Annotated in this window: 430 protein-coding genes, 3 tRNA genes, 1 other RNA gene and 1 pseudogene (2 of these 435 cut by a window edge); 243 read left to right on the plus strand and 192 right to left on the minus strand. The window is 68.5% G+C overall.

Going from position 1 to position 445,395, the window contains the following annotated elements:
• Nucleotides 1–202, minus strand: partial view of a DUF4177 domain-containing protein gene (locus N5I32_RS03015; protein ID WP_261493909.1) — the 5' portion only. The gene continues 170 nt to the left of window position 1, outside the view; only the first 202 of its 372 coding nucleotides appear in the window; the start codon lies at nt 200–202; the stop codon falls past the left edge of the window.
• A gap of 188 nt (nt 203–390) precedes the next feature.
• Between N5I32_RS03015 and N5I32_RS03020 the strand changes: the two genes are divergently transcribed.
• From N5I32_RS03020 to N5I32_RS03030, 3 genes are all read left to right on the plus strand, one after another.
• Nucleotides 391–1,500, plus strand: a complete 1,110-nt coding sequence (locus N5I32_RS03020) for a class II histone deacetylase (protein ID WP_261493910.1) — start codon at nt 391–393, stop codon at nt 1,498–1,500.
• An 86-nt stretch (nt 1,501–1,586) separates the two neighbouring features.
• Nucleotides 1,587–1,946 carry a nuclear transport factor 2 family protein gene (locus N5I32_RS03025; RefSeq protein ID WP_261493911.1) on the plus strand — a complete coding sequence of 120 codons (360 nt, stop codon included), beginning with the start codon at nt 1,587–1,589 and terminating at the stop codon, nt 1,944–1,946.
• 116 nt (nt 1,947–2,062) lie between these two features.
• A complete protein-coding gene (locus tag N5I32_RS03030) occupies nt 2,063–2,503 on the plus strand; it encodes a GNAT family N-acetyltransferase (protein WP_261493912.1) in 441 nt (146 codons plus the stop codon).
• On the opposite strand, the gene gatB is transcribed toward N5I32_RS03030, so the two are convergent.
• Nucleotides 2,500–4,017, minus strand: a complete 1,518-nt coding sequence (gene gatB / locus N5I32_RS03035; RefSeq protein WP_261493913.1) for an Asp-tRNA(Asn)/Glu-tRNA(Gln) amidotransferase subunit GatB — start codon at nt 4,015–4,017, stop codon at nt 2,500–2,502. The genes N5I32_RS03030 and gatB overlap by 4 nt on opposite strands.
• Nucleotides 4,018–4,080: 63 nt before the next feature.
• The gene (locus N5I32_RS03040; RefSeq protein ID WP_261493914.1) at nt 4,081–4,647 is read right to left on the minus strand and encodes an invasion associated locus B family protein; all 567 of its coding nucleotides are present in this window, start codon (nt 4,645–4,647) and stop codon (nt 4,081–4,083) included.
• A 189-nt stretch (nt 4,648–4,836) separates the two neighbouring features.
• Between N5I32_RS03040 and N5I32_RS03045 the strand changes: the two genes are divergently transcribed.
• Complete coding sequence (locus N5I32_RS03045) at nt 4,837–5,454, plus strand: transglycosylase SLT domain-containing protein (RefSeq protein ID WP_261493915.1); 618 nt, start codon at nt 4,837–4,839, stop codon at nt 5,452–5,454.
• On the opposite strand, the gene N5I32_RS03050 is transcribed toward N5I32_RS03045, so the two are convergent.
• Both N5I32_RS03050 and pepN read right to left on the minus strand, forming a co-directional pair.
• Complete coding sequence (locus N5I32_RS03050; protein WP_261493916.1) at nt 5,451–5,864, minus strand: hypothetical protein; 414 nt, start codon at nt 5,862–5,864, stop codon at nt 5,451–5,453. The two genes, N5I32_RS03045 and N5I32_RS03050, sit on opposite strands and share 4 nt — an antisense overlap.
• Before the next feature lie 234 nt (nt 5,865–6,098).
• Nucleotides 6,099–8,684, minus strand: a complete 2,586-nt coding sequence (pepN, locus tag N5I32_RS03055; RefSeq protein WP_261493917.1) for an aminopeptidase N — start codon at nt 8,682–8,684, stop codon at nt 6,099–6,101.
• A 133-nt stretch (nt 8,685–8,817) separates the two neighbouring features.
• On the opposite strand from pepN, the gene N5I32_RS03060 reads away from it, so the two are divergent.
• The gene (locus tag N5I32_RS03060) at nt 8,818–9,429 is read left to right on the plus strand and encodes a pyridoxamine 5'-phosphate oxidase family protein (protein ID WP_261493918.1); all 612 of its coding nucleotides are present in this window, start codon (nt 8,818–8,820) and stop codon (nt 9,427–9,429) included.
• Nucleotides 9,430–9,435: 6 nt separating this feature from the next.
• Here N5I32_RS03060 and N5I32_RS03065 read toward each other — a convergent pair whose 3' ends face one another.
• From N5I32_RS03065 to N5I32_RS03075, 3 genes are read right to left on the minus strand one after another with little or no spacing between them, the layout of a single operon-like run.
• Nucleotides 9,436–10,329, minus strand: coding sequence for an SRPBCC domain-containing protein (locus N5I32_RS03065; RefSeq protein WP_261493919.1), 894 nt, complete (start codon nt 10,327–10,329; stop codon nt 9,436–9,438).
• The gene (locus tag N5I32_RS03070) at nt 10,326–10,796 is read right to left on the minus strand and encodes an SRPBCC family protein (protein WP_261493920.1); all 471 of its coding nucleotides are present in this window, start codon (nt 10,794–10,796) and stop codon (nt 10,326–10,328) included. The genes N5I32_RS03065 and N5I32_RS03070 overlap by 4 nt, the downstream gene beginning before the upstream one ends.
• Complete coding sequence (locus N5I32_RS03075; protein ID WP_261493921.1) at nt 10,774–11,133, minus strand: ArsR/SmtB family transcription factor; 360 nt, start codon at nt 11,131–11,133, stop codon at nt 10,774–10,776. Before N5I32_RS03075 ends, N5I32_RS03070 begins: the two co-directional genes overlap by 23 nt.
• A 210-nt stretch (nt 11,134–11,343) precedes the next feature.
• Here N5I32_RS03075 and N5I32_RS03080 point away from each other — a divergent pair, with 210 nt between their 5' ends.
• Complete coding sequence (locus tag N5I32_RS03080) at nt 11,344–13,488, plus strand: malate synthase G (RefSeq protein ID WP_261493922.1); 2,145 nt, start codon at nt 11,344–11,346, stop codon at nt 13,486–13,488.
• 95 nt (nt 13,489–13,583) lie between these two features.
• Nucleotides 13,584–14,009 carry a GlcG/HbpS family heme-binding protein gene (locus N5I32_RS03085; RefSeq protein ID WP_261493923.1) on the plus strand — a complete coding sequence of 142 codons (426 nt, stop codon included), beginning with the start codon at nt 13,584–13,586 and terminating at the stop codon, nt 14,007–14,009.
• Between the two features lie 74 nt (nt 14,010–14,083).
• Here N5I32_RS03085 and N5I32_RS03090 read toward each other — a convergent pair whose 3' ends face one another.
• Both N5I32_RS03090 and N5I32_RS03095 read right to left on the minus strand, forming a co-directional pair.
• On the minus strand, nt 14,084–14,581 hold the full coding sequence (locus tag N5I32_RS03090) for a fasciclin domain-containing protein (RefSeq protein WP_261493924.1): 498 nt from the start codon (nt 14,579–14,581) through the stop codon (nt 14,084–14,086).
• Nucleotides 14,582–14,640: 59 nt separating this feature from the next.
• Nucleotides 14,641–15,135 (minus strand): fasciclin domain-containing protein, encoded by a 495-nt coding sequence (locus tag N5I32_RS03095; RefSeq protein WP_261493925.1) that lies wholly within the window; start codon nt 15,133–15,135, stop codon nt 14,641–14,643.
• Between the two features lie 160 nt (nt 15,136–15,295).
• Here N5I32_RS03095 and N5I32_RS03100 point away from each other — a divergent pair, with 160 nt between their 5' ends.
• Together N5I32_RS03100 and N5I32_RS03105 are read left to right on the plus strand one after the other, a co-directional pair.
• On the plus strand, nt 15,296–15,883 hold the full coding sequence (locus N5I32_RS03100; protein ID WP_261493926.1) for a helix-turn-helix domain-containing protein: 588 nt from the start codon (nt 15,296–15,298) through the stop codon (nt 15,881–15,883).
• A gap of 82 nt (nt 15,884–15,965) precedes the next feature.
• Nucleotides 15,966–16,748: a gamma-glutamyl-gamma-aminobutyrate hydrolase family protein gene (locus N5I32_RS03105; RefSeq protein ID WP_261493927.1), complete on the plus strand. Its 783-nt coding sequence runs from the start codon at nt 15,966–15,968 to the stop codon at nt 16,746–16,748.
• 42 nt (nt 16,749–16,790) lie between these two features.
• On the opposite strand, the gene kynA is transcribed toward N5I32_RS03105, so the two are convergent.
• The 3 genes from kynA to kynU all read right to left on the minus strand — a co-directional run bounded on the left by kynA (nt 16,791) and on the right by kynU (nt 19,451).
• The gene (gene kynA / locus N5I32_RS03110; protein ID WP_261493928.1) at nt 16,791–17,624 is read right to left on the minus strand and encodes a tryptophan 2,3-dioxygenase; all 834 of its coding nucleotides are present in this window, start codon (nt 17,622–17,624) and stop codon (nt 16,791–16,793) included.
• Between the two features lie 157 nt (nt 17,625–17,781).
• Entirely contained in the window at nt 17,782–18,255 is a 474-nt protein-coding gene (locus tag N5I32_RS03115) for a GNAT family N-acetyltransferase (protein ID WP_261493929.1), read from the minus strand.
• Nucleotides 18,255–19,451 (minus strand): kynureninase, encoded by a 1,197-nt coding sequence (gene kynU, locus N5I32_RS03120; protein ID WP_261493930.1) that lies wholly within the window; start codon nt 19,449–19,451, stop codon nt 18,255–18,257. Before kynU ends, N5I32_RS03115 begins: the two co-directional genes overlap by 1 nt.
• Nucleotides 19,452–19,583: 132 nt before the next feature.
• Between kynU and N5I32_RS03125 the strand changes: the two genes are divergently transcribed.
• The 4 genes from N5I32_RS03125 to N5I32_RS03140 all read left to right on the plus strand — a co-directional run bounded on the left by N5I32_RS03125 (nt 19,584) and on the right by N5I32_RS03140 (nt 24,612).
• A complete protein-coding gene (locus tag N5I32_RS03125) occupies nt 19,584–20,024 on the plus strand; it encodes a methyltransferase family protein (RefSeq protein ID WP_261493931.1) in 441 nt (146 codons plus the stop codon).
• Between the two features lie 114 nt (nt 20,025–20,138).
• Nucleotides 20,139–21,710: a Re/Si-specific NAD(P)(+) transhydrogenase subunit alpha gene (locus tag N5I32_RS03130; protein ID WP_261495912.1), complete on the plus strand. Its 1,572-nt coding sequence runs from the start codon at nt 20,139–20,141 to the stop codon at nt 21,708–21,710.
• A 16-nt stretch (nt 21,711–21,726) separates the two neighbouring features.
• Nucleotides 21,727–23,160, plus strand: a complete 1,434-nt coding sequence (locus tag N5I32_RS03135; protein ID WP_261493932.1) for an NAD(P)(+) transhydrogenase (Re/Si-specific) subunit beta — start codon at nt 21,727–21,729, stop codon at nt 23,158–23,160.
• Between the two features lie 144 nt (nt 23,161–23,304).
• Nucleotides 23,305–24,612 carry a DUF3422 family protein gene (locus N5I32_RS03140; protein WP_261493933.1) on the plus strand — a complete coding sequence of 436 codons (1,308 nt, stop codon included), beginning with the start codon at nt 23,305–23,307 and terminating at the stop codon, nt 24,610–24,612.
• A gap of 44 nt (nt 24,613–24,656) precedes the next feature.
• On the opposite strand, the gene N5I32_RS03145 is transcribed toward N5I32_RS03140, so the two are convergent.
• From N5I32_RS03145 to N5I32_RS03165, 5 genes are all read right to left on the minus strand, one after another.
• Nucleotides 24,657–25,568, minus strand: a complete 912-nt coding sequence (locus N5I32_RS03145; RefSeq protein WP_261493934.1) for an ABC transporter permease — start codon at nt 25,566–25,568, stop codon at nt 24,657–24,659.
• Entirely contained in the window at nt 25,561–26,568 is a 1,008-nt protein-coding gene (locus N5I32_RS03150; protein ID WP_261493935.1) for an ABC transporter permease, read from the minus strand. Before N5I32_RS03150 ends, N5I32_RS03145 begins: the two co-directional genes overlap by 8 nt.
• A 98-nt stretch (nt 26,569–26,666) precedes the next feature.
• Nucleotides 26,667–28,370 carry a peptide ABC transporter substrate-binding protein gene (locus N5I32_RS03155; protein WP_261493936.1) on the minus strand — a complete coding sequence of 568 codons (1,704 nt, stop codon included), beginning with the start codon at nt 28,368–28,370 and terminating at the stop codon, nt 26,667–26,669.
• A complete protein-coding gene (locus N5I32_RS03160; protein WP_261493937.1) occupies nt 28,367–29,431 on the minus strand; it encodes an ABC transporter ATP-binding protein in 1,065 nt (354 codons plus the stop codon). Before N5I32_RS03160 ends, N5I32_RS03155 begins: the two co-directional genes overlap by 4 nt.
• Nucleotides 29,432–29,466: 35 nt before the next feature.
• Nucleotides 29,467–30,471: an ABC transporter ATP-binding protein gene (locus N5I32_RS03165; protein ID WP_261493938.1), complete on the minus strand. Its 1,005-nt coding sequence runs from the start codon at nt 30,469–30,471 to the stop codon at nt 29,467–29,469.
• Between the two features lie 233 nt (nt 30,472–30,704).
• On the opposite strand from N5I32_RS03165, the gene argE reads away from it, so the two are divergent.
• The 5 genes from argE to N5I32_RS03190 all read left to right on the plus strand — a co-directional run bounded on the left by argE (nt 30,705) and on the right by N5I32_RS03190 (nt 35,426).
• Nucleotides 30,705–31,874 carry an acetylornithine deacetylase gene (argE, locus tag N5I32_RS03170; protein ID WP_261493939.1) on the plus strand — a complete coding sequence of 390 codons (1,170 nt, stop codon included), beginning with the start codon at nt 30,705–30,707 and terminating at the stop codon, nt 31,872–31,874.
• On the plus strand, nt 31,871–33,214 hold the full coding sequence (locus tag N5I32_RS03175; protein WP_261493940.1) for an NAD(P)/FAD-dependent oxidoreductase: 1,344 nt from the start codon (nt 31,871–31,873) through the stop codon (nt 33,212–33,214). Before argE ends, N5I32_RS03175 begins: the two co-directional genes overlap by 4 nt.
• A gap of 60 nt (nt 33,215–33,274) precedes the next feature.
• Nucleotides 33,275–34,441, plus strand: a complete 1,167-nt coding sequence (locus tag N5I32_RS03180) for a M20 aminoacylase family protein (protein ID WP_261493941.1) — start codon at nt 33,275–33,277, stop codon at nt 34,439–34,441.
• Between the two features lie 70 nt (nt 34,442–34,511).
• The gene (locus N5I32_RS03185; protein WP_261493942.1) at nt 34,512–34,925 is read left to right on the plus strand and encodes a hypothetical protein; all 414 of its coding nucleotides are present in this window, start codon (nt 34,512–34,514) and stop codon (nt 34,923–34,925) included.
• 81 nt (nt 34,926–35,006) lie between these two features.
• Complete coding sequence (locus N5I32_RS03190; protein ID WP_261493943.1) at nt 35,007–35,426, plus strand: hypothetical protein; 420 nt, start codon at nt 35,007–35,009, stop codon at nt 35,424–35,426.
• A gap of 1 nt (nt 35,427) precedes the next feature.
• Here N5I32_RS03190 and N5I32_RS03195 read toward each other — a convergent pair whose 3' ends face one another.
• Both N5I32_RS03195 and N5I32_RS03200 read right to left on the minus strand, forming a co-directional pair.
• Nucleotides 35,428–35,847 carry a DUF1810 domain-containing protein gene (locus N5I32_RS03195; RefSeq protein ID WP_261493944.1) on the minus strand — a complete coding sequence of 140 codons (420 nt, stop codon included), beginning with the start codon at nt 35,845–35,847 and terminating at the stop codon, nt 35,428–35,430.
• A 72-nt stretch (nt 35,848–35,919) separates the two neighbouring features.
• Nucleotides 35,920–36,927: a GlxA family transcriptional regulator gene (locus N5I32_RS03200; RefSeq protein WP_261493945.1), complete on the minus strand. Its 1,008-nt coding sequence runs from the start codon at nt 36,925–36,927 to the stop codon at nt 35,920–35,922.
• A 113-nt stretch (nt 36,928–37,040) separates the two neighbouring features.
• Between N5I32_RS03200 and N5I32_RS03205 the strand changes: the two genes are divergently transcribed.
• On the plus strand, nt 37,041–38,039 hold the full coding sequence (locus N5I32_RS03205; RefSeq protein WP_439648173.1) for a GlxA family transcriptional regulator: 999 nt from the start codon (nt 37,041–37,043) through the stop codon (nt 38,037–38,039).
• Nucleotides 38,040–38,069: 30 nt separating this feature from the next.
• On the opposite strand, the gene moaA is transcribed toward N5I32_RS03205, so the two are convergent.
• Genes moaA through glmU form a run of 4 tightly spaced genes read right to left on the minus strand, consistent with a single transcriptional unit; the run spans nt 38,070 to nt 42,968 of the window.
• Nucleotides 38,070–39,071, minus strand: a complete 1,002-nt coding sequence (moaA, locus tag N5I32_RS03210; protein ID WP_261493947.1) for a GTP 3',8-cyclase MoaA — start codon at nt 39,069–39,071, stop codon at nt 38,070–38,072.
• A 59-nt stretch (nt 39,072–39,130) separates the two neighbouring features.
• A complete protein-coding gene (locus N5I32_RS03215) occupies nt 39,131–39,808 on the minus strand; it encodes a DNA alkylation repair protein (protein ID WP_261493948.1) in 678 nt (225 codons plus the stop codon).
• Nucleotides 39,805–41,619 (minus strand): glutamine--fructose-6-phosphate transaminase (isomerizing), encoded by a 1,815-nt coding sequence (glmS, locus tag N5I32_RS03220; protein WP_261493949.1) that lies wholly within the window; start codon nt 41,617–41,619, stop codon nt 39,805–39,807. Before glmS ends, N5I32_RS03215 begins: the two co-directional genes overlap by 4 nt.
• Entirely contained in the window at nt 41,619–42,968 is a 1,350-nt protein-coding gene (glmU, locus tag N5I32_RS03225) for a bifunctional UDP-N-acetylglucosamine diphosphorylase/glucosamine-1-phosphate N-acetyltransferase GlmU (protein ID WP_261493950.1), read from the minus strand. The genes glmS and glmU overlap by 1 nt, the downstream gene beginning before the upstream one ends.
• 113 nt (nt 42,969–43,081) lie before the next feature.
• Here glmU and N5I32_RS03230 point away from each other — a divergent pair, with 113 nt between their 5' ends.
• Together N5I32_RS03230 and N5I32_RS03235 are read left to right on the plus strand one after the other, a co-directional pair.
• Nucleotides 43,082–43,744: an HAD-IA family hydrolase gene (locus N5I32_RS03230; RefSeq protein ID WP_261493951.1), complete on the plus strand. Its 663-nt coding sequence runs from the start codon at nt 43,082–43,084 to the stop codon at nt 43,742–43,744.
• 115 nt (nt 43,745–43,859) lie between these two features.
• Complete coding sequence (locus tag N5I32_RS03235; RefSeq protein WP_261493952.1) at nt 43,860–45,023, plus strand: isovaleryl-CoA dehydrogenase; 1,164 nt, start codon at nt 43,860–43,862, stop codon at nt 45,021–45,023.
• A gap of 191 nt (nt 45,024–45,214) precedes the next feature.
• Here N5I32_RS03235 and N5I32_RS03240 read toward each other — a convergent pair whose 3' ends face one another.
• Nucleotides 45,215–45,808: an OmpW/AlkL family protein gene (locus N5I32_RS03240; RefSeq protein ID WP_261493953.1), complete on the minus strand. Its 594-nt coding sequence runs from the start codon at nt 45,806–45,808 to the stop codon at nt 45,215–45,217.
• Between the two features lie 160 nt (nt 45,809–45,968).
• On the opposite strand from N5I32_RS03240, the gene N5I32_RS03245 reads away from it, so the two are divergent.
• The 5 genes from N5I32_RS03245 (at nt 45,969) to N5I32_RS03265 (ending at nt 51,911) form a co-directional block, all read left to right on the plus strand.
• Nucleotides 45,969–47,573, plus strand: a complete 1,605-nt coding sequence (locus tag N5I32_RS03245; protein WP_261493954.1) for a carboxyl transferase domain-containing protein — start codon at nt 45,969–45,971, stop codon at nt 47,571–47,573.
• 97 nt (nt 47,574–47,670) lie between these two features.
• Nucleotides 47,671–49,596, plus strand: a complete 1,926-nt coding sequence (locus N5I32_RS03250; RefSeq protein ID WP_261493955.1) for an acetyl/propionyl/methylcrotonyl-CoA carboxylase subunit alpha — start codon at nt 47,671–47,673, stop codon at nt 49,594–49,596.
• Nucleotides 49,593–50,267: a glutathione S-transferase family protein gene (locus N5I32_RS03255; RefSeq protein WP_261493956.1), complete on the plus strand. Its 675-nt coding sequence runs from the start codon at nt 49,593–49,595 to the stop codon at nt 50,265–50,267. Before N5I32_RS03250 ends, N5I32_RS03255 begins: the two co-directional genes overlap by 4 nt.
• Nucleotides 50,260–51,132, plus strand: coding sequence for a hydroxymethylglutaryl-CoA lyase (locus tag N5I32_RS03260; RefSeq protein ID WP_261493957.1), 873 nt, complete (start codon nt 50,260–50,262; stop codon nt 51,130–51,132). The genes N5I32_RS03255 and N5I32_RS03260 overlap by 8 nt, the downstream gene beginning before the upstream one ends.
• The gene (locus N5I32_RS03265) at nt 51,129–51,911 is read left to right on the plus strand and encodes a crotonase/enoyl-CoA hydratase family protein (RefSeq protein WP_261493958.1); all 783 of its coding nucleotides are present in this window, start codon (nt 51,129–51,131) and stop codon (nt 51,909–51,911) included. The genes N5I32_RS03260 and N5I32_RS03265 overlap by 4 nt, the downstream gene beginning before the upstream one ends.
• Before the next feature lie 5 nt (nt 51,912–51,916).
• On the opposite strand, the gene N5I32_RS03270 is transcribed toward N5I32_RS03265, so the two are convergent.
• Nucleotides 51,917–52,696 (minus strand): hypothetical protein, encoded by a 780-nt coding sequence (locus N5I32_RS03270; RefSeq protein WP_261493959.1) that lies wholly within the window; start codon nt 52,694–52,696, stop codon nt 51,917–51,919.
• Nucleotides 52,697–52,880: 184 nt separating this feature from the next.
• On the opposite strand from N5I32_RS03270, the gene N5I32_RS03275 reads away from it, so the two are divergent.
• From N5I32_RS03275 to N5I32_RS03395, 25 genes are all read left to right on the plus strand, one after another.
• On the plus strand, nt 52,881–53,246 hold the full coding sequence (locus N5I32_RS03275; protein WP_261493960.1) for an NADH-quinone oxidoreductase subunit A: 366 nt from the start codon (nt 52,881–52,883) through the stop codon (nt 53,244–53,246).
• Nucleotides 53,246–53,785, plus strand: coding sequence for a NuoB/complex I 20 kDa subunit family protein (locus N5I32_RS03280; RefSeq protein ID WP_261495914.1), 540 nt, complete (start codon nt 53,246–53,248; stop codon nt 53,783–53,785). Before N5I32_RS03275 ends, N5I32_RS03280 begins: the two co-directional genes overlap by 1 nt.
• A 10-nt stretch (nt 53,786–53,795) precedes the next feature.
• A complete protein-coding gene (locus tag N5I32_RS03285) occupies nt 53,796–54,398 on the plus strand; it encodes an NADH-quinone oxidoreductase subunit C (protein WP_261493961.1) in 603 nt (200 codons plus the stop codon).
• On the plus strand, nt 54,398–55,612 hold the full coding sequence (locus tag N5I32_RS03290; RefSeq protein WP_261493962.1) for an NADH-quinone oxidoreductase subunit D: 1,215 nt from the start codon (nt 54,398–54,400) through the stop codon (nt 55,610–55,612). The genes N5I32_RS03285 and N5I32_RS03290 overlap by 1 nt, the downstream gene beginning before the upstream one ends.
• Nucleotides 55,612–55,770: a hypothetical protein gene (locus N5I32_RS03295; protein WP_261493963.1), complete on the plus strand. Its 159-nt coding sequence runs from the start codon at nt 55,612–55,614 to the stop codon at nt 55,768–55,770. Before N5I32_RS03290 ends, N5I32_RS03295 begins: the two co-directional genes overlap by 1 nt.
• Before the next feature lie 3 nt (nt 55,771–55,773).
• Nucleotides 55,774–56,808: an NADH-quinone oxidoreductase subunit NuoE gene (gene nuoE / locus N5I32_RS03300; protein WP_261493964.1), complete on the plus strand. Its 1,035-nt coding sequence runs from the start codon at nt 55,774–55,776 to the stop codon at nt 56,806–56,808.
• Nucleotides 56,809–56,849: 41 nt separating this feature from the next.
• Nucleotides 56,850–57,515, plus strand: coding sequence for a helix-hairpin-helix domain-containing protein (locus N5I32_RS03305; RefSeq protein WP_261493965.1), 666 nt, complete (start codon nt 56,850–56,852; stop codon nt 57,513–57,515).
• 32 nt (nt 57,516–57,547) lie between these two features.
• A complete protein-coding gene (locus N5I32_RS03310; protein ID WP_261493966.1) occupies nt 57,548–57,745 on the plus strand; it encodes a DUF5337 family protein in 198 nt (65 codons plus the stop codon).
• Between the two features lie 9 nt (nt 57,746–57,754).
• Entirely contained in the window at nt 57,755–59,050 is a 1,296-nt protein-coding gene (nuoF, locus tag N5I32_RS03315) for an NADH-quinone oxidoreductase subunit NuoF (protein WP_261493967.1), read from the plus strand.
• A 96-nt stretch (nt 59,051–59,146) separates the two neighbouring features.
• Nucleotides 59,147–59,428, plus strand: a complete 282-nt coding sequence (locus N5I32_RS03320) for a hypothetical protein (protein ID WP_261493968.1) — start codon at nt 59,147–59,149, stop codon at nt 59,426–59,428.
• 77 nt (nt 59,429–59,505) lie between these two features.
• Entirely contained in the window at nt 59,506–59,922 is a 417-nt protein-coding gene (locus N5I32_RS03325) for a DUF5333 domain-containing protein (RefSeq protein WP_261493969.1), read from the plus strand.
• A 42-nt stretch (nt 59,923–59,964) separates the two neighbouring features.
• Complete coding sequence (gene nuoG / locus N5I32_RS03330; protein ID WP_261493970.1) at nt 59,965–61,971, plus strand: NADH-quinone oxidoreductase subunit NuoG; 2,007 nt, start codon at nt 59,965–59,967, stop codon at nt 61,969–61,971.
• A 2-nt stretch (nt 61,972–61,973) separates the two neighbouring features.
• Complete coding sequence (locus tag N5I32_RS03335) at nt 61,974–62,390, plus strand: YNQ4 family lipoprotein (RefSeq protein WP_261493971.1); 417 nt, start codon at nt 61,974–61,976, stop codon at nt 62,388–62,390.
• Between the two features lie 8 nt (nt 62,391–62,398).
• Entirely contained in the window at nt 62,399–63,436 is a 1,038-nt protein-coding gene (nuoH, locus tag N5I32_RS03340) for an NADH-quinone oxidoreductase subunit NuoH (RefSeq protein ID WP_261493972.1), read from the plus strand.
• Between the two features lies 1 nt (nt 63,437).
• Nucleotides 63,438–63,929 (plus strand): NADH-quinone oxidoreductase subunit NuoI, encoded by a 492-nt coding sequence (gene nuoI / locus N5I32_RS03345; RefSeq protein ID WP_261493973.1) that lies wholly within the window; start codon nt 63,438–63,440, stop codon nt 63,927–63,929.
• Complete coding sequence (locus tag N5I32_RS03350; protein ID WP_261493974.1) at nt 63,926–64,348, plus strand: carboxymuconolactone decarboxylase family protein; 423 nt, start codon at nt 63,926–63,928, stop codon at nt 64,346–64,348. Before nuoI ends, N5I32_RS03350 begins: the two co-directional genes overlap by 4 nt.
• Nucleotides 64,345–64,953 carry an NADH-quinone oxidoreductase subunit J gene (locus tag N5I32_RS03355; RefSeq protein WP_261493975.1) on the plus strand — a complete coding sequence of 203 codons (609 nt, stop codon included), beginning with the start codon at nt 64,345–64,347 and terminating at the stop codon, nt 64,951–64,953. The genes N5I32_RS03350 and N5I32_RS03355 overlap by 4 nt, the downstream gene beginning before the upstream one ends.
• A gap of 66 nt (nt 64,954–65,019) precedes the next feature.
• Complete coding sequence (locus N5I32_RS03360; protein WP_261493976.1) at nt 65,020–65,532, plus strand: hypothetical protein; 513 nt, start codon at nt 65,020–65,022, stop codon at nt 65,530–65,532.
• Nucleotides 65,529–65,834, plus strand: coding sequence for an NADH-quinone oxidoreductase subunit NuoK (gene nuoK, locus N5I32_RS03365; protein ID WP_261493977.1), 306 nt, complete (start codon nt 65,529–65,531; stop codon nt 65,832–65,834). The genes N5I32_RS03360 and nuoK overlap by 4 nt, the downstream gene beginning before the upstream one ends.
• Before the next feature lie 6 nt (nt 65,835–65,840).
• Nucleotides 65,841–67,979: an NADH-quinone oxidoreductase subunit L gene (gene nuoL / locus N5I32_RS03370; RefSeq protein ID WP_261493978.1), complete on the plus strand. Its 2,139-nt coding sequence runs from the start codon at nt 65,841–65,843 to the stop codon at nt 67,977–67,979.
• Nucleotides 67,979–69,517 (plus strand): NADH-quinone oxidoreductase subunit M, encoded by a 1,539-nt coding sequence (locus N5I32_RS03375; RefSeq protein WP_261493979.1) that lies wholly within the window; start codon nt 67,979–67,981, stop codon nt 69,515–69,517. Before nuoL ends, N5I32_RS03375 begins: the two co-directional genes overlap by 1 nt.
• 13 nt (nt 69,518–69,530) lie before the next feature.
• Nucleotides 69,531–70,970, plus strand: a complete 1,440-nt coding sequence (gene nuoN, locus N5I32_RS03380; protein WP_261493980.1) for an NADH-quinone oxidoreductase subunit NuoN — start codon at nt 69,531–69,533, stop codon at nt 70,968–70,970.
• Nucleotides 70,960–71,721: a biotin--[acetyl-CoA-carboxylase] ligase gene (locus N5I32_RS03385; protein WP_261493981.1), complete on the plus strand. Its 762-nt coding sequence runs from the start codon at nt 70,960–70,962 to the stop codon at nt 71,719–71,721. The genes nuoN and N5I32_RS03385 overlap by 11 nt, the downstream gene beginning before the upstream one ends.
• 13 nt (nt 71,722–71,734) lie before the next feature.
• Complete coding sequence (locus tag N5I32_RS03390) at nt 71,735–72,514, plus strand: type III pantothenate kinase (protein WP_261493982.1); 780 nt, start codon at nt 71,735–71,737, stop codon at nt 72,512–72,514.
• The gene (locus N5I32_RS03395) at nt 72,511–74,193 is read left to right on the plus strand and encodes a ribonuclease J (protein WP_261493983.1); all 1,683 of its coding nucleotides are present in this window, start codon (nt 72,511–72,513) and stop codon (nt 74,191–74,193) included. The genes N5I32_RS03390 and N5I32_RS03395 overlap by 4 nt, the downstream gene beginning before the upstream one ends.
• A gap of 181 nt (nt 74,194–74,374) precedes the next feature.
• Here the strand turns inward: N5I32_RS03395 and N5I32_RS03400 are convergent, their stop codons facing one another.
• From N5I32_RS03400 to N5I32_RS03420, 5 genes are all read right to left on the minus strand, one after another.
• Complete coding sequence (locus N5I32_RS03400) at nt 74,375–76,012, minus strand: DEAD/DEAH box helicase (RefSeq protein ID WP_261493984.1); 1,638 nt, start codon at nt 76,010–76,012, stop codon at nt 74,375–74,377.
• A 115-nt stretch (nt 76,013–76,127) separates the two neighbouring features.
• Nucleotides 76,128–76,916 (minus strand): hypothetical protein, encoded by a 789-nt coding sequence (locus N5I32_RS03405; protein ID WP_261493985.1) that lies wholly within the window; start codon nt 76,914–76,916, stop codon nt 76,128–76,130.
• A 637-nt stretch (nt 76,917–77,553) separates the two neighbouring features.
• On the minus strand, nt 77,554–79,161 hold the full coding sequence (locus N5I32_RS03410; RefSeq protein WP_261493986.1) for a peptide chain release factor 3: 1,608 nt from the start codon (nt 79,159–79,161) through the stop codon (nt 77,554–77,556).
• A gap of 53 nt (nt 79,162–79,214) precedes the next feature.
• Nucleotides 79,215–80,051: a universal stress protein gene (locus tag N5I32_RS03415; protein WP_261493987.1), complete on the minus strand. Its 837-nt coding sequence runs from the start codon at nt 80,049–80,051 to the stop codon at nt 79,215–79,217.
• An 84-nt stretch (nt 80,052–80,135) separates the two neighbouring features.
• Nucleotides 80,136–81,137, minus strand: a complete 1,002-nt coding sequence (locus tag N5I32_RS03420; RefSeq protein ID WP_261493988.1) for a Hint domain-containing protein — start codon at nt 81,135–81,137, stop codon at nt 80,136–80,138.
• Nucleotides 81,138–81,255: 118 nt separating this feature from the next.
• On the opposite strand from N5I32_RS03420, the gene N5I32_RS03425 reads away from it, so the two are divergent.
• From N5I32_RS03425 to N5I32_RS03435, 3 genes are all read left to right on the plus strand, one after another.
• Nucleotides 81,256–82,035: an SDR family oxidoreductase gene (locus tag N5I32_RS03425; RefSeq protein WP_261493989.1), complete on the plus strand. Its 780-nt coding sequence runs from the start codon at nt 81,256–81,258 to the stop codon at nt 82,033–82,035.
• Nucleotides 82,032–82,610, plus strand: a complete 579-nt coding sequence (locus N5I32_RS03430) for a histidine phosphatase family protein (protein WP_261493990.1) — start codon at nt 82,032–82,034, stop codon at nt 82,608–82,610. The genes N5I32_RS03425 and N5I32_RS03430 overlap by 4 nt, the downstream gene beginning before the upstream one ends.
• 105 nt (nt 82,611–82,715) lie before the next feature.
• Nucleotides 82,716–83,801, plus strand: a complete 1,086-nt coding sequence (locus N5I32_RS03435) for an ABC transporter ATP-binding protein (RefSeq protein ID WP_261493991.1) — start codon at nt 82,716–82,718, stop codon at nt 83,799–83,801.
• A gap of 11 nt (nt 83,802–83,812) precedes the next feature.
• Here N5I32_RS03435 and N5I32_RS03440 read toward each other — a convergent pair whose 3' ends face one another.
• Complete coding sequence (locus N5I32_RS03440) at nt 83,813–84,487, minus strand: helix-turn-helix transcriptional regulator (RefSeq protein WP_261493992.1); 675 nt, start codon at nt 84,485–84,487, stop codon at nt 83,813–83,815.
• A gap of 235 nt (nt 84,488–84,722) precedes the next feature.
• On the opposite strand from N5I32_RS03440, the gene tatA reads away from it, so the two are divergent.
• From tatA to N5I32_RS03460, 4 genes are read left to right on the plus strand one after another with little or no spacing between them, the layout of a single operon-like run.
• Nucleotides 84,723–84,929 carry a twin-arginine translocase TatA/TatE family subunit gene (gene tatA / locus N5I32_RS03445; RefSeq protein ID WP_261493993.1) on the plus strand — a complete coding sequence of 69 codons (207 nt, stop codon included), beginning with the start codon at nt 84,723–84,725 and terminating at the stop codon, nt 84,927–84,929.
• 54 nt (nt 84,930–84,983) lie between these two features.
• Nucleotides 84,984–85,598 carry a Sec-independent protein translocase protein TatB gene (gene tatB, locus N5I32_RS03450; RefSeq protein ID WP_261493994.1) on the plus strand — a complete coding sequence of 205 codons (615 nt, stop codon included), beginning with the start codon at nt 84,984–84,986 and terminating at the stop codon, nt 85,596–85,598.
• Nucleotides 85,595–86,443, plus strand: a complete 849-nt coding sequence (gene tatC / locus N5I32_RS03455) for a twin-arginine translocase subunit TatC (protein WP_261493995.1) — start codon at nt 85,595–85,597, stop codon at nt 86,441–86,443. Before tatB ends, tatC begins: the two co-directional genes overlap by 4 nt.
• Nucleotides 86,440–87,279, plus strand: a complete 840-nt coding sequence (locus tag N5I32_RS03460; RefSeq protein WP_261493996.1) for an ATP-binding protein — start codon at nt 86,440–86,442, stop codon at nt 87,277–87,279. Before tatC ends, N5I32_RS03460 begins: the two co-directional genes overlap by 4 nt.
• Nucleotides 87,280–87,300: 21 nt before the next feature.
• On the opposite strand, the gene N5I32_RS03465 is transcribed toward N5I32_RS03460, so the two are convergent.
• The 4 genes from N5I32_RS03465 to N5I32_RS03480 all read right to left on the minus strand — a co-directional run bounded on the left by N5I32_RS03465 (nt 87,301) and on the right by N5I32_RS03480 (nt 90,785).
• Nucleotides 87,301–88,473, minus strand: a complete 1,173-nt coding sequence (locus tag N5I32_RS03465; protein WP_261493997.1) for a peptidoglycan DD-metalloendopeptidase family protein — start codon at nt 88,471–88,473, stop codon at nt 87,301–87,303.
• Between the two features lie 68 nt (nt 88,474–88,541).
• Nucleotides 88,542–89,183 carry a protein-L-isoaspartate(D-aspartate) O-methyltransferase gene (locus N5I32_RS03470; protein WP_261493998.1) on the minus strand — a complete coding sequence of 214 codons (642 nt, stop codon included), beginning with the start codon at nt 89,181–89,183 and terminating at the stop codon, nt 88,542–88,544.
• A complete protein-coding gene (gene surE, locus N5I32_RS03475; RefSeq protein WP_261493999.1) occupies nt 89,180–89,965 on the minus strand; it encodes a 5'/3'-nucleotidase SurE in 786 nt (261 codons plus the stop codon). The genes N5I32_RS03470 and surE overlap by 4 nt, the downstream gene beginning before the upstream one ends.
• Nucleotides 89,966–90,122: 157 nt before the next feature.
• Complete coding sequence (locus N5I32_RS03480) at nt 90,123–90,785, minus strand: SDR family NAD(P)-dependent oxidoreductase (RefSeq protein WP_261494000.1); 663 nt, start codon at nt 90,783–90,785, stop codon at nt 90,123–90,125.
• A 144-nt stretch (nt 90,786–90,929) separates the two neighbouring features.
• Here N5I32_RS03480 and N5I32_RS03485 point away from each other — a divergent pair, with 144 nt between their 5' ends.
• Together N5I32_RS03485 and N5I32_RS03490 are read left to right on the plus strand one after the other, a co-directional pair.
• Nucleotides 90,930–91,520, plus strand: coding sequence for a biotin transporter BioY (locus N5I32_RS03485; protein ID WP_261494001.1), 591 nt, complete (start codon nt 90,930–90,932; stop codon nt 91,518–91,520).
• Between the two features lie 172 nt (nt 91,521–91,692).
• Entirely contained in the window at nt 91,693–92,379 is a 687-nt protein-coding gene (locus N5I32_RS03490; RefSeq protein ID WP_261494002.1) for an alpha/beta fold hydrolase, read from the plus strand.
• Nucleotides 92,380–92,425: 46 nt separating this feature from the next.
• On the opposite strand, the gene N5I32_RS03495 is transcribed toward N5I32_RS03490, so the two are convergent.
• From N5I32_RS03495 to radA, 4 genes are all read right to left on the minus strand, one after another.
• Nucleotides 92,426–92,851 carry a DUF1284 domain-containing protein gene (locus N5I32_RS03495; RefSeq protein WP_261494003.1) on the minus strand — a complete coding sequence of 142 codons (426 nt, stop codon included), beginning with the start codon at nt 92,849–92,851 and terminating at the stop codon, nt 92,426–92,428.
• Nucleotides 92,848–94,311 (minus strand): amidophosphoribosyltransferase, encoded by a 1,464-nt coding sequence (gene purF / locus N5I32_RS03500; RefSeq protein WP_261494004.1) that lies wholly within the window; start codon nt 94,309–94,311, stop codon nt 92,848–92,850. The genes N5I32_RS03495 and purF overlap by 4 nt, the downstream gene beginning before the upstream one ends.
• A 93-nt stretch (nt 94,312–94,404) precedes the next feature.
• On the minus strand, nt 94,405–95,055 hold the full coding sequence (locus N5I32_RS03505) for a CvpA family protein (protein ID WP_261494005.1): 651 nt from the start codon (nt 95,053–95,055) through the stop codon (nt 94,405–94,407).
• Nucleotides 95,056–95,070: 15 nt separating this feature from the next.
• Entirely contained in the window at nt 95,071–96,441 is a 1,371-nt protein-coding gene (gene radA, locus N5I32_RS03510) for a DNA repair protein RadA (RefSeq protein ID WP_261494006.1), read from the minus strand.
• 89 nt (nt 96,442–96,530) lie between these two features.
• Between radA and N5I32_RS03515 the strand changes: the two genes are divergently transcribed.
• Nucleotides 96,531–98,345 carry an ABC-F family ATP-binding cassette domain-containing protein gene (locus tag N5I32_RS03515; RefSeq protein ID WP_261495915.1) on the plus strand — a complete coding sequence of 605 codons (1,815 nt, stop codon included), beginning with the start codon at nt 96,531–96,533 and terminating at the stop codon, nt 98,343–98,345.
• A gap of 20 nt (nt 98,346–98,365) precedes the next feature.
• Here N5I32_RS03515 and N5I32_RS03520 read toward each other — a convergent pair whose 3' ends face one another.
• The 3 genes from N5I32_RS03520 to N5I32_RS03530 all read right to left on the minus strand — a co-directional run bounded on the left by N5I32_RS03520 (nt 98,366) and on the right by N5I32_RS03530 (nt 102,515).
• Complete coding sequence (locus N5I32_RS03520) at nt 98,366–100,408, minus strand: ASKHA domain-containing protein (protein ID WP_261494007.1); 2,043 nt, start codon at nt 100,406–100,408, stop codon at nt 98,366–98,368.
• A gap of 85 nt (nt 100,409–100,493) precedes the next feature.
• Nucleotides 100,494–101,669: a CaiB/BaiF CoA transferase family protein gene (locus N5I32_RS03525; RefSeq protein ID WP_261494008.1), complete on the minus strand. Its 1,176-nt coding sequence runs from the start codon at nt 101,667–101,669 to the stop codon at nt 100,494–100,496.
• A 105-nt stretch (nt 101,670–101,774) separates the two neighbouring features.
• Nucleotides 101,775–102,515 (minus strand): DsbA family protein, encoded by a 741-nt coding sequence (locus N5I32_RS03530; RefSeq protein WP_261494009.1) that lies wholly within the window; start codon nt 102,513–102,515, stop codon nt 101,775–101,777.
• Nucleotides 102,516–102,680: 165 nt separating this feature from the next.
• On the opposite strand from N5I32_RS03530, the gene N5I32_RS03535 reads away from it, so the two are divergent.
• From N5I32_RS03535 to N5I32_RS03555, 5 genes are all read left to right on the plus strand, one after another.
• On the plus strand, nt 102,681–103,823 hold the full coding sequence (locus N5I32_RS03535; protein WP_261494010.1) for a pyridoxal phosphate-dependent aminotransferase: 1,143 nt from the start codon (nt 102,681–102,683) through the stop codon (nt 103,821–103,823).
• Between the two features lie 51 nt (nt 103,824–103,874).
• Nucleotides 103,875–105,089 carry an N-acetylmuramoyl-L-alanine amidase gene (locus tag N5I32_RS03540; RefSeq protein WP_261494011.1) on the plus strand — a complete coding sequence of 405 codons (1,215 nt, stop codon included), beginning with the start codon at nt 103,875–103,877 and terminating at the stop codon, nt 105,087–105,089.
• 100 nt (nt 105,090–105,189) lie between these two features.
• The gene (locus N5I32_RS03545; RefSeq protein ID WP_261494012.1) at nt 105,190–107,742 is read left to right on the plus strand and encodes a penicillin-binding protein 1A; all 2,553 of its coding nucleotides are present in this window, start codon (nt 105,190–105,192) and stop codon (nt 107,740–107,742) included.
• 95 nt (nt 107,743–107,837) lie between these two features.
• Nucleotides 107,838–108,965 (plus strand): peptide chain release factor 2, encoded by a 1,128-nt coding sequence (prfB, locus tag N5I32_RS03550; RefSeq protein WP_261494013.1) that lies wholly within the window; start codon nt 107,838–107,840, stop codon nt 108,963–108,965.
• Between the two features lie 81 nt (nt 108,966–109,046).
• On the plus strand, nt 109,047–109,826 hold the full coding sequence (locus tag N5I32_RS03555; RefSeq protein WP_261494014.1) for a DUF2189 domain-containing protein: 780 nt from the start codon (nt 109,047–109,049) through the stop codon (nt 109,824–109,826).
• Nucleotides 109,827–109,881: 55 nt separating this feature from the next.
• On the opposite strand, the gene N5I32_RS03560 is transcribed toward N5I32_RS03555, so the two are convergent.
• The 4 genes from N5I32_RS03560 to bcp all read right to left on the minus strand — a co-directional run bounded on the left by N5I32_RS03560 (nt 109,882) and on the right by bcp (nt 113,221).
• On the minus strand, nt 109,882–110,376 hold the full coding sequence (locus N5I32_RS03560; protein ID WP_261494015.1) for a bactofilin family protein: 495 nt from the start codon (nt 110,374–110,376) through the stop codon (nt 109,882–109,884).
• Nucleotides 110,366–111,691: a M23 family metallopeptidase gene (locus N5I32_RS03565; RefSeq protein ID WP_261494016.1), complete on the minus strand. Its 1,326-nt coding sequence runs from the start codon at nt 111,689–111,691 to the stop codon at nt 110,366–110,368. The genes N5I32_RS03560 and N5I32_RS03565 overlap by 11 nt, the downstream gene beginning before the upstream one ends.
• A gap of 146 nt (nt 111,692–111,837) precedes the next feature.
• On the minus strand, nt 111,838–112,689 hold the full coding sequence (locus N5I32_RS03570; protein ID WP_261494017.1) for a ferritin-like domain-containing protein: 852 nt from the start codon (nt 112,687–112,689) through the stop codon (nt 111,838–111,840).
• A gap of 70 nt (nt 112,690–112,759) precedes the next feature.
• Nucleotides 112,760–113,221 carry a thioredoxin-dependent thiol peroxidase gene (gene bcp, locus N5I32_RS03575; RefSeq protein ID WP_261494018.1) on the minus strand — a complete coding sequence of 154 codons (462 nt, stop codon included), beginning with the start codon at nt 113,219–113,221 and terminating at the stop codon, nt 112,760–112,762.
• A 93-nt stretch (nt 113,222–113,314) separates the two neighbouring features.
• On the opposite strand from bcp, the gene N5I32_RS03580 reads away from it, so the two are divergent.
• The 5 genes from N5I32_RS03580 to lpdA all read left to right on the plus strand — a co-directional run bounded on the left by N5I32_RS03580 (nt 113,315) and on the right by lpdA (nt 121,104).
• Entirely contained in the window at nt 113,315–116,590 is a 3,276-nt protein-coding gene (locus tag N5I32_RS03580) for a YhdP family protein (RefSeq protein WP_261494019.1), read from the plus strand.
• Nucleotides 116,587–117,645 (plus strand): tRNA preQ1(34) S-adenosylmethionine ribosyltransferase-isomerase QueA, encoded by a 1,059-nt coding sequence (gene queA / locus N5I32_RS03585; protein ID WP_261494020.1) that lies wholly within the window; start codon nt 116,587–116,589, stop codon nt 117,643–117,645. Before N5I32_RS03580 ends, queA begins: the two co-directional genes overlap by 4 nt.
• 84 nt (nt 117,646–117,729) lie before the next feature.
• The gene (locus N5I32_RS03590) at nt 117,730–118,983 is read left to right on the plus strand and encodes an MFS transporter (protein WP_261494021.1); all 1,254 of its coding nucleotides are present in this window, start codon (nt 117,730–117,732) and stop codon (nt 118,981–118,983) included.
• A gap of 56 nt (nt 118,984–119,039) precedes the next feature.
• On the plus strand, nt 119,040–119,612 hold the full coding sequence (locus N5I32_RS03595) for a DUF924 family protein (protein WP_261494022.1): 573 nt from the start codon (nt 119,040–119,042) through the stop codon (nt 119,610–119,612).
• Nucleotides 119,613–119,727: 115 nt separating this feature from the next.
• Nucleotides 119,728–121,104, plus strand: coding sequence for a dihydrolipoyl dehydrogenase (gene lpdA, locus N5I32_RS03600; RefSeq protein ID WP_261495916.1), 1,377 nt, complete (start codon nt 119,728–119,730; stop codon nt 121,102–121,104).
• A 269-nt stretch (nt 121,105–121,373) separates the two neighbouring features.
• On the opposite strand, the gene N5I32_RS03605 is transcribed toward lpdA, so the two are convergent.
• Nucleotides 121,374–121,736 carry a rhodanese-like domain-containing protein gene (locus N5I32_RS03605; RefSeq protein WP_261494023.1) on the minus strand — a complete coding sequence of 121 codons (363 nt, stop codon included), beginning with the start codon at nt 121,734–121,736 and terminating at the stop codon, nt 121,374–121,376.
• 197 nt (nt 121,737–121,933) lie between these two features.
• Between N5I32_RS03605 and uvrA the strand changes: the two genes are divergently transcribed.
• Nucleotides 121,934–124,792, plus strand: coding sequence for an excinuclease ABC subunit UvrA (gene uvrA, locus N5I32_RS03610; protein WP_261494024.1), 2,859 nt, complete (start codon nt 121,934–121,936; stop codon nt 124,790–124,792).
• Between the two features lie 151 nt (nt 124,793–124,943).
• Here uvrA and N5I32_RS03615 read toward each other — a convergent pair whose 3' ends face one another.
• The 6 genes from N5I32_RS03615 to N5I32_RS03640 form a co-directional block, all read right to left on the minus strand.
• Entirely contained in the window at nt 124,944–125,150 is a 207-nt protein-coding gene (locus N5I32_RS03615) for a YgaP family membrane protein (RefSeq protein WP_261494025.1), read from the minus strand.
• A gap of 90 nt (nt 125,151–125,240) precedes the next feature.
• Entirely contained in the window at nt 125,241–125,915 is a 675-nt protein-coding gene (locus tag N5I32_RS03620; RefSeq protein ID WP_261494026.1) for a Crp/Fnr family transcriptional regulator, read from the minus strand.
• A 6-nt stretch (nt 125,916–125,921) separates the two neighbouring features.
• A complete protein-coding gene (locus N5I32_RS03625) occupies nt 125,922–126,269 on the minus strand; it encodes an excinuclease ABC subunit A (protein WP_261494027.1) in 348 nt (115 codons plus the stop codon).
• Nucleotides 126,270–126,347: 78 nt separating this feature from the next.
• Nucleotides 126,348–127,220, minus strand: coding sequence for a 3-hydroxyisobutyrate dehydrogenase (mmsB, locus tag N5I32_RS03630; protein ID WP_261494028.1), 873 nt, complete (start codon nt 127,218–127,220; stop codon nt 126,348–126,350).
• Between the two features lie 3 nt (nt 127,221–127,223).
• The gene (locus tag N5I32_RS03635; RefSeq protein ID WP_261494029.1) at nt 127,224–128,264 is read right to left on the minus strand and encodes an enoyl-CoA hydratase/isomerase family protein; all 1,041 of its coding nucleotides are present in this window, start codon (nt 128,262–128,264) and stop codon (nt 127,224–127,226) included.
• Nucleotides 128,264–129,409 carry an acyl-CoA dehydrogenase family protein gene (locus N5I32_RS03640; protein ID WP_261494030.1) on the minus strand — a complete coding sequence of 382 codons (1,146 nt, stop codon included), beginning with the start codon at nt 129,407–129,409 and terminating at the stop codon, nt 128,264–128,266. The genes N5I32_RS03635 and N5I32_RS03640 overlap by 1 nt, the downstream gene beginning before the upstream one ends.
• 298 nt (nt 129,410–129,707) lie before the next feature.
• Here N5I32_RS03640 and N5I32_RS03645 point away from each other — a divergent pair, with 298 nt between their 5' ends.
• Nucleotides 129,708–130,334, plus strand: a complete 627-nt coding sequence (locus tag N5I32_RS03645; protein ID WP_261494031.1) for a VPLPA-CTERM sorting domain-containing protein — start codon at nt 129,708–129,710, stop codon at nt 130,332–130,334.
• Nucleotides 130,335–130,441: 107 nt separating this feature from the next.
• Here the strand turns inward: N5I32_RS03645 and N5I32_RS03650 are convergent, their stop codons facing one another.
• Nucleotides 130,442–131,941 carry a CoA-acylating methylmalonate-semialdehyde dehydrogenase gene (locus tag N5I32_RS03650; RefSeq protein ID WP_261494032.1) on the minus strand — a complete coding sequence of 500 codons (1,500 nt, stop codon included), beginning with the start codon at nt 131,939–131,941 and terminating at the stop codon, nt 130,442–130,444.
• 101 nt (nt 131,942–132,042) lie between these two features.
• Between N5I32_RS03650 and N5I32_RS03655 the strand changes: the two genes are divergently transcribed.
• From N5I32_RS03655 to coaD, 3 genes are all read left to right on the plus strand, one after another.
• Nucleotides 132,043–132,936, plus strand: coding sequence for a LysR family transcriptional regulator (locus N5I32_RS03655; protein ID WP_261494033.1), 894 nt, complete (start codon nt 132,043–132,045; stop codon nt 132,934–132,936).
• A gap of 56 nt (nt 132,937–132,992) precedes the next feature.
• Nucleotides 132,993–133,427, plus strand: coding sequence for a CBS domain-containing protein (locus N5I32_RS03660; RefSeq protein ID WP_261494034.1), 435 nt, complete (start codon nt 132,993–132,995; stop codon nt 133,425–133,427).
• Between the two features lie 76 nt (nt 133,428–133,503).
• On the plus strand, nt 133,504–134,001 hold the full coding sequence (gene coaD / locus N5I32_RS03665; RefSeq protein WP_261494035.1) for a pantetheine-phosphate adenylyltransferase: 498 nt from the start codon (nt 133,504–133,506) through the stop codon (nt 133,999–134,001).
• A gap of 7 nt (nt 134,002–134,008) precedes the next feature.
• On the opposite strand, the gene N5I32_RS03670 is transcribed toward coaD, so the two are convergent.
• The 4 genes from N5I32_RS03670 to gap (N5I32_RS03685) form a co-directional block, all read right to left on the minus strand.
• Complete coding sequence (locus tag N5I32_RS03670) at nt 134,009–134,461, minus strand: GFA family protein (protein ID WP_261494036.1); 453 nt, start codon at nt 134,459–134,461, stop codon at nt 134,009–134,011.
• A gap of 72 nt (nt 134,462–134,533) precedes the next feature.
• Nucleotides 134,534–135,535, minus strand: coding sequence for a type I glyceraldehyde-3-phosphate dehydrogenase (gene gap, locus N5I32_RS03675; protein ID WP_261494037.1), 1,002 nt, complete (start codon nt 135,533–135,535; stop codon nt 134,534–134,536).
• Nucleotides 135,536–135,630: 95 nt separating this feature from the next.
• On the minus strand, nt 135,631–135,774 hold the full coding sequence (locus tag N5I32_RS03680) for a hypothetical protein (protein ID WP_261494038.1): 144 nt from the start codon (nt 135,772–135,774) through the stop codon (nt 135,631–135,633).
• 30 nt (nt 135,775–135,804) lie between these two features.
• Complete coding sequence (gap, locus tag N5I32_RS03685; protein ID WP_261494039.1) at nt 135,805–136,809, minus strand: type I glyceraldehyde-3-phosphate dehydrogenase; 1,005 nt, start codon at nt 136,807–136,809, stop codon at nt 135,805–135,807.
• 262 nt (nt 136,810–137,071) lie between these two features.
• Between gap (N5I32_RS03685) and N5I32_RS03690 the strand changes: the two genes are divergently transcribed.
• A complete protein-coding gene (locus N5I32_RS03690) occupies nt 137,072–138,031 on the plus strand; it encodes a DUF808 domain-containing protein (RefSeq protein ID WP_261494040.1) in 960 nt (319 codons plus the stop codon).
• 58 nt (nt 138,032–138,089) lie between these two features.
• Here N5I32_RS03690 and tkt read toward each other — a convergent pair whose 3' ends face one another.
• Complete coding sequence (gene tkt / locus N5I32_RS03695) at nt 138,090–140,108, minus strand: transketolase (protein WP_261494041.1); 2,019 nt, start codon at nt 140,106–140,108, stop codon at nt 138,090–138,092.
• Nucleotides 140,109–140,331: 223 nt separating this feature from the next.
• Between tkt and N5I32_RS03700 the strand changes: the two genes are divergently transcribed.
• The 4 genes from N5I32_RS03700 to N5I32_RS03715 all read left to right on the plus strand — a co-directional run bounded on the left by N5I32_RS03700 (nt 140,332) and on the right by N5I32_RS03715 (nt 142,462).
• Nucleotides 140,332–140,793, plus strand: coding sequence for a hypothetical protein (locus N5I32_RS03700; RefSeq protein WP_261494042.1), 462 nt, complete (start codon nt 140,332–140,334; stop codon nt 140,791–140,793).
• Complete coding sequence (locus N5I32_RS03705; RefSeq protein WP_261494043.1) at nt 140,793–141,173, plus strand: cell division protein ZapA; 381 nt, start codon at nt 140,793–140,795, stop codon at nt 141,171–141,173. Before N5I32_RS03700 ends, N5I32_RS03705 begins: the two co-directional genes overlap by 1 nt.
• Nucleotides 141,170–141,445, plus strand: coding sequence for an MliC family protein (locus N5I32_RS03710; protein WP_261494044.1), 276 nt, complete (start codon nt 141,170–141,172; stop codon nt 141,443–141,445). Before N5I32_RS03705 ends, N5I32_RS03710 begins: the two co-directional genes overlap by 4 nt.
• 231 nt (nt 141,446–141,676) lie before the next feature.
• Nucleotides 141,677–142,462, plus strand: coding sequence for a GNAT family N-acetyltransferase (locus N5I32_RS03715; protein WP_261494045.1), 786 nt, complete (start codon nt 141,677–141,679; stop codon nt 142,460–142,462).
• 122 nt (nt 142,463–142,584) lie between these two features.
• Here the strand turns inward: N5I32_RS03715 and grxD are convergent, their stop codons facing one another.
• From grxD to N5I32_RS03735, 4 genes are all read right to left on the minus strand, one after another.
• Nucleotides 142,585–142,953, minus strand: a complete 369-nt coding sequence (gene grxD / locus N5I32_RS03720) for a Grx4 family monothiol glutaredoxin (RefSeq protein ID WP_261494046.1) — start codon at nt 142,951–142,953, stop codon at nt 142,585–142,587.
• A 6-nt stretch (nt 142,954–142,959) separates the two neighbouring features.
• Nucleotides 142,960–143,202: a BolA/IbaG family iron-sulfur metabolism protein gene (locus tag N5I32_RS03725; protein ID WP_261494047.1), complete on the minus strand. Its 243-nt coding sequence runs from the start codon at nt 143,200–143,202 to the stop codon at nt 142,960–142,962.
• Nucleotides 143,203–143,298: 96 nt separating this feature from the next.
• Nucleotides 143,299–145,458: a phosphoribosylformylglycinamidine synthase subunit PurL gene (gene purL / locus N5I32_RS03730; protein ID WP_261494048.1), complete on the minus strand. Its 2,160-nt coding sequence runs from the start codon at nt 145,456–145,458 to the stop codon at nt 143,299–143,301.
• A 491-nt stretch (nt 145,459–145,949) separates the two neighbouring features.
• Nucleotides 145,950–146,855 carry a LysR family transcriptional regulator gene (locus N5I32_RS03735; protein WP_261494049.1) on the minus strand — a complete coding sequence of 302 codons (906 nt, stop codon included), beginning with the start codon at nt 146,853–146,855 and terminating at the stop codon, nt 145,950–145,952.
• A gap of 148 nt (nt 146,856–147,003) precedes the next feature.
• Between N5I32_RS03735 and N5I32_RS03740 the strand changes: the two genes are divergently transcribed.
• The 8 genes from N5I32_RS03740 (at nt 147,004) to N5I32_RS03775 (ending at nt 155,249) form a co-directional block, all read left to right on the plus strand.
• Complete coding sequence (locus N5I32_RS03740; RefSeq protein WP_304504722.1) at nt 147,004–150,414, plus strand: indolepyruvate ferredoxin oxidoreductase family protein; 3,411 nt, start codon at nt 147,004–147,006, stop codon at nt 150,412–150,414.
• Between the two features lie 58 nt (nt 150,415–150,472).
• Nucleotides 150,473–151,285: a glutamate racemase gene (locus N5I32_RS03745; RefSeq protein WP_261494050.1), complete on the plus strand. Its 813-nt coding sequence runs from the start codon at nt 150,473–150,475 to the stop codon at nt 151,283–151,285.
• A 133-nt stretch (nt 151,286–151,418) separates the two neighbouring features.
• On the plus strand, nt 151,419–152,297 hold the full coding sequence (locus N5I32_RS03750; RefSeq protein WP_261494051.1) for a DMT family transporter: 879 nt from the start codon (nt 151,419–151,421) through the stop codon (nt 152,295–152,297).
• Nucleotides 152,298–152,338: 41 nt separating this feature from the next.
• A complete protein-coding gene (gene thpR, locus N5I32_RS03755; protein ID WP_261494052.1) occupies nt 152,339–152,902 on the plus strand; it encodes an RNA 2',3'-cyclic phosphodiesterase in 564 nt (187 codons plus the stop codon).
• A gap of 73 nt (nt 152,903–152,975) precedes the next feature.
• On the plus strand, nt 152,976–153,434 hold the full coding sequence (gene ccmE / locus N5I32_RS03760) for a cytochrome c maturation protein CcmE (RefSeq protein ID WP_261494053.1): 459 nt from the start codon (nt 152,976–152,978) through the stop codon (nt 153,432–153,434).
• Nucleotides 153,435–153,480: 46 nt separating this feature from the next.
• Nucleotides 153,481–154,092 (plus strand): holin-associated N-acetylmuramidase, encoded by a 612-nt coding sequence (locus N5I32_RS03765; RefSeq protein ID WP_261494054.1) that lies wholly within the window; start codon nt 153,481–153,483, stop codon nt 154,090–154,092.
• Nucleotides 154,083–154,616 (plus strand): holin family protein, encoded by a 534-nt coding sequence (locus N5I32_RS03770; protein WP_261494055.1) that lies wholly within the window; start codon nt 154,083–154,085, stop codon nt 154,614–154,616. The genes N5I32_RS03765 and N5I32_RS03770 overlap by 10 nt, the downstream gene beginning before the upstream one ends.
• A 42-nt stretch (nt 154,617–154,658) precedes the next feature.
• Nucleotides 154,659–155,249, plus strand: a complete 591-nt coding sequence (locus N5I32_RS03775) for a hypothetical protein (RefSeq protein ID WP_261494056.1) — start codon at nt 154,659–154,661, stop codon at nt 155,247–155,249.
• On the opposite strand, the gene mazG is transcribed toward N5I32_RS03775, so the two are convergent.
• A complete protein-coding gene (gene mazG, locus N5I32_RS03780) occupies nt 155,246–156,076 on the minus strand; it encodes a nucleoside triphosphate pyrophosphohydrolase (protein ID WP_261494057.1) in 831 nt (276 codons plus the stop codon). The two genes, N5I32_RS03775 and mazG, sit on opposite strands and share 4 nt — an antisense overlap.
• Before the next feature lie 57 nt (nt 156,077–156,133).
• Between mazG and N5I32_RS03785 the strand changes: the two genes are divergently transcribed.
• The 3 genes from N5I32_RS03785 to N5I32_RS03795 all read left to right on the plus strand — a co-directional run bounded on the left by N5I32_RS03785 (nt 156,134) and on the right by N5I32_RS03795 (nt 160,154).
• Complete coding sequence (locus N5I32_RS03785) at nt 156,134–157,297, plus strand: M20 aminoacylase family protein (protein ID WP_261494058.1); 1,164 nt, start codon at nt 156,134–156,136, stop codon at nt 157,295–157,297.
• 84 nt (nt 157,298–157,381) lie between these two features.
• Nucleotides 157,382–158,542: a M20 aminoacylase family protein gene (locus N5I32_RS03790; RefSeq protein WP_261494059.1), complete on the plus strand. Its 1,161-nt coding sequence runs from the start codon at nt 157,382–157,384 to the stop codon at nt 158,540–158,542.
• Nucleotides 158,543–158,753: 211 nt separating this feature from the next.
• Nucleotides 158,754–160,154: an aminotransferase gene (locus tag N5I32_RS03795; RefSeq protein ID WP_261494060.1), complete on the plus strand. Its 1,401-nt coding sequence runs from the start codon at nt 158,754–158,756 to the stop codon at nt 160,152–160,154.
• On the opposite strand, the gene N5I32_RS03800 is transcribed toward N5I32_RS03795, so the two are convergent.
• A complete protein-coding gene (locus N5I32_RS03800) occupies nt 160,151–161,536 on the minus strand; it encodes an NAD(P)/FAD-dependent oxidoreductase (RefSeq protein ID WP_261494061.1) in 1,386 nt (461 codons plus the stop codon). The genes N5I32_RS03795 and N5I32_RS03800 overlap by 4 nt on opposite strands.
• 192 nt (nt 161,537–161,728) lie before the next feature.
• On the opposite strand from N5I32_RS03800, the gene speB reads away from it, so the two are divergent.
• The 5 genes from speB (at nt 161,729) to N5I32_RS03825 (ending at nt 166,081) form a co-directional block, all read left to right on the plus strand.
• Entirely contained in the window at nt 161,729–162,694 is a 966-nt protein-coding gene (gene speB / locus N5I32_RS03805; protein WP_261494062.1) for an agmatinase, read from the plus strand.
• A complete protein-coding gene (locus N5I32_RS03810) occupies nt 162,691–163,110 on the plus strand; it encodes a DUF1499 domain-containing protein (protein WP_261494063.1) in 420 nt (139 codons plus the stop codon). The genes speB and N5I32_RS03810 overlap by 4 nt, the downstream gene beginning before the upstream one ends.
• A gap of 103 nt (nt 163,111–163,213) precedes the next feature.
• Entirely contained in the window at nt 163,214–164,269 is a 1,056-nt protein-coding gene (gene prfA, locus N5I32_RS03815; protein WP_261494064.1) for a peptide chain release factor 1, read from the plus strand.
• The gene (gene prmC, locus N5I32_RS03820) at nt 164,266–165,153 is read left to right on the plus strand and encodes a peptide chain release factor N(5)-glutamine methyltransferase (protein WP_261494065.1); all 888 of its coding nucleotides are present in this window, start codon (nt 164,266–164,268) and stop codon (nt 165,151–165,153) included. The genes prfA and prmC overlap by 4 nt, the downstream gene beginning before the upstream one ends.
• A gap of 238 nt (nt 165,154–165,391) precedes the next feature.
• Nucleotides 165,392–166,081 carry a DUF4167 domain-containing protein gene (locus N5I32_RS03825; RefSeq protein ID WP_261494066.1) on the plus strand — a complete coding sequence of 230 codons (690 nt, stop codon included), beginning with the start codon at nt 165,392–165,394 and terminating at the stop codon, nt 166,079–166,081.
• A gap of 30 nt (nt 166,082–166,111) precedes the next feature.
• Here N5I32_RS03825 and rsmA read toward each other — a convergent pair whose 3' ends face one another.
• From rsmA to lptF, 6 genes are read right to left on the minus strand one after another with little or no spacing between them, the layout of a single operon-like run.
• Nucleotides 166,112–166,954 carry a 16S rRNA (adenine(1518)-N(6)/adenine(1519)-N(6))-dimethyltransferase RsmA gene (rsmA, locus tag N5I32_RS03830; RefSeq protein ID WP_261494067.1) on the minus strand — a complete coding sequence of 281 codons (843 nt, stop codon included), beginning with the start codon at nt 166,952–166,954 and terminating at the stop codon, nt 166,112–166,114.
• Nucleotides 166,954–167,955, minus strand: a complete 1,002-nt coding sequence (pdxA, locus tag N5I32_RS03835) for a 4-hydroxythreonine-4-phosphate dehydrogenase PdxA (RefSeq protein ID WP_261494068.1) — start codon at nt 167,953–167,955, stop codon at nt 166,954–166,956. Before pdxA ends, rsmA begins: the two co-directional genes overlap by 1 nt.
• Nucleotides 167,952–169,247 carry a peptidylprolyl isomerase gene (locus tag N5I32_RS03840; protein ID WP_261494069.1) on the minus strand — a complete coding sequence of 432 codons (1,296 nt, stop codon included), beginning with the start codon at nt 169,245–169,247 and terminating at the stop codon, nt 167,952–167,954. The genes pdxA and N5I32_RS03840 overlap by 4 nt, the downstream gene beginning before the upstream one ends.
• 50 nt (nt 169,248–169,297) lie before the next feature.
• On the minus strand, nt 169,298–171,433 hold the full coding sequence (locus N5I32_RS03845; protein WP_261494070.1) for an LPS-assembly protein LptD: 2,136 nt from the start codon (nt 171,431–171,433) through the stop codon (nt 169,298–169,300).
• Nucleotides 171,430–172,518, minus strand: a complete 1,089-nt coding sequence (lptG, locus tag N5I32_RS03850; protein WP_261494071.1) for an LPS export ABC transporter permease LptG — start codon at nt 172,516–172,518, stop codon at nt 171,430–171,432. Before lptG ends, N5I32_RS03845 begins: the two co-directional genes overlap by 4 nt.
• Nucleotides 172,515–173,657 (minus strand): LPS export ABC transporter permease LptF, encoded by a 1,143-nt coding sequence (gene lptF, locus N5I32_RS03855; RefSeq protein ID WP_261494072.1) that lies wholly within the window; start codon nt 173,655–173,657, stop codon nt 172,515–172,517. The genes lptG and lptF overlap by 4 nt, the downstream gene beginning before the upstream one ends.
• Before the next feature lie 124 nt (nt 173,658–173,781).
• Between lptF and N5I32_RS03860 the strand changes: the two genes are divergently transcribed.
• Nucleotides 173,782–175,251, plus strand: coding sequence for a leucyl aminopeptidase (locus tag N5I32_RS03860; protein WP_261494073.1), 1,470 nt, complete (start codon nt 173,782–173,784; stop codon nt 175,249–175,251).
• Entirely contained in the window at nt 175,251–175,727 is a 477-nt protein-coding gene (locus N5I32_RS03865) for a DNA polymerase III subunit chi (RefSeq protein ID WP_261494074.1), read from the plus strand. Before N5I32_RS03860 ends, N5I32_RS03865 begins: the two co-directional genes overlap by 1 nt.
• Here the strand turns inward: N5I32_RS03865 and N5I32_RS03870 are convergent.
• Genes N5I32_RS03870 through N5I32_RS03880 form a run of 3 tightly spaced genes read right to left on the minus strand, consistent with a single transcriptional unit; the run spans nt 175,724 to nt 178,777 of the window.
• On the minus strand, nt 175,724–176,299 hold the full coding sequence (locus N5I32_RS03870; protein WP_261494075.1) for a retropepsin-like aspartic protease family protein: 576 nt from the start codon (nt 176,297–176,299) through the stop codon (nt 175,724–175,726). The genes N5I32_RS03865 and N5I32_RS03870 overlap by 4 nt on opposite strands.
• Nucleotides 176,300–176,311: 12 nt before the next feature.
• Complete coding sequence (locus N5I32_RS03875; RefSeq protein ID WP_261494076.1) at nt 176,312–176,929, minus strand: MarC family protein; 618 nt, start codon at nt 176,927–176,929, stop codon at nt 176,312–176,314.
• A gap of 3 nt (nt 176,930–176,932) precedes the next feature.
• Nucleotides 176,933–178,777 carry an ABC-F family ATP-binding cassette domain-containing protein gene (locus N5I32_RS03880; protein WP_261494077.1) on the minus strand — a complete coding sequence of 615 codons (1,845 nt, stop codon included), beginning with the start codon at nt 178,775–178,777 and terminating at the stop codon, nt 176,933–176,935.
• 187 nt (nt 178,778–178,964) lie between these two features.
• Here N5I32_RS03880 and ndk point away from each other — a divergent pair, with 187 nt between their 5' ends.
• Nucleotides 178,965–179,387, plus strand: coding sequence for a nucleoside-diphosphate kinase (gene ndk / locus N5I32_RS03885; protein ID WP_261494078.1), 423 nt, complete (start codon nt 178,965–178,967; stop codon nt 179,385–179,387).
• 164 nt (nt 179,388–179,551) lie between these two features.
• The gene (locus tag N5I32_RS03890; RefSeq protein WP_261494079.1) at nt 179,552–180,148 is read left to right on the plus strand and encodes a TetR family transcriptional regulator C-terminal domain-containing protein; all 597 of its coding nucleotides are present in this window, start codon (nt 179,552–179,554) and stop codon (nt 180,146–180,148) included.
• On the opposite strand, the gene N5I32_RS03895 is transcribed toward N5I32_RS03890, so the two are convergent.
• The 3 genes from N5I32_RS03895 to N5I32_RS03905 form a co-directional block, all read right to left on the minus strand.
• Nucleotides 180,132–180,476: a TfoX/Sxy family protein gene (locus N5I32_RS03895; protein WP_261494080.1), complete on the minus strand. Its 345-nt coding sequence runs from the start codon at nt 180,474–180,476 to the stop codon at nt 180,132–180,134. The genes N5I32_RS03890 and N5I32_RS03895 overlap by 17 nt on opposite strands.
• Nucleotides 180,477–180,547: 71 nt before the next feature.
• A complete protein-coding gene (locus tag N5I32_RS03900) occupies nt 180,548–180,727 on the minus strand; it encodes a hypothetical protein (protein WP_261494081.1) in 180 nt (59 codons plus the stop codon).
• Nucleotides 180,728–180,962: 235 nt separating this feature from the next.
• The gene (locus tag N5I32_RS03905) at nt 180,963–181,523 is read right to left on the minus strand and encodes a DUF4202 domain-containing protein (protein WP_261494082.1); all 561 of its coding nucleotides are present in this window, start codon (nt 181,521–181,523) and stop codon (nt 180,963–180,965) included.
• 183 nt (nt 181,524–181,706) lie between these two features.
• Here N5I32_RS03905 and N5I32_RS03910 point away from each other — a divergent pair, with 183 nt between their 5' ends.
• On the plus strand, nt 181,707–181,958 hold the full coding sequence (locus N5I32_RS03910; protein WP_261494083.1) for a hypothetical protein: 252 nt from the start codon (nt 181,707–181,709) through the stop codon (nt 181,956–181,958).
• A 68-nt stretch (nt 181,959–182,026) separates the two neighbouring features.
• Here the strand turns inward: N5I32_RS03910 and N5I32_RS03915 are convergent, their stop codons facing one another.
• Complete coding sequence (locus N5I32_RS03915; RefSeq protein WP_261494084.1) at nt 182,027–182,233, minus strand: DUF1127 domain-containing protein; 207 nt, start codon at nt 182,231–182,233, stop codon at nt 182,027–182,029.
• A 109-nt stretch (nt 182,234–182,342) separates the two neighbouring features.
• Here N5I32_RS03915 and N5I32_RS03920 point away from each other — a divergent pair, with 109 nt between their 5' ends.
• Nucleotides 182,343–183,746, plus strand: coding sequence for an aminotransferase-like domain-containing protein (locus N5I32_RS03920; protein WP_261494085.1), 1,404 nt, complete (start codon nt 182,343–182,345; stop codon nt 183,744–183,746).
• Nucleotides 183,747–183,749: 3 nt separating this feature from the next.
• On the opposite strand, the gene N5I32_RS03925 is transcribed toward N5I32_RS03920, so the two are convergent.
• The 6 genes from N5I32_RS03925 to N5I32_RS03950 form a co-directional block, all read right to left on the minus strand.
• Nucleotides 183,750–184,367 (minus strand): TetR/AcrR family transcriptional regulator, encoded by a 618-nt coding sequence (locus tag N5I32_RS03925; protein ID WP_261494086.1) that lies wholly within the window; start codon nt 184,365–184,367, stop codon nt 183,750–183,752.
• Nucleotides 184,360–185,301, minus strand: coding sequence for a polyphosphate kinase 2 (ppk2, locus tag N5I32_RS03930; protein WP_261494087.1), 942 nt, complete (start codon nt 185,299–185,301; stop codon nt 184,360–184,362). Before ppk2 ends, N5I32_RS03925 begins: the two co-directional genes overlap by 8 nt.
• A gap of 60 nt (nt 185,302–185,361) precedes the next feature.
• Nucleotides 185,362–186,300 carry a homoserine O-acetyltransferase MetA gene (gene metA, locus N5I32_RS03935; RefSeq protein WP_261494088.1) on the minus strand — a complete coding sequence of 313 codons (939 nt, stop codon included), beginning with the start codon at nt 186,298–186,300 and terminating at the stop codon, nt 185,362–185,364.
• Between the two features lie 35 nt (nt 186,301–186,335).
• Nucleotides 186,336–187,199, minus strand: a complete 864-nt coding sequence (locus N5I32_RS03940; protein ID WP_261494089.1) for an ATPase — start codon at nt 187,197–187,199, stop codon at nt 186,336–186,338.
• 86 nt (nt 187,200–187,285) lie between these two features.
• Nucleotides 187,286–188,359 (minus strand): hypothetical protein, encoded by a 1,074-nt coding sequence (locus N5I32_RS03945; protein ID WP_261494090.1) that lies wholly within the window; start codon nt 188,357–188,359, stop codon nt 187,286–187,288.
• Nucleotides 188,360–188,479: 120 nt separating this feature from the next.
• Nucleotides 188,480–189,370: a DMT family transporter gene (locus N5I32_RS03950; protein WP_261494091.1), complete on the minus strand. Its 891-nt coding sequence runs from the start codon at nt 189,368–189,370 to the stop codon at nt 188,480–188,482.
• 230 nt (nt 189,371–189,600) lie between these two features.
• Between N5I32_RS03950 and N5I32_RS03955 the strand changes: the two genes are divergently transcribed.
• Nucleotides 189,601–190,566 (plus strand): TDT family transporter, encoded by a 966-nt coding sequence (locus N5I32_RS03955; protein ID WP_261494092.1) that lies wholly within the window; start codon nt 189,601–189,603, stop codon nt 190,564–190,566.
• Nucleotides 190,567–190,570: 4 nt separating this feature from the next.
• On the opposite strand, the gene N5I32_RS03960 is transcribed toward N5I32_RS03955, so the two are convergent.
• Nucleotides 190,571–191,269, minus strand: a complete 699-nt coding sequence (locus N5I32_RS03960) for a type 1 glutamine amidotransferase (RefSeq protein WP_261494093.1) — start codon at nt 191,267–191,269, stop codon at nt 190,571–190,573.
• A gap of 141 nt (nt 191,270–191,410) precedes the next feature.
• Here N5I32_RS03960 and guaB point away from each other — a divergent pair, with 141 nt between their 5' ends.
• A complete protein-coding gene (guaB, locus tag N5I32_RS03965; protein WP_261494094.1) occupies nt 191,411–192,859 on the plus strand; it encodes an IMP dehydrogenase in 1,449 nt (482 codons plus the stop codon).
• 3 nt (nt 192,860–192,862) lie between these two features.
• Here guaB and N5I32_RS03970 read toward each other — a convergent pair whose 3' ends face one another.
• Nucleotides 192,863–193,972: a hypothetical protein gene (locus N5I32_RS03970; protein WP_261494095.1), complete on the minus strand. Its 1,110-nt coding sequence runs from the start codon at nt 193,970–193,972 to the stop codon at nt 192,863–192,865.
• A gap of 178 nt (nt 193,973–194,150) precedes the next feature.
• Between N5I32_RS03970 and N5I32_RS03975 the strand changes: the two genes are divergently transcribed.
• Nucleotides 194,151–195,338 (plus strand): RsmB/NOP family class I SAM-dependent RNA methyltransferase, encoded by a 1,188-nt coding sequence (locus tag N5I32_RS03975; RefSeq protein WP_261494096.1) that lies wholly within the window; start codon nt 194,151–194,153, stop codon nt 195,336–195,338.
• A 137-nt stretch (nt 195,339–195,475) separates the two neighbouring features.
• Nucleotides 195,476–197,845 (plus strand): ATP-binding protein, encoded by a 2,370-nt coding sequence (locus tag N5I32_RS03980; RefSeq protein ID WP_261494097.1) that lies wholly within the window; start codon nt 195,476–195,478, stop codon nt 197,843–197,845.
• On the opposite strand, the gene N5I32_RS03985 is transcribed toward N5I32_RS03980, so the two are convergent.
• On the minus strand, nt 197,827–198,417 hold the full coding sequence (locus tag N5I32_RS03985) for a hypothetical protein (protein WP_261494098.1): 591 nt from the start codon (nt 198,415–198,417) through the stop codon (nt 197,827–197,829). The two genes, N5I32_RS03980 and N5I32_RS03985, sit on opposite strands and share 19 nt — an antisense overlap.
• 207 nt (nt 198,418–198,624) lie before the next feature.
• Here N5I32_RS03985 and recA point away from each other — a divergent pair, with 207 nt between their 5' ends.
• From recA to N5I32_RS04005, 4 genes are all read left to right on the plus strand, one after another.
• The gene (gene recA, locus N5I32_RS03990) at nt 198,625–199,695 is read left to right on the plus strand and encodes a recombinase RecA (RefSeq protein ID WP_369414241.1); all 1,071 of its coding nucleotides are present in this window, start codon (nt 198,625–198,627) and stop codon (nt 199,693–199,695) included.
• 260 nt (nt 199,696–199,955) lie between these two features.
• The gene (gene alaS, locus N5I32_RS03995; protein WP_261494099.1) at nt 199,956–202,616 is read left to right on the plus strand and encodes an alanine--tRNA ligase; all 2,661 of its coding nucleotides are present in this window, start codon (nt 199,956–199,958) and stop codon (nt 202,614–202,616) included.
• A complete protein-coding gene (locus tag N5I32_RS04000) occupies nt 202,613–202,909 on the plus strand; it encodes a DUF1330 domain-containing protein (RefSeq protein ID WP_261494100.1) in 297 nt (98 codons plus the stop codon). Before alaS ends, N5I32_RS04000 begins: the two co-directional genes overlap by 4 nt.
• A 175-nt stretch (nt 202,910–203,084) precedes the next feature.
• On the plus strand, nt 203,085–203,861 hold the full coding sequence (locus N5I32_RS04005; protein ID WP_261494101.1) for a class II glutamine amidotransferase: 777 nt from the start codon (nt 203,085–203,087) through the stop codon (nt 203,859–203,861).
• Between the two features lie 6 nt (nt 203,862–203,867).
• Here N5I32_RS04005 and typA read toward each other — a convergent pair whose 3' ends face one another.
• From typA to ssrA, 4 genes are all read right to left on the minus strand, one after another.
• Nucleotides 203,868–205,685, minus strand: a complete 1,818-nt coding sequence (gene typA, locus N5I32_RS04010) for a translational GTPase TypA (RefSeq protein ID WP_261494102.1) — start codon at nt 205,683–205,685, stop codon at nt 203,868–203,870.
• Nucleotides 205,686–205,778: 93 nt separating this feature from the next.
• Entirely contained in the window at nt 205,779–206,435 is a 657-nt protein-coding gene (locus tag N5I32_RS04015) for a DUF1194 domain-containing protein (protein WP_261494103.1), read from the minus strand.
• Between the two features lie 69 nt (nt 206,436–206,504).
• Nucleotides 206,505–206,930, minus strand: a complete 426-nt coding sequence (locus N5I32_RS04020; protein ID WP_261494104.1) for an ester cyclase — start codon at nt 206,928–206,930, stop codon at nt 206,505–206,507.
• A 65-nt stretch (nt 206,931–206,995) separates the two neighbouring features.
• Nucleotides 206,996–207,350: a transfer-messenger RNA gene (ssrA, locus tag N5I32_RS04025) on the minus strand.
• A gap of 105 nt (nt 207,351–207,455) precedes the next feature.
• Between ssrA and bcoG the strand changes: the two genes are divergently transcribed.
• From bcoG to N5I32_RS04040, 3 genes are read left to right on the plus strand one after another with little or no spacing between them, the layout of a single operon-like run.
• On the plus strand, nt 207,456–208,373 hold the full coding sequence (gene bcoG, locus N5I32_RS04030; protein WP_261494105.1) for a 3-dehydrocarnitine:acetyl-CoA trimethylamine transferase BcoG: 918 nt from the start codon (nt 207,456–207,458) through the stop codon (nt 208,371–208,373).
• 35 nt (nt 208,374–208,408) lie between these two features.
• The gene (locus N5I32_RS04035) at nt 208,409–209,869 is read left to right on the plus strand and encodes a carnitine 3-dehydrogenase (RefSeq protein ID WP_261494106.1); all 1,461 of its coding nucleotides are present in this window, start codon (nt 208,409–208,411) and stop codon (nt 209,867–209,869) included.
• The gene (locus tag N5I32_RS04040) at nt 209,866–210,627 is read left to right on the plus strand and encodes an SDR family oxidoreductase (RefSeq protein ID WP_261494107.1); all 762 of its coding nucleotides are present in this window, start codon (nt 209,866–209,868) and stop codon (nt 210,625–210,627) included. The genes N5I32_RS04035 and N5I32_RS04040 overlap by 4 nt, the downstream gene beginning before the upstream one ends.
• Before the next feature lie 44 nt (nt 210,628–210,671).
• Here the strand turns inward: N5I32_RS04040 and betC are convergent, their stop codons facing one another.
• Nucleotides 210,672–212,180 carry a choline-sulfatase gene (betC, locus tag N5I32_RS04045; RefSeq protein ID WP_261494108.1) on the minus strand — a complete coding sequence of 503 codons (1,509 nt, stop codon included), beginning with the start codon at nt 212,178–212,180 and terminating at the stop codon, nt 210,672–210,674.
• Between the two features lie 94 nt (nt 212,181–212,274).
• Between betC and N5I32_RS04050 the strand changes: the two genes are divergently transcribed.
• The 8 genes from N5I32_RS04050 (at nt 212,275) to N5I32_RS04085 (ending at nt 222,900) form a co-directional block, all read left to right on the plus strand.
• Nucleotides 212,275–213,216 carry a LysR family transcriptional regulator gene (locus tag N5I32_RS04050; RefSeq protein WP_261494109.1) on the plus strand — a complete coding sequence of 314 codons (942 nt, stop codon included), beginning with the start codon at nt 212,275–212,277 and terminating at the stop codon, nt 213,214–213,216.
• Nucleotides 213,200–215,215 carry a CocE/NonD family hydrolase gene (locus N5I32_RS04055; protein WP_261494110.1) on the plus strand — a complete coding sequence of 672 codons (2,016 nt, stop codon included), beginning with the start codon at nt 213,200–213,202 and terminating at the stop codon, nt 215,213–215,215. Before N5I32_RS04050 ends, N5I32_RS04055 begins: the two co-directional genes overlap by 17 nt.
• A gap of 100 nt (nt 215,216–215,315) precedes the next feature.
• Nucleotides 215,316–216,902: an ABC transporter substrate-binding protein gene (locus N5I32_RS04060; protein ID WP_261494111.1), complete on the plus strand. Its 1,587-nt coding sequence runs from the start codon at nt 215,316–215,318 to the stop codon at nt 216,900–216,902.
• 151 nt (nt 216,903–217,053) lie between these two features.
• On the plus strand, nt 217,054–218,640 hold the full coding sequence (locus tag N5I32_RS04065; protein ID WP_261494112.1) for an ABC transporter substrate-binding protein: 1,587 nt from the start codon (nt 217,054–217,056) through the stop codon (nt 218,638–218,640).
• Nucleotides 218,641–218,650: 10 nt separating this feature from the next.
• A complete protein-coding gene (locus N5I32_RS04070) occupies nt 218,651–219,607 on the plus strand; it encodes an ABC transporter permease (protein WP_261494113.1) in 957 nt (318 codons plus the stop codon).
• Nucleotides 219,604–220,437 (plus strand): ABC transporter permease, encoded by an 834-nt coding sequence (locus N5I32_RS04075; RefSeq protein WP_261494114.1) that lies wholly within the window; start codon nt 219,604–219,606, stop codon nt 220,435–220,437. The genes N5I32_RS04070 and N5I32_RS04075 overlap by 4 nt, the downstream gene beginning before the upstream one ends.
• On the plus strand, nt 220,430–222,067 hold the full coding sequence (locus N5I32_RS04080) for an ABC transporter ATP-binding protein (protein ID WP_261494115.1): 1,638 nt from the start codon (nt 220,430–220,432) through the stop codon (nt 222,065–222,067). The genes N5I32_RS04075 and N5I32_RS04080 overlap by 8 nt, the downstream gene beginning before the upstream one ends.
• The gene (locus N5I32_RS04085) at nt 222,064–222,900 is read left to right on the plus strand and encodes an alkaline phosphatase family protein (protein ID WP_261494116.1); all 837 of its coding nucleotides are present in this window, start codon (nt 222,064–222,066) and stop codon (nt 222,898–222,900) included. The genes N5I32_RS04080 and N5I32_RS04085 overlap by 4 nt, the downstream gene beginning before the upstream one ends.
• Here the strand turns inward: N5I32_RS04085 and N5I32_RS04090 are convergent.
• The 4 genes from N5I32_RS04090 to N5I32_RS04105 are packed head-to-tail and all read right to left on the minus strand — an operon-like array spanning nt 222,897 to nt 226,230.
• Entirely contained in the window at nt 222,897–223,865 is a 969-nt protein-coding gene (locus tag N5I32_RS04090) for a DMT family transporter (RefSeq protein WP_261494117.1), read from the minus strand. The genes N5I32_RS04085 and N5I32_RS04090 overlap by 4 nt on opposite strands.
• A complete protein-coding gene (locus N5I32_RS04095) occupies nt 223,862–224,803 on the minus strand; it encodes an alpha/beta hydrolase fold domain-containing protein (RefSeq protein WP_261494118.1) in 942 nt (313 codons plus the stop codon). Before N5I32_RS04095 ends, N5I32_RS04090 begins: the two co-directional genes overlap by 4 nt.
• 45 nt (nt 224,804–224,848) lie before the next feature.
• Entirely contained in the window at nt 224,849–225,481 is a 633-nt protein-coding gene (locus tag N5I32_RS04100; protein ID WP_261494119.1) for a hypothetical protein, read from the minus strand.
• Nucleotides 225,481–226,230 (minus strand): SDR family NAD(P)-dependent oxidoreductase, encoded by a 750-nt coding sequence (locus tag N5I32_RS04105; protein WP_261494120.1) that lies wholly within the window; start codon nt 226,228–226,230, stop codon nt 225,481–225,483. Before N5I32_RS04105 ends, N5I32_RS04100 begins: the two co-directional genes overlap by 1 nt.
• Before the next feature lie 259 nt (nt 226,231–226,489).
• On the opposite strand from N5I32_RS04105, the gene N5I32_RS04110 reads away from it, so the two are divergent.
• Nucleotides 226,490–227,077, plus strand: a complete 588-nt coding sequence (locus N5I32_RS04110) for an outer membrane protein (RefSeq protein WP_261494121.1) — start codon at nt 226,490–226,492, stop codon at nt 227,075–227,077.
• 48 nt (nt 227,078–227,125) lie between these two features.
• Here N5I32_RS04110 and N5I32_RS04115 read toward each other — a convergent pair whose 3' ends face one another.
• Nucleotides 227,126–227,983, minus strand: a complete 858-nt coding sequence (locus N5I32_RS04115) for a TPM domain-containing protein (RefSeq protein ID WP_261494122.1) — start codon at nt 227,981–227,983, stop codon at nt 227,126–227,128.
• A gap of 180 nt (nt 227,984–228,163) precedes the next feature.
• Between N5I32_RS04115 and N5I32_RS04120 the strand changes: the two genes are divergently transcribed.
• Nucleotides 228,164–228,784 carry a DUF6778 family protein gene (locus N5I32_RS04120; RefSeq protein ID WP_261494123.1) on the plus strand — a complete coding sequence of 207 codons (621 nt, stop codon included), beginning with the start codon at nt 228,164–228,166 and terminating at the stop codon, nt 228,782–228,784.
• 59 nt (nt 228,785–228,843) lie between these two features.
• On the opposite strand, the gene N5I32_RS04125 is transcribed toward N5I32_RS04120, so the two are convergent.
• Complete coding sequence (locus N5I32_RS04125; RefSeq protein WP_261494124.1) at nt 228,844–230,022, minus strand: pyridoxal phosphate-dependent aminotransferase; 1,179 nt, start codon at nt 230,020–230,022, stop codon at nt 228,844–228,846.
• Between the two features lie 246 nt (nt 230,023–230,268).
• Here N5I32_RS04125 and cysS point away from each other — a divergent pair, with 246 nt between their 5' ends.
• The 4 genes from cysS to N5I32_RS04145 all read left to right on the plus strand — a co-directional run bounded on the left by cysS (nt 230,269) and on the right by N5I32_RS04145 (nt 234,968).
• On the plus strand, nt 230,269–231,741 hold the full coding sequence (gene cysS, locus N5I32_RS04130) for a cysteine--tRNA ligase (RefSeq protein ID WP_261494125.1): 1,473 nt from the start codon (nt 230,269–230,271) through the stop codon (nt 231,739–231,741).
• Between the two features lie 127 nt (nt 231,742–231,868).
• Nucleotides 231,869–233,491 (plus strand): citramalate synthase, encoded by a 1,623-nt coding sequence (cimA, locus tag N5I32_RS04135; protein WP_261494127.1) that lies wholly within the window; start codon nt 231,869–231,871, stop codon nt 233,489–233,491.
• The gene (locus N5I32_RS04140) at nt 233,488–234,198 is read left to right on the plus strand and encodes a class I SAM-dependent methyltransferase (RefSeq protein WP_261494128.1); all 711 of its coding nucleotides are present in this window, start codon (nt 233,488–233,490) and stop codon (nt 234,196–234,198) included. Before cimA ends, N5I32_RS04140 begins: the two co-directional genes overlap by 4 nt.
• Nucleotides 234,195–234,968: a squalene/phytoene synthase family protein gene (locus N5I32_RS04145; RefSeq protein ID WP_261494129.1), complete on the plus strand. Its 774-nt coding sequence runs from the start codon at nt 234,195–234,197 to the stop codon at nt 234,966–234,968. Before N5I32_RS04140 ends, N5I32_RS04145 begins: the two co-directional genes overlap by 4 nt.
• 86 nt (nt 234,969–235,054) lie before the next feature.
• Here N5I32_RS04145 and N5I32_RS04150 read toward each other — a convergent pair whose 3' ends face one another.
• Nucleotides 235,055–236,275, minus strand: coding sequence for an MFS transporter (locus tag N5I32_RS04150; RefSeq protein WP_261495920.1), 1,221 nt, complete (start codon nt 236,273–236,275; stop codon nt 235,055–235,057).
• A gap of 73 nt (nt 236,276–236,348) precedes the next feature.
• Between N5I32_RS04150 and N5I32_RS04155 the strand changes: the two genes are divergently transcribed.
• Together N5I32_RS04155 and N5I32_RS04160 are read left to right on the plus strand one after the other, a co-directional pair.
• Complete coding sequence (locus N5I32_RS04155; protein ID WP_261494130.1) at nt 236,349–236,978, plus strand: DNA-3-methyladenine glycosylase family protein; 630 nt, start codon at nt 236,349–236,351, stop codon at nt 236,976–236,978.
• A complete protein-coding gene (locus tag N5I32_RS04160; RefSeq protein ID WP_261494131.1) occupies nt 236,975–237,640 on the plus strand; it encodes an alpha/beta hydrolase in 666 nt (221 codons plus the stop codon). Before N5I32_RS04155 ends, N5I32_RS04160 begins: the two co-directional genes overlap by 4 nt.
• 136 nt (nt 237,641–237,776) lie before the next feature.
• On the opposite strand, the gene N5I32_RS04165 is transcribed toward N5I32_RS04160, so the two are convergent.
• Nucleotides 237,777–238,223, minus strand: coding sequence for a VOC family protein (locus N5I32_RS04165; RefSeq protein WP_261494132.1), 447 nt, complete (start codon nt 238,221–238,223; stop codon nt 237,777–237,779).
• 157 nt (nt 238,224–238,380) lie between these two features.
• On the opposite strand from N5I32_RS04165, the gene N5I32_RS04170 reads away from it, so the two are divergent.
• A complete protein-coding gene (locus tag N5I32_RS04170; protein ID WP_261494133.1) occupies nt 238,381–238,980 on the plus strand; it encodes an HNH endonuclease in 600 nt (199 codons plus the stop codon).
• 59 nt (nt 238,981–239,039) lie between these two features.
• Nucleotides 239,040–239,996, plus strand: coding sequence for an agmatinase (locus tag N5I32_RS04175; protein ID WP_261494134.1), 957 nt, complete (start codon nt 239,040–239,042; stop codon nt 239,994–239,996).
• 49 nt (nt 239,997–240,045) lie between these two features.
• Here N5I32_RS04175 and N5I32_RS04180 read toward each other — a convergent pair whose 3' ends face one another.
• The 3 genes from N5I32_RS04180 to N5I32_RS04190 all read right to left on the minus strand — a co-directional run bounded on the left by N5I32_RS04180 (nt 240,046) and on the right by N5I32_RS04190 (nt 240,859).
• Nucleotides 240,046–240,399, minus strand: a complete 354-nt coding sequence (locus tag N5I32_RS04180; RefSeq protein WP_261494135.1) for a RidA family protein — start codon at nt 240,397–240,399, stop codon at nt 240,046–240,048.
• A 99-nt stretch (nt 240,400–240,498) separates the two neighbouring features.
• Nucleotides 240,499–240,738: a PA2433 domain-containing protein gene (locus N5I32_RS04185; RefSeq protein WP_261494136.1), complete on the minus strand. Its 240-nt coding sequence runs from the start codon at nt 240,736–240,738 to the stop codon at nt 240,499–240,501.
• A 47-nt stretch (nt 240,739–240,785) separates the two neighbouring features.
• Nucleotides 240,786–240,859 (minus strand) — tRNA-Gly (locus N5I32_RS04190).
• 175 nt (nt 240,860–241,034) lie between these two features.
• Here N5I32_RS04190 and zwf point away from each other — a divergent pair.
• Genes zwf through pgi form a run of 3 tightly spaced genes read left to right on the plus strand, consistent with a single transcriptional unit; the run spans nt 241,035 to nt 244,779 of the window.
• Entirely contained in the window at nt 241,035–242,495 is a 1,461-nt protein-coding gene (gene zwf / locus N5I32_RS04195) for a glucose-6-phosphate dehydrogenase (protein ID WP_261494137.1), read from the plus strand.
• A complete protein-coding gene (pgl, locus tag N5I32_RS04200) occupies nt 242,492–243,163 on the plus strand; it encodes a 6-phosphogluconolactonase (protein WP_261494138.1) in 672 nt (223 codons plus the stop codon). The genes zwf and pgl overlap by 4 nt, the downstream gene beginning before the upstream one ends.
• Before the next feature lie 11 nt (nt 243,164–243,174).
• Nucleotides 243,175–244,779: a glucose-6-phosphate isomerase gene (pgi, locus tag N5I32_RS04205; protein WP_261494139.1), complete on the plus strand. Its 1,605-nt coding sequence runs from the start codon at nt 243,175–243,177 to the stop codon at nt 244,777–244,779.
• A gap of 35 nt (nt 244,780–244,814) precedes the next feature.
• On the opposite strand, the gene N5I32_RS04210 is transcribed toward pgi, so the two are convergent.
• Nucleotides 244,815–245,780 carry a glucokinase gene (locus tag N5I32_RS04210; RefSeq protein ID WP_261494140.1) on the minus strand — a complete coding sequence of 322 codons (966 nt, stop codon included), beginning with the start codon at nt 245,778–245,780 and terminating at the stop codon, nt 244,815–244,817.
• 173 nt (nt 245,781–245,953) lie between these two features.
• Between N5I32_RS04210 and N5I32_RS04215 the strand changes: the two genes are divergently transcribed.
• The 3 genes from N5I32_RS04215 to N5I32_RS04225 are packed head-to-tail and all read left to right on the plus strand — an operon-like array spanning nt 245,954 to nt 249,317.
• A complete protein-coding gene (locus N5I32_RS04215) occupies nt 245,954–247,309 on the plus strand; it encodes an ABC transporter substrate-binding protein (RefSeq protein WP_261494141.1) in 1,356 nt (451 codons plus the stop codon).
• The gene (locus tag N5I32_RS04220; RefSeq protein ID WP_261494142.1) at nt 247,306–248,196 is read left to right on the plus strand and encodes a carbohydrate ABC transporter permease; all 891 of its coding nucleotides are present in this window, start codon (nt 247,306–247,308) and stop codon (nt 248,194–248,196) included. Before N5I32_RS04215 ends, N5I32_RS04220 begins: the two co-directional genes overlap by 4 nt.
• Nucleotides 248,193–249,317, plus strand: a complete 1,125-nt coding sequence (locus N5I32_RS04225; RefSeq protein ID WP_261494143.1) for a carbohydrate ABC transporter permease — start codon at nt 248,193–248,195, stop codon at nt 249,315–249,317. The genes N5I32_RS04220 and N5I32_RS04225 overlap by 4 nt, the downstream gene beginning before the upstream one ends.
• A 56-nt stretch (nt 249,318–249,373) precedes the next feature.
• On the opposite strand, the gene N5I32_RS04230 is transcribed toward N5I32_RS04225, so the two are convergent.
• The 6 genes from N5I32_RS04230 to miaA all read right to left on the minus strand — a co-directional run bounded on the left by N5I32_RS04230 (nt 249,374) and on the right by miaA (nt 257,954).
• The gene (locus tag N5I32_RS04230) at nt 249,374–251,458 is read right to left on the minus strand and encodes a dipeptide ABC transporter ATP-binding protein (protein WP_261494144.1); all 2,085 of its coding nucleotides are present in this window, start codon (nt 251,456–251,458) and stop codon (nt 249,374–249,376) included.
• Nucleotides 251,459–251,469: 11 nt separating this feature from the next.
• Nucleotides 251,470–252,897, minus strand: coding sequence for an ABC transporter permease (locus tag N5I32_RS04235; protein WP_261494145.1), 1,428 nt, complete (start codon nt 252,895–252,897; stop codon nt 251,470–251,472).
• A gap of 12 nt (nt 252,898–252,909) precedes the next feature.
• On the minus strand, nt 252,910–253,950 hold the full coding sequence (locus N5I32_RS04240) for an ABC transporter permease (RefSeq protein WP_261494146.1): 1,041 nt from the start codon (nt 253,948–253,950) through the stop codon (nt 252,910–252,912).
• A gap of 113 nt (nt 253,951–254,063) precedes the next feature.
• Nucleotides 254,064–255,710, minus strand: a complete 1,647-nt coding sequence (locus tag N5I32_RS04245; RefSeq protein ID WP_261494147.1) for an ABC transporter substrate-binding protein — start codon at nt 255,708–255,710, stop codon at nt 254,064–254,066.
• Nucleotides 255,711–255,960: 250 nt separating this feature from the next.
• A complete protein-coding gene (locus N5I32_RS04250) occupies nt 255,961–256,971 on the minus strand; it encodes an AraC family transcriptional regulator (protein WP_261494148.1) in 1,011 nt (336 codons plus the stop codon).
• Between the two features lie 107 nt (nt 256,972–257,078).
• The gene (gene miaA / locus N5I32_RS04255) at nt 257,079–257,954 is read right to left on the minus strand and encodes a tRNA (adenosine(37)-N6)-dimethylallyltransferase MiaA (protein WP_261494149.1); all 876 of its coding nucleotides are present in this window, start codon (nt 257,952–257,954) and stop codon (nt 257,079–257,081) included.
• A 140-nt stretch (nt 257,955–258,094) separates the two neighbouring features.
• Between miaA and pyrH the strand changes: the two genes are divergently transcribed.
• The 13 genes from pyrH (at nt 258,095) to lpxB (ending at nt 270,279) form a co-directional block, all read left to right on the plus strand.
• Entirely contained in the window at nt 258,095–258,826 is a 732-nt protein-coding gene (gene pyrH, locus N5I32_RS04260; protein WP_261494150.1) for a UMP kinase, read from the plus strand.
• A 145-nt stretch (nt 258,827–258,971) separates the two neighbouring features.
• On the plus strand, nt 258,972–259,529 hold the full coding sequence (gene frr, locus N5I32_RS04265; RefSeq protein WP_261494151.1) for a ribosome recycling factor: 558 nt from the start codon (nt 258,972–258,974) through the stop codon (nt 259,527–259,529).
• 33 nt (nt 259,530–259,562) lie between these two features.
• Nucleotides 259,563–260,291: a polyprenyl diphosphate synthase gene (gene uppS, locus N5I32_RS04270; protein WP_261494152.1), complete on the plus strand. Its 729-nt coding sequence runs from the start codon at nt 259,563–259,565 to the stop codon at nt 260,289–260,291.
• Entirely contained in the window at nt 260,288–261,079 is a 792-nt protein-coding gene (locus tag N5I32_RS04275) for a phosphatidate cytidylyltransferase (protein WP_261494153.1), read from the plus strand. Before uppS ends, N5I32_RS04275 begins: the two co-directional genes overlap by 4 nt.
• Before the next feature lie 5 nt (nt 261,080–261,084).
• Entirely contained in the window at nt 261,085–262,266 is a 1,182-nt protein-coding gene (gene dxr, locus N5I32_RS04280; RefSeq protein WP_261494154.1) for a 1-deoxy-D-xylulose-5-phosphate reductoisomerase, read from the plus strand.
• A 9-nt stretch (nt 262,267–262,275) separates the two neighbouring features.
• Nucleotides 262,276–263,610 (plus strand): RIP metalloprotease RseP, encoded by a 1,335-nt coding sequence (rseP, locus tag N5I32_RS04285; protein WP_261494155.1) that lies wholly within the window; start codon nt 262,276–262,278, stop codon nt 263,608–263,610.
• 108 nt (nt 263,611–263,718) lie between these two features.
• A complete protein-coding gene (locus N5I32_RS04290; RefSeq protein ID WP_261494156.1) occupies nt 263,719–263,883 on the plus strand; it encodes a hypothetical protein in 165 nt (54 codons plus the stop codon).
• Nucleotides 263,884–264,079: 196 nt separating this feature from the next.
• Nucleotides 264,080–266,416: an outer membrane protein assembly factor BamA gene (bamA, locus tag N5I32_RS04295; protein WP_261494157.1), complete on the plus strand. Its 2,337-nt coding sequence runs from the start codon at nt 264,080–264,082 to the stop codon at nt 266,414–266,416.
• A complete protein-coding gene (locus N5I32_RS04300) occupies nt 266,416–266,988 on the plus strand; it encodes an OmpH/Skp family outer membrane protein (RefSeq protein ID WP_261494158.1) in 573 nt (190 codons plus the stop codon). The genes bamA and N5I32_RS04300 overlap by 1 nt, the downstream gene beginning before the upstream one ends.
• Before the next feature lie 72 nt (nt 266,989–267,060).
• Nucleotides 267,061–267,522, plus strand: a complete 462-nt coding sequence (gene fabZ, locus N5I32_RS04305) for a 3-hydroxyacyl-ACP dehydratase FabZ (protein ID WP_439648174.1) — start codon at nt 267,061–267,063, stop codon at nt 267,520–267,522.
• Between the two features lie 2 nt (nt 267,523–267,524).
• Nucleotides 267,525–268,319: an acyl-ACP--UDP-N-acetylglucosamine O-acyltransferase gene (lpxA, locus tag N5I32_RS04310; protein WP_261494160.1), complete on the plus strand. Its 795-nt coding sequence runs from the start codon at nt 267,525–267,527 to the stop codon at nt 268,317–268,319.
• A complete protein-coding gene (locus tag N5I32_RS04315) occupies nt 268,316–269,134 on the plus strand; it encodes an LpxI family protein (protein WP_261494161.1) in 819 nt (272 codons plus the stop codon). Before lpxA ends, N5I32_RS04315 begins: the two co-directional genes overlap by 4 nt.
• Nucleotides 269,131–270,279, plus strand: coding sequence for a lipid-A-disaccharide synthase (gene lpxB / locus N5I32_RS04320; RefSeq protein WP_261494162.1), 1,149 nt, complete (start codon nt 269,131–269,133; stop codon nt 270,277–270,279). Before N5I32_RS04315 ends, lpxB begins: the two co-directional genes overlap by 4 nt.
• Nucleotides 270,280–270,282: 3 nt before the next feature.
• On the opposite strand, the gene N5I32_RS04325 is transcribed toward lpxB, so the two are convergent.
• Nucleotides 270,283–270,825 (minus strand): peptide-methionine (R)-S-oxide reductase, encoded by a 543-nt coding sequence (locus N5I32_RS04325; protein WP_261494163.1) that lies wholly within the window; start codon nt 270,823–270,825, stop codon nt 270,283–270,285.
• 121 nt (nt 270,826–270,946) lie between these two features.
• The gene (mnmA, locus tag N5I32_RS04330) at nt 270,947–272,095 is read right to left on the minus strand and encodes a tRNA 2-thiouridine(34) synthase MnmA (RefSeq protein WP_261494164.1); all 1,149 of its coding nucleotides are present in this window, start codon (nt 272,093–272,095) and stop codon (nt 270,947–270,949) included.
• Between the two features lie 124 nt (nt 272,096–272,219).
• Between mnmA and sciP the strand changes: the two genes are divergently transcribed.
• From sciP to N5I32_RS04355, 5 genes are all read left to right on the plus strand, one after another.
• On the plus strand, nt 272,220–272,498 hold the full coding sequence (gene sciP, locus N5I32_RS04335; RefSeq protein ID WP_261494165.1) for a CtrA inhibitor SciP: 279 nt from the start codon (nt 272,220–272,222) through the stop codon (nt 272,496–272,498).
• Nucleotides 272,499–272,592: 94 nt separating this feature from the next.
• Nucleotides 272,593–273,300 (plus strand): response regulator transcription factor CtrA, encoded by a 708-nt coding sequence (gene ctrA / locus N5I32_RS04340; protein WP_261494166.1) that lies wholly within the window; start codon nt 272,593–272,595, stop codon nt 273,298–273,300.
• A gap of 70 nt (nt 273,301–273,370) precedes the next feature.
• On the plus strand, nt 273,371–275,518 hold the full coding sequence (ligA, locus tag N5I32_RS04345) for an NAD-dependent DNA ligase LigA (RefSeq protein ID WP_261494167.1): 2,148 nt from the start codon (nt 273,371–273,373) through the stop codon (nt 275,516–275,518).
• Nucleotides 275,515–277,602 carry an ATP-dependent DNA helicase RecG gene (gene recG / locus N5I32_RS04350; protein WP_261494168.1) on the plus strand — a complete coding sequence of 696 codons (2,088 nt, stop codon included), beginning with the start codon at nt 275,515–275,517 and terminating at the stop codon, nt 277,600–277,602. The genes ligA and recG overlap by 4 nt, the downstream gene beginning before the upstream one ends.
• A gap of 91 nt (nt 277,603–277,693) precedes the next feature.
• Complete coding sequence (locus tag N5I32_RS04355; protein WP_261494169.1) at nt 277,694–277,816, plus strand: hypothetical protein; 123 nt, start codon at nt 277,694–277,696, stop codon at nt 277,814–277,816.
• Nucleotides 277,817–277,971: 155 nt separating this feature from the next.
• Here the strand turns inward: N5I32_RS04355 and N5I32_RS04360 are convergent, their stop codons facing one another.
• Nucleotides 277,972–278,430, minus strand: coding sequence for an iron-sulfur cluster assembly scaffold protein (locus tag N5I32_RS04360; protein ID WP_261494170.1), 459 nt, complete (start codon nt 278,428–278,430; stop codon nt 277,972–277,974).
• Between the two features lie 75 nt (nt 278,431–278,505).
• Between N5I32_RS04360 and hisI the strand changes: the two genes are divergently transcribed.
• The gene (gene hisI / locus N5I32_RS04365; protein WP_261494171.1) at nt 278,506–278,865 is read left to right on the plus strand and encodes a phosphoribosyl-AMP cyclohydrolase; all 360 of its coding nucleotides are present in this window, start codon (nt 278,506–278,508) and stop codon (nt 278,863–278,865) included.
• Between the two features lie 55 nt (nt 278,866–278,920).
• Here hisI and gluQRS read toward each other — a convergent pair whose 3' ends face one another.
• The 5 genes from gluQRS to gyrA all read right to left on the minus strand — a co-directional run bounded on the left by gluQRS (nt 278,921) and on the right by gyrA (nt 285,344).
• Nucleotides 278,921–279,757, minus strand: coding sequence for a tRNA glutamyl-Q(34) synthetase GluQRS (gluQRS, locus tag N5I32_RS04370; RefSeq protein WP_261494172.1), 837 nt, complete (start codon nt 279,755–279,757; stop codon nt 278,921–278,923).
• Nucleotides 279,757–281,097 (minus strand): methylenetetrahydrofolate--tRNA-(uracil(54)-C(5))-methyltransferase (FADH(2)-oxidizing) TrmFO, encoded by a 1,341-nt coding sequence (gene trmFO / locus N5I32_RS04375; RefSeq protein WP_261494173.1) that lies wholly within the window; start codon nt 281,095–281,097, stop codon nt 279,757–279,759. The genes gluQRS and trmFO overlap by 1 nt, the downstream gene beginning before the upstream one ends.
• Nucleotides 281,098–281,182: 85 nt before the next feature.
• A complete protein-coding gene (locus N5I32_RS04380) occupies nt 281,183–281,581 on the minus strand; it encodes a DoxX family protein (protein WP_261494174.1) in 399 nt (132 codons plus the stop codon).
• Nucleotides 281,582–281,676: 95 nt separating this feature from the next.
• Nucleotides 281,677–282,444 (minus strand): hypothetical protein, encoded by a 768-nt coding sequence (locus tag N5I32_RS04385; RefSeq protein ID WP_261494175.1) that lies wholly within the window; start codon nt 282,442–282,444, stop codon nt 281,677–281,679.
• A 167-nt stretch (nt 282,445–282,611) separates the two neighbouring features.
• Nucleotides 282,612–285,344 carry a DNA gyrase subunit A gene (gene gyrA, locus N5I32_RS04390; protein ID WP_261494176.1) on the minus strand — a complete coding sequence of 911 codons (2,733 nt, stop codon included), beginning with the start codon at nt 285,342–285,344 and terminating at the stop codon, nt 282,612–282,614.
• Nucleotides 285,345–285,547: 203 nt separating this feature from the next.
• Between gyrA and N5I32_RS04395 the strand changes: the two genes are divergently transcribed.
• Nucleotides 285,548–285,829 (plus strand): usg protein, encoded by a 282-nt coding sequence (locus tag N5I32_RS04395; protein WP_261494177.1) that lies wholly within the window; start codon nt 285,548–285,550, stop codon nt 285,827–285,829.
• A 63-nt stretch (nt 285,830–285,892) separates the two neighbouring features.
• Here the strand turns inward: N5I32_RS04395 and N5I32_RS04400 are convergent, their stop codons facing one another.
• Nucleotides 285,893–286,696 carry an arylamine N-acetyltransferase family protein gene (locus N5I32_RS04400; RefSeq protein ID WP_261494178.1) on the minus strand — a complete coding sequence of 268 codons (804 nt, stop codon included), beginning with the start codon at nt 286,694–286,696 and terminating at the stop codon, nt 285,893–285,895.
• Nucleotides 286,697–286,793: 97 nt separating this feature from the next.
• On the opposite strand from N5I32_RS04400, the gene N5I32_RS04405 reads away from it, so the two are divergent.
• The gene (locus N5I32_RS04405) at nt 286,794–287,672 is read left to right on the plus strand and encodes a LysR family transcriptional regulator (protein WP_261494179.1); all 879 of its coding nucleotides are present in this window, start codon (nt 286,794–286,796) and stop codon (nt 287,670–287,672) included.
• Here the strand turns inward: N5I32_RS04405 and ocd are convergent.
• Nucleotides 287,638–288,696 (minus strand): ornithine cyclodeaminase, encoded by a 1,059-nt coding sequence (ocd, locus tag N5I32_RS04410; RefSeq protein WP_261494180.1) that lies wholly within the window; start codon nt 288,694–288,696, stop codon nt 287,638–287,640. The two genes, N5I32_RS04405 and ocd, sit on opposite strands and share 35 nt — an antisense overlap.
• Nucleotides 288,696–289,622 carry an arginase gene (rocF, locus tag N5I32_RS04415; protein ID WP_261494181.1) on the minus strand — a complete coding sequence of 309 codons (927 nt, stop codon included), beginning with the start codon at nt 289,620–289,622 and terminating at the stop codon, nt 288,696–288,698. The genes ocd and rocF overlap by 1 nt, the downstream gene beginning before the upstream one ends.
• A gap of 100 nt (nt 289,623–289,722) precedes the next feature.
• On the opposite strand from rocF, the gene N5I32_RS04420 reads away from it, so the two are divergent.
• On the plus strand, nt 289,723–290,175 hold the full coding sequence (locus N5I32_RS04420) for an Lrp/AsnC family transcriptional regulator (protein ID WP_439648175.1): 453 nt from the start codon (nt 289,723–289,725) through the stop codon (nt 290,173–290,175).
• Here the strand turns inward: N5I32_RS04420 and N5I32_RS04425 are convergent, their stop codons facing one another.
• Together N5I32_RS04425 and N5I32_RS04430 are read right to left on the minus strand one after the other, a co-directional pair.
• Nucleotides 290,176–290,634: a disulfide bond formation protein B gene (locus N5I32_RS04425; RefSeq protein WP_261494182.1), complete on the minus strand. Its 459-nt coding sequence runs from the start codon at nt 290,632–290,634 to the stop codon at nt 290,176–290,178.
• The gene (locus tag N5I32_RS04430; protein WP_261494183.1) at nt 290,631–291,209 is read right to left on the minus strand and encodes a YqaA family protein; all 579 of its coding nucleotides are present in this window, start codon (nt 291,207–291,209) and stop codon (nt 290,631–290,633) included. Before N5I32_RS04430 ends, N5I32_RS04425 begins: the two co-directional genes overlap by 4 nt.
• Nucleotides 291,210–291,351: 142 nt before the next feature.
• Here N5I32_RS04430 and ypfJ point away from each other — a divergent pair, with 142 nt between their 5' ends.
• The 4 genes from ypfJ (at nt 291,352) to N5I32_RS04450 (ending at nt 294,252) form a co-directional block, all read left to right on the plus strand.
• Complete coding sequence (gene ypfJ, locus N5I32_RS04435; RefSeq protein WP_261494184.1) at nt 291,352–292,212, plus strand: KPN_02809 family neutral zinc metallopeptidase; 861 nt, start codon at nt 291,352–291,354, stop codon at nt 292,210–292,212.
• Nucleotides 292,213–292,267: 55 nt separating this feature from the next.
• Nucleotides 292,268–292,351 (plus strand) — tRNA-Leu (locus tag N5I32_RS04440).
• A 547-nt stretch (nt 292,352–292,898) separates the two neighbouring features.
• Nucleotides 292,899–293,489, plus strand: a complete 591-nt coding sequence (locus N5I32_RS04445) for a Hint domain-containing protein (protein WP_261494185.1) — start codon at nt 292,899–292,901, stop codon at nt 293,487–293,489.
• Between the two features lie 133 nt (nt 293,490–293,622).
• Nucleotides 293,623–294,252, plus strand: a complete 630-nt coding sequence (locus N5I32_RS04450; RefSeq protein ID WP_261494186.1) for a Hint domain-containing protein — start codon at nt 293,623–293,625, stop codon at nt 294,250–294,252.
• Between the two features lie 24 nt (nt 294,253–294,276).
• Here the strand turns inward: N5I32_RS04450 and N5I32_RS04455 are convergent, their stop codons facing one another.
• The 7 genes from N5I32_RS04455 to N5I32_RS04485 form a co-directional block, all read right to left on the minus strand.
• Nucleotides 294,277–294,891, minus strand: a complete 615-nt coding sequence (locus N5I32_RS04455) for a nucleotidyltransferase family protein (protein WP_261494187.1) — start codon at nt 294,889–294,891, stop codon at nt 294,277–294,279.
• Nucleotides 294,892–295,006: 115 nt separating this feature from the next.
• A complete protein-coding gene (locus N5I32_RS04460) occupies nt 295,007–297,433 on the minus strand; it encodes a GcvT family protein (RefSeq protein WP_261494188.1) in 2,427 nt (808 codons plus the stop codon).
• Nucleotides 297,434–297,589: 156 nt separating this feature from the next.
• On the minus strand, nt 297,590–298,915 hold the full coding sequence (locus N5I32_RS04465; protein WP_439648189.1) for a branched-chain amino acid ABC transporter permease: 1,326 nt from the start codon (nt 298,913–298,915) through the stop codon (nt 297,590–297,592).
• Nucleotides 298,906–299,916 (minus strand): branched-chain amino acid ABC transporter permease, encoded by a 1,011-nt coding sequence (locus N5I32_RS04470; RefSeq protein ID WP_261494190.1) that lies wholly within the window; start codon nt 299,914–299,916, stop codon nt 298,906–298,908. The genes N5I32_RS04465 and N5I32_RS04470 overlap by 10 nt, the downstream gene beginning before the upstream one ends.
• A gap of 3 nt (nt 299,917–299,919) precedes the next feature.
• Nucleotides 299,920–300,747 carry an ABC transporter ATP-binding protein gene (locus tag N5I32_RS04475; RefSeq protein WP_261494191.1) on the minus strand — a complete coding sequence of 276 codons (828 nt, stop codon included), beginning with the start codon at nt 300,745–300,747 and terminating at the stop codon, nt 299,920–299,922.
• Nucleotides 300,744–301,544 carry an ABC transporter ATP-binding protein gene (locus N5I32_RS04480; protein WP_261494192.1) on the minus strand — a complete coding sequence of 267 codons (801 nt, stop codon included), beginning with the start codon at nt 301,542–301,544 and terminating at the stop codon, nt 300,744–300,746. The genes N5I32_RS04475 and N5I32_RS04480 overlap by 4 nt, the downstream gene beginning before the upstream one ends.
• Nucleotides 301,545–301,636: 92 nt before the next feature.
• The gene (locus N5I32_RS04485; protein ID WP_261494193.1) at nt 301,637–302,821 is read right to left on the minus strand and encodes an ABC transporter substrate-binding protein; all 1,185 of its coding nucleotides are present in this window, start codon (nt 302,819–302,821) and stop codon (nt 301,637–301,639) included.
• A 129-nt stretch (nt 302,822–302,950) separates the two neighbouring features.
• Here N5I32_RS04485 and N5I32_RS04490 point away from each other — a divergent pair, with 129 nt between their 5' ends.
• Nucleotides 302,951–304,081, plus strand: coding sequence for a PQQ-dependent sugar dehydrogenase (locus tag N5I32_RS04490; RefSeq protein ID WP_261494194.1), 1,131 nt, complete (start codon nt 302,951–302,953; stop codon nt 304,079–304,081).
• A gap of 3 nt (nt 304,082–304,084) precedes the next feature.
• Here the strand turns inward: N5I32_RS04490 and N5I32_RS04495 are convergent, their stop codons facing one another.
• Nucleotides 304,085–305,104 carry a GlxA family transcriptional regulator gene (locus tag N5I32_RS04495; protein WP_261494195.1) on the minus strand — a complete coding sequence of 340 codons (1,020 nt, stop codon included), beginning with the start codon at nt 305,102–305,104 and terminating at the stop codon, nt 304,085–304,087.
• A gap of 144 nt (nt 305,105–305,248) precedes the next feature.
• Between N5I32_RS04495 and N5I32_RS04500 the strand changes: the two genes are divergently transcribed.
• Nucleotides 305,249–306,619, plus strand: coding sequence for a class II 3-deoxy-7-phosphoheptulonate synthase (locus tag N5I32_RS04500; protein WP_261494196.1), 1,371 nt, complete (start codon nt 305,249–305,251; stop codon nt 306,617–306,619).
• 54 nt (nt 306,620–306,673) lie between these two features.
• Here N5I32_RS04500 and N5I32_RS04505 read toward each other — a convergent pair whose 3' ends face one another.
• Nucleotides 306,674–307,336 carry a PAS domain-containing protein gene (locus N5I32_RS04505; protein ID WP_261494197.1) on the minus strand — a complete coding sequence of 221 codons (663 nt, stop codon included), beginning with the start codon at nt 307,334–307,336 and terminating at the stop codon, nt 306,674–306,676.
• Nucleotides 307,337–307,483: 147 nt separating this feature from the next.
• Here N5I32_RS04505 and N5I32_RS04510 point away from each other — a divergent pair, with 147 nt between their 5' ends.
• The 10 genes from N5I32_RS04510 to N5I32_RS04555 all read left to right on the plus strand — a co-directional run bounded on the left by N5I32_RS04510 (nt 307,484) and on the right by N5I32_RS04555 (nt 317,457).
• Nucleotides 307,484–308,386 carry a YicC/YloC family endoribonuclease gene (locus tag N5I32_RS04510; RefSeq protein WP_261494198.1) on the plus strand — a complete coding sequence of 301 codons (903 nt, stop codon included), beginning with the start codon at nt 307,484–307,486 and terminating at the stop codon, nt 308,384–308,386.
• A gap of 2 nt (nt 308,387–308,388) precedes the next feature.
• Nucleotides 308,389–309,024, plus strand: coding sequence for a guanylate kinase (gene gmk, locus N5I32_RS04515; protein WP_261495922.1), 636 nt, complete (start codon nt 308,389–308,391; stop codon nt 309,022–309,024).
• Complete coding sequence (locus tag N5I32_RS04520) at nt 309,021–309,539, plus strand: gamma carbonic anhydrase family protein (protein ID WP_261494199.1); 519 nt, start codon at nt 309,021–309,023, stop codon at nt 309,537–309,539. Before gmk ends, N5I32_RS04520 begins: the two co-directional genes overlap by 4 nt.
• Nucleotides 309,540–309,605: 66 nt before the next feature.
• Nucleotides 309,606–310,436, plus strand: a complete 831-nt coding sequence (locus tag N5I32_RS04525) for a MurR/RpiR family transcriptional regulator (protein WP_261494200.1) — start codon at nt 309,606–309,608, stop codon at nt 310,434–310,436.
• Between the two features lie 85 nt (nt 310,437–310,521).
• Complete coding sequence (locus N5I32_RS04530; RefSeq protein ID WP_261494201.1) at nt 310,522–312,441, plus strand: bifunctional 5-dehydro-2-deoxygluconokinase/5-dehydro-2-deoxyphosphogluconate aldolase; 1,920 nt, start codon at nt 310,522–310,524, stop codon at nt 312,439–312,441.
• Entirely contained in the window at nt 312,438–314,267 is a 1,830-nt protein-coding gene (gene iolD / locus N5I32_RS04535; protein WP_261494202.1) for a 3D-(3,5/4)-trihydroxycyclohexane-1,2-dione acylhydrolase (decyclizing), read from the plus strand. The genes N5I32_RS04530 and iolD overlap by 4 nt, the downstream gene beginning before the upstream one ends.
• Before the next feature lie 21 nt (nt 314,268–314,288).
• Nucleotides 314,289–315,188 (plus strand): myo-inosose-2 dehydratase, encoded by a 900-nt coding sequence (iolE, locus tag N5I32_RS04540; protein WP_261494203.1) that lies wholly within the window; start codon nt 314,289–314,291, stop codon nt 315,186–315,188.
• Nucleotide 315,189: 1 nt separating this feature from the next.
• The gene (locus N5I32_RS04545; RefSeq protein WP_261494204.1) at nt 315,190–315,390 is read left to right on the plus strand and encodes a hypothetical protein; all 201 of its coding nucleotides are present in this window, start codon (nt 315,190–315,192) and stop codon (nt 315,388–315,390) included.
• Nucleotides 315,387–316,211, plus strand: a complete 825-nt coding sequence (iolB, locus tag N5I32_RS04550) for a 5-deoxy-glucuronate isomerase (RefSeq protein WP_261494205.1) — start codon at nt 315,387–315,389, stop codon at nt 316,209–316,211. The genes N5I32_RS04545 and iolB overlap by 4 nt, the downstream gene beginning before the upstream one ends.
• Before the next feature lie 46 nt (nt 316,212–316,257).
• Nucleotides 316,258–317,457: a trans-sulfuration enzyme family protein gene (locus tag N5I32_RS04555; protein ID WP_261494206.1), complete on the plus strand. Its 1,200-nt coding sequence runs from the start codon at nt 316,258–316,260 to the stop codon at nt 317,455–317,457.
• Here the strand turns inward: N5I32_RS04555 and N5I32_RS04560 are convergent, their stop codons facing one another.
• The gene (locus tag N5I32_RS04560; protein WP_261494207.1) at nt 317,458–317,832 is read right to left on the minus strand and encodes a hypothetical protein; all 375 of its coding nucleotides are present in this window, start codon (nt 317,830–317,832) and stop codon (nt 317,458–317,460) included.
• Between the two features lie 195 nt (nt 317,833–318,027).
• Between N5I32_RS04560 and N5I32_RS04565 the strand changes: the two genes are divergently transcribed.
• The 9 genes from N5I32_RS04565 to N5I32_RS04605 all read left to right on the plus strand — a co-directional run bounded on the left by N5I32_RS04565 (nt 318,028) and on the right by N5I32_RS04605 (nt 328,766).
• Nucleotides 318,028–319,074: an ATP-binding protein gene (locus N5I32_RS04565; protein WP_261494208.1), complete on the plus strand. Its 1,047-nt coding sequence runs from the start codon at nt 318,028–318,030 to the stop codon at nt 319,072–319,074.
• Nucleotides 319,075–319,243: 169 nt separating this feature from the next.
• Nucleotides 319,244–320,275, plus strand: coding sequence for a substrate-binding domain-containing protein (locus tag N5I32_RS04570; protein ID WP_261494209.1), 1,032 nt, complete (start codon nt 319,244–319,246; stop codon nt 320,273–320,275).
• A gap of 61 nt (nt 320,276–320,336) precedes the next feature.
• Nucleotides 320,337–321,785 (plus strand): phosphate ABC transporter permease subunit PstC, encoded by a 1,449-nt coding sequence (pstC, locus tag N5I32_RS04575; RefSeq protein WP_261494210.1) that lies wholly within the window; start codon nt 320,337–320,339, stop codon nt 321,783–321,785.
• Complete coding sequence (pstA, locus tag N5I32_RS04580) at nt 321,782–323,137, plus strand: phosphate ABC transporter permease PstA (RefSeq protein WP_261494211.1); 1,356 nt, start codon at nt 321,782–321,784, stop codon at nt 323,135–323,137. The genes pstC and pstA overlap by 4 nt, the downstream gene beginning before the upstream one ends.
• 32 nt (nt 323,138–323,169) lie before the next feature.
• Nucleotides 323,170–323,958, plus strand: a complete 789-nt coding sequence (pstB, locus tag N5I32_RS04585; RefSeq protein ID WP_439648190.1) for a phosphate ABC transporter ATP-binding protein PstB — start codon at nt 323,170–323,172, stop codon at nt 323,956–323,958.
• 10 nt (nt 323,959–323,968) lie between these two features.
• The gene (phoU, locus tag N5I32_RS04590; protein WP_261494212.1) at nt 323,969–324,688 is read left to right on the plus strand and encodes a phosphate signaling complex protein PhoU; all 720 of its coding nucleotides are present in this window, start codon (nt 323,969–323,971) and stop codon (nt 324,686–324,688) included.
• Complete coding sequence (gene phoB, locus N5I32_RS04595) at nt 324,685–325,374, plus strand: phosphate regulon transcriptional regulator PhoB (protein WP_261494213.1); 690 nt, start codon at nt 324,685–324,687, stop codon at nt 325,372–325,374. The genes phoU and phoB overlap by 4 nt, the downstream gene beginning before the upstream one ends.
• Nucleotides 325,375–325,474: 100 nt before the next feature.
• Entirely contained in the window at nt 325,475–327,100 is a 1,626-nt protein-coding gene (locus N5I32_RS04600) for an alpha-D-glucose phosphate-specific phosphoglucomutase (RefSeq protein WP_261494214.1), read from the plus strand.
• A 127-nt stretch (nt 327,101–327,227) separates the two neighbouring features.
• Complete coding sequence (locus N5I32_RS04605; RefSeq protein WP_261494215.1) at nt 327,228–328,766, plus strand: trimethylamine methyltransferase family protein; 1,539 nt, start codon at nt 327,228–327,230, stop codon at nt 328,764–328,766.
• Nucleotides 328,767–328,839: 73 nt separating this feature from the next.
• Here N5I32_RS04605 and N5I32_RS04610 read toward each other — a convergent pair whose 3' ends face one another.
• Nucleotides 328,840–329,136, minus strand: coding sequence for a DUF6477 family protein (locus N5I32_RS04610; protein ID WP_261494216.1), 297 nt, complete (start codon nt 329,134–329,136; stop codon nt 328,840–328,842).
• Nucleotides 329,137–329,359: 223 nt separating this feature from the next.
• On the opposite strand from N5I32_RS04610, the gene N5I32_RS04615 reads away from it, so the two are divergent.
• Together N5I32_RS04615 and lipA are read left to right on the plus strand one after the other, a co-directional pair.
• Nucleotides 329,360–330,520 (plus strand): DUF6456 domain-containing protein, encoded by a 1,161-nt coding sequence (locus tag N5I32_RS04615; RefSeq protein ID WP_261494217.1) that lies wholly within the window; start codon nt 329,360–329,362, stop codon nt 330,518–330,520.
• A gap of 120 nt (nt 330,521–330,640) precedes the next feature.
• On the plus strand, nt 330,641–331,591 hold the full coding sequence (gene lipA / locus N5I32_RS04620; RefSeq protein ID WP_261494218.1) for a lipoyl synthase: 951 nt from the start codon (nt 330,641–330,643) through the stop codon (nt 331,589–331,591).
• A gap of 81 nt (nt 331,592–331,672) precedes the next feature.
• Here lipA and N5I32_RS04625 read toward each other — a convergent pair whose 3' ends face one another.
• From N5I32_RS04625 to N5I32_RS04635, 3 genes are all read right to left on the minus strand, one after another.
• Entirely contained in the window at nt 331,673–332,569 is an 897-nt protein-coding gene (locus N5I32_RS04625) for a hypothetical protein (protein WP_261494219.1), read from the minus strand.
• A gap of 121 nt (nt 332,570–332,690) precedes the next feature.
• Nucleotides 332,691–333,584, minus strand: a complete 894-nt coding sequence (locus N5I32_RS04630) for a c-type cytochrome (protein WP_261494220.1) — start codon at nt 333,582–333,584, stop codon at nt 332,691–332,693.
• Nucleotides 333,585–333,649: 65 nt separating this feature from the next.
• Entirely contained in the window at nt 333,650–334,114 is a 465-nt protein-coding gene (locus N5I32_RS04635; RefSeq protein WP_261494221.1) for a c-type cytochrome, read from the minus strand.
• Nucleotides 334,115–334,307: 193 nt separating this feature from the next.
• Here N5I32_RS04635 and N5I32_RS04640 point away from each other — a divergent pair, with 193 nt between their 5' ends.
• Nucleotides 334,308–335,171 (plus strand): LysR family transcriptional regulator, encoded by an 864-nt coding sequence (locus N5I32_RS04640; RefSeq protein ID WP_261494222.1) that lies wholly within the window; start codon nt 334,308–334,310, stop codon nt 335,169–335,171.
• Here the strand turns inward: N5I32_RS04640 and N5I32_RS04645 are convergent.
• Together N5I32_RS04645 and hpt are read right to left on the minus strand one after the other, a co-directional pair.
• Nucleotides 335,156–335,350 (minus strand): hypothetical protein, encoded by a 195-nt coding sequence (locus N5I32_RS04645; RefSeq protein WP_261494223.1) that lies wholly within the window; start codon nt 335,348–335,350, stop codon nt 335,156–335,158. The genes N5I32_RS04640 and N5I32_RS04645 overlap by 16 nt on opposite strands.
• Complete coding sequence (gene hpt / locus N5I32_RS04650) at nt 335,350–335,895, minus strand: hypoxanthine phosphoribosyltransferase (RefSeq protein ID WP_261494224.1); 546 nt, start codon at nt 335,893–335,895, stop codon at nt 335,350–335,352. The genes N5I32_RS04645 and hpt overlap by 1 nt, the downstream gene beginning before the upstream one ends.
• 65 nt (nt 335,896–335,960) lie before the next feature.
• On the opposite strand from hpt, the gene N5I32_RS04655 reads away from it, so the two are divergent.
• The gene (locus N5I32_RS04655) at nt 335,961–336,410 is read left to right on the plus strand and encodes a type II toxin-antitoxin system RatA family toxin (protein WP_261494225.1); all 450 of its coding nucleotides are present in this window, start codon (nt 335,961–335,963) and stop codon (nt 336,408–336,410) included.
• Between the two features lie 13 nt (nt 336,411–336,423).
• Here the strand turns inward: N5I32_RS04655 and N5I32_RS04660 are convergent, their stop codons facing one another.
• The 3 genes from N5I32_RS04660 to N5I32_RS04670 are packed head-to-tail and all read right to left on the minus strand — an operon-like array spanning nt 336,424 to nt 338,527.
• Nucleotides 336,424–336,897, minus strand: a complete 474-nt coding sequence (locus N5I32_RS04660; protein WP_261494226.1) for a CinA family protein — start codon at nt 336,895–336,897, stop codon at nt 336,424–336,426.
• On the minus strand, nt 336,894–337,388 hold the full coding sequence (locus tag N5I32_RS04665) for a phosphatidylglycerophosphatase A family protein (RefSeq protein ID WP_261494227.1): 495 nt from the start codon (nt 337,386–337,388) through the stop codon (nt 336,894–336,896). The genes N5I32_RS04660 and N5I32_RS04665 overlap by 4 nt, the downstream gene beginning before the upstream one ends.
• Nucleotides 337,385–338,527 carry a bifunctional 2-C-methyl-D-erythritol 4-phosphate cytidylyltransferase/2-C-methyl-D-erythritol 2,4-cyclodiphosphate synthase gene (locus N5I32_RS04670; protein ID WP_261494228.1) on the minus strand — a complete coding sequence of 381 codons (1,143 nt, stop codon included), beginning with the start codon at nt 338,525–338,527 and terminating at the stop codon, nt 337,385–337,387. Before N5I32_RS04670 ends, N5I32_RS04665 begins: the two co-directional genes overlap by 4 nt.
• A gap of 187 nt (nt 338,528–338,714) precedes the next feature.
• On the opposite strand from N5I32_RS04670, the gene dusB reads away from it, so the two are divergent.
• From dusB to N5I32_RS04725, 11 genes are all read left to right on the plus strand, one after another.
• Nucleotides 338,715–339,713, plus strand: a complete 999-nt coding sequence (dusB, locus tag N5I32_RS04675; protein ID WP_261494229.1) for a tRNA dihydrouridine synthase DusB — start codon at nt 338,715–338,717, stop codon at nt 339,711–339,713.
• Entirely contained in the window at nt 339,710–340,804 is a 1,095-nt protein-coding gene (locus tag N5I32_RS04680) for a two-component system sensor histidine kinase NtrB (RefSeq protein ID WP_261494230.1), read from the plus strand. The genes dusB and N5I32_RS04680 overlap by 4 nt, the downstream gene beginning before the upstream one ends.
• On the plus strand, nt 340,804–342,174 hold the full coding sequence (locus N5I32_RS04685; RefSeq protein WP_261494231.1) for a response regulator: 1,371 nt from the start codon (nt 340,804–340,806) through the stop codon (nt 342,172–342,174). The genes N5I32_RS04680 and N5I32_RS04685 overlap by 1 nt, the downstream gene beginning before the upstream one ends.
• Nucleotides 342,175–342,274: 100 nt before the next feature.
• Entirely contained in the window at nt 342,275–344,554 is a 2,280-nt protein-coding gene (locus N5I32_RS04690; protein WP_261494232.1) for a sensor histidine kinase NtrY-like, read from the plus strand.
• Complete coding sequence (gene ntrX, locus N5I32_RS04695; protein WP_261494233.1) at nt 344,551–345,966, plus strand: nitrogen assimilation response regulator NtrX; 1,416 nt, start codon at nt 344,551–344,553, stop codon at nt 345,964–345,966. Before N5I32_RS04690 ends, ntrX begins: the two co-directional genes overlap by 4 nt.
• Before the next feature lie 111 nt (nt 345,967–346,077).
• Complete coding sequence (trkA, locus tag N5I32_RS04700) at nt 346,078–347,454, plus strand: Trk system potassium transporter TrkA (protein ID WP_261494234.1); 1,377 nt, start codon at nt 346,078–346,080, stop codon at nt 347,452–347,454.
• Between the two features lie 4 nt (nt 347,455–347,458).
• Nucleotides 347,459–348,976 (plus strand): TrkH family potassium uptake protein, encoded by a 1,518-nt coding sequence (locus tag N5I32_RS04705; RefSeq protein ID WP_261494235.1) that lies wholly within the window; start codon nt 347,459–347,461, stop codon nt 348,974–348,976.
• A gap of 125 nt (nt 348,977–349,101) precedes the next feature.
• Nucleotides 349,102–349,335, plus strand: a complete 234-nt coding sequence (gene hfq / locus N5I32_RS04710) for an RNA chaperone Hfq (protein WP_035705913.1) — start codon at nt 349,102–349,104, stop codon at nt 349,333–349,335.
• 11 nt (nt 349,336–349,346) lie between these two features.
• Entirely contained in the window at nt 349,347–350,648 is a 1,302-nt protein-coding gene (hflX, locus tag N5I32_RS04715; protein ID WP_261494236.1) for a GTPase HflX, read from the plus strand.
• Between the two features lie 33 nt (nt 350,649–350,681).
• Nucleotides 350,682–351,926 (plus strand): peptidase T, encoded by a 1,245-nt coding sequence (gene pepT, locus N5I32_RS04720; RefSeq protein WP_261494237.1) that lies wholly within the window; start codon nt 350,682–350,684, stop codon nt 351,924–351,926.
• 116 nt (nt 351,927–352,042) lie between these two features.
• On the plus strand, nt 352,043–352,663 hold the full coding sequence (locus N5I32_RS04725; RefSeq protein ID WP_261494238.1) for a cysteine hydrolase family protein: 621 nt from the start codon (nt 352,043–352,045) through the stop codon (nt 352,661–352,663).
• A gap of 79 nt (nt 352,664–352,742) precedes the next feature.
• Here the strand turns inward: N5I32_RS04725 and guaA are convergent, their stop codons facing one another.
• From guaA to N5I32_RS04760, 7 genes are all read right to left on the minus strand, one after another.
• Entirely contained in the window at nt 352,743–354,299 is a 1,557-nt protein-coding gene (gene guaA / locus N5I32_RS04730) for a glutamine-hydrolyzing GMP synthase (protein ID WP_261494239.1), read from the minus strand.
• 43 nt (nt 354,300–354,342) lie between these two features.
• Nucleotides 354,343–355,341: an ABC transporter ATP-binding protein gene (locus N5I32_RS04735; protein ID WP_261494240.1), complete on the minus strand. Its 999-nt coding sequence runs from the start codon at nt 355,339–355,341 to the stop codon at nt 354,343–354,345.
• A 22-nt stretch (nt 355,342–355,363) separates the two neighbouring features.
• Nucleotides 355,364–356,383: a Gfo/Idh/MocA family protein gene (locus N5I32_RS04740; protein ID WP_261494241.1), complete on the minus strand. Its 1,020-nt coding sequence runs from the start codon at nt 356,381–356,383 to the stop codon at nt 355,364–355,366.
• Complete coding sequence (locus tag N5I32_RS04745) at nt 356,380–357,219, minus strand: carbohydrate ABC transporter permease (protein ID WP_261494242.1); 840 nt, start codon at nt 357,217–357,219, stop codon at nt 356,380–356,382. Before N5I32_RS04745 ends, N5I32_RS04740 begins: the two co-directional genes overlap by 4 nt.
• Nucleotides 357,220–357,228: 9 nt before the next feature.
• On the minus strand, nt 357,229–358,140 hold the full coding sequence (locus N5I32_RS04750; protein WP_261494243.1) for a carbohydrate ABC transporter permease: 912 nt from the start codon (nt 358,138–358,140) through the stop codon (nt 357,229–357,231).
• Between the two features lie 98 nt (nt 358,141–358,238).
• A complete protein-coding gene (locus tag N5I32_RS04755; protein WP_261495927.1) occupies nt 358,239–359,465 on the minus strand; it encodes an ABC transporter substrate-binding protein in 1,227 nt (408 codons plus the stop codon).
• 41 nt (nt 359,466–359,506) lie between these two features.
• Nucleotides 359,507–360,442 carry an N-acetylmuramic acid 6-phosphate etherase gene (locus N5I32_RS04760; RefSeq protein ID WP_261494244.1) on the minus strand — a complete coding sequence of 312 codons (936 nt, stop codon included), beginning with the start codon at nt 360,440–360,442 and terminating at the stop codon, nt 359,507–359,509.
• 156 nt (nt 360,443–360,598) lie between these two features.
• Here N5I32_RS04760 and N5I32_RS04765 point away from each other — a divergent pair, with 156 nt between their 5' ends.
• The 7 genes from N5I32_RS04765 to N5I32_RS04795 all read left to right on the plus strand — a co-directional run bounded on the left by N5I32_RS04765 (nt 360,599) and on the right by N5I32_RS04795 (nt 367,202).
• Nucleotides 360,599–361,465, plus strand: coding sequence for a glucosamine kinase nucleotide-binding domain-containing protein (locus N5I32_RS04765; RefSeq protein ID WP_261494245.1), 867 nt, complete (start codon nt 360,599–360,601; stop codon nt 361,463–361,465).
• Nucleotides 361,462–362,226 (plus strand): GntR family transcriptional regulator, encoded by a 765-nt coding sequence (locus N5I32_RS04770; RefSeq protein WP_261494246.1) that lies wholly within the window; start codon nt 361,462–361,464, stop codon nt 362,224–362,226. The genes N5I32_RS04765 and N5I32_RS04770 overlap by 4 nt, the downstream gene beginning before the upstream one ends.
• Nucleotides 362,223–363,248, plus strand: a complete 1,026-nt coding sequence (locus N5I32_RS04775) for an SIS domain-containing protein (protein WP_261494247.1) — start codon at nt 362,223–362,225, stop codon at nt 363,246–363,248. Before N5I32_RS04770 ends, N5I32_RS04775 begins: the two co-directional genes overlap by 4 nt.
• The gene (gene nagA / locus N5I32_RS04780) at nt 363,245–364,411 is read left to right on the plus strand and encodes an N-acetylglucosamine-6-phosphate deacetylase (protein ID WP_261494248.1); all 1,167 of its coding nucleotides are present in this window, start codon (nt 363,245–363,247) and stop codon (nt 364,409–364,411) included. The genes N5I32_RS04775 and nagA overlap by 4 nt, the downstream gene beginning before the upstream one ends.
• Nucleotides 364,412–364,551: 140 nt before the next feature.
• A complete protein-coding gene (gene rpe, locus N5I32_RS04785; RefSeq protein ID WP_261494249.1) occupies nt 364,552–365,241 on the plus strand; it encodes a ribulose-phosphate 3-epimerase in 690 nt (229 codons plus the stop codon).
• Between the two features lie 128 nt (nt 365,242–365,369).
• Nucleotides 365,370–366,257: an MBL fold metallo-hydrolase gene (locus tag N5I32_RS04790; protein WP_261494250.1), complete on the plus strand. Its 888-nt coding sequence runs from the start codon at nt 365,370–365,372 to the stop codon at nt 366,255–366,257.
• Between the two features lie 222 nt (nt 366,258–366,479).
• On the plus strand, nt 366,480–367,202 hold the full coding sequence (locus N5I32_RS04795; protein WP_261494251.1) for a LuxR family transcriptional regulator: 723 nt from the start codon (nt 366,480–366,482) through the stop codon (nt 367,200–367,202).
• Nucleotides 367,203–367,568: 366 nt separating this feature from the next.
• Here N5I32_RS04795 and tsf read toward each other — a convergent pair whose 3' ends face one another.
• From tsf to N5I32_RS04820, 5 genes are all read right to left on the minus strand, one after another.
• On the minus strand, nt 367,569–368,477 hold the full coding sequence (gene tsf, locus N5I32_RS04800; RefSeq protein WP_261494252.1) for a translation elongation factor Ts: 909 nt from the start codon (nt 368,475–368,477) through the stop codon (nt 367,569–367,571).
• Between the two features lie 88 nt (nt 368,478–368,565).
• The gene (rpsB, locus tag N5I32_RS04805; protein WP_261494253.1) at nt 368,566–369,333 is read right to left on the minus strand and encodes a 30S ribosomal protein S2; all 768 of its coding nucleotides are present in this window, start codon (nt 369,331–369,333) and stop codon (nt 368,566–368,568) included.
• Nucleotides 369,296–370,084: a GNAT family N-acetyltransferase gene (locus N5I32_RS04810; protein WP_261494254.1), complete on the minus strand. Its 789-nt coding sequence runs from the start codon at nt 370,082–370,084 to the stop codon at nt 369,296–369,298. Before N5I32_RS04810 ends, rpsB begins: the two co-directional genes overlap by 38 nt.
• A gap of 8 nt (nt 370,085–370,092) precedes the next feature.
• On the minus strand, nt 370,093–370,254 hold the full coding sequence (locus N5I32_RS04815) for a DUF1127 domain-containing protein (protein WP_261494255.1): 162 nt from the start codon (nt 370,252–370,254) through the stop codon (nt 370,093–370,095).
• Nucleotides 370,255–370,268: 14 nt separating this feature from the next.
• The gene (locus N5I32_RS04820; RefSeq protein WP_261494256.1) at nt 370,269–371,222 is read right to left on the minus strand and encodes a homocysteine S-methyltransferase family protein; all 954 of its coding nucleotides are present in this window, start codon (nt 371,220–371,222) and stop codon (nt 370,269–370,271) included.
• A gap of 198 nt (nt 371,223–371,420) precedes the next feature.
• Here N5I32_RS04820 and N5I32_RS04825 point away from each other — a divergent pair, with 198 nt between their 5' ends.
• From N5I32_RS04825 to N5I32_RS04845, 5 genes are all read left to right on the plus strand, one after another.
• On the plus strand, nt 371,421–372,050 hold the full coding sequence (locus N5I32_RS04825) for a TetR/AcrR family transcriptional regulator (protein WP_261494257.1): 630 nt from the start codon (nt 371,421–371,423) through the stop codon (nt 372,048–372,050).
• Nucleotides 372,051–372,114: 64 nt separating this feature from the next.
• Nucleotides 372,115–372,450 carry a cupin domain-containing protein gene (locus N5I32_RS04830; protein ID WP_261494258.1) on the plus strand — a complete coding sequence of 112 codons (336 nt, stop codon included), beginning with the start codon at nt 372,115–372,117 and terminating at the stop codon, nt 372,448–372,450.
• An 81-nt stretch (nt 372,451–372,531) separates the two neighbouring features.
• A complete protein-coding gene (locus N5I32_RS04835) occupies nt 372,532–373,425 on the plus strand; it encodes a PfkB family carbohydrate kinase (protein ID WP_261494259.1) in 894 nt (297 codons plus the stop codon).
• Nucleotides 373,422–374,339, plus strand: a complete 918-nt coding sequence (locus N5I32_RS04840) for a pseudouridine-5'-phosphate glycosidase (protein ID WP_261494260.1) — start codon at nt 373,422–373,424, stop codon at nt 374,337–374,339. Before N5I32_RS04835 ends, N5I32_RS04840 begins: the two co-directional genes overlap by 4 nt.
• Nucleotides 374,340–374,405: 66 nt before the next feature.
• The gene (locus N5I32_RS04845) at nt 374,406–375,200 is read left to right on the plus strand and encodes a DUF502 domain-containing protein (protein WP_261494261.1); all 795 of its coding nucleotides are present in this window, start codon (nt 374,406–374,408) and stop codon (nt 375,198–375,200) included.
• On the opposite strand, the gene N5I32_RS04850 is transcribed toward N5I32_RS04845, so the two are convergent.
• Nucleotides 375,201–375,986, minus strand: a complete 786-nt coding sequence (locus tag N5I32_RS04850) for a 3-hydroxybutyrate dehydrogenase (RefSeq protein WP_261494262.1) — start codon at nt 375,984–375,986, stop codon at nt 375,201–375,203.
• Nucleotides 375,987–376,272: 286 nt separating this feature from the next.
• Here N5I32_RS04850 and N5I32_RS04855 point away from each other — a divergent pair, with 286 nt between their 5' ends.
• From N5I32_RS04855 to N5I32_RS04865, 3 genes are all read left to right on the plus strand, one after another.
• Nucleotides 376,273–378,087: an extracellular solute-binding protein gene (locus tag N5I32_RS04855; RefSeq protein ID WP_261494263.1), complete on the plus strand. Its 1,815-nt coding sequence runs from the start codon at nt 376,273–376,275 to the stop codon at nt 378,085–378,087.
• A 4-nt stretch (nt 378,088–378,091) separates the two neighbouring features.
• The gene (locus N5I32_RS04860; protein ID WP_261494265.1) at nt 378,092–378,205 is read left to right on the plus strand and encodes an entericidin EcnA/B family protein; all 114 of its coding nucleotides are present in this window, start codon (nt 378,092–378,094) and stop codon (nt 378,203–378,205) included.
• 281 nt (nt 378,206–378,486) lie between these two features.
• Nucleotides 378,487–378,801, plus strand: coding sequence for a hypothetical protein (locus N5I32_RS04865; RefSeq protein ID WP_261494267.1), 315 nt, complete (start codon nt 378,487–378,489; stop codon nt 378,799–378,801).
• On the opposite strand, the gene N5I32_RS04870 is transcribed toward N5I32_RS04865, so the two are convergent.
• The gene (locus N5I32_RS04870) at nt 378,798–379,427 is read right to left on the minus strand and encodes a helix-turn-helix domain-containing protein (protein WP_261494268.1); all 630 of its coding nucleotides are present in this window, start codon (nt 379,425–379,427) and stop codon (nt 378,798–378,800) included. The two genes, N5I32_RS04865 and N5I32_RS04870, sit on opposite strands and share 4 nt — an antisense overlap.
• Nucleotides 379,428–379,526: 99 nt before the next feature.
• On the opposite strand from N5I32_RS04870, the gene N5I32_RS04875 reads away from it, so the two are divergent.
• Genes N5I32_RS04875 through N5I32_RS04885 form a run of 3 tightly spaced genes read left to right on the plus strand, consistent with a single transcriptional unit; the run spans nt 379,527 to nt 382,899 of the window.
• Complete coding sequence (locus N5I32_RS04875; RefSeq protein WP_261494270.1) at nt 379,527–381,038, plus strand: class I adenylate-forming enzyme family protein; 1,512 nt, start codon at nt 379,527–379,529, stop codon at nt 381,036–381,038.
• On the plus strand, nt 381,035–381,682 hold the full coding sequence (locus N5I32_RS04880; RefSeq protein ID WP_261494271.1) for a DsbA family oxidoreductase: 648 nt from the start codon (nt 381,035–381,037) through the stop codon (nt 381,680–381,682). The genes N5I32_RS04875 and N5I32_RS04880 overlap by 4 nt, the downstream gene beginning before the upstream one ends.
• Nucleotides 381,679–382,899: a multidrug effflux MFS transporter gene (locus N5I32_RS04885; protein ID WP_439648176.1), complete on the plus strand. Its 1,221-nt coding sequence runs from the start codon at nt 381,679–381,681 to the stop codon at nt 382,897–382,899. Before N5I32_RS04880 ends, N5I32_RS04885 begins: the two co-directional genes overlap by 4 nt.
• 3 nt (nt 382,900–382,902) lie before the next feature.
• On the opposite strand, the gene mfd is transcribed toward N5I32_RS04885, so the two are convergent.
• Both mfd and N5I32_RS04895 read right to left on the minus strand, forming a co-directional pair.
• Nucleotides 382,903–386,373 (minus strand): transcription-repair coupling factor, encoded by a 3,471-nt coding sequence (gene mfd, locus N5I32_RS04890; protein WP_261494272.1) that lies wholly within the window; start codon nt 386,371–386,373, stop codon nt 382,903–382,905.
• Between the two features lie 42 nt (nt 386,374–386,415).
• Nucleotides 386,416–386,943 carry a component of SufBCD complex gene (locus N5I32_RS04895; protein ID WP_261494274.1) on the minus strand — a complete coding sequence of 176 codons (528 nt, stop codon included), beginning with the start codon at nt 386,941–386,943 and terminating at the stop codon, nt 386,416–386,418.
• A 127-nt stretch (nt 386,944–387,070) separates the two neighbouring features.
• Here N5I32_RS04895 and hemB point away from each other — a divergent pair, with 127 nt between their 5' ends.
• On the plus strand, nt 387,071–388,063 hold the full coding sequence (gene hemB / locus N5I32_RS04900) for a porphobilinogen synthase (RefSeq protein ID WP_261494275.1): 993 nt from the start codon (nt 387,071–387,073) through the stop codon (nt 388,061–388,063).
• Between the two features lie 170 nt (nt 388,064–388,233).
• The gene (locus N5I32_RS04905) at nt 388,234–388,794 is read left to right on the plus strand and encodes a lipid-binding SYLF domain-containing protein (RefSeq protein WP_261494276.1); all 561 of its coding nucleotides are present in this window, start codon (nt 388,234–388,236) and stop codon (nt 388,792–388,794) included.
• Between the two features lie 153 nt (nt 388,795–388,947).
• Here N5I32_RS04905 and N5I32_RS04910 read toward each other — a convergent pair whose 3' ends face one another.
• Nucleotides 388,948–389,820, minus strand: a complete 873-nt coding sequence (locus N5I32_RS04910; protein ID WP_261494277.1) for an NAD(P)-dependent oxidoreductase — start codon at nt 389,818–389,820, stop codon at nt 388,948–388,950.
• A 91-nt stretch (nt 389,821–389,911) separates the two neighbouring features.
• On the opposite strand from N5I32_RS04910, the gene N5I32_RS04915 reads away from it, so the two are divergent.
• Complete coding sequence (locus N5I32_RS04915; protein WP_261494278.1) at nt 389,912–392,374, plus strand: penicillin acylase family protein; 2,463 nt, start codon at nt 389,912–389,914, stop codon at nt 392,372–392,374.
• Between the two features lie 131 nt (nt 392,375–392,505).
• The gene (locus tag N5I32_RS04920) at nt 392,506–392,787 is read left to right on the plus strand and encodes a putative quinol monooxygenase (protein ID WP_261494279.1); all 282 of its coding nucleotides are present in this window, start codon (nt 392,506–392,508) and stop codon (nt 392,785–392,787) included.
• Between the two features lie 22 nt (nt 392,788–392,809).
• Here the strand turns inward: N5I32_RS04920 and N5I32_RS04925 are convergent, their stop codons facing one another.
• Genes N5I32_RS04925 through N5I32_RS04940 form a run of 4 tightly spaced genes read right to left on the minus strand, consistent with a single transcriptional unit; the run spans nt 392,810 to nt 394,835 of the window.
• Nucleotides 392,810–393,409: a lytic transglycosylase domain-containing protein gene (locus N5I32_RS04925; protein WP_261494280.1), complete on the minus strand. Its 600-nt coding sequence runs from the start codon at nt 393,407–393,409 to the stop codon at nt 392,810–392,812.
• A 40-nt stretch (nt 393,410–393,449) separates the two neighbouring features.
• Nucleotides 393,450–393,998 carry a helix-turn-helix transcriptional regulator gene (locus N5I32_RS04930; protein WP_261494281.1) on the minus strand — a complete coding sequence of 183 codons (549 nt, stop codon included), beginning with the start codon at nt 393,996–393,998 and terminating at the stop codon, nt 393,450–393,452.
• Nucleotides 393,998–394,531: a cytochrome b/b6 domain-containing protein gene (locus N5I32_RS04935; RefSeq protein WP_261494282.1), complete on the minus strand. Its 534-nt coding sequence runs from the start codon at nt 394,529–394,531 to the stop codon at nt 393,998–394,000. Before N5I32_RS04935 ends, N5I32_RS04930 begins: the two co-directional genes overlap by 1 nt.
• A 55-nt stretch (nt 394,532–394,586) precedes the next feature.
• Nucleotides 394,587–394,835 carry a PepSY domain-containing protein gene (locus N5I32_RS04940; RefSeq protein WP_261494283.1) on the minus strand — a complete coding sequence of 83 codons (249 nt, stop codon included), beginning with the start codon at nt 394,833–394,835 and terminating at the stop codon, nt 394,587–394,589.
• A gap of 230 nt (nt 394,836–395,065) precedes the next feature.
• On the opposite strand from N5I32_RS04940, the gene ssb reads away from it, so the two are divergent.
• Nucleotides 395,066–395,590 carry a single-stranded DNA-binding protein gene (gene ssb, locus N5I32_RS04945; RefSeq protein ID WP_261494284.1) on the plus strand — a complete coding sequence of 175 codons (525 nt, stop codon included), beginning with the start codon at nt 395,066–395,068 and terminating at the stop codon, nt 395,588–395,590.
• A gap of 113 nt (nt 395,591–395,703) precedes the next feature.
• Entirely contained in the window at nt 395,704–396,060 is a 357-nt protein-coding gene (locus N5I32_RS04950) for a phasin family protein (protein WP_261494285.1), read from the plus strand.
• Here N5I32_RS04950 and aroB read toward each other — a convergent pair.
• Both aroB and N5I32_RS04960 read right to left on the minus strand, forming a co-directional pair.
• Nucleotides 396,057–397,175, minus strand: a complete 1,119-nt coding sequence (gene aroB, locus N5I32_RS04955) for a 3-dehydroquinate synthase (protein ID WP_261494286.1) — start codon at nt 397,173–397,175, stop codon at nt 396,057–396,059. The two genes, N5I32_RS04950 and aroB, sit on opposite strands and share 4 nt — an antisense overlap.
• A 3-nt stretch (nt 397,176–397,178) precedes the next feature.
• Nucleotides 397,179–397,724, minus strand: coding sequence for a shikimate kinase (locus tag N5I32_RS04960; protein ID WP_261494287.1), 546 nt, complete (start codon nt 397,722–397,724; stop codon nt 397,179–397,181).
• Nucleotides 397,725–397,874: 150 nt separating this feature from the next.
• Between N5I32_RS04960 and N5I32_RS04965 the strand changes: the two genes are divergently transcribed.
• The 4 genes from N5I32_RS04965 to N5I32_RS04980 are packed head-to-tail and all read left to right on the plus strand — an operon-like array spanning nt 397,875 to nt 401,854.
• On the plus strand, nt 397,875–398,012 hold the full coding sequence (locus tag N5I32_RS04965) for a hypothetical protein (protein WP_261494288.1): 138 nt from the start codon (nt 397,875–397,877) through the stop codon (nt 398,010–398,012).
• Nucleotides 397,999–399,570 (plus strand): hypothetical protein, encoded by a 1,572-nt coding sequence (locus tag N5I32_RS04970; RefSeq protein WP_261494289.1) that lies wholly within the window; start codon nt 397,999–398,001, stop codon nt 399,568–399,570. The genes N5I32_RS04965 and N5I32_RS04970 overlap by 14 nt, the downstream gene beginning before the upstream one ends.
• 4 nt (nt 399,571–399,574) lie before the next feature.
• Nucleotides 399,575–400,501: a site-specific tyrosine recombinase XerD gene (locus tag N5I32_RS04975; RefSeq protein ID WP_261495934.1), complete on the plus strand. Its 927-nt coding sequence runs from the start codon at nt 399,575–399,577 to the stop codon at nt 400,499–400,501.
• Nucleotides 400,502–400,549: 48 nt separating this feature from the next.
• Nucleotides 400,550–401,854: an HlyC/CorC family transporter gene (locus N5I32_RS04980; RefSeq protein ID WP_261494291.1), complete on the plus strand. Its 1,305-nt coding sequence runs from the start codon at nt 400,550–400,552 to the stop codon at nt 401,852–401,854.
• 68 nt (nt 401,855–401,922) lie between these two features.
• On the opposite strand, the gene N5I32_RS04985 is transcribed toward N5I32_RS04980, so the two are convergent.
• On the minus strand, nt 401,923–403,485 hold the full coding sequence (locus tag N5I32_RS04985) for a helicase HerA-like domain-containing protein (RefSeq protein WP_439648177.1): 1,563 nt from the start codon (nt 403,483–403,485) through the stop codon (nt 401,923–401,925).
• A 427-nt stretch (nt 403,486–403,912) separates the two neighbouring features.
• Here N5I32_RS04985 and N5I32_RS04990 point away from each other — a divergent pair, with 427 nt between their 5' ends.
• Complete coding sequence (locus tag N5I32_RS04990; RefSeq protein WP_261494292.1) at nt 403,913–404,551, plus strand: invasion associated locus B family protein; 639 nt, start codon at nt 403,913–403,915, stop codon at nt 404,549–404,551.
• A gap of 57 nt (nt 404,552–404,608) precedes the next feature.
• On the opposite strand, the gene N5I32_RS04995 is transcribed toward N5I32_RS04990, so the two are convergent.
• The 4 genes from N5I32_RS04995 to N5I32_RS05010 are packed head-to-tail and all read right to left on the minus strand — an operon-like array spanning nt 404,609 to nt 408,859.
• Entirely contained in the window at nt 404,609–405,808 is a 1,200-nt protein-coding gene (locus N5I32_RS04995) for a beta-ketoacyl-[acyl-carrier-protein] synthase family protein (protein WP_261494293.1), read from the minus strand.
• Nucleotides 405,805–406,071 (minus strand): acyl carrier protein, encoded by a 267-nt coding sequence (locus N5I32_RS05000; protein WP_261494294.1) that lies wholly within the window; start codon nt 406,069–406,071, stop codon nt 405,805–405,807. The genes N5I32_RS04995 and N5I32_RS05000 overlap by 4 nt, the downstream gene beginning before the upstream one ends.
• On the minus strand, nt 406,061–407,212 hold the full coding sequence (lpxD, locus tag N5I32_RS05005) for a UDP-3-O-(3-hydroxymyristoyl)glucosamine N-acyltransferase (protein WP_261494295.1): 1,152 nt from the start codon (nt 407,210–407,212) through the stop codon (nt 406,061–406,063). Before lpxD ends, N5I32_RS05000 begins: the two co-directional genes overlap by 11 nt.
• Nucleotides 407,213–407,245: 33 nt before the next feature.
• Nucleotides 407,246–408,859: a L,D-transpeptidase family protein gene (locus N5I32_RS05010; protein ID WP_261494296.1), complete on the minus strand. Its 1,614-nt coding sequence runs from the start codon at nt 408,857–408,859 to the stop codon at nt 407,246–407,248.
• A gap of 309 nt (nt 408,860–409,168) precedes the next feature.
• Between N5I32_RS05010 and mepK the strand changes: the two genes are divergently transcribed.
• A complete protein-coding gene (mepK, locus tag N5I32_RS05015) occupies nt 409,169–409,738 on the plus strand; it encodes a peptidoglycan L,D-endopeptidase MepK (protein WP_261494297.1) in 570 nt (189 codons plus the stop codon).
• A 113-nt stretch (nt 409,739–409,851) separates the two neighbouring features.
• Here the strand turns inward: mepK and N5I32_RS05020 are convergent, their stop codons facing one another.
• The gene (locus tag N5I32_RS05020; protein WP_261494298.1) at nt 409,852–410,778 is read right to left on the minus strand and encodes a LysR family transcriptional regulator; all 927 of its coding nucleotides are present in this window, start codon (nt 410,776–410,778) and stop codon (nt 409,852–409,854) included.
• Between the two features lie 98 nt (nt 410,779–410,876).
• Between N5I32_RS05020 and N5I32_RS05025 the strand changes: the two genes are divergently transcribed.
• The gene (locus tag N5I32_RS05025; RefSeq protein ID WP_261494299.1) at nt 410,877–411,524 is read left to right on the plus strand and encodes a sulfotransferase family protein; all 648 of its coding nucleotides are present in this window, start codon (nt 410,877–410,879) and stop codon (nt 411,522–411,524) included.
• A gap of 205 nt (nt 411,525–411,729) precedes the next feature.
• On the opposite strand, the pseudogene N5I32_RS05030 reads toward N5I32_RS05025, so the two are convergent.
• Together N5I32_RS05030 and N5I32_RS05035 are read right to left on the minus strand one after the other, a co-directional pair.
• A pseudogene (locus N5I32_RS05030) lies at nt 411,730–411,825 on the minus strand (IS5/IS1182 family transposase); the annotation flags it as partial.
• Nucleotides 411,826–411,849: 24 nt separating this feature from the next.
• On the minus strand, nt 411,850–412,791 hold the full coding sequence (locus N5I32_RS05035; RefSeq protein ID WP_261494301.1) for a LysR family transcriptional regulator: 942 nt from the start codon (nt 412,789–412,791) through the stop codon (nt 411,850–411,852).
• Nucleotides 412,792–412,935: 144 nt separating this feature from the next.
• On the opposite strand from N5I32_RS05035, the gene N5I32_RS05040 reads away from it, so the two are divergent.
• Complete coding sequence (locus N5I32_RS05040) at nt 412,936–413,211, plus strand: DUF4242 domain-containing protein (protein ID WP_261494302.1); 276 nt, start codon at nt 412,936–412,938, stop codon at nt 413,209–413,211.
• A 178-nt stretch (nt 413,212–413,389) separates the two neighbouring features.
• Here the strand turns inward: N5I32_RS05040 and N5I32_RS05045 are convergent, their stop codons facing one another.
• From N5I32_RS05045 to N5I32_RS05065, 5 genes are all read right to left on the minus strand, one after another.
• The gene (locus N5I32_RS05045) at nt 413,390–414,595 is read right to left on the minus strand and encodes a cytochrome-c peroxidase (protein WP_261494303.1); all 1,206 of its coding nucleotides are present in this window, start codon (nt 414,593–414,595) and stop codon (nt 413,390–413,392) included.
• Nucleotides 414,596–414,604: 9 nt separating this feature from the next.
• Nucleotides 414,605–415,048, minus strand: a complete 444-nt coding sequence (locus N5I32_RS05050; protein ID WP_261494304.1) for a FixH family protein — start codon at nt 415,046–415,048, stop codon at nt 414,605–414,607.
• Between the two features lie 127 nt (nt 415,049–415,175).
• A complete protein-coding gene (locus tag N5I32_RS05055) occupies nt 415,176–415,892 on the minus strand; it encodes a DUF3703 domain-containing protein (protein ID WP_261494305.1) in 717 nt (238 codons plus the stop codon).
• Nucleotides 415,893–416,064: 172 nt separating this feature from the next.
• Nucleotides 416,065–416,757 carry a glutathione S-transferase family protein gene (locus N5I32_RS05060; RefSeq protein WP_261494306.1) on the minus strand — a complete coding sequence of 231 codons (693 nt, stop codon included), beginning with the start codon at nt 416,755–416,757 and terminating at the stop codon, nt 416,065–416,067.
• Nucleotides 416,754–417,200 carry a DoxX family protein gene (locus N5I32_RS05065; RefSeq protein WP_261494307.1) on the minus strand — a complete coding sequence of 149 codons (447 nt, stop codon included), beginning with the start codon at nt 417,198–417,200 and terminating at the stop codon, nt 416,754–416,756. The genes N5I32_RS05060 and N5I32_RS05065 overlap by 4 nt, the downstream gene beginning before the upstream one ends.
• A 94-nt stretch (nt 417,201–417,294) precedes the next feature.
• On the opposite strand from N5I32_RS05065, the gene N5I32_RS05070 reads away from it, so the two are divergent.
• Complete coding sequence (locus N5I32_RS05070; RefSeq protein ID WP_261494308.1) at nt 417,295–417,738, plus strand: MarR family winged helix-turn-helix transcriptional regulator; 444 nt, start codon at nt 417,295–417,297, stop codon at nt 417,736–417,738.
• Nucleotides 417,739–418,327: 589 nt separating this feature from the next.
• Here N5I32_RS05070 and N5I32_RS05075 read toward each other — a convergent pair.
• Entirely contained in the window at nt 418,328–419,719 is a 1,392-nt protein-coding gene (locus tag N5I32_RS05075) for an MFS transporter (protein WP_261494309.1), read from the minus strand.
• Nucleotides 419,719–419,958 carry a DUF2798 domain-containing protein gene (locus N5I32_RS05080; RefSeq protein ID WP_261494310.1) on the minus strand — a complete coding sequence of 80 codons (240 nt, stop codon included), beginning with the start codon at nt 419,956–419,958 and terminating at the stop codon, nt 419,719–419,721. The genes N5I32_RS05075 and N5I32_RS05080 overlap by 1 nt, the downstream gene beginning before the upstream one ends.
• Nucleotides 419,959–420,071: 113 nt before the next feature.
• On the opposite strand from N5I32_RS05080, the gene N5I32_RS05085 reads away from it, so the two are divergent.
• Nucleotides 420,072–420,974: a LysR family transcriptional regulator gene (locus N5I32_RS05085; RefSeq protein ID WP_261494311.1), complete on the plus strand. Its 903-nt coding sequence runs from the start codon at nt 420,072–420,074 to the stop codon at nt 420,972–420,974.
• A gap of 141 nt (nt 420,975–421,115) precedes the next feature.
• Nucleotides 421,116–421,565 (plus strand): GFA family protein, encoded by a 450-nt coding sequence (locus N5I32_RS05090; RefSeq protein WP_261494312.1) that lies wholly within the window; start codon nt 421,116–421,118, stop codon nt 421,563–421,565.
• A gap of 28 nt (nt 421,566–421,593) precedes the next feature.
• On the opposite strand, the gene N5I32_RS05095 is transcribed toward N5I32_RS05090, so the two are convergent.
• Entirely contained in the window at nt 421,594–421,971 is a 378-nt protein-coding gene (locus N5I32_RS05095) for a nuclear transport factor 2 family protein (protein ID WP_261494313.1), read from the minus strand.
• 292 nt (nt 421,972–422,263) lie between these two features.
• On the opposite strand from N5I32_RS05095, the gene N5I32_RS05100 reads away from it, so the two are divergent.
• Nucleotides 422,264–423,388 carry an enolase C-terminal domain-like protein gene (locus N5I32_RS05100; RefSeq protein WP_261494314.1) on the plus strand — a complete coding sequence of 375 codons (1,125 nt, stop codon included), beginning with the start codon at nt 422,264–422,266 and terminating at the stop codon, nt 423,386–423,388.
• A gap of 129 nt (nt 423,389–423,517) precedes the next feature.
• On the opposite strand, the gene N5I32_RS05105 is transcribed toward N5I32_RS05100, so the two are convergent.
• Nucleotides 423,518–424,003, minus strand: a complete 486-nt coding sequence (locus tag N5I32_RS05105; RefSeq protein WP_261494315.1) for a hypothetical protein — start codon at nt 424,001–424,003, stop codon at nt 423,518–423,520.
• Nucleotides 424,004–424,257: 254 nt separating this feature from the next.
• Here N5I32_RS05105 and N5I32_RS05110 point away from each other — a divergent pair, with 254 nt between their 5' ends.
• Nucleotides 424,258–426,624: a hypothetical protein gene (locus N5I32_RS05110; RefSeq protein ID WP_261494316.1), complete on the plus strand. Its 2,367-nt coding sequence runs from the start codon at nt 424,258–424,260 to the stop codon at nt 426,622–426,624.
• A 71-nt stretch (nt 426,625–426,695) separates the two neighbouring features.
• Nucleotides 426,696–432,368 carry a VWA domain-containing protein gene (locus tag N5I32_RS05115; protein ID WP_261494317.1) on the plus strand — a complete coding sequence of 1,891 codons (5,673 nt, stop codon included), beginning with the start codon at nt 426,696–426,698 and terminating at the stop codon, nt 432,366–432,368.
• Between the two features lie 251 nt (nt 432,369–432,619).
• Here N5I32_RS05115 and N5I32_RS05120 read toward each other — a convergent pair whose 3' ends face one another.
• A complete protein-coding gene (locus tag N5I32_RS05120) occupies nt 432,620–433,144 on the minus strand; it encodes a hypothetical protein (RefSeq protein WP_261494318.1) in 525 nt (174 codons plus the stop codon).
• Between the two features lie 392 nt (nt 433,145–433,536).
• Between N5I32_RS05120 and N5I32_RS05125 the strand changes: the two genes are divergently transcribed.
• The 3 genes from N5I32_RS05125 to N5I32_RS05135 all read left to right on the plus strand — a co-directional run bounded on the left by N5I32_RS05125 (nt 433,537) and on the right by N5I32_RS05135 (nt 436,956).
• Nucleotides 433,537–434,148 (plus strand): TetR/AcrR family transcriptional regulator, encoded by a 612-nt coding sequence (locus N5I32_RS05125; RefSeq protein ID WP_261494319.1) that lies wholly within the window; start codon nt 433,537–433,539, stop codon nt 434,146–434,148.
• Nucleotides 434,149–434,151: 3 nt separating this feature from the next.
• Nucleotides 434,152–436,257, plus strand: a complete 2,106-nt coding sequence (locus N5I32_RS05130) for an alpha/beta hydrolase (RefSeq protein WP_261494320.1) — start codon at nt 434,152–434,154, stop codon at nt 436,255–436,257.
• Nucleotides 436,258–436,521: 264 nt separating this feature from the next.
• Complete coding sequence (locus N5I32_RS05135; protein ID WP_261494321.1) at nt 436,522–436,956, plus strand: RidA family protein; 435 nt, start codon at nt 436,522–436,524, stop codon at nt 436,954–436,956.
• Between the two features lie 149 nt (nt 436,957–437,105).
• On the opposite strand, the gene N5I32_RS05140 is transcribed toward N5I32_RS05135, so the two are convergent.
• Entirely contained in the window at nt 437,106–437,528 is a 423-nt protein-coding gene (locus tag N5I32_RS05140) for a winged helix-turn-helix transcriptional regulator (protein WP_261494322.1), read from the minus strand.
• An 80-nt stretch (nt 437,529–437,608) separates the two neighbouring features.
• On the opposite strand from N5I32_RS05140, the gene N5I32_RS05145 reads away from it, so the two are divergent.
• Nucleotides 437,609–438,076, plus strand: a complete 468-nt coding sequence (locus N5I32_RS05145) for a GFA family protein (protein WP_261494323.1) — start codon at nt 437,609–437,611, stop codon at nt 438,074–438,076.
• A 178-nt stretch (nt 438,077–438,254) separates the two neighbouring features.
• On the opposite strand, the gene N5I32_RS05150 is transcribed toward N5I32_RS05145, so the two are convergent.
• Nucleotides 438,255–438,331 (minus strand) — tRNA-Arg (locus tag N5I32_RS05150).
• Between the two features lie 228 nt (nt 438,332–438,559).
• On the opposite strand from N5I32_RS05150, the gene N5I32_RS05155 reads away from it, so the two are divergent.
• Nucleotides 438,560–440,788, plus strand: coding sequence for a S8 family serine peptidase (locus N5I32_RS05155; RefSeq protein WP_261494324.1), 2,229 nt, complete (start codon nt 438,560–438,562; stop codon nt 440,786–440,788).
• A 19-nt stretch (nt 440,789–440,807) separates the two neighbouring features.
• On the opposite strand, the gene N5I32_RS05160 is transcribed toward N5I32_RS05155, so the two are convergent.
• The 6 genes from N5I32_RS05160 to N5I32_RS05185 all read right to left on the minus strand — a co-directional run.
• Nucleotides 440,808–442,028: a cysteine desulfurase gene (locus N5I32_RS05160; protein ID WP_261494325.1), complete on the minus strand. Its 1,221-nt coding sequence runs from the start codon at nt 442,026–442,028 to the stop codon at nt 440,808–440,810.
• A 3-nt stretch (nt 442,029–442,031) separates the two neighbouring features.
• Nucleotides 442,032–442,634 carry a YIP1 family protein gene (locus N5I32_RS05165; RefSeq protein WP_261494327.1) on the minus strand — a complete coding sequence of 201 codons (603 nt, stop codon included), beginning with the start codon at nt 442,632–442,634 and terminating at the stop codon, nt 442,032–442,034.
• Entirely contained in the window at nt 442,631–443,119 is a 489-nt protein-coding gene (locus tag N5I32_RS05170; protein ID WP_261494328.1) for a YIP1 family protein, read from the minus strand. Before N5I32_RS05170 ends, N5I32_RS05165 begins: the two co-directional genes overlap by 4 nt.
• Nucleotides 443,119–444,420, minus strand: a complete 1,302-nt coding sequence (locus tag N5I32_RS05175; RefSeq protein WP_261494329.1) for a SufB/SufD family protein — start codon at nt 444,418–444,420, stop codon at nt 443,119–443,121. Before N5I32_RS05175 ends, N5I32_RS05170 begins: the two co-directional genes overlap by 1 nt.
• Nucleotides 444,420–445,175, minus strand: coding sequence for a Fe-S cluster assembly ATPase SufC (gene sufC / locus N5I32_RS05180; RefSeq protein WP_261494330.1), 756 nt, complete (start codon nt 445,173–445,175; stop codon nt 444,420–444,422). Before sufC ends, N5I32_RS05175 begins: the two co-directional genes overlap by 1 nt.
• A gap of 77 nt (nt 445,176–445,252) precedes the next feature.
• Nucleotides 445,253–445,395: the final stretch of a hypothetical protein gene (locus N5I32_RS05185; RefSeq protein WP_261494331.1), read on the minus strand. It continues 361 nt past the right edge of the window; 143 of the gene's 504 nt are visible here — the last part of the coding sequence; the start codon falls outside the window, past its right edge; its stop codon occupies nt 445,253–445,255.

Below are 445,395 nucleotides of genomic sequence, written 5' to 3' on the forward strand. Positions count from 1 at the left end.
GCACGGTGACGGAGCGGCGGGCAAGGCCCACCTTGTCCTCGCGCGTGAAGGTATCGGTGCGCACGTAATCCCAGCCGTCGCGGCCGAGGCGATTCATCATCTGCACGATCGCATGGGCAAAGCGTTCATCGGCCGTCTTCGCGCCGGGTGCCTTCTCGCCCTTTTCGGGCAGGGAAACGGCCTTGTATTCGTAGCGTTGCATCGGCCCTCTCCGCTCGGGTCCCCACAAGTCCGCGCACCATAGCGCGATTCGAGGACGAGCGGCACCGGGGGCACGAAATCGGCGCCCGGGGCGGGGAAAGCCTGCAACAGGATCGTCCGGGCGGCTGCGGGGGCTTGCCAGGCGGGGGCGTGTCGGTGAACTTTGCCCTGCGAAACGCGGAGAGGCGGATGGCCACGGGATTCTATTTCGACGAACGATGCATGTGGCATTCGGCGGGGGAACATGCGTTCTTCCTGCCGGTCGGGGGCTATGTGCAGCCGCCCGCGGGCGGGCAGCATGCCGAAAGCCCCGAGACCAAGCGGCGGTTCCGCAACCTTCTCGATGTCTCCGGGCTCCTCGGCCGTCTCGAGGTGCGGACCGCACCGCCCGCGACCCGCGCCGATCTGGAGCGCGTGCACCCCGCGGCCTACCTCGACCGTTTCAAGGCGCTCTCGGACGCGGGCGGCGGCGACATGGGCGAAGAGGCGGCCTTCAGCCGGGGCGGCTACGAGATCGCGGCGCTGGCGGCGGGGCTGGCGATGCGCGGGGTCGCCGACGTGATGGCGCGCAAGGTGGACAACGCCTATGTGCTTTCGCGCCCGCCGGGGCACCACTGCCTGCCGGACAAGGGCATGGGTTTCTGCCTTCTGGCCAACATCGCCATCGCGCTTGAGGCGCTGCGGGCCGCGCAGGGACCGCTCCGGGCCGCGGTGGTGGACTGGGACGTGCACCACGGCAACGGGACCGAGGCCATCTATTACGACCGCGACGACACGCTGACGATCTCGCTGCATCAGGAGGCGTGCTATCCGACGGATACCGGCCGGGCCGGGGACCGGGGGCGGGGCAGGGGCGAGGGCTTCAACCTGAACGTGCCGCTGCTGCCGGGCGGCGGGCATCGCGCCTATCTGGATGCGATGGAACTGCTGGTCCTGCCCGCGCTCAGGGCCTTCCGCCCCGACATCATCGTCATCGCCAGCGGGCTCGATGCGAACGGCCACGATCCGCTGGCGCGCATGCTGGCCACCTCCGAGACCTTCCGCGAGATGACGCGCATGCTGAAGGCCGAGGCGGCCGCGCTCTGCGGCGGGCGGCTGGTCGCGGTGCACGAGGGCGACTATTCCGAGGTGGTCGTGCCCTTCTGCGGCCTTGCGATCGTCGAGGAACTGTCGGGCCTCGGCACCGATGTGGAGGACCCGTTCCTGGTCGCGCTGAGCGAGGGTCAGCCGGCGCCGGATCTGGTGGCCTTCCAGCGCGCGCGGCTACAGGCGCAGGCCCGTGCGACCTTCGGGGGGTAGGGCGGCGAACGAACCGGTGGCAGATGCCGCTTCGTGCGGCATGATGAGACACGATTTTCATACGTCAGCGCGGGGGGAATGGCGCGATGCAGGCACCGGACCGGGACGAGATCGAGGCTGTCGTCCGCACCTATGTCGAAGGAATGATACGGGGCGACCGCGAGATGCTGGAACGCGCGTTTCATCCCCGGATGAGCGAGATCGGCCATTATCAAGGGGAGTTGATGTGGAACGACCGCGAGCAGTTCATCGGGCTCTGCCAGGACGTCGCGGACCCCGGCGCGCCGGTGTCATGGAAGGTCCTCAGCCTGTCCGTGGCGGGCGACATCGCCTCGGTTCATATCGAGGACGACTGGGCGGGGGCGAGCTTTGACGACTACCTGCTTCTCTTGCGCAGCGAAGGCCGCTGGCAGATCGTCTCGAAGGCTTTTCGCGTACGGCCATGATGGCCGGCTTGACACATGAAGGGGCAGGCGCGCAGTCCGTGGCATCTGTCGGCCGCTGGTCTACGCCGGCCCGCGCTGGCTGCCCCGCCTGAGACCCCTTCACATCGGAGACCCGCATGACCCTGACGATCCGCCCCCTGCGCCCCGAGGTCGAGCCGGAGTGGCGCCGGCTCTGGACCGCCTACCTCGCCTTCTACGAGACCGCGGTGAGCGAGGAGGTCTACCGCACCACCTTCGCGCGGCTGCTTGACCCCGCGCGGCCTGAGCAGAAGGCGCTGGTGGCCGAGGCGGACGGACGGCTTGTCGGCCTTGTCCACTACATCTTCCACCCGCACAACTGGCGGGTCGAGGACGTGTGCTATCTGCAGGACCTCTACGTCGACCCGGAGGTGCGCGGCACCGGCGCGGGGCGCGCGCTGATCGAGGCGGTCTATGAGGCCGCCGATCGGAACGGCACGCCCGCCGTCTACTGGCTGACGCAGGACTTCAATACCACCGCGCGCCAGCTTTATGACCAGATCGCGAAGGTGTCGCCCTTCATCCGCTACAACCGTTAAAGGCCGAGTTTCTTCGCCACGAGGTCGTTGACGGTGGCGGGGTTGGCCTTGCCGCCCGTCGCCTTCAGCACCTGGCCGACGAACCAGCCGGCGAGCTTGGGGTTGGCCCTGGCCTTTTCCACCTGCGCGGGGTTTGCCGCGATGACCTCGTCCACCGCCGCCTCGATCGCGCCGGTGTCGGTGACCTGCTTCATGCCGCGCGCGGCGGCAACCTCGGCCGGGTCGGCGCCCCTCTCCTCGGTCCAGAGGATCTCGAACAGGTCCTTGGCCATCTTGCCGGAGATGTCGCCCGAGGCCATCAGGTCGAGGATGCCGCCAAGCTGGGCCGCCGAGAGCGGGCTGTCGGCGATGGCGAGCCCTTCCTTGTTCAGCCGGCCGAACAATTCGTTGATGACCCAGTTCGCCGCCTGCTTGCCGTCGCGGCCCTGTGCCACCGCCTCGAAGAAGGCGGCGTTCTCGACCTCGGCGGTCAGGACGCCCGCGTCATATTCGGTCATGCCGTAGCCGGTGACGAAGCGCGCCTTCTTCGCGTCCGGCAGTTCCGGCATGGAGGCGGCGATGTCGTCGACCCAGGCCTGTTCGATATCCAGGGGCAGCAGGTCGGGGCAGGGGAAATAGCGGTAATCGTGCGCCTCTTCCTTGGACCGCATTGAGCGCGTCTCGCCCTTGTCGGGGTCGTAAAGGCGGGTCTCCTGCACCACCTTGCCGCCATCCTCGACGATGGCGATTTGGCGGCGGGCTTCATATTCAATGGCGGCCTGGATGAAACGCATCGAGTTCATGTTCTTGATCTCGCACCGCGTTCCAAGCACCGAGTGATCGCCGGTCGCCTGATACCTTTCGTAGTCCCCCGGCTTGCAGACCGAGACGTTGACGTCCGCGCGCAGGTTGCCGTTCTGCATGTTGCCGTCGCAGGTGCCAAGGTAGCGCATGATCTGGCGCAGCTTGGCGACATAGGCCGCCGCTTCCTCGGGCCCCCGGATATCGGGGCGCGAGACGATCTCCATCAGCGCGACGCCGGTGCGGTTCAGGTCGACGAAGGACATGTTGGGGTCGAGGTCGTGGATCGACTTGCCCGCGTCCTGTTCGAGGTGGATGCGCTCGATCCGGACGCGACGGGCGACGCCGGGGCCCATGTCCACGATCACCTCGCCCTCGCCGACGATGGGGTGGTAGAGCTGGCTGATCTGGTAGCCCTGCGGCAGATCGGGATAGAAATAGTTCTTGCGGTCGAAGGCGGAGCGCAGGTTGATCGCGGCCTTGAGGCCCAGCCCGGTGCGCACCGCCTGGGCCACGCAGAATTCGTTGATGACCGGCAGCATCCCCGGCATCGCCGCATCGACGAAGGAGACGTTGGAATTGGGTTCCGCCCCGAATTCGGTCGAGGCGCCGGAGAAAAGCTTGGCACGGGAGGCGACCTGTGCGTGCACCTCAAGCCCGATCACCAGTTCCCAGTCGGAGGTCGCGCCGGCGATCACCTTGGGTTTCGGGGTTTCAAAGGTCAGGTCGAGCATGGGCGGGATCCTTCGCGCTGTCCGGGGCTTTCTAAGGGACAGGCCGGCCCGAGACAAGAAGCCCTAGCGCAGGCCGCGCGCGGTGGCTTCCGCCTCGAAATCGGCGGCGGCGGCGTCGAACGGGCCAAGATCCCAGGACCGCGACTGCATTTTGCCGTAGCGGTCGGCGAAGTCGAAGCGCCAGGCGCCGCCCGCGCGCAGGGTGGCGTAAAGCGCCGCGGCCTCCGCTCCCTCGAAGACGCAAGTGCCGCCGGTCAGGCAACCCGCCGCCGTCGCGGTCCATTGCGCCGCGCCGTCGCGTTCGATCCGGTGGCCACCCGGCAGGAACCGGGTGCCGCGCTCTGATCCGTATTCCACCCGCACGCCCTCCGCCTCGGGCGTGACGAAGACGAAATGCGCGGCGAAGTCCGGCCGGGGCGAGAAGACGTCGACCTGCCGCAGATAGCAGCGCTGACGCAGCGTGCCGTCCTCGGTCCGCTCGTCGCAGACCGAATCCCACCCGCCGAAGGGCTTCTGATGGGTCACCACCCAGTCGCCGGGCGTGTTGTTGCCGGCGCGGTCCTGCGCTGCCGCGGGCAGGCCGGACAGAAGCAGGCAGAGGGCACAAGAGACGAAGGGAAAACGTGTCATGGCAGCGCCCTAGCACGGATCACGATCACGAAGCGGTCACGTTCGGGCGAGTGGCGGCGTGCGCCGGAGGCGGCCTGCGGCGGCGAATCTCCGCCGATACGGAAAACGCGCGCTTGCACAAGGGGGTCCGATGCGGAATTTGTCGCCTGCCGGACGCGGTGGGGCCGGCCCGACAGGATGACACGCACGATGCGGCTTACGTCCCGAAAGCTTGGTCTGGTGGCGGCGGCGCTTGCGCTGTCGGCCCTCTCGGCCTGCGTCACGCCGCAGGCGACGATGGGGGCCAACCAGCTGCCGCCGATGCGCTGGGACCACCTGCCGGGAACCGAGGCATGGACCGTGTCGACGCTTCAGGCCCTGCGCGGCCATGGCGCGGCACTGGCGCTGACCGTGCCCCAGGACATCGACACCTTCTGCCCCGGCTACCGCAGCGCCAGCATGGAAGACCGGCGCGCCTTCTGGGCCGGGCTTCTGTCGTCGATCGCGAAGTACGAAAGCACCTGGAACCCCGCGGCCAAGGGCGGCGGCGGGCGCTGGATCGGGCTGATGCAGATCGCGCCGCGGACCGCGCAGGCCTATGACTGCGCGGCGCAGGACCGGGAAGAGCTTCAGGACGGGTCGGCGAACCTGTCCTGCGCGGTGCGCATCGCCGCAAGCCAGGTCGCGCGCGACGATGCCATCGTCAGCGACGGCTCCGGCGGCTGGCGCGGCATCGCGCGGGACTGGGCGCCGATGCGTTCCGCGGACAAGCGCGCGGAGATCGCCGGCTGGACCCGCAGCCAGAGCTACTGCGCCGCCAGGGGCTAGATCAGGATCGGCAGCCCGAGCCCGCCGAACTCCGCCACCAGGCGACGGGTGCCGAAGCGGTGTGCCCCCGGAAGCGACAGCCGGTCGCCCGACCGCAGGTTCAGGATGCAGCGTGTGCCTTCCCCGCGCGCCTCGTAGACGGTGACGCTGGCGATGTCGCCAAGCGCGATCTGGCGGCGGTAGCGACCCTCGAAGAAGTCCAGGCCGTCCTGCGACAGGCGAAAGCCGCGGATCGGATTGTCGGCGATGCGCCACAGCACCACGCCCACGAACAGCACCGCAAGCAGCTGGTGCAGGTGGGGCAGCGAAAGATTGTGGACAAGATAGGCGGAGGCCATCGCGGCCCCGAGCGCCAGGTAAGTTGCAGGCGTGCGCGCCTGATCGCGGTATTCGAAGATTTCACTCAACATGATCGGTCACTCGTTACACTGATGCCAGAATGACGCCGGGCCTGCGGATCGCAAAGCGTCCCGCGCATTTGGCCACGTATGCGAAACGGTTCTGCCGGCCGATGGGCCACTGTTTGCGGCGCCGGTCCTGTCCGGGCCGGCCGGCCGGGTGCTCCCCGCCCGACCCGGCCGCCGCGCCGGGGCCGGGGCCGAGGCTCGATTCGGCGGGCAGGCGCGTGGGCCGGGCGCGTGGGGTCAGGCGCCGAGGATGCGGGCCGTCATCTCCGACAGGTCGCGGCTCAGGTCCGGCGTGGCGCGGATGCGCTCCAGCTCGGCCCGGACGAGCGCGCGCCGGTCCGCGTCGTAGCGCGCCCAGGTCTCGAACGCCGTCGACAGCCGTGCCGCGATCTGCGGGTTGACCGGATCGAGCCGGAGGAGCCAGTCGGCATAGAAGCGGTAGGCTGCCCCCGAGGCGTCGTGGAAGCCCGCGTGGTTGGCCGCAAGCCCGCCCAGAAGCGCGCGCGCGCGGTTGGGATTTCTCCAGTCGAAATCGGCGTGTGCCGCCAGTTGCCCGGCAACGCCTGCGGCATGCGCGGGTGCCGCGTGAACCACCTGGAGCGTGAACCATTTGTCGATGACCAGGCGGTTGTTCCGCCAGCGGTCGTGGAACGCGGCCAGCGCCTCCGCGGCGCGGCCCGCCTCGATCAGGCAGGCCAGTGCCGCGGCCCGTTCGGTCATGTTGGTCGCACCGTCGAAAAGGTCTGCCGCCCGCGCGCCGCCATCCAGATGGTTGAGCAGCGCCAGCGCCGCCACCCGCAGCGACCGTCGCCCTGCCGCCGCCGCATCGGGCGAAAAGGGGCCGCCGTCGGCCATCGCCTCGAATGTCGCGGCCAACGGGCGTTCAAGCGCCTGAGCGACGGCGCGGGCCAGATCCTCGCGCGCGGCGTGGATGCGGTCGGGGTCGGGGGTGCGCCCGGTATCGGCCAGCGTCTGCGCCAGGTCATCCTCGGCCGGCAGGCGCAGGCAGAGCGCGCGGAAGGCGGGGTCGAGCGCGTCGTCGGCCAGAAGCCGGCCGAGGGCCGCGATGTAGTCGGGCGAGGCGGGTGCATCCTCTGCCACCATCCGCACCAGCGTGTCCTTGGCCAGCGCGCGCCCGGCTTCCCAGCGGTTGAAAGGGTCGGTGTCGTGGGCGAGCAGGAAGGCGTGTTCGGCGGCCGGGACCGAACGCTCCAGCACCACGGGGGCGGAAAAGCCGCGCAGGATCGAGGCGACCGGGCGGCTGGCGAGCCCGTCGAAGCGGAAGCTTTGCGTGGCCTCGGTCATCTCCAGCACCGTGGTCGGCACCACCTCGTCGCCGTTGGGGTTGAGAAGGCCCACGGCAATCGGGATCACGCGGGGCGGCTTCACCTCCTGCCCCGGCGTGGGCGGGGTCGACTGCGTGAAGGTCAGCGTGAAGGTGCCGCCCTGATCGCCGGGGGCCCAGTCCTCCGCCACGCTCAGCCGCGGGGTGCCCGCGTCGGTGTACCAGCGCCGGAATTGGGAAAGGTCGCGCCCGGTCGCATCCTCGAACACCTTCAGCCAGTCCTCGATCGTCGCCGCATCGCCGTCGTGCCGGTCGAAGTAGAGGTCGAGCGCGCGGGCGTAGCCGTCATCGCCGACCAGCCGCTTCAGCATCCCGATCACCTCGGCGCCCTTTTCGTAGACGGTCGCGGTGTAGAAGTTGTTGATCTCGACAAAGCTCGACGGGCGCGGCGGGTGGGCGAGCGGCCCCATGTCCTCGCGGAACTGGCGGGCGCGCAGCGTCAGCACGTCCTCGATCCGCTTCACCGGGCCCGAGCGCATGTCGGAGGTGAACTGCTGGTCGCGGAAGACCGTCAGCCCCTCTTTCAGGCAAAGCTGGAACCAGTCGCGGCAGGTGATGCGGTTGCCGGTCCAGTTGTGGAAATACTCATGCGCGATCACGCCCTCGATCCGCTCGAAGTCGAGGTCGGTGGCGGTTTCGGGGCTGGCGAGGACAAGCTTGGAGTTGAAGATGTTCAGCCCCTTGTTCTCCATCGCGCCCATGTTGAAATCGTCGACCGCGACGATGTTGAAGACGTCGAGGTCGTATTCGCGGCCATAGGTGTCCTCGTCCCACTTCATCGACCGGATCAGGCTGTCCATGGCGAAGGCGCAGCGGTCGAGGTCGCCGGGGCGCACCCAGATGTTGAGGTCGACCTTACGGCCCGAACGGGTGGTGAAGCGGTCGGGCAGGTTGACGAGGTTGCCCGCGACAAGGGCAAACAGGTAGGCGGGCTTCGGCCAGGGGTCGTCCCATTCGGCCCAGCCCGCGCCCGCGCCGACCGGGTTGCCGTTCGACAGCATCACCGGCAGGTCGCTTTCGATGCGGACGCGGAAGGGCGCCATGACGTCGGGCCGGTCGGGGTAGTAGGTGATCTTGCGGAACCCTTCGGCCTCGCACTGGGTGCAATACATCCCCCCCGACATGTAGAGCCCTTCGAGCGCGGTGTTGCCCTCGGGGTCGATCTCGACCTCCGCCTCCCAGAGGAAGGGGCCTTCGGGCAGGGCGTGGGCCGCAACCGTCAATCCCTCGTCGGTCACGACCAGGGCCGCGGCCGGCACCGGCGTGCCGTCGATCCGCGCGGAGAGGAGCCGGAGCCGTTCGCCGTGCAGGAAGAGGTCGTGGCGGCCGGGGCGGTCGGGATTGGCGGCGAAGGCGATGCGCGAGAGCACGCGGGTCGCGCGGGGGGAAAGGCGGAAGGTCAGCTCCACCCGCGCGACGCGGAAGGGGTAGGGCTGGTAGTCGGCAAGGTGGATCGTCTGCGGGCTGGCGTCTTTCATCGGGGCTCTCCGGTGCGTCACGGGGCGGAGCCTAGGCGGCACCCGCCGGATCATCAAGGGCACCGAGTTCGCAGCCGATACAATCGCGCCGCGCCGTGCTAGAGTCGAATGTGCCCCAGGGAGCCCCGGAGTCATGGCAAGCAAACTCTTCCACGACGGCAACCGGCATTTCCAGGACCTGTTCGACAGCCGCCGGATCGCCGACCGGCTGGAGGCCGTCACCTTCCGGCAGGCATTTACCGACGACGACCGCGCCTTCATCGGCAATGCGGAATTCTTCTTTCTGGCCAGCGCCGATGCCGAAGGCCGGCCCGACTGCTCGTTCAAGGGCGGCGCGCCGGGGTTCGTGCGGGTGACCGGACCGGATGAACTGGCCTTTCCCGACTATGACGGCAACGGCATGTTCAAGAGCCTCGGCAACATCTTCGCCAACCCCCATGTCGGACTTCTGTTCATCCGCATGGGTGACCGCCCCGCCCGCCTCAGGGTGAACGGCACGGCGAGCGTGTCGCGCGACGACCCCGAGATCGGGGACTACGTCGGCGCCCAGCTTCTGGTTCGGGTCAGGGCGCGGGCGATCTTTCCGAACTGTCCCCGATACATTCCGGGACAGGACGGACCCTCGATCTACAATCCCCAGGCGGGCGTCCCGCCGGTGGAGCCTGCCTGGAAAGGATTTGACGCCTTTCGCGATGCAGTCCCGCGCCGGGCACCGCCGCCACGCCCGAAGGGCAGGGCCGACTGATGTCGGCTATCGGGCGCCGATGAACCGTGCGAGCTTGCCCAGCGTCTCAAGCCCAAGCTCGACCGCGCCGAAGCCCTTCGCGGTCTGGAACTCCGCCGCCGTCGCGAAGACCATCGACAGGGTGACGCGGGTGCCCCCGCCCGGACCCCCGCCCAGATCCTCGAACGTCGCCGAGGCGTCGGCGTGCTTCGGCCCGTCCTCGCCCCAGTGCAGCGTGTAGTCGATCCGCGCCATCGCGTCGTGGCGCAGGTAGCGGTGGTGGTTGGGGTAGACGGTGCCGTCGGGGCCGATCATGTCGAACACCCATTCGCCGCCCGCGCGCAGGTCGATGCGGGTGGTGCGGCAGGAATAGCCCTCGGGCCCCCACCACTGCGGCAGCGCCTTCGGGTCGGTCCAGGCCGCCCAGACCGCCGCCACGGGGGCCGCGATGGTGCGGTCGATGACCATGGTTCGGGCGGCCAGCGCGGCCATGTTGTCAAGGCCCGCGTCGAAGCCCGCGCGATAGTCGCCCGCCATGTCGCGGTCGGCGAGCGAGGCGATCTGCACCGTCAGCGCGAGGCGCGCGCCTGCGCCCGTGTCGGCAATCTCGGCGGTGACCAGGGCGGCAGACAGCGTCCGGCCCTCGGCCTCCACGACCTCGGAGTTGACGCTGCGCCGGCCGGGATCGAGCGCCAGCCAGCGCGATTCGACGCGGAACTCGGGGTCGCCCGGCGACCGGCAAAGGGCCACTTCGCGCCCGCCCACCTTGGTGTCGGACTCAAGGTAGGTGACGCTGACCTCGGGCGAGGGCGCCGACCAGGCGGCGCGCAGGACCGGGTCGGTCCAGGCGCGCCAGAGCGTTGCCGGCGGGGCCGCGACATCGCGCGTGAAGTCGAGCGTGGTGAACCTGGCGCCGGTCATCGCATCAGCCCCTTCGCGTAGTCCTCAAGCTGGTCCACAACGGTGCCCCAACCGTCATAGAATCCCATCGCCTTGTGCGCCTCGGCCGTCTCGGCCGAGCGGTGGCGGGCGATCGCGGTATAGGTGGTGCCGCCCCCCGCCGCGTCCGACAGCAAGAGAAGCGCGGTCATGAACGGGTCGGGCGCGGGCTTCCACCCCTCGCGGTAGGCGTCGGTGAAGACGAGCCGTTCCTCCGGCACCACCTCAAGGTAGACGCCGTGGTTCTCCATCAGGTTGCCCTCGACCTCGAAGGTGGTGTTGAAGCGCCCGCCGACGCGCAGGTCGAGGTCGCAGGCGGTCACCCGGTGCGGGCGCGGCACGAAGAAATGCGGGATGTGCTCGGGCGAGGTCCAGCATTCCCAGACAAGGCTGCGGGGCACGGCGAGGGTGCGGGTGAAGTGAAGATCAGTCTTCGGATCGAGGTCCATCTGCGCGTTCCTTCATCAGTCGGGTTACGTAGTCGTCGAGCCGGTCCAGCCGCCCCTCCCACAGCGCGCGCTGTTCGTCGAGCCAGGAGCGCACCGGGGTGAAAGCCCCCGGAACAAGCGTCACGGTGCGCACGCGGCCGTCCTTGGCGGTGTCAACCAGCCCGGACGCCTCAAGCCTGCGGACATGGGCGAGGAAGGAGGGCAGCGCCATGTCGAAGGGGGCTGCCAGTTCCGTCACCGTCGCCGGTCCGCGCGCCAGTCGTTCGAGGATCGCGCGCCGGGTCGGGTCGCCGAGCGCCTGGAACAGGATGTCGAGCTGGCCGGGGGAGAGGTTCATCGCTGGCCTTAAACTTAGCTGTTCCCCTAACTATACCAGCCGGGCCCGAGGTGCAAGAAAAACTTAGCTGCTCGACTAACTATATTTCGCGAACGGTCATTTCGGGAAAGCCGGAAAATCGCGGCCCGGCAAGCGTTGAAGCCCGGGCGAGCGTCCTGTAGGACTGGTGCAGCGGCGGCATACCACCGTATGCGAGATCAGGGGAAAGACATGGCGCGGGTCGAACGGCAGGGGCTTCAGGTGGCGGATGTGCTGGCCGCCTTCATCGAGGGGCAGGCGCTTCCGGGGTCCGGGGTGACGGCAGAGGCATTCTGGGCGGGTCTGGCACGGATCGTCGCCGAACAGGGGCCGAAGAACCGCGCGCTGCTCGAACGGCGGGAGGAGCTTCAGGCCCGGATCGACGCCTGGCACCTGGCCCGCCGCGGCCAGCCCCACGACCACGAGGGCTACAAGGCCTTCCTGTCCGAGATCGGCTATCTTCTGCCCGAGGGTCCGGCCTTCGAGATCGACACCGCCAATGTCGACCCCGAGATCGCCAGCGTGCCCGGCCCGCAGCTTGTCGTGCCGGTGACGAATGCGCGCTACGCGCTCAACGCCGCGAACGCGCGCTGGGGCAGCCTCTACGACTGCCTTTACGGCACCGACGCGATGGGCAGCGCGCCGCCCGCCGGCGGCTACGAGCGCGGCCGCGGTGCGCGGGTGATCGCGCGGGCGCGCGTCTTCTTGGACGAGGCCTTCCCCATCGCGGGCACCAGCCACGCCGACGTGCGCCGCTACCATGTGAAGGACGGCCAGCTTCTGGTCGATGACCTGCCGCTGGTCCATCCGGAGAAATTCGTGGGCTACCGCGGCAACCCGCGCGCGCCCGAGGCGGTTTTGCTGCGCAACAACGGGCTGCATGTGGAACTGGTCTTCGACCGGGCGCACATGATCGGCGCGCGCGACCAGGCCTGCCTGGCCGACGTGCAGATGGAAAGTGCCGTCTCCGCGATCATGGATTGCGAGGATTCGGTTGCCTGCGTCGATGCCGCCGACAAGGTGCAGGCCTATCAGAACTGGCTGGGGCTGATGAAGGGCGACCTCGAGGAGGCGTTCGACAAGGGCGGTCGCATTGTCCACCGCCGCCTGAACCCCGACCGCGTCTATACCGCGCCCGACGGCTCCCCGGTGACGGTGAAGGGGCGCGCGCTGCTCTGGGTCCGCAATGTCGGCCACCTGATGACGAACCCTGCCATCCTCAACGCGGCGGGCGACGAGATCCCCGAGGGGCTGATGGATGCCATGGTGACGGTTGCCATCGCGCTCCATGACCTGAGGAAGACGGGCGGGGCGCGGAACTCGGTCATGGGGTCGGTCTATGTGGTGAAACCCAAGATGCACGGGCCCGAGGAAGTGGCCTTTGCCGACGAGACCTTCGCCATGGTCGAGGACGCGCTGGGCCTGCCGCGCCACACTGTCAAGATCGGCATCATGGACGAGGAGCGGCGCACCTCGGTCAACCTCAAGGAATGCATCCGCGCCGCACGCCACCGCGTCGCCTTCATCAACACCGGCTTCCTCGACCGCACCGGCGACGAGATCCACACCTCGATGGAGGCGGGCCCCTTCAGCCGCAAGGACTTCATCAAGCGAAAGGGCTGGATCCTGGCCTACGAGAACCAGAACGTCGACATCGGGCTGGAATGCGGCCTGTCGGGGCGGGCGCAGATCGGCAAGGGCATGTGGGCGATGCCCGACCTGATGGCGGCGATGCTTGAGCAGAAGGTCGACCATCCGAAGGCCGGCGCCAACACCGCCTGGGTGCCCTCGCCCACGGCGGCGACGCTGCATGCGCTGCATTACCATCGCATCGACGTCTTCGCGGTGCAGGCGCGGCTCCGGAAGGGCGGGCGGCGCGCCTATGTCGACGCGCTTCTGGAGATCCCGCTGGCGACCTATCGCCGCTGGACGCCCGAGCAGGTGCGCCGCGAGGTGGAGAACAACGCGCAAGGCATCCTCGGCTATGTCGTGCGCTGGGTCGACCAGGGCGTGGGCTGCTCCAAGGTGCCCGACATCAACGACGTCGGCCTGATGGAGGATCGCGCCACCTGCCGGATCAGCGCGCAGCATGTCGCCAACTGGCTGCACCACGGGGTAGTGAGCGAGGGCGAGGTGATGGACATCCTCAAGCGGATGGCCGAGGTGGTGGACCGGCAGAACGCCGGCGACCCCGCCTATCGGCCGATGGCGCCGGGGTTCCAGGGGCTTGCGTTCCAGGCGGCCTGCGATCTGGTCTTCCTTGGCCGCGTGCAGCCCTCGGGCTATACCGAGCCGATCCTGCACCGCCGCCGGCTCGAGGTGAAGCGGGCGGGCTAGGCTGGGAGGCGGGGCAGGGAGACGGGGGAGGGAAGCCGGGGGCGCTGCCCCCGGACCCCCGGAGTATTTGGGCCAGAATGAAGGGGGAGCGGAGCATGGAGATCGGGATCGAACGGGCGCGCACGATCATTGCGGCGGCGCTGGCGGCGGGGCAGGCCGCGGGCATGAAGCCGCTGTCGGTCGTGGTGCTGGATGCGGGCGGCCATCCGGTCGCGTTCGAGCGGGCGGACGGCGCCTCGCCGGGGCGGTTCGAGATCGCGCGCGGCAAGGCTTACGGCGCGGTGATGCTGGGCATGGGCGGGCGCGCGCAGGCGGAGCGCGCGGCGCAGGGACCGGCCTTCATGGCGGCGGTGAACGGCGCCTTCGGCGGCCGGGTGATCCCGGTTCCGGGCGGTGTGCTGGTGCGCGACGCGAACGGGCGCGTCCTGGGCGCGGTGGGGGTCACCGGGGACACGTCGGACAACGATGCGGAGGCCGCGCTCGCGGGCATCGCCGCGGCTGGCCTGCACGGCGAGGCTTGAAGCAATAGGTGGAAGGGCCGGAGCGAGCCCCGGCCCCTGTGAAACCTGAGCAGCCCGGGTGCTGCGGTTGCCGTTTACCGCGATGGCGGCAGCAACACCGAGTCGATCACGTGGATCACCCCGTTCGAGGCGGCGATGTCGGCCGAGGTGACATGGGCCTTGTTCACCCGCACGCCCTTGCGGCCGTCGACATGGACGGTCGCGCCCTGGACTGTCGCGACATCCAGCCGCTTGCCGGCCAGCTGGTCCGAGGTCACCGCCCCCGGCACGACGTGATAGGTCAGGATGGCCACGAGTTCGTCCTTGTTCTCGGGCTTGAGCAGCCGCTCGACGGTCCCTTCGGGCAGCGCGGCGAAGGCGGCGTTGGTGGGCGCGAAGACGGTGAAGGGGCCGTCGCCCTTGAGCGTCTCGACGAGGCCCGCGGCCTTGACCGCGGTGACGAGCGTTGAGAAGTCGCCGTTCGCGGCGGCGATGTCGACGATGTCGGGGTCTTTCGGCGGCATCGGGGCGCAGGCGGCAAGTGCGGCGACGGAGAGGACGGAAAGCGCTGAGAGAACGAGGCGGCGGTTCATGGCTGTGCCTTTCGTATGGGGAAGGGCGCCCGGAACCGGGCGCCCGATGGCAGTGGGGATCAGTTGGCCGGCGGCAGGATCACGGCGTCGATGACGTGGATCACGCCGTTCGTCGCCGCAATGTCGGCGCTGGTGATGTTGGCGCCGTTCACCTTGGCGCCGCCTTCGGTGGTGATCGTCACCTCGGCCCCGTTCACGGTTGCGGCCTTCATGCCGTCACTGAGGTCGCCCGACATCACCTTGCCGGCGACGACGTGGTAGGTGAGGACGGCGGTCAGCTGGTCCTTGTTCTCGGGCTTCAGCAGGTCCTCCACCGTGCCGGCGGGCAGGGCGGCGAAGGCCGCGTCGGTCGGCGCGAAAACGGTAAAGGGGCCTTCGCCCTTCAGCGTCTCCACCAGCCCGGCGGCCTCGAGCGCGGCGGCAAGCGTGGTGAAGTCGCCCGCGGCGACGGCGGTGTCGACGATGTCGGCCGACTGCGCGACGGCGGGCAGGGCGGAGAGGGTGAGGGCGGTGGCAAGGCTGAGCGGCTTGAGCGATCTGGTCAGAAGGGTCATGTCGGTTCCTTTCCTCGGTGTTGACCCGCGCGGACTGCGCGAACGAATTTGAATAAAGTGCAAAACATTTGCTTTTCAAGAAATTTTTAGTAAAAAGAAATTGATTATCACTGTGTTCAAAAAGCGGGCAGTCTGGTTTCATCCGAGGAGAAAGCGGGCCATGATTTCCGAAACCCTGGGCGACAGGATCGACCAATACCGAATCGGCGCGAAGGTGCGCGGGCTCCGGGCGTCGAAGTCGATGGGGTTGATGCAGCTTGGCGCCCATACCGGGCTGTCGGCAGGCATGCTTTCGAAGATCGAGACCGGGCAGGTCGTGCCGACGCTGCCCACACTGATGCGGATCGCGCTGGTCTTCGGTGTCGGGTTGGAGCACTTCTTCGTCGCCCCGGTGGCGCCGATCCTGGAGATCGTGCGGCAGGAAGACCGTCTCAGGCTGCCGGTGCCGCCACAGGGCGCGCCCGCCTATTTCTTCGAAAGCCTCGACTTTCCGGTGCGCGATCGCCCGATCGAGAGCTATCTGGCGGAGTTTCCCGCAGATGCGCCCGCCTCCGCGCCGCACCGGCATGGCGGGGTCGAGCTGATCCTTGTCCTGTCGGGCGTGCTGATCCTGTCCATCCATGGCCACGACCATCGCCTTGCCGCGGGGGATTCGGCCTATTTCGAGGCCGACCACGACCACGGCTATGCCTCTGGCGGCGACGAAGCGGCGCGGGTGGTCGTGGTCGTTTCCGGGGCGCAGGGCTGAACACGGTTTGTGCGCGCCGACCCTCGACCCCGGCGGGACGGGGGAGTAATCTCGCGCCAAGGGAAACAGGTGCGGATCCGCCATGCGACGGCCCATTGTCGGCATCATCGGCAACAACAACCTTCTTAACGACGAATACCCGGTCCATACCGGCGGGTTGATGAACTCGATGGCCGTGGCGCAGGTCGCGGGCTGCATGCCGCTGGTGATCCCCTCCGATCCGCGGCTGGTCACGGTCGAGGAACTGCTTGACCTTTGCGACGGCTTCCTGCTGACCGGGGGACGGCCGAATGTCCACCCCGAGGAATACGGTGAGGCGCCGACCGAGGCGCACGGGGCCTTCGACCGCTGCCGCGATGCGATCACGCTGCCGCTGGTCAGGGCCTGCGTGGCGCGGGGGCAGCCCTTCTTCGGCATCTGCCGGGGCTTTCAGGAGGTGAACGTGGCGCTGGGCGGCACGCTCCACCCCGAGATCCGCGACCTGCCGGGCCGGATGAACCACCGCATGCCGCCAGAGGGCACGCTGGAGGAGAAGTTCGCCCTGCGCCACGCGGTGCGGTTTTCGGACGACGGGCCGTTCCGCCGGCTTCTGGGCGCGGCGGAGGTGATGACGAACACGCTGCACGGGCAGGGGATCAAGACGCCGGGCGCGCGGGTCGTGATCGACGGCTGGGCCCCGGACGGGACGCCCGAGGCGATCTATGTCGAGGGCGCGCCGGGCTTCACGCTGTCGGTGCAGTGGCACCCGGAATACAATGCCGCGACCGATCCGGTATCGCGGCCGCTGTTTCTGGCCTTCGGCGAGGCCGCGGCGCGATGGGCCGCGGCACGGCAGCCGGTGGCGGACAGGGTGCGGATCGCCTGACGGCCCGCCTGTCCGGACGGGCAGCCCGTGGCCGCGGCGTGGTCAGAGTGCGGTGCGCACCCGCCAAAGCTCCGGGAACAGTTCGACCTCGAGCATCCGGCGCAGGTAGGGCACGCCGCCGGTGCCGCCGGTGCCGCGTTTCAGGCCGATCACACGCTCGACCGTGGTGACGTGGTTGAAGCGCCAGCGGCGGAAGTAATCCTCGAAATCGACCAGCTTCTCGGCCAGTTCGTAAAGCGCCCAGTGGTCCTCGGGGGCGCGGTAGACGGTGGCCCAGACCTGCATGACGCCGGCATCTTCCGCCCAGGGCTGGCGGAAGTCGCGGTTCAGCACCGCCTCGGGCACCGGCAGGCCGGCGCGCGCGGCGACCCTGAGTGCCTCGTCATAGAGCGAGGGGCGGGCAAGTTCGGCCTCGAGCTTTGCCAGGATGTCGGGCCGGTGGGCATGCGGGCGCAGCATCGCCGCGTTGCGGTTGCCGGCGGCGTATTCGATCAGCCGGTACTGCCAGGACTGGAAGCCCGAGGACTGGCCAAGCGCGGCGCGGAATCGGGTGTAGTCCGAGGGCGTCATCGTGCGCAGCACGTCCCAGGCGGAGTTCAGCTGTTCCATGATGCGGGCGACGCGCGCCAGCATCTTGAAGGCCGGTTGCAGCGCGTCCCGCGCCATCGCCGCGCGGGCGGCGGCCAGTTCGGTCAGCGCGAGCTTCATCCAAAGCTCCGAGGTCTGGTGCTGGATGATGAACAGCATCTCGTCCTGCGCGTCGCTGAGCGGTGCCTGCGCGGTCAGGATCGCGTCGAGCTTCAGGTAGTCGCCATAGCTCATGCGGCCGTCGAAGGACATCTGCGCGCCTTCGGCCGAGGGGTCATAGGTGGTCATGGTGGTCTCCGTGGAAAAGGTCCGGGAAGGCGTCCCGTCAGGGGCCGATCCTACAGGTTTTCCGCGGCGATGACGGCGCTTCTGCCGATCCTGCGCCATAGCCCCGCCCAGGCGCCGGGTCGCGCCAGCCGGGGTTCGGTGCGGAAGGTCTCGGTCCTCATGGCCGTGGCCCGAGGTCGAGCGACATCAGGAACGTCTCGTAAGTCTGCCCGTCAACAACGAAATTCTCGGCCGCGTCGACCTGCCAGCCCTGCTTGGCGAAGAAGCGGCGGGCAAGGTGGCTGGCGCGGACGGTCAGGCGGGGCAGCCCCTCGGCGCGGGCATGGTCGAGAAGCGCGCGGTAAAGCGCGTCGGCCACGCCCTTTCCCATGACCTCGGGCAGGACGAAGGCCATGTCGAGGTAGCCCTCGCGATCCAGCGACATGAAGCCGGTCATGCCGCTTTCGTCCTCGGCCACCCAGCACCACTGGTCGATCTGCGGGTCGGGCTCCGCCCAGTCCGGCTCGGGTGAGGGCGCCCAGACGGCGCGCTGTGCCGCGTCGTAGAAGGGGGCCGCGCCCTCGCGAACGGCGCGGTAGAAGACCTGCGCCTTCGCGGCCCGGTCTTCCGGGCGATAGGCGCGGACCCGCATCAGGTCACCTTGGCGCGGGCCTTGAACGCGGGCTGGTCCCACAGCCCCTCGTCCATGATCCGCTTCAGGATCGCGACCGCGCCCGTCACGTCCGCCGTCGAGGTGTAAAGCGGCGTGAAGCCGAAGCGCAGGATGTCGGGGGCGCGGAAGTCGCCGATGACGCCGTGGGCGATCAGCGCCTGCATGATCGCGTAGCCCTCGGGGTGGCGGAAGCTGACCTGGCTGCCGCGCGCCGCGGGATCGCGGGGCGAGGCGAGCGTCAGGGCAGGGCAGGCGGCCTCGACGGCGGCGATGAAGGCCTCGGTTAGCTCGATCGAGCGGGCGCGGACGTCGGCCATGTCGACCCGGTCCCAGATGTCCATCGAGGCTTCGAGGGCTGCCATCTGCAGGATCGGCGGCGTGCCGACCCGCATCCGCTCGATCCCCGCGCCGGGGCGGTAGTCGAGGTCGAAGGCAAAGGGCGCCTCGTGTCCCAGCCAGCCCGACAGCGCCGGGCGCACCTGCGCGGCCAGGCGCGGGGCGATGTAGATGAAGGCCGGGCCGCCGGGGCCGGAGTTCAGGTACTTGTAGGTGCAGCCCACGGCGAAATCGGCGCCGCTGCCGGCCAGGTCCACCTCGACCGCGCCGGCCGAATGGGCCAGGTCCCAGACGACAAGCGCGCCGGCCGCGTGCGCCTTCGCGATAAGGCGCTTCATGTCGTGCCGGCGCCCGGTGCGGTAGTCGACCTCGGTCAGCATCAGGACGGCAAGGTCGGGGGTGATCGCTGCCTCGACCGCCTCGGGGGCGACGGTGCGCAGTTCGTAGCCCTGGCCAAGGGTGCGCACCAGCCCGTCGGCCATGTAGAGGTCCGAGGGGAAGTTGCCGGTGTCCGACAGGATCACGCGGCGGTCCGGGCGCAGGTCGAGCGCGGAGGCGAGCGCCTGGTAGACCTTGATCGACAGCGTGTCGCCAAGGACGACCGTGCCGGGTTCCGCCCCGATCAGGCGCCCGATGCGGTCGCCGAGCGCGCGCGGCTTGTCCATCCAGCCGGCGCGGTTCCAGGCGGTGATGAGCATGTCGCCCCATTCGTCCTCGACGCAGCCGCGGACACGTTCGGCGGCGGCGCGCGGCAAGGGCCCGAGCGAGTTGCCGTCAAGATAGATCACGCCCGCGGGCAGGTGGAACAGGGCGCGCGTGGCGGCAAAGTCGGTGGTCATGGCAGCTCCCGGAAATTGTTTCATGCTTAAAACATTTTCCCCGACTCGCCAAGGAAATTCGCATCCCGCCGCAGAGGGCGCTTGCGGATGGCGCCGTGCAGGCTAGGGTCCGACAGGCGAGGGGAGTTGGCGATGGGTTCCTTGAAGGCGATCGACTATCCGCCGGTCTGGCTGGCCGCGTTTCTGGGCGCAAGCTGGGCCCTGGGGCGTATCCTGCCCCTGCCGGGCCTGCCGGTGACGGGCCTGATCCTGGCCGGCTGCGGTGTGGCGCTGATGGTCGCCGCGCTGGTGCAGATGATGCTGGCGCGGACGACCTTCGTGCCGCGAAAGGAGCCCCGGACTCTGGTCAGCCGCGGCGTCTTCGCGATGTCGCGCAACCCCATATACCTTGGCGACGCGCTGATTCTGGCGGGGCTGTCGCTTTACTGGGGCGCGCTTCTGGCGCTGCCGCTGGTCGCGGTCTTCGTCGCGATCATCAACCGCCGCTTCATCCGGGGCGAGGAAGCGGTGCTGCGCCAGAGCTTCGGCGCAGAGTTCGATGCCTATTGCGGGCGCACTCGGCGCTGGCTCTGATGTCCAAATAATCGTTGCCGCATCGCGGCATCGTCGGTAACAAACTTGCGCAATGACGTCGATGGCGGATCGCACCACAAGGACGGGATCGGCCGCAGCGGGAAGGGAGAGACAGTGAAGATCGGGGCACCACGGGAAACCTTCGAGGGCGAGGCGCGCGTCGCGATGACGCCGGACTCCGCGCTGCAACTGCAAAAGCTGGGGCATCAGTGCTTTGTCCAGTCCGGCGCGGGCGCTGCGGCGGGCTTTTCCGATGCGCTTTACGCCGCGGCCGGCGTGACGGTGGTTCCCACCGCCGCCGACCTTCTCGACGCCGTCGACATCGTCGCCAAGGTTCGCCCGCCGAGCGAGGCGGAGGCGGGGATGCTGAAGAAGGGCCAGACGCTGATCTCCTTCTTCTACCCGGCGCAGAACAAGGCGCTGCTCGAGGCTTGCAAGGACCGGGGCGCCACCGTCATCGCGATGGACATGGTCCCGCGCATCAGCCGCGCGCAGAAGATGGACGCGCTGTCGTCGATGGCCAACATCGCGGGCTACCGCGCGGTGATCGAGGCCGGCAACAACTTCGGCCGCTTCTTCACGGGCCAGGTAACGGCGGCGGGCAAGGTGCCCCCCGCAAAGGTGCTGGTCGTCGGCGCGGGCGTTGCAGGGCTGGCCGCGATCGGCACCGCGACCTCGCTTGGTGCCATCGTCCACGCCTTCGACGTCCGCCCCGAGGTGGCCGAGCAGATCGAGTCGATGGGCGCGAGTTTCGTCTTCCTCGAGTTCGAGGAGGCGCAGGACGGCGCCGCCACGGGCGGCTATGCCGCGCCGTCGAGCCCGGAGTTCCGGGAAAAGCAGCTGGCGAAGTTCCGCGAGCTGGCGCCCGAGATGGACATCGTCATCACCACCGCGCTGATCCCCGGCCGCGACGCGCCGAAGCTCTGGCTCGCCGACATGGTGGCGATGATGAAGCCGGGCTCGGTCATCGTTGACCTTGCGGCCGAACGCGGCGGCAACTGCGACCTGACCGTGCCCGACCAGCGCATCGTCAGCGACAACGGCGTCATCGTCATCGGCTACACCGACTTCCCCAGCCGCATGGCCGCGCAGGCCTCTACCCTTTACTCCACCAACGTCCGCCACATGATGGCGGACCTGACGCCGGCCAAGGACGGGGTCGTCAACCACAACATGGAAGACGACGTCATCCGCGGCGCGACTGTCACGCACGAGGGCGCGATCACCTTCCCGCCGCCGCCGCCGAAGGTGCAGGCGATCGCCGCCGCGAAACCGCGCGAGAAGGTCAAGGAACCGACGCCGGAGGAAAAGCGCGCGGCCGAACGGGCGGCGTTCCGGGCGCAGACGCGCAGCCAGGTCACGCTGCTGACGCTGGGCGGGGCGCTGATCCTCCTGGCGGGCCTTTATGCGCCGGCAAGCTTCATGAGCCATTTCATCGTCTTCGTGCTGGCCGTCTTCGTCGGCTTCCAGGTGATCTGGAACGTCTCGCATTCGCTGCACACGCCGCTGATGGCGATCACCAACGCGATCTCGTCGATCATCATCCTCGGCGCGCTGATGCAGATCGGATCGGGGTCCTTCCTCGTCATCCTTCTGGCCGCGCTCTCGGTGTTCATGGCCGGCATCAACATCTTCGGTGGCTTCATGGTCACCCGGCGCATGCTCGCCATGTTCCAGAAATCCTGAGCGGGGGGGCGTGCACATGGATCACGGTTTCACCACGGCCGCCTATGTCGTCGCGGCGGTTCTTTTCATCCTCTCGCTCGGCGGGCTCTCGGGCCAGGAAAGCGCCAAGCGCGCGGTCTGGTATGGCATCTTCGGGATGGCGCTGGCGGTGGCCGCCACGCTCTACGGTCCGGGCTTCGGCCTCTGGTGGCTGTCGGTTGCCCTGATCGCGGGCGGCGGGGCCATCGGCTGGGTGGTCGCGCAGCGCGTGCAGATGACCGAGATGCCGCAGCTTGTCGCGGCGATGCATTCGCTCGTGGGTCTGGCGGCGGTCTTCATCGGCTTCAACGCCCATATCGAGGCCGCGAACGTCGCCGCGATGGACGAGGCGGCGCGTGCCGCGGTCGAGGGCTTCGCCGCCGTCCTCGCCCACAAGACGCCGGTCGAGCTGTCGATCCTGCGGGTCGAGCTGTTCCTTGGCGTCTTCATCGGCGCGGTGACCTTCACCGGCTCGGTCATCGCCTTCGGCAAGCTTGCGGGCAAGGTCGACGGCAAGGCGCGGAAACTCCCCGGCGGGCATGTCCTGAACGCGGGCGCGGCGATCGGGTCGATCCTTCTGCTGCTGGTCTACCTGAACGGCGGCGGGATGTGGGCGCTTCTGCTGATGACGCTACTGGCCTTCTTCATCGGCTACCACCTGATCATGGGGATCGGCGGCGCCGACATGCCGGTCGTCGTCTCGATGCTGAACAGCTATTCCGGCTGGGCGGCGGCGGCGATCGGCTTTTCGCTCTCGAACGACCTGCTGATCGTCGTTGGCGCGCTGGTCGGCTCCTCGGGTGCGATCCTCAGCTACATCATGTGCAAGGCGATGAACCGCAGCTTCATCAGCGTGATCCTCGGCGGCTTCGGCAACACCACCGGTCCGGCGATGGAGATTGCGGGCGAACAGATCGCCATCGACGCCGAAGGGGTGGCCGCGGCCCTGAACGACGCCGACAGCGTCATCATCATCCCCGGCTACGGCATGGCGGTGGCGCAGGCGCAGCAGTCCGTGTCGGAACTGACGCGCAAGCTGCGCGCCAAGGGCAAGAACGTGCGCTTCGCCATCCACCCGGTCGCGGGGCGGCTTCCCGGCCACATGAACGTGCTCCTGGCCGAGGCGAAGGTGCCCTACGACATCGTGCTCGAGATGGACGAGATCAACGAGGACTTCCCGGAAACCGACGTCGCCATCGTCATCGGCTCGAACGACATCGTGAACCCGGCCGCGCAGGAGGACCCGAACAGCCCCATCGCCGGCATGCCGGTGCTGGAATGCTGGAAGGCCAAGCAGGTCTTCGTGTCGAAGCGCGGGCAGGGGACGGGGTATTCGGGTATCGAGAACCCGCTGTTCTACAAGGAGAACACGCGGATGTTCTACGGCGACGCCAAGAAAAGCCTCGACAGCCTTCTGCCGATGATCGAGTGACGGCGTTCGGCCTGTGACCGGAAATGCAGCGCCCCGCCCAAAGGCGGGGCGTTTTTCATGCCGGGGCGTTGCAGAAAGGCAAGTATACCGCGGTGTGCCCGCGCAAGGCCGATGCGGGGCATGCAAGCGGCCGCCGGACGCGCTATGTCGCCCCTCATCACTACGGGCAGCACCATGATCGACGACCATCCCCTGCGCTATGCGCTCGTGAACGAGCTTCACGCCCGGCCCTTCCCCTCGCTCGAGGTGCCGTGCCAGGCGGTCTATCTCGCGGTGAAGGAGCCGATCGACGCCTACAACCGCGACCGTGCCCGCGACCGCGCGCATCTTCTGGCGCTGCTGGACCGGCACGGCGCGGCGCATCCTGGGCCCGAGGCGACCCACCACGCGGCGCGGATCGGCAAGCACGACCTGAAGTGGGAAAGCCACACCGAGTTCGTGACCTATTCGGCCTTCTCGCGCGGGCTTTCGGCGCGGGCCTTCGATCCGCACGGGGCCGAGGTCTTTCCGCTCGACTGGATGGCGCAGGCGCCGGGGCTGAGGCTCGCCTCGGTCCTTGTCAGGGTCGAGCATCTGCCCGACGACCCCGCCGAGGTGCGGGCGCGGCTGGACGAGTGGTTCGTGCCCGAAAGCCTGGCCTGTTCCTGGGTGCTGGACGAAAGCGCGATCATCGCCGGTGACTTCCAGATCGACCCTGCGGGCCAGATGCGCTTTGCCGTCTTCGTGCGCCCCGGCGCAGGCGCCCGGCGCGTCGGCCGCATCGTCCAGCGCCTGTGCGAGATCGAGACCTATCGCGCCATGTCGATGCTGGGGCTTGGCCGCGCGCGCGAACTGACAAGCCACCTGAACGCGCTGGACCCCAAGCTGTCGCAACTGGTCGCGGTGATGGCCGACAAGACCCGCCCCTCGGAGGAGACGCTGCACGACCTGCTGGAGATCGCGGCGGGGCTGGAAAGCCTGGCGGTGCGCCACTCCTTCCGCTTCGGCGCGACCGGCGCCTACGAGGCGCTGGTGAACCAGCGCGTGCAGATTCTGCGCGAGACGCGGTTCATGGGGCGCCAGACCTTCGCCGAGTTCATGATGCGTCGCTACGACCCGGCGATGCGCACGGTGAAATCCGCCGAACGCCGCCTGGGCGAGATGGCCGAGCGCGCCGAAAGGGCGGGCGAGTTGTTGCAGACGCGCGTCGATGTGGAACGCTCCGCGCAGAACCAGAAGCTGCTGGAAAGCATGGACCGCCGCGCCGACCTCGCGCTCCGGCTTCAGCACACGGTCGAGGGGCTGTCGGTGGTGGCGATCAGCTATTACGCCGTCTCGCTCGCCGCCTACCTCTCCTATCCGCTCGCGAAGGCGCTGGGGTTCGGCAAGGAAACCGTGGTCGCCGCCCTGGTCCTGCCGGTGGTGGCGCTGGTCGCGGTGATGGTGCGGCGGATCCGGCGGTCGATGCACTGACCGCCGGGGAGGGCGGGGCCGTCCCGCACCGCCTACCGCGCGGCCTACCGCCCCCGGATGCGCGGGTCGAGCGCGTCGCGCAAGCCGTCGCCGATGTAGTTGACGCTGAGCACGGTGAGCGAGATGGCAAGGCCGGGGAAGATCACCCGTTCGGGGTAAAGCTGCATGTATTCCAGCCCCTCGTACAGCAGCCGTCCCCAGGTCGGGAAGTCGGGCGGGAAGCCGAGGCCGAGGAACGACAGCACGCTTTCGGTGATGATCGCTTCGGCCACGCCCAGCGTCGCCGCCACCATGACGGGCGAGACGACGTTGGGCAGGATGTGGCGCAGGATCACGCGCCGCGGCGAGGCGCCGATCGCGCGCGAGGCCAGCACGTATTCGCGTTCCTTCAGCGCCAGCACCTCGCCCCGCACGATGCGCGCGGCATGCATCCAGCTGGTCACGCCGATGGCGAAGACGATCAGGATGAAGGCCCCCATCTCCGGCCCCAGCACGCGCGCGATCTTGTCGCGGAAGAGCATGACCATGACGAGCAGGAGCGGGATCAGCGGCAGCGCCAGGAACATGTCGGTCAGCCGCATCAGGATGCCGTCGAGCCGCTTGAAGTAGCCGGCCAGCACGCCGACGAAGGTGCCGAGGAAGATCGCGATCATCATCGCGATGAAGCCCACCGCAAGGCTGACCTTGCCCGCCGCCATCATCCGCGCCAGCTGGTCGCGGCCAAGCTGGTCGGTGCCCATCGGAAACCGCAGCGAGGGGCCGAGGTTCTTCGACTTCAGCGCCTCGGCCACCTTCAGCTTCTCGGGCTGCCAGACCAGCGGGCCGATCACCACGAAGACCACCAGCAGCGCCAACACGATCAGCCCGAACATCGCGCCCTTGTGCTTGCGGAACTGCGACCAGACCGCGGCGCGGAAGCTCTCCGGCGGGGCGATGCCGATGTTGGTATCAGTCATAGCGGATCCTCGGGTCGAGCATGCCGTAGATGAGGTCGGCGATCAGGTTGAAGGTCACGATCAGGATCGCGAAGATGAAGGCCAGCGTCTGCACCATCGGCAGGTCGTTGCCGCGGATAGCCTGGATCAGGGCCGAGCCGATGCCGTTCACGCCGAAGAGGTTCTCGGTGATGATGGCGCCGCCGAAGATCGAGGGGATGCCGAGCGCGATCACGGTCACCACCGGGATCAGCGAATTGCGCAGGACGTGCTTGAGGACCACGGTCCGTTCGCTCATCCCCTTGGCGCGGGCGGTGCGGACATAGTCCTGGCCCATGTTCTCCAGCATGGAGGAGCGCATGTAGCGGCTGATCGCGGCGGCGTTGGCCAGCCCCAGCACCATCACCGGCATCGCCATCTGCCGCACCTGTTTCCACAGGCTGTCCCAGTCCGTCACCGACAGCGTGGTATCGTACTTGGTCGGGAACCAGCCCAGCCAGACCGCGAAGATGATGATGAAAAGCGTGCCGGTGAAGAAGGTCGGCACCGAGAAGCCGATCATCGCGAACATGGTGCCGAACTGGTCGAAGACCGAATACTGGCGGTAGGCGGAATAGATCCCGATCGGCAGCGCGATCAGCACGCCGACGACATAGGCGGTGCCGATCACGATCAGCGTCTGCGGGATGCGGTCGGCGATGATCGAGAAGACCGGAGAGCGGCTCTGATAGCTGATGATGCGCTGCATGCCCTCGGCAAAGGAGGTGCCGAACATCGCGTCGACGCCGTTCAGCGGCTCCACCCAGAAGAACTGCTTCAGCCACAGCAGGTAGCGCACATGGATGGGCTCGTTCACGCCAAGCGCCTCGAGGATCTTCATGCGCACCTCCGGCGGCACCGTCAGCGGGATTTCCGATGCGGGGCTGCCGGGGGCAAGATCGACGAGGAAGAAGATGACCAGACTGATCAGCAGAAGCGTCGGGATGGCCAGGAGAAGCCGTCTCAGCGTGTAGTTGAGCATGGGCGGACGCCTTTGGTCAGCAGTCTGTTGCGGAAAGTGCGGGGGCCTTTCGGCCCCCGCTGTCGGGACGGATCAACGGGTCCGCCCTTGATGACGGATCACTTCACGCGGAACCAGTCCTGGGCGTTCCAGAGTTCGGTGTCCCAGGTGTTCAGCACCACGCCGCCGAGCGTGTTCGAGGCTGCCGAAAGACGGCCGCGATCCACCAGCGCCACAACCGTGTAGCTGTCCTTGGTCAGCATGTCGTTCAGCTTTTTCGCGATCTCGCCGCGCTTGGCCATGTCGGCGGTCTTCGACAGTTCGTCCACCAGCGCGTCATAGGCGGGGTCGCAGAAGCGGTTGATGTTCTCGCCCTGCCACTGGTTCTCAGGCCCCGGGATCTTGTCGCACTTGTACTGCGCCAGATAGGGTTCCGGGTCGGTGCCGTCGAAGTTGTTGGCGTACATTTCCACGTCCGCATAGAACTTCTGGAACGTGTCGGGCGAGCCTGCGTCGCCGCCGAAGAAGACCGAGGCGTCGATGTTCTTCAGTTCGACCTCCACGCCCAGTTCCGTCCACCAGTCCTTGATCACGGCCTGGAAGTCCTGGCGAACCGGGTTGGTCGAGGTCTGGTAGACCACGCGCAGCTTGGCGCCGTCCTTGTCGCGGACGCCGTCGCCGTCGCTGTCGGTCCAGCCCGCTTCCTCGAGCAGCGCCTTGGCGCCTTCCATGTCCTGGGCCAGGCAATCGGTGTTGTCGGAGGCGAACATCTCCGGCGCGGGCACCAGGTTGCAGGTCGGCCGGCCGGCCGAGCCGTAGCCGATGTCGACCAGGATCTGCCGGTCGATCGCCATCGACAGCGCCTTGCGCACGCGCAGGTCGGACAGGAACGGATGCGGATGCTTGGTGGTCGAACGCTCACCCTCGGCCAGGTCGGGCGAGGGGTCGGTCATGTTCATCTCGATCCGCTCGACCAGCGTGCCGAAGCCATTGAGAAGCACGCCCTTGCCGGCCGCCGACATCTGCGCCTGCTGCTCCGGGTTGATCTGGGTGTTCCAGGCATAGTCAAACTCGCCCGTTTCCAGCACCGCGCGCGCCGCCGCACCCGCGTCGCCGCCGCCCTTGACCGTCATCGTCGCGAAGGCGGGCTTGGCCGCGTCGCGGTAGTTGGGGTTGGCGGCCAGTTCCACCACGTCGTTCACCTTGAAGTCGGTGACCATGAAGGGGCCGGTGCCGATCGGCTTGAAGTTCTGGTCGGTGCAGGTCGAGGCCGCGGCACCGAGGCAGTTGGCGAACTGCGCCGCCTGCAGGATGGGCGAGGTGCCGCCGACGAAGGCGGTGTATGGGTTGGGCTTGGGCGCCGCGAAGGTGATGACGACGGTCAGGTCGTCCGGCGTCTCGATCGAGGAAATGCCTTCATAGCGCGCGGCCTGCGCGCAGCCGCCTTCGGGATGGGTGCAGTATTCGTAGGTGAACTTGGCGTCGGCCGAGGTGACGGGCGTGCCGTCCGACCAGAGAAGGCCCGGCTTCAGCTTCCAGGTGATCTGGGTCAGGTCGGCGGTGATGCCGCCGTTCTCCACCGTCGGGATGGATTCGGCCAGGCGCGCGATGACCTCGCCCTTTTCGTTGAAGCCGGCCATGCCCTCGAGCACGAGCGAGGCGGTCTCCACGTCCTTGGTGCCGGAGGAGAGGTAGGGGTTCAGGATCGACGGCGCCTGCCAGTACAGGACGTTGACATGCCCGTCGGCCCCGCGTTCGGCGAAGGCCGCGGGGGCGAAGGCCAGGACGGCCGCCGCGCCCATGAGGGCGGTTCTCAGTTTCATTGTGTTGCTCCTTGTTGGTTGCGCTCGTGATCCTCGGGCGCGCCGGTTGATCCGGCGGCGGCTGTTGTCTCGTAAAGGTGGCAGGCGACGAAGCGGCCCGGCTCGATCTCGCGCAGGGCGGGCTTGACGGACTGGCAGATGTCCATGACGCGCGGGCAGCGGGTGCAGAAGTTGCAGCCCTTCGGCGGATTGGCGGGCGAGGGGACGTCGCCGGTCAGGATGATGCGCTTGCGCGCCGTCTCGATCTCGGGGTCCGGCTCTGGCACCGCCGACAGAAGCGCCTGCGTATAGGGATGCATGGGGCGGTCGTAGAGCGCGTCGCGCGGCGCCAGTTCCGCGATCCGGCCCAGATACATCACCGCGACCCGGTCGGCGATGTGGCGCACCATCGACAGGTCGTGGCTGATGAACAGGTAGGTGAGCCCAAGCCGGTCCTGCAGATCTTCAAGCAGGTTGACCACCTGCGCCTGGATCGACACGTCGAGCGCCGCGATCGGTTCGTCGCAGACGATGAACTTGGGGTTGAGCGCCAGCGCGCGGGCGATGCCGATCCGCTGGCGCTGGCCGCCGGAAAACTCGTGCGGGTAGCGGTTGGCGAAGTTGCGGTTCAGCCCCACGGCATCCATCAACTCGTAGATGCGGTCCAGCTTCTCGGCCTTCGACATCTGCGTGTGTTCGTCCAGCGGCTCTCCGATGATGCCGGCGACCGTCATCCGCGGATTGAGGCTGGCCTGCGGATCCTGGAAGACCATCTGCATCGCTGGGCGGAGCGGGCGCAGCGTCTGAGCGTCGGCTGCACCGATATCGACGCCGTCGATGCGGATCGACCCCGCGGTGGGGTCGTAAAGGCGCAGGATGACGCGGCCGCAGGTCGACTTGCCGCAGCCCGATTCCCCCACAAGCCCCAGCGTCTCGCCCTCGTAGATGTCGAAGCTGATGTCGTCGAGCGCCTTCACATCGCCGACCTTGCGACGCAGGACGCCCGCGGTGACCGGGAAATACATCTTCAGCCCGCGAACCTCGACCAGCTTGCGCCGGGGGGTGTCGGCACGATCAAGCATGGCGTTCCCCCTGCCGGGCGCGCGGGGCGGTGCGGTCAGCCATCCTGCCAGTCCTCCGTGCCAGGATCCCAGAAGCAGGCGACGTCATGGCCCGGCCCAACCGGCCGCCGGGCGGGGTTCTCGCGCTCGCAGCGGGGCATCGCGTGCCCGCAGCGGCCGCGGAAGGCGCAGGCCGCGGGTTCCGCCTTGAGGATCGGCGGTTGCCCCTCGATCACGTTCAACTTGGCGGCGCGTTCCCCCCGGACCGTGGGCACTGTCTTGAGCAGTGCGCGGGTGTAGGGGTGGCGGGGGTTCGCGAACAGTTCCTTCACCGGCGCCTGTTCGACGACCTGGCCGCCGTACATCACCATCACCCGGTCGGCGATGCCGGCGATGACACCCAGGTCGTGCGTGATCCAGACGATGGCCATACCCAGCTTCTGGCGCAGTTCCCGCACCAGTTCGAGGATCTGCGCCTGGATCGTCACGTCGAGCGCCGTCGTCGGTTCGTCCGCGATCAGCACCTTGGGGTCGCAGGCCAGCGCGATGGCGATCATCACCCGCTGCCGCATCCCGCCCGAGAACTGGTGCGGATAGTCGTCAAGCCGCCGGCCTGCGTCCGGGATCCCCACCAGATCAAGGAGTTCCCGCGCCCTGACCCGCGCCGCCCGCTTGTCGAGGCCCATGTGCTTGCGCAGCGGCTCCATGATCTGAAAGCCCACCGTGAAGACCGGGTTGAGCGAGGTCATCGGGTCCTGGAAGATGAAGCCGATGCGCGCGCCGCGCACCGAGCGCAGGTGATCCTCGGAGCATTTCAGCAGATCGGTGCCGTCGAACATGACCGACCCGCCCCGCACATCCGCGGGCGGTGAGGGCAAAAGCCCGATCAGCGACATCATCGTCACCGACTTTCCCGAACCGCTTTCGCCCACCACGCCCAGAAGTTCCCCCGGGCGCAGGTCGAAACTGACGGAGTTGACGGCGTGAACCTCGCCCCCCCGCGTCCTGAAAACGGTCTTCAGGCCCCTGACATCAAGGACGGGCTCGGCCCCATCGGGCATGGAAACTCCCCAGTCGATCTCGTTCTTCGTTTTTTCCCGGTCGGATGCCGGGTTTGTGATGGCTGAGTGTTAGCGATTTTCAATCGCCCGGCAACTCTCAAAGTGGACTCCATTCCGTCAGGTCAGGCGCTACACTCTGTCGTGCCGCACCGGCAGCTTGACCATGGCCGGCGCGCGCGCCAGTGTGGCGCCGAAATGGCACCGGGGACACCGGCGCACGGAAGGGGCAGGACATGGCCACGGAACTCGCACGGGCGGCGCGCCCGATCCTCGACCGGCTGGTGGCGTTCCCGACCGTCAGCCGCGACAGCAACCTGGCGCTGATCGACTGGGTCGAGGGCTATCTTGCCGGGTTCGGTGTGACTTCGCATCGCGTCCCCAACGCGGACGGCACGAAGGCGAGCCTTTATGCCTCGGTCGGGCCGGAGGTGGCGGGGGGGATCGTCCTTTCGGGGCATACAGATGTCGTGCCGGTCGACGGCCAGGCCTGGACCTCCGACCCCTGGACGGTGACCGAGCGGAACGGCCGCCTTTACGGCCGCGGCACCTGCGACATGAAGGGATTCGACGCGCTGGCGCTGGCCGCGGTGCCGCTGGCGCTGCGCTCTGGGCTGAAGCGGCCGTTGCAGATCGCGCTGTCCTATGACGAGGAGGTGGGCTGCGAGGGCTGCGTCGGCATGGTCGTGGAGATGGCTGCGCACCTGCCGCGCGCCGCGGCCGTCATCGTCGGTGAACCCTCGCGGATGAAGGTGGTGACCGGGCACAAGGGCGGCGCGGGCTATCATGTGCATGTGAAGGGGTTCGAGGTCCATTCCTCGCTCATGCATCGCGGTGTCAGCGCGATCATGGAGGCTGCGCGCCTGATCGGCTGGGCCAACGACCGCAACGCCGAGAACGCGGCCCGGGCGCCGGGGCCGCTGGCGCAGGCGTTCGATCCGCCCTGGACCACGGTGCATGTGGGCCAGATCGCGGGCGGCACCGCGCACAACATCACCGCCGCCGACTGCCGGCTGGGCCTCGACTTCCGCGTCGTGCCGGGCGAGTCGGTGGCGGACTGGCTGGCCGCGTTCGAGGCCGAGGCGGCGCGCCTTCAGGCGGCGATGCAGGCGGTCCGGCCCGAGGCCGGGATCACGCTGCGCCGCTTCTTCACCGTGCCGCCGCTGGTCCCCGAGGCCGAGGGCGCGGCCGAGGCGCTGGCGCGGCGGCTGACCGGCGACAACGCGCCCCATGTCGTCAGCTACGGGACCGAGGCCGGGCATTTCCAGAAGAACGGTTATTCCTGCGTCGTCTGCGGGCCGGGCGACATCGCCCAGGCGCACCAGCCCGACGAATACATCGATGTGTCGGAATTCGAGGCGGGTGCGGCCTTCCTGGAAAACCTCGTCGCGGAGCTTTGCCGGTGACACCCTTCCCGATCGGACTTCACACCCCCGCCCGCTTCACCCCGCCTCTGCCCGACCGGGCCGATGTGGTCGTCATCGGCGGCGGCATCGCCGGGGTCATGACCGCCTGGTTCCTCGTCAGCGCCGGGCAACGGGTGGTCCTGTGCGAGAAGGGGCGGATCGCGGGCGAACAGTCGTCGCGCAACTGGGGCTGGGTTCGGAAGCAGGGCAGGGATCCCGCCGAGATTCCGCTGGTGGCCGAGGCGCAGCAGATCTGGGCGGGCCTGGCCGAGCAGGTCGGGCAGGACCTGGGCTACCGGCAGACCGGCGTCCTCTACATAGCCAACACGGTAAAGGACATCGCCCCGCACGAAGCCTGGATGGTCCATGCCCGCGCCCACGGCCTCGACACCCGGTTGCTGAGCAAATCCGAACTGGACGCGATGGTGCCGAGCGCCGCCAACTGGGCCGGCGGGCTCTGGACCGCGTCGGACGGGCGGGCGGAGCCCTGGGTGGCGGTGCCCGCCATCGCGGCGGCGCTGGCCGCGCGCGGCGCGGTGATCGCCGAGGATTGCGCGGTGCGCGCGCTTGACCGCAAGGCGGGCCGCGTGGCGGGCGTCGTCACCGAACGGGGCCGGATCGCGGCCGATCACGTCGTGCTGGCGGGTGGGGCGTGGTCGGGGCTTTTCGCCCGGGCCGAAGGCGTCCATCTGCCGCAACTCATGGTTCGCGCCAGCGTCTGCGCGACCGAACCTTTGCCCGAGGTCTTCGCGGGCGCGGCGGCCGACGGCACCTTCGCCTTCCGCCGCCGGCAGGACGGGGGCTATACGCTCGCCCCCGCCGATTTCCACGAATTCCTGATCGGCCCGGACGCCTTCCGCCACCTCGCCGTGTACCGCCCCGGCCTGCGCACGCCCGTCCGCGGCACGCGCTTCCTGCCCGCCGCGCCGAAGGGTTTCCCCGATGCCTGGTCAACCCCGCGCCGCTGGTCCGCCGACGCGGTCAGCCCGTTCGAGCGGATGCGGGTCCTGGACCCCGCGCCCTACGCCCCCCGCGTCGAGCGCCTGCGCGCGGACTTCGCGCGCACCTTCCCCGCGCTCGGCCTGCCGAGGCTCCGCACCGCCTGGGCCGGCATGATCGACACCATGCCCGACGTGGTGCCGGTGATCGACCACGCCGCGGGCACACCGGGCCTGACCATCGTCACCGGCCTGTCCGGCCACGGCTTCGGCATCGGCCCGGCGGTGGGGCGCATCGCCGCCGACCTTGTCCTCGGCCGCGCGCCGGGGCACGACCTGAGCCGGTTCCGGCATTCCCGATTTACCGACGGGTCAAGAATTACCCCCGGCCCGTCACTCTGAGCCTTGCGGGCGGGCGGCAAAGGCGCCACCTTCCGGTCAACCCCGCGAAAGGAGCACGCCATGCCCGTCAAGAACCGCTTCGCCGAGCTTCTGCCCGAGATCACCGCCTGGCGGCGTGACTTCCACGAACACCCCGAGCTTCTCTTCGACGTGCACCGCACCGCCGGCAAGGTCGCCGCGCTCCTGCGCGACTTCGGCTGCGACGAGGTGGTGGAGGGCATCGGCCGGACCGGCGTCGTCGGCGTGATCCGGGGCAAGACCGACAGCCGCGGCCGGGTGATCGGCCTCAGGGCCGACATGGACGCGCTGCCGATCCGCGAGGCGACCGGGGTGCCCTACGCCTCGAAGACGCCGGGCAAGATGCATGCTTGCGGCCACGACGGGCACACCGCGATGCTGCTCGGTGCCGCGAAATACCTGGCCGAGACGCGCAATTTTGACGGCACCGCGGTGGTCATCTTCCAGCCCGCGGAAGAGGGCGGCGGCGGCGGGCGCGAGATGGTGAGGGACGGCATGTTGGAACGATTCGGCGTGCAGGAGGTCTACGGCATGCACAACATGCCCGGCATCCCGGTGGGCGAGTTCGCGATCCGCCCCGGCGCGATGATGGCAGCGGCCGACCAGTTCGACATCCTGGTGACCGGCAAGGGCGGGCACGCGGCCAAGCCGCACGACTGCATCGACACCACCGTGGTGTCCGCCCATATCATCCTGGCGCTGCAGACGATCGCCTCGCGCGTGGTCGATCCGCTGAAGCAGGTCGTCGTCTCGGTCTGCACGGTCAGGACCGAAAGCGAGGCGCACAACGTCATTTCCCAAACCGTCCTGATGCGCGGCACCGTCCGCACCATGGACCCCAAGGTGCAGGACCTGGTCGAGGCGCGCGTCAAGGCGATTGCCGAGGGCACCGCGCTGGCCCATGGCGCCACTGCCGAGGTGAACTACATGCGCGGCTATCCGGTGACGATGAACACGCCCGAGAACACCGATTACGCGGCCGAAGTCGCGCGCGCGGTGTCGGGCAGGGTCGATACCGATACCGCGCCGCTGATGGGGGCGGAGGATTTCAGCTACATGCTGAACGAACGCCCCGGCGCCTACATCTTCCTTGGCAACGGCGACACCGCGATGGTCCATCACCCGGCCTACAATTTCGACGACAACGCCATCCCCTTCGGATCCAGCTGGTATGCCGGGATGGTGGAAACCCGGATGCCCGCCGCCTGACCTGAAATTGCCGCATTGCCGTGCAGGATGGGGATCAGCCGTCCGGGCCATCCTGCCTGCGGGAGTTGACATGCGCCTTGCCTTCGCGTTGCTGATCGCCCTTCTCGCCGCGCAGATGGCGCGGGCGGAAGATTTCAGCATCAAGGTCACCAACCAGTTCGTCGCCGACGAGCTGCGCTGGAAGACGCAGGGCAAGGCCTACAAGTTCCTCTGGGGTCTGACCTATGTCGAGGGGCGCATCGCGATCTGCGGCGTGGGGCAGTTCGTGGCGCCGAACCTGCGCGAGAAGACGCTGCAGCAGATGCGGCGGGGCAAGGTCATGCTCGACGGCAAGGCGATCCTGAAGGACATCACCTTCTTCGCGACCATCCCCGAAGGCAAGCCGCTGACCAAGGCGCGCGCCAACTGCCGGCTGACGAAGACGGCCAAGCCGAAGGGCGATTTCCTCGTCTATCTCGACGTGCAGGGACAAAGCCGCTTCTGACGCCTGGGGCACCCAAGCCGGCTTGACGGGCGCGGGGCTATCGGTCACCTCTGTGGTGTATTTGCAGCCCGGAGCATTTCCATGACGAAGGCATTCCTCCTCTCGCTGGCCCTTCTTGTGCCGGTCGCGACACCGGCCCTTGCGGCCGATTTCACCATTACCGTCGACGGGGATTTCAGCAGCAGCGACCTCACCTGGGCGGGGCAGGGAAAGTCGTACGAGTTTTTCTGGACGCCGGCGCTGATCGACGGCCGGATCGCGATCTGCGGCGCGGGCCGCTTCGTCACGCCCCATGGCCGCAGCCAGTCGCAGAAGATCCTGAGGTCGGCGAGGGTGCGCCACAACGGCAAGGTGATCCTTTCCGACGTGACCTTCTTCACCATCGTCGGGGGCGCGGATGACCTTGAGTCGGCCAAGGCCACCTGCCGCCTGACCGATGCAACCCCCGACCGGACCACGAACGAGTTCTTCCTCGAATGGAACGGCGTGGGCCGGTTCTGAGCTAGCGAAGCGCGGCGTCGGTCAGCGGGCAGGGGCGCCCGCCGTAGAACCGCGCCAGCACGTCACGCATCAGAAGCCCCGTCCTGCCCTTGCCCGCGCGCGAGAAGAGCGTGGCCGACGACCGCAGCTTCAGCGCATCGACCGGGCCGAGGATTTCCTCCGCCGTCAGCCCGGCATGCGACAGGAGCGCGGTCGCCGCCTGTTCCAGCCGCCCCGCCAGCAGCGGGTCGCCAAGATAGGCGCGCGCCTCCTCCATGTCCGCGATGCCGTAGAAGCGGGCGGTCTCCGACCGGCCAAGGCCGCGCAACTGGGGAAAGACGAACCACATCCAGTGGCCGGTCTTGCGGCCGTCGCGCAGTTCGGCCAGGACCTGCGGCCAGACCCTGTCCTGCGCCTCCCGAAAGCGGTTGAGGTCGTCCATGGTCCCCCCTTTGCCCCCGGCCCATCCTACGACGGCCGGGGCCGGCTTTCCACCGCCGCGACGGGGCGGCGATCAGGCCACCGCGCGCATGCGCCGCGGCGCGTGGCCATAGGTCGCCCGGTAGACCTTGGCGAAATGCGACAGCGACCGGTAGCCGCAGGCCACCGCCACCTCGGTTACCGACAGTTCGGTCTGCATCAGCAGGCTGCGGGCGCGTTCAAGCCGCAGGTGGGCGTAGAATCCCATCGGCGTGCTGTTCAGATAGCGGGCGAACAGACGTTCGGTCTGGCGCGGCGACATGCCGGCGATGTCGGCGATCTCCTGCGCCGAAAGCGGCGTTTCGAGGTTCTCCTCCATCGCCGCGAGGACGCGCACGAGGCGGGCGTTGCGCACGCCGTAGCGCGACTGCGCCGACACCGTCTGGCGCGACTGCGGCCCGCGCACGTTGGCCCAGACCATCGCGTCGGCGATGCGGGTGGCAAGGTCGGACCCCTGCCGTTCGGCGATCAGGTGGAGCATGAGGTCGGTCGCCGCCGCGCCCCCCGGCGCAGTCGGACGGCGCCCGGCGACGAAGGCCGCGCGGCTGACCTCGATGCGCGGAAACTCCTCGGCCAGCCCCTCGGCCAGGTCCCAGTGCGCGGCGACGGTCTCATCGTCGAGAAGACCCGCGCGCGCCAGCGTCTGGATGCCGGTGCCGATCGCGCCGATGCGCACGCCGTGCGCCGCCTCGCGCCGAAGCGCGGCCATCAGGTGGGCGCGCGCGGCCTCGTCCTCGCCGGGCGCGCCGATGACGAACAGCGATTCGCCCCGTGCCAGGCCCGAGAACCGTGCATCGGCCAGAACCGCGAGGCCCCCCGCCGCCACCACCGGCGTGCCGGTCATCGACACGACCCGCCAGCCGTAAAGAGGCCGGCCCGACAGCACATTGGCCTGGCGCAGGGGTTCGGTCGCACCGGCAAGGGCCAGCGCGTCGAACCCGTCGAGCAGCAGGAAGACGAAGGTTTCCGTGGCGCCCTGCGGTTCGGGCCGGATGGCAGGGGCCACCTTCGCAGCGGCGCGCGGTTGAGACTGAAGCAGCATCCCGATCCCCCCAGAAGATGCGCGCGGTGCCGGTTCGGCAGGTCGCTCCTGAACCGTTTTATGTCGAATCTGCGTCGCTCAAACAGTATGTTTGCGTCAATATGCCGTTACACATGCGTCATGAGCCAAAAACCTCCCCTGCCGTAGTGCCGGCGCGTTTGCGTATCGGTATACTTCTTGCGCGCCGGTTCACGCTGGCCGCGATGGCGAATTTCGTCGACGTCCTGCGCCTTTCGGCGGACGAGGGCGACCGGTCCCGCCCGATCCGCTGTTCCTGGCGCGTGGTCGCGCCGCGGCCGGGCCCGGTCGAATCGAGTTGCGGGCTTTTCGTTGAGGCGGAAGAGGCCCTGGGCGACCCGGAGAGGTTCGACTACATCGCCGTCGTCGGCGGCCTGATCGGCGAACGCCAGTGGCTCGCGCCCGAGGCGGAGGACTGGCTGCGCCGGGCGGCGGGGGCGGGCGTGCCGCTGATCGGGCTTTGCACCGGCACCTTCATCCTGGCGCGTGCGGGGCTGATGCAGGGCTACCGTTGCTGCGTCAGCTGGTTTCACCGCGACGACTTCCTTGAGGAGTTCGAGGCGATGCAGCCGATCTCGGACCAGATCTTCATCGTCGACCGCGACCGGCTGACCTGTTCGGGCGGCGCCTCGACCGCGCATCTGGCGGCCTATCTCGTTGACCGGCACATCGGCCGCGCCGCCGCCCGCAAGAGCCTGTCGATCATGATCGTGGACGAGGCGATGGCGGCCGAGCAGCCGCAGCCGGGCCTGCCTTCCGACCTGTCCGCCAACGATCCGCTGGTCCGGCGCGCGCTTCTGTGGATGCAGCAGTTCCCCGAAACCCCGCCGACGGTCGCGCAGATCGCGCGGCAACTGGGGGTCAGCCGCCGCAAGCTGGAACGCCACTTCACCGACGACCTCGGCCTGACCCCGTCCGAGGCGGGGCGGCGGATGCGGCTGTCGCAGGTGCGCGCGCTCTTGGCGCGGGGCGACAAGTCGGTGACGCAGATTGCGCTGGAGACGGGTTTCACCGATGCCTCGCACCTGATCCGCACCTTCCGCGCGGTCGAAGGCGTGACGCCGGAGGCCTGGCGGCGGGCGCAGCGCGGCTGACACCGCGCCCCCCCCCCCGCGGCGTGCCGTTCAGCCGCCCGTATGGCTCATGTGCCGCGACACCTGCCCGCGCACGGTTTGGCGGGAATAGTCGAAATCGTGGCCCTTGGGCTTGCGCGCGATGGCCGCGCGGATCGCCTGTTCCAGCGCCTCGTCCCCGGGCGAGGCGCGCAGGGGTGCCCTCAGGTCGGCCATATCCTCCTGTCCGAGGCACATGTAAAGCTCGCCCGTGCAGGTCACCCGCACGCGGTTGCAGCTTTCGCAGAAATTGTGGGTCAGCGGCGTGATGAAGCCCACCTTTTGCCCGGTCTCCTCGATCCGGACATAGCGGGCCGGGCCGCCCGAGCGTTCGGCCAGGTCGGTCAGGGTGAAGCGTTCGGCCAGGCGTGCGCGCAGGTCCTTCAGCGGCCAGTACTGGTCCAGCCGCAATTCCTCTCCCATCTCGCCCATCGGCATGACCTCGATGAAGGTCAGGTCGTGGTCCTCCTTCGCGCACCAGTCGAGAAGGGGGAAAAGCTCATCCTCGTTGAAGCCCTTCAGCGCCACCGTGTTGATCTTCACGCGCAGGCCGGCGGCCCTGGCGGCCTCGATCCCCTCCAGCACCTGCGGCAGGCGGCCCCAGCGGGTGATCTCGGCGAATTTCGCCGGGTCGAGCGTGTCGAGCGAGACGTTGACGCGGCGAATGCCGCAGGCCGCAAGGTCGCCCGCGAACTTCGCCAACTGGGAGCCGTTGGTGGTCAGCGTCAGCTCCTTCAGCGCGCCGCTGTCCAGATGGCGCGAGATGGAGCGGAAAAAGGTCAGGATGTCGCGCCTGACCAGCGGTTCGCCCCCGGTGATCCGGAGCTTCTGCACGCCGAGGCGGATGAAGGACGAACAGAGCCGGTCCAGCTCCTCCAGCGTCAGCAGGTCCTTCTTCGGCAGGAACTGCATGTGTTCGGCCATGCAGTAGGTGCAGCGGAAGTCGCAGCGGTCCGTGACCGAGACACGCAGGTAGGAAATCGGGCGGGCGAAGGGGTCGATGAGCGGGGTCATGGCGCAAATCTAGTCGCTTGCGCGCGCCCCCACAAGGCGACCTTCGGACGGGGTCACCCTCAGCCCAGATATTTTCCGGCTTCCTTCCGGGCGAAGGGCTTCAGCCGGGCGCCGTGCGCGTCAAGAAAGGCGCGGGCGCGCGGGGCGTCGTGCTTCGAGAGGTCGCGCAGCCACCAGGCGATTGCCTTCTGGATGAACCATTCGGGGTCGTCGGCATAACCGGCGGCCCAACCCAGCACCCGGTCGCGGATCGCCAGATCCTGCGCCGTCGGGTGGTTCTGCTTGGTCCAGGGCAGGGTGATGACCAGCGCCGCCCGCCGCGCCCAGAGGCTTTCGGACCGGGTCCAGCCCTCCACCTCGTCGATCCGCGCGGGGTCTGCGACCAGCCGCCGCCCGCCCGCGTCGCAGGCGTGGTCGGCAATCGCCCAGCCGTCGAAATCGGGCACCCAGGACGCGATCAGCCGCCAGACCGCGTCATCCCCCCTGATGCGCGCCTGCGTCAGGAGCTTCGCCGCCGCGATCCGCGCCTCGAAGATGTCGCTGCGCCAGAGCGCATCGGCCAGAGCTACCCGTTCGGGCACGGAAAGCGCCTGCCGCCAAGCCTGCGTCAGGTCGTTCAGGAACGGGTTCGGGACACCCAGGACCGGACGCGCCTGCTTGTGATAGGCGGCCATCGCTTCGGCGCGGCCGGGTTCGATGCCGGCACGAAGTGCCGCCAGCGCCTCCTCCGGCGTCATTCCACCGTCACCGATTTGGCGAGGTTGCGCGGCTGGTCCACGTCGGTGCCCTTGGCGACGGCGGCGTGGTAGGCCAGAAGCTGCGCCGGCAGGGCGTAGACGATGGGCGCGAGCGCGGGCGGGACCGTGGGCAGCGTGACGCATTTCCACGTCCCCTCCTGCGCGGTGGCAGCCCCCCTGGCGTCGGTGATCAGCACCACCTTGCCGTGCCGCGCCATCACCTCCTGCATGTTCGACACGGTCTTGTCGAAAAGCCCGTCATGGGGCGCGAAGACGATCACCGGAACCGACTTGTCGATCAGCGCGATGGGGCCGTGCTTGAGTTCGCCGGACGCATAGCCTTCGGCGTGGATGTAGCTGATTTCCTTCAGTTTCAGCGCCCCCTCCAGGGCCAGCGGGAACATCGTGCCGCGGCCGAGGAAAAGGATGTCCTGCGCTTCGGACACGGTCGCCGCTATGGCGGCGATGTCGCCTTCCCGCGCCAGTGTCTGGTTCATCAGCCCCGGCAGGGTCGAGAGGTCGGCGAGACGCTCGGCGATCTCGTCCGCAGAAAGCCGCCCGCGGTCCGCCGCGGCCTTGAGCGCCAGCAGGTACAAGACCAGCAACTGGCAGGTGAAGGCCTTGGTCGAGGCCACGCCCACCTCCACGCCCGCGTGGATGGGCAGCGCCACGTCGGCCTCGCGCGCGATCGAGGAGGTGGTGACATTGACCACCGCGACGGTCTTCGCGACCTTCTCGCGCGCGAAGCGCAGCGCGGCCAGCGTGTCGGCCGTCTCGCCCGACTGGCTGACGAAAAGGGCGAAGGACCGCGCCGGCAGCGGCGGCTCGCGATAGCGGAACTCCGAGGCGATATCGACCTCGCAGGGCAGGGCGGCCAGCGTCTCGAACCAGTATTTCGCGGTCTGGCAGGCATAGTTCGCGGTGCCGCAGGCCACCAGCGTCAGCCGGTCGAGGCCGGCGAAGTCGAGCGCGTGGGGCAGCAGGATCTGCCCGCCGCGGACATAGTGCTTGATCGCGTCGGCCAGCACGACCGGCTGTTCGGCGATCTCCTTGGCCATGAAGTGCTTGAAGCCCGCCTTGTCGATCCGGGTCTGGTCCAGCTGGATCTTCAGCGTCTCGCGGTTGGCGCGGCGCCCGGCGGCGTCGAAGATCTCCACCCCCGCACGGGTGACGAAGGCGTGGTCGCCCTCTTCCAGATAGGTGATGCGGTCGGTCATGGGGGCGAGCGCGATGGCGTCGGAGCCCACGAACATCTCGCCCTCGCCGTGCCCGATGGCAAGCGGAGAGCCCTTGCGGGCGGCGATCATCAGGTCGTCTTCGCCCTCGAAGAGGAACAGCAGCGCGAAGGCACCTTCAAGCCGCCCCAACGTCTCGCGCGCGGCCTCGCGCGGGGGCAGGCCGCGGTCCATGTACATCCGCACCATCAGCGCGACCGTCTCGGTGTCGGTCTCGGTCTCGCACGACAGGCCCGCCTCGGCGAGTTCGGCGCGAAGTTCGCGGAAGTTCTCGATGATGCCGTTGTGGACGACCGCGACCGGGCCGGAGCGGTGCGGGTGCGCGTTCGTCACCGTGGCGGCACCATGGGTCGCCCAGCGGGTGTGGCCGATGCCCGCCTTGCCGGCGAGCGGTTCGTGCACCAGAAGGTCGGAGAGGTTGGCCAGCTTGCCCACCGCGCGGCGGCGGTCGAGCCGGCCGTGGTTCACCGTGGCGATACCGGCGGAATCATAGCCGCGGTATTCCAGCCGCTTCAGCGCCTCGACCAGCAGGGGGGCAACCTCATGATTGCCCAGCACACCGACAATTCCACACATTATTCGCTACCCTTGTCCCTGCGGGCCTTCATTTGTTTCAACTTTTCGAACAATCTGACCGCCAGACCCGGCTTTGTCACCTGTCTGGCGCGGCCGATCGCCAGCGCGCCATCCGGCACATCCTCGGTGATCACCGAACCGGAGCCGGTAAGCGCCCGCGCGCCGACCCGGACCGGGGCCACCAGCATCGTGTCCGATCCGATGAAGGCATGCGCCCCGATCTCGGTCCGGTGCTTCATCACCCCGTCGTAGTTGCAGGTCACGGTGCCGGCGCCGATGTTGGTGTGCTCGCCCACATGGGCGTCGCCCAGATAGGTCAGGTGGCCGACCTTCACCCCTTCGTCGAGGATCGCGTTCTTGATCTCGACGAAGTTGCCCACGTGCACCTCCTCGGCCAGTTCGGCGCCGGGGCGCAGCCGGGCGAAGGGGCCGACGCGGGCCCCGCGCGAGATGTGGCAGCCTTCGAGATGGCAGAAGGGCAGGATCTCCGCCCCCGATTCCACCGTGACGCCGGGGCCGAAGACGACATGCGCGCCGATCGTCGCATCGCGCCCCACCACGGTGTCGAGCGCGAAGAAGACGGTTTCGGGCGCTGTCATGGTGACGCCGGTTTCCAGCGCCTCGGCCCGCGCGCGGGTCTGGAAGGCGGCCTCCGCGCGGGCCAGTTCGGCGCGGGTGTTCACGCCCATGGTCTCGCCCTCGTCGCAGGTGACGACGCGGGCCTCAAGTCCCCGGACGCGGGCCGCCGCGACGATGTCGGTCAGGTAGTATTCCCCCGCCGCGTTGTCGTTCGTCAGCCCGCCGACCAGTTCGGCCAGAAGCCGTGCCTCGACCGCGACGACGCCGCTGTTGCAAAGCGTGATGGCCCGTTCCGCCTCGGTTGCGTCCTTGTATTCCACGATCCGCTCCAGCGCGCCGCCGTTTGCGATCAGCCGGCCGTAGCGGCCCGGATCGGCGGCCTGGAAGCCCAGCACGGTCACATCCGCCCCGCTGACCAGCATCGCGTCCAGCGTTTCCGGCCGGATGAAGGGGGTGTCGCCGTAAAGGACGATCACCGTACCCTCGAACCCTTCCAGCGCGGGCAGCGCCTGCGCCACCGCGTGCCCGGTGCCCAGCTGCTGGTCCTGCCGGACCGTGGCCACGGTGTCGTCGAAGGCCAGCGCCGCCTTCTCCACCGCCTCGGCCCCGTGGCCCGCGACCACCACCACCCGCTCGGGCGCAAGCGCCGCGCCGGCCGCCATCGCGTGGTGCAGAAGCGGCGCGCCCGCCACCTTGTGCAGGACCTTGGGCAGGTCGGAGTTCATCCGCGTTCCCTGTCCCGCGGCCAGGATGATCAGCGCTGTCGCCATGCTCTTGCTCTTTTCTTTCGCTCACGCCCGTTTTACCGAAGGGGCCACGGGCCGCAAGGTCGGGGGCCTCACATCTCCTTACCAAGGGTTACAGCCGGACAGGAGGGGGCGCCATGCGCACGGTCATCTTCGATCTCGATGGGACGCTTGCCGATACCTCCGCCGACCTCATCGCCGCGGCGAATGCCTGTTTTCGCGGCATCGGCGCGGGCGATCTGCTTGACCCGGTGGCCGACGCGCTGACCGCGTTCCACGGCGGGCGCGCGATGCTGCGGCTTGGCTTTTCCCGGCTGGGCGCGGTATCGGAGGCCGAGGTGGACCGGCAGTATCCGCTTCTCCTGACCGCCTACGAGGAGGGGATAGACCGCGAGACCCGGCTATATCCCGGCGCGGTCGAGGCGGTGGAATCCCTGCGCGCGGCGGGCTTTGCCACCGGCATCTGCACCAACAAGCCCGAACGTCTGGCCGAAATCCTGATGGCCCGGCTTGGCGTGCGGGGGCTTTTCGACTCTCTCGTCGGCGCCGATACGCTCCCCGTGCGCAAGCCCGACCCCGCGCCCTACCGGCTGTCGGTCGAGCGCGCGGGCGGGGCGCTCGGACGCTCCATGCTGGTGGGGGATACCGACACCGACCGCAAGACCGCCACGGCGGCGGGTGTGCCGGTGGCGCTCGTCACCTTCGGCCCGGCCGGGCGCGGCGTGGCCGATTTCGCGCCCGAGGCGACCTTCGATGCCTTCCACGAACTGCCGTTGCTGGCCGAGAAACTGATCGGCTGATTCTTCCAGCATCGTTTCCAGACCAGGACCCGTGACGCGGGCGCATGACCCCATTGACGCGACTCAGGCTTTGACTCTATGAATTGAACATTCGTTCATTTCCAAGAGGCCGCCGATGTTCACCGCATCCATGAAGTTTCACCTTGGGGACGAGGTCGAGGCGCTGCGCGACATGGTTCATCGCTGGGCGCAGGAGCGGGTGAAGCCGATGGCGGCGGAGATCGACCGGACAAACGCCTTCCCGCCAGCGCTCTGGAAGGAAATGGGCGATCTCGGCCTTCTCGGCATCACCGTGCCGGAAGAATACGGCGGGGCGGGCATGTCCTACCTCGCCCATGTCGTCGCGACCGAGGAGATTGCCCGCGCCTCGGCCTCGGTCAGCCTGTCCTACGGCGCGCATTCGAACCTTTGCGTGAACCAGATCAAGCTGAACGGCACCGACGAACAGAAACGCAGATACCTGCCCGGCCTGATTTCCGGCGACCACGTCGGCGCGCTTGCCATGTCGGAGGCCGGGGCGGGGTCCGACGTGGTGTCGATGAAGCTCAAGGCCGAGAAGCGGAACGGCTATTATGTGCTGAACGGCACCAAGTTCTGGATCACCAACGGCCCGGATGCGGATACCCTGGTGGTCTATGCCAAGACCGACCCCGAGGCCGGATCGAAGGGCATCACCGCCTTCATCGTGGAAAAGACTTTCAAGGGCTTCTCCACCTCGAAACACTTCGACAAGCTCGGCATGCGAGGGTCTAACACCGCCGAACTGGTCTTCGAGAATGTCGAGGTGCCGTTCGAGAACGTGCTGGGGCAGGAGGGCAGGGGCGTCCGCGTCCTGATGTCCGGGCTCGACTACGAACGCGTCGTCCTTTCCGGGATCGGCACCGGCATCATGGCCGCCTGCCTGGACGAGGTGATGCCCTATCTCGCGCAACGCCGCCAGTTCGGCCAGCCGATCGGGTCGTTCCAGCTGATGCAGGGCAAGATCGCGGACATGTACACCAAGATGAACTCCGCCCGCGCCTATGTCTACGAGGTGGCGCGCGCCTGCGACCGGGGCGAAGTCACGCGCCAGGACGCGGCGGCCTGCGTCCTCTACGCCAGCGAGGAGGCGATGACGGTTGCCCACCAGGCGGTGCAGGCGATGGGCGGCATGGGCTTCATGAGCGAAACCCCGGTCTCCCGCATCTTCCGCGACGCCAAGCTGATGGAAATCGGCGCCGGGACGAGCGAAATCCGCCGCATGCTGATCGGGCGGGAATTGATGGGGGCGATGGGGTGAAGGCTATCCTCCGACCCGCCCGGGGGAACCCCGGGCAGCGCCCGACCCGCCCCCCCGGGGCGGGCGCTTCTCGCCCACCCCGCGGGCCGGGCGCCGCCCTCCGTGCGACGCGGCAGGCGGATGTGACGAAAAGAAAAGGGCGCGTCGCCGACCTGACGCGCGCCCTTCTGCTGCCGATCCGTCCGGACCGATCAGAACTTGATCACATAGGCGAGGTTGACCACGATCGGGTCGATGTCGACGGTGCCGATCGGCGTGCCGTCCAGCGACACGTCGCTTTCGATGTCCATCCAGCGCACCTCGGTCCGGAACGCGCCCTTCTCGGAGATGGCGACGTCGAACCCGGCCTTCAGCGCCAGCCCGAAGGAATCGTCAAGCTCCACGTTGCCCAGCGCCGATTCCTCGCTGAAGAAGGTGGTGTAGTTGAGGCCCGCGCCGACGAAGGGCGTGATCTTGCCCGCGGTCGGGATGTGGTAGACGAGCGAGAGGGTGGGCGGCAGGTGCTTGGTCGTCGCCGTGCCGACGCCCGCAATCGTCGCGGTATGCTCGAAGGGCGTTGCCGCCAGAAGCTCGATGCCGATGTTGTCCCAGGGGAAGTATTCGGCGGTGATCGTCGCGCTGATGTCCTCGTCCACCGAGGTCGCGGCGCCGGCCAGAAGGCCGTTGTCATCCTTGGGCGACACCCAGCCGATGCCAAGGCCGATGGTCCAGTCGCCGGCCGATTGGGCGCAGGCGGGTGCGGCCGCGGCAAGGGCGACGAGGGCGGTAATCAAAGTCCGTTTCATGATCAATCTCTCCGTTCTTTCGCGCCGGACCTCGGTAGCAGCGCTGCGCTGCAGCACATTGATGTGAATCAAACGATCCGACCCATTGCGCGCCGCCCGCGCGGATGTTGCGGCACTGCAACAGCCGCGGCACCGGCCGCCGAACCCGCGAGGCGATGACATGCGGCTGACCTCCTCCGTCCTGACCAACTCGGACGCCTTCCGCGCCAACCGCGCGGCACATGAGGCGATGCTGGCCACCGTCGCCGGGGCCGCGGCCGCCGCCGCCGCCGGGGGCGGGGCGAAGGCGCTCTCCCGCCATGTGGCGCGCGGCAAGATGCCGCCCCGCGAACGGGTGGCGAACCTTCTCGACGCCGGATCCCCCTTCCTCGAGATCGGCGCCACCGCCGCCCACGGGCTTTACGGCGGCGACGCCCCCGCGGCAGGCGTCATCGCCGGCATCGGGCGCGTCCACGGGCAGGAGGTCATGGTGGTCGCCAACGACGCCACCGTGAAGGGCGGCACCTATTACCCGATGACGGTGAAAAAGCACCTGCGCGCGCAGGAGATCGCCGAAGAGAACCACCTGCCCTGCGTCTACCTCGTCGATTCGGGCGGCGCCAACCTGCCCAACCAGGACGAGGTCTTCCCCGACCGCGACCATTTCGGCCGCATCTTCTACAACCAGGCCCGGATGAGCGCGGCGGGCATCCCCCAGATCGCCGTCGTCATGGGCTCCTGCACCGCGGGTGGCGCCTATGTGCCCGCGATGTCCGACGTCTCGATCATCGTCCGCGACCAGGGCACGATCTTCCTCGCCGGCCCGCCCCTCGTGAAGGCCGCGACCGGAGAGGTCGTCAGCGCCGAGGATCTGGGCGGCGGCGACGTTCACACGCGCCTGTCGGGCGTTGCCGACTACCTGGCCGAGGATGATGCCCACGCGCTCGCGCTCGCCCGCCGCGCCATCGCCAGCCTCAACCGCCGCAAGCCCGCGAGCGTCGCGTGGCAAAGCCCGGAAGACCCCGCCTATGACCCCGACGAGATCCTCGGCGTGGTCCCCGCCGACCTGCGCACCCCCTACGACATCCGCGAGGTCATCGCCCGCATCGTCGACGGCTCCCGCTTCGACGAATTCAAGCCGCGCTTCGGCGAGACGCTGGTGACGGGCTTCGCCCATGTCGCGGGATGCCCGGTCGGCATCGTCGCCAACAACGGCGTCCTCTTCTCCGAAAGCGCGGTCAAGGGCGCGCATTTCGTGGAACTTTGCTCGCAACGCTCGATCCCGCTGGTGTTCCTGCAGAACATCACCGGCTTCATGGTCGGCCGGAAGTACGAGAACGAGGGCATCGCCCGCCACGGCGCGAAGATGGTCACCGCCGTCGCCACCACCGCGGTGCCGAAGATCACCTGCCTTGTCGGCGGCTCCTTCGGCGCGGGCAACTACGGCATGGCGGGGCGCGCCTATGGCCCCCGCTTCCTCTGGACCTGGCCCAACAGCCGCATCAGCGTGATGGGCGGCGAACAGGCGGCGGGCGTCCTCGCCACCGTCCGGCGCGAGGGGATCGAGCGCGCCGGCGGCACCTGGTCGGCCGAGGAGGAGGCGGCGTTCAAGCGCCCCACGATCGAGATGTTCGAGGAACAGTCCCACCCCCTCTACGCCTCCGCCCGCCTCTGGGACGATGGCATCATCGACCCGCGGAAGACACGGGCCGTGCTGGCGCTCTCGCTCTCCGCCGCCCTCAACGCGCCGATCGAGCCCACGCGCTTCGGCGTCTTCCGGATGTGATGGCGATGCCGCGCCTGCCCTTCTTCTTTTCTCCAAATATCCCCGGGGGTCCGGGGGCAGGCAGCCCCCGGCCGCCGGCCACGCGAAAGGTCCGTCGATGTTCCAGAAGATCCTGATCGCCAACCGCGGAGAGATCGCCTGCCGCGTCATCGACACCGCCCGCCGTCTCGGCGTGGCGACGGTCGCGGTCTACTCCGACGCCGACGCCACCGCGCGGCATGTGGCGATGGCGGACGCGGCCGTGCGCATCGGCGGGCCGCGCCCCTCCGACAGCTACCTGAAGGGCGCGGCAATCATCGAGGCGGCGCGCGCCACCGGCGCGCAGGCGATCCACCCCGGCTACGGCTTCCTGTCGGAGAACCCCGATTTCGTTGACGCGGTCGAGGCCGCGGGCCTGACCTTCATCGGCCCCTCGGCGAAGGCGATCCGCGCCATGGGGCTCAAGGACGCGGCCAAGGCGCTGATGGAGAAGGCGGGCGTGCCGGTCGTGCCGGGCTACCACGGCGCCAACCAGGACCCCGAACATCTCGCCGGCGCGGCCGACACGATCGGCTACCCCGTCCTCATCAAGGCGGTCGCCGGCGGCGGCGGCAAGGGGATGCGGCTGGTCGAACGGCCGCAGGACTTCGTCGCCGCACTCGAGAGCGCGCAGGGAGAGGCGCGGACCGCCTTCGGCAACCCCGCCGTCCTGATCGAGAAATACGTCTCGATGCCCCGTCACATCGAGGTGCAGGTCTTCGGCGACGGCACCCGCGCGGTCCATCTCTACGAACGCGACTGCTCGCTCCAGCGGCGCCACCAGAAGGTGATCGAGGAGGCGCCAGCACCCGGCATGACCGAGGAGATGCGCGCCGCCATGGGCCAGGCCGCCGTCCGTGCCGCCGAGGCGATCGGCTACCGCGGCGCGGGCACGGTCGAGTTCATCGTCGACGGCTCGGGCGGGCTTCGCCCCAACCGTTTCTGGTTCATGGAGATGAACACGCGGTTGCAGGTCGAACACCCGGTGACCGAGGCGATCACCGGCATCGACCTTGTCGAATGGCAGTTGCGGGTGGCCAGCGGCGAGGCCCTGACCTCGCGGCAGGAGGACATCCGCCTGTCGGGCCACGCCTTCGAGGCGCGCCTTTACGCCGAGGACGTGCCGGCAGGCTTCCTGCCCGCGACCGGGACGCTCACCCATCTGCGCTTCCCCGAAGGCGCGCGCTCGGATACCGGCGTCCGCCCCGGCGATTCGATCAGCCCCTGGTACGATCCGATGATCGCCAAGATCATCGTCCACGGCCCCACCCGAGCCATCGCGCTGTCGAAACTGCGCGCGGCACTCGAGGGGACCGAGGTCGCGGGATCGGTCACCAACCTGTCCTTCCTCGCCGCGCTCGCCCGCCACGAGGGTTTCGGGCGGGGAGAGGTCGATACCGGCCTGATCGCCCGCGACCTTGGCCCCCTGACCGAGGCCGCCGCCCCCGACCTGGCGGTGCGCGCGCTTGCCGCCCTCGGCGCGGCGGGGCTGGCCGAGGGCGGCGGCGCGATGGCAGGATTCACGCTCTGGGCGCCGCTTCTCAGGACCGTGACGCTCGATGGCCTGACCGCGACGGTCGAGGTCGCCACCCCCGGCCGGGCGCTTGTGCGCATCGACGGGGACGCGGCCGACTCCCAGCTGATTTCCGGTGCCTGGTGGGTGAACGGCCGACCCGCGGGCGCGCGCATCGTGCTGACGCCGGGGCGCGTCAGCATCTTCGGTCCTGGCGCCTTCCACTTCGACCTTGCCGACCCGCTCGACCGCAGGGCCGAGGCGGTGGGCGGCGGGCTGACGCTTTCGCCGATGCCGGGCCTCGTGAAGGCGGTCTTCGTCGCTGCCGGGCAGGCGGTGAAGGCAGGCGACCGGCTGGCGGTGCTGGAGGCGATGAAGATGGAACATACCCTGACCGCCGCCCGCGACGGCACCGTGGCCGAGGTGCTGGCCGAGGCCGGGCAGCAGGTGGAGGCGGGCGTCGCCCTGATCCGGCTGGAGGAGGAGGCATGACCGCGCAGTCTCCGACGCGCCTGCACCACGTCCCCTTCTCGCGCTCGTTCCGCGTGCTCTGGCTCCTGGTCGAGATGGGGGAGGAACCCGAGATCGTCGAATACTCGATCACCGACGGCTCGCTCCGCCATCCGGACTACCTCGGCAAGTCGCCTGCCGGCCGCGTGCCCGCGCTCGATGTCGACGGGATCACGCTTTTCGAGAGCGGCGCGATAACCGAATACCTTTGCGAGACACGGCCCGGTCCCGGCTTCGGGCGCGCCGTCGGGCACCCCGAGCGCGCGGCCTTCCTCGAATGGCTCCACTTCGCCGAGACACAGGCGCACCTGATCGCCAACCTCAACCTGCAATGGGTGTTCCTGCGCGACCCCGCGATGCGCTCGAAGACGCTCCTGAAGCTCGACACCCGGCGGCTGGAACTGACCCTCGGCGCGGTCGAGGCGCGGCTGACGGGACGCGACCACCTGCTGTCGGGGGGCTTTTCCGGCGCCGACACGATGCTGGGCTACAACCTTCTGGCGGCGCCGCATTTCGTGCGGCTGGACGCCTTTCCGGCGATCCGCGCCTATCTCGACCGCGTGACCGCCCGGCCCGGCTACCGGCGCGCCCGCGCGCTCGATGGGCGACAGGCGTTCTACGCGCAGGACTTCTACGAGGTGAGCGATGCCTGACTTCGTGGAAATCGTCGAGATGGGGCCGCGCGACGGGCTTCAGAACGAAAAGCGCCTGATCCCGACGGCCGAAAAGATCGCGCTGGTCGACGCGCTGAACCGCGTCGGCTTCCGCCGGATCGAGGTGGCAAGCTTCGTCTCACCCAAATGGGTGCCGCAGATGGCCGACGGCGCGGCGGTGATGGCAGGCATGACCCGCGCGCCAGGCGTGCGCTACCTGGCGCTGACGCCCAACCTGAAGGGCTACGAGGGCGCGCGCGCCGCCCGCGCCGACGAGGTCGCCATCTTCGCTTCCGCGTCGGAGGGGTTTTCGCGCGCGAACCTCAACTGCACGATCGACGAAAGCCTCGAACGTTTCCGCCCGGTGGCCGAGGCCGCGCGGGCCGACGGGATCGCGCTGCGAGGCTATGTCTCGGTCGTGACCGACTGCCCCTATGACGGGCGGGTGGCGCCTGACGCGGTGGCGCGGGTGGCCGCGGCCCTGCGCGACATGGGTTGCCACGAGGTGAGCCTTGGCGACACCATCGGGCAGGGCCGGCCCGAGACGGTGGATGCGATGCTGGCGGCGGTGCTGGACGAAATGCCCGCGGCCCGCCTCGCCGGGCACTACCACGACACCGCGGGCCGGGCGCTCGCCAACATCGAGGTCTCGCTGGCGCGCGGCCTGCGCGTCTTTGACGCGGCGGTGGGCGGGCTTGGCGGCTGCCCCTATGCGCCGGGTGCGGCCGGGAACGTGGCGACCGAGGCGGTCGATGCGCGGCTTGTCGCGCTTGGCTATCGGACCGGGCTCGATCCCGCGCGTCTGGCCGAGGCGGCGGCGATGGCGCGGGCGATGCGCGCGGGACCGGGGGAGGGGACAGAATGACCGAAACGATCACCATCGAGCATGATGCGCGCGGCGTGGCCCGCCTGACCATGAACCGGCCCGACAAGCACAACGCGCTGTCGGCGCAGATGATCGCCGAACTGACCGAGGCCGCGGAGCAGCTCGGGCGCGACCCGTCGGTGCGGGTGATCGTGCTGGCGGGCGCGGGCGAAAGCTTCTGCGCGGGCGGCGATCTGGGCTGGATGCGCGAGCAGATGGCGGCCGACGGTCCCACGCGCGCACGCGAAGCGACCAAGCTTGCGATGATGCTGCAGGCGATCAACACCTGCCCGAAGCCGGTGATCGGGCGCATCCACGGCAACGCCTTCGGCGGCGGCGTCGGCATGATGGCGGTCTGCGACGTGGCGGTGGGCGCGGCGGGTGCCCGCTTCGGCCTGACCGAGACCCGCCTTGGCCTCATCCCCGCGACGATCGGCCCCTATGTGCTGGCCCGCATGGGCGAGGCGATGGCCCGGCGCGTCTTCATGTCCGCCCGCCTGTTCGGCGCAGAGGAGGCGGTGACGCTCGGCCTGCTGGCCCGCGCCGTCGACCCGGCCGACCTCGACGCGGCAGTGGAGGCCGAGGTCGCCCCCTACCTCGCCTGCGCGCCCGGCGCGGTGGCCGAGGCCAAGGCCCTGGCCCGCCGCCTCGGCCCGCCGATCGACGAGGGCACCATATCCGCCACCATCGCCGCCCTGGTCGCGCGCTGGGAAAGCGACGAGGCGCGCGAGGGGATCGCCGCCTTCTTCGACAAGCGCGCGCCCGGCTGGAAAGGCTAGGTGCCTCAGCGACCCTCGCGCTCGATCTTCCTGAGATTCTGCTGCACGCGCCGCAGATGTTCGTCGATGGACTTGCCGACCCTTTCGTAGTGATCCTGATATCTCTTGAGCAGTTTTTCGACGGTTTTCAGAAGCTCCGGCGAGGCGTCCTTCTTCCTGGAGAGTTCCAGCAGCTCCGTCCGGATCATGATGAAGCTGCTGTCGAGCTGTTTCATGTCCGCGCGTGCACCCTCCCATATCTGCAAGTCGGGTCCGGCGTTCTGGACATAGCGCCTGGACAGCATGTCCCAGACGAGGCGCCTTTCGCTCGCCCCCAGAAGCTGCCACTCGTCGGAGGCAAGAGCGTCCGCACAGTCGAGCATGTTGGCGTATTTCTTTCGGATCGCCTGCCCGTCCCGGGTTGCCCCGGCGTTCGAACCCGTTGCCTCGTAGATCTCGGGCAGGGGGCCTCTCAGGCGCTTGAGGACACTGTGCAGCGTGTCCAGGTGCGATCGCCCGGTATAGGTGCGCGCGTTGCTCTCGACATCATTGATGATCTCCCACATGCGCCGAAGGGAGTCCTCGTTGCGCGCCAGGTTGCGGAACTCGCGCACATCGTTCGGAGCATAGCCGGCATAAAGGACGGCCAGACCCGGTATCGGCAGTATCATCTTGCCGTGTCGCTTCAGCCAGGTCCGGAACGCGCGCCAGTTCGCCTTCTGGAGTGCTTTGGTCTGCGTGTCGTCCTTGGTCGTCATCACATTTTCCTGACCGGAACCGAGCGGAAAAGTGAGGAAGAAGAACATGTGCGGGCGGTTTCCGTCAATCGCGGGGTGTGGGTCGCGCGCCGGGGGGGCCGACGCAAGGTGCTGCTTCGACATGAAATGAGCGAACGCGGTCAGCCTCGGTTGACCCCGCCATGGCGGGAGAGTAAACGGCTCAGAAGCCACATGCCGCAGGCGCATTGCGCCGCGAAGAAGGAGCCGCCCCTTGGACACACTCCTCAGAGAATACCTGCCGATCCTGATCTTTCTGGCCATCGCCATCGGCCTCGGGCTGGTGCTGCTGCTCGCGGCCTTCGTGATCGCGGTGCGCAACCCAGACCCGGAGAAGGTTTCGGCCTACGAATGCGGCTTCAACGCCTTCGACGACGCCCGGATGAAGTTCGACGTACGCTTCTACCTCGTTTCCATCCTCTTCATCATCTTCGACCTCGAGGTGGCGTTCCTGTTTCCCTGGGCGGTGGCCTTCAAGGACATCTCCATGGTCGGGTTCTGGTCGATGATGGTGTTCCTGGCCGTCCTCACGGTCGGCTTTGCCTATGAGTGGAAGAAGGGGGCGCTGGAATGGGCGTGATGACCGACAAGGTGCAGACGGGGGCGAACACCGCCGGCGCCGACCGCGAGGTCGCGACCCAGGCCCTGAACCGCGAGTTGCAGGACAAGGGGTTCCTGCTGACGACGACCGAGGACATCATCAACTGGGCGCGCAACGGCTCGCTTCACTGGATGACCTTCGGCCTGGCCTGCTGCGCGGTCGAGATGATGCACACCTCGATGCCGCGCTACGACCTTGAACGCTTCGGCACCGCGCCCCGCGCCTCGCCCCGCCAGTCCGACCTGATGATCGTCGCCGGCACGCTGACGAACAAGATGGCCCCGGCGCTGCGCAAGGTCTACGACCAGATGCCGGAGCCGCGCTACGTCATCTCCATGGGCTCCTGCGCCAATGGCGGCGGCTACTACCACTACAGCTATTCCGTGGTCCGGGGCTGCGACCGCATCGTGCCGGTCGACATCTACGTTCCGGGCTGCCCGCCGACGGCCGAGGCGCTGCTTTACGGCATCCTGCAACTGCAGCGGAAGATCCGCCGCACCGGCACGCTCGTGCGCTGAGGAGAAGACGATGTCCGCAGCCCTGGAAGAACTTGCCGCCCATATCGAACTGAAGCGCCCGAACGAGGTCGTCGCGACCGAGGTCGCCTTCGGTGAGCTCAACGTCACCGTGACGCTTGCCGGGATCGAGGATTTCGTCGAATTCCTGCGCGCCGACCAGAACTGCCGCTTCTCGACGCTGGTCGACATCACCGCGGTCGACCACCCCGAACGGCCGGCGCGCTTCGACGTCGTCTACCACTTCCTCTCGATGTACCGGAACCAGCGTATCCGCGTGAAGCTGGCCGCGCGCGAGGACGACATGGTGCCCTCGCTCTGCGCCCTGCATCCGGCCGCGAACTGGTTCGAGCGCGAGGTGTTCGACATGTTCGGCATCCTCTTTTCCGGCCACCCGGACCTGCGCCGCATCCTGACCGACTACGGCTTCCGCGGCCATCCGCTGCGCAAGGACTTCCCGACCACGGGCTACACCGAGGTTCGTTACGACGAGGCCGAAAAGCGCGTCGTCTACGAACCGGTGAAGCTGGTGCAGGACTACCGGCAGTTCGATTTCATGAGCCCCTGGGAAGGTGCCCACTACATCCTGCCGGGCGACGAGAAGGGGGCGAAGTGATGGACGGCACTTTCAACGACGCGCTGACCGGCGAACAGAAGATCCGCAATTTCAACATCAACTTCGGGCCCCAGCACCCGGCCGCGCACGGCGTGCTGCGCCTTGTGCTGGAACTGGACGGCGAGATCGTGGAACGCGCCGACCCGCATATCGGGCTTCTGCACCGCGGCACCGAAAAGCTGATGGAAAGCCGCACCTACCTGCAGAACCTGCCCTATTTCGACCGGCTCGACTATGTGGCGCCGATGAACCAGGAACATGCCTGGTGCCTGGCCATCGAGCGCCTGACCGGCACCGTGGTTCCGCGCCGTGCGAGCCTGATCCGCGTGCTTTATTCGGAGATCGGGCGCATCCTCAACCACCTCCTCAACGTCACCACGCAGGCGATGGACGTGGGCGCGCTGACCCCGCCGCTCTGGGGTTTCGAGGAGCGCGAAAAGCTCATGGTGTTCTATGAGCGGGCCTGCGGCGCGCGGCTCCACGCGGCCTATTTCCGGCCCGGGGGCGTGCATCAGGACCTGCCCGACGACCTGATCGACGACATCGAGGAATGGGCCACGGCCTTTCCGAAAGTGCTGGACGACATCGACGGGCTTCTGACCGATAACCGCATCTTCAAGCAGCGTAACGCCGATATCGGCATCGTGCATGAGAAGGACGCGCTCGACTGGGGCTATTCGGGCGTCATGGTGCGCGGATCGGGCATGGCCTGGGACCTGCGCCGCGCGCAGCCCTACGAATGCTACGACGAGTTCGACTTCAAGATTCCGGTCGGCAAGAACGGCGACTGCTTTGACCGCTACCTCTGCCGCATGGCGGAGATGCGGGAATCGACCTCGATCATCCACCAGGCCATCGCCAAGCTGCGCGCGCCCGAGGGCAAGGGCGACGTGCTGGCGCGCGGCAAGATGACGCCGCCGAAGCGGGGCGAGATGAAGCGCTCGATGGAGGCGCTGATCCACCACTTCAAGCTTTACACCGAAGGCTTCCACGTGCCCGAGGGCGAGGTCTATGCCGCGGTCGAGGCGCCGAAGGGCGAATTCGGCGTCTACCTGAAGTCGGACGGCAGCAACAAGCCCTACCGCGCCAAGATCCGCGCGCCGGGCTACCTGCATCTGCAATCGCTCGACTGGATGGCGCGGGGTCACATGCTGGCCGACGTCGCCGCGATCATCGGCACGATGGACGTCGTGTTCGGGGAGATCGACCGCTGATGCCCGACGTGACGATCAACCTCTGGACGCTGGTCCTCGGCGCGGCCTCGGGCCTTGCCGCGGTCCTGGGCGCCCGGACGGGCAATCGTCTGGTCATGGGCGCCGTCATCGGCGCCGCCACCGCCGCTATCCTGACCATCGCCAGGGGATTCATCTAGATCATGCTTCGCCGCCTTCACCACGATCAGCCCGCCACCTTCGAATTCACGCCCGCGAACCTCGCCTGGGCGAAGGGGCAGATGACGAAGTATCCCGAAGGGCGTCAGGCCAGCGCGATCATCCCGCTTCTGTGGCGCGCGCAGGAGCAGGAGGGCTGGCTGACCCGCAAGGCGATCGAGCATGTCGCCGACATGCTGGGCATGGCCCATATCCGGGCGCTGGAAGTGGCCACGTTCTACTTCATGTTCCAGCTGCAACCGGTTGGTTCCGTTGCGCATATCCAGATCTGCGGGACGACGTCCTGCATGATCTGCGGGGCCGAGGACCTGATCCGCGTCTGCAAGGAAAAGATAGCCGCCACGCCGCACACCCTGTCGGCGGACGGCAAGTTTTCCTGGGAAGAGGTCGAATGCCTCGGCGCCTGCACCAACGCGCCGATGGCCCAGATCGGCAAGGACTATTACGAGGATCTGACGGCTGAGAGCCTGTCGCGGCTTCTCGACGAACTGGCCGCGGGCAAGCTGCCGGTGCCGGGGCCGCAGAACGGGCGCTATGCGTCGGAGCCGCTGAAGGGGCTGACCTCGCTCAAGGACCTCGAAAGCGGGCGGACGCAGTACAACGGGTCGGTGCAGCGCGCTATGGACCTGCGCGACGGGATCAAGCGCATCGACGGGACCGAGGTGCCGCTGCTGACGCCCTGGCTGGGAGGAGCCGCGAAGCCGGCGAAACCGGCGAAGGCGGCTGAAGCTGCCGCTCCGGCTCCGGTTCCGGCGGCTGCGGAGAAACCGAAGAAGCCGCGGGGCCTGAAGGCCGCGCGCAAGGGCGGGGCGGACGACCTCAAGCTGATCAAGGGCGTCGGCCCCAAGCTTGAGGCGCTGCTGCACGGCCTGGGCTATTTCCACTTCGACCAGATCGCGGCCTGGGGCCCGGCCGAGGTCGCGTGGGTGGATGACAATCTCGAAGGGTTCAAGGGCCGCGTCAGCCGCGATGGCTGGGTCGCGCAGGCGCGTGAACTTGCGGAAGGCGGAAAGGGTTGAGGGAACTGCAATAGCCCCGTCGGGGGCGGGGATCGGGGGACATGGCGGAAGCAACGGAGTCATCCTGTCGGACGAGGTGCTGGCTGGGCGCGGCGGTTCTGGGGGTCCTGGCGGCCCTGCTTCTGCACCTTGCGGCGGGTGTCGCGTTGGTCCCCTCGGTTCTGATCGGTGCCTTCGTGGCGGGTTTGGGTGGCGTTCTGGGGCCTGGTGTCTTGTGCCCGGCCCGCGCGCCGCACGACGAGGTGGCGCCCGCGGCGCCCCCTGCGGAGGCCTCTGCGGCGCCCGACCCGGCGGCGGCCCCGCGGGTCGTGGCCGAGGCGGGCGTGGTGCGTGCGCCGCGCGCGTCGGCTCCGAGCGGGCCGGCGAGCGGGCCGTCGGGCGCGCATGACGCGGCGCGGCCGGTCAGCGGGCTCGATGCGGCGCTGGCACGGGCGCAGCGCCCGCGCGAGGGCGGCGCGCCGGAATTCCTGTCGGCCCCCCGCGGGGGAAAGGCCGACGACCTGAAGCTGATCCGGGGAATCGGTCCCCGGCTGGAACAGCTTCTGAACGAGGTCGGGGTCTGGCATTTCGACCAGATCGCCGGCTGGCGGGCGCGCGACATCGCGCTCGTCGATGAGAAGATGACGGGCTTTCACGGCCGCATCACCCGCGACGAATGGGTCCGGCAGGCCCGCGAGATCGTCGAGACCCGCAAGGGGAAGGGGTGAGAATGGCGGCGCGAAAGCCAGACGAGGTCGACATGAGCCAGGTCCGGCAGGCCCGGCTTGTCGCGATCGTGATTGCCGTGGCCGGTGCCCTCTGGGTCGCCGCGCAATGGCTGGTCGAGCCGTCAAGCCGCTATGCGGCACTGTTCGACCTGATGGCTTTGGCGGCGTTCGTCTGGGCGTTCGCGGTAACCTGGCGGATCTGGCGGCGCACCCGGCGCCCGGAGAGATGAGGAATTGAGATGCTGAAGGATCAGGACCGGATCTTTACCAACCTCTACGGGATGCACGACCGCAGCCTGAAAGGGGCGATGAAGCGCGGCCACTGGGACGGCACGGCGAAGATCCTCGCGATGGGCCGCGACGCGATCGTGCAGCAGGTGAAGGACTCGGGCCTGCGCGGCCGGGGTGGCGCGGGCTTCCCGACCGGCCTCAAATGGTCGTTCATGCCCAAGCAATCCGACGGTCGCCCGTCCTACCTGGTGGTCAACGCCGACGAATCCGAGCCCGGCACCTGCAAGGACCGAGAGATCATGCGCCACGACCCGCACACGCTGGTCGAGGGCTGCCTGATCGCCTCGTTCGCGATGGGGGCGAATGCCTGCTACATCTACATCCGCGGGGAATACATCCGCGAGCGCGAGGCGCTTCAGGCTGCCATCGACGAGGCCTATGACGCCGGCCTGATCGGCAAGAACGCCTGCAAGTCGGGTTTCGACTTCGACCTTTACTTGCACCACGGCGCCGGCGCCTACATCTGCGGCGAGGAAACCGCGATGCTCGAAAGCCTCGAGGGCAAGAAGGGCATGCCGCGGATGAAGCCGCCGTTCCCGGCCGCCTCGGGCCTTTACGGCTGCCCGACGACGGTGAACAACGTCGAATCGATCGCCGTCGTGCCGACGATCCTGCGCCGCGGCGCCACCTGGTTCTCGTCCTTCGGGCGGCCGAACAACGCGGGCACGAAGCTCTTCGGCATCTCGGGCCACGTCGCCAACCCCTGCGTCGTCGAGGAGGCGATGTCGATCCCGCTGAAGGAACTGCTGGAAAAGCACTGCGGCGGCGTCCGCGGCGGCTGGAAGAACCTCAAGGCGGTGATCCCCGGCGGCTCGTCCGTGCCGATGCTGAACGCCCAGCAGTGCGACGACGCGATCATGGATTTTGACTGGTTGCGAGAGGCGCGCTCGGGCCTCGGGACCGCGGCGGTGATCGTGATGGACCAGTCGACCGACGTCATCAAGGCGATCTGGCGGCTTTCCAAGTTCTACAAGCACGAAAGCTGCGGCCAGTGCACGCCTTGCCGCGAGGGCACGGGCTGGATGATGCGGGTCATGGACCGGCTGGTGAGGGGCGAGGCGGAGATCGAGGAGATCGACATGCTTTTGAGCGTGACCAAGCAGGTCGAGGGCCACACGATCTGCGCCCTTGGCGATGCCGCCGCCTGGCCGATCCAGGGCCTGATCCGGCAGTTCCGCGACGAGATCGAGGACCGGATCAAGGCGAAGAAGACCGGCCGCATCTCGGCGGTCGCGGCGGAGTGAGCATGATGCCCGCCGGCCACCACCTCGCGGATCTGAACGCCGGGCGACTTCTTGCGCCGACGGACGGCCCGTGCCGGGCGGCGGAGTAGCGGCGTGATGATGATCTTTTCCTTCATAAGCCCGCTCATCGCCTCGGTCCTCTACCTTGTGGTGATGCAGAAGGCTGGCTTCCGCGGCGCGGTGCTTGGCATCGCCGCGCTTCCATTGGCAAGCGCCCTGGTCAGCTGGCTTCTGATCGGCGGCGGCTACTACATGGGCGGCGGGCTTCTCGGCCTTGCGTTCCTCTTGCCGATGATCCTGTCGCTGGTGCCGCTTCTGGTCCTGGCCTTCGTGCCCTGGCCGCCTGTCGGCGACACTCCGCCCGGAGGGCGCTCATGACCGGGGCTGTTATTGCCTATCGGGGGGCTGGCCCCATCATCGGTGTCACGGGGCACTCCGCCCCCGGAGGACATTCGATGAAACGCATGATCACCCGCGCAATGGCGGCGCTTTTCGCGCTGTTTCTGGCCGACGCCTCTTCCGCGGCCGCACTGCCGCCGCTTGGTGAACAGGCCGCCATCGTGGACAAGCTTGTCTCGGTGCGCGTCGCGGACCGCATCCGCCGCACCTGCCCGACGATCGGCGCGCGCCTGTTTCGCGTGCTGTCGGAAAGCAACGCGCTGAAAAGCGAGGTGCGGGGGCTGGGCTACAGCGAGGACGTGGTGCGCGCGTTCCTGCGCGACGACGCCGAACGCGCGAAGATCTACGAGAAGGCCGAGGCCTACCTGAGCGCCCATGGCGCGAAGGCGGACGAGGCCGAAACCTTTTGCGACCTCGGTCGCGCCGAAATCGCCGCGAACACCTATGCGGGTTCGCTGATCTACGAAAAATGAACGGGCGCGGGGTGCCCGCGCGGGACGTGAAGGACAGGAAACATGGCTGATCTCCGCAAGATCATCATCGACGGCATCGAGGTCGAGGTCGATCCGTCGATGACGCTGATCCAGGCCTGCGAGGAGGCGGGAGTGGAAATTCCGCGCTTCTGCTACCATGAGCGGCTGTCGATCGCCGGCAACTGCCGGATGTGCCTGGTCGAGGTGGTCGGCGGCCCCCCGAAGCCCGCCGCGTCCTGTGCGATGCAGGTCAAGGACCTGCGCCCCGGCCCGAACGGCGAACCCTCGGTCGTCAAGACCAACTCGCCCATGGTGAAGAAGTCGCGCGAGGGGGTGATGGAGTTCCTGCTCATCAACCATCCGCTCGACTGCCCGATCTGCGACCAGGGCGGGGAATGCGATTTGCAGGACCAGGCAATGGCTTATGGCGTCGACTTCTCCCGCTACCGCGAGCCGAAGCGGGCGTCGGAGGATCTGAACCTCGGTCCCCTAGTCGCCACGACGATGACGCGCTGCATCTCCTGCACGCGCTGCGTGCGCTTCACCACCGAGGTCGCGGGCATCACCCAGATGGGCCAGACCGGGCGGGGCGAGGACAGCGAGATCACCTCCTACCTCAACACCACGCTCGATTCGAACCTGCAGGGCAACATAATCGACCTTTGCCCGGTCGGCGCGCTGACCTCGAAACCTTACGCCTTCACCGCACGGCCCTGGGAACTGACCAAGACCGAGACGATCGACGTGATGGACGCGCTCGGCTCCTCGATCCGGGTCGACACCAAGGGGCGTGAGGTCAAGCGCATCGTGCCGCGCAACCACGACGGCGTGAACGAGGAATGGATCAGCGACAAGACCCGCTTCGTCTGGGACGGGCTGCGCCGACAGCGCCTGGACACGCCCTACATCCGTGAGGGCGGCAAGCTAAGGAAGGCCACCTGGGCCGAGGCGCTGGCCGCCACTGCGGCGGCGATGAAGGGCAAGAAGGTGCTGGGCCTGGTTGGTGACCTCGCCCCGGTCGAGGCGGCATTCGCCCTGAAGCAACTGGTCGAGGGGCAGGGCGGTTCGGTCGAATGCCGCGTCGACGGCGCGCGCCTGCCGGCGGGCAACCGTTCGGCCTATGTCGGCACCGCCAGGATCGCGGACATCGACCGCGCCAAGGTCATCCTGCTGGTCGGAACCAACCCGCGCACCGAGGCGCCGGTCCTGAACGCCCGCATCCGCAAGGCCTGGGCGGCCGGGGCGCGCGTCGGGCTGATCGGGCCGAAGGTGGATCTCACCTACGACTATCACCACTTCGGTAACGACAGGAAGGCGCTGATCGACCTCGTGGCGAAGGTCCAGGCCAAGGACGATACCATCGTCATCGTCGGCCAGGGTGCCCTGAACGAGGCGGACGGAGAGGCGGTTCTGAGCCAGGTCATGCGCTACACCGAGGGCGCGGGGGCGAAGCTTCTGGTCCTGCACACGGCGGCCGCGCGCGTCGGCGCGCTGGACGTGGGCGCGGTGACCGAGGGCGGGCTGGCCGCGCTCGAGGGCGCGGAGGTCGTCTACAACCTCGGCGCCGACGAGGTGGAGATCGCGCCCGGCGCCTTCGTCATCTACCAGGGCAGCCACGGCGACCGTGGCGCGCACCGGGCCGACATCATCCTGCCCGCCGCCGCCTACACCGAAGAGAACGGCCTGTTCGTCAACACCGAAGGGCGCCCGCAACTGGCCTTCCGCGCGGGCTTCGCCCCGGGAGAGGCAAAGGAGAACTGGGCAATCCTGCGCGCGCTGTCGGCCGAACTTGGCGCCACCCAGCCCTGGGACACGCTGGCGGGCCTGCGCAAGGCGCTGGTCGCTGCGCATCCGCATCTTGGCCGGGTGGATACGGTGGCCGACAACGCCTGGCAGGCGCTGCCCGTCGCCGCCCCCGGCAAGGCCGATTTCCGCTATGCGATCCGGGACTTCTACCTGACCAACGCGATCGCGCGGGCATCGGGCCTGATGGCGGAACTGTCGGCGATGGCGAAGGCGCGCGCCGAGGCGCCGCTGGCGGCGGAGTGAGCATGGCGCGCGGTCTTCTTCCCCTTGCCCTCGTGGCCGGCCTCATGGCCGGGCCGGGGGCCTGCGCGCCCGCGCCGGCGCCGGCCGAAAGGGGCGAGGCCGCAGCCTTCGCCCCGGCCTATGGCGCGATCGCCGCGTCGATGCTCGACACCGGGCTTCAGGGCGTGAGGGTGACGATGGAAGGGGCGCGCGGGCCCGCCGACGCCGATGCCTATGCGCGCTGCGCCTCGGTGGGTTATGCGCTTGGCAACGGCGCGAAATTCCTGCGCCACATCCGCACGAATATCGACGAAGAGGGTGGCATTTGGCACGCGGATGCTGTTTACACCGTCTCGCCTGATTTGCCCGAAGGGGTGCAGGTGATCGACGCCGAAACGGCGGCGGCCGAATGCGCCGACCAGGGAATACCGACGGTCTGAGGAACAACATGGCAGATTTTCTTGCGACCCCCTTTGGAACCTTCCTCCTGATCGCGGTGCAGTGTCTGGGGATCATCGCCTTCGTGATGATCTCGCTGCTGTTCCTCGTCTACGGCGACCGCAAGATCTGGGCGGCGGTGCAGATGCGGCGCGGCCCGAACGTGGTCGGCCCCTGGGGCATCCTGCAATCGGTCGCGGACGCGCTGAAGTTCGTGGTCAAGGAGATCGTCCTGCCCGCGGGGTCGGACAAGTTCGTCTTCTTCCTTGCGCCGATGCTGTCGTTCGTGCTGGCAGTGCTGGCCTGGGCGGTGATCCCGTTCCATCCCGGCTGGGTGCTGGCCGACATCAACGTGGCGATCCTGTTCGTCTTCGCCGTTTCCTCGCTTGAGGTTTACGGCGTGATCATGGGCGGCTGGGCCTCGAACTCGAAATACCCGTTCCTGGGCAGCCTGCGGTCGGCGGCGCAGATGATCTCCTACGAGGTGTCGCTGGGCCTGATCATCATCGGCATCATCATCTCTACCGGCAGCATGAACTTTTCGGCCATCGTCGCGGCGCAGGACGGGGCGTATGGCCTCTTCAACTGGTACTGGCTGCCGCACCTGCCGATGGTGGTCTTGTTCTTCGTCTCGGCGCTGGCAGAAACCAACCGCCCGCCCTTCGACCTGCCGGAGGCGGAATCGGAACTCGTGGCCGGGTTCATGGTCGAATACTCCTCCACCCCCTACCTGCTGTTCATGGCCGGCGAGTACATCGCCATCTTCCTGATGTGCGCGCTGATCTCGCTCCTGTTCTTCGGCGGCTGGCTCTCGCCCATCCCCGGCATCGCGGACGGCTGGTGGTGGATGGTCGCGAAGATGTGGGTCTTCTTCTTCATGTTCGCCATGGTGAAGGCGATCGTGCCGCGCTACCGCTACGACCAGCTCATGCGGATCGGCTGGAAGGTGTTCCTGCCCCTGTCGCTCGGCTGGGTTGTGCTCATCGCGTTCCTGGCAAAATTCGAAGTGCTCGGCGGCTTCTGGGCCCGCTGGGCGATTGGAGGCTGAGATGGCGCTCGACTATACCCGCGCGGCGAAATACTTCCTGCTCTTCGATTTCATCAAGGGCTTCGGGCTGGGCTTCAAGTACTTCTTCGCCCCGAAGGCGACGCTGAACTATCCGCACGAAAAGGGGCCGCTTTCCCCCCGTTTCCGTGGCGAGCACGCGCTGCGCCGCTATCCGAACGGCGAGGAACGCTGCATCGCCTGCAAACTGTGCGAGGCGGTCTGCCCCGCCCAGGCGATCACCATCGACGCCGAACCGCGCGAGGATGGCAGCCGCCGCACCACGCGCTACGACATCGACATGACCAAGTGCATCTACTGCGGCTTCTGCCAGGAAGCCTGCCCGGTCGATGCCATCGTCGAGGGCCCGAACTTCGAATTCGCCACTGAAACGCGCGAGGAGCTGTTCTACACCAAGGAGAAACTCCTTGAGAACGGCGCCCGCTGGGAAGCCGAGATCGCCCGCAACCTCGAGATGGACGCGCCCTACAGATGAGCGACGCATTCCAGAAGATGTTCCAGCAGATGATGGAGCAGGGCCAGGACATGGCCCGCGCCCTCAATCCCGCGCTCGATAGCTTCAAGGGCTTCGATTTCGCGAAGATGTGGCCGACCATGTCGAAGGACATGATGGAGATGTGGTTCGGCAATACCTTCAACCGCGAGGGGCTCGATGCCAAGACGCGGCTTCTCCTGACCATCGGCGCGCTGACCGTCCTTGGCGCGCAGGCCGAGGCGCAGATGAAGATCGCGATCCGCCACGCGCTCGAAGCCGGGGCGACCCAGCGCGAGATCGCCGAGACGATCTATCAGATGAGCATGTTCGGCGGGCTTCCGGCGATGACGAAGGCGCTGGAGATCGCGCAGGCCGTCTTCGACGAGGCCGGCAAGACCGAAACGGGGGACAGCGCATGAGCGTGTTTGTTTTCGCCTTCTACCTTTTCGCCATTTCGGCGGTGACGGCGGGCCTTATGGTGGTGATGAGCCGCAACCCGGTCCATTCGGTCCTCTGGCTGATCCTCGCGTTCCTCTCGTCGGCAGGTCTCTTCGTCCTGATGGGGGCGGAGTTCGTGGCGATGCTCCTGATGATCGTCTATGTCGGCGCGGTGGCGGTGCTGTTCCTGTTCGTGGTGATGATGCTCGACGTCGATTTCGCCGAACTGAAGGGCGAGATGGCGCGCTACATGCCGCTCGGCCTGCTGATCGGGGTGGTGATCCTGATGCAGCTTGGCATTGCCTTCGGCGCCTGGGCGCCTGCGGAGACCGCCGAGTCGATGCGCGCGGCAGCCACGCCTGATGGGGTGACGAACACCGCTGCCCTCGGCCTCCTGATCTACGACCAGTATGTCTACCTGTTTCAGGCCGCGGGCCTGATCCTGCTGGTCGCGATGATCGGGGCGATCGTGCTGACCATGCGCCACCGCCCGAACGTCAAGCGGCAGGACGTGCTGGCGCAGATGTACCGCGATCCGGCCAAGGCGATGGAACTGAAGGACGTGAAGCCGGGGCAGGGGCTGTGAGAAGAAAGACGGAAGCGGAGCATACCGGAAGGACGGACTATGAATGAACGCGGGAGAGGAGGACATGTGGCGCTGGCGCTTTTTGTCGCCTGTGCTTCCGCGTGTAAGGCAGAAGCGCTAACTCTCGAACAATGCGAACAGTCCTACGAAGCATACGTTATGGCGCCACATGGGTCGGAAGGCGGCTACGAGGATGTCGGCGACTCGCAGGTGATGTTCGTCGGTGGTTTTGGCTTTGAAGGCCAAGGTTATTCGTACCGTACTCTTGTCCATTGCCGGTCGGGCGAAACTCTAACGGTTATTGTGTCCCGACGCGGGGTTGAGGCGGAGTTTGACCGCGACAACGAGGTAGAAAAATACCTTCGCACGGCAGTAGAATCAAAAGAGTCCATTACATTCCCCGAACTCCGCGAGCAGATGGCGGCGCTTGGCCTCGAAGCCACACTCGAGCGTAGCACTAAGGAAATCTGCCCTTGCAAGGCACATTATCCGGCCGACCGTTACGGCAAAACGCCATATGTCTATTCGTCGGCGTTTGTGGAAATGGAGCCAGATCCAGTACACGAGAAAGACAAATGATCACACTCACCCACTACCTTGGCGTTGCCGCCGCATTGTTCGTGATCGGCATCTTCGGCATCTTTCTGAACCGGAAGAACGTGATCGTCATCCTGATGTCGATCGAGCTGATGCTGCTGGCGGTCAACATCAACTTCGTCGCCTTTTCCACACATCTCCATGACCTCGTGGGCCAGGTCTTCACCATGTTCGTGCTGACCGTCGCCGCCGCCGAGGCCGCGATCGGGCTTGCGATCCTCGTCTGCTTCTTCCGCAACCGCGGCACTATCGACGTCGAAGACGTCAACGTGATGAAAGGGTAAGGGCAAATGGAAAAGATCATCCTCTTTGCCCCGCTCGTGGGCTCGCTGATCGCGGGCTTCGGCTGGCGCGTGATCGGCGAGAAGGGCGCGCAGGCGGTCACGACCGGCCTGCTGTTCCTCGCCTGCCTTCTGTCCTGGGTGGTGTTCCTGGGCTTCGACGGCACCACGCAGCACATCCACATCCTCGACTTCATCCGCTCCGGCACGCTCGATACCGCGTGGTCGATCCGGCTCGACCGGCTGACGGCGATCATGCTGATCGTGGTCACCACCGTCTCGGCGCTGGTGCACCTCTATTCCTGGGGCTACATGGCCCATGACGAGAACTGGGGCCATCACGAGCACTACAAGGCGCGCTTCTTCGCCTACCTGTCGTTCTTTACTTTCGCGATGCTGGCGCTGGTGACGGCCGACAACCTGGTGCAGATGTTCTTCGGCTGGGAGGGCGTGGGCGTCGCCTCCTACCTGCTGATCGGCTTCTACTACAAGAAGGCCAGCGCCAACGCCGCCGCGATCAAGGCCTTCGTGGTCAACCGGGTGGGCGACTTCGGCTTCGCGCTTGGCATCTTCGGGCTGTTCTTCCTGGTCGACTCGATCTCGATGGACGATGTCTTCGCCGCCGCGCCCGCGCTGGCCGAGACCAACCTGCACTTCCTCTGGACCGAGTGGAACGCGGCCAACCTTCTGGCCTTCCTCCTCTTCGTCGGCGCCATGGGCAAGTCGGCGCAGCTGTTCCTGCACACCTGGCTTCCCGACGCGATGGAAGGCCCGACGCCGGTTTCCGCGCTGATCCACGCCGCGACCATGGTGACGGCAGGGGTGTTCCTCGTCTGCCGGATGTCGCCCTTGTTCGAGTACGCGCCCGAGGCGAAGGCGTTCGTCATGTATATCGGCGCGGCGACGGCCTTCTTCGCGGCGACCGTGGGCCTGGTGCAGAACGACATCAAGCGCGTCATCGCCTATTCGACCTGTTCGCAGCTTGGCTACATGTTCGTCGCCGCCGGTGCCGGCATCTATGGTGCCGCGATGTTCCACCTGTTCACGCATGCCTTCTTCAAGGCGATGCTGTTCCTGGGCGCTGGTTCCGTCATCCACGCGATGCACCACGAACAGGACATGAGGAACTACGGCGCCCTCAGGAAGAAGATCCCGCTGACCTTCTGGGCGATGATGATCGGCACTCTGGCCATCACCGGGGTGGGCATTCCGATGACCTCCATCGGTTTCGCGGGCTTCCTGTCGAAGGACGCGATCATCGAGAGCGCGTTTGCAAGCGGCAACGGCTTTGCCTTCTGGGCGCTGGTGGTCGCGGCCTGCTTCACCTCGTTCTATTCCTGGCGGCTGATATTCCTGACCTTCTACGGAGAGGAGCGGGGCGATCATCACGCGCATGAACATGCCCACGAAAGCCCCTGGACGATGACCGTGCCGCTGGGCGTGCTGGCCATCGGCGCGGTGCTGGCGGGGATGATCTGGTACAAGCCCTTCTTCGGCGATCATGAGACGATGGTGCGCTTCTTCGCGCTGCCGCAGCACGAGGTCGCGGCCGAGGCCGGAACCGCGGAAGGCGAGGCCGCGGCGACCGCCGGGCATGGCACCGAAGCCACGGCAGAAGCGACAACCGAGGCCACGGCCGAGGCCACCACCGAGGCGGCCCCCGCTGAGGGACACACCGAAGTCGGCCACGCGCCGCAGGGCGCCATCCTTATGTCGGAGGCGTCGAACACGGTGCTGGACGACGCGCACCATGCGCCCGCCTGGGTCAAGGTATCGCCCTTCGTGGCGATGATCCTCGGCTTCCTCGTGGCCTGGATATTCTACATCCGCCGGCCCGACCTGCCGCGCGCCTTCGCCGAGAACCAGCCGATCCTCTACCGGTTCCTCCTCAACAAGTGGTATTTCGACGAGGTCTACGACGCGATCTTCGTGCGTCCCGCCAAGGCGCTTGGCCGCTTCCTGTGGAAGAAGGGCGACGGCGCGGTGATCGACGGCACGATCAACGGCGTGGCGATGGGCCTTGTCCCGGCGCTGACGCGGATCGTGAACCGGGCGCAGTCGGGCTATCTCTTCCACTACGCCTTCGCGATGGTGATCGGCATCGCGATCCTTCTCGTCTGGATGACGCTCTCGGGGGGCGCGCACTAATGGAAAACCTGCTTTCCATCATCACCTTCCTGCCCCTCGTCGCGGCGGCGATCCTTGCCTTGTTCCTCAAGGGCGACGATCCGGCGGCGCAGAAGAACGCCAAGTGGGTGGCCCTCTTCGCGACCACGGCGACCTTCCTCATCTCGCTGTTCCTGCTCACGGGCTTCGACCCCGCCGACACCGGCTTCCAGTTCGTCGAGGAACGCGAATGGATCATGGGGCTGAAGTACAAGGTCGGCGTTGATGGGATCTCGGTCCTGTTCGTGCTGCTGACCACGTTCCTGATGCCGATCACGATCCTGTCGACCTGGGAGGTGACGGCCCGCGTCAAGGAATACATGGTCGCCTTCCTGATCCTCGAAGGGCTGATGATCGGCGTCTTCGTGGCGCTTGACCTTGTCCTCTTCTACCTCTTCTTCGAGGCGGGGCTGATCCCGATGTTCCTCATCATCGGCATCTGGGGCGGGAAGGAGCGGATCTACGCCGCCTTCAAGTTCTTCCTCTACACCTTCCTCGGCTCGGTCCTGATGCTGGTCGCGATGATCGCGATGTATGTGGATGCAGGCACGACCGACATTCCCACGCTCATGGGCCATCCCTTCGGGTCCGAGACCTTCTCGATCCTCGGCTTCCGCATCATCGGCGGGATGCAGACGCTGCTCTGGATCGCCTTCTTCGCTTCCTTCGCGGTGAAGATGCCGATGTGGCCGGTGCATACCTGGCTGCCGGACGCCCACGTCCAGGCGCCGACGGCGGGCTCGGTGATCCTGGCGGCCGTGCTTCTGAAGATGGGCGGCTACGGCTTCCTGCGCTTTTCGCTGCCGATGTTCCCGGTCGCCTCGGACCTGCTTGCGCCCTTCGTCTTCTGGCTGAGCGCGATTGCCATCGTCTACACCTCGCTCGTGGCGCTGGCGCAGTCGGACATGAAGAAGCTGATCGCCTATTCCTCGGTCGCGCACATGGGGTACGTGACCATGGGCATCTTCGCAGTGAACCAGCAGGGGATCGACGGCGCGATCTTCCAGATGCTGAGCCACGGCTTCATTTCGGGTGCGCTCTTCCTCTCGGTCGGCGTCATCTACGACCGCATGCACACGCGTGAGATCGACGCCTACGGCGGCCTCGTGAACCGGATGCCGGCCTATGCGCTGATCTTCATGTTCTTCACCATGGCGAACGTGGGCCTGCCCGGCACCAGCGGCTTCGTCGGCGAATTCCTGACGCTGATGGGGATCTTCCAGGTCAACACCTGGGTCGCGCTGGTCGCGACCTCCGGCGTGATCCTGTCGGCGGCCTATGCGCTCTGGCTTTACCGGCGGGTGATGATGGGCGAACTGATCAAGGAAAGCCTGAAGGGCATCCGCGACATGACCGCGCGCGAAAAGCTGGTCATGGCGCCCTTGGTCGCCATGACCCTGCTCCTCGGCGTCTACCCGAGCCTGGTCACCGACCGGATCGGCCCCTCGGTCGAGGCGCTGATCGCAGACTACCGTGCCGACGTGCCGCTGCCCGAGGCAGTGGCCGAAGCCAGCCACTGAAGGATACCCCGCGATGATCTCCGCAGATTTCTCCGCCGTTCTTCCCGAGGTGCTGCTGGCCATCTTCGCCATGGCCGCGCTTCTTGGCGCGGTCTGGGGCGGCAAGGACCAGATGACCTCGACGCTGACCTGGGCCACCGCCGCGGTGTTCCTGGGCGTGGCGGCCTGGATCGGCCTTTCGGGCGCGGGCGATGCGATGGCCTTCGGCGGCGCCTTCGCCGACGACGCCTTCGCGCGCTTTGCCAAGGTCACCGTGCTTCTGGCCGCCGCGGGCGTCCTGGTGATGAGCCAGGACTACATGGAGCGGCGCGGGCTGGCCCGCTTCGAATACCCCGTCCTGATCACGCTTGCCGTGGTCGGCATGATGATGATGGTCTCGGCGGGGGACCTCATGTCGCTCTACATGGGGCTGGAGTTGCAGTCGCTATCGCTCTACGTCGTGGCCAGCCTGCGCCGCGACAGCGTGAAATCGACCGAGGCGGGGCTGAAGTATTTCGTGCTCGGCGCGCTTTCCTCGGGGCTTCTCCTCTATGGTGCCTCGCTGACCTATGGCTACACCGGCACCACGCTCTTCTCCGGCATCCTCGCGACGATCGCGGAGGGGCATGTCTCGGTCGGGCTGCTCTTCGGCCTCGTCTTCCTGATCACCGGGCTTGCCTTCAAGGTCTCCGCCGTGCCGTTCCACATGTGGACGCCGGACGTCTACGAAGGCTCGCCGACGCCGGTGACCGCCTTCTTCGCCACCGCGCCGAAGGTCGCGGCGATGGCGCTTTTCGCGCGCCTCGTCCATGACGCCTTCGCCGGCGCCGTCGGCGAATGGAGCCAGGTTATCGCGCTCCTCTCGGTCCTTTCGATGTTCGTCGGCGCCATCGCCGCGATCGGGCAGAAGAACATCAAGCGCCTGATGGCCTATTCCTCGATCGCCCACATGGGCTTTGCGCTGATGGGGCTTGCGGCGGGGACGCAGCTTGGCGTGCAGGCGATGCTGACCTACATGGCGATCTACGTCGCCATGAACATCGGCACCTTCGCCTTCATCCTGTCGATGGAACGTGACGGCGTGCCGGTCACCGACATCGCCGCGCTGAACCAGTTTTCGCGACGCGAGCCGGTCAAGGCGCTGGCGGTGCTGATCCTGATGTTCTCGCTGGCGGGTGTGCCGCCGATGCTGGGCTTCTTCGCGAAATACGGCGTTCTGCGCGCGGCGCTTGACGCGCAGATGACGCTGCTGGCGCTGGCCGGTGCGGTCGCCTCGGTGATCGGGGCCTTCTACTACCTGCGCATCGTCTACTTCATGTACTTCGGGCAGGAGGGCGAGGCGCTCGACAGCCGGATGCCGGCGCCGCAGTGGATCCTGCTGATGGCCTCGGCGGCGGTGATGGTGTTCGGCGTCATCAACGTCTTCGGGATCGAGGGTGCGGCGGCGGCGGCGGCCGAAGTCCTTGTCCGCTGACCCGTCCGCCTGGCCCGAGGGCGTGGCCCGCCACGTCCTCGCCGAGGTCGACAGCACCAACTCCGAAGCCGCGCGGCTGGCGCCGCACCTGACCCAGCCGACCTGGATCATGGCGCATCGCCAGACCGCCGCCCGCGGGCGCCGCGGCCGCGCCTGGATCAGCCCCGAGGGCAATTTCGCCGCCACCCTGGTGATGCGCCCGGGCGGAGAACCGGCGCAGGCGGCGCTGCGCAGCTTCGTGGCCGCGCTGGCGCTTGCCGATGCGCTCGCGCTGGTCGTCGGGCCGGGGGCGGTGATCGCGCTCAAATGGCCGAACGACGTTCTCCTGAACGGCGGCAAGGTCGCGGGCATCCTCCTGGAAAGCGCGGGCCGGGGCGCCGGCGTCAGCCATCTGGCCATCGGCATCGGCGTCAACCTTGTCGCCGCGCCGCCGAAGGACGTGGTCGAGACGGGCGCGCTGCCCCCCGTCTCGCTTCTGGGCGAAACCGGTGTGCGCATCGCGCCGGAGGAGTTCCTGACCTATCTCGCCGCCGCCTTCGCCCGGTGGGAGGGGCAGTTCGTCACCTTCGGCTTCGCCCCGATCCGCACCGCCTGGCTGGCGCGCGCGGCGAAACTGGGCCAGCCGGTAACCGCGCGCACCATGACCGAGACAATCACCGGCACCTTCGATACGCTGGGCGAGGACGGGTCGCTGGTCCTGACGACGCCGGGCGGGCGGCGCGCGATTCCGGCGGCGGATGTGTTTTTCTGAGACGGAGGGCGGGATGCTTCTGTGCATCGACTGCGGCAACACCAACACGGTCTTCTCCGTCTGGGACGGTGAAAGCTTCCGCTGCACGCTCCGGACCTCGACCGAGCATCAGCGCACGGCCGACCAGTATTTCGTATGGTTCTCGACCCTGATGCAGCACCACCGGGTGCCGGTCGACATCCACGCCGTCGTCATCTCCTCGACCGTGCCGCGCGTCGTCTTCAACCTGCGCGTCCTCTGCGACCGTTACTTCAACTGCCGCCCGCTGGTTGTCGGCAAGCCCGACTGCGCGCTGCCGGTCGCACCGCGCGTCGATCAGGGCACGACCGTCGGCCCCGACCGGCTGGTCAACACGGTGGCGGGCTTCGATCGCCACGGCGGCAACCTGATCGTGGTCGATTTCGGCACCGCGACGACCTTCGACGTGGTTGATGCCGACGGCGCCTATATCGGCGGTGTGATCGCGCCGGGCGTCAACCTCAGCCTCGAGGCGCTGCATATGGCCGCCGCCGCGCTGCCGCATGTGGACGTCACGAAACCGCAGCATGCCATCGGTACGAATACGGTTGCCTGCATGCAGTCGGGCATCTACTGGGGCTATGTCGGGCTTGTCGAGGGCATCGTGCGCCAGATCCGCATCGAACGCGACCGGCCGATGAAGGTGATCGCGACGGGGGGCCTCGCGCCCCTGTTCGACCAGGGCACCGATATCTTCGACAGTGTCGAGGATGACCTGACCATGCACGGGCTGGTGCTGATCCACCGCCACAACAAGGAACGGGACGCGGCATGAGCGTGAAGGACCGCCTGATCTACCTGCCCTTGGGCGGGGCCGGCGAAATCGGCATGAACTGCTACATCTACGGCTACGGCCCCGAGGGGGAGGAGCGGCTGATCGTCGTCGACCTAGGCGTGACCTTCCCGGACATGGAGACGACGCCGGGCGTCGACCTGATCATGCCCGATGTCGCCTGGCTCGAGGAGAACGCGGACCGGATCGAGGCGATCTTCATCACCCACGCGCACGAGGATCACGTCGGCGCGCTCGGCCATCTCTGGCCGCGCCTGCGCGCGCCGGTCTACGCGCGCCCCTTCACCGCCGCCATCGCCAGGATGAAGATGGAGGAGGCGGGCCAGCCCATCGACGTGGTCCGCACCGTCGGGCCGCGCCCCGCCTTGACCGAGGCCGGCCCATTCCGCGTCGCCTTTGTGCCGGTCAGCCATTCGATCCCGGAAAGCGCCGCCCTTGTCATCGACACGCCCGCGGGCCGCGTGGTCCATTCCGCCGACTTCAAGCTCGACGGCACACCCATCGTGGGCGAACCCTTCGACCCCGCGACCTGGCACGTGATCGCGAAGGAAGGCAACGGCATCCGCGCGCTCGTCTGCGATTCGACCAACGTCTTCGCCCCCCATCCCGGCCGGTCCGAGGCGACGCTGGCGCAGCCGATCGCCGACCTGATCGCCGGGCAGGAGGGGATGGTGGTCGCCACCACCTTTGCCTCGAACGTCGCGCGGCTGAAGACGCTGGCCGAGGCCGGGCGCACGGCGGGCCGGTCGGTCTGCCTTCTGGGGCGGGCGATGAAGCGGATGTTGACGGCGGCGGTCGAGACCGGCGTGCTGACCGACTTTCCCCCGATTCTTGAGCCCGAAGAGGCGGCGGAGGTTCCGCGCGGCAATCTCATGCTGATCGTGACCGGCAGCCAGGGTGAACGCCGCGCGGCCTCCGCCCAGCTGGCGCGCGGCAAGTACCTGGGGCTGGAGATGAAGGCGGGGGACGTGTTCCTGTTCTCCTCCAAGACCATTCCGGGCAATGAGCGCGGCGTGATCCGGGTGATGAACGCGTTTTCGGAGATGGGCGTCGATGTCGTCGACGATCACGGCGGGCTTTACCACGTCTCGGGCCATGCGAACCGCCCCGACCTCGAGGCGGTGCACGAACTTCTCAGGCCGAAGATCCTGATCCCGATGCACGGCGAGCATCGTCACCTGCGCGAACACGTCAAGCTGGGCCTGGCCAAGGGCATAGCCGCCGAGATCGCGACCAACGGCACCATGCTCGACCTCACCGGCGACGAACCGGCGGTGGTGGAGTACATCGAGGCGGGCCGTACCTACCTTGATGGCACCCGGCTTCTGGGGGCGATGGACGGGGTGGTGCGCGACCGCATCCGCATGGCGCTGAACGGCCATGTCCTCGTCACCATCCTTCTGGATGAGGACGACACGCCCTTGGGCGAGGCCTGGGTGGATCTGAAGGGCCTGGCCGAGACCACCCGTTCCGGCGCGGCACTGGCCGAGGAGATCGAGGCGGAACTGACCGAGTTTCTCGACAAGGCGGGGCCGAAGGTCATCACCAACGACGACAAGATCGACGAGGCGGTCAAGCGCATCGTGCGTCAGGTGACGATGGAGGAGATCGGCAAGAAGCCTGAGGTCACCGTCGTCGTCAGCCGGCTTGCCGTCGAATAGAGCCTGTCCGACAAAAGTCGACTCCGGTTTTGTCGAAAGACAGGCGACCACGTGGAACCTTGAGGCTGGCCGGCGCTTCCATCAGCGTCGGAGAGACCCCAGGCGCTGCGCGGCCTGACGGGCGGAATGAGGAAAGCCACGGCGCCCTGCGCCGCGGCTTCTGTCGTTCCGGTCGCCGGTTTCAGCCGTCGCTGCGCTCGGGCAGGCCGCGCATCAGGAAGTCGGGCACATGGTCGCCCATGCCGACAACCGGGGCCTCGCGCCGGTCGCCGTCCTTGCGGCGGTCGCGCCGGTCTTCGCCCCCCCGGTCTTCGCCCCTCCGGTCTTCACTCCGCCTGCCTTCGCCCCTCCGGTCCTCGCGGCGCGGCTCTTCCGACCGGCGCTCCTCGCGGCGCGGCTCTTCCGACCGGCGCTCCTCGCTCTTGCGCGGTTCGCGCCGGGGTTCGCGGCGCTCCTCACGGCGGTCCTCACGGCGGGATTCCCGCTCCACCGGCGCCTCGGGTGCGGCGGTCACCGTCCCGGCCTCGACCGCCTGCATCGGGGCCATTTCGCCGTGCGGCTTGACCGGGCGTTCGCGGCGGTCCTTGCGCTCTCCCCGCCGGTCGCCGTCACGACCGGGTTTCTCGCTCCGTGGCTTCGGCGCCTTCTGCGCGGCTTCCGAGATGGCGAAGCCTTCCGGGATCGCGCCGCGCGGAATTTCCATCTTCACCAGGCTTTCGATCGCGTCGAGATATTTCTTGTCCGCGGGCGTCGCGATGGTGATGGCCACGCCCTTGCGCCCGGCGCGCCCGGTGCGGCCAATGCGGTGGATGTAATCCTCGGCGTGGGAGGGCACGTCGAAGTTGAAGACGTGGCTGACCGCCGGAATGTCGAGCCCGCGCGCGGCCACGTCCGAGGCGACGAGGAACCGCAGGGACCCGTCGCGGAAGCCGTCCAGGGTCTTCATCCGCTGGCTCTGGTCCAGGTCGCCGTGGATAGGTGCCGCGTCAAAGCCGTGCGTCTTCAGCGACTTGGCCAGAATGTCCACTTCGGTCTTGCGGTTGCAGAAGAGGATCGCGTTGGTGCAGGCCTCGCCCTCGGCGGTGATTACTGCGCGCAGAAGCTCGCGCTTCTGCTTCGAGGACTGGTCCTTGCGCGTCGGCGTCAGTTCGATCAGCCGCTGCTCGATCGTCTCCGAGGCGGTCGCCTGGCGGGCGACCTCGATCCGCGCGGGGCTGTGCAGGAAGGTGTTGGTGATCCGCTCGATCTCCGGCGCCATGGTGGCCGAGAAGAACAGCGTCTGGCGGGTGAAGGGGGTCAGCTGGAAGATGCGCTCGATATCCGGGATGAAGCCCATGTCGAGCATCCGGTCGGCCTCGTCCACGACCATGATCTGCACGCCGGTGAGGAGAAGCTTGCCACGTTCGAAATGATCCAGAAGCCGGCCGGGGGTGGCGATCAGCACGTCGACGCCGCGGTCGATCAGCTTGTCCTGGTCGGCAAAGCTGACGCCGCCGATCAGCAGCGCCTTGGTCAGCTTGGTGTGCTTGGCGTAGATGTCGAAGTTCTCCGCCACCTGCGCGGCCAGTTCGCGTGTCGGCGCGAGGACCAGCGATCGCGGCATCCGCGCGCGCGCCCGGCCGCGCCCCAGCAGCGTGATCATCGGCAGCGTGAAGCTTGCCGTCTTTCCGGTGCCGGTCTGGGCAATGCCGAGGACATCGCGACCCTCGAGAGCGTGGGGAATGGCGCCGGCCTGGATCGGGGTAGGGGTCTCGTAACCAGCTTCGGCAATGGCTTGCAGGACGCGTGCGTCCAGCTTCAGGTCCGTGAATTTCGTCATCAGCGTCCGTCGATCTGCGGCGTCGGGCCGCAAGGGTGATGGGCGCTATTTCCGGGCGCCCGTGCGTCGTCAGGCCAAAGGCCACGCGCCCCGTTAGCCCAAGGCGACCAAAAGGTCAAGGTTCGCCGGCCGGTTCGCCCCCGTCACGAGCCTTGCGCAGCGCCTCCAGCCGCTGGCGCATCAGCGCGAAGCGTCGGAAGATGGTGCGCGGGTCGCGGTTCAGCCGGTCCACCAGCGCGCTGGCGAGCGCCCCCGCGTTCGGCGCGTCCAGCGCCTGTTCGACGATGTCCAGAAGCAGGTTCGCCTCCAGATCGCCGCCGACGATCTGGAAGCCCAGCATCTGCATCGGCAGGGGGCCCTTGGCGCGGCCGGGGATGCGGAACGCCTCGTCCGAAGGCGTGCCCGAATACTGCCGCTCGTATTCGTAAAGCTTCATCAGCGAGAAGAGCACGTTCATCGACTGGCCCACGCGCCGGTCGGCCTCGGTCGGGCCGTGTTCCGCGAAGGTGATGACCGAGGAAATGAGCCAGCGCGACGACAGGCGCAGGGTCAGGAAATCCGCCTTTTCCCGCCAAAGCCGCAGGAACAGCGCGGGCGCGTGGTCGGGCCAGGTGAACTTGCGCAGGTTCGAGATCAGGAGCGCGTTGAGCAGGCACAGTTCCGGCTGGCCGCGAAACTCGGGCAGAAGCTCGTGGCGCTTGCGGGCAAAGCTGCTGTGGCCCGCGGGAAGGGGGGCAGGCTCCTCGTCGGGGACCAGCCGCCGCGTCAGCGCGTCAAGATCGGCGTCAAGGGGCGGCAGCGACTCTCCGGGGTGGTAGACCAGGGCCGCGCGCCGGCGCCGCCGCGCGGCAATCAGTTCGCGCATCCCGTCGGGATAGGTCTCTTGCTCGTCCGCCCCTGTCATCGCGCCGCCGGTTCCGCTGCCGTTTGCCGACCCTTATCGCCCCGTGCCCGCCTTGCAAAGCCCGCCCTGCAAAGCCCGCCCTGCAAAGCCCGCCCTGCAAAGCCCGCCTTGCAAAGACGGTCGCCGCCCGGAAATACGAGCGGCGACGCCTGTGGGTAATGGAGTATAGGGTGCAGACGAGTGTTCGGCGGCGTCCTCCTTTGCTGTCCTGATGCGCGCTTGGGCGCTTCATGGGTCTTGCGGTCATCGCGACCGGCCGCTGTTGCAGCCGGGAAAGGAAGGGCGGCCCCTTTGAGGGAGCGACGGAGCCGCCCTGTCACCTTCGCACCGCCATCTGCTCTGGCCCGGGGTGGCCGACGGCGCGCCGACTGCTGAATTCCTCGACTTGGCGGCCATTGTTTCAGGCGCCTGTTCAATCATCTTTGGGGAGAATGAGACTTTTTTGAGGCGAAGGTGACTGTATCCACAAAATTGTCTCAATTCCCGACGTTGACGCTAACTGTTTCCAATTCGCGTTACAATCACCCTGGCATGGGCTTGACTTTTGCGGGCTTTCAACCGCGCCGTGCGGGATTGAGGCAGCATAATGATCAAATTTTGGAGGGTCTGCCTGATTCGCCGCCGGTTTCGACCGGCCTCAGACCATCATTTCCTTGGTCGCCGACAGCTTCAGCGCCGGGTGGTCGCGCACGATCCGGTCAATGTCCCACTGCAACCGCGTCAGGTAGACGATGTCGCCGTCGTGGTCATGGGCGATGTGCCCCTTGTTGGTGGCGACGAACTTTTCCACGTCCGGCTTCGGTCCGGTGACCCAGCGGGCCGATGTGAACTGCGTCGGCTCGAACCTGACGGGGAGCGAGTATTCGATCTCGATCCGGCTGGCCAGCACGTCGAACTGCAGCGCGCCGACGACGCCGACGATGAAGCCCGACCCGATGGCGGGCTTGAAGACCTTGGCGGCGCCTTCCTCGGCGAACTGCATCAGCGCCTTTTCCAGGTGCTTGGCCTTCATCGGATCGCCCGCGCGCACCGTCTGCAGCAGTTCCGGCGCGAAGGAGGGGATGCCGGTGAACCTGAGTGTCTCGCCTTCGGTCAGCGCGTCGCCGATACGCAACTGCCCGTGGTTCGGGATGCCGATGATGTCGCCGGCCCACGCCTCTTCGGCCAGTTCGCGGTCGGCGGCGAGGAAGAGGACCGGGTTCGAGATCGCCATCGGCTTTTTCGAGCGGACGTGGAGGAGCTTCATCCCCCGCTCGAAATGGCCCGAGGCGAGGCGGACGAAGGCCACGCGGTCGCGGTGCTTGGGGTCCATGTTGGCCTGCACCTTGAAGACGAAGCCCGTCACCTTGCCCTCCTCGGGCAGGATCTCGCGCTCGGCCGCCTTCTGCGGCTGCGGCTCCGGGCCGTAGTCACCGATGCCGCGCATCAGTTCCTTGACCCCGAACGAATTGATGGCCGATCCGAACCAGATCGGCGTCATGTGCCCCTCAAGGAATGCCTTGCGGTCGAAGGCGGGCAGCAACTCCCGCGCCATCTCCAGCTCCTCGCGCAGCTTGGCGAGCAGGTCGGCGGGGACGTGCTCGGCCAGCCGTGGGTCGTCGAGCCCGGAAATCGCGATCGATTCCGCCACCTTGTTGCGGTCGGCCCGGTCCATGATCTCCAGCCGGTCGTTCAGGAGGTCATAGGCGCCGATGAAGTCGCGCCCCATGCCGATGGGCCAGCTGGCCGGGGAAACATCGATGGCCAGGTTTTCCTGGATCTCGTCGATGATTTCGAACGTGTCGCGGCTTTCGCGGTCCATCTTGTTGCAGAAGGTCAGGATCGGCAGGTCGCGGAGCCGGCACACCTCGAACAGCTTGCGGGTCTGGCTTTCCACCCCCTTGGCCCCGTCGATCACCATGATCGCGGCATCGACGGCGGTCAGCGTGCGGTAGGTATCCTCGGAGAAATCGCTGTGGCCCGGCGTGTCGACCAGGTTGAAGCGGTAGGTGTCGAAGTCGAACGACATCGCCGAGGCGGAAACAGAGATGCCCCGGTCCTGTTCCAGCTTCATGAAATCGCTGCGTGTGCGCCGCGCCTCACCCTTCGCGCGGACCTGTCCGGCCATCTGGATCGCGCCGCCGAACAGCAGGAACTTTTCGGTCAGCGTGGTCTTGCCCGCATCGGGGTGCGAGATGATCGCGAAGGTGCGGCGACGCGCGATCTCGGACGGCAGGGCGGGGCGATTGGACAACATATCGGACATGGCGCCCGCATATAGCGGGAGCCATCCGCCTGCGCAATCGCGGGCTTGAGCGCTCAGCCCATCGGGGCCGGGGCAGGGCGCGCGATCAGCAGGTCGCAGGGCGGATCGCGCATCAGCGTTGTGGCGACGCTGCCCAGAAGTGCCTTAGACACAGCCGCCCGGCCATGCGCGCCGACCGCGATCAGGTCGGGTTTCAGCCGCGCGATCTCCTCGGCCAGGACGCTTTGCACCCCGCCCTCGACGAGCCGGATCGGAAGCGCCGTCGGCTTGATCGCATAGCGCGCGTGCCAGGCGGCCTGCGCATGTTCGGCTTCATGCAGGAAGGTGCCGACGTTGTCGCCCGGCATCAGCCCCTTGTAGGGCACATGGAAGACGTGAAGCCCCTCGTGCCGGGCCGCGGGCGCAAGCGCCAGCGCGCCCGCCGCAGCGGCCGCAGCCGCGGGCGAGAAATCGACCGGCGTCAGGACGCGCGCGTAAGGCCCCGAGGGCGGTGCCGCGACCATCAGCACGGGGCAGGAGACCAGCGCCACGATCCGCTCGACGGTGGTCTGCCGGAAGAGGTCGGCGATGGCGCGCGGACGGTGGCGCCCGACGATCAGCAGATCGGCCCCGGTCTCGGCCACGTGGCGGGCCACCGCCTCGGCGGGATCGCCCGTGACCACCGCGATCTCTGCTGCTGCGGCACTTTCGGCGGCGAAGGACTGCACGATCCGCTGCAACTCCGCCTCGGCCGCCGCGCGCATCGTCTGCGACACTGCCGAGGGCAACGCCTCATCGACGATCGTCAGCACCGTCAGCCGTGCCCCCGCCGCGGCGGCCAGCGCGCCTGCGCGATGCACGGCACGGTCGCCGCGTTCGGACATGTCCGTCGCCACCATGTAATGCGCCATCCCCCGGTCCCTCCGATCTGTTTCCCTTACGGCGATCTGGGGTGGCGGGGGGCCGCTTTCAACGCGCTGCGTCAAGCTGTCCCGTCAGGGCTCGCGGCGGATCGCGGGGAACAGCGCCGCGCCCGGCAGATGCGCGGGCCCGGCCTCGGTCGCGGCGATCGCGGCCTGGCTCAGGCCGGGGAACCGGGCCTTTAGTTCATCGGCCATCGCCGGCGGCAGGCGGGTCAGGACGGGGGCGCAGACCCGCAGGCTTTCGGTCGCCACCCCCTCGGCATAGACGACCTCGTGGCGGTCGAAGACAAGGCTGTGGTAGTCGACCCAGCCGCCTTCGCGGCGGCGGATGCGGTGGCCGTCGACCAGGTGGCGCGCCTCGACCAGAAGGTCGGAGAGCGTGCCCGGTTGCGGTCCGCCGCGCTGGTGGAGCAGGACGCGGTGGTGCGGGCTGAGCGCGAGGTCGCCGGTGTTGCCCATCGTGCCGGCGGTGATGACGACGGGGGCAAAGGCCCCCTCGGCGCGTAGCGTCGCCTTGCCGACCCAGCGAAGCACCTGCGCGCCGTGGTCGCGTGTCAGCACCCGGTTCCCGGGCCGCAAGCGCTCGACCGGCACCGGCGCGCCCTCGGGCAGCGCGATCAGCGTGCCCGCGGCGAAGGCCATGCAGGCGGTCTCGGCGACGGGAAGGCCCGCGGGGGCCGGGCCGGCGGCGATCAGCGTGTGATCGGCCCCGGGCGACAGGGGCGAGAGCGGCAGCGCCAGGACCGCGCCCGAGGCGGGGTGGCGCAGGATCAGCACCTCGACCCGGTCGCCCGCAGGGCGCAGGAAGGTCAGGAGCGCGCAGGCCTCCAGCGTCTCGCCGGGTTGGCCGACGTCTCCGCCCTCGGCGATGGCCTGTGGGGCGCCGCTGCCGTCGGCCATGCCAAGCGCCAGTTGCAGGGGATGCGCGCCCTTGCGCAGGCGGTAGACATCGCCCGGCTCGCACTCCTCCACCCCGCCGATGGGGTCGCCGAGGTTGGCCCCGGCGACGACGCGCAGGGCCTCGGCGGGAAAGGCGTGGACGATCCGGGGCGGCGGGGGCGCTGAATGCGGCATGGTGGCCGGACCCTAGCGCGGGCGGGCGCGTGTCACAACCGCGACGATAGCGGGGAAGGGCTGGCCCCGGTGGCAACATCCGGTATGCTTCCGCCCGGATGCAATGAAGGAGGGCAGGATGGATCTCGGGATTCGCGGCAGACGGGCGCTGGTCTGCGCCTCATCGAAGGGGCTCGGGCGCGGCTGCGCCGAGGCGCTTGCGGCGGCCGGTGTCGATCTGGTCCTGAACGGGCGCGGCGCCGAGGCGCTGGAGGCGACGGCGACGGCGATCCGGGACCGCCACGGCGTTTCGGTGGCCACGGTGGCCGCGGACGTGGCGACCGAGGCGGGGCAGGCGGCGCTGCTGGAGGCCGCGGGCGCGGTGGATATCCTCGTCAACAACGCGGGCGGCCCGCCGCCGGGGCTCTGGTCGGACTGGACGCGCGACGATTTCATCCGCGCGCTCGACGCCAACATGCTGGCGCCCATCGCGCTGATGAAGGCGCTTCTGCCCGGCATGATCGGCCAGGGCTGGGGCCGCGTCGTCAACATCACCTCTCAGGCGGTCAAGGCGCCGATCCCGGTGCTGGGCCTGTCGAACAGCGCGCGCGCGGGGCTGACCGGCTATGTCGCGGGCACCTCGCGGCAGGTGGCGCGCCACGGCGTCACCATCAACAACCTCCTGCCCGGCATCCACGCGACCGACCGCGCGATCTCGCTCGACCAGGGGGTGACGAAGGCCGAGGGCATCACGATGGAAGAGGCGAAGGCCCGCCGCGCCGCCACCATCCCGGCAGGCCGCTACGGCACGATCGAGGAGTTCGGCGCGATGTGCGCCTTCCTCTGCTCGGTCCACGCGGGCTTCATCGTCGGGCAGAACATCCTTCTCGACGGCGGCGCCGTGACCGCGACGCTGTGAAGGGGCTCCTGCGCTACCTGACCCACCCGGAGGTGGTGATCGACCCCGCCGTGCCGGTCCCCGACTGGGGGCTGAGCGACCGGGGCAGGGCGCGGGTGGCGGCGCTGGCCGCGCGCGGCTGGCCGGAAGGCACGGGGCGCATCGTCGCCTCGACCGAACGCAAGGCGCGCGAGACGGCCGAACTTCTGGCCGCGCCGCTTGGCCTTGAGGTGGAACTGCGCCCCGCGCAGGGGGAGATCGACCGCAGCGCCGCCGGCTACGTGCCGCACGACCGGCACGAGGCGCTGGCGGACCGCTTCTTCGCCCGCCCAGACGAAAGCGCCGAGGGGTGGGAAACCGCCCGCGCGGCGATGGCGCGGGTGCGCGCGGACCTTCAGGTGATCCTGGCGGGCCACCGCGGCGGCGACCTGCTGATCGTCGGGCACGGGGGCGTCGGCACCCTGCTGTACTGCCATTTCGCCGGCCTCGCGCCCGCGCGCGCCCACGACCAGCCTGCGGGCGGCGGCTGCGTCTTTGCAGTGGACCTGGCCAGCGGGCGGCCGCTGCACCCCTGGCGCCGGATCGAGGCGCTTTGAACCCCCCGGCTTGCGGCCCCCTCCCGGCTTGCGGCCCGCGGCGACGGCTGCTATTCCCCGAAAGCCCGAGTGTTTTGATCGGGCTCGGCGCCTGGGAGAGGCTGCGTGACCGCGACACCGCCACGGCTTGAGGTTCAGAACCTGACCCGCGTCTACGATGGCAAGACCGTCGTCGACGACGTGTCGCTGACCATCGGGGCGGGGCAGGTGACCTGCCTTCTCGGCCCCTCGGGCTGCGGCAAGTCGACGACGCTGAGGATGATCGCCGGTGTCGACATGCAGGACCGGGGCCGCATCCTCGTCGATGGCGCGCTGGTCTGTGACACCGTGTTCCGGGTGCCGCCCGAGCGCCGCTCCATCGGGCTCATGTTCCAGGATTTCGCGCTCTTTCCCCACCTCAGCGTGGCGGAGAACATCGCCTTCGGCCTGCCGCGCCGCGACGGGGCGCGCATGGCGCGGGTGGACGAACTTCTGGAGCGCGTGGCGCTTGCGGGCTTCGGGGCGAAGTACCCGCACGAACTTTCGGGCGGCGAACAGCAGCGCGTGGCACTCGCCCGCGCGCTGGCGCCGCGTCCGCGCATCCTTTTGATGGACGAACCCTTCTCGGGCCTTGACGAACGGCTGCGCGACGGCATCCGCGACGACACGCTGGCGCTTCTGAAGGAGGAGGGGACGGCCGTCCTTCTGGTCACGCACGAACCGCATGAAGCGATGCGCATGGCCGACGAGATCGCGCTGATGCGGGCGGGCCGGATCGTCCAGCAGGGCGCGCCCTACAACCTGTACAACGCGCCGGTGGACCGGGCTGCGGCGGCCTTCTTCTCCGACGTCAACATCCTTGAGGGGCGGGTGCAGGGGGCGCTGACCCAGACGCCCTTCGGCGAGTTTCTCACCCCCGGTCTGGCCGACGGCACCGAGGTGGAGATCGTGATCCGCCCGCAGCACCTGAAGATCGACTTCGACCGCGCCGGCAAGGGGCCGCTGCCCACCGCCGCCGAGGGAACGCCGGCGCGGGCCGAGGTGGCGCGCGCGCGCTTCATGGGGCGCGAAAGCCTGGTCGAGTTCCGCCTTTGCCACGACGGGCGCATGATCCGGGCGACGGTGCCGGCGGTGTTCCTGCCCCGGCCCGGCACACCGATGTGGCTGATGCTGCGGCGCGACCGCTGCTTCGTCTTTCCCAAGGTCGCCTGAGCGACGGCACCTCAGGGGTGGGCCTGGCGTGCCAGGTAATCCTCCACCGTCCGGCCGGGCTCTGGCATGAAGGCGCCGCCGTCCGGGGTCAGGGCCTGGATCATGTCGACGCGGAACAGGCGGAAATCGGCCCTGAGTTCGCACCAGGCGAGCAGCGTCCAGACCTTGCCCCAGAACTCGAGTTGCAAGGGCCGGATGCGGCGCTGCGTCACCTCGCCCGCCTCGTCACGGTAGGCAAGCGCCAGCGTCAGATGCTCGCGGATCGCGCGGCGGATCAGGCCGAGGTGCGGGGCGGCGCGCGCCGCCTCGGCGCTGGAAAAGACGAAGCTGTCGCTGCCCGCCTCGGCCAGGATCGTGGGCGCGACCGCCGCGATCTTGGCGCGCAGGCTGACCGCGGCGCGCGCGGCGGTCTGGTCGGCGCCCGAGGCGACAAGGCCAAGGCCAAGGCGCAGCGCCTCGAACTCGTCGCGCGACAGCGCCACCGGGGGCAGGGCGACCGGGTCGCGCAGCATGTAGCCGATCCCGCGCTCACCCTCGATCGGCACGCCGTTGGCCTGAAGCCGTGCCATGTCGCGCCAGATCGTACGCACCGAAACGCCCGCGACCTGCGCAAGGTCGGCCGCGCGGTGCAGCCTGCCGTCGCGCAGGATTCGGATGAGGTCGATCAGGCGGTCGGCGCGGGGCATCGGGCGATCCGGGCAGGTCGGGTGACGCCGGGGCATGCCGGCTTGGCTGTCAGTTTCTGGCCGAGGCCGGTCGGAAAGGCAAGACTTACCGACAGAATCCTGTCAGTTGCCCGTGACCGCCGGCCATCGCCGCCATGGCGCAGGGCGCGGTTTGGGCGTTTGATGTCCACTGGAACGCCGGCAGGCCGCCGGCATGGACCCGCCCAAGTGGGCGGCCCTTTCGGAGGAACAAGACATGCAGATGGGTCCCTGGCAGCTGATCATCATCGCCATCGTGGTGCTGGTCCTTTTCGGGCGCGGCAAGATCAGCTCTCTCATGGGCGAGGTCGGCAAGGGCATCACCGCCTTCAAGAAGGGCGTGAAGGACAGCACCGCCGAGCTTGAGGACGAGGCCGCCAAGCCGGCCAAGGACGTGACGCCGGAAGAGAAGGACAAGGCCTGAGCCGGGCGCACGGGATTTCGGGCTGACGGTATTTCAGGCTGACGGGGGCCGCAGATGTTCAACATGGGCTGGACCGAGCTTCTGGTCATCGGGGTCGTGGCGCTGATCGTCATCGGCCCGCAGGACCTGCCGGAGATGTTCCGCCAGCTTGGGCGGTTCACCGGCAAGATCCGCGCGATGGGGCGGGAGTTCCAGCGCGCCATGGACCAGGCCGCCAAGGATTCGGGCGCCAAGGACGTGGCCAAGGACCTCAGGACCATGACCTCGCCCAAGTCGCTCGGCATCGACGCGGTCAAGGATGCGGCCGACCGCTTCGAGAAGTGGGACCCGCTGAAGCAGACCAAACCCGCGCCGAAGCCCGCGACCTCCGCGACCCCCGCGCCCGAAACGGCCGGACCTGCGGCGCTGGCCGGTGCCGCGCCCGCGGCCGAAAAGTCCGCGCCCGCAAAGCCCGCACCCGGCCCCGCGACGCAGGCGCTGGCCGAAAAGCAGGCGGCCCGCAAGGCGGTGATTGCCGATACGGCCGCCAAGCTCAAGGCCATCGACAAGGGCGAGGCTGCCGCTGCGCCCGCAGCCGCGCCGAAGGCCGCCGCGGCGGCCCAGGTCGTTGACGCGGCGCCGGCGAAACCCGCGCGCGCCCCCCGGAAGAAGAAGGCCCCCGAGGCATGACGAAAACCGACCAGATCGACGATTCGACCGCGCCGCTGATCGAGCATCTGCGCGAACTGCGCACGCGCATCCTTTATTCGATCAGCGCCTTCGCCATCTGCTTCATCCTCGGCTATCTCGTCTGGGAACACGTCTTCCGCTTCCTGACCGAGCCGATGTGCCGGGTGCTGACCGAGCGCGGGCAGGAATGCCAGCTGATCCTCGTGAAGATGCAGGAAGGCTTCTTCGTCGCCATCAAGATCGCGCTCTGGGGCGGCTTCGCGATGGCCTTCCCGATCATCGCCTACCAGATGTGGCGCTTCGTGGCGCCGGGGCTTTACAAGTCGGAAAAGGCGGCGTTCCTGCCCTTCCTCGTGGCCTCGCCGGTGATGTTCCTGATCGGCGGCGGCTTTGCCTACTACGTCATCCTGCCCTTCGCGTTCCGCTTCTTCCTCGGCTTCCAGGATGTCTTCGCCGACGCGATCGAGGCCGGGGGAACGCTCTCGTCGCCACCCACGGGCATCGCCTTCATGGGCTCGATGGAGGCCTATCTCTCGCTCACCATGACCTTCGTCATGGCCTTTGGCCTCTGCTTCCAGCTGCCGGTCCTGCTGACGCTGATGGGCAAGGCGGGGCTGATCTCCTCCCGCGGGCTCAAGGCGACGCGCAAGTATGCGGTGGTGGGCATTCTCGCCGTCGCCGCCCTCGTCACGCCGCCCGATGTGTTCTCCCAGATCATCCTTTTCGCCGCGATATACCCGCTTTACGAAATCTCGATCTTCCTCATCGCCCGGTTCGAGCGTGACCGCGAGGCGCAGATGCGCGCCGACGGCACCTGGGTCGAGGACGACGAGGACGCCGCGTGAGCGAGGAACTGCGCCGCATCGCCGAGGCGCTGGAGCGGATCGCCCCGGCCCCGTCGCGCGCGCCCGACTGGCAGGCAGCGGAGGCCTTCGTCTGGCACACCGCGCCCGACCGGCTTGAGCCGGTGGCGGAGGTCGCGCGGGTGGACCTGTCGCTTCTGGTGGCGGTGGACCGGGCGCGCAACACGCTTCTGGAGAATACGCTGCAGTTCGCGCGCGGATTTCCGGCCAACAACGCGCTCCTCTGGGGCGCGCGCGGGATGGGCAAGTCCTCGCTCGTCAAGGCGGTCCATGCCGAGGTGCTGCGGCAGGGCCACGGCCTCCGGATCGTCGAGTTGAGCCGTGAGGATCTGCCCTCGATCAGCCGGCTTCTCGCGCATCTGCGCGCCGCGCGCGACCACCGCTTCCTGCTGTTCTGCGACGACCTGTCGTTTTCCCACGACGACCAGCACTACAAGGCGCTGAAGGCGGTGCTTGACGGCGGGATAGAGGGGCGGCCAGCGAACGTGATCTTCTACGCCACCTCGAACCGGCGCCACCTGATGCCGCGCGACATGATCGAGAACGAACGGTCAAGCGCGATCAATCCCTCCGAGGCGGTGGAGGAGAAGGTGTCGCTCTCCGACCGCTTCGGCCTCTGGCTCGGCTTCCATCCGTGCAGCCAGGACGAATACCTGGCGATGATCCGCGGCTATTGCGACGCGCACGGGGTCACGATCGACGAGGAGACCCTGCGCGCAGAGGCGATCGAATGGCAGGCCACGCGCGGGGCGCGGTCGGGCCGGGTGGCCTGGCAGTTCTTCACCGATCTGGCGGGCCGTCGCGGCGTCCGGCTGTAAGGCCGGGCGCGCGGGCCTGCTTCACTTCAGGTAGGGCACCGGGTCGGCGCTCTCCAGCCCCTCGCGCACCTCGAAATGCACGAAGGCCGGGTCCGAGGCGCGGACGGCGGCGATGGCTTGGCCGCGCTTGACCTTGTCGCCCTTGGCCACCTTGATGCCGTCGATGTTGGCATAGACCGTCAGCAGGTTGCCGTCGTGCCGGATTACGAGGATCGGCACCTGGTCGGTATCCTTGGTGATCGCGGCCACGGTGCCGTCGGCGGCCGCCTTGACCGGGGTGCCGGCGCTGGCGGCGATGTCGATGCCCTCGTTCTTCTTCTTCTGGTAGGGGCGGATGATCTTGCCGTCGACCGGCATCCCGAGTCGCGCGGCCGAGGTCCGTTCCGCGCCGAGGTCGGGTGAGGGCGGGGTGGCAACCGGCGCGGCCGTGGGCGTGGTGCTTTCGGCCGGCAAGGGCGTCGCGGCCGAGGGCGGCACCGGCGTGGGCGAGCCCTGGCCAGGCTGGGTCACCGGCTCGGCCAGCGTTCCCGCCGCCGCGACCGGGATCAGCAGGTATTGCCCCTCGCGCACCGCGAGGTCGGCCGAAAGGCCGTTCCAGTCGGCCAGAGACTTGACGTTGACGTTGTAGAGCCGCGCGATGGAATAGGCGGTTTCGCCCCGCTGCACGCGGTGGCGGACCGGCTCGCCCACCGGGGCGGCGGCCGGCGTGGGGGCGCCGGGCTGCGCCGCGGTGCCGCCCCCGGTCTGCGCGCGGTCAATGGCGGAGGAGGCGATCGCGGTCACGTCGATGCCGCCGCCCGGCGCGGCGGTGACGGGCACGCCCGGCGTGCCGACCGGACCGGCCGCAACCCGCGTCGGCAGCACCAGCACCTCGCCGCGACGGAGCGGCGTGCCGAGCGGGACCGCGTTGAAGCGCGCAAGTTCGTCGGAATTCACGCCCACGCGCGTCGCGATGGAGGCGACGGTGTCGCCGTCCTGCGCGACGGCCACCTGGTAGTTCGGATAGGTGATGACGCCGCGCGCATCGGTCTGCGGCCGGGTCTGCACCGGCTGGGCGGCCGCGTCCGCGGTCGACAGCCCGCCCTGGCCATAGCGGCGCAGGTCGGGGTCGAAACCGTTGCAGGCGGCCAGCGAAAGGGCCGATACACCCAGCAGCGTCAGCGACAGCCACCGGCTCTTGCGGGAAAGGGTCATTGCTCGCTCCTCATCGCACGGGCTCCGTTGACCGGGCCATTCTCGTCTTTGCTCCGGGGCGCGCGCAGTCATTCCTGCCCCAGCCCCTCGACCAGCGGCACGAAGCGCACCGGGCGAAGTTCGTCGTAATCGTAACCTGCGGCGGTCCGCGTGACCCGGATCAGGCTTTGCACGGTGTCGGACTGGCCGACCGGCAGAACCATGATACCGCCTTCGCGCAACTGAGCCAATAGGGGCCCCGGCGGGTCTTCGGCCGCCGCGGTGACGATGATGCGGTCGAAGGGGGCCTGTTCGGGCAGGCCGCGGCTGCCATCGGCGGCAATCGCGGTGATGTTGGTCAGGTCGAGCGCGTCGAACACCTCCTGCGCCTCGCGGACAAGGCGGCGGTGGCGCTCGACCGTGTAGACGCGGCGCGCGATCTGGCTGAGGATCGCGGCCTGGTAGCCCGATCCGGTGCCGATCTCCAGCACCTTGTCGCGCGGGCCCGCGTCGAGCGCCTGCGTCATCAGCCCCACGACCGAGGGCTGGCTGATCGTCTGGCCGCAGGCGATCGGCAGCGGCGTGTCCTCATAGGCGCGTTCGGCGAACAGGCCCTTGACGAAAAGGCCGCGGTCGATCCGCTCCATCGCCGAAAGGACGCGCGGGTCGGTCACGCCGCGGGAGCGGAGCGCGTAGAGAAAGCGCATCTTCCGCTCGGCCGCGTCGGTCATGCGAGCGCGGCCTCCAGATCCTTCAGCCGGTCATGCGCGGTCAGGTCGGCGCGCATCGGCGTCACCGCGATATAGCCCTCGAGGTTGACCGCGACATCGGTGCCCGGTGCCGTCGGCTCGTGCTGCGGGCCGCCGGTGATCCAGAGGAACTTGCGCCCGGAAGGCGAGATGTGCGGCTCCACCCCGAAGAAGGTGTCACGCCGGTAGCCCTGCGCCGCGACCCGGGTGCCGCGGACGGCGGCGGCGGCCACGGGCGGAAAGTTGACGTTGTAGAAGATGCGGTAGTCCTCGGCGTCCCAGTGCCCCTTGTCGAGAAGCCGGCGCACGATGCCGGCGCCATGGACCCGCGCGGCCTCGAACGGGTCGTCGAGGTCGCTGGTCGCCGGGCCCATGAACTGGCTGAGCGCGATGGCGGGCACGCCTTGCAGGGCCGCCTCCATCGCGCCGCCGACGGTGCCGGAATACAGCACGTTCTCGCCCGCGTTGTTGCCGCGGTTGACGCCGGAAAGGACAAGGTCGGGTCGCCCGCCCTGGAAGACGTCGTAGATGCCGGCAAGGACACAATCGGCCGGGCTGCCTTCGGCGGCATAGCGGCGGGGGCCGAGTTTCGCGATCATCATCGGGTGGGTGTAGGAGATGCAGTGCGCCACCCCCGACTGCTCGAAGGCCGGCGCGACCGTCCAGACCTCGCCCGCCGCGCCTGCGATCTCGGTCGCGATGGCGGTCAGGACCTCGAGCCCCGGCGCATTGATGCCGTCGTCGTTGGTGATGAGAATGCGCATGTCCGCCGCCCTGCCTGCTGTCCCGCCAACCCCGGTGTTTTTCCCTGCTTAGACGGAAGCCGAGGGCAGGTAAAGGCGGCATGGTCCCCTGGCGCGCGCCCCCCCCGCGGGGCACCCTTGGCGGTTCCTCCGGCGGACGTGTCGGGCCGCGCGGCGATCAGAGCCGGGCGAGCAGGCGGGCGGCCTCGTCATGGATGTCGGCAAGGGCCGCGCGATCCTCGCCGGGGAAGAAGCGCGCCCGCGTCGCAGTGGCCATGGGGCGGGGCGTCTCGATCAGCACGCGGGGGCCGATCTTCACCGTCTCCGCCTGCCAGCTTTGCGCCAGCGCGATCTGCGCGGCCTTGGTGGCCCCGTAGGCGCCGAAGAACTTCTGCCCAGCCCGCGGGTCGTCGAGGAAAAGTGCGATGCCCGCGCGGGCGCGCAGAAGCGGCTCCAGGAGCGGGATCAACGCGGCGGTGGCGCGCAGGTTGGTGGCCACGGACTTGTCGAAATCCTTCATGTCGGCGTGCCCCGCGGGGGCGAGCGGGGCGGCATGGATGGCGGCATGGACCCAGAGACCGAGGCCGCCCCAGCGCCCCGCGACCGATTGCGCGAGATGGGCCATGGCCTTGTCGTCGGCGATGTCCATCGGGGCGAGCGTTGCCTGCCCACCCGTCCCGTCCCCGCGCGCCGCCTTGATGCGGTCGTCCAGTTCCTCAAGCCCGCCGACGGTGCGCGCCACGGCGATGACATGCCAGCCGGCGGCGCCAAGGGCCGCGGCCATCGCAAAGCCCAGCCCGCGCGAGGCGCCGGTGACAAGAGCGGTCTTTTCAGGGGTCATGTGCGGGCCTCATCGGTCTGGAACGCGGTTCCTTTGGCACCCCGGCCGGACGGGTGCAACAGAATTGATTGATGGAACTGATTGACAGGGCGCCGCGGCGCAGCGAAATTGCGCGCCGAAACGACCTCAGGAAGGAATGCGCCCATGACCCTCTCCAAGGCCCTCGTGCCGTCCCAGTCGATGCTTGCCCGTACGCTCATGGTTCTGGGCGGATCGCTGTTCATCGCGGTGGCCGCGCAAGTCACCGTGCCGATGATTCCGGTGCCGATGACGCTTCAGACGCTCGCCATCCTGATCGTGGGCCTGACCTTCGGCGCACGCCTTGGCGCCGCGACGCTGGTGGCCTATCTCGCCGAGGGCGCGATGGGGCTGCCGGTCTTCGCGGGCGGTATGAACGGGGTGGCCTTCTTCGGCCCGACCGCGGGCTTCCTCGCGGGCTTCGTCGGCATGGCCTGGATCGCGGGCCTTGCGGCCGACCGCGGGGTGCGGGGCTTCCTGCCGACCGCGCTGGTGGCGCTGGTCGCTTCGGTGCTGCTCTATGTCCCGGGCGTGGCCTGGGCGATGCTCGCGGATGCGGCACTCGGCCTCGACGCCTCGGCCTGGGGTGCGGATACCGCCGCGTCGGTCTGGCAGTACTACATGGCGCCCTTCCTCCTCGGCGACACGCTGAAGGCGGTGATCGCCGCGCTCGTCGTCACCGGCGGCTGGGCGGCGCTGAAGGGCCGCAACGGCTGAGCCTTGTCGCAGGATGACACCGAAACGCCGCCCCTCGGGGCGGCGTTTTCCTTTCCACAGGGCCGCATGCGGGCGATGGTGCAGTCCGGCGGCGCCGGGCCCTGACGCTTGACAGGCTCCGGGGCAGGGCGATCATGGTGGTGTCCAGACCATCCTGACCGGAGGGCCGGAAATGCCCGCCACCTTCATCCTTGTCCATGGCGCCTTCGGCTCACCGGCCGAACTTGCCCCGACCGTCCCCTTCCTCGAGGCGCGCGGCCACCGGGTCGTCAACGTCGATCTGCCTTGCGAACGCGCGGAGGCGATGCTGGAGGATTACGCCGCCGCCGTTACCGCCGCGATGCGGGGATGTGACCGGCCTTGCGTGCTTGTGGCCCATTCGGCGGGCGGTACGACGGTTCCGCTTGTGGCGGCCCGTGTTCCGGTTGACCGCATGGTCTTCGTCGCCGCCATCGTGCCGGAGCCGGGCCAGTCGATTGTCGGGGCCATCGGGCCGGAAGTCGCGGGCATGATCACCTCGATCACCGTCGACAACGGGAACGGGACGCGGGCCTTCGACATCGACCTGCTCACCTCGCTGGCTCTGCCCGAGGAACGGGAGGCCTACAGGGCGTTCCTGCAAGCGACCCAGCGCAACCAGGGGTGGGCCGCGGTAAACCAGCCCTGGCCGGGGGCGGAGGTGGCGCAGATCCCGCGCCACTATGTCCTGTGCACCGAGGATCAGGTCATTCCGCCCGCACTCCAGCAGGTCTTCGCAGCCCGGCTGGGCGTGGATCCGGTCGAGATTGCCTCGGTCCATGCGGCCTTCACCTTCAAGCCACAGGAACTGGCCGAGATCCTCGCCTCGTTCGTCGAGTGATCGGGCCGCGGGGCCGCGTGCGCGCGCCGGCGATGGCGGGCGCCGCTCAGCCTTTGTCGGCGTGGAGCCGGGTGAGGGCGGCCTCGCAGAGGCCGTAGGGCTCCCACTCGCAGCCCGCGCAGAGCGTCCTGAGGCTGCCCGGCGGCACGTTGGCGCGGATGCGCACCTTCGCCTCGCCCCAGGTCAGCCGTTCGCGCGGCTCCAGCCGGAGGGCGGCGGCATGGGCGCGGTCGAGCGCCTTGATCTTCGGCTCGCTGGTGCAGGCCCGCCCGCGCCGCTTGGGGCAGGGGGCGCAGATGTCGTCGGTGGCGCCCGTTACCTCGATCACAGTCGCACCGCCCCCCGCCGCCCTGAGCCGCCCCACGACGATCGCCGTCATGTTGCCGGTGAAGGCGTCGGAGTAGCCCTTCCCCTCGAACCCGAGCGAGCAGAGGAAATGGTGCGGGCGATAGCGGACCGTGTCCCCGTTCACTCCGCCGCCTTCATCGCGAAGCCCTGTGCGATCTGGTCGGAGGGCGCGACCGGGTATTCGCCGGAGAAGCAGGCGTCGCAATATTGCGGGCACTTGGCGTCGCGGCCCTTCGCCTCGCCCACGGCGCGGTAGAGCCCGTCGAGCGAGATGAACTTCAGGCTGTCGACGCCGATCCAGTCGCGCATCTCCTCCTCGTTCATCGTCGCGGCGAGGAGCTTGCCGCGGTCGGGCGTGTCGACGCCGTAGAAGCAGGGCCAGGCGGTGGGGGGCGAGGCGATGCGGAAATGCACCTCGGCCGCGCCGGCATCGAGGATCATGTCCTTGATCTTGCGGCTGGTGGTGCCGCGCACGACGCTGTCGTCGACCAGGATCACCCGCTTGCCCTTGATGAGCGCGCGGTTGACATTGAGCTTCAGCCGCACCCCCATGTTGCGGATCTGCTCGGTCGGTTCGATGAAGGTGCGGCCCATGTACTGGTTGCGGATGATCCCCATGCCGTAGGGGATGCCGCTTTCGGCCGCGTAGCCGATCGCCGCGGGCGTGCCCGAATCGGGCACCGGGCAGACGAGGTCCGCCTCGACCGGGCTTTCGCGCGCCAGTTCCACCCCGATCTGGCGGCGCGTCTCGTAGACCGAGCGGCCGCCGAGGATGGAATCGGGGCGCGAGAAATAGACATGCTCGAATATGCAGAAGCGGGGCTTCGCCGGGCCGAAGGGGCGGGAGCTTTCGATCTGCCCCTTGGCGATCACCACCATCTCGCCCGGCTCGATCTCGCGCACGAACTCCGCCCCGATGATGTCGAGCGCGCAAGTCTCCGACGACAGGACGAAGCCGTCGTCGCCCAGTTTGCCGAGCACCAGCGGGCGCACGCCCAGGGGATCGCGCACGCCGATCAGCTTGGTGCGCGTCATGGCGATGACGGAAAAGGCGCCTTCGACCGCGCGCAGCGCGTCCTTGATGCGTTCGGAAAGCGATTTCTGGATCGACCGCGCCATCAGGTGGATGATGCATTCGCTGTCCGACGACGACTGGAAGATCGCCCCGCGCTCGATCAGGTCACGGCGCAGCGCGGCGGCGTTGGTCAGGTTGCCATTGTGGGCGATGGCGGCACCGCCCATCGAGAACTCGCCGAAGAAGGGCTGCACGTCGCGGATCGCGGTATGGCCCTTCGATCCGGCGGTGGAATAGCGCACATGGCCGATGGCAAGGCTGCCCGGCAGCATCTGCATCACGTCGGCCTTGGTGAAGTTGTCGCGGATGTAGCCGAAGCGGCGGGCGTTGTTGAATCCCTCGGCCTCGTCATAGGCCACGATGCCGCCCGCCTCCTGCCCCCGGTGCTGGAGCGCATGCAGGCCGAGTGCCACGAAGTTCGCCGCGTCGGGAACGCCGATCACGCCAAAGACGCCGCACTCCTCCTTCAGCTTGTCGTCGTCGAAGGGGTGGGCATAGAAGCGGGTCATCGGCAGGGCTCCGAATCCGGGTACCGTCTTGGCCCTTCCTTTAGTGGCATGGGCGGGCGGTGTCACGCCCTGCCGTGCGCTTTTCTGGCGCGATCAGCCGCCGGAGGACGGCGCGGTCAGCGTCTTGGCGCCGCTGTCGTCTCCGGTGCCGCCTTCGGGGGCCGGCGCGGGTTCGGCCTCGGGCGTCGCGGTCGCCGGGCAGCTTGACACCAGTTCCTCGTATTTGCGCACCACCCAGCCCGGCGCGTCGGTCGGCATCTGTTCGTTCAGCCGCGCCTCGAAGTCCTGGAATATCTCGGCCGAGCGCGAGTTGTCGACGACCGGGATCGACGACCCGGCCAGCGCGCGCTCGTAGACAAGGAAGGCAACCGCCACCAGCACCAGCCCGCGCAGCGCGCCGAAGAGGAAGCCGAGCGCCTGATCGACGCCGCCAAGCGCGGAGCGCTGCACCGCCGAGGCAAAGAGCGGGATGAAGATCGAGGCCACGACCAGTGTCAGCGCCAGCACGACGGCGAAGGCCGCGATCATCGAAAGCTCGCAACTGTCGCCGAGGAACCGGTCAAGGACCGGGATCTGCTGGACCAGCGGCTGTGCCTGCGGGGCGAAGATGAAGGCCGCGATCGCCGCCGCCACCCAGCCGCCGATGGCCAGCGCCTCGCGCACGAAGCCGCGGCTGTAGGCGAGCACCGCCGACAGCAGGACGATGACACCCACACCGGCGTCGACGATGGTGAAGCCTTCCATGCTCGTTCTCCTGTCCTAACCCGCGCCGAACAATTCGCCGACAAAGGTCACGAGGTCGGGCATCTTGCGTACCCTCATCCCCTCATCGTTGCCCCCGGATTTTGACTTTTCCGGGGCTATCGCCGTTGAGAAACCAAGTTTTTGCGCCTCTTTCAACCTGTTTTCCGTCTGGGCGACAGGTCTGAGCGCCCCGGACAGGCTGATTTCGCCGAAAATCACCATGTCTGGCGGCAAAGCCACATCCTCGCGCGCCGAAAGCAGCGCCGCGGCGATGGCAAGGTCGGCCGCGGGTTCGGACACGCGCATGCCGCCGGCGACGTTGAGGAACACGTCGAGCCCGGCAAAGGGAATGCCGCAGCGCGCCTCGAGCACGGCGAGGATGGTGGAAAGCCGGCCCCCGTCGATGCCCACGACGGTGCGGCGCGGGGTGCCCGGGGGCGCGGGTGCGACCAGCGCCTGCACCTCGGTCAGCACGGGCCGTGTCCCCTCGATCCCGGCGAAGACGGCCGAGCCCGGCGCGGGCTGGCCGCGGTCGGACAGGAACAGCGCCGATGGGTTGGCGACCTCGGCCAGCCCCGCGCCCGTCATCTCGAACACGCCGATCTCGTCGGCCGGGCCGAAGCGGTTCTTCACCGCGCGCAGGATACGGAACTGGTGGCCGCGCTCACCCTCGAAGTAAAGCACGGTGTCGACCATGTGCTCCACCACCCGGGGGCCGGCGATCTGGCCCTCTTTGGTGACATGGCCGACGAGGATGACCGCGGTGCCGCGCGACTTGGCGAAGGTCACCAGTTCATGCGCCGCCGCGCGGACCTGCGCCACCGATCCGGGCGCGCTGTCCACGGTATCAAGCCACATGGTCTGGATCGAATCGATGATCGCCAGGCCGGGGCGCTCGGTGTCGAGCGTGGTCAGGATGTCGCGCAGGTTGGTCTCCGCGCCCAGCATCACCGGCGCCGTGCCCAGGCCCAGGCGCTGCGCCCGCATGCGCACCTGCGCGCTCGCCTCTTCACCCGATATGTAAAGGCATTTCAGGCCGTTGCGGGCGAAACTTGCGGTGACCTGCAAAAGCAGGGTGGACTTGCCGATGCCGGGGTCGCCACCGACCAGGATGGCCGAGGCCGGCACCAGCCCGCCGCCAAGGACGCGGTCGAACTCGGCCAGCCCGCTTGACCGGCGGGGCACCGGCGCTTCCTCGGTCGCGAGGCTGGTCAGGCCGATCGTGCGCCCGCGCGCGCCCCCCAGCGCCCGCGCGCCGGGGCCTGTCGACAGCGGCGCCCCCTCGGCGATGGAGTTCCAGGCCCCGCAGGCGTCGCAGCGGCCCGCCCACTTGCGGTGGACCGCGCCGCAGGCGGTGCAGGTGAAGCTGGTCTGAGCCTTTGCCATGACGCTTCCTGCCCGATGCACCGCGTTCTGGCAAGGGCGGAGCGGAAGGGGCGTTGACCTTCAGCGGGGGCGGCGCTAGCCACGCAGCCATGGCACGCGCACCGCTTCTCCAGCTTTCCGGACTTTCGCTCACCTTCGGTGGCAATCCCGTCTTCGACGGCGTCGATCTCGTCGTCCAGCCGGGCGAGCGCATCGCCCTTGTCGGGCGCAACGGCTCGGGCAAGTCGACGCTGATGAAGGTGATGGCGGGGCTGGTGGAAGCCGATGCCGGGGTGCGCACGGTCCCGCCCGGCGTTTCCGTCGGCTATATGGAGCAGGAGCCGGACCTGTCGGCCTTTGCAACGCTCGGCGATTTCGCCGCCGCCGGCCTGCCGGAGGGCGAGGGTTATCGCGTCGCGGTCGCGGCCGAGGGGCTGAAGTTCGACCCCGCGACGCCGGTCGGGGCCGCCTCGGGCGGGGAACGGCGGCGCGCGGCACTGGCCCGGCTTCTGGCCGAGGCGCCGGACCTGATGCTTCTGGACGAGCCGACCAACCACCTCGACATCGAGGCGATCCGCTGGCTCGAGGATCAGTTGCGCGACACCCGCGCGGCCTTTGTCGTCATCAGCCACGACCGCGCCTTCCTGCGCACGCTGACGAAGGCGACGCTCTGGATCGACCGGGGCGAGGTGCGGCGCAGCGACCGCGGTTTCGACGGCTTCGAGGACTGGCGCGAGACGGTCTGGGCTGAGGAGGACCTCGCCCGTCACAAGCTGGACCGCAAGATCAAGGCCGAGGCGAAATGGGCGGTCGAGGGCATCTCGGCGCGGCGCAAGCGAAACCAGGGCCGGGTGCGCGCGCTCCAGGCCATGCGGGCGGAACGCGCGGCCCTGATCCGGCGACAGGGCACCGCCGACATGGCGCTGGAAAGCGGGCAGGTCTCCGGGCGTCTGGTCATCGAGGCGAAAGGAATTTCAAAGGCTTTCGGCGACAAGGTGATCCTGCGGCCGTTCGACCTGACGGTGCTGCGCGGCGACCGGGTCGCCTTTGTCGGGCCGAACGGGGTGGGCAAGACCACGCTTCTGAAGATGTTGACGGGCGAGGTCGCGCCCGATGCCGGCACGATCCGGCACGGCACCAACCTGCAAATCGCGGTCTTCGATCAGGCGCGGGCGACGCTCGACCTGTCGATGACGCTCTGGGACGGGCTGGTGAACGATCCCGACATGGCGGTGTCCGGGCGTGCCGACCAAGTGATGGTGCGCGGAACGCCCAGGCACGTCGTCGCCTATCTGAAGGATTTCCTCTTCGACGAGGCTCAGGCCCGCGCGCCGATCGGGTCGCTGTCGGGCGGCGAACGCGCGCGGCTTCTGCTCGCGCGGATCATGGCGAAGCCGTCGAACGTGCTCGTGCTCGACGAACCGACGAACGACCTTGACGTGGAAACGCTCGACCTGTTGCAGGACGTGCTGGGTGAGTATGACGGTACCGTGCTTCTGGTCAGCCACGATCGCGATTTCATCGACCGGGTGGCGACGACGACCGTGGCGATGGAGGGGGACGGGCGCGCCACGGTCTATGCCGGCGGGTGGAGCGACTATCAGGCCCAGCGGGGCGGGGATGCGCCCGAACGCGCCGCGCCGAAGCCGGTGGCAAAGCCTGTCGCGGCGCCGGAAGAGAAGGTGAAGAAAGCGCCACAAGGCCTTACATTCACAGAAAGACACCGCCTCGATGCCCTTCCGGCCGTGATCGAGAAGCTGGAGGCCGAGATCGGCAAGCTGACTGATTTCCTGTCTGACCCGGAGCTGTTCCGGAAGGCCCCGGACAAGTTCCGGCGTGCCTCGGAAGGGCTGGCAGAGCGGCAGGCGGCGCTGGCCGCCGCCGAGGAGGAATGGCTGACGCTGGAGGAGCGCGCAAGCGCCTGACGGGCGGCGGGGGGGGGCGCTCAGCCCCGCCGGCGCCTGCGCCCGCCATCCGCCCCGCCGCCGGAGCCGCCGGTGTTGAAGCTGACATCGGGCAGGGTGACGATCTTCGACAGTTCCGGGAAGGTATCGACCGCGTGCGGGATCGCGTTCGCGGCGACGAAATGTTCCTGGAATCGCGGCTCGATCGCGGTCTCGACCTTGTGGATGCGCTTGACCTCGGCCTCGATGGCGGCCCGCGCGCCGATGTTGCAAAGCGCGATGCGCGCGCCTGTTCCGGCGGCGTTGCCCGCCGACAGCACCTTGTCGAGCGGCACGTCCGGGATCATGCCCAGCACCATCGCGTGCTTGGGGCTGATATGGGCGCCGAAGGCCCCCGCCAGCACCACGCGGTCGACCTTGTCGATCCCGAGTTCGTCCATCAGAAGCCGCGCGCCGGCGTAAAGCGCGGACTTCGCCAGCTGGATCGCGCGGATGTCGCCCTGCGTCACCGTGATCAGCGGCCCGCCCTCGGCGGTGCCGTCGTGAAGGACATAGGCGTTGGTGCGCCCGGTGGGGACCGAGCGCGGCGTGCCGGTCTGTTCGGCCGATCCGATCAGGCCGCCCGCGTCCAGAAGCCCCGCCATGCGCATCTCGGCCACCACCTCGATGATGCCCGACCCGCAGATGCCGGTGATGCCTGTTGCCGCAGTGGCGGCGGCAAAGGAGGGATCGTCGGACCAGAGGTCCGAGCCGATGACGCGGAAGCGCGGTTCCTTGGTTACCGGGTCGATCTCCACCCGCTCGATGGCGCCCGGCGCGGCGCGCTGGCCGGCCGAGATCTGCGCCCCCTCGAAGGCGGGGCCGGTCGGCGAGGAACAGGCCAGCACTCGGTCCTTGTTGCCGCAGAGGATTTCGGCGTTGGTGCCGACATCGACGATCAGCACCATGTCCTCGGACTTGTCGGGTTCCTCCGACAGTGCGACGGCGGCGCAGTCGGCGCCGACATGGCCCGCGATGCAGGGCAGGATGTAGACGCGCGCGTGGTCGTGGATCGCCCCAAGCTCCAGGTCGCGGGCAGGCAGCGACAGGCTTTCGGAGGTGGCGAGCGCGAAGGGCGCCTGACCAAGCTCCACCGGGTCGATGCCGAGCAGGAGGTGGTGCATCACCGGGTTGCAGACGAACACCGCCTCGACGATCTGGCGCGGGTCGATCTGCGCCTCGGTGGCGATGGCCTGCGCGAGACCGTTCAGCGCCTGGCGCACGGCCGCGGTCATTTCGCGGTCGCCGCCGGGGTTCATCATCGCGTAGCTGACCCGGCTCATCAGATCCTCGCCAAAGCGGATCTGCGGGTTCATCAGGCCGGAAGAGGCCAGCACGTTGCCATTGCGCAGGTCCACCAGATGGGCGGCGATGGTGGTCGACCCGAGGTCGATGGCAAGGCCGTAAAGCCGCCCTTCCCAGAAGCCGGGCCAGAGGTCGATGATCCGCGGCTTGCCGCGGTGGTCGCGGTGGATGGCGACGGTCACTTTCCACTCGCCCTTGCGCAGGATCGGTTGCAGGCGGGTGAGAAGGGCGGGGTCGGCCTCCAGCCCCTCGATCTGCCACTGGTCGCGCAGCGCGTCGGCCAGGCGCTGGAAATCGCCCGAGGGCTCATGCATGTCGGGTTCCGCAACCTCGACGTAATAGGCATGGGTGGCCGGGTCCATGGTGATGTCGCGGCTCGTCGCGGACTTGCGGATGACCTGGCGGTGGACCTGGCTTTCCGCCGGCACGTCGATCACCACGTCGCCCATGACCTTGGCCTGGCAGCCAAGGCGCCGGCCCTCCTTCAGCCCGCGGATGCGGTCATAGCGGGCCTCGACCTCGTTCCATTCGGAAAGCGCACCCTCGCTCACCGTGACGCCGTGCTTGGGAAACTCGCCGTAGCCCGGCGTGATCTGGCACTTGGAGCAGATGCCGCGCCCGCCGCAGACGGAATCGAGGTCGACGCCCAGTTGCCGCGCCGCAGTCAGGACGGGTGTTCCGACGGGGAAACGCCCCCGCTTGCCGGACGGGGTGAAGATGACGAGCGGCTCGTCGGTCATGGGACTACTCCGGGAATTCCTTTCGCGCGCGGCCACCATAGGCGAGGACGCGGGCGCGGCAAGGTCCGTTCGCGGCAGGTCAGTGTCAGGGCGCGTCAGGCTGGTGCGATTCGCGCCCCGCCAGCCAGTCGAGAACCCAGGCCCGGTCGCCATCCAGAAGCGGCGCCGGCGCGCGTTCGGAAGGCTCGTCAAGCCCGGTCATCTTCACCGGATTGCCGGCGGCGACGAAGGCGGGCCGGCCCGGCGGGGCCGCGATCGGCAGCACCATGTTGCGGGCCAGAACCTGCGGATCGGCCAGCGCCTCGGCCATGGTCTGCACCCGGCCCGTCGGCACGCCGTGTGCCTCGAGCGTGGCGATCCAGTGGGCGCGGGGGCGGGCCAGCGTTTCGGACTCGATCAGGCGCTTGAGGATGTGGACATGCTCGCAGCGCGCGGCATTGGTTGCAAAGCGCGGGTCGCGGGCAAGTTCCGGCTGGCCGAGCGCGGTGCAGAGCCGGGCAAAGATCGCATCGTTGCCCGCGGCGATGACGAAGAACCCGTCGGAGGCGCGGAAGGTGGAAAAGGGGGTGATGGTCGGATGGCGCGCGCCGGTGGGGCCGGGGGGTGTGCCGGTGGCGGTGGTGATGGCGAGGCTGTGTTCCTGGATCGCGATCTGCGCGTCCAGCATGGAGACGTCGATTTTCGCCCCGCGCCCGCTGTGGTCGCGGGCGTAAAGGGCGGCAAGCAGCCCCTGGACCATGTACATGCCCGCCACCACGTCACCGATCGAGGCACCGACCCGGACCGGTGGGCCGCCTTCCTCTCCGGTGATCGACATGACGCCGCCGCGCGCCTGCACGACCATGTCGTAGGCGGGCTTGCCGGCCTCGGGCCCGGTATGGCCGAATCCCGACACGGCGCCGTAGATCAGGCGGGGAAAGCGGGCCGAGAGGTCGGCCCAGCCATAGCCCAGCCCCTCCATCGCGCCGGGGCGGAAGTTTTCCAGCAGGATGTCGGCGCGCGCCAGCAGCCGTTCGAAGATCGCGCGGTCGGCGGGCGCCTTCAGGTCCAGCGCGATCGACCGCTTGCCATGGTTCAGGGCCGCGAAATAGGCGCTTTCGCCGTCCTTGAAGGGCGGGAAGGCGCGGGTGTCGTCGCCGGTTCCGGGGCGCTCGACCTTGATGACCAGCGCGCCGAAGTCGGCCAGCTGGGTGGCGGCGAAGGGGCCGGCCAGCACATGGGTCAGGTCGAGAACGACGATTCCGTCAAGCGGTGGCGGCATGGGCGGCTCCTTCAGGGGTGTGCGGACCCTAGGATGCACCGGTTCGCCCGCCATGATCCAGATCATCCGGCCGGCGGACAGGTCCGCCGGGGGATGGGCGCGGCCTCAGCCCCGCTCTTCGGCGACGATGGCCTTGAGCGCGTCGACGGGCGCGTAGCCGCGCAAAAGCTGGTCGCCGATCACGAACGACGGCGTTCCCGCGATCTGGAGGCGCTGCGCCAGAAGGTGGTTGTTCTCGATGATCTGCGTGATTTCCGGGTCGTCCATCCGCGCCATGATCGCGTCGGCGTCAAGCCCGAGGTCGGTCGCGAAACCGCGCAGCGTCGCATCGGTCACCGCGCCGCGGAAGCTTTCGTAGAAGCCCGCGCCGATCTTGCCGTAGGCCTCGTCGCCCGCCACCATGCGCGCCGCGATGGCAAAGCGCGAGGCCATGAGCGATTCCTCGCCCAGGATGGGGAATTCCTTCACGACAAAGCGGATGTTGCCGTCGCTTGCGAGAAGTTCGGCCACCGCGCCATGCGCCTTGCGGCAGTAGCCGCAGCGGTAGTCGAGGAATTCGACAACGGTGATGTCGCCGTCCGGGTTGCCGCCGACAAAGCTCCAGCCGTCGTCGTGCAGGTCGTCGGCATTGGCCGCGACCAGCGCCTGATCGCCCTGGGCCTGGGCGGCCGCGTTGCGCTGCTCCAACTCGTTGATGACCTCGACCAGCACCTCCGGGTTGGCCAGCAGGTAGCTGCGCACCTCGGCACCGAAGGCCGCGCGCTCTGCCTCCGACATGGCCGAGATGTCGAAGGCATGGGCGGGGTGGGCCGCAAAAAGCGCGAGGGCAAGGGCAAAGCGTTTCATTCGTCTTCCTGTCGTCGGGCCATCCGGCCGGTTGATCCGCCACATGGGGCACAGGCCCGCCCGGCGCAAGGGGTTGTGGCGCCGGACGCCGCCCGGGGCATTGACCTTGCCTGCCCGGGCTGGAATGTACGGGCGGGATTTGCGCGCCAGAATAGGGACAGTCGCATGCGGGCTTCAAGACGCGGATCGGTCGATCCCTTCATTGTGATGGACGTGCTGGAGGCGGCGCGCGCGGCGGAAGCCGCCGGGCGGCACATCATCCACATGGAGATCGGCCAACCCTCCACGCCGGCACCGGCGGGCGCGCGGAGGGCTTTGGCCGAAGCGATGGAGGTCGATGCGCTGGGGTATTCCGTGGCGCTGGGGCTGCCCGCGCTCAGGGCGCGGATCGCGCGGCTTTACCGCGACTGGTACGGCGTCGATCTGGACCCTGCGCGGGTGATCGTCACCTCCGGTTCCTCGGCCGCGTTCCTGCTGGCCTTCACCGCGCTCTTCGACGCGGGCGAACGGGTGGCGCTGGGGGAACCCGGCTACCCCTCCTACCGGCAGATCCTGAAGGCGCTGTCGCTGGTGCCCGCGGGCATCCCGACACGGGCCGAAGACCGCTACCAGCCGCGGCCCGAGGATATCCCGGCGGACGTGGCGGGCCTGATCGTCGCCTCGCCTGCCAACCCTTCGGGCACGATGCTGTCGCGGGCGGCGCTTGGCGGCCTGATCGCGGCGGCAGAGGCGCGCGGCGTGGCCTTCGTCTCCGACGAGATCTACCACGGCCTGCACTACGAGGGCCGCGCCGTCTCGGCGCTGGAGATCAGCGACGAGGTCTACGTGATCAACTCGTTCTCCAAGTATTTCTCGATGACCGGCTGGCGGGTGGGCTGGATGGTGGTGCCGCCCGATCACGTCCGCCTAGTCGAACGGCTGGCGCAGAACATGTTCATCTGCGCGCCTCACGCGAGCCAGGTCGCGGCGCTTGCCGCGCTCGACTGCGGGGCGGAACTGGAAGGCCACCGCGCGGTCTATGCCGAGAACCGCCGGCTGATGCTTGAAGGATTGCCGCGGGCGGGCATCACCCGCATCGCGCCGCCCGATGGCGCCTTCTACATCTATGCCGACGTGTCGGACCTGACCGGCGACAGCCGGGCGCTCGCCGCCGAGATCCTCGACAAGGCCGGGGTCGCGGTGACGCCGGGGCTCGACTTCGACCCGGTGCGGGGCGCGCGCACGCTGCGCTTTTCCTACGCCCGCTCCACCGCCGACATCCGCGAGGGGCTGGCCCGGCTTCACGAGTTCATGAGGCGCCGGGGCTGAGTTTGCGCGGGCCTCGGCCTGCGCTATGATCGGACGGGGCAGGCGGGCAGGATGCGGCGGATCTTCCGGACACTTCTCTTGGTGGCGTTGCTTCTGCCCCGGCTGGCGCTGGCGGGGGAGTTGTCGGCGCTGGCCCGGCTTGATCCCGCTGCCTCGGTCATCGCCGACACCGAGGCAGGCATCGCCGTCGACATCGCCATCGACCAGCCGGTGCCCTACCGCGTCTTCCTTCTCGACGGGCCGCCGCGCCTTGTCGTCGACTTCCGCGAGGTCGATTTCGGGGCAGTGACGGCGGCGGCGCTGGACCGCAGCGCGCGCGTCACGGCCCTTGGCTTCGGGTCCGTGCGCCCCGGCTGGTCCCGCCTTGTCGCGGAGCTGGACGGGCCCTATCGCGTCGCCGCCGCGTCGGAGCCAAGGGAAGGCGCGCGCGCGCGCATCGCGATCCGCCTTGCGCCCTCGACGGCGGCAGACCTGGCCGCCAGCGCGGGCGAGCCGCCCGACCCCGACTTTCCGGCGCTGCGCCCCGCGCCGGTGGCGGCGCCGAAGCTGCGCCAGGACGGCACCCGCCCGCTGGTTGTCGTGCTCGATCCCGGCCACGGCGGGATCGACCCCGGCGCCGAGGCGGAGACCCTGCGCGAGGCGCATCTGACGCTCGCCTTCGCGCAGGAACTGGCCGAGGTGCTGCGCCGCGACGGCATGATCGTCGAACTGACCCGTGCCGACGACAGCTTCGTTCCGCTCGAGGCGCGCATCTCGATCGCGCGCGGGGCGGGGGCGGATGTGCTGCTGTCGCTCCATGCCGACGCGCTCGAGGAGGGGGAGGCGACGGGGGCCACGATCTACAAGCTGGCCGAGGGCGCGGCCGATGACGCGGCGATGCGCCTGTCCGAACGCCATGACCGCGCCGACCTTCTGTCCGGTGTCGACCTGTCGCGTCAGGACGACGCGGTGGCGGGCGTGCTGATGGCGATGGCGCGGACCGAGACCGCGCCGCGCATCGACCGGCTGGCCCGGCGGCTTGCGGACGAGATCGCGCGGGCCGGCCTGCAGCTGCACCGCCACCCGATCCAGGAGGCGGCGTTCTCGGTGCTGAAGGCGCCCGACATCCCGTCCGTGCTGGTGGAACTGGGCTTCATGTCCTCGCCCCGCGACCGGGAACGGCTGGTCGATCCGGTCTGGCGCGCGGCGATGGCCGAGGCGATCCGGGCGGGGCTTGCCCTCTGGGCGGACGAGGACGCCGCCGAGGCGCGGCTGGTCCGGCAATGACCCGCCGCAGCGCCGCCGCCATGGCCTGCCGGGGCCAAGCGGCTTTGACCCCGGCGGCCCGAGGCTGTATAGAACGGAACGCCCGTTCGAGGACCTTCGCGTGATCCGTTTCCTGTTTTCCATCTTCGGTGGATTGTTCAGCTGGCTCATCACCGGCCTGTTCTTCGCCGCCCTGACTCTGGGCGGCGTGTTCTGGTACTATGGCCAGGACCTGCCCAACCATGAACAGCTGACCCAGTACAGCCCCAAGACCATCAGCCGCATCTATTCGGCCGAGGGGCGCATCATCGACGAATTCGCCGAGGAGCGGCGCATCTTCGTGTCGATCGAGGAAGTGCCGGACCTGGTGAAATGGGCCTTCATCTCGGCCGAGGACAAGAACTTCTACACCCATCAGGGCTTCGACACCCGCGGCATCGCCGCCGCCCTCTGGGAGGCGGTGAAATCGCGCGGCAAGAACCTGCGCGGCGCCTCGACCATCCCGCAGCAGGTGGCCAAGAACTTCCTCCTCTCCGGCGACAAGACGGTGGAGCGCAAGATCAAGGAGCTGATCCTGTCCACCCGGCTGGTCGAAAGCCTGTCGCGCGACAAGATCCTGGAACTTTACCTCAACGAGATATTCCTCGGCCAGAACAGCTATGGCGTGGCCGCCGCCGCCCAGACCTATTTCAACAAGCCGCTGAGCGAACTGGCCCCGCACGAGGCCGCGACGCTGGCCGCGATGCCGAAGGAGCCGTCGAACTTCCACCCCGTGCGCAACCGCGAGCGGCTGCTGGAGCGGCGCAACTACGTCCTGCGCGAGATGTGGCAGAACGGCTATTTCGACGAGGCGACCTATCTCGCCGAGAAGGAGCAGCCGCTGCGCTCGGTCCAGAACGGCGATTTCCCCGCCTTCCGCGAGGCGCTGCCGCCGCGCGACTACTTCACCGACGAGATCCGCCGCCAGCTGTCCAGAAGCTTCGGCGAGGAGGAGTTCTTTTCCGGCGGCCTCGCGATCCGGGCGACCGTCAACCCGGAGATGCAGAAGGAAGCCGCCGCCGCACTGCAGGAGGCGCTCGAATCCTTCGACCGCAAGCAGGGGGTCTGGCGGGGCACGGCGCGGGCGCTGGCGCCGGAACAACTGGCCGATGCCTCGACATGGCGCGCGGCGCTGGCCGAGGTCGACGTCCCGCGCGACATCCCCGGCTGGCACCCGGCCGTGGTGCTGACGGTCGGGGAGACCTCGGCGCGGATCGGCATCGAGGGGGTCGAGGATGACGAGGACGGCCATTTCATCCCCGCCGAGGATGTCACCTGGGCGCGCAAGCGGCAGGCCGACGGCACGCTCGGCCCGAAGGCGAAGGCCGCGGGCGATCTGGTGGCTGCGGGCGACGTGGTGATGGTCAAGGCCATCGTGAAGGAGGACGGCAGCTTCGATCGCTGGTCGCTCCGGCAGGTGCCGGAAGTGCAGGGCGGCTTCATGGCGATGGACGTGAACACCGGCCGCGTGATCGCCATGCAGGGCGGCTTTTCCTACCAGTCCTCGGTCTTCAACCGTGCGACGCAGGCGATGCGGCAGCCGGGCTCGTCCTTCAAGCCCTTCGTCTATGCCGCGGCGCTCGACAGCGGCTTTACCCCGGCAACGATCGTCGTCGATGCCCCGATCGAGGTCGACACGCCGCAGGGCCTGTGGCGGCCCAAGAACGCGTCGAACAAGTATTACGGCCTCACCCCGCTCCGCACCGGGATCGAGCAGTCGCGTAACCTGATGACGGTGCGCGTGGCGCAGGAAATCGGGATGGAGACGGTCGCGGGCTACGCCGAACGCTTCGGCGTCTACGACCACCTGCAGCCGTTCCTCGCCAACGCGCTCGGCGCGCAGGAAACCACGCTTTACAAGATGGTCGCGGCCTATGCCATGTTCGCCAACGGCGGCGAGCGGGTGGAACCCACGCTGGTCGACCGGGTGCAGGACCGCTGGGGCCGCACCGTCTATCGCCACGACCAGCGGACCTGCGTCGACTGCGGCAACGAAAGCCTGCCCGCGGGGCGCGCGCCCGGCATCCGGTCGGACCGCGAGCGGGTGATGGACGCGATCACCGCCTATCAGCTGACCTCGATGCTGCAGGGCGTCGTGACCCGCGGCTCAGGTTCGGGCGTGCGGCTGCCGGTGCCGGTCGCGGGCAAGACCGGGACCACGAACGACGCCAAGGACGTCTGGTTCATCGGCTTCACCTCGAACATCGTGGCGGGCTGCTACATGGGCTACGACCAGCCGCGCACGCTTGGCCCCGGCGCCTTCGGCGGAACGCTTTGCGTGCCGGTCTTCAACAGCTTCATGAAGAAGGCGGTGGACAGCTTTGGCGGATCGCAGTTCAAGGTGCCGCCGGGCGGGCATTTCATCAACATCGACCGCTACACCGGCGAACAGCTTCCGCCCGGCGTCAGCGGCGACTTCGTCCAGGCGGAATATTTCCGCGATGGCGTGATTCCGATCTTCGGCCTGGGTGCGCTGGTCGACGGCGGCTTCGGCGTGACCCAGAACCTGCCCCTCTTCGCGCGTGGCGAGACAGAGGAGGAAACCGGGACTGCGGTCACGACATCGACCGGCGAAACCGTGGTCATCCCGGACAAGGCCGATTTCGGAACGCTGAATTCGGGCGGGCTTTACTGACAGGACGGGCGGCGCCGCCGGCGCCGGGCCGCCCTTGCCCGGGCGTCCCGGCTCGGGTATCAGGCGCGGCGGGATTGGATGGAAGGAACGGCCAGATGCGCGCCGAAACGCAGAACACGGTCGAGGCGATCCGGAAGACGCTGAGGCTTCTGGGCCAGCGGATGGACTGGGAAACCGCGCCGCACCGGCTCGAAGAGTTCAACGCCATGATCGAGGACGGCGACCTGTGGTCCGATCCGGCCCGCGCGCAAAAGCTGATGCGCGACCGCCAGACCCTGATGGATCAGGTGGAGACCTACCGCCGCATCGACCGCGACCTGACCGACAACGTCGACCTGATCGAACTGGGCGAGGCCGAGGGCGATACCGAGATCGTGGCCGAGGCCGAGGCCGCGCTGCGCGCGCTGAAGGAATTCGCCGCCGCCAAGGAGCTTGAGGCGCTGCTTGACGGCGAGGCGGACGGGAACGACACATTCCTTGAAATCAACGCCGGCGCGGGCGGCACCGAAAGCTGCGACTGGGCGTCGATGCTCGCCCGGATGTATGTTCGCTGGGCCGAGAAGAAGGGCTACAAGGTCGAGTTGCAGGCCGAGACGCCGGGCGAGGAGGCGGGCATCCGCTCTGCCGCCTACAAGATCAGCGGGCCGAACGCCTATGGCTGGCTCAAATCGGAATCCGGCGTTCACCGGTTGGTTCGCATCTCGCCCTACGACTCCGCGGCGCGGCGGCACACCTCGTTTTCCTCGGTCTGGGTCTATCCGGTCGTCGACGACAACATCGAGATCGTGATCCCCGACAACGAGATCCGGATCGACACCTACCGGTCGTCGGGTGCGGGCGGCCAGCACGTCAACACCACCGACTCGGCGGTTCGCATCACCCACCTGCCGACCAATATCGTCGTGACCAGTTCCGAGAAGTCGCAGCACCAGAACCGCGCGAACGCCATGGCGGCGCTGAAGGCGCGGCTCTACCAGCTGGAGCTTGACAAGCGCAACGCCGAGATCAACGCCCAGCACGCGGCAAAGGGCGATGCGGGCTGGGGCAACCAGATCCGCTCCTATGTCCTGCAGCCCTACCAGATGGTGAAGGACCTGCGCACGGGCTACGAGACCTCGGACACGCAGGGCGTGCTCGACGGCGACCTCGACGGCTTCATGGCGGCGACGCTGGCCATGGACGTGGCCGGCAAGAGCCGGGCCGAGGCGCAGGCCGAGGGCTGATCGCAGGGCCCCCGCATCCGGCGCTTGTCATCGGGCGTACCGGTGCCTTAGCTTCCACCCATGCATCAGGGAGGAGGCATGATGTCGGACGCAGCGTCGGGGCCCGACCCGTTACCGGAGATTCGCACCGCAGGCTTCGGCGACATCCGCGCGGCGCTCGTCGCCGGGCTTGGGGACTTCCTGCGGGCGCCGCTCTTCGGCCTGTTCTTCAGCGCCGTCTACGTGGCGGGCGGGATGGTCCTCTTGCGCATCTACTCCGCCGCCGGTCAGGAGTGGTGGATCGCGCCGCTCGCGGTGGGCTTTCCCCTGATCGGCCCCTTCGCCGCGGTCGGCCTTTACGAGGTCAGCCGGCGGATCGAGGCGGGGGAGAGGCCCGGCTGGCGCGCGGTGCTGGGGGTGGTCTTCGCCCAGAAGGACCGGCAGATCCCCGCGCTCGCCGCCGTCATCATCGTCTTCTTCCTGTTCTGGGTCTTCGTCGCCCACGCGCTTTTCGCGCTGTTCCTGGGGCTCCGGGCCTTCAGCGGGTCGATGACGCTGGCGCAGATCTTCCTCGAGGGGAGCGGCCCCCTGATGCTCCTGATCGGCACCGCGGTGGGGGCGGGCTTCTCGGCGGTCCTCTTCGCCATCTCGGTCGTCGGCTTGCCGCTCCTGCTGGAGCGCGAGGTCGATTTCGTCAGCGCCATGATCCATTCGGTTCAGGCCACGCTTGCCAACCTGCCGGTCATGCTGGCCTGGGGTGGCGTCATCACCGTCGCGCTTTTCGTCGGGATGCTGCCGATGTTCCTTGGCCTCTTCATCGTCCTGCCGGTGCTTGGCCACGCCAGTTGGCACATGTACCGCCGCCTGGTCGAGACGGGGTGAGAAACAAAAAGGGGCGCCTGCTGGCGCCCCGTCGGGTCTTCCGGTCGGGATCGGATCACTTCGCTGCGATGGGGGCGGATTTCGCCGCGCCGGACCCGGCCGAGATCGGGTCATCCTGGCGCTGGACCGAGCCTTCGAAATGCGCGCCGCTCTCGATCGCGATGGTTTTGTGGATAATGTCGCCCTCGACCCGCGCGGTGGCGGTGAGCCGCACCTTCAGCCCGCGCACGCGGCCGACGACGCGGCCGTTCACGACGATGTCGTCGGCCACGATCTCGCCCTTGATGGTGGCGCTTTCGCCCACGGTCAGCAGATGCGCGCGGATGTCGCCCTCCACGGTGCCTTCCACCTGGATGTCGCCCGTGGTCCGGAGGTTGCCGACCACGGTCAGATCGGCCGACAGGATGCTTGCCGGCGGCTTCGCCTTGGGGGCCGCGGTCGCGAACTCATAGGCGGGTTTCGTCGCCGGGGCGGGTTCGGAGGTGCGCGTCGTCTGAGCCTCGGGGCTGGATTTCGCGACCGGCTCGTTGATTCTGCTTTTAGAAAACATTCTTTCCAGCCTTGATGTATGTCATCGGGTTCTTCGCCGACCCGTTCACGCGCACTTCATAGTGCAGATGCGTCCCGGTCGAGCGACCGGTATTCCCCATAGCACCGATCTTGTCCCCGCGCGAGACTTTTTGGCCCACCTTCACGTCGATGCCCGAGAGGTGGCCGTAGCGGGTTTCCAGACCGAATTCATGGCGGATGGTGACAAGCTGGCCATAACCGCTTTCGGGGCCGGCATGGGTCACCACACCGTCGGCGGTGGCGTAGATCGGGCTTCCGTGCGCCCCGGCCAGGTCAACGCCCTCGTGCGCGCGGCCCCAGCGGCGCCCGAAGGGCGAAGTGTAGCGGAACGAGGTCTTCAGCGGCATCGCGAAGGGCAGGCGCTCTGCCGCGATCCGGTACATGTTCATCCGGTCGAGCCCGTCAAGGATCGCCGATGCGCGGGCGTGGTCGGCGATCGCGCCCGCGTCGGCCTCGTCGGCGGGCAGGGGCGGCAGCAGCGGACCCAACGGTCCACCCTGGCCGGAATAGCCCTGGCGGATGGTGTCGATCAGGTCGTCGGGGTTCATGCCGGCTTCGGTGAACATCCGGTCGAGCGGCTCCATCGATACCGTCACGGCGTCTTCGAGACGGGCGAAGATCTCGTTGTGGCGTTCTTCCAGAAGCCGCATCTCGTAGGCGACTTCGCGGGTTTCCTCCTGCGCGCCGTCGGCGGCCTGCGCCATCAGGTCGCGTTCGCCCGCGGTGCGGTCCAGCGCGTCGGTCAGGAATTCGAGCGTGCCGGTCACATCCTCGACCGCCGGGCCCTCTGCCGCGGCCTGGCCCTCGCCCGCGTCGGCAAGTTCCAGCGCCTCGGCCCGGGCCGCATCGCGTTCCCGCATCGTGTGCTTCAGCGTCGCCTGGATCACGCCGATCCCGGTTTCAAGCTCCTTGCGGCGTTCCTCGGAGGTCAGGAGGGCCGCCTGCATCTCGGAAACCTGTTGCAGTGCCAGGGCAAAGCGTTCCTGCGCGGCCGCGGCCTCGGCGGCGCGCAGGTCACGCTCGCGCGACATGTCGTCAAGGCGCATCTCGTACATCGCCTGTTCGCGCTGCATCCGTTCCTGGCTGCCGCCGGCGCCGATCTGGTCCATCACCACGATGGCGGTGGCGACGATCGTCCAGGCTACGATGAGACCGGTGCCGAGAATGACGGCGGCCTGGGTCGAGGGCCTGAGGCGGACGAAACGCGTGGCAGTGTCGGATTTCAGGAACAGGCGCTGTTCCGGTAGGCGGCGCTCAAGAAACGCGTGAACGCGATGTGAAAGTCGTGCCGGCAAGCAGATGGTCCCCGTTCAGCAGCATTTTCGCGGGTTCCGGCCCCCCCCGGGGTGGCCGCAACATCTGCCGGATTAGCGGGACGAAGGCGGTGGGGCAACAGTTTTGCGCCCGCCGGCGCGGCACTTGGCAGGAAGGCGCCGATCGGTCAGGGGGTGCCCGGTTGCGCGTCCGGGCGGAAGGCGGGGGGATAGTCCTCGGCCAGGGGCCAGTAGAAGTCGGGCGGCAGCCCCGCCTCGGCGCGCTTTTCCTCGTTGAAGGGCGGCTTCAGCGCGCCGTGAAAATAGCGCCGGACAAGGGTGTGGAAGCTGTCCTTGGGATCAAGGTTCGCGCGCCCGCAGAGGAAGTTGAACCACTTCGCCCCATAGGCGACATGGCCCACCTCCTCGGCGTAGATGGTTTCCAGCGCGGTGGTGGCCTGCGCGTCGCCCGCCTTGCGGAAGATTTCGATCATGCCGGGCGTCACGTCGAGCCCGCGCGCCTCGAGCACCATCGGCACCACCGCCAGACGCCCCATCAGGTCGTCCGCCGTATCCTCGGCCGCGCGCCACATCCCGACATGCGCGGGCAGCGCGCCGTAATGGCTTCCCATCGCCTCAAGGCAGTCGCACAGAAGGTTGAAATGCTTGGATTCCTCGTCCGCAGCCTTGACCCAGTCGTCATAGAACCCCATCGGCATGGTCACATCGGTGAAGCGGGCGACGATGTCCCAGTGCAGGTCGACCGCGTTCAACTCGATATGCGCCAACGTATGCAGAAGCGCGACGCGCCCCTGCGCCGTGCCGGGGCGGCGGCGCGGCACGTCGCGGGGGGGAAGAAGCTCGGGCCGCGCCGGGCGCGCGGGCCGGTCGGGCGGCGTCGCGCGGCCGACCGGCAGCGGCGTGCCCGCCTTGCGCGCCGCGACCCAGTCGGCGGCGTGGGCATGCGACAGCGCCGTCTTGGCGCGCCCGTCCGCGGTTCTGAGCACCTCGTCGGCGCGCTCGGCCAGGCTTTTCGTCATTGCCCCCTCCGGGTTCCCATCGTCGCCGGGATGGCAGAGCGCCGCGCCTGTGGCAAGGCGGAGTAATGCGTCAGAGCGCGCGGACGGCGGCCAGCACCTCTTCGGCGTGGCCCGCGACCTTGACCTTCGGCCAGACGCGCGCGATGCGCCCGTCCGCGCCGATCAGGAAGGTCGCGCGCTCGATGCCCATGTAGGTGCGCCCGTACATGCTTCTCTCGCCCCAGACGCCGTAGCGTTCGCAGGTGTCGCCCTCGGCGTCGGAGGCCAGAGTGATGCCCAGCCCGTGCTTGCGGCAGAACTTGTCATGCGCGGCCACGCTGTCTTTCGAGATGCCGATCACGGTCGCGCCGGCGGCGGCGAAATCCGCGGCGAGGCGGGTGAAGTCCAGCGCCTCGGTCGTGCAGCCAGGGGTATCGTCCTTCGGGTAGAAGTAGATCACGACGGGCCGGCCCGCGTGATCGGCGAGCGCGACGGTGCCGCCGCCGTCGCGGGGCAGGGAAAATCCGGGGGCGATATCGCCGGGGTTGAGCATTTCCGCAATCCTTTGCCGGTCTGTGTCGCTATATGTTTTAATCGCTGTCCCTCGAAGTTAAAGGGGGGCGGGGCAAGCGACCACAAGGCGACGATGAACGAGGTCAAGGCAAAACCTGTCAGACGGCACCTGCGCTGGCCGGTGCGCGCGCTCATCTTCGCGGTGCTGACGACGCTTGTCTTCGGCGCGGTCGTCCTCGCGCTCGGCCTGTCGGGGCGGGCGATCTCGGCGCCGCACTGGGTGGCCGAGGCGATCGAGGCGCGCGCCAACGCCGGGCTTGCCGGCCGGGCGACGGTGCAACTGGGGTCGGTCGAGGCGGTGGTCGAGGCGGGATTCGCGCCCCGCATCCGCGTCAAGGACGTGGAGCTGTTTTCGCCCTCCGGGCGGCGGCTGGCGATGCTGGACAGCGTCGGCGCAAGCTTCTGGCCGCGCCCGCTTCTCGACGGGATCGTGCAGCCGCGCAGCCTGCGCCTGCAGGGCGCGCGCGTCGCGCTCCGGCGCACCGCCGACGGCAGCTTCGACATCGCGCTGCCCGAAACCGGGGTTGTCGCCGGCACCGCGCTCAGCCCCGGGCAGATCCTCGACGAGATCGACCGCGCCTTCGCGCTGCCGGTCCTGCGCGCGATCGAGCGGATCGAGGTGAGCGGCCTTGCGATCCGGTTCGAGGACGACCGCACGCGGCAGTCCTGGACGGTCAGCGACGGGCGCATGTCGCTGACCCAGCACACGGCGCGGCTGGCCTATGACGTGGTCTTTTCCGTCGCCGGGGCGGGCGGGGACCCTGCGCAGGTGGAACTGTCGTTCTCGACCGAGAAGTCGAATTCGGAGGCCGGGATCATCGCCCGCATCTCCGGCGTGCCGGCGCAGGACCTCGCGGCGCAGTCGCCGGCGCTCTCCTGGCTCGGCGCGCTCGAGGCGCCGATCTCGGGGGCGCTGCGCACGGGGATCGACCGCAACGGCGACGTGCAGGTGATGCAGGCCGAGCTTGACATCGGCGCCGGCGCGCTGAAGCCGCGCCCGGACGTGGCGCCCTTGCCCTTCGACCGGGCGCGGGTGGCGATGGCCTATGCGCCCGCGCTCGAACAGCTCGATTTCTCCGAGATCGTCCTCGAAAGCCCGTCGCTCAGCGCCTCGGGTGACGCGCGCGCGCGGCTTCAGGGGATGGAGAGCGGGTTCCCCGAGGCGATGGCGGTGCAGTTGCGCCTCGGCCACCTGTCGGGCAACCCGGAGGGGCTCTTTGCGACGCCGCTTGCCTTCGCGGACGGGCTGATGGATTTCAAGCTGACGCTTGACCCCTTCCGCGTCTCGCTCGGGCAGCTCACCTTGTTCGACGAGGGGCGGCGCGTGACGGTGCGGGGCCTTGCCGAGGCGGCGGACGCGGGCTGGAATGTCGCGCTTGACGGAGAGATGGAGCGCATCGCCGCGCGGCGCGTGGTGGAGCTCTGGCCTGTCAAGTTGGCCGCCAAGACGCGGGAATGGCTGCAGGAAAACCTGCTCGGGGGGGAGGCGTTCAATGCCCGCGGGGCGCTTCGGTTGCGGCCCGGCGCGGCGCCTGTCTTTTCGCTGGGCTTCGAGTTTCGCGATGCCGCGGTGCGGTTCCTGAAGTCGATGCCGCCGATCACCGGCGGGGCGGGGCACGCGCTTCTGGAGAACTTCACCTTCACGCTCAGCGCCAGCCGCGGGACGGTCGCCGCGGCGGAGGGCGGGCCGGTCTCGGTCGCCGGGTCGGCGATGCGCGTGGACGACATCCGCGTCAAGCCGGCGATCGGCCGGTTCGACCTGAAGACCGAAAGCACGATCACCGCGGCGCTGTCACTTCTGGACCAGCCGCCGCTCGAGGTGATGCGCAAGGCCGGGCGTGGCATCGACCTGGCAGAGGGGCGCGCGCGCGCGGAAACCCGGCTGGTACTGCCCTTCCGCAAGGGCCTGACCATTGCCGACGTCGACTATCGCGCGACCGCGCAGCTTTCCGAAGTCCGCTCCGGCACGATCGTGCCGGGCCACGACCTGACGGCCGACCGGCTTGCGGTCATCGCCGACAAGACCGGGGTGAGCATCCGGGGGGCGGGAAGACTGTCGGGCGCGGGCTTCGACGTGGCCTGGCGGCAGGACGCGGCCCCCGAGGCGCGCGGGAAAAGCAGCGTCACGGGCTCGGTCGAACTGTCGCGCACGTTCCTGTCGGCCTTCGGCCTGAACCTGCCCGAAGGCTCCGTAAGCGGGCAGGGGCTGGGGGAAATCGCGCTGGACCTCGTCCGGGGCGAGCCCACGCGCTACCGGCTGACCTCGGGGCTGGCGGGGCTGGCGATGGCGATCCCGTCGCTGGGCTGGTCGAAGCCGGCCGGGGCGCAGGGGCGGCTCGACGTCTCGGGCGTGCTCGACCGGCCGGCGACGGTCGAGTCGCTGGAGCTTGAGGCGGCGGGCCTGTCACTCTCGGGCGCGGTCACGATGGCGCCGGATGGCCGGTTCGAGTCGGCGTCCTTTCCCGAGGTGTCGCTCGGCGGCTGGTTCGAGGGGGCGGTCGAACTGCGCGGGCGCGGCGCGGGACAGCCGCCCGCCCTCGCGATCACCTCGGGTTCGGCGGACCTGACCGGCGTCACGCTCGGGGCGGGGGGGCAGGCGTCGGCCCGGTCGGGTCCGATCTCGGTCGCGCTCGACCGGGTGCGCGTCAGCGAGGGCATCCGCCTGACGCGGTTCCGCGGCGATTTCACCGACGAGGGCGGGCTTTCGGGCCGCTTCACCGGGCTGGTGAACGGCGAGGCGCCGGTGACGGGCGCGATGGTGCCGATGGGCGGGCGGTCGGGTTTCCGCGTGCAGTCCGACGACGCGGGCGCCACGATGCGCGCGGCGGGCGTCTTCACCCGCGCGCGCGGCGGCACGCTGGACCTCGTCCTCCAGCCCGAGGGCGAAAGGGGCCACTATTCGGGCACGGTCGAGATGCGCACCATCCGCGTCGTCGATGCGCCCGCGCTGGCGGGCCTTCTCGACGCGATCTCTGTCGTCGGTCTGATCGACCAGCTGAACGGGCCGGGCATCCTCTTCAACCGCGCCTCGGGCCGTTTCCGCATGACGCCGGACGCGGTCGAGATTCGCGACGGCGCGGCGACCGGCGCCTCGATGGGCATCTCGGTCGCGGGCCTCTACCGGTCCGACGTCAAGGAACTGGATCTGCAAGGCACGATCTCGCCCGTCTACCTTCTCAACGGGATCGGGCGCATCGTGTCGAAGAAGGGCGAGGGGCTCTTCGGCTTCAACTACACCATGCAAGGGCCGGCCGCGACCCCGCGCATCCGGGTCAATCCGCTCTCGATCCTGACGCCCGGAATGTTCCGCGAGATCTTCCGTTCCGCCCCGCCGGGGATCGACGAATGAAACTGACCGACTTCGACTTCGACCTGCCCGAGGGGCTGATCGCCACGCGCCCCGTCAGTCCGCGAAGTGCCGCGCGCCTGCTGGTGGTCGAGGGCGACCGCATCGCGGATCGGGTCGTCGGCGACCTGGCGCAGATCTTGCGCCCCGGCGACCGGCTGGTGCTGAACGACACCCGGGTGATCCCCGCCCGGCTGAGCGGCACGCGCACCCGTGCCACGGGGCAGGGGCCGGCCACCGCGCGGATCGAGGCGACGCTGCTGGAACCCCGCCCGGAAGGCCGCTGGGCGGCCCTTCTCAAGCCGCTGCGCAAGGTTCGGGCGGGCGAGGACATCCGATTCTCCGACCGGCTGACGGCGCGGGTGGAGCGGATCGCGGAGGGGCAGGCGGAACTGTCCTTCAACCTTGCGGGCGAGGATTTCGACGAAGCCCTGGCAGAGGCGGGCGACATGCCGCTGCCGCCCTACATCGCCCAGATGCGCGCGCCCGATGCCCGCGACAAGACCGATTACCAGACCGTCTGGGCGCGGCGAAAGGGCGCCGTCGCGGCGCCGACCGCCTCGCTCCACTTCGACGAACCGCTGCTTCAGGCGCTGGCGGCGCGCGGTGTTGCCTTTACCCATGTCACGCTGCACGTGGGCGCGGGCACCTTCCTGCCGGTGAAGGTGGAGGACGTCACGACCCACAAGATGCACGCCGAATGGGGCGAGGTGACCGAGGCGGCGGCGGCAGAGATCAACGCGACGAAGGCCGCGGGCGGTCGGGTCATCCCGGTCGGCACCACCGCGCTCAGGCTGATCGAGACGGCGGCGCGGTCGGGCCGGGTCGAGCCCTGGCGCGGCCCGACCGACATCTTCATCTACCCTGGCTTCACCTTCCGGGTGACCGATGCGCTGGTGACCAACTTCCACCTGCCGAAATCCACGCTCCTCATGCTCGTCTCGGCGCTGATGGGGGCTGAACGGATGCGCAGGGCCTATGCCCATGCCATCGCTTCGGGATATCGTTTCTTCTCCTACGGCGATGCGTCGCTGCTGATTCCGGACGCGCGGCCGTGACGCATCCGGCAGGTGCCGCGTCGCAGCCGGGGAAGCCGCGCCGACGGCGGCGGGATAGCGAATGAAAAAGCCATCGGAGGCCCCATGCTGACCGTCCTGCGCAACTCCTGGGCCCTGCTCCTCGGCATGATGCTCCTGATGATCGGCAACGGCGTGCAGGGCACGCTCCTGGGCGTGCGCGGCGCGATCGAGGGGTTTTCGACCAACCAGATGGCCTATGTCATGTCGGCCTATTTCCTGGGCTTCCTGTTCGGGTCGCGGATGACGCCGAACATGATCCGCCGCGTCGGGCATGTGCGCGTCTTCGCCGCCCTCGGCTCGATGATCTCGGCCGTGCTTGTCGCCTATGCCGCGGCGCCGGACTGGGTCGCCTGGGTCATCATGCGCGTCGTCATCGGGTTTTCCTTCTCGGGCGTCTACATCACCGCCGAAAGCTGGCTCAACAACGCCTCCACGAACGAGACGCGCGGGCAGGCGCTGTCGCTCTACATGATGATGCAGATGCTGGGCATCGTCTCCTCCCAGGCGCTCCTGAACCTCGGCGATCCGTCGGGCTATTTCCTCTTCGTCCTGCCCTCGATCCTCGTGTCGCTCGCCTTCACGCCGATCCTGCTGTCGGTCGCGCAGGCCCCCGCGTTCGAGCTGACCAAGCCCTTGAACTTCGTCAGCCTCTACCGCACCTCGCCGCTGGGCTGCGTCGGCATCTTCATCCTTGGCGGCGTCTTCTCGGCGCAGTTCGGCATGGCCTCGGTCTGGGGCTCCTCGGTCGGGCTCAGCGTGCGCGACCTGTCGATCTTCATCGCCGGGATCTACCTCGGCGGGCTGGTGGCGCAGTATCCGATCGGCTGGATGTCAGACCGGATGGACCGGCGGCGGCTGGTGCTGGCGCTGTCCGCCCTCGGCGCCGCGGCGACCGTCATTCCCTTTGTGGTCGAGGTGAACTTCGTGGCGCTCGTCCTGGTCGGCGCGGTGATGGGCGGGGTGTCGAACCCGCTCTATTCGCTGCTCTTGGCCTACACGAACGATTTCCTCGAACCCTCCGACATGGCCGCGGCCTCGGCCGGGCTGATCTTCATCAACGGGCTGGGCGCGATCGGCGGCCCGATCCTGACCGGCTGGATCATGTCCCACTTCGGCCCGGACGGGTTCTTCCTGTTCATCGCGGTCCTCTTCGCCCTGCTTGCCGCCTACGCCGCCTGGCGGATGACGCGGCGCGCGGCGCCGTCGGTGGAGCATACCGGCGCCTATCGTCCGCTGGCGCCCACCGCCTCGGCCGTCGCCATCGAGGCCGCGATCGAGGCGCGCGCAGAGCCTGTGCGCCACGACGGGCAGGAATAGCTCTGGCCAAGCCCGGCCGACCCTGCCACCCTTGGCAGAACGAAAGGAGGGCGGCGATGACCGGAGCGAAGGAGATCGTGCGTTTCTGGCTTGAGGATATCGGCGAGGCGGGCTGGTATGCCGCCGTCGATGCCGTCGACGCGACGATCCGGGACAGGTTCGGCGCACTCTGGGCGCAGGCGCGCGACGGCGGCCTTGCGGACTGGTGCGACACGCCGCAGGGCGCGCTGGCTTATCTCATCCTGACCGACCAGTTCCCGCGCAACATGTTTCGCGGCGACGCGCGCGCCTTCGCCACCGATGCCGTGGCCCGCGCGGCCGCGCGCGGCGCCATCGCGCAGGGGCACGACCTCAAGGTCGCGGAGCCGGAGCGGGTCTTCTTCTACATGCCGTTCGAGCATTCGGAAGATCTCGCCGATCAGGACCTGTCCGTCGACCTGACGGAGCGCAACCTGCCCCTGACCGGCAAGGGCTATGCGCTGCACGCGCGCGCCCATCGCGAGGTCATCCGACGCTTCGGCCGCTTCCCCTTCCGCAACGCTGCCCTCGGCCGGGACACGACGCCGGAGGAACGCGCGTTCCTGGATGGCGGCGGTTACGGCGCGGTCGTGCGCGGGCTGGGCGGGTAGGCTTGCACCCCGTGCAAGGCACCCATCCGTCAGGGCGATTGCGCGCTGGAAGAAATTAGTTTAATGGCAAACTACTTTTTCTGAGGGAGGAAAGACCGTGGCGCAGACGTTCGACATGATCGTGATCGGGGCGGGTCCGGGCGGCTATGTGGCCGCGATCCGGGGCGCGCAGCTTGGGCTCAAGGTAGCGATCGTGGAGCGGGAGCACCTCGGCGGCATCTGCCTGAACTGGGGCTGCATTCCGACCAAGGCGCTCTTGCGGTCGGCCGAGGTCTTCCACCTGATGCACCGCGCCAAGGAATTCGGGCTGAAGGCCGAGGGGATCGGCTTCGAGCTCGACGCGGTGGTCGCCCGCTCGCGGGGCGTCGCCAAGCAGCTTTCGGGCGGTATCGGCCACCTGATGAAGAAGAACGAGGTGACGGTCTTCATGGGCGCGGCGACGCTGCCGGCGAAGGGCGTCGTCTCGGTGAAGACCGACAAGGGCACCGAGGAGCTGACCGCGAAGGCCATCGTGCTGGCCACCGGCGCGCGCGCCCGCGAACTGCCGGGCCTCGAGGCCGACGGCGACCTCGTCTGGACCTACAAGCACGCGCTGCAGCCGAAGCGGATGCCGAAAAAGCTTCTCGTCATCGGCTCCGGCGCCATCGGCATCGAGTTCGCCAGCTTCTTCAACACGCTCGGCGCCGATACGACGGTGGTCGAGGTGATGGACCGGGTGCTGCCGGTCGAGGACGCCGAGATCTCCGCCTTCGCGAAGAAGTCCTTCGTCAAGCAGGGCATGAAGATCGTCGAGAAGGCCATGGTCAAGAAGCTCGACCGCAAGCCCGGTGTCGGCGTGACTGCGCATATCGAGAAGGACGGCAAGACCGAAACGCAGGACTTCGACACCGTCATCTCCGCCGTGGGCATCGTCGGCAACGTGGAGAACCTCGGGCTCGAGGCGCTTGGCGTGAAGATCGATCGCACCCATGTCGTGACGGACGAATTCTGCCGCACCGGGGTGGAGGGGCTCTATGCGATTGGCGACATCGCGGGCGCGCCCTGGCTTGCGCACAAGGCCAGCCACGAAGGCGTGATGGTCGCCGAACTGATCGCGGGTGGCCATCCGCACCCGATCAAGCCGAATTCCATCGCCGGCTGCACCTATTGCCATCCGCAGGTGGCCAGCGTCGGCCTGACCGAGGCGAAGGCGAAGGAGGCGGGCTATACCGTCAAGGTCGGCCGCTTCCCCTTCATCGGCAACGGCAAGGCCATCGCGCTCGGCGAGCCCGAAGGGCTGATCAAGACCGTCTTCGACGCGAAGACGGGCGAGCTTCTGGGCGCCCACATGGTCGGGGCGGAGGTGACGGAACTGATCCAGGGCTATGTCGTCGGCCGCACGCTGGAGACGACCGAGGGCGAGCTGATGGAAACCGTGTTCCCGCATCCGACGCTGAGCGAGATGATGCACGAGGCGGTGCTCGACGCCTACGGCCGCGCGCTCCACATCTGAAGGGAAAGGGGGCGCTGCCCCCGTCCTCGCGCGCCGCGCGAGGACTCCCCCGGAGTATTTGCGCCAGAATGAATGAGGGGGGCGGTCGGCGCCCCGCCTCGGGCGGCTGATGCCGGGGAGACGGGGCGCTTTCACTCTGGGCGGTCATCGGCGCTCCCGCCTGTACCGCACCCCCACTCGAACCGAAATTCCTTTCAGTCTGGTTAAAATACTCTCGGGGGGTGCGGGGGGCAGACAGCCCCCCGTGCGCCTGGCATTCGGCGGTGCGGTCAGCGTTCCACCGCGCCGCCGGCCGCGATCCAGTCGCCAAGCCCGCCGATGTTGTAGACCTCCGCATAGCCAAGATCGCGCAGCGCCTGCGCCGCCATCTGGCTGCGCCCGCCCGAGGCGCAGTAGAGCGCGACCGCCCGTTCGCGGCCGAGCGCCGGCGGGCAGTCGGGCGCGCCTGGGTCGCAGCGCAGCTTCACCAGCGCGAGCGGGATATGGAGCGCGCCCCGCGCCCGGCCCGTCGCCGAAACCTCCGCCGCCTCGCGCACGTCGATGAGGACAAGCGTGCCGTCGCCCGCGCGCCGGACCGCGTCCCGCGGGTCGATGCGGGCGGGGTCGCGGTCGGGTCTGTGGAAGGACAGCATGGGTTCCTTGCTCCCTGTCGGGTTGGCCCGCGGCGGCGGGTTTTCAGGTGCAATATATATTCACGGGTAGGAATGTGAAGTGGGTATCGTTCGCCGAAGCCGCGACTGGCCCGCCGATGTTCTTCATACGTTCTTAATTTCGGGTTGGAGACTCGCCCGCGCTCGACTATGTCTCAGGGGCGGAACCGGGGGCGGACATGGCCGAGCAGAAATTCATCGAGGTGCGGGGCGCGCGCGAGCACAACCTGAAGTCCGTCGACGTGGACATCCCGCGCGATGCGCTGACGGTCATCACCGGCCTTTCCGGGTCCGGCAAGTCCTCGCTCGCCTTCGACACGATCTATGCCGAGGGCCAGCGTCGCTACGTGGAATCACTCAGCGCCTATGCCCGCCAATTCCTCGACATGATGGGCAAGCCCGATGTCGACCATATCTCCGGCCTCTCGCCCGCCATTTCCATCGAACAGAAGACGACCTCGAAGAATCCGCGCTCGACCGTCGGCACGGTGACCGAGATCTACGACTACCTCCGGCTGCTCTTCGCGCGCGTCGGCACCCCCTACAGCCCGGCGACCGGCAAGCCCATCGCGGCGCAGCAGGTGCAGGACATGGTCGATGCCGTCATTGCGCTGCCCGAGGGCACGCGCGGCTACCTGATGGCGCCGGTGGTGCGTGACCGCAAGGGCGAATACCGCAAGGAATTCCTCGACTGGCGCAAGCAGGGGTTCCAGCGGGTCAAGGTGGACGGCGCCTTCCACGAGCTTGAGGAGCCGCCCACGCTCGACAAGAAGTTCCGCCACGACATCGACGTGGTGGTGGACCGGATCGTGGTGCGCGAGGGGCTGGAGACGCGCCTGGCCGACAGCTTCCGCACCGCGCTGAACCTCGCCGATGGGATCGCGATCCTGGAAACCGCGCCGGCGGAGGGCGAGGGGGAGCGCATCACCTTTTCCGAGAAGTTCGCCTGCCCGGTCTCGGGCTTCACCATCCCCGAGATCGAGCCGCGGCTGTTCTCGTTCAACGCGCCCTTTGGCGCCTGCCCGACCTGCGATGGGCTCGGGGCGGAACTGTTCTTCGACGAACGCCTGGTCGTGCCGGACGTCACGCTGAAGCTGAAGGACGGGGCACTCGCCCCATGGTCAAAGACGAAGACGCCCTATTTCCTCCAGACCATCGACGCGATGGCCCGCCACTACGGTTTCGACGCGCGCAAGCCTTGGAAGGACCTGCCCGAAGCCGTCCGCCACCTCTTCCTCTACGGTTCGGGCGAGGAGGAGATCCGCTTCCGCTTCGACGAGGGCGGCCGGGTCTACGAGGTCAGCCGCACCTTCGAGGGCGTGATCCCCAACCTCGAACGCCGCTACCGCGAGACCGACAGCGCCTGGAGCCGCGAGGAGATGGAGCGCTACCAGAACAACCGCCCCTGCCATGCCTGCGGCGGCCACCGCCTGCGCCCCGAAGCGCTGGCGGTGAAGATCGCGGGCCTGCATGTCGGCGAAGTGGTGCAGATGTCGATCCGCGAGGCGCATGACTGGGTCGCCACCGTGCCTGCCACGCTGACCGCGCAGCGCAACGAGATCGCCCGCGCGATCCTGAAGGAGATCGGTGAGCGGCTGGGCTTTCTCAACAACGTCGGCCTCGAATACCTGACGCTCAGCCGCAACGCGGGCACGCTCTCGGGCGGCGAAAGCCAGCGCATTCGGCTGGCAAGCCAGATCGGCTCGGGCCTGACCGGCGTCCTCTACGTCCTCGACGAGCCATCAATCGGACTCCATCAGCGCGACAACGACCGGCTGCTCGGCACGCTGAAGAACCTGCGTGACCAGGGCAATACGGTGCTGGTCGTCGAACATGACGAGGAGGCGATCCGCGAGGCCGACTATGTGCTCGACATTGGCCCCGGCGCCGGGGTGCACGGCGGCCGCGTGGTGTCGCGCGGCACACCGGCCGAGATCGCGGCCGATCCTGCCTCGGTGACCGGGCAGTACCTCTCGGGCCAGCGCGCGATAGCGGTGCCGAAAGTGCGGCGCAAGGGCAGCGGCAAGGCGCTGACGGTCGTCGGCGCGACCGGCAACAACCTGCAGGACGTCACTGCGGATTTCCCGCTCGGCAAGTTCGTCTGCGTGACGGGCGTTTCCGGCGGCGGCAAGTCCACGCTGACGGTGGAAACGCTCTACAAGAACGCGGCCGTCCGCCTGAACGGCGCGCGCGAGACGCCCGCACCCTGCGAGACGATCAAGGGGTTCGAGCATCTAGACAAGGTCATCGACATCGACCAGCGCCCGATCGGGCGCACCCCGCGGTCGAACCCCGCCACCTACACCGGCGCCTTCACGCCCATTCGCGACTGGTTCGCGGGCCTGCCGGAGGCCAAGGCGCGCGGCTACCAGCCGGGGCGGTTTTCCTTCAACGTCAAGGGTGGGCGCTGCGAGGCCTGCCAGGGCGACGGCGTCATCAAGATCGAGATGCACTTCCTGCCCGACGTCTACGTCACCTGCGAGACCTGCAAGGGCCACCGCTACAACCGCGAGACGCTGGAGATCCGCTTCAAGGACAAGTCCATCGCCGACGTGCTCGACATGACCTGCGAGGACGCGCGCGAGTTCTTCCAGGCGATTCCCGCGATCCGCGAGAAGATGGAGGCGCTCTGCCAGGTCGGGCTCGGCTACATCAAGGTCGGCCAGCAGGCGACGACGCTTTCCGGAGGCGAGGCGCAGCGGGTGAAGCTGTCGAAGGAACTGAGCCGCCGCGCCACCGGCCGCACGCTCTACATCCTCGACGAACCGACCACGGGTCTGCATTTCGAGGATGTGCGCAAGCTTCTCGAAGTGCTGCACGAACTGGTCGAGCAGGGCAACACCGTGGTGGTGATCGAACACAACCTCGACGTCATCAAGACCGCCGACTGGATCATCGACATCGGCCCCGAAGGCGGCGACGGCGGCGGCCGGATCGTCGCCACCGGCACGCCCGAGGATGTGGCGCGCGTCGCCGCAAGCCACACCGGGCGCTACCTCGCGCCGATGCTCAAGCCCCGCCGCGTCGCCGCCGAATAGGCCGCCGATCAAGACTGCGCGCGCACCTCGGTCCGGCTTTCAGTCTGGCCGAAATACTCCCGCCGGAGGCCAATCGAGTGGCCGCTGCCCGGCAGCGGCCGCGAGACACGGCGTGCGCGCCGCCTGCGGCGCGCGCAGCTGACTCAGCCGGTCAGGATTTTTTCAGCGGGCAGGTGTTCAGCCCCAGCATCGAATAGATCGGGCAGGTCCCGACCAGCCCGGTGACCAGCGGGATGAGCCCGACCAGGTAGAGCCAGCGCATCGAGGCGTCGGCGTTCAGGAAGAAGCCCGCGAGGAGCGCGAGGCCGACGAGAATGCGCAGGGTGCGGTCGATGCCGCCGACATTGGTCTTGAACATGTGGTCCTCCATGACTGCCCCGGCGCCGCAGCCGGACGCCGGGATATGCCGCCAGAGTGCCGCGCCGCGCGACCCGGGTCTGTGACCAAGTCACCCCGCGCCCGAGGCTGCGGCAAGCCGCCGCAGCGCCGCCAGGTCCAGAAGGCGCACCGCGCCGCGTTCGGTCGCCACCCAGCCCTCGCGGGCGAAGGAGTCGAGCCGGCGCGAGACCACTTCGCGTGCCGATCCGATGCGCGTGGCGAGGTCCTGATGCGTGGCCTGCACCAGCCCCTCCTCGGCCAGCGCCAGCAGGGCCTCGGCCAGCCGCGCCTCGACGCGGATGAAGGCCACCCGCTCCAGCACATGCATCATGCCCTGCATGCGTTCGGCGAAGGCAACAAAGACATGGGCGCGGAACCCGGCCGACCGGTCCATCAGCGCCAGGAACGTGTCGCGGGGAACCAGGACGATGCGGCAGTCGGTGGCCGCGATCGCCTCGCCCGAATAGTCCTCGCCGCCCAGCAGGCCCAGCGTGGTCTGCACGCAGGAGCCGCCGGGTTCGACCGAGTAAAGCAGGATCTCGCGCCCGTTGACACCGGTCAGGCAGACGTCGATGCGGCCTTCGAGGACGATGACGAAGCCGCGGGCGGCCTCGCCGGGACGGAACAGGACCGACCCGCGCGCGACATCGACCGGCGCGATCCGCGCCAGCCGCGCCTGTGCCTCGACGTCCAGCCGGGACAGACCGGCGGCAGTCTCCACCCAGGACGACGCGGCCGGCGTCAAGGTCCTTCAGTCCAGGATCGCGCTGACCGCGCGCAGAACCGTGACGATGGTGTAAGTGTCCTCGTCGACGACAAGGATCGTCCCGTCGACGATCAGGTAGCGTTCGCCAGCGCGGAGCGGCGGCAGGCCGTAGCGGTCGGGATAGCGGATCCGGTGATAGTCCCAGTCGCCGACATAATCGCCCCGGTGCCAGCCCTTGCGGGCCTGTCCGGGCGGCACGCAGGGCACCGCCTTCTTGGCAAGCCCCGGCGGGCAGCCCTTGGCGTCGGCCCGGGCCGGCGCCGTGCTCAGGCCGGCGGCAAGGGTGGCGGTCAGGGCGGCGGCCGCGAGGGCCGGGATCGTAAGCATCTTCATCGCGTCACTCCGTCTTCCCTGGCAGTATAGCGGTCTGGCGCGGAAAGGGCAGGGGTCGGGCGCGATTATCGGCGAGTTTCAGCCCCGGTGACGCTTCTCGAACCGCGGCAGCATGGCGGAAAAGTCCATGCCGCGGCCGTCCTCGCGTTCCACGAAGCTCTCGTAGAGCCGGGTCGCCAGCTCGCCCATCGGCGTGTCGGCGTCGGCGCCTTCGGCCGCCATCTGCGACAGGCGCAGGTCCTTCAGCATCAGTTCGGCGGCGAATCCGGGCTTGTAGCCGTCGTCGGCGGGCGACTTCGGCCCGACGCCGGGGGCCGGGCAATAGGCGTTCATCGACCAGGAATAGCCCGAGGAGGTGGAGACGACGTCGAACATCTTCTGCCGGTCGAGACCCAGCTTGTCGGCCAGCGCGAAGGCCTCGCAAGTGGCGATCATGGTGACGCCGAGGATCATGTTGTTGCAGATCTTCGCGGCCTGTCCGGCCCCGGCCGCACCGCAGTGGACGGCCTTCTGCCCCATCACGGCGAAGAGCGGCGAGACGGTGGCGAAAGAGGCTTCGTCGCCCCCGACCATGAAGGTGAGCGTTCCGGCCGCCGCCCCGCCGACCCCGCCCGACACCGGCGCGTCCAGCGCGCCAAGGCCCGCCGCGCGGGCATCGGCGGCCACCGTGCGGGCGCTTTCCACATCGACGGTGGAGCAGTCGCAAAGGACCGCGCCTTTCGACATCGCCGGAATCACCTCGGCCGCGACGGCACGCAGGATCGCACCGTTCGGCAGCATGGTGATGACGACCTCGGCGCCCGTCGCGGCCTCGGCCGCCGTGCCGGCCCGCGTCACGCCCTCGGGCATCGGCGCGGCGGTGTCGAAGCCCGTGACCGCGTGCCCCGCCTTGACGAGGTTCAGCGCCATCGGGGCGCCCATGTTGCCAAGGCCGATGAATCCGATCTTCATGTCTCAGTCCTTTCCGAAGTTCAGCGTGTCGGCCCCCAAAGGCGCCAGCATTCCCGTCACATGCTCGACCGGCACCGCCCCGGGCCCGGCATGGCGCCAGCGGGGGGTGCGGTCCTTGTCGATGATCGCGGCGCGGATCCCTTCGAGGAAATCCGCCTGCTCCATCGCCCGCCAGGTGAAACGATACTCCAATTCCAGCGCATCGCGCAGGGTGGCGTGACCACGCAACCGATGGATCATCTCGACCGCGCAGGCCGCCGACAAGGGCGCCGCGCGTGCCAGCGCCCGCCGCGCCTCGGCCGCGAAGTCCGATCCGTCAAGGTCGAGCGCACCGGCGATGCCGGCCAGGGTGTCGGCCGCGAACAGCGCGTCGATCCGCGGGCGCAGCGCGGCAAGGCGCCCCTCGGGCGGCGTTTGCAGGAATGCGGCAAGGCCCGCCAGGTCGCCGGTGGCGATCAGCCCGGTCTTCAGCGCGGGCCAGGCGGCTTCGGGGACGAAATGGTCGGCGAAGCCCGCCAGGATCGCGTCCGCCGGCCCCATCCGCGCCCCGGTGGTGCCGAGGTATTCGCCCAGCCGCCCCGGCGCGGTGGCCAGGATGAAGCTGCCGCCGACGTCCGGCACCAGTCCGATGCCGCATTCGGGCATCGCGACCTGCGCGGTCTCGCCGACGATCCGGTGGCTGCCGTGGCAGCCGACGCCGACGCCGCCGCCCATCGTGAAGCCCTGAAGGAAGCTGACGACAGGCTTGGCGTATTCCGCAATGCGCGCGTTCATCCGGTACTCGTCGGCCCAGAAGCGGCGGCCATAGGCGTAATCGCCGCGCCGGCCGGTCGCATACATCTCGGCGATGTCACCCCCGGCGCAGAAGGCGCGCTCGCCCACCGCGTCAATCAGGACCAGCGCGATCCGCGCGTCCGAAGCCCAGTCGATCAGCGCCCGGTCGATCGCCAGGCACATCTCGTAGGTCAGCGCGTTCAGCGCGCCGGGCCGGTTCAGCGTGATCCGCCCGGCGCGGCCCTCCCTCCGGATCAGGATGTCGGCCATCACCCCCGCTCCGCCAGAAGCGCGCGGGCGGTGATCAGCCGCATGATCTCGTTCGTGCCTTCGAGGATCTGGTGCACGCGCAGGTCGCGCACGATCTTTTCGATCCCGTAGTCGGCCAGATAGCCGTAGCCGCCATGCAGTTGCAGGCACTGGTTGGCGACGTCGAAGGCGTTGTCGGTGACCATCAGTTTTGCCATGGCGCAGAACTTCGTCGCGTCCGGCGCCTTGCGGTCCAGCTTCCACGCCGCCTGGCGCAGGAAGGTGCGCGCCGATTGCAGCTTCACCTCCATCTCCGCCAGCCGGAACTGAAGCGCCTGGAACTGGTCGATGGATTTCCCGAAGGCGCGCCGCTCGCCCATGTAGAGAAGCGTCGCGTCAAGCGCCGCCTGCGCCGCGCCAAGGGCCGAGGCCGCGATGTTGAGCCGCCCGCCGTCGAGCCCGGCCATCGCATAGGCAAAGCCGCGCCCCTCTTCGCCCAGAAGGTTGCCCTCCGGCACCGTGCAGTCGTCGAACTGCACCTGCGCGGTCGGCTGCGCGCGCCAGCCCATCTTGTCCTCGAAGGCGCCGAACGACAGGCCCGCCGCGCCCGCCTCGACGATGACCGCAGAGATGCCCTTCGGCCCGTCCCCGCCGGTGCGCACCATCGTCAGGTAGGCGTCCGAATAACCCCCGCCCGAGATGAAGGCCTTTGTCCCGTTCAGCCGCCAGCCCTCGTTCGTGCGTTCCGCGCGGGTGCGCAGCGCCGCCGCGTCCGACCCCGATCCGGGTTCGGTCAGGCAGTAGGAAAAGACCGTCTCCATCGTGCACATCCGGGGCAGCCAGCGCGCCCGCGCCTCGGGACTGCCGAAGCGGTCGATCATGCCCGCGCACATGTTGTGGATCGACAGGAACGAGCCCACCGCCGGGCAGGCCATGGCGAGCGCCTCGAAGACCAGCGTGCCGTCGAGCCGGCTCAGCCCCGATCCGCCCTGATCCTCTCCCACATAGATGCCGCCGAGCCCGAGCGCCCCCAGTTCCGGCCAGAGCGCCTTCGGGATCGTTCCCTCGGCCTCCCACCGGCGGGCGTGGGGGGCGATGTTGTCCTGCCCGAAGGCATGGGCCATGTCGAAGACGGCCTGCTGTTCCTCGGTCAGGGCAAAGTCCATGGCATGCTCCCGCGGCGGTGAATTGAACGTATGTTAAATTCCAACTGTTGCAGCAATTTTGCAAGGGGGGCGATTCGGACCCCGCGCACGGGCTTCGCGTGACCGGAACGAGGGGACCTGGGGCGTTTTGTTTCGGTGCGGGCAACCAAATCGACGGATTCAGGTCTTTGTTCTGCGGCCTGATCATCACCCTCCATTGGGGGTTGAATCTACCGGATGCTGCCGATTCCTGTTTGGGCAAACACCAAATGTGGCGATAATGCGGCGTATTCGTGTCATTAAAGCGGAATGTGGTGAAATGCGTGTAAAGACCAGACTACTGGCTGCCGCAACGACGGCAGCTCTTCTGGGGGCCGGGGCCGCTTCGGCCGCCACCGTCTCTGCAAGCTGTCCCGATCCGGTGCAGACGGGCGACCGTGTCTTCACCGTGTCCCATGACGACGGGGGCGGGACGCTGGGTTCGGTCAGCTGCCTCGACTGGGGTTCGGGCAACATCAGCGGCAACGCCAATGGCCAGAACCCCGATCCGCTGCTGGACCCGCTGTCGGCCAGCTATCTGGGCGATGGCTATCAGCTGATCGACAAGACCGACGGCGGCGATGCGAGCCTGCTTGTCACCGGCATCAACGCGCTTTCCGGAACCTGGGAGATCGTCCTTCCCGCAGCGCCCGCCGGCATGCTGTGGACGAACCTCGTCCTCGCGTTCAAGTCCGGGGACGGCGGCTTCGATCCCGACTGGGCGGCCTTCCTTCTGCCCGAAGGGGTCACCAGCGGCACCTGGTCGCTCTTCGGTCACAACCAGGCGCTCTCGCATGCGAACCTTTACGGCCAGCTTGCGCCGATCCCGCTGCCGGCCAGCGCGCTTCTGCTGCTTGGCGGCCTGGGCGCCCTGGGTGTCGTCCGCCGCCGCCGCAAGACGGCCTGAAGCGGACCGGCAGGGAAGACAACGAAAGGGGCCCCGAGCGGGGCCCCTTTTCTGTTCGGGTGGTGGCGCGGCGGGGCCGCCGCACCGCGTTGCACTTCGGGGCTGGATCAGTCCATGGCCTTGAAGTTGAACTCGCCGCCTTCCTTGATGCCCGAGGGCCAGCGCGAGGTGATGGTCTTGGTCCGGGTGTAGAAGCGGAACGAATCCGGCCCGTGCTGGTTCAGGTCGCCGAAGCCCGATTTCTTCCAGCCGCCGAAGGTGTGGTAGGCCAGCGGAACCGGGATCGGCACGTTGATCCCGATCATGCCGATGTTGATCCGGTTGGCGAAGTCGCGCGCGGTGTCGCCGTCGCGGGTGAAGATCGCGGTGCCGTTGCCGTATTCGTGGTCCATGGCATAGGACAGCGCTTCCTCATAGGACTTTGCGCGCACGGTCGACAGCACCGGCCCGAAGATCTCCTGCTTGTAGATGTCCATGTCGCGGGTCACGCGGTCAAAGAGCGTCGGGCCGACGAAAAAGCCGCTCTCGTAGCCCTGAAGCTTGAAGTCGCGCCCGTCGACGACAAGGTCCGCACCCTGTTCCACGCCCGAGGAGATGAGGCCCTTGACGCGGGTCATCGCCGCGCCGGTGACCAGCGGGCCATAGTCCACGTCGTTGCCGGCGGTGTAGGGGCCGACCTTCAGCTTCTCGATCCGCGGTACCAAGCGTTCGATCAGCGCGTCGGCGGTCTTGTCGCCCACCGGCACCGCGACCGAGATGGCCATGCAGCGTTCGCCCGCCGCGCCATAGCCCGCGCCCACCAGCGCGTCGGCCGCCTGGTCCATGTCGGCGTCCGGCATGATGATCATGTGGTTCTTGGCGCCGCCGAAGCACTGCACGCGCTTGCCGTTGGAACAGCCGCGCCCGTAGATGTATTCGGCGATGGGGGTGGAGCCGACGAAGCCGATGGCCTGGATCACCGGGTTGTCGAGGATCGCATCGACCGATTCCTTGTCGCCGTTGACGACCTGGAGGATGCCGTCGGGCAGACCCGCTTCCTGCATCAGTTCCGCGAGCATCAGGGGCACCGAGGGGTCACGCTCGGACGGCTTGAGGATGAAGGCGTTGCCGCAGGCGAGCGCGGGACCCATCTTCCACATCGGGATCATGGCGGGGAAGTTGAAGGGCGTGATGCCCGCGACCACACCCAGCGCCTGGCGCATCGAATACATGTCGATGCCGGGGCCCGCGCTGTCGGTGAACTCGCCCTTCAGCAGATGCGGCGCGCCGATGCAGAACTCGATCACTTCAAGCCCGCGCTGCACGTCGCCCTTCGCGTCGGGGATGGTCTTGCCATGCTCGCGGCTCAGCGCCTCGGCCAGCTTGTCCATGTCGCGGTTCAGAAGGCGCACGAATTCCATCATCACCCGCGCGCGGCGCTGCGGGTTGGTGGCGGCCCATTTGGGCTGCTGGGCGGCCGCGGCGGCCACGGCCGCGTCAAGCTCGGCCTTCGAGGCCAGCGGCACCTTCGCCTGCACCTCGCCTGTCGCCGGGTTGAAGACATCCGCGAAACGGCCCGACGTGCCCTTCACGTGCTTGCCGTTGATCCAGTGGGTCAGTTCCTGCATTCAAGCCTCCCGAATTTGCCGGGTGCAGAATAGTCTTGCAGAATTGCTTGGGAAAGAGGCAGTTTCCCAAATGGGTTTTGCATTTCTGCAAAGGTGAGGCCATGGCCGAATGGGATGACCTGCGCATTTTCCTTGCCGTCGCGCGGGCGCAAAGCCTGTCGGGTGCGGGAAAGCAGCTGAAGCTCGACCCCGCCACGGTCGGGCGCCGCGTCGCGCGGCTGGAGGAGCGGATGGCGGCGCGGCTTTTCGTCCGCTCGGCGCAGGGCTACGCGCTGACCGGCGAGGGGCAGCGGCTGATGGCGCACGCCACCCGGGTCGAGCAGGCGGTGACCGAGGCGATGGAGGAGGTGGGGGGCGAGGGGCCGGGCCTCAGCGGGCAGATCCGGCTTGGCGCGCCCGATGGCAGCGCCAACTACCTGCTGCCGCAGATCGTGGCGCAGATCTGCGACGACCATCCAGGGCTCGAGGTCCAGATCGTCGCCCAGCCGCGCGTCTTCAACCTGTCCAAGCGCGAGGCCGACATGGCGATCGCCGTCAGCCCGCCGGTCTCGGGGCACCTGACGGTGCAGCGGCTGACCGACTACCGGCTGCACCTCGCCGCCTCGCGCGACTATCTCGACCGGCACCCGCCGATCCGGAGCCTTGCGGACCTGAAGCAGCACCGGACCATCGGCTACATCCAGGACCTGATCTTCGACAAGGAACTCGACTACCAGTCGGACGCCGGCATGGACAGCGTCACGCTCGCCTCGAACTCGGTCTCGGTCCAGCTCAACTGGGTCAGGATCGGGGCGGGGATCGCGGTGGTGCACGACTTCGCGCTGCCCGCGCATCCGGGGCTGGTGAAGGTGCTGCCCGAGCTTCTGTCGCTCAAGCGGTCCTTCTACCTGATCCGCCACCCCGAAGACCGCCGGGTGGAGCGGCTGAACCGCTTCGCCGAACTTCTCGCCCAGGGCGTCCGGCGCGAGGTGGCGCGGCTGGAAGCCCTGTCTTGACAGAATGTTGCGTTGCGGTGACGCTGCGTAAAGTCCCTTTCCGTCAGGAGGTTGCCATGCAGGTCCACCAGATCCTTCGCGCCAAGGCCCAGGCGAACGTGATCACGGTTGCGCCCGATATGTCGGTCGCCGATGCGGCGCGGCTTCTGGCCGAGCGCCGGATCGGCGCGGTGATCGTGTCGAAGGACGGCAAGGTGCCGCTCGGCATCCTGTCGGAGCGCGACATCGTGCGCGACCTCGGCCGCCGCGGGACCGACTGCATGGCCGATACCGTCGACGTGCTGATGACGCGCAACCTTGTCACCTGCGCGCCGGGCGATTCGGCAGACCAGGTGCTGGAGCAGATGACGGCGGGGCGCTTCCGCCACATGCCGGTGATGGCGGGGGGCGAGATGGTCGGCATCATCTCCATCGGCGACGTGGTTGCTGCGCGCATCTCCGAACTGGCGATGGAGAAGGAGGCGCTGGCCGGGATGATCATGGGCAACTGACACCGCCGGGCTTGCAATCGCGCGCGCAATATCGTTGCGTCCTCGCGTCACTGGCGCGTCAGGAAAGGACAGGTCCATGCGCATCGGCCTTTACCCCGGCACCTTCGATCCGATCACGCTGGGACATACCGACATCATCCAGCGCGCCATGGCGCTGGTCGACCGGCTGGTGATCGGGGTCGCGATCAACCGCGACAAGGGGCCGCTCTTCAGCCTCGAGGAACGGGTCGCGATGGTCGAGGCCGAATGCGGCCCCATCATCGCGAAGACGGGCGGGGAGATCGTCGTCCACCCGTTCGAGAACCTGCTGATCGACTGCGCCCGCGACGTCGGCGCCAGCGTGATCGTGCGGGGGCTGCGGGCGGTGGCCGATTTCGAGTACGAATTCCAGATGGTCGGCATGAACCGGGCGATGGACGACAGCGTGGAGACGGTGTTCCTGATGGCCGACGCGCGCCGCCAGGCGATTGCCTCTAAACTGGTCAAGGAAATCGCGCGCCTTGGAGGCGATGTCTCGAAGTTCGTGACACCCGACGTGCGGTCGGCCCTCTACGGCAAGTTCGTGCGGGCGTGATCGCGGGTCACGCCGACCCGCCGCGCGCCCAGGCCGCCATCAGCTCCGGCATCTCGTCGCTTCTGAAGGACGGCAGGCCATCGTCGAACCGATACCATGACAGCCGCGATTCGACGCATTGGTGCGAAGTCGGCACCACACGTTCGCTGTCGTCGAGACTGCCGGCCGAGACATTGTCCCACTCCGGTTTCTCGCCGTTCAGCGATGCCCAGATGATGCGCGAACCGCAGGCGTCGCAGAAGCCGCGCGTGCCGAAGGGCGAGGACTGGTAGAACTTCGGCTCCGCCCCCTCATAGCGCAGCGTTCCGGGCACCAGCAACACGCCGATCTCCGCCGGGGCGCCGGTCGACTTCTGGCAGATCCGGCATTGGCAGTAATAGGCGTCCCGGACATAGGCCTCGGCCGCATAGCGGACCTCGCCGCAGAGGCACCCCCCGGTCACCGGTTCTGCGTCGGCCATGTCGATTTCCCCCCAAGGACAGGGGGGAAGTCTAGCAGCGTTCGGCCGATCCAAGAAGCGGCTTGCGGGACCTCAGATCAGCCGGCCCATTGCCACCGCGGTATCGGCCATGCGGTTGGAGAAACCCCATTCGTTGTCGTACCAGCTGAGGATGCGGCACATCCGCCCCTCCAGCACCTTGGTCTGGTCGAAATGGAAGATCGACGACCGCGGGTCGTGGTTGAAGTCGGAGGAGACGTTCTTGAACTCGGTGTAGCCGAGGATGCCCTTCAGCTCCCCGTCGGCGGCGGCGCGGATGGCGGCGTTGATCTCCTCGACCGAGGTGTCGCGGGCGGCCTCGAAGACGAAATCGACGACCGAGACATTGGGCGTCGGCACCCGGATCGCCACGCCGTCAAGCCGGCCCTTCAGTTCCGGCAGCACGAGGCCCACCGCCTTCGCAGCACCTGTCGAGGTTGGGATCATGGAAAGGGCCGCCGCGCGGGCGCGGTACAGGTCCTTGTGCATGGTGTCGAGCGTCGGCTGGTCACCGGTGTAGCTGTGGATCGTGGTCATGAAGCCCTTGGCGATGCCGATGGCGTCGTTCAGCACCTTGGCGACCGGGGAAAGGCAGTTGGTGGTGCAGGAGGCGTTGGAGACGACGATGTCGTCGCGCGTCAGCGTGGCGTGGTTGACGCCGAAGACGATGGTCTTGTCCGCGCCCTCGCCGGGGGCGGAGATGAGGACGCGCTTCGACCCGTTTTCCAGGTGGGCCGCGCATTTTTCCTTCGAGGTGAAGATGCCGGTGCATTCCAGCACCACGTCGACATCCGCCCAGGGCAGGTCGGCGGGGTTCTTCAGCGCGGTCACCTGCATCGGCCCGCGACCGACGTCGATCGTGGTTTCGGTGGTGCGGACCTCGGCCGGGAAGCGGCCATGGACGCTGTCGAAGCGCAGGAGGTGCGCGTTCGTCTCGACCGGGCCGAGGTCGTTGATCGCCACCACCTCGATGTCGGTGCGGCCCGACTCGACGATCGCGCGCAGCACGTTGCGCCCGATCCGCCCGAACCCGTTGATCGCCACCTTGACTGCCATTGCCTTGTCCTCCGTCCAGACCGGGCCGCCGCCCGCGCGCTTGCGTTACCGCTAACATCAAGTGGCAAGCGAAAGTCAACAGAAGAGTGACCCGATCAGCGCCAGAAGGCCAGATACTCGATCACATCAGCGAGTTTTTTCGCGAGGAACAGCGAACCGGCCCCCCCGTACACCGCGACATCGGTGACAAGGGCGCCAAGGATCAGAAGGCCCAGGGCCAGGGCGATGCGGTTCGTCATGGGCGGGGGCAGGCGGCCCCCAGCGGCTCCTTATTGCAGGAGCCGCCCCATCGCCCCGGCCACATCGGCCATCCGGCAGGAGAAGCCCCATTCGTTGTCGTACCAGGCCAGGACCCGGACGGTGCGCTTGCCCACCACCTTGGTCTGGTCCGGCGCGAAGATAGAGGAGAAGGGCGTGTGGTTGAAGTCGATCGAGACCTTCGGTTCGGGGTCATAGGACATGACCATGCCCATGTAGCCTGCCGCGGCTTCCCTTACGATTTCGTTGACGTCGGCGACCGTCACGTCCTTGCCCGCGACGAAGGTCAGGTCCACCGCCGAGACGTTGGGCGTGGGCACCCGGATCGCGGTGCCGTCAAGCTTGCCCGCAAGCTCCGGCAGCACCTCTCCCAGCGCCTTGGCGGCCCCGGTCGAGGTCGGGATCATCGCCATCGCGGCGGCGCGGGCACGGTAAAGGTCCTTGTGCCGGCGGTCGAGCGTCGGCTGGTCGCCGGTGTAGCTGTGGATCGTCGTCATGATCCCCGACTCGATGCCGATGGCGTCGTTGAGCACCTTGGCCAGCGGCGCGAGGCAGTTCGTCGTGCACGACCCGTTCGAGACGACCAGATGCTCGGCCCGCAGTTCGCGGTGGTTGACGCCGTAGACCACGGTCTTGTCCGCGCGCTTCGCCGGGGCGGAGACGAGAACGCGCCTGGCCCCGCGCGTCAGGTGGACGGCGGCCTTGTCGCGGTCATTGAACTTGCCGGTACATTCCAGCACCACGTCGACGCCGTCCCAGTCCAGTTCGGAGGGCTCGTAGGTCGACATCACCTCGATCGGGCCGCGGCCGAGGTCGAGCGTGTTGCCCGCGACCTTGACCGGCCCTGAAAAGCGCCCGTGCACGCTGTCGTATTTCAGCAGGTGGGCGTTTGTCTCGATCGGGCCGGTCGCGTTGATCTTCACGACCTGCACGTCGTTGCGCGCGGCTTCCGCGATGTGGGCCAGCGTGCAGCGGCCGATCCGGCCGAATCCGTTTATGCCGATGGTAACCGTCATGTCACTTCTCCTGATCCACGCGCCTGTGCATCGCCCGGCGGGCGGGGCGGCATGCGGCTGCATACGACTCCCCCCGTTCCCGGATACCAGTGCCATTGCGCCAAGAAAACCCGCCCTTTCAAGATGTTAGCGAAAACACTGGGGTGTTAGCGAAAACAGGCGCATCAAAGGGTCCGTCGCGACCGTTTCGTGTCCGTTTCCGCCACCCGCTTGCCAGACCCGCGCGTTCGGATAGGGTGGCGCCAATGATGCGGAGAGGGACATGAGCGGCTTACTCGCACTTCTGGACGATGTGGCGGCGATCGCCAAGGTGGCCGCGACCTCGCTCGACGATATCGCCGGGGCCGCGGCGAAGGCGGGGACCAAGGCGGCCGGTGTCGTCATCGACGACGCGGCGGTGACGCCGAAGTACGTGCACGGCTTCGAGGCCAACCGCGAACTGCCGATCATCGGCCGCATCGCGATGGGCTCGCTCAAGAACAAGCTGATCATCCTGCTGCCGGCGGCCCTTCTCCTCTCGGCCTTCCTGCCGGGGGCGATCACGCCGATCCTCGCGGTCGGCGGGGCCTATCTGTGCTTCGAAGGGGCGGAGAAGGTGTTTCACGCGCTTCTCCCGCATGCCGATCACGAGGTGGAGGAGGATTTCGACGTCAAGGATCCCGCGCATCTGGAGGAGGAGAAGGTCGCGGGCGCGATCAAGACCGACTTCATCCTGTCGGCCGAGATCATGACCATCGCGCTGGCCGCCATTCCCGACAGCGGCTTCCTGATGGAGGCGACGGCGCTGGCGATCACCGGCGCGGGGATCACCGTGGCCGTCTACGGCAGCGTGGCACTGATCGTGAAGATGGATGACATCGGGCTGTACCTCGCCCGCAGGGGGCGGCTTGGCCTGACGCGCGCGCTCGGGCGCGGGCTGGTCATCGCGATGCCGAAGCTGATGACCTTCCTCTCCACGGTCGGCACCGCGGCGATGCTCTGGGTCGGCGGGTCAATCGTCATCCACGGGCTGGAATATGCCGGGCTCGACTGGCTTGGCCATCACATCCACGACTGGGCCGCCGCGGCGGGCCATGCGGTGCCGGCGGCCACCGGCGCGGTCGAGTGGCTGGCGAAGGCGACGCTGGACGGGGTGTTCGGGCTGGCGCTCGGGATCGCGCTGATCCCGGTGGCGACGCGGCTTGTCGGGCCGCTCTGGCAGCGCGCCTTCGGACGGGCCTGAGCGCGCGCCGCAAGGGCGACGGGGGCCGCACCCGTGCGGGGCGCGGCCCGGTCTTCGGTCAGAGCAGCGCGCGCGCCTTGGCCGCGACCGCCTCGGCGGTGATGCCGAATTCGGCGTAAAGCCGTTCTGCCGGGGCCGAGGCGCCGAAGCCCTCCATCCCGACGAAGGCCGCCTTCTTCTCGCTGCCGCGCTCGCCCAGCAACAGCCGGTCCCAGGGCTGGCGCACCGCCGCCTCGACCGCGACGCGGACGGGGCCTGCGGGCAGGACGCGCTTGCGGTAGGCCTCGGGCTGGGCCGCGAACAGTTCCATGCAGGGGACGGAGACGACGCGGGTGCCGATCCCCTCGGCCTCAAGCGCCGCGCGCGCCTTCAGCGCGATCTCCACCTCCGAACCGGTGGCCATCAGGATCACCTGGCGCCTGGCCGTCGCCTCGGCCAGCACATAAGCCCCCTGCGCGGTCAGGTTCCTTGCGGTGTGGGCGGTGCGGACCGTGGGCAGGTTCTGGCGGCTGAGGGCCAGGACCGAGGGCGTATTGGCCGAGGTCAGCGCAAGCTCCCAGGCCTCGGCCGTTTCCACCAGGTCGGCGGGGCGGAAGGTCCAGGTGTTGGGGGTCGCCCGGCAAATCGCCAGATGCTCGACCGGCTGGTGGGTCGGGCCATCCTCGCCCAGGCCGATGGAATCGTGCGTCATCACATAGACCGAAGGCACCCCCATCAGCGCCGACAGTCGCATCGCGCCGCGGGCATAGTCGGTGAAGCACAGGAAGGTGCCGCCATAGGGGCGCACGCCGCCGTGCAGCGCCATGCCGTTCATCGCCGCGGCCATCCCGTGTTCGCGGATACCGTAGTGGACATGCCGGCCCTTGCGGTTCTCGGGCGTGAAGATGCCGAGGTCGGCAGTCTTGGTCAGGTTCGACCCGGTCAGGTCGGCCGAGCCGCCGATGGTTTCCGGCATCACCGGGTTCACCGCCGCCAGCACCATTTCGCTGGCCTTGCGGGTGGCGACCTTGGTTCCCTTCTCCGACGCTTCCTTCTTCACGCCGCGGATCGCGGCGGCCAGCCGTTTCGGCGCGGTGCCGGCCATCTGGCGCTCGAACTCCACGCGCCGTGCCGGGGACAGGGCGGCCAGCCGCGCCTCCCACTCCGCCCGTGCGGTGGCGCCGCGCGCGCCGATCGCGCGCCAGGCCTTCAGGATGTCGGCGGGGATGACGAAGGCATCATGATCCCAGCCGTAGATCGCCTTCGTCGCCTTGATCTCGTCGGGACCCAGCGGAGAGCCGTGGGCACCGGCGCTGTCCTGCTTCTTCGGGCTGCCGAAGCCGATGTGGGTCTTGCAGTCCACCAGAACCGGGCGATCGGACCGTTTGGCGGCACTCAGCGCGCGGTCGATGTCGTCTGGGTCGTGGCCGTCGCAGGACAGCACCGTCCAGCCCGCGGCGGCGAAGCGCGCGCGCTGGTCGGTCACGTCCGACATCGAGATCGGGCCGTCGATCGAGATGTTGTTGTTGTCCCAAAGGACGATCAGCCGGCTGAGGCGCTGCATCCCGGCAAGGCCGATCGCCTCGTGGCTGATCCCCTCCATCAGGCAGCCGTCGCCGGCGATGACCCAGGTGCGGTGGTCCACGACCTTCGCGCCGAAGCGGGCGCGCAGGCTCTCCTCGGCCATGGCGAAGCCCACGGCGTTGGCGATGCCCTGGCCGAGCGGCCCGGTCGTCGTTTCCACCCCCGAGGCGTGGCCGTATTCCGGATGGCCCGCGGTGATCGCGCCCCACTGGCGGAAGTTGCGGATCTGCTCCAGCGTCATGTCCTCATACCCGGTCAGGTGGAGGAGCGCGTAAAGCAGCATCGAGCCATGCCCGGCCGAGAGGATGAAGCGGTCGCGGTCGGCCCATTTTGGCGCCGAGGCGTCGAATTTCAGGTGCTTTTCGAACAGCACGGTGGCCACGTCGGCCATGCCCATCGGCATGCCCGGATGACCGGAATTCGCGGCCTGGACCGCATCCATCGCCAGCGCGCGGATGGCGCAGGCCTTCTTCCAGTGGTCGGCGTGTCTGTCGCGAAGCGTGGCGATGTCCAAGGGCCCGGTCCTTCTTTCCGCAATGGGGTGTCGCGCGCTTGATAGCAGCCATCCGGGCAAGATCAAGCGCAGCCCCTAAGGCATTGGGGGGAAAGGGGCAGAAAAGCCCGCCCGGTTTGGCTAACATGGGCGGCACAGGCGCGCGCGGCCGATTCGGGGCGGCGCGGGCCGGCCGGCGGGCGCGGGTTCGCGGGCAGGGGAACGGCGGAAGGGGCAGGGCGACATGAGCGATATCACCGAACTCGAACGCCGGGTGTCGGCGGCACTGTCGCGGATCGACCGGGCGCTGGATGCGCAGGCCCGCCCGATGGCCGAGGATCCCGCGCTGCGCGAGGCGCTGGAGACCGAGCGGGCGGCCAACGCCCAGCTGACCGAACGGGTGCGCGCGATCAAGGAAAAGCAGGAAATCATCGTCAGCGCGCTGGAACGCAAGGTCGCGCAACTGACGCGCCAGCTCGATGCCTCCTCTCGCGAACTCGCGCGGCAGCGGGCGGTCAACGTCGATCTCGTGGAAACCAACCGGATGCTGAACGACGCCGCGCGCGGCACGCTCGCCTCGCCCGAACTGGTGAACGCGGCGCTGGAAAGCGAGCTGGCCGCGCTCCGCGCCGAGCGGCAGGCCGAACTGGTCGAGATCGAGGAGATCATGGCCGAACTGAAACCCCTGATCGGAGAGGTGGCCTGATGCCCGAACTGCGGATCACCATCGGCGGGCGCGAATTCGACGTCTCCTGCCAGGAGGGGGAGGAGCATTTCCTGCGCGCCGCGGCCCGGCTTCTGGACACCGAGGCCGGCGCGCTGATTTCCCAGATCGGGCGGATGCCCGAGGCGCGGATGCTCTTGATGGCGGGTCTGATGATCGCCGACAAGGCGGCCGGGCTCGAGGATCAGCTGCGCGCCGCCGAGGAACGCGCGACGCTGGCCGAACGGGTCGCGGCGAACGCGCGGGCCAACCCCGAGCGGGTCGAGGTGCCGGTGATCCCGGCGCAGGTGACCGAGACACTGGCCGAGATCGCAGCCCGCGCCGAGGCGCTGGCCGCGCGGATCGAGGAGCGGGCCGGGTGAGGGGCGCGGCCGCGGCCGCTTGTCTGCTCGCGGCCCTGCCGGCGCGGGCCGAGGTCGAGGTCCTGACCCACCGCTACCTGTGCGAACGCGGGGCCGAGGTGCCGGTGGCCTATGTCAACGCCGCCGACGGCGCGGCCGCGGTGCTGACGGTCGAGGGCCGGCAGATCGCGCTTCTGCAGGGCCCGTCCGGGTCCGGCGCGCGCTACGAATGGCCGGGCGGCGGATCGGGCTATGTCTGGTGGTCCAAAGGCGACGGCGCCATGCTTTTGTGACATGACGGTGCGAGCGGGAAAGATCAGACGATCTATGCGGATTGCAGGTCGCAGGAGTAGGCGGAAAGGGCAGGGTCAAGTCGGGGTGCTGGGCGGTCCGGTTTGCGGACGAAACGGTCCTTCGACATCGCGCTTCACCGATAGAGGTTCATTCGAAGCATCAAGTACGACTGGCCAGCACTCCGTCGGTGTCAGATAAGGACTCTCGATGGCCCACCCGTGGAGAACAAGATGACAGCCGATGCGGGCACCTTTGGCTCACCCGAGCAAGTGAGGCTCCAGTACAAATCCATTGATATGCGGGAGCAGATTGAGTCGACCCCAGGCCTTTGTCACACGGGTCGGTTAGTAGGGAGCGATGATCCGAGCGCGCTTGGATGGGACTTCTTTGAAGAGCATCTGAAGGAAGATGGCTTTGTCGGATTTCGCTGCCTGTTGCCGGAGCGGGCCCATGCTGTCCGGGTCTGGGGCGCAAAGTTGGGCGGCATCCACGAATGGGCGGTCATGCTCGGCACGTCCGAAGATTTACGCGCCTCCGCGACCGCCATCGGGCAACGCCCTCTCTCCAGCGGGTTCCGAGATGTGGGCCCGGAGGAAATGGCTGCGGACGCGAGCCTTTCCCAGATGCAGGCGTTACTGGTTGATGCCGGCATTGCTCCTCTGGCCCGGGCAAGTCTTCGTGGCGACATTTACCCAAGCGCATGCGTGGGGGTTTCGGGTCCGGACGGCAGCCTTGTTGCCGTCGCAAATGTGGCAATGCCCTTCAATCGCTTTAGCGAATGGCAAGACGCAGCGTGGATCGGATTGGTGGCGGTCGCACCAGGTTGCCGTGGTCTTGGCCTCGGCGCCCGCGTCAGCGCGGCGGCTGCCTTGGCCGGATTGGAAAAGCTTGGAGCCCGGCGCGCCATGGCCTTTGTTGCGGACGACAACGCCCCTTCTCGCGCAATGCTCTTGCGCATCGGCCTTCAGGTTTCCACGCTTCGTTCAATAATAGTGGGACACCGCCCGACCCGCTGAAAAGCCGCCGGCGAGCGCCCTTTTCAAGCAAGCGTCCGCTTCGGGCTCTCAGCGAACATCGTCCCCGCAAGAGAAAAGGGGGCCGCGAAGGGCCCCCCTGATCGTGCCGCTGTCCCTTCGCCTCAGGCGTTCGCTTCGCGGATCTTGTCCGCGGCTTCCTTGGAATAGCCGATGCCCTTGGCCTCGAAGAGTTGGTCCAGCTCGCCCGAAAGCGTCATCTCGGTGACGATGTCGCAGCCGCCCACGAACTCGCCCTTGACGTAAAGCTGCGGGATCGTCGGCCAGTCGGAGAAATCCTTGATCCCCTGCCGGATCTCGGCGTCGGCAAGGACGTTCACATCGACGAAATCGACGCCCATGTAGTTCAGCACGCCCGCCACGCGCGAGGAGAACCCGCACTGCGGCATCGACTTCGTGCCCTTCATGAAGAGGACGACATCGTTGGCCGTCACGGTTTCGCGGATCTGGTCCTGCGCGGTGGTGGTGGTCATGTTCTGTTACTCCGGTGCCTTGGTCGTCAGGGCGAGGGCGTGCAACTCGCCCTGCGCGCCGTCCATCTTGCCCTTCAGCGCGGCATAGACCGCGCGCTGCTGCTGGACGCGGTTCATGCCGCGGAAGGATTCGTCGATCACCTCAGCCGCATAGTGGTTCCCGTCGCCGGCCAGATCCGTGATCGTGATCTTCGCCTTGGGGAACGTGGCCCGGATGAGGTTCTCGATATCCTGCGCTTCCATCGCCATGGGGCGTCCTTCCCTTGTACCCTCGCCCCCTATGTAATCCCGCGCCGAGGGGGCCGCAAGGCTCCCTTGATGGGGTCAGGGGCGGGCGGTCCGCGTTCAGGCGACGGCCGCGGCGAAAGCGCTGCGATAGATCGCGGACAGTTCCGCCAGCGGCGCCGCCGAGGCCCCGAAGCGGACGGAAGCGCCGCCGAAGCGTCCGACCGTCGCGGCCGGGACGCCCGCCGCGCGCGCGGCCTCCAGAAGGCCCTCCGCCGCGCCCGACGCCACCGCGACGAGGTAGCGGGCCTGATCCTCGCCGAAGAGCCGGCCGATGTCGTCGGTGTCCAGCGTCACGCCCAGGCCCGCGGCCTCGGCCATCTCGAAGGCGGCCAGCGCGAGGCCCCCGTCCGAAAGGTCGGTCGCGGCGCGGACAAGCTTGCGGCTGGCGCGCAGGAAATCGCCGTTCCGCCGTTCCGCCGCCAGATCGACCGGGGGCGCGTCGCCTTCCTCACGCCCGAAGGCCTCGTAAAGCAGCGCGGACTGGCCCAGATGCCCGGCCGTCTCGCCGATCACGATGGCCAGGTCGCCCTCTGCGGGCAAACCGGCGATCAGGTCGTCAAGCGTCGCCAGCAGCCCGACCGCGCCGATGGTCGGCGTCGGCAGGATGCCCTTGCCGTCGGTCTCATTGTAAAGCGACACGTTGCCCGACACGATCGGGAAATCGAGCGCGCGGCAGGCCTCGCCGATGCCCTTGATGGCGCCGACGAACTGGCCCATGATCTCGGGCTTTTCCGGGTTGCCGAAGTTCAGGTTGTCGGTCGCGGCCAGCGGCACGGCGCCCACGGCGGTCAGGTTGCGCCAGGCTTCCGCCACCGCCTGCTTGCCGCCTTCATAGGGGTTGGCCCGCACGTAGCGCGGCGTCACGTCCGAGGTGAAGGCCAGAGCCTTGGGCGTTCCGTGCACGCGCACGACGCCGGCGCCAAGGCCCGGCGTGCGGATGGTGTCGGCCATCACCTGGGTGTCGTACTGTTCCCAGACCCAGCCCTTGTGCGCGTGGTTGGGAGAGGAGATCAGCGCCTTCAGCCCGGCGACGGGGTCGATGTCAAGCAGCGCGGTGAAGGGTGCGGGCGCGGGCGTTTCCACCCAGGGGCGGTCGTATTCCGGCGCGCTCGACGAGAGTTTGGAGAGCGGCAGGTCGGCCTTCACCTCGTTGCCGTGCAGGATCAGGAAACGGTCCTCGGCGATGGTCTCGCCGACGATGGCAAAGTCGAGGTCCCATTTCTCGAAGATCGCGCGGGCCACCGCCTCCTTCTCGGGCTTCAGCACCATGAGCATCCGTTCCTGGGACTCGGACAGCATCATCTCGTAGGCGGTCATGTTCGCCTCGCGCTGCGGCACGGCGTCAAGTTGCAGCCGGATGCCGAGCCCGCCCTTGTCGCCCATCTCGACCGCCGAACAGGTCAGGCCCGCCGCGCCCATGTCCTGGATCGAGATCACCGAGTCCGAGGCCATCAGCTCAAGGCAGGCCTCCAGCAGGCGCTTTTCGGTGAAGGGGTCGCCGACCTGTACGGTCGGGCGCTTTTCCTCGATCGTGTCGTCGAACTCGGCCGAGGCCATCGTCGCGCCGCCGACGCCGTCGCGCCCGGTCTTGGCGCCGAGGTAGACGACCGGCATGCCGACGCCCGAGGCCGCCGAATAGAAGATCTTGTCGGCATCGGCGAGGCCTGCGGCAAAGGCGTTGACCAGGCAGTTGCCGTTGTAGGCGGCGTGAAAGCGCACCTCACCGCCGACGTTGGGAACGCCGAAGCAGTTGCCGTAGCTGCCGACGCCCTCGACCACGCCCTTGACCAGATGCGCGGTCTTGGGATGCGAGGGCAGGCCGAACGACAGCGCGTCCATCGCCGCGATGGGACGCGCGCCCATGGTGAAGACGTCGCGCAGGATGCCGCCGACGCCGGTCGCGGCGCCCTGGTGCGGCTCGATGTAGGAGGGGTGGTTGTGGCTTTCCATCTTGAAGATGACGGCCTGCCCGTCGCCGATGTCGACGACGCCCGCGTTCTCGCCCGGCCCGCAGATGACCTGCGGCCCGGTGGTGTGCAGCGTGCGCAGCCACTTCTTCGACGACTTGTAGGAACAATGCTCGTTCCACATCGCCGAGAAGATGCCGAGTTCCGTGAACGTGGGCGCGCGCCCGATGATGTCGAGGATGCGCTGGTATTCGTCCGGCTTCAGCCCATGCGCGGCGATCAGGTCTTCGGTGATCTGCGGTTCCTGCATGTCCATCCCCCGGGGCGCGCGCTGACGATTGCGCGCCTTTTAGGGGGAAGGACCGCGGCTGAAAAGGCCCCATGACCAGGCGAGGGGGTTTTCGCGCCCGCCGCGCCCGCACGGATTCGCTTGCGCAGGGAAGGACCGCGCCGCGGCGCAGCAAGAGTGCCGTGGAACCGGGCAGTCGCCGCGGATTTGTTGTGCAGGCGCAGAAAAATCCGGCGAGCGCCGGACAACGCCCTGAACGAAATCGAATTTTTCGCCTTTTCGCCGGTCCGACCCATGGACAGCCGGGCCGACCCGTGCTGAGGCTGGGGAAAGGGCAAAAAAAAGGCCGAGACGAAGCTCGGCCAAAGTCCAACAGGGAGGTAGAAAGTTGCGGGAGAAACCTCAACCGCCGCTTCCTGAGGCCGATTTAGGTTCAGCCGCCCACCCGTTCAAGCAAAAACCGGTCCCGCAGGAAACAATGCCGCTATGCGTTGCCGTCATGCCTCAGTTTCTCAAGCCGCCTGTTCCGAGGATTGGCGCTTGCGATAGGCGATGATTTCGTCGGTCACGAAGTCGCGGAACGCGGCCACGCGCTTGGAATGTCGCAACTCCTCCGGATAGGCGAGGAAGACCGGGACCTCGCCCGATTCCACGTCCGGGAAGACCCGGACCAGGGTCGGGAAATCCTCGGTCAGGTAATCGGGAAGCACGCCGATGCCGAGATGGCTGCGCACCGCCTGCAGGACGCCGTAGTAGTTGTTCACCGTCAGGGTCGACCGGATGTCATAGGTCAGCAGATGCTGCACCAGCACACCGCCCGCCTGCACCTGCGCGGCATTGGCGTGCTGGCAGATCAGCCGGTGGTTCGACAGATCGTCCAGCGTCTCCGGCATGCCGCGTTCGGCCAGATACTCCGGCGAGGCGTAAAGGCGCATGCGGATGTTCATCAGCCGCCGCCGGATCAGGTCGGCCTGGCTCGGCTCCTTCATGCGGATGGCGACGTCGGCCTCGCGCATGGCGAGGTCGAGCACGCGCTCCTCGAGCATGAGGTCGATCTTGAGGTCGGGATACTTCTCGTAAAGCGCGGGCAGGCGCGGGGCGAGCCAGAGCGTGCCGAAGCCCGTGGTCGTCGTCACCCGGATCTCGCCGTAAACCTCGTCCTCGCTGTCGCGGATGCGCGCGGCCGTCGCATCGAGGCGCTTGTTCATCGACCGCGTCGCCTCGAACAGCAGTTCCCCCTGTTCGGTGAGAATCAGTCCCCGCGCGTGACGGTGGAAAAGCGTGGTGTTCAGGCTTTCCTCAAGCGCGCGAATCTGCCGGCTGATCGCCGACTGCGACAGGTGCAGCGTGTCCCCCGCATGGGTGAGGGAGCCGGCATCGGCCACCGCGTGAAAGATTCTGAGCTTGTCCCAGTCCATGATCGCCGCTTTCTGTCGTTTTCCTGCCTCGTCGCGAAGTCGCACTACATAGGTCGCAAATAGGTGACAAAAAAGTGCGGACTGCACAAAAGATTTTGTAGGTCAGTATTTGTGACCTATAATGGCGCTCAAGGGGAGGAAGACCATCATGCGCCACGACATCAGCCTAACGGACCGTTTCGACCTTACCAAGTCGCCCGTGCTTCTGAACGGCACGCAGGCGCTTGTCCGCCTGATGCTGATGCAGAAGGAACGCGACCGCCGGGCGGGGCTGAATACCGCCGGCTATGTCTCGGGCTATCGCGGCTCTCCGCTCGGCGGGGTCGACCAGCAGATGGCGCGCGAGGGCAAGCTGCTCAAGGCCAACGACATCCTCTTCCAGCCGGGGCTGAACGAGGATCTGGCGGCGACCGCGATCTGGGGCACGCAGCAGGCCGAACTGAGGGGCGAGGGCACGCACGACGGGGTCTTCGCGCTCTGGTACGGCAAGGGGCCGGGGGTGGACCGGTCGGGCGACGTGATGCGCCACGCCAACATGGCCGGCACCTCGCGCCACGGCGGCGTGCTGATGGCGATGGGCGACGACCACACCGGCGAAAGCTCCACCGTCTGCCACCAGTCAGACTGGGCGCTGGTCGACGCCTACATGCCCATCGTCTCCCCCGCCGGGGTGCAGGAGATCCTCGACTACGGGCTTTACGGCTTTGCGCTGTCGCGCTTTTCCGGCCTCTGGGTCGGGCTCAAGACGATGAAGGACACGGTCGAGGTGACCTCGGTCGTCGATGGCAGCCTTGACCGGATGGCCTTCGTCACCCCCGACTTCCCGATGCCGGAAGGCGGGCTGAACATCCGCCTCAAGGACCACTGGATCCCGCAGGAAGCGCGGATGATCGACCACAAGAGGTTTGCCGCCGAAGCCTTCGCGCGGGCCAACAAGATCGACCGCCGCGTCTGGGGGCGTCCGGGCGCGCGGATCGGCTTCGTCGCGGCGGGCAAGAACTGGCTCGACCTGACGCATGCGATGGCGCTTCTGGGCATCGACGCGGCCGAGGCGGAACGGCTGGGCATCACCACCTACAAGATCGGCCAGACCTTCCCGCTCGACATGACCTCGTTCCACGACTGGGCCGAGGGGCTCGACCTCATCGTCGTGGTCGAGGAAAAGCGCAAGCTGATCGAGGTGCAGATCAAGGAGGCGATCTTCGACGACCGCCGCGGGCGGCGCGTCTATGGCTGGTACAAGGGCGGCGCCGGCGGCATGCACGAGGAGGAACTGTTCCCGACCCGCATGGCGCTCGACCCGGTGATGGTGGCGGCGCGGATCGGCGAGATCCTGATCGAGGAGGGGCGCGGCACAGACCACGTCAAGGCCGCGCTTCAACTTGTTGAACAATCACAGAAAGCCGCAAATGCCGAGGATCTGGCGGCGCGACTTCCCTACTTCTGCTCGGGATGCCCGCACAACACCTCGACCCGGCTGCCCGAGGGGAGCCGCGCCTATGCCGGGATCGGCTGTCACATCATGGCGCTGTGGATGGACCGGGGGACGAGCGGCTACACCCACATGGGCGGCGAGGGCGCGAACTGGATCGGCGAAGCGCCGTTCTCCACCCGCGACCACGTCTTCCAGAACCTCGGCGACGGCACCTACAACCACTCGGGCGTGCTGGCGATCCGCGCCGCGCTCGCCGCCGGGACCAACATCACCTACAAGATCCTGTTCAACGACGCCGTCGCCATGACCGGCGGGCAGACGAACGAAGGCGGCCTGACCGCCGACCGCATCGCCCGCGAGGTGCAGGCGATGGGCGTGGGCCACATCGCCGTGGTAATGGACGAGAAGGAGGAGGTTGACCGCAACCGCTTTCCCGCGGGGGTCGAGTTCCACCTGCGCGAAGAGTTGATGCAGGTGCAGGAGAGGTTCAGGCAGATCAAGGGTGTGTCGGTCATTCTTTACGTCCAGACCTGCGCCGCCGAAAAGCGCCGGCGCCGCAAGCGGGGGCAGTTCCCCGACCCCGACCGGCGTGTGTTCATCAACACCGATGTCTGCGAGGGCTGCGGCGATTGCGGGGTGCAGTCGAACTGCGTTTCGATCGTGCCGGTGGAGACGGAACTGGGCCGCAAGCGGGTGATCGACCAGTCGTCCTGCAACAAGGACTTTTCCTGCCTCAAGGGGTTCTGCCCGTCCTTCGTGACGCTCCAGGGCGCGAAGGTGAAGAAGGCCGCGACCGCCACGCTCGACCTGCCGCATCTGCCCGACCCGGTGCTGCCGGCGATCGCGGGCACGCACAATGTCGTCATCACCGGCGTGGGCGGCACCGGGGTGGTGACGGTCGGCGCGGTGCTGGCGATGGCAGCACACCTCGACGGCAAGGCCGCGGGGATGATGGAGATGGCGGGTCTGGCCCAGAAGGGCGGCGCCGTGCACATCCACCTGCGGCTCGCCGAACGCCCGCAGGACATCAACGCGATCCGCGTCGCGGTGGGCGAGGCCGACTGCGTGATCGGCGGCGATCTGGTGGTCACGGCGGGGGCGAAGACGCTGGGCCTGATGCGGCAGGGGCGGACAGGCGCGGTGGTGAACGGGCACGAGATCATCACCGGAGAGTTCACCCGCAACCGGGAATTCCGCTTGCCATCCGGGCAGATGCGTCTGGCCCTTGAAGCGCGGCTGAAGGACCGGGTGGCCTTCTTCGACGCCACCGAACTGGCCGCGAAACTGCTGGGCGACGCGATTTATTCCAACATGCTGGTGCTGGGCGCGGCCTGGCAGAGCGGGCTGGTGCCGGTGTCGGCCGAGGCGATGCGCGCGGCGATCGAGATGAACGGCGCCGCGGTCAAGGGCAATCTCGCGGCCTTCGAGATCGGCCGCTGGGCGGCGGCGCATCCGGAAGCGGCGGCGAAGGTCACCGAAGCGGACGATCCGAAGTCTTTGTCCTTGCAGGAAAAGATCGACTTCCGCGCGGCGCGGCTTGAGGCCTATCAGGACCGCGCCTATGCCGACCGCTTCCGCCGTCTGGTCGCGCAGGCACCCGAGGCGTTGAGGGAGGCGGTGGCGGCGGGCTATCACCGCCTGCTGGCCTACAAGGACGAATACGAGGTCGCGCGGCTGCATCTGGACAGCGCCGACAAGGCGCGGGAGGAGTTCGAGGGCGATTTCCGCATGACCTTCCACCTGGCGCCGCCGCTTCTGGGCGGCAAGGGGCCGGACGGGCGCCCGCGCAAGCGCGAATTCGGGCCCTGGGTGCTGGGGCTTTTCCGCCTGCTGGCGGGGATGAAGAGCCTCAGGGGCACCGCGCTCGACCCGTTCGGACGGCTGCCGGAGCGGCGGATGGAACGCGCGCTGATCGCCGAGTATGAGGCCGACATGGGCGAGGTCCTGCCGCGGATCACGCCCGCGACCGAGGCCGCGGTGCGCGCGCTGGCCGAATTGCCGCTGCAGATCCGCGGCTTCGGCCCGGTGAAGGAGGCGGCGGTCGCCCGGGCCGCAAAACGGCGGGAGGAGTTGCTCGCCGTGATCCGCGCAGGCGGTGCGCCGCTGTCGGCCGCCGCCGAATAGGCGTGGATTTCCGCGCCGCAGCGACTTAGAACGGGCCCAGGCGATCAGGGGGGCTGTCATGGCGGTAGGCGTGTTCGATTCCGGACTGGGCGGCCTGACGGTTCTGGACGCGGTCGCCCGCGAACTCCCCGAGGTGCCCTTCGTCTATTACGGCGACAATGCCCATGCGCCCTACGGGGTGCGTGACGCCGACGACATCTTCGCGCTGACCTGCCGGGGGGTCGAACGGCTGTGGGACGAGGGCTGCGATCTGGTGATCCTGGCCTGCAACACCGCCTCGGCCGCGGCGCTGAAGCGGATGCAGGAAACCTGGGTGCCGGCCGACAAGCGCGTTCTGGGCGTCTTCGTGCCGCTGATCGAGGCGCTGACCGAACGGCAGTGGGGCGACAATTCCCCCCCGCGCGAGGTCGCGGTCAAGCATGTGGCACTGTTTGCCACGCCCGCCACGGTGGCCAGCCGCGCCTTCCAGCGCGAACTGGCGTTCCGCGCCATCGGCGTCGATGTCGAGGCGCAGCCCTGCGGCGGGGTCGTCGACGCGATCGAGCAGGGCGACGAGATCCTTGCCGAGGCGCTGGTGCGCAGCCATGTCGAGGCGCTGAAGCGCCGGATGCCGCGGCCCGAGGCGGCGATCCTGGGGTGCACGCACTATCCGCTGATGGAGGGCACATTCCGCGCCGCCCTCGGGCCGGAAGTCAGGGTCTTTTCGCAGGCCGACCTCGTGGCCGAAAGCCTGAAGGACTATCTTGCCCGGCGGCCCGAGTTCCTGGGGCCGGGGCGGGTGTCGCGGTTCCTGACCACCGGCGACCCGCAGCGGGTGTCGGACAAGGCGACGCAGTTCCTGCGCCGCCCGATCCGGTTCGAGGCGGCCTGAACCCCCATCCCCGATTTTCGACCGTCCGGTCGATTTCGTGTCGCAAACGCGCTGTCCGGGGCGAACGAGGTCGCCCGCGGGACAGAGTTCCGGGCGCCTGCGTAGAAGTCTTTCCCTGTCAGGGGAGGACGGGATGCGATACGGAACGGGCGTGATGCTTGTGGTGCTGGCCGGTGTGCTCTGGTCAGGCTTCGGCCTTGCGGTGCGCAACCTGGAAGGCGCGGGGGCCTGGGCGGTGGTGTTCTGGCGTTCTGCGGCACTGGTGCCGGCGCTGATGCTGTTCGTGTCATGGCGGTCGGGCGGGCAGGCCTTCGCGCGGGTGCTGGCGACGGGCTGGCAGGGCGTGATCGGCGGGCTGTGCCTGATCGCGGCCTTCCTTGGCGGCATCTATTCGATCCAGGTCACCACGGTCGCCAATGCCGTCTTCCTGTTTGCGGCCGCACCCTTCCTGACCGCGGTCCTTGGCTGGGTGCTGCTGGGCGAGCGGGTGCGCGGCGCGACCTGGGTGGCGATCGCGATGGCGGCGGTCGGGATCTTCATCATGGTGCGCGAGGGGCTGGCGATGGGCGCGCTCGACGGCAATCTTGCGGCGCTTGGCTCCGCGCTGGGGTTTGCCGGGTTCACCATCGCGATCCGCTCGGGGCGGCAGGGCGACATGGTGCCGACGGTCGTCCTGGGCGGGGTCTTCACCATGATCGCCGCCGCCTTCGTCGCCCCCATGATGGGCGAAACGCTGTGGGTTTCAGGGCATGACATCCTGCTGTCGATGGCGATGGGGGCGGTGCTGCTGGCCACGGGCATGGCGCTTTACACGGTGGGCAGCCGGGTGATTCCCGCCGCCGAACTGCCGCTCCTTTCGATCGTCGAGGTGCTTCTGGCGCCGGTCTGGGTCTGGCTGTTCCTGGGCGAGACGGCCTCGGGCGGAACCTTCGCGGGGGGCGCGCTTCTGGTCGCTGCAGTGGTCTGGAACGCGCTGAGCGGGATGCGCCGAGGCGCCCCCGCCGCCGCCTGAGCGCGATTGCGGCGCCGCGCCATCCGTGGCAGGGATGGGCGATGATCCGCGCCTTCTTCGCCCTGACCCTGCCGGACGCCGTTCTTGACCAGATCGAGCGGCTGCAGGCGGCGATCCCCTTCGGCCGCCCGCTCGCGCCGGAAAACCTGCACCTGACGCTGGCCTTCCTGGGGGAGATGACGCCCGAGACGCTGGAGGCCGCGCACGAGGCCGCCGAAACGCTGGCGCCCGCGCCCTTCGCGGTGGAACTGCGGGGGCTTGAGCTCATGGGCCGACCCTCGGGTGGCGTGATCGCGGCGGGGGTGGCGGAGGAACCGCGGCTGGACGCGCTGGCGAAAGGCCTGCGCTCACGGCTGGCGGGGATGCGCATCCAGTTGCCGCGCGAACGCTTCCGCCCGCATGTCACGGTGCTGCGGCTGAAGCCAGGCGACGCCGACGAGGCGCTGGTGGCGCGCATCCTTGGCCGCCACGCCGGGTTCCGCGCCGGGCCCGTGCCGGTCACCGGGCTGTCGCTCTTCCGGTCCTGGCTGGGCGCGGGCGGCGCGCGGTATGAGGAACTGGCGCGCTACCCCTTCGTCCCGATGGACGGACGCGACAATTTTTGACGTTGCAACCGGCGCCCGGCACCGCCATCTAGCGGGAAGCCGGGGCTTGACCGGCCTTGCCCGGGGGACCGAGATGAAGGGACTTAAGAAGCAGCGGCGCATCCAGATCATCGTTCTGGCCGTCGTCGCCATGGTGGCGAGCTTTGCCGCGTTCTACATCGCGGCCCCGAACGCGCTGCAATACTTCCGCTCCCCGACCGAGGTGACCGAGAACCCGCCCCCGCCGTCCGAGACCTTCCGCATCGGCGGCCTTGTCGAGGAGGGGAGCCTGGTGCGCGGGCAGGGGGCGGAGATCAGCTTTCGCGTGACCGACGGCAACGGCATCGTGCCGGTCAGCTACACCGGCCTGCTGCCCGACCTTTTCGGCGAGGGCGAGGGGGTGGTGGCGACCGGCAAGCTGGTGGACGGCACCTTCGTGGCGACCGAGATCCTTGCCAAGCATGACGAGACCTACATGCCGAAGGAAGTCATCGACGCGCTGAAGGAACAGGGCATGTACGTCGAGCCGGACGCTGCCGCAGCGACGAATTAACGGAAACTGAGGAGCCTTCCGGGGTCAGCAGCCCCGGAGAGGTTCCATGCCCAGTGTCGAAGAGATCGCCCGCGACATCGCCGCCCGCGAGGGCGGATACGTCAACGACCCCGACGATCCGGGCGGGGCCACGAGGCACGGGGTGACGCTCGCCACGATGCGCCGGCTGGGCATCGACCTTGACGGCGACGGGCAGGTGACCGCCGCCGACGTGCGCCGGCTGACGCGGGCGCGGGCCGAGGAGATCTTTGTCGAGGAGTATTTCCGCAGGCCGGGCCTCGCGCTCCTGCCCGAGGCGGTGCAGGCCAGCGTCTTCGACATGTATGTGAACGCGGGGGCTGAGGCGGTGCGCCTGCTCCAGCGGCTGTTGAACCAGATGGGCTATCCGGTCGCCGTCGACGGCGTGATCGGCCCGCGGACCGCCGAGACGGCGGCGGCCGCGGCAGAGGGCGCGCCCGCGCTTTTCGCCGACGCCTACGGCATCGCCCGGCGCGACTATTACTACGCGCTGGCCGACCGGCGCCCGGCCAGCCGCAAATTCGCCCGCCGCAAGGACGGCGGCAAGGGCGGATGGATCCGGCGGGCGGAGGTCTTCATCTCCCCCCGCTTTCACCTCAGCGAGGACGAGCACCGCGAAAGGACCGCGTCATGGGGCTGATCTCGCGACTCATCGGGGCGCCCGCCGCAACCTCGGCGCTGGGGCAGGCGGTGGTCGATGTCGCCGGCGCCTTCACCCCCAACGCCACCCGCAGGATGGAGGCCGCGCAGGCCGCCTACATCGCCGCGCTCGACGAGTTCGGGGCGGAGTTCCAGTTCGTCCGCGCCGGCCCCTTCGACCGTTTCGTCAACGGGCTGAACCGGTTGCCGCGGCCGATGCTCGCCTTCGGCACGCTCGGGCTGTTCGTCTACGCGATGGTCGACCCCGAAGGCTTCGCGCGCCGCATGGTCGGGCTTGAGCATGTGCCGGAGCCGCTCTGGTGGTTGCTGGCGGCCATCGTCGGCTTCTACTTCGGCGCGCGCGAGGCGCATCACTTCCGCAGCCGCGCCGCCCCGTCCCCGACGGCGACCCCGACGGCGCCCGCCGAGGCGCAGGAGGCCGCCCCGCGCGCCAATCCCGCGCTGGAGGAATGGCGGCGTGGGCGCGCGGAGGACCGCAGCCGGGAGCAGGGGCGGGACCGCTAGTCCGGCATTGCCCCCGGACGCGGCGGTTGGCTAACTGGCGCCATGGCCTACGCCGCTTCGATTCTTGTCCTGTCGCTTCTTGCGCTGGCCGCCGCTTATCTGGCCGGACAGGACCTGCTGTCGATCGCGATGCTGGCGCCTGCCATCGTCGGCACCGTCGCGCTGGTCTGGATGGTCGGGCAGGCGCTTTCGCCGCGCCGGCACTGGATCGTGGTGGACGGGTCGAACGTTCTGCACTGGCGCGACGGCCCGCCCGATCTGGCGACCGTGGCCCTTGTCGTGAAGGAACTGCAGCGGCTGCGCTACACGCCGGTGGTATGGTTCGACGCGGAGGCCGGGTTCCTGGTCGCGAAACGCCCGCTCGGCCCCGGCGCCTTGGCCCGCGCGCTGAACCTTCCGACGATCCAGGTCCTTGTCGCGCCGGGCGGGACGCGGGTCGAGGCGTTCGTCTTCACGGGCGCGCGCGAAATGCAGGCGCCGGTCGTCACCAATGCCAGTTGCCGCGACTGGGTGGAGCACTTCCCCGAGATCGCCGGCGAAGGGCGGCTGGTGCGCGGCAGCATCAGCGGCAAGAAGGTGACGCTGCTGCTGGCCCCGCCGGGGATCGACGATGACGAGAACGACGCGGCCTAGGCTTCGGCCTTTTCCCGCGCCTTGGCCGCGTTCCAGAGCGCGTCCATCTCGGCCAGGTCGCTGTCCTCGGGGCGCTTGCCGCGCAGGGCCAGGGCTGCCTCGATGGCGGCGAAGCGGCGGGTGAACTTGGCGTTCGCGGCCCTCAGCGCGGCCTCGGGATCGATCTTCAGGTGCCGCGCCAGATTGGCGACGACGAACAGGAGATCGCCGAATTCCTCGAAGGTCTCGGCCGCGCTCATCGTCGTGCGCGCCTCGACCAGTTCGCGCGCCTCCTCCACGATCTTGTCGAGCACCTCGTCGGTCGAGGGCCAGTCGAAGCCCACCCGCGCCGCGCGGTTCTGCAGCTTCAGCGCGCGCAGGAGCGCGGGCAGGCCAAGCGCCACGCCGTCAAGCGTGCCGCGCGCCGGACCCTCTGCCCGTTCGGCGGCCTTCACCCTTTCCCAGTCGCGGGTCTGCTCCTCTGCCGTCTTGTCGCGGCTTTCGTCGCCGAAGACATGCGGATGGCGCGCGATCATCTTGTCCGAAATCGCGCGAACCACGTCGGCAAAGGCGAAATGCCCCGCCTCTTCCGCCATCTGCGCGTGATAGACGGTCTGGAACAGCAGGTCGCCCAATTCGCCCTTCAGCTCCCCCCAGGCCTTGCGCTCGATCGCGTCGGCGACCTCGTGCGCCTCCTCGATCGTGTAGGGGGCGATGGTGGCGAAGTCCTGCTCGATGTCCCAGGGGCAGCCCGTCTCCGGGTCGCGCAGGCGGCGCATGATCTCCAGCAGGCGCGGCACCCCGCCGTCGGGGTCGAGGCAGAGGCGCTGGCTGTCGTCGGGGCTCATGGTCTTCCTTTCCTCGCAGGGTTCGGTCTAGTCTCGGGCCGATCCCCGGAGGTGAGAATGCCCGTCCTGAACAGTATCGCGGAAATGGAAGCGGAGATGAAGGGATGGCGGCGCCACCTGCACGCCCATCCCGAGCTTGGGCTCGACTGCCAGGCGACGGCGGCCTTCGTGGCGGCCCGCCTGCGCGAGTTCGGGGTGGACGAGATCCACGAGGGCGTGGGCAGGACCGGCGTCGTCGCGCTGATCCGGGGGCGGGCGGGGGGCCGCACGCTCGGCCTCAGGGCCGACATGGACGCGCTGCCGATGACCGAGACGACGGGCGCGCCCCACGCCTCGACCGTGCCCGGGCGGATGCATGCCTGCGGTCATGACGGACACACCACGATGCTGCTGGGTGCGGCGAAATACCTTGCCCAGACGCGCAACTTCGCGGGCACCGTCGCGCTCGTCTTCCAACCGGGCGAGGAGACGGGCGAAGGTGGCCCGGCGATGCTGGCCGACGGGTTGATGGAGCGCTTCGGGATCACCGAGATCCACGCGCTCCACACCTCGCCCAAGCAGGACCTTGGCACCTTTCTGACCCGGCCGGGGCCGTTCATGGCGGCGGTGTCGGACTTCGACATCCGCATCTTCGGGCACGGCGGCCATGCCTCGCGCCCCGAGGAGGCGCGCGATCCGGTGGCGGCGGCACTGGCGATCGGCAACGCGCTGATGACGATTCTTGCCCGCAACACCGCTGCGAACGACCAGCTCGTGGTCTCCATCACCCAGGTCCAGGCCGGCAGCACCCACAACGTCATCCCGGCCGAGGCCTATATCGGCGGCACCATCCGCAGCTACCGCCCCGAGGTGCAGGAGATGGCGCTGGCCCGGCTCCGCGCGATCTGCGAGGGGGTGGCGGCGGCCATGGACGTAACCGTCGAGATCGGCCGGCAGATCGACCTTGCCCCGACGGTGAACGACCCCGAGGCGACGCGCTTTGCGCTGTCGGTCGCGCGCGAGGTCGCGGGCGAGGGTCGCACCATCGGCGATCACCCGCCGCTGATGGGGTCGGAGGATTTCGGCGCCATGCTGGCGGCGCGGCCCGGTGCGATGCTGTTTCTCGGCCAGGGCAAGGGGCCGGGCGTGCACGAGACCGGATTTGACTTCAACGACGCCGCCGCCCCCTACGGCGCCAGCTACTTCGCCCGCCTGGTGGAGCGCGCGCTGCCCTTGCCCTGACCACATCGCCTGCCGCCCCATCGCCCCCATTGCACCCGCGCGCATTGGGTGGGATGGTCGGCCGACCCCTGAAAGGAGCCTTCCATGCCGGTCCTGAACCGTATCGCCGATTTCGCCCCCGAGATGCAGGGCTGGCGCCGCTGGCTGCACCAGCACCCCGAGCTTGCCTTCGACTGCCACGAGACGGCAGCCTTCGTCGCCGAACGCCTGCGCGAATTCGGCGTCGACGAGATCCACGAGGGCATCGCCCGAACCGGGATCGTCGCCATCATCAACGGCCAGGGCGAGGGGCCGACCATCGGCCTCAGGGCCGACATGGACGCACTGCCGATCGAGGAGGCGACGGGGGCCGAACACGCCTCCACCCGGCCCGGCAAGATGCATGCCTGCGGCCATGACGGCCACACCACCATGCTGCTCGGCGCCGCGAAATATCTTGCCGAGACGCGCAACTTCCGCGGCCGCGTCGCTCTCATCTTCCAGCCGGCCGAGGAAGATGGCGGCGGCGGCGACGTGATGGTGCGCGAGGGCATGCTCGACCGCTTCGCGATCGGCGAGGTCTACGCGATCCACAACACCCCGCAGGTGCCGCTCGGCCATTTCCTGACCACCCCCGGCCCGATCATGGCCGCCGTCGACACGTTGCGCGTCGACCTCAAGGGCAGGGGCGGGCACGGCGCCTATCCGCACGACTGCATCGACCCGATCGCGGCCGCCGTCGGCATGATCTCGGCGCTCCAGACCATCGTCAGCCGCAACACCAACCCGCTCCACGAGATCGTCATTTCAGTCACCCAGGTCCACGCCGGAACCGCCTCGAACATCATCCCCGAGGACGCCTGGTTCGGCGCCACGATCCGCACCTTCGACCCCGAGGTGCGCAAGGCGACGAAGACCCGGATCGAGCAGATCGTGGCCGGCCATGCCGCCGCCTACGAGGTCGAGGCGAAGATCGACTACGACTGGGGCTATCCGGCCACCGTGAACGACCACGGCCGCACCGAGTTCGCCGTCCGCGTCGCCGGGGAAATCGCCGGGACCGGCGCCGTCATCGCCACCTCCGGGCGCGAGATGGGGGCGGAGGATTTCTCCTACCTGCTCGAGAAGCGGCCGGGCTGCTACCTCTTCCTCGGCCAGGGCGAGGGCGCGGGGCTCCACCATCCGAAATACGACTTCAACGACGAGGCCGCGCCCTATGGTGCCAGCTTCTTCGTCCGCCTCGTCGAACGCGCCCAGCCGCTCTGATCCTCCGGGCCTTCCCGGCCCCTTTCAGTCTGGCCCAAATACTCCCGCCGGAGGCGAAACCCGCACGCAGTGCCAGAAGGCTTGTGCGCGGGCCTGCCCGCGCACGCCATGCAATCACCGTCCGGGCGGGCGGGGCACGCCGTATTTTGATCAAAAGACTTGCGGTTTTCGTTCCAGTCGCTATCCTGCGCATATTGACTGGAGATTCAAAATGACCCATGCCGCCCATGCGCTCGCCAACGAGGCCCTCTGGGAAAAGGACCGCGCCCATGCCGTCCACCCCTGGACCAACTTCGGCCCGTTCGAGGAACGCGGCTCGCTCATCTTTACACGGGGAGAGGGCTGTTACCTCTGGGATGCCGACGGCCGGCGCTATTTCGACGCGATCGGCGGCATGTGGTGCACCAACATCGGCCTTGGCCGGCGCGAGATGGCGGACGCGATCGCCGAACAGGCGCTCAGGCTCGGCTATTCCAACTTCTTCGTCGATACCGGCAACGACGCCGCTGCCCTTCTGGCCGCGAAACTGGCCGAACTTGCGCCGGGCGACCTGAACCGGGTGCATTTCACCACCGGCGGCTCGACCGCGGTCGATACAGCGATCAGGATGGTGGCCTACTACCACCATGTCCGCGGCCATCCCGAAAAGACCCATGTCGTCTCGCGCGAGGCGTCCTATCACGGCTCCACCTATCTCACCATCTCGGTCGGCAAGCGCTACGGCGACCGCATCGAGGAGTTCCGCTACAAGGAGGATGGGATCCACCACCTGTCCAGCCCGAACCTCTACCGCCGCCCGGCGGGGATGGACGAGGATGCGTTCTGCGACCTGCTGGTGGCAGAGTTCGAGGACCTGATCGCGCGGGTCGGCGCCGACCGCATCGGCGGCTTCATCGCCGAGCCGATCCAGGCTTCGGGTGGGATCGTCATTCCGCCCGCGGGCTACCTGAAACGGATGTGGGAGGTCTGCAGGCGTCACGACATCCTCTTCATCGCCGACGAGGTGGTGACGGCCTTTGGCCGCATCGGCCACTGGTTCGCCTCCGAAGCCGAATTCGGGATCGTCCCCGACATGATCACCACCGCGAAGGGGCTGACCTCGGGCTACGTGCCGCTTGGCGCGGTGATCTTCTCGGACCGGATCTGGGCCACCATGGCCGAGGGCGGTCATCGCTGGTTCTCGACCGGGTTCACCTATTCCGGCCACCCGGTTTCCTGCCGGGCGGGCCTGAAGAACATCGAGATCATGGAGCGCGAGGGGCTTCTGGCGCGCGCGACGGATGTGGGGCGCTACTTCGAGGAGCGGCTGGCGACGCTGGCGGAGCTGCCGCTGGTGGGCAACGTCCGCGGCCGCAAGCTCATGGCCTGCGTCGAGAGCGTGGCGAACCGCGAGACGAAGGAGCCGCTGCCCGACGAGGTCGGCGAAAGCAAGCGCATCTCGGACGCCTGCGAGGCGATGGGGCTGATGGTGCGCCCGATGGGGCACCTGAACGTGATGTCGCCGCCCCTGGTGATCACCCGCGACGAGGTCGATTTCGTCGTCGAGACGCTTGGCCAGGCGATCCGGCAGGTCACCGACGAACTGGTGCGCGAGGGCGTGCGGATCGGCTAGGACCGGGGTTGAGCCGGGGACTGCGCCGGGGTCCGCGCCGGTTTCCGGGGCAGCGGCCCGTCCTTCAGCGCGTAGCCCGCATAGGCGAGGCGCAGCCAGGTGCGGCGCAGCGCCGGCAGCGGGAAGCGGCGCGGCGGCCGGCTCAGCAGCGCAGGGATCCGCGCGCCTTGCCCCGTCATCAGCCGCCCGATCTCGCGGCCCGAAAGCGAGGCCATGGCCACCCCCGACCCGTGCCAGCCGAAGGCGGCGTGAAGGCCGGGCGCGCCCGGCACCTCGCCCACGAAGGGCGCGAGGCTGCCGGTCAGGCAGACGAAGCCCGACCAGGTATGCTCCGTCCCGGCACCGGCCCAGGCGGGGAACAGCGCCTCGAAGTGGCGGCGCACCTCGGCCTCCATCTGCCGGTGGCCCGCGATCGTCCCCGAGACGCCGCCACGCATGCCGAACAGGAACCGACCGTCGGGCAGATGGCGGAAGTAGTGCAGCAACCTGCGCGCGTCGAAGGCCATGCGGGGATCGGTATAACCCTGGTCGCTCCGTTCCCCCTCGCTCAGCGGGCGGGTGACGAGGACGGCGGAAAAGGCGGGCAGGGCGCGCCCTTCGATCCAGTCCGGCAGGTCGTCCGAGGAATAGCCGTTGGTCGCGACCAGCACCTTTTTCGCGCGCAGGCTGCCGCCGGGCGTGGTCAGGCGCCAGCCGTCGCCGTCGCGGGCGAGGGCGGTGACCGGGCTCTGGCCGAAGATGCGCACGCCCGCGTCGATCGCCAGCCGCGCCAGCCCCTCGACATAGGCCATCGGGTCGACGGGGAAGCCCTCGTTCAGGATCAGCGCGCCGTGAAAGCCGGGGCCGGCCAGCCCGCGTTCGGCCAGCGCACCGGGGGGGACAAGTTCCACCGCTTCGCCGTAAAGCTCGTGCAGTTCGCGCGCCTCCGCCGCGAAGCCCGCCCAGACCTTCGGCGACTGCGCCAGCACCGCCTCGCCCTCCGGCCCCTGCCGGGCGTTCCAGCCGTTGTCGTCGATCAGCGCCCCGACATGGGCGATGGCCGCGCGCTGGAAGGCGCGGAAGTCGCGCGCGCCCTCAAGCCCTGTGCGCGACACGATCGCGCCATCGGACAGCTTGGTGCCGCCGTAGCCACAGAACCCGCCGTTGCGCCCCGACGCCCCCCAGCCCGGTTGCACGGCATCGAGCACGACGACGTCCGCGCCGACCCCCCGCACCGCCTCCAGCGCCGCGTTCAGCCCGGCGAAGCCTGCGCCGATCACCGCGATCTCGGCCGTGGCCGACCCGTCGAGCGGCGGCAGCGCGAATGGCGCGGGATGGGCGGCGCGCCAGTGGCTGGCGGGCCAGGCCGGATCATAGGCGGGGTCTTCGTAAAGGCGGCGCATCGGCATCCTGTCGGCTGAGGTGTTCGGGCGGGAATCGGCCCGCGGCGCGGGATCGGCTGCACTCTAGCCGCCCGCCACGCATTTGATCAAATTCTTCTTGACAAAACCGGCGCACCTTGGCCCTTTCGGGGGATCCGGATCCGCGGCGTCTCCGGCCATGAACGACGACGCGACCCTTCCCGAGAGATACTCATGGCACTCGAAGATGCAAAGAACGAGGTCGATACCGCCTTCACCCGCAGGGGACAGCGCGGCTACGCCTTTGAAAACGCCTTTGGCGGCGCAACCAGCTTTCTGCGCCGCACCTACACCAAGGACCTGGCCGGGGTGGACCTTGCCATCACCGGCGTTCCCTTCGATCAGGCGGTCAGCCACCGCAGCGGCACCCGCTTCGGCCCCCGCGCGATCCGCGAGGCGTCCTCGCTCCAGCCCTACGATCCGCCGCACGGCTGGCCGACCAACCCGCTCGAGGAGATGAACGTGATCGACTACGGCGATCTCGCCTTCGATTACGCCAACGTTCCGGAACTGCCCGAACGGCTGAGCGCGCATATCCGCACCATCCTTGCGGCCGGCGCGGGGACCATCACGCTGGGTGGCGATCACTACATCACCCTGCCGATCCTGAAGGCCTATGCCGAAAAGTTCGGGCCGCTCGGCGTCATCCAGTTCGACGCGCATTCCGACCTCTGGGCCGACGACAACATGGCCCGGATCGACCACGGGACGATGATGTACAAGGCCGTGAAGGCCGGCTACGTCGACCCCGCCCGCTCGGTCCAGATCGGCATCCGCACCACCACCGAGGATTACCTCGGCCTCTCCGTCATCACCGCGCGCGAGGCGCACGAGATGGGCGCGGCCGCGGTCGCCCTGCGGGCGAAGGCGATCGTCGGTGACGGCCCCGCCTATGTCACCTTCGACATCGACGCGCTTGACCCCGCCTTCGCGCCGGGGACCGGAACCCCGGTCTGGGGCGGGCTCGCCTCCTGGCAGGCGGCGGCGATCCTGCGCGACCTGGCGGGCATCAACCTCGTCGGCGGCGACATCGTCGAGGTTTCGCCCCCCTACGACACCACCGGCGCCACCGCGATCGCCGGCGCCCATGTCGCCTACGACCTGGTCTGCCTCTACCACTGGGCGCGGACGCGGAGGTGAGGCTGATCGGCCTCATCGCGCTGGCGGCACTTGTCGGGGGCATGGCCTATGTTCGCCTTGCCCCCTCAGACCCCGCGCGCTGGCACGTCGATCCCGGCCTGGCACTGGCGGGGCAGGGCGAATGGGCGCGCCTGACGCTGCCCGGCACCACCCCGGCGGCGGTTCTCGACCGGCTCGACGCCATCGCGATGGCGACCCCGCGGACGGTGCGGCTGGCGGGCAGCCCCGCCGAAGGGCGGATCACCTGGATCACGCGCAGCGCCGTCTTAGGCTTTCCCGACTACACTACCGCGGCGGCGCGTGAGGAAGCCGGCTCAACCCTGCTCGTCCTCCACGCGCGCCAGCGCTTCGGCCTGAGGGATATGGGTGTCAACGCCGCCAGGCTCAGGGACTGGACCGGGCAGATCGCACCCTGATCTTCATCTTGCCCCAAATACCTCACGGGGGTCCGGGGGTGTGAAACCCCCGGTTCGCGCGCTCCCCCTTGACCGCCGCCGGGACTGAGGGCACATCGCGCCCATGGTACCCTTGGACAAGCTTGACCAGATCGTGCGGCGCTTCGACTTTCTCGAGGCGAAACTCTCGTCCGGCGCGCCGCCGGGCGAGATCGCGGCGCTCAGCCGCGAGTATTCCGACCTGAAGCCGGTGGTCCAAGAGATCGCGGCCTACCGCCAGGCGCTGACCGATCTGGCGGAGGCCGAGGCGATGCTCGCCGATCCCGAGATGAAGGCGCTGGCCGAGGACGAACTGCCGGTCCTGAAGGCGCGTATCCCCGAGATGGAGGGGCGGCTCAGGATCGCGCTCCTGCCCAAGGACGCGGCCGACGCCCGCCCGGCGATCCTCGAGATCCGCCCCGGCACGGGGGGGGAGGAGGCCGCCCTTTTCGCGGGCGACCTGCTCCGCATGTACCAGAAGCACGCCGAGGCGCAGGGCTGGCGGTTCGACCTGCTGGAACTGAGCGAAAGCGAGTTGGGCGGCGTCAAGGAAGCCATGGCGCGGATCGAGGGGGAGGGCGTCTTTGCCCGCCTCAAGTACGAAAGCGGCGTCCACCGCGTGCAGCGCGTGCCGGAAACCGAGGCCGGCGGGCGCATCCACACCTCGGCCGCGACCGTCGCCGTCCTGCCCGAGGCCGAGGAGGTGGAGATCGAGATTCCCGCGACGGATATCCGCATCGACACGATGCGTGCCTCGGGCGCGGGCGGACAGCATGTGAACACCACCGACAGCGCCGTGCGCATCACGCATATTCCGACCGGGATCGTCGTCACCTCGTCGGAAAAGTCGCAGCACCAGAACCGCGCCAACGCGATGGCCGTCCTCCGGGCGCGGCTTTACGATCAGGAGCGGACGCGGGCGGATGCGGCACGCGCCGCCGACCGGCGCGCGCAGGTGGGCTCGGGCGACCGGTCGGAGCGCATCCGCACCTACAACTTCCCGCAAGGCCGGATGACCGACCACCGCATCAACCTGACCCTCTACCGGCTCGACCAGGTCATGGAGGGCGACCTGACCGAGGTCATCGACGCGCTCGTCGCCCATGACCAGGCCGCGAAACTGGCCGAGATGGAGGGATGAGCGGCACCCCGACGGAGACGGGCCTCCTCACGGCGGCGGATGCGCTGCGGGCGGCGGTGCCGCAGCTGGCTGCGGCGGGGGTGGCGGAACCGGCGCGCGACGCGCGGCTCCTGCTCGCGCATGCGCTTTCCATTCCGCCTGACCGGGTGACGCTGATCCTGCCGGAACCGCTTTCGCCCGAGGCCTCCGCGGCCTTCGAAGCGGCGGTGTCGGCGCGGGCGGCGCGCCAGCCGGTCGCGCAGATCACCGGGCGGCGGCTTTTCTGGGGCCGATCCTTCAAGGTCACGCGCGACACGCTCGACCCCCGGCCAGAGACCGAGGTTCTGGTGGCGGCCGCGCTTGAACGGCCGTTCGTCAAGGCGCTCGACCTCGGCACCGGGACCGGCTGCATCCTGCTGTCCTGCCTTGCCGGCATGCCTTTCGCGACCGGCACGGGCACCGACATCTCGCCCGCCGCGCTGGCGGTGGCTGAGGAAAACGCGGTCGCCCTCGGCCTTGCGGCGCGGGCGCGCTTCCTTCGGTCCGACTGGTTCGCGGCAGTGCCGGGGCGGTTCGACCTGGTCCTGTCGAACCCGCCCTACATCGCGGCGGAGGAGATGGCCGCACTTTCGCCCGAGGTGCGCGACTGGGAACCGCAGGGCGCGCTGACCCCCGGTGGCGACGGGCTCGACGCCTACCGCGCCATCGCGCGCGGGGCCGGCGCGCGGCTGATGGCGGGCGGTCGGCTCATCCTCGAAATCGGGCCGACGCAGGGCGCGGCGGTCAGGGCGCTGTTGCGGGCAGGCGGGTTCGACTGCGTGGAAATCCGCCCCGACCTCGACGGGCGCGACCGCGTGGTGATCGCGACGAAGGCCGGTGACGCCGACGACTGCGGCAGTTGCTGAGCGGCATACCGCCGCATCTGCGTGCTATTTGCCGCATTTTTTCCCGGCTTTCCGGACCTCACGCAGAATCGGCTTGTCTTGCGCGGTGCATCGTGCATACAGAAACCGTGATGTGAGGACCTGGGTCCGACCGTCGCGTTTCGCCCGAAATGACGGTGCCGCGATCTGAAAGCCTTCTGGCTGGGGTCGCTCTCCGGGCGAGGCCAGAGAATTTGCTTGCCCCAATACACGAAAGCACATGAGATCCTCAAAATCCCGTTCGCGTTCGAAGTCGAACCGCCAGCGTTCGCTTGGCAACATCATCAACCGCGTGTTCGACAGTTCCGGGCCCGAGGGCAAGGTTCGCGGAACGCCGCAGCAGATCATCGACAAGTACCTGATGCTGGCGCGCGACGCCCATCTGTCGAACGACCGCGTGGCCGAGCAGAACTTCCTCCAGCACGCCGAACACTACACCCGGCTTCTGGGTGAGGCGCAGCGCGAGATGCAGCGCGAACAGGAACTGCGCCAGCAGCAGGGCCAGCACCACCAGGGCGGCCAGAACGGCGAGCGCGGGCAGGGCGGGCGCGACCGCTACGACCAGCGCACTGACGCGCCAGAGGACATCGGCGAGGCGCCGGGTCTCGACTTCGGGACCGACACGGACGAGGGTCCGGGGCTGGTCGAAACGCCGGAAACCCGCGCTTCGGTCGCCGAGGAACGGACGCTCCCGCCGGTGACGGAGGCGGGTGAGGAAACGGATTCCCCCGCGGAAACCGCACGTAGGGACGACGGGGCGCGCAAGGATGACGGGGCGCGCAAGGAACGCAAGCCCCGCGGCGAGGGCGCACCGCGCGGGCCGCGCCGTCCGCGCGAAAAGCGGGGCGAGTCCGGGGACGGCGGCGCCGCGCCGGACACCAGCGACGGCAAGACCTCGGCCGCGGGCTGAACCGGGGCCGCAAGGCCGGAAGGAACCGCCTCAGCGGCCCGAGACAGCGCGCGCGAGCGCGCAGAACCCTTCGAGCGATATGTCTTCCGCCCGCGCGGTCGGGTCGATGCCCGCCGCCGCAAGGCGCGCCTCGATGTCGGGTGCTACGCCGCGCAGGCTCGCGCGCAGCATCTTGCGCCGCTGGTTGAAGGCGGCCGCGACGACACGGCTCAGCACCGCGGGATCGGCGGGGTAGCGCGGCTCGGGCAGGGCGGTCAGGTGCACCACCGCCGAATGGATCTTCGGCGGCGGGGTGAAGGCCTCGGGCGGCAGCGTCAGGACGATCTTCGCCTCGCAACGCCATTGTGCGAGGATTGCGAGGCGCCCGTAGGCCTTCGATCCGGGCCGCGCGACGATGCGCTCGGCCACCTCTTTCTGGAACATCAGCGTCAGGCTCGACCACACCGGCGGCCAGACGGGCGGCGTCAGCCAGCGCACCAGCAGTTCGGTCCCGACGTTGTAGGGCAGGTTGGCGACGACGCGGATCGGTGGCGTCAGATGCGCGAGCGGGTCGATCGACAGCGCGTCGGCATTCATCACCTCGAGCCGGCCGGGATAGGCGGCGGCGATCTCCGCCAGCGCGGGCAGGCAGCGGTCGTCCTTCTCCACCGCCAGCACGCGGCGCGCACCTTCGGCCAGAAGCCCGCGCGTCAGCCCGCCGGGGCCGGGGCCGACCTCAAGCACGTCGGAGTTCGACAGGTCGCCCGCCACGCGCGCGATCTTGGCCGTCAGGTTCAGGTCCAATAGGAAGTTCTGCCCCAGGCTCTTGCGGGCGGAAAGCCCGTGCCGGGCGATCACCTCGCGCAGGGGCGGCAGACCGTCGATCGCGGCCATCAGGCCAGCCCCCGCGCGCGCGCCATGTCTTCGGCCATGCGGAGAGCCGCGACAAGGCTCGACGGGTCGGCAAGGCCCCGTCCCGCGATGTCGAAGGCGGTGCCGTGGTCGGGCGAGGTGCGCACGAATGGCAGGCCCAGCGTGACGTTGACCCCGCCCGCGAAGTCGAGCGTCTTGATCGGGATCAGCGCCTGATCGTGATACATGCAGACAGCCACGTCATAGCCCGCCCGCGCAGCGGGGTGGAACATCGTGTCGGCGGGCAGCGGCCCGGCGATCGCCATCCCCTCGGCCCGCAGGCGGTCGAGCACGGGGGCGATGATCCGTTGTTCTTCGGCCCCCATCGTTCCGCCCTCGCCCGCGTGGGGGTTCAGCCCCGCGACGGCGATGCGGGGCGCGGCCAGCCCGAAGCTTTCGGTCAGCCCGTGGCGGGTGATGCGGATCGTCTCCTCCAGCAGGGCAGGCGTCAGCGTGGCGGGCACCTCGGCCAGCGGGATGTGGATCGTCACCGGCACCACGCGCAGGTCGGGGCAGGCCAGCATCATCACAACCCGATCAACCCCGGCCAGCGCGGCGAGGTATTCGGTATGGCCCGGAACGGCGAAGCCCGCGCCGTCCTTCAGCGCCTTCTTGCTGATTGGCGCGGTGGTGACGGCAGCGGCCTCGCCGGCCTGCATCAGGCCCACGGCGCGGGAGATCACGGCGACGACCGCGGGCGCGTTTGCCGGATCGGGGCGGCCGGGGACGGCGGCGGCGGGGAAGTCGTGGCGCAGCACCGGCAGCGTGCCGGGCGTGACCTTTGCCGCCCCGGCCGGGCCGGCGATCTCCTGCCAGGGCGTGCCGGGGGGAAGGTGGCGCGGGTCGCCGATCCAGAAGAACGGCAGGTTCGCGCCGAGGATGGCGCGCGCCTTCGCGGCGATCTCCGGCCCGATGCCCGACGGCTCGCCGCAGGTCAGCGCAATGGGGCGCGGGGCGGGGCGCGCAGCCGCGCGCAGGGTCATGGGCGGGTGATGACGGCTTCGGCGCGCAGTTCGGCCAGGTAGATGCCGGCCAGCGCGCTCAGCCGCTGATCCACGACCTCGGCCCGCACGGTATCGAGCGAGGGGCCGCGGTCGAAGCCCAGGGCCTTGTCCAGCGTCGGGCGTTCGTCCCCTTCGGCGGAGGTGGCGGCGGTCACCGGAATTTCTGCCGATCCCAGCGCGGTGAAGGCGTTGCGGTCGCAGAGCATCAGCAGAACCTGCGTGCTGCCGCGGCGGAGCGATGCGGAGGTCTCGTTCTCGTCCAGGTCCGCCAGCGCCGCGGCGACGTCGGAGGGCACCTGCGACAGCGCCTGCGTCTGCCGCTCCAGCCGGTCCGCGGGCAGCTTGCGCGAATATTCCAGAAGTTCGCCGCAGCTTTGCGCGGTGGCGCGGACACGGGCGACCTCGGCTTCGGCCTCGGGCGTGCCGGCGCCGGGGATCAGATACTGGAGATAGTCCACGGTGATGTTGGCGGGCTCGATCGGGCCGCCCTGATCGACCGCGCGCAAACGGATCAGCGCGATGGCATTGGCAACGGCGACCGGGGGGCTGACCTGACCCGGCTGCATCTGCATCACCACCGGGCGCAACTGCGGCGGCAGGTTGGTGACGGGGATCCAGCCGATCTGGCCGCCATTCTCGCGCGACGGCGCGGCGGAATGTTCGCGCGCGGCAGCGGCAAAGGCGCCCTCGCTCGTCGCGGTCTGCGACAGTTCCTCGGCCAGGTCGCGCTGGTCCGCGAAGGTGGCCGGCGAGGTCGGGATCAGGATTTCGGAAATCAGCACGCGCGGCCCGGCTCCGCGGCCCTGTTCGACCGACATCGCCCGCGCGATATCCGCATCGGTGACGAAGGTCCGGTTGGCGAAACGGGCGCGCACGACCTCGCGCCACAAAAGCCCGGCGTTGACGAAGTCGCGGTAGGTTTCGGCGGAAATGCCGCCCTGGCCGATCGCCTCGAGGAACTGGTCGAGCGTCAGGTTGGCGCGCCCGGCAAATTCCTCCATCCCCGCGGTCAGCTGTTCGGGCGTGATGGTGATGCCCTCGCGCTTGGCCGCATCGAGGCGCAGGCGGTCCTCGATCAGGCCGCGTTCGGCGTCCGCTGCGTGATCGCCCGGCACCCGGAGAATGTCGAGAAAGAGGATGCGCTGTTCCAGCTCATAGCCCGTGATGACGCGGCCGTTCACGGTCAGGACGGGTTCGAAGCCCCCCTGCGCCTGCGCCACCGGCGCAAGCAGGGTCAGGGCGAGGCCGATAAGAAGGGGGATCACGCGCATCGTCACAGTCCGTCTGCTCTTCTTTTCGTGTCGTCGGGGCTTGCCCCGGTTTATCGGGCGCAGGTGCGCCGGTACGATCGTCCGTCATAACCCGATCCGATCCCGCCCAGCGTGACCGACAGGTTGAAATCCGTCGTGGGCGTCACACTAGTCGAGGACGTGAACCGACGCGAGAGGGAAAGATCAATCAGCGCGCATTCGGTCCGGTACTCGAACCCGAGGCCGGCAAAGCCGGTGCGGTCGGCGGTGAAGTCGTGCCGCCCCTCGAAGCGCCCGCGCCAGCCCTCGCTCATCTGCCAGTAGCCGGCCAGCGTGACTTCCTGCGTGTCCTCGGGGCGGTCCTCGGCAAGGTCGGATTCGAGCATCAGGTAGCCGGCGGTGACCCCGTAGTCGGGCGTCTGCCAGGCCAGCGCCAGGCTGTTGCGCGTCAGGCTCAGATCGTCGGCGAACAGCGCGCGGCCGACGAAGTTCAGCCCGCCGGGGGTCTGCACCTGCCCCGATACGAGCCAGTCCGAGGCGGTCCCGGCCAGCCCGGAGCTTTCGGTGAACTGGCCGAGGTCGCGGCTGCGGAAGACGCGCCCGCCCGCCAGCGAAAGGTTCCACCCCTCGGGGTCGTAGCGCGTCCAGGCCAGCCCGAGGTTGGTGCGCAGGCCTTCCTCGCGCAGGTCGAGGCCGGCGAAGCGGTCGAGCGAGAACAGGTTGCCCTCGTCGAATTCCACCAGCGAACTGTCCTCGTTCGGGACCGTCTCGCTGCTCTCGGGCGACCAGACAATCTGGGCCACCGGTTCGAGCACATGGGCGGCGCCGTCCGCCCCCGCCTTGATCAGCGGCCAGCGCAACTCCGCCCCGAGCGAGGCGGTCGAACGCGTCACGGTGCCGGGGAAGGCGGCATCCTGCGAAATGGCGTAGAAGCTGGACGTGACATCGAACATGCCCGAAAAGACGAGGCCGCCGTCGCTGACCCAGTTGCGCCGCCAGTCGAGCCCGATCGAGGCGCGCGCCACGTCGCGGCCATCGGCCACGCCGTCGCCGTTGGTGTCGATGTCCACGTCCGAGGGGCGGTAGAACCCGTTGGTCTGGAAGCGGAACCCGCCCTCGCCGCCCAGGTAGGCCGGGGCAAAGCGGCGTTCATAGACCAGCGCGCCAAGTGCCGTGGGCGTGGTCGTGTTGCCCTCGCCCTCGCGGATCGAGTGGTAGTTCGCGATCGAGCCGAGGATGTATTCGTTGCGCCGCGTCCGGGTGATGTCGATGCCGCTGCGCAGCCGGTCGTCGTCGGACACGCCGTAGTCGAGCAGATAGGCCGGGTCGGAAACGATCCGCAACTCGCCGGTCAGCTGGAAATTGTCGGGCAGGGCGAAGCTGCCGGTGCCGAAGAGATAGCCGCGGGTTTCGTCGGGCAGGACGTCGTCGCGCGACACCGCGCCCTCGACCTCGACCCTGCCGTTCACATAGGCCTGCCGGTAGCGGAATTCGAGCGTCGTGGTCCGCCCCGAGAGATAGGGCGTCAGCGTCACGTCGCGGCTGTCGCCGAGTGTGATGAAGTAGGGAACCTTCACGCCGACCCCGAGGTTCGACGTGGAGCGGATGCCGGGCAGCAGGAACCCGGTGGCGCGGTCGAGCGTCGGGTCGGGCATCCTGAGCCAGGGGGCGTAGAAGATCGGCACGCCGATGACCCGGAACTGCGCATGGTCGAAGTAAAGCTGGCGTTCCTCCTGGTCGTGGGTCACCCGTTCGGCGCGGATTTCCCACAGGGGCACCGGGTTCGACGGGCAGACCTCGCAGGCCGAGGCGACGACGCGTTCCATCCGCGTATACCGGCCCGCCTCGCGCACGACCCGGTTCGAGGCGATCTGCATCTGCTGGTTGATCACCATCCGCGCGCTGTCGAGGATGCCGTCGGTCATCTCGCGCGACAGCGTCGCGCCATCGGCCATGAGCAGCACGCCGCGCCCGTCGTCCAGCGTCACCGGCCCCCGGATCGTCAGGTTGTCGGAGGCCGGGTCGTAGACGATCGCGGCGGCGGTCAGCCGCGCCCCTTCGAAAAAGACCTCGACATGGCCCTCGGCAGTCAGCGTGCCGGTGCCGGTCAGAAACATGCGGTCCGCGACCAGCGTTGCCGCATCCTGCGCCGCGGCGGGGCCGGCGGCGAGCAGCCAAAGGGCCAGCAGGGTGCGCGCGCGGATCATCCTTCCTCCAGGTGCAGGACAAGGCCGAGCGACAGGAACGTCGCCGCGACCGGCGGGCTCCAGGCGGCGAGCGCGACGGGGATCTGCCCGTTTTCGCCCAGGACCTGCGCGAAGTTGCGCAGGAAGAAGAAGGCAAAGCCCGAGACGATGGCAAGCAGGACCATCAGCCCGGTGCGCCCGAAGCGGACGTGGCGCATGGTGAAGCCGGCGCCGATCAGCACCATCGCGGCCAGAAGCAGCGGCAGCGCAAGTTCCATCTGGAACCAGACAAGATGCGCGCGCGCCGAAAAGCCCGCCCGCTGCAGCCCGGCGATGAAGCCCGGCAGATCCCAGATCGGGATGGCCGAGGGCTGGCCGAAGCTGTCGCGGATCCGGTCCGCCGTCAGGTCGGAGGGCAGCGCAAGTTCGGTCGCGCGGGTGGCGCCCGCCTCGGCGTTGCCGCCGGGCTCCAGGTCCCACTGCTTGGCGTTCGCCAGCCGCCAGCCGCCCGGCTCCAGCACCGCGCGCGCGGCGGCGATGCGCCGCGCCGGCATGCCGTCGGGCGTAAAGGTCATGAAGGTCACGCCCCAGAGCACGGTCCCGTCGGTGTTGGAGCGGTCGGCGTGGATCACCGTCTGCCCCTCGGCCCCGCCCTGGCGCAGCCACAGCCCCTCGCCGGTGACCGACAGCGTGCTGGCCGATCCGCCGTGCAGCCCGGAGCGGAGTTCGTAGGCCTTGGTGGTGCCCGCCGCGATCGGGTTCAGGACCGCGACGGCCAGCACCCCGATCAGGATCGCGGTCACGACCGGCGCCATCAGCGTCACCAGCGCCGACCGCCCGCCCGCGCGGATCACCACCAGTTCGGAACTGCGCGCCAGCGCGAGGAAAAGCCCGACAGTGGCCAGGATCACGATCAGCGGCAGGATGCGGTAGAGCGAGGCGGGCGTGCTGAGTGCCGCAAGCTCCGCCGCCTCGCCGAACCCGATGCCGGAAAAGCGACGCACCTGCTCGACCATCTCGATCAGGGCCAGAAGCACTACGAACCCGCCCGAAATGGCCAGGAACATCAGCAGGAACCGCCGCGCGACGTAGAAGGTCAGCGTCATGCCGCTACCCCCCGAAGCGGGGCCCGCACCCGCCGCACCCGGCCGGCCCGGACCAGCATCAGCGCCGCCGCCGCAAGGCCGGTCGCGGCCGGCAGATAGGCCAGCGGCCAGAGAGTGGCATCAGCGCGGCCAAGGCCGGTGGCCACGTTGATCAGCATCTGCACGCCGATCAGGCAGCCGACCGCCAGCGCGATCTGGCGCCAGAGGCCAAGCCGGCTGAATTCGCCCAGCATCAGCGCCGAGAACCCCAGCACCGCGGCCACCAGCGCCATCAGCGGCTGGGCCAGCCGCTCGTGCCCCTCGTACAGAAGCGCCGCACGATCCTCGCCCACCAGCGCCTGCGTTTCGGGGGCCCCGGCCAGAAGCTCCGGCGTCGACAGTTCCTCGATCCCGACCGCGCGGCCGCCGCTGCGCGCGACCAGCGCGCCGATGTCGAAGGAGAAGTCGGAAAACCGCGTGATCGTAAGTCGCGCCGAGCCCTCGTCAAAAGTCTGCGCCATGCCGTCGAACATGACGAGCTTCGGCCCGGTATCGCTGCGCACGATCAGCGCGCGCTGCGCGGTATAGGTCGTGGTCGATCCCGGCGCGGGACCGTTGGACTGCCGCGAATCGGTGAGGAAGATCTCCTTCAACTCGCCGGCTTGCGTGATCTCCCGCACGTAGAAGGTGACGCCCGATCCCGGGTGAACGAAGGTGCCCTCGGACAGCAACCGGGCCGAGACGTTGGCGGAGATGTCGTCGTTGCGGTCGGCAAGGCGGGTGCGGCTGGCCGGCACGAGGAGGTGGACCAGAACCGCCATCATCAGCGCCACGATCAGGCCGAAGAAGACGACCGGGCGCGCCATCCGGAAGGGCGAAAAGCCGGTGGCGCGCATGACCACAAGCTCGCTTTCGCTGGTCATGCGGTTGGTAGCGTAGACGGCGGCGATGAAGGCCGCGATGGGCAGGACGATGCGGATGACGTAGGGCAGCGTCAGCGCGGTGAATTCCAGGAACGTCCAGGCCGACTGCCCGTCGGCGATCAGCCTGTCGAAAAGCCGCACCGCGCGGTTGACCCAGTAGACCGCCACGAGCACGAGCGCGAAGAAGCCGAACAGCATCATCAGCTGCGACAGCATGTATCTGTCGAATCTGGACACTTCCTGCCGCCCCCGTCTTCCGTCTTTCCCTTTCCCTAGCCCAAAGTGGGGGCCGGGGGAACTCATATCTGGTCAATCCGGGCGGGCTTGGCTAGGGTCCGGCCAAACCATGCCGGAGAGCGTCATGACGACACCCGCAGACATCCGTTTTGCCACCGTCCCCGCCGGGGAGCTTGCGGCCTTTGCCGGTCGCCTCGCCGTGCTGCTCCCGTCCGAGGGCGGCCCGGGGCCCGAGGCGCGACGGCTCGACCGGCTGATGAAGGGCGCGATCACGCGGGCGATGGCGGGCAAGGCCTGGGCCAAGCTCAAGGCGGGCGAGGCGATGGACCTCGCCTATCCCGCAGGGCTCGCGGCCGAGGCGGTCCAGCTGGTGAAACTGCCGCTGAAGGCAAGCGTGGCCGAGGCGCGCAAGGCCGGGGCCGCGATCGGCAAGGCGCTTGGCGAGGCCGGGGCGATCGTGCTGGCCGGGGCGCAGCCACGCGCGGCCGACCTGTCGTTCGGCCTTGCCCTGCGCGCCTACGACTTCGACGCCTACCGCTCGGGCGAGCGGGCGGGGAAGGGCGCGGTCACGCTGTCGGTGACCCGGCCCGAGGCGGTCGCAGCGGCGGCGCAGCCGCTGATGGCGCTGGCCGAGGGCGTGTTCTTCACCCGCGACCTCGTCAATGAACCCGCAAACGTGCTGACCACGACCGACTTCGCCGCCCGCCTGGCCGCGATGCAGGAGCTTGGGCTCGAGGTCGAGATCCTCGAGGAGGACGCGCTCGCCAAGCTCGGCATGCGCGCGCTTCTGGGCGTGGGGCAGGGGTCCGACAGCCCATCGCGCGTGGTTGTCATGCAGTGGATGGGCGGCGCGAAGGGCGAGGCTCCGCTGGCCCTGGTCGGCAAGGGCGTCGTCTTCGACACCGGCGGCATCTCCATCAAGCCCGCGGCGGGGATGGAGGAGATGACGATGGACATGGGCGGCGCCGGCGTCGTCGCCGGCGTGATGCGCACGCTGGCGCTGCGCCGGGCGCGGGCCAATGTCGTCGGCATCGTCGGGCTGGTCGAGAACATGCCCGACGGCAAGGCCCAGCGTCCGGGCGACATCGTCCGCTCGATGAAAGGCGACACGATCGAGGTGATCAACACCGACGCCGAGGGGCGGCTCGTGCTGGCCGACGTGCTCTGGTACGCGCAGGACCGGTTCAAGCCGCGCGGCATGATCGACCTTGCCACGCTGACCGGCGCGATCATCATCGCTCTTGGCCACGAACATGCCGGCGTCTTCGCCAACGACGACAAGCTGGCGGGTGCCTTCCTTGCCGCGGCGGCGGCGGAGGGCGAGGGCGCCTGGCGACTGCCGATGGGCGAGGGCTATGACAAGCTGATCAAGTCGCGGCTGGCCGACATGAAGAACACTGGCGGCCGCCCCGGCGGCTCGATCACCGCCGCGCAGTTCCTGCGCCGCTTCGTGCGCGACGAGACCCCCTGGTGCCACATCGACATCGCCGGTGTGACGCTCCAGTCCGCCGAAACCCCGCTGGCACCCAAGGGGGCGACCGGATGGGGGGTGATGACGCTCGACCGGATGATCCGCGACCTGCTCGAGCGCTGATGGGCGACGCGCGCTTCTACCACCTGACCCGCTCGGGCCTCGACCAGGCGCTGCTGTCGCTTCTGGTGCGGTCGCTGCAGGCGGGCTGGCACGTGGTGGTGCGCGGGCGGGATGCGGCGCGGCTCGACCATCTCGACCAGGCGCTCTGGCTGGGCGAGGAGGACGGGTTCCTGCCGCACGGGCGGGCGGGCGGCCCGCATGACGCGCTGCAGCCGATCCTGCTGACGACCGGGGCGGAGCGCCCGAACGGCGCGCAATGCCTGATGAGCATCGACGGCGCCCCGGTCGCGGCCGAGGAGGCGCGCGAGCTGGAACGGGTCTGCGTGATCTTCGACGGGACCGACACCGCCGCGGTCGAGGCCGCGCGCGGCCAGTGGCGCAGCCTGACCGCCGCCGGCATCCCGGCCGAATACTGGAGCGAGGAGGGCGGCCGCTGGCAGAAGAAGGCGGAAAGCGCCGGCGCGCGTCAGCCCTAGCGCCTGAGCACCAGGCGCTCGCCGGAGAGCGTCAGCTCGAACCGCCCCAGATAGCTCATCCCCAGAAGCGAGGTATCCAGATCGCCCGCGTTGACGACGGCCGCGAGGTCGCGGTCGGTGAAGGGGCCGAGGGTGAAGCTTTCCAGCCGCACCGGCGCGGTCTGCACCACGCCGTTCGCCGTCTGGGCGCGGCCGAAATAGCCCAGGGCGTCGGGGTTGAGACCCGCGCGTTCGGCATCGCGCCGCGTCAGCACGATCTGGCTGGCGCCGGTATCGACGACGAAGAGGACCTTCGCCCCGTTCACCTCGGCCGTCAGGTAGAAATGCCCGTCCGCGGAGGCGTCGACCTCAAGCCCGCCCTCGCTCAGCCGCATCGCCTCGGGCACGACCGTGCGGCGCAGGTCCCCCCAGAGGCCATAGGCCACGATCACGCCGATGAAGATGAAGGCCCAGATCGCCGCCTGCTGCGCCGTCCGCCCCAGGTTGCGCCGCCCCTGCGCAAGGAAGTAGCCGCCGACCACCATCAGCAGCAGGACCAGATAGGCGAGCCGTCCGAGATCGTCGCCGCTCACCCGCGCGCCCCCTCAGATCAGGCCGGTGCCGCGGATGCCATCCAGCACGAACTGCACCGACAGCGCCGCCAGAAGCATCCCCAGAAGCCGGGTGATGACGACGATCCCGGTGCGGCCCAGAAGCCGCTCGATCACCGGCGCGGCGAGGAAGAAGACGAAGGCCGAGGCGATAACGATCACCATGACGGCATGGATCGCAAGCGTATGCGCCAGCCCCGTGGCGGGCGAGTTGTTGACCAGCAGGATCATCGTCGTGAACGCCCCCGGCCCGGCGATGAGTGGCGTCGCCAGCGGAAAGACCGAAGGATCGTGCGCGGGATCGGCGTGCTGCCCCTCGCGCCGCTGGGTGCGCCGCTCGAACAGCATGTCGAGCGCGGTGACGAAGAGAAGGATGCCGCCCGAGATGCGGAAGGCGGGCATGGAGATGCCGATCACGCTCAGGATATTGTCGCCCAGGAGCCCGAACAGCGTCATCAGCACCGCCGCGATCAGGCAGGCGCGCAGCGCCACCGCGCGGCGATGGGCGACACTCATCCCCTGCGTCAGCGCGATGAACAGGGGCGCCAGCGCGATCGGATCGACGATCACGAAAAGCGTCACCAGCGCGGTCAGGTAGAATTGCGGGTCCACTGCCTATGCCTCTGCCGCCTCGAGCTTTTCCGCCGCCTTCAGCCAAAGCGCCTCGGCCCGGTCGAGCCCCTCCATCACCTCGGCATATTTCTTCTGCCAGACGGCGGCTTCGTCGGGGCGGGCGTAAAGCTCCGGATCGGCCAGCTTCACCGACAACTTGTCGCGCATATCGTTCAGCTTGGCCAGCCTTTCCTCGCAGCGGCGCACCTCGGCCTTCATCGCCAGCACCGTCTCGCGCGGGGGGCGGGCGGGCTTTTCCTTCGGTCTGGCCGCCGGCTTCTCGGCCTCGTCGCCGGCCAGAAGCTCTCGCCGGTAGGCGTCGAGGTCTTGCCCGTAGGGCGCGACCGCGCCACCCTTGACCAGCCACAGCCGGTCCGCGACCAGCCCCAGCAGGTGCATGTCGTGGGAGACGAGGATGACGGCGCCGGAATATTCGGTCAGCGCCTCCACCAGCGCCTCGCGGCTTTCGATGTCGAGGTGGTTGGTCGGTTCGTCGAGGATCAGGAGATGCGGCGCGTCGATCGTCGCCAGCACAAGTGACAGCCGCGCCTTCTGCCCGCCCGAAAGCCGCGCCACGACGGTATCGGCCTGGTCCGCGCCCAGGCCAAAACCCGCCAGCCGCGCCCGCAGCTTCGCCTGGTGCTCCTCCGGTCTGAGGCGCCGGATGTGCTGAAGCGGCGTCTCGTCCAGGTGCAGCTCATCCACCTGATGCTGGGCAAAATAGCCGATCCGAAGCTTCGAGGATCGCGTGATCTTGCCCTCGCACACCTCAAGTTTTCCCGCCAGAAGCTTGGAAAGCGTGGATTTTCCCTCGCCGTTCCTGCCCAGAAGGGCGATCCGGTCGTCCTGGTCGATGCGCAGGTTCAGCCGCCTCAGCACCGGCGCGCCGCCATAGCCCACCGCGGCCCCGTCCAGCGTGATGATCGGCGGGGACAGCTGCTCGGGCGCGGGGAAGGTGAAGACGACCTTCTTCGCCTCCTCGGGCGCCAGGATTGGTGTCATCTTCTCCAGCATCTTGACCCGGCTCTGCGCCTGCACGGCCTTCGACGCCTTGGCCTTGAAGCGGTCGACGAAGCTTTGCAGATGCGCCCGCCGCGCCTCCTGCTTCTTGGCCTCGGCCGCCTGCACCGCGCGCTGCTCCGCGCGCGAGCGGGCAAAGGTGTCATACCCCCCCGACCAGAGCGTCAGCTTGCGGTTTTCCAGGTGCAGGATCGCGCCCACCGCGCGGTTCAGAAGCCCGCGGTCGTGGCTGATGACAATGACCGTGTGCGGATACTTCGCCAGGTAGCTTTCCAGCCACAGCGCGCCTTCAAGGTCGAGGTAGTTGGTCGGCTCGTCAAGAAGCAGCAGGTCTGGCTGCGCGAAGAGAACGCCCGCCAATGCCACCCGCATCCGCCAGCCGCCGGAGAAATCCGAACAGGGCCGGCGCTGGTCCTCGGTGTCGAAGCCCAGCCCGCGCAGGATCGACGAGGCGCGCGCCTCCGCCGACCAGGCGTCGATGTCGGCCAGGCGGTGCTGGATATCGGCGATGCGGTGCGGGTCCGTTGCCGTCTCCGCCTCGGCCATCAGCGCGGCCCGCTCGGTGTCGGCGGCCAGCACCGTGTCGATCAGCGAGGTCGACGACGACGGCACCTCCTGCGCCACCCCCCCCACGCGGGAGCGGGCGGGGCGCGTGATCTCGCCACCCTCCAGCGCCAGTTCGCCCCGGATCAGGCGGAAGAGCGTGGTCTTGCCGGTGCCGTTCTGGCCGACAAGACCGACCTTGTGGCCGGTGGGAATCGTCGCACTGGCGCCCTCGAACAAAGGGCGGCCCTCGACCGAATAGGTGATGTCTGAAATCCTGAGCATGGCGGCGCCTTAGCAGAGCCCGCGCGGGACGGAAAGCGCCCCGCTTTCATTCTGGCGCCAAATACTCCCGCCGGAGGCTCCCGCCGGTGCCGCCCGCGCGACCTTTTCAAATCCGCGCGCCCGTGCTAGCAGGCCCGCGATCCGACTCCGGCACGCGTCCCGCGCGCCCCCAACCACAGGTTCCGACATGGCCATCCAACGCACCTTCTCGATCATCAAGCCCGACGCGACGCGGCGCAACCTGACCGGCGCCATCAACGCCAAGCTGGAGGCCGCGGGCCTGCGCATCGTCGCGCAGAAGCGCATCCACCTGACCAAGGCACAGGCGGGCGTGTTCTACGGCGTCCACAAGGAACGCCCCTTCTATGACGAACTGTGCACCTTCATGTCGTCCGAGCCGATCGTGGTGCAGGTCCTCCAAGGCGAGGATGCGATCGCGAAGAACCGCGAAGTGATGGGCGCGACCAACCCGGCGCAGGCCGCCGACGGCACGATCCGCAAGGAATTCGCGCTCTCGATCGGGGAAAACTCGGTCCACGGGTCGGACGGGCCGGACACCGCCGCGGTCGAGATCGCCTATTTCTTCTCGGGCCTCGAACTGGTCGGCTGACCGGTCGATCCGGCAATTCTCAGGCCCGCGCTCCGCTCAGCGGCGCGGGCCTTTCTCATTTGTGATCGCAGGATGGCCGCCAGGGCTTGCCCGGTGCGGCATCTGCGCTAGGATCGTGCTGCCCTGCCGCCGGGCTTCTGGCGGTGCGACGGTGGTTCGGGCCGATGGCGGACATGATATTCAGCGCGGGGGCGCCGGAGGCGGGGATCAACCCGCACGAACAGGCGATCGTCGCCACCATGGACGAGATCGTCCGGCGCGGGTTGAAGCCGCTGCGCGCCCGCCACGTGGCCGAAAGGCTGGGGATCACGACGCGGGATCTGTCGCGGCTCTGCGCCTGGCCGGCGCTGCGCGCGCAAGCCTACGAACGGGTCGAGAACCGGATGATCGACGAGGTCTATCCGGTCGGCGTGAATTCGGAACTGGTGATCGAGACCTGGCTTTCGCAGGCCTTTGATCCGCGCTCTGCGCGGGCCTGGCAGCGCTGGTCCGACGCCTGGGACATGAGTTGCGAGGACGCGGACATGGCGGCCGCCTTCGCCCGCGTGCAGAACCGCTATTTCGAGGACATGGCGCGCGTGCTGGCCGCGGGCCCCTGGCGGCTTCCCGACCCCGAGGCGACGGCAATCCGGCTGTTCGCGATCGAGGACGGCCTGGCCTGCCAGCTTCTTACCTGCGCGCCCTTCCTCAACCGCCAGCGGGCCGAGGCCGTGCTGCGCGGCGCCTTCGAGGCGGAGTGCCGCTTCAGCGCGCCGGCCTGAGGCCGATCACATCCATCGCCGCCTCGAACCGCGCGTCGGTCGCGGCGCGCGCGGGCCGGGCCGCGACGCGTGCCTTGATCGCATCGAAGCGGACCCGCAGGCGCGCCTTCTCCTCGCCCCGGCAGTCGTTCCAGGGACGGCCCTGAAGGCCCATCACGATGACGTAGTAGCCGATGAAATGGGGTGGCGTGCCCGCCTGCAGCAGCCGCTCATAGGCGGCATCGGCGCCCATCGCCTCGATCTCCTCGGCGGAATGGATGCCGGCCTTGGCAAAGGCTGCCTCGGTCGCGGGGCCGAGGTTGGGGATGGAGGATACGGGACGCGTCATGTCGGCCGGAGCGGGGGCAAGGGGCGGTTCATCCGCCCCAGTCTAGGCGCCGCCGCGCCGGCGTGAAAGCCTCAGATCGAGGCCCAGTCGGTGATGATCGGGGTGTCGCCCATGCGCGGCGCCTCCTGCGGCTCTCCGGCCTGGGGGCGGCGTCGCGGCGCGTCCTGCGCCATCTGGCGGGGTTCCGCCCCGGCCTGGCCGGTCTTGTCTTCCTTGCCCGTGCCCGAAGACATCTGCGGGGTCTTGTCCATGATGGCCCTTCCCATCTGTCGTTGCCTGCCTCACCCGTGCCGTCTTTCATCGTCCGGTCCGGGCGCGGCGCAGATATGGCCCGAAACCGGCATCGTCAAGGGATTTTGCGGCAATTTCGGGCCGCCACCAAGCAGCGCGCGGAAATGTGCCGCGATTTGACCGGGTTTCGTGACAAGAGGGTAACAATCTGTCGGAACTGCCGGAATTTGCGCCAGTTTGCTGCCGCGTCCCGCCTCAGGCGCGGAAGGCGCCTGCCAGCGTTTCGGGCAGGTCGAATTCGCTAAGCGCGCGCGCCCGGCCCTCGGCCGACATCTTGCGGGCGGTCTTCTCGACGATGCGCCTGAGGCCCTCGGGGTCGCGCCTCTCGGCAAAGGGGGAGAAGTACCAGCGCAGGAAGACAAAGCAGATCACGTCCTCGAGCGCCTGAACTTCGAGGTCGCGCTTGATCCCCTCCTTGCGCAGGAGCGCGCCGGCGCGCAGGGCCTCCTCCTCGCCGTAGCCGGCGGCGCGCATGATCTCGCCCACCCTGCGGGCGTGGAAGGCACCAAGGTCGCGGCGCCAGGCCAGGTAGCCCTCGCGCCCCTCGGGATAGGAGGCGCGGGGCGAGGTCCAGCGTTCGATGTGCTGCCCGCGCGCGGCGATCTTCAGCACGTCGGCAGCATCAGGGAACAGCCGGTCAAGCTCCGCGCTCATCCGCTCGCCGTAGAGCAGGGCGGCGGGGCGGCCCTCGCTCCGGTCGGGGTCATTGGCGTTCGCGGCGTCGATGGCGTCCAGGGCGTCCTGAAGGCGGGGCATGGGTCACCTGTCGTTTGGTGCCCGACCCTCGCACCGGGCGCGGGCGGGGTCAAGAACCGGCCCCTGTTGCCGCAGCGACTCGCTCACCGCGAATTGTGACGGGAATTGTGCCGACACGGTTGACGCGCAACGGATCCGCACCCATCCTTCTGACCAGAGGCAGAAAACGAGCAGAAAATGCCCATGCAGAGAACCTACCACAGCTCCTCCGGAGGCTTCGATTTCCTTGGCCTGCGCCAGCATCGTGGCGGCGGGGTCGAGATTGTTTATGACGACGGGGTGGCGCGGCGGATGGTCTGGCGCGTGCGATCCTCGGTCAGCGACGGGATCATCGGCGAGGCCTTGCGCAACGCCGTGAACCAGAGCCGCGTGGTGCCCGCGCTTTACGCCGAACTGAAGAAGCGGGCGATCGCGGTCGAATCCGTCATAAGCTGAGAAAAAAATGGCCGGGCAGATGCCCGGCCAGTTGGAAGAGGTCCCACAGGGGATGGTTGTGGACGACCTCAATCCTGCCAGAAATGGCGGGAGCTTTCGTGTTGCGCCGACATCGGATCAAGGCCGATGTCGCGCAGGAGCCGGCTGTCGAGCCGGGCCAGATCGAGCCGCGTCCTGCGCCGCAGAGAGGCGGTGCGCACGAAGGTCACGATCCGGGCGGCCAGGCTGCCGGATGCATGCGGCGCGCTGCGGGTGGTATGTGCCAGATCGGTCATGGCGGGATCACTTGTGTTGGTACAATCGGAAGATTCCAGTAGACATATGGTTACAATAGGGCCACAATGCCGTCCATCGAAACATTGTGATGGATACAAAGGGGGCGGCATGACGATCAACTGGCAGCCCGACCTGGAACAATTCGCAGGTCCGAAGTATCTGGCGCTGAGCCACGCGCTGCGGGCGGCGGTGCGCTCGGGCGACCTGCCCGAAGGGGGACGCCTGCCACCCGTGCGCGAGCTTGCCTGGCAACTCGGGATCACGCCCGGGACGGTGGCGCGCGCCTACCAGATCGCCACACAGGACGGGCTGCTGGAGGCGGTGGTGGGCCGTGGCACCTTTGTCGCCGCCCGCAATCCCCGGCTGGGCCCGACGCAGCCCTTGTTCACCGACGCGCCGCCGGTGCCCGAACGGGCCGAGGGGCCGGTCGACCTGCGCGCGCCGCAACTGCCCGAGGCCGGTCATTCCCAGGCCTTCGCGCGCATCCTGACCGACATCGCGCGGGACGGCTGCGACTGGCGCGGCTATCCCACCAACCGCCGCGACCTGCCGCTCAGGCGTGCCTTCGCCGACTGGCTGGGCGATCGCGCGCTCGGCAGTTTCGACGCCGACGACATCGTGCTGACCCATGGCGGGCAGAACGCGGTCGGCCTGGTCATGCAGTGCTGCCTGCGCGGCGAGCGTCCTGCGGTCCTGTGCGAGGAACTGGCCTTCCCGGGCTTTCGTCGCGCCGCGCGGCTCAATCGGGCCGAGGCGGTGGCGGTGCCGCTCGACGCCGAGGGGATCGTGCCCGAGGCGCTGGATGCGGCCTGCCGGCGCACCGGGGCGCGGCTTTTGTGCGTGACGCCCGAGGCGCAGAACCCCACCGCCGGCCGCATGAGCATGGCGCGCCGCCGCCGCATCGCCGAGATCGCGGCGCTGCATGACCTCCACATCATCGAGGACGACTGCTATTCGGTCGCCGAACCCTCGGCGCCGGCGATCCGGGCGCTTGCGCCCGACCGTACCTGGTATGTCACCTCGCTGTCGAAGGCGGTGGCGCCGGGCCTCCGGGTGGGCGCCATCGTCTGCCCCACGGGCTACGGCGAATCCGGGCGGATCGCGGCGCAGCATTCCTTCTTCGGCCTCGCCCTGCCGATCGCGCAGATCACGCTGAGGCTGTTCACCTCGGGCGAGGCGGCGCGGTTGCGCGATGCCGGGCAGGTGGTCTTTGCACGGCGGCTGGAATTGCTGCTCAATTCGCTCGGCCGGCACGAATTGCGCTGGCAGAAGGGGCTCAGCTTCGTCTGGCTGCCGCTGCCGCGCGGCTGGCGCGGCTCCACCTTCGCGCGCGAGGCCGAGGCGGCGGGCGTGCTGATCCGGTCGGCGGACGAATACGCGCTGGTCGACGGCCACGCGCCCAACGCCGTGCGCATCGCGCTGGACGGCGAGGTGGAGGAGGCGCGGTTTGTCACCGCAATCGCCACGCTGGCGCGACTTCTCGACAATCCGCCAGCCGGTATCCCCGTCTGACGCTCAGCCGTCCGCCGGGACGAGGCCAAGCCCGCGCAGGTAGATGCCGATCCCGGCCTCAAGCAGATCCTCGGGCGAGAAGGGGGAGCGGGTGCCGGGGCTGCCGCGGGCGAAAAGCTCCACGACACCGTGGCTGAGCGCCCAGATATGTGCGGCGAACATCGCGGCGGGCGGGCGGCGGTTGGGGGGAAGCTGGCGCGTCAGTTCCTCGGCCGCGCGCAGAAGGACGCCGCGCGCGCGTTCCGCCGCCCGCGCCAGCGTCGGGTCGGAGGTGAGCGATATGCCGCTTTCGAACATCGCCATGTAGTGGCCCGGGAACTTGCGCGCGAAGGCGAGGTAGGCGCGCCCCGTTGCCTCGAAGGCGCGCAGCGCGGTGGGCTTGCCGTCGTTGTAGGCGTGTTCCATCAGGTCGCCGAAGATGGCAAAGCCCTGGCGCGCGCATTCCGCGATCAGGTCGTCGCGGCCGGCGAAGTGGCGGTAGACGGCGGCCGGCGTCACCCCGGCCGACTTCGCCGCGTCCGACAGCGTGAAGCCCTGCGGCCCCTGCTGCTCGATCAGGCGCAGCGCCGCCTCGATCAGTGCCTGGCGCAGGTTGCCGTGGTGATAGCCCTGCTTAGCCATTCAGGATGTCGGGCCCGCCGCAGATCTTGCGGTCAACCTTGCCGATGGAATTGCGGTCGCGTCCGGCGTAGTCGACCGCGTGCAGCACCGTCTGGATCGCGGCGATGCGCGCGCGTGCCTTGTCGTCGGCGCGGATCACCGTCCAGGGCGCGGCCTTGGAATGCGACTTGTCCAGCGTCTCGCGGATCGCGGCGGTGTAGGCGTCCCACCGCTTCAGCCCCTCGACGTCGATCCAGCTGAGCTTCCATTGCTTCAGCGGGTCGCTTTCGCGGTCGAGGAACCGGCGCAGCTGTTCCGCGCGCCCGACGTTCAGCCACAGCTTGACCAGCGTGATCCCCTCGTCGATCAGCATCCGCTCGAAATCGGGAAGCTGGCGGAAGAAGAGCTTGCGCTGGCCGGGCGTGCAGAAGCCGAACACATGTTCCACCACGCCGCGATTGTACCAGGAGCGGTCGAACAGCGCGATCTCGCCCGCCGCCGGCAGCCAGTCGATGTAGCGCTGGAAATACCACTGCGTCGCCTCGCGCTCGGTCGGCTTCGGCAGGGCGACGATATAGGCGGCGCGGGGGTTGAGGTTTTCGCGCATCCGTTCGATGGCGCCGCCCTTGCCGGCCGCATCGCGCCCCTCGAAAAGGACGCAAAGCCGCTTTCCGGTGGTGCGCAGGTCATGGAGCATCTTCACCAGTTCGATCTGGAGAAGGTCCATGTGGGCGTCGTAGTCCTTGTCCTTCATCTCCCGGTCATAGGGGTAGCTGTCCGACAGGATGTCCTTGCGGCCCGCCGCCGCGATTGCCTTGCGGATGTCGGCGGGTGCCTCGGTCTCGAGGAACTTGGTGATGTCGCCCACGAACGGGATGGCGCCGGCTGGGGTGTCCTTGGCGGGGGTATCTCCGGCGGGGGCGGCCTCGGGGGTTGCCTTGTCGGACTTGGCCATGGCTGGATCTCCGTTCCTGTGCGGCCAGTATGGCGATCGCGCGGCGCGTTGCAATCGGCCCTAGCCGCGCCAGTCGGTGCTTTCCTGGCCGATCCGGTTCATGTCGAAGGGCGTGGTCAGGTAGATCTCGCTGACCCAGTTGCCGAACAGAAGATGCGCGTGGCTGCGCCAGCGGTTGAGCGGCGCCTGCGTCGGATCGTCGTCGGGGTAGTAGTTCAGCGGCACGTTGATCGGCGTGCCACCCGCCACGTCGCGGTCGTATTCCTGCTTCAGCGTATCGCTGTCGTATTCGAAGTGGTTGAAGATGTAGAGCGCGCGGTGGCCCGGATCCTCGACCAGGCAGGGGCCGACCTCGTCGGAGCCCAGCAGCGTGCGAAGCCCCGGTGCCGCGTCGATCTCTTCCTGCCGGACCTCGGTCCAGCGGCTGACCGGGATCACGAAATCGTCCGAGAACCCGCGCAGGTAGGGCGAGGCGGGGGCGAGGTTCTTCTGGCGGAAGCAGCCGAAGGCCTTGTGGTCCAGCATGTGCTTCCTGACGCCGTGGAAATGGTAGATCATCGCCATGCCGCCCCAGCAGATGCCGAAGGTGGAATGCACGTTGGTCTGGGTCCAGTCCATCACCTCGCGCAGCTCGTCCCAGTAGGTCACCTCCTCGAACGGCAGATGCTCGATCGGCGCGCCGGTGATGACGAGGCCATCGAACTTCTCGTGCTTGACCTCCTGGAAGGGGCGGTAGAACTCCGCCATGTGTTCGGCGGCGGTGTTCTTCGTCTGGTGCTCGCTCATCCGGATCAGGCGGAAGTCGATCTGCAGGGGCGAGGCCCCGATCAGCCGGGCGAACTGGTTCTCGGTCTGGATCTTCTTCGGCATCAGGTTGAGAAGCCCGATGCGGATCGGCCGGATGTCCTGATGCGCCGCACGCTCGGGCGCCATCACCATGACGCCTTCCTTCGACAGCACATCGAAGGCGGGCAGGCTGCGGGGCAGGGTGATCGGCATCTGAGGTCTCCTTTCGGACCGCCGGGATAGGCGGTTCAGCGGCGCTGCTCAAGCCCCCGGGCCACGAGGTCAATGAAATCCGCGGGCGAGCGCAGGCTGGCCACGCTTTCCGCCGCGACCTCGATCCCCCAGTTCTTCGCCATCGCCTGGTAGCGCGGCTGGCGGTGATCCAGCAGCCGCGCATAGGCAAAGCGCAGAAAGCCGTCGGGGTCGACCCGGTCCGCGGGCTTGCCCTCATGCGCAAGATAGTCCGACCAGACGCGGGCCAGGAATTCGGGTTGGTAATAGATCGGCTTGGGGTCGCGGTCGAAGCGGCGAACCAGTTCCGCCCGGTGCGAGTCGTCGCCCCGGATCCAGATCATCAGCACCGTGTCGGCGAGGTCGCGCAAGACCGGGTCGGCGGGGTCATCCGGGTCCACCACCTCGCAGATCGAGCCGCCCGAGTCGCAGACGAAGTTCGGATAGCCATAAAGTTCGTGCGCGCGGCGGGCGAAGTGGCCGGTGTCGTGCAGCGCCGCGATCTCGGCGGCGCGGTGCTGGTCCTGCCGGCGCGCGTATTCGGCGAAGGGCAGGCCGCCCTTCGCGGCATCGCCCGGCTTGCCGAGATAGGTCGAGAGCGGGGCGAGGTTGTTGAAGGTGATGTTGGAACTGATGCGCACCGAATCCGTCATCAGGAGCTTGCGCAGGAGCGGCACCTTCATCGCTTCGCGCTTGAAGTTGTCGGCGATGTGCTCGCCCATGTAGCGGGTGCCGATGCGGTAGTCGATCGAGTACTGGAACCACGCCCCGCCGTGGCGCAGCATGTTGGAGACATGGGTCTTGCCCAGCCCCGACATGCCGAACAGAAGCACCCGCTTCTCCTCGGCGCCAAGCCATTCGTCCGCCGTCCGGTAGATCATGCCCCGCCACCCGTTCCGTTTCGCCCGTTCCTAGCGGGCGGCGGGGGAAGTTTCACGCAATTTCTTGCGTGCCCGGCCTCCGGTTCTCAGAAGCTGACGCCGACGCGCACGCCCGCGGCGATCGCCGTGTTGTCGGTGAAGTTCGCCCCGATCGTCGTGGTGGTGTCACCGATATCGAAATAGCTGACGCCGCCGGTGATCTTGATGTTGTCGTGCGTGTAGCTGGCCGCGACCCCGATGCTCTTGAACCCGTCCACGGGGCCGAGGTTGCCGGTGATGTCGCCGTTCGACGGCTCATACCCCAGCGTGATCGCGCCCGACCATGTCTCGCTGAACTTGCGCCCGATGCCGAGGTTGTAGGTGATCCGGTCGGACTGGTAGGAGACCAGCGGTGAGCCGACGATGCCGATATAGGCCGCCGGGCTGATGTCGAAGGCCGACCATTCCTGCCAGCGGATCGAGCCGAACAGCAGCGTGTTCGCGGCGACGCCGGTCTGGAATTCGAGGTTGAGCGACTGCGGCACCTCGGTTTCGAAGGAGCCGGTGGCAAAGCCGTTCTCGGTCGATTGCAGCGTGTGGGTGATCGAGGAGACATAGGTCAGCGCCACGCGGGCCGCGATCTCGGGCTTTTCCCAGGCCGCGCCGACGATGTAACCCCAGTCGGTCACGCGGTCGGTCGCGAGGTTGTAGGACGGGATCCCCAGAAGCGGCGCGACGATGGTGACATCGCCCTTGGCCTGTTCGGCCCTGAGGCCGCCGTAGACCGAGACGTTGCTGGGCAGCTTGTAGCGCAAGAGCGCGGTGACCGCGGCCGCCTGAAGGTTGGCGGTGGTGCCCTGAAGCACATAGCCGGTGCCGGTCGGATAGTCGATGTCCGCCCCGATCGGCTCGTTCAGGATGATGGCAAGGTCGAGCTTTTCGCTCAGCGCCTGCTTGATCCCGAGGGAATAGGTCAGATAGCCCGACAGCATGTCGCCCGAGGCGCCGCCGAAGGCCGAGCCGCTGACATCGGGGCTGCCGTAGCCCAGTGTGACTTCCGCGTAATTGCCCTGTTCGAACAGGATCGAGACCGAGTTGGGGGACCGCTCCACTCCTCCAGCGGTTGCACCCGTCGCTACGCCCGAAACGCCCGCCAGAAGGCAGATGAACCTCGCCTGCATTGTTCCTCCTCCAGAACCCGGCCTCACGGTTATTTGTCGCAGACTTTACGTCAACGATTGACGTTGCGTGAACGTTCTGTGACGTGGCGTTACATTTTTTGGCCGATCCGGGCTTTTGAATCACACCTTGGCGGGGGTCCGGGCGCCTGCGGCGCTCGCCGAGAGGTTGAGCCAATTGGCGCCGAAGATGATCGCGCCACCCACGAACACCCACAGGTCGAGCGGTTCGGCATAGACCAGCATGCCGACGACCGCGATCACCGGCAGGCGCAGGAAGTCGACCGGCACCACGATGGTGGCCGGGGCGAGCGAGAGCGCCTTGGTCAGGCCCATGTGGGCGACGATCCCGCCGATGCCCATGACCGCGACCCAGGGCGCCTCGGCCGCGCCGGGCACCGCGATCCGCCCGTCCCATCCCGCCAGCGCCAGCGCAAAGCCGCTTTGCATGATCGTCAGCCAGAACAGGATGCCGACGACGGTGACCCGCCGGGTCAGCCGCTTGGTCACGATCATGCTGCCGGCAAATCCCACCGCCGAGGCCAGCGCCAGCAGGATGCCCGCGCCGGCGCCCGCCTCGGAGAACGGGCGCGCGACGATCAGGATGCCGGCAAAGCCCAAGCCCGCGGAGACGATCTTGGTCGCCGTCATCCGCTCCCCCAGCAGGAGCGGCGCGGCCAGCGCGACCATCAGCGGGGCCGAGAACTCGACCGCGAAAAGCTGCGCCAGCGGGATCAGCGCCAGCGCGTAAAGCCAGAGGTTCTGCCCGGCGAAGTGGATGGCGTTGCGCAGCGCGTGGATGCCCAGCCGCTCGGTCGTGATATCGCCCGTCCGGCCCGACCAGACCGCATAGGCGATGACGAGGACCGCCCCGATGAGCGAGCGGTAGAGCATCATCTCCGGCGGGTTGAGGGCGCCCGCGATCTCGCGCCCGGACACCGCGATCAGTGAGAAGCCCGTGACCGAACCCATCATCCAGAGGGCTGCCAGAAGCGGGCGATGGACGTCGCGCATGTCGTCTCCGGGCCGGGGTGCTGCCTGCGTCTTGGCGCCTTCAGGCGGCATTGTCCAGTGGGCATGGCCCGCGCATGGGGGCGGCGCCCGACGTGGCCCGGCTGCCGCCCGTGGCAAAAAAAGCCTGCGCCGCGCGATTTCGCCCTCGCCAAAGGGCGCCGAAATCGGCACAGTCCGCGCGAGGCAGCAAAGCCGGCGCAGCCCGGCACCCGAACAGAGCAGGCAGAACCATGGCCTTCCATCCCCCCAGACCGGTGCCCCCGGGCCTGTTCCGGCGCACGCCGCCGGCGATATTTCCCGTGATCCTCGGCCTGTTCGGCCTTGGCCTGGCCTGGCGGCGCGCCTCCGTCCGGCTCGACTGGCCCTCCGAGATCGGAGAGGCGATCCTGGGCGCGGTGACCGGGCTCATGGCCTTCGCGGCGCTCGCCTATGCGGTCAAGCTGATCCGCCGCCCCGCGGTCATGGCCGAGGATCTCTCGATCCTGCCGGGGCGGGCGGGGGGTGCGGCGCTCTGCCTTTCGGTCTACCTGGCGTCGGTGGCGCTCTGGCCCTATCTGCCAGGGATCGCGCGCGGGGTCTTCGTTGCCGGCCTGGCCTGGCACGCTCTTTTCGTCGTCGTCACGCTGCGCGTGTTCCTGAAGGGTCCGCCCGAACAGCGTCGCGTCACCCCGGTCTGGCACCTGAGCTTCGTGGGCTTCATCGTGGCGGCACTTGCCGCCCAGCCCCTGCGCTTCGCCGAACTGGCCGAGGTGCTCTTTATCGTCACCTTCGTTCTCGCCCTCGCGATCTGGGGGGCGAGCCTTGAACAGGCGCGGCGCGAAAGCGTGCCGGCGCCGCTGCGCCCGCTGCTGGCGATCCACCTGTCGCCCGCCGCCCTGTTCGGGCTGGTGGCGGCGGGGTTCGACCTGCAATCGCTGGCCATGGGCTTTGCCGGGCTGGCTGCGGCGATCCTGATCCTGCTGCTGATCCGGGTACGTTGGCTGACCGCGGCGGGGTTCTCGCCCTTCTGGGGCGCCTTCACCTTTCCGCTGGCCGCCACCGCCTCGCTCTGGCTGACGCTGGGCGGGATCTGGACCCTTCCCGGCGCCGCGGCGCTGGCCGGGGCGAGCGCGCTGGTCCCCTGGATTGCCTGGAAGGTGCTCAGGCTCTGGGCACGGGGGCAACTGGCGACGATCACCAACGCCGCGGTCGCCTGAGGGGTCAGAGCAGCCGCGCCCAGGCCCGCGCGATGGCGAGGCCGGCCGCGTCGGCGGCGGGTGCGCGATCGGCGGCAATCCCCTCGAATGCCGAAAGCCAACCGGGGTGACGCGCCTCGACCGCGTCTGCAAAATCGCGGTTCCACGCCTCCACCACGGCGCGGTTCGCCTCGAAATGGAACTGGGTGGCATAGGCGGCGCGGCCGATGCGGAAGCCCTGGTTGGTCACCGCCCCGTTCTGGGCAAGGCGCACCGCGCCCTCGGGCAGGTCGAACGTGTCCGAATGCCACTGGAAGATCGGAAAGCCGTCCGGAAGATCGGCCAGCAGCGGATCGGCCCGGCCCTCGGCAGTGGGCCTGACCTCGTGCCAGCCGAATTCGCGGGCCACGCCCAGCCGGTTCGCCGCGCCGTAGGCCCGCGCCAGAAGCTGGCTGCCGAGGCAGATCCCCAGCACCGGCCCGCCGCCCTCGCCATAGGCCCGCATCATCCCGGCAAGGCGCGGGAGGTAGGGGTGGGTGTGGTCGTCAAGCGCGCTCTGCTCGCCACCGAAGACGACAAGACCCGCGTAGCGCCCCATGTCCTCGGGCAGCCGCCCGTCCGCCCAGGGCCGCCAGATGTCGAGAAGCGCCCCCGCCTCGGCCAGCGCGACGCCGACCTGGCCCAGATGCGTGACTTCGGTATTCTCGACGATGGCGACGCGCATGACGGTCTTTCCCGCGACAGCTTCCGCCAAGGGATTGAACACGGGCCCGGCCAAAGCGCAAGGGGTGGGAATTTGGTCTTGCGCTTGCCCGCGCCCCGTGAAATGGGGAACCGCCAAACGAAACTCCTCCAGGAGGCCCCCATGGAGATTCGCGAGGCGCTCACCTTCGACGACGTCCTGCTTGTGCCGGCTGCATCCGACGTGCTGCCGTCGGGCGCGGATACGTCGACCTTCGTCACCCGCTCGATCCGGATGAACATCCCGCTCCTGTCCTCGGCGATGGACACCGTGACCGAGGCGCGGATGGCGATCGCCATGGCCCAGGCGGGCGGCATCGGCGTCATCCACCGCAACCTCGAACCCGAGGCGCAGGCGCGCGAGGTCAGCCGGGTCAAGCGGTTCGAAAGCGGCGTCGTCTACCAGCCGATCACGCTGACCCCCGAGCAGACGCTGGCCGATGCCAAGGTGCTGATGGAGCGCTACCAGATCACCGGCTTTCCGGTCGTGGACCGCGAAGGCCGCGTGCTCGGCATCGTCACCAACCGCGACATGCGTTTCGCCCCCGACGACCGCACGCCGGTCTCGGTGATGATGACGTCCGACAATCTCGCCGTCCTGCGCGAACCTGTGGACCGCGACCAGGCGATCAGCCTGATGAAGGCGCGCCGGATCGAGAAGCTCCTGGTGACCGACGGGCAGGGCAAGCTGACCGGCCTTCTGACGCTGAAAGACACCGAGAAATCGGTGCTGAACCCGCAGGCCTGCAAGGACGACCTCGGGCGGCTTCGGGTGGCGGCAGCCTCGACCGTGGGGGATGCCGGGTTCGAGCGCAGCCAGGCGCTGATAGACGCGGGCGTCGACATGGTTGTGATCGACACCGCGCATGGCCACAGCGAAGGCGTGGCGCGGGCGGTGGAGCGGATCAAGACGCTGTCGAACGCGGTCCAGGTGGTGGCCGGCAACGTGGCCACCGCCGAGGCGACGCGGGCGCTGATCGACGCGGGCGCGGATGCGGTCAAGGTCGGCATCGGGCCGGGCTCGATCTGCACCACGCGCATCGTCGCGGGCGTGGGCGTGCCGCAGCTGACCGCGATCATGGACGCGGCCACCGCGGCGGGCGACATTCCGGTGATCGCCGACGGCGGCATCAAGTTCTCCGGCGACTTCGCCAAGGCTATCGCGGCGGGCGCGTCCTGCGCCATGGTCGGATCGGCCATCGCCGGCACCGAGGAAAGCCCCGGCGAGGTGATCCTGTGGCAGGGCCGCAGCTTCAAGGCCTATCGCGGCATGGGCAGCCTTGGCGCCATGGCGCGCGGCTCGGCCGACCGCTATTTCCAGAAGGACGCGGCGACCGACAAGCTGGTGCCCGAGGGGATCGAGGGGCAGGTGCCCTACAAGGGCACCGTCGCCGCCGTCATCCACCAGATGGTCGGCGGCCTGCGCGCGGCGATGGGCTATACCGGCAATCGCACCGTGGCCGAGATGCGGCGGAACTGCCGCTTTGTCCGCATCACCGGCGCGGGGCTGAAGGAAAGCCACGTCCACGACGTGCAGATCACGCGCGAAAGCCCGAACTACCGCGCGCTCTGACCGTCAGGCCAGGCTCAGCCGTCCGTCCGGGCCGAGGCCGACCGCGGTCTCGGGGTCGGCGAAGACGCGGGCCAGGCAGGGGTAGCGGTCCAGGATCGCCTGCCCGCCCGCCAGCCGCTCGGGGCAGAGCCGGCCCCGGTCCCAGAGCCGGACGCCGTCGACCTCCACCGTCGGGTCGATGACGTTGAGCGAGATTTCGCCCGGAGGGTAGTTGCCGCAGGTGTGCAGGTGCAGCACGCGCGGGTTGCCGAAGGCGCCCGCCGCCCAGCGTTCGATATTGGCCCCAGCCGGCATCCGGTAGGCGCAGCCGGGATGGATGCCCGCGTGCCAGGAATGGACGAACCAGGGGTCGATGCCGAACTTCGCCGCGACCCGCTCGTAATGCGCGCGCGCCGTGGCGACATCGCGCGCGCTGCCCTCGAAGCCCAGAAGGGCCGTGCCCTCGAAGCGGACGAACAGCACATCCTCCAGTGCTGCGGCATAGGGGGAGTAGTATTGCGATCCGGTGCCGACCAGGAAACCGGCTTGCGCCACCCGTCCGCGGAAGCCCTCGGCCGGCGCCGGCGTGAAGACCGACATCGGAAAGCGTGTCACCGTGCAGTCACCGCCGACGCGGGGAAAGCGCACGCCCGGCCCCGCGAAATCGGTGCCGAGGGGGCAGGTGACGCGGACGTGCCGCGCCGAAGCCAGGGCCCCGTTCACCAGCGCCTTGATCTCCTCCAGTCCGCCGAAATGCGCCTGTCCGAAGCCAGAGGCCAGCATGTCGGAATCGAGTGCATAGGAGACCACCGGATTGACCTCGCCCATCGAGGGACGAAAGCGGATCTGGTCGCCGAGCCGCGCGAGGAACAGGGTCCGGTCGGCTGCGGCCATGCGCCGGGTCAGCGCGGGCGGCGGGTCGGCCACTTCGGGGGCGAAGGGCACGCTTTCCAGTTCGGCGTGGATGCCCGCGCGTGCCGCCGCCTGCGCGATCTCCTCGGCCAGCGCGTGTTCGTAGATCCCTTCGGCCGGGTCCTCGTAGAGGATCAGGAGCTTCTGGCCCGCCCGCATGCCGGCGCAGTTTTCCAGAAGATTGCGCGCGCCTTGCGCAAAGTTCGATGGCAGTCCGGCCAAGATGACCTCACCTTTCCGCAAGTTTTTGCATCATATGCATCGCAGGTATCATGCGCCCGGGCGCGGCACGGCGCCATCCGATTTTCATAACCTTCAAATTAAGTAAAACTTATTTCATGCCGTCTTCCCAATCCGCCCGCGCTGGCTTAGGTCGGTCGCGCCGGAACGGAGGACGCGCATGACCCCAGAGGCCCGCATCGGTTCGGCGGTCGAGATCCTCGACCGCGTGATCGCCGGGGAACCGGCCGAACGCGCCCTGACGAACTGGGCGCGCGGCCACCGCTTCGCCGGGTCGCGCGACCGGGCGGCGATCCGCGACCATGTCTACGACGCGCTGCGCCGGCGGCGGTCGGCCCTTGCGCTCTCGGGTCAGGCGGAGGAGGGCGGGCGCGCCCTGATGATCGGCCTTCTGGCGGGAGAGGGCGCGGACCCCGCCGCGGTCTTCAGCGGGCAGGGCTATGCGCCCGCGCCGCTTTCCGCCGCCGAGGCGCAGGCCCTTGCCGCCGCCCCCGCGCCAGCGGACCTGCCCGAGGCGGTGGCGCTCGACGTGCCGGACTGGCTGGCCGGCCCGTTGAAACGGCGGCTTGGCGCGGACTATGCCCGCGCCATGGCGGTGATGCGGTCGCGCGCGCCGGTGTTCCTGCGGGTGAATGCCCAACGCGCGGGCCGCGAGGACGCACAGGCGGCGCTGGCGGCGGAAGGCATCGTGACGCGGGCCTCTCCGCAGGCGAAGTTCGCGCTGGAAGTCGTTGAAGGAGCTTCTCGAATTCGCAATTCCGCCAGCTACCTCGACGGCCTTGTCGAGGTGCAGGACCTCTCGCCCCAGGCCGCGGTGGAACGCCTGCCGCTGAAGCCCGGACAGCGCGTGCTGGACTATTGCGCCGGCGGTGGCGGCAAGGTCCTGGCGATGGCCGCGCAGGTGCCGGGCACCTGGTTTGCCCACGACGCCGACCCCCGCCGCATGACCGACCTGCCGGCGCGAGCCGCGCGCGCGGGCGTCACGGTGCGCCAGCTTGCGCCGGGGTCCGTCGCGGCTGCCGGTCCGTTCGACCTCGTCCTTGCCGACGTGCCCTGTTCGGGCACCGGCACCTGGCGGCGCACGCCCGAGGCGAAGTGGACACTGACGCCGGCGCGGCTTCGGACCCTCCTGCACACGCAGGCGGCAATTCTCGACGCCGCCGCGGCGCTCGTCGGGCCGAAGGGCACGCTGGCCTACATGACCTGCTCGCTGCTCGATGACGAAAACGGCGCGCAGGTCGCGGCCTTTCTGGACCGCAGCCCGGGGTTCGGGCTGGAGTTCGAGCAATGCTACGGCCCGCCCGACGGCGGCGACGGATTCCATCTGTCTTGCCTGAAACGGCTTTAGCGGCCAGTGTCGGCGCGACAGGCGGCTCGGGTCCGGCCGGGTGTTAATCCGGCGTTAAGGATTTCCCGATCCTATGCCTTCGACAGCAAACGGGAGGGTGCCGTGTGACGGGCAAGCCGCGGCCAGCGGACCTGCAGATGGACATGACGGGCACGCGCGCGCCCTACAGCTCGGTTCTGGCCGGGGGCGGCATCCTTCTGTCGGTCCTGGCCTACCTTGCCGCGGGAACGGCCACGGGCGTCGTGCTCCTGACCTCGTCGGCCACGCTCGTGGCACTCGGGATCATCCTGCTCGCCCGGCGACTGCGCCGGCAGAGCGACGACAGGCGGTTGTCGCAGGCGCTGTCGAACTTCCTCGCGCATGACGGCATCGCCAGTTTCCGCGAAACCCCCGATGGCGAGATCGCGGAGCGCAACGCCGCCGCCGCGGCCGACTTCGGCGGCAACGGGCGCACCCTGTCGGAGGTGCTGGGCGGCGTGGTCGCCGCGCCCGCCCCGATCCTGAACCGGCTGCGCATCGCGGCCGGCCGCGATGGCGTCGCGCAGGAGGATGTGGTGACCGCGCGCGGCCATCTGCGCATCCTCGCCCACCGCACCGGCGCGGGTGGCATCCTGTGGCGGATCGACGGCATCGGCGAACGGGCGCAGGCGACGCGCCCCGGCGACCAGATCGGCCTGCCGATGATGGTTGCCTCCGCCGCCGGGAACGTGCTGTTCATGAACGAGGCGCTGCGTCAGCTTCTGGGCGCGCGTGTCGGCACGCTTCAGGCTGTGTTCACCCGCCTGCCGGTCCATGGCGGCGAGATCCGGGAGCTTCAGACGGCGGCGGGGCGCCGGCGCGTCCTTGTCGCCGAGGTCGCCCGGCCGGGCCAGCGGCGCGACCTTTTCCTCATCCCCGTACCGGACGAGATGGGCGGGCGCGACGGGGCCGGGCTCGGCGCCGCCGCCGTGCTGCCGGTCGCCCTTCTGCTTCTGGCCCGCGACGGCTCGGTGATCGAGGCCAACGCCGCCGCGCGCGCGCTCATCGGCGAGGTCGTCGCGGGGACGGCGCTGCCGGACCTGCTGGACGGGCCGGGCCGCCCCGTCGCCGACTGGATCGCCGACGCGGTCGCCGGGCGGGCCGAGGGGCGCCCCGAGGTGCTGCGGCTGCGCCGGTCGGAGGCCGACGCCTTCCTGCAGGTGACGCTGTCGCGGACGATGACGCCCGAGGGCACCGGGCTGATCGCGATCCTGTCGGACGCGACCCAGCTCAAGACGCTCGAGGCGCAGTTCGTGCAAAGCCAGAAGATGCAGGCGATCGGCCAGCTTGCCGGCGGCATCGCGCATGACTTCAACAACCTCCTGACCGCGATCAAGGGGCATTGCGACCTGCTGCTGCTGCGGCGCAGCCAGAGCGACCCGGACTATGCCGATCTCATGCAGATCAACCACAACGCCAACCGCGCGGCGAGCCTGGTGGGTCAGCTTCTGGCCTTCTCGCGCAAGCAGACGCTGCGCCCGCGCGTCCTTGACCTGCGTGAGGCGCTGGCCGATCTCGCCCATCTCCTGAACCGGCTGGTGGGCGAGAACATCCGCCTCGTGCTTGCCCACGATCCGGACCTGCGCCCGATCCGGGCCGACCGGCGGCAGTTGGAACAGGTCATCATGAACCTGGTCGTCAACGCGCGCGATGCGATGGCCGCGGGCGGCACGATCCGGATCACCACCGCGAACCTGCGCCTGGAGGAGGAGTTGCGGCGCGACCGCGCGACCGTACCCGCGGGCGACTATGTGCTGGTCTCGGTCGCGGACGAGGGGACCGGGATCGCCCCGGAGCGGATCGAGAAGATCTTCGAGCCCTTCTTCACCACCAAGCGCCAGGGCGAGGGGACCGGGCTTGGCCTGTCGATGGCCTACGGCATCGTCAAGCAGACCGGGGGGTTCATCTTCTGCGACAGCCGCCCGGGCGAGGGTACGACCTTCCGCCTCTATTTCCCCGCCCACGCCGCGGACGAAGCGGCCGAGCCCGACCCCGACACGACTCCCGCCCGGCCCTCGGCCCCGGCGCCGGTCCGGCGCGGCAACGCCACCATCCTTCTGGTCGAGGACGAGGCGCCGGTGCGCGCCTTCGCCGCCCGCGCGCTCAGGATGCGCGGCTATGCGGTCTTCGAGGCCGACTGCGGCGAGGCCGCGCTCGCGCTGCTGGAGGATCTGTCGCTGTCCTTCGACGTGTTCGTGACCGATGTCATCATGCCCGGCCTCGACGGCCCGACCTGGGTGCGCCGGGCGCTGGAGGGCCGCCCCGCGACCCGCGTCGTGTTCATCTCGGGCTACGCGGAGGACAGCATCGCCGAAACCCGCGACCGGGTGCCGAACTCGGTCTTCCTGCCCAAGCCCTTCTCGCTCGCCGATCTGATCCGCACGGTCCAGGACCAGCTGGGCCAGGAACCGCCCGCCGCCGATTCCGTGCAAGGCGCGGGTGGGGCGGGCGCGCAAGCGGCAGGAGACGGTCAGTCGAGTGCGGCATAAAGCGCGAAGTCTTCCGCGCGCGCCTCGCGCAGCCGTGCCTCGGTCGCGGCGGTCAAGTGCGTGGCACCCTCGGGCGAGACGTTGAGCCGCGGCAGAACGATCTCGAAGTCGAGCCTGTCCTCGAGGAAATCGATGAAGGCGCGGATGTTCTCGTAGCGGAAGACCCGGTCGATGCCCGGCCCCTTGCCGGGGTCGAGAAAGCGCGCCTGACTGCCGACATCTGCAAAGGCGGGGCAGGGGTCGGAGAGATGCGCGGTCACGAAGGCGTCGAAGTCCATCCCCTGGGTGGAGCGTTCGCGGACCGGGATCGAGTCGCGCTGGCGGTAGCGATACCAGCTGCCGAGCCAGTCGATCGGCTCGCGCATCAGCGCGACCACGGTGAAATCCTCCCCCGCGGCCGAGCGCAGGTAGGGCGCGAGGAACCGCTGGTATCGGCGCACCGGCGTATGCTTCAGCGCCGGCGGGTTCTGGATCGAGACATTGGCAAGCGGCTGCAAAGCCGCCTCGATCGCGGTCGTGCCGGTCTTCGGCGTGGCCAGGAAAACCAGCCGTTCCTTCCAGAATACGAGCATTCCCTTCCCTTTTTCATCCATCGCACGGGTTTGCCCGTCTGGCCTTAACTAAACTTTAACCGGGAAAAGAAAAAGTCGGGTTCAGGAAGAAATGGATTGAAATGTTCCTGTTTTGTCCGCATAGATATGCGAACAAGACAAGAACAAATGGCAGGATCGCCCGCAGGATTGCCCCCCGTGGCGGGCTATGGAATAAGGAAGCAACCCGTGGCAGCAGCGACCCTTTTCGACATGAACGACAAACGCAGTGCGGACAAGCAGAAGGCGCTCGATTCGGCGCTGGCGCAGATCGAACGGCAGTTCGGCAAGGGCTCGATCATGAAGCTCGGCGCCGACAACCCGGTGATGGAGATCGAGGCGACCTCGACCGGCTCGCTCGGGCTCGACATCGCGCTCGGCATCGGCGGCCTGCCCAAGGGCCGGGTGGTGGAGATCTACGGGCCGGAAAGCTCGGGCAAGACGACGCTCACGCTGCATGTGGTGGCGGAAGAGCAGAAGAAGGGCGGCGTCTGCGCCTTCGTCGACGCCGAACACGCGCTCGACCCGCAGTACGCCAGGAAGCTGGGCGTCAACCTCGACGAGCTGCTGATTTCGCAGCCCGACACCGGCGAACAGGCGCTCGAAATCGTCGACACGCTGGTGCGTTCGGGCGCGGTTAGCCTGGTCGTGGTCGACAGCGTCGCCGCGCTGACCCCCAAGGCCGAGATCGAGGGCGACATGGGCGACGCGACCGTGGGCGCGCAGGCCCGCCTGATGAGCCAGGCCATGCGCAAGCTGACCGCGTCGATCAGCCGGTCGAACTGCATGGTGATCTTCATCAACCAGATCCGCATGAAGATCGGCGTCATGTTCGGCAACCCGGAGACGACGACGGGCGGCAACGCGCTGAAGTTCTACGCTTCCGTCCGGCTCGACATCCGCCGCATCGGTGCGATCAAGGACCGCGACGAGGTGGTGGGCAACACCACCCGCGTGAAGGTCGTCAAGAACAAGGTGGCCCCGCCCTTCAAGCAGGTCGAGTTCGACATCATGTACGGCGAAGGCATCTCCAAGACCGGCGAGCTGATCGACCTTGGCGTCAAGGCCGGCGTGGTGGAGAAGTCGGGCGCCTGGTATTCCTACGGCGACGAACGGATTGGCCAGGGGCGCGAGAACGCCAAGCAGTTCCTGCGCGAACACCCCGACGTAGCCCATGCGATCGAAGACAAGATCCGCGCCAGCCACGGGCTCGACTTCGGCGCCTCGGGCGACGAGGGCGAGGACGTGATGGAGGCCTGAGCGCCGCAATTCCGCAAGGATCGAAGGGCCGCTCCGCGCCGGGGCGGCCTTTCTTCCTGGCGTCCCCTTTCCTTCCGGGAAGGCCCCGGATCACGGCTTGCGGCGCCGCCGGCTTGCGCCCCGCGCAGGGTCCTTGCCCCGTCAGCCGGCTGGTCCGGTCCCCGCCTGCGCCGCGGCCAAACCCTTGCTGGACAGGGGCGGCGACGGGGGATAAGAAACCCGGGCCGATTTCCTCGCAAGACCCCGGGAGCCGCCGAAACATGGCCAGCCTGAACGACATCCGCTCGACCTTCCTCGACTTCTTCCGGCGCAACGACCACCGCATCGTGGCGAGCTCTCCGCTGGTGCCGCGCAACGACCCGACGCTGATGTTCACGAACTCCGGCATGGTGCAGTTCAAGAACCTGTTCACCGGGGTGGAAACGCGCGACTACGTCCGCGCCTCGACCGCGCAGAAATGCGTCCGCGCGGGCGGCAAGCACAACGACCTTGACAACGTCGGCTACACCGCGCGGCATCATACCTTCTTCGAAATGCTGGGAAATTTCTCGTTCGGCGATTATTTCAAGGCGCAGGCGATCCCCTATGCCTGGGAACTGCTGACCAGGGATTTCGGCCTGAACAAGGACCGGCTCCTGGTCACCGTCTACCACACCGACGACGAGGCGGCAGGCATCTGGAAGAAGGTCGCGGGGCTTTCCGACGACCGCATCATCCGCATCCCGACCGACGACAATTTCTGGCGGATGGGCCCGACCGGCCCCTGCGGCCCCTGCACCGAGATCTTCTATGACCACGGCGACCACATCTGGGGCGGCCCTCCGGGTTCCGCGCAGGAGGATGGCGACCGCTTCATCGAGATCTGGAACCTCGTCTTCATGCAGAACGAGCAGTTCGAGGACGGCTCGATGCGCGCGCTCGACATGCAGTCGATCGACACCGGCATGGGGCTGGAGCGGATCGGCGCGCTTCTGCAGGGCAAGCACGACAACTACGACACCGACCTGATGCGCAGCCTGATCGAGGCCTCGGCGCACGCGACCTCGACCGACCCCGACGGGACCGGCAAGATCCACCACCGGGTGATCGCGGACCACCTGCGCTCGACCTCGTTCCTGATCGCGGACGGCGTCATGCCCTCGAACGAGGGGCGCGGCTATGTGCTGCGGCGGATCATGCGCCGGGCGATGCGGCATGCGCACATGCTCGGCGCGCAGGACCCGGTCATGCACCGTCTGGTTTCGGCGCTGGTGCGGCAGATGGGCGGCGCCTATCCGGAGCTTCAGCGCGCGCAGGCGCTGATCGAGGAGACGCTGAAGCTGGAGGAGACGCGCTTCAAACAGACGCTCGACCGCGGCCTGCGGCTTCTTGACGACGAACTGGCGAAACTGGGCGAGGGGCAGGCGCTGCCGGGTGCCGCGGCCTTCCGGCTTTACGACACTTACGGCTTCCCCCTCGACCTGACGCAGGACGCGCTGAGGGAGAAGGGCCGCGCGGTCGATGTCGCGGGCTTCGATCACGCCATGGCCGAGCAGAAGGCGAAGGCGCGCGCCGCCTGGTCCGGATCGGGCGAGGCGAAGGACGCGCAGATCTGGTTCGACCTTGCCGAGAAGCACGGGCCGACGGAGTTCCTGGGCTATGACACCGAAACCGCCGAGGGGCAGATCGTCGCCCTGGTCGCCGATGGCGTGGAAACCGGCGCGGCGGCAACGGGTGCGAAGGTGCAGATCGTCGTCAACCAGACGCCCTTTTACGCCGAAAGCGGCGGGCAGGTGGGCGACAGTGGCCTGATCCGCACCGATACCGGCATGGCGACCGTGACCGACACGAAGAAATCGGCGGGCGTCTTCATCCACATCGCCGAGGTGACCGAGGGTGAGATCGCCCGCGGCCAGCCCGCCAAGCTCGAGGTTGGCCACCGCCGCCGCAGCGCGATCCGCGCGAACCATTCGGCCACCCACCTTCTGCACGAGGCGCTGCGCCGCGCGCTTGGCGACCATGTGGCGCAGCGCGGCTCGCTCAACGCCGAGGACCGGCTGCGTTTCGACTTCAGCCATTCGAAGGCGCTGAGCCTTGCCGAACTGGCCGGGGTGGAGGCGGAGGTGAACGCCTTTATCCGCCAGAACGCCCCGGTGGAGACGCGGATCATGACGCCTGATGACGCCCGCGCGCTGGGGGCGCAGGCGCTCTTCGGCGAGAAATACGGCGACGAGGTGCGGGTGGTCTCGATGGGTACCCTCGCCGGGTCGGGCAAGGGCCAGGACGGCGACACCTATTCGCTGGAACTGTGCGGCGGCACCCATGTGGCGCGCACCGGCGACATCGGCGCCTTCGTGACGCTGGGCGACAGCGCGTCCTCGGCCGGCGTCCGCCGGATCGAGGCGCTGACCGGGCAGGCGGCGCTCGACTACCTGCGCGCGCAGGATGGCCGGCTGGCGGAAACCGCGCTGGCGCTCAAGGCGCAGGCGGCGGATGTGCCGGCGCGGGTGAAGGCGCTGCTGGACGAACGCAAGGCGCTTCAGAACGAGGTGGCGCAACTCCGCCGGGAGCTTGCAACCTGGGGTGGGGGCACGGGGCCGGAAGCCCGAGAAATCAATGGCGTGCGCTTCATTCCTCAGGTGGTTTCCGGGGTCACGGGCCGCGATCTTCCGGCGCTGGTTGATGATCTGAAGGCGCGGGTCGGGTCAGGCGTGGTGCTGGTCGTCGCCGACACCGGCGGCAAGGCCGCGGTGGCCGCAGGCGTGACGCAGGACCTGACCGCGCGGCTTTCGGCCGTCGACATCGTCAAGGCCGCGGCCGAGGCGCTTGGTGGCAAGGGCGGCGGCGGGCGGCCCGACATGGCGCAGGCCGGGGGGGCGGACGCCTCGAAGGCCGATGAGGCAGTGAAGGCCGCCGAAGCCGTGATTGGAGGGGTGAAATGAGCGAGACAAAGGGTGCGTTCTGGATCGCGCATGTGAAGGTGCTGGACGCCGAGCGTTACGGCAAGTACGCGGCCCTGGCGGGCCCTGCGATCGCCAAGCACGGCGGCACCTTCCTGGCCCGCGGCGGCCGCTATGTGCAGCTTGAGGGCAACGACCGGCCGCGCAATGTCGTGGCCCGCTTCCCCTCGCTCGAGGCCGCCGTCGCCTGCTATCACAGCCCGGAATATCAGGAGGCGCTGTCGCATGCGCGCGGCGCGTCCGAGCGCGACCTGATGGTGGTCGAGGAGGGCTGAGGCCCCGCCGCGGCGACGCGCGCCGGACAGCGCCGGGATTTGACGGGCCGCCGCGCCGGGTGTATCCCGGCGTCAAGACCGCAACGGTTTGTCAACCGCAGGCGGCGACACTGGGCCGGTGACGGCCGGAGGCGGCAGAGATGACGACACGACAGATGGCGAGGGCCTGAGCGCGATGTGCCGCTGGGCCGCCTACACGGGCCAACCGATCCTGCTTGAGGAGGTCGTCTGCCGGCCCGGTCATTCGCTGATCGAGCAAAGCCACGGCGCCACGCAAAGCAAGACCGCGATCAATGCCGACGGCTTCGGCATCGCCTGGTATGGCGAGCGGCCCGAACCGGGGCTCTTCCGCGACATCCTGCCGGCGTGGTCCGACCCCAACCTGCGCTCGATCACCGCACAGGTGCGCTCAAGCCTGTTCCTTGCCCATGTCCGCGCCTCGACCGGGACGGCCACCAGCCGCAACAACTGCCACCCCTTCGCGGTCGGGCGCTGGTCCTTCATGCACAACGGCCAGATCGGCGGGTTCGAGCATCTGCGGCGCGAGGTCGACATGATGATCCCCGACGCGCTCTATCCCCAGCGCCGGGGCGCGACCGACAGCGAGGCGCTGTTCCTGGTGGCGCTGAGCGAGGGGCTGGAGGAAGACCCGATCGGCGCCTTCGCGCGCGCGGTCGGGCGGCTGGAGCGGTTGTCGCGCGAACGGGGGGCGGAGCCGCACGTCAGGCTATCGGCCGCCTTCAGCGACGGCGAGACGCTTTATGCCTGCCGCTACGCGACGGACGAACATGCGCCCACGCTCTACCACCGCTGGTCCGAAACGTTCGGTGGCCGCGCCGTCGTCTCCGAGCCGCTGGAACTGGGCCAGTGCTGGGATGCGATCGACGCGGGCACCTTCTGCTGCTTCCGGGGGCAAGAGGTGCGCACCCACCCCTTCGCCCCGATCGTCTGAGCGCGTTCAGGCGACCTTCGCCTGGCGCTTGCGCTCGTGCGGGTCGAGGAAACGCTTGCGCAGCCGCACGATCTTCGGCGTCACCTCCACCAGTTCGTCGTCCTGCACATAGGCGATCGCCTCTTCCAGGCTCATCCGGACCGGCGGCGTCAGCCGCACCGCCTCGTCCGTGCCGGAGGCGCGGATGTTGGTCAGCTTCTTGCCCTTGAGCGGGTTCACCTCAAGGTCGTTGTCACGCGAATGCTCGCCGATGATCATGCCCTCGTAGACCTGTTCCTGCGCGCCGATGAAGAGCCGCCCGCGCTCCTCGAGGTTCCAGAGCGCGTAGGCGACAGAGACGCCGGCCTCCATCGAGATCAGGACGCCCTCGCGCCGGCCCTGGATCGGGCCCTTGTAGGGGGCCCAGCCGTGGAAGATGCGGTTCAGGACGCCGGTGCCGCGGGTGTCGGTCAGGAACTGCCCGTGATAGCCGATCAGCCCGCGCGAGGGGACATGGGCGACGATCCGGGTCTTGCCGACGCCGGCGGGCCGCATCTCCACCAGGTCGCCCTTGCGTTCGCCGGTCAGCTTGTCGATCACCGCGCCGGTATATTCGTCGTCGACGTCGATGATGGCTTCCTCGATCGGCTCCAGCCGCTCGGCCCCCTCCTCGCGCATGATCACCCGCGGGCGGGAGATCGACAGCTCGAACCCCTCGCGGCGCATGTTCTCGATCAGGACGCCCATCTGCAATTCGCCGCGCCCCGAGACGACGAAGGCCTCGCCCCCCGGCGTGTCTTCGACACGGATCGCCACGTTCATCTCGGCTTCCTTCATCAGCCGTTCACGGATGACGCGGGACTGTACCTTGGAGCCGTCGCGCCCGGCAAGCGGGCTGTCGTTGATGCCGAAGGTGACCGAGATGGTCGGCGGGTCGATCGGCTGGGCGGGAAGCGCGGTGTCGACCTCGGTCGCGCAGAGCGTATCGGCGACGGTCGCCTTCGACATGCCCGCAAGCGTCACGATGTCGCCCGCGTCGGCACTGTCGACGGCGGTCTGGCTGAGGCCGCGGAAGGCGAGGATCTTGGTGACGCGGAACTGTTCGATCCGCTCGTTCGTGCGCGAGAGCGCCTTGATCGTCTCGCCCACGCGAAGGGTGCCGCTCTCGACGCGGCCGGTCAGGATGCGGCCGATGAAGGGGTCGGCCGAGAGCGTGGTGGCGAGCATGCGGAACGGCTCGGCCGCGCGCGCGATCTGCTTCGGCGCCGGGACATGGCGCACGACCATGTCGAAGAGCGCCGCGAGGTCCTTGCGCGGGCCGTCAAGGCTTTCGTCGGCCCAGCCCGACCGGCCCGAGGCGTAGAGATGAGGGAAGTCGAGCTGGTCATCGTCGGCGCCGAGGTTGGCGAAGAGGTCGAAGACCTCGTTCAGAGCGCGGTCGGGTTCGGCGTCGGGCTTGTCGACCTTGTTCAGGACGACGATGGGCCTGAGCCCCAGCGCCAGCGCCTTGGAGGTGACGAATTTCGTCTGTGGCATCGGCCCCTCGGCCGCGTCGACCAGAAGCACGACCCCGTCGACCATGTTCAGGATGCGCTCCACCTCGCCGCCGAAGTCGGCGTGGCCCGGCGTGTCGACGATGTTGATGCGCGTGCCCTTCCATTCGACCGATGTGCATTTCGCCAGGATGGTGATCCCGCGCTCGCGCTCGATGTCGTTGGAATCCATGGCCCTTTCGGCCACGGCCTGGTTTTCCCGGAACGCGCCGGACTGCTTGAGAAGTTCGTCGACAAGCGTGGTCTTGCCATGGTCGACGTGCGCGATGATCGCGATGTTGCGAAGGTCCATAAGTCCGCCTTGATCCTGAGGTTGGCGCCCCGATAGAGGAAATCGGAGGCAAAGGCTAGGCCCCCGGGGCGGTCGGGCCCCAATCATGGCGGTTCAGCCGATCGGGCGGCCGATCTCGCGCAGGATCTTGGCCCGGATCGCCTGCGGATAGTCGACATGCCCGCTGACGGCCATCACGAAGCCGCCGGGGCTGATGACGAAGCGCTGGTAGAAGACGGTGATCGAGATGCCGATGCTTTCGATCGCCAGCGCGTTGATCTCGATCCCCGCCGCCAGCGCGCGCGTCCGGAAGGGCGCAAGCGGCAGCCCCGCGTTCTGCGCGCCGTCGCCCGAGATGTCGATCACCCGGCGCCGGCAATCGGCGACGGGGCCGAAGCGGTCGGCGGCAAAGCCCAGCGCCTCGCCCACCGCGGTGTCGGCGCCGGCATAGGCGCGGGGCAGGGCGCGCACCTCCTCGGCCAAGGCCAGCGCGTCGGCGGGGCTGTCGATGGCGCGCCAGTCGAGGCTCAGCGCCTGCATCCCCCCGGCCGACCATTGCATCAGCGCGATGCGGGCGCGGGCCTCGGCCAGCGCCTCGGCCACCTCGGGGTCGGCCAGCGCGTTCGCCGTCCCCTCCATCTGGATGCGGTATTCGCCCCCGTCGATGGAGCCCGAGACGTCGACCGAGAGCATCAGCGCGACATCGCAGGCCCGCGCGGCGGGCGCGGCAAGGGTCATGGCAAGAAGGCAAAGGCTGCGCAGGGGGGTCATGGGCCGATCATGGCGCGCGTCCTGCCGCCGGGCAAGCCGCCTCCGCGTATCCCCCCCAGCCCATCCCCCTCAGCCCATCCGTTCGCCCGACAGCAGCAGCAGGAACGCATCCTCGGGCAGAAGCCCCGCCTGCTGGAAGAAGGTGAGGAAGTCGAAGGCGTTGTAGGCCTCGGTGATCCTGCCGCCCTCGATCCGCATCATCACCTGGCCCGCCGCCGTCACCGGGCGCATGCTTTCGGCCGTCAGCGCGTGGACCGAGATCTGCGCCCAGAGCCAGTCGCCCATCTCCATCGAGCGGTCGATGCGGATGTCGAGGTTGCGGACGAGGGCGAGAAGCGCGGGCACCAGCGCCTTGAAGTCCTCCGGCCCCACCTGGCCGTCGGGCATCAGCCCATCGGCGCCGGTGCGCGGCGCGAAGTAGCGGTCGACGGCGTCAAGGTCAGCCTCGATCCAGACCTGCCTGTACCAGTCCTCAAGCAGCCTGAGCTTCGACATCGCGTCTTCCCTGTCCGCTTCCGCTGGGGCAAGCCTAGGGTGGCCGGGTTGACGAAGGGTAAAGGGGTGCAGGCTTCTGTTGCCAGGTGCCTGCGGACCCCGCCTCACGCGGCTAAGCGTGAGGACTTGGTTTCGGCGACCCGAACTGCTTACGCAGCCAGAGCCATTGCCGGAGCACGGTTGTTATTGGCAACTGTACTTTGCGGACCGATAACGGTGGCACCCCGCCGGGACAAAGCAAACCCCTTTAGGCGTTCGTCGATCCTGTTTCGGCCCCATGTCCCGCCAATACGGGGTCTGGTGGAGCCGCCGGGTACCGCCCCCGGGTCCGATCCGATTATTACGAGCGCGTTTATGTCCATAGTCCGGGCGAACCCGGACAGGCCGAATATAGGGCGCGACCGCCGCCGCCGCAAGGCGCTCTGCGGAGGGCGAGGAGTTTCGCAAAGAGAAAACATCGCTTCGCATCAGGCAAAGAAACGCCCCCCGGCGCGGATATAGTCTTCCAAACCACGGAGGAATCTCATGCCGCTTTCCATGAATCGCGAGGTCTTCATCACCTGCGCCATTACCGGCTCCGGCGCGACGCAGGACCGCAGCCCGCATGTCCCGCGCAGCCCCGAGCAGATCGCGAATTCCGCGATCGACGCGGCGAAGGCCGGGGCGGCCATCGTCCATTGTCACGTCCGCGACCCCGAGACCGGCAAGCCCTCGCGCCGGGTCGATCTGTACCGCGAGGTGACCGAGCGCATCCGCGAGGCGAACGTGGACGTGGTGCTGAACCTGACGGCGGGCATGGGCGGCGACATCGTCTTTGGCCCGACCGAGAACCCGATGCAGCTGAACCGGACCGCCACCGACATGGTCGGCGCCTCGGAACGGGTGGAGCATGTCGCCGAATGCCTGCCGGAGATCTGCACCCTCGACTGCGGCACGATGAACTTCGCCGAGGCCGATTACGTGATGACCAACACGCCCGGCATGCTGCAGGCAATGGGCCGGATGATGACCGCGCTTGGGGTCAAACCCGAGATCGAGGCCTTCGACACTGGCCACCTTTGGTACGCCAAGCAACTGGTCGAGGACGGCATCCTGACCGGCCCCGCGCTGGTGCAGCTCTGCATGGGCGTGCCCTGGGGGGCGCCGGACGACCTCAACACCTTCATGGCGATGGTCAACAACGTGCCGAAGGACTGGACCTTCTCGGCCTTCGCGCTGGGGCGCAACCAGATGGCCTATGTCGCGGCCGCGGTGCTGGCCGGCGGCAACGTGCGGGTGGGGCTTGAGGACAACCTCTGGCTTGGCAAGGGGCAACTGGCGACCAACGCCCAGCTTGTCGAACGCGCGGTGACGATCATCGAGAACATGGGCGCGCGGGTCATCGGACCGGATGAGGTGCGCGCAAAGCTTGGCCTGACCAAGCGCGCGCCGCGGGCGAAGTGACCGGGCGAAGCAGGGACCAACGGGAGAGCATGAGAATGGCGCGCAAGGCGGCGATTATCGGGGGCGGGGTCATCGGCGGCGGCTGGGCCGCGCGGTTCCTTCTGAACGGCTGGGACGTGGCGGTGTTCGACCCCGACCCGCAGGCCGAACGCAAGATCGGCGAGGTCATGGCCAACGCCCGCGCGGCGCTTCCCGCGCTTTCGGACGTGCCGATGCCGGCGGAGGGGCGGATCACCTTCTGCGGCACCCTCACCGAGGCGGTGGAAGGCGCGGACTACATCCAGGAATCCGTCTCCGAACGGCTGGACCTGAAGCACCGCGTCTTCGCGCAGATTCAGCAGGCGAGCCATGGGGTGCCCATCGGCTCCTCCACCTCGGGCTTCAAGCCGTCGGAATTGCAGGAAAACGCCGCCGACCCTTCGGTGATCTTCGTCGCCCACCCGTTCAACCCGGTCTACCTTCTGCCGCTGGCCGAGGTGGTGCCGAGCGCGAGGTCGGACGCGAAGGTGATTGAAAAGGCGAAGGAAATCCTGCGTGAGATCGGGATGTTCCCGCTCCACGTCCGGAAGGAGATCGACGCCCATATCGCCGACCGCTTCCTTGAAGCCGTGTGGCGCGAGGCGCTGTGGCTGGTCAAGGACGGCGTCGCCACGACCGAGGAGATCGACGAGGCGATCCGCATGGGCTTCGGCCTGCGCTGGGGCCAGATGGGACTGTTCGAGACCTACCGGATCGCTGGCGGCGAGGCGGGGATGAAGCACTTCCTCGCGCAGTTCGGCCCCTGCCTGACCTGGCCCTGGACCAAGCTGATGGACGTGCCGGAGTTCAACGACGAACTGGTGGACCTGATCGCCGGGCAGTCGGACGCGCAGTCGGGCAAGTATTCGATCCGCGAACTGGAACGCATCCGCGACCAGAACCTGATCGGCTTCATGCGCGCGCTGAAGGACCGCAACTGGGGCGCGGGCAAGGTGCTGCTGGAGCATGACGAACGCCGCCGCGCGACCTTCCACGACGCGGGCGCCGCGGCGACGGGCGCGCCCCTGGTCCTTGCCAACATGCAGGTGCTGCCGGGCTGGATCGACTACAACGGCCACATGACCGAAAGCCGCTACCTCTTCGCCGCGTCGGAGACATCGGACGCCTTCCTGCGGCTGATCGGCGCCGGGATGGACTATGTCGCGGCGGGGCACAGCTATTACACCGCCGAGACGCATATCATGCACCTGGGCGAGGCAAAGCTGGGCGACCGGCTGACCGGCACGCTGCAGGTGCTGGGCGTGGACGAAAAGCGCATCCATGCCTTCATCCGCATCCAGCGGGGCGATACGGTGGTGGCCAGCCTCGAACAGATGTTCCTGCACGTGGACATGAAGGTCGGCAAGGCCTGTCCGGCCGCGCCCGAGGTTCTGGCCCGGCTGAATCCGATCGCGCAGGCGCACGCGGGGCTGCCGCGGCCGGATGCGGCGGGCCGTCACGTCGGTCAGCGGAAGTGAGCGCGCGGGTCGTGATCACGGCCGGCGCCTCGGGCATCGGCCTTGCCATGGCGCGCGCCTTCGCGGCGCGGGGCGACCGGGTCTGGGTGACGGACGTGGACGCCGGCGCGGTGGCGGCGGTGCCCGAAGGCATCCGGGCCTCGCACGTCGACGCCGCCGACGAGGCGCAGATGGCGGCCTTCTTCGCCGAGGTCGGCGCGGCCTGGGGCGGGCTTGACGTGCTGTGCGCCAATGCCGGGATCAAGGGGCCGACCGCCGCGATCGAGGACATGGACCTGGCCGAATGGCACGGCTGCCTCGCCGTCAACCTCGACGGGGCGATGCTGGCGGCCAAGTACGCGACCCCCTTCCTGAAGGCGCAGGGGGCGGGGGTGATGCTTTTCACCTCCTCGACCTCGGGCCTTTACGGCACCCCCTTCCGCGCGCCCTACGTGGCGGCGAAATGGGCGGTGATCGGGTTGATGAAGACGGTGGCGATGGAGCTTGGCCCCTTCGGCATCCGCGCCAACGCGATCTGCCCCGGATCGGTCAACGGCCCCCGCATCGACCGCGTGATCGCGGCCGAGGCCGAGGCGAAGGGCATGACGGCGGAGGCGGTGCGCGCTGGCTATGCCGGGGGCACGGCCCTTGGCCGGCTGTCGGACGCCGAGGACATCGCCGCGATGGCCGTCTTCCTCGCCTCGGACGGGGCGCGGATGGTGTCGGGGCAGGCGATCACCGTCGACGGTTTCACCATCAACCCGGACCCCAAGGTATGAGGGCTGCGCCCGCGCAGGCCGGAATGTGCCGCGGGCGCGGGCGGTCACTCTCCGCGCGGGAAGCGTTTGGAGCCTTCGAGGTCGTTCAGGTCCATGTGGTTGCGCATGTAGCGTTCCGAGGCGGCGCGCAGCGGCTGGTAATCCCAGGGGAAGTAGCTGCCGTTCCTGAGCGCCTCGTAGACCACCCAGCGCCGCGCCTGGCTTTGCCGCACCTCGGCGTCGAAGCGGGCAAGGTCCCAGCGCGCCTCGGACTTCACCTTCAGCGCGCTGAGCGTGCCCGCATGCGCCGGGTCGCCGGCAAGGTTGCGCAGTTCGTGCGGATCGGCCTCGAGGTCGAAAAGCTGGTCGGGGTCAAGCGCACAGCGGTTGTATTTCCAGCGCCCGTAGCGCAGCGAGACGAGCGGCGCATAGGACGCCTCGGCGGCGTATTCCATGCAGACCGGCGCGGTCCGTTCCGCCCCGCGCGCCAGCGGCAGCAGGCTTTCGCCGTCGGTCCAGGGCATCACCTCGTCCATGCTGACGCCGGCGAGGTCGCAGAGCGTGGGCGTCACGTCGATGGTGGAGACGGGCGCGTCGATGCGCTGCGGTGCCAGCCCCGGCGCGGCGATCATCAGGGGCACGCGGGCGGAGCCTTCGTAGAAGTTCATCTTGTACCAGAGCCCGCGCTCGCCCAGCATGTCGCCGTGGTCGGAGACGAAGACCACGACCGCCTCCTGCCGGGTCGCCTCCAGCACCGCCATCAGCCCGGCGATCTTGTCGTCGAGGTAGGAGATATTGGCGAAGTAGGCCCGGCGGGAGCGGCGGATGTCATCCTCGGTCACGGTGAAGTTGCGCCAGTCGTTGGCGTCGAAGATGCGCTGCGCATGGGCGTCGTGCGCCTCATAGGGCATCGCCGGAACCTCGGGCAGGAGGTGTTCGCAGCCCTCGTAAAGATCCCAGTACTTGCGCCGCGCGACGTAGGGATCGTGCGGGTGGGTGAAGCTGACCGTCAGGCACCAGGGGCGGGGGTCGGCGCCGCGGGCGAGGTCGTAGATCTTCTGCTCGGCGTTGAAGGCCACCTCGTCGTCGTATTCCATCTGGTTGGTGATCTCTGCCACGCCCGCGCCGGTGACCGAGCCCATGTTGTGATACCACCAGTCGATGCGCTCCCCCGGCTTGCGGTAGTCGGGGGTCCAGCCGAAGTCGGCGGGGTAGATGTCGGTCGTCAGCCGCTCCTCGAAGCCGTGCAGCTGGTCGGGGCCGACGAAATGCATCTTGCCCGACAGGCAGGTCTGGTATCCCGCCCGGCGCAGGTGATGGGCGAAGGTCGGGATGTCGGAGGCGAATTCGGCGGCGTTGTCGTAGACGCGCGTGCGCGAGGGCAGTTGCCCGGTCATGAACGACGCCCGCCCCGGCGCGCAGAGCGGCGAGGCGGTGTAGGTGTTGGCAAAGCGGACCGAGCGCGCGGCCAGCGCCTTCAGCGCAGGGGCATGCAACCAGTCGGCGGGACCATCGGGAAAGAGCGTCCCGTTCAACTGGTCGACCATCACGATCAGGATGTTGGGCAAGGTCATCGCGTCCTCGTATTTTACTGGCAATGTCATTCAAACAGAATATGCTGGAGTGCGAAAAGGTACAGAATTTCTATTGGGGACATAAACCAGATTTATGCAGGGGCTGGATCTTGGCGCGCTGGATCTGATTGCGGCGGTCGTGCGGACCGGGTCGCTGACGCGTGCGGCGGCACGGCTGGGGATGAGCCAGCCTGCGGTCAGCTATCGGCTGCGGCGGATCGAGGCGGGGCTTGGCTCCGCCCTCTTCGACCGATCCGCGGATGGCTGCACGCTGACGCCGTCGGGGGCGATCCTGTGGCGGGCGATCGAACCGGGGTTGAGCGCGATCGACGCCGCCGTGGCCGAGATCGGCGCGGCAAAGGGCGCGCGGGTGCTGCGCATCCTGACCGATTTCGCCTTCGCCGGATTCTGGCTGATGCCACGCCTTGGCCGCTTCCGGCTGGATCGGCCGGGGCTTCAGGTGCAGATCGTCGCGTCGCAGGCGCCGGGCCTGCCGCGGCCGGACGAGGTGGTGGTGCGCTTTGGCCGCGCGGCGACGATGCCCGAGGGCGCGCGCCTTCTGATGCCGGAACGGGTGGTGCCGGTGGCCGCCCCGATGAGCGCGGGGGCGCGGCGGGGGCCGGGGGCGGCGCCCCTGATCCATCTCGACGCGGAGGCCGGTGCGGAATGGCTGACCTGGGCGGGCTGGTTCGCCGCGCGCGGTGCGGCGATGCCGGGGCCGGAGGGGTCGGGGACGGAGAGGTCGGGGGCGGGGGACATCCGGCTCAACACCTACGACCTCGTCGTGCAGGCCGCACTCGACGGGCAGGGCGTGGCGCTGGGGTGGCGGCCGCTTGTGGATGCGCATCTGGCGGCCGGGCGACTGGTCGCTGCGGGCGGGGAAACCGAAACGCCCGCGACCGGCTACTGGCTGATTGCCGGGCCGGGTCCGGCGGCGGCGGAGTTCGCGGGCTGGCTGGCCGTGGCGGTGGCGGAGACGGATGGGCAGGCGCGCGAGGCCGCCCAACGGGAGAGAACGGATGAAGACGGTCACTGACTTTTCGCACCAGGTGGTCGAGGACCCCGACATGGGTATTGTCCTTGCCGACGGCTGCCGCCTGTCGGCGCGGGTGTGGATGCCGGCGGACGCACACGAGAACCCCGTGCCCGCGGTGATGGAATACATCCCCTACCGCAAGCGCGACATGATGCTGCCGCGCGACGAGCTGATGCACCCCTGGTTCGCCGGTCACGGCTATGCCGCCGTCCGTGTCGACATGCGCGGCTGCGGCGACAGCGAAGGGTTGATGGAGGACGAATACACCGAACAGGAACTGTCGGACGCCGCCGAGGTGATCGCCTGGCTGGCCGCGCAGCCCTGGTGCAGCGGCACGGTCGGGATGATGGGCAAAAGCTGGGGCGGCTTCAACTGCCTGCAGACGGCCATGCGCCGCCCACCCGCGCTGAAGGCGGTGATCAGCGTCTGTTCGACGGTGGACCGGTTCGCCGACGACATCCACTACAAGGGCGGCTGCCTTCTGGGCGAGAACTTCGGCTGGGCGGCGCAGATGATGTCCTACGCCTCGCGCCCGCCCGACCCGATGCTGGCCGGGAACTCCTGGCGCGAGCGCTGGTTCGAGCGGCTCGCGGCGCAACCGTTCCTTGCAAGGCGGTGGTTCGAGCATCAGGCCCGCGACGACTACTGGAAGCATGGCTCGCTCTGCGAGGACTACGGGTCGGTGACGGCGGCGGTCCTGTCCTTTGGCGGCTGGGCCGACAATTACATGAATACCGTCTCGCACCTCGTTGAAAACGTGAAGGCCCCGGTGAAGGGGATCGTCGGGCCCTGGGTGCACCAGTATCCCCATACCGCGCTGCCCGGCCCGGCGATCGGCTTCCTGCAGGAGGCGCTCAGGTGGTGGGACCGCTGGCTGAAGGATGTCCCGAACGGGGCGGAGGGGGACCCGGCCTATCGCGCCTACATGCTCCATTCGGCGCCGCCCGATGCGTCCTCCGCCTTCCGGCCCGGTCACTGGCTGGCCGAGCGCGACTGGCCCACCGCGCGGGTCACGCGCCGGGCGCTGGCGCTGTCGGCGGGCGGATTGCTGGGCGAGGCCCTTGGTGGGGGCGGTGGGGCGCTGGCGGTGCCGGTCTGCACGCCCCAGCACCTTGGCCTGCACGCCGGGGAGTTCTTTCCAATGGGCGGCAATGGCGAGATGCCGGGCGACCAGGCGGGCGAGGACGCGATGTCGGTCTGCTTCGACACCGCGGCCCTTGACGCGCCGCTCGACCTTCTGGGCGCGCCGGTGCTGCGGCTGCGCCTGCGGTCCGACCGGGCGCGCGCCTTCATCGTCGCGCGGCTTTGCGACGTGGCGCCGGACGGAAGTTCGGTGCGCATCTGCCACGGGATGCTGAACCTCTGCCATCGCGACAGCATGGAGCGGCCCGCTCAGGTGCCGGTGGGAGAGGAGATCGAGGTTGCGGTCACGCTCGACCAGACGGGTTACCGGCTTGCGGCTGGGCACCGGCTGCGGCTGGCGCTGTCGACGACCTACTGGCCCTTCGTCTGGCCGAGCGCGGAAGCCGCGACGCTGACGCTGGCGGGCGGCACGCTTGACCTGCCGGTGCATGAGGGCAGCACGGGCGACGAGTGGACCTTCCCCGAGCCCGAAGCGGCGCGGCCGTGGCGGCACCGGGTGCTGCGCCCCGAATCCTACGTTCGCCGGGTCGAGCATGATCTGGTCAGCGGCCGCCGCACGCTGGTGATGGAAGCGGATACCGGCGACTGCGAGAACCTCGACCACGGCTGGATCTGGGGCGACACGGTGAAGGAACGCTGGGGCATCGACCCCGACGATCCGCTCTCGGCCGCGGTCGACATCGAATGGGAGCAGCGGCACGGGCGGGGCGACTGGTCGGCCAGCACCCGGATCGAGGCGCGGATGACGGCGACGCGCGACAGCTTCCGGCTTGTCGCCCAACTGATCGCGGTGGAGGGGGGTGCGGAAGTCTTCCGCCGCGCATACGACGAGGAGGTTCCGCGACATCATGTGTGATCCGCGAAGTTGGCGGCGGGCGGTATTTTCTGTTGACCATGGGGAACCATCCGCCATTATTGACTCAGCAATCAACAAAACTCTCAGGGAGACGAAGACGATGAAAGACGACCTTGCGATGCTGCTTGACCGCCTTGACGCGATGGGGCTGACCCGGCGCGGATTCATGGGGCGCGCGGCGGCGTTCGGCGCGGCGACCGCGCTTGGCACCACGCTGATGGGCGGTGCGGCGCGCGCGCAGGAAGCCAAGCGCGGCGGCGTGCTCAAGATGGGCCTTGGCGGGGGCGAGACGACCGACTCGCTCGATCCCGGCCTGTCCGACAGCCCGGTTCCGTTCTCGGTCAACCGCCAGTGGGGCGATACGATCGTGAACGTGACGCCCGATGGCCAGATCGAGCCGGCGCTGGCCGAAAGCTTCGAATCGAACCACGAGGGCACGGTCTGGACCTTCAAGATCCGTGAAGGCGTCAAGTTCCACGACGGTTCGGTAATGACCGCCGAGGACGTCGCGGCGACCTTCCGCCGCCATTCCGACGAGAATTCCAAGTCCGGCGCGCTTGGGATCATGCAGGGCATCTCCGAAATCGCGGTCGACGGGCAGAACGTGGTCCTGACCATGGCGACCGGCAACGCCGACCTGCCCTACCTGCTGTCCGACTACCACCTGGTCGTCCAACCCAAGGGCGGGGTGGACAATCCGGCGGCGGGGATCGGGACCGGCCCCTACAAGATCGTCTCGGCCGAACCGGGCGTGCGCTTCGTCTTCGAGCGCAACGCGGACGACTGGAACCAGAACCGCGGTTATTACGACGGGGTGGAGATCATCGTGATCAACGATGCCACCGCGCGGACGGCGGCGCTCCAGTCGGGGCAGGTCCACATGATCAACCGGATCGACCCGAAGGTGGCCAAGCTCCTGTCGAAGGCGCCGGGGGTGCAGGTGACGCATGTCGCGGGCCGCGGGCATTACGTCTTCATCATGCACACCAACACCGCGCCCTTCGACAACAAGGACCTGCGCAACGCGCTGAAATGGGCGATCAACCGTCAGGAACTGGTCGACAAGATCCTCGACGGCTTCGGCAGCGTCGGCAACGACATCCCGATCAACGCGGCCTATCCGCTGTTCGACGGCGGCCTGGAACAGCGCGAATACAACGCCGAGAAGGCGGCCGAGCTTTACAAGGCGTCCGGCCACGACGGCAGCCCGATCGAGCTTCTGGTGGCGGACGGTGCCTTCCCCGGCGCGGTCGACGCGGCGCAGCTGTTCCAGCAGTCCGCGCAGGCGGCGGGCATCCCGCTCGAGGTCAAGCGCGTGCCGGATGACGGCTACTGGTCGGACGTCTGGAACGTGAAGCCGTTCTGCGCCTCCTACTGGGGCGGGCGGCCGGTGCAGGACCAGATGTATTCGACGGCCTATCTGTCGACCGCGGACTGGAACGACACCCGCTTCAACAACCCGGAATTCGACGCGTTGCTGCTTGAGGCGCGCGCCGAGACCGATCTGGCCAAGCGCAAGGAAATCTATGCGAAGATGGCCGCGATCCTCTGGGACGAGGGCGGCGTGATCTGCCCGATGTTCAACGACTTCATCGACGCGCACGGCGAGGCGATCGCCGGGTGGATCGAGGATCCCAACTACGAGATGATGGGCGGCTGGGCCTCGTCGAAGACCTGGTTCGCCTGAACCGGCCAAAAGACCCTGTCGCGCGTCTCGGGCGCGCGGCAGGGTGATCCGGCGACGTAAAGTTTCGTGGGTGCCGGGTATTTTATTTGATTATTGCGAGGCTCTTGTTACCCAATACCAACCACAAAAAGATCACGCAGGGGAGAATCTGATGGACGGGGAACTCAAGTACCTTCTGGCGCGAACCGCGCAGGGCAAGCACAGTCGGCGCGCGTTCCTGGGCCGTGCGGGCGCACTCGGCATGTCGGCGGCGATGGCCAACACGCTTCTGGCTGGCGCGGTGCGGGCCGAGGAGCCGAAGAAGGGCGGCATGATCCGCGTCGGCATGCAGGGCGGCGAGAGCACCAACACGCTCGACCCGGCGCTCGCGGCATCGGAAGTGCCGTTCATGGTCAACATGACCTGGGGCGAGATGCTGACCGACGTCGATCCGGCCGGCAACATCGAGCTGCGCCTGGCCGAGGAGATCTCCTCCAGCCCCGATGCGAAGACATGGACCTTCAAGATCCGTCAGGGGGTGGAGTTCCACAACGGCAAGACCGTCACCGCCGAGGACGTGCTGGCGACGATGCAGCGGCATTCGGACGAGAAGTCGCAGTCAGGCGCGCTCGGCATCGTGCAGGGCATCGAATCGATGTCGGCCGAGGGCGACAAGTTCACCGTCACGCTGGTGTCGCCGAACGCGGACCTGCCCTACCTGATGGGCGACTATCACCTGATCATCCAGCCGGACGGCGGCCGGGACGACCCGACCGCGGGCATCGGCGCGGGGCCCTACAAGGTCGTCGTGAACGAACCCGGCGTGCGTCACGGCTTCGAGCGGCACGCGAACTACTGGGATGACCGGATCGCGCATGCGGACCAGACCGAGATCCTTGTCATCAACGACACCACCGCACGGGTGGCCGCCCTTCAGGCGGGGCAGGTCCACATGATCAACCGGGTCGATCCCAAGGTCTTCCAGCTTCTGAAGAACGCGCCGGGCATCCAGGTCAAGAACGTCGCCGGCCGCGGGCATTACGTCTTCATCATGCATTGCACCGCCGCGCCGTTCGACAACAATGACCTGCGGATGGCGCTGAAGCTGGCCATCAACCGGCAGGAGATGGTGGAAAAGATCCTGGGCGGGCTTGGTTCGGTCGGCAACGACTTCCCGATCAACTCCGCCTATCCGCTGTTCGACGACACGATCCCGCAGCGCGAATACGATCCCGAACAGGCGGCCTTCTTCTACAAGAAGTCGGGTCACGACGGCAGCCCGATCATCCTGCGCACCGCGTCCGGCGCCTTCCCCGGAGCGGTCGAGGCGGCGCAGCTGTTCCAGCAGTCGGCGGCCGCGGCGGGCATCCCGCTCGAGATCAAGCGCGAGCCGGATGACGGCTACTGGTCGAACGTCTGGAACGTGCAGCCCTTCAGCGCCTCCTACTGGGGCGGGCGGCCGGTGCAGGACCAGATGTATTCCACCGCCTATCTTTCCTCGGCGGAATGGAACGACACCAAGTTCTACAACGACAAGTTTGACAGCATCCTGATCGCGGCGCGGGCCGAACTCGACACCGCCAAGCGCAAGGCGATGTATTCGGAGATGGCACATATCCTGCGCGACGAGGGCGGTCTGATCTGCCCGATGTTCAACGACTTCGTCGAAGGCGTCAGCGACGCAATCGCGGGCTGGGAGGCCGATCCGAACGGCGAACTGATGAACGGCCGGGCACACGTCAAGTGCTGGCTGGCCTGAGGCGGTTGGCATGCATCCGATCCTGAAACTGGTGGCCCAGCGACTTTCGCTGGGCCTGCTCCTGCTCTTGGCCGCATCGGCGCTGATTTTCATCGGGGTGGAACTTCTGCCCGGCGACGTCGCGCAGTCGATCCTCGGCCAGTCGGCCACGGAAACCGCGCTACGCAACCTGCGCGAGGAACTGGGGCTGAACGAACCGGCGCTGACGCGCTATTTCAACTGGCTGTTCGGCGCACTCCATGGCGACCTCGGCACTGCGCTGACCAACGGGCAGGACATCTCCAAGGCCATCGGAGAGCGGCTGGGCAACACGCTCTTCCTCGCCTTCTGGGCCGCGCTCTTCTCGGTGCCGCTGGCCATCGTCCTCGGCCTGATCGCGGTGCGCTACCGCAACCGCTGGCCGGACAAGCTGATCTCGGGGATCACGCTTTCCACCATCTCACTACCGGAGTTCGTGGCGGGCTACCTGCTCATGTATCTCTTCACCGTCGAATTCCGCATCTTTTCGCCCATCTCCACGATCTATGCGGGCATGAGCCTTGGCGAGAAGCTGAGCGCCATCGCGCTGCCGGTGATGGTGCTGGTGCTGGTGGTGCTGGCGCACATGATGCGGATGACGCGCGCGGCGATCCTGAACGTGATGCAGTCGGCCTATATCGAGACGGCGGAACTGAAGGGCCTGCGCCCCTTCGTCATCATCGCCCGCCATGCCTTCCCGAATGCCATCGCGCCGGTCGTCAACGTGGTGATGCTGAACCTCGCCTACCTCGTCGTCGGCGTCGTCGTGGTGGAGGTCGTCTTCGTCTATCCCGGCATGGGGCAGTACCTGGTCGATCATGTCACCAAGCGTGACCTGCCGGTGGTGCAGGCCTGCGGGCTGATCTTCGCCGCGGTCTACATCGGGCTGAACATCCTGGCCGACGTCATCTCCATCCTCGCCAACCCGAGACTGAGGCACCCGAAATGAGCCGCATCCCCCTTTCGGCCCTGATCGGTCTTGTCCTGACCGCGGCCTTCTTCCTGACCGCCATCTTCGCCAACCTGCTGGCGCCCTACGGGCTGAACGAGACCATCGGCGATGTCTGGGAAAACCCGTTCTGGTCGGCGGAGCCATCGCAGTACCTGCTCGGCACCGACAACATCGGGCGCGACCTGCTCAGCCGGATGATCTACGGCTGCCAGATCACCATCTTCCTTGCCACCGCGGCGACCATCGTCAGCTTCACCACCGGCTCGATCCTCGGCTTTACCGCCGCGGTCGTCGGCGGCTGGGTCGATCAGGTGATGTCGCGGCTGGTCGACCTCTTCATGTCGCTGCCCTCTCTCATCCTCGCGCTCGTCATCCTGTCGGTGATGCAGGTGACGCTGCCGGTCCTGATCATCGTCATCGGGCTTCTCGATTCCACCCGCGTCTATCGCCTGGCCCGCGCGGTCGCGGTCGATATCGTGGTGATGGACTATGTCGAGGCGGCGCGGCTGAGGGGCGAGGGGACGAAGTGGATCGTGCTGAGGGAGATCCTGCCCAACGCGCTGTCGCCCCTGGTCGCCGAACTGGGCCTTCGCTTCATCTTCGCGGTCCTTTTCATCTCCACCCTGTCCTTCCTGGGCCTCGGCGTGCAGCCGCCCCTGGCCGACTGGGGCGGCATGGTGAAGGAGAACAAGGAAGGGCTGGTCTACGGCGTCTCGGCCGCACTCGTGCCCGCCATCGCCATCGCGGCGCTGGCCATCTCGGTCAACCTGGTTGCGGACTGGATCCTGAACCGCACCACCTCGCTGAAAGGGGGCCGCGGTGCCTGACATTCTGCTGGACGTCCGCAACCTCAAGATCGGCGCGACGGTCTATCCGCCCGGCGAGCCGCCGCAGAAGATCGAGATCGTGCACGGCGTGTCCTTCACGCTGGAGAAGGGCAAGGTGCTGGGCCTGATCGGCGAAAGCGGGGCCGGCAAGTCCACGATCGGGCTGTCGTCCATGGCCTACGGCCGCGGCGGCGTGCGCATCACCGGGGGCGAGGTCTTCGTCAACGGCCGCGACATCCTGAAGGAGGGGGCGGCGGGCCTGCGCGCCCTGCGCGGGCAGGAAGTGACCTATGTCGCGCAATCGGCGGCGGCGGCCTTCAACCCGGCCAAGCGGATCATGGAGCAGGTGATCGAAACCACGCTGATGCATGGTCTGGCGACGCGGGCCGAGGCGGAAAAGCGCGCGGTGACGCTGTTCAGGAAACTTGGCCTGCCGAACCCGGACACGTTCGGCAACCGCTATCCGCATCAGGTGTCGGGCGGGCAGTTGCAGCGGGCGATGACGGCGATGGCGCTGTGCCCCGAACCCGATCTGGTGGTCTTCGACGAACCGACGACCGCGCTGGACGTGACCACGCAGATCGACGTCCTGGCCGCGATCAAGGAGGCGATCCACGCCACCGGCGTTGCCGCGCTCTACATCACGCACGACCTTGCCGTGGTGGCGCAGGTGTCGGACGAGATCATGGTGCTGCGCCACGGCAAGACGGTGGAATACGGCCCCGTCGCCCAGATCATCGAGGCCCCGCAGGAGGACTACACCCGCGCGCTGGTCTCGGTCCACGCCATCGCGCACGAGGAAAAGAAGCCGACGGCAGAGCCGATCCTGAAGATCGAGAACGTGACCGCGCGCTACAAGGGCACCCACTTCGACGTGCTGAAGAACGTGAGCGTGGAGCTTCACCCTGGCCAGACTCTGGCGGTGGTGGGCGAAAGCGGGTCGGGCAAGTCGACTCTGGCCCGCGCGATCACCGGGCTTCTGCCGCCCGCGAAGGGGCGCATCACCTTCGCCGGGCGCGAACTGTCACCGGCGCTGAAGGACCGCCGGCCCGACGATCTGCGCGAATTGCAGATGATCTACCAGATGGCCGACGTGGCGATGAACCCGCGCCACACGGTGGGCACGATCATCGGCCGCCCGCTCGAATTCTACTTCGGCCTGAAGGGTGAGGCGAAGCGCAAGCGCGTGCAGGAACTTCTCGACGAGATCGAGATGGGCAAGGGCTTCATCGACCGCTATCCGGCCGAACTGTCGGGCGGGCAGAAGCAGCGCGTCTGCATCGCCCGCGCGCTGGCGGCGAAGCCCCGGCTGATCATCTGCGACGAGGTGACATCGGCGCTCGACCCGCTGGTGGCGGCGGGGATCCTGCGGCTGCTCCTGAACCTCCAACAGATCGAGGGGGTGGCCTATCTCTTCATCACCCACGACCTTGCCACGGTGAAGTCGATCGCGGATTCGATCGCGGTCATGTATCAGGGCGCGGTCCAGCGCTACGGCGGCAAGACCGACGTGCTGACCCCGCCATTCGACGACTACACCGACCTTCTGCTGTCGTCGGTGCCGGAAATGAAACTCGGCTGGCTGGAGCATGTGTTGGCCCACCGCAAGATGGAAAGTGCCGGAAATTGAGCCAGAACAAACTGCTCCTCATCATCCTCGATGGGGTTCCCTATGCCAACTGGCGCCGGCTTTTCGGCAACCTCGAAGGCTGGGTCGAGGCCGGGGAGGCGCGGGTCTGGCGGATGCGGTCGGTCCTGCCGTCGACCTCCGCCTCCTGCTATGCCTCGATCCACACCGGGCTTTTGCCGCAGGTGCACCGGATCTGGGACAACGCCGACATCCGCCGGCTGGAGTTTCCCGACATCTTCTCCGAGGCCACGAAGGCGGGGCTGAAGACCGGCGCGGTGACGCACAGCTACTGGTCGGAGTTCTTCAACCGCGCCCCTTTCGACGTGGTCCGCGACATCGAGTATGACGAACCCGGGGGGCCGATCACCCACGGCCGCTTCCACACGATGAAGGGCTATGGCCACGACAACCAGATGACGCCCGCCGACTACGACCTGTTCGGCACGCTGACCCGGCTGGCCGAGGTCAAGGGGATCGACTACGGCATCCTGCACACCTGCACGCTCGACAGCATGGGGCACCGCTTCTACCACGATTGCGAGGCGATGGATCACGCCTGTTTCGCGATGGACGCGACGCTGGCGCCCTTCGTCGACCGCTGGCGCCGCGCGGGGTATGAGGTGATCGTGACCGCCGACCACGGGCAGGACGCGCGCGGCCACCACGGCGGAACGGGGCCGGACCAGCGCGATTTCGCCTTCTACTACTTCGGCCCGGCCGAAGGCCCGGCGCCCGAGGTGGTTCTGGACCAGCTGGCGCTGGCGCCGACGATCCTCGGCCGCCTTGGCGTTCCGGTGCCCGCGACGATGACGGCCGCGCCCTTCCTGCGCTAGCCCTTCGGCCCGAACCAGCGCCGGCGCGGCGGGGCGGCCAGGCTTGCCGTGACCGAGGGCAGCGGCCGCTGCGTCGGCGTGATCAGGATCGCGGTCAAGACCAGCGCGCCCGCGAGGATCTCGGGCAGGCCCAGCCCCTCGCCGAAGGCGAACCAGCCGACGGCGAACATGGTGGGCAGTTCGATGCTGCCCAGGGCCGCCGCCTTGGCGCCCCCGATCTTCGGCACGAAGACGGTGTAGAGAAGCTGCGGGATCAGCGCCGAAAAGGTGCCAAGCGCCAGCGCCAGCGTCCATTGCTCCGCCGTCGCGGGCAGCACCGCCTCGACCGGGTAGGTCAGGATCAGCGGGACGAGGCCCGTGGCCGAGCCGATGGCGAAGATGCCCATGCGCGACACCGGCGGCAGGACATGGAGCTTGCGCGCCAGAACGTTGATCGAGATGCCGAAGGCCAGCGGCGCGGAGAGCGCGAAGAGGATGGCGAGCAGCGGCACGGCGCCCCCTGCGCCGGTTCCGCGCGCGGCCAGCACCGCCGCCAGCAGGATCATCCCGCCCCCGGCGGCGGCGCGCAGCCCCGGCCGGTCGGAGAAGATCAGCCAGCCGATCAGCAGCGTGAACATCGGATAGGTCATGTAGAGGACACCCGCCGCCGAGACCGGCATCAGCGCCAGCGCCTTGACATAGCCGACCCAGCCCAGGCCCACGGCCAGGCCCGAGAAATAGCCCCAGAGGCTCGCCCGGCCCAGTTCGCCGCGGATCTTCAGGAAGGGCAGGAAGGCGATGGCGGGGAACATGTAGCGGAAGAAGGCGATCGCCGGTGGCGCGATGCCCGCCTCGGTCAGGCTGCGGGCGAAGAAGGGGACCAGGCCGAAAAAGACGGTCGAGATGCCCACCGCGACGATCCCCACCATGGGAATGTCGGTCCAGCGCGCCTGCGGCGTGGGGCGCGGGTCGGGCGCGTTGCTCATCGGGTTTCGGGCCAGGGAAACTCGCCCCGGCCAAGCGCCGCGACGGCATCGGTGATCTGGCGAAACGCGGCCTTCGCACGGGCGGACATGTGGCGCGCGCGCAGGAAGCCGTGGACGAGGCCCGGGGCGATGACGCAGTGCGCGCGTCCGCCCGCGGCAGCGATGCGCTCCGCATAGGCGGGGCTGTCGTCGGCCAGCGGGTCGCATTCGGCCGCCAGAAGGAAGGTCGGCGGCAGGCCGGAAAAGTCGGTATCGGCCAACGGCGCGGCGGTCGGATCGCCGGCGGCGGTCTTCCCCGCCGGCATACGGATGTCGCGGTAGAACTCGACATCGGCGCGCGTCAGCATCGGCGCCTCGGCGTGGGTGGCATAGCTGCCGGTGGTGCCGATCATTTCGGAAAACGCGCCGTAGATCAGCACCTGCCCGAGGATCGGCAGGCCCGACCCCCGCGCGTCATGCGCGACTGCCGCGGCAAGGTTCGCGCCGGCGCTGTCGCCTGCCAGCAGCAGACGGCCGCCGAAGGCCGCATGCGCCGCCCGGGTGGCGTCGCGGCAATCCTCGAACGCGGCGGGGTGGAGATGCTCCGGCGCGAGCCGATAGTCGGCCGAGACGACGCGATGGTCGGTCGCGGCGCAGATCTCGGCGCAGACGTCGTCGTGGCTGTCGAGCCCGCCGACGACAAAGCCGCCGCCGTGGAAATACATCACCGTCAGGGTGCCTGGCGCCACCTCGTAGACCCGGCAGGGGACGCCCGCGAAGTGACGGTACGTGGCGGTCACGCCGGGGGGATGCGGCCTGCGGAAGGTGGCGCACATCGCGTCATAGACGCGGCGCTGGTCGGCGATGGTGAAATGGGTGGTGTCGTCGGGGTAGCTGCCTTGGGTCTTGCGGATGAAGGCCCAGGTCTCCTCGTCGATCAGCGTGGCGTAGTCGGTCATCGGCCCCTCCCTGGCGCGAGTGTCACGCGGCGGCGGGGCGGGCGGCTAGCGCAAATGCGACATGGCCCCGGCGGAAGGGTGCAGCGCGGGCGCATATCCCGCCGCGATGACCGCGACGGTCGGGCGCGGGGTCAGCACCTCGACCTCGCCGGCCGCAGGCCGGGGCAGGGCGGGTGCGTAGCCCTCCGGGCTCCAGGGCAGAAGGCGGTCGCCAAGGACCAGCGCGGGGCCTTCTGGCAGGCGCACGAAGGCGCCGTCGGGAAGGTCGGGCCAGGGGGCGGTGAAGGTGATCTTGGCCTGGTTCCGCGGGCAGATGCGAGCGGCATGCAGCGCCCGGTCGATGTCCCCCGCGCGCGGGTCGGCGCCGAGCCCCGCGCCGGCCCAGGCGGCGCGGAAACGGTTGTAGTCGTCACGCCGGCAATAGCCGCAGGGACGGTGGCCGGCGGCCAGTGCCACCGCCTCGTCGAGGAAGAAGAGCGGCGTCCAGCGGTGGGCCGAGGCCAGCGGCTGCCGGTTCCCCTTCCAGTCGAGGACGCAGCAGATCCACGCCTTGTGCCGATAGGGCCAGCGCAGCGTCGCGCCCGCATCGCAGAGGATGCCGCGATTGCCGGTCAGAAGCCCGCGCGCGGGGTCCGCGACGATCTCGCCCTCGGGCGTGACGCGGTTCCGGCGCGCCATCAGCGCATCCTCAGCGCGCCGTCGAGGCGGATGACCTCGCCGTTCAGGTAGCCGCATTCGATGATGAAGCGCGCAAGCGCCGCGTATTCGGCCGGGTCGCCAAGGCGGCGGGGAAAGGTGACCTCGGCGGCAAGGCTCTCCTGCACCTCCTGCGGCAGGCCCTGCATCATCGGCGTCGCGAAGATGCCCGGCGCGATGGCGCAGACGCGGATGCCGAGGCTGGCGAGGTCGCGGGCCAGCGGCAGCGTCATCGCGACGATCCCGCCCTTGGAGGCGGCATAGGCGGCTTGCCCCTTCTGCCCGTCGAAGGCCGCGATCGAGGCGGTATTGACGATCACGCCCTTCTCGGCCTCCGCGTTGCGAGCCATCTCGGCCGCGGCAAGGCGCAGCGTGTTGAAGCTGCCGGTCAGGTTGATGTCGATGGTGCGCCGGAAGGAGGCGAGCGCGTGCGGCCCCTCGCGCCCGACCGTGCGCTCGCCAGTAGCGATGCCCGCGCAGTTGACGAGGACATGGAGGGCGCCGCCGCCGAAATCCTTCGCCGCCGCGACCCCTTGGGCGACCGATGCCTCGTCGGTCACGTCGACCGGGGCAAAACGGGCGCCAATCTCGTCCGCAAGGGTCGCGCCCGCGGCGGCGTCGCGGTCGAAAAGCGTGACGCGCGCGCCCGCCGCGGCAAGCGCCCGCGCGGTCGCGGCGCCAAGCCCCGAGGCGCCGCCGGTGACGATGGCCGATCTTCCCGCAAGCTGCATGTGCCCCCCTGAAATGAACGAATGTTCAAAAACAGAGACTAATCCCGCCGACCGATCCTGTCCAGACGGGCGGAACTTCGCCGTCACGGCCGCGTGATCGGCACGATCCGGCTGAGCCGCGGCAGGGTTCGGCCGGTTTTCGCGGCTCACAGGCAGGGGGCATTGGCAAAGCTTTCCGGCAGGCACAGGTGAGGGGCACCGGACGTGGCGGCCGGTCCCTTTTCGTGCCGCCCGCAGACTGACGAGACAGGAGAACACGATGAAGACCATCAGCTATCTTGCCCTTGCGGCCTCGGTCGCCATGGCCGCCCCGAGCCTTGCGGGCGGACTTGCCGAACCCGTGCCGGAGCCGGTGATCCAGCCTGCGGTGCCGGTCGCGACAGGCGCGGACTGGACCGGCGGCTACGTCACCGGACGCCTGGGCTATGGCGACGTGACCGATCCCGCCGACGGCGACGGGCTGATGTACGGGATCGGCGGCGGCTATGACTGGGACCTGGGCGACTGGGTCGTGGGCGTCGCCGGCAACTATGACGGCGCCAACATCGACCTGGGCACGGGCGGCGACTCGCTCGACTCCATCGCGCGCCTGGGCGTCCGCGCGGGCCGCGACCTGGGCCGCACGCTGGTCTATGCAACGGCAGGTGCTGCGCGGGCCGATGCCTCGGTAGGCGGTGCCGACCTCAGCGATAACGGCTGGTATGCCGGTATCGGCCTCGACTACGCCCTGAACGACCGCTGGACGGTCGGCGGCGAGTTGCTGACCAACCGCTTCAGCGATTTCGACGGCACCGGTTCGGACCTGCGCGCGACCACTGCCAGCGTCAATGTCGGCCTGAGGTTCTGACGCGCGGCGGCCGGGCGGGGGACTTCCCCACCTCCGCCCGGACGACCCCTACCACCGACCGCTCACCCCTCCGCCAGAGGAGCGGCCGCCCCCGAACGACCCGCCCGAGGATCCGCCGCCGCGATGGCGGATGCGCGATATGCGGTCGTCGCGTTCGCTGTGCCAGCCGCAGGCGGGGCAGTCGGTGCGCACCCGCTCCAGCCCCGGTGTGGCAGTCGTCGCGGGGCGAATGGTCTGGCGGGCGCGGCGCAGGCCCGTGCGACCGCAGGACGGACAGCGGCGGAACCGCTGCACCATGTCGCCAAGGCGCCGGCGGAACAGCGCAAGGCCGACCAGCGCCGCCGCCGCCAGCGCCACCAGCCCGCCTGCCTCCTCCGGCTTGGCCTCAAGGGGCAGGGGGGCCAGATTGGCCGCGCGGCGCCGGGCGATACGGTCGTCGAGTTCGGCGGTCCCAGCCTCGATCCCGGCGGCATAATCGCCCGACCGGAACGGCGGCAGGAAGACGCGCGTGACGATGTCCTGCGCGATGGTGTCGTAGTCCTGGCTGTAGCCGGAGCCGAGTTCAACGCGCATCTCCCGTTCCCCGGTCACGACCAGGATCAGGATGCCGTCGTTGCGCTCCGCCAGACCAATGCCCCAATGGTTGAACAGGCCGGTGGCGAAATCCTCCAGGGTTTCGCCCGCGGCGTAGGGCGCGCGCGAGGAGAGCGTCAGCACCGTCGCCTCCACCCCGGTTTCCTCTCGCAGGCTGGACAGACGCTCCGCTAACCGCGCCTCCGCTTCGGCGTCGATCACCCCGGCCAGATCGTTTACGAACAGGCTCGTGTAGTCGGGGTAGGTCTGCGCCGAAAGCCCGCCCGAGGTGAAGGCGAGAAGGGCGATCAGCGCGGTCAGTAGGCGTGGCATGGCAGGCTCCGCGAAAGGCGCGCGCGGGGGCGTGGAACGGCTGCCCCCTCACAGAAGCGTGAGCATGCATGCATCTGTGGCATTTTCAACAATCGCACCCGTTTTTTGCGAAATCCGTCCAACTTTCGCCTGCTTTGGTCGTATAAACGGCGCGAATGACCCCCTGCTTTGGAGCATCAAGTGACCCTTAAGAGCATTTTCATTCGCGGCGCCGTGGTCGCTTCGGCCCTTTTTCTGGCCGGGTGTGCGCCGTCGTTCTACACCCGCTACGATGCCCCCGTCGCGGCGGAAGTGTCGCGGGGCTGGCGTCTGGCGGACGTCAATGTGACCGTGCCTGACGCACTTGTTGTTTCCGAAAAGAAATCAATCTTCCCCAATGCCGACATCGTCTGGCGCGAGGATCCGGAGGGCGACCGCAAGGCACAGGTCGCGGCCATCATCGCCAACGCGGCGCGCGTCGCGGGGCGTGACCTCAAGGGCGGCCAGCCGGTCGTGATCGACATCACGCTCGTCCGTTTCCACGCGCTCACCTTCGAGGCGGAGAACCGGCTGTCGAACGCGGGCGTCCACAACATCGAATTCAACGCCCAGATCCGTGATGCCCGCACCGGCGAGGTGCTGTTCGGGCCGAAGTTCATCGAGGCGGCGCTGCCTGCCTTCGCGGGCCAGGAAATGAAGGCCCGTCGCGCCAGGGGCGAAACCCAGAAGTCGCAGATCACCGCGCACCTGGTCGAGACGTTCCGGGGCTGGTTCAGCACCGGCGCGGACCCGCGCAACGAGTTCCAGCGCCTGGGCGGCTGACCGGCCGGGGATGGCAAGGCAAAGGCCCGGCATCGCGCCGGGCTTTTTTCATTCCGGGCTCAGCCCGCGTCGGGCAGACCCTCGGCAAAGGCCGCAAGCCGCGCCAGCGCCTCGGCCAGTGCGTCGTCATCGACGGTCAGCGCGATGCGGACATGGCCCGCCGCGGCCTGGCCGAAGCTTTCGCCGGGCATGACGGCGATGCGCTCGGCCTCCAGCAGACGCTCGGCGAAGCGGTTGCCCGAAAGGCCGGTAGCGCGCACGTCGACCATGACATACATCGCCCCGCCCGAGGGCACGAGCCTGAGCCGGTTCGAGGATGCGAGGCAGGCGACGGCCAGGTCGCGGCGGCGGCGGAAGGGGGCGGAGACGGCCTCTTCGAACGCGGCACCGAGGCTGAGCGCGGCGAGGCCCGCGTCCTGGATGTAGCCGGGCAGGCCGTAGGTCGTGTTGGTGGCCAGTGCCGTGACCGCGCCGATCACCGCTTCCGGCCCGATCAGCCAGCCGATGCGCGATCCCGTCATCGCGTGGCTTTTCGACAGCGACCCGACAACCAGGGTCCGTTCCGCCATGCCGGGCAGCGCGCGCGGGGACAGGTGTTCGCCCGCCCAGAGTTGCGTGTCGTAGACCTCGTCCGAGATCAGCCAGAGGTCGTGATCGGCCGCTACCCGCGCCACATCCTCCAGCGTGCGGCGGGTGTAGACGGTTCCGGTCGGGTTGTTGGGCGTGTTGATCAGCAGCGTCCGCGCGCCCGCCGCGCGGGCCGCGATCGCCTCGGCCTCCGGCTGGAAGCCGGTTTCGGGCCGGGTGGGCACAGCGACATCGCGCGCGCCGGTGGCGCGGATCGTGCCGGGGTAGGTGGCATAGTAGGGGTCGCAGTAAAGCCCGGTGTCGCCGGGGTCGAGCGTCACCATGTGCGCGGCGAAAAGTGCCGCCTGACCGCCCGGCGTCACCATCACGTTGCCGGGGCCGGTGGCCACGCCGGCGCGCGCCGTCACCCGTTCGGCGATGGCGCGGCGCAGGTCGGGCTTGCCCGGGCCGACCGTGTAGCCGGTGTTGCCCGCCCGCGCGCTGGCCGCCATCGCGTCAAGGATGCGGGGATCGGTGCGGATGTCGTGTTCGCCGATGGTCAGGTTGACCACCGCCACGCCGCGTGCCTTCAGGTCGCGCGCGCGATAGTAGATCTCCCACCCGTCCGACCCGTCGCCCGTCATGTGCGCGACGCGACCTGCAAGCTGCATGTGACCCTCCGATCCGTTCGCCGCGCAACCGATCACGGAAGGGCGCGGCGGGCAAGGGGCATCAGGCGAAATGGAGGCTTGGCAGGGCTGCTGCGGCAGGCTAGACAGGGGGCGATGAAACCGACCGCAACCCTCTGCAACCTCTGCATTACCGGCTGACATCGTCAGGCGGGCGGTTCCCTGTTTTCAAGCGCATGAGAACACGTTAAGCCCGCCGCGGGACGCCCTGCGCGTGAAGGAACTGGCATGACGACCATCAGGCTCACCAACACCAAGACCCGGACGAAGGAGGACTTCGTCCCCATCGACCCGACGAACGTGCGGATGTATGTCTGCGGGCCGACCGTCTATGACCGCGCGCATCTGGGCAACGCCCGTCCGGTGATCGTGTTCGACGTGCTGTTCCGGCTGCTGCGCCACGTCTACGGGGCGGATCATGTCACCTACGTGCGCAACTTCACCGACGTCGACGACAAGATCAACGCCGAGGCGCAGCGGAGGAAGGGCCTCGGCGACCCGCGCAGCCTTGAGGAGCTGATCCGCGAACGCACCGAGGAAACGATCCGCTGGTATCACGAGGACATGGATGCGCTCGGCGCCTTGCGGCCGACCGAGGAGCCGCGGGCGACCGAATGGATCGGCGCCATGATCACGATGACCCAGGACCTGATCGACAAGGGCCACGCCTATGAGAAGGCGGGCCACGTCCTCTTCCGAGTCCGCTCCTACACGGGGTATGGCAAGCTGTCGGGCCGCTCGGTCGACGACATGATCGCGGGGGCGCGGGTCGAGGTCGCGCCCTTCAAGGAAGACCCGATGGACTTCGTCCTGTGGAAGCCCTCGACCGACGACCTGCCGGGCTGGGACAGCCCCTGGGGCCGCGGCCGGCCCGGCTGGCACATCGAATGCTCCGCGATGAGCCGCGAGTTGCTGGGCGAAAGCTTCGACATCCACGGCGGCGGCATCGACCTGCAATTCCCCCACCACGAGAACGAGATCGCGCAGTCGATGTGCGCCCACCCCGAGGGCGGTTTCGCCAAGGTCTGGATGCACAACGAGATGCTCCAGGTCGAGGGGAAGAAGATGTCGAAGTCGCTCGGCAACTTCTTCACGGTCAGGGACCTGCTCGACAAGGAGATACCGGGCGACGTTATCCGCTTCGTGTTCCTGTCGACGCACTACTCGAAGCCGATGGACTGGACGGAGGAGAAGGCGAAGGCGGCGAGGAATGAAATCGCACGTTGGGTTGGTATGCTTGCAATTCGTCATGATCTTCTGGACAAGCCGCTAGAGGATCACGGGCTCGACAACGAAATGTTGGAAGCGCTCAGCGATGATTTGAACACATCCCTGGCTATTTCGAGGCTCATGAGGACCGCGCGATTCCTCGATAACAGCCCGGAATTCATGAGCCTGGATGATCGGGCGCAGTATCGTGAAGAATGCATCTTCATTGCATCTGCACGCCTCCTCGGCTTTGACCTTTTGGAGCTGGCGAAGAAAGAACGCGCACGAGCACCTGTGAAAGATCTTGGATACTTTGAGCTTCGGTTGGTTCAGGAAAGGATCACGGCCAGAGAGACTGGCGACTTCGCCGTTCTCGACGCCCTGAAGTCAGCACTTGTGTCCGCAGGGTTGGAAGTTCGTATGTCGAAGGATGCGGTGGAATTGAAGGTCACCCCCGTCTTCGACCCCGCCAAGCTGGAGGCCCTGAAATGAGCGTCGCTTTCCACGGCACCGGCGGCGACCGGCCGCGGGTGGGCGAGAAGCGCCCGCCCGGGGGGGCGGTCGGGCGCTGCCGGTGCTGGCGCACCGGCGGACGGAATCAGCCGGGAAGGGGGCGGTCATGACCCGCACCCGCCTCACCCTCTTCGACACCACGCTGCGCGACGGGCAACAGACGCAGGGCGTGCAGTTCTCGGTCGCCGAAAAGCGTCAGATCGCGGCCGCGCTCGACGCGCTCGGCGTGGACTATATCGAGGGCGGCTGGCCCGGCGCCAACCCGACCGACAGCGACTTCTTCGCCGCAAGGCCAGAGACGCGCGCCACCTTCACCGCCTTCGGCATGACCAAGCGCGCGGGCCGCTCGGCCGACAACGACGACGTGCTGGCCGCCGTCCTGAACGCGAACACGCCCGCCGTCTGCCTCGTCGGCAAGACGCATGACTTCCACGTCACCGCCGCCCTCGGCGTGACGCTCGAGGACAACCTCGAAAGCATCGGCGCCTCCATCGCCCACTGTGTCGCGAAGGGCCGCGAGGCGCTTTTCGACGCGGAGCATTTCTTCGACGGCTACAAGGCCAACCCCGGCTACGCCTTGACCTGCCTGAGGGCCGCGCACGAGGCCGGCGCCCGCTGGATCGTCCTTTGCGACACCAACGGCGGCACGCTGCCGGCCGAGGTCGGCCGCATCACCGCCGAGGTGATCGCCGCCGGCATCCCGGGCGACAGGCTCGGCATCCACTGCCACGACGACACCGGCAACGCAGTGGCCGCCAGTCTTGCCGCGGTGGACGCGGGTGCGCGCCAGATCCAGGGCACGCTCAATGGGCTTGGCGAACGCTGCGGCAACGCCAACCTCACCTCGCTCATCCCGACGCTGCTGCTGAAGGAGCCCTATGCCAGCCGCTTCGAGACCGGGATCACGCCCGAGGCGCTGGCGGGCCTGACGCGGGTGAGCCGGATGCTCGACGACATCCTGAACCGCGTGCCGTTGCGCAGTGCGCCTTACGTCGGCGCCTCGGCCTTCGCCCACAAGGCGGGGCTCCATGCCAGCGCGATCCTGAAAGACCCCGCCACCTACGAACACATCGACCCCGCCCGCGTCGGCAACGACCGTGTCATCCCGATGTCGAACCAGGCCGGCCAGTCGAACCTGCGCGCCCGCCTTGCCGCCGCCGGGATCGAGGTGGCGCCCAAGGACCCGGCGCTGGCCCGCATCCTCGACCAGGTCAAGACGCGCGAGGATCAGGGCTATGCTTTCGACGGCGCCCAGGCCTCGTTCGAACTCCTCGCGCGGCGCGAACTCGGTCTCCTGCCGGAGTTCTTCGAGGTCAAGCGCTACCGCGTGACGGTGGAGCGGCGGAAGAACAAGTACGACCGAATGATCACCCTTTCCGAAGCGGTGGTGGTGGTGAAGATCGGCGGGCAGAAGATGCTCTCGGTTTCCGAGTCGATGGACGAGACCGGATCGGATCGCGGCCCGGTCAACGCGCTCTCCAAGGCGCTGGCCAAGGACCTCGGCCCCTATCAGGCCTGCATCGACGACATGCGCCTTGTCGACTTCAAGGTGCGCATCACCCAGGGCGGAACCGAGGCCGTGACCCGCGTCATCATCGACAGCGAGGACAGCGCCGGCCACCGCTGGTCCACCGTCGGCGTCAGCCCCAACATCGTCGATGCGAGCTTCGAGGCGCTTCTCGACGCGATCACCTGGAAGCTGGTGCGCGACGGGGTGGCCCCGGCATGAGGGACGACGCCTTCTTCGAACTGCACCGCGACATGCCCCGGCAGGGCCCGGGCGACGCCGAGGATGTGCTTTGGGCGCTGTCGGTCCTCGGCCAGCCTGCCCGGGTGATCGACGCCGCCTGCGGTCCGGGCGCCGATACCGAAGTTCTGGCCGAGGCGCTGCCGCTGGCGCGGATCGAGGGTGTCGACCTGACCGGCCATTTCATCGCGGAGGCCCGTGACCGGCTGGCCTGCTTCGGCCCGCGCGTGACGCTGCGCGAAGGCGACATGCGTGATCTCGCGGGGCCGGCCGACCTGATCTGGTGCGCCGGGGCGCTTTACTTCCTTGGCGTCGAGACGGCGCTCGACCTCTGGCGGCCGGTGCTGGCACCCGGGGGCGCGGTCGTCTTTTCCGAACCGGTCTTCACCTCCGACCCGCCGTCGCCCGAGGCCGCGGCATTCTGGGCCGACTATCCCGGCGTCGGCACGGCGGCAGATCTGGCGGCGCGGGTGCAGGCGGCGGGCTACCGGACCCGCGCCACGCGCCTGATCATCGGGCGGGCCTGGATGAACTACTACCTGCCCCTGATGGCGCGCGCCGCGCGGCTCAGGATCGGTGCGGGGCCGGACCTCGCCGCCGTCCTCGACGAGGCCGAGGCCGAGTTCGCCCGCTGGCGCGCCGCGCCCGATCACGTCGCCTACCTCCTCTGCGTGGTCGCGCCGGCATGACCCCGGCAGAGATCGCGCGCCTGGCCGATGCCGTGCGTGAGGGCGACCCCCGCCGCTTCGCTGCCACCATGGCGGCCCCCGCCGCGACGCGCCCGCGGCTCTGGGCGCTCTACGCTCTCAACCTCGAGATCGCGCGCGCCCCCTGGGCCTCGGACCAGCCGCTGATCGCGGAGATGCGGCTGCAATGGTGGATCGACGCGATCGCGGCGCCCGAGGGACAGGGCGGGGGCGCGCTCGCAATCCTCGCCCCGCTCATGCTGGACCTGCCCGACCTGCGCCCCCTCCTTCTCGGCGCGGCGGAGGCGCGGCGGCGCGATGCCTGGCCGGAACCCTTCGCGGACGAAGCCGACCTCGGCGCCTATCTCGACGCGACCGCGGGCAACCTCATGTGGGCCGCCGCGCGCCTTCTGGGCGCCCCCGCGGCAGCAGAGGCGCCGGTGCGCGACTTCGCCTGGGGGGCAGGGCTCGCGACCTGGCTCGCCGCCGTCCCCGCGCTTGCCGCGCGCGGGCGCCACCCCTTGCCGGATATGACCCCCGAAGCCGTCACGGCGCTCGCCCGGCGCGGCCTAGACCGGATCGCCCGCGCCCGCGCCCTGCGCGCCCGCGTCCCGGCCACGGCTGCCCCGGCGCTTCTGCCCGGATGGCAGGCGGCGCCGCTCCTGCGCCTGGCCGCACACCAGCCCTCCCGCGTTGCCGAAGGCCGGCTCGCCACCTCCGAGGCGCGCGCCCGCGCCAGCCTCGCGCTCCGCGCCCTCACCGGCCGCTGGTAGCGGCTCCCTCTTTCAGTCTGGTGCAAATACTCCACGGGGGTCCGGGGGTGTGAAACCCCCGGCCCGGCCGGTTCTGGCGCGCGGTGTCAGAACGCGCGCGGGCGCAGCGCCAGCCAGATCAGCGACCCGCCGGCCAGCACCAGGAACGGTATCATCGCCAGGTTCACCGCCTGCCAGCCGGCGACCACGCCGGTGCCAGAGCAGTTCATCAACACGCCGGAGGAAAGCGAGGCCATGGTCACGCCGCCGAACACCAGAAGGTCGTTCAGGCCTTGAAGACGCCCCTTCTCCTCGGCCGAATGGGTTGTGGTCAAAAGCGTCGTCGCGCCGATGAAGCCGAAGTTCCAGCCCACCCCCAGCAGCACCAGCGCAAGGAAGAACTGTTCCAGCGCCACGCCCGACAACGCCACCCCGCCCGAGGCGGCCAGGATGAACAGGCCGATGCCGATGATCGGCTTGACGCCGAAGCGCGCGATCAGGTGGCCGGTGAAGAAGGACGGGATGTACATCGCCAGCACATGCGCGCTGACCACGTTGGCCGCGTCGTCGGTGGCAAAGCCGCAGCCGACGACGGCGAGCGGGGAGGAGGTCATCACCAGGTTCATCAGCGCATAGCTGACCATGGCGCAGACCACCGCGACGACGATGACCGGGTCGCGCAGCATCTCGCGCCGGGTTCGCCCGCCGTCCGCCCCCGCCGCCTTGCGCTCCGGCGCGGGAATGTCGAGGGCGAGGAAGAGGAAGACCCCCAGAAGGTTCAGCCCGACCACCGCGAGGTATGTGCCGAGGTAGCCCACCACCAGCGCATCCGCCGTGACCTTGACCAGTTGCGGCCCGACCAGCGCCGAGGCAAGCCCCCCCGCCATGACCCAGGAGATTGCCTTGGGGCGGAACTCCGGGCTGGCCGTGTCGGCGGCGGCGAAACGGTAGAAGCCCTGCGTCGACATGTAGATGCCGGTCAGCAGCGAGCCGGCAAGGAAGACCCCGAAGGACGAGGTGTAAAGCCCTGCCGCCGCGGTCAGCGCGCCCGCCATCCCGCCGGTGGTGCCGACCCAGAACCCGGCGCGCCGTCCATGGCGCTGCATCAGCGCAGACATCGGCGTCGAGGAGAGCATCGAGCCGAGCACGACCATCGTGATCGGCAGCGTCGCCCAGCAGGGGTTGGGGCTCAGCGACTGACCGGCCAGCCCGCCGACGACGAAGATCATCGGCATCTGCGCACCCAGGATCGCCTGCGCGAGGATCAGGATCGTCAGGTTCCGCCGGGTGCGGGCGTCGGTCATCGGGGGCGCGGTCATGTCGGTCATGGCGGATGCGTAGTGCTGCCCCTTGCGCCCGGCAAGCGAAATCGCTTCCCTTGGCGGGCGAAGGGAGTTGTGCATGGACGAACGCATCATCACCGGGCCGGACTGCCTGGCCGAGGGCGCGGCCTGGCTTGCCGCCCGCGAACCCGCCTTCGGGCGGGCGCTGGCGCTGACCGGCCCGTTGCCGCTGCGGCTTCGGCCCGGCGGCTTCGCGGCGCTGCTCGATGCGATCGTGTCGCAGCAGGTCTCGGTTGCCTCGGCGAATGCAATCTGGGCCCGGCTTGCCGAGGCCGGCCTGACCGAGGAGGCGCGCGTGGCCGCGGCCGGGGAGGAGGCGCTGCGGGCCTGCGGGCTGTCGCGGCCCAAGGTGCGCTATGCGCTGGCGCTGTCGCGCGCCGGTCTCGACTACGCCGCGCTCGGCCGCCTTCCGGCCGACGAGGCGATCGGGCGGCTGGTCGCGCTTCCGGGCATCGGCCGCTGGACGGCGGAAATCTACGCGATGTTCTCGCTTGGCCGGGCTGACGTTTTCGCCGCGGGCGACCTTGCCTTGCAGGAAGCGACGCGGCATCTCTTCGACCTGCCTGCGCGCCCCGGCGAACCGGCGCTGCGGACCATGGCCGAGGCGTGGTCGCCCTGGCGGGCGGTTGCGGCGCGCGCGCTCTGGGCCTACTACCGGCATGTGAAAAGCCGGGAGGGCACAAGGTGACGCGCGAGATGAAATTCGGCCGCAGGGCGGCAAGGTCCGGAAAGCCCGGGGCGCTGGTGATCTTCCTGCATGGCTATGGGGCCGATGGTGCCGATCTGCTCGGGCTCGCCGATCCGCTGGCCCCGCACCTGCCCAATACCGTCTTTCTTGCGCCGGACGCCCCCGAACCCTGCCGCAACAATCCCTTCGGGCGGCAATGGTTCCCGATCCCCTGGCTGGATGGGTCGTCCGAGACCGAGGCGAAGGCGGGCATGGCGCAGTCGGTCGCCGATCTGAACGCCTTCCTCGACGCCCGCCTGGCGGAGGAGGGGATGCGTCCCGATCAACTGGCGGTCGTGGGATTCTCGCAAGGCACGATGATGGCGCTGCACGTCCTGCCACGTCGCACGGCGCCGGTCGCGGGCATCGTCGCCTTTTCCGGGCGGCTTCTCGACCCCGACAGCCTGGCGGCTGAGGCGCTGTCAAAGCCGCCGGTCCTTCTGGTGCACGGGGACGAGGACCCGATGGTGCCCTTCGCCGACATGGGCGTTGCCGGGCGGGCGCTGACGGCGGCGGGGTTCGAGACCTATGGCCACGTCATGAAGGGCACTGGCCACGGCATCGCGCCCGACGGGTTGTCGGTGGCGGTCGCCTTTCTGAAAGACCGTCTGCCGGGGGCTTGAAGACGACGCGAAAGCCCTTAGCTTTGCAGTAACGAATCGCCCGGAGTTGCCTTCATGGCCCTTGCCGCACTGATCGCCGTCACGCTTTCCCTTGTCGTCCTGGCGATCCCTGCCGCCCGTCCCGAACCCGTCCGCGTCAGGGTTCGCGCCCGCCGTCGCTGAGCGGCCGGAACCAGAGGACGGACGGCGCGAACTCCACCGAGTTGCCCGCCGGGTCGCGGACATAGATCGACCGCGCCCCGTTGGGCCAGGTGAAATCGGCCTCGATTGCGATGTCGTGCGCCTCGAGATGGCGCCGCCAGGCGTCGAGCGCACCCGCCGCGACGCGGAAGCAGTAATGTCCCGGCCCGCGCGCCCCGTGCCCCGGCACCGGCAGCCGCGCGCCTGCCGGCGACCCTGCCGCCGTCGCGTCCGGATCGAAAACCAGCAGCACCGAGTCGCCAGCCGCGAAGAACACATGCCGCCCCGGTTGACGCGCGATGACGCGCATACCCAGCGTTCCGGCAAAGAACGCCTCTGCCGCGTCCAGATCGGGGGCGTAGAGCGCGGATTCGAGGGTGCCGAGGATTTCGGGCGCTGTCATGGCCCTGTCATTCTTGCCCGGTAATGCGATTGTGGCAAGCGATCGCAGATCGCGGGGCTTGCACCGGATCGAACGCCATATATAGTTGTGGATAAGCTGGGGCGGCGCTCCCGCCCCGGTTGGCCGAACGGCAAGCAGGGCAGGAACGGAGTCCGCGATGCTCGACAAGCTGCACCCGGAGGATTTCAGGACGAGCTTCGTGCGCGAACCCTCGGCGCTGAAGCATTATCCCGCGCTGGTCCTGAACGCCGATTTCCGCCCGCTGTCCTACTACCCGCTCTCGCTCTGGCCCTGGCAGGAGGCGATCAAGGCGGTGTTCCTCGACCGCGTCACCATCCTGGCCGAATACGAGGAGGTCGTGCGGTCGCAGCGCGCGGCCTTCCGAATACCCTCGGTCGTGGTGCTGAAGGAATATGTCAAACCCCAGAAGCGCGTGGCCTTCACGCGCTTCAATCTTTTTCTGCGCGACGAATTCTGCTGCCAGTATTGCGGATCGAAGGGGGAACTGACCTTCGACCATGTGGTGCCGCGGTCGCGGGGTGGCATCACCAGTTGGGACAACGTGGTTGCGGCCTGTTCGCCCTGCAACCTGAAGAAGGGCAACCGGTCGCTGAAGCAGTCCGGTCTTTCCCTGCGCCACGCGCCGCGTCAGCCGACGGCCGAGGAGATGCAGCAGGTCGGCCGCCGTTTCCCGCCAAACTTCCTGCACGACAGCTGGATGGACTTCCTCTACTGGGACGCCGAACTCGACGCCTGAGGCTGCCTTTACCTTTCGCCGCCAGCCGCTAATGTCGCAGGCGACAGAGGGAGGATCAGATGTCCGACACGTTCTTCACACCCGTTTCCGGCATGGACCTGCCGCGCTTTGCGGGCATTCCCACCTTCATGCGCCTGCCGCATGTGCCCGCCGACCACCCCCGCGCGGGCGATGTGCAGATCGGCCTTGTCGGCCTGCCCTGGGATGGCAGCGTGTCGAACCGGCCCGGCGCGCGCCACGGGCCGCGCGCGCTGCGCGACGCCTCGACCATGATCCGGGCGCAGAACGGCGCGACCGGGGTGCGCCCGTTCGAGCTTGCCCGCTGCGCCGATCTTGGCGATGTCGGCCCCAACCCGGTCGACGGGCCCGACACGCTGGAGCGGTTCGAGAGCTTCTTTGCCGGGCTGAAGGCGCGCGGGGTGCGGCCGCTCTCGGGCGGGGGCGACCACCTTTGCACGTTGCCGGTGCTGCGCGGCATCGCGCGCGACGCGCCGCTGGGCCTTCTGCATTTCGACAGCCACACCGACCTTTACCCGGCCTACTTCGGCGGCAAGACGCTGACCCACGGCAACCCGTTCCGCAACGCGGTGGAGGAGGGGCTTCTGGACCCGGCGCGGATGATCCAGATTGGCATCCGCGGCACCACCTATGACAACATCGACATCGACTTTGCCCGCGCGAACGGCATCCGCATCATCCGCATCGAGGAGTTTCACGCCCGCGGCGTCGCAGACGTGATGGCCGAGGCGCGGGAAATCGTGGGCAGCGCGCCCGCCTACCTGTCCTATGACATCGACTTTGTCGATCCCGCCGTGGCGCCCGGCACCGGCACGCCGGAATGGGGCGGGCCGAATGCCTTCCAGGCGATCGAGGTGCTGCGGCAGGCGCGCGGGCTCAAGATCGTGGGGGCGGACCTTGTCGAGGTCTCGCCGCCCTTCGATGCCTCGGGCAACACCGCCTGGCTTGGCGCCTCTCTGATGTTCGAGATCCTCTGCCTGATGGCCGAGGCGCTCTGACGCCTGCCCTGGCAGCCCGGGCCGGCCCCGCCGGGCCCGGGCGCGGGGCTTATGCCTGCGCGGCGGTGACGATGATCTCGACGCCGTATTCGGGCGCGGCCAGCTTCGATTCGCCGGTGGCGCGGGCCGGGGTGTGGCCTGGGGCGACCCAGGCATCCCAGACCGCGTTCATCGCCGGAAAATCGGCCATGTCGGCCAGCCAGATCTGCGCGCGCAGGATGCGGGTCTTGTCCGACCCGGCCAGCGCCAGCAGGCGCTCGATCTCGGCCAGCGCGTCCCTCGTCTGTTGCGCGACATCGCCGCCCTTCTCGCCGACGATGCCGGCGAGATAGACGACGCCGCCGTGAATCACGGCGCTCGACATCCGCTTTCCGGTTTCGATCCGTTCGATGGTCCCGGCCATGCCTTGCTCCTTTGCCCTGGGATTTCCGGCATGACTAAGCGCTCTTGCCGCGGAAGGAAAGCTCCCGCGGGGCGGGCAGGGCGCGCGGAGGCCCGGCGATCAGATCCCGAGAAGCGCCTTCGCCTCGGCCAGCGTCGCCTCCGAGGCGGCATGGTCGCCGCCCTCGTGCTCGGCCTTGCCCTTCTCGTAAAGCTCCATGATCTTCGCCTTGGTCGCGTCGTCGACGGTTGCGGTCGCCATCGCCGCGTCGATCTCGGCCATGAGTGCGGGGCATTGCGAGGCAAGCGCAGGCGCCGCCATCGCCGCCAGGAGCGCGGAAGCCAGAAGCGTCTTCTTCATGATGATTTCCCCCGTGGTCGTTGCAGCCGTACTGGTCGTCACAGGATTGGAGCGGGTGAAGGGAATCGAACCCTCGTCGTAAGCTTGGGAAGCTTCTGCTCTACCATTGAGCTACACCCGCAGCGCCTTGACAGGTAAGCGAGAGCCGGCGCTTCGTCAAGCCGCGATGCGGGGTGCGCGACGTCCGGCGCGGGGGCGCGCGGATTTGTTTCCGCCGCGCGAAGGCAATGCTAGACTTTGGCAGGCGGTGCGGGTAACAAGCGAGCCGTTAGCGCTAACAACTCAGGAGGCAACCGATGGTCTCGCGTGTCATTCCCGTGGACAGCTTCGATCTGGTGGTCTTCGGCGGCACCGGCGACCTTGCGCGCCGCAAGATCCTGCCGGGGCTCTTCCGCCGCTTCCTGGCCGGACAGATGCCCGAGGACGCGCGCATCATCGGCGCCGCGCGGGCCGAGATGGACGATGCGGGCTTCCGCGCGCTCGTCGCCGAGGCGATCGGGGAATTCGGCGGCCCGGCCAGCCGCAAGGCCGACGAACTCGCCCGTTTTCTCGACCGGCTCCACTATGTCGCCATCGACGCGAAGGGCGACGGCGGCTGGCCCGCCCTTGCGCAGGCGATGCGGCCCGACGTCGTGCGCGCCTTCTACTTCTCGGTCGCGCCGGCGCTTTTTGGCGACCTGGCCGAACGGCTGCACCGCCACGGCATCGCCACGCCCGAATCCAGGATCGTCGTCGAAAAGCCCTTCGGCCGCGACCTTGCCAGCGCCTGCGCGCTGAACGCGACGCTGGCCGAGCATTTCACCGAACACCAGATCTACCGGATCGACCACTACCTCGGGAAGGAGACGGTGCAGAACCTGATGGCGGTGCGCTTCGCCAACATCCTGTTCGAGCCCCTGTGGAACGCGCGCCATGTCGACCACGTCCAGATCACCGTGGCCGAGACGGTGGGCGTGGACGGGCGCGGATCGTACTACGACAAGTCGGGCGCGATGCGGGACATGGTGCAGAACCACCTGATGCAGCTTCTCTGCCTGATCGCGATGGAGCCGCCCTACCGCTTCGACCCGGACGCCGTGCGCGACGAGAAGCTGAAGGTGATCCACGCTCTCGAACCCGTCCGACCCGAGGATATCGTGCGCGGCCAGTATCGCGGCGCCGGAAAGGGCACGAAGGGCTCCTACACCGACGACGCCGAAAATCGCGACAGCCGAACCGAAAGCTATGTCGCGCTGAAGGTCAACATCGCCAACTGGCGCTGGAAGGGCACGCCCTTCTACCTGCGGACCGGCAAGAAGCTGCGCGCGCGTGCATCCGAGATCGCCATCGTCTTCAAGGAGGTGCCGCATTCCATCTTCGGCGAGGAGGAGGGCTGGCGCGAGAACGTGCTGTCGATCCGGCTCCAGCCGAACGAGGGGATGACGCTTTCGGTGATGATCAAGGAACCGGGGCCGGGCGGGATGCGCCTGACCGAGGTGCCGCTTGACATGTCCTTCGCCGACGCGTTGGGAGAGGACGGGACCGACATTCCCGACGCCTATGAGCGGCTGATCATGGACGTGATCCGCGGCAACCAGACGCTCTTCATGCGCGGCGACGAGGTGGAGGCGGCCTGGGCCTGGACCGACCCGATCATCGCCGGCTGGGAAACCCGCGGCGACAAGCCGCGCGGCTACGATCCGGGATCGTCGGGGCCCGAGGACGCGCTGATGCTGCTGCATCGCGACGGGCGCCGCTGGCGGGAGATACGCGAATGAACCTGGTCGAATATCCAGACAGCGAACTGATGATGTTCGATCTGGCCGATGTGCTGGCCAGCGAACTGTCGGCGGCACTGCGGCAGAACGAGACGGTGTCCTTCTGCGTCGCCGGCGGGACGACGCCGGGGCCGGTCTTCGATATCCTCTCCGCGATCAACCTCGACTGGGGGCGGGTGACGGTCTTTCCCAGTGACGAGCGTTGGGTGGACGAGACGAGCGAACGCTCCAACGCGCGGCTTCTGAAGAAGCGCCTGCTGGTGGGCAAGGCCGCCGCCGCCCGCTTCCTGCCGCTCTATGCCGACACGCCCCTGCCCGAGGACGCGGTCGACGCGCTCTCTGCCGCCATCGCACCCTGCCTGCCGATCTCGGTCGCCCTTCTCGGAATGGGCGCCGACATGCACACCGCCTCTCTCTTTCCCGGCGCCGACCGGCTGGCCGAGGCGCTGGCGCCCGACGCGCCGGTGCTGGTGCCGATGCGCGCGCCGGGCGCGGGAGAGGCCCGCGTGACGCTCTCGGCCCGGGTGATCGAGGATGCGATGTCGATCCACATCCTGATCACCGGGGCGGAAAAACGAGCCGCGCTGATGCGGGCGCAGACCCTGTCGCCGGAAGAGGCGCCGGTGCGCGCGGTGCTGGACGCCGCGACCGTGCACTGGGCGCCGTGAGGGGAGAAGCCATGAGCCGCTGGGACGACCTGCACCGCCATCACGAGCGGTTCCGCGACCGGGCGATCCTGTCGCTGTTCGACGATGCCGCGCGGGCCGGGGCCTTTTCGGCCGAGGCGGACGGGATGCTCCTCGACTATTCCAAGACAAACATTGACGCGGCGGGGCGCGATCTCCTTCTTGCGCTGGCCGAGGGGGCGGGCGTCGCCGCCCGGCGCGAGGCGATGTTCATCGGGGCAAGGATCAACGAGACCGAGGGCCGCGCGGTCCTGCACACGGCGCTGCGCAATCCCGCCACGCCGGTCTTCGTCGACGGGCAGGACGTGACGCCACCGCTTCGCCAGACCCTCGCGCGGATGGAGACCTTCGCCCGCGACCTGCGCACCGGGCGCGCGCGCGGGCAGGGCGGGCGCATCACCGATGTCGTCAACATCGGCATCGGCGGATCGGACCTCGGCCCGGCGATGGCGTGCCTCGCACTTTCCCCCTACGCCGACGGGCCGCGCGCGCATTTCGTCTCGAACGTGGACGGGGCGCATGTGCATGACGTGCTCGCGCCGCTCGACCCGGCGACGACGCTGGTGATCGTGGCCTCGAAGACCTTCACCACGATCGAGACGATGACCAACGCGGAAACCGCGCGCCGCTGGATGGCGGGCAAGGTCGCCGACCCCGCGCGCCAGTTCGCGGCCGTCTCGACCGCGCTGGACCGCACCGCCGCCTTCGGCATCGACCCGGCCCGCGTCTTCGGCTTCGAGGACTGGGTCGGCGGGCGCTATTCGATGTGGGGGCCGGTCGGCCTGTCGCTGATGATCGCCATCGGGCCGGACCGGTTCGCCGAATTCCTGGCCGGCGGGGCGGCGATGGACGCGCATTTCCGCACCGCGCCCTTCGCGCGGAACCTGCCGGTGCTCCTCGCCCTTGTCGGAATCTGGCACAACCAGATCTGCGGCCACGCCACCCGCGCGGTCCTGCCCTACGACCAGCGCCTGTCGCGGCTTCCCGCCTATCTCCAGCAGCTTGAGATGGAAAGCAACGGCAAGCGGGTGGCGATGGACGGCTCCGACCTGCCGTTTCCCTCCGGCCCCGTGGTCTGGGGCGAACCCGGCACCAACGGCCAGCACGCCTTCTACCAGCTCATCCACCAGGGGACGCGGGTGATCCCGTGCGAATTCCTGCTGGCGGTCAGCGGCCATGAGCCCGACCTTGCCCACCAGCACCGGTTACTCGCGGCGAACTGCCTCGCGCAGTCCGAGGCGCTGATGCGCGGCCGCCCGATCGAGGTGGCACGCGCGATGATGGCCGCGAAGGGCCTTCGGGGGGCGGAGCTAGAGCGGCAAGCGCGCCACCGCGTCTTTCCGGGCAACCGCCCCTCGACCACGCTCCTCTATCCCCGCCTCACGCCCTTCGTGCTGGGCCAGATCATCGCCCTTTACGAACACCGCGTCTTTGTCGAGGGGGTGATCCTCGGCATCAACTCCTTCGACCAGTGGGGGGTGGAGCTTGGCAAGGAACTGGCCGTCGCCCTCGAACCGGTGCTGAAGGGAGAGGCCGACGGGGCGGGCAAGGACGGCTCGACCCTGCGCCTCGTGGCCCGGCTCAGGGGCAAGGGCTAGAGGCGAGGGTTAGGGGCGAGGGAGGGGCGCGGCGGTCAGCCGCGGCGGCCCATCTCCTTGGCCAGATGCTCGGCGCAGCCCGTCAGCGCGGCATAGTCGTCCTCGACCACGCTGACCGGGAAACGCTCCATGAACTCGGAAAACCGGCCCTTGTCGCAAAAGGCGTCGCGAAAGCCGAAGCGGCCCAGCAGGGGCGCGAAGGCGCGGGAAACGCCGCCGATCAGGTAGATGCCGCCGAAGGGCAGGAAGGTCAGCGCCAGATTGCCTGCGACCATGCCGAAGACGCGCACGAAGGCGCGCCCGGCCGCTTCGGCCAGGGGATCGCCCGCAGCGATCCCCTCCATGATCGCGGCCGCGCTGCGGGCCTCGGGCCGGCCCGCCTCCTCGGCCACCCAGCCGAAGGTCTGTTCAAGCCCGCGGCCCGACAGCACCTCCTCGACCCCGGCGAACCCGTGGCGGCGCCCGACGAATTCGGCCAGCCGCAGGTCTGCGGCGGTCCGCACCGGCAGTCCGACGTGACCGCTTTCCGAGGCGGCGACAAGGCGGCCGGTCGCGGTGTCATGGACGGGGGCCGCGTTGAAGCCGGTGCCGACGCCGATCACCAGTTGCGTCTGGCCCGGCGCCTCCTCTCCCCGCAAAACCGGAAGGAGCGAGCCCGGCGCCAGATGGCCAAGCGCGTGGCCCTGCGCCTGCAGGTCGTTGAGGATCGCGACCGTCCCCGCCCCGGTGGCCGCGCCGACCCCGTCGCGCGTGATGACCCAGGAAAGGTTCGTCATCTCTGCCCGTCCCCCCTCGACCGGGCCCGCCGCCGCGACGCAGGCCCCGTCGCAACGGCTCACTCCCATCTCGGCCAGGTAGTCGGCCAGGATCGGCTCTAGCCCGGGGCGGCCCGCGTTCGGATAGCGCCGGATCGAGGCATGGTCGACGCGCGCCCCGTGGGCCAGCGCGACGCGGGTATTGGTGCCGCCGACATCGGCAAGGATCAGGGGGGAGGGCGTCATCTTGTATCCCGTGCCAGCGTGCATCTTCCTGCGTGATAGGACGCCTTCGGGGTGCGCCGCAAGCGTTCAGACCGGCTTGGCCGCCGGGATTAACCATTTGTTCACCAATGTTGATGCAAGCCTTCGCGGGACGGGCCGCGCGAGAATGCGGGCGGCCCCGGAAGGAGGGGTCGATGACGTCATGGAGCGTGGCGGGTGCCGTGCTGATCGCCCTCGCTTCCGGCGCGGCGGGCGCGCAGGATCTGCGGTTCGCGCCGGGTGAGGACAGCCGTTTCACGTGGTCGAGCCATGACGATTTCGCCGCCGCCCACAGGCTCGAAGGCCAGACGCTGACCATTTTCGGACCCTGGCGGGGCGAGGATCAGGCGCTGGCGGAAAGCGTCCTGGCCTACTTCGCCGCGGCGACGGGGGCGCAGGTCCTTTACGCGACGTCGGAGAACTATGAACAGCAGATCGTCATCGACACGGCGGCCGGAACGCCGCCCGACATCGCGATCCTGCCGCAGCCGGGGCTGATCGCGGATCTCGCCGCGCGCGGGCGTCTCGTCCCGCTCGGGGCGGAGACCGAGGCCTGGCTGCGCGCAGGCTACGCCGGCGGCGATGCCTGGGCCGCGCTCGGAACCAGCGCCGGGCCGGACGGCACCCCGGCGCTTTACGCCTTTCCCTACCGGGTCGAAATCAAGTCCTTGGTCTGGTACGTGCCGGAGAATTTCGCGGAGGCGGGCTATGCGGTCCCCCGCACAATCGAGGAGATGCGCGCGCTCTCCGACCGGATCGTGGCCGACGGCGGCACGCCGTGGTGCATCGGCCTCGGCTCGGGCGGCGCGACCGGCTGGCCCGCGACCGACTGGGTCGAGGACATGGTGCTGCGCCGCGCCGGACCTGCGGTCTACGACCGCTGGGTGCGGGGCGAGGTTCCCTTCGGCGATCCGGCCATCCTTGCCGCGATCGAGGATTTCGGCAGCTTCGCCCGCACCGATGCCTATGTCGCGGGCGGGGCGGCGGCCGTCGCCACCACCGATTTCCGTGACAGCGCCGCGGGGCTCTTCACGGTGCCGCCGCGCTGCTACCTGCACCGGCAGGCCTCCTTCATCCCCGCCTTCTTCCCCGAAGGCATCACCCCCGGGATCGAGGCCGACTTCTTCGCCTTTCCGCCGCTGGCGGAGGGCCGCTTCGGCCGGCCCGTCCTGGGCTCGGGGACATTGGCCACGATCACCCGCGACGGCCCGGCCGCACGCGCCTTCATAGACTGGCTCAAGACCCCCATCGCGCACGAAATCTGGATGGCGCAGACCGGGTTCCTGACGCCGCACAAGGGCGCCAATCCCGCGGCCTACGCGAACGAGGTGCTGCGCCGGCAGGCCCGCATCCTGATGGAGGCCACCACCTTCCGCTTCGACGGGTCGGACCTGATGCCGGGCCGGATCGGCGCCGGCGCCTTCTGGAGCGGCATGATCGACTATGTCGGCGGTCGCGACGCGGCCGAGGTGGCCGCCGACATCGACGCGGCCTGGGACGCGCTGCGATGATCGCCGGGGCAGGGCGGATGGCGCGGCTCCGGCCCTGGCTGTTCCTTGCGCCAGCGCTCGCCGTGCTGGGCCTCTGCCTCGTCTATCCGCTGGCCGCGACGGCCTGGCTTTCTCTCCACGACCGCAGCGGAGAGGGGTTCGTGGGCGCGGCCAACTTCGCCTGGCTGGTGCGCGATCCGGCGGCGCGGGCGGCGGCGGTCAACACGGTCCTCTGGCTTATGGTGGTGCCGGCCGTCTCCACCCTCCTGGGGCTGATCGCGGCCGCGCTCACCAACCGGATCGGCTGGGGCGCGCTGGCGCGGATGCTGATCTTCTTGCCCGGCGCGATCTCGCTTCCGGGCGCCGTCGTGATCTGGAAGTTCGTCTACGACCTGCGCCCCGAGGCGGGCGCGCAGGTGGGCGCGCTGAATGCCCTTGTCACCGCGCTTGGCGGCACGCCCCGGGCCTGGATCGCCCTGCCGGTCTGGAATTCCCTCTTCCTGATGGCGATCCTGATCTGGGTCCAGACCGGCTTTGCCATGGTGATCCTCTCGGCCGCGCTGCGCGCCGTGCCCCGCGCCACGGTCGAGGCGGCGCGGCTGGACGGCGCGGACGGCGTCCGCGGGTTCCTGCTGATCGAGGTGCCGCAGATCCGCCGCTCCATCGCGGTGGTCTGGACCGCGATCACCCTCGCCTCGGTCAAGGTCTTCGACATCGTCCTGGTGATGACCAACGGCCAGTGGAACACCAACGTCCTTGCCAACCTGATGTTCGACTGGATGTTCCGGGGCGGCGGCGATTCCGGGCGCGGCGCGGTCCTCGCGCTGGCGCTTCTGGCGCTCACGGCCCCGATCCTGGCCTGGAGCATGTTCTGCGCCCGGACCGGCCGCGCGGGGCAGGGGGAATGAGGCGCGGCGGCCCCTGGGCGGCGCATCTCGCGGTCGCGGTCTTCGTCCTGCTCTGGACGCTGCCGCTTCTGGGGCTGGTCGTCACCTCCCTTCGCGACCGTGACCAGATCGCGGCCTCTGGCTGGTGGACGGCGTTCTCGGGGGTGACGCTGACGCGGACCTTCCGCACGCCGCCGGGGGGCGAGGGCGCTCAGCCCGGCGGGCGCTACGCGCTGGCAGGCAACGCGCTGGAGGGCGGCGGGCGGGTCGAGGCCTTCGGGATCGACGCGCGCCGGCCCGCGGCCTTCCACCCCGGCGCGGTGGCGGATCTCGGCAAAGGCGCCACGCTGACGGTGCAGGCGGATGGCGCCTACAGCCTGACCGCGCCGCACGGCCTGGCCGCGCCGCAGGGGCAGCGCATCTTCCTGACCGCGACCGTCGGGCCAAGCCCGACGCTGCAGAACTATGCCGACGTCCTGGCGGCGACGGGGATCGCTCGGTCGCTTCTCAACTCCGCCATCGTCGCGGTGCCGTCGACGCTGTTCCCGGTCGGGCTTGCCGTCTTCGCCGCCTATGCCCTGGCCTGGATGCCCTTCGCGGGCCGCAGGCTGGTCCTGGCGGCGGTCCTCGGGCTGATGGCGGTGCCGTTGCAGGTGGCACTGATCCCGCTTCTGAAGGTCCACAACGCCGCGGGGCAGGCGCTTGGCCTTGATCCCAAGGGCTTCGTCGGCGTTTGGCTGGCCCATACCGGCTTCGGCCTGCCGCTTGCCATCTACCTGATCCGCAACGCCATGGCAGCCCTGCCGCGCGAGGTCATCGACAGCGCCCGACTGGACGGGGCCTCCGACCTCGCGATCCTCACGCGGATCGTGCTGCCGCTCGCGGCCCCGGCGATCGCGGGTTTTGCCGTCTTCCAGTTCATCTGGACCTGGAACGATCTTCTGGTGGCGCTGGTCTTCCTCGGCCCGCAGGGCGACCGGCTGGTGCTGACCGGGCGGCTCCTGAACCTCGTCGGCACGCACGGGGGACAGTGGGACATTCTCGCCGCCTCCGCCTGCGTCTCGGTGGCGGTTCCGGTGGCGGTGTTCCTGGCCTTTCAAAGGCTTCTGGTGCGCGGCCTTCTCTCCGGCGTGGCGGACTGACGGGGCGGCCGGACGGCGCGACCGAGACGGACCGTCCGGGGCAGGGAAGCGCCGACCTATTCCGCAGCGATCTTGATCACCGGCTCCATCGAGGCGAAATCCTCGGCCGAGAGGTGGCACTTGATCTGATGCCCGCCGGCCAGCACCTGCACCGGTGGCACCTCGCGCTCGCAAAGGCCGCCCGGCACCTTCGACTTCCACCGGCAGCGGGTCTGGAACGGGCAACCCGGCGGCGGGTTCATCGCCGAAGGGATCTCGCCCTCGAGCACGATGTGCTTTTTCTGCACATGGGTGTCGGCGATGGGCACGGCCGACAGCAGCGCCTCGGTATAGGGATGGTAGGGCGGCGAGAATACCTGATCGGTGGTGCCCAGTTCGACGACATGGCCGAGATACATGACCATCACCCGGTCGGAGAGATAGCGCACGATCGACAGGTCATGGCTGATGAAGAGAAGCGTGGTGCGGTTCTGCCGCTGGATCTCCATCAGGAGGTCGGTAACGGCCGCCTGCACCGACACGTCAAGCGCGGAAACGGGTTCGTCGGCCACCACGATCTTCGCCCCGCCGGCAAAGGCGCGCGCGATGCCCACGCGCTGTTTCTGCCCGCCCGATAGCTGGCGCGGCATCCGCTCGGCAAAGGCGCGCGGCAGCTTCACGAGGTCGAGCAGTTCCAGCATGCGCGCGCGCCGTTCGGCATCGGAGGCGCCGACGCCGAAGATCTCCAGCGCGCGCATGATCTGCCGCCCCACGGTCATCGAGGGGTTAAGCGTGTCGAACGGGTTCTGGAACACCATCTGCACGCCCGAGACCGTATCGGTCGAACGGCTTTCGATCGGGGTGGCCTGAATCTCGTTGTCGTAAAGCATGATCTTGCCCGAGGTGGCCGTCTCAAGCCCCATCAGGACCTTGGCGAAGGTCGACTTGCCGCAGCCCGACTCGCCCACGATGGCCAGGGTCTCGCCCTCGCGCGCCTCGAAGCTCAGCGTTTCGTTGGCCTTGACCACGCGCTTGTCGCCGCCCCCGAAGAGGCTCGAGGCGGAGACCTCGTAATACTTCCTCAGGTCGTCCATCTTCAGGACGACACGGCCCGGCTCGGTTCTTTCATGCTTCCTCTCGACCACGGGCTTTGCCGCCCAGTCGATCTCGTCCACCCGGATGCAGCGCGTCTCGTGGCGGTCGTCGCCCGGCACTGGCACCATGGGAATGTCGGCCGCGTTGCAGCGCCCGTCCGCGAAGTAGTTGCAGCGCGGGCCGAAGTTGCAGCCCTTCGGCCGTTCGTGGGGCAGGGGGAAGTTGCCTGGAATGGCGATCAGCGGGCGGGCGTTCTTGTCCGCCCCCGGCAGCGGGATCGACCGGAACAGCGCCTGTGTGTAGGGGTGCTGCATCTTGTTGAAGACATCGACGATCGACCCGGTCTCGACCGCCTCGCCGGAATACATCACGCACAGGCGGTCACAGACCTCCAGCACCAGCCCGAGGTTGTGGCTGATGAACAGCATCGAGGTGCCGTACTTCTTGCCAAGATCCTTGACGAGGTCGACCACCGCCGCCTCCACTGTCACGTCGAGCGCGGTGGTGGGTTCGTCAAGGATCAGAAGCGCGGGCTTTGACATGAGCGCCATGGCGATGACGATGCGCTGCTGCTGGCCGCCCGACAGCTGATGCGGGAAGGAGTTGAGGATCCGCGCCGGGTCGGGCAGGCGCACGTCCGCCACCACCTCGAGCGCGCGCTTGTGCGCCTCCTCCTTGCCGAGCCCTTCGTGGATCATCGGCACTTCCATCAGCTGCTGGCCGATCCGCATCGCCGGGTTCAGCGAGGCCATGGGTTCCTGATAGATCATCGCGATCTCGGACCCGCGGATGTCGCGCAGTTCCTCCTCGCCCATCGTGGTCAGGTCGCGGCCCTTGAACTTGATCGTGCCGCCGGTGATGCGGCCGTTCTTGCCAAGGTCGCGCATCACCGCGAGGGCGACGGTGGACTTGCCGCAACCGGATTCACCGACCAGCCCCATCGCCTCGCCCGGCTGGACGGTGCAGGAAAAATCCATCACCGCGGGGATTTCCCGCAACCTGGTGAAGAAGCTGATGGACAGGTTCTCGATCTCCAGGATCGGACCGTCGTATTCCCATTTCGTCATGGCGGTTCCCCCTAGTCCTTCAGGCTTTCTTCCCTGAGGCCGTCAGCCAGCAGGTTGAGACCGAGCACGAGGCTCATCAGCGCGAGTGCGGGCACGATGGCGGGGTGCTGCGCCACCGTCATCAGCCTGCGGCCCGCGTTGATCGTCGACCCCCAGTCGGGGCTTTCGGGCGACAGGCCGAGGCCGAAGAAGCCGAGTGTGCCCAGCAGGATCGTGGTGTAGCCGATGCGCAGGCAGAAATCGACGATCAGCGGCCCGCGCGCGTTGGGCAGGATTTCCCAGATCATGATGTACCAGGGGCGTTCCCCGCGCGTCTGGCCCGCCGCCACGTAGTCGCGCGTCTTGATGTCGAGGACGAGCCCGCGGACGATCCGGAACACGGTGGGCGAGTTCACGAAGACGACCGAGACGAAGACGATCAGCATGTTCGCCGGCATGTGGATGAGGTCAAGCGCCTCGGGCAGGATCGCCACCCGCGTTCCCGCCTCGCCGACGAACGACAGGTAAAGGTAGCCGCCCACGACCGCGATGGCGATGACCAGCCGGTTGCGCAGGCCCGGCATGACGTAGAAGCGCGAGTTGACCAGCACCAGCAGGAAGATGATCGGGAAGAGGAACAGCACCACGGCCAAGTATTGCGGCATCCCGGTCTGCACGATCTCGGGCGTGACGAGCAGGTAGAAGAACAGGATCACCGGGAAGGCCAGGATCAGGTTCGCCAGGAACGACAGCCCGGTGTCGAGCATGCCGCCGTAATAGCCGGCCGGCAGGCCCAGCGTGATCCCGACCATGAAGGCGAAGACGGTGGCGAAGGGCGCGATGACGATCACGATCCGGCTGCCCTCGACCATGCGGGAAAAGACATCCCGGCCAAGGTGGTCGCCGCCCAGCAGGTACCAGCCAGACCCGTCGGGCACCGGCGTGCCGGGCAGCTTGTTCTTCATCTGGCTGATCTGGCTCAGCACATCGGCGGTGGCGATGGTATCGGAAAAGACCGCGACGAAGACCCAGAACATGACGATGGCCAGGCCGATCATGCCGATGGTGGAGTCGAAGAGCTTGCCGTAGAGGCCCAGCCGCCGCTTGAACCGGAACGACAGGACGAACATCACCGCAAGCGAGATCCAGACCGGCACCAGCAGCTTCGAGATGGCGCCGGTGATCCCGGCCGCGCCGAAGGGCAGGACCGCGCCTCCGACGAGATAGACGAGGACAAGCGCCAGGAGCGCGAGGAACAGCCAGCGCGTCGCCCGCTCGCTTGCCCCGAAGGCGCCGCCGCGCGCGGCAAGGCGCCCGTCAGGCCCGGACTGGACCGAGGGGTCGGGGGCGAAGAACGCCAGCGCGATCTGGGCCACGACCGCGACCGCGAAGAACGCGGCAACGGCCAGCGTGACGGGGTTCAGGACGGAAAGACTGCCGGTCCAGGTAAGCGGTTCCATCTTCGTCCCTTCCTACGAGATGCGGATGCGCGGGTTGAGGAAGACATAGCCGATGTCGGAAATCAGCTGCGTCACCAGAACCACGAAGACGGCCACGACCGAGCAGCCGAGCAGGAGCTGGATGTCGTTGTTACCCGCCGCGGCAACCAGCGTCCAGCCGAAGCCCTTGTAGTTGAACAGCGTCTCGACGATGACGACGCCGTTCAGGAGCCAGGGAAACTGGAGCATGATCACCGTGAAGGGCGCGATCAGCGCGTTTCTCAGCGCGTGCTTTATCACCACGTTGCGGAAGCTGACGCCCTTCAGCCGCGCGGTGCGGATGTATTGCGCCGTCATCACCTCGGTCATCGAGGCGCGCGTCATGCGCGCGATATAGCCGGTGCCGTAAAGCGCGATGGTCAGGACCGGCAGGAAGAAGTTGTCGAAGGTGATGTCGTCCATCGCGCTTGTCGCCGTGCCCTTGAAGACCTTCCAGCCCATGGAAGTGGCGAAGACCGCGATCAGGATCACGCCCGAGACATATTCGGGCGTCGCGGTGGTGGCGATCGAGAAGGTGGAGAGAGAGCGGTCGAGCTTCGATCCCTCGCGCATCCCGGCCAGCACGCCCACGATCAGCGACACCGGAACCATCACCACCATGACCCAGAACATCAAAAGCCCGGTCAGGCCCAGCCGTGTCGCGATGATGCTTGAGACGTCATCCTTGAAGACGCTGGAAAAGCCCCACTCGCCCTGAAGCACACCGCAATAGCCGGGTGCCGCCGCAGGGTCCGCGCCGCGCGCGATGCAGCGCCCGGTGGTGACACCGCCTTCCTCGCGCGTCCAGCCCGGCACCACGCCCAGCCATTCGCCGTAGCGCACCAGAAGCGGGCGCGCGTGGCCGTTCTTCTCGAGCCAGCTTGCCACCTCGGCGTCGGTGATGCGGCTGCCGGCTTCTGACTTGGCGAGCTTCTCGAGGTTCGGCGGCAGGTTGGTCAGGTAAAAGACGATGAGCGTCAGGCAGAGCGCCGTCAGAACCATCGTCGCCAGGCGTCTGAGCAGGAACATCAGCATGGGTTGGGTTTCCTTCCTCCCACGAATGGGGGCAGGTTAGCGCCTCAGGCGCGCGGGGCCGAATGAAAAAAGGGCGCGCGGGGCGTTTTTGCCGCGCGCGCCCGGTCAGGCGATCAGGCCTCGATCGACCACTTGTAGTGGTGATGCTCGAACGTCGGGTGCATGTCGGCGCCCTTCACGTTCTCCTTGAAGTGGCGGTAGATCGAGCGCCAGTAGGGCTGGATCAGCACGCCTTCGTCCTGCATGATCTTCTCGACCCTGGCCATCACCTCGCGCCGCTTGTCGGCATCGGCGATCGCCATGGCCTCGTCCAGCGCGGCATCGAACTCGGCGTTGGCAAAGGCGGTCTCGTTCCAGGCCACGCCCGACTTGTAGGCGAGTGCCAGGACCTGCACGCCGAGCGGGCGCATGTTCCACTCGGTGGCCGAGAACGGATACTTGGTCCAGTCGTTCCAGAAGGTCGAGCCAGGCAGGATCGTCCGCTTGACGTTCAGTCCGGCATCGCGCAGCTGCGCCGCCACCGCGTCGCAGGACGCCGCCTGCCAGCCGTCGTCGAGCGAGATCAGCTCGAACTCGGTGGCGCCGTGGCCGGCCGCCTCGATCATCTCCTTCGCCTTGGCCGGATCGACCACCAGCGGGTCGAGCTGGGCGTACTCTGGATGGATCGGGCAGACGTGGTGGTTTTCCGCGACCGAGCCGAGGCCCGCGTAGCCAAGCTCGAGGATGACATTGTTGTCCACCGCCATCTGCAGCGCGCGGCGCACGTTCACGTCCTTGTAGAGATCGGCCCCCTGGTTGAAGCGGATCGCGATCGTGGCCGAGGTGACCGCCTCGGACCGGGGCCAGCCGAGGCCGTCGAAGATTTCCACGAAATCGCCGTCGGTGCGGTAGGTCATGTCGATCTCGTCCGCCTCGGCCGCGGCGAGGAAGGCCGAGGGATCGGTGCCAAGGTCGATGTATTCGATCCGGTCAAGGTAGGGTCCGCCATAGACCTCGGTCCCCCACCAGGTGTGGTTCGGGTTGCGGACGAGAACCTGCTTGACGCCGACCTCGTTGGTCTCGGGCAGCCAGGCGCCGGTGCCGATCGGGTTGGCCGAGGGGTCGCCGTTGTCATAGGATTGGTGGACGACCGCGGCCGGATAGTCCGCCATGCCGACGACGATGGTGATGTCGGGCGAGGGCAGGACCAGCTTGACGGTGTGATCGTCGACGATCGTGACCGCGCCTTCGCGCGCCACCTTGGTGTCGGGATCGACGAGGCCACCCATGCGCGCGGCCATGGAGTTGCCTTCCACGTTGGCATCGCACCAGCGGTTGATGTTGTGGGCCACATCGGCGGCGGTGAAATCGTCACCGTTGTTCCACTTCACGCCCTTGCGGACGTTCAGCGTGTATTCGGTCGCGTTCTCGTTCACTTCCCAGCTTTCGAGAAGCATCCCGCGCAGCGAGCCGTCGGCATTGTATTCGACCATGTAGTCGAGCCAGCCGCGGCCGAAGTTCGCATATTCGGACCAGTCCCAGGTGCGGGGGTCCTTCGACGCCTTGGTTTCCATCTGCACGCGCAGCGTGCCGCCGGCGGTCTGGGCGCGGGCCGGCGCCGGGGCGGTCAGGCCGAGAAGGCCATAGGCCGCGGCGGCACTGACGCCAAGCGCCGAGGAGCGGGTCAGGAACTCGCGGCGGCTCAGCGTGCCGGCGCGCACTTCCTCGGCATAGGCGACGGCCGCGGGATGCAGGCAGTCGGGCTTGAAATGGTGGGTCATCTTCTCGTCTCCCTGAGAACTTCGCTTGGGTGACCGTCCCTCCCGACTCTCCTGGCCGGTGGATTCTTTTCTGCGACGGTCCGCGCGGCCATTGCGCAACGAAACGAATGTCACGTCAATGTCCATTTGCGGCAAGCCATGTCGCAAATACGTAATTGAAAAGAACATATCCCCTCCCTGAAGACAAGGGCGGGGTCGGGGCCGGCGGCAAGACCCCGGTGCCACCCGCTGGGCGCGCCGGGTGCCTGTGTCAGGGCGCCTTGCGGAAGGCCGAGGGCGTGCGCCCGGTCCGCTTCTGGAAAGCCCGGGTGAAGTAGGCGGGCGAGGTGAAGCCAAGTTCCTCCGACACGCGGGCGACCGGCAGCCGGGTTTCCAGGAGCAGTCGCCGCGCCTCGAAGATCAGCCGGTCGTGCAGCAGGTCCGAGGCGGAGCGTCCGCAGGTCTTCTTGCAGACGCGGGTCAGATGCGTCGGCGTCACGCCCAGTTCGCGCGCGTAACCGGCAACGCCCTGGCCGCTGCGATAGCCATGTTCCAGCAGTTCGGAGTAGCGCCGGGCAAGCCTGTGGTAGGCGTCCGACCGCCCGGCCTCCGCCGCGCCGGCGTGGCGTTCGAGCCAGACCGAGAGAAGCCCGAGATAATGGCGCGCGGCGCGGTCGTGGCCGGGGCGGGCGGCGTCGATCTCGCGCTGGATGTGGTCGAGGATGCCGGAAAGTTCCGCCTGCGGGATGGCATCGCGGATGCGCAGGTGCAGCGGTTCGCGCGGCAGGCCCAGATCCTCTCCCCGACCGAAGAAAAGCGCGGTGCCGTAGCTTTGGGGGCCCGCCTCGAACCCGTGCATGGCACCGGCGGGAATGAAGATGGCGTTGTGCGCGCCGTAGCCCCGGGTGATGCCGCCGACGGTGATCCGGCCCTGGCCGCGGGTAAACCAGTAAAGCACCGGATCGGCGTAGGACCGCATCGCCTCCACCCGCCAGCGCCCGCCCTGTGCCAGCCGCTGGATCGGCACCAGGCGCAGCCCGCCCTCGCCCGAGGGCAGCGCGGTGACGGCACGCCGGGGGGCGGCCTTCGCCGCCTGCACCCCGGCCTTCGGGGCAGGCTTCGCGACCACCTTCGGGGCCGCCTTTGCGGCTGTCGGCGCGGCTTTTTCCCGCGTCGCGGGCTTTGCCGGCGCGACAGGCAGGGGAGCGGCCGCCGGCTCTGCCTTGGGCATGCGGTCGGCGTAAAGCGACAGGGGCTTGGCAGAAAAGATCTTGGCAGTCATTCAGCGCATACTCGGTTCCGGGTCGGGCTGAGTCTACCGGCTGGCGAATCACTCGCCAAAGGGAATTGTGCAGGAAATTCAACTCTGCGCGGGAAGTGGCCGATCTGTCACTCCGGCGCCACCGGCAACCAGTCCCGCATCCGCGCCCTGAGCCAGGTGCGCTGGCGCTTGGCGTACTGCCGGCTGGCCGCCTGCGCCGCCGCGACCGCCTCGGGCAGGGCCATCCGCCCCTGAAGGTGGGCGACCAGTTCCGGCGCGCCAATCGCCTTGGCCCAGGGCTGCGCCGGGTCCCAGTCGGGCAGGACGGCGCGCACCTCGTCGAGCGCGCCCGCCGCGATCATCCCCTCAAGCCGCCGGTCGATGCGGGCGGCCAGCCAGTCGCGATCGCACTCAAGCCTCAGCGCGGTTGCCGCGGCGCGCGGGATCAGGCCCGGCCCGGTCGCCTCCTGCCAGCGCGCAAGACCCTGACCGGTGGCGCGCAGCACTTCCCAGGCGCGCTGGACCCGGGCGGGGTTCTTCAGGTCGATGCGCCCCGCCGTTTCCGGGTCGAGGGCCGCGATCATCGCCTCAAGCCCGCCCCCGGCCAGCAGCGCGTCCGCCTCGGCCCGGATGTCGGCAGGCACGGGGGGAACTTCGGCCAACCCCTCTGTCAGGGCGGAGAGATAAAGGCCGGTGCCGCCCACCACGATCAACCGCTGCCCCGCTTCGAGAATCGCCGCGACCTCGCGCAGCCAGTGGCCGACGGAGGTTTCCGCGCCGCGGGGCAGGTGGCCGTAAAGCCGGTGTTCCGCCCGCGCCTCGTCCTCGGGCGTCGGCCGCGCGCTCAGAATCCGCCAGCAGTCCCAGACCTGTAGCGCGTCGGCGTTGACGATCACGCCGCCCTGCGCCTCGGCAATGGCGAGCGCCAGCGACGATTTGCCCGAGGCCGTGGGACCAGCAATCAGCACATGCCGGTCCGATGGAATTTTCCTGATTATTTCCAATTTAGTGCGTCTTGTTCCTGAAGTGCTCTTGTTCTCTCCGCGCGCCCTTGCCGCACTATCCCGTGCCGGGCCCGGTTGAAGCCCGCTGCGATTTCCGCCATCTTGCGCCGCCAGAAGCAGGGCGGCAAGCGGAGCGGACGATGGACGGGGCAACGGAACCCAAGGTGACCTACAAGCGCGTGCTTCTGAAGATCTCGGGCGAGGCGCTGATGGGCGACCAGGGGTTCGGGCTGCATCCGCCGACCGTCGCCCGCATCGCGCAGGAAGTGAAGTCGGTTCACGACCTCGGCGTCGAGATCTGCATGGTGATCGGCGGCGGCAACATCTTCCGCGGGCTTTCGGGCGCGGCACAGGGGATGGAGCGGACGACCGCCGACTACATGGGGATGCTGGCCACAGTCATGAACGCGCTGGCCATGCAGGCGGCACTCGAAGGCCTTGGCGTCTTCACCCGCGTCATCTCGGCAATCCCGATGGACCAGGTGTGCGAGCCCTACATCCGCCGCCGCGCGGTGCGCCATCTGGAAAAGAAGCGGGTCTGCATCTTCGCCGCGGGCACCGGCAACCCCTATTTCACCACCGACACCGCGGCGACGCTGCGCGCCAACGAGATGGGCTGCGAGGCGATCTTCAAGGGCACCAAGGTGGACGGCGTCTACGACAAGGACCCGAAGAAATTCCCCGACGCCAAGCGCTATGACACGGTGAGCTTCGACGAGGTGCTGCAGAAGCACCTCGGCGTCATGGACGCCTCGGCCATCGCGCTGGCGCGCGACAACAACCTGCCGATCATCGTCTTCTCGCTCGACGAACCGGGCGGGTTCCGCGGCATCCTGGCCGGTCAGGGCACCTACACCAAGGTTCAGGGCTGAGCCCGCGCCGGGGCCCGTCAAGGGTGGCGTAACCTTTCGCCGGCAGGCTCACCGGGCGGGGGATGCGCGCCCGAGATTGCTATACAACCTGCCCGGGATGGCTTATGAGCCATGCCAAGACGACGAAAGACCGGGAGAAGGCAGAATGTCTGACGATTTCGAACTGGACACCGACGATCTGGAACGCCGGATGGACGGGGCGCTGGCGTCACTCCGGCACGAATTCGCCTCGCTCAGGACCGGCCGCGCCTCGGCCTCGATCGTGGAGCCGATCATGGTCGACGCCTACGGCGCGATGACGCCGATCAACCAGATCGGCACGATCAACGTGCCCGAACCGCGCATGGTCACCGTCAACATCTGGGACAAGGCGCTGGTCAGCCGGGCCGAAAAGGCGATCCGCGAATCCGGGCTCGGCATCAACCCGCAGCTCAACGGCACCATCATCATGCTGCCGATCCCCGAACTGAACGAGGAGCGGCGCCGCGAACTGACCAAGGTCGCAGCGCAATATGCCGAACATGCCCGCGTCGCCATCCGCAACGTGCGCCGCGACGGCATGGACCAATTGAAGAAGGCCAAGAACGTCAGCGAGGACGACCAGAAATTCTGGCACGACGAGATTCAGGAAATGACCGACAAGCACATTGCGCTCGTCGACAAGGCGCTTGAGGCCAAGCAGGCCGAGATCATGCAGGTCTGAAGTCCCCCGGGGACGCGCGGAAAGGGCGGGCCGATGGCCGCAAGGGACATGACCGGGGCAGGGGCGCTGCACGTCGCCATCATCATGGACGGCAACGGCCGCTGGGCGACCGACCGCGGCTGGCCCCGGTTGGTCGGCCACCGCCGCGGGGCCGAGCGCGTGCGCGCCATCGTCGAGGCGGCCCCCGGCCTCGGCATCCGGCACCTGACGCTCTACGCCTTCTCGACCGAGAACTGGAAACGCTCGACCGAAGAGGTGATCGGGCTGATGACCATCTTCGCCCGCTATATCGAGAGCGAGGCGCAGAAGCTCTCGGATGCCGGCGTGCGGCTCCGGTTCATCGGCAGCCGCGACCGTCTGGACCGCAAGCTGCAAAAGCTCATGGCCGGGATCGAGGCGCGGACGGCGGGGAGCACGCGGCTCGACCTCAACGTCGCCATCAACTACGGCGGAAGGGACGAGATCGCGCGCGCGGCGCGGCGGCTGGCCGAGGACGTGGCGGCCGGGCGGATCGCGCCCGACGCGATCGATGAGGCGGCGCTTGCCGACCGCCTTGACACCGCCGGAACGCCGGACCCCGACCTGGTGATCCGCACGTCGGGCGAGACGCGCATCTCCAACTTCCTGCTCTGGCAGTCGGCCTATGCCGAATACGAGTTCACGCCGACGCTCTGGCCCGATTTCACCCCTGCCGAGCTTGAGGCGATCCTGACGCGGTTCCGCATGCGCGACCGCCGCTTCGGGGGCGCGGTCCCGGCATGAGCGCGGCCGCCAAATGGGATGACCTGGTCCCCCGCGTCCTTGCGGGCGCCGGGATGGCAATCGTGGGCGTCGGCGCCGTCGTCGCGGGGGGCGTCTGGATCGCCGCGCTCGCCGTCTTGCTCTCGGGCCTGATGATCTGGGAACTGGCGGCGATGACCGCACCCGACCGGCCCGGCGAGGCGCGGGCGCTCGGGGCGCTGGCTGCGCTTTGCCTGGCCACGATCCTCTGGCGCCACGCGCCCTTCGCGCTGGCGCTCGCGTTCGTGCCGCCCGCGCTCGGCGCGCTCAGGCCGCGCCGCGAGCGTCTGGTCTTCCTCGTCTACGGGGTGGCGGTGATGCTGACCGGCTACGGCTTCGTCGCACTTCGCGGCGGGCTTGGCCTTGGCTTCCTGCTGTGGCTGGTGGCGGTCGTCGTCGCCTCCGACATCCTCGGCTATTTCGCCGGCCGCATCCTCGGCGGGCCGAAGTTCTGGCCGAAGGTCAGCCCGAAGAAGACGTGGTCGGGCACCGTCGCGGGCTGGGTCGGCGCAGGCCTTGTCGGCGTGGCCATCACGCTTTGGGCCGGGGGGCCGGCCTGGCTTTTCCTGCTCTCCGCCCTGACAGCGCTGGCCGGGCAGATGGGCGACATCGCCGAAAGCGCGATCAAGCGGCGCCTGGGGGTCAAGGACAGCTCGCACCTGATCCCCGGCCATGGCGGCGTGCTCGACCGCTTCGACGCGGTGATCGGCGCGGTCCTGTTCCTGATCCTCTGGGGCTTCGTCCTGCCCCTGCCGCAGATCGGGGGATAAGCCCCTTGCGCTCCGTCTCGGTCTTCGGCGCCACCGGCTCGATCGGCGAAAGCACCTTCGACCTGCTGACGGGGCAGGGCGGGCGCGACACCTACCGCACAGTCGCGCTGACCGGCGGGCGCAACGTCGCGCGGCTGGCCGAGATGGCCCGCGCGCTCGGCGCCGAGGTCGCGGTCACCGCGCATGACGACTGCCTGTCCGACCTGCGCGACGCCCTTGCCGGCAGCGGGGTCGAGGTCGCGGCAGGCGCGGCGGCCATCGCCGAGGCGGCGGCGCGCCCGGCCGACTGGACGATGTCGGCCATCGTCGGCGCCGCGGGCCTTGTGCCGGGGTTCCGCGCGCTGTCGCACGGTGGCACGCTGGCGCTGGCCAACAAGGAAAGCCTTGTGACCGCCGGCCCGCTCCTGATGGCCGAGGCGCGCCGCCACGACGCCCGCATCCTGCCGGTCGACAGTGAACATTCGGCCGTCTTCCAGGCGCTGGTGGGCGAGGATCTGGCAACGGTCGAGCATATCACCATCACCGCCTCGGGCGGGGCGTTCCGCGACTGGCCGCTCGACCGGCTGGCCCGCGCCACGGTGGCCGAGGCCTCGACCCACCCGAACTGGGCGATGGGCCAGCGCATCACCATCGACAGCGCCTCGATGTTCAACAAGGCGCTCGAGATGATCGAGACGCGGGAATTCTTCGGCATCTCGCCGGACCAGATCGAGGTGCTGCTGCACCCGGAATCGCTTGTCCACGCGCTCGTGGGCTTCCGCGACGGCGGCGTGATCGCGCATCTGGGCACGCCCGACATGCGCCACGCGATCGGCTATGCGCTGAACTGGCCGGACCGGGCGCACCTGCCGGTCGGGCGGCTCGACCTTGCGCGGGCGGGCAGCCTGAGCTTCCGTGCGCCCGACCCGGTCCGCTATCCGGCGTTGCGGCTTGCGCGCGAAGTGATGGCCGCGGGCGGTCTTTGTGGCGCCGCGTTCAACGCTGCGAAGGAAGCCGCACTTGACGCTTTCATCGCCGGGCGCATCGGGTTTACCGTGATGGCCGAAGTGGTCGAGGCGGCGCTGGAGCGGCTTTCCGGCGCGGGTGCCCTTGGAATGGCGCCCGGCGATCTCGATATGGTTCTGGCAGCCGATGCAGAGGCGCGGCGCGTGGCGGGGGAGATCATCACCCTGCGGCAGGGGGGTTGAGAGTACGGCATGGTCACCTTGATGGAAACCCTGAGCGGCCCGGTCTTCTACTTCGCGGCCTTCATCGCCGCGCTGTCGATCATCGTGACGGTGCACGAGTTCGGCCACTACATCGTCGGCCGCTGGTCGGGCATCCACGCCGAGGTGTTCTCTCTCGGCTTCGGCCCCGTGATTGCCTCTCGCGTGGACCGGCGCGGCACCCGCTGGCAGGTCGCGGCCTTTCCGCTGGGCGGCTACGTCAAGTTCCTTGGCGATGCGAACGCGGCCTCGGCCGGGGCAGACGACGCCACGATGGCGCGGCTTTCCGACCGCGAGCGGCGGCACACGATGCACGGCGCGCCGCTCTGGGCGCGCGCGGCCACGGTCTTTGCGGGGCCGTTCTTCAACTTCATCCTCGCCTCCGTCATCTTCTCGGGCTTCGTGCTGGTGCAGGGCATCGCCGACGGCAGCCCCGTCGTCGCCAGCCTGAAGCCGCTGCCGGTCGAGGGGGTGACGCTGGCACCCGGCGACCGCATCGTTTCGGTCGAGGGGGTGCCGGTCGAAACCTATGAGGACTTCGTGGATGCCGCCGAGGCGCTGCCGGCCACGCCGGTCGTGCGCTACGGCGTGATCCGGGACGGCGCCACGATCGAGGTGACCGGACCGCAGGCCTTTCCGCCGCTGATCTCCGGCATCGCCCCGAAAAGTGCGGCGATGGACGCGGGCCTGCAGGGCGGCGACGTGATCCTGAGCGTGGACGGAACCGGGATCCAGCGGTTCGAGGAGATCCGGGCGCGCGCCATCGGCAGCCAGGGCGCGCCGCTGGCGCTCACGGTCTGGCGCGCGGGCGAGATCTTCGAGACGACGCTGACGCCGCGCGAACGCCCGGTCCAGACCGAGGCGGGCGATTTCGAGATGAACTGGCAGATCGGCATCTACGGCGACGTCGCCTTCGAGCCCGAGGCGCGGAGCGCGACGCCGTGGGAGGTGGTGTCGCTCGGCGTGCGCGCGACCTACGATTCGATCCTCGGCACGATCGGAAGCCTGGCCGCGATCCTTGGCGGGGCGATCTCCAGCTGCTCGATCTCCGGCGCGATCGGCATCGCGCAGGCGGCCGGCGCGGCGGCAAGCCAGGGCTGGGCCTATTTCATCGGCCTCGTCGCCTCGCTTTCGGTGGCGATCGGATTTCTGAACCTGCTGCCGATTCCGGTGCTAGACGGCGGGCACCTGATCTTTCACGCCTATGAATGGGCGCGTGGCAAGGCGCCGTCGGACCGGGTCATGAACATGGCGATGACGGCGGGGCTTGTCGTCGTGCTGTCGCTGATGCTCTTCGGCCTGTCCAACGACATCTTCTGCCCCTGACCGGCATGACCGCGCTGACCTTGCGGAAACGGCGCCTGGACGCCGTATTGTTGCCGTATTTTCCGGGTTGAATCACGGGGTGATCCGAAAAGCCAAGGGCAGGCTCTGATGCAGATGATTCACAACGGTTTCCGCAGTCTCTCGCTCCTCTACGATCTGGGGTTCGATCGGGTGATCGTGCCTCTCGTGATCGTCGCGGGGCTGGCGCTCGCCTCGATCCTCGCGACCGAGGCGTCGGTGCTGCGGCTTCCGGCAGACTATTTCATGAACTGACCGCGCCGGTTCTCCGGTGCCTGGCAGGTGACGCACGGCGCGGCCCCGCAAGGAGCCGCGCCGCGCCTTTTGGCCACAGACGCACACCCCGCCACCGCAGGCGGCAGCAAGCCGTGCCGCGCCTTTTGACAAGGTGCGCCAAAGGGGTTAGTGACTCCTCAAGGCTTCAGACCAGTGATCGACAGGGGGACGGCGGATGGACCGGCGGCGCGGAAATGGCGGCAGGGGCGGGTTGGTTCGTGCGGGCCTTGTGCCGGCCGCAGTGGCATTTTCGCTGGTATTCTCATCACTTCCGCTGTCAGTGCAGGCGCAGGATTATTCCTTCTCGAGCGTGAACGTCGAGGGCAACGAACGTGTCGAGGCCGCGACGATCCTGAAATTCGCGGGAATCGCCCAAGGATCAGCCGTCAGCGCGGCCCAGCTCAACGACGCCTATCAGCGCATCTCGCAATCCGGGCTGTTCGAGACGGTGGAGCTTGTCCCCTCGGGCAACACGCTGATCATCCGCGTGGTCGAGAATCCGACGATCAACATCGTCAACTTCGAAGGCAACCGGCGCCTTGAGGACGAGGAACTGGCCGGGTTGATCAAGTCGCAGTCGCGCCGCGTCTTCTCGCCCGCCCAGGCCGAATCGGACGCCGCCGCCATCGCCAAGGCCTATGCCGATCAGGGGCGCCTTGCCGCGCGGGTCGAGCCGCGCATCATCCGCCGCGACGGCAACCGCGTCGACCTTGTCTTCGAGATCCGCGAAGGCGGCGTCACCGAGATCGAGCGGCTGTCCTTCACCGGCAACGAGGCGTTTTCCGACCGCCGCCTGCGGCGCGTTCTGGAAACCAAGCAGGCCGGCATCTTCCGCCGCATCGTCCAGCGCGATTCCTTCATCGCTGACCGTACCGAGTTCGACAAGCAGCTGCTGAAGGACTTCTACAACTCGCGCGGCTACGTCAATTTCCAGGTGCTGTCCGTCGCCTCCGAATACTCGCGCGAGCGGGACGGCTTCTTCCTTACCTTCAACGTCCGCGAAGGTCAGCAGTTCCGCTTCGGCTCCATCACCACGGTGAGCGAGTATGAGGGCGTGGATGCCGCCGAATACGCCGAGGTGGTGAAGATCCGCGACGGCGCGGCCTATTCGCCGCTGGCCATCGACACCACCATCACCAAGATGGAGGCGATCGCGCTGCGTGACGGGCTCGACTTCCTCCGGGTAGAGCCGCGCATCACCCGCAACGAACGCGAGGGGACGCTCGACGTCGCCTTCGTGCTGACCAAGGGGCCGCGCATCTTCGTCGAGCGCATCGACATCGAGGGCAACGCCACCACGCTCGACCAGGTGGTGCGCCGCCAGTTCCGCACCGTCGAGGGCGACCCGCTGAACGCGCGCGAGATCCGCGATGCGGCCGAACGCATCCGCGCGCTCGGCTTCTTCGCCAACGCCGACGTGAACGCCAACCCCGGCACCGGCCCCGACCAGGTCATCGTCGACGTCAACGTCGAGGAAAAGCCGACCGGGTCGCTCAACTTCGGCGCCAGCTATTCGGTCTCGAACGGCGTCGGCTTCAACATCGGCCTGTCCGAGGCGAACTTCCTCGGTCGCGGCCAGTTCGTCAGCGTCAACATCAACGTCGGGACCGACAACCAGAACAGCTCGATCACCTTCATCGAGCCGGCGATCCTCGACCGTGACCTGAAGTTCCGCTTCAACGCCTATTACACGACCACCGACAACGACAATTCGGACTACAGCTCCGAACGCATCGGCATCCAGCCGTCGCTGGAATTCCCGCTGAACGAGTTCACCCGGCTCGAGGTGCGCTACAAGATTTCCAGCGACGAGTTGAGCGACGTCGGCGGCGACACCCCGGCCAATTCCTCCCCGATCCTCCTGGCCGAGGAAGGCAAGGAGATCACGAGCGCGCTCGGCTACACGCTCAGCTACGACACGCGGATCGGCGGGCTCGATCCGACGCGCGGACTGCTGGTGCGGTTCAATCAGGATTTCGCCGGACTCGGCGGCGATGTCGAACAGATCACGACCTCGGCGCTCGGCTCCTACCAGCGCAAGATCATGCGCGAGGAGGTGACGCTCCGGGCCGAGGTCGAGGGCGGCGTCGTGCACCGCTTCAACGGCGACACCCGCATTCTCGACCGCTTCTCCGGCAACGGCAAGATCCGCGGGTTCGAGCCGAACGGGATCGGCCCGCGCGACATCAACGCGGTCAACGACGACGCGCTTGGCGGCAACTACTTTGCCGTCGCGCGGGTCGAGGCGGAATTTCCGCTGGGCCTGCCCACCGAATACGGCGTCACCGGCGGTCTTTTCGCCGACGTGGGCTCGGTCTGGGGGCTTGACAACACGGTGGGCGCGGGCGGGCTTACGGTCGACGACGACCTGCACCTGCGCGCGGTCGTCGGCGTGTCGGTCTTCTGGCAGTCCGTGCTCGGCCCCTTGCGGTTCAACTTCTCGCACGCGCTGAAGAAGGAAGACTACGACCGCGAGCAGACCTTCGATCTGACCGTCTCCACGCAGTTCTGATGCGTGCCTGGCTGGCCGCCCTGTCGGTTGCGGCGGCGCTGGCCGCCCCGGTCTGTGCGCAGGAGGTGACGACGGGTCCGCGCCCGCTGGCGCCTTCGGTCCTTGTCCTCGACCAGGAACGCCTGTTCGAGGGGTCGCTCTGGGGCAAGCGCGTGGTGGCGGAGATCGAGGCGGATTCGAACGCTCTCTCGGCCGAAAACCGCCGGATCGAGGCCGCGCTTTCGGCCGAGGAACAGGCCCTGACCGAAAAGCGCAAGACGCTGCCGGCCGAGGAATTCCGCGCCCTTGCCGATGCCTTCGACGCCAAGGTGGTCGACATCCGCCGCAGCCAGGACACCAAGGCGCGCGACATCGCGCGGCTGGGCGAGGCAGAGCAGCAGGCGTTCCTGGCCACCGCGGTGCCGGTGCTGCGACAGCTTCTGGGCGAGACGCCTGGCGCCGTGGCGATCCTTGACCGCCGCTCGGTCCTGATCGCAGCCGAAGCGATCGACATCACCGACATCGCCATCGCCCGCATCGACGCAGCCCTCGGGGCCGGGCAACGCCCCGCGCTTCCGCCGGCGGAGAACTGAGCGGCGCTTGCGCCCCGGGGTGCGAGTTGCTAGCAAGGCCAGAGGCAGGGAATGCCCCGCGCGCAAGGACGAATGATGACCGACGCACCCGTTACCGAAGCCGATATCCACCTGATCCAGCGGATCATTCCGCACCGCTATCCGTTCCTCCTGATCGACAAGGTCGTGGATATCCGCGTCAACGAAGGCTGCGTCGGCATCAAGAACGTCACCTTCAACGAGCCGCATTTCCAGGGCCATTTCCCGCAGGCGCCGATCATGCCCGGCGTCACCATCGTCGAGGCGATGGCGCAGGCGGCGGCGGTGCTGGTCGGCATCTCGATGGATGTGGTGGGGCGCGATCTCCTGACCTATTTCCTCTCGATCGACGCCTGCAAGTTCCGCCGCAAGGTGGTGCCGGGCGACGTGCTGGAGCTTCACATGACCGTGAAGCGTGGCGGCGGCAAGATCTGGAAATTCCACGGCGAGGCGAAGGTGGGCCGCGAACTGGCCTGCGAGGCCGACATCGCCGCGATGATGGATCTCAGGGACTGACCATGGCGATCCACCCCAGCGCAGAGGTCCACCCCTCGGCCCATGTCGAGCCGGGGGCAGAGATCGGGCCCGACTGCCGGATCGGCCCCTTCTGCCTGATCGGGGCCGAGGTCCGGCTGGCGCGCGGCGTTGTCCTGAAAAGCCATGCCGTCGTCACCGGCGATACCGAGGTGGGCGAGGAGACGACCGTCTTCCCCTTCGCCACGCTGGGCGAGGTGCCGCAGGACCTGAAGTTCCGGGGCGAGAAAAGCCGCCTTGTCATCGGCGCGCGCAACCGCATCCGGGAGCATGTGACCGTCAACACCGGGACCGAGGGCGGAGGCGGGCTGACGCAGGTGGGCGACGACTGCCTGATCATGGCGGGCGCCCATGTCGCGCATGACTGCCGCATCGGCAACCGGGTGATCCTGGTCAACAACGCGGCGCTGGCCGGCCACTGCGTGATCGAGGACGACGTGATCGTCGGCGGGCTTTCGGGCGTTCACCAGTTCGTGCGCATCGGCCGTGGCGCGATGATCGGCGCGGTGACGATGGTGACGGCCGATGTCATTCCCTACGGCCTGGTGCAGGGGCCGCGCGGCACGCTCGACGGGCTGAACCTTGTCGGGCTGAAGCGGCGCGGGCTGGACCGGGGAGAGATCGGCGCGCTGCGCGACCTCTTTCACGCGCTTTCCGACGGCAACTTCCGCGAAAGCGCGCGGCAGGCAGCCGAGGCGGCGGACGCGACCGCGCAGGTGCGCGAGGTGCTGGACTTCATCCTCGGCCCCTCGGACCGGTCGTTCCTGACGCCCAGATGACGCGGACCGCGCTCATCGCCGGGCAGGGCGCGCTGCCGGGCCTGCTTCTGGCGACCCTTTCCGCGCGCGGGGAGCCTTGCACCGTCGCGGCGCTTCAGGGGTTCGAGCCCGACCTTCCCGGCGTTCCGGTCGCGGCGTTCCGGCTTGAGCGTCTGGTCCCCTTCATGGACCGCCTGCACGACGAGGGCGTGACGCGCGTCTGTTTTGCCGGCGCGGTGCGGCGGCCGAAGATCGAACCCGACCTGTTCGACCCCCGCACAGCGCAACTGGTGCCGCGCATCCTTGCCGCGATGCGGCCGGGCGACGACGCGACGCTGCGCACCTTCCTCGCCATCTTCGAGGAACACGGCTTTGCCGTCGCCGCCGCGCACGAGATCGCGCCCGATCTCCTGCCCGCCGAAGGGGTGCCGACGCGCGCCGCGCCCGGCGCCGGCGCGCGTTCCGAGGCGCTTCTGGGCGAGGCGGCGGTGGCCGAGATGGGGCGCACTGACACCGGCCAGACCTGTGTCGTCGCGGGGGGCACGATCGTCGCCAGCGAGGGGCCAGAGGGCACCGACGCGATGCTCGCGACACTTGCACCGGCGCCGGGCGCGCGGCGCGGCCTTCTCTTCAAGGCGCCGAAGCCCGCGCAGGATCGCCGCGTCGACCTGCCGGTGATCGGGCCGGACACCGCGCGCATGGCCGGGGCCGCAGGGCTTGCCGGCATCGTGATCGAGGCCGGGGGCGTCATGGTCCTCGACCTGCCCGAGGTCGTGCGCACGCTCGATGCGCAGGGCATGTTCCTCTGGGTTCGCCCGGCGGGGGGCGGGGCGTGAGGGTCTTCCTGATCGCGGGCGAGGCGTCGGGCGACGCGCTCGGCGCAGCGCTGATGGCGGGGCTGAAGACGCTGGCGCCCGGCATCGCGTTCGAGGGGATCGGCGGGCCGCTGATGGAGGCCGAGGGCCTGCAAAGCCGCTTCCCGATGGAGGAACTGTCGGTCATGGGGCTGATGGAGGTGCTGCCGAAGTACCGCCACCTCAAGCGGCGCATCGCCGAGACGGCGGAGGCGGTTGTTGCCGGGAAGCCCGACGCGCTTGTCACCATCGACAGCCCCGATTTCGGCCTGCGGGTGGCGCGCGCCGCGCGGGCGGGCCTGGCTGGCCTCAGGACCATCCACTATGTCGCGCCCTCGGTCTGGGCCTGGCGGCCTGGGCGGGCGGTAAAGATGGCAGAGGTCATCGACCATGTACTGGCACTCCTGCCGTTCGAGCCGCCCTACATGACGGCTGCCGGCATGACCTGCGATTTCGTCGGCCACCCGGTGACGACGGTGCCGCTGGCCACCACGGCCGAGGCCGCAGCCTTCCGCGCCCGCCACGGCATTGCGCCCGACGCGCCTCTTGTCCTCTGCCTGCCCGGATCACGGCGGGGCGAGGTCGCGCGCCTCGGCCCGCGCTTCGGGGCGGCGCTGGACCTGATCGCGCGCGACCTGCCGGGGCTCGCCGTGGTGATCCCCACGGTGCGTGGCGTCGCCGGGCAGGTGCGCGAGATGGCGGCGGGCTGGTCCACCCGGCCGGTCGTCGTCGACAGCGCGGAAAAGGCCGCGGCCTTCGCCGCCGCCGACGCGGCGCTTGCCGCCTCCGGCACCGTCAGCCTGGAACTTGCGGCCAACGCCGTGCCGATGGTGATCGGCTATGACTTCAACCCGCTGACCCGCTTCATCCTGCGCCGGATCGTGCGCCACGACACCGTGACGCTCGTCAACCTCGTCTCCGGGACTCGCGCGGTGCCGGAGTTCCTGGGCGAGGTCTGCCAGCCCGCGCCCCTGGCGGCGGCGGTCCTGCGGCTTCTGCGCGACCCGGCGGCGCGGGCGGCGCAAGAGGATGCGATGGCGCTCAGCATGGATCGTCTCGGCCGCGGCGGCGAGGCCCCGGGACTGCGTGCGGCGCGCTCGGTGCTCGCGGCGATAGCCCGCGGCTGAGGGTCAGGCCGCCCGCGGCTCGAAGCTCAGGCTGGTGCCGTTGATGCAGTGCAGCACCTGCGCGTCGATGCGGACTATATGTCCCAGATGGCTGCCGCAGCGCCGGCAATGCACCTCGACCACCGTCATGCGCCCGTAATCGGGGTTCATCCCCGCCTCCTGCGGCCAGTCGATGTCGGTCAGGACGGCGTTCGGCACCGAATGGCGGAAGAAGGCCCAGCCCTTGTCGACCTCGACCTTCCAGGACGATTCATAAAGCGGCAGGTCGCAGCCTCGGCACACATAGGAGCCGTCCCGCGCCTCGTTCCAGTTCGGGTGCGACTTCGGCTCCTCCGTGGCGCCGTGGCGGAGCACGGCGTAGGTGTCCGCGTCCAGCATCGCGCGCCATTCCGCGTCAGTCCGTGTCACCTCATAGGCGAACCCGTCCTGACCTGCCACGACTTTGGCGCTTGCCCCGCTCACACTCGCTGCCATGCCTGCCGGCGCAACGACCAGCGCCGTCGCGGAACCCTTCAGCATCGCACGTCTGTTGATCTCATGTGTCATTCCGGCCTCCTCGACAGATGAGGCAGACTAAGCCGGAATCCGCTCGCGCGCCGTGCACGACCGCGTGCATCGCGCAATCGTGCGCCTTGGTGAGCGTAACGCCGCGACCCGCGCGGGGCGGTCAGCCGCGTGCGGCGTCGCGGTAGATCCAGCCGCCGCCGAGGATGCGGCTGCCGCCGGTCTCGTAGAAGACGCAGGCCTGGCCGGGGCTGACCCCGGTTTCGGGGTCGAGCAGATCGACCTCCGCCTGCGTCGGCCCCGTGGGACGCAGGATCGCCGGGCGCGGCGGGCGGGTGGAGCGCACCTTGACCGAGACATGGTGTTCGCGGGCACCATCGAAGGCACCGTCGCCCAGCCAGTTGATCTCCCGCACCGGGATGATGCGGGTGGCCAGCGCCTCTTTCGGGCCGACGATCACGCGGCGCGTGTCGGGGTCGAGGCGGACCACGTAGAGCGGATCGCCTAGCCCGCCGATGCCGATCCCGCGCCGCTGGCCGATGGTGTAGTGGATCACGCCCCGATGCTGGCCAAGGACATTGCCGTCCATGTCCACGATCTCTCCGGGGTCGGCCGCGCCGGGGCGCAACTTCTCGATCACGGCGGCGTAGTTGCCGTTGGGGACAAAGCAGATGTCCTGGCTGTCGGGCTTGTCGGCCACGCTCAGCCCGTATTTCGCGGCCAGCGCGCGGGTCTCGGCCTTGGAGGCGAGGCCGCCGAGCGGAAAGCGCAGGAAGGCCAGTTGCTCGGGCGTGGTCGAAAACAGGAAATAGCTCTGGTCGCGCGCCGGATCGGCGGCGCAGTGCAGTTCCGGCCCGGCCGCACCCATCTTGCGCCGGATGTAGTGCCCCGTCGCCATGCAGTCGGCGTCAAGGTCGCGCGCGGTCGCCAGCAGGTCCTTGAACTTCACCCGTTCGTTGCAGCGGATGCAGGGCACGGGCGTGGCACCCGCCAGGTAGGCGTCGGCGAACTCCTCGATCACGGCGTCGCGAAAGATGTTCTCGTAGTCGAGCACGTAGTGCGGGAACCCCATCGCCTCGGCGACGCGGCGGGCATCGTGGATGTCCTGCCCGGCGCAGCAGGCGCCCTTTTTCGCCAGCGCCGCGCCGTGGTCGTAAAGCTGGAGCGTCACGCCGACCACGTCGTAGCCCTCGTCCTTCAGCATCGCGGCGACGACCGAGCTGTCCACGCCGCCCGACATGGCGACGACGACCCGCGTCTGGGCGGGGGGCTTCGGCAGGCCGAGCGAATTGAGGGGCGCGTCGAGCGGCATGTCACGTCTCCGGGGCGAGGGGCTGGAATAGCGAAAATGCGACATACTCGCAAGGCCGGGTTTCACCGTCCCTTAAGCGCGATCCGCGATCCTGCCCGCGGTGGTGAAAGAAAGGGGGTACGGGATGTACCTGAAGAAGGTGAAGGGGCCGCGCGCCGTGACCCTGCCGGACGGAAGCGTCATGACCAGGGCGGATCTGCCGCCGGCGGACACGCGGCGCTGGGTCGCCAGCCGCAAGGCGCAGGTGATCAAGGCCCTGGCCGCGGGCCTGATCTCGCGCGAGGAGGCGATCGAACGCTACGCGCTCTCGGAGGAGGAGCTTGACCTCTGGTTCGAGGCGGTCGCGCGGCACGGCGTAAAGGCGCTCAAGGTCACGCAGATCCAGAAGTTCCGACAAGTTTAGGTTGTCCGCGGCGATTTCCCCGATACGGTAACGCCTGATTAACCATTCTGGGCAAGGGTGCGGGTAACCGGGGGTTTAACGCGGAGATCGTCAGATGAGAATCCTGTTGGTGGAGGACGACCCGACCACCTCGCGCAGCATCGAACTGATGCTGACGCACGCCAACCTCAACGTCTACTGCACCGACCTGGGCGAGGAGGGGGTGGATCTGGCAAAGCTCTATGACTACGACCTGATCCTTCTCGACCTCAACCTGCCGGACATGAACGGCCATGACGTGCTGCGCCAGTTGCGGATGGCCAAGGTGGACACGCCGATCCTGATCCTGTCCGGCGCGGACGACACCGAAAACAAGATCCGCGGCTTCGGCTCGGGCGCCGACGACTACATGACCAAGCCCTTCCACCGCGAGGAACTGGTGGCGCGCATCCACGCGATCATCCGCCGCTCCAAGGGCCACGCGCAGTCGGTCATCCGCACCGGCAAGGTCTCCGTCAACCTCGATGCCAAGACGGTCGAGGTGGAGGGCAAGGCGGTGCACCTGACCGGCAAGGAATACCAGATGCTGGAGCTTCTGAGCCTTCGGAAGGGCACCACCCTGACGAAGGAGATGTTCCTCAACCACCTTTACGGCGGCATGGATGAACCGGAACTGAAGATCATCGACGTCTTCATCTGCAAGCTGAGGAAGAAGCTGGCCGAGGCGACGGGCGGCGAAAGCTACATCGAGACGGTCTGGGGCCGCGGCTACGTCCTGCGCGAGCCGCAGGCGGGCGAGCGGCGCGTGGCCATCGGCGCCTGAGGGGCGGCACCCTCTGGACCTCGGACGCCGCGCCGCCTAACACTCGAACCAGGGTTTCCGGGGACGGGTGATGGTGGCGGCAGGCGGAGAAGCGGGGCGCGACGGCAGGCCGGTAGAGGCTCTCTCGGCCGAGGAGGCCAGGGCGGAATGGCCGCGGCTGGCCGCACGGGTCGCGCGCGCCAACCGCGCCTACCATACCGAGGACGCGCCCGAGATTTCCGACGCCGAGTATGACGCGCTCAAGCGCCGTCTCGCCGCGATCGAGGCGCGCTTTCCCGATCTCGCCGCCGCGGGCAGCCCGACGGCCGAGGTGGGGGCGGCGCCGTCGGACACCTTCGCCAAGGTGCGCCACCGGGTGCGGATGCTCAGCCTCGAGAACGCCTTCGAGGACGAGGAGGTGCGCGACTTCGACGACCGCATCCGCAAGTACCTGAACCTGAACCCCGACGCGGCGCTGATCTACACCGCCGAGCCCAAGATCGACGGGCTGTCGCTCTCGCTCCGCTACGAGGGCGGGCGCCTGGTGCAGGCCGCCACCCGCGGCGATGGCGAGACCGGCGAGAACGTGACCGCGAACGCCCGCACCATCGCCGACATCCCGCAGGACATAGCGGGCGCGCCCGAAGTGCTGGAGGTGCGCGGCGAGGTCTACATGGGGCATGCCGATTTCGCGGCCTTGAACGAACGGCAGGCGGAGGCGGGCGACAAGGTCTTTGCCAACCCCCGCAACGCCGCGGCCGGCAGCCTGCGCCAGCTTGACGCGACGATCACCGCCGCGCGTCCGCTCCGTTTCTTCGCCTATTCCTGGGGCGAGTGCAGCGCCTCGCTTGCCGAGACCCAGATGGGCGCGGTCGGCCGCCTGTCGGCCCTGGGGTTCCAGACCAACCCGCTGACGCGGCGCTGTGACGGGCCGGACGCCCTTCGCGCCGCCTACCGAGAGATCGAGGCGCTGCGCGCCACGCTCGGCTACGACATCGACGGCGTCGTCTACAAGGTCGACGACCTCGCGCTTCAGGCGCGCCTTGGTTTCCGCTCGACCACGCCCCGCTGGGCCATCGCGCACAAGTTTCCCGCCGAACTGGCCTGGACGCGGCTCGAGGCGATCGACATCCAGGTCGGCCGCACCGGCGCGCTTTCCCCGGTCGCGCGGCTTTTGCCGGTGACAGTGGGGGGCGTCGTCGTCTCGAACGCGACCCTTCACAACGAGGATTACATCGCCGGCCGCGATTCGCGCGGCGCGCCCATCCGCGACGGCAAGGATATCCGCGTCGGCGACTGGGTGCAGGTCTACCGCGCGGGCGACGTGATCCCCAAGGTCGCCGACGTGGACCTGGCGAAGCGGCCGGAGGGCGCGCAGCCCTACGACTTCCCGACCCGCTGCCCAGAATGCGGATCCGAGGCCCTGCGCGAGGAGGGCGACTCGGTCCGCCGTTGCACCGGCGGCATGATCTGCCCCGCACAGGCGGTCGAGAAGCTGAAGCACTTCGTCTCGCGCGGGGCCTTCGACATCGAGGGCTTGGGCGCGAAACAGATCGAGATGTTCTTCCGCGACCCCTCGCTGCCGATCCGGGAACCGGCCGACATCTTCACGCTGGCCGAACGCGACGCGGCGAACCTCACGAAGCTGAAGAACCGCGACGGCTTTGGCGAGAAATCGGTGAAGAACCTGTTCCAGGCCATTGAAGACAGAAGAAAGATCGAGTTGCGCCGGGTGATCTTCGCGCTCGGGATCCGCCACGTCGGCGAAAGTGCCGCGGGCCTGCTCGCCACCCATTTCGGGACATGGGAGGCGTTCGAGACGGCGGTTTCCTCCGCCCGCATCGGGGCGGGGCCGGAGTGGGACGACCTTCTGTCGATCGACGGGGTCGGCGCGGTGATGGCGGCCTCTCTCGTCAACGCCTTCCACCAGGAGGCGGAGCGCGCCTCGATCGACCGGCTCGCGGCGCGGCTCGACATCCAGCCCGCAGTGCGGCGCGGGCCGGTGGAAAGCCCCGTCGCCGGCAAGACCGTGGTCTTCACCGGCACGCTCGAAAAGATGACCCGGGCCGAGGCCAAGGCGCGGGCCGAGGCGCTGGGGGCCAAGGTCGCGGGGTCGGTCTCGGCCCGGACCGATCTGGTGGTCGCAGGCCCCGGCGCGGGGTCGAAGGCGAAGGAGGCGGAGCGGCTGGGGGTGGAGATCATCGACGAGGATGCCTGGCTGAGGCTCATCGGCGGATGAGCCGGCCGGCGATCCTCTTTCCGCTCTTCGCGGGGATCGAGACGCTCCCCGGCGTCGGTGCGAAGACGGCAAAGAGCCTCGGCCAGATCGAGATCACGCGCCCTCGCGACATCCTCCTGACCCTGCCGCATTCCGGGGTGGACCGGGCGCTCCGCGCGACCATCGCCGGCATCGCGCCGCCCGCGACGGTGACGGTGGAGGTGACCGTCGGCGCCCATGTGCCCGCGCGCCGCAAGGGCGGGCCGACGCGCGTCTTCGTCCGCGATGCGAAGACCGAGTTCCAGCTGGTGTTCTTCCACGCCCGCGGCGATTTTCTCTCGCGCCACCTGCCAACCGGCCAGCGCCGGGTGGTGTCGGGCAAGCTGGAGATCTTCGACGGCATCGCCCAGATCGTCCACCCCGACCACATCCTGAGGCCGGAGGAGGCGGGCGACCTGCCCAGCTTCGAGCCGCTCTATCCGCTGACCGCGGGCATCACGCAGAAGCTGATGCAGAAGGCGGCGGAGGGCGCGCTGGAGCGGCTGCCGGAGCTTGCGGAATGGGCCGATCCGCAGCTTGTCGCGCGCGAGGGCTGGCCCGGCTGGGCCGCGGCCCTGCGCGCGGTGCACCGGCCCTCCGCGACCGCCGACCTGTCGCCGAACGCCCCCGCGCGCCAGCGGCTCGCCTATGACGAACTCTTCGCCCATCAGCTGACGCTGGCGCTCGCCCGCGCCTCGCTCCGCCGTGGCAAGGGCCGGGAAAGCCGGGGCGACGGCCGGCTGCGCCAGAAGGTGCTCTCTGCACTGCCCTACCGGCCGACGGCGGCGCAGGACCGCGCTGTGGCCGAAATCGTGGCCGACATGGCCGCCGCCACGCGGATGAACCGGCTTTTGCAGGGCGACGTCGGATCGGGCAAGACGCTGGTCGCGTTCCTCGCGCTTCTGAACGCGGTCGAGGCGGGCGGTCAGGGCGTGATGATGGCCCCGACCGAGATCCTCGCCCGCCAGCACCTCGAGGGGCTGCGCCCGCTGGCGGAAAGCGCGGGCGTACGGCTGGAGATCCTGACCGGCCGCGACCGCGGGGCGGAGCGCGCGGCGAAGCTTTCCGATCTGGCGGAGGGGCGCATCGGCGTCCTGGTCGGCACCCACGCGGTCTTCCAGAAGGACGTGGCGTTCCACGACCTGCGCCTGGCGATCATCGACGAACAGCACCGCTTCGGCGTGGCGCAGCGGATGGAACTGGGCGGCAAGGGGCAGGCGGCGGACGTGCTTGTGATGACCGCGACGCCCATCCCGCGCTCACTCAGCCTGGCGCAGTACGGCGACATGGACGTTTCGGTGCTGGACGAGAAACCGGCGGGACGCAAGCCGGTGAAGACGGCGCTCGTCTCCACCCAGCGCATCGACGAGGTGGTGGGTCACCTGCGCCGCGCCCTGAAGGAGGGGCGGCGCGCCTACTGGGTCTGCCCGCTGGTGGAGGAGAGCGAACTCGTCGACCTGACTGCGGCCGAGGAACGCTTCCGCATGCTGCGCGCGGCCCTGGGCGAGGGGGTGGTGGGCCTGGTCCACGGCCAGATGCCGCCGGCCGAGAAGGACGCGGCGATGGCGGCCTTCGTCGCCGGGCAGACGCGCGTCCTGGTCGCGACCACGGTGATCGAGGTAGGGGTCAACGTCCCCGAAGCCTCGATCATGGTGATCGAACGGGCAGAAATCTTCGGCCTCGCGCAACTGCACCAGTTGCGCGGCCGCGTCGGGCGGGGCGAGGCCGAGTCGACCTGCCTCTTGATGTATCAGCCGCCCCTGTCGGACCCGGCCGAACGGCGCCTGTCGATCCTGCGCGAGACCGAGGACGGGTTCCGCATCGCCGAGGAGGATCTGGCGATGCGCGGCGCGGGCGACGTGATCGGCACCGCGCAATCGGGCCTGCCACGCTTTCGTATCGTCGACCTGGAGCGGCAGGCAGGTCTGATGGCGATCGCACAGACCGACGCCCGCCGGCTTTTGGCCGAGGACCCGGACCTGACCGGCCCGCGCGGGCAGGCGGCGCGCGTGCTGCTGTGGCTGATGGAACAGGACCGCGCCATCCGCCTGATCAGCGTCGGCTGATCTTCACCTTTCGTTCGCGGATGTTCTCACATAGTTCTTTACAAACCATGAACGATATGAGAACAAATAAGCAACTCAGGTGGAGGTTCCGATGAAATTCGATCTGAAATCCGTTCTGGTCCGGTCTTCCGGCACGCTGGCGCAGGACGCCGCAGGCCTGATGTCGCTGGTCGTCATGCTGATCGTGGGCCTGCACCTGCCCGGCCTTTTCTGAACTGCCTCGCGGTTTTCCACCCGGTGGCGCCCATCCCCGGCGCCAGACTGCCTGTCCGGTGCGGCCCGTCCCCCCAAGACGCGCCGCCGCCCTTGCCGGGACCATCGGAAAGATCGCTGCCTGCCGCCGCCGTCGACCGACGCGCGGCGGCTTTTTTATGCGCGGCTTTCCTGTGCGGCGGCCTCGGCGCTGGCAAAGGCTTCTGCCGCGGCCTCAAGCGTGAGCAGGATCGAGGCGTGGCGATTCTTGTAGTCGCGCGCGGGCAGCAACACCTCGAGCCCGTCAAAGGGGGCAGAGGGCACCGGGCCGTTGTCCTTCAGCATCGCCCGCAACTCGTCCCGCGCCCGCTCAACCTCGGCACGGCTGCGCCCCAGGATCGCCCCGCCGACGACGGCGGCCGACGCTTGCCCGAGCGCGCAGGCCTTCACGTCCTGCGCGTAATCGACGATACGGCCGTCCTCCACCTTCAGGTCGACGGTGACGGTGGAGCCGCAGAGCGGAGAGCGGCGGCGCGCCGTGGCGGTGGGGTTCGTCAGCCGGCCCAGATGGGGAATATCGGCCGCCAGCGCGAGGATACGGTGCGAATAAAGCTTGATCAGATCGCTGTCGCTCATGTCTTTCCCCCGGCGCGGCCGTGTCCTAGATAGGGCCATAGATAGGGGAACCCAGTCCGTTTGCAAAGGTGAGCCATGGCCTTCGATCCCGCGACCCTGCGTTATGACGACCGTGGCCTGATCCCCGCCATCGCACAGGACCATGCGACGGGCGAGGTGCTGATGATGGCCTGGATGAACGCCGGGGCGGTGGCGCAGACGCTCGCCACCGGGCGCGTCACCTATTGGTCGCGCTCGCGCCGGGCGTACTGGGTGAAGGGCGAAAGCTCCGGCCACGTCCAGCGCCTGGTCGAGATGCGGGTCGACTGCGACCGCGATTGCCTTCTGGTGCTGGTCGAGCAGACCGGCCCCGCCTGCCACACCAACCGCCGGTCGTGCTTCTACAGCGCGCTGAGGGACGGGGCCGAGGTGGAAATCCTGCAACCCGAGGCGTGACGGCGAGGGCGGGAGCCTCCGGCGGGAGTATTTGGGCCAGACTGAAAGGGCAGGGTCAGGGAAGGCCCACCATCCGGCGGATGTCGGCCGGGCTGGCGCCGTCCTCGCGAAAGCGACGGATCGCGCGGGCGTCGTCGCGCTTGGCGAGCCGCTTGCCGGTCTCGTCGCGGATCAGGCGGTGGTGGTGATAGACCGGCGTGGGCAGGCCGAAAAGATGCTGCAGGATCACCTGGATCGGCGTGAAGTCGAAAAGATCCTCTCCCCGGATCACATGGCTGATGGCCTGGTCGGCGTCGTCGAAGGCGGAGGCGAGGAAATAGGCCACGATATCCTCGCCCTTGCGCGACAGGACCACGTCGCCGATTGTCCGCAGAGCCGCCTCGCGGTCGACCCGGTGGCGGCCGGGATGCGCCGGGCCGGTTTCGCTGAAGGACAGGTCGTGGCCGCGCAGGGCGTCGAGCGCGCGCTGAAGATCAAGGCGCAGCGCGTCGCCGGGCCGGCGGCTTTCCATGGGCCGGCCGCGGCAGGTGCCGGGGTAGACCGCGTGGGGCACGCCCTCCTGAGGGGCGGACAGCGCCGCGCGGATATCGCCGCGCGTGCACGAGCAGGGGTATAGAACCCCTTGCTCTGCAAGGGGTTCAAGCCGCGCGTTGTAACTGCCGATCCGATCAGACTGGCGCAGGATATCCCCGTCCCAGGTCAGGCCGAGCCAGGCCAGATCCTCGACGATCAGCGCCTCCCACTCGGGCTTGCAGCGTTCGAGATCGGTGTTTTCCATCCGGAGAAGAAAGGTGCCGCCCGCCGCGCGCGCCATGTCATGGGCCAGGATCGCGGAATAGGCATGGCCAAGATGCAGCGGGCCGGTGGGCGAGGGGGCGAAGCGCGTGCGCATCAACCCTGGCCGCCAAGCCATTCCCGGAAAACGGCTTTTCCGCGGTCGGTGTAGGCACGGTAGCGGTCCTTGCGGCCCTTGCGGCCGCCTTTCGCGTCGATGGGCGGAAAGAGACCGAAGTTCACGTTCATCGGCTGGAAGGTCTTCGCCTCGGCCCCGCCGGTGATGTGGTGGACAAGCGCGCCCATCGCCGTCTCGGGGCCGGGGGGCGGCAGGTCGCGGCCGAGGATCGCGGCCGCCGCCATCCGCCCGGCCAGAAGCCCCATCGCCGCGCTTTCGACATAGCCCTCGACCCCCGTGATCTGGCCGGCAAAGCGGATGTGCGGGCGCGACTTCAGCCTCATGCGGTCGTCAAGCAGCGTGGGGGAGTTGATGAAGGTGTTGCGGTGAATCCCGCCCAGGCGCGCGAAGCTGGCGTTTTGCAAGCCAGGAATCATTCGGAAAACATCGGTTTGCGCGCCGTACTTCATCTTGGTCTGGAAGCCCACGATGTTGAAGAGCGTGCCAAGCGCGTTGTCGCGGCGCAGTTGCACCACGGCGTAGGGTTTGACCTCGGGGCGATGCGCGTTGGTCAGGCCCACCGGCTTCATCGGGCCGAAGCGGAGCGTGTCGCGGCCGCGTTCGGCCATCACCTCGATGGGCAGGCAGCCGTCGAAGTAGCCCGCTGTCTCGCCCTCGTGGAAGGTGGTCTTCTCGGCGGCGAGAAGCGCGTCGATGAAGGCCTCGTATTCGTCGCGCGTCATCGGGCAGTTCATGTAGGCGGTGCGTTCCGCCTCGGACTCGCCCTTGTCGTAGCGCGATTGCATCCAGGCCACCGACATGTCGACGCTGTCGGCGTAGACGATGGGAGCGATGGCGTCGAAGAAGGCCAGTTGGTCGGCCCCGGTCTCTGCCCGGATCGCGGCGCCGAGTGCGGCGGAGGTCAGGGGACCGGTGGCAATGATCCAGTGCCCGGATGAAGGAAGTTCGGTAATTTCCTCTTCCGAAACGGAAATCATCGGGTGCGCGCGCAGGCGTTCGGTGACGGTGGCGGCAAAGGGGTCGCGGTCGACCGCCAGGGCGCCGCCGGCGGGCAGGCGGTGCGCCTCGGCCGTGGACATGATCAGGCCGTCCGCTGCGCGCATTTCCCAGTGCAGGAGCCCGACGGCGTTCTGTTCGTGATCGTCGGAGCGGAAGGAGTTGGAGCAGACCATCTCGGCCAGAAGGCCGGTGCGATGGGCGAAGGTTCCGGTGCGCGGGCGCATTTCGTGGAGGACAACGGGCACGCCCATGCGGGCGGCCTGCCAGGCGGCCTCTGATCCGGCCATGCCGCCGCCGATGATGTGAAGCGTTTCAGTCATGGCCGGCGATGTACGCCAGAATGGCGCGAACGAAAAGGGGGCGGCACCGAAGCCGCCCCCCCGGTTTTCCCGTCGTTGTCCTGGATCAGGCCAGCGCCGCGCCGGCGCGGCGGGCATCAAGCGCATACTGGCCCGAACCCAGGGCCGCCACGATCAGGAGGCCGCCGGTGATGGCGAGGTTCTTGTAGAACATGATCATCTGCATCTGGTCGGCCGGTTGCAGGTGATAGAGGATCGCGGCCAGCGCGGTGAAGCCGGCAAGGGCAAGGGCGGCGAGGCGCGTCTGGAAGCCGGCGATGAGGGCGATGGCGCCGAGGATCTCCAACAGGATCACCGGCCAGGCGAGAAAGGCGGGCACGCCGGCCGAGGTCATGTAGCCGGTGAAGCCGGCGACATCCCCCAACTTGCCGATCCCGGCGATGAGGAACATGGGCGCGATCAGAAGACGCGCGGCGAGCAGGGCAATGGACTGGGTCGAGGTCATGGTCGTCTCCTGGATGACAGATGACCGCACCATAGACTATCGCATTTTCGCAGAGAATTAGCGAAGTGTTCACAGTTTCTGTGCGCAAAAAGAGATCAGAAACGCCCTCTCCGCAGGAGGGGATCGAAGGGCCGCGGCGAGGTGAAGCCGCGCTCGGCCACGGGGCGGCGCGCGTCACTGCCGCCGCCGAAGCTCCAGTTGACGCCAAGGCGGATGTAGCCGTCGGCGGGGGCAGAATCGCGACCGTCAAGGCCGGTCGTGCCTGCCGCAGCGGTGATCGCCAGGGGGCCTTGCGCGGGGTGCCAGGTCAGCCCGATCTCTGCCCCCCAGGCGCGGGTGTCGAGGGATTGTTCCTGAATCTCGGCCACTTGCGCGGCGACGTGAACCGAAAGCGCCCGCGTGACCGCCTGCGACAGCCGCGCCTCGGCCGCGACGAAGTCGAGCGCGCCGGGGCGGGCATAGCCTATGCCGGCGCGGGTCTCGAGCGTGGTGCGCCTGGTCAGGGCGAACAACCCTTCGGCCCCGGCGAAGGCGACCGTCGCCTCGCGCCCGTCGACATCGGCGAGCGATCCGAAAAGCCCGTATTTCGACCGGGTTCCCGGTTGCAGGTAGAGGTGGCCGTCGATCTGGCCCAGGTAGCCGCCGGGATAGTCGAGGGCCGACAGGTCAAGCTGTAGCCCATGCGCGCCGGTGATGCGGAAGTCGCCCGAGAGGCGCGCTTCGGCAAGGTCTTGTGAGCCGTCGCCGGTGATGCCGATTTCGGCCTCCAGACGTGACAGGCCGAGGCTCGACTGGGCCGAGGCGGGCAAGGCCATCACCAGCGCGGCGGCAGCTAGGGAAAGGTGGCGCATACTCTGGAACATCGGGAACCCCTGACATCTTGGCCGCCCTTGGGCGCGGCGCTGGTGACAGGGGTGTTATGACCCGCCGCAGGCGTTAACGAAACGATAACCTTTTCAATTGGTTAATTCGATGTTGGTTAACGGAAATCCCCGGCCGGCGGGCCGGGGGCCTGTTGTCCGGGCGGCGATCAATCGTCGGCCGCCTCACCCTCGTCCTCGCCCTGTTCGGCGATGCGCGCGACCGAGACGACCTCTTCGCCCGCGCCGGTGTCGAAGACCTTGACCCCGCCGGCAGAGCGGGACCGGAAGGAGATGCCGTCAACCGGGCAGCGGATCGACTGGCCGGTGGAGGTGGCAAGCATGATCTGGTCATCCGCGGCGACGGGGAAACAGGCGACGAGCCGGCCGCCGCGGTTGCCGGCAGAGATCGCCTTGACCCCCTGGCCGCCACGCCCGCGCACCGGGTAATCGTGGCTGGACGACAGCTTGCCCAGGCCCGAGGCGGTGATGGTCAGTATCAGATCCTCGGCTGCCGACATCTCCGCATAGCGTTCGGGCGACAGCTGGCCTTCGGCCACGGCCTCCTCCTCCTCGTCGGCCTCGTCCTCGGTCACCCCGGCCATCAGGCGGCGCTGCTTCAGATAGGCCGCGCGTTCGGACGGGTCGGCCTCGAAGTGTCGGATGACGGACATCGACACCACGCGGTCGGCAGCACCCAGGCGGATGCCGCGCACGCCGGTCGAATCGCGGCCCTTGAAGATGCGGACCTCGGTCGTCGGGAAGCGGATCGCACGCCCTTCGGCGGTGACGAGCATCACGTCGTCTGCCTCGTCGCAGATGCGCGCGTTCACCAGGCTGACGCCCTCGGGCAGCTTCATCGCGATCTTGCCGTTGCGCATGACGTTGGTGAAGTCCGACAGCGCGTTGCGGCGCACGTCGCCCTCGGAGGTGGCGAAGAAGATCTGGAGGTTTTCCCATTCCTCCTCCGGCACGTCGACGGGCATCAGCGCGGCGATCGACACGCCCTGCGCGATCGGCAGGATGTTGATGATGGCCTTGCCCTTGGCCGTGCGCCCGGCAAGGGGAAGGCGCCAGCACTTCAGCCGGTAGACCATGCCGTCGGTGGTGAAGAAAAGAAGCTGCGTATGGGTGTTGGCGACGAAAAGCGTGGTGACGACGTCGTCTTCCTTCGTTGCCATGCTGGCAAGGCCCTTGCCGCCGCGCCGCTGGCTGCGGAATTCGGCGAGCGGCGTGCGCTTGATGTAGCCGCCGGAGGTGATGGTGACGACCATGTCCTCCCGCTCGATCAGGTCCTCGTCCTCCAGATCGCCGGCCCAGTCGACGATCTCGGTCCGGCGCGGAACGGCGAAGGCCGCCTTCACCTCGTTCAGTTCGGTCGAGATGATCGCCATGATCCGCTCGCGCGAAGACAGGATCTCGAGGTAGTCCTTGATCTTGGCGGCAAGGTCCTCAAGCTCGTCGGTGACCTCCTTCACCCCCATCGCGGTCAGGCGCTGCAGCCTGAGGTCAAGGATCGCGCGGGCCTGCACCTCGGACAGGTTGTAGGTCCCGTCCTCGTTCATCTTGTGGGTGGGATCGTCGATCAGGCGGATGTAGGGGGCGATGTCGGCGGCCGGCCAGCGCCGCGTCATCAGCCGTTCGCGCGCCTCAGCCGGGTCGGCCGAGGCACGGATGGTCGCCACCACCTCGTCCACGTTCGAGACGGCGACGGCGAGGCCGCAGAGGATGTGGCTGCGCTCACGCGCCTTGCGCAGTTCGAACGCCGTGCGGCGGGCGACGACTTCCTCGCGGAAGGTGATGAAATGGCTAAGGAAATCGCGCAGGCCGAGGGTTTCGGGGCGGCCACCGTTCAGGGCCAGCATGTTGCAGCCGAAAGAGGTCTGCATCGGCGTGAAGCGGTAAAGCTGGTTCAGCACCACCTCGGGCGTGGCGTCGCGCTTCAGTTCGATGACGACGCGCACGCCGACGCGGTCGCTTTCGTCCTGCACATGGGCGATGCCCTCGATCTTCTTGTCGCGGACCATCTCGGCGATGCGCTCGATCATCGAGGCCTTGTTGACCTGATAGGGGATCTCGTCCAGCACGATGGCGAAGCGGTCCTTGCGGATCTCCTCGACCCGGGTCTTGGCGCGGATGATGACGCTGCCGCGCCCCTCGAGATAGGCCTTGCGCGCGCCCGACCGGCCGAGGATCAGCCCGCCGGTGGGGAAGTCGGGCGCCGGCACGATCTCCATCAGCGCCTCGGTCGAGATGTCGGGGTTGGCGATCAGCGCCAGCGTCGCGTCCACCACCTCGCCGAGGTTGTGGGGCGGGATGTTCGTCGCCATGCCGACGGCGATGCCGCCCGCGCCGTTGACGAGCATGTTGGGAAAGCGCGCGGGAAGGACGGTCGGTTCCTTGTCCTTGCCGTCGTAGTTGTCCTGGAAATCGACGGTGTCCTTCTCGATGTCGGCCAGAAGGGCGGCGGCGGGCTTGTCCATCCGCACCTCGGTGTAGCGCATGGCCGCCGCGTTGTCGCCGTCCATGGAGCCGAAGTTGCCCTGCCCGTCGAGAAGCGGCAGCGACATGGAGAAATCCTGCGCCATCCTGACCAGCGCGTCATAGATCGCCGCATCGCCGTGGGGGTGGTATTTCCCCATCACGTCGCCCACGGGCCGCGCCGACTTGCGGTAGGGCTTGTCGTGGCTGTTGCCGGTTTCGTGCATCGCGTAGAGGATACGCCGGTGCACCGGTTTCAGCCCGTCGCGCAGGTCGGGGATCGCCCGGCTTACGATCACGCTCATCGCGTAGTCGAGATAGGCGGTCTTCATCTCCTCCGCGATGTCGACGGTGGGACCGTCGTAGGCCATGCGGCGCGGCGTTTCGCCTTCGTTTTCAGGGGTTTCCGGGGTGTCTGTCACGGATGCTCGCCCACTTTTGATTGTCGGACCCCGGAGGGCCATATCTTGTTGTGCGCGACTATATCCCATCCAATCTATGGGGTGCAATGGCGGCCGGGCGGATATTGGCCGGGCCCCGGCGCCCAAGTCTCAACACATTGTTATCATTGAAATTCACCAGGTCTCTGCCATGTTGAAGGAACGAGGCTTTCGAGGAGGGTGCGATGCGGGCGGAAGGACCGGGCGCGGAAACCGAACTGATGCTGAAGGGATACGGGCTGACCACGGCCGAACTTTACTACCGGCTGCCGGATTACCGGCACGTTCTGAACTCGTTCATCTGGCAGGAATACGACCTTGCGCCGGACTATCCGGAACTGTTCCGGTTCATCGAGTTCTGGCAGGAAAGGATCGAGGGGCCGCTCCATTCGGTGCGCTTCTGCCACCGCAAGCTGATCGGGCCGGGCGAATGGCGCAACGTGGTGGGCGAGTTTCGCCTGCACTGAAGCGGCGCGGGGGGGCAAACGGCGGAGCCTCCGGCGGGAGTATTTGGGCCAGACTGAAAGGGGTCAGGCTGCGTTTGCCCGAGGATCGAGGCGGCGCCAAAGGCGGCTGGCAAGCGCCGCATCCGCGGGCAGGGCGAAATCGTCGCGAAGCGCCGCGGCAAGATCCTCAGGGCCGGCAAGGTCGCGCGCGCCATCCGCAGTCGAAAGGTGCCGGTCGAAGAGCGACACGCGACCCTGGCCTGTGACACGGTTCAGCATCAGGTGGTTTGGGAAGGGCGCGCCGGGATGGCGGGCGCAGAAGAAGTTCGCGGCGATCCGGTCGGCATCGGTGACGGTCGCTCCGTCGAAGCCGTAGAGCGCGAACCACCCCTCGGGTGTCGCGCGGTCCAGCACCCATTCGCCCGCACCCCGGTCGCGTCGGATGCGGAACCGGCCGAGGCGGTCGGTGACCGGGGCGGCGCGCGCGATCTCGACCGGGGCCTCGGGCGCGGGGCCGCCGAAGCCGGTGTCGGCGAGGAACCGGCGCCGGCCGAAGTGCACCACATGGGCCAGGTGCGCGCGCGGGCCACCTTGCGCCGCGCCCATCCGTACCCGCCCGAGGACGGGGCGAGAAACGTAGCCGAGCGCCGCCAGAGCCTGGCCGAAAAGTGCATTCAGTTCAAGGCAGTAGCCGCCGCGTCCCTGGTCGATCAGCTTGTCCTGCAGGGCATCGGGATCGAGATCCGGAACGATGCCGAGGAAGGGATCGGTATTCTCGAACGCGATCGTGCGTAATTGGGCGGCCTGAAGCCGGGCGAGGGCTGCGGGCGAGGGGGATTCGGCGGCGTGGCCGATGCGGGCAAGGTAGCGGGCAAGATCGAAGGTCATTTCTGTCTCGTCTAAGGCTGTGGCGGAGGGATGGCGCGATTGACCGCGAAAGGGCAATCGGCGATAGTGCATGGGTCCATCCGTTTTTGCATGGGTCATGCCGGATCATCCGCCCTTTCCCGACTGGAACGACCTGCGTGACCTTCTGCTGATGCACGAGGCCGGCAGCCTGTCGGCGGCGGCGCGGCGTGCCGGGGTCAGCCAGTCCACCATGTCGCGCCGCCTTGCGGCGCTGGAGGCCGGGGGCTTCCCGCTTCTTCTCCGTGGTGCGGGGGGCGGGCTTGAGCCGACCGCGCGCGGGGCGGCCCTGCTTCAGGCGGCGCGGGCGATGCGACAGGCGCATGACGCGCTCGTTCCGTCGCTGGAGGGGGCGGCACCCCCGATCCGCGTGGCGGCCTGCGAGGTGACGGCGGGGCTGTTTCTGGCCGATGCGCTGTCCGCATGGGCGGAGCGGGGCGGTGTTGCGGCCGATCTTTCGGTGCACGAGGATCTGTTCGCGCTGCCGCCCGCGGGCTACGACATTCTGGTGACGCCTGCCGAAAGCGCGCCCGACGGTGCCCAGGCGGTGGAGATCGGGCAGATCGACTGGGGGCTATACGCCGCGCCGGATTACCTGGCGCATTGCGCGCCGGTCCCGGGGGCCGCGACGCTGGACGGGCACAGGGTCATCCGCGCCTCTGCCTCGCTGGCGGAGATTTCGGCCTATCGCTGGCTGGCGGGGCTTGGCGGGCAGGTGGCGATGCTGTCATCAAGCCCGCTGGCACAGCGCGCGGCCTGCGAGCGCGGGCAGGGGATCGCACTGTTGCCAGGGGCGCTGGCGGCGGGGCTTGTCGCGGTGGGTCTGCCGGGGCCGCCGCCGACGCCGGTCTGGATGCTGGCGGATGCGCGCGATGCCAGCCATCCACGCATCGCCGCCTTCCTCCGCTGGGCGCGCGGCCACTTCAGGCGGCGGAGGTCATCCCCGCCTTCGCCCTGAGCAGCATGCCGTAAAGGTCGCGCGGATCGTCGGGGTCCGCGATCATGTCCAGTTCCTCGAAGAAGCCGGTCCCCTTCAGCCGGTCGTGGATGTAGCGCAGGGCCGAGAAATCCTCGATCGCGAAGCCGACACTGTCGAAAAGCGTGATCTGGCGCGGATCGGTCCGACCGGCAGCCTGGCCCGTCATGACCTGCCAAAGCTCGGTGACCGGGTGATCGGCGTCAAGCTGCTGGATTTCGCCCTCGATCCGGGTCTGGGGCGGATATTCGACGAAGATCGACGACCGCAGAAGGATGTCGCGGTGGAGTTCGGTCTTGCCGGGGCAGTCGCCGCCGACGGCGTTGATGTGGACGCCGGCGCCGACGAGGTTGTCGGTCAGGATCGTCGCATACTGCTTGTCGGCGGTGCAGGTGGTGATGATCCCGGCCCCTTCGACCGCCTCTTCGTTCGAGCGGCAGAAGACGGTCCTGAGGCCCGAGCCCTGGAGGTTGCGGATGCACTTTTCGGTCGCGGCGGGGTCGATGTCGTAAAGCCGCACGGTGTCGATGCCGCAGATCGCGCGGAAGGCCAGCGCCTGGAATTCCGCCTGCGCGCCGTTGCCGATCATCGCCATGGTCCGCGCGCCCTTCGGCGCGAGATGCTTCGCGGCCAAAGCCGACATCGCGGCGGTGCGCAGTGCGGTCAGGATCGTCATCTCGGTCAAGAGGATCGGGTAGCCGGTGTTGACATCGGCCAGAAGCCCGAAGGCGGTAACGGTTTGCAGGCCTTCCCTCATGTTCTTGGGATGGCCGTTCACATACTTGAACCCGTACATCTCCCCGTCAGAGGTGGGCATCAGCTCGATCACGCCGACATCGGAATGGGAGGCCACGCGCGGGGTCTTGTCGAACAGCGGCCAACGGCGGAAGTCGGCCTCGATGTAGTCCGCGATCTCGGTCAGGACGCGGTCGACGCCCAGATGAAGGACGAGCCGCATCATGTTGTCGACGCTGACGAAAGGAACGATGTTAAGCTTGTCGCGCATCATCCGAAACTCCGGGTCGGGCGGTCGAAGACCTTGCGGCCCATGAGCGAGCCGACGAGGTCGACCATGAGCTTTGCGGTGCGTCCGCGTTCGTCGAGGAAGGGGTTCAGTTCCACGAGGTCGAGCGAGGTGACAAGGCCGCTTTCGTGCAGAAGCTCCATCACCAGATGCGCCTCGCGGAAGGTGATGCCGCCCGGCACGGTGGTACCGACCGCGGGCGCGATGCCGGGGTCGAGGAAATCGACGTCGAGCGAGACGTGGAGGAGGCCATTCTCGGCCCGGACCTTGTCCAGAAACTCGCGCAGGGGGGCGACGATGCCGCGCTCGTCCAGCACGCGCATGTCGCAGATGGTGGCGTCGGTCTTGAGGAGCCCCGCGTGTTCCGGGCCGTCGACCGAGCGGATGCCGTAAAGACAGATGCGCTCCGGCGCGACCGGGGCGGGGAAGGGCGGGAAGGCGTCAAAGCCCGGCTCGCCCGCGATATAGGCGACCGGCGTGCCGTGCAGGTTGCCCGAGGCGGTGGTCAGTGGCGTGTGGTAGTCCGAATGCGCGTCGAGCCAGAGCACGAAGAGCGGCCGGCCCGCCGCCTGCGCATGCGCCGCGACCCCGGCGACGGAGCCGAGCGAGAGCGAATGGTCGCCGCCCAGGAAGATCGGGAAGCCCCGGCCCATCGCGCGGAGGGCGGCATCGGCCAGCGCCGCGGTCCAGCCCACGGTTTCGGCCAGCGAATGAACCGCCGGGTTGGGGCAGGTGGCGTCCCCCAGCGCAGGCAGCGCCAGGTCGCCCCAGTCCTCGGCCCGGTTGCCGGTGTCGGCGATGGCCTGCGCCAGCCCCGCGACACGGTAGGCCGCAGGCCCCATCAGGCAGCCCGCGCGCTTCTGCCCGGTGTCGATCGGGGCACCGATCAGGATGCAGGTCTTGGTCATGGATCGTTCCTTGTAGATTCAGGCTTGCGGCAAAGTGTGTTGTCGGTTTGTGTCGGATTGAACCATTCTTTTTGTCGGAACGGTCAGGGGATTGTCCGAAATGTCAGCCGGAAAGAGCGATCTGGACGAAATCGACCAGCGGATCATCGGGGAGTTGAGGCGCGACGGGCGCGCGGCGCTGTCCGATCTCGCCGACCGTCTGGGGATCGCACGGGCGACCGTGCGGGCACGGATGGAGCGGCTTTCGGCGCGGGGCGAGATCGTCGGCTTTACCGTGCTGACCCGGTCGGACGTGACTGCGCAGCCGGTGCGCGGGCTGATGATGATCGCCATCGAGGGGCGGGGGACGGAGCGGATCATGGCCCGGCTGGCCGGATTGCCGGAGATCACCGCGGTCCATTCCACCAACGGGCGCTGGGACGTGATCGCGGAGATCGGGACGCGCACGCTGGAGGAACTGGACGCGGTCCTCCTCAAGGTGCGCAACTACGAAGGCGTTCTGGCCTCGGAGACGAGCCTGCTGCTGTCGACCCGGCGGGCGAGCCGACGCTGATCAGGCGCGCCGCGTGGCGGCGGCAACCCAAAGCGCGGCGAGCGCGAAGGACAGGATCGCGTTCCAGCCCGCCATGGAGACGCCGAACAGGCTCCAGGCGATTTCGTCGCAGCGGATCAGCGGCGCGGCGTTGATCTGCGCCAGGAGATCGTCGACGCTCATCCCCCCGACCGCGCCGGAGGTGCAGGTGGTGGGGCCTTCCCACCATTTCAGCTCCACCCCGGCGTGGAAAACCCCGATGGCGCCCGTGGTGGCGGCCGCAGCGGCGCCGAGCCAGGGCAGCGCCCGATGCGCGACGATAAGCGAGAGCCCCGCAAGGACGATGGCCACCGCGTGTGGCCAGCGCTGCCAGAGGCAGAGCTTGCAGGGGGCGTAGCCGAGCGCCTGGAAGACGAAGGCCCCGCCAAGAAGGAGGAGCGAGCCGAGCCCGGCCAGGAGGATCAGATTGCGTTGCGTCACAGGTAGCGCACCAGGAGAAAGCCGCCGAGCAGGAGGCCGATGAAGAGCGTGAACAGAAGCCCGAGCCGCCGTTCGATGAAATCGCGCACCGGCGCCCCGAACTTCCACAGAAGCCCCGCCACGATGAAGAAGCGCAGGCCGCGGGCGAGGATCGAGGTCAGGACGAAGGTCGCGATCGGCATGCCGGTCCAGCCCGACATGATGGTGATGACCTTGTAGGGGAAGGGGGTCACTCCGGCGATCAGCACCGCCCAGAAGCCGAAGTCGTTGAACCTGGTGCTGAATTCGGCCATGGCATCGGCCTTGCCGAGCGAGGCAAGGATCGGCTGACCGATCTCGTTGAAGGCGAAGGCGCCTATGGCGTAGCCCAGAAGCCCGCCCAGCACCGAGGCCACGAGGGCGACAAGGGCGACAAGCCAGGCCCGCGACGGACGCGCCAGGATCATCGGGATCATCAGCGCGTCGGGCGGGATCGGAAAGACGGAGCTTTCGACAAAGGACACGACCGCGAGCGCCGGCATCGCGTGCCGGTGGCTGGCAAGCCGCATCGTCCTGTCGTAAAGGCTTCGGATCATTGCCGGAAATCTCCGTCCTGACGCGCGGCCAGCGGGGCGCGAACGGCCTTATAGGCCATGCGGCGCGGGGGACGTCAAGCGGCTTTGCGTTCGGCCGTTCCGCGCGTTATCGTGCCCCGGACGGGCAGGGAAGAGGTGCGCCATGCGGTGGCAGGGTCGTCGGCAAAGCGACAACATCGAGGACCGGCGGCGGATGGCGCGGCGGGCGGGGCCGGTCAGGGCCGGCGGGCTTGGCATCTTCGCCATCGTCGTCATCGCCTATTTCCTTGGCGTCGACGTGACGCCGGTGCTTGACGAACTGTCGCGCCAGCAGGGCGGCGGCGGGACCACGGGCAGCGCCGAACTGACCGAGGCCGACCTTCAGGCCGGGGAATTCGTGGCCGTGACGCTGGCCGACACCGAGGAGATCTGGGGCCGCGTCTTCCGCGCCGAACTGGGCGAAACCTACGTCCCGCCGGTGCTCGTCCTCTTCAAGGGCATGACGCAGTCGCCCTGCGCCACCGCCTCGGCCGCGACGGGGCCGTTCTATTGCCCGGTCGACCGCAAGATCTACCTCGACACCGAATTCTTCGTCACCCTGTCGCGGCAACTGGGCGCGGGGGGCGATTTCGCCGCCGCCTATGTGGTCGCGCACGAGGTCGCGCACCATGTCCAGGACGAACTGGGGATCCTCTCGCAGGCGAACGCCGCGCGCCAGCGGGCCAGCCAGACCGAGGCGAACGCGATCTCGGTCCGGATCGAGTTGCAGGCCGACTGCCTGTCGGGCATCTGGGCGCACCAGGCCGAGGCGGTGCTGGGCACGATCGAGCCGGGCGACCTGAAGGAGGCGCTGAACGCCGCCCGCCAGATCGGCGACGACACGCTGCAACGCAACGCCGGGCGCCAGCCGATGCCGCATACCTTCACCCACGGCACCTCGGACCAGCGCGAACGCTGGTTCGCGCGCGGCTACGAGACCGGCCGCATCGCCGAGTGCGACACCTTCGCCGCCACGCGCCTCTGAGGGCCCGCAAACCGCTTGTCTTGCGCGCCGTGGCGGGATAGATCGCAAGCCGGCGGCCCGAGTGGCGGAATGGTAGACGCAGCGGATTCAAAATCCGCCACCGCAAGGTATGTCGGTTCGAGTCCGACCTCGGGCACCAGATTGCCGCTTCCTCCCTCCTGTCCGGCCCGCACCGCCCGCGGGGACCGGGACCGGGCGGCCGCAGTTTCCGGCCTGTCGCCAATACATCGCGGAAATGCGCCTGTTCGTCGGCTGGAAACGGGCGACGGCGTGCGATTGAAGGGGGGAAGACCGGGAACTCGCGTCTTCCGTTCCCGTTCCGAAGACAATTACCGCATCTCTGCAGGTCTATTGTTCTTGGTTAGGGATCAATCTTGCTCCAGGCCGCGAAAACCCCGGCATGATGGGCGTAATAGCGCTGGTTCGGGACCGCGATTGTCTCCGTTCCGGAAGGGGGATCGCGGGGCGGACGACATAGTTTTGCCACAATCTGCTTTGTCCCCGGCCCCCGCGGCGCTAGACCAAGGGCAGGAAAACGCTGCGCCGGCGCGGGTCGCGCTTAGGCAGCAGCGGCGACACAGGGCCGGAACGGCCGGGGGAACGTGTGCAAGTGACGAGTGCTGAGGGTAGGGGAAGCACCTCGGGCCGGCGGGACGAATGCCGCCTGCGGGGCAGGGGCGCCTGACATGCCACTTCTGACAGGGGGCGGAGCGGGGGGCCTTGTCGTCGCCACCGATCGCGGAGAGGTGGCGGCAGAGACGCTGCGGGTGGGTGACCTTGTCATGACCCGCGACAACGGCTTGCAGCGCATCCGCTGGATCGGCACGCGGCGGCTTGAGGGCGAGATGCTGGACGCGGGCAACCGCCTTTGCCCTTTGCGCATCGCCCAGGGCATGCTTGACGGCTGGTTGCCGGAGGCGGAAATGCGCGCAAGCCCGAACCAGCGCATCCTGGCCCCGCGTGACCGCAGCCTGATCCGGTTCGAGGAACACGAGGCGCTGGTTTCGGCCAAGCACATGGTCGGATGCCATGCGGTCCCGGCGGCTGGATGCGACGACTGCGCCTATTGGCATCCGGTATTTGACCGGCACGAGATGATCCTGGTGAACGGCGCCTGGTGCGAGGCCTTTCACCCCGGGGACACGGCGGTGAACGGGCTGGGAAACGCGCAGCGCTTCGAGATCTACGCGCTGTTCCCGGAACTGGAGGCGCTTGTGGCCGAAGCCTCGGCACTGTCCCCCAACGCGGCGGTGATCCGGCTACCCCTGTGGCATTAACGGATCTGTGAAAACCCGTGTCCCCGGTGTGGCGGCGTGCCGGAATCCGGCGCATTTTTTGACCGAAGCGGCCACAAACCGACCGCATTGGACCGCTATTGACCTACCGTCAGGGTTGAAACGGATTGGTGCGGTGCTCGATCGGGGATTTGACGGGTCGGTGGTGTGGGCGCGGCAGGCCGCGTTCGGCGGGGATGACGCGCTGGTGCTGCCAGCCTTCCTGCAAGGCACGATGATCCTCACCGACCGCGGCGAACGGGCGGTGGAAACGCTGCACCCCGGCGACCGCGTCCTGACCCGCGACAATGGCTATCGCGCGATCCTTTGGCTGTTCCGGCGGGCCGGCCCGTCTGCGCCGCGGCCCTCGGCCCTGCCGGTGGTGGTCGCCCCCGGTGCCCTGGGCGAGGGGAGCCCGGCGCGCGAAACCGTGCTGTCGCCCGACCAGCGGCTGCTCCTGACCGGGGAGTTCGGCGCGGCACTGGGCGTCGCGTCCGAGTCGCTGGCGCGCGCGGCCGATCTTGTCGGGATGGCGGGGATCACCCGCGCCGCATCGGCCCGCGCCGACTATGTCCACCTGGCACTGGGCACGCATGAGATTCTCTGCGCGAACGGGGCCTGGACGGAAAGCCTGCCGGTATCGCCAAGCATCCTGGCCGCCCTGCCGCAAGCGGCGCGGGCGGATCTTGCCGCGCGCCTGACCGGCGGGATGAGCGCGCCGGCCCGGCCGAACGCCGACCGGCTGCGCCGCATCGCCGCCGCCTGAGCGAAGGAAGCCCCGCATTCGGCCCTAGACGGGTTTGCGGTCTTTCCCCTTCCGCCACTCTGCCCAGTCCTCGGGCGAATCGAGGTCGGTCGTGGCGTGCCGCCCCGGCAGCGGCAGAAGCCGCGCCGCCTCGCCCTCCAGGAGCTTGCGCGCGCCCTTGTCGCCGGTCAGGACGGCGATGGCCGTGAACAGGCGCAGGGGGAAGACGACCGGGTGGCCGGGCGTGTAGTCCGATGCGGTCGCGCGCAGCACTGTTTCGGGTTCATCCTCGAAAATCGTCGCGACCGTGATGAGGTCGGGCGCGGTCAGTTCCGGCATATCCGCCGGAACCACCATCAGGCCGGAAACCGCCTGCCGGCCCGCCGCGGCAACCCCCGCGCGGAGCGAGGCGGACATGCCTTCGTGCGCGTCCCCGATCGGCAGCATGCGGACCTGCAGGCCGGTCAGGACCGACTTGCGCGGCAGCGCATGGGGGCCGCCGTCGGGCAGGGTAACGAAGACGTAAGGACTGGCCGCCAACGAGAGCCGCGCAATCCGCCGCAGCATGGGCTCGTCCTCGACGGGCTCCATCAGCTTGTCGGTGCCGCGCATCCGGCTTGAACTGCCGGCCGCGGGGATGAGGATCGCGACGTTACTCATTCAAACCTGACCTGCACCCGACGCCCGGCCACCCCATGACGTGTGGGGTGGATTATCCCGTCCGCGCCGCGCGCTGGCAAGGGGAGAGACAACCGCAACGCGATCCTTCCGGCGCCTAGCCGCGCATCCGCGCCCCGTCTGCATCCCAGAGCGGGCTGTTCACCATGCGCGCCTTGCGGCGTTCGCCAAGGATCTCGATCTCGCCCTCAAGCCCCTCGCGGATCAGTTCGACCGGCACGAAGGCCTGCGCGACCGACTGGCCCGTCCAGTGCGAATAGCCTCCGCTCGTGCAGAAACCCACCACCTTGTCGCCGATCCAGAGCGGTTCATAGGCCACCACGTCGGCATCGGCCGCATCGACGATGAAGGCGCAGAGCCGCCGCTTGGGCCCGGCCGCCTTTTCGGCCATGGCGGGGGCCTTGCCGATCCAGTCGGCGGGCTTGTTCCAGCGGATGAAGCGGTCGATGCCGGTTTCGCCGGGGAAGTAGTCCGGGCTGAATTCGCGCGCCCAGCTTCCGAACCACTTGTCGAGCCGGAGCGACATCATCGCGCGCATGCCGAAGGGGCGCAGGCCCAGGTCCTGGCCTGCGGCCCAGAGGGTGTGCCAGAGGTGGCGCTCGGACATGAAGTCGGTGAAGATCTCATACCCCAGGTCGCCGGTATAGCTGACCCGCTGCACCAGGCAGTCGGCCATGCCGATGGTCATGCGGCGCGCATCCATGAAGCGGAACGCCTCGGCCGAGACATCGGCGCGGGTGACGCGCGCCAGAAGCGCGCGCGCGTTCGGCCCGGCGATCTGGAACCCGGTGATCCGGTCTGAGACGTTTTCGACGCTCACGCCCGCATCCAGATTCGCCTCGAACCAGCGCAGGTGCTGGTCCTGCGCGCCATAGCTGCCGGTGATCTGGAACTCGGTCTCGCTGATGCAGGTGACGGTGAAGTCGCCGATGATCTTGCCCTTGGGGCTGAGCATCGGGGTCAGCGACAGGCGCCCCGGTTGCGGGATGGCACCCGCCATGATCCGGTCAAGCCAGGCGCGCGCGTTCGGCCCCCTGACCCGGAACTTGCCGAAGTTCTGCACCTCGTTGATGCCCACCGCCTCGCGCACGGCCATCACTTCCTGGCGCGTCGCCTCCCACGCGTTCGAGCGCTTGAAGGAGGGCGTCTCATGGCGCGGCTCGCCCGGCAGGGCGAAGTAGTTCACCACCTCGAGCCCGTATTGCGCGCCCCAGACCGCACCCATGCTGTCGAAGATGTCGTACATCGGCGTGGTGCGGAAGGGGCGGGCGGCGGGGCGCTCCTCGTTCGGGTAGGAGACCGAGAAGCGCATCTGGTAGTTCTCGATGACCTTCGGGACGGTGTAGCCCGGCGTCGTCCACTTGCCGAAGCGGGCGACATCGAAGCCGCGAGGGTCGACCTCGGTCTCGCCGTGGATCATCCATTCGGCCAGCGATTTGCCCATGCCGCCGCCCTGGCTGAAGCCCGCCATGACCGCGCAGGCGGACCAGTAGTTCCTGAGGCCCGGCACCGGACCGATCAGCGGGTTGCCGTCGGGGGCAAAGGTGAAGGGGCCGTGGATCACCCGCTTGACGCCCGAGCGTTCGAGGACGGGGAAGCGGCGGTAGGCGAAATTGACCGAGTCCTCGATCTTGTCGAACTGCTCGTTCAGAAGCTCGTGGCCGAATTCCCAGGGCGTGCCGTCCACGCTCCAGGGTTCGCAGGGTTTCTCGTAGAAGCCGATGCAGAGCCCGCGTCCCTCCTGCCGGAGATAGCTTTCGCCGCCGGGGTCCATGACATGGGGAAACTCGCGGCCCGATTTCAGGATGTCCATGATCTCGGGGATGTCGTCGGTGACGAGGTATTGGTGCGCCATCGGCAGCAAGGGCAGGTAGACGCCGGCCATGGCGCCGACCTCGCGCGCCCAGAGGCCGCCGGCGTTGACGACGTGTTCGGCATGGACGGTGCCCTTTTCGGTCACCACGTCCCAGCTTCCGTCCGCGCGCGGGGTGGTGGCGAGCACGCGGTTATGCTCCTCGATCGTGGCGCCGCCCATCTTCGCCGCGCGGGCGTAGGCGTGGGTGGTGCCGGAGGGGTCGAGGTGACCGTCGAGCGGATCGTAGAGCGCGCCGATGATGCCCTTGGTATCGACAAGGCCGTCGGTGAACTTCTCGATCTCGGCCGGCCCGAGGATTTCGGTGTGAAGGCCCATGTAGCGGTGCTTGGCCCGCTCCGCCTTCAGCATGTCGAAGCGTTCCTGGTTGTCGGCCAGCGTGATGCCGCCGACATGGTGAAGGCCGCAGGACATGCCCGTGATCTTCTCCAGCTCCTTGTAAAGCTGGATCGTGTAGCCCTGCAGCGCGGCCATGTTGGTGTCGCCGTTAAGGGTGTGGAACCCGCCCGCCGCGTGCCAGGTGGACCCGGAGGTGAGCGTCGAGCGTTCGATCAGCATCACGTCGGTCCAGCCGTACTTCGTCAGGTGATAGAGCACCGAGCAACCGACGACCCCGCCGCCGATGACCACGACCTGTGCTTCGGTCTTCATGTTCGCCTCCCGCAGAAATTGCGACCAATCAAGGCGCGAACGCGGCGTCCGGCATGTCGATCCGCGACAAAAGATGTCGTTTCGGATTTCCGAGCCCCAGAAAGGCGAAGGCCGGGGGTCTCCCCCCGGCCCGGATGCGCGGTGCCTGCCGCCGCGTCATTTCTCCGGGATCAGGCCACGTGGACTGAACCGCAGCACCAGGAGCAGCACGAGGCCGAGCGCGATGAGGCGCATGTGGGCGGCCGAGTCCTGCAGGTGGGTGCGCAGCGGCGAGGTCGGGTCCATGCCCGAGGTCAGGTAGTCGAGCGCGGCCGGCCCCCAGGCCTCGACCTTGAGCCAGAGGAAGCTGATCAGGAAGCCGCCAAGGATGGCGCCCCAGTTGTTGCCCGACCCGCCGACGATCACCATGACCCAGATGAGGAAGGTGAAGCGCAGCGGGCTGTAGGTGCCGGGGTTGTGCAGGCTGTCCATCGTCACCATCATCGCGCCGGCGAAGCCGCACACGGCCGAGCCGAGCATGAAGATCTGCAGATGGCGCCCGGTGACGTTCTTGCCCATCGCCTCGGCCGCGACCTCGTTGTCGCGGATGGCGCGCATCATCCGCCCCCAGGGCGATTTCAGCGCCAGTTCGGTCGCCATGGTCAGGACCAGCAGCACGACAAGGAAAAGCGCCGCGTAAAGCAGCTTGACCACGATGGTGGAGGCCACGACGGGGTCGGCGCCGAAGTTGGCGGCGAAATCGACGAAGCCGGGGCTGTTCTGAAGATCGACCTCATAGGGCACCGGGCGCGGGATGCCGATCACGTTCTTGACCCCGCGCGCCAGCCAGTCCTCGTTCTTCAGCACCGCGACGATGATCTCGCCGATGCCGAGGGTGGCGATGGCGAGGTAGTCGGAACGCAGGCCAAGTGCCGTCTTGCCGATCAGCCAGGCCGCCCCCGCCGCCAGCGCCGCACCGACCGGCCAGGACAGGAGCACCGGCAGGCCAAGGCCGCCGAGGTTGGAGTTTGTGGCGGGGTTGAACGCCTCCACCACCTCGGCCGCCGGATCGAAGAGCGCGCGGTAAAGGAAGAAGCCGCCGATCAGCGTCACGCACAGCGCCAGCAGCCGGGCGCGGCCGCGAAGGCGGTTGTTGAGCACGATGGCGAGCGCTATCACCCCCGCGCCCACGATCAGCGCGAAGATGAGCCGCCCGGCGCCGGAGGCTGTCCAGACCTCGGTCACCGGCGGGGTGGCAATCAGCACCGGGGCAAGTCCGCCAAGCGCGATGAAGCCCACGACACCGACGTTGAAGAGGCCGGCGTAGCCCCACTGCATGTTGACGCCCAGCGACATGATCGCCGAGAGGAGGCCAAAGTTCACGATGAACAGCGCCGTGTTCCAGCTGCCGCCGAAGATGCCGCCGAAGGTGGTGGACCCTTCCAGGACGATCAGAAGGGCCATGCCCGCGAAAAGGACGATGTTGCGCGTGTTCATACCGATTTCCCCTTGAAGAGGCCGGTGGGCTTGAAAAGCAGGACGACGATCAGGATCGCGAAGGAGACCGCGAACTTGTAGTCGGTGGACAGAAGCTGCGCGAGCCCGTCGGGGGCAAGGCTCTCGGGCAGGACATAGGTCGCGACCTTCTTCCAGGCGTAGGTGAAGCCCACCTCGCTGAAGGCGATCAGGAAGCCGCCGGCGATGGCGCCGAGCGGACTGCCCAGCCCGCCGACGATGGCGGAGGCGAAGATCGGCAGCAGAAGCTGGAAGTAGTTGAACGCCTTGAACGACTTGTCGAGGCCGTAAAGCGTGCCGGCAATGACCGCGAGGCCCGAGGCGATGATCCAGGTCACCGCCACGACCCGCTCGGGGCTGATGCCCGACAGCAGCGCCAGATCCTCGTTGTCGGAATAGGCGCGCATCGACTTGCCGGTGCGGGTCTTGTTCAGGAACCAGAAGAGCAGCGCCACGACCGCGACGGCGGTGACGATGGTCTGCGCCTGGCTTGCCTTGAACGCCAGCCCCTCCGCCAGCCCCGTCGCCGCCTTGAAGTCGTTGGCGTTGATGAGGAACTTGGCGCCGTCGGCAAAGCGGATTTCGTCCACGCCGATGACGAAGCGGGTGACGCCGTTCATCACGAACATCACCCCCATCGAGACGATGACGAGGATCACCGGCGCCGCCTTCTGCTTGCGGTAGAAGCGGTAGACGGAGCGGTCGGTCAGCAGCACCACGGCGGCGGTCAGCGCGATGCCGAGGGGCAGGGCGAGGAAAGCCGTGGGCAGGGGGCCGAAGCTCAGCCCCATGGATTGCAGCCACCAGGTGAAAAGGATCACGAAGCCGGTGCCAAGCGCCATCGTGTCGCCATGGGCGAAGTTGGAAAAGCGCAGGATGCCGTAGATCAGCGTCACGCCAAGCGCGCCAAGCGCAAGCTGCGCGCCATAGGCTGTGGCGGGAATGACGACGAAGTTCAGAAGTGCGACGATCGCGTTGAGAAGGTCCATGTCTCAGCCCCCCAGGAAGGTGCGGCGGACCTCGGGGTTGGCCAGAAGCGCCTCCCCGGTGTCGGTGTAGCGGTTGGCGCCCTGTACAAGGACATAGCCCTTGTCGGCGATCTCCAGCGCCTGGCGGGCGTTCTGTTCGACCATCAGGATCGAGATGCCGGTGCGCGCCACCTCGATGATGCGGTCGAAAAGCTCGTCCATGACGATGGGGGAGACGCCGGCGGTGGGTTCGTCGAGCATCAGGAGCTTCGGCTGGGTCATTAGCGCGCGCCCGACCGCGACCTGCTGGCGCTGGCCGCCCGACAACTCGCCCGCCGCCTGCCGGCGCTTGTCCTTGAGGATCGGGAACAGGTCGTAGACCTGCTCCATCGTGGCGCGGAAGTCGTCGCGGCGCAGGAAGGCGCCCATCTCCAGGTTCTCCTCGACCGACATCGACGGGAAGACGTTGTTGACCTGCGGGACAAAGCCCATGCCCTTGGCCACCCTGTCCTGCGGGGAAAGCAGGGTGATGTCCTCTCCGTCCAGCTTCACATGGCCGCCGCGCAGGTTCAGCATGCCGAACACGGCCTTCATCGCGGTCGACTTGCCGGCGCCGTTCGGGCCGACGATGACCGCGATCTCGCCCTTTTCCACCGTCAGCGTGCAGTCGTGCAGGATGTCGACCGGGCCGTAGCCGCCCGTCATCATCTCGGCGGCAAGGAAGGGGCCGCCGGGGGCAGGGGTCGCGCGGCCGGAGGTGCCGGGCAGCGTCATCGTGCCGCCGCCGGAGTTGGTGATGGAGCGGTCCTTGTTGCCGCGGTCGTCCTGGTAGGGGTTGCCGGTGTTGCTCATGCCCCGGCCTCCGCTGCCGCCTCGGACTTGACCTTGTTCTTGAGGCCGCGCCCCAGATAGGCTTCGATCACCGCCTCGTTCTCCATGATATGCGCGGCGGACCCTTCGGCCAGCACCTTGCCCTCGGCCATGACGATGACCGGGTCGCAGAGGCGGCCGATGAAATCCATGTCGTGTTCGATCACGCAGAAGGTATAGCCGCGTTCCTTGTTCAGCCGCACGATGGCGTCGCCGATCGTGTTCAGGAGCGTCCGGTTCACGCCCGCGCCGACCTCGTCGAGGAACACGATCTTGGCCTCCACCATCATCGTGCGGCCCAGTTCCAGAAGCTTCTTCTGGCCGCCGGAAAGGTTGCCTGCGCGTTCGTCGGCAAGATGAGAAATCGTCAGGAAATCAAGAACCTCGTCGGCCTTCTTCGCCAGCGCCGCTTCTTCCTCGCGGATGCGGGCGCGGTGGAACCAGGTGTTCCACAGCGTCTCCCCCGACTGGCCGGCGGGCACCATCATCAGGTTTTCCCTGACCGACATCGAGGAAAACTCGTGCGCGATCTGGAAGGTGCGCAAGAGGCCCTTGTGGAACAGGTCGTGCGGCGGCAGGCCGGTGATGTCCTCGCCGTCCATGAGGACGCGGCCCGACGTCGGCTTGTGCACCCCGGCGATGACGTTGAAGAGCGTCGACTTGCCCGCTCCGTTGGGCCCGATAAGCCCGGTGATCGAGCCGCTGGCAATCTCCAGCGAGGCGCCGTCGACCGCGCGGAAGCCGCCGAAATGCTTGTGCAGATCCTCGACGATGATCATGCGTTTCCACCCCTTCGCGCGGGTTCGCCCGCGTCTGTCGATATGGAAAGGCAGCCCGGTTGATCCGGGCTGCCCCTGGGAAGTGACGCCGCTTAGCGGTAGTTCACCGTCGAATAGACGCCATCGGCGAAGAGGATTTCCTGGTAGTTGCCCTTGCTTTCGCCCGGGCCCACCAGTTCCACCGCGCTGGCACCTTCATAATCGATCTCGGTGCCGGCCGCGATCAGGTCGAGCGCCTTGGCGAGTTCGCCCGGGTAGATCTTTTCGCCCGGCGCGTTGGCCAGGTCCATGATCTTGCCGGAGAAATCGGCCGAGTTCGACGAACCCGCCGCCGCCATCGCCAGCATGATCAGTGCCGCCGCGTCATAGCTTTCGGGCGCGAAGGCCGAGGTCCCGTCGATGCCCGCGGCACCGGCGAGGTCCTTGAACATCGCCGCGCCCTGGCTGTCGGTGCCCGGATAGGCGCCGTAGGAGCCGTTCAGTTCGGCGCCGAAGTTCTCGTTCAGCTTCTGGCCCACCATCCCGTCGGGGAAGTAGAAGGTCGAGAAGGCGCCGGTGTCGATCGCCGCGCGCACCACGCCCGAGCCGCCCTGGTCGACGTAGCCCGCGACCACGAGCACGTCGCCGCCGGCCGAGGCCAGCGCGCCCACTTCGGCCGAGTAGTCGGCCTTGCCGTCCTCATGCGCGGCCGAGATGGTGACGGTGCCGCCTGCCGCCTCGAAGTTGCGCTGGATCGATTCCGCCAGACCCTTGCCGTAGTCGTTGTTGGTGTAGGAAATGGCGATGGAGCCGATGCCCTTTTCCTTCAGGATGTCGGTCACGACCTCACCCTGGCGCGCGTCCGAGGGCGCGGTGCGGAAGAACAGACCGTTGTCCTCGGCCGTCGAGAGCGCCGGCGAGGTCGCCGAGGGCGAGACCATCACGATGCCGTTCGGCACCGCGACGTTCGACAGGATCGCGCCGGTCACGCCGGAGCAGTCCGCACCCATGATCGCGGAGACCTTGTCGGTGGTCACCACACGCTCGGCGGCGGCGGTCGCGGCGGCGGCATCGACGCAGGTCGAATCGCCGCGGACCGAGGTCACGGTGGACCCGCCCAGCAGCTTGCCGCTGTCGGTGACTTCCTTCATCGCGAGTTCGGCCGCCGCACCCATCGCCGGAGTGATCGATTCCAGCGGGCCGGTGAAGCCCAGGACGACACCGATCTTGATGTCCTCGGCGCTGGCCGCACCGGCAATGAGCGCGACCGAAGCGGTCGCGGCGAGAAGTTTCTTCATCAGATTGCTCCCATGTTGGATAAATATCCTGGCAGCGAAACTAGTGCGGCTTTCGGCAAAAGGAAAGCCGTTCGCGCAGGGGAACAAGGGCCGGGTCGCGGACGGCCCTGCCGGGAAGGGGAGTGCGGGATGCGGTGGCGTGCGAACGGGTCCGGTTTCTGGCGGCGCGTTCTTCTGATGCTGGTGGCCCTTGTCCTTTGCCGGCCCGCGGCCTGGGCGATGGAGACGAGCCAGGGCCGGCTGTCCGTCGTGGCCGTCGCGACCGGGCTCAAGGAGCCGTGGTCGCTCGCGTTCCTGCCGGACGGCGGGTTCCTGGTCACCGAACGCGGCGGCCGGCTCTGGCGGCAGGACGCAGGCGGCGCGCGGGTCGCGGTCGCGGGCGTCCCGGCCGTCTTCGCGCGCGGGCAGGGCGGGCTTCTCGACATCCTCGTGCCGCGGGACTTCGCGGCGCGGGGCGAGGTCTTCTTCAGCTTCGCGCGGCCGCAGGGGGCAGGGGCGGGCACGGGGGCGGGCGCAGGCACGGCGGTGGCGCGCGCGCGGCTTGTCGAGGCGCGGCTCGAAGAGGTGGAGCTGATCTGGGAAATGCCGCCTGGAACCTCCGGCGGGATCCATTTCGGCGGTCGTCTGGCCGAGGCGCCGGACGGCACGCTCTTCCTGACGCTGGGCGAACGCGGCGCCTTCGATCCGGCGCAGCGGCTGGACCGGCTGCAGGGCAAGATCGTCCATCTCACCCGCGATGGCCGCGCGGCACCGGGCGGCCCCTTTCCCGACGCGCCTTTCCCCGAGATCCACACGCTCGGCCATCGCAACCCGCAGGGGCTGGCCTTCGATGCCGAGGGACGGCTCTGGGCCAGTGAGCACGGCGCGATGGGCGGGGACGAGATCAACCTGATCGAAGCGGGGCGCAACTACGGCTGGCCGGTGATCGCCTACGGGCGGAACTACGATGGCAGCGCCATCGGCACCGGGCCGGCGCGGGCGGGGATGGAACAGCCGGTCCATTACTGGGACCCCTCGATCGCGCCCTCGGGCCACATGGTCTATTCCGGCCGGCTCTGGCCCGCGTGGGCGGGCAGCCATTTCGTCGGCAGCCTGAAGTTCGACTATATCGCCCGGCTCGACCCCGCCGCGGGCTGGGCGGAGGAGGCGCTGCGCTCGGGCGAGACGGGCCGTGTCCGCGACATCCGCGAGGCGCCGGACGGCTCGATCTGGTTCCTGTCGGTGGACCGCGGCGCGGTCTACCGGATCGCGCCGGAATAGCCCTCAGATCGACAGCCGCGCCAGGCCCGGCACGCCGTGGGTGCCGCGTTCGCGGTAGGGCGTCGTCTTGTAGTGCGCGCGGTAGCACTTGGAGAAATGCGACGGGCTGGCGAAGCCGCAGGCCAGCGCCACGTTGATGACGCTCATGTCGGTCTGCATCAGCAGGTTGCGCGCTTTCTGGAGCCTCAGTTCCATGTAGTACCGCTTCGGGCTGCGGTTCAGGTAGCGGCGGAACAGCCGTTCCAGCTGGCGGGTCGACATGCCCACCCGCTCGGCCAGGTCGGCCGGGCTGATCGGGTCCTCGATGTTGCTCTCCATCATCTGGATGACCTGCGAGAGCTTCGGGTGGCGCACGCCGATCCGGGTCGGGATCGACAGGCGCTGCGTGTCCTGGTCGGTGCGGATCGAGGAATAGATGAGCTGGTCGGCCACCGTGTTGGCCACCTCCTCGCCGTGGTCGGAGGCGATGATCTTCAGCATCAGGTCGATCGAGGCGGTGCCGCCCGCGGTCGACATGCGGTTGCCGTCCAGAACGAAGACCGACTTGGTCAGCTTCACATCCTCGAACTCCTCAAGGAAGCTGTCCTGGTTTTCCCAGTGGATGGTCGCCCGCTTGCCGTCCAGAAGCCCGGCCTTGGCCACGGTATAGGCGCCGGTGCAAAGCCCGCCGATCGCCGCCCCGCGGCGCGCCTCGCGGCGGAGCCAGTTGAGAATCGGCTTGCTGGTCGCGTCCTGCACGTCGATGCCGCCGCAGACGAGCACCGTATCCTCGCGCGTGATCTCCTCGAGCCCCATGTCGAGCCGGAAGGAGGCGCCGTTGGAACAGGTCGCCTCGGTCCCGTTCTCGCCGGCGAGCACCCAGGTATAGGCCTGGAAGCCGAGCACGCGGTTGGCGATGCGCAGCGGCTCGATCGCGCCGGCAAACGAGAGCATCGTGAACCGGTCCAGCAGGAGGAACACGAAGCGTTTTCGGCGTGGCGCCGCGGCGGGCGCGGACTTGCTGACGGCGGGAGCGGGGGGCATAATGCGACTCTGATCTGTCGTTTTGAGCACAGAACCATCAAATCGGGTGCCCCGCAAGGGGCAGTCGCCGCCGCAATCGGTTTGCATGGCGCCGGGGGGGGCAGTATAAGCCGCCCGGTTAACGCTAAACGCTTGGAGTGACCCATGACCAAGGGCTGGAACAAATCCGACTGGCGCAGCCGTCCGCGGGTGCAGATGCCGGATTATCCGGATCAGGCCGCGCTGGCGGCGGTCGAGGCGCAGATCGCGCGGATGCCCCCGCTTGTCTTCGCGGGCGAGACGCGCAAGCTCAAGCGCGCGCTTGGCGATGTGGCGGCGGGGCGCGCGTTCCTGCTCCAGGGCGGGGACTGCGCCGAAAGCTTCGCTGAGTTTTCCGCCGACAACATCCGCGACACCTTCAAGGTGATCCTGCAGATGGCCATCGTCCTGACCTGGGGCGCGAAGGTGCCGGTGGTCAAGATCGGCCGTGTCGCCGGGCAGTTCGCCAAGCCGCGCTCCGCGCCGACCGAGGTCGTGGGGGGGGTCGAGCTGCCGTCCTACCGGGGCGACATCATCAACGGCTTCGACTTCACCGAAGGTGCGCGGGTGCCGGACCCGGCGCGGATGCTGCAGGCCTACACCCAGGCGGCGGCGTCGCTGAACCTTCTGCGCGCCTTCTCGACCGGCGGTTTCGCCGACATGCACCGCGTCCAGAGCTGGATTTCCGGCTTCACCGACGAGGACGAGGCCACGCGCTATCGCGAGGTCGCGACCCGCATCCAGGACGCGATGGAGTTCATGGCGGCGGCGGGCGTCACCTCCGACACGGTGCACGCGATGCAGACGGTGGACTTCTACACCAGCCACGAGGCGCTGCTGCTGGAGTATGAAGAGGCGCTCTGCCGGATCGATTCGACCTCCGGTCTGCCGGTCGCGGGCTCGGGCCACATGATCTGGATCGGCGACCGCACGCGCCAACCCGACGGCGCGCATGTGGAATTCTGCCGCGGCGTGCAGAACCCGATCGGGCTGAAATGCGGCCCGTCGCTGTCGACCGACGACCTGAAGGTGCTGATGCGCAAGCTCAACCCCGAGAACGAGGCGGGGCGGCTGACGCTGATCGCGCGCTTCGGCGCGGGCAAGGTGGGCGACCACCTGCCAAGGCTTGTGCGCGCGGTCGAAGAGGAAGGCGCGAACGTCGTCTGGACCTGCGACCCGATGCACGGCAACACCATCAAGTCGGCCTCGGGCTACAAGACCCGGCCCTTCGATTCTGTGCTGCGCGAGGTGCGGGAGTTCTTTGCCGTCCACAAGGCGGAAGGCACCATCCCCGGCGGCGTGCACTTCGAGATGACCGGCAAGGACGTGACCGAATGCACCGGCGGCGTGCGCGCGGTGACGGACGAGGACCTGAGCGACCGCTACCACACCGCCTGCGACCCGCGCCTGAACGCCAGTCAGTCGCTGGAGCTTGCCTTTCTCGTCGCCGAGGAATTGCAGGACCGCCGCGCGATGCAGAAGGCCGCGGGGATGTAGGCGACGGCCGCGTTCCCGGAACGGAAAGCGGGCCCTTCGGGGCCTGTTTGCGTATCAGTCGTCCGACTTCACCAGCCGCAGATGCGCCCGCCCGCGTTCGGGCCTGAGAAAGCCCGCCATCGGCTCGGCAAAGCCCGGCGTCGCCAGGGAGAGCGGCGGGGTGGGCTGGCCTGCGACGATGTCGGTCCGGCGCACGTCGACCAGGGTGAAGCGGCGCGGCGCCAGCCCGATCGGGCCGGTCGTGGGCATGCAGCCAAGCGCGCGGTCGATCCCGCCGCGGTCGCTGCGCATCGGCAGGATCAGGAGGCGCGCGCCAAGCGCCGGGCGGCCGGGCCCGGTTTCGGCCATCAGCGAGACCTCGGCCACGGCGGGGCCGTCGAAGACCGCGGCGATCACCGCCCCCATTTCCGCCCGCGAGGCCGGGGACAGCATCGCGGTCAGCGGCATGCCCCGCACCTCCATCCCCATCAGGTCGTTGAGATGCCCGCCGGCGACGCGGAATCGCACCACCTGCGGGGCCACGCGTTCAAGGATGAAGGAACAGTCGAGCGCGCCCTCGATTCCGCGGGGGTCGACCTCGGAGCGCAGCGGCACCGGCCGGCCGGCGCGCAACGCCTCCCAATAGGCGCGGACCTCCTCCACGATCGTTTTCGTCATGTCCTTTCGCATCCCGGCGAAGGGGACGACCACGCCCCCCGGAAAACCATCCACACTCATCACACTCTCCCGGCCCTTCCCGTCCTTTCGCATTTCACAGACCGTCCGTTGTGGTCGGGTTCAGGCTTTGTTAACCCTAAGTCCGAAATGCTTACCCAAACGTTAACATAGCCGATCGCCGCCGCGATGGGCGGAAAAAGGACCCGGATGGTAAATCACGCGCTCATGTCGATGACGGGCTTCGCCGAGCGCCGGGGCGCCGGGGCGGGGGCCGACTGGGTCTGGGAGATTCGCGCCGTCAACGGCAAGGGTCTGGACCTTCGCCTGCGCCTGCCCGAGGGGATCGAGGGGCTGGAACAGGCCGCACGGGCGGCGGTGACCGCGCAGGTGGCGCGCGGCAACGTCACGCTCACGCTGAAACTCGCGCGCGGGGCCGAGGCCGGCGCGCCGCGCGTCAATGCCGCGGGCCTTGCGGCGGCGCTGGATGCGCTGGCCACGGTGTCGCAGGTCGCCGCGCAACGGGGGATCGAGCTTCGCCAGACCGCGGCCAGCGACATCCTGATCCTGCGCGGCGTTCTGGAAACCGGCGCGGCGGAGGAGGATACCGGCCCGCTTCTGGCGGCCCTTCTGGCCGACCTTGACGCGGCGCTCACGGCCTTCAACGCCATGCGCGCGGCCGAGGGGCAGGCGCTGGCCGGCGTCATCGCGGGCCAGATCGCGCGGGTTGCCGAGCTTGCCTCGGCGGCCCGCGCGGCCGCCGAGGCGCGCCGGCCGCTGATGGAACAGGCGCTGCGCGACAACCTGGCCCGCGTCCTTGCCGGCGCGGCCGAGGCCGACCCCGCGCGCGTCGCGCAGGAACTGGCGCTGCTGGTGGTGAAGGCCGACGTGACCGAGGAACTGGACCGGCTGGCCGCCCATGTCGCGGCGGCCGGACGGCTTCTGGCCGAAAAGGGCGCGGTCGGGCGCAAGTTCGACTTCCTGATGCAGGAATTCATGCGCGAGGCGAACACGCTCTGCTCCAAGTCCGGCAACGCCGATCTGACGCGCATCGGGCTTGACCTCAAGACCGTCATCGACCAGATGCGCGAACAGGTTCAGAACGTGGAATGACGATGCAGCGCCGGGGTCTCCTCATCATCCTGTCCTCGCCCTCGGGCGCGGGGAAATCGACGCTGGCGAAACGGCTGATGGCCTGGGACCCGACGCTGCGCTTTTCCGTGTCGGCCACCACGCGCGCGCCGCGGCCGGGCGAGGTGGACGGGCGCGACTACTATTTCCGCAGCCGGGCCGAGTTCGAGGCGATGGTCGCCGCGGGCGAGATGCTGGAACATGCCGAGGTCTTCGGCAACTTCTACGGCTCCCCCAAGGCGCCGGTCGAGGCGGCGATGGCCGAGGGGCGCGACACGCTCTTCGACATCGACTGGCAGGGCGGGCAACAGATCCGCAACTCGGTCCTCGGCAAGGATGTGGTCTCGATCTTCGTCCTGCCGCCATCGATCGCGGAACTGGAGCGCCGCCTGCGCACGCGCGCGCAGGACAGCGATGCGGTGATCGCGGGCCGGATGGCGAAATCCGAGGCCGAGATCAGCCACTGGGCCGAATACGACTATGTCCTGATCAACGACGATCTCGACCGCGCCGAGGCGGACCTGCGCACCATCCTTGCCGCCGAACGCATGCGCCGCGACCGTCAGCCGGGTCTGTCCGACTTCGTGCGCGGCCTCAACAGGGAGTTCGAGAACCGATGATCTACACGCTCGACGGGATCGGCCCCGAGATCGGCCGCGGTGTCTGGATCGCGCCGGACGCCAACATCATCGGCAAGGTGGTGCTGGAGGACGAGGCGGGCATCTGGTTCGGCGCGACGCTTCGGGGCGACAACGAGGTGATCCACGTCGGCCGCGGCACCAACCTGCAGGAAAACGTCGTCTGCCACACCGACATGGGCTATCCGCTGGTGATCGGGCCGGATTGCACCATCGGCCACAAGGCGATGCTGCACGGCTGCACCATCGGCGCGGGCACGCTGATCGGGATGGGCGCCACCATCCTGAACGGCGCGCGGATCGGCGCGGGTTGCCTGATCGGCGCCGGCGCGCTGGTGACCGAGGGCAAGGATATCCCCGACGGGTCGCTTGTCATGGGCGCGCCGGGCAAGGTGGTACGGGTGCTGGACGCGGCGGCGCGGGCGCGGCTTCTGGCCTCGGCCGAGGGCTACCGGGAAAATGCGCGGCGCTTCATCGCGGGGCTGAAGGCCGTCTGAATTCAACGGTGGAATGAAAATTCCACATGTGGTATTTTGGGCGAAACCGTCAGGATGGCAGACCCGATGACCTTGCAGGACCGCCCGGCGGATGCGCCCGCCTCTCTCGACGCCTTTGCCCGGCGACTTCAGGACATGGCGCCGGGCCTGCCCAAGCGGCTGCGCCAATGCGCCGACCATGTGGGGCGGAACCTTGACCGGGTTGCGGTCTCCACCGTGGCGGACCTGGCCGAAGGGGCAGGGGTGCCGCCCTCGGCGGTGATGCGGTTCTGCCAGATCATGGGGTTTTCCGGCTTTTCCGAGATGCAGCGCCTGTTTCGCGAGGATTACGGCGGCGCGCGGCCCGACTACGCCACCCGCCTGCGCGCCCTGCGCGAAGGGGCGGGGTCGTCGCCCGGCGCGCTGCTGGCGGAGTTCATCGATGCGGGGCGCGCTTCGCTGGAGCGTCTGGCCACACAAGCCAATGAAACGGCAATGGAAACCGCGACGCACCGGCTGGCGGCCGGGCGGATGATTCATCTCGCGGGCTTTCGTCGGGCCTATCCGGTGGCAAGCTACATGGCCTACGCGCTGGAGCGCATGGGGGTGGCAGCGATGCTCCACTCGGGTGCCGGGCATCTGGACCAGAGCCAAGCCATCTCCGCCGATGACGCCGTCCTGGCGATCACCTTCGCGCCCTACAGCGCCGAGACCGTGGACCTGGTGGCCCTGGCGCAGAAGCGGGGGGCGCGGATCGTCGCGCTGACCGACGGCGTGGCCAGCCCGGTCGCGCTTGCGGGCGTCACCGTCCTGACGGTCGAGGAGGTGGACTTCGGCGCCTTCCGCTCGCTCTCGGCGACGCTGGCGGTGGCCATGGCCCTTGCGGTCGCGATCGGAACGCGGCGCGGCACGGTGTGAAGAACGGGGTTTCGCCCGTCGCCAAAATGGAATAAATATTCCATGAGCGGGGCGGGTGAGTCGCCGCCGACCTTGGGGGGAAGCCATGAAGCCACTCGACGTGATCACCATCGGTCGCGCCTCGGTCGATCTTTACGGCGCGCAGGTCGGCGGGCGGCTGGAAGACATGGGCTCGTTCCAGAAATACATCGGCGGCAGCCCCTGCAACATGGCCGCCGGCACCGCGCGGCTGGGCCTGCGCTCGGCGCTGATCACGCGGGTCGGCGACGAACACATGGGCCGCTTCATCCGCGAGGAACTGGCGCGCGAGGGGGTGGATGTGCGCGGCGTCCGGACCGATCCGGAGCGGCTGACGGCGCTGGTCCTGCTCGGCATCCGCGACGACAAGCAGTTCCCGCTGATCTTCTACCGGGAGAATTGCGCCGACATGGCGCTTTGCGAGGACGACATCGACGAAGGCTTCATCGCCGAGGCGCGGGCGGTGGTGGCGACCGGCACCCATCTGTCGCACCCGCGCACCGAGGCGGCGGTTCTGAAGGCGCTGCGGATCGCGCGCGAGACCGGCGCGCAGACCGCGCTCGACATCGACTACCGGCCGAATCTCTGGGGGCTGTCGGGGCACGGCGACGGCGAAAGCCGGTTCATCGAGTCCGCCAAGGTCACGGCCAAGCTGCAATCCACGCTCTGCCTTTTTGACCTGATCGTGGGGACGGAGGAAGAATTTCACATCGCCGGCGGCACCACGGACACGATCGCCGCGCTGCGCGCCGTCCGCGCCGTCAGCACCGCCACGCTGGTCTGCAAGCGCGGGCCGATGGGGGCGGTGGCCTTCACCGGGCCGATCCCCGACCGGCTGGACGACGGCGAAAGCGGCCCCGGCTTCCCGATCGAGGTGTTCAACGTGCTCGGCGCCGGCGACGGGTTCATGTCGGGCCTCTTGAAGGGCTGGCTCGACGGCGAACCATGGCCGGTCGCGCTGACCTACGCCAATGCCTGCGGCGCCTTCGCGGTCAGCCGCCACGGCTGCACGCCCGCCTATCCGAGCTGGGAGGAGTTGCAGTTCTTCCTCGCGCGCGGGGTGGTGACGCCGGCCCTGCGCAAGGACGCGGCACTCGAACAGGTGCACTGGGCGACGAACCGCCACGGCGACTGGGGGGCGATGCGCGTCTTCGCCTTCGACCACCGGATGCAGCTTGAGGATATGGCGCGCGCGGCGGGGGCAGACCCCGCGCGCATCGGCGCCTTCAAGGACCTGTGCCTTGATGCCGCGCTGAAGGTCGCGGGCGGCAGGCCCGGCCACGGCATCCTCTGCGACCGGCGGCTGGGGCGGTCGGCGCTGTACCGGGCGGCGGGCACCGGGCTCTGGATCGGGCGGCCGGTCGAATGGCCCGGCTCGCGCCCGCTGGCGACGGAGCCCGAGATCGGGCCGGATTTCGGCGGGCTCGCGGAATGGCCGCTAGGCCATGTGGTCAAGGCGCTCTGCTTCTGCCACCCCGACGACGACGCGGAAACCCGCGCCGCGCAGGAGGCGACGGTGACGCGGCTTTTCCATGCCGCGCGGCGCAACCGGCTGGAATTCCTGCTGGAGATCATCCCCTCCAAGGTCGGGCCGGTGGATGACACGACCAGCGCGCGACTGATCCGCCGCTTCTACGAGATCGGCGTCTTCCCCGACTGGTGGAAGCTCGAACCCTTCCGGACCGAGGCGGCCTGGGCCAAGGCGGCCGCGGCGATCCGGGAGAGCGACCCGCATGTGCGCGGCATCGTCGTCCTGGGGCTCGACGCGCCCGAGGCGGAGCTGGCGGCCAGCTTCGCGCTGGCGGCGCGGGAGCCGCTGGTGAAGGGCTTCGCGGTCGGCCGCACGATCTTCGGCCAGACCGCGCGCGACTGGCTGGCGGGCCGGGTGACGGACGATCAGGCGGTTGCCGACATGGCGGCGAAATATGGCAAACTCTGCGCGATCTGGGATGACGCCCGGGCGGCGGCGATGGGAGGGGCGGCATGACGACCGTAAGGCTGACGGCGGCGCAGGCGATGGTGCGCTGGCTTGCGAACCAGCGGACCGGGGACGGCGCGCGGTTCATCGAGGGCATTTGGGCGATCTTCGGCCATGGCAATGTCGCCGGCATCGGCGAGGCGCTGCAGGCGGCGGGCGACGATTTCCCGACCTGGCGCGGCCACAACGAACAGACCATGGCGCATACCGCGATCGCCTATGCCAAGGCGCTGAAGCGCCGCCGCGCGATGGCGGTCACGACCTCGATCGGGCCGGGGGCCACCAACCTGGTGACGGCGGCGGCGCTGGCGCATGTGAACCGGCTGCCGGTCCTCCTGATCCCCGGCGACGTCTTTGCCAACCGCGGCCCCGACCCGGTCCTGCAACAGGTCGAGGACTGGGGCGACGGCACCGTGTCGGCCAACGACTGCTTCCGCCCCGTCAGCCGGTACTTCGACCGCATCACGCGGCCCGAACACATCCTGACCGCGCTGCCGCGCGCGCTGCGGGTGATGACCGACCCGGCCGATTGCGGGCCGGTGACGCTGGCCTTCTGCCAGGATGTGCAGGCCGAGGCCTACGACTATCCCGAAAGCTTCTTCGCGCCGCGCGTCTGGCATGTCCGCCGGCCGGAGCCGGATGCGGCGGAACTGGCGCAGGCGATCGCCGCGATCCGCACCGCCAAGGCCCCGGTGATCGTCGCCGGCGGCGGGGTGATCTATTCGGAGGCCGAGGCGACGCTGGCCGCCTTCGCGACGGCGCACGCCATCCCGGTGGTCGAGACGCAGGGCGGCAAGTCCGCGCTCGCCCATGACCACGCGCTGAACTTCGGCCCGGTGGGCGTGACCGGCGGATCGGCCGCCAACACGGTCTGCGAAGGCGCCGATCTGGTCATCGGCGTCGGCACCCGGTTCCAGGACTTCACGACAGGAAGCTGGGCGCTGTTCCGCAACCCCACCCGACGCCTCCTGTCGATCAACGTTCAGCCCTTCGATGCGGCCAAGCACGGCGCCATCGGCCTTGTCTCGGACGCGCGCGTGGCGCTGGAGCGGATCGGCGCGGCGCTTGGCGCGCAGCGGTGGGATGCGCCGGCGGCGGCGCTGCGCACAGGCTGGGCGCAGGCGACGGCGGCGGTCAAGGCCGCGCCCGGCGCCGGCAACGCGCTTCCGACCGACGCGCAGGTGATCGGCGCGGTGCAGCGCACCGCCGGCCCCGCGACCGTCGTGATGGGGGCGGCGGGCACCATGCCGGGCGAGTTGCACAAGATCTGGAATGCCTCGCAGGGCGGCTACCACATGGAATACGGCTATTCCTGCATGGGCTACGAGGTAGCGGGCGCGCTCGGCATCAAGCTGGCGCGGCCGGAGGCCGATGTCGTCTGCATGGTCGGCGACGGCAGCTACATGATGGCGAACTCGGAGCTTGCGACGGCGGTGATGATGGGCGTCCCGTTCACGGTGGTGCTGACCGACAACCGCGGCTACGGCTGCATCAACCGCCTGCAACAGGGCTGCGGCGGTGCGCCGTTCAACAACCTTCTCGATGACGCGCGGCATGTGAACCCCTCGGCCATCGACTTCGTGGCCCATGCCGCCGCGATGGGGGCGAAGGCGGTGAAGGCCGCCGACATCGCCGGGCTTGAAGCAGAACTGAAGGCGGCCAAGGGGGCGGACCGGCCGGTGGTGATCGTCATCGACACCGACCCTGCGCCCTCGACCGAAGCCGGGGGCCACTGGTGGGACGTGGCCGTGCCCGAAGTCTCTGCCCGGCCCGAGGTCAATGCCGCCCGCGCGCGCTATGAAGAACAGACGAAATCCCGCAGGCTCGCCGACTGAGCCCGAACATCAGGTGCAGACATGATCCTTTACGGCACGAACCCCATCGCCTGGTCCAACGACGACGACCAGACACTGGGCGCCCACATCAGCCTTGAGCAATGCCTCGACGACACCGCCCGCATCGGCTTTGACGGGATCGAGAAGGGCCACAAGTTCCCCACGACCGTCGAGGGGCTGAAGGCCGCGCTCGACCCGCGCGGGCTGCGGTTCATCTCCGGCTGGCACTCGACCAACCTTCTGGTCAACGACATCGACGCGGAAAAGGCCGCGATGCAGCCCTTCCTCGACATCCTCAACGGCATGGGATCGCAGGTCATCATCGTCTGCGAGACGTCGAACGCGATCCACGGCAACGACAGGGTGGCGGTGAACGACCGGCCGCGCCTGATCGAGGATCGCTGGCGCGGCTTCGGCGCGGGAATCGAGGCGCTGGCGGAATACGCGGGCGCGCAGGGCATCCAGCTCGTCTATCATCATCACATGGGCACGATCGTGGAAAGCGAGACCGAGATCGACCGCCTGATGGAGGTGACGGGGCCTGCGACGAAGCTGCTGCTCGACACCGGGCATTGCTTCTTAGGCGGCGGCGATCCGGAACGGGTGGCGCGGAAATACATGGGCCGGGTCGGCCACATCCACGCCAAGAACGTGCGCCCCGCCATCATGGCAGAGGTGCGCCAGCAGGGGCTTTCGTTCCTTGAAGGGGTCCGGCGCGGGGTCTTCACTGTTCCGGGCGACCCCGAGGGCGGGGTCGATTTCGCCCCGGTCCTGAAGGTGGCGGCCGAGCACGGCTATCAGGGCTGGCTGGTGATCGAGGCCGAGCAGGACCCCGACGTGCGCGACCCGGTGACCTACCAGAGCTTGGGGCTGAAGGCGCTGAAGGCGATGGCGCGCGAAGCCGGACTGGACCGGGGCTGAGATGGCGCGCTTTCTCGACCGCGACCATCCGATGTTCCGGCGGCCCTGGGTGCGGGTGGTGACGGTCGCGGCACCGCTCGGCTGGGCGGCGGTCGAATTCGCGGGCGGCGCGCCCTTCTGGGGCATGATGTTCGCGGCGCTGGGGGGCTACGCAGCGTGGGAACTGTTCCTGCGCGGACCGGACGAGGGGAAGGACAGATGAGCCAATCAGACCTGTTGCGCCGCCCGGCGGGAACGCGGGGCAAGGTCCACGACATCACGCCCGAAAGTGCGGGCTGGGGCCATGTCGGCTTCAGCCTCTACCGCCTTGCGGCCGGCGAGACGGCGGCCGAGGCCACGGGCGGGCGCGAGGCGATCCTGGTGATGGTCGAGGGCAAGGCCCGGATCGCGGCGGCCGGGCAGGACTTCGGCGAACTGGGCGAGCGGATGGACGTCTTCGAGAAGACCCCGCCGCACTGCCTTTACGTCCCGAACGGCAGCGACTGGACCGCAACTGCGACGACCGACTGCACGCTGGCCGTCTGCACCGCGCCGGGCCGGGGCGGCCACGCCGCGCGCCGGATCGGCCCCGACGGCATTACGCTGACACAACGCGGCATCGGCGCCAACACGCGCTTCATCAACAACATCGCGATGGAGGCCGAGGATTACGCCGACAGCCTTCTGGTGACAGAGGTCTTTACCCCGCAGGGCAACTGGTCCTCCTATCCGCCGCACCGGCATGACGAGGACGACTTCCCCCGCATGACCTATCTGGAGGAGACCTATTACCACCGCCTGAACCCCGCGCAGGGCTACGGCATCCAGCGCGTCTTCACCGAGGACGGCAGCCTGGACGAAACCATCGCGGTCGCGAACCACGACGTCGTGCTGGTGCCGCGCGGCCATCACCCCTGCGGCGTGCCCTACGGCTACGAGATGTATTACCTGAACGTCATGGCCGGTCCGCTGCGCAAGTGGCGGTTCCGGAACCACCCGGACCACGACTGGATTTATCAGCGCGACCTGAAGCCCGCCACTTGAGGGGCGCGCGGCGACGTGCCAAGCAGGGCGGGAAGGAGACCCGCCCATGACCGACCGTCCCGACTTTCCCGACAACCTCGTCCGCCGAGAGGGGCTGCCGCGTAGCGTCAGCCGCCCGGTGGTGACGCCGATCATGCCCGCGGTCGTCTATGCCTCGGAAAGCCCGGACGAACTGGACGCGCAGTACGAAGGCCGGGTGAAGGGCTTCACCTACGCGCGTGAGGGGCACCCGAACGCCGAGGTTCTGGCGCGCAAGATCGACGCGCTGGAAGGGGCGGAGGGGGGGCTGATCCTCGGCTCCGGCATGGCGGCGGTGACGGCGGTGCTGCTGGGCTGCCTGAAGGCGGGGGACCATGTGCTCGGCGGCGATCAGCTTTACGGCCGCTCGCTGCGCCTGATGGGCACCGACCTGCCGCGCCTCGGCATCGCCACCTCGCTCGCCGATCCGACCGATGCGGCCGCCTTCGCCCGCGCGATCCGGCCCGAGACGCGGATGGTGCTGGTCGAACTGGTGTCGAACCCGACGCTCAGGGTTGCCGACATTCCCGGCATCGCCGCGATCTGCCGCAACCGCGGCATCCTGCTGGCGGTGGACAGCACCTTTTCCACCCCGCGCGCCTTCCGCCCGTTCGAGCATGGCGCCGACATCGTCATCCACTCGGTGACAAAGCTTCTGGCCGGGCATTCGGACGTGACGCTGGGCTATGTCGCGGCGAAGGACCCCGCACTCCGCAAGGCGATCTACGACTTCGCGGTGACCACGGGCATGACGCCCAGCCCCTTCGACTGCTGGCTGGCCGAACGCGGGCTGATGAGCTTTCACCTGCGCTACGACCGGGCGGAGGAGAATGCGCGCGTGCTGGCAGACCATCTCGCGGGCCTGCCGGGGGTCCGGCGCGTCCTTTACCCGCTGCGGCCCGACCACCCCGACCACAACCGCGCCGCCGCCCTTCTGGGCGCGCGCGGCGGCAACATGCTGTCCTTCGAGGTCGAGGGGGGCAGGGCGGCGGCCAATGCCTTGACCCGCGCCATGCCGGACCTGCCTTTTGCGCCGACGCTGGGCGACATAGGCACTATCCTGTCGCATTCGGCCTCCTCCTCCCACCGCGCGCTGTCGCCCGAGGCGCGGGCGGCGCTTGGCATCACCGAAGGCTTCTTCCGCGTGTCGGTGGGGGTTGAGGACATCGCCCTTCTGAAACGCGACTTCACCGCCGGCGTCGCCGCGGCCCGGGACGCGGCGCGCTGATCAGAGGCCGTCGACCTCGACGATGTCGATCCGGATCTCCGGGCAGTGCGCGCGCAGTTCCGCCAGCACCGTGCGGGCATTCGGCAACCGCCCGGCAAAGGCCGAGAAGCGGCCGCGGTAGCCCAGGCGGCGCAACGTCTCGCACAGTTCGATGGCGTCGAAGCCGGCGGTGACCAGGGGCGCCACGACATGGCCCGGATCGACCTTGGCCAGAAGGCGGGCGTCGAGATGGTCGTGGCGCGCGTGGACCAGGGGGCCGATCCCCCGCGCCTCGATCACGGCGGCCAGCGAAGGCAGGCAGTCGATGGCGAGGATCCGCTCCTCCCCCGGCCCGGACGTCGGCGTCTTGGCGGCTTCGGCAGAGGGCAAGGGCATTGCGCGATCTCACACAAACGACAGGTTCGACACGGGCACCGGCGGCGGCAGTCTGGCCCTTTCCGGTGCGGTCGCGAACGGGAATACACCCATAGGTTGATACTGACCAGCGCAATTGCGACACCGAACGGGGCGCAGATTTACTTCGCCCCGCATCTGACGCAGGTTTGAGCGGACGGAGGCGCAGGAGGAACGATGGACAGCCGCGACTGGCACGAAGCGATGGCGGCGGTCCCCATGGCGCTGATGCTGCTTGATTCGGAGGAGCGGATCATCGCGGCGAACCCGGCGGCTCAGGCGCTCTTCGGCGAGGGCGTGGAGGACCGGCTGGGCGCTGCGGTCCTGCGCCATCCCGGATTTCTCGATGCGTTGTCACGGGTTCTGGCCGAGGGGGAGCCGGTGCAGACCCGCGCGACCCTTCCCGGCCGGTCCGGGGAGGGGGGCCTGCGCGTCCATGTCTCACCCGTTCGGATCGCGGGCGCGCCCGCCGCGCTTGCCGCCTTCGAGGATCTGTCGGCGCTGGAGCAGGCCGAGGCGATCCGCCGCGACTTCGTGGCCAACGTCAGCCACGAATTGCGCACGCCCCTGACCGCGCTCATCGGCTTCATCGAGACGCTGAAGGGCCCCGCGCGCGACGACGCGGCCGCCCGCGACCGCTTCCTGGCAGTGATGGACAGCGAGGCGGGCCGGATGATGCGGCTCATCAACGACCTGCTGTCGCTGTCCAGGGTGCAGGCGGAGGAGCGGCGCCGGCCGTCGCAGACGGTGGCGGCGGGCGATATCCTGCAGCGCGCGGTGCTGGCGCAATCGGCGCTGGCCGCGGCGGCGGGCGTGACGCTGGTGCTGGAAGCCGGCGCGGGGGAATGCCGGGTGCAGGGCGATCCCGACCAGTTGATGCAGGTCTTCGTCAACCTCATCGAGAACGCGGTCAAATACGGCGGGGCGGGCAGGGAGGTGCGGCTTACAGTCAGCCCGATCGCGCGCGAGCCGGTGCTGAAGGGGCCCGCGGTGCAGATCGCGGTGATCGACCGGGGCGAGGGAATCGACCCTATCCACCTGCCGCGCCTGACCGAGCGATTCTACCGCGTCGACACCCACCGCAGCCGGTCGAAGGGCGGCACCGGGCTGGGCCTCGCCATCGTCAAGCACATCGTCGCCCGTCACCGCGGGCGGCTCCGGATCGAGAGCGAGATCGGAAAAGGCAGCACATTCAGCGTGATCCTGCCGACCGTGGAGGGCTGATCGCGCCGGTGTCCAAGGCCCGTGCCGGGGCCGGGCAGGAGGGTTCGGCGGGGGGCGCGATTGTCATGCGCCTGTTACACTCGCATCACAAAAGCATTGCACCCGACCGTTAGACCGGCGGCGAGGTTGCCCCAGAGGCGCCCGAAACCGACCTGACTTGGAGTGTGCCATGAAAGCCACCAGACTTGCCGTTTCCGCCCTTGCGCTGACCGCCGCTGCCGGCGTCGCCGAGGCGCGCGACCAGATCCAGATCGCCGGTTCCTCGACCGTGCTGCCCTATGCGACCATCGTGGCCGAAGCCTTCGGCGAGAACTTCGACTTCCCGACCCCGGTCGTGGAAGGCGGCGGCTCGGGCGCGGGCCGCAAGAAGCTGTGCGAAGGCGTGGGCGAGACCACCATCGACATCGCCAACTCTTCCTCGCGGATCAAGCAGTCCGACATCGACCTCTGCACCCAGAACGGCGTGACCGGGATCATGGAGGTCCGCATCGGCTATGACGGCATCGTCTTTGCCAGCGACGTGAACGGCGCCGAATTCGCCTTCACGCCGGCCGACTGGTACAACGCGCTGGCCGCCGAGGTGGTCAAGGACGGCGCGCTGGTCGCCAACCCGAACAAGACCTGGGCCGACGTGAACCCGGCGCTTCCGGCGCAGGACATCCTCGCCTTCATCCCGGGCACCAAGCACGGCACCCGCGAGGTCTTCGACGTGAAGGTGCTGGAAGCCGGTTGCCAGGCCTCGGGCGCGGAGGAGGCGCTGGTCGCCGCCAAGGGCGAAGAGGACGGCAAGAAGGCCTGCCTGAGCCTGCGCACCGACGGCGTCTCGGTCGACGTCGACGGCGACTATACCGAAACGCTGGCGCGGCTCGACGCCAACAAGAACGCGATCGGCGTCTTCGGCCTGTCGTTCTACCAGAACAACACCGACAAGCTGCGCGTCGCGACGATGGACGGCGTGGTCCCGAGCGTCGAGACCATCGCGGCCGGCGACTATCCGGTGTCGCGCCCGCTTTTCTTCTACGTCAAGACGGCGCATCTGGGCGTGATCCCGGGCCTGCAGGAATACATCGACTTCTTCGTCTCCGACGAGATCGCCGGGCCGGACGGTCCGCTGGCGGCCTATGGCCTGGTTTCCGACCCGGAACTGGCGAAGACCCAGGAGATGGTGGCGGCCGGCACCCCGATGGCGCCGCTCAACTGATCCCCGAAACGGGAGGGCGGCGCCCCGCGGTGCCGCCTTCGTCCATCCTGCGGAACCGGTCATGACTGTCAGTCTCCTGCTTGTCGTCGTCTGTGCCATTGCCGCGGCGGGCTATCTGCTCGGCCGCAGCCGCGCCCGCGCGGCCTCTGGCGGCGACACGCGAAAGCTGCATTCGCTGATCGGCTATCACGGCCAGTCGGTCCTCCTCTTCTCCGCCGTTCCCGCGCTGATCCTGATGGGGGCCTGGCTGATCCTCCAGCCCATGCTGATCGAAGGCCGCGTCGCCGGACAGATCACGGCGGCCGACATTCCCGAAGGCGGCTCGCCCGCGCTGGTGATGAGCGACGTGCGCCGGATCGCCGAGGGGCTTGATCTTCTGGGGCTGGACGCGGGCGAGATGGCAGCACTTGGCGCCGATCCCGCGCAGGCAGGCGCACGGCTGGCACAGGCCGGGATCGCGCTTGGCAGCGAGATCAGGCCGAACGTCCTTGCCGCCGCGCTCGACTACCGCCGGATCGCCGATGGCGCCGGCCTCGCGATGACGGTGGCGGTGATCGCCGCCGCCCTGGCGGGCCTTGCGTTGTCGCTCCGCCGCATCACCGCCGACTACCGCGCGCGCAATGTCTCCGAAAGGTTCGTTCTCGTCCTCTTCATCGCCTCGTCGCTGGTGGCGGTCCTGACCACCTTCGGCATCGTCGCCTCGCTGGTGGTCGAGTCGGTCCACTTCTTCCGGCTCTACCCGGCGCGCGACTTCTTCTTCAGCCTGACCTGGAATCCGCAGTTCCGCGGCGGCTCCGACCTCGGGATCTGGCCGCTGCTCTGGGGGACGATGTATGTCTCTCTCGTGGCGCTTCTCCTTGCCGTGCCGGTGGGGCTGATGAGCGCGATCTACCTGTCCGAATACGCCTCGGGGCGGATGCGCGCCATGGTCAAGCCCGCGATCGAGATCCTCGCCGGCATCCCCACCATCGTCTACGGCCTTTTCGCCCTGGTCACGGTCGGGCCGTTCCTGCGCGACTGGTTTGCCCAGCCGATGGGGCTGGGGTCTGGGTCGTCCTCGGTCATGACGGCGGGGCTGGTCATGGGCATCATGCTGATCCCCTTCGTGTCCTCCCTCTCGGACGACATCATCAACGCGGTGCCGCAATCGCTGCGCGACGGGTCCTTCGGCCTTGGCGCCACCCGGTCCGAAACGGTGCGCCAGGTGATCCTGCCCGCCGCCCTGCCGGGTATCGTCGGCGCGATCCTGCTGGCGGCCAGCCGCGCCATCGGAGAGACGATGATCGTCGTCATGGGCGCGGGGGCGGCGGCGAAGCTTGACCTCAACCCGTTCGAGGCGATGACCACGATCACCGTCAAGATCGTCAGCCAGCTGACCGGCGACACCGAGTTTGCCTCGCCCGAGACGCTCGTGGCCTTCGCGCTCGGCATGTGCCTTTTCGTCTTCACGCTGGGGCTGAACGTCATCGCGCTTTACGTGGTGCGCAAGTACCGGGAGCAGTACGAATGACCGCCACCGCACAGACCGCCGCCGCACAGACCGCCCCTCCGCGCCGGTCGCTGACCGTGCTGGACGCGCGCACCCGCCGTCGCAACGCGGCCGAGGCGCGGTTCCGCCTGTTCGGCCTGATGGCCATCGCCGTCGGCATCGCCGCGCTCTTCATCCTTCTCGCCTCGGTGCTGGCCAACGGGGCGGGGTCCTTCCGCCAGACCTTCCTGTTCCTCGACGTCCATCTGGACGAGAAGGTGCTCGACAAGTCGGGCACCCGCGATCCTGAGGTGATGAATAAGGTCACCACCATCGGCTACGGCAAGATCGTCGACGCCGCGCTGAAGGACGCCATCGCGAAGAACGGCATCGCCATCGAGGGGCTGACCGACAAGGACGTGTCGGACATGATCTCGAAGGAGGCCGCCGCGCTGGTCCGCGACCGGGTGCTGGCCGACCCGACCCTTGTCGGGCAGACGATCGCGGTCAAGGTGCTGGCGAACGGGCGTATCGACGGCTACCTGAAGGGCCGGGTGACGATGGACAGCGCCGAACGCGACAGCAACGTTTCGCCCAACCAGCTGCGGCTGGCCGACGCGATGATCGAGAAGGGACTGCTGGTGAAGTCCTTCAACTGGGGCTTCATCACCGGGCCCGACGCCTCGGAGCTCAGGCCCGAGGCCGCCGGGCTCGGCATCGCCATCCTGGGGTCGGCCTACATGATGCTCGTCGTTCTCGTCCTGTCACTGCCCATCGGCGTCGCCGCCTCGATCTACCTTGAGGAATTCGCGCCGAAGAACCGCTTCACCGACCTGATCGAGGTGAACATCGCCAACCTCGCGGCGGTGCCCTCGATCGTGTTCGGCATCCTCGGCCTGGCCATCTTCATCAACTTCGCGGGCCTGCCGCAGTCGGCCCCCATCGTCGGCGGCCTGGTGCTGACGCTGATGACGCTGCCGACCATCATCATCGCCACCCGCGCCGCGCTGAAGGCGGTGCCGCCCTCGATCCGCGACGCGGCACTGGGGGTCGGCGCCTCGAAGATGCAGGCGGTGCTGCACCATGTCCTGCCGCTGGCCATGCCGGGCATCCTGACCGGCACCATCATCGGACTGGCGCAGGCGCTGGGGGAAACCGCGCCGCTCCTCCTTATCGGCATGGTCGCCTTCGTGCGCGACTACCCGGCGGCCCCGCCCGAGGGCTTCTTCGACCCCGCCGCGGCGCTGCCGGTGCAGGTCTACAACTGGACGCAGCGCGCCGACCCCGCCTTTGTCGAACGCGCCTCGGGGGCGATCATCGTGCTCCTGGTGTTCCTCATGGTGATGAACGCGGTCGCGATCCTGCTGCGCCGCCGGTTCGAGCGGCGGTGGTGAGAGACATGAAGGAGAAGGACGGCATGAACGTCATGCGAGAGAGCGCGGCCGACATCGCCGCCGCCAGCGTCAAGATCGCGGCCCGCGGGGTCCAGGTCTTCTACGGCGACACCCACGCCATCAAGGATGTCGATGTCGATATCGCCGACCGCACCGTGACCGCCTTCATCGGCCCCTCGGGCTGCGGCAAGTCGACCTTCCTGCGCTGCCTCAACCGCATGAACGACACCATCGACATCTGCCGGGTCGAGGGCCGGATCACGCTGGACGGCGAGGATATCTATGACCGCCGCGTCGATCCGGTGCAGTTGCGCGCCAAGGTGGGGATGGTGTTCCAGAAGCCCAATCCGTTTCCGAAGTCGATCTACGACAACGTCGCCTATGGGCCGCGCATCCACGGCCTGACCCGCAACCGCGCCGAGTTGGACGAGGTGGTGGAACAGTCGCTGCGCCGCGCCGCGCTCTGGAACGAGGTGAAGGACCGCCTGCAGGCGCCCGGCACCGGGCTTTCCGGGGGCCAGCAGCAGCGCCTGTGCATCGCCCGCGCCATCGCCACCTCGCCCGAGGTGCTGCTGATGGACGAGCCCTGTTCGGCGCTCGACCCGATCGCCACCGCGCAGGTCGAGGAACTGATCGACGAGTTGCGCGCCAACTTCTCGGTCGTGATCGTCACCCATTCGATGCAGCAGGCCGCCCGCGTCAGCCAGAACACCGCTTTCTTCCACCTCGGCAATCTGGTGGAATACGGGCAGACCGCGCAGATCTTCACCACGCCGCGCGATCCGCGGACGGAAAGCTATATTTCCGGCCGGATCGGATGAGGAGGACAGCATGACCGAACAGCACATCCTGCGCGCCTTCGACCGCGACCTGGAGGCGATCCAGGCCCAGCTGATGAAGATGGGCGGTCTGGTCGAGAATGCCATCCTCGAGGCGGCCAGCGCGCTCGAGGCGCGGGACGAGGAACTGGCCGAAAAGGTCCGAGCCGGCGACCGCGCCATCGACGCGATGGAGGAGCGGATCAACGACGAGGTCGCGCGGCTGATCGCACTGCGCTCGCCCACCGCCACCGACCTGCGCATGGTCCTTTCGGTGATGAAGATCGCCGGCAGCCTCGAACGGATCGGCGACTATGCCAAGAACATGGCCAAGCGCACCGTAGTCTTGGGCCGGATGCCGACAGTCGGCAGCGCGGGCGGATCGCTCCGGCGCATGGCCAAGGCCGTCGTCGCCATGCTGTCGGACGCGCTTGACGCGCATGTGCAGCGCGACGCCGAGCTTGCGCGCGACGTGCTCAACCGCGACCGCGAGGTCGACCAGATGTACAACGCGCTCTTCCGCGAGTTCCTGACACACATGATGGAGGACCCGCGCAACATCACCGCCTGCATGCACCTCCACTTCATCGCCAAGAACGTGGAGCGGATGGGCGACCACGCCACCACGATCGCCGAGCAGGTGATCTATCTCGTCACCGGCCACCTGCCCGAGGACGACCGGCCCAAGGCCGAAAGCGTGACCGACCACGGCACCGACGGGGGCAGGCCGTGAGCGTGGCGCAACCCAATGTCCTCGTGGTCGAGGACGAGGCCGCGCAACGCGAGATCCTCGCCTACAACCTCGAGGCCGAGGGCTTCCGCGTCCGCATCGCGGGCGACGGCGAGGAGGCGATGACGATGATCTCCGAGGAGGCGCCCGACATCGTCGTGCTCGACTGGATGATGCCCAATGTCTCGGGGATCGAGGTCTGCCGCAGGCTCAGGGCGCGGTCGGAGACGAAGGCGGTGCCGATCATCATGCTCTCCGCCCGGTCGGAGGAATTCGACCGCGTGCGCGGGCTGGAGACCGGGGCGGACGACTATGTGGTCAAGCCCTATTCGGTGATGGAGCTGATGGCGCGCATCCGCACGCAGTTGCGCCGCACGCGCCCCGCGACGCAGGGCGAGGTGCTGGAATTCGGCGACATCACGCTCGATTCCGAAACCCATCGGGTGACGCGCGCGGGAAAGCCGGTCAAGCTTGGCCCGACCGAGTTCAGGTTGCTGTCGACCTTCCTCGAACGTCCCGGCCGGGTCTTCAGCCGCGAACAGCTTCTGGACCGGGTCTGGGGGCGCGACATCTATGTCGACACCCGCACAGTCGACGTCCATGTCGGCCGGCTGCGCAAGGCGCTTTGCGTCCACGGCGGCGAGGATCCGCTGCGCACGGTGCGCGGCGCGGGCTATGCGCTCGGCTGACGCGGGCTGAGCTTGCCTCTGGCCGGGGCTGAGCTTGCCTCTGGCGGGAGGCGCAATTTCTGCTATCTCTCGGACGTTGCGCGTAAACCCGAGGTGAGCGGTGCCCGACGTCCTGATCCAGACCGTGCAGCCCTTCGAGGGGCAGAAGCCCGGCACCTCCGGCCTGCGCAAGAAGACCGCCGTCTTCCGCAGCCCCGGCTATCTGGAAAGCTATGTGCAATCGGTCTTCGATGCCATCGGCGGCGTCGCGGGCAAGACCATGGTACTGGGCGGGGACGGTCGGTTCTTCGCAGCGGAGGCCGCGCAGACGATCCTCAGGATGGCGGCGGCGAACGGGGCGGCGCGCGCGATCGTGGGGCAGGGCGCGCTCCTCTCCACCCCCGCGGCATCGCACCTGATCCGGCTCCGCGGCGCGGATTTCGGCATCGTCCTGTCGGCCAGCCACAATCCCGGCGGGCCCGAGGGAGATTTCGGCGTCAAGCTGAACCTCGGCAACGGCGGCCCCGCGCCTGAGGGGGTGACCGAGGCGATCCACGCGCTCAGCCGCACGATCGACCGCTACCGGACGCTCGCCACCGATGACATCGACCTTTCCGCGACCGGGGCCACGACGCTGGGCGCCATGACGGTCGAGATCGTCGATCCGGTCGCCGACTATGCCGACCTGATGGCCGGGCTTTTCGATTTCGCGGCGATCCGGGCGCTTTTCGCCCGCGGATTCCGGATGCGCTTCGACGCGATGAACGCGGTCACCGGACCCTATGCGCGGGAGATCCTCGAACGCCGCCTGGGCGCCGCGCCGGGGACGGTCGTCAACGCGGTGCCGCTTTCGGATTTCGGCGGCCTGCACCCGGACCCGAACCCGACCTGGGCGGCGGACCTCGTGGCGCTGATGAACGCGCCCGGCGCACCGGATTTCGCCGCAGCCTCCGACGGCGACGGGGACCGCCACATGATCCTCGGCCCCGGCGTCTATGTCAGCCCCTCGGACAGTTTCGCCGTCCTCGCCGCCAACGCGCACCTGGCGCCCGGCTATGCCCGCGGTCTGGCCGGCGTCGCGCGGTCGATGCCGACCTCCTCGGCGGTGGACCGGGTGGCGGCGGCGCTCGGCATCGAATGCCACGAAACCCCGACCGGCTGGAAGTTCTTCGGCACCCTCCTCGATGCGGGCCGCGCCACGCTCTGCGGCGAGGAAAGCTTTGGCGCGGGGTCGGACCACGTGCGCGAAAAGGACGGGCTCTGGGCGGTGCTCCTCTGGCTCGACATCCTCGCCGCGCGCGGCGAGGGCGTGGCCGCGGTGATGGAGGACCACTGGCGCCGCTTCGGGCGGACCTGGTATTCGCGCCACGACTACGAGGCGCTGCCGCAGGCGGTGGCGGACCGGGTGATCGACGGGCTGAGGCGGCAGTTGGCAGAACTACCCGGCCGCACCGTCTGCGGCCTGACGGTCACCGGCGCGGACGACTTCGCCTATGTCGACCCGGTCGACGGGACGGCGACGGCGGGGCAGGGCCTCAGGGTGCGCCTCTCGGACGAGGCGCGCTTTGTCCTGCGCCTGTCGGGCACGGGGACCGAGGGGGCGACGCTGCGGCTCTACCTCGAACGGCACGGCGACGACTGGCACGGAGAGGTGCAGGACCGGCTGGCAGAGGTGGCCGCCGCCGCCGAGGAGATCGCCGGCATCCGCCGCCTGACCGGGCGCGCGGGGCCCCATGTCGTCACCTGAGCGCGGGCGATGTCGCGCCTGTCCTGCGGGAATGTCGTTTTCGCCTGCCATGTGACGCAAACCGCAACCGCTCTGCCGGGCAAGGCGATAAATACGGGGGCGAAGAGATCCCTAAGGAGTGGCAGACATGAGCGACGTGGGCGAAGGCCGGCGTGCACGGGGCGGCGGGGCCGCGCGCCGGGCGGAACGCACCGCGGTTCGGATCGAATGCGCGAAGTTCATCGAGCGCAACATCCCGAACCTCGAGATCCTGAACGAGGAAGCGCTCCAGATCATCGAACACAACGCCGAGACGGTGCTTGAGGAGATCGGCGTCAACTTCGTCGAGAACCCGGCCGCGCTCCAGCGCTGGAAGGATGCGGGCGCCGACGTTCAGGGCGAACGCGTGCGCATCCCGCGCGGACTGGCGCGCGAACTGTGCAAGACGGCGCCCTCGTCCTACGTCCAGCATGCCCGGAACCCCGAGCGCAACGTCACCATCGGCGGGCGCGGCCTTGTCCTCGCCCCGGTCTACGGCCCCCCCTTCGTGCGCGACGAGGGCGGCCGCCGCTATGCCACGATCGAGGATTTCCAGAAGTTCGTGAAGCTCGGCTACATGTCGAAATGGCTTCACCATTCCGGCGGCACGGTGTGCGAGCCGACCGACGTGCCGGTGAACAAGCGCCACCTCGACATGCTGCTGGCGCACATGACGCTGAGCGACAAGCCCTACATGGGCTCGGTCACCGAACCCTCGCGCGCCGAGGATTCGGTCGAGATGTCGAAGATCCTGTTCGGCGAGGATTTCGTCGAACAGAACACGGTGATGACCTCGCTCATCAACATCAACTCGCCGATGACCTTCGACGGAATCATGATGGGCGCGCTCGAGGTCTATGCCCGCCACAACCAGGCGGCGATCGTCTCGCCCTTCATCGTCGGCGGTGCGATGGCGCCGGTGACGGTCGCGGGGACGCTGACGCAGGTTCTGGCCGAGGTGCTGGCCGGCGTCGCCTACAGCCAGCTGATCCGCAAGGGCGCGCCGGTCATCGCCGGGGCCTTCGTGACCTCGATCGACATGAACTCGGGCGCGCCGACCTTCGGCACGCCGGAGGCCAGCCACATCACCTATGGCGTGGGCCAGCTGGTGCGGCGGCTGGGCATCCCCTACCGTTCGGCGGGCGGCTTCACCGGATCGAAGGTGCCGGACGCGCAGGCGGCCTATGAAAGCGCCAACAGCCTGAACATGGGGCTGCTTGCCGGCGTCAACTTCATGCTGCACGCCTGCGGCTGGCTCGAAGGGGGTCTCGTCTCCTCGTTCGAGAAATTCGTGATGGACGCTGACCAGCTGGGCATCCTCCACCACCTCGCCGCCGGCGTGGACATCAGCGAGAACGGCCAGGCCATGGACGCCATCCGTGAGGTGGGGCCGGGCGGCCACTACCTCGGCTGCGCCCACACCCAGGCGAACTTCAAGACCGCGTTCTGGCGCACCAACCTGCTGGACTACAAGCCCTACGAGACCTGGGAAGAGGAAGGCGCGCGCGACACCGTGCAGCTTGCCCGCGAGCGGGTGGCGCGGCTTCTGGCCGATTACCAGAAACCCGCCATCGACCCCGCCGTGGAAGAGGCGCTGAACGCCTATGTCGCGCAGAAGAAGGCCGCCGTTCCCGACGCCTTCATGTAAGGCGCTCGTCTCCCTGATGCTGCAACGGCCGCGCGACACCGCGCGGCCCTTCGCGTTTCAGCCCCGCACGCGTTCAACCCCGCACCACCTCGGCCCGCGGCAGAAGCCGCATCTCCCCCAGGATCGCGATCAGCACCTCGATGTGGCGGACGAGGTTGTAGGCCGCATCGCCGCGCTGGCGCACCTCCTCCAGCCGCGTTTCCTCGTCGATCAGGACGTCCATCGCCTCGACCGGCGCCGGGCAGGCGCTCGCGCGCAGCACGCGCTTCAGGTCTCGGTCGCGGTCGTAGTCGAACAGCCCGTGCCGCGCGGCCTGGAGCAGGAGCCGCGGGCGGCGCATGGTGGCAAGACGTGTCATCAGATCGGTCATGGGGAACTCCCTTGCTTCGCATGACCAGAGGAGACGTCCGGATTCGCCGGTGTTGCGCGTCATTCGGGATCAGCGCCCGGCGACGTCAGAGATATTTATAATTTTTCAATAATTCTTGGCGTCGGCCCCGGCATTAACGACCGGGTAAGAAATGCTTCCCACGGTTGTGGACGTTCACGACGGCCGGCCGGGGGCGCCGCCAGACTTGCGGGGGATGACATTGATGACGGCTTTGGTTGAATGCCCTGTCCGATTGCCTGGCTGGCTTCCGGACAAGGCGCTCCTCTATCTCCGCCATACCGAAGAAGGATTGACGATCCGTGAACTCGCGCGGCGCGAGGGCTGTCATGCCTCGACCGTGCTCCGGCAGGTGCGCGCCTACGAGAATCGGCGCGACGACCCCCTTGTGGACGAGGCGCTGGACCGCCTCGGCCGCCTCCATGCCCGGCTGACCCGTGCGGACCCGCACGCGGACGGCCCGGCCATTAACCCCGAACCCCGAGCCACCCCACAGGACAAGGACAGCCAGCCCATGACCGCACAGATCCGCCCGATGCCCGATGTCGTCGACGATGCGACCGTCAACCGCGAGGCGCGCCGCATCCTCAGAAGGCTTTGCGAACCCGGCGCGATCCTTGCCGTCTCCTCCGACCTGGAAAAGGCGGTCGTGCTGAAGGGCGAGGTGCGCACCGCCATCGTCGAGCGCACGGTCGCGCAGGCCTTCGCACTCAAGGACTGGATCGCGGTGCGCACCGCGGGGCGCCTGGCCACCTACCAGATCACCGGCGCGGGCCGCGCGGCGCTCAAGCGTCTTCTGGCCGAGTCGGAGGCCCGGGGCGGGCTGGCCGAGGCGGCGATGCCCTTCGCCGACCAGCACCGCGTCTGGGGAGAGCGCGCGGTGATGGAGGAAGGCGAGGATGGCCCGCGCCGGCTGCGCTACAACCTGGCCGAAAGCCCGCTGGCAGTGCTGGCCCGCCGCCGCGACCGCGACGGCGAGCCGTTCCTGTCCCAGGATCTGGTCGTCGTCGGCGAACGCCTGCGCGAGGATTTCGAACTGGCGCAGATGGGTCCGCGCGTCACCCAGAACTGGGACCGCTTCCTGACCGGCGCCGACCGCGGCATCCTGCAGCCCGGCGCCGGCGGCGGGATGAGCGAGGGATCGGCCCGCGCGCGCGAGCGTGTCGCCGCCGCGCTGCGCGAACTTGGCCCCGGCCTCGGCGACATGGTGCTGCGCGTGTGCTGCTTTCTCGAAGGGCTGGAGGCCGCCGAACGCCGCCTCGGCTGGTCGGCGCGGTCGGGCAAGATCGTGCTGCGCATCGCGCTGATGCGGCTCAAGCGGCACTATGACGAGGCCTATGGCGGTCGCGCGCCGATGATCGGATGACGAGACCGCGGCACGACCCCGCGCCGGGTTGCGCCGCCCGCATGCCGGTCATGTCGCACCGGGCTTGGACTGGCGCGCGCCTTCGCTTATGAAGGCGTGACCGAAGAAGGAGCCGGGCCGATGCGCGACTTGAAGATTCCGGGCGAACGCCACCCCGAAAAGGCGCACCGCCCGGATCAGGACCAGCCGAAGAAACCCGCCTGGATCCGGGTGAAGGCCCCGACCTCGGCCGGCTACAAGGCGACGCGCGACATCCTGAGAACCAACAAGCTGGTGACGGTCTGCGAAGAGGCGGGCTGCCCCAACGTCGGCGAATGCTGGAGCCACGGCCACGCCACCATGATGATCATGGGCGAGATCTGCACCCGCGGCTGTTCCTTCTGCAACATCGCCACCGGCCGGCCCGACACGCTCGACGCGTTCGAGCCGGGCCGCGTCGCCCACGCGGTCGAGACGCTGGGCCTGCGCCATGTCGTCGTCACCTCGGTCGACCGCGACGACCTGGACGATGGCGGCGCGGAGCATTTCGCCCAGACCATCCGCGCCATCCGCCACCGCAGCCCCGACACCACGATCGAGATCCTGACGCCCGACTTCCTGAAATGCGGCCCCGCCGCGCTGGAAACCGTCGTGGCGGCGCGGCCCGATGTCTTCAACCACAACCTCGAGACCGTGCCCGGCCTCTATCCCACCGTCCGCCCCGGCGCGCGCTACTTCCACTCGCTCCGGCTTTTGCAGCGCGTGAAGGAGCTTGACCCGGCGATGTTCACCAAGTCCGGCATCATGGTGGGCCTCGGCGAGGACCGGCAGGGCGTGCTTCAGGTGATGGACGACATGCGCGCGGCCGATGTCGATTTCCTCACCATAGGGCAGTATCTGCAACCGACGCCCAAGCATCACCGGGTGGACCGCTTCGTCACGCCCGAGGAGTTCGCGGGCTATGAGAAGGCGGCCTACGGCAAGGGGTTCCTGATGGTGTCGGCAACCCCGCTGACCCGGTCGTCCTACCACGCGGGCGACGATTTCGCGCGCCTGCGGGCGGCGCGGCTCGAACGCCTCGCAAGGGGGTAGGCCCATCGGCAACGCCTGCGAAAAAGGCCGCCCGAAGGGGCGGCCTTTTGTTTTCGGCTCCGTCGCCGTCCGGGCGGCGGTTCAGAACCTCAGCCCGATCGAGGCATCCCAGATCGCATCGGAATCGGTGGTGTCGGCCACGCCAAGCTGGACGAAGGAATGGCTGAGGAAGCGCCATTCCCCGCTCAGCCCGTAAAGCGTGGTGCCATCGAGATCGAAGACCGTCACCGTCAGATCGGTGTTCGGCAGCGCGCTGTAGCTGGCCCAGGCCATGGTCGCGTCGCCGCCGAAATCGTCGGTCGAGGTAAAGCCGATCCCGGCAGAATAGTACTCCGCCTCGGCCCCCGCCTCGATATGGTAGATGTCCGAATCGCTGCCACCCGGGGTGTCGATCAGTTCGACCCCGCCCGCGACGAAGAAGATCCCCGTCTGGTAGCCGAGCGCGAGGTCGATCACCTCGGCATCCTGGTCGTTGAAGTTGTGGTAGGACGCGCCGACGCGGAGGTTGCCGTACTGGCCGTCATAGCGCAGGCCAAGCGGCGTCTCGCTGTCGACGAGCGCGGCGTAATCGACGACGTCGCCAAGGTAGGGCGACAGTTCCAGGTCGAGCAACTGCACCCCGCCGACGGCCGGCATGCGGGTGAAATCCCCCAGCGCGCCACGCGGTGCGCCGACGCTGATCTTGCCGAACTCGGTGCCGTAGGTCAGCGCCGCGAACAGCGCACCCTCGCTGTCGTTGTCCGAATCGAAGGCGAGAAAGCCCAGATCAAGGCCAAGCCCCATGGAGCCCGCGCCGAAGCCGAACGACACGTCGAGATCGCCATAGACAACCGTCTGGTCGGCACTGCCGGAACTCAGCGCCTCAAGCTCGATCACACCGCGGACGTCGAGTCCCTCGGGCAGGGACTGCGCCGCCGAAAGCGTCGGAAATCCTGCAACCAGGGGGAGAATCAAAAGAGAATGGGAAAGCACGCGCATCGAAATCGTCCTCGTTCTGAGCTTCGGTCCTGTCCTTGCCCGGCCGTCCCGGCACAGACAAGCCGAGTCGGTCGCGAACCCTTGCATCCTTACCACCATGTTGCCGCAAGCGCACAGGCGATCACGGAACCGGCGCCACCTGCTTGAGATAGGCCGCGATCGCCTGCCGGTCCTCGGGCGACAACCGGGCCGTGTTTTCCACCACCAGCGCCATGTGCCCCCCGGCGCTGTCGTACTCGGGCGTGAAGCCCGAGCTGAGGTATTCGGCGATATCGCCCTCGGACCAGTCGAGCGCCGCCGGGGTGATGTTCGGGAACCGCCCGGTTCCGGCCGGCACCGGCCCGCCCGCCAGCCAGCGCGAAAGGTCGGGGCCGCCAAGCGCACCGCGGGGTGTGTGACACTCGCCGCAATGGCCCAGGGCCTCCACCAGGTAGCGACCGCGTTCCTCATCGGGCGTCAGGTCTCCGGTCACCACCCAGCCGTCGCGCAGGTAGAGAAGTTTCCACAGGCCGAGGCCAAGGCGGATGTTGAAGGGAAATCCCACCTCGTGCGGCTGGTTCGGCGTGGCGTCGGCGGGCAGCGTGGCCAGGAAGGCGCGCAAGTCGACGATGTCCTGAAGGCTGGCGCGGGCATAGCTCGCGTAGGGAAAGACGGGATAATAATGCGACCCGCCCGGCGAGACGCCGCGCAGCATCGCGTTGGCAAGGTCGAGCGCGCGCCAGGCGCCGATGCCGGTGATCGCGTCGTTCGAGATGTTGGGCGCGACGAAGGTGCCGTAGGGCGAGACGAAGCGCTGCCCGCCCGCGAGGATGAGCTTTTCGTCCCCCTTCGCGTCGGCCGCCGCATGGCAGGACGCGCAGCCGGCCGCCCAGAACACCGTCTCGCCGCGCGCCGCATCGGCCACCAGCCCCGCAAGCGCGTCGTCCGGCAGCGGTTGAGGACGGGTGATGTAGAGTAGGACGGCACCCGTCAGGGCGCCGGCCAGAACGGCAAGGAACAGTCCGCGCTTGAACACCGCCACCCGATCCTGAAGGGCGGGGCGGGGCGCGACCCCCACACCCCGCGTTGACGAAGCCCGCGTCAGCCGTTGGGCTTGCGGTAGGCCTTGTGGCAATCGCCGCACGCGCCGCCGACCGGCCCGAAGGCGGCCTTCAGCGCGTCAAGCCCGCCACCGGCCGCGGCCTGAAGCGCGGTCGCGGCGTCCACCATCGCCTGCCCCTTGGCCCCGGCATCCGACCCTTCAGCCCAGAGCGCGGGCAGCGCGCCGGAGGAGGCCACCGCATCGCTGTCGGACCCCTGCGGCCACAGCATCGAGGTGTCGATGGTCGACGCCGCCAGAAGCGCGTCCGCGGCCTTCTGCGCGGCTTCGGCGTTGTATTCGACCTCGCCCTTCACCATCGGCCCGAGAACGCCCATCTGGATCGCGCGGTAGTCCATGATCCCCTGACGCGCATCGATCTGCATCTCGAAGGGTTCATCCTCATCGGCGACAGACGCGCCGGCGAACATGGCAAGTGCGGCAGTGGCAAGCAAAATCCGTTTCATAACGCTACTCCCTGGTGTGGACCGGAAAAGACTATCTGTGAGAAAAGCGATTGCCATCTGGAAAATCCGCAGCGGGTCTGTGATAATCCGCACAACCGGCCCGATTTCGGGCCACGCGCCGCCGAACCGGCGGGAAGGCGCCGATCCGAAGCCGTGGCGCCCGGCCAGGTAACGGAAATGTGAAGGAAATCCCGTGCAGCGCGAAAACTGGGATGACCTGAGATTCGTCCTTGCCGTCGCCGAAGAGGGGACGGTCTCGGGCGCGGCGCGCGTGCTGGGGGTGAACCACGCCACCGTCCTCAGGCGCATCGCCGCCTTCGAGCAGGCGACGGGGGTGGAGATCTTCGACAAGACCGCGCGCGGCTATGTCGTGCCCGATGCCCACCGCAGGGTGATCGACGCCACCCGCGAGGTCGATCGCGCGGTGCAGGCGGTCGGGCGCATGATCCACGGCGCCCGTGCGCCGGTGTCGGGCGACATCCGCGTGACCGCCACGGATTCGCTTTGCCAGATGGTGATGCCGCGTGTGCTCGCCCGGCTGGGCAAGACCGCGCCCGGCCTCAGGATCGAGCTGATCAGTTCGAACCTCCATGTCGATCTGGCCCGCAGCCAGGCCGACGTGACCATCCGGCCCGCGCAATCGCTGCCCGACGACCTGAGGGGCGAGCGCGCCGGCGTCATGGGCTTTGCCCTCTACCGCGCGAAAGGGTCCGGGACCGACCGCTGGCTCGAACCTTCGGGGCCGCTGGCCCGCTCGGTCGCCGGGCGCTGGGTCGCGGGCAATGTCGAACCCTCGCTGATCGCGGGCGGCGCCGACAGCTTCATGGTCCTGCGGGAGCTTTGCGCGGCGGGGCAGGGGCAGGCGATCCTGCCCTTCGTCGTGGGGGCGGGCGATCCGCGCCTGATCGCCGTGCCCGGTGTCGTGCCCCGGCTCAGGACCGACCTCTGGATCGCGAGTCATGTCGACCTTTACGACATCCCCCGCATCCGCGCCGCCCGCACCGCCCTTTGCGAGGCGCTGGAGGAGGAGGCCGCCGCCCTTCAGGGTGCGGACTGAACCTTCGGCGGCGCGACCCGTTCGGCGCCCGTCATGAACTCCGGCAGCCAGCCCAGCCGCTCCGCCCCCGCCAGCAGCAGGCTGGCTGCGATCACGCCCAGAAACACCGCCACCCGCCGGGCCGAGGGCGGGTGCCGCGCCCACCGCGACAGGCGCAGGATCTGGCGCGGGTCCAGCATCAGGCGTCGTCGGTGAAGCGGACCTTGCCGATGAAGGGCAGGTTGCGGTTCCTCTGGGCAAAGTCGATGCCGTAGCCCACCACGAATTCGTCGGGGATCTCGAACCCGGTCCAGGTGGCCTTGATCGGCACCTCGCGCCGCGACGGCTTGTCAAGGAGCGCGCAGACCTCCAGCCGCTTGGGCTCGCGCGAGCGCAGCAGGTTGACGACGTGGTGAAGGGTGAAGCCGGTATCGACGATATCCTCCACCACCAGCACGTCGCGGCCCGCGATCTCGCCCCTCAGGTCCTTGAGGATGCGCACCTCGCGTGAGCTTTCCATCGCGTCGCCGTAGGAGGAGGCTTCGAGGAAGTCGACCTCCACCGGCAGGTCGATCTCGCGCACCAGATCGGCGATGAAGACGAAGGAGCCGCGCAAAAGCCCCACCACCACCAGCTTGTCGGTGCCGCGGAAGACATGGGTGATGTCCTTCGCCAGCGCCTCGACCCGCGCCGCGATGGCCTTGGCCGAGATCATTTCGTCGATGACATATGGGCGATGCGGCATGGTTCCCCCTTGATTTCAGGCCCCCTTTACCCGAAACCCACGCCGACTGTCACGAAGGGAACGCGATGCCCTCGCACGCCGAAACGCGGAAGATGCCTTACACCGCGCGCCAGATGTACGATCTGGTCGCCGATGTCGCGCGCTATCCCGATTTTCTGCCGTGGACGGCGGCGGCGCGAATCCGCTCGCTCACCCCCGGCCCGGACGGGTCGGAGGTGATGGAGGCCGACCTTGTCATCTCCTTCAAGGTCTTCCGCGAGAAGTTCGGCAGCCGGGTGACGCTCTGGCCGGGGCAGGGGCGGATCGACACCGAATACCTGGACGGCCCGTTCCGCTTCCTGAAGTCGGGCTGGAGCTTCCGCGACCTGCCCGACGGGGGCTGCGAGGTCGATTTCCACGTCGATTTCGAGTTTCGCAACGCGATCCTGCAAAAGGTCATCGGCGTCGTCTTCGACGAGGCGATGCGCCGCGTCGTGCGCGCCTTCGAGGGGCGGGCGAAGGCGCTTTACGGCTAGGACGGGGCGCGCCTCAGCGCTCCAGCGCCGCGATCAGCAGCGCCAGCGCATGTCCGGTGCTTTCCCTGCGCACCGATGCCCGGCCGATGGCGCCGAACTCCACCGTCTCCGTCAGCGTCGGCCGCCCTGCCTCGGCCAGTCCGAAGCAGACGCGGCCCTCGGGCTTGAACTCCGACCCGCCGGGCCCCGCGATCCCGGTGACGGAGACCGCCAGCCCCGCCCCCGACCGCGCCAGCGCGCCTTCCGCCATCTCACGCGCGACGGGTTCGCTGACCGCGCCATGGGCGGCGAGCGTGGCCTCCGCGACGCCCAGCATGGCGACCTTGGCGGCGTTGGAATAGGTCACGAAGCCGCGGTCGAAGATGTCGGACGACCCCGCAACGTCGGTGATCGCGGCGGCAATCATGCCGCCGGTGCAGCTTTCGGCGGTGGCGATCTTCACCCCCCGCGCGCGGGCCAGCGCCAGCAGGCGTTCGGCCGCGCTCACCGCATCACCCCGTGCGCCAGCGCGGCCAGCGCCGCCACGCCGATGGCGGCGAAGACCCCGGCCCAGACATCGTCGAGCATGACGCCGAGCGCGTCGCCCCGCCGGTCGGCGCGCCCGACCAGCCAGGGCTTCCAGATGTCGAAGAGGCGAAAAAGGACGAAGGCCGCGATCCAGCCGGGCCAGAGCGCCAGCAGGGGCGCGCCGGTGTGGGCGACACCCAGGGCGACGGGGAAAAGCGCGATCCACTGGCCCGCGACCTCGTCGATGACGATCTCCGCCGGGTCGTGATCCGCCTTGCCGCGCGTCTCTTCCGCCGTGGCCCACCAGCCCGCCGCAAAGACCAGCGCCGCCGCCGGGATCAGCCACAGCGGCCCAAGCGCCGCCATGACCGCCCAGGCGGCGGGCAGCGCCGCGAGCGAACCCCAGGTGCCCGGCGCCGGCCGCATCAGCCCGGCGCCGAAGGCGGTGGCGATCAGCCGCGCGGCACTCATCCCTTCACCAGCGTCGCGGTGGCCAGAGCCGCGATCCCTTCCTTGCGGCCGGTGAATCCCAGCCGTTCCGACGTCGTCGCCTTGATCGAGACGCGGTCGGCCCCGACCCCGATGATCCGCGCCAGTTCCGCCTGCATCGCGCCTGCATGCGGCCCGATCTTCGGCATCTCGCAGACGATGGTCACGTCGGCATTCGCAACCCGGTAGCCCCGCGCCGCCGCCCGGCCCGCCGCATGGGCCAGGAATATCTCGCTCGCCGCGCCCTTCCACTGGGGGTCCGAGGGCGGGAAGTGCCGGCCGATGTCGCCCTCGGCCAGCGCGCCATAGATCGCGTCGGTCAGCGCGTGCATCGCAACATCGGCGTCCGAATGGCCCAGAAGCCCGCAGTCGTGCGGCACCCGGACGCCGCAGAGCGTCACATGGTCGCCCGCGCAGAAGGCGTGAACGTCATAGCCGTTGCCCAAGCGCACATCCATGTCCTGCCCCAGAAGCCGTTCGGCGCGGGCGAGATCGTCCGGCCAGGTGATCTTGATATTCTCCTCCGCCCCCGCGACGATCGCAACCGCGATGCCGGCGGTGCGGGCCACCTCCACGTCGTCGGCCGCCGCGCCCGGATGCGCCCGGTGCGCGGCGAGGATCGCCGTCAGCGCGAAGCCCTGCGGCGTCTGCGCCCGGAAAAGGCCGTCGCGCGCGACCGGACCCGCGACCTGCCCGCCCTCGCCGCGCCAGAGCGCGTCGGTCACGGGAAGGGCAGGGGCCGCCGCCAGGCCGGGGTCAAGCGCGCCCAGCACGCGCTCGATCACCGCGTGCGGAACCAGCGGCCTTGCGCCGTCGTGGATCAGGACGTGGCTCAACCCCGCGCCCTCCAGCACCGCCAGCGCGTTCCGCACGCTCTCCGCCCGGCTCGCCCCGCCCGCGACCAGCGTGACCCGCCCGCCAAGGGCCGCCACGCCCGCCGCCATGTCGTCGGGATGGAGCACCACCACCACGCGGGCGAAATCCGCAAAAGCCGCCACCGCGCGGGCCAGCACCGGCACGCCCCCCAGCATCTGCCATTGCTTCGGCCGGTCGCCGCCCGCCCGCACCCCGCGGCCTGCGGCGACGATGACGGCGGCTGTGGTGTCCCGTGTGGCCGGCATTCCGTCCTCCCTGCCGGGCTGGTCTAGTGCGGCGGGATCGTCCTGACAATGCCGGGAATGTCGCAGATTGCGCTTTCCAGTTGCCCGGTTTTTAGGCATGTTGTGAAGCCTGCCCAAAACCTGTGCGTCAGCGATTGCGAAGCGGCGCGTGCGGCGGTAGCCAGACACCGAACCGAAAGGAAGACCCGTGGCCATCGACCTTGGCAAAGTGACGCTTGACCCGCCGGTCCTTCTGGCGCCGCTCGCGGGGATCACCGACCTGCCGTTCCGCCGGCTTGTCGCGTCCTTCGGGGCTGGCCTTGTCGTCTCGGAAATGGTCGCCTCGGGCGAGATGCTGACCGCGAAGCCCTCGGTCCGGGCCAAGGCGCGCACCGATCTGGGGCTTGGCGACACGGGCGTGCGAACCTCGGTCCAACTCGCCGGGCGCGAGGCCCGCGCCATGGGCGAGGCCGCGCGGCTGGTGGCCGACATGGGCGCCGCGGTCATCGACATCAACATGGGTTGCCCGGCCAAGAAGGTCACCGGCGGCCTCTCGGGCAGCGCGCTGATGCGCGACCTTGACCACGCGCTCGGCCTGATCGAGGCGGTGGTGGCCGCCGTCGACCTGCCGGTGACGCTGAAATGCCGCCTGGGCTGGGACGGCGACTGCCTGAACGCGCCCGAGCTTGCGCGCAGGGCCGAGGGCGCGGGCGTGCGCATGATCACCGTCCACGGCCGCACCCGCCAGCAGTTCTACACCGGCCGCGCCGACTGGGCCGCCATCGCCGCGGTGAAGGCGGCGGTGGCGATCCCGGTCATCGCCAACGGCGACATCCTGACGGCCGCCGACGCCGCCCGCGCGCTGGCGCTTTCGGGGGCGGACGGGGTGATGGTGGGCCGGGGCGCACAGGGCGCGCCCTGGCGCCTGGCCCAGATCGCCGCCGCGCTCTTCGGCCGCCCGGCGCCGGTCGTGCCCGTGGGGCCGGCCCGCGCGCGGCTCATCCTTGGCCATTACGACGACATGCTCGACTTCTACGGACGCGATCTCGGCCTCCGGGTCGCGCGCAAGCACCTTGGCTGGTATGCGGACGAGGCCGGGGCCGACCCCGCGCTGCGTGCCCGCATCATGGTGGCGGCGGACCCCGCAGAGGTGCGGGACTTGATCCGCGCCGCCTTCGACGGGCAGGCCGGGCGGAGGGCTGCATGACCGCGACCGCCTCGGTCTGGGCCTCTCTGCCGGTCCCCGCCGTCCTGATCGACGCCGAGGGCCGCACGGCCGAGGTCAACGCCGCGGCGGAACTGTTTCTCAACCTCTCCGCCCGCAGCCTGAAGGGGCAGGGCTTCTTCGACCGCGTCGCCATCGACGCCCCGCTAGAAGAGGCCTTCGCCCGCATCCGCGACAGCCGCTCGCCCGTCTTCATCAACGACGTCGCGGTGGGCACGGGCGACCGCGCGCCGGTCCTGTGCAACCTTCAGGCGGCCCCCCTTGTCGACAACCCCGGCACCATCCTCCTGCTGATAGCGCCGCGCGAATTCGCCGACCGTCTCGGTCGCGGCGGCGCCATCAAGTCGGCCGCGAAATCCGCGATCGGCATGGCCGAAATACTCGCGCACGAGATCAAGAACCCGCTCGCCGGGATTACCGGGGCGGCGCAGCTCCTGTCGATGTCGCTTTCGCCCGAGGATCAGGAACTGACCGACCTCATCGTCGCCGAAAGCCGCCGCATCGTGAAGCTGCTCGAACAGGTGGAGCAGTTCGGCAACCTGCGCGCGCCGGAAAAGCGCCCGGTCAACATCCACGACTTCCTCGACCGCGCGCGACGCTCCGCGATGCTCGGCTTTGCCGCCCACATGACCTTCGTCGAGGATTACGACCCCTCGCTGCCGCCGACCGCGGGCGATGCGGACCAGCTGGTGCAGGTCTTCCTCAACCTCCTCAAGAACGCGGCCGAGGCCGCGCCGCGGGGCGGCACCATCCGCATCCACAGCTTCTACGACCTCTCGTTGCGCCTGCGCCGGCCCGACGGCACCGGCGCGGCGGTGCCGCTCCAGATCGAGATCATCGACGACGGCCCCGGCATCCCCGAGGAAATCGCCGGCGACATCTTCGACCCCTTCGTCTCGGGGCGCGAGAACGGCACCGGCCTCGGCCTTGCGCTGGTCTCCAAGATCCTCGCCGACCACGGCGGCTGGATCTCCGTCGATTCCGTTCCCGGGCGCACCGTCTTCCGCGTCTCGCTGCCCGTAGCGCCCAAGTCAGAACCCGCCCCGAAATCCGAACCCGAAAGGAGTGAGTGATGGACGGCACCGTCCTTGTCGCCGACGACGACCGCACGATCCGCACCGTCCTGACCCAGGCGCTGACGCGGGCGGGCTGCCGCGTCCACGCAACCTCCTCGCTCGTCACGCTGCTCCGCTGGGTCGAGGAGGGCAAGGGCGACCTCGTCATCTCCGACGTGGTCATGCCCGACGGCAACGGGATCGAGGCGCTGCCGAAGATCGCGGCCGAACGGCCCGGCCTGCCGGTGATCGTCATCTCCGCGCAGAACACCATCATGACCGCGATCCAGGCGGCCGAGGCCGAGGCCTTCGACTACCTGCCCAAACCCTTCGACCTGCCCGACCTGATGAAGCGCGCGGCCCGCGCGCTCGACCAGAAGCGGCGCCGCGCGCCCGTGGCCGAACCCGCCCATCCGCGCGCGCCCGCCGACGATCTGCCGCTGGTCGGCCGCACGCCCGCGATGCAGGCGCTCTACCGCCTAGTCGCGCGCGTGATGAACGCCGACCTGCCGGTCCTGATCACCGGGGAAAGCGGCACCGGCAAGTCGCTGATCGCGCGCGCGATCCACGACTTCTCCGACCGCCGCACGCTGCCCTTCGTCACCGCGCAGGCGGCCGACCTGCACGGGATGGAGGGGCCTTCCGCGCTTCTCGCCCGCGCCCGCGGCGGCACGCTGGTCTTCGACGAGATCGGCGATTTCGACGACGAGACGCAGGGCCGCATCGTGCGCATGCTCGACGCGCTGCCCGCGAACGCGCCGCGCATCATCGCCACCTCGCAGGAAGACCTCGCCCGCAAGACCGAGGCGGGCCAGTTCCGCAAGGACCTGTTCTATCGCCTCTCGGGCGTGACGCTCACCGTGCCCCCCCTGCGCGAGCGGGTCGAGGACATCCCGCTGCTGGCCAGCCACTTCCTCGCCCGCGACGCCCGCGACGGCCTTGGCGCCAAGACGCTGCGCCCCGACGCGACGGACCTGGTGCGCCAGTACCCCTGGCCCGGAAACGTGCGCCAGCTTGAAAACACCCTGCGCCGACTCGCCGTCACCGCGCCCGAAGCCGAAATCGGCCGCGCCGAGGTCGAGGCGGCGCTGGGTGCGCAGCCCGCCCCGCGCCCGCAGACGGGTGCTGCCACCGACGAGCAGCTTTCCGCCGCCATCGGCCGCCATCTGCAGCGCTACTTCGACCTGCACGGCGGGGCACTTCCACCGCCCGGCCTATATGACCGTATCCTAAGGGAAATGGAGCTTCCGCTGATCGAGATCGCGCTCGATGCCACCGGCGGCAACCAGGCTAGATGTGCCGATCTTCTGGGCATCAATCGCAATACGTTGCGCAAGAAGATCACAGATCTCGATATCCGCGTGACACGGCGGCGCAAGTTGATGTAAAATCGCAACACAAACCGTGGCAATTCGGCCTCAGCCGAGGAACGACCGCGGGGGGTTCGGCGGTAGCCGCGCAACGCGGCGCAATATCAGGGGCAGCCTCTTGCAGGGCCTTGCGCGCAGTTCACAGTGGGAGCGGCTGAGCCGCCTGCGCCGCCAGCGGCGGGTGCAGAACATCGCGACGCTCGGCCTCGTCATCCTTGGCCCGATTCTCGCCTTTGCGACCTTCGTGGCGCTTGGCCCGATGGGGCAGGGCGCGAACTCCTCCGCACTGCGGCTGATCCTCCTGGCCGACTTCGTCTATTTCCTCTTGCTCGCGACGCTGATCCTGTCCCGCCTTGCGCAGATGATCGCGGCGCGGCGGGCGCAGTCGGCCGGGTCAAGGCTCCACCTGCGGCTGACCGGCGTCTTCGCCGGCATCGCCCTTTTCCCCACCATCATCGTCGCCATCTTCGCCGGCCTGACCGTGAACATCGGGCTTGAGGGCTGGTTCTCAGAACGCGTGCGAAGCGTCGTCGGCACCTCGCTTTCAGCCGCCGAGGCCTACCAGGAGGAACACCGCCGCGACCTCGTGACCGACGCCGGGGCGCTCGCCCGCTTTCTCGAGGCCGCGCGCGAGAAGGCGTTCCTGCAATCGGACGCGGAACTGCGCCAGGCGCTGAACCAGGCGCAGGGCCAGATCCAGCGCGGCCTGCGCGAGGCCTATGTGGTCGACGGCGGCGGCGCCATCCGGGCGCGCGGCGAACGCTCCTATCTCTTCGACTACGAGGAGCCATCGGAGGCCGAGTTCGCGCAGGCGGAAACGGGTGAGCCTGTCCTGATCGAGGACTGGCAGAACAACGAGTTCCGCGCGCTTCAGCGCCTTGACGGCTTCGCCGACCGCTACCTCTACATCTCCCGCGCCGTAGACGGGCAATTGCTGAGCCTGCTGGACGACACCCGCGAGACCGTGGGGCTTTACCAGCAACTCGAATCCACCCGCGGCCGGGTGCTGTTCGAATTCGGCCTCGTCTACCTCGGCTTCGCGCTCATCCTAGTCCTCGCCGCGATCTGGATGGGCCTGTGGTTCGCCGAACGCCTGTCGCGCCCGGTGGGGCGGCTCGCCGGGGCGGCGCAGCGGGTCGGCGCGGGCGATCTCGACGTGCAGGTGACCGAAGAGGACGGCGACGACGAAATCGCCATGCTCGGCCGCGTCTTCAACCAGATGACGCGCCAGCTCAAGGGCCAGCGCGAGGCGCTTCTGGACAGCCACCGCCAGACCGAACGGCGGCGGCGCCTGTTCGATTCCGTCCTTTCCTCGGTCACCTCCGGCGTGGTCGGGCTCGACGCCGACGGCCGGGTCGATTTCCTCAACCGCGCCGCGGTCCGCCTCCTGGAACTGGACGAGGCGCGCGACCACGACCGGGCACTTTCGGAGGCGGTGCCCGAATTCGCGGGCCTTCTCGACCGCCTGCGCGAGGGGCTGGGCGAAGTCGCGCAGGAGGAGATCAAGGTGTCGCGCTCGGGCCGGCTCGAAAGCCTTCTGGTGCGGATGGCGATTCGGCGCAATTCCGACGGCGGGCTGGAGGGTTACGTGGTGGCCTTCGACGACGTGACCGACCTTGTCAGCGCCCAGCGCATGGCCGCCTGGGGGGACGTGGCCCGGCGCATCGCGCACGAGATCAAGAACCCGCTGACGCCGATCCAGCTTTCGGCCGAACGCATCCGGCGCAAGTTCTCGCGCCTGATCGCGGGCGAGGATGCCGAGGCGCTTGCGCAGATGACGGACGTCATCATCCGCCAGACCGGCGACCTGCGCCGCATCGTCGACGAGTTCTCCAAGTTCGCGCGCATGCCCGAACCCGACCGGCGCGACCACGACCTTGCGAAACTGATGCGCGATGCGGTGACGTTGCAGGATGGCGCGCTGCACGGCGCGCGGCTGGTGGCCGACCTGCCGAAACAGCCGGTCATCGTCGAACTCGATGCGACGATGATCTCGCAGGCTGTCACGAACCTTATCAAGAACGCCGGGGAAGCCGTTGAATCCCTTCTGGAAAAAGGCGCGCCAGAAGGCTACGCGCCGGAAGTGCGCGTGACGATGGAGGCAACCCCGGAAACCGTCACGATCCGCATCGCCGACAACGGCACCGGCCTGCCCGCGGACCGCGCGCGGCTGTTCGAGCCCTATGTGACCACGCGCGAGAAGGGTACCGGGCTTGGCCTGCCCATCGTCAAGAAGATCATCGAGGAACACGGCGGGACGCTGGTCTTGACCGACGCGCCCGTTTTCGAAGGCGGCACCCATCGCGGGGCGCTTGCCGAAATCCGCCTGCCGCGCGCACGCGCGGCCGGTCGCAGCGTCAAGGAGAGGGCCGCCGAACCGGCGGTGAGCGGGAAATGAACGACATTCTGATCGTCGACGACGAACGCGACATCCGGGAACTGATCTCGGACATCCTGAAGGACGAGGGCTTTACCACGCGGCTTGCCGGCAACTCGGACGAGTGCATGGCCGAGATCAACGCGGCGCCGCCCGCGCTGATGATCCTCGACATCTGGCTGAAGGACAGCCGCATGGACGGGATCGACATCCTCAAGACCGTCAAGCGCGACAATCCCGACGTGCCGATCATCATCATCTCGGGCCACGGCAACATCGAGATCGCGGTCGCCGCGATCAAGCAGGGCGCCTACGACTTCATCGAGAAGCCCTTCAACATCGACCAGCTGACGGTCGTCATCACGCGGGCCATGGAAACCTCGCGGCTTCGTCGCGAGAATGCCTCGCTCCGCCGCCGCGACGCGACCACCGCCGAGATGATCGGCGCCTCGCCCGCCTTCCGCACGCTGCGCGCCAACCTCGACAAGGTGACCAAGTCGAACGGGCGGGTGATGCTGACCGGCCAGCCCGGATCCGGCAAGGAGATTGCCGCGCGCTACATCCACCAGCATTCCAACCGCGCCGGCGGGCCCTTTATCTCCGTCGCCTCGGCCGCGATCGAGCCGGAGCGGATGGAGGAGGTGCTCTTTGGCCGCGAGACGCCCGAGCGCGGGGTGGAAAAGGGCTTGCTGGAGCAGGCGCACAACGGCTTCGTCTATTTCGACGAGGTGGCGGACATGCCGCTCGGTACCCAGTCGAAGATCCTGCGCGTGCTGACCGAACAGCAGTTCACCCGCGTCGGCGGCGCCGACAAGGTGCGCGTCGACCTCCGCGTCATCTCCTCGACCACGCGCAACCTCGCGGCGGAAATCGCGGCGGGCCGCTTCCGACAGGAGCTTTACGACCGGCTGAACGTGGTGCCGATCGCCGTTCCGCCGCTCGAGGAACGGCGCGAGGATATCCCCGACCTCGCCCGCCATTTCGTCGAACACTTCAACAAGACGCAAGGCCTGCCGCTACGGGCGCTGAGCGAGGAGGCCGAGGCGCTGATGCAGACGATGCCCTGGCCCGGCAACATCCGCCAGCTCAGGAACGTGATCGAGCGCATGCTGATCCTTGGCGACGGATCGGGCGCAATCGAGGCGCGCGAACTGCCCGGCCAGGGCGAGACCGCGCCGGACGAGGGCAGGGTGGTCCTCTCGGGCGCGCTCGCGACACTGCCCCTGCGCGAGGCGCGGGAACTTTTCGAGCGTGAATACCTGCTGACCCAGATCAACCGCTTCGGCGGCAACATCAGCCGCACCGCGACCTTCGTCGGCATGGAACGCTCCGCGCTGCACCGCAAGCTGAAGTCGCTGGGCGTCGTGACCACCTCCAAGTCGGGCGGGCGCTTTGCCCATCTCGAGGACGAGGAGATCGAGGAAGAGGCCTGAGTCCGGCCGGCCAGTCCCGGACCCGGCCACCGTTGACGCGGCTCCGGCCACCGTTGACCCGGCTCCGGCCAGCGCCTATCAAGATCGCCAGCCCGACAACGGGGGAAGGTCATGAAGGTCATCATCTGCGGCGCGGGACAGGTCGGCTGGCAGATCGCCCGCCAGCTTGCCGGGGAAAAGAACGACGTCACCGTCGTCGACGTGAACGCCGAACTGGTGCGCCGCGCGACGGAATCGCTCGACGTGCAGGGGGTGGCGGGCTTCGCCTCCTACCCGGACGTGCTGGAACGGGCGGGCGCGCGCGACGCCGACATGATCATCGCCGCCACCCATTCGGACGAGGTCAACATGATCGTCTGCCAGGTGGCGCATTCGGTCTTCGGCATCACCCGCAAGATCGCCCGCCTGCGCGCGCAGTCCTACATGGACGCGATCTATTCCGACCTCTACCGCCGCGACCACCTGCCCATCGACGTCGTCATCAGCCCCGAGCGCGAGGTGGCCGAGGCCGCGCTCCAGCGCCTTGCCGCACCCTCGACCTTCGACACCGAAAGCTTCATGAACGGGCGCGCGCAGCTTCTGGGCATCGCCCTTGACGAGGATTGCCCGGTCCTCAACACGCCGCTCCGGCAGTTGACCGACCTCTTCTCGACGCTCCGCGCGATCGTCGTCGGTATCCGCCGCGAGGGGCACCTGTTCGCCCCCGAACCGGGCGACCAGCTTTTCGCGGGCGACCAGATCTATGTCTTCACCCATTCGGAGGATGTGGGCCGCACGCTGGAAATCTTCGGCAAGGCCGCGAAAAAACAGGAACGCATCGTCGTCATCGGCGGCGGCAACGTCGGCCTTGCCGTGGCCCGCGCGCTCGAATCGCGGACCAGCCGGGTGCGCGCCAAGGTGATCGAGCGCAACCGCGCGAACGCCGAACGCGCCGCCGACATGCTGGAACGCACCATCGTGCTCAACGGCGACGGCATGGACATGGAGGTGCTGACCGAGGCCAACATCGACCGTGCCGATGCGGTCCTCGCCGTCACCGACGACGACAAGACCAACATGCTGGCCGCCGTGCGGGCCAAGCAGGCGGGCTGCAAGCTTGCCATCGCGCTGGTCAACGACCCGACGCTGACGCCACTCATGGCCGCGCTCGACATCGACGCCTATATCAACCCGCGCGCCACCACCGTCTCCTCGATCCTGCGCCACATCCGCCACGGCCGCGTGCGCGCGGTCTATTCCATCGGCGACAGCGAGGCCGAGATGATCGAGGCGCAGGTGCTGTCCACCTCGCCGATCTCGGGCCGGCTCCTGCGCGACGTGGAGTTCCCCGAGGGCGTTCTGGTCGGCGCGCTGATGAAGGGCGACCGGGTGCTGAAGCCCACGGGTGATACCAAGATCGAGGAGGGCGACGTGATCGCGCTGTTCTGCATGACCAGCGACGTCCCCGAGGTGGAGCGCCTGCTCCAGGTCTCGATCGATTTCTTCTGACCCGATGCGCCGCCTCGCCAACCTTCCGGTCCTGGTGATGCTGATGGCGATCGGCGCGGCGGCGATGTTCGTTCCCGCTGCCCACGCGGTGATCCTGCGCGATCACGAGGTCGCGCGCGCCTTCTTCTATTCCGGCACGCTTTTCCTGATCCTTGCGGCCATGATCGGGCTGGCCACGGCGGCGAACCGCCACGACGACAGCGCGCGCGGGCAGTTGCTGACCCTTGTCCTGACCTTCACGCTGCTGCCGTGCATGCTGGCCTTCCCGATATCCGAGGCCGTGCCCGACACGACCTATCTCAACGCATGGTGGGAAATGGTCTCGTCCCTGACGACCACGGGCGCCACGATTTTCGAGGCCGGCCGGCTGCACCCCTCGATCCATCTCTGGCGCGCGCTCGTGGGCTGGCTCGGCGGCGCCTTCGTCCTTGTCTCGGCGGTGGCGATCCTCGCGCCGATGAACCTTGGCGGGTTCGAGGTCCTGGGCGCGGGAAGCGAGGGCGGGTCAGGCGCGGCTGGCGGGATGCAGGCGCTCCGGATGATCGGCCTGCGCGGACGCCTTGCGCGGGCGGCGACCACGATCCTGCCCGTCTACGCGGGATTGACGATGGCGCTCTGGGTCGCGCTGATCCTTGCCGGCGACCCGAAGCTGGTCGCGGCCTGTCACGCGATGTCGACGCTGTCCACCTCGGGCATCTCGCCGCTCGGCGGGCTGGCGCCCACCACCTCCGGCCTCGGGGGGGAGCTTCTGGTCTTCGTCTTCCTCCTCTTCGCGCTGACCCGGCGCTTCTATCCCTCCGGCCGCCTGCAGACCGGGGCGCAGCGGCTTTTCCACGACCCCGAACTGCGCTTCGGGCTGCTGTTCGTCATCATCCTGCCGGCCTTCCTGTTCCTGCGCCACTGGATCGGCGCGCTTGAGGTCGACGAGGTTCCCGGCGTGGGGCAGGCGCTGCTCGCCATCTGGGGGACGGCCTTCACGGTGCTGTCGTTCCTCACCACGACCGGTTTCGAATCGGCGGGATGGGCCGCCGCGCGCGATTGGTCTGGGCTGGCGACGCCGGGGCTGATCCTCGCGGGTCTTTCGGTGATCGGCGGCGGCGTCGCCACCACCGCGGGGGGCGTGAAGCTCCTGCGAGTCTACGCCCTTTACCGCCACGGCGAGCGCGAGATCGAGCGTCTGGTGCATCCCTCCTCGGTCGGCGGCTCGGGCGCCGCGGCGCGCCGGCTCCGGCGGCAGGGGGCGCAGATGGCCTGGGTCTTCTTCATGCTCTTCGCCATCTCGATCGCTCTCACCATGCTGGCGCTGTCGCTGTCCGGGCTCGACTTCGAGCGCACGACCGTGCTCTCCGTCGCGGCGCTCTCGACGACCGGGCCGCTGGCTACCGTCGCGGGCAGTTCGCCGATCGACTGGGCCACGCTCGACGCCTGGGCCAAGTCGGTCCTGGCCGCCGCCATGGTGCTGGGCCGGCTCGAAACGCTGGCGATCATTGCCCTTCTCAACCCCGATTTCTGGCGCAGTTGACGCAGGTGCCGGAAATCCGCGCCGGGGGGCTGGAAACTTCCCGAATCTTCCGCATACTTCCCTTACGTCTCCGGTGCAGCGCCGAGGGGCGACGAACCCCGCACGAATAGAAGGCGAGAATCAAAATGGCTGCCGACAAACAGAATTTGCAGGATGCCTTTCTGAACCACGTCCGGAAGGCCAAGATTCCGGTCACGATCTTCCTGATCAACGGTGTGAAGCTTCAGGGCGTCATCACCTGGTTCGACAATTTCTGCGTGCTCCTGCGCCGCGACGGGCAATCGCAGTTGGTCTACAAGCATGCGATCTCCACCATCATGCCGGGACAGCCGATCTCGCTTTACGAGGGCGAAGACTGAGCGAACGTGACATGACCGCCGGGACCACGGGCGGCGCGACGGCCAAGGGGCCGACGCGTGCGCTCGTCCTGCATCCCGATCTGAAGTCGGCGCGCCGCCGCCGCCCGGCCGATCTTGCGCTGGCCGAGGCGGTGGCACTGGCCGCGGCTCTCCCCGATCTGGAGGTGACGGGGGCCGAGGTGGTGCGCCTCGCGCGGCCGCACCCCGGCATGCTGTTCGGCGCGGGCAAGATCGCCGAACTCAAGGCCCGGATCGAGGCGGAGGAGGTGGCACTTGTCCTCGTCGACGGCCCGGTGTCGCCGGTCCAGCAGCGCAACCTGGAACGCGAATGGAAGGTCAAGCTGCTCGACCGCACCGGCCTCATCCTGGAAATCTTCGCCGACCGCGCCCATACCCGCGAAGGCGTGTTGCAGGTCGATCTCGCCGCGCTTTCCTACCAGCGCACGCGGCTGGTGCGGGCCTGGACCCACCTTGAGCGCCAGCGCGGCGGCTTCGGCTTTGTCGGCGGCCCCGGCGAGACGCAGATCGAAGCCGACCGCCGCGCCATCGATGAAGAGGTGCTGAAGATCCGCCGGCAACTGGCCAAGGTGGTCAAGACGCGCGAACTGCACCGCGCCGCGCGGCGCAAGGTGCCGTTCCCCATCGTGGCGCTCGTGGGCTATACCAACGCCGGCAAATCGACGCTTTTCAACCGCATGACCGGGGCCGAGGTGCTGGCCAAGGACATGCTGTTCGCCACCCTCGACCCGACCATGCGCGGCGTCACCCTGCCGTCGGGCCGCAAGGTGATCCTGTCGGACACCGTGGGCTTCATCTCCGACCTGCCGACCGAACTTGTCGCCGCCTTCCGCGCCACGCTCGAGGAGGTGCTGGAGGCCGACCTGATCCTGCATGTCCGCGACATCGCCCATCCGGAGACCGAGGAACAGGCCGCCGACGTGCGCGACATCCTCGAAAGCCTGGGCGTGGCCGAAGAGGTGCCGGTCTTCGAGGTCTGGAACAAGATCGACCTTCTGGGCGCCGAGGCGCGCGACGCGCTTCTGGTGCAGGAAGGCCGCAGCCCCGGCATCCACTCCGTCAGCGCGATCACGGGCGAGGGGCTGGCCGCGCTGCTCGACGCCGTGTCCGGGGCGCTCGACGAACGCCGCATCGTCGAGACGCTGACGCTGGGCTTCGGCGAGGGGCGCGCGCGGGCCTGGCTTCACGCGCAGGGCGTGGTGAAAGCGGAACGCGACACGGACGAGGGCCACGAGATGACGGTGGCGCTGACGGAACGGCAGCAGGCCGCGCTGGCCAGGCTGCGGCAAGGGTAGGGGCGCCGCGCGGCGCCCCGGAAAGGACCGGCGATGAGGACCGAATTCGACCGCGAACTGGAAGAAAGGCTGGTGCGCTACGCCGGTATCGACACCCAAAGCGACGAGGAGGCGACGGGTTCGCCCTCGACCCCGGTCCAGCTTGTGCTGCAACGGCTCCTGGTCGAGGAACTGGGCGAGATCGGCGCCCATCACGCCCGCCTGACCGATTACGGCGCGGTGCTGGCCACCATTCCCGGCACCGCCGAAGGCCCGGTCATCGGCCTTCTGGCCCATGTCGACACGGCGCCGGCCTTCAACGCCACCGGCGTCAAGCCACGCGTGATCCGCAACTACAACGGCGGCCCGGTGACCTATCCCGACGCGCCCGGCCTGATGATGACGCCGGAGGAGTTTCCCTATCTCGGCACGAAGCACGGGCACGACATCGTCACCGCCAGCGGCACCACGCTTCTGGGCGCGGACGACAAGGCGGGCGTCGCGATCATCATGACCGCCGCTCGCCACCTGCTTGCCCATCCGGAGATCCCGCACGGCCCCATCCGCATCGCCTTCACCCCGGATGAGGAGATCGGCCGCGGCGTCGACGCGCGCCTGCCCAAGGATCTGGGCGCGGACTTCGCCTATACGTTCGACGGCGCCGCGGTGGGTGAGATCGAGTACGAAAGCTTTTCGGCCGACGGCGCCACGGTGACGGTGAAGGGCGTGTCGATCCACCCCGGCACCGCCAAGGACAAGCTGGTGAACGCGCTGCACCTGACCGCGAAGATCGCCCAGACGCTGCCTCAGGCGACGATGACGCCCGAGACGACCGAGGGGCGCGAAGGGTTCCTCATGCTTTACGAGATGAAGGGAACCGCCGCAGAAGCGACGATGAAGTTCATCCTGCGCGATTTCGAACTGGACGGCCTTGGCGCCAAGGGCGCGCTTTTGCGGCAGGTCTGCGAAACCGTCGCCGCGACCGAACCGCGCGCCGAGATCACCTGCGAGATCCGCCCGCAGTACCGCAACATGCGCTACTGGCTGGAAAAGGACATGCGCCCGGTGGAACTCGCGCGCACCGCCGCCCGCGCGCTGGGGGTGGAGCCGGTCTCGGTCCCGATCCGCGGCGGCACCGACGGCTCGCGCCTGACCGAAATGGGGGTGCCGTGCCCCAACATCTTCACCGGGATGCAGAACATCCACGGGCCGCTCGAATGGATCTCGGTTCAGGACATGGGCCTGGCGACGCAGGTCTGCCTGAAACTGGTGGAGACGGCGGCGGCGAAGAACGCATAGCGAACCTTCCTGCCAAGCAATCCCTTGCTTGCCACGCAAAATTATGTTGCGCGGAATCGCGCGCTATTGTTAGATTGCGAATGTTAGTAGGCTAACAAATAGGGAGGATAGAGACGATGTCAGACGTAATACCGACGCGCTGTGCGATTATCCTTGTCGACATGGCCAGGGACTTCGTGGAGGAGGGAGGCTTCATTGCCGACGCCGGCGGACCCGATTACCGGGAGCGCGCCAAGGGCATTCTGGCGCCGTTGCAGCGCCTTCTTGATGCCGGCCGCAAGACCGGCGTGACCGTGGTCTACTCGACCGACTGCCATACGCCCGACGACCTTGAGATGAAGAAGTGGCCCCCGCATTCCATGAAAGGTTCGGAGTGGGCGGAGATCGTGTCGGAACTCGCTCCCCAGCCGGGCGATCTGTCGATCCCGAAAACGACCTACAGCGGCTTCCAGAGTTCGAACATGGAGTCCGTTCTCCGGGCGCGCGGGATCGACACGCTCTACATCACCGGCCTGCACACGGACTGCTGCTGCCGCCACACCTCGGGCGATGCCTTCCAGAAAGGGTTCAATCTCGTCTGGGTGACCGACGCCTTGCAGGCGTTCACACAGGAGGGGCATGAAAGCGGCTTGGAATACTACAAGGCGTGGTACGCAACCGATCCCGAACGCCAGTTCAAGACGGCCGACCAGATCGCCGCGGAATGGACCGCGGCCGCGCAGGACGCCGCAGCCTGAGCCGCGCAGGGCCGCGCCCCTGCGGAAATCCAATCGCACAATCACAAAAAGCCCCGGTTTTTCCGGGGCTTTTCATGCGTCATTCAAGTTCGATCGTGCCCGGCGGCTTCGAGGTGCAGTCGTAGAAGACGCGGTTGATCCCCTTGACCTCGTTGATGATCCGCGTCGCTGTCTCACCCAGGAAGTCGTGCGTGAAGGGGTAGTAGTCGGCGGTCATGCCGTCCACGCTCGTCACCGCCCTGAGCGCGAGCGCGTAGTCATAGGTGCGCCCGTCGCCCATCACGCCCACGGTCCGCATCGGCAGGATCGCCGCGAAGGCCTGCCAGATCTCGTCGTAAAGGCCGTGGCGGCGGATCTGGTCGATATAGACCGCGTCCGCCCGGCGCAGGATGTCGAGCTTTTCGCGGGTGATCTCGCCGGGGCAGCGGATGGCAAGGCCGGGGCCGGGGAAGGGGTGGCGGCCGATGAAGGACTGCGGCAGGCCAAGTTCGCGCCCCAGCGCGCGGACCTCGTCCTTGAACAGTTCCCGCAGCGGTTCGACCAGCTTCAGGCCCATCTTTTCCGGCAGGCCGCCGACATTGTGGTGGCTCTTGATCGTGACCGAGGGCCCGCCGGAAAAGCTGACGCTTTCGATCACGTCTGGGTAAAGCGTCCCCTGCGCGAGGAATTGCGCCCCGCCCACCTCGGTCGCGTGCTTCTGGAACACGTCGATGAAAAGCCGGCCGATGGTCTTGCGCTTCACCTCGGGGTCGGAGACGCCTTCGAGCGCGCCAAGGAACAGGTCGCTCTCGTCGGCATGGATCAGCGGCATGTTGTAGTGGTCGCGGAACATGGTGACGACCTGTTCCGCCTCGCCAAGCCTGAGCAGCCCGTGGTCGACGAAGACGCAGGTGAGCTGGTCGCCGATCGCCTCATGAATCAGGACGGCGGCGACCGAGCTATCCACACCGCCCGACAGCCCGCAGATCACCTTGGCATCGCCCACCTGCTCCCGGATCTTGCGGATCGCCTCTTCGCGGTAGGCGCCCATGGTCCAGTCGCCCTTGAACCCGGCCAGACGCACGAAATTCTCGTAAAGCTTCGCGCCCTTGGGGGTGTGGTGCACCTCGGGGTGGAACTGCACCGCGTAGAAGTGGCGCTCGGGGTCCGCGGTGATCGCAAAGGGCGCGTTGGGAGAGGTGCCGTAGACCCGGAACCCCGGCGCGATCTTCGACACGTGGTCGCCGTGGCTCATCCAGACCTGCTCGGTGCCCCCCTCGAACCAGCCCTCCAGAAGCGGCAGCCGCTCGGCGGCGGGGGTCACGAAGGCGCGGCCGAATTCCGCCGTGCCGTGGCCGCCTTCGACATGGCCGCCGAGGCAATGCATCATCACCTGCTGGCCGTAGCAGATTCCAAGGATCGGCACGCCAAGCTCGAACACGCCCTTCGGCGGCATCGGCGCATCCTGCCAGTAGACCGAGGCGGGGCCGCCCGAGAAGATCACCGCCTTCGGCGCGAAGGCGCGCAGGAAGGCCTCGTCAACGCGGTTGTAGGGGTGGATTTCGCAGTAGACGTTCAGCTCCCGCAGGCGCCGCGCGATCAGCTGCGTCACCTGACTGCCGAAGTCGATGATGAGAAGGCGGTCATGCTGGGTCATGGCCGGGGAATAGGGGGCTTCACACCCTTGCGCAAGGGCCAAGTCAGTGGCGCAGACGCTTTCCCCCGGCGTCGAAGGACAAGGCCCGCGCGCGGTCGAAATCGAGTGCGATTTCTTCGCCGACGCGGTGGTCGTGCTGCCCGAAAAGGCGCACCGTCACCGTCTCCTCCGTCGGGGTCACGACCAGCAGGTTGGTGTCGCTTCCCAGCCGCTCGACATGGGTGACCGTGCCGCGGATCGGCCCCTCGGCCGCCACCCGCAGCGTTTCGGGCCGGATCCCCAGTTCCGCCCCCGGCGCGCCCAGCGGCCCGGCCTTGAGGAAATTCATCGACGGCGCGCCGATGAAGCCCGCGACGAAACGGTTGGCCGGGTCGTTGTAAAGCTCCATCGGGCTGCCCACCTGCTCGATCCGTCCGTCCCTCAGCACGACGATGCGGTTGGCCAGCGTCATTGCCTCTGTCTGGTCGTGGGTGACGTAGATCATGCTGGCGCCAAGTTCGCGGTGGAGCCGCGCGATCTCGACCCGCGTCGCCATCCGGAGCGCGGCGTCAAGGTTCGACAGCGGCTCGTCGAAGAGGAACAGGTCGGGCTTGCGCACGATCGCCCGCCCGATCGCCACCCGCTGCCGCTGCCCGCCCGACAGTTCCGAAGGGCGCCGCTTGAGGTAGGGTTCCAGCGACAGCATCCGCGTCGCCATGGCGATCCGCTCGGCGATGACCTTGCGATCCTCGCCCGCCTGCTTCAGCCCCAGCGCCATGTTCCCCTCGACGTCGAGATGGGGGTAAAGCGCGTAGGACTGGAACACCATGGCGATGCCGCGCTTCGCCGGCGGCGTCGCGGTCACGTCGCGCCCGCCGATCGAGACGCGGCCCGCGCTCACGTCCTCAAGCCCCGCGATCACCCTGAGGAGCGTGGACTTGCCGCAGCCCGACGGCCCGACGAAGACGATGAACTCGCCATCCGCCACCTCCAGCCCGATATCCTTGAGCACCTGAACGGTGCCGAACGATTTATGAACGTTTTCAAGAAGAAGTGCGGTCATCCCGAAGTTCTACCCCGAAGCCCTACAATGTGACGGCGCGGCCGCTGCGAATGCTTTCGTCGGCGGCAAGACAGATGGCGAGCGAGGTGACGGCATCCTCCATGTGGCGCGTCAGGTCGATGTCGCCGGCGATGGCGCGCAGGATGAAATCCTGCTCGGCGTCGCACAGCGCCTGGTGGCCCGGCTCGCCCTCGAAGGTCACGTCGCTGTCGCCCCCCGACGCGCGGTGGATGCGCAGCGCGCCGACCCTGGTATGCCCCTCGACGCTGTCGCTTTCGGGATGCATTCCCGACAGGATCGACACCGACCCGTTCGGAGAGATCACGTCCTTCACGAAATAGGCGACCTCGGACATCATCGGGCCCCAGCCGGCCTCGTACCAGCCGACGGAGCCGTCTTCAAAGACGACCTGGAACTGCCCGTAATTGTACATGTCTTCGGCAATCTCGTCGGAAAGCCGCAGGCCCACGCCATGCACCCGCACCGGGCGCGCGTCGGTGATCTGGCACATCACGTCGACGTAATGCACCCCGCAGTCGACGATCGGCGGCGTCGTCTGCATCAGCGCCTTGTGGGTTTCCCAGGTGGCACCCTTCGACTGCTGGTTCAGGTTCAGGCGGAACACGTAAGGTCCACCCATCCCGCGCGCCTCCGCGATCAGCCGCTGCCACGACGGGTGGTGGCGCAGGATGTAGCCCACCACCAGCTTGCGCCCGTTGGCCTTCGCGCAGTCGACCACGCGGCGGGCATCCGCGACCGTGGTCGCCAGCGGCTTCTCGACAAAGACATGCGCGCCCGCCTCCATCGCGGCGCAGGCATAGTCCGCATGGCTGTCGGAATAGGTGGCGATCACCGCAAGCGTCGGCTTCACAGCCTCAAGAGCCTCACGGAAGTCCTTGTAAAGCGGATAGGATCGCAACTCCGGGGGCAGGGGGACCGCGCTGCGGTTCACCAGCGCCGCGATCTCCGCCCCGGGGTGATTGTGATGGGCCAGCGCATGGCTCATCCCCATGTTGCCAAGCCCGGCAATCAGCACTCTCATTTCACCGCCCCCGAGGTTATGCCGCGGATCAGTTGCCGCGAGAAGATGACGTAAAGCACCAGCACCGGCAGGATCGCGAGGCTCAGCGCCGAAAGAACCGCGTTCCAGTCGGTGACGAACTGCCCGATGAAGACCTGGGAACCCAGCGTCAGCGTCTTCGTGGCCTCACCCGGCGCCAGGATCAGCGGGAACCAGAGGTCGTTCCAGATCGGGATCATGTTGAAGACGGCCACGGTCGCCATGGCCGGCCGCACCAGCGGCAGCACCAGCCGGAAGAAGATCGCGTATTCGCTCATCCCGTCGATGCGCCCGGCGTTCTTCAGGTCGTCGGAGACCTGCCGCATGAACTCGCTCAGGATGAAGACCGCCAGCGGCAGACCTTGCGCGGTGTAGACGAGGATCAGCGCCGCCAGCGTGTTCACCAGCCCGGTGTCCACCATCAGCTCCAGGATCGCCACCGTGCCGATCCGGATCGGGATCATGATGCCGAGCGCCAGGTAAAGCCCCATCAGCGTGTTGCCGCGAAAGCGGTATTCGGACAGCGCAAAGGCCGCCATCGCCCCGAAAAGCAGGATCAGGAACAGCGAGGCCACCGTGACGATCATCGAGTTCTGGAAGTAGAGGAAGAAATCCCCCTGCTTCATCACCGTCTGGTATCCCACCATCGAGAAGCTTTCGGCGTCCGGCAGCGCCAGCGGCTCGCGGAAGATCGCCTTGCGGGTCTTGAACGAGTTGACGAGGATCACCGTCACCGGAAACAGGGCGATCGCCGTCCAGGTCAGGAGCGCCGCATGCGCCGCGATGGAGTTCAGGGGATTGTGACGTGCCTTGTGCATGGTCCCCCCTCAGAACTGGTAGCGCCGCATGCGCGTCTGGATGGCGAAAAGGTAGATGCAGACGCCCGCCAGGATGATCGCGAACATGGCCGTGGCGATGGCCGATCCCATGTGCGGATCGCCAAGCTGCAACTGGAACCCGAAGAAGGTGCGATAGAGGAAGGTGCCGAGGATATCGGTCGAGAAATCCGGCCCGGCAAGCGCGCCCTGCGCCGCATAGATCAGGTCGAAGGCGTTGAAGTTGCCGACGAAGGTCAGGATCGAGATGATCCCGATCGAAGGCAGGATCAGCGGCAGCTTGATCCGCCAGAAGGCCGACCAGCCGGTGATGCCGTCGATCTCGCCCGCCTCCAGGATCTCCTCCGGGATCGAGAGGAGGGCCGCATAGATCAGCATCATCGGGATGCCCACGAACTGCCAGACCGAGATCAGCGCCAGCGTCGTCAGCGCATATTCCTCGCGCCCGAGCCAGGGTGCGAACAGCGCCTTCAGCCCGACCGCGTCCAGGATCCCCGGCGCGATGCCCCAGATCGGCGACAGGATCAGCTTCCAGGCAAAGCCGACGATGACGAAAGAGAGGATCGTCGGGATGAAGATCGCCGAACGGTAGAGGGCCGCGAAGCGCAGGCGGGGATGCGACAGGATCGCGGCCAGCGCGACGCCGATCGGGTTCTGCACCAGCATGTGAACGACAAAGAACCAGAAATTGTTGCCAAGCGCGTTCCAGAACGCCTCCGACCAGCGCGGATCGCCAAAGAGCGTGGCGAAGTTCGCCAGCCCCGCAAAGCTCCGCACGCCATCCGCCTCGACATAAAGGGAAAGCCGCAAGGTGTTGAAAAGCGGCCAGATCATCACCGCAGTATAGACAAGGACCGCGGGCGCCAGGAAGACGGCGACATGGAGGCGGGAACGGCTCGCCATCGGGCTTCATTCCTTTCAGTCTGGCTCAAGTACTCTCGGGGGGGGCGGGGGGCAGACAGCCCCCCGCCCGGGTCGCCCGCATCCGCGGGCGAAACCCCTCACTTCTGCGGCGCGTACCAGGAGGCAAGCCCCGCCTGCAGCCGCGCCGCCGCATCCTCGGGCGTCTCGGCGCCGCGGATCACGTTGGCCGAGGCGTTCCAGGTCTCGTTCTCGAGGTTGGGCGTGCCGCGCGACAGGATCTGGTAGGTCGAACGGATCGTCGAGGCGCATTTGCCGCGCCAGGACACGAACTCCTGCGCCAGCGGATCGGCCATCTCCACCGGGGCGGAGTTGAGCGAGAAGAAGCCGGGCAGCGCGTTGGCGTAAAGGCTCGCGAATTCCGCCGATCCCACCCATTCGAGGAAGGTGCGCGCAGCCGCGGCGTTCGGGCTCGCCGCATTGAGGCCGATGGCGATGTCGGTGTGGTCGGAGATGTAGCAGTTGTCGCCGGCGTTGACGACCGGCGGCGGGAAGGCGCCCATCTCGAACTCGGCCTGCGCGTTGAAGCCCGAGATCTCCCAGGAACCGGCCGGATAGATCGCCGCGCGGCCAAGCGTGAAGAGGTTCTGGCTGTCGGGATAGGTCTGCGCCTCGAACCCGTCGCCCAGATAGGCGCCCCAGCGCGCGAGTTGCCGATAGGGTTCCACCCAGGGCTCGTCGGTCAGCTTCTGGCTGCCTTCGATCAGCGCGCGCCGGCCTTCCTCGCCCTTCCAGTAGTTCGGGCCGATGTTGTTGTAGCCCATCGTGGCCGCTTCCCACTGGTCGTTGGTGCCCATCGCCATCGGGATGTAGGTGCCGTCTTCCTTGATCTTGTCGAGGGCGGCGAAGAACTCGTCGACCGTCGCCGGAACCTCGATCCCCAGTTCGGCGAAGGCGTCCTTGTTGTAGATGAAGCCGTGGATGACGCTCGCCATCGGCACGCAGAAGGTGTGCGCCCCGTCGTCGGTCTGCCAGGCCGACTTCGCCACGTCGGAGAAGTTGGCCATCGCGGCGAGGCCCGAGAGGTCCGCCAGCTTGCCGCCGTCATAAAGCGCCAGCGAAGCGTCGAAGGGCCGGCAGGTGATGAGATCGCCCGCGGTGCCGGCATCGAGCTTGGAGTTCAGGACGGCGTTGTATTCCGCCGGCGCCGAGGGGGTGAACTCCACCTTGATGCCGGGATTCGCGGCCTCGAAGGCCGGGATGATCTGGTCCTGCCAGATCGAAAGGTCGTCGTTGCGCCAGCTTTCGATCGTCAGCGTCACGTCCTGCGCCGCAACCCCGGTCGCGATCAGGGCCGTGGTCAGCATCAGCCCCGCCAATCCGCCTTGCGCTGTCAGTCTGCCTTGTCTCATCTCTCACTCCCATGGTTGGTTTGGTCCGGCCGGGCGTTCCGGCCGGGGTCGTTGATGCGCGCCAGCGCGGCGCGCAGGTATCCGTCGCAACTGTCAAGAAGTTCGCGCGCCGCATCGGGCGACAGGCCGCGGGCGATCAGAACGGCCGGCTTGACCGCGCCGCCCGCAGCTGCAAGCGCGGCCCCCGCAGCCGCGCCGTCGCAGCCCGCGATGCGCTCCACCATGCCCCGGGCGCGGCCGCGCAGCTTGGCGTTGTCGGCGACCAGGCCCACCATCATGCCGTCGTGAACCTGGCCCAGCCGGATCCCCATCAGCGTCGAGGCGAGGTTGAGTGCCGCCTTCTGCGCCGTGCCGGCACCCATCCGGGTGGACCCGGCGATCACCTCGGGCGGGGTCGGCAGGCAGACCGCCACATCGGCCAGCGCGAAAAGGGGGGCGCCGGGGTTGTTGGCGATCGCAATGACGCTGGCGCCGCGCGCACGCGCCTCCCGCGCGATGACCATGGGGTAGGGCGTCGCACCGGAGGCCGCGACCGCGATCACCACGTCGCCCGCCCGGATCGTGCCCGCCGCCGCCAGCGCCTCGGCCGTGTCGTCCTCGGTATCGCCCGCCATGCGCCCGTCGCGCGGCATCCCGCCCGCCATCAGGATCACGATCCGGCCGGGGTCCACGCCATAGGTGCCGGGCAATTCCAGCCCGTCGGCCATCGCCATCAGCGCCGACGACCCAGCCCCGGCGTAGACAAGCCGCCCGCCCGCGCGCAGGCCCGCCGCCATCAGGTCGGCCGCCGCCTCCAGCGCGGGAATCGCCGGCTCCACCGCCGCGAGTGCGGCCTGCTGGCCGCCCAGAAGACGGCGCAGCACCTCGGCGCCGGGCAGGGCGTCGATGCCCCCGGCATCGGGATGCAGGCTTTCGGTGCGTGGCAGCGCCATGCGAATCCTCCCGTTTCAGTCACAATACCTATCTAATACCTTTTGTCCATACCTTTTCTGAGAGGTCTCATGAACGCCGTATATTCCAACTGAAATCCGCATATCTGACGCGAAATCAGCTTTCATTGGTCGCACAGGTATTATATAGGTATTCACATGACTCAGTCACCGGACCTCATCATCGGGATCGACGGCGGCGGCACGTCCTGCCGCGCGGCATTGCTTTTTGCAGGCCGGCGGGTCGAGATGCGCGGCGGCCCCGCCAACGCCATGCGCTTTGACGAGGCGATGGGCACGATTGCCGGGCTCCTGTCCGGGCTGGCGACGCAGGCTGGGCTGCCGCCCGGCGCGCTCGCCGCCGCGCGCGCCCATGTCGGCCTGGCCGGCGTGATGACGCCCGACATGGCCGCGCGCGTGGCCGCGGCGCTGCCGATGCGCGACGTCACCGTCACGGACGACCAGCCAACCACCATCGCCGGCGCGCTCGGCGCACAGACCGGCGCGGTCGCGGCCATCGGCACCGGGTCCTTCGTCGGCCGGCAGTCGGACACGGGGATCCGCGTACTGGGCGGCTGGGGACTTCCGATCGGCGACCAGGCCTCGGGCGCGCGGCTGGGCCGCCGCCTGCTGGAGGAGGTGATGCTGGCCATCGACGGCCTGCGCCCGCATTCCGGCCTGACCCGCGCCGTGCTGGCCGATCACGGCGGCACCGGCGCGGGGATCGTCTTCTTCTCTGCCACGGCGACGGCGGCCGATTTCGCCACGCTCGCCCCCCGCGTCGTCGCGGCGGCCGAGGCGGGCGATGCCGTCGCCGCGGCGCTGATGGCGGAAGGGGCCGGATACATCGCCGCCTGCCTGACGGCGCTCGGCCACGCCGCCGGAGAGTCTCTTTGCCTGATGGGCGGGGTCGGCCCCGCCTATGCCCGCTGGCTGCCCCCCGGCATGGCCTCCGGCCTGCGCGCGCCGCAGGGGAGCGCGCTGGACGGGGCGCTGATCCTTGCGCGGGCGGAGGGGTGCCCATGACCATCACCGAGTTCCTCGACCCCGAACGCTGGCTCAGCCCCACCGGCGGGCCGCTCTACGTCCAGCTGCGCAAGCGGATCGAGGCGGGGGTGGCCGACGGCATCCTGCCCCCCGACACGCCGCTGCCACCCGAACGCGACATCGCCGCGCTGACCGAACTGTCGCGCGTGACCGTGCGCAAGGCGATCGCCGAACTGGCCGACAAGGGCATGGTGGTGCAGCGGCAGGGGTCCGGGTCCTACATCGCGCCCGGCCGCCCGCGGGTGGAACAGTCGCTGTCGCGGCTGACGTCCTTTTCCGAGGATATGGCCCGGCGCGGTCTTTCCTCGGTTTCCCAATGGCTTGAGCGGGGAATGTTCATGCCCTCACCGGACGAGGTCGTCGCCCTTGGCCTTGGCGCCGACGACCAGGTGGCGCGGCTGGCGCGGCTGAGGCTGGCCGATGGGCGGCCGATGGCGGTCGAACGCGCCTCGCTCCCGCCCGACATCCTGCCCAATCCGCTGGCCGTGACCCAGTCGCTTTACGAGGTGCTGGGGCAGGCGGGGCTGCGACCGGTCCGCGCGATCCAGAAGATCTCGGCGGTCAACCTTGCCGAAGCCGACGCGGCCCTTCTCGGCCTGCCCGCGGGCGCGGCGGGGCTGAAGATCGAACGCATCTCCTACCTGCCCGAGGGGCGGGTCGCCGAATTTACCCGATCGCTATACCGCGGCGACGCCTACGACTTCGTGGCCGAACTGCGCATCCCGGAGCAGCCGACATGACGACAAGCCTGATGCAGCGCGAGGTGCGCGAGATCCCCGAGGCGGTGGCGCGGCTTCTGGACCGGGGCGGCCCGGCGATCCGCAAGGCGGCGCAGGCCGCCCGCGACCGCGACCCCGCCTTCATCGCGACGGTGGCGCGCGGCTCCTCCGACCACGCCTGCAGCTACCTGAAATACGCCGCCGAACTGACGCTGGGGCTGCCGGTCGCCTCGATCGGGCCCTCGGTCGCCTCGATCTACGGGGCGAAACTGAAACTTGGCGGCGCGCTCTGCCTCGCCGTCTCGCAGTCGGGGAAAAGCCCGGACATCGTCGAACTGACGCGCGCGGCACGGGCAGCGGGAGCGCTGGCAGTTGCGGTGACGAACGATCCCGCCTCACCGCTCGCCCTTGCGGCGGAGGCAGTTCTGGACATTCACGCCGGCCCGGAACTCTCTGTTGCGGCAACGAAAACCTTCGTGACGTCTGCGGTGGCCGGGCTCGCGCTTATCGCTGAGTGGGCGGGCGACGCGCCGCTTCTGGCCGCGATCGCCGCGCTGCCCGACCGGCTCGAGGCTGCGACCCGCGCCGACTGGTCGCCGCTGGCCGATGTCATGTGCGAGGTCGGATCGCTCTACACCATCGGGCGGGGGCCATCCTTCGCGATCTCGGGGGAGGCGGCGCTGAAGTTCAAGGAAACCTGCCGCATCCACGCCGAAAGCTATTCCTCGGCCGAGGTGCTGCACGGGCCGGTGTCGATCGTCGAGGACGACTTCCCGGTCCTCGCCTTCGCCGCGGCGGATGCGGCCGAAACGGCTGTCGTCGAGATAGCGGAGGCGATGGCGGGGAAGGGGGCACGGGTGTTCGTCACCTCGGGCCTGGTGCGGCGGGCCACTGCGCTGCCCGCCGTCAGGACCAATCATCCGCTGACCGATCCGCTGGCGCTGATCGTCAGTTTCTACGCCATGGTGGAGGCCGTAGCGCGGGCACGCGGGATTGATCCCGACACCCCGCGGCACCTGAAGAAAGTGACGGAAACCATATGAATACCTTGGCTTTCATCGCTTCTCATATCTTCGACGGCACCACCCTTGGCCCCGGTGCGCTGATCGTCGAGGGCGGGCGGGTACGGGCGGTCGAACCCGCCGCGCCGCGCGGTGTCCGGGTGGTGGACCTTGGCCCCGGCACCATCGCGCCGGGCTTCGTCGATCTGCAGGTGAACGGCGGCGACGGGATCATGCTGAACGACGCGCCGACGGTCGAGACACTGGCGCGGATGGCGGCGGCGCATGCGGGGCTGGGCGCGACCGCCATCCTGCCGACGCTCATCACCGACACGCCCGGACAGACCCGCGCCACCGTCGACGCGGTCGAGGCCGCCGTGGCGGCGGGTGTCGCGGGCATCGCCGGGCTGCATCTGGAGGGGCCGCACCTGTCGATTGCCCGCAAGGGGGCGCATGACCCCGCGCTGATCCGGCCGATGGGGGAGGCGGACCTGGCGTTCCTGGCGGATGCCGCCCGACGCTTGCCGCGGCTCATGGTCACGCTGGCGCCAGAAAGCGTGACGCCCGATCAGATCGCGGCGCTGGCGCGCGCGGGTGTTCTGGTGTCACTGGGCCATTCCGACGCAAGCCACGCCGCCTCCCTGGCCGCGGCGGCGGCGGGCGCGCGCGTCGTCACCCATCTTTTCAACGCGATGAGCCAGCTTGGCAACCGCGAGCCGGGGCTCGTGGGCGCGGCGCTGGACTGCGGTGCGCTCAGTGTCGGGCTGATCGCGGACGGCATCCATGTCCATCCGGCCGCGATCCGCGCCGCGCTGGCAGCCAAGCGCGGACCGGGCTCGGTCTTCCTCGTCTCCGACGCGATGGCGCCCGCGGGATCGTCGATCACGCGCTTCACGCTCAACGGGCGCGAGATCACGCGTGCCGGTGGCCGGCTGACGCTGGCCGACGGAACGCTGGCGGGCGCCGATCTTGACCTGGCGGGCGCGCTCCGGGTGATGACGCGCGATGTCGGGCTGGGCCTGGCGCGGGCGCTGGCGATGGCCACGGCGCTGCCGGCGCGCGTGGCCGGGCTTGACGGCGCCCATGGTGCGCTGCGGTTGGACCGTGCCGCGGATTTCGTCCATCTCGATCCCGGGCTTCGGCTCAGGGGGGTCTGGCGGGGGGGCGTTCCGGTGGCCTTGTCACCGCCGGCAGGGCTTGAGTGAGGGACGGATCGGGTTCATGCGATTATCCGATAATCGGTATTATGTAAAATAAAGACAGCAACCGGCCGAAGCCATGCCGTCACTGGACCCCGGCGCCCCTTGGCGTTAGAGGAAACACAGTCCCCGCACAGGAGCCCGCCATGCCCTTCGACCGCAAGATCAAGATCGCGCCCTCGATCCTCTCCGCCGATTTCGCCAACTTCGGCGCGGAAATTCGCGCGATCGAGGATCAGGGCGCGGACTGGGTGCATGTCGACGTGATGGACGGCCATTTCGTGCCGAACCTGACCTTCGGCCCGGCGATGTGCAAGGCGATCCGCCCGCATATCCGCACGGTGATGGACGTTCACCTGATGATCGCCCCGGTCGATCCCTACATCGCCGCCTTCGCCGAAGCCGGAGCGGATGTCATCACCGCCCATGTCGAGGCCGGGCCGCACATTCACAGAACACTGCAAGCCATTCGAGCCACAGGGAAAAAGGCTGGCCTCGCGCTGAACCCCGGCACCCCGGCAGCGGCGGCCGAAGAGCTTCTCGACCTTGTCGACCTCGTCTGCGTGATGACGGTGAACCCCGGCTTCGGCGGGCAGAAGTTCCTGGACCTGACCGACAAGGTCAGGACGCTGCGGCGGATGATCGGCGACCGCCCCATCCATATCGAGATCGACGGCGGCGTCACCACCGGGACCGCGCCCCTTGTCGCAGCGGCGGGTGCCGATGTGCTGGTCGCGGGTTCAGGCGTCTTTTCCGGCGGTTCGGTCGCCAATCCGGCCGCTTATGGCGCCAACATCGCAGCCATCCGCGCCGCCGCGGAAGGCGCGCGCGGCTGAGGCGGCTGCGCTTCCCGCATTTTCCGGCGTTGCGGTCATGAAGGCCCTGCCCGGCCGGCCCGGACACACATTCGCGCATTGAAATGCGTGGACCGGCCCCCTATCCTTGACCGGAAAAGGAGTTCTCCATGAACGCGCCCCGCACTGCCCAGCGGACCTGCGATGTGACCGCCTTCTTCGACGAGGCGACGAACACCGTGTCCCTTGTCGTCCGCGATCCCGCCGGCACGGCCTGCGCGATCATCGATTCGGTCCTCGACTTCGACTATGCCTCGGGCCGGACCGACACGCGTTCTGCCGACCGCATCGTGGAGCATGTCCGCGACGAGGGGCTGGAAACGGTCTGGATCCTCGAAACCCATGTCCACGCCGACCACCTGTCGGCGGCGCCCTACCTGCAGGAACGCCTTGGCGGCAAGATCGGCATCGGCGCCATGATCACCGTGGTGCAGGACACCTTCGGCAAGATCTTCAACGAGGGGACGGAGTTCCAGCGTGACGGCAGCCAGTTCGACCGCCTGTTCTCCGAAGGCGACACGTTCCAGATCGGCGCGCTTCAGGGCCGGGTCATGCACACGCCAGGCCACACGCCCGCCTGCCTGACCTATGTGATCGAGGATTGCGCCTTTGTCGGCGACACGCTGTTCATGCCCGACTTCGGCACCGCGCGCTGCGACTTTCCGGGCGGATCGGCGGCGAATCTCTACAACTCGATCCAGCGCATCCTCGCCCTGCCCGACGCGACGCGCATCTTCGTCGGCCACGACTACAAGGCGCCGGGGCGCTCCGAATATGCCTGGGAAACGACGGTTGCCGAACAGAAGGCGCTGAACGTCCACATCGGCGCCGGCAAGCCGATTGAGGAGTTCGTGACGATGCGCACCGCGCGCGACAAGACGCTGGGGATGCCGCGCCTGATCATCCCGTCCCTGCAGGTGAACATGCGCGCCGGGCAGATGCCGCCGGCCGAGGATAACGATACCGTCTATCTCAAGGTTCCGGTCAACCGGCTGTGAGGGGGCAGCGGCGCGGCGGAAGTGATTGAACTCGGGCCAGAAACAATCAATTGTGATTTGCAAGCCGGCGAGGTGTGTCGGTGACTCGTGACCGTGGTTCTTGCCGGAGGTTTCTGTCGCATGGATGAAGCCGAGCGTTGGCGGTGCTTCTGCTATCGCCCTGCCCCGAGGTCCTGATCCGTGCGGCCGCCTTCCTGTTTCCTGGCGCATGCCGAAGCGATGATGGACACGTCCTCCATCGACGAGGTCTGGAAGCGGCTTGTGCAGTGCGCGCAGGAATACGGCTTCGACCGCGTGCTTTATGGTGTCACCCGGTCGCGCACCGCCTCCTCGCTCGGGCTGGAGGAGGATATCCTTGTCCTGTCCAACCATTCGGAGGACTACCTCGACGCCTTCGTGCGCTCGGGCCTCTACATGGAGGCGCCGATGGTGAAGTGGGCGCTGGAGAACGAAGGCATCGCTTCCTGGAAGCTGATCGGAGAGCGGGCGCGCGCGGGTCTGCTGAGCGAGGCGGAGGCGCGGGTGATCGACTTGAACCAGCGCCACGGCATCCGCGCCGGCTATTCGATCAGCTTCCGCGACACCTCGGTGCGCACGAAGGGTGCCATCGGTCTGTGCGCGCTGGACCGCGACCAGGACCATGTCGAGGCGATCTGGGCCGCCCACGGGCCGGAGATCGGGTTTCTCTGCCGCCTCATGCATCTCAAGCTGACCACCCTGCCCTATGTGGCGCCGCGCCGCCCGCTGTCGCCGCGCCAGCGCGAGGTGCTGGAATGGGTGGGCGACGGCAAGACGATCCAGGACATCGCCGTGCTGCTGGGCGTCACCACCGCAACGATCGAGAAGCACCTGCGCCTCGCGCGGGAATCGCTGTCGGTGGAGACCACGGCGCAGGCGGTGCTCAAGGCGTCGGTCCACAACCAGATCTTCGTGATCCCGGGCTGAGGCCGGACGCCTGTCCGCAAGGGGCCGAGCGAAATCAACTCTTGGTTGTGGTAAGGAATTCCATACTTCCCCCGCTTGCGAAATCTGCCACAATGGCGCTGTTCCATGAGTGGTGGCTTCGGCCAGGAACGTCGCCCCGACCATCCCGGATTTGCCGGGGCGGAACGGGCAGGCCCTGTCGGCGTTGTGCGGCGGGGTCGAAGGCTCGCGTGGCGACCCTATCCCCACCGGGGCGGCACGAAGGCAAGGGGCGCGCATCTTCCGGGGTGCGCGCCCTTCTTCTTGCCGGACCGGGCCCTTCGCGAAAAGCGAAAGGGGCGGCCGTCGCGCGGCCGCCCCCTTTGGTTTCGGTCCGGTCGAGGACGCTCAGGCGCCGCGGGTCTTGGCGACCTCGGCGGCGAAGTCTTCCTTTTCCTTCTCGATCCCCTCGCCCACGGCGACGCGGGCAAAGCCGGTGATCTCCACGCCGGCTTCCTTGGCGGCCTGTTCCACGGTGATGTCGGGGTTGATCACGAACTGCTGGCCAAGCAGCGTGTTCTCGGACAGGAACTTCTTCATCCGGCCGGGGATGATGTTGTTCTGGATCACCGCGTCCGGCTTTGGCTTGGCAGAGGCTGCGTTTTCTTCCATCGCCTTCTGGGTCTGAACCGCCAGTTCACGCTCCACCAGCGCCGGGTCCAGCGTGGCCTCGGACAGCGCCAGCGGCGAGGTCGCGGCGATGTGCATGGCGAACTGCCGGCCGATTGCCTCGGCCTTGTCCTTCGGACCGTTCAGCGCGACGAGCACGCCGATCTTGCCCATGCCCTCGGCCGCGGTGTTGTGGACGTAGGACACGACCGTATCGCCCTCGAGCGCGTGCATGCGGCGCAGGTTCATGTTCTCGCCGATGCGCGCGATGGCCTCGGTGACGACCTCTTCGACCGGCTTGCCGTTCAGGTGCGTGGCCCGCAGGACCTCGACGCTGTCCGCGGTCTGGAGCGCGAGCGCGGTGATGTCGCGCACCATCTGCTGGAACTCGGCGTTCTTGGCGACGAAGTCGGTTTCGGAGTTGATCTCGATCGCGACGCCGCGACCGTCCTTCACGGCGATGCCCACCAGGCCCTCGGCCGCGACGCGGTCCGACTTCTTGGCGGCCTTGGCCAGGCCCTTGGTGCGCAGCCAGTCGACGGCGGCTTCCATGTTGCCGTCGGTCTCGGTCAGCGCCTTCTTCGCATCCATCATGCCTGCGCCGGTCGAATCACGCAGTTCCTTCACCATCTGAGCGGTGATCGCCATGGTGGCTCTCCTTGTTTGTCGAAAGGGAACAGGCGGGGAGGTTCCCCGCCCGGATGACTGGCAAGAGGGGCCGGGGCCCCTGCCCGGCTCAGGCCTCGGCGCCCTCGGCGGCCGCGTCCTCGCTCGGCGCTTCGGCAAGCGCGCCGATGTCGATGCCGGCGGCGCCCATCTGGGCCGACATGCCGTCAAGAGCGGCGCGGCTGACGAGGTCGCAGTAAAGCGCGATCGCGCGCGAGGCGTCGTCGTTGCCGGGGATGACGTAGTCGACACCCTTGGGCGAGCAGTTGGTGTCCACGATCGCGACGACCGGGATGCCAAGCTTCTGCGCCTCGAGAATGGCGAGGTCTTCCTTGCCCACGTCGATCACGAACAGAAGATCCGGAAGGCCGCCCATCTCGCGGATACCGCCGAGCGAGGCCTGAAGCTTCGCCTGCTCGCGCTCCATGCCGAGGCGTTCCTTCTTGGTCAGGCCCTCGGCGCCCGTGGCCATCACCTCGTCGATGTGCTTGAGGCGCTGGATCGACTGGGACACCGTCTTCCAGTTCGTCAGCGTGCCACCGAGCCAGCGGTGGTTCATGTAGTACTGCGCGCATTTCTCGGCGGCCTCGGCGATGGCCTTGGAAGCCTGCCGCTTGGTGCCGACGAAGAGGATGCGGCCGCCCTTGGCCACCGTCTCGCGGATGACGTTCAGCGCGGCGTCGAGCATCGGCACCGTCTGCGTCAGGTCGATGATGTGGATGCCGTTGCGGTCGCCATAGATGAATTCCGCCATGCGCGGATTCCAGCGCTGGGTCTGGTGGCCGTAGTGAACGCCAGCTTCAAGAAGCTGACGCATGGAAAATTCGGGAAGCGCCATGCCTTTTCCTTTCCGGTTTGCGCCTGAGCGGGGTGATTTCAGAGCAGGGTTTCCCCTGCCCCAACCGGTGGACCGCCGGGGATGTCTCCCCCGAAAGCCCGCACCTCGCCTGTGAAGTGGCGCGCATATACCCCATGGCGCCGGGATTGGCAAGGGGTCCGGCAGGTCGCGTGAGCAGGATCCACGCGCGGCTGTCGGTCGCCCAGTCCTCGCGGACCAGCGCGCGCCGCGCCATCTCGACAAAGCCGAGCCGGGCGTAGAAGGCGCGCGCGCCGAGGTTTCCGTCGGCGACGATGAGGCTCAGGCCCGCAGGCCCCGCCCCTTTGGCCACCCCGGCGACAAGCGCGGTGGCGACCCCCCTGCCGCGGAAGTCGGGATAGGTTGCAAGGATGTTGATGTAGGTCGTGCCGGGCACGAGGTTCTCAAGTTCCTGCAGGGGCCGGAACAGCGGCGGCAGATCGTCCACCGATCCGGGCGTCCCGGCGATGGGATAGACGATCATCGCACCGGCGACGCGGCCCTCCAGTTCCGCAATCTGCGCGTTTGTCCAGCTGAAGGCGCCGCTGTCGCGCGCCGCCCGCGCCGCCCCCACATCCCAGACGCTCTGGCCGGGTTCGACCAGCCGCGACCAGAGGTGCCGGGGAAGCCCCTCGCCCGCGAGGTCGGCCAGGCGGGCGAGGTCGGCGGCGTCGTCGCGCCGGGCGGGGCGCAGGACGGGGCCATGGGTGGGGCCAAGGGTGGGGTCTTGCATCGCCACCCTCATCCGCCGCCCCGCAGGACCGCGCGCAGTACATCCGGCTGACCGACGGCATCGCCCAGCCCGATGTCGCGCAAGAGGTGGGCCGGCAGGTCGGCGACCACCCGACGCTGGTCACGCGCCTGGAATGACGCGCGCCAGCGGGTTGCGAGATGTCTCAGCATGGTCCGGTCCCCCTTCATGCCCAGGCCGTGGTGCTGCAGCGGTGGCCGATGGCGCCGATGTGGCGGGTGTCGGTGCCACAGCAGCCGCCGAGGATGCGCAGCGCCGGCAGCAGCCGCATCAGGTCGGCGTAATCGTCGGCAAGCTCGCCCGGGTTCCCGGCGTCCAGCTCGGTGGAATCGTCCAGCTCCGCATGGCTCTTGCGCGAGGCATTGGCCCGGACCATCCGCAATCGATCGGTCCAGCCGCCCGCAAGAACGTCGCGGAAGTGGTCGGGGTGGGCGCAGTTGATGCCATACCAGGCCACCTGCCCCTGCGTTTGCGCATCGGTTTCCGCAACCGCCTCGGCCGGGGTCCGCCCGTCGACGAGGCGCCCGTCGGTCTCGACGGTGAAGGAAACGGCGACCGGCACGCCGGCCTTCGCTGCCGCGCGCGCGATGCCGACGCCCTGCGCGACATTGGGGATCGTCGTCGCGGTCACCAGGTCGACCCCCGCAGCGGCAAGGACGCGAACCTGGCGTTCGTGCACCGCCTCGGCCTCGTGCGCGTCGAGAAGCCGGTCGGGTGCATAGGCATCGCCATGCGGCCCAACCACCCCGTTCAGCAGGATGTCGAGCCCCGCCGCCGCGGGCGCGGCCATGACCTCTCGGGCGAAGGCGACGGCATCGCGGTTCGCCGCATCGATCTCCTCGGGCGAGAGCCCCATGATCGCCCCCCAGCCGGAACCCGACCGCCAGGTCGCGGTATCGAGGACGAAGCCCGCGCCGTGACGGCGCGCCTCGGCAAGGTAGCCCTCGAAGTAGCGGGCGAGCGTGCGCCGCCCCTCCGCCCGCGCCAGAAGCGGGAAAGCGGCGAAATGCGGCAGGTCGATCCCGTCGTGGAAGATCAGCGTCGTTTCCAGCCCGCCATCGGCCAGCCAGAGCCTGCGATCGGCCCGTGCGATCAGGTCGCGCGTCTTTTTCATTGGCATGATGTCCTCCGTGCCATACATTTTTTCGATGCCGGACATCTAGCCAGCCGGGCCCGCTGGGCCTAGTTGGCACGCGGTTCAGGAAACGCGGATTTCTTTTTTCGTTTGATGCCAGTGCGTTGACTGTGGTCACGTCCGCGCCGGATCCCGTCGCGCGTGGCCGGACTGTACCACGGGTGCAGAAACGGAGGAACCGGAATGACGAAAGCCGCAGGCAGGGGCGAACAGACCCGGACCCGCATCATGGACATCGCGCAGGATGCGATCCTCGTGAAGGGCTTCGACGCGACCTCGATCGAGGAGATCGTGGCGGAGGCGGAGATCACCAAGGGCGGCTTCTTCTACCACTTCCCCGACAAGAACGCGCTGGCCCGCGCGCTGATCGAGAGGCACATCGAGGTCGAGGACCGGATCTTCGACGATCTCTGGGCGCGGGCGCGCGAACTCAGCGACGATCCGCTGCATGCCACGCTGATCGGGCTCCGGCTTCTGGCAGAGATGCTGGGCGACATGCCGAACGGGCATCCGGGCTGCATCGTCGCCACCGCCGCCTATCAGGAACGCCTGTTCGACGCCGAGGTGCGCGAGATGAACAGGCGCGCGGTCCTGGGCTGGCGCGCGCGGTTCCGGGCGATCTTCGAGGAGATCGCGCGCAGCTATCCGCCGCGCGAGCCGGTGGACCTCGACGCGCTGGCCGACATGGTCAACACCGTGGTCGAGGGCGGGCTGGTGATGAGCCGCGCGCTGGGGGAGCCAAAGATGATCGTGGGGCAGATCCTGCTTCTGCGCACCTTCGTCAAACTGGTCTTCCTTCCGCCCTCGCACTGAGGGCATCCTGCCCGCGCGCAGGCACGAACCGCCGCGCCGTTCCCGCATCACAAGGACAGCGACCATGCCCCTTCCCGCCTTCATGCGCACCTTCCCCGCGCTCGACCTGCCCTTTCCCGACGACACGGTGCGGACCAGCGCCGTGCGGTCGGAGGCGGGGCTTGTCGTCTTCTTCACCTTCCTGAAGGATTTCGACCTGCCGCCCCATTCCCACGGCGCGCAGTGGGGCAGCGTGATCGAGGGCGGGATCGAGTTCACCATCGGCGGGGTGACCCGGCGCTACGGACCCGGCGACAGCTATGACATCCCTGCCGGCACCGTCCATTCGGCGCGCATCAGCGCCGGCACCGTGGCGGTGGACGTGTTCGAGGAGCCGGACCGCTACCCGCTGCGGGGCTGACGCCGGGGCATCGGTCGCCGGTCCGGCAAGCTGCGGGCGGGACATCTTGCGGGCGGGGCGGTTTCGCGGCAAAGGTCGGCCATGACGGCGAAACCCGACATCCTCTGCATCGGCTCGGTCCTGTGGGACATCATCGGGCGCACCTCGGCCCCGATGGCCGCGGGCGCCGACGTGCCGGGCCGCATCACCCGCCTGCCGGGCGGGGTGGCGATGAACATCGCGATGACGCTGGCGCGGTTCGGGCTACGCCCCGCGCTCCTGACCGCGGTCGGCTGCGATGCCGAGGGGAATGAGCTGGTGGCGGCAGCCGGGCGGCTGGGCCTCGACTGCGGCCATATCCACCGCGCGCCCGACCTGCCGACCGACCGCTACATGGCGGTCGAGGGGGCGGACGGCCTGGTCGCGGCGATCGCGGACGCCCATTCGCTGGAAGCGGCGGGGGAGCGGATCCTGCGGCCGCTCATGGACGGGGCGCTGGGCCGGCCCGGCGCCTGGTGGGCGGGGCCGATCGCGCTGGACGGGAACCTGACGCTGGCGCTCCTCTCCGACATCGCGCGCGCGCCCGCGTTCGCGCAGGCCGACCTCAGGATCGCGCCCGCCTCGCCCGGCAAGGCGGAACGGCTGATGCCGCTTTTGCCGCTGGCTAACGCCACGCTTTACGTCAACCTCGAAGAGGCGGGCATCCTGTGCCAGCGGCGGTTTGCCAGCGCGCCTGAGGCTGCGGCGGGCCTTGTAGCGCAGGGCGCGCGCCGGGTTCTGGTCACCGACGGCGGACGCCCGGCGGCCGACGGCACGCAGGACGGGGTGATCGCCGCAGCCCCGCCGCCGGTTGCGGTTGCCCGCGTGACCGGGGCCGGCGATACCTTCATGGCCGCCCATATCGTCGCCGAACGGCGCGGCCTTGCCCGCGACGCGGCCCTTGCGTCCGCACTTCAGGCGGCCGCCCGCTATGTATCGGGAGATGCTGGATCATGACCAACCTGCCCCTGACCCTTTCGCCCGAGGTTGCCGAGGCACAGCGCCGCGGCGCCCCGGTCGTCGCGCTCGAATCGACGATCATCACCCACGGGATGCCGTATCCGCAGAACCTGCAGACCGCGATGGAGGTCGAGGCGGCGGTGCGCGCGGGCGGCGCCACGCCGGCCACCATCGCGGTGATGGGCGGGCGGCTGCACATCGGCCTGACCGGGGAGGAACTGGAGACGCTGGCGCGGGCGGAGGGCGTGATGAAGCTCAGCCGCGCGGACCTGGCCGTCTGCCTGGCCCAAGGGTGGACCGGGGCCACCACAGTCGCCGCGACGATGATTGCCGCGCATCTTGCCGGGATCGCTGTCTTCGCGACGGGTGGCATCGGCGGGGTCCACCGCGGAGCGGAGACGAGCTTCGACATCTCGGCCGACCTGACCGAGCTTGCCCGCACCCCGGTGACGGTGGTGGCGGCGGGCGCCAAGGCGATCCTCGACATCCCCAAGACGCTCGAGGTGCTGGAAACGCAGGGCGTGCCGGTCATCGCCGTGGGGCAGGACGAGTTCCCCGCCTTCTGGTCGCGCAGTTCCGGCCTTGCCGCGCCGCTCCGCATCGACAGCGCTGCCGGGATCGCGGCGGCGCACCGGATGCGCGCGCGGCTGGGTCTTGCCGGTGGGCAACTGGTTGCCAACCCGATTCCGGCAGAGGCGGAAATCCCGCGGGCCGAGATCATGCCGGTGATCGAAGCAGCACTGGCCGAGGCCGCGGCACAGGGCATCGCCGCCAAGGCGGTGACCCCCTTCCTGCTGTCGCGCATCTTCGAGATGACCGAGGGCCGGTCGCTGCAGGCCAACATCGCGCTTGTCCTCAACAACGCCCGGCTTGGTGCCGCCATCGCCACGGAAATCGCCCGCGCCCCCTGACCCGACGCTGACCCATTGGCATTGCCGGGCGGAGTGCCTACATTCCGCCCGGACAGGGGGGACCGAATGGAAACCGGACAGACGGGCGACCATCATCCGACGCCGCATGGAACGCGCCGGAAGGGGCTGATCGCGCGCTTCCGCGCGAACTTCCTGACCGGCCTTGTGGTCATCGCGCCGGTCGGCCTGACCTTCTGGCTGATCTGGAAGGTCACCGGCTGGATCGACAGCTGGGTGCTGCCGTTCATCCCGCAACGCTATCAGCCCGCGACGCTGGTGCGCGACCTCTTCTGTGACGCGCCGCTGGCCGGGCAGACGCCCGCCGACCTGCCCTACTGGTGCGGCGACGGCGTGCTGGACCTGCGCGGGATCGGCGTCGTCATCTTCCTGGTCTTCACCGTGGTCGTGGGCTGGATCGCCAAGGGCATCCTTGGCCGGTCGCTGATCGCCTGGGGCGAAAGCATGGTCGACCGCATGCCGATCGTGCGCTCGATCTACAGCGGCGTGAAGCAGGTCGCCGAGACCGTCTTCAACCAGTCCGAGGCGAAGTTCGACAAGGCCTGCATGATCGAATATCCCCGCCCCGGCATCTGGGCGATCGGCTTCGTCTCCACCTCGGCCAAGGGCGAGATCCTGATGCGCCTGCCGGAGGACGACGTACTGACCGTCTTCCTGCCGACGACGCCGAACCCGACCTCGGGCTTCCTGCTCTATGTCCCCCGGCGCGACGTGATCTATCTGGACATGTCGGTGGAGGACGCGGCCAAGCTCATCATCTCCGCCGGTCTCGTCTATCCCGCGCCGAAGCCGCCGCGCACGGGGCTGTCGGGGCCCACCGGCCCCTCCCGCCCCGAGGCGTGATCAGAGCGCGGTCCAGCCGCCGTCGACGGAGATTGTGGTGCCGGTGATCTGCGCGGCGGCGGGCGAGCAGAGGAAGGCCGCGGTACCGCCGATTTCTTCCACCGTCGCGAACTGGCGCGAGGGCTGGCGCAGCAGCATAACCTCGCGGATCACCGTCTCGCGGTCCATGTCGTGTACCTTCATCTGGTCGGGGATCTGCGCCTCGACCAGCGGCGTCAGCACGTAACCGGGGCAGATCGCGTTCGCGGTGATCCCCTGCCCCGCGGTTTCCAGCGCGACGGTCTTGGTCAGGCCGACCACCCCGTGCTTGGCCGCGATATAGGCCGACTTGAAGGGCGAGGCGGTCAGCCCGTGGGCCGAGGCGATGTTGACGATCCGGCCCCAGCCGCGTTCGCGCATCCCCGGAAGGGCGGCGGCGGTGGTGTGGAAGGCGGAGGACAGGTTGATGGCCAGGATCGCGTTCCACTTCTCGACCGGGAAGTCCTCGACCGGGGCGACGTGCTGGATGCCGGCGTTGTTGACCAGGATGTCGCAGCCGCCCGCCTGCCGGACCAGCGCGCGGCAATCCTCGCCCACCGACATGTCGGCCTTGATGTAGCGCGCCTTCACCCCGTGCTCCGCGCCGATGCGTTCGGCCAGCGCGTGATCCTCGGCCCGGTCGGTGAAGGAGTTTAGGACGATGTCGGCCCCCTGCCGCGCCAGTTCGACGGCGACGCCAAGGCCGATGCCGGAGTTCGATCCGGTGACGATGGCGGTCTTGCCCGAAAGTTGCCCCGAAAGCTGCATGGACTTCCCCGATCATGTTGCGTTGCAGCGACAATAGGTGCTGCGGACGCAAAGAACAGGAAAAAGTTTCGCGCCGCCGGGCTGACGCCGCGGCACCAAAAAAAACGCCCGCGCGAGGCGGGCGTCAAGTTATTGAGGCAGGTTTCATACAGGCAAGAAACCTATCGAGCAGTGCCATCCTTATACGCGGTTCACCGCCACTGGCCAAGCTAAAAGTTTGAAAAGGCAGGGAAGCCGCGATAGCCTTGGCCCCAATCAAAACGCAAGGGCGGGAATTGTTGCCGAAATGAGACCGGAGTTTTTCGCAAGCATTGTCCGGACCCTTGTCGCGGCCACGATTCTGGGAACGGCGGCGCCAGTGGCGGCCGAACCGAGCCATGGCATAGCTATGTATGGAAAGCCCGCGCTTCCACCCGATTTTGTGTCGCTGCCCTATGCCAATCCCGACGCACCAAAGGGCGGACGGATCGTCTTCGGCGAGGCGGGCGGGTTCGACTCCCTCAACCCCTACATCCTCAAGGGCTCCGCCCCCTGGGGCCTTGGCCTGCACACGGTCGAGACGCTGATGGCGCGCTCGATCGACGAGCCGTTCACGCTTTACGGGCTTCTCGCCGAATCGGTGGAAACCGACGAATCGCGCAGCTGGGTCGCCTTCACGTTGCGCCCCGAGGCGCGATTCTCCGACGGCAGCCCGGTGACGGTCGAGGACGTGATGTGGAGCTACGAGACGCTTGGCACCAAGGGCCATCCGCGCTACCGCAACGTCTGGGACAAGGTCGCGAAGATGGAGCAGACGGGCGAGCGCACGGTCCGCTTCAGCTTCGACTCGGCGGACCGGGAACTGGCGCTCCTGATGGGGATGCGCCCGATCCTGAAGAAGGCGCAGTGGGAGGGGAAGGACTTTGCCGAAAGCGCGCTCGACGTGCCCGTGGGGTCGGGCCCCTACGTCGTCGCGGATTTCGAGCCGGGCCGCTTCATCACCTTCCGCCGCAATCCCGACTACTGGGGCGCCCATCTCGGGTTCAACCGGGGGCTGAACAATTTCGACGAGATCCGCTACGACTATTTCGGCGATGGCGACGTGACGTTTCAGGCGTTCACCGCCGGCGACACCTCCTCCTTCCGCGAATCGAGCGCGTCGAAGTGGCTGACATCCTACGATTTTCCCGCCGTTCAGACGGGCGAGGTCATCAAGGCGGAGATCCCGAACCAGCGCCCGTCGGGCATCACCGGACTGGTCATGAACACCCGAAACCCGGTCTTCGCCGACTGGCGCGTGCGCGAGGCGATGATCCAGGCTTTCAACTTCGACTTCGTGAACCAGGCGATCAACGCGGGCAGCGAGCCGCGCATCGCCTCCTACTTCTCGAACTCGCCGCTCGGCATGGACGCGGGCCCGGCGACCGGCAAGGTCGCGGCGCTGCTCGCCCCCTTCGCCGCCGACCTGCCGCCCGGCACGATCGAGGGCTATGCGCTCCCCGAAGGGAACGCGGGCCAGGCGGTCGACCGCAAGAGCCTGCGCCGCGCCATGGCGCTGTTCGAGGAGGCGGGATGGACCGTCCGGGACGGCGTGATGCAGAACGCGGCCGGCCAGCCCTTCACCTTCGAGATCGTGCTGCAATCGGGCGCGACCCAGACCGAACAGGTCGTCGACATCTACGTGCAGGCGCTCAAGAACCTCGGCATCGTGCCGACCGTTACTTCGGTCGACAGCGCGCAGTACAAGGAGCGCACAAACACCTATGCTTTCGACATGGCCTGGTACACCCGCGCCCTGTCGCTGAGCCCCGGCAACGAACAGATGCTTTACTGGGGGGCTGCGGGCGTGACCGAACCCGGAACCCGCAACTGGATGGGCATGAACTCCCCCGCCGCCGAGGCGATGATCGCGGCCATGGTCGGGGCCGGAGGGCAAGAGGATTTCGTGGCCGCGACCCAGGCGCTCGACCGCATCCTGACGGCGGGGCGCTATGTCATCCCGGTCTGGTTCAGCCGCGTGTCGCGGCTGGCGCACGACCGGCATCTTCACTATCCGGACCGGATTCCGCTATACGGCGACTGGCCCGGATTCCAGCCGGAAACATGGTGGTATGAGGACTGAGAGCATGAAGAAACTGATCCTTCTGGCATTCGTCGCGGCCCTTGCCGGCTGTAACGCCGTCGCCGGCGCGGGCGAGGACGTCTCGGCGGGCGCGCGCACCGTCCAGGGCTGGTTCTGACGCGGCAAGGGCGCCGCAACTCCGTTCGCCCGGCGGCCCGGTGACGCCGCGCGACGTCGGCGACCGGCACGCGGAACGAACGTTCGCGCCCGTTGCGCAGCCAAGGCCGTCCGGTACGCTGGGCTGCGGGCGCGCTCGGCGCTGTCTGGCCCGGTGATGCGCCCGCCCCGGCCTCTGCCGAGGTCGCGGGCGCTTTGGTCGCGGCACTCATCCTTCCGAAACTCTTTTCCCGCTAGGCCTTTGGGTGCAAGATCACCCTGAAGACCGCCGGGAGAAGACCGATGAAATGGCATCACGTTCAGGAAAACTGGTTCGCGTTCTTCGACGCGATCCTCGACAAATGGCCCGATGCCGACGAGGCGGAGCTTGAAGAGATCGACGGCGACCAGCGCGCTTTCATCACCTACATCGCCGAGCTGACCGGGCAGGAGATCACCGAGGCGAAGGAGGAGATCCGCGACTGGCTGACGGGCGAACTGCCCTCAGACGTGGTCATGGACCCGCGCCACGACGACCATTCGATCAGCCTGTCGCGCAAGTACCTGCCTGAGGGCGAGGACGAAAGCGACGACGACGCCCGCTTCGGCGACGACTAGGCGAGGCTTGTCACCCAGAGCACCGTCGCATCCTCGGGGCTGACGGAAACCACGTTGTGCCCCATCGCGGCGTCGTAATAGGCGCTGTCGCCGCGCCTGAGTTCGACCGGCTCGTAGAACTCGGTGTAAAGCGTCACGATCCCGGTGAGGACATAAAGGAACTCCTCGCCCTCGTGGCGGACCCAGCCGTCGAATTCCTCGAGCCGGCGGGCGCGGATGCGGGCGCGGTAGGGCAGCATCTGTTTGCGCGTCAGCGCGCCGGCCAGAAGCTCGTGTTCATAGGTCGTGGTCAGGTGCGCCTGCCCCTCGCCCGCCTTGGTCACCGCCATGCGGCCGTTCACCTGCGTCTGCGCGGCGGGCGTGAACAGCTGCGGCACCGAGATGGCCAGCCCCTCGGCCAGCTTCTTCAGCGCCTCGTAGGTGGGCGACATCTGCCCGTTCTCGATCTTCGAGAGGGTCGAGCGCGCCAGCCCCGCCTGCACCGCCGCCTGTTCCAGCGTCCAGCCACGCGCCTTCCTCAGGTCGCGCACACGCTTGCCAAGGTCGATCGGTTCGGCCGCCGCCGTGCCAGCCCCGCTGGCGCGCGCGATCCGGATGATGCGGGTCTGATCGTTCGATTTGGTCATGCCGCCGCCACCTGCGCCCTCTCGCGTGCATCGGGTCTGTGCATTAGCGCGTTTCCCTTGTGCCTTGCAACGCCCCGGCAAGGGGCGTAGCGAGGACCCATGCCGTCGCCCAGCCGGAATCCCGCCCCCCTGCCCCTGCCTGCGTCGCTCAATCTGGCGGAGCATGTGCTCGCGCGTGCCGAAACGCTGGGCGACAAGGTGGCGCTTCAGCTTCTGCGCCCCTCCGGGGCCGAACGCTGGAGCTATGCGCGCCTGTCCGGTGCAGTACGCGGCGTGGCCACGGGGCTGCTGGAGCGTGGGCTCGCCCCGGGCGACCGCGTTCTTCTGCGGCTCGGCAACGGGGTGGAATTTCCGCTGGCCTTCCTGGGCGCGATCGCCGCGGGGCTGGTGCCCGTCGTCGCCTCCAGCCAGTTGACGCAGCCGGAGGTGGAGCGCATCGCCCGCGATCTTGCCCCCCGCCTGACGGTCGCCGGCGCGGGCATCGCCCGGCCCGAGGGCATCCCCGCCCTTGAGGCATCCGCGCTGATGGAGATGGAAGGGCTGAGCCCGGCCGCCTTTGCCACGGGCGATTCCAACCGGCCCGCCTATGCCGTCTACACCTCCGGCACCTCGGGCGCGCCGCGCGCGGTCCTGCACGCGCACCGCGCCATTCTGGCGCGCGCGCTGATGTTCGAGGGCTGGTATGGCTTGCGCGCCGACGACCGGATGCTGCACGCGGGCGCGATGAACTGGACCTACACGCTCGGCACCGGGCTGCTTGATCCCTGGACCCTCGGCGCCACCGCGCTGGTCCCGGCGGCGGGCGTGACGGCGGACCAGATCCCGCTTTTGATGAAGCGCTTCGATGCGACGATTTTTGCTGCGGCGCCTGGCGTTTACCGGCAACTCCTCAAGTACGGCGCCCGGCTTGCCCTGCCCCGCCTGCGGCACGGGCTTTCAGCCGGGGAAAAGCTGCCCGAGGCGACGCGGGCGGCGTGGATGGCGGCCACCGGGACACCGGTCCACGAGGCCTTCGGCATGTCCGAATGCTCCACCTTCCTGTCGGGCTCGCCCGCCCGGCACGCGCCCGCGGGCACGCTGGGCTATCCGCAGGCCGGGCGGCATGTCGGCATCCTGGACGATGAGGGCCACCCGGTCGCGCACGGGGCCGAGGGCACGATTGCCGTCCACCGCTCCGACCTCGGCCTGTTCCTCACCTACGCCGACGCCCCGGACGAGGCCGCCGCGCGCTTTCGCGGCGACTGGTTCCTGACCGGCGATCGCGCGGTCGCGACAGTGGACGGCGCGTTCCGCTATCTGGGCCGGGCCGACGACATGATGAACGCGGGCGGCTACCGCGTCTCCCCCGCCGAGGTGGAGGCCGCCTTTGCCGATGCGCCGGGGCTGGAGGCCTGCGCCGCCTTCGAGGCGCGGGTGAAGGCCGACACGACCGTGATCGCGCTTGCCCATTGCGGTACCGCCAGCGAGCAGAACCTGGAGGCGGCGGCAGCCCGGGCGCTCGCCCGCTACAAGCAGCCCCGGCTCTACCTGCGCAGGGACAGCCTGCCGCGCACGGCGACGGGCAAGACAAACCGCCGCGCATTACGCGAGGAATGGGAGAAAACGCATTGATAAAGCTTGATATCCTTTCCGATCCGATTTGCCCCTGGTGCTATATTGGCAAGGCCCGGCTGGACCGCGCGCTGGAGGCGCGGCCGGATCATCCGTTCGAGATCGAGTGGCATCCCTTCCAGCTCAACCCCGAAATGCCGCGCGAAGGCGTGGAGCGGCGCACCTACATGGAGGCGAAGTTTGGCGGCAAGGAGGGCGCGGTGCGCGCCTACCGGCCGGTCGTCGACCACGCCGAAGACGCCGGGCTTGAGCTGAACCTCGACCGGATCGAACGCACGCCGAACACGCTCGACGCGCACCGGCTGATCCATTGGGCGGGGCTGGAGGGGCGGCAGACGGCGGTGGTCTCGGGCCTGTTCCGCGCCTACTTCCGCGAGGGGTGCGACATCGGCGATGCCGGGGTTCTGGCCGACCTGGCCGGAGAGGCGGGGCTTGACCGGGAGATGGTGGCGCGGCTGCTTGCGGGCGACGGCGACCGGGCGGAGATCGCCGCGCGCGATGCCCACGCCCGCGAACGCGGGGTCAGCGCGGTGCCGACCTTCGTGCTGGCGAACACCTATGTCCTGAGCGGTGCGCAGCCCACCGAAACCTGGTTGAAGATCATCGATGAACTCGTTTCACAAAAAAAGGAAAACACCGCATGACCAGCGCCGCCGACAGCCCCCTGGTGCAGCGGCGCCTGCCGGCGGGCGAGTTCACCGTGATGATCGCGATGCTGTTTGCCACGGTGGCCTTTTCCATCGACGCGATGCTGCCCGCCCTGCCAGAGATCGCGGCGGAACTGACGCCCGACGCGGTCAACCACGCGCAGCTGATCCTGACCGCCTTCGTGCTTGGCATGGGGGCCGGGACGGCGATCGCAGGCCCGATCTCGGACGCGACCGGGCGCAAGCCCGCCATCGTCGGGGGCTTTGCGCTCTACATCGCCGGGGCGATCCTGGCGCATTACGCGCCCACGATCGAGCTTCTGCTGGCCGCGCGCGTGATCCAGGGGCTGGGCGCGGCGGGTCCGCGCATCGTCGGCCTCGCCCTTGTCCGCGACCTGTACGAGGGGCGCGAGATGGCGCGCGTCACCTCCTTCGCGATGACGATCTTCATGATCGTGCCCGCCGTTGCACCCTCCATCGGCGCGGTCATCATCGGGCTGGCCGGTTGGCGGGCGGTGTTCCTGGCCTTCGTCGTCTTCGCGCTGATCGCGGCGGTCTGGCTTGGCCAGCGCCAGCCCGAGACGCTGGCCCCGCCGCGGCGCCGGCCGCTTTCCGGGCGCAACATCCTGTCGGCCGCGCGCGAGGTGCTCGCCAACCGGGACGTGCGGATCTATACGGTGGTGATGACCCTGGGCTTCGGGCAGATGTTCGCGCTGTTGTCGACGGCACAGCAGATATTCGACGTAACCTATGGCCAGGGCGCGAATTTTCCCCTCTGGTTCGCGCTCATGGCGGCGATTGCCGCCAGCGCCACGTTCCTGAACGCGACGCTGGTCATGCGGGTCGGGATGCGGCGGCTGGCGACGGATGCCTATCTCTGGCAGGCAATCTCCTCCTCGGTGGTGCTGGCCGTGGTCCTGGGCGGGGTCGGCACCGGGGCAGCGGGATTTGCGGTCTTCTTCCTCTGGGGGTCGAGCGTGTTCTTCATGGCGGGGCTGACCTTCGGCAACCTCAACGCGCTGGCATTGCAGAAGATGGGTCATATCGCCGGCATGGCCGCCTCGGTCATCGCGTCAATCTCCACCATCATGGCGGTGCTGATCGCCGGACCGCTCGGCCAGACCTTCGACGGCACGGCGGTGCCGGTGATCGTCGGGGTGGTGATCTGTTCGGCGCTGGCCTGGCTTCTGATGCGCCGGACCCTGCCGCACTAAAACTCAGGCCGTTGCCCGCCGGGCCTTGCGCGCCTTTTCGAAGGCGACGACCTTTTCGGCAAGATCGCGCGCGACCGCGAAGGCGCCCTTGATGCGGTCCCCCTCGCTGCCCCAGGCGCGGGTCAGGATAACCTTGTTGTCCTTCACCTTCGCCTGGCCCTTCTCGGCCTGGAGGAAATCGACCAGCCCGGCGGGGTCGGCGAAGCTGTCGTTGTGGAACTGGATGGTGATGCCCTTCGGCCCGGCGTCGAGCCGCGCGATGCCCGCGCGCTTGCACATCGCCTTGATGCGCACGACGAGGAGGAGCGTGTTGACCTCCTTCGGCAATTCCCCGAAGCGGTCGATCAGTTCGGCGGCGAACCCCTCAAGCTCCACCTTCGTGGTCAGGCCGGACAGGCGCCGGTAAAGCCCGAGCCGCACGTCGAGGTCGCGCACGTAGTCTTCCGGGATCAGGACCGGGACGCCGAGGTTGATCTGCGGCGCCCACTGGCCGTCATCCTCCGGCCCCTGGATGTCGCCCGATTTCAGCTTGGCGATCGTCTCCTCCAGCATGGCCTGGTAAAGCTCGTAGCCCACTTCGCGGATGTGGCCAGACTGCTCCTCGCCCAGAAGGTTGCCGGCGCCGCGCAGGTCGAGGTCCTGGCTGGCGAGCGAGAACCCCGCGCCCAGGCTGTCGAGCGAGCCGAGAAGCCGGAGCCGCTTTTCGGCGGCGGGCGTCAGCGGCGCGCGCGGCTTCGTCGTCAGGTAGCAGTAGGCGCGGGTCTTGGACCGGCCGACCCGGCCGCGGATCTGGTAAAGCTGGGCCAGGCCGAACATGTCGGCCCGGTGCACGATCATCGTGTTCGCGGTCGGGATGTCGAGGCCGCTTTCGACGATGCTGGTGGCCAGCAGAACGTCATACTTGCCGTCGTAGAAGGCGTTCATCCGGTCGTCCAGATCGCCCGCGGCAAGCTGGCCGTGCGCGACGATAAAGCTGACCTCGGGCACGTGGGTCTTGAGGAAATCCTCGATCTCCGGCAGGTCGGCGATGCGGGGGACGACGTAGAAGGACTGCCCGCCGCGATAGTGTTCGCGCAGAAGCGCCTCGCGCAGGGTGACGCTGTCAAACTCGCTCACATAGGTGCGGATCGCCAGCCGGTCGACCGGGGGCGTGCCGATGATCGAGAGGTCGCGCACCCCCGAAAGCGACATCTGGAGCGTGCGGGGAATGGGCGTCGCGGTCAGCGTCAGGACGTGGATTTCGCTCCGCATCTCCTTCAGCCGTTCCTTGTGGCCGACGCCGAAATGCTGTTCCTCGTCGATGACGAGAAGGCCGAGGTTGCGGAACTTCACCCCCTTGGCCAAGACCGCATGGGTGCCGATGACGATGTCCACCGTCCCCTCGGCCAGGCCCTGCCGGGTCAGGGCCGCGTCCTTGGCGGAGACGAAGCGCGAGAGCGGGCGCACGGTGATGGCGGTGCCGCGGAAGCGTTCGGAGAAGGTCTTGAAATGCTGGCGGGCCAGCAGCGTCGTCGGCGCGATGACGGCAACCTGCACGCCCGACATTGCGGCGGCGAAGGCCGCGCGCATGGCGACCTCGGTCTTGCCGAAGCCGACGTCGCCGACGATGAGCCGGTCCATCGGGCTGCCCTCGGCAAGGTCGCCTGTCACCTCCTCGATCGCAGAAAGCTGGTCGTCGGTTTCCTGGTAGGGGAAGCGCGCGCAGAAGGCGTCCCAGTCGTGGTGCGGCGCCTCGAGGATGGGGGCGGTGCGCAGCGCGCGTTCGGCCGCGACCCGCATGAGGCGTTCGGCGATCTGTCGGATGCGTTCCTTGAGCCGAGCCTTGCGCGCCTGCCATGCGCCGCCGCCCAGCTTGTCGAGCAACCCCTCCTCATGGCCGAAGCGGCTGAGAAGCTCGATGTTCTCGACCGGCAGGTAAAGCCGGTCGCCGCCCGCGTATTCGAGCAGCACGCATTCATGCGGCGCGCCAAGCGCGGTGACGGTTTCCAGCCCCTTGTAGCGGCCGACGCCGTGTTCGACATGAACGACAAGGTCGCCGGGCGAAAGCGACTGCGCCTCGGTCAGGAAGTTCTCGGCCCTGCGGCGCTTCTTGGCGCCCCGGATCAGCCGGTCGCCCAGCACGTCCTGTTCGGAGATGACGGTCAGGCCCTGCGCCTCGAACCCGTGTTCGAGCGCCCAGACCGCGAGCCAGAGCCCGCGCTTGCCCTCGCCAAGGTCGCGGATGTCGCGGGCGGCGCCTGCGCCCTTGACGCCCTCGTCCTCCAGCAGGCCCTTCAGACGCTCGCGCGCGCCTTCGGAATAGGAGGCAACGACAACCGGGCCATCCTTCAGCCGTGCCGTCAGATGCGCCGCGAAGGCCCCGAAAAGGCTGACGTTTTCAAGCTGGCGTTCGGGAGCGAAGTTGCGCCCGATGCGCCCGCCGGCGTCCAGCACCCCCGGCCCGGTCGGCTGCGGCAGGGCGACAAGCTGGATCGTGCGGCGGGGGGCGATCGCCGCCTCCCACGCCGCGTCGTCGAGGTAGAGGAGACCCGGCGCGCAGGGCTTGTAAACCGAATCGAGCCGGTCGCGCGTCTTCAGCGCGGCCAGCCGCGTCTCGTACTGGTCGGCGATGCCTTCCGAGCGCGAGAGCCGCGCCGGGGTCAACTGGTCATCCAGCATCACCGAGGCGCCGGGCAGGTAGTCGAACAGCGTTTCCAGCCGGTCGTGGAAGAAAGGCAGCCAGTGTTCGACGCCGGCGTGCTTGCGCCCCGCGCTGACCGCCTCGTAGAGCGGGTCGTCGGTGCCCGCTGCGCCGAACTCGATCCGGTAGGTCTGGCGGAAGCGGGTAATCGAGGGCTCATCCAGGATGACCTCGCTGACCGGGGCGAGATCGACCGAGGCAAGTTTCTCGGTCGTCCGCTGGGTCGCTGCGTCGAACCGGCGCGCGCCGTCGAGCATGTCGCCCCAGAGGTCGAGCCGCACCGGGCCGCCGGCGCCGGGGGGGAAGATGTCGATGATGCCGCCGCGGATCGCGTAGTCGCCCGGCTCCGACACGGTGGAGGTCTGCGAGAAGCCCATCCGCACGAGGTAGTCGCGCAGCGCGCCTTCGTTCACGCGCGTGCCGACTTTCGCGCTGAAGCAGGAGGCACTCACCACCTCGCGCGCGGGCAGGCGCTGGGTCGCGGCGTTGAGCGTGGTCAGCAGGATGAAGGGCCCGTCGAGGCCTGCGGCCAGCGCCGCAAGCGTGGCCATCCGCCCGGCCGAAACCTCGGGGTTGGGCGAGACGCGATCATAGGGCACGCAGTCCCAGGCCGGGAAGGTCAGGACCGGCGCCTCGGGCGCGAAGAAGGCGAGTGCGGCGCGCATCGCCTCCATCCGCTTGTCGTCGCGCGCGACATGAACGACGGAGGCGCCGCGCGCCAGTTCGCGGGCCAGCAGGCGGGCGTCAAATCCTTCGGGCGCGCCCGAGAGGGTGATGTGGTTGTCGCGGGTCATGCCCGCTCACCTATCCGGACAGGGGCGGATGTCAACCCGCCCTCAGTTCGGCAGGACGGGGATGTTGGCGTTCTGGATCATGCCCCAGGTCGCGGTGACGAAGATCGACACCACGCCGATGGCCTGGATCGCCATGCGGTGGCGGCCAAGCCGCTTGTGCAGTGCGCTGCCCTTGTCGCCGTATTCGGCGATGCGCCCGGCGGTGCGCACGCTCAGCAATCCGACGAGGCCGAGGGGGAAGAGGATGAGGAATACCGCCTGGCAGATCTCCAGCCCGTAGTAGAAGCCGAGCAGTCCCAGGCAGGTATAGGCGGCCGAGCCGATCCCCAGAAGGCTGCTGCCGGCGGTGCGGGAAATGTAGAGGACGCGGTTGACGCAGAGGCGGGCGAACTCTTCAAGCTCCTCCTCGGCCTGGCCGCCCGAGCGTCGGGCGCGCACGACCATGTCGAAGGGGATGCCGATGACCCAGTGGCTGGCCTGGGACCAGGTGACGGCAAGCGCGATCCAGTACCAGAGGTTGGAAAAGGACCGCAGGTCGATCACTTCGGAAATCAGTTGGGTCCACGACACGCTTGTTACCCTTGTTACCCTTGCCACCGCTGCTCGCGCCGATGCTAGCGGCGGAGTGCGGCGCTTTCCACCCTTGAGATGCGGGCCGATCCGTGCCACCCGATAGTGCAACAGGAAAGGCACGTTCATGACCCCGACCCAAGGCCCCTTCCCCGCCACCCGCTTCCGGCGGCTGCGCCGGACCCCCGCGCTGCGCGGCCTTGCCCAGGAAACCCACCTGTCGGTCAAGGACCTGATCTGGCCGGTGTTCGTGACCGACGTGGCGGGCGCCGATGCGCCGGTGCCCTCGATGCCGGGCGTGGCGCGGGTGACGGTCGAGGGCGCGGTGCGCGCGGCCGAGGAGGCGGCGCGGCTCGGCATTCCGGCGATCTGCCTGTTTCCCTACACCGACGCGGGCCTGAGGACCGAGGACTGCGCCGAGGCGTGGAACCCGGACAACATCACCAACCGCACCATCCGGGCGATCAAGGCGGCGGTGCCCGAGGTCGCGGTGATGACCGACATCGCGCTCGACCCCTACAACGCCAACGGCCACGACGGGCTGGTGCGCGACGGCATCATCCTGAATGACGAGACGGTGGCGGCACTGGTGCGCATGGCGCTGGCGCAGGCCGAGGCGGGGGCGGACATCCTTGGCCCCTCGGACATGATGGACGGGCGCATCGGCGCGTTGCGCACCGCCCTGGAAGGTGCCGGGCACCGCGACTTGGCGATCCTGTCCTATGCGGCGAAATACGCCTCGGCCTTCTACGGGCCGTTCCGCGACGCGGTGGGCGCCGGCGGGCGGCTGGTCGGCGACAAGAAGACCTACCAGATGAATCCCGCCAATTCCGACGAGGCGATCCGGCTGGTCGCGCGCGACCTTTCGGAAGGCGCGGACATGGTCATGGTCAAGCCCGGCATGCCCTATCTCGACATCTGCAGGCGGGTGAAGGACGCCTTCGGCGCGCCGACCTATGCCTACCAGGTCTCGGGCGAGTACGCGATGCTGATGGGCGCGATCGAGCGCGGCTGGCTGAAGGAGGAGGTGATCCTCGAAAGCCTGATGGCGTTCCGGCGCGCCGGCTGCGATGGCGTGCTGACCTATTTCGCCCCCCGCGTGGCGCGGATGCTGGGCTGACCGGCAGGAATCCGCTTGGGCGGAGGGCCCTGCCCGGGTCTAGGGCGGCTGATCGCAAGACTAGGTGACAAAAGGACAAAAACCCACTATAGGTGGGGTGAGAACGGCCCTGGAAGGGTCGCCCGGCGCGTTTTCGCGCGCCAGATGAGGCAACAGAGCGGAGTAGGGACATGAGCGGAGTGACGCGGCGAAGCGTGATCTTGTCCGGGGGCGCGGCCTTCGGCCTTGCGGCCTGCGGCAACGGGCTCGGCGGCGGGGGCGCGGCCAAGCTCGACGCGCGCGTGGATGCGGCGCGCGACTACCTGGCGTCGACCTATCCCGGCACCCGCGACCTTGCGGCCAAGGCGGTGGGCGTCCTTTACGTCCCCCTGGTGACCGAGGCGGGGATCATCACCTTCGGCGGCTCCTACGGGCAGGGCGCGCTGCGCATCAACGGCGCGACGGTGGATTACTATTCGGCGACGCAGGCGAGCGTCGGCCTCCAGATCGGCGCGCAGCAGTATGCACACGCGCTCTTCTTCATGACGCCCGAGGCGCTGAGCGAGTTCCGCACCTCGCCGGGCTGGGTCGCGGGCGCCAACATGGCCTATGCGCTGCCCGACCAGGGCGGGTCTCTGGGGGTGGATACCACCACCTCGCTCGCCCCGGTCATCGCGCTGGTCTACGGGCAGGCGGGATTCATCGCCGGGGCGAAGGTGACCGGCACCAAGTACACGCGCATCATCCCCTGAGACGGGCGGCTGACGGCACGGGCGGCTGAAAGCGGCGGGGGGTTGTCTGCCCCCCGTCGCCATTGGTGCTCGGACCGATGGCGCACCAATGGCGACCCCCGAGGATATTTGGAAAAAGAAGAAGGAGCGGGCCGGAAAGGTTGGGCCGGGCGGTCAGCCCGCCCGGCGCAGGCGCGCGATCAGGCTCGAGGTGTCCCAGCGCCCGCCCCCCATCTTCTGCACGTCCTTGTAGAACTGGTCGACAAGCGCGGTGACCGGCAGGCTTGCGCCGATCTCGTCGCCGGTCCTGAGGCAGATGCCCAGGTCCTTGCGCATCCAGTCGACGGCGAAGCCGAAGTCGAACCGGTCCTCGGCCATGGTCTTGTGGCGGTTGGCCATCTGCCAGCTTCCTGCCGCGCCCTGGGAGATGACCTCGACTAGCTGGACGATGTCTAGGCCGGCCTTTTCGGCGAAGTGCAGACCTTCGGAGAGGCCCTGGACGAGGCCCGCGATGCAGATCTGGTTCACCATCTTGGCCAGCTGGCCCGCGCCGGTCGGCCCGAGGCGGCGGCAGACGCGGGCATAGGCGGCGATCACCGGCTCTGCCCGGGCATAGTCATCCTCGGCCCCGCCGCACATGACGGAAAGGACGCCGTTCTCGGCCCCCGCCTGGCCGCCGGAGACGGGCGCGTCGACATAGCCGAGGCCGCGTTCGGCGGCGATGGTGGCCAGTTCGCGCGTGACGGCGGCGGAAACAGTGGTGTGGTCAACGAAGACCGCGCCCCGCGCCATTCCGGCGAAGGCGCCGGCCTCGCCGAGGCAGACCGCGCGCAGGTCGTCATCGTTGCCGACGCAGGCCATCACGAAGTCGGCGCCGCGCGCGGCCTCGGCGGGGGTGGCGGCGGTGGCGCCGCCGTGCCGTTCGGCCCAGGCCGCGGCCTTGGCGGGCGAGCGGTTGTAGACCGTCACCGCGTGCCCCTTGGCCTGCAGGTGTCCCGCCATCGGGAACCCCATCACTCCAAGGCCGAGAAATGCCACCTTCGCCATGTTGTTCTCCTCTGGTCATTGCGGTCGGGCCGGTTCTGTCCTAGTTAACCGCCCTGCCCCCGTCGTCAACCGCCCTCGGTCGCGAGTCCCGATGTTCACTGCCTTCCGATGGCTCCTGCGCCTTGTCGTCGCGACCGTCCTTCTGGCGGTGGCTGGGCTCGCGCTCGGCTACTACTTCGCCAGCCGGTCGCTGCCCGACTACAACGCCGGCTACGCGCTGGCGGGGCTGGGGGGAGAGGTCGAGATCGTGCGCGACACCGCCGACGTGCCCCACATCTTCGCCGCCAGCGACCGCGACGCCTTTTTCGCGCTGGGGTTTGCCCATGCGCAGGACCGGCTCTGGCAGATGACGCTGATGCGGCGGACGGTGCAGGGGCGGCTGTCGGAGCTGTTCGGGGAACGGACGCTGGCCGTCGACGAGATGATGCGCCGGCTTGACCTCTACGGCATCGCGACGCGGTCGGCGGGCGCGCAGGATGCCGAGACGCTGGAGGCGCTCAACGCCTATTCGGACGGGGTGAACGCCTGGATCGGCATCGTCAACGCGCAGGCGATGGGCCGGGGGGCGCCGGAGTTCTTCCTGTTCTCGAACGAGATCGCCTATTGGCAGCCGGCCGATTCCATCGCGCTGATGAAGCTGATGGCGCTGCAGGTCTCGGGGCATCTGGAGCGCGAGGTGCTGACTGCGCGGGTATCGCTCTTGTCGCAAGACTGGGTGCGCGACCTGCTTCCGCTGGTGCCGGGCGAGGGCACGGCGGCGCTGCCGCCCTTTGCCGGTCTGTTCCCGGCCGCGCCGCGCAGCTTTGCCGCGCTCGACATCGCGCCCGCCGATCCCCTGTCGCCCTTCCGGCGCGCGGCCTTCGCGGGTGCCTCGAACGCCTGGGCGGCCGCACCCTCGCGGTCGGCGGCGGGTGCGGCTCTGCTGGCCAACGACCCCCACCTGCCCTTCTCGGCGCCGACGGTCTGGTACCTGGCGCATCTGGGGCTGAGCACGGGCGGCGTGATCGGGGGCACCATCCCCGGCATTCCCGCGATCCTGACCGGGCGCAACCAGACGCTGGGCTGGGGGATCACCTCGGCCTATCTCGACGACCAGGACATCCTGATCGAGGAGTTGAACCCCGGCGACCCGGAACGCTACCGCACCGCCGAAGGCTGGAAGCCCTTTGTCACCCGCAAGGCGATCATCGAGGTGAAGGACGCGGCGCCGGTGACCGTGACGCTCCGCTGGACCGATAACGGGCCGGTGCTGCCGGCCACGCATTACGACCTGGGGTCGGTAACGCCGAAGGGCTATGTCGCGGCGCTGGCCTGGACCGCGCTCGACCCCGCCGACCGCTCGATCGGCGCGGCCATTGGCATGATGCGGGCGCAGACGGTCGAGGCGGCGCTGGCGGCGGGGGAGGACTATGTGGCGCCGGCCCAGAACGTCGTCATCGCGGGGCCCGACGGTATCGCCATGACGATGATCGGCAAGATGCCGAAGCGCGACCCGCGCCACCAGTCGCAGGGCCGGATGCCCGCGCCGGGCTGGATCGCCGAGAACCGCTGGCAGGGGTATTTCCCCTATGCGGAGAACCCGCGCTTCGTGAACCCTGCGGGCGGGATCGTCGGCAACACCAACAACAAGACGGTGGACCGGCCCTTCCCGCGTCACGTCAGCCAGTACTGGGGCGACAGCCAGCGCGTGCAGCGCTGGACGCGCCTGATGCAGGAGCGCGAGGTGCACAGCCGCGAAAGCTTCATCGCCGCGCAGCTTGACACCACCTCGCCCGCCGCGCGCACGCTTCTGCCGCTGGTCGCCGCGAACCTGTGGTTCACCGGCGAGGCGGCGACCGAGGGCACGCCCGAACGGATGCGCCAGCGCGCGCTCGACCTGCTGGCCAAGTGGGACGGCGAGATGAGCGAGCACCTGCCAGAGCCGCTGATCTACGCCGCCTGGATGCGCGCGCTCCAGTTCCGGCTGATCCGGGACGAGCTTGGCCCCCTGGCCGAGGAGTTCACCCATCTGGAGCCCTTGTTCGTCGAGCGTGTCTTCCGCGACGTGGAGGGCGCGGGGCGCTGGTGCGACGTGCTGCGCTCGGCCCCGGTCGAGACCTGCGACGAGATCGCGCGGATGGCGCTGGACGATGCGCTGGTCGAGCTTTCGGCCCGCTTCGGCCCCAATGTCGAAAGCTGGCGCTGGGGCGAGGCGCATCAGGCCACGCACGATCATTCGGTACTGGGCCGGCTGCCGGTGCTGAACTGGTTCGTGAACATCCGCCAGCCGACCTCGGGCGGGGACAACACGCTGCTGCGCGGCCGCACGGCGGGGACCGAACCGGAACCATACCTGAACGTCCATGGCGCCGGATATCGGGGCGTCTACGACTTTGCCGACCCCGACAGTTCGGTCTTCATCCTGTCCACCGGCCAGTCGGGCCACCCGCTCAGCCGGCACTACGACGACCTGTCGGAACTGTGGCGCCGCGGCGAATACATCCCGATGTCGCTGGACCCGGAGCTTGCGCGCGCGGCGGCGACGGGGATCACGCTGCTGACGCCCCAGCCCTGAGCCGCCGGGCCTGCCCCGGTCGCAGGAAGGGTCCGGTGCAGATTGTCGTGGAAAACCGCGCCGAGTTTCGCGAGTGTCGGTCAACGCCGCCCGAAGGTCGCGGCCCGTTCCGCCGCCGGAGGTTTGCGCAGGTGTCACAGGTCGTCCTGACCGGGTTTCTCAGGTGCCGCACGCTGGAGGAGGCCGACCGCGTGTCGCTCCTCCTGCCCGAGCATGTCCGCCTGACGCGGGCCGAGGCCGGATGCCTGAGTTTCGAGGTGTTCCGCTCGATGGCGGACCCCGCCTGCTTTGCGGTGCGCGAGGTGTTCCGCGACCGCGCGGCCTTCGAGGCGCACCAGCGCCGCGCCGCGGGCTCGGTCTGGGGGCGCGCGACGCGCGGCATCCCGCGCGACTACCGGATTTCGGGGGTGTGACGGGCGGGCGGTGGCGCGAGGCTCAACTGCCGAGGATGCCCTTCACGTAGCCCTGGGTTTCGGCATAGGGCGGCACGCCACCATGCTTCGTCACCGCCTCGGGCCCGGCGTTGTAGGCGGCCAGCGCCAGCCGCCAGTCGCCGAAACGGTCGTACATCATGCGCAGATAGCGCGCGCCCCCGTCGAGGTTCTGCGACGGATCGGCCGGGTCGACGCCCAGCCGGCGCGCGGTTTCGGGCATCAGTTGTGCCAGCCCCTGCGCGCCCTTGTGCGACACCGCCGTCGGGTTCCAGCCGGACTCACGCTGCACGAGACGCAGGAAGAGGTCGACCGGGATCCCGTGACGCTCTGCCGCCGCCCTCGCGGTTTCGAGATAGAGCCCGCGGTAGCGCCCGGAATAGCTCGGGATCGCGACGGCATTGGGGGCGATGCTGGCGGAGAGCACTTTCGCAGAGGCCGAATACTGGTTCGCGATCCGCGTGTCGATCAGGGCCGTCTGCTGCCGGAACAGCGCCGCGCGCGAGGCCGGCTTGGTCTTCGAGAATGTCAGGCCCTCTGCCCAGAGCGCGCCCGGTGCCACCAGCACAAGCGCGGCCAGACCCGCCGCCAGAACCCGCCGCATGCGTCCCTCGTTCATTCACCCGCGCGGGACTATACAGAATTCAGGCCGCGTTTCCAGACTTTTGCGCCGCCCCATCCGCGCCCGGCAGCGCGCCGCGCATCAGGTCCTCGATCAGGAGGCTGACAAGCTGCGACCGCCCGCTGACGCCGGCCTTGCGGTAGATGGCATTGAGATGAGTCTTTACGGTCGCCTCGGCCGATCCGCGCATCTCCGCGACCTCGGCGATGGTGAAGCCCTTGATGGTGAAGGCCGCGACATCGGCCTCCGACGCGGTCAGGCCCCAGTCGGCAAAGTAGCTTTCCATGAGATCGTGCAGCGCACCCGACGCGGCGCTCAGCGCGCGTTCGGCATGCGCCTGCCGGCGCAGGAGCCCGGCAAGAAAGGCCGCCTCGACCGCCGCGCCGGCCAGAAGCGCGAGGTTCGCGACCACCTCCAGCGAAAAGTGGAGAAGGGTAACCTCCGGGTCGGGCATCTCCATGAAGTCCCGCGCCAGATCGGACAGGAAGAACAGGGCGCAGAACCCCTGAAGCACGATCAGCGCAGCCAGGGCCACGCCAACCGTTCTGGTCTTTCCCGACATGGCTGCCATCATCCCTCCCTGCCCTGCGGCACCTCCTTGTAGCCCGTCACCATGGCCCTGGGAAGGTTGACGCCCAGGCGGCGGCTTTCCAGGATCGCGCCGGCGACGTGGAAGACGACCGAGACCTCGGCCCAGGTCACCAACACCTCGTGTGCATCCTCGACCCATCCCACCCCGAAGAAGGTGTTGGTGGTCATCATGTAGCCGGTGACGCCGATGGCGAGGAGCGTCAGCAGGAGGTTGTAGATCATCAGCGCGCCCAGCGGCGAATGCCCCGCATGGATATGCCGGCGCCCGGTGGCCATGTCGGTCATCTGCCCCACGGCGGCCGAGACCGAGGGCGGGAAATCGGCAAAGCGCGCGTGACGGGTGCCGACGATGCCCCAGATCACCCGCAGCCCGACCAGCGCGAGGATGGCGTAGCCAATCCATTCGTGCAGCTTGCCTTCGGCGTCGTCGATCAGCGCGTTCATGGTGAAGCCCGCCACGACCGCCCAGTGAAAGACCCTCACGAAGGGGTCCCAGACCTTGATCCTGTTCATGTTCCCTCCTTCCGCGGGGCGGGGGACCGGCGCTGGCCGGCCCCCCTGACCGGGATCAGCTTTCTTCCTTGGACTTCACGATCTCGAGCGCCTCGTTCAGGTAGAGCTCGAACTTCTTGCCGTCCTTGAGGGCATAGACCTCGATCATGCCGTCCTCGCTGTCGATCTTGCGCACCTCGTAGCCCTGGGCGGTCAGCTGTTCGGTGATCTTCGCCTGCGTCGCCTCGTCGATCTTGTCCGAGGCATGGGCGGGAAGCGCCAGGCCGGACACGGCGAGGGCTGCGGCAAGAATGATCTTCTTCATCGTCTGCTCCTGGTTCGGGGACCGGCGCCACGCCGTGTCCTGCCCCGTCATCTGCCCGCTGTGACGGGCAAGGGAAATCGGCCGGCAGGTGTAGAAAGGGCGTTCGGGCCCGTCTGCAACCGGAGTTTGACAGCGGGAAAGCGCCGAGGCGGGCGGGGTTTTACCCTTTCTCAACCCCTTCGGGGTGCCTATACCGTCTGGTAACCAGAATCTCCCGGAGGGCACAGCAGATGGCAGGGTCGGTCAACAAGGTCATTCTCATCGGAAACCTCGGACGCGACCCCGAGGTGCGGTCGTTCCCGAACGGCGGCAAGGTCTGCAACCTGCGCATCGCGACCTCGGAAACCTGGCGCGACCGCAACACGGGCGAGCGCAAGGAACGCACCGAATGGCATTCGGTGGCGATCTTCGACGAAAACCTGGCGAAGGTGGCCGAACAGTACCTGCGTAAAGGATCGACCGTCTATCTCGAAGGGCAGCTCGAAACCCGCAAGTGGCAGGACCAGTCCGGTGCCGACCGCTACACGACCGAGGTGGTCCTGCGCCCCTTCCGCAGCACCATGACGATGCTGGGCGGCCGCGGCGAAGGCGGCTCGGGCGGCGGGCAGTCCGGTGGCTTCGACGATGACCGTTCGGGCGGCTATGGGGGCAGCTACGGCGGCGGATCGTCGGGCGGCGGCTATGGCGGGGGCGGTTCGGGCGGCGGGCAGTCCGGCGGCGGGCGGCCCGACCTTGACGACGAGATTCCGTTCTGAGCGGGCGGCACCCGCGGATATCCGCCCTTTCCGGGTGTTTCTGACACGGATCAAGGAAGCGTCGGCATCAGTGCGCTATCATTATCCATGATTCGGAAACAGCGGGGGATGCCATGATCACACGGGCACAGACGAAGGCGGACAAGCAGACGAGCGGGCAGGCGGGCGCGGGCGGACAGTCGCCCATGGCGGGGTTCACCGCCCTGCCCGCCGGCTGGTTCTCTACCGAGGCGATCGAGAAACTGGGGGACATGGGTGCGGAATACATGGACTTCCTGGCCGAGCGCATCCGCGAGGACGTGAGGACCCAGCATGCGATCCTGCACTGCAAGGATCCGGCCGACCTGCGCAAGGTGCAGGAGGATTTCCTGAAGACGGCCGCCGACCAGTACGCCGCGCAGGCGGGTCGCATGACGGAACTGACCAACGCCTTCATGGCGGCGCTGATGCTGCCCCGGATCGACGACTAGGGCAGCGGCCGCATTGACAGCGCGTCCTGAAGCAGGGCGCGCACCGTCGCGGTGTCGACATCGCCGGCCACGAACGCCTCCCCGATCCCGCGGGCGAGGATGAAGCGTAGTTTGCCGTCCAGCACCTTCTTGTCCTGCGCCATCAGGGCAAGAAGTGCGTCGGCGTCCGGCAGGTCGCCGGGAATGTCGGCCAGATCGCATTTCATGCCCATCGCCCGCAGATGCGCGCGGACCCGGCTGGGCGCCTCCTGCGCGCAAAGGCCGAGCCGCTGGCTGAGTTCGAAGGCCAGCGCGCAGCCGATCGCCACGCCCTCGCCGTGCAGGAGCCGGGCGGAGTAGCCCGTCGCGGTTTCGAGCGCGTGGCAGAAGGTGTGGCCGAGGTTGAGGAGCGCGCGGTCGCCCTCCTCGGTCTCGTCCCGTTCCACGATCCGCGCCTTCATCTCCACCGACCGGCGCACGGCATGCTGGCGCAGCCCCGCGTCGCCGCGCGCGAGCGCCGGGCCGTTCCCCTCGAGCCAGTCGAAGAAGGCGGCATCGCCGAGAAGCCCGTATTTCACCACCTCGCCATAGCCCGACAGGAAGTCGCGGCCGGGCAGCGTGTCCAGAACGCCGATATCGGCGAGGACAAGTGCCGGCTGGTGGAAAGCCCCGATCAGGTTCTTGCCGTGGACAGAGTTGATGCCGGTCTTGCCGCCGACCGAACTATCGACCTGCGCCAGAAGCGTGGTCGGGATCTGCACGAAGCGCACGCCGCGCCTGAGGATCGCGGCGGCGAACCCGGCAAGATCGCCGATCACGCCGCCGCCAAGCGCGATCACGATGTCACGCCGCTCGACCTTTTCGGAGAGCAGCCAGTCGACGGCGCGGGAAAACTGCGGCCAGCCCTTGGTCGCCTCGCCCGCGGGCAAGGCCAGCGCCGTCATCGCGATGTCGCCCAGCCCATCGCGCAGCGAGTCGAGATGCAGCCCGGCGACCGTCTCGTCGGTCAGGACGGCGACGCGGCGGCGCTTCAGGAGCGGCGCGATCTCGGCCCCGGCGCGGGCCAGGAGCCCCTGCCCGATCCGCACGTCGTAGGCGCGCGCGCCCAGCTCGACCCTGACCGTTTCCGTCGCCATCGCTCAGTTCCCTTCCACGATGCCGCCGTGATCGACCAGAGCCCCGATCACCTTCTGCGTCATCTCGTCGATCGAATAGTCCGCGCGCGCCTCGACCGTCACCTCGGCCTTGGAATAGGCGGGCGTGCGCGCCTCGAGAAGCGTGCGCAGCGTCTCCTTCGGGTTCTCGGTGCGCAGGAGCGGCCGGGTGGTCTTGTGGCGGACGCGCTGCCAGAGCAACTCCAGGTCCGCCTTGAGCCAGACCGCGACGCCCGCCCGCGCGATCGCCTCGCGGTTGGCCGGCGCGAGGAAGGCGCCGCCGCCGGTGGACAGCACGCAGGGCGGACCGGCCAGCAGCCGCTCCAGCACCTGCGATTCCTTCTGCCGGAAGAACGCCTCGCCGTCGCGCGCGAAGATTTCGGCCACGCTGCGGTTCGCGGCCTTCTCGATCTCGTCGTCCGAATCGATGAATGGCACGCCGAGCGTGCGCGCCAGCGCAGTGCCGATCGCCGTCTTGCCGGCGCCCATCATGCCGACAAGCACCACGGTTTTCCTCAGCCGCGTCGTCACCTGTCCGTCCATCCCCCGGGCCGTTTTGGCAATCCCTCGCCCGTCCGGCGAACTTTCTGCCTTCAATGGCGTGAACTCGCGCGAAAAGCCATATATAATCTTTGCCGAAGACCCCGCGAACGGGGCACGGGCAGAAGATAGGCAGGACGCATGATACGGATACTGAAGGTGCTGGCGACGTTGACGGTGCTCGGTTTTGCCGGGCTCGTGGGCTACGCCTATCTCGGCGACATGTCGCCCGCACGGCAGGACATCCGTGAACCGGTCGAACTGAATGTGGGCGGATAGGCTGGCCCGCGGCCCGGTTTTGGCGGGGCTGCTAACGGGGCTGCTGGCGGGGCTTTTGCCGGCCGCGGCCGGTGCGGAGGCGCCGCTTTCGGCGATCGACTGGCTGTCGCGCACGGTGCAGACGCCCGGCCCCGGCCCCGGCGAGATCGCGGCCGCCGGAGAGGCGCCGGTGGCGGCGGGTGCGGCACCCGCGCAGATCGTCACCACCGTCATCGATGGGCCCAACCCCGACGCCATCGGCCTGCTGCCCGTCGCGACGACGGGGCTGCCGCGCACGCTCTGGGGCACCAGCACCAGCGAGGATCTGGCCCGGCTTCTGCGAGAGGAGCGGATCGACACCCTGCCGGCGATCCAGGGGCTTCTCTATGCGCTCCTGCTGGCCGAACTGGATCCGCCCGCGGATTCGGACGGCCGCGGCCTTGTCTACCTGGCCCGCATCGACCGGCTCTTGGACCTCGGCGCGCTCGACCCGGCGCTGTCGATGCTGGAGGGTCCGGCGATCCAGGCGCCGGAGCCGTTCCGCCGCTGGTTCGACGTTGCGCTCCTGACCGGGCAGGAGGACCGCGCCTGCGAGGTGATGCGGGAAACGCCCGAGATCGCCCCCACCTTCCCCGCCCGTGTCTTCTGCCTGGCGCGCGGCGGCGACTGGAACGCGGCGGCGCTGTCGCTCAGGACCGGCGAGGCGCTGGGCTATGTCACGCCCGAGATGGGCGAGTTGCTGGCCCGCTTCCTCGACCCCGAGCTTTACGAGGGCGAGCCGCCGATCCCGGTGCCGCAACGCCCCTCGCCGCTGGTGCTGCGCCTGATGGAGGCGATCGGGGAACCGATGCAGACGACGACGCTGCCGGTCGCCTTCGCGCAATCCGACCTGCGCTCCAACGCGGGCTGGAAGACGCGGCTCGAGGCGGCCGAACGGCTGGCGCGCACCGGCGCGATCGAGGCCAACCGGCTGCTCGGCCTTTACACCGAACGGCAGGCCGCCGCCTCGGGCGGGGTCTGGGACCGGGTCGAGGCGGTGCAGCGGTTCGACACCGCGATCTCCGCGCAGGACCCCGTCGCGGTCGCCGCCGCTCTGCCCGAAGTCTGGCGCCATATGGAGCGGAGCGAGCTTGAGGTGCCCTTCGCCACGCTCTTCGGGGCCGACCTGTCGCAGCTGCCGCTGACCGGGGCGGCGGGCGCCCTGGCCTTCCGGATCGGGCTCCTCTCGCCCGACTACGAACGCATTGCCCGCGACCGCACGCCGCTTGGCGGGATCGAGCCCTTCCTGATCGGCATCGCCCGCGGCGACCTCGACGGCATCACCCCACCCGATCCGGTCGCGGGCGCGGTCAAGGCCGCGTTTTCCCGCGGCGCGCGCCTGAGCGAAAGCTATGCCCGCCTGGTTGCCGAGAACCGCCTGGGCGAGGCGCTGCTGATCGCCATCGGCGATATCACCGACGGCGCGCGGGGCGACCTGCGCGACGTCACCGCGGGGCTTTACCTGCTGCGCCATGTCGGGCTTGAATCGGTGGCGCGGCGGGCCGGGCTGGAACTCCTTCTCCTCGAACGGCGCGGCTGAGGCGATGGAGCGTCGCATCTCCGCTTTCCTCGAAGCGCAGGCGGCCGAGGGCGGCGCCGCGCGCAACACCCTTCTCGCCTACGGGCGCGACCTGCGCGACTTCGCCGGCTGGCTGGCGCACCGCGGGCTCGACTTCGAGCGCGCCGGACAGGGCGACATCGAATCCTACCTCGTCTCCTGCGACGCGCAGGGCCTGTCGAAGGCCACGCGCGCACGCCGCCTGTCGGCGATCCGGCAACTTTACCGCTTCGCGTACGAGGACGGCTGGCGCACCGACAACCCGGCGATCCGCCTCTCCGGCCCCGGCCGCGACCGGCGCCTGCCCGGCACGCTGACCACCGCGGAGGTCGACGCGCTGCTGGCCACCGCCGCCGGCCATGGCCGCACCGGGGCGGAGCGTCTGCGCAACGCCTGCCTGCTCGAGGTGCTCTATGCGACCGGGATGCGGGTGAGCGAACTGGTCGCGCTCCCCGTCGCCGCCGCGCGCGGCGACCCGCGCATGCTGCTGGTCCGCGGCAAGGGCGGGAAGGAACGGATGGTCCCGCTCTCCGCCCCCGCCCGCGCGGCGCTGTCCGCCTGGCTCGGGCACCGCGACGCCGAGGAAGAGGCGGCCCGGATCGCTCGGCGCGCCCAACCCTCGCGCCACCTCTTCCCCTCCGCAGGCGCCGCCGGGCACCTGACGCGGCAGGCGTTCCACGCGCTCCTCAAGGACATCGCGGTGCGCGCCGGCATCCCGCCCGCCCGCGTCTCGCCGCACAAGCTGCGCCACGCCTTCGCGACGCATCTTCTGGCCGGCGGCGCGGACCTGCGCACGATCCAGACGCTTCTGGGCCATGCCGACGTGTCAACCACGGAAATCTATACCCATGTCCTCGACGAACGGCTGAGGGCGCTGGTGCTTGACCATCACCCGCTGGCGCGGGACGCTTGAACCGGACCGGGCGGCATCCCATAAAGGACCGGTCACACAGGAAAATCCATGGAACCCGTATCCCCCTTCGACACCGCCTTCTGGCTCACGACCGGCGGTATCGCCGTCCTTCTGATGCTATCGGCCTTCTTCTCCGGCTCGGAGACCGCGCTGACGGCGGCCTCGCGCGGGAAGCTTCGGGCGCAGGCCGACCGCGGCAGCAAGGGCGCAGCGGTCGCCCTCCGGGTGACCGAGGACAACGAGCGGCTGATCGGCGCGGTGCTCTTGGGCAACAACGTCGTCAACATCCTGTCGGCCTCGCTCGCCACCGCGCTGCTGACGCGCATCTTCGGCGACAGCGGCGTGGCGCTGGCGACGCTGGTGATGACCGCGCTCGTCCTCATCTTCTCCGAGGTGCTGCCCAAGACCTGGGCGATCACCATGCCCGAGACCGCCGCCTCGATCGTCGCCCGCCCGATCCGCATGGTGGTGATCCTGCTCTCTCCGGTCGTCTCGATGATCCGCCTGCTGGTGCGGCTGATGCTGATGGCCTTCGGCGTGCGCACCGACCCCGACAGCCACATCCTGTCGCTGCGCGAGGAGATCGCGGGTGCCCTCGCGCTCGGCCATTCCGAAGGCGCGGTGCAGAAGGAGGACCGCGACCGGCTTCTGGGCGCGCTCGACCTCTCCGACCGCACGGTGGAGGAGGTAATGCGCCACCGCTCCAAGATCGAGATGATCGACCTTGACGCCGCCCCCGACGCGATCCTGTCGGCCGTCCTCGCCTCGCCGCATTCGCGCCTGCCGCTCTACCGGGGGGAGCGCGACAACGTGCTGGGCGTGATCCACGCCAAGGATCTCCTGCGCGCGGTCGACAAGACCCTGCGCGGCGGCGACGGCACCCTCGTCGCGCTGAAGGACCTCGACATCCTGGCGGTGGCGATGAAGCCCTATTTCGTCCCCGAAACCACGCCGCTGGACGAACAGATGCGCGAATTCCTCAAGCGACGCAGCCACTTCGCCCTTGTCGTGGACGAATATGGCGAACTGCGCGGCCTGATCACGCTCGAAGACATCCTCGAGGAGATCGTCGGCCAGATCGCCGACGAATTCGACATCGACGCCGAACACCCGATCAAGGCGGCCGAGAACGGCGAGGTGGCGGTGGACGGCGCGATGACGATCCGCGACCTCAACCGCGCGATGGACTGGTCGCTCCCGGACGAGGAGGCCAACACCATCGCCGGCCTCGTCATCCACGAGGCGCAGATGATCCCGACCGAGGGGCAGGTGTTTTCGTTCCACGGCTTCCGCTTCGAGGTGGCAAGCCGCAAGGAAAACCGCATCACCCGGCTGAAGATCCGCCCGCTTTAGCGCCCGGACCGGCGGGCGGGCGCGGAAAACCCCGCCTGCCCCCCTAGCCGGCCCCCACAGCCTGCCTCTCAGCGTGACTTGAAAAGCGAGCCGAGGATGCCGCGCACGATCGCCTGGCCGGTTTTCGTGCCCAGTTGGCGCGCGACGCTCTTGCCGAAGGTTTCGATCACGGAATCCGACTGCCGGGAGCTGCGTCGGCGGGTGGTCGAACGGCCCGTCGTGCGGTCGTCGTAGCGCCGGTCCTCGCGCGCGCGGCGCTCCTCCTCGCGCTCCTCCCGCTTCAGCCGCTCTTCCTCCGCCTCGGCCTCCGCGGCCGCCTTCGCCGCCGCCTCGGCCCGCGCCGACAGCCGCTCGAAGGCTGACTCCCGGTCGATCATGCGGTCGTATTTCGCCGAGAACCCGGAGGAGGCGATGACGCCGCGCCGTTCGTCCGTGGTGATCGGGCCAAGCTGGCTGGCCGGCGGACGCACCAGCGTGCGCTCCACCATGCCCGGCACGCCCTTGGCCTGCAGGAACGAGGTCACCGCCTCGCCCACGCCGACCTCCTTGATCGCGGTCTCGGTGTCGAAGGCGGGATTGGGGCGATAGTTCTGCGCTGCCCGGCGCAGGTCCTGCTGGTCCTTCGCGGTGAAGGCGCGCAGCGCGTGCTGGACCCGGTTGCCAAGCTGGCCCAGCACGTCGTCGGGCACGTCGGCGGGGTTCTGGGTGATGAAGTAGACCCCTACCCCCTTGGAACGGATCAGGCGCGCGACCTGTTCCACCTTGTCCACCAGCGCCTTCGGCGCGTCGTCGAACAGAAGGTGCGCCTCGTCGAAGAAGAAGACGAACTTCGGCTTGTCCGGGTCGCCCACCTCGGGCAGTTCCTCGAAAAGCTCCGACAGGAGCCAGAGGAGGAATGTGGCGTAAAGGCGGGGCGAGGCCATCAGCCGGTCGGCGGCCAGGATGTTGACCTGCCCGCGCCCGTCCGCGCCCACCCGCATCATGTCGGCAAGATCGAGCGCGGGCTCGCCGAAGAACTTCGCCGCCCCCTGGTTTTCCAGCACCAGCAGCGCGCGCTGGATCGCGCCCACGGTCGCCGGGGCGACGTTACCGTAGCGCAGCGCCAGTTCGCCCGCGTTCTCGCCGATCCAGACGAGGATCGCCTGCAGGTCCTTGAGGTCGAGCAGCGCCAGCCCCTCCTCGTCGGCGAGGCGGAAGGCGACGTTCACGACACCCTCCTGCGCCTCGCTGAGGTCGAGAAGCCGCGACAGGAGAAGCGGCCCCATCTCCGACACCGTGGTGCGCACCGGGTGCCCCTGTTCGCCGAAGAGGTCCCAGAAGACCGTGGGGAAGGCTTCGTAGTGCAGGTCGTAGCCGATCGTCGCGCAGCGTTTCTGGAACGCCTCGTGCAGCTTGTGGGTCGCCGACCCCGCGACCGCGATGCCGGCTAGGTCGCCCTTCACGTCGGCCATGAAGACCGGCACGCCGGCCTTGGAAAACCCCTCGGCCAGGACCTGGAGCGTCACCGTCTTGCCCGTCCCGGTCGCCCCGGCGATGAGCCCGTGCCGGTTGGCGTAGCGCAGGAGAAGTTCCTGCGGGACGGCGTGCCCCTCGCCGCCGCCGCCCACGAAAATGCCGCCCTCGGTCAACACAGCGACCCTCCTTCCGAAGCCCCCAGACTGCCCCGACAATACCCGCTTGACCGCATCGTGCCAGCCCGAAACCGCGGCCCGCGATGCTGTCCGGCAGGGCGGTTTCCACGGCTGTAAACTTTTCGATAAGCGTCAAGATTTGCTGTTGACGGATCGGGGCGAAGTTACTAGCGTTCGGCCCAATGACAAAGTCGGCCAGTCCGACAGGGAGCGATGAAATTGGAAAAGGGCCTGCCTGCGGGCCCTTTTCTCGTTTTCTGGGCGCCGCCGCGACCCGCCCCTCTCCGGCCTGTCCGCGCCACCAGGCCCGCCCCTGCGGCTGAGCGGAAAGCCGCCTCTTTTTTCGCAGGTCAGGAAAGCGAAGGCCTGACACCGGACGGCGGGCGTGGTAAGCCGCGCCGAACCCCGAACCAAGCAGGGAAAGACCATGATCCACCTGAGCAGAACGCTGGCCATCGTCGCCGCCATAGGGCTTGCGGCCCCGATCTGGGCGCAGACCGAAGGCACGACCGCGCCCGAAACCACGACCGCGCCCGATCCGGCGGCGGCGACCGAAACCCCGGCACCTTCGGGCGTCTCGGTCAGCGAGCGGCCGGCGGAGGCCGAGGAAGGCATCGACGGCTATCTCGCGTCCGAGCACGGCTCCTGGCAGGTTCGCTGCCTGCAGGCGCAGGACGGCTCCGACCCCTGCCAGATGTACCAGCTCGTCCAGGACGAGAACGGCAACAGCGTGGCCGACATGCTGGTGCTGCTGCCCGCCGAGGGCGAGGACGCCGCCGCCTTCATCCAGATTTCCGCGCCGCTCGCCTCGCTCCTGCCCGCGGGTATCGCGGTCTCGGTCGACGGGGCCGCGCCGAAGCGGCTGCCCTATCTGTGGTGCACGCAGCGCGGCTGCGTCACCCGCGCCCAGCTGACGGCGGCCGAACTTGACGGGCTGAAGAAGGGCAAGGCCTTCAGCGCGGTGATGGTCCCCGCCGTCGCCCCGGACAAGCAGGTGACCGCGTCCTTCTCGCTCGAAGGGTTCACCGCCGCTTTCGACGCGCTGGCCGCGACCGCGCAGAAGTGATCCAGCGTTCCCGGCCCCGCCGGAGCTGACGCCGCCCGCAGGGGCGGCGTCTTGCGTTCAGGCGGCCCTCAGCGCCAGAACGGCGTTGAGGCCGCCGAAGGCGAAGGCGTTCGAGAGTGCCGCGCCCACCTGCGCGCGGCGGGCCTGTCCGCAGACGACATCGAGGGCGCAATCGGGGTCGAGGCTCCGCACCCCGGCGGTCGGCGCGATCACCCCCTGCCCCAGCGCCAGCAGCACCGCCAGCAGTTCGACCGCGCCCGCCGCGCCGATCAGGTGCCCGTGCAGCGACTTGGTCGACGAGACCGGGACGCGGCCGGCATCGGTGCCGAACACCGCGCGGATCGCCGCGCATTCGCTGCGGTCGTTCAGCGGCGTGCCAGTGCCGTGGGCGTTGATGTAGCCGATCTCGGAAGGCGCCAGCCCCGCATCCCCTAGTGCCGCCCGCATGGCGGCGGCCGCGCCCTCGGGATCGGGTGCAACGATGTCGCCCGCGTCGGCGGTCATGCCGAAACCCGCGATCTCGGCCAGGATCGGGGCGCCCCGGGCCAGCGCGCGGTCACGCTCCTCAAGCACGAAGACGGCCGCGCCCTCGCCCATCACCATGCCGTCGCGGCTGGCGCAGAACGGGCGGCAGCCGGTTTCGGACAGAACGCGCAGCCCCTCCCAAGCCTTGATGCCGCCGAAGGTCAGCATCGCCTCGGACCCGCCGGCCAGCATCGCCGGCGCGGCGCCGGCGCGGATGGTCTGGAAGGCGAGGCCGATGGCATGGTTCGAGGCCGCGCAGGCGGTCGAGACGGTGAAGGCCGGCCCCTTCAGCCCGAAGGCCATCGTCAGGTGCGAGGTCGCGGCACTGGCCATCAGGCGGGGCACGGTGAAGGGATGGACCCGCGCCGCACCCTCGGCGAAGACGGCGTGATAGGCGGCCTCGGAGGAGGCGAGCCCGCCGCCCGCGGTGCCAAGGATCACCCCTGCCCCGGGTCCGAGCGCGCCCGGCCCCGCCGCCTGCACCGCCTCGGCCGCGGCCACGAGCGCGAACTGGGCAAACCTGTCGCAGAGCGAGATCTGACGCGGGCTGAGGTGCGGCGCCGGGTCGAACCCCGTGACCGCGGCACCGATCCGCACCGAAAGGCGCCCGGCGCCGGGAAGGTCGAGCGGACCGATGGCGCAGCGCCCCTCTGCCAGGGCCGCAATCGTGTCCGGAACCGTCAACCCCAGCGCGTTCACGGTGCCCGCGCCGGTGATGACCACACGCTTCATGCAGCGGCCGGCCGCGCCCTCAGCGCTGCCACCCCCGCAACGATGCCCGCGACCGTCGAGAGATCGAAGTCCCGCTCCCGTCCCTCGGCTGCGGGCGCGAAGGGGATGGAGATGCCGAAGCGTTCCTCGAGCGCGAAGATCGTCTCGACCAGCCCGAGACTGTCGAGGCCAAGAGCGTCGATTCCGGTCTCCGGCCCGATGGCCGCGGGCGCCACGCCCGACTGGCGCGCCAGGATGGCGATCACCTCGGCCTCAATCGTCATCGCCCTCGTCCCTTCGGCTGCCCTCGCCGCCGCCCTCGCCGCCGCCCTCGCCCCTGGCCTTGTCCGTCCCGAAGACGGCCAGGCGCAGGTCGCGGATCTGCTCGCCCATCCGGGCGAGGCGCCGAACGTGTTTCCAGAGCGAGATCTGCGTGTCCATGCGGATCGCGGGATAGCCCAGCAGCACGCGCCCCTTCGGCGCGTTCGACATGACGCGCGAGCCCGCCCCCACGATGACGTCGTCGCCGACGAAGATGTTGTCGACCACGCCCACCTGTCCGCCCATCACCACGCGGTCGCCGATCTTCACCGATCCGGCGATCCCGGTCTGGCCGCAAAGCAGGCAGTCGCGGCCGACGGTGACGTTGTGGCCAAGATGCACCTGATTGTCGAGTTTCGTGCCCGATCCGATGGAGGTGGCGCGGATGGTGCCGCGGTCGACGGTCGCGGTGGCGCCGATCTCCACGTCGTCGCCGATCTCGACCGTGCCGAGCGAATGGATGCGCGTCCAGGACTGCGGCCGGATCTCTCCGCGCTGGCCCAGCGTCTCGCGGATCTCCTCCGCCCCCGACTTCTCGGGCGTGACGAAGGAAAAGCCGTCGGCGCCGATGACCGCGTTCGGATGGCAGATGAAGCGGTCGCCGATCGTCACGCGCGGGCCGATCCAGGCGCCGGGCAGGATCAGCGCGTCATCGCCGATCCGCGTCTCGGCCTCGACCGAGACATGCGCGGCGATGCGGGCGCGGGCGCCGATGCGGGCCCCCCGGCCGATTTGGACGAAGGGGCCGATCGCCGCGCCCTCGCCGATCTCGGCCGTCGGGTCGATGACGGCCAGCGGATGGATGCCGGGCGCGATCTCCGGCCCGGGGTCGAGGGCGCGGGTGATCCCGGCCATGGCGTAGCGCGGGCGCGGCACGAAAAGCGCGGCTTTCAGCCCCAGCGCCTGCCAGTCCGCACCGTCCCAGAGCACCGCCGCCAGCGCCTCGCCCTTGGCGAGGCCGGCGGCATATTTCGGGTCCATCGCCAGCGCCAGGTCGGCGGGCCCCGCCATCGCCGGTTCGGCCGCGCCCGCGATGCGCAGCGTGGCGTCGCCCTCCAGCCGGGCCCCCAGGGCCGCGGCGATGTCAGCAAGCGAATGGCTCATGCGTCCGATGTCCTCCGGGCCTCTGTCCCGGATTTATCCCTGAACCTCGGCCAGTTCCAGACCGGCCTCCCGCATCGCCTCGAAAATCCGGCCGTCGCGCCCGTAGACGTCGCGGCGATAGTCGATCCGGCCCTTGGCCGAGGGCCAGGCCGTGAAATAGACGAGGTGCACCGGCACCGGACGGTCCAGCGGCAGGGTCGATTCACGCCCCGTCTGCAGGTAGGACTTGAACAGCCCGACCGGGTCGTCGCTCTGCCGCGCCAGCAGCGTATAGGCGAAGTCGAACGGACTGCCGAGCCGGATGCAGCCGTGGCTGAAGGCCCGCACCTCGCGCTTGAAAAGCGACTTCGAGGGCGTGTCGTGCAGGTAGATGTTGTAGGGGTTCGGGAACATGAACTTCACCAACCCCAGCGCGTTGTCGCCCGAAGGCGGCTGCGACATGGCAAAGGGGAAGTTGCCGGGGGTGAACTGGGTAAAGTCCACCGTCTCGCGATCCACAGGCCGGCCGCGGCGGTCGGTGATGCGCAGGTGGCGGACCGAATTCGGGTCCTTCTGCAGCATCGGCAAATATTCCTTCGTCGCGATCGAGCGCGGGACGTTCCAGGTCGGGTTGATGACCATGAACTCCATCTGGTCGGAGAACTCGGGGCTGCGGCGGTCGCCCTGGTTCATGCCGACCACCGTCACCGTCTCGAACGTCACCTTGCCGTCGTCGACGATCTTGGCGGTGAAGTCGGGCAGGTTCACCCAGATATGGCGCTGGCCAAGCGGGATGCCGTTCATCCAGCGCAACCGCTCCATCGCGACGAGGACCGATTTCAGCCGCTCGACGGGGGTCCGGTTCAGCTCCTCCACCGTGCCTTCGCCGACGACTCCGTCGGCCTCCATCCCGTTGTCTAGCTGGAAGCGCTGGACCGCCTTCTGCAGGGCGCCGTCATAGGTCTGAGAGGCGGAGGCGCGCAGGTAGCCAAGCGCCACCAGCTTGTCGCGCAGCGCCGCGACCTGGGCTCCCTCGGCGCCGGGTTCCAGCTTGCCGATGCGCAGCGCCGGCCCCCATCCGCCCGCGGCCGCCGCGCGCTCAAGGTCCAGCCGCGCCTTCATAAGCTGCGCATATTGCGGCACCTGCGGCGGCAGGGCGCGGAAAAACCCGTGCGGCTCGGCCGACAGGAACTGTTCGAGCATCGCGCGCAGGTCACGCTCCGGCACCGCCCGCACGAGGCCCGGATCGACCGATGCGGGCTTGATGAACCCGGTCTGCACGTCATGAGCATAGGCCAGGAAGGCGCGCGACAGCGCCACCTCCAGCCGGCCGCGCTGGCGTTCCGAGGTCATCCGCGCGAAGGCCTCGCGCAACTGGTCGGCCCCGTATTTCGATACCGGCAGGCCGTGGTCGCCGGCATGGTCAAGCGCGATGAACAGCGCCGCGCGCCGTGCCGCATCCGCCGCCGATGTCCAGACCGGCGCATAGTCGTGGTCGCGGTAAAAGCCCGCAAGAACAGGATCGTCGCCCGCCGCCTCGGCCACCGACTGGCGGAACGGAGAGATTTCCGCCCCCGCCCGCAAGGGCATGATCGACAGAAGGCCGAGAAGCACGACAAGGATGATGCGCGGGCACAAGGCGGCGTGCCGGTGAAGACGTGCGGTCATGAAAACCCTCGAACCCTTCCTGAGCAATGACACGCAGTCTGTTTGATTTCCGCACCCAAGTCCATGACGGCGCCACGCCGCCTGCGCCCGGTTGTCGCGCAATTGCAACGGTTTGGAATTAAGCTGATCTCCGCCTCGCGCAAACGTGATGATCGGCAAAATCCTGCCGAAGGATGAATCATTTCAGCGCCTGCAACAAAAGCGCGATTGGCGCGTGACTCATTCCATGCCATAAAGTGCGCGCACTTGGGGAAGTGAACGCAATACAAGCTGCCGTAAAGGCGGCGAACTGCTTGGGGACAGGCGCACATGGACTCAGCTGGATCTTCCGGTTTCACCCGTCGCGGACTGCTTGCGGCCTTTGCCGCCACGGCGGTCGTTGCGGCCCCGACCTACGCCAACGCCTTCGGATTTCTCAAGGGCGCGGGCGATGTCCGCCGCATCCGCATGTATTCAGGCCGCACCGGCGAAAGCCTTGACCTGATCTACTGGATCGAAGGCGACTACATCCCCGAGGCGCTGGACGAGATCAACCATTTCATGCGCGACTGGCGCAGCGACGATGTCAAGCGGATCGACCCGCGCACCATCGACATCGCCGCCGCCTCTCACCGCCTTCTCGACGTGTCGGAACCCTACATGCTGCTGTCCGGCTACCGCTCGCCGGCGACGAACGCGATGCTGCGGTCGAAGTCGCGCGGGGTCGCGCGCAATTCGCTGCACATGGTGGGACAGGCGGCGGACCTGCGCCTGCGCTCGCGCTCGGTGTCGCAGATGTATCAGGCGGCCACCGCCTGCAACGCCGGCGGCGTCGGCAAGTACTCCCGCTCCAACTTCGTCCACATGGATTGCGGGCCGATCCGTACCTGGGGCCGGTAGACCCCAACCCCAGCACAAGGACCGCTGCGCAGACCGCCCCCTTCGGGGCGGTTTTCGCTTTGGCGCCTGCTCTCCGGGCGGTTCCGGCGAACGGGCGCCCCGGCCGCGAAGGCTCAGGCCGTCTCGGCCGCACGCTGCTGCTCCAGATAGGTCTTCATCGCAACCCGGCGCATCCAGTCCTGCGCCGGGTCGTTGGAGTACAGGAAGCTCCAGATGAACCTGAGCCGCAGCGGCGGCTGCGCCATCGCGGGCGGCATGGCGCGAAGGCCGAATGCCTCCACGTCCGCATGGACGGCGAGCCGGTTCAGCGTCGCGATCATGTCCGTGCGCGCGAGCAGCGGGGCCACGCCCGAAAAGTGGGGATTGCGCGCGCCGATGACGCGCTTCGCGGCGCCCGACAGATGCGCCGCCTCTGCCGGGCTGCGGCTGGCGTTTCCGGTGATGACCTGAAGGTGCGGCCATCGCGCCGCTTCGTCCGGGCCCCAGTTCGGGATCGCGGGATGGTCGGCACGCAGGAAGGTGGCGCGCGTTTCCTCCGGCACGTCCCGCACTTCGAGGCCGTCAGGAAGGGTCTCGCCGCCAAACACCATCGCCAGGTCGATCTCGCCGGCATCGGTCGCCCGCACCGTTTCCCGCGGCAGCGGCACCCAGTCGAAGCGGGCCCCCGGCGCCTCGGCCTGCGCGCGGGCGATGATGGCGCTGACCAGGCCGGGGAAATCCGGCATCGCCAGGCGGAAGCCCTGCGTGCTGCTTGACGGCTCGAAGCCGATGCGCGGTGCGACAACCCGCCTGATCTCGCGCAGGATGGGCCGCACGTCGTCGATCAACCCGAGGGCGAAGGGGCCGGGCTCCATCCTGTCGCCGACCCGGACCATGAGCGGATCGCCCAGTTGCTCTCTGAGCCGATTGAGCGCGTGGCTGATCGCCGACGGCGTCCTGTGCAGCTTGTCCGCGGCCCGCGTGACGCTGCGCTCGGACATCAGCACGTCGAAGGTGACGAGCAGGTTCAGGTCGATCCGGTCCAGTTCGATTTCATTCATGGCGGGGGAAATCTCTTCGTTCGACGGGCGGGATTTCCGCGTCCAGCATTGCATCGGATCGGATTGCAAACCTGGCACCGAAAGAGGGGTCACTGGACATGACACTGAAGATCATCGGGTCCGGTTTCGGCCGCAGCGGAACGAAATCGCTGAAGCTCGCACTCGAATCCCTGGGCTTCGGACCCTGCCACCACATGCACGAAGTCATCGCGAGCGAACGGCAGCAGGCGCTCTGGATGGCGGCGATGAGCGGCGCGGAGATCGACTGGGGCGACATCTACGCCGGCTTTTCCCGCCAGGTCGACTGGCCGGGCCTGCACTACTGGCACGAGGCATCCGTCGCCTTTCCCGCCGCCCGGGTGATCCACACCGAACGCGACGAGGAAGACTGGTGGGCGAGCTTTTCGACGACGATCGGCAGGTTTCACACCGTGCTGGACCAGGTGCCGTTGCCGCCAGCGCTGGATGCCTTCTTCCGCGCACTGAGGACGACCATGGTCGATCCGGCTTTCGGCGACCACACCGACAAGGCGTCCGCGATCGCCGCCTACCGGGCACACAACGCCCGCGTCCGCGCGACGATCCCTGCGGGCCGCCTGCTCGTCATGGATGTGCGCCAGGGCTGGGGGCCGCTCTGCGACTTCCTCGGCACGGATGTTCCGGACGCACCCTTCCCGCGCACCAATGCGCGCGCCGAGTTCCGGGACGTCGTGGCAGGGGAGCCGGGCCCTATCGAGGCGGACTGAGCCGGAAGACTGTGCCGAGAGCGAACGAAGAGCAGCACGGGAAGATTGGCGCACCCGACAGGATTCGAACCTGTGACCTCTGCCTTCGGAGGGCAGCGCCACAGCGTTATTTCACCGCTTTTTCCGCAATGATCCCTATCTTGTTCTCATTTTTCGTACGATTCTTGACGCACTTCTTGGGCGCGCCCAAGAAACTCTCGCTAGGTCATGTTGACAAATGGCGGAGCCAGGGGCGGATCGAGGTGATGTCGATGACGCTTAGTAAGCTTTCGGCGGTCTTGTCGTAGCGGGTGGCGTCGCGGCATCTGCATGTCCTCTCGCGAGATCAATTCTGTCGGACGCCGGGCGGGTCTTGCCTGACCCATCGTTCGATCTCGCACGCGGTGGTGCCGGAGGCATCACGAAGCCAGGCCAGAAAGCGCGCCACCTGCGGCCGCTTTCCTGCCCCTTCGCGCAGCGCGAGCCGGTAAGGGTACGGTGCGCGGATGTGCTGCGCTGCCGGAAACGGAAGCTCCACCGTTCCCGCCGCGAGGTCCTCCAGCAGGAACGACAGGCCGCAGACGAGAAAACCCACGTTGGTGCGCACCGCCGTCAGGGCCAGCCGTGCGTTGGGATAGGTCACGCCCCGGTCCGCGCCCCTTTCACGCTGGCCGAACCTCCGGCACCACGCGACCCAACCCGGCACCTCATCCCTGTCGCGTTGGGCCTTGAGGTGAAGCAGCGGCATCCCCTCCATCAGGAGTGCAGGAATGCCATCCGCGATCCGGCGCGTGTTGTCAGGGCCGGTGACCGGCAGGAAGACATCGCTGTAAAGCGGCTCACCGGGGCCGTCATCGCAGGTCACGCGGAGATCCGGTGATCCCAGACGCAGCGGCACGTCACCTTCGCCGTTGATGCAGAACCGGATGTTCGGATGTTCGGTGCGGAATGCCGCGATGCGCGGTTGCAGCCACAGTTCGGCCCAGTCCGGATCCGCAACGATGTGGATCTCGCTTTCCCGCTGCAGGTCAAGCGTCAGCGTGGCGCGCTCCAGCGCCTCGAAGGCCAGGGTCAGATCGGCGATCGCGGCGTCCAGCTCCGGCGCGGCCTTCAGCCCTGCGGGCCCCCGTTCCAGCAGAACCGTGCCGAGCCGATCCTCGATCGCCCGAATCCGTTGGCCGACCGCCGCCGGCGTGATCCCCAGACGCTCGGCCGCGGCCTTCAGCGACCCGGTGCGCAGCGCCATCTCCAGCGCCTGCAGGGATTTCAGATGCGTCAGTGGCGCCATCTCAGGCCCCCCGGGGCACATCCCCGATCCGCGCAAGGGTAAAGCCTGGCTTTAGCAGCCTCAAGAAAAATGAAGTTGGGCTTTCGCGCCCGGAGGGGCATGCTTCGAGCGTCCGGACTTCACCAGCCCAGAGGGAGTCATCCGATGAAACGCTTCATGATCGAACGCAACATCCCGGGGATCGGGGATTTTTCGCTGACCGAGCTCTGCGGCGCCGCACGCGCCTCCAACCAGGCGCTGGCCAGCATCGGGCCGTCCATCCAGTGGCAGCATTCCTATGTCGCCGCCAACAAGACCTTCTGCATCTACCTTGCCGAAAGCGAGGGCGACATCCGCCGCCACGCGGAACTGAGCGGCATCCCGATCACCAGCATCACCGAGGTTCCGCAGATCATCGATCCGTTGACCGCCAACAACTGATCCACCGAGCGGGCTGGTACAGCTGGGTTTTCGATCTTCGTGGGGCGGAGGTCGCCAGGTTTCATATTCCGCCGCTGCCCCACCATGCCGCCCCCCAGGCCGCCGACCTGCCCCGGTACTTTCCGACTATGCCGTCGCCGATGGTATCTCGCCTCGCGCCATGGCGGCGAAGACCAATTCATTGAATTGGGTCCAGCGACGCGAGAAAGGCCCCGAGATACCGTCTCTGCGTCTCATCGAGGTTGAGCGGCCGGAGTTCACTTAGGCCTTCAGGCGCGCGCTGCGCGGCGCTGTAGTGGACGATCACCTGGTCGAGAGTCTCGATCTGGCCTGCATGCATGTAGGGTGAGCGGCTTGCGACCCCCCTGAGTGAAGGCGTCTTGAATGCCCTCAGCATCTCTTCGCCGGCGGGTGCCATGAACCGAAGCTCCGTACAGTCCACGGGGTTGGCATCGCTGTAGGGCCCGAGACAGTTGAACGGGTCGTCGAGGACCTGAGCCGAGCCGGCCACCCGGCCACGATCGTCCGGAAGGCCGGCGACGGCAGGTACACCGGTGTTGTGAAAGTGGTTGTCGGTCAGGAGCGGCCCGTTGTGGCAGTTGATGCATCCGGCCTCGCCGATGAACAACCGGAGGCCGGCGATTTCGTCCTCTGTCAGCAGTCCCGGCTTGGGAAACGCAGCCGATGCGATCCATGCGTCGAAGCGGGTTTCCGGCGGCAGGATCGTCCGTTCATAGGCGGCGATCGCCTTGCCGATGTTGGCGAAGACGTCGTTGACGGCAAGCTGGTCAGCCCCATCCATGGAACCCCACGCCGCAGCGGCGATCGGATCGGAAACCGGGCCGGCGTGTGGCGGCAGCGTATCGAGCCGAGGAAGCGGCCCGAATACTTCCGTGTAGGCCTCCGCATGGTGCGCCGACACGACATGCGCATATTGCGTGCGGTCGCCGCCGTGTTCCACGGCGCTTTCCAGCGGGCCGAGGGCCTGCGCCCAGAGGCTGTCCTTGCGCCCGTCCCAGAACAGGAACGGACTGTACGCCATGCCAGCAATCGGCATCGCGCGGCGGTTGGTCCGGCCCACGCCCAGCGACAGGGCACGATCGTCCTGAAACTGGCGATCGGGCTGGTGGCAGGTGGCGCAGGCCACCTGCCCGTTCGAACTGAAGCGCGTGTCGAAAAAGAACGCCTTGCCCAGCCGCACCGCGCGCGGGTCGTCGGCCACGCGGTTGGAGGGATCAGCCGGCAACGGCGGCAGTTCGTCGAGCGAAAGGGAGCGGACGACAGCGAGTTCCTCTTCGTTCCAGGCAACCGGGTCGGTGGCACCGATGGCCAAGACAATGGCGCCGACTGCAACAACCGGCAGGGCGTGGAGCGTGCGGCGCATGGCAGGGCCTCACAGAATGAAGTTGAAGGTGATCGCGTCCGTGCCGGACGGGCCGTCGATGGTCAGGTCGATCTCCCACCAGCCGCGCATGTTGAACTTCATGCCCTCGATCAGGAATCGCCCCTCCCCGAGGGTCTGCGTCACGGCTGGCGCGGTCGGCAACCCGTGGCCGTGCTGGGGCATGCCGCCGCTGATCGCGATGCGGGCGCTCTCCACCGGCCTTCCGCGCTTGTCGGTCAGGCCGAGCGTCCAGGCGTGCATCTTCCCGAGACGAACGGACGGGTCCACGGGGGCGATCTCGACGGTATAGAGGCTTGCGTCGGTGGACCGCCGCAACGCGAGGTCGAGGTCGTCGGGGATGGTCTGTGAGAAGAGGCCCGCCGAGAGGGCCGAGGCGGAAAGCGCGAAAGGAATGCCGAGCAGGAGGCCTCGGCGGGTGAGGTGGGTTTGCATGTGCGTGACTCCGGTGAGGGTGAAGGTGCGTCGGGAGATACCGACGGCGCGCAGGCGATGCTTGAACGCATCGGCTGATCTTTGCGAAAGGCGGTGACCGCCCCGGCGGGCAACCAGGGGCCGCGGGTCAGGCCCCGTTCGGCCGATGTTCGGCATGCTGGCGCCGGATGGGCGCCTGCCCGGTGGCGGCAAGAGTTTTCGCGAGGTCTTCCGGCACCGGCATCGGTTTCAGCGGGCTGACGTTCGCGCCACCGGTGTTGCCGATCGGAACCAGGCCGACGGCGGTCTTCGTGGCGGCGCCCGCGATGCGCAGGACCTGTCCAGCCACCTCTTTCGCGTCACGCTGGCGCAGCCCCCAGCGCAGCATGTGCCAGTGGACGCGGACATCCGAAGCCATCGGTACGGTTTCCGCCAACCTGTCGGAGATGGCCTTTCCCAATGTCACCAGCGTCTGCTCGTCAGGACGATGGTCAGCCCAGATGCAGGTCAGGCCGAATGCGAGGTCGGCAAAAGGTTCCGGGTCGGAACGAAGAAACCGACGCCCAGCCAGTTTGCGCAGGAGCGCGGCGCCCAGCCGGCTTTCGGGCTCGACGAAGAGGATCACGTTGCGGCCCACCGCCTGATAGACATGTGACACGTCGGGCCCGATCAGCACGGCCGGACCGCTGGCAGATTCCGTTCCGATGCGGAACGTGAACTCGCCACCCGCCGAGAGGGTGAACTGCAGGGCGTGATGGGCATGTGGCTGGGTGCTGTGCCGTGCCGTCGGTGCGCGCGGCACTTCGAACGCCCAGAGACTGGCGCCCTCCCAAAGCACGATGCGGCCGCGGCCCAGTGGTTTCATGCCGCATGCTAGCATGCCCTGACGCAGCGGCATATGTGGGGGTTCCCCGCGCTCGCGGGATCGTCGTTCGCCCGCACGGCGATCCGGCACGGCGCCGGCGCGCTCGCGATCCTTCTGTTCATGCTGGCCCTGTGATCTCGTCCATGATGGGACGAAGCTGGCCGCTGATGCTTCATCCTGCGGGGTGCGAGACTCCCGGGATCCGGCGAGAAACTGCACTCCTGCGATCACGAAGAAACTTCAAGAGGCGCTCAGGATAGTCTGGAGCGACCGCGTCGCGAACCGAGGCCCGCTCCGCCAACGCCTTCCGCCACACAGCGGTCTTCGGCTTGTCGGTGAGAATGCCGAAGTCGGCGATCTGATCGAATGCGTCGAAATAGCGGAAGATCGGTCCGTATACGGCGTCCACCAGACTGAAGTCCTGACCGGCGAACCAGGGCCCTTCGCCCAGCTCCGCCTCGAGACGCACGAACATGCGGGCCAAGGCCCTCGCTTCGTCGTCCAGAGCCTCATCCGTTCTCGCATTGTAGAAGCGGGCGATGCCGTTCAGGACTTGCGAGCCGAACTCGATCCATGAGCGGTGACGGGCCCGCTGGAGAGGATCCGCCGGGTGCAGCGATTGCGCCTGCGTCTCCTCGAGATATTCGAGGATGACGGCGGACTCGAAGATCACAGCATCTTGGCCGTCCAGCGCCACCTTGAGCAGCGGCACCTTGCCCAGCGGAGACAGGGCACGGAACCAGTCCGGCTTGTCGGAAAGGTCCACGGAGATTCGTTCGAACGGAACCTCCTTTTCGACCAGCGCGATCGCCGCGCGCTGGACGTAGGGGCACAGATGGTGGCTGACAAGCGTCAAGGTGTTCATGGCCGCTGCCCTCCGGCGAAACCGGGAAACAGTTCGACGACAGGGCGAGAGGGAATGAGGGCGTAGCGGCCGTCGCCAAGCAGGAACTGGCAGACCGCCAGAAGCGTGAGATAGAGCGGATACTCCCAGCCGCCGTTCTCATAACCGAACATCCAGCCGTTCCCCCCGTGAGCCCAGGTCGCGCCGGCCAGGATCGGCACGAGCGCCAGCGCCACCCAGCGGGCATGGATGCCAAGGACCAGAAGCGCGCCGCCGATCGCCTCGATTGCGAATACGGCATACGCGAACCAGCCCGGCAGGCCGATCGACACGAAGAACTGTGCGGTGCCGGGCAAGGTGAAGATCACGAGCTTCAGGACGAGACTGTGGGCGAGAAACATGACGCCGAGGGCGACGCACAACAGCGTGACCGCGAAGGGTGCGACGTTGGGTTCGATCGGCATGGGACGCCTCCTTGATGCAACTGCATCGATCGATACATGCACATGCATGCAGTGTCAATCTTGATGTAGGTGCATCTTGTTGGTAAGAAGCGGCATGCAGAGCGAGGTTTGCATACTCTCCGAGGAGGCGGCCACGGCTTGGGCGCGCCTCGTGCGCGTATCACAGGTCGTTCTGTCCCGGGTCGAGGCCGATCTGAAGGCGGCGGGGTTTCCCCCGCTTTCCTGGTACGATGCACTTCTTGAGTTGGAGCGTGCCAAACCGGAAGGCCTGCGACCCTATCAACTCCAGGAGCGGATGCTCCTCGCGCAATACAACTTGTCGCGACTGACCGACCGGCTGAAGAAGGCGGGCTACATCGAGCGCGAGGAGTGTCCGAAGGACGGTCGCGGACAAGTGCTCAAGGTCACTGAAAAAGGATGCGCGCTGCTGCGAAGCATGTGGCCGATCTATCGCCGGGCCATCGTGGCGCATTTCGCGGACAAACTCGACGCGAGCGAGACGGCGGCACTGGCGCTGACTCTTATGAAGTTGCGCTGACGGCTGCACGCAGCCGCGACGCACCGAAGGTAGATCATTGAAGAACGTTGTCGCGCAGCCCTAGCCGGATCTCAAATGATACGTCGCTCGCGCCAGAAGCAGGCAAGCTTATACTGCGGTCTCAGCGTCAAGTGCGATCCAGATGCCGACCGCGCTCATCTCCCTGGAACATGCCAGCCAAATGCCCGATGGCGGGCAATCGCCTGCAAACCCGCGGACCTCACGTTCGAGGAAGTCGCGTCGCTTTCGTTCGGCGGTGTTACCGCGCTCACGTTTCTGCGCGACAAGGCAGGGGTCATGCGCGGTGTCCGGGTTCTGGTCGCAGGCGTCTCGGGGGCCGTTGGCACGGCTGCCGTCCAGATCGCCAGGCACTTCGGCACCGAGGTGACGGCAGTCACCAGCACCTCGAACGCGACGCTCGCTGCCTCCATCGGGGCTGAAAGGGTGTCCCCGCGTCACGGGGACCAGCCATTGCAGGAGGCACACGCGATCGGGTTGTTCGCGGCGTTCGGGTGGCGAAGCAGGCGGCGCAGATTGGTTTCCGTCAGCCCGGCTGTTCCGGGAGCCCACGCGCTTCGCTCCGCGAGAATCAGCCGCGGCGCCCTGCCCAGAAGGCGGCCCCCAAAGCGACACCGGCGAGACCCGCCGACAGCGCGAAGGTCGCGATGAGTCCGGCGCCGCCGCCCGCGCCGAACCCGATGGCCTGGGCCACCTTCGGTCCCATCGTGTAGGTCGCCGCCATCGCAGATGCCCCCCAGATCAGTCCCATGTTCCGCGCCAGCCCCAGCAGGGCGGATGTGACGCCCCTCTGGTCGCTTGTGGTGGTTTGCATGATCGCGGTCATGTTGGCGGCCTGGAACATCGCGTAGCCGAAGGTGATGACGACGAGACTTGCCGCATAGCCGCCAGCTCCGAACGAACACGGCAGAATGGTGAGCAGAAGCGAGCCGAGCATCACCGCAAGAAGCCCGCCGACGATCACGGGAAACGAGCCCGTCCGATCGACCAGGCGACCTGCCGGAACGCCCGTCACGGCGGCGACGGCCGGGCCGATGGACATCACCATCCCGACCTCGACCGGGTCGAGGCCCAGGACTCCGCTCAGGTAGAACGGGCCGACGACCAGCGTCGCCATCACGATGGCCGAGACCAGCATCAGCGATGCCAGACCCGTGCCGAGGGTACGGTCACGCAGAAGATCCAGACGAACAAGCGGTGCCTGTGCCCGGGCCTCGGTCCGGACAAAGGCGGCGAAGGCAAGGGCCGAGACGACGGAAAGTCCAAGCGACGCGAGGCCGGGCATCCGGCCGCCCAGTGTGAAGGCCGCCGAGAAGGTGCCAAGCGAGAGCGCCAGCAGGAACAGCCCCGGCAGATCGAACCGGGTCGACGGTCGTGCCGCCTTCACATCCCCCGGAAACAGAACGCCGCCGGCGAGAACGGTCACGACGCCCATCGCAGCGAGAGCCGCGAACACCGACGGCCAGCCCCAGGCCGCGATCAGCGCCCCTCCCATCGTGGGGCCAAGCGCCGTCCCGACGGCCGACACCGTCCCGAGCAATCCCATGGCGCTGCCGGTGCGATCCTTCGGCACGAGGTCGCCGACCATCGCGACCGTCAAGGTCATCATGACCGCACCGCCCGCGCCCTGCACGGCTCGGGCCGCGATGAGGACAGAAAGGCTGGGCGACAGGGCGCAGATCGCCGAGGCGGCAGAAAAGAGGGCCATGCCCGTCAGGAGCAGGCGGCGGCGTCCGACCAGATCGCCGAGACGACCTGCACCGACAATCAGGCTGGTGACGGCGAGGAGATAGGCGATCACGACCCACTGAACCTCGGACATTGGCGCGTGAAACCACCTCGACAGCGACGGCAGGGCGACGTTCGTGATGCTGGTCCCCAGAGAGGGAAGCAGCATCGCGAGCGACAGTGCAGCAAGCCGCGGCCAGTGCTGGACCTTGTCGGCAGATACGGTCTCCGACATCATCGCACCAGGGCCGCTGGTGTCTTGACGAGCCTTCCCACCAGGCGGCGCGCAAACGGCGCCACAACGAGGACGGTCGGGAAGGCGATGAACCACGACGGCAGCCATGCTGCGAACCAGAGAGAGGCAAACTCCTCGACAGGCCCGGCGTTGCGCAGGGTCGCGACCCCGGACACGATGAGGGACATGAGCCCAGAGAGGACGAACCCGAACAGGACGGGAGCGAAGCGGGGTGGCATCTTGGTCTCCTTGGTTGATGATCCCGGAGATCTAGCCTTCGGCGGACCATTGCGGAACGCGCAGCGTTAGCATCTAATAGTTGCGCCCGACGCCATGTATGGAAAGGCCCGAGATGCCCGACCTGAACCTTCTGCTGACGCTCGATGTCCTCCTGTCCGAAGGCAGCGTCGCGGGTGCGGCGCGGCGGTTGCATCTCAGCCCGTCGGCGATGAGCCGGGCCTTGGCGCGGTTGCGCGAGGTGACGGGCGATCCGCTTCTGGTGCGGGCGGGCCGCAGCCTCGTGCCGACGCCGCGTGCCATCGAGCTTCGCGGACAGGTCGGTCCGATCGTCGAGGGCGCGAAGGCCGTGCTGCGACCGGCCGTGGCGCTGGACCTGACCCGGCTATCGCGCCGCTTCGTCCTGCGCAGCAGCGAAGGCTTCACCGAGACCTTCGGCCCGAAGCTTCTGGCGCTGGTCGCCGCACAGGCGCCCGGCGTGACGCTCCGGTTCCTGACCAAGCCCGACAAGGAAAGCGCACCATTGCGCGAAGGTGAGGTCGACCTCGAAACCGGCGTCATCGATGCCGGAACGGCGCCCGAATTGCGTGCCACGCCGCTGTTCCGCGACCGATGGATCGGCGTGGTCCGGGGCGACCATCCGCTTGCGGCGGGGCCCGTGACCGCGGAAACCTTCCTGCAGGCCTCTCACATCCACATTCTCAGGCGCGGCCTGCACAGCAACGAGATCGACGAAGCCGCGCGCGCCGCGGGGCTTGAGCGCCGGATTGCCACGGTCGTCAGCGGCTTCTCGACCGCGCTGTCGCTGGTGCGCGACACCGACCTGATCGCCACGGTTCCGGAACGGCACACCGAGGGTCTGCGCAAGGGCCTGCACGGCTTTGACCTGCCGTTCGGGGTCGCGCCCTTCACCATCTCGATGCTTTGGCACCCCCGCATGGATGGCGACGAGGCGCATCGCTGGCTTCGTGGCCTTGTTCGCGCGGTCTGCGCCGCCGGTTCGAAACTGCTCGCCTGAACACGATGGTGTCCCGCGCGATCAGGCGCGGGATGCCATCAAGGGAATGTTGGCAGGGCAGCGCCAAGCGACGATGATGGTCGTGAACAATCTGCAGAACCTGCGGAAGCGATGCTGGTGGGCCAAGGCAATGAGGTCAGGATGAAAGTCGATGGACGCTGTCACTGCGGTTCGGTCCGTTTTGAGGCCGAGGTCGATCCCGCGAAAGTGGTGATCTGCCATTGCACCGACTGCCAGACGCTTTCGGGGTCGGCGTTCCGGACGGTCGTGCCTGCGGCAGAGGGGACATTTCGCCTGCTGGCGGGGCGGCTGAAGCGCTACGTCAAGACCGGCGAGAGCGGAAATGAGCGGGAACAGACGTTCTGTCCCGACTGCGGCACACCGGTCTATTCCGCCCCCGTCGGGCCGCAACCGAAAGTCGTCGCCCTGCCCGTCGGAGCAATCCGTCAGCGCGACGCTCTGGTCCCGTCAGACCAGTACTGGTCACGGTCCGCGCAGGCGTGGCTCCGCACCCTGGCCGACATCCCCGCGCGGGAGACCCAGCCCGCTTTCGGCGCACGCGGCGAGATCGGCCTCGGGCCTGCCGAATAGCGCATTCCGCCCCAGTCAGCGCGCGCAGTCAGGCGATGATCTTCCAGTAGGAATCCTTCCGGACAACCTTGCCGTCCTGAAAGGTATAGAAGTCGCAGCCGCGAACGCGCACCTTCTCGCCTGCGGGCGTGGTGCCGGTCAGAAGCCACTTGGACATGCCGGTGTTGCCGCTGACGAAGTTCTCGATCTCGCCGTAGTGGACGTCCGGGGTGCTCTCGAACCTCGTCAGGATGCCGCGTCGCACCTCGTCGCGGCCCACATAGCGGCTTCCGTGCGGTTCCGGTCCGCGCGGAAGATCCAGGCTGCAGCGCTCAGCGAAGAAGCTCATGATCGCGTCGATGTCGTGCGCGTTGAAGCCGGCTGCCAGACCTTCGAGAGCAGAGAGTACGGCGTTTTCGTCACTCATGGCGTTTCCTCCATCCTACTCGCGCACATCATACGCCTCCCCACCGAGTTCCATGCCTGATAATTTCCTCGACCACCGCCGGCGCTTCCGGCGGCGCGGAGACCATCGCCCGGCACCTTGATCAGGGGCCATGCGGATCGAGGCGCCGGCCGAAAGGAGGATGCGGCTCCACCACAAAACGCGATTGATCGCGGTCGGCTGGCGGATCACAATTCTTGCCGCTTCTGTTAATCTGTCGCAGCCGAGGCCGCCTTCCCGCTGGCCCCGGACAAGGGCACGGGGATACTTGCCGATGACAAGCAGATTGCCGGACGCGGCCACCCGCAGCGACCTGACGGTGAGATCCCTCAATGCCCGCATCGTCAAAGTGCCCTTGCGTTTCACATTGGGAACGAGTGCCGACGTCGTTCGCGCCGTGCCGATCGTTCTTGTCGATCTTCATACCGAAGAGGGCGTTGTCGGCCGGAGCTACACATTTGCCTACACCGATGCCGGTGCGCTGGCGATCGCATCGCTTCTGCGCGAGGCGGCAGAACTCGTTCGCGGGCAGACGGCGGCGCCGTTTGCGGTGGGCGAACTGCTCTCGCGGCGCTATCGCCTGCTGGGGGTTACCGGGGTGGTTCGGATGGCCCTGTCGACGCTCGACATGGCGCTCTGGGATGCGCAGGCGGTCGCCAGCGGCCAGAGAATGTGCGAACTGCTCGGCGTCGTCCCCCGCGCTGTGCCCGCCTATGACAGCAGGGGGCTTGGCCTGATGCCCGCCGCTCCACTTGCGGACGAGGCCCTGCGCCTGGTCGAGGACAGAAAGCTCCCTGCGGTGAAGCTGCGGCTGGGCCACCCGACGCTTGCCGATGACATCGCGTCGGTCGAGGCGGTGCTCCGCGTCCTTCCGGCTGGGGTCGGCCTCATGGTCGACTACAACCAGGCGCTGATGCCGGTCGAGGCGCTCCGGCGAGCCGAGGCGCTCGACGGTTACGGGCTTCTCTGGATCGAGGAACCGATGCGCCACGACGACTATCCGGCGCAGGCGCACCTTGTTGAACGGTTACGCACGCCGATCCAGATCGGCGAGAACTTCAATGGACCCGCCGCCATGGAGACGGCGCTCGAAGCCGGAGCCTGCGATTGCGCCATGCCCGATGTCGCCCGGATCGGCGGGGTAACCGGATGGCTCCAGGGGGCGGCGATCGCGGCCGCGCGCGACGTTCCCCTGTCATCGCACCTCTACCCCGAGGTCAGCCTGCAACTGCTCTGCGCCAGCCCGACCGCGCATTGGCTGGAATATGTGGACTGGGCCGACGCGTTTCTCGCGGAACCCTTGCAGATCGTCGATGGCAAGGCGATGCCCTCAAGAGGACCCGGATCGGGTATCGAATGGGACGAAGGCAGGATCGCGCACCTGCCAACCGTGGGCTGAAGGCGAACCTGCCGAGACAGGCGCCTCCTCGCCCGAGCATGGTCATCGGTGGAATCTCCTGGACGAAGATTGCCGGCGGCCTTGTCGGTCTCCGTCCTTGCTTGGCCGAAGGCCCAAAAAGATCCGCTCTCAGGGCAGGTCCACTTCGATTGTGCCCCGGATCGGGAACATTGTCGCGTCCATCAGCGGATGCCCCTGACCGTCGAAGTCCAGCGCAAGGGACCTTTCGCTGATCCTGCGAACGGTGATGGTTCCTTCGCTGAAGATGATGCGCCGCTGCAGCCTGCGCCCCTCGCGCTCGGGATTGAAGAAACTCAGTTCGACGCGCGCCTTCGGGGCGTTGTCGGCGGGCAGCGTGAAGTCTACCGACCCCTGCGTCAGCACGCTGCGGTCGAACAGGTTGAAATTGATGCTTACCGGCTGGTCGGTGGCCGTCAGATAGAAGAGGACGCCGGTGTCGTCGCTCGTGACCGTGCTGCTGGCGCCGTCGACGGGATCGAGGTCGTGCGTCGCGCCTTCCATCGTGACGGTGGCCCGACCCGCTCCCGTCTCGGCAGCGAGGGCGCCGGCGGTGACCAAGGACGAGGTCAGCAGGATCAGGAAAAGAGGCCTCATGGCAGCTCCTTTTCGTGAAAGGATCTTGGCCGGAAGTCCCTCATCATTGCCGCCGCGTGGGGGCAAGTCAATGCAGGGTGGTCGGGACCAACTCGCCCGGATCCGACAAGCGGCTGGCTTCAATAGCGAAAACCTTGTACCCTTCCATGCTGTTGAACCCTCTTACCGATGCCTTATTGGTGGCCGTTGCGCGTCTGCCGGCACTGCGACCTGCCTTTGCCGCAAGTGGGACGGCTCCGAAAACGGAGTCCGCGATGGGTGTTTCCAGACAAGCCAGGCTGGCGTTGAGCGGCGTGCTGTCCTGCGCGCTGGCGCTTCACATGCCGTGGGCGCCACTACGCGCCGCTGCACAGGAGATGCCCCACGCTGCGCTGTTCGACACATACTATCAAACGCTCGAAGAGGTTCAGATAAGGCTCAGGTCGGCCAGCCGGGATCTCGGCAGTGTTTCCGATCATCTCCTCTTCAGCGACCCCGAAGAGGTGTTGGACTGGGTGCGCCAGAACATCGCCTTCCAGCAATACGCGGGTCTGCTGCGCGGGCCGGACGGCACGCTGCTGGCCGGCGCGGGCAACGCGTTGGACCAGGCAGTGCTTGTGGCGGCTCTGCTCGGGGATGCGGGATACCAGACACAGGTCGTCCGGGGCCGTCTTTCCGAAGGCGACGCGCGCGCGCTTGTCCTGCGGATGGAGAGGACACCGGCGGGTGCCCCGCTCGACGCTGAAATCCGCGCCTCGCTTTCCGCGCTGGAACAGTCCGGCGACGCGATTGTCGATGCCGTCGGCGGACTTGTCAGGGCGTGGGAGGCACCCGGGCCCGATTACGGCGACCTTGCCGAGCGGACGGCGGACGCAGCGGATGCCCTGCTTGCCCGGCTTGACGAAGCGGACTTCTACGCGGGCGGCAGCGTGCTGGAGGAGTTGGCCGAAGAGGCCGCGGACTACTACTGGACGGAGGCCCGCCTCGGTCCGGCGGATGACTGGACGGCGCTGCACCCGGTGTTCGATGACCGGCCGCCGGACCCCGTCGAGAGGGGCGAAGCCTTCGCGAATGCGGTTCCCGTCCATCTTCAGCACCGTGTCCGGGTCGACATCACGCTGGAGCAGAAACTCGGGAAGGCGCTGCGGACCCACTCCCTGCTGTCGGGTTGGGAACGCCCAGCAGCCAACCTGAACGGCGAACCCCTGACCATCACCACCCTCCCCTTCTCGCTCGACCCCTGGGACCGCCGGGACGATCCCCTGTCGCACGTGACGGAGAACCGGTTGTTCGTGACGCTCTTCCGCAACGAGGTGGCATCCGGGCTTGCATTCGACCTCGACGGCAATGTCGCTCCTCTGGCAGAGGCGATGGATGCGGCGGGGGCAATGTTCCAGACGCTGGGCAGCAAGGCCAGTGACGCCGCGGCCGGCATCGGCGCGCTGGGATCGGGCGCCGAGGTGCCGGCGGATGCGGCCGAACTTACGGCGTTGTGGATCGACTTCACGCTGATCGCGCCCGGCGGAAGGGAAACGACCATCCGGCGCACCGTGCTGGACCGGATCGGCGCCAAGGCCCGGGCCGAAGGCTCAGTCGAGGCGGCGGGCGGGCCGGAATCCTTCCTGCCGATGATCGGACAGCGCTCGGCCATGGTGTCGATCGGGGACATGCCCGAAGCCTTTTTCCTCGGGCGCTACCTGTCGGCGCAGGCCGGGCAGAGACCCGTGGTGGAACAACTCGCCCTTCAGTCCGTGGATTTTCAGCCGGACCGGGACCTGGCGGCAACCGAGGGATTCCCGCCGGAAGACTATCGGGCCGCCGAGGTGTTCCAGTATCTCGATCTTGCCCCGTCCGGCGGCGGGACGATCAGGTATCGGGCACAGCCGGCCCTGGTGATCGTCGGCGACAGGTTCGGTTTTGCTCCCGGTGGGGAGGCGATTGTCGAGACGTTTGTCGATGTGGTTGCCAATCCCGCCCGGACCCTCTTGCGGAAGGATGGCGATCTGACGGGTGCGGCCCGCGATGCGGTCACGGCCGGCGTCTGGGACACCGCGCTGGAAGGCTACGCGATCGGCCGCGGCCCGCGGCCCGCGCTTCGCGGAAACGCCCTTGACCACCTCGAAGCCGCGCTTCGGGAGGGACATGCGCTTGTTGTGCTGAAGCCCGGCGAAACGGACGAAGGGAGCCTTGACGCCTATGGCCCGGAGGCGGCGGCCGGAATGGCGCGCGAGCTTGCCGCCGGTTTCTGGATCGTCGCGAAAGCGCCGGAAGAAGACGGCGGAAACGATGGATGGTGGTGGCGCATCGCGCCACGGAGCGGTGAAACGCTGGGCATCCTTTCCGACGGCAGCGGCGGAGAGATCATCAAGTACTTAATAGTATTATCGATTGGCGCGGCAGTCGCCGGCACCATCAAGTCGGCAATCAATCGGCGGGACTGTATTGAGCGGATTTCTCGTCAATCGGGCGCGGATCTGCAATTGCGCGACCCAGACGAGTACGAGTTGCAGGTGTCCAATTGTGGCATAGGTTCAATGTTCTGGCCCGCGAACCGGGCGATCCACGAAGCGCTCCGCAGGCACGAGCAGGTGTGCGAGGACAATTTTGCCGTGGCGGCCTTTTCCGGCGCCTGTTCCGAGTGACCGGAGGGCACGCCGCGCCTGAAACCGAAACTCCAAAGCCGGCACATGTCCGGTATGGGACACCGAGGGACATGGTTCCGGGACAGGACGCAAAAGGGGTCTTTCCGAGCCGGCTGCTGGCCGTCCTGCTTGGTGCCATCGCCTGGGCTTCACAGGCATCGGCCCAGGAACCGGTTTCGCGCGTTGCAGAGCAGGCGGAGATCATCGCCGAGGCGCCGGGCGCAGGGTTGGGAAGCCTCGCGTTCCCGCAAGCCGTCATGCGAGAAGGTGCCTACGCCTGGCTGAGGGTTCCCAAGGACGGTCTCTACATCCTGCGCCTGTCCAGCCCCGGATCGCTCGCCCTGATGAGCTTTGCCAGCGAGAGCGGCGATTACGATAGCAACACACGTCCGACGCAGCACGCACTTCAGACAGGCTTCGGCGAAGCGCCACAGATCGGGCCGGTGCTTCTGAATGCGCAGCGCAAGTTTTTGGTCGGAGCGCGTGGAGAGACGTCGTCAGAGCTCATCGTCGAGGCGGTCGAGCAGTTCGACCGGCGTGAGCACATGCCGACGGCGCAGGCGGAGATCGGCGCCGGCAGTTGGCTCATCGCCCGGGACGGCGACCTACGCCTGACCCTACCGCCGATTGGAACGCCGCTTAGCGTCGAGGTCTTCGCGGAGGCGATGGCGCCGTCGAACGCAACGCTGGACAGACAGCCGGTTCCGGAGGGCGGGCTGTATCCCTGGCTCTCGTCAAGGCCGTCGGAACTTCTTGTCCGGAGCGCAGGCAAGGGCCCCCTCCCGTCCCTGGTTCTGGTCCGCATTTCCGCTTCGGATGCCGGCCTGGACGAGCGCGAGCCGAACGCGCTGTCTGCCAACCCCGTCGATCCGTCCAAACGCTTCCGGGGGACGCTGCTTGCGCAGGGAGACGTGGACCTTCTTAGGTTCAGGGTTGGTACGACGGCCGCCTATCACGTCAGCGTCGAGGGCGGTGCTGCGCGGGCAAGTCTTGCAGCGGACCTGACAGCCATCGACGGGAAAGGAACGGTCGACATCCTGCACAGGACCGGCCGGGCCGGCGCCGTCGACATCGGGACGGTCGCACTTCATCCCGGCACTTACGAACTGGCCCTGCGCCGTCATGATCCGCATCCCGAAGCCTCGCCCTACGTGGTGACCTTCGCGCCCGCAAACGCGCCGCCGCAAGGCCACGAAGTCGAACCGAACGACAGCTTCGAGGCGGCGAACACGCTGGCTGGCCCTCTTGCGGTCATTGGCATGGGCGGAAACGGAGATGCGGACGTCTTCTCTTTTTCGGTCCCGGACGAGGCCGCGGGCCATCTCTGGCGCATCACGTCCAGAGGGGCCAGCCGGCTGCGCCTCTTCGACCGGGACCGGGCCATGATCTCCGAGCACGCGGACAAAGATGGCGGCGTCTCACTGGAATCGCTGTCGCTCGTTCCCGGGGAATACTTCGTGGAAGTGCTGGCGGAGAATGAGTACCGGCTTCGGGCAAGGGATCTCGGCGAGAGGCCCGAGGGCTTCGAAGGCGAGCCGAACGACACCCGGCTGACGGCACAGCCGCTGCAGTTCGGTGTCGAGGCGGCCGGAGGTTTCCATCGCACCAGGGACACGGACCTGTTCATGTTCGGACTGAACGCCAGGACCGATGTCGAAATCGAGATCCATCCGCCCGGTGAAGGCGAGATCATGGCCCGGCTGTTTCTTGGCAACAGGCAGCATGGTGGCGACGTCGTGTTCGACGGGGAGGCCCCGGCATACCTGTATCAGGCGCGGCTTCCGGCCGGAGAGTGGACCCTGCAGATGCGCGCGCTCGAAGGCACGATCTGGTCTTCCTACCGGATCGTGGTGCGCAAGCTGGCCGCAATTGCAAACGGCGAGCCCGACGATAGCTTGATCGAGGCCGCCATCCTGCCAATGACCGGTGACATTTCGGGTCGGGTGGGTGGTCTTGACCAGCTTGACCATGTCCGGATTCCCCTGCCCGAGGGTGAAGGGAGCATTGCCATCGCTTGCGACGGCACCGACGCAAGGCTTCGCTGGTCTGTCTGGGACTGGAGGCTGAGGCAGGGAGAGTTGACCGGAGGCAGGCTTGCAGCAGCCGATAGCGAATGGCTCGTCCTTCCTTACGCCCCGGATCTTGGTGGGTCGCTGCGTTTGCAGGTCGAAGGCGGAACCATGAGCGCGGACTATGCCTGCGGCGTGCGCTTTCTGCCTGACAAAGCGCTTGAAAACAGCGTCGCGGAAGCGGTGCTGGCGGGCGATCTGTCACTTGCACCGGGAAGCGCTCGCAGGTTCGAGCTTGCCTCGAAGGAAGAGCCGGCCGTTGCGCTTGAGCTTGCGCCGGGCAGCCTCGCGATCCTCTCCTGCCGGGACGCCTCGGGCGGGACCGTCGAGTTCGGAAAATCGGGTTGGCGGTTGCGCAACGCCGTCACCCTGCGGAGTACGCTCGCCACGGGATTGGCCGTGCTGCGGGCAGCGACGGCCCCCGAGATCCTGGCTGGAAAGGACAGCAACGGCCATGCGGCAGGCGTCATCACCTGTGCGCTTTTCGGCGTCGACGACATGCGGCGCCCCTCGGAGACCGGCCCGCCGGCCGCGTTCCGGCCGATTGAGGACGAAACCGGCAAGCCAATCCAAAGTGCGCCGCCGTCACCGGGCCTCGGTGATCTCATCGCGCGCCCAGCGCCACTGAGACAACCCCGCGGTTCCCTGCCCGTCGCGATCGCCTTCTCCGAGTTGCCCAAGCTGGCCGCCTACGTCGGGACCGGCCAAAGCTTCCGGACGAGCGCGGCACTTCGGAATACGGGATCGATCGAGATGACACTCGACGTGACCGTTTCCGGCACGGAACCGGGCTGGAAGGTATCGTCGGCACCAGAGCGGGTGACGCTTGCTCCAGGTCAGACCGCAGCCGTCGGGATCGATGTCGTGGCCGCACCGTGGCAAAGCCCGGTCACGAATTCAGGCCTGGTGCTGCGTGCCAGTGACGGCGTGGATTTTGCTGCAGAGATGACCGGCGTGCCGCTCGACCCGTCTGTCGTTCCGGTCGGGCCGATGGTGTACTGGGATGCCCCGGACGCCCTGAGGGGTGGCCTCAACGTCTTGCATTACGGGCTGGGCGCGCGGCTGGAATTCGCCGGCGGCAGAAAGCTGGACCCAAGGGCACAGGACGCGCTTGAACAGGTTCACGATGGCATTGCGCGACACCAGACCGGGATGCTCGTCGAGCGGGAACTGGAGTTCCGCCTGGCGGCGCCCGCCATCCTAGCCGGCGTCATGATCCAGCTGCGGTCCAATTCGGATTCGGATGGTTGGCCCGCCGAGGTCATCCTGGAGGCCTCGGAGGACGGGCAATCCTGGCGGCCTGCGGCGCAATCGGGGCTCGCGACCGTGCATGTCCCGCAATACGTCGTCTTCGACGTGCCCATGCTCGCCAGCCGCCTGAGGGTCGCCTTTCCGCGCTGCAACCTTCCCTGCCAAAAGGCGGAGTTGCAGGAAATCCAGGCCATTGCGGTTCCCGGCACGCATCCTGAAGGTCTGGCCGCCATCGACGCCGCAGGTCCAGCGGTCGGGGGTCACGTCATTTACGCCGAACCACCTCTGCGGGGGGACTGGAACCGGCTTGCCCTCGCACCGCACGAGGGCGACGCAAACGCAATCTGGAACACTCCGGACAAACGCCACACGCTCGTCATCGGCTTCCATCAAAACAGGGCGGCATTGCTGGATGCCGTGGCCTGGATCGGCCACCCTACAGACAGGTCGCGGATTGAGCAGGCCGCCGTCGCCGTCAGCGTCGAGGGGCCCGGCGGTCCATGGCGCGCGATCGGCACCCTTCCTTCCCCTCCGACCGGGATGGAACGGGCTGAACTGAGGTTCGAAAAACCCGTTTGGGCCCGCTACCTGAAACTGACCCTCGACAGGCCGGAAGGTTCCCGTGACGTCGGCCCTGACAGGATCGAGGCCATCGAGAACCCCGGCACATCGGTGCTCGGGCTGTGGGAGGACGATCAGCCGAGGGCGGCATACGAAGCGGCGACCGGCGAGGTCGACAAGCCAGCACACCCCCCCGCAGGGGGAGCTGACCGGCAGACAGCGCGGGACCTGCCGCTCGACATTCCGGTTTATTCCTCGGTTGTCATGGAGCGTAACGAAGACTGGTGGCGCATCGTCGTGCCGGACGGTCCGCCGAGTGTGTTGAGCTTGTCTTTCGGCGCTCATCTGCCCGACGTCGTCGCGGAGTTGAGCAACCGGAATGGCGATCCGATCAGACTCGAAGCAACCCTGTCGGACGGCGCAAGGACGGCCGTCTTGGCTCCTGGCGAGCATTTTCTCCGGATCCACGAGCCGCCGCGCTCTGTCATGCTGAGTTGGGACACTTCCGGAAGCGTCAGCCCCTACATTCCGCGGACGCTGGCCGCCGTTCGGACCTGGGCGCAATCGCTGCAACCCGGCCGGGATGCGCTGAACCTTCTGCCGTTCGGAGAGGATGAGCCGCTACTCCAGGGTTTTGCCGAAAGCGCCAAGGAGGTGTGGCCGGCCCTGCGCATGCTGAAGCCCAGGAATTCCAGCGATGCAGAACACGCGCTGGCCATCGCGGCACGCGCCCTTTCCCAACGTGAAGGGGCACGCGGCGTGGTCATTCTCACGGATGCAGAGGCGGTGTATCGCCCCTATCTCTGGCCCGAGTTGTTGCGCACGATGCCACGCGTCGTATCCCTGTCGATGGACAGCGACACCCGCAACAACGCCGAGATCATGATGGACTGGGCCGCGCTGAACCGGGGGCGGTTTCTGCGGGTGACCGGCCCGCTTGGCCTGGCAGACGGGCTGGAGATGGCCGCGGCCCTGTTTCGCGCGCCGAAAGCCTATGAATTGACGGCGTCGCTGCAGGAATACAACGAGCCTGAAGGCACGGCGACGCTGCTGATCGACGCGCGCCCGGAGTTTGCGGTTCAGCCTCCGTCAGGCGCGATCGAACTGATCCTCGATGCCTCCGGCTCGATGTTGCAGAGGATCGAGGGAAAACGCCGGATCGAAGTTGCGCATGCGGCCCTTGTGCATCTTGTCGAGGGCGTTCTGCCGCCGGGCGTCCCCTTCGCGTTCCGCGCATTCGGCCTTGAAAAGGATGCCTGCCGGACCGAACTGCGGCTGCCCCTTTCTCCCCTGGACCGGAAGGCGGCGGCGCGCAGCATCCGGGACGTTCCGGCGATCAACCTGGCCAGAACCGCCATTGCCGACAGCCTGTTGGCCGCCGCGCAAGACCTGCGTGATGCGGACGAGCCGCGCGTCATCGTGCTGGTGACGGATGGAGAAGAAACCTGCGGCGGAGATCCCGCCGACGCCATCGCGCGCCTTCGCGCGGGCGGGCTGGACATCCGCGTCAACATCGTCGGCTTTGCCATCGACGACGCCGACCTTGCGCAGACATTCGAAGCCTGGGCACGGATCGGCGGCGGGTCGTACTTCAGGGCGGACGGCCAGGCTGCCCTCGAAGCGGCCGTTGCAGCCGCGCTGAGCCCGCAGTTCGAGATCACCCGGAACCACGCCGATGGATCAACCGAAGTCGTTGCGAACGGCGCTCTCGGCGCGCAAGTCTCGGTCCCTGCCGGATCACTCACTGTGGCACCCGGGTCCGGAGCGATCGGCGAAGCCATCACACTGCGCCTCGCGCCAGGCGGGGAGGCCAGGTTGTCCTATGACCCGATGGCGGGCCTGAGCAAGGTTGAGGGGCCATAAGGGCAGCCCGGTCCGGCGCCAGCGCAGGGAGACGGTGCGAAGCACTTCGCCGAATTCGGCCTTGGCAGCATCCGCATGTCATCATCGCGATGCACATCAGCCTTGGCGGGTGACAGGTGAGCTCAAGGCTACCCCCCGACGCCTCGACCTCGGCACAGATCGCGCCGATGTGGCGGAATGCAGCGGGGCAGCACGTCACCTCCGGATCGATTGATACTCGACCCGACCCGTCTGATGCTGGACCTGAACGACTAGGGCTGCGGGATCGTCACCGAAAAGCTGCCGGAAATTCCGACCTCCGGCTCGGACGTGTCAAGCTGCCCGGTCGATTGATCGTATCGGATGAGACTGCCTTCGAAGGACCCCGACATCGTCGTGCCGTCAAAGGACACGCGGAAGGCGCTGATCGCGCCTCCGTTCTCACCGGCTGCCAGGGGGCGCATGAAATTGTCGTCGATGAGCCAGAGGTCGACGGGCCGCGTCTCGTCATCGTACCTGATGAAGGAGAGCTGGATCATCGGGTTCGCGGGCTTGCCCTCGGGCCCCACGCTTGCGGCGAGAACGTGGTAGAACATCCCCGATCCGATGTCGTCGACCTTGTTCGAAGATCGTCCGCGTTCCTTGTCCAGCCAGGACTGAAGGGCGAGGTCCTCGCCGTTGACGGTGGCGGAAACGGTTCCCGTGGTCTCGTAGCGGGCGGAGAAGTCCGAGGCGTGGCCCTGCGCGGTCAACCCGATCAGCGCCAAAGCGCCCGTCGCAACCAGTGCCGTCCTCATCCAGTGCCTCCTCGCTTTTCGAGTCGAGGGCGGGAAACGCGTTTTCCGAGTGCTATGACGTTACCACAATTCGAACGGTCGGCGCCACCTGCTCTACTCCATGGGATAGAATCCCGCTGAAGCGGGGAGGATTCCCTGATCGCCGTGGCGCCGGGATGATACTCCCGCACCATACAAAGCCGGAGCCGTGCGTGTGTCGGGACGGCTCAACTCCGGTCCCACCCTTTCCAATATCTTCGTCCTGGCCCGAGAACCCCTCATCATGGATATCCGCCATCGCCTGGGACAGTCGTTCATTGACATACTTCATTCGAACGAACTATTATCCACTCAAGGTGCCTCGGCTATAGACGCAAGGAGCCGGAGGTCCAGGAACGCGGAGCGGAGCAGCTATGACTGTACAGATCAGGCCAAAGCCGGACGCCAAGACCCTGCTTCTGGAAGCGGCGAAACGGGTTCTGCTCGAACAGGGTTACAGCGGCCTGTCAACCCGCGCCGTCGCCCAGGAAGCCGGCACCCAGATGAGCCAGATCCGCTACCATTTCGGCTCGAAGGAAGGGATGGTCCTGGCACTCTTCGGCTACATGAACGACAGCCTCGTCGACCGTCAGGCGAAGACTTTCCAGCGCGCGGATCTTTCCGTTTCGCAGAAATGGGCACTGGCCTGCGACTATCTGGAAGAGGACTTTGCCTCCGGCTATGTCCGCGTGCTTCACGAACTGACGGCGGTGGGATGGTCAAACCCGAATGTCGGTGATGCGGTGCGCCGCGCGATTGCGCAGTGGCAGGAACTGATCGCCACGCTGGCGCGTGAACTTGAACAGAAGATCAGCCTGCTGGGAGGTTTTCGCGCTGAAGAGACCGCGGCTCTGGTCGGCGCGGCATTCATCGGCGCCGAGGCGTTGATCCTGCTCGGCTTCGAAGAAAAGAAACTCCCGATCCGTGCGGCCTTGCGCCGCGTCGGTGACCTGATCGCCCTTGCGGAGTCGAGGCAGGAGGCTTGAGAGATGCGCGCGGCCCTTCCCCAAGCCACCGGCACCGTCGACCGCGACGGGGTGAAGCTCCATTACGAGATCTACGGCGAAGGAACCCGCACAATCCTTTTCGTGCCGACATGGTCGTTGATTCATTCGCGCAGTTGGAAGGCGCAGGTGCCCTATTTCAGCGAGCATTTTCGCGTCGTCACCTATGACCCGCGCGGAAATGGCAAATCGGACAGGCCCGATCACCCCGACAGCTATGCTGTTGACCTCGTCATCGAGGATGTGATCGCAGTGATGGATGCGACTGCCACAGGCAGTGCCACGCTCGTCGGCCATTCGTTCAGCAGCGCAATCGCCTTTGCCGTTGCAGCGGATTGGCCCGAGCGGGTCGATGCCGTCGTCTCGACCTGCGGCTGGAGCCCGATCGTGCCGCCCTATCCCCATCGCGCGGCCGCCTATGCCGCCGATCCGCCAGAGCATCCCGAAGGCTGGCAGAAGTACAACGCCGCCTATTGGGTCCGGGATTACCCCGATTTCGCACGGTTCTTCCTTGGAAAGGTCCATAACGAGCCCCATTCCACAAAGCAGCACGAGGACGCAGTCGCCTGGGCAATGGACGGCGACGGCGAGATGTTGAAGATGACGATGGAAGCGCGCGACGGAGCCGTCGAGATCAACGAGGCAATGTATCGTCGCGTGCGTTGTCCCAGCTTGGTCATCTATGGGGACCGGGACGAGATCACGCCGCCCGCGACGTCGGTCCGGATCGCGGAACTGACGCGCGGCGAACTCTGTGTCCGCCATGGTGGCGGCCATGGCCTCCATGCCCGCTTTCCGGCCTGGTTCAACTTGACGATGCGTGATTTCCTTGCGCGGCACCTCGGGACGTGGCGGCCGAATCCGCCCAAGGGCGCCAAGGTGGTCTCGCGCCCGAAGCGGGTACTCTATCTGTCCTCTCCCATCGGGCTCGGTCATGCCCGCCGCGACCTTGCCGTGACTCGCGAATTGCGCAGGCTCCATCCGGATCTGCAGGTAGACTGGCTGGCGCAGGATCCGGTGACGCGCTTTCTGGCAGCCAACGACGAAACGCTGCACCCGGCAAGCGGGCGCTTGGCCAACGAATCCGCCCACATCGAGGCGGAGGCCGGCGAGCATGACCTGAACGCCTTTCAGGCGATCCGCGACATGGACGAGATCCTGATCAAGAATTTCATGGTCTTTCAAGATGTTCTGGAACAGGATTGCTACGACCTCGTGATCGCCGACGAGGCGTGGGACGTCGATCACTACTGGCACGAACATCCGGAGTTGAAGAAGGCGCAGGTCGCCTGGTTCACCGATTTCGTGGGCTGGGTGCCATTCATGGATAACGGCCCGCGCGAGGCCTTCCTGACCACCGATTACAACGCCGAGATGATCGGCCATGTGGAGACCCACCCCGAGGTGCGTGACCGCGCGATCTTTGTCGGGGGGCCGGAAGATATCGCCGACCTGTCCTTTGGCGATGGCCTGCCCCTGATGCGCGACTGGGTGCCCAAGCACTACGAGTTCTCCGACTACATCATCGGCACACATCCCGCCGATTTCGGCCCACGCTCGGACCTTCGCGCCGAGTTCGGCTATGATGACGGGCGCAAGACCTGCATCGTGGCTGTGGGCGGCTCGGGCGTCGGGGCACAGCTGATCCGCCGCATCCTTTCAGCCTATCCCCATGCCCAAGCTCGCATCCCCGATCTGCGCATGATCGTCGTGACCGGCCCTCGGCTTGACCCCGCTGCGTTCGAGTGGCCGAAAGGAGTGGAGGCCCGCGCTTTCGTGCCCGATCTCGATCGTCATCTCGCGGCCTGCGATCTGGCGCTTGTGCAGGGCGGCCTGACCACCTGCATGGAACTGGCCGCTGCCGGCACGCCGTTCCTCTATTTCCCGTTGCGCAACCACTTTGAGCAGAATTTCCACGTTGCTGCCCGGCTCGACCGCTATAACGCCGGCCGCCGGATGGCCTATGCGGAGGCCACCCCTGAGAGGATTGCCGAGGCAATGCTTCAAGAACTGCGTGCGCCACGCATCCCCAGCCCTGTCGCGCGCAACGGCGCGCAGCGTGCGGCGGCGATGCTGGCCGATCTCTTGTGATCTTTCAGCCCTGGTTCTGCGCACTGAGGCGGCAAGCCATCATTCGACGCTTTTGGTCGCAGCGATGGCAACCCGGCGCGGGGCTGTTGGTACGTGTCAATCGTCAGAAACGTGCAGTGAAACCACTCTGCTTCGGCTTTCCAAGATTCATCCCAGACCGCTGAGGACGTTGTCGATCTGGTCAAGCATCGATCGCCCAAACGATCGATTCCGTTATCTTCGAAGTGTCACATGCGGGCGGCTCAGGGGTCGGGACGCTACATCTTGGGTGTCGAGGGCGGGTCAGCCTTCGCCCTCACCCATCAGCAAAGCTGTTGTTATCGGAAACCAGTGCTGGATCAGCGAGCAGTCATCGGTGGGCCTGCAGGGGTATGTCCCGGGAACAGCGCGCGAAGAAGCCGAGCGGGCCTTTGCCCATGCGTCCGAATTGCCGAGGCCGCCGCGATCGGGGCAGACGGCATCATCTATGTCGATATCGCCTTCGCCGACCTGGCCGATGTGCTGGAAATCAACGGGCTCTGTGCGGAGCTTTTCACTGAGGGTCGGCGTCCTGCAAGGGCGATCTGTCAGGCCGCCAAGCTGCCCTTCGGTGGCCGGATGAAGGTTCAGGCGATCGCGGCGAAGCTGAAATCGCGCTCGCGCGTTACATCTCCGCAGGGCAAACCCGGCGAGGTGGTCCCGCTGCGCCCCAAGACATGACCGTAGGGCAGGCCTTGTCGATCCACGGCGAGAACCACGCCCCGAATGTGGCTGATCCGGCCCGCATCGGCTCCGCGACCGCCGCATCCGAACGGTCAGCTGCTTCTGCGAGGCGTGAGCGAGGCGGGCGACAGACCATCCCGGCCGGATCACCCTTCCGAGGGGTTCGTGCCTGCCTCGACCGAGCGCAGCAGCCCGGCCCGATCCGCCTCGTAGGCAAGCGCGAACGATTTCGGCGCCGCGGTCCGCGGATCGTGCCTGGCACCCCAATAGGCCATTTCGACGAGGACGGGGAGGAGCGCGCGACCCGCTTCGGTGGGCTCGTAACGGATCTGCCGCCGGTCGCCGGCAACGCGTTCGGCGGTGACAAGGCCGTAATGCGTGAGCCGGTCCAGCCGCTCCGCCAGGATGTTCGACGATATCCCTTCCTCGGATGCCTGGAAGTCCCCGAAGCGGCGCTTGCCCTGCAGGAGAAGGTCGCGCAGTACCAGGAGCGTCCACCGGTCTCCGAAGATCTCGATGCCGAAATTGATCGGACAGTGCGAGCGCAGCTCTCCCCGAACCTTCCCCATGGCTGCAACCCTCTTAACTTGCATTTTGCAAGTGAATATCATATCACTTGCAGAAGGAAAGTGAACCACGGGAGAGGCACATGGCACAAGGTCAACAGCCGATATCGTTCAGGGGTGGATGCCTTTGCGGCGCGGTCCGCTTCGAGAGCCGGGCGGCCGCGCAGCTGGTTGGCCATTGCTACTGCACGGACTGCCGCAGATCGAGCGGCACCGCCCACAGCACGCATGTGGCGGTACCGGAGGCGGCGCTCACGATCACCGGCGAGCCGACCTTCTACGACCGCGCCGCCGACAGCGGCAATCTCGTGAGCCGTGGATTTTGCGGAACCTGCGGTTCCCCTCTGCTTTCACGGAATGCGGCGATGCCGGGAATGGTGTTCGTGCGGGCCTCCGCCCTCGACGATCCTGAAATCGCCCGACCGCAGATGATCGTCTATGCCAGCCGCGCCCCGTCCTGGGACAGGCCGGATCCGACGTTGCCGGCCTTCGCGACGATGCCCGAGGGCGGTGCGGGCGAAGCGGTCAGGAGGAGTGGCGGGCCTCGGTGACAACCGCTCGGGCTGCCATGCCGTTCATCGGTGCGCCCCGTCTCGGACCTGTCAGACGGCTCCCGAAGGGGTAAGGGCCAGCAGCCCACACCCAACGTTGCGCGCCGACCTTTGCCAGGATGAACGCAACCGGGTCCGGCGGGCCGAGCGGTCCGTCTGCATTCCAGCACGGGAAGATTGGCGCACCCGACAGGATTCGAACCTGTGACCTCTGCCTTCGGAGGGCAGCACTCTATCCAGCTGAGCTACGGGTGCGCTGGTAGCGGGTCTATAGCCGGGGATCGCGGCAGTTTCAACGGAAGAGCGCGCGGTTTCGTTCTTTTTCGAACCCGTCCCGCCCGGTCGCCCGACGGGCATTGTGTCCGTTCGGGAACGCCGGCGCGCGGACCCCCGGCCCGGTGACGAAAAATTTCCGCATCGGGGTGAAAATACGCAGACTGCAAGTCGACCTGATGTCCACGTTTCCGATGGGGTTTGAACGCCGTGAGCCTGTTTTTCCGTGCCCGTCCTTGTGATTGCGCACCCGTCCCGAACCCGGGTCCCGCCCGTCGGGGATCCCTGTTCCGCTCCCCCGCGGCGGGGACGCTGCGCGCCCTTCTCCTCGGCAGCACGCTCCTGCCCCTGGCCGCCTGCGGCGGAGCGGGAGAGGAGGACGGCAGCGGGGGTGGCGACTATTCGGTCAACGTGCCGGCCGCGCCGGATTCGGGCGGCAGCGGTATCCTCGGCTCCTACTTCGTCTCCTCCTTCGCGCCCTACGAGGCGCTGGCGGCCGACCTGCGCGCCTCCGCGCTCTATGCGATCCAGCAGGTCAGCTGGAGCTTCAACAGCGACCCCGCCACGCTGCGCGACAGCTTCGCCCCCGCCTCGGCAAGGGTCGAATATGCCCATGCCGCGGGGTTGACCGGCAAGGGACAGGTCGTGTCGATCGTCGATGCGGGCTTTCGCACCAGCCATGAGGCCTTTGCCGACAATGTCGTCAACCGGCAGAACGGCCTGCCGGTGGACAGCCACGGAACCGCCGTCGCCTCGGTCGTCGCGGGCTTTTCACCGACCATGGTCGGGATCGCGCCCAACGCCTCGCTGGCGCTCGGCTCCTATGACACCACCGCCACGCTCGCCGCAGCGACCAACGCCGCGCGCACCCTGGGCGCGGTCGCCCAGAACAACTCCTGGGGGTTTGTCGACACATCGGGCGCCACGCTCACCGTCAGCGACACGAATTTCGCCACGATCTTCGGCGCGGGCAACGCCTATTCGGCGGCGCTGACGAATTATGCCGCCGAAGGGGTCGTCGTGTTCGCGCTGTCGAACGTCGCCGGCGACACCAGCGCGGGGCTCATGGACGCGCTGCCCGTCCTCCTGCCGGAGCTGGAATCCGGCTGGCTGGCCGTCGGCAACGCCATTCCCGAATTCGACGCGGACGGGATCAACTCGGTCGACCTCGTGTCCTCGGCCTGTCAAGAGGCGGCGGCCTGGTGCCTGCTGGCCGACGGCACCTGGACGGCGGCCTCTGCCGTGTCGGACAGTTCCTACGCCTTCGGCGTCGGCTCCTCCTTCGCCGCGCCGCAGGTTTCGGGCGCGCTCGCCCTTCTGGCCGAGGCATTCCCCGCGCTCACCCCGCATGACCTGAGGCTGCGACTCCTGGCCTCGGCCGACAACGGCTTTTTCACGCCCACCGCCTGGCTCGAGATCGAGAACGGGCTGAAGCATGGCTACGATACCACCTACGGCCACGGTTTCCTCGACATCCGCGCGGCACTCTTGCCCATCGGCACGCCCAAGGTGACGCTGGCCGATGGGACCGTCACCGTGCTGAACGCCCCGCCCATCGTCTCGGGCTCGGCTTTCGGCGATGCGCTCACCCGCGGCCTGTCGGCGGTAGAGGTCGCGGTCACCGACAGTCTGAACGCCGGGTTCCGGGCACCGGGCGAGGCGCTGGCCGCCACCGCGGGCCTGCCCGACCTCGGCACCGGGCGGCTGGCGCGGGCCTTTTCGGCCGGACTTGCCGAGCGGCGGGTCGCAAGCGCGGCGCCGCTTTCCGACAGGTTCGACGGGTTTGCCGGCCGCACCGCCGGCGCGCGCCTGCCCGATGGAAGCCTCTCCGCAGCGGTGCTGCTGCCGCAGGGGGGCGACGGCTTCGGGGTCAGCCTGTCAACGGCCGTGGCCGATGGCGCGACGCGGCTCGACCTAGGTCTCAAGCTGGCGCGGGACCGGGGCGCATTGCTTGGCCTTGGCGATGACAGGGGCGCGAACGATCTGATTTCCGTCGAACTGGCCCTGTCGCAGGACCTTGCCGGAAACGGCTTCCTGGCCCTGACCGGCGAGGCCGGCATCGCCGACCTCTCGGGCGCGGACATCCTGGAGGGCGTCTCTGCCGCGGGGTTCAACAGCTTCGGGGTCGAGATCGGCCGCCACGACCTTGCCACGCGCGGCGACCGGCTGGCCTTCGGCGCGGCGCTGCCGATGGCGGTGACATCGGGCCGGGCCGAGGCGCTGCTGCCGGTGGCGCGCGGCTTCGGCACCGCCAGCTACGAGCCGGTCGCCATCGACCTCGCACCCGAGGCGCGGCAGGTGGACCTGTCGGTCAGCTACCAGCGCCCGCTGGGCGAACGCGCCGAACTGATGCTGGAACTGGTCCATGCCGAAAACCTCGGCAACCGCGCGGGGGCACGGGATACCGCCGCGGTCCTTGCCTTCGGATGGTCGTTCTGAGCCGCCGTCGCCCCCGGCCTCAGCCGAAAAGCTCGTGGCAAAGCTCCAGCCCCTCGATCAGGCGATCGACCTCGTCGGTGGTGTTGTAAAGCCCGAACGAGGCGCGGCAGGTCGCCGTCACGCCCAGATGATCGAGCAGCGGCATGGCGCAATGTGTGCCCGCGCGCACCGCGATCCCCTTCTTGTCGAGCACGGTCGAAATGTCATGCGCATGCGCCGGCCCTTCGAGCGTCAGGGAAAAGATCGCCCCCTTGCCGGGCGCATTGCCCTGCACGTTGAGCCAGTTCAGCCCCTTGAAGCGCGCCTGCGCATAGTCGCGAAGCGCGGCCTCGTGCGCGGCGATGTTCTCCATCCCGAGCGCCATGAGGTATTCAAGCGCCACGCCCATGCCGATCTGCTGGACGATGCCCGGCGTTCCCGCCTCGAACTTCATCGGCGGGTCGTTGTAGGTGACGGCCTCGCGCGTCACCTCGCGGATCATGTCGCCGCCGCCGAGGAAGGGGCGCATCTCGGCCATCCGCTCCCTCGCGATCCAGATCGCGCCCGACCCCGAAGGGCCGTAGAGCTTGTGGCCGGTGATGGCGTAGAAGTCGCAGCCGAGGTCCGGGATCGAGACCGGGCGATGCACCGCGCCTTGCGAGCCGTCGACCAGCACCGGAACGCCCCTGGCCTTCGCCCCGCGCGAGATCGCCGCCACGTCGACGAGCGTGCCGGTGACGTTCGACATCTGGGTGACGGCGACCAGTTTCGTGCGCGGGCCGATCGCGTCGATCACCTTCTGCGGGTCGAGCGGCCCGTCCGCCTCGGGCTCCACCCATTTCAGCACGACCCCCTGCCGTTCGCGCAGGAAATGCCAGGGCACGATGTTGGCGTGATGCTCCAGCACGGAGAGCACGATCTCGTCGCCCGGCCCCAACCGGGGCGCGGCCCAGGCGTAGGAGACGAGGTTGATCCCCTCGGTGGTGCCGGTGGTGAACACGATTTCCTCGGGGTCGGGCGCGCCGAGAAAGCGCGCGACGATGCCGCGCACGGCCTCGTACTTCTCGGTGGCGAGATTCGAGAGGTAATGCAGGCCCCGGTGGACGTTGGCGTATTCGTGTTCGTAGGCGCGCGTCATCGCCTCGATCACGACGCGCGGCTTCTGCGCCGAAGCGCCGTTGTCGAGGTAGACGAGCGGCTTGCCGTTCACCTCTCGCGACAGGATGGGGAAATCCGCCCGCACGCGGGACACGTCATACATGATCTAACCCTCCGGTCCGGCTGGCAGGATTCCCAGCATGGCGAAGACGACGGCGAAGACGATGACCAGAACCACAAGGCTTGCCAGCACGCCGAAAAAGGCGGTCAGCGCGTTCTGGAACCCGTGCAGCGCGCAGATGAACTGCGACAAGAGCCAGAAGAACAGCACGACCGAGCCGATGGCGATGAGGCTGGCCAGGAACGGCGCGACCGGGAACAGCAGGATCTGGATCCCCTGCGGCACCAGCAGCACGCCCTGGATCCAGGTCACCGCCAGAAGCGCGTCGGCAAAGCCGCCGGTGCCGCCGAACAGCGCGCCGATGCGGGCGATGGCGAAGGCGAAGACCGTCATGCTCATCACCTGGATCGGCAGGCCGGTCCAGGCGTCGGCCCAGACCTGCTCCCACGGCTGCACCTCGGCGGCGGGAACGGTCGAGAGCATGATGTTGGCCGCGATCAGCGTCAGGACCGAGACAAGCAGGAGCGCCAGCCAGCGCACCTGCATCGGCAGGTCGAGCGCGAAAAGCCGCCGCGCGGCGGTTCTCGGCTCGCGCAGCGACTCGAAGAAAAGGTCGCGGAAGAAGGCCCCCGGCGTCATCGTCGTCATCTGCGTCCCCCGAACTCGGCGGCGGCAAGCCCCGCGCCCCAGAACAGCAGAAACGCCACGAAGACGAGGACCCCGACCGCCAGATGCGCCGGACCCGGCCCCGCGAAAGCCGCGACAAGACCCTGCACCAGCGTCAGCGGCGCCACCGCCAGAAGTGCCCAGAAGAGCGCCACGCGCGCCCCGAACCAGTCGCCCCTGCCCCCCGCCGCGCGTGCGGCCAGATGGCCGATCGCGGCCAGGCCGTAGAAGGCCGGGATCAGCGCGCAAAGCGCCAGCGCCGTCGCCAGCATCTGCGGCGCGAAGGGGGTGGCGGGGTCCAGATGTGCCGCCCGCGACATCCCCGGCGCCCGCGCCACCAGGAACAGGCCCAGGGCCGCCAGCAGCCAGGCCAGCGGGCGCGCCTCGTGCCGCTCACCGGCCAGCAGCCGCGCGGCGACCCGGCGCGGGCCGCGGTAGGTCGCGAGGATATCGTCCGTGACCGCCATCACTTGCGCCTGCGCTGAAGCCAGTCTTCCAGCCGCTCGACCACGTCCGCGGCAATCTCCGCATCCTCGATCTCGGCGATCGCATCGGCGAGGAACGACAGGATCAGGAGCGCCTTGGCATCCTCCTCCGCCACCCCGCGCGAGCGCAGGTAGAACAGCGCCGTCTCGTCGATGGCGCCGGTGGTGGAGCCGTGGGAGCACTTCACGTCATCGGCGTAGATCTCAAGCTCGGGCTTGGCGAGGAACTGGCTGTCGTCGTCGAGCAGGAGCGACTGGCTGATCTGGTAGCCGTCGGTCTTCTGCGCGCCCGGCCTGACCAGGATCTTGCCCTGGAAGACGCCGGTCGCCCCGTGCTTCAACACCTTCTTGAAGACCTGCCGGCTTTCGCAGCCGACCGCGTCATGGGTGACAAAGACGGTGTCGTCGTGATGGAACGGCCCGTCCTCCCCATCCCCCAGCGCCGCGCCCGCGATATGGGCCGTCGCGCCGTCGCCGGCGATATGGATCACCGCCTCGTTGCGGGTGAACCGGCCGTTGGTGGTCAGCGTGAAGGACTTGAAGGTCGCGCCTTCGGCCACGCGGGCGAAAAGATGCGTGACCATGACCCGGTCGATCGCCCTGCCCTGCGGCCGGATGTGGTGGAACTGCCCGTCCTTCGCGACATCGACCTCGGTCACCACGTTCGCACGCGCGCCGGGCGTCCCGGTTTCGAGAAGCGTCAGCGCGGCCCCCTCCTCGACCCGCACGACATGGTGCAGGATCACGTCCGAGGTCTTTTCGCTCTGCCGGTAGGAGATATGGAGCGGGCGCGGCGCCTTGCCGGTGACGCGGATCAGAAGGCCTTCGGTCGCGGCGGCGGTGTTCAGCGCCGCGAAGGGGCGCAGGACCGGGCTCTGGCCCGCGGCCTCAAGGGCGCCGTAGTGCGCCTTGGCCCAGTGGATGTCGGCGCGGTCGGCCTCCGACAGGCGCGCGATCTCGACCCCGGCGAGCGCAGGGTCGTCCGAGGCCGCGGCATCGAAGACGCCGTCCTCGAACACCAGGCGCACCTTGTCGCGCCCCTCGAAGATCGGCCTGTCGACACGGAAGGCCGCGCCCTCGTCGGGCCGGTCCGCGTTCAGCCTCGCCGGGTCGGTCCAGCGCCAGTATTCGTCGCGCCGGACCGGCAGGCCCGTGGCCCTGAGCCGGGCCAGCGCATCGGCCCGCGCCGGCGCGGTGAAGCCGCCCTTCGGCAGCGCGAGCGCGGCAAGCCGCGCCTCCGTCGCATCGGCCCGGCGTGCGTCTTTCGTCATCGCCGCCGCCATCAGGCAATCTCCGCCAGGATATCGGCATAGCCGTTCCGCTCGACCTCGAGCGCAAGTTCCGGCCCGCCGGTCTTGACGATGCGGCCATCGGCCATGATGTGGACGACGTCGGGCCTGATGTGATCGAGAAGCCGCTGGTAGTGGGTGATGACCAGGAACGCCCGGCCCGGATCGCGCAGCGCGTTGACGCCGTCGGCCACCAGTTTCATCGCATCGACGTCGAGGCCCGAGTCGGTCTCGTCGAGGATGCACATCCGCGGCTCCAGCATGGCCATCTGCAGGATCTCGTTGCGCTTCTTCTCGCCGCCCGAAAAGCCCACGTTGACCGGACGCTTCAGCATCTCGGCGTCGATCTTCAGCGTCTTGGCCTTCTCGCGCACGATCTTGAGGAACTCGCCCGCCGACAACTCCGCCTCGCCGCGCGCCTTGCGCTGGGCGTTCACGGCGGTGCGCAGGAAGGTCATGTTGCCGACGCCGGGGATCTCGACCGGATACTGGAAGGCGAGGAAGAGGCCCGCCGCCGCCCGCTCCTCAGGCTCCATCTCCAGCAGCTCCTCGCCGTCGAGCGTGGCCGAGCCGTCGGTCACGACATAGCCGTCGCGCCCCGAGAGGACATAGGACAGGGTGGATTTTCCCGACCCGTTCGGCCCCATGATGGCATGGACCTTGCCGGCCTCAATGGTCAGGTTCACACCCTTCAGGATGGGTTTGCCACCCTCTTCAAGTTCGACGTGCAGGTTCTTGATCTCAAGCATGTTTTCCTCGTCTCAAACGGCAACGACGGCCTGCGGGGCAGCGCCCCGGGCCGTCCGGATTTCGATGGTGTCTTGTGTCAGCCGGCCGGCGTCAGGACGTAGTCCGCACCCTGCGCCGCCAGGGCCTGCGCATATTCGGGCGAGAACAGCCGCGCCCAGACCTCGGTCGCATTGGCCGCGACCGCAGCCTCTCCGAAATACATGAGCGCGCAGCCCACCA

This window comes from Albidovulum sediminis, assembly GCF_025380365.1.
Taxonomy (GTDB): domain Bacteria; phylum Pseudomonadota; class Alphaproteobacteria; order Rhodobacterales; family Rhodobacteraceae; genus Albidovulum; species Albidovulum sediminis.

Excerpts from the sequence above, each read along its gene's own strand:
- ligA (WP_261494167.1), top strand. The coding sequence starts at position 273,371 with ATGGTGGCGGCAGGCGGAGAAGCGGGGCGCGACGGCAGGCCGGTAGAG.
- ntrX (WP_261494233.1), top strand. The coding sequence starts at position 344,551 with ATGAACGACATTCTGATCGTCGACGACGAACGCGACATCCGGGAACTG.
- N5I32_RS03030 (WP_261493912.1), top strand. The coding sequence starts at position 2,063 with ATGACCCTGACGATCCGCCCCCTGCGCCCCGAGGTCGAGCCGGAGTGG.
- N5I32_RS04870 (WP_261494268.1), bottom strand. The coding sequence starts at position 379,427 with ATGACCAAATCGAACGATCAGACCCGCATCATCCGGATCGCGCGCGCC.
- N5I32_RS03540 (WP_261494011.1), top strand. The coding sequence starts at position 103,875 with ATGCGGCGGATCTTCCGGACACTTCTCTTGGTGGCGTTGCTTCTGCCC.
- purF (WP_261494004.1), bottom strand. The coding sequence starts at position 94,311 with ATGACCCGCTTCTATGCCCACCCCTTCGACGACGACAAGCTGAAGGAG.
- N5I32_RS04655 (WP_261494225.1), top strand. The coding sequence starts at position 335,961 with ATGCCCTCGCACGCCGAAACGCGGAAGATGCCTTACACCGCGCGCCAG.
- N5I32_RS04520 (WP_261494199.1), top strand. The coding sequence starts at position 309,021 with ATGATCTACACGCTCGACGGGATCGGCCCCGAGATCGGCCGCGGTGTC.
- N5I32_RS04835 (WP_261494259.1), top strand. The coding sequence starts at position 372,532 with ATGACGGCGAAACCCGACATCCTCTGCATCGGCTCGGTCCTGTGGGAC.
- N5I32_RS05120 (WP_261494318.1), bottom strand. The coding sequence starts at position 433,144 with ATGAGGACGGCACTGGTTGCGACGGGCGCTTTGGCGCTGATCGGGTTG.
- N5I32_RS03355 (WP_261493975.1), top strand. The coding sequence starts at position 64,345 with ATGAGCGTGTTTGTTTTCGCCTTCTACCTTTTCGCCATTTCGGCGGTG.
- N5I32_RS05095 (WP_261494313.1), bottom strand. The coding sequence starts at position 421,971 with ATGAGTGACGAAAACGCCGTACTCTCTGCTCTCGAAGGTCTGGCAGCC.
- N5I32_RS03880 (WP_261494077.1), bottom strand. The coding sequence starts at position 178,777 with ATGCTCAGGATTTCAGACATCACCTATTCGGTCGAGGGCCGCCCTTTG.
- N5I32_RS04000 (WP_261494100.1), top strand. The coding sequence starts at position 202,613 with ATGAGCGAGACAAAGGGTGCGTTCTGGATCGCGCATGTGAAGGTGCTG.
- N5I32_RS05010 (WP_261494296.1), bottom strand. The coding sequence starts at position 408,859 with ATGACCGCACGTCTTCACCGGCACGCCGCCTTGTGCCCGCGCATCATC.
- N5I32_RS04525 (WP_261494200.1), top strand. The coding sequence starts at position 309,606 with ATGACCTTGCAGGACCGCCCGGCGGATGCGCCCGCCTCTCTCGACGCC.
- N5I32_RS03415 (WP_261493987.1), bottom strand. The coding sequence starts at position 80,051 with ATGGCGCATTACATGGTGGCGACGGACATGTCCGAACGCGGCGACCGT.
- N5I32_RS04185 (WP_261494136.1), bottom strand. The coding sequence starts at position 240,738 with ATGAAGAAGACGCTTCTGGCTTCCGCGCTCCTGGCGGCGATGGCGGCG.
- N5I32_RS04325 (WP_261494163.1), bottom strand. The coding sequence starts at position 270,825 with ATGACACATGAGATCAACAGACGTGCGATGCTGAAGGGTTCCGCGACG.
- N5I32_RS04510 (WP_261494198.1), top strand. The coding sequence starts at position 307,484 with ATGGTAAATCACGCGCTCATGTCGATGACGGGCTTCGCCGAGCGCCGG.
- N5I32_RS03020 (WP_261493910.1), top strand. The coding sequence starts at position 391 with ATGGCCACGGGATTCTATTTCGACGAACGATGCATGTGGCATTCGGCG.
- recG (WP_261494168.1), top strand. The coding sequence starts at position 275,515 with ATGAGCCGGCCGGCGATCCTCTTTCCGCTCTTCGCGGGGATCGAGACG.
- N5I32_RS04910 (WP_261494277.1), bottom strand. The coding sequence starts at position 389,820 with ATGGCGAAGGTGGCATTTCTCGGCCTTGGAGTGATGGGGTTCCCGATG.
- nuoH (WP_261493972.1), top strand. The coding sequence starts at position 62,399 with ATGGCAGATTTTCTTGCGACCCCCTTTGGAACCTTCCTCCTGATCGCG.
- N5I32_RS04745 (WP_261494242.1), bottom strand. The coding sequence starts at position 357,219 with ATGCACAAGGCACGTCACAATCCCCTGAACTCCATCGCGGCGCATGCG.
- N5I32_RS03145 (WP_261493934.1), bottom strand. The coding sequence starts at position 25,568 with ATGACTGATACCAACATCGGCATCGCCCCGCCGGAGAGCTTCCGCGCC.
- N5I32_RS03920 (WP_261494085.1), top strand. The coding sequence starts at position 182,343 with ATGACGATCAACTGGCAGCCCGACCTGGAACAATTCGCAGGTCCGAAG.
- N5I32_RS04925 (WP_261494280.1), bottom strand. The coding sequence starts at position 393,409 with ATGCGGCGGGTTCTGGCGGCGGGTCTGGCCGCGCTTGTGCTGGTGGCA.
- iolB (WP_261494205.1), top strand. The coding sequence starts at position 315,387 with ATGAGCCAATCAGACCTGTTGCGCCGCCCGGCGGGAACGCGGGGCAAG.
- N5I32_RS03140 (WP_261493933.1), top strand. The coding sequence starts at position 23,305 with ATGTCGCCCCTCATCACTACGGGCAGCACCATGATCGACGACCATCCC.
- N5I32_RS03725 (WP_261494047.1), bottom strand. The coding sequence starts at position 143,202 with ATGGCGATGGAAGCGCAGGATATCGAGAACCTCATCCGGGCCACGTTC.
- nuoL (WP_261493978.1), top strand. The coding sequence starts at position 65,841 with ATGGAAAAGATCATCCTCTTTGCCCCGCTCGTGGGCTCGCTGATCGCG.
- N5I32_RS03095 (WP_261493925.1), bottom strand. The coding sequence starts at position 15,135 with ATGACCCTTCTGACCAGATCGCTCAAGCCGCTCAGCCTTGCCACCGCC.
- gatB (WP_261493913.1), bottom strand. The coding sequence starts at position 4,017 with ATGCTCGACCTGACCTTTGAAACCCCGAAACCCAAGGTGATCGCCGGC.
- N5I32_RS05085 (WP_261494311.1), top strand. The coding sequence starts at position 420,072 with ATGCCCGACCTGAACCTTCTGCTGACGCTCGATGTCCTCCTGTCCGAA.
- N5I32_RS04975 (WP_261495934.1), top strand. The coding sequence starts at position 399,575 with ATGGAGCGTCGCATCTCCGCTTTCCTCGAAGCGCAGGCGGCCGAGGGC.
- N5I32_RS04380 (WP_261494174.1), bottom strand. The coding sequence starts at position 281,581 with ATGACCTCGACCCAGTCCATTGCCCTGCTCGCCGCGCGTCTTCTGATC.
- prfB (WP_261494013.1), top strand. The coding sequence starts at position 107,838 with ATGCGCGCCGAAACGCAGAACACGGTCGAGGCGATCCGGAAGACGCTG.
- bcp (WP_261494018.1), bottom strand. The coding sequence starts at position 113,221 with ATGCTCAACCCCGGCGATATCGCCCCCGGATTTTCCCTGCCCCGCGAC.
- N5I32_RS04565 (WP_261494208.1), top strand. The coding sequence starts at position 318,028 with ATGGACAGCCGCGACTGGCACGAAGCGATGGCGGCGGTCCCCATGGCG.
- tatA (WP_261493993.1), top strand. The coding sequence starts at position 84,723 with ATGCAGATGGGTCCCTGGCAGCTGATCATCATCGCCATCGTGGTGCTG.
- moaA (WP_261493947.1), bottom strand. The coding sequence starts at position 39,071 with ATGACCCCGCTCATCGACCCCTTCGCCCGCCCGATTTCCTACCTGCGT.
- pyrH (WP_261494150.1), top strand. The coding sequence starts at position 258,095 with ATGGACGGGGCAACGGAACCCAAGGTGACCTACAAGCGCGTGCTTCTG.
- pstB (WP_439648190.1), top strand. The coding sequence starts at position 323,170 with ATGCGAGAGAGCGCGGCCGACATCGCCGCCGCCAGCGTCAAGATCGCG.
- cysS (WP_261494125.1), top strand. The coding sequence starts at position 230,269 with ATGACGACCATCAGGCTCACCAACACCAAGACCCGGACGAAGGAGGAC.
- prfA (WP_261494064.1), top strand. The coding sequence starts at position 163,214 with ATGGTACCCTTGGACAAGCTTGACCAGATCGTGCGGCGCTTCGACTTT.
- N5I32_RS03910 (WP_261494083.1), top strand. The coding sequence starts at position 181,707 with ATGCAGAGAACCTACCACAGCTCCTCCGGAGGCTTCGATTTCCTTGGC.
- N5I32_RS04460 (WP_261494188.1), bottom strand. The coding sequence starts at position 297,433 with ATGAAGACCGAAGCACAGGTCGTGGTCATCGGCGGCGGGGTCGTCGGT.
- N5I32_RS03410 (WP_261493986.1), bottom strand. The coding sequence starts at position 79,161 with ATGTCCGATATGTTGTCCAATCGCCCCGCCCTGCCGTCCGAGATCGCG.
- N5I32_RS04455 (WP_261494187.1), bottom strand. The coding sequence starts at position 294,891 with ATGAGTAACGTCGCGATCCTCATCCCCGCGGCCGGCAGTTCAAGCCGG.
- N5I32_RS03270 (WP_261493959.1), bottom strand. The coding sequence starts at position 52,696 with ATGTTCTTCTTCCTCACTTTTCCGCTCGGTTCCGGTCAGGAAAATGTG.
- uvrA (WP_261494024.1), top strand. The coding sequence starts at position 121,934 with ATGGCCGAGCAGAAATTCATCGAGGTGCGGGGCGCGCGCGAGCACAAC.
- hemB (WP_261494275.1), top strand. The coding sequence starts at position 387,071 with ATGACCCCGACCCAAGGCCCCTTCCCCGCCACCCGCTTCCGGCGGCTG.
- lipA (WP_261494218.1), top strand. The coding sequence starts at position 330,641 with ATGCGCGACTTGAAGATTCCGGGCGAACGCCACCCCGAAAAGGCGCAC.
- N5I32_RS05040 (WP_261494302.1), top strand. The coding sequence starts at position 412,936 with ATGAAACGCTTCATGATCGAACGCAACATCCCGGGGATCGGGGATTTT.
- N5I32_RS03080 (WP_261493922.1), top strand. The coding sequence starts at position 11,344 with ATGGCGCGGGTCGAACGGCAGGGGCTTCAGGTGGCGGATGTGCTGGCC.
- N5I32_RS03925 (WP_261494086.1), bottom strand. The coding sequence starts at position 184,367 with ATGGCTAAGCAGGGCTATCACCACGGCAACCTGCGCCAGGCACTGATC.
- N5I32_RS04500 (WP_261494196.1), top strand. The coding sequence starts at position 305,249 with ATGACCAAGGGCTGGAACAAATCCGACTGGCGCAGCCGTCCGCGGGTG.
- N5I32_RS04935 (WP_261494282.1), bottom strand. The coding sequence starts at position 394,531 with ATGAACAGGATCAAGGTCTGGGACCCCTTCGTGAGGGTCTTTCACTGG.
- nagA (WP_261494248.1), top strand. The coding sequence starts at position 363,245 with ATGAATACCTTGGCTTTCATCGCTTCTCATATCTTCGACGGCACCACC.
- N5I32_RS04790 (WP_261494250.1), top strand. The coding sequence starts at position 365,370 with ATGAACGCGCCCCGCACTGCCCAGCGGACCTGCGATGTGACCGCCTTC.
- N5I32_RS03915 (WP_261494084.1), bottom strand. The coding sequence starts at position 182,233 with ATGACCGATCTGGCACATACCACCCGCAGCGCGCCGCATGCATCCGGC.
- tatB (WP_261493994.1), top strand. The coding sequence starts at position 84,984 with ATGTTCAACATGGGCTGGACCGAGCTTCTGGTCATCGGGGTCGTGGCG.
- speB (WP_261494062.1), top strand. The coding sequence starts at position 161,729 with ATGGCACTCGAAGATGCAAAGAACGAGGTCGATACCGCCTTCACCCGC.
- N5I32_RS03195 (WP_261493944.1), bottom strand. The coding sequence starts at position 35,847 with ATGGACGACCTCAACCGCTTTCGGGAGGCGCAGGACAGGGTCTGGCCG.
- bcoG (WP_261494105.1), top strand. The coding sequence starts at position 207,456 with ATGCCGCTTTCCATGAATCGCGAGGTCTTCATCACCTGCGCCATTACC.
- frr (WP_261494151.1), top strand. The coding sequence starts at position 258,972 with ATGTCTGACGATTTCGAACTGGACACCGACGATCTGGAACGCCGGATG.
- N5I32_RS03205 (WP_439648173.1), top strand. The coding sequence starts at position 37,041 with ATGCGTCATGAGCCAAAAACCTCCCCTGCCGTAGTGCCGGCGCGTTTG.
- N5I32_RS04105 (WP_261494120.1), bottom strand. The coding sequence starts at position 226,230 with ATGCAGCTTGCGGGAAGATCGGCCATCGTCACCGGCGGCGCCTCGGGG.
- N5I32_RS03390 (WP_261493982.1), top strand. The coding sequence starts at position 71,735 with ATGCTTCTGTGCATCGACTGCGGCAACACCAACACGGTCTTCTCCGTC.
- N5I32_RS03590 (WP_261494021.1), top strand. The coding sequence starts at position 117,730 with ATGCTGACCGTCCTGCGCAACTCCTGGGCCCTGCTCCTCGGCATGATG.
- typA (WP_261494102.1), bottom strand. The coding sequence starts at position 205,685 with ATGGACCTTCGCAACATCGCGATCATCGCGCACGTCGACCATGGCAAG.
- mfd (WP_261494272.1), bottom strand. The coding sequence starts at position 386,373 with ATGACCCGCGACAACCACATCACCCTCTCGGGCGCGCCCGAAGGATTT.
- nuoG (WP_261493970.1), top strand. The coding sequence starts at position 59,965 with ATGGCTGATCTCCGCAAGATCATCATCGACGGCATCGAGGTCGAGGTC.
- N5I32_RS04495 (WP_261494195.1), bottom strand. The coding sequence starts at position 305,104 with ATGCCCCCCGCTCCCGCCGTCAGCAAGTCCGCGCCCGCCGCGGCGCCA.
- guaA (WP_261494239.1), bottom strand. The coding sequence starts at position 354,299 with ATGACCCAGCATGACCGCCTTCTCATCATCGACTTCGGCAGTCAGGTG.
- N5I32_RS04735 (WP_261494240.1), bottom strand. The coding sequence starts at position 355,341 with ATGACCGCACTTCTTCTTGAAAACGTTCATAAATCGTTCGGCACCGTT.
- N5I32_RS05060 (WP_261494306.1), bottom strand. The coding sequence starts at position 416,757 with ATGAACACCTTGACGCTTGTCAGCCACCATCTGTGCCCCTACGTCCAG.
- N5I32_RS04570 (WP_261494209.1), top strand. The coding sequence starts at position 319,244 with ATGAAAGCCACCAGACTTGCCGTTTCCGCCCTTGCGCTGACCGCCGCT.
- N5I32_RS04725 (WP_261494238.1), top strand. The coding sequence starts at position 352,043 with ATGTCAGACGTAATACCGACGCGCTGTGCGATTATCCTTGTCGACATG.
- N5I32_RS04850 (WP_261494262.1), bottom strand. The coding sequence starts at position 375,986 with ATGCAGCTTTCGGGGCAACTTTCGGGCAAGACCGCCATCGTCACCGGA.
- pgi (WP_261494139.1), top strand. The coding sequence starts at position 243,175 with ATGAGCCGCTGGGACGACCTGCACCGCCATCACGAGCGGTTCCGCGAC.
- alaS (WP_261494099.1), top strand. The coding sequence starts at position 199,956 with ATGGCCAGCCTGAACGACATCCGCTCGACCTTCCTCGACTTCTTCCGG.
- ocd (WP_261494180.1), bottom strand. The coding sequence starts at position 288,696 with ATGCGCGACAAGCTTAACATCGTTCCTTTCGTCAGCGTCGACAACATG.
- N5I32_RS03505 (WP_261494005.1), bottom strand. The coding sequence starts at position 95,055 with ATGGAAGGCTTCACCATCGTCGACGCCGGTGTGGGTGTCATCGTCCTG.
- N5I32_RS04315 (WP_261494161.1), top strand. The coding sequence starts at position 268,316 with ATGACGCGGACCGCGCTCATCGCCGGGCAGGGCGCGCTGCCGGGCCTG.
- N5I32_RS03705 (WP_261494043.1), top strand. The coding sequence starts at position 140,793 with ATGCCCGAACTGCGGATCACCATCGGCGGGCGCGAATTCGACGTCTCC.
- N5I32_RS04680 (WP_261494230.1), top strand. The coding sequence starts at position 339,710 with ATGACCGCGACCGCCTCGGTCTGGGCCTCTCTGCCGGTCCCCGCCGTC.
- N5I32_RS04140 (WP_261494128.1), top strand. The coding sequence starts at position 233,488 with ATGAGGGACGACGCCTTCTTCGAACTGCACCGCGACATGCCCCGGCAG.
- nuoE (WP_261493964.1), top strand. The coding sequence starts at position 55,774 with ATGCTTCGCCGCCTTCACCACGATCAGCCCGCCACCTTCGAATTCACG.
- ccmE (WP_261494053.1), top strand. The coding sequence starts at position 152,976 with ATGAAGGGACTTAAGAAGCAGCGGCGCATCCAGATCATCGTTCTGGCC.
- N5I32_RS05090 (WP_261494312.1), top strand. The coding sequence starts at position 421,116 with ATGAAAGTCGATGGACGCTGTCACTGCGGTTCGGTCCGTTTTGAGGCC.
- phoU (WP_261494212.1), top strand. The coding sequence starts at position 323,969 with ATGACCGAACAGCACATCCTGCGCGCCTTCGACCGCGACCTGGAGGCG.
- N5I32_RS04610 (WP_261494216.1), bottom strand. The coding sequence starts at position 329,136 with ATGACCGATCTGATGACACGTCTTGCCACCATGCGCCGCCCGCGGCTC.
- N5I32_RS04240 (WP_261494146.1), bottom strand. The coding sequence starts at position 253,950 with ATGCTGATGTTCCTGCTCAGACGCCTGGCGACGATGGTTCTGACGGCG.
- N5I32_RS03515 (WP_261495915.1), top strand. The coding sequence starts at position 96,531 with ATGGCACGCGCACCGCTTCTCCAGCTTTCCGGACTTTCGCTCACCTTC.
- N5I32_RS04645 (WP_261494223.1), bottom strand. The coding sequence starts at position 335,350 with ATGCTGGACCCGCGCCAGATCCTGCGCCTGTCGCGGTGGGCGCGGCAC.
- N5I32_RS04300 (WP_261494158.1), top strand. The coding sequence starts at position 266,416 with ATGCGTGCCTGGCTGGCCGCCCTGTCGGTTGCGGCGGCGCTGGCCGCC.
- N5I32_RS04755 (WP_261495927.1), bottom strand. The coding sequence starts at position 359,465 with ATGCTGACCACGGCCCTGATCGCGACCGGGGTTGCGGCGCAGGACGTG.
- N5I32_RS03775 (WP_261494056.1), top strand. The coding sequence starts at position 154,659 with ATGGCCTACGCCGCTTCGATTCTTGTCCTGTCGCTTCTTGCGCTGGCC.
- N5I32_RS03150 (WP_261493935.1), bottom strand. The coding sequence starts at position 26,568 with ATGCTCAACTACACGCTGAGACGGCTTCTCCTGGCCATCCCGACGCTT.
- N5I32_RS04420 (WP_439648175.1), top strand. The coding sequence starts at position 289,723 with ATGTCAGCCGGAAAGAGCGATCTGGACGAAATCGACCAGCGGATCATC.
- hisI (WP_261494171.1), top strand. The coding sequence starts at position 278,506 with ATGGCCTTCGATCCCGCGACCCTGCGTTATGACGACCGTGGCCTGATC.
- N5I32_RS03615 (WP_261494025.1), bottom strand. The coding sequence starts at position 125,150 with ATGTTCAAGACCAATGTCGGCGGCATCGACCGCACCCTGCGCATTCTC.
- betC (WP_261494108.1), bottom strand. The coding sequence starts at position 212,180 with ATGACCTTGCCCAACATCCTGATCGTGATGGTCGACCAGTTGAACGGG.
- N5I32_RS03790 (WP_261494059.1), top strand. The coding sequence starts at position 157,382 with ATGCCGGTCCTGAACCGTATCGCCGATTTCGCCCCCGAGATGCAGGGC.
- N5I32_RS03075 (WP_261493921.1), bottom strand. The coding sequence starts at position 11,133 with ATGAACCTCTCCCCCGGCCAGCTCGACATCCTGTTCCAGGCGCTCGGC.
- N5I32_RS03980 (WP_261494097.1), top strand. The coding sequence starts at position 195,476 with ATGGACATGACGGGCACGCGCGCGCCCTACAGCTCGGTTCTGGCCGGG.
- bamA (WP_261494157.1), top strand. The coding sequence starts at position 264,080 with ATGGACCGGCGGCGCGGAAATGGCGGCAGGGGCGGGTTGGTTCGTGCG.
- N5I32_RS04615 (WP_261494217.1), top strand. The coding sequence starts at position 329,360 with ATGACGGCTTTGGTTGAATGCCCTGTCCGATTGCCTGGCTGGCTTCCG.
- N5I32_RS03155 (WP_261493936.1), bottom strand. The coding sequence starts at position 28,370 with ATGAAACTGAGAACCGCCCTCATGGGCGCGGCGGCCGTCCTGGCCTTC.
- N5I32_RS04950 (WP_261494285.1), top strand. The coding sequence starts at position 395,704 with ATGATCACACGGGCACAGACGAAGGCGGACAAGCAGACGAGCGGGCAG.
- N5I32_RS04750 (WP_261494243.1), bottom strand. The coding sequence starts at position 358,140 with ATGGCGAGCCGTTCCCGCCTCCATGTCGCCGTCTTCCTGGCGCCCGCG.
- N5I32_RS04055 (WP_261494110.1), top strand. The coding sequence starts at position 213,200 with ATGAAGACGGTCACTGACTTTTCGCACCAGGTGGTCGAGGACCCCGAC.
- N5I32_RS03255 (WP_261493956.1), top strand. The coding sequence starts at position 49,593 with ATGACCGCGCAGTCTCCGACGCGCCTGCACCACGTCCCCTTCTCGCGC.
- kynA (WP_261493928.1), bottom strand. The coding sequence starts at position 17,624 with ATGACCACCTATGACCCCTCGGCCGAAGGCGCGCAGATGTCCTTCGAC.
- N5I32_RS03555 (WP_261494014.1), top strand. The coding sequence starts at position 109,047 with ATGTCGGACGCAGCGTCGGGGCCCGACCCGTTACCGGAGATTCGCACC.
- N5I32_RS04155 (WP_261494130.1), top strand. The coding sequence starts at position 236,349 with ATGGACGAACGCATCATCACCGGGCCGGACTGCCTGGCCGAGGGCGCG.
- ctrA (WP_261494166.1), top strand. The coding sequence starts at position 272,593 with ATGAGAATCCTGTTGGTGGAGGACGACCCGACCACCTCGCGCAGCATC.
- N5I32_RS03690 (WP_261494040.1), top strand. The coding sequence starts at position 137,072 with ATGAGCGGCTTACTCGCACTTCTGGACGATGTGGCGGCGATCGCCAAG.
- N5I32_RS03235 (WP_261493952.1), top strand. The coding sequence starts at position 43,860 with ATGTTCACCGCATCCATGAAGTTTCACCTTGGGGACGAGGTCGAGGCG.
- N5I32_RS03765 (WP_261494054.1), top strand. The coding sequence starts at position 153,481 with ATGCCCAGTGTCGAAGAGATCGCCCGCGACATCGCCGCCCGCGAGGGC.
- nuoI (WP_261493973.1), top strand. The coding sequence starts at position 63,438 with ATGGCGCTCGACTATACCCGCGCGGCGAAATACTTCCTGCTCTTCGAT.
- N5I32_RS04020 (WP_261494104.1), bottom strand. The coding sequence starts at position 206,930 with ATGTCGAAGCTCAGGCTGCTTGAGGACTGGTACAGGCAGGTCTGGATC.
- N5I32_RS03310 (WP_261493966.1), top strand. The coding sequence starts at position 57,548 with ATGAGCCAGGTCCGGCAGGCCCGGCTTGTCGCGATCGTGATTGCCGTG.
- iolE (WP_261494203.1), top strand. The coding sequence starts at position 314,289 with ATGATCCTTTACGGCACGAACCCCATCGCCTGGTCCAACGACGACGAC.
- N5I32_RS03160 (WP_261493937.1), bottom strand. The coding sequence starts at position 29,431 with ATGCTTGATCGTGCCGACACCCCCCGGCGCAAGCTGGTCGAGGTTCGC.
- pepN (WP_261493917.1), bottom strand. The coding sequence starts at position 8,684 with ATGAAAGACGCCAGCCCGCAGACGATCCACCTTGCCGACTACCAGCCC.
- N5I32_RS03400 (WP_261493984.1), bottom strand. The coding sequence starts at position 76,012 with ATGACGAAATTCACGGACCTGAAGCTGGACGCACGCGTCCTGCAAGCC.
- N5I32_RS03670 (WP_261494036.1), bottom strand. The coding sequence starts at position 134,461 with ATGGCCGACGCAGAACCGGTGACCGGGGGGTGCCTCTGCGGCGAGGTC.
- N5I32_RS03905 (WP_261494082.1), bottom strand. The coding sequence starts at position 181,523 with ATGCCCCGCCTTCAGGACGCCCTGGACGCCATCGACGCCGCGAACGCC.
- N5I32_RS03280 (WP_261495914.1), top strand. The coding sequence starts at position 53,246 with ATGACCGACAAGGTGCAGACGGGGGCGAACACCGCCGGCGCCGACCGC.
- prmC (WP_261494065.1), top strand. The coding sequence starts at position 164,266 with ATGAGCGGCACCCCGACGGAGACGGGCCTCCTCACGGCGGCGGATGCG.
- N5I32_RS03250 (WP_261493955.1), top strand. The coding sequence starts at position 47,671 with ATGTTCCAGAAGATCCTGATCGCCAACCGCGGAGAGATCGCCTGCCGC.
- N5I32_RS03470 (WP_261493998.1), bottom strand. The coding sequence starts at position 89,183 with ATGACCGACGCGGCCGAGCGGAAGATGCGCTTTCTCTACGCGCTCCGC.
- rpsB (WP_261494253.1), bottom strand. The coding sequence starts at position 369,333 with ATGGCGCTTCCCGAATTTTCCATGCGTCAGCTTCTTGAAGCTGGCGTT.
- N5I32_RS04385 (WP_261494175.1), bottom strand. The coding sequence starts at position 282,444 with ATGTTCCAGAGTATGCGCCACCTTTCCCTAGCTGCCGCCGCGCTGGTG.
- N5I32_RS03065 (WP_261493919.1), bottom strand. The coding sequence starts at position 10,329 with ATGACCGGCGCCAGGTTCACCACGCTCGACTTCACGCGCGATGTCGCG.
- N5I32_RS05025 (WP_261494299.1), top strand. The coding sequence starts at position 410,877 with ATGACACTGAAGATCATCGGGTCCGGTTTCGGCCGCAGCGGAACGAAA.
- N5I32_RS03680 (WP_261494038.1), bottom strand. The coding sequence starts at position 135,774 with ATGACGAACCGCATCGCCCTGGCCCTGGGCCTTCTGATCCTTGGCGCC.
- N5I32_RS03945 (WP_261494090.1), bottom strand. The coding sequence starts at position 188,359 with ATGCAGGCGAGGTTCATCTGCCTTCTGGCGGGCGTTTCGGGCGTAGCG.
- N5I32_RS03180 (WP_261493941.1), top strand. The coding sequence starts at position 33,275 with ATGCCCGTCAAGAACCGCTTCGCCGAGCTTCTGCCCGAGATCACCGCC.
- N5I32_RS04770 (WP_261494246.1), top strand. The coding sequence starts at position 361,462 with ATGACCATCACCGAGTTCCTCGACCCCGAACGCTGGCTCAGCCCCACC.
- N5I32_RS04825 (WP_261494257.1), top strand. The coding sequence starts at position 371,421 with ATGACGAAAGCCGCAGGCAGGGGCGAACAGACCCGGACCCGCATCATG.
- N5I32_RS04090 (WP_261494117.1), bottom strand. The coding sequence starts at position 223,865 with ATGAGCAACGCGCCCGACCCGCGCCCCACGCCGCAGGCGCGCTGGACC.
- N5I32_RS04125 (WP_261494124.1), bottom strand. The coding sequence starts at position 230,022 with ATGCAGCTTGCAGGTCGCGTCGCGCACATGACGGGCGACGGGTCGGAC.
- N5I32_RS03650 (WP_261494032.1), bottom strand. The coding sequence starts at position 131,941 with ATGCAGGAACTGACCCACTGGATCAACGGCAAGCACGTGAAGGGCACG.
- N5I32_RS04050 (WP_261494109.1), top strand. The coding sequence starts at position 212,275 with ATGCAGGGGCTGGATCTTGGCGCGCTGGATCTGATTGCGGCGGTCGTG.
- N5I32_RS04760 (WP_261494244.1), bottom strand. The coding sequence starts at position 360,442 with ATGGCGCTGCCACGCACCGAAAGCCTGCATCCCGATGCCGGGGGCATC.
- N5I32_RS04485 (WP_261494193.1), bottom strand. The coding sequence starts at position 302,821 with ATGAAGAAACTTCTCGCCGCGACCGCTTCGGTCGCGCTCATTGCCGGT.
- pdxA (WP_261494068.1), bottom strand. The coding sequence starts at position 167,955 with ATGACCCTGCGCGCGGCTGCGCGCCCCGCCCCGCGCCCCATTGCGCTG.
- N5I32_RS03635 (WP_261494029.1), bottom strand. The coding sequence starts at position 128,264 with ATGGCCGACATCCTGATCCGGAGGGAGGGCCGCGCCGGGCGGATCACG.
- hflX (WP_261494236.1), top strand. The coding sequence starts at position 349,347 with ATGACCGCCGGGACCACGGGCGGCGCGACGGCCAAGGGGCCGACGCGT.
- guaB (WP_261494094.1), top strand. The coding sequence starts at position 191,411 with ATGGAGATTCGCGAGGCGCTCACCTTCGACGACGTCCTGCTTGTGCCG.
- N5I32_RS05140 (WP_261494322.1), bottom strand. The coding sequence starts at position 437,528 with ATGGGGAAGGTTCGGGGAGAGCTGCGCTCGCACTGTCCGATCAATTTC.
- N5I32_RS03395 (WP_261493983.1), top strand. The coding sequence starts at position 72,511 with ATGAGCGTGAAGGACCGCCTGATCTACCTGCCCTTGGGCGGGGCCGGC.
- N5I32_RS04095 (WP_261494118.1), bottom strand. The coding sequence starts at position 224,803 with ATGACCGACTACGCCACGCTGATCGACGAGGAGACCTGGGCCTTCATC.
- cimA (WP_261494127.1), top strand. The coding sequence starts at position 231,869 with ATGACCCGCACCCGCCTCACCCTCTTCGACACCACGCTGCGCGACGGG.
- fabZ (WP_439648174.1), top strand. The coding sequence starts at position 267,061 with ATGATGACCGACGCACCCGTTACCGAAGCCGATATCCACCTGATCCAG.
- N5I32_RS03135 (WP_261493932.1), top strand. The coding sequence starts at position 21,727 with ATGGATCACGGTTTCACCACGGCCGCCTATGTCGTCGCGGCGGTTCTT.
- N5I32_RS03245 (WP_261493954.1), top strand. The coding sequence starts at position 45,969 with ATGCGGCTGACCTCCTCCGTCCTGACCAACTCGGACGCCTTCCGCGCC.
- N5I32_RS03740 (WP_304504722.1), top strand. The coding sequence starts at position 147,004 with ATGCGCCACGACATCAGCCTAACGGACCGTTTCGACCTTACCAAGTCG.
- N5I32_RS04290 (WP_261494156.1), top strand. The coding sequence starts at position 263,719 with ATGCAGATGATTCACAACGGTTTCCGCAGTCTCTCGCTCCTCTACGAT.
- N5I32_RS03375 (WP_261493979.1), top strand. The coding sequence starts at position 67,979 with ATGGAAAACCTGCTTTCCATCATCACCTTCCTGCCCCTCGTCGCGGCG.
- N5I32_RS04210 (WP_261494140.1), bottom strand. The coding sequence starts at position 245,780 with ATGACGCCCTCCCCCCTGATCCTTGCCGATGTCGGCGGCACCAATACC.
- hfq (WP_035705913.1), top strand. The coding sequence starts at position 349,102 with ATGGCTGCCGACAAACAGAATTTGCAGGATGCCTTTCTGAACCACGTC.
- N5I32_RS05145 (WP_261494323.1), top strand. The coding sequence starts at position 437,609 with ATGGCACAAGGTCAACAGCCGATATCGTTCAGGGGTGGATGCCTTTGC.
- N5I32_RS04360 (WP_261494170.1), bottom strand. The coding sequence starts at position 278,430 with ATGAGCGACAGCGATCTGATCAAGCTTTATTCGCACCGTATCCTCGCG.
- N5I32_RS04845 (WP_261494261.1), top strand. The coding sequence starts at position 374,406 with ATGGAAACCGGACAGACGGGCGACCATCATCCGACGCCGCATGGAACG.
- hpt (WP_261494224.1), bottom strand. The coding sequence starts at position 335,895 with ATGCCGCATCGCCCATATGTCATCGACGAAATGATCTCGGCCAAGGCC.
- N5I32_RS04215 (WP_261494141.1), top strand. The coding sequence starts at position 245,954 with ATGACGTCATGGAGCGTGGCGGGTGCCGTGCTGATCGCCCTCGCTTCC.
- ssb (WP_261494284.1), top strand. The coding sequence starts at position 395,066 with ATGGCAGGGTCGGTCAACAAGGTCATTCTCATCGGAAACCTCGGACGC.
- N5I32_RS03465 (WP_261493997.1), bottom strand. The coding sequence starts at position 88,473 with ATGACCCTTTCCCGCAAGAGCCGGTGGCTGTCGCTGACGCTGCTGGGT.
- pstC (WP_261494210.1), top strand. The coding sequence starts at position 320,337 with ATGACTGTCAGTCTCCTGCTTGTCGTCGTCTGTGCCATTGCCGCGGCG.
- N5I32_RS05035 (WP_261494301.1), bottom strand. The coding sequence starts at position 412,791 with ATGGCGCCACTGACGCATCTGAAATCCCTGCAGGCGCTGGAGATGGCG.
- gmk (WP_261495922.1), top strand. The coding sequence starts at position 308,389 with ATGCAGCGCCGGGGTCTCCTCATCATCCTGTCCTCGCCCTCGGGCGCG.
- coaD (WP_261494035.1), top strand. The coding sequence starts at position 133,504 with ATGCGCATCGGCCTTTACCCCGGCACCTTCGATCCGATCACGCTGGGA.
- N5I32_RS04400 (WP_261494178.1), bottom strand. The coding sequence starts at position 286,696 with ATGACCTTCGATCTTGCCCGCTACCTTGCCCGCATCGGCCACGCCGCC.
- N5I32_RS03570 (WP_261494017.1), bottom strand. The coding sequence starts at position 112,689 with ATGACGAAAAGCCTGGCCGAGCGCGCCGACGAGGTGCTCAGAACCGCG.
- N5I32_RS04905 (WP_261494276.1), top strand. The coding sequence starts at position 388,234 with ATGAGCGGAGTGACGCGGCGAAGCGTGATCTTGTCCGGGGGCGCGGCC.
- N5I32_RS04405 (WP_261494179.1), top strand. The coding sequence starts at position 286,794 with ATGCCGGATCATCCGCCCTTTCCCGACTGGAACGACCTGCGTGACCTT.
- N5I32_RS04225 (WP_261494143.1), top strand. The coding sequence starts at position 248,193 with ATGAGGCGCGGCGGCCCCTGGGCGGCGCATCTCGCGGTCGCGGTCTTC.
- N5I32_RS04930 (WP_261494281.1), bottom strand. The coding sequence starts at position 393,998 with ATGGCAGCCATGTCGGGAAAGACCAGAACGGTTGGCGTGGCCCTGGCT.
- N5I32_RS03125 (WP_261493931.1), top strand. The coding sequence starts at position 19,584 with ATGGGTTCCTTGAAGGCGATCGACTATCCGCCGGTCTGGCTGGCCGCG.
- N5I32_RS03785 (WP_261494058.1), top strand. The coding sequence starts at position 156,134 with ATGCCCGTCCTGAACAGTATCGCGGAAATGGAAGCGGAGATGAAGGGA.
- grxD (WP_261494046.1), bottom strand. The coding sequence starts at position 142,953 with ATGACCACCACCACCGCGCAGGACCAGATCCGCGAAACCGTGACGGCC.
- N5I32_RS03900 (WP_261494081.1), bottom strand. The coding sequence starts at position 180,727 with ATGGACAAGACCCCGCAGATGTCTTCGGGCACGGGCAAGGAAGACAAG.
- N5I32_RS05160 (WP_261494325.1), bottom strand. The coding sequence starts at position 442,028 with ATGTATGACGTGTCCCGCGTGCGGGCGGATTTCCCCATCCTGTCGCGA.
- N5I32_RS03595 (WP_261494022.1), top strand. The coding sequence starts at position 119,040 with ATGACCGGAGCGAAGGAGATCGTGCGTTTCTGGCTTGAGGATATCGGC.
- N5I32_RS03800 (WP_261494061.1), bottom strand. The coding sequence starts at position 161,536 with ATGCGCCGCCTTTACGAAGACCCCGCCTATGATCCGGCCTGGCCCGCC.
- N5I32_RS04145 (WP_261494129.1), top strand. The coding sequence starts at position 234,195 with ATGACCCCGGCAGAGATCGCGCGCCTGGCCGATGCCGTGCGTGAGGGC.
- N5I32_RS04970 (WP_261494289.1), top strand. The coding sequence starts at position 397,999 with ATGTGGGCGGATAGGCTGGCCCGCGGCCCGGTTTTGGCGGGGCTGCTA.
- N5I32_RS04990 (WP_261494292.1), top strand. The coding sequence starts at position 403,913 with ATGATCCACCTGAGCAGAACGCTGGCCATCGTCGCCGCCATAGGGCTT.
- N5I32_RS03700 (WP_261494042.1), top strand. The coding sequence starts at position 140,332 with ATGAGCGATATCACCGAACTCGAACGCCGGGTGTCGGCGGCACTGTCG.
- N5I32_RS03050 (WP_261493916.1), bottom strand. The coding sequence starts at position 5,864 with ATGTTGAGTGAAATCTTCGAATACCGCGATCAGGCGCGCACGCCTGCA.
- N5I32_RS03660 (WP_261494034.1), top strand. The coding sequence starts at position 132,993 with ATGCAGGTCCACCAGATCCTTCGCGCCAAGGCCCAGGCGAACGTGATC.
- trmFO (WP_261494173.1), bottom strand. The coding sequence starts at position 281,097 with ATGACTGAAACGCTTCACATCATCGGCGGCGGCATGGCCGGATCAGAG.
- N5I32_RS03975 (WP_261494096.1), top strand. The coding sequence starts at position 194,151 with ATGACCCCAGAGGCCCGCATCGGTTCGGCGGTCGAGATCCTCGACCGC.
- N5I32_RS03525 (WP_261494008.1), bottom strand. The coding sequence starts at position 101,669 with ATGCCGCCACCGCTTGACGGAATCGTCGTTCTCGACCTGACCCATGTG.
- N5I32_RS04830 (WP_261494258.1), top strand. The coding sequence starts at position 372,115 with ATGCCCCTTCCCGCCTTCATGCGCACCTTCCCCGCGCTCGACCTGCCC.
- N5I32_RS05055 (WP_261494305.1), bottom strand. The coding sequence starts at position 415,892 with ATGAAACCACTGGGCCGCGGCCGCATCGTGCTTTGGGAGGGCGCCAGT.
- N5I32_RS04355 (WP_261494169.1), top strand. The coding sequence starts at position 277,694 with ATGAAATTCGATCTGAAATCCGTTCTGGTCCGGTCTTCCGGCACGCTG.
- N5I32_RS03960 (WP_261494093.1), bottom strand. The coding sequence starts at position 191,269 with ATGCGCGTCGCCATCGTCGAGAATACCGAAGTCACGCATCTGGGCCAG.
- N5I32_RS03895 (WP_261494080.1), bottom strand. The coding sequence starts at position 180,476 with ATGACGCGTCCCGTATCCTCCATCCCCAACCTCGGCCCCGCGACCGAG.
- N5I32_RS03060 (WP_261493918.1), top strand. The coding sequence starts at position 8,818 with ATGGCAAGCAAACTCTTCCACGACGGCAACCGGCATTTCCAGGACCTG.
- N5I32_RS04820 (WP_261494256.1), bottom strand. The coding sequence starts at position 371,222 with ATGCCAATGAAAAAGACGCGCGACCTGATCGCACGGGCCGATCGCAGG.
- N5I32_RS04220 (WP_261494142.1), top strand. The coding sequence starts at position 247,306 with ATGATCGCCGGGGCAGGGCGGATGGCGCGGCTCCGGCCCTGGCTGTTC.
- N5I32_RS03745 (WP_261494050.1), top strand. The coding sequence starts at position 150,473 with ATGGCGGTAGGCGTGTTCGATTCCGGACTGGGCGGCCTGACGGTTCTG.
- surE (WP_261493999.1), bottom strand. The coding sequence starts at position 89,965 with ATGCGCATTCTCATCACCAACGACGACGGCATCAATGCGCCGGGGCTC.
- N5I32_RS04555 (WP_261494206.1), top strand. The coding sequence starts at position 316,258 with ATGACCGACCGTCCCGACTTTCCCGACAACCTCGTCCGCCGAGAGGGG.
- lpxA (WP_261494160.1), top strand. The coding sequence starts at position 267,525 with ATGGCGATCCACCCCAGCGCAGAGGTCCACCCCTCGGCCCATGTCGAG.
- N5I32_RS03070 (WP_261493920.1), bottom strand. The coding sequence starts at position 10,796 with ATGGACCTCGATCCGAAGACTGATCTTCACTTCACCCGCACCCTCGCC.
- N5I32_RS03530 (WP_261494009.1), bottom strand. The coding sequence starts at position 102,515 with ATGAAACGCTTTGCCCTTGCCCTCGCGCTTTTTGCGGCCCACCCCGCC.
- N5I32_RS04995 (WP_261494293.1), bottom strand. The coding sequence starts at position 405,808 with ATGAAGCGTGTGGTCATCACCGGCGCGGGCACCGTGAACGCGCTGGGG.
- N5I32_RS04765 (WP_261494245.1), top strand. The coding sequence starts at position 360,599 with ATGACTCAGTCACCGGACCTCATCATCGGGATCGACGGCGGCGGCACG.
- N5I32_RS04980 (WP_261494291.1), top strand. The coding sequence starts at position 400,550 with ATGGAACCCGTATCCCCCTTCGACACCGCCTTCTGGCTCACGACCGGC.
- N5I32_RS03115 (WP_261493929.1), bottom strand. The coding sequence starts at position 18,255 with ATGCGGGTCCGCGCCTATCGCCCGGAAGACCGGGCCGCGAAGGCGCAG.
- sciP (WP_261494165.1), top strand. The coding sequence starts at position 272,220 with ATGTACCTGAAGAAGGTGAAGGGGCCGCGCGCCGTGACCCTGCCGGAC.
- nuoN (WP_261493980.1), top strand. The coding sequence starts at position 69,531 with ATGATCTCCGCAGATTTCTCCGCCGTTCTTCCCGAGGTGCTGCTGGCC.
- N5I32_RS04875 (WP_261494270.1), top strand. The coding sequence starts at position 379,527 with ATGCCGTCGCCCAGCCGGAATCCCGCCCCCCTGCCCCTGCCTGCGTCG.
- iolD (WP_261494202.1), top strand. The coding sequence starts at position 312,438 with ATGACGACCGTAAGGCTGACGGCGGCGCAGGCGATGGTGCGCTGGCTT.
- N5I32_RS04445 (WP_261494185.1), top strand. The coding sequence starts at position 292,899 with ATGCCACTTCTGACAGGGGGCGGAGCGGGGGGCCTTGTCGTCGCCACC.
- N5I32_RS04670 (WP_261494228.1), bottom strand. The coding sequence starts at position 338,527 with ATGCCGGCCACACGGGACACCACAGCCGCCGTCATCGTCGCCGCAGGC.
- N5I32_RS04560 (WP_261494207.1), bottom strand. The coding sequence starts at position 317,832 with ATGCCCTTGCCCTCTGCCGAAGCCGCCAAGACGCCGACGTCCGGGCCG.
- N5I32_RS04665 (WP_261494227.1), bottom strand. The coding sequence starts at position 337,388 with ATGAGTGCCGCGCGGCTGATCGCCACCGCCTTCGGCGCCGGGCTGATG.
- N5I32_RS04635 (WP_261494221.1), bottom strand. The coding sequence starts at position 334,114 with ATGAAACGGATTTTGCTTGCCACTGCCGCACTTGCCATGTTCGCCGGC.
- N5I32_RS03420 (WP_261493988.1), bottom strand. The coding sequence starts at position 81,137 with ATGCCGCATTCAGCGCCCCCGCCGCCCCGGATCGTCCACGCCTTTCCC.
- N5I32_RS05045 (WP_261494303.1), bottom strand. The coding sequence starts at position 414,595 with ATGCGCCGCACGCTCCACGCCCTGCCGGTTGTTGCAGTCGGCGCCATT.
- N5I32_RS04100 (WP_261494119.1), bottom strand. The coding sequence starts at position 225,481 with ATGGCGCGCCGGAACCGCGTCACGCCCGAGGGCGAGATCGTCGCGGAC.
- pstA (WP_261494211.1), top strand. The coding sequence starts at position 321,782 with ATGACCGCCACCGCACAGACCGCCGCCGCACAGACCGCCCCTCCGCGC.
- N5I32_RS05115 (WP_261494317.1), top strand. The coding sequence starts at position 426,696 with ATGGTTCCGGGACAGGACGCAAAAGGGGTCTTTCCGAGCCGGCTGCTG.
- N5I32_RS04685 (WP_261494231.1), top strand. The coding sequence starts at position 340,804 with ATGGACGGCACCGTCCTTGTCGCCGACGACGACCGCACGATCCGCACC.
- N5I32_RS05125 (WP_261494319.1), top strand. The coding sequence starts at position 433,537 with ATGACTGTACAGATCAGGCCAAAGCCGGACGCCAAGACCCTGCTTCTG.
- tsf (WP_261494252.1), bottom strand. The coding sequence starts at position 368,477 with ATGGCGATCACCGCTCAGATGGTGAAGGAACTGCGTGATTCGACCGGC.
- N5I32_RS04230 (WP_261494144.1), bottom strand. The coding sequence starts at position 251,458 with ATGACGAAATGGGAATACGACGGTCCGATCCTGGAGATCGAGAACCTG.
- N5I32_RS03735 (WP_261494049.1), bottom strand. The coding sequence starts at position 146,855 with ATGGACTGGGACAAGCTCAGAATCTTTCACGCGGTGGCCGATGCCGGC.
- mmsB (WP_261494028.1), bottom strand. The coding sequence starts at position 127,220 with ATGAAGATCGGATTCATCGGCCTTGGCAACATGGGCGCCCCGATGGCG.
- ypfJ (WP_261494184.1), top strand. The coding sequence starts at position 291,352 with ATGCGGTGGCAGGGTCGTCGGCAAAGCGACAACATCGAGGACCGGCGG.
- N5I32_RS03190 (WP_261493943.1), top strand. The coding sequence starts at position 35,007 with ATGACGAAGGCATTCCTCCTCTCGCTGGCCCTTCTTGTGCCGGTCGCG.
- N5I32_RS03795 (WP_261494060.1), top strand. The coding sequence starts at position 158,754 with ATGACCCATGCCGCCCATGCGCTCGCCAACGAGGCCCTCTGGGAAAAG.
- glmS (WP_261493949.1), bottom strand. The coding sequence starts at position 41,619 with ATGTGTGGAATTGTCGGTGTGCTGGGCAATCATGAGGTTGCCCCCCTG.
- N5I32_RS03580 (WP_261494019.1), top strand. The coding sequence starts at position 113,315 with ATGAACGAGGTCAAGGCAAAACCTGTCAGACGGCACCTGCGCTGGCCG.
- N5I32_RS03860 (WP_261494073.1), top strand. The coding sequence starts at position 173,782 with ATGACGACACCCGCAGACATCCGTTTTGCCACCGTCCCCGCCGGGGAG.
- tatC (WP_261493995.1), top strand. The coding sequence starts at position 85,595 with ATGACGAAAACCGACCAGATCGACGATTCGACCGCGCCGCTGATCGAG.
- N5I32_RS03290 (WP_261493962.1), top strand. The coding sequence starts at position 54,398 with ATGGACGGCACTTTCAACGACGCGCTGACCGGCGAACAGAAGATCCGC.
- N5I32_RS03825 (WP_261494066.1), top strand. The coding sequence starts at position 165,392 with ATGAGATCCTCAAAATCCCGTTCGCGTTCGAAGTCGAACCGCCAGCGT.
- N5I32_RS03655 (WP_261494033.1), top strand. The coding sequence starts at position 132,043 with ATGGCCGAATGGGATGACCTGCGCATTTTCCTTGCCGTCGCGCGGGCG.
- N5I32_RS04625 (WP_261494219.1), bottom strand. The coding sequence starts at position 332,569 with ATGCGCGTGCTTTCCCATTCTCTTTTGATTCTCCCCCTGGTTGCAGGA.
- pgl (WP_261494138.1), top strand. The coding sequence starts at position 242,492 with ATGAACCTGGTCGAATATCCAGACAGCGAACTGATGATGTTCGATCTG.
- N5I32_RS03325 (WP_261493969.1), top strand. The coding sequence starts at position 59,506 with ATGAAACGCATGATCACCCGCGCAATGGCGGCGCTTTTCGCGCTGTTT.
- N5I32_RS03865 (WP_261494074.1), top strand. The coding sequence starts at position 175,251 with ATGGGCGACGCGCGCTTCTACCACCTGACCCGCTCGGGCCTCGACCAG.
- N5I32_RS04150 (WP_261495920.1), bottom strand. The coding sequence starts at position 236,275 with ATGACCGACATGACCGCGCCCCCGATGACCGACGCCCGCACCCGGCGG.
- N5I32_RS04740 (WP_261494241.1), bottom strand. The coding sequence starts at position 356,383 with ATGAGAGTGCTGATTGCCGGGCTTGGCAACATGGGGATGAGCCATGCG.
- N5I32_RS04490 (WP_261494194.1), top strand. The coding sequence starts at position 302,951 with ATGCGGTGGCGTGCGAACGGGTCCGGTTTCTGGCGGCGCGTTCTTCTG.
- N5I32_RS03845 (WP_261494070.1), bottom strand. The coding sequence starts at position 171,433 with ATGATCCGCGCGCGCACCCTGCTGGCCCTTTGGCTGCTCGCCGCCGGC.
- lpxD (WP_261494295.1), bottom strand. The coding sequence starts at position 407,212 with ATGAGCCATTCGCTTGCTGACATCGCCGCGGCCCTGGGGGCCCGGCTG.
- lptG (WP_261494071.1), bottom strand. The coding sequence starts at position 172,518 with ATGACGCTGACCTTCTACGTCGCGCGGCGGTTCCTGCTGATGTTCCTG.
- N5I32_RS03165 (WP_261493938.1), bottom strand. The coding sequence starts at position 30,471 with ATGCCCGATGGGGCCGAGCCCGTCCTTGATGTCAGGGGCCTGAAGACC.
- N5I32_RS04940 (WP_261494283.1), bottom strand. The coding sequence starts at position 394,835 with ATGAAGAAGATCATTCTTGCCGCAGCCCTCGCCGTGTCCGGCCTGGCG.
- aroB (WP_261494286.1), bottom strand. The coding sequence starts at position 397,175 with ATGGCGACGGAAACGGTCAGGGTCGAGCTGGGCGCGCGCGCCTACGAC.
- N5I32_RS04915 (WP_261494278.1), top strand. The coding sequence starts at position 389,912 with ATGTTCACTGCCTTCCGATGGCTCCTGCGCCTTGTCGTCGCGACCGTC.
- thpR (WP_261494052.1), top strand. The coding sequence starts at position 152,339 with ATGATCCGCGCCTTCTTCGCCCTGACCCTGCCGGACGCCGTTCTTGAC.
- metA (WP_261494088.1), bottom strand. The coding sequence starts at position 186,300 with ATGCCGATCACCCTGCCCCGCAGCCTGCCCGCCTTCGATGTGCTGTCG.
- ndk (WP_261494078.1), top strand. The coding sequence starts at position 178,965 with ATGGCCATCCAACGCACCTTCTCGATCATCAAGCCCGACGCGACGCGG.
- N5I32_RS03950 (WP_261494091.1), bottom strand. The coding sequence starts at position 189,370 with ATGCGCGACGTCCATCGCCCGCTTCTGGCAGCCCTCTGGATGATGGGT.
- N5I32_RS04165 (WP_261494132.1), bottom strand. The coding sequence starts at position 238,223 with ATGACAGCGCCCGAAATCCTCGGCACCCTCGAATCCGCGCTCTACGCC.
- N5I32_RS05020 (WP_261494298.1), bottom strand. The coding sequence starts at position 410,778 with ATGAATGAAATCGAACTGGACCGGATCGACCTGAACCTGCTCGTCACC.
- N5I32_RS05130 (WP_261494320.1), top strand. The coding sequence starts at position 434,152 with ATGCGCGCGGCCCTTCCCCAAGCCACCGGCACCGTCGACCGCGACGGG.
- rocF (WP_261494181.1), bottom strand. The coding sequence starts at position 289,622 with ATGACCAAGACCTGCATCCTGATCGGTGCCCCGATCGACACCGGGCAG.
- N5I32_RS03100 (WP_261493926.1), top strand. The coding sequence starts at position 15,296 with ATGATTTCCGAAACCCTGGGCGACAGGATCGACCAATACCGAATCGGC.
- N5I32_RS04885 (WP_439648176.1), top strand. The coding sequence starts at position 381,679 with ATGACCAGCGCCGCCGACAGCCCCCTGGTGCAGCGGCGCCTGCCGGCG.
- N5I32_RS03770 (WP_261494055.1), top strand. The coding sequence starts at position 154,083 with ATGGGGCTGATCTCGCGACTCATCGGGGCGCCCGCCGCAACCTCGGCG.
- N5I32_RS03985 (WP_261494098.1), bottom strand. The coding sequence starts at position 198,417 with ATGCTCGTATTCTGGAAGGAACGGCTGGTTTTCCTGGCCACGCCGAAG.
- N5I32_RS04865 (WP_261494267.1), top strand. The coding sequence starts at position 378,487 with ATGAAATGGCATCACGTTCAGGAAAACTGGTTCGCGTTCTTCGACGCG.
- N5I32_RS04395 (WP_261494177.1), top strand. The coding sequence starts at position 285,548 with ATGCGGGCGGAAGGACCGGGCGCGGAAACCGAACTGATGCTGAAGGGA.
- N5I32_RS03750 (WP_261494051.1), top strand. The coding sequence starts at position 151,419 with ATGCGATACGGAACGGGCGTGATGCTTGTGGTGCTGGCCGGTGTGCTC.
- N5I32_RS03890 (WP_261494079.1), top strand. The coding sequence starts at position 179,552 with ATGGCGGACATGATATTCAGCGCGGGGGCGCCGGAGGCGGGGATCAAC.
- kynU (WP_261493930.1), bottom strand. The coding sequence starts at position 19,451 with ATGACCACCGACTTTGCCGCCACGCGCGCCCTGTTCCACCTGCCCGCG.
- pepT (WP_261494237.1), top strand. The coding sequence starts at position 350,682 with ATGAGGACCGAATTCGACCGCGAACTGGAAGAAAGGCTGGTGCGCTAC.
- mnmA (WP_261494164.1), bottom strand. The coding sequence starts at position 272,095 with ATGCCGCTCGACGCGCCCCTCAATTCGCTCGGCCTGCCGAAGCCCCCC.
- queA (WP_261494020.1), top strand. The coding sequence starts at position 116,587 with ATGAAACTGACCGACTTCGACTTCGACCTGCCCGAGGGGCTGATCGCC.
- N5I32_RS04065 (WP_261494112.1), top strand. The coding sequence starts at position 217,054 with ATGGACGGGGAACTCAAGTACCTTCTGGCGCGAACCGCGCAGGGCAAG.
- N5I32_RS05170 (WP_261494328.1), bottom strand. The coding sequence starts at position 443,119 with ATGGCGGTCACGGACGATATCCTCGCGACCTACCGCGGCCCGCGCCGG.
- N5I32_RS04060 (WP_261494111.1), top strand. The coding sequence starts at position 215,316 with ATGAAAGACGACCTTGCGATGCTGCTTGACCGCCTTGACGCGATGGGG.
- N5I32_RS04035 (WP_261494106.1), top strand. The coding sequence starts at position 208,409 with ATGGCGCGCAAGGCGGCGATTATCGGGGGCGGGGTCATCGGCGGCGGC.
- N5I32_RS03185 (WP_261493942.1), top strand. The coding sequence starts at position 34,512 with ATGCGCCTTGCCTTCGCGTTGCTGATCGCCCTTCTCGCCGCGCAGATG.
- mepK (WP_261494297.1), top strand. The coding sequence starts at position 409,169 with ATGGACTCAGCTGGATCTTCCGGTTTCACCCGTCGCGGACTGCTTGCG.
- argE (WP_261493939.1), top strand. The coding sequence starts at position 30,705 with ATGGCCACGGAACTCGCACGGGCGGCGCGCCCGATCCTCGACCGGCTG.
- N5I32_RS04275 (WP_261494153.1), top strand. The coding sequence starts at position 260,288 with ATGAGCGCGGCCGCCAAATGGGATGACCTGGTCCCCCGCGTCCTTGCG.
- N5I32_RS04705 (WP_261494235.1), top strand. The coding sequence starts at position 347,459 with ATGCGCCGCCTCGCCAACCTTCCGGTCCTGGTGATGCTGATGGCGATC.
- gap (WP_261494039.1), bottom strand. The coding sequence starts at position 136,809 with ATGACGGTTACCATCGGCATAAACGGATTCGGCCGGATCGGCCGCTGC.
- N5I32_RS05050 (WP_261494304.1), bottom strand. The coding sequence starts at position 415,048 with ATGCAAACCCACCTCACCCGCCGAGGCCTCCTGCTCGGCATTCCTTTC.
- N5I32_RS04115 (WP_261494122.1), bottom strand. The coding sequence starts at position 227,983 with ATGCCACGCCTACTGACCGCGCTGATCGCCCTTCTCGCCTTCACCTCG.
- N5I32_RS05080 (WP_261494310.1), bottom strand. The coding sequence starts at position 419,958 with ATGCCACCCCGCTTCGCTCCCGTCCTGTTCGGGTTCGTCCTCTCTGGG.
- N5I32_RS04855 (WP_261494263.1), top strand. The coding sequence starts at position 376,273 with ATGAGACCGGAGTTTTTCGCAAGCATTGTCCGGACCCTTGTCGCGGCC.
- N5I32_RS03200 (WP_261493945.1), bottom strand. The coding sequence starts at position 36,927 with ATGCTGCTTCAGTCTCAACCGCGCGCCGCTGCGAAGGTGGCCCCTGCC.
- N5I32_RS03490 (WP_261494002.1), top strand. The coding sequence starts at position 91,693 with ATGCCCGCCACCTTCATCCTTGTCCATGGCGCCTTCGGCTCACCGGCC.
- N5I32_RS04775 (WP_261494247.1), top strand. The coding sequence starts at position 362,223 with ATGACGACAAGCCTGATGCAGCGCGAGGTGCGCGAGATCCCCGAGGCG.
- purL (WP_261494048.1), bottom strand. The coding sequence starts at position 145,458 with ATGCAGGAACCGCAGATCACCGAAGACCTGATCGCCGCGCATGGGCTG.
- N5I32_RS04170 (WP_261494133.1), top strand. The coding sequence starts at position 238,381 with ATGCTCGACAAGCTGCACCCGGAGGATTTCAGGACGAGCTTCGTGCGC.
- mazG (WP_261494057.1), bottom strand. The coding sequence starts at position 156,076 with ATGAGCCCCGACGACAGCCAGCGCCTCTGCCTCGACCCCGACGGCGGG.
- N5I32_RS03485 (WP_261494001.1), top strand. The coding sequence starts at position 90,930 with ATGACCCTCTCCAAGGCCCTCGTGCCGTCCCAGTCGATGCTTGCCCGT.
- N5I32_RS03425 (WP_261493989.1), top strand. The coding sequence starts at position 81,256 with ATGGATCTCGGGATTCGCGGCAGACGGGCGCTGGTCTGCGCCTCATCG.
- N5I32_RS05065 (WP_261494307.1), bottom strand. The coding sequence starts at position 417,200 with ATGCCGATCGAACCCAACGTCGCACCCTTCGCGGTCACGCTGTTGTGC.
- N5I32_RS03520 (WP_261494007.1), bottom strand. The coding sequence starts at position 100,408 with ATGACCGACGAGCCGCTCGTCATCTTCACCCCGTCCGGCAAGCGGGGG.
- N5I32_RS04815 (WP_261494255.1), bottom strand. The coding sequence starts at position 370,254 with ATGCTGAGACATCTCGCAACCCGCTGGCGCGCGTCATTCCAGGCGCGT.
- N5I32_RS05175 (WP_261494329.1), bottom strand. The coding sequence starts at position 444,420 with ATGGCGGCGGCGATGACGAAAGACGCACGCCGGGCCGATGCGACGGAG.
- N5I32_RS05000 (WP_261494294.1), bottom strand. The coding sequence starts at position 406,071 with ATGACGATTGAGGCCGAGGTGATCGCCATCCTGGCGCGCCAGTCGGGC.
- nuoF (WP_261493967.1), top strand. The coding sequence starts at position 57,755 with ATGCTGAAGGATCAGGACCGGATCTTTACCAACCTCTACGGGATGCAC.
- N5I32_RS04470 (WP_261494190.1), bottom strand. The coding sequence starts at position 299,916 with ATGGACCTTCTCAACGCGATCGTCGCACTTCTGAACTTCGTCGTCATT.
- N5I32_RS03045 (WP_261493915.1), top strand. The coding sequence starts at position 4,837 with ATGCGGCTTACGTCCCGAAAGCTTGGTCTGGTGGCGGCGGCGCTTGCG.
- N5I32_RS03560 (WP_261494015.1), bottom strand. The coding sequence starts at position 110,376 with ATGTTTTCTAAAAGCAGAATCAACGAGCCGGTCGCGAAATCCAGCCCC.
- N5I32_RS03295 (WP_261493963.1), top strand. The coding sequence starts at position 55,612 with ATGCCCGACGTGACGATCAACCTCTGGACGCTGGTCCTCGGCGCGGCC.
- nuoK (WP_261493977.1), top strand. The coding sequence starts at position 65,529 with ATGATCACACTCACCCACTACCTTGGCGTTGCCGCCGCATTGTTCGTG.
- N5I32_RS03230 (WP_261493951.1), top strand. The coding sequence starts at position 43,082 with ATGCGCACGGTCATCTTCGATCTCGATGGGACGCTTGCCGATACCTCC.
- N5I32_RS05100 (WP_261494314.1), top strand. The coding sequence starts at position 422,264 with ATGACAAGCAGATTGCCGGACGCGGCCACCCGCAGCGACCTGACGGTG.
- N5I32_RS03265 (WP_261493958.1), top strand. The coding sequence starts at position 51,129 with ATGACCGAAACGATCACCATCGAGCATGATGCGCGCGGCGTGGCCCGC.
- trkA (WP_261494234.1), top strand. The coding sequence starts at position 346,078 with ATGAAGGTCATCATCTGCGGCGCGGGACAGGTCGGCTGGCAGATCGCC.
- gap (WP_261494037.1), bottom strand. The coding sequence starts at position 135,535 with ATGGCAGTCAAGGTGGCGATCAACGGGTTCGGGCGGATCGGGCGCAAC.
- N5I32_RS04810 (WP_261494254.1), bottom strand. The coding sequence starts at position 370,084 with ATGCAAGACCCCACCCTTGGCCCCACCCATGGCCCCGTCCTGCGCCCC.
- N5I32_RS03305 (WP_261493965.1), top strand. The coding sequence starts at position 56,850 with ATGGCGGAAGCAACGGAGTCATCCTGTCGGACGAGGTGCTGGCTGGGC.
- N5I32_RS03625 (WP_261494027.1), bottom strand. The coding sequence starts at position 126,269 with ATGAAGATGCTTACGATCCCGGCCCTCGCGGCCGCCGCCCTGACCGCC.
- zwf (WP_261494137.1), top strand. The coding sequence starts at position 241,035 with ATGGTCTCGCGTGTCATTCCCGTGGACAGCTTCGATCTGGTGGTCTTC.
- N5I32_RS04505 (WP_261494197.1), bottom strand. The coding sequence starts at position 307,336 with ATGAGTGTGGATGGTTTTCCGGGGGGCGTGGTCGTCCCCTTCGCCGGG.
- radA (WP_261494006.1), bottom strand. The coding sequence starts at position 96,441 with ATGGCAAAGGCTCAGACCAGCTTCACCTGCACCGCCTGCGGCGCGGTC.
- N5I32_RS04545 (WP_261494204.1), top strand. The coding sequence starts at position 315,190 with ATGGCGCGCTTTCTCGACCGCGACCATCCGATGTTCCGGCGGCCCTGG.
- N5I32_RS03940 (WP_261494089.1), bottom strand. The coding sequence starts at position 187,199 with ATGATCTACCGGACGGCGGACGAATGGCTTGGCGCCGAGGAGAAGCGG.
- N5I32_RS05075 (WP_261494309.1), bottom strand. The coding sequence starts at position 419,719 with ATGTCGGAGACCGTATCTGCCGACAAGGTCCAGCACTGGCCGCGGCTT.
- N5I32_RS04530 (WP_261494201.1), top strand. The coding sequence starts at position 310,522 with ATGAAGCCACTCGACGTGATCACCATCGGTCGCGCCTCGGTCGATCTT.
- N5I32_RS05105 (WP_261494315.1), bottom strand. The coding sequence starts at position 424,003 with ATGAGGCCTCTTTTCCTGATCCTGCTGACCTCGTCCTTGGTCACCGCC.
- N5I32_RS04075 (WP_261494114.1), top strand. The coding sequence starts at position 219,604 with ATGAGCCGCATCCCCCTTTCGGCCCTGATCGGTCTTGTCCTGACCGCG.
- N5I32_RS03335 (WP_261493971.1), top strand. The coding sequence starts at position 61,974 with ATGGCGCGCGGTCTTCTTCCCCTTGCCCTCGTGGCCGGCCTCATGGCC.
- N5I32_RS03645 (WP_261494031.1), top strand. The coding sequence starts at position 129,708 with ATGCGTGTAAAGACCAGACTACTGGCTGCCGCAACGACGGCAGCTCTT.
- N5I32_RS03640 (WP_261494030.1), bottom strand. The coding sequence starts at position 129,409 with ATGGACTTTGCCCTGACCGAGGAACAGCAGGCCGTCTTCGACATGGCC.
- N5I32_RS04840 (WP_261494260.1), top strand. The coding sequence starts at position 373,422 with ATGACCAACCTGCCCCTGACCCTTTCGCCCGAGGTTGCCGAGGCACAG.
- N5I32_RS04110 (WP_261494121.1), top strand. The coding sequence starts at position 226,490 with ATGAAGACCATCAGCTATCTTGCCCTTGCGGCCTCGGTCGCCATGGCC.
- N5I32_RS03040 (WP_261493914.1), bottom strand. The coding sequence starts at position 4,647 with ATGACACGTTTTCCCTTCGTCTCTTGTGCCCTCTGCCTGCTTCTGTCC.
- sufC (WP_261494330.1), bottom strand. The coding sequence starts at position 445,175 with ATGCTTGAGATCAAGAACCTGCACGTCGAACTTGAAGAGGGTGGCAAA.
- N5I32_RS05110 (WP_261494316.1), top strand. The coding sequence starts at position 424,258 with ATGGGTGTTTCCAGACAAGCCAGGCTGGCGTTGAGCGGCGTGCTGTCC.
- N5I32_RS03440 (WP_261493992.1), bottom strand. The coding sequence starts at position 84,487 with ATGCCCCGCGCCGACCGCCTGATCGACCTCATCCGAATCCTGCGCGAC.
- N5I32_RS03715 (WP_261494045.1), top strand. The coding sequence starts at position 141,677 with ATGACAGCCGATGCGGGCACCTTTGGCTCACCCGAGCAAGTGAGGCTC.
- gluQRS (WP_261494172.1), bottom strand. The coding sequence starts at position 279,757 with ATGCGCACGCGCTTCGCCCCCTCGCCCACCGGCCCGCTGCATCTTGGC.
- N5I32_RS03350 (WP_261493974.1), top strand. The coding sequence starts at position 63,926 with ATGAGCGACGCATTCCAGAAGATGTTCCAGCAGATGATGGAGCAGGGC.
- N5I32_RS04795 (WP_261494251.1), top strand. The coding sequence starts at position 366,480 with ATGGACACGTCCTCCATCGACGAGGTCTGGAAGCGGCTTGTGCAGTGC.
- N5I32_RS05165 (WP_261494327.1), bottom strand. The coding sequence starts at position 442,634 with ATGACGACGATGACGCCGGGGGCCTTCTTCCGCGACCTTTTCTTCGAG.
- N5I32_RS04605 (WP_261494215.1), top strand. The coding sequence starts at position 327,228 with ATGAGCGACGTGGGCGAAGGCCGGCGTGCACGGGGCGGCGGGGCCGCG.
- N5I32_RS03955 (WP_261494092.1), top strand. The coding sequence starts at position 189,601 with ATGGCCTTCCATCCCCCCAGACCGGTGCCCCCGGGCCTGTTCCGGCGC.
- rsmA (WP_261494067.1), bottom strand. The coding sequence starts at position 166,954 with ATGGCCGCGATCGACGGTCTGCCGCCCCTGCGCGAGGTGATCGCCCGG.
- N5I32_RS04015 (WP_261494103.1), bottom strand. The coding sequence starts at position 206,435 with ATGACCCCCCTGCGCAGCCTTTGCCTTCTTGCCATGACCCTTGCCGCG.
- N5I32_RS05070 (WP_261494308.1), top strand. The coding sequence starts at position 417,295 with ATGCAGAGCGAGGTTTGCATACTCTCCGAGGAGGCGGCCACGGCTTGG.
- N5I32_RS04965 (WP_261494288.1), top strand. The coding sequence starts at position 397,875 with ATGATACGGATACTGAAGGTGCTGGCGACGTTGACGGTGCTCGGTTTT.
- N5I32_RS04180 (WP_261494135.1), bottom strand. The coding sequence starts at position 240,399 with ATGGCCGGGACCATCGAACGGATCGAAACCGGAAAGCGGATGTCGAGC.
- N5I32_RS03105 (WP_261493927.1), top strand. The coding sequence starts at position 15,966 with ATGCGACGGCCCATTGTCGGCATCATCGGCAACAACAACCTTCTTAAC.
- N5I32_RS03840 (WP_261494069.1), bottom strand. The coding sequence starts at position 169,247 with ATGCGCGTGATCCCCCTTCTTATCGGCCTCGCCCTGACCCTGCTTGCG.
- N5I32_RS03605 (WP_261494023.1), bottom strand. The coding sequence starts at position 121,736 with ATGCTGTCCTTCCACAGACCCGACCGCGACCCCGCCCGCATCGACCCG.
- N5I32_RS03405 (WP_261493985.1), bottom strand. The coding sequence starts at position 76,916 with ATGACAGGGGCGGACGAGCAAGAGACCTATCCCGACGGGATGCGCGAA.
- N5I32_RS03085 (WP_261493923.1), top strand. The coding sequence starts at position 13,584 with ATGGAGATCGGGATCGAACGGGCGCGCACGATCATTGCGGCGGCGCTG.
- N5I32_RS03215 (WP_261493948.1), bottom strand. The coding sequence starts at position 39,808 with ATGACGCCGGAGGAGGCGCTGGCGGCACTTCGTGCCGGCATCGAACCC.
- N5I32_RS04245 (WP_261494147.1), bottom strand. The coding sequence starts at position 255,710 with ATGACCCACCATTTCAAGCCCGACTGCCTGCATCCCGCGGCCGTCGCC.
- N5I32_RS03535 (WP_261494010.1), top strand. The coding sequence starts at position 102,681 with ATGCGGGCTTCAAGACGCGGATCGGTCGATCCCTTCATTGTGATGGAC.
- lpdA (WP_261495916.1), top strand. The coding sequence starts at position 119,728 with ATGATCGTGATCGGGGCGGGTCCGGGCGGCTATGTGGCCGCGATCCGG.
- N5I32_RS04070 (WP_261494113.1), top strand. The coding sequence starts at position 218,651 with ATGCATCCGATCCTGAAACTGGTGGCCCAGCGACTTTCGCTGGGCCTG.
- N5I32_RS03240 (WP_261493953.1), bottom strand. The coding sequence starts at position 45,808 with ATGAAACGGACTTTGATTACCGCCCTCGTCGCCCTTGCCGCGGCCGCA.
- N5I32_RS04005 (WP_261494101.1), top strand. The coding sequence starts at position 203,085 with ATGTGCCGCTGGGCCGCCTACACGGGCCAACCGATCCTGCTTGAGGAG.
- N5I32_RS04475 (WP_261494191.1), bottom strand. The coding sequence starts at position 300,747 with ATGAGCAACACCGGCAACCCCTACCAGGACGACCGCGGCAACAAGGAC.
- N5I32_RS03090 (WP_261493924.1), bottom strand. The coding sequence starts at position 14,581 with ATGAACCGCCGCCTCGTTCTCTCAGCGCTTTCCGTCCTCTCCGTCGCC.
- N5I32_RS04235 (WP_261494145.1), bottom strand. The coding sequence starts at position 252,897 with ATGGAACCGCTTACCTGGACCGGCAGTCTTTCCGTCCTGAACCCCGTC.
- N5I32_RS03320 (WP_261493968.1), top strand. The coding sequence starts at position 59,147 with ATGATGATCTTTTCCTTCATAAGCCCGCTCATCGCCTCGGTCCTCTAC.
- N5I32_RS04175 (WP_261494134.1), top strand. The coding sequence starts at position 239,040 with ATGTCCGACACGTTCTTCACACCCGTTTCCGGCATGGACCTGCCGCGC.
- glmU (WP_261493950.1), bottom strand. The coding sequence starts at position 42,968 with ATGGCGACAGCGCTGATCATCCTGGCCGCGGGACAGGGAACGCGGATG.
- N5I32_RS04250 (WP_261494148.1), bottom strand. The coding sequence starts at position 256,971 with ATGACTGCCAAGATCTTTTCTGCCAAGCCCCTGTCGCTTTACGCCGAC.
- N5I32_RS03285 (WP_261493961.1), top strand. The coding sequence starts at position 53,796 with ATGTCCGCAGCCCTGGAAGAACTTGCCGCCCATATCGAACTGAAGCGC.
- N5I32_RS03260 (WP_261493957.1), top strand. The coding sequence starts at position 50,260 with ATGCCTGACTTCGTGGAAATCGTCGAGATGGGGCCGCGCGACGGGCTT.
- rseP (WP_261494155.1), top strand. The coding sequence starts at position 262,276 with ATGGTCACCTTGATGGAAACCCTGAGCGGCCCGGTCTTCTACTTCGCG.
- rpe (WP_261494249.1), top strand. The coding sequence starts at position 364,552 with ATGCCCTTCGACCGCAAGATCAAGATCGCGCCCTCGATCCTCTCCGCC.
- uppS (WP_261494152.1), top strand. The coding sequence starts at position 259,563 with ATGGCCGCAAGGGACATGACCGGGGCAGGGGCGCTGCACGTCGCCATC.
- N5I32_RS03025 (WP_261493911.1), top strand. The coding sequence starts at position 1,587 with ATGCAGGCACCGGACCGGGACGAGATCGAGGCTGTCGTCCGCACCTAT.
- N5I32_RS04480 (WP_261494192.1), bottom strand. The coding sequence starts at position 301,544 with ATGATCATCGTCGAGGATCTGCACAAGCATTTCGGCGGCTTCCGCGCG.
- N5I32_RS04860 (WP_261494265.1), top strand. The coding sequence starts at position 378,092 with ATGAAGAAACTGATCCTTCTGGCATTCGTCGCGGCCCTTGCCGGCTGT.
- N5I32_RS03480 (WP_261494000.1), bottom strand. The coding sequence starts at position 90,785 with ATGACCCCTGAAAAGACCGCTCTTGTCACCGGCGCCTCGCGCGGGCTG.
- N5I32_RS04430 (WP_261494183.1), bottom strand. The coding sequence starts at position 291,209 with ATGATCCGAAGCCTTTACGACAGGACGATGCGGCTTGCCAGCCACCGG.
- ppk2 (WP_261494087.1), bottom strand. The coding sequence starts at position 185,301 with ATGGCCAAGTCCGACAAGGCAACCCCCGAGGCCGCCCCCGCCGGAGAT.